The sequence below is a fragment of the Azobacteroides sp. (SeqCode) genome (genome assembly GCF_055395615.1).
This window is the reverse complement of the sequence record NZ_AP014701.1, coordinates 57672-519044: the sequence shown is the minus strand read 5'-3', so window position 1 is coordinate 519044 and position 461373 is coordinate 57672. Positions and strand designations below refer to the sequence as shown.

Sequence of the window (461373 nt, the reverse complement as noted above, 5' to 3'; positions counted from 1 at the left end):
TTCAAACTATTCTAAGAAGAGAAGGGTATCCGGAACCTTATGAAATATTGAAATCATTAGCTCGTACTAATGATCGAATTACAGAAGAGACAATCCAAGCCTTTATAGACAAATTAGATGTAAATGAAACCATTAAAAAAGAATTACGGGCAATTACGCCCCATAGTTATACAGGTGTATGAATAAAATAATAAGCTCATCAGAGTATGAACACGGAATGCTATAAAAAAGAGCGAAACGATAAAAAGTTGTATAGTCAACTAAAACAGTTTTATAGTAAAAATGAGGAACAAAAATATTTGAAAAAGAAAAAAAATAACAAAAATGAAATTTCCATCCAAAATGGAAATAGTTGTAATCTTAATTCAAAACATAATTTTCAAAAAAAAGTTAACTGTGATAAGCTAAAGTCTAATCCTAGCAATTTAATTCGGTTAAACAAATATTTATCCAATGCTGGTCTTTGTTCTCGCCGTAAAGCAGATAAATATATTCAAGCTGGTTTAGTAAAAATAAATGGACTACTTGTTACCGAATTAGGAACAAAAGTAAATAGCACAGACAGAATAAAATTCTCTAATTCTCTTGTTTGTTCCGAGCATAAAGTTTATCTATTACTAAATAAACCAAAAAATTACGTGACTACTACTCATGATCCACAAGGAAGACCTACAGTCATGGATTTAGTTAAAACAGTATGTAAAAAACAAATTTTCCCAGTAGGTAGGTTAGATAGGAATACAACAGGTGTTTTATTATTAACCAATGATGGTGAGTTATCCGATAAACTGACACATCCTAGATATTTTAAAAAGAAAGTTTATCATGTATGGTTAAATAGAGAATTAAATACACTCGATATGCAGAAATTATCTAAAGGTATTCAATTAGAAGATGGTGAATTTTGTGCTGACGATATTAATTATGTAAATGATAAAGATAAAACTCAAATAGGTATAGAAATTCATTCTGGGCATAATCGTATTATTCGTCGTATGTTTGAAAATTTAGGTTATCGTGTAGTACAATTAGATCGTGTTTGTTTTGCTGGAATTACAAAGGAAAAGTTAAAGAAAGGTCAATGCCGTTTTCTTAACAGTCAAGAAATTTCCATGCTTTGTATGAAAAAATTTGATTGATATTATAGGAGATGAAAAGAGCAAGAATAATAGACTTATTAAATACAATCGATTTTAATAAAAAGGTTTGTGTAAAGGGATGGGTGAGAACTCGTAGGGAAAATAAAAACATCACTTTTATAGAATTAAATGATGGTTCTTCTGTTAGAAGCATTCAAATTGTGGTAAGTATTCCAAAATTGAGAGAAGGTTCCCTGAAGTTTATTACTACAGGAGCTTGTATTTCAACGAATGGGTTATTAGTAAAATCGAGAGGAAAATTTCAAAGAGTTGAAATACAAGCCGATGAAATAGAAATTTACGGAATTGCTGACCCAACTATTTATCCTTTACAAAAAAAAGAGCATTCATTGGAGTTTTTAAGGGAAATTGCACATTTACGTCCCCGTACCAATACTTTTGGATGTATTTTTCGAATTCGTCACCATTTAGCATACGCCATTCATGAATATTTTAATAAAAGGGGTTTTTTCTATTTTCATACACCATTAATAACAAGTTCAGATGCCGAAGGAGCAGGCTCTATGTTCCAAGTAACCAGTTTAGATATTTCCAAGTGCCCGAAAGTAAAAGATGGAAAAATAGATTATACACAAGATTTTTTCGGATGTTTAACTAATTTGACCGTTTCTGGACAGTTAGAAGGTGAGTTAGGAACTATGGCTTTAGGAAGAATTTATACTTTCGGGCCTATCTTTCGTGCAGAAAACTCTAATACTCCTCGTCATTTAGCAGAATTTTGGATGATAGAACCAGAAGTGGCTTTTTATGATATTAATGACAATATGGATTTGGCAGAAGATTTTTTAAAATATATTATTTCTCATACAATAAAATACAGTAAAGATGACATAGAATTTCTAAACAAAATATATGATAACGAATTAATTGAACGTTTGAATTTTGTACTTAATAATAGATTTGTTAGACTATCTTATTCTGAAGGAATAAGAATCCTTGAGCAAAGCGATAAGAAATTTGAGTTCCCTATTTATTATGGTACTGATTTGCAATCCGAACACGAGCGTTATTTAGTGGAGGATTATTTTAAGTGTCCTGTTATCATGACCGATTATCCGAAGAATATTAAACCGTTTTATATGAAACAAAATGACGATGGGGAAACTGTACGTGGAATGGATATTTTATTCCCAAAAATTGGAGAGATTATTGGTGGTTCAGAGCGGGAGTCTGATTATCAAAAATTACTAAACCGTATGAAAAAATTAAATATATCTACAGATAATTTATGGTGGTATTTGGATACGCGCCGTTTCGGAACAGCTCCTCATTCCGGATTTGGTCTTGGTTTTGAAAGATTAATGCTATTTATTACTGGAATGCAAAATATTCGTGATGTAATACCTTTTCCTCGAACACCTAAAAATTCAAAATTTTAATTAAACAGACTTACAACAAGTATAAAATGACCTCCAAAGTTTGTTTCGAGAAATACGAAATATTTGCTTACGATCTCTAATTCTACAAAAATCTTTTCATTTCAATAAAAAGATTTTTTTGTTTTAGATAGTTTATGAAACTTTAAAACCGATTTATCATTCATAAAAGATGAGTAAAAGAAAGAAGAAAAGACTGATAAATGTATTTTTTCCAGAATTTACTTTTTAGTCCCATCTACTGATATATATAAAAAAGCTTCAAAAAAAATGAACATCCCTATTCCCAATTATCTGAATACTTACTAAGTATAACTGGATTCTTTAAGTTCCAAGAGATAATAATTTTGCTTTGAATTATAAAGTGTTTTGAAAAGCGTTTTAAAATTTTGTTATTTAAGTGACTTTAATAAACTAATATTAAAATATTAGGCATACAAAAAACTTTTCTCATATGCCTAAAGTACTACATACTTGCCTAAAGAATTAATAGAATTTGTGAAAATCTTTGAAAAGCTTATGAGTCTAAATGTATCACAAATAGTCTAAAAATACATAAATTTGCTTAATCTGAGTGCCATATGATATATAGATAATTCTCATCCTTTAATTATCTATTATCGTTTCCACTTTTTGGATACTATCCTCTCTCGCATTTCTGTACAAGTTCACTAAAGGAATCTACTCCTTGTAATTAAGAGTGTTTAAAATGCAAAACAGTATTTTTTTAAGTAAGGAAGTTGATGTACATTGGAATAATGTTTCTATTAAAATTAATCTACTTCTCAATCGTTTTTTTATTCGGAAGGGAATTTTAATACTTTAAAAAACAAATGTAAGTTTTTGAATCAATCTGTTTTTTCTAAAATATCCAGTACATTTTCTCTAAATTTATTCTGTTTCTATTGTACCAGATAATAGTATTCCTATAATCTTAATTACTAGTACGGTCGAATGTCATATTGAATATACAAAATACTACAGATGAACCCCATTATCCCTTAGGTTTATCTGTAAGAATACATATGTATCGGATTTTAATATTCGATATATCAAACAAATTACAACATCTAAAAAGAAAATATCCTATTAGTCTTAACTACATTAACGCAAAAAAACAATTATATTCAATTAATTTAATTTACATTTAAATGTTCGTGCTTTTACAAACACAATACTTAGTTTTAACTAATTTAATTAAAAAGAATCCCACTATGTTTTGCATAGACGATAAAAAAAGTTAACACTCTACTAACATACAACAATTTTAGTGATGTACCCTCTTATATACTTACTCTATTTTTATTTTTAAGCTTTTATATAGGAATATGAAATCAAAAAGCAGTATTTCTTAAAATCAAAAAAAAATAGGTAATAACACAGGAATTATTATTTACAATAATAATTCCTGATATAATTAATTGGAAAATATTTATATAAAAACCATGATTTCAAAATCAGTTAATGCATTTTTTTACTTTTACTGGTATAGATAGATAGATAGATAGATAGATAGATAGATAGATAGATAGATAAACTGGATAAATTCTGGATACGACACAAAAACATCATTGGTGTCAAACACATCCTCTGATTCAGAATAACTATCTATGAATTTTGCACTAGTTGCTATTATTTTTTCTTTATACTTTTCATAAAAATCATATATACGCTCCTAAATATTCACTAAGACTTATATAAATAAGCACTAGTGAATATTTAGGAGCGTATATGCCCATTCCCTTCTATAAGATACTTATAAGTGGTCAACTCATCTAATCCCATAGGGCCACGAGCATGTAATTTTTGTGTACTAATACCTATTTCTGATCCCATACCAAATTTAGAACCATCAGTAAAAGCAGTAGAAACATTAGCATAAACACAGGCCGCATCAACTGCTTGTAAAAACAACTTAATAGATTCAGACGATTCACTTATAATACATTCACTATGTTTTGAACCATAATTAGTAATATGATCTATCGCTTCATAAATATTACTAACAGTGCAAATACTCATTTTATAGTCTAAAAATTCTGTACCAAAGTTTTCTTCTATTGCTGATTGAAGCAAATTAGAAGGGTAATAGGTCATTAATGCTTTATACGAGAGTTTATCAGCATAAATAAGTACGTTATTTTTTTTTAGGTCACTACATATATAAGGTAAATCGTTTAGTCTTTTCTGATGGAAAACCAAACAATCCAAAGCATTGCAAACACTTACACGACGAGTTTTTGCATTATTGATGATCATCCTTCCTTTTTCTTTGTCTCCTTCTTTATCAAAATAAGTGTGACAAATACCAGCACCTGTTTCAATAATTGGAATACGAGTATTATTTCGTACAAAACTAATCAAAGAACTACTACCACGCGGAATAATCAAATCTATCAATCCAACAGCTTTTAACAAAGCGAGAGTAGAATCTCTATCAGGAGGTATTAATGTACATATATTTACATCAATACGATACTTTTTTAGTACTTGGTGTATTATATACACTAGAGCATGATTGGACAAATTGGCATCTGAACCACCTTTTAATACACAAGCATTCCCACTTTTAAAGCAAAGAGAAAAAACATCAAAAGTTACATTCGGACGAGATTCATAAATAATTCCAATAATGCCAAAGGGTACTCTCATCTTTTTAATTAACATGCCATTTGGACAAACTGTTTTGTACAATATTTTACCTATAGGAGAAGAGAGAATGGCAACATTTTTCATATCATTCGCAATCTCTTGCAAACGTTCTTTCGTCAATTTTAGTCGGTCATATTTGGGATCAGATGAATTCATACGTGATAAATCTTCAAAATTAGCTGCAAGTACAATATCCTGATTTTCTAGCAAGTGTTCTGCTGTATCTTTCAGAACATTTTTAATAGTTTCATTACTTATACTTATTAAAGTACGTGAAGCAATTCCTGCTTGTTGCAAAAGATTTCGTACTTGATTGTTCATAAATATTTTTTAAACAATTATTCTAAATAAAGATAATCACAATGTATTAATGGTTTCATATCGTGTTTGCCTATGTGTTGAGATGCTTCTTTACTATTATAGCTAGATCTTCCTACTCCTATTTGAATACCATTTTCATCAATTATACGAACAATATCATCCTTCTTAAAATTACCAACAATATGAGTAACTCCAACTAAAAGAACACTAACAGCTTTCTTTCCTTGAAGTACTTTTGCTGCTCCACTATTAATATATATTTCTCCCTTAGCAAAATCTTCAGAGTGAGCTATCCATGTTTTTACTCCACTTATTGTTTTTTTTGCTGGTTTGAATTTAGTATAAACTACATCATTCTTCTCTTTTAATAACTCAAGCAATATATTTTCACGCCGACCGTTGGCAATAATAACAGTTGTACCCTCTTCAGCTACTTTTCGAGCAATACGACATTTAGTTTGCATTCCACCACGTCCAAAAGAAGATTGAATGATTTGTACACAATTTGAAATATCTTTATCCTCTGTTATTTCTCTGATAACTGATGTACTAGGATCATTTGGATCACCATTATAAATTCCATCCACATTACTAAGAAGAATCAAAGTCTCCATTTTCATCATAGTGACTATCAAAGATGATAGTTCATCATTATCAGTAAACATAAGTTCACTTACGGAGACAGTGTCATTTTCATTTACAATAGGAATGACCTTGTTTTCCAACATTATTTCCATGCAATGTTTTTGGTTTAAATAATGTGAACGGCTACTAAAATTCTCTTTAGTAGTAAGTACCTGCCCACAAATGATCCCATGGTTATGAAATAATTTATAATAGTGATTAATTAACTTGGCTTGTCCTACTGCAGAATAAAGCTGTCTGGCTGAAACAGAATCTAATTTCTTTTCTAATCTGATTTCGTTCCGGCCAGAAGCAACCGCACCAGAAGAGATTATAATAATTTCTATTCCCTGTTTATGTAATTTTGCTATTTGATCTACCAAAGTCGATATTTGTGTAATATCCAATGTACCATCGTTACGTGTTAATACATTACTCCCTATTTTAATAGCAATACGCTTCATTCAAAAATTTATAAATAAATTATACTCTTGCTTCTTAATCAATTCAAAACGACTAAAATAACCGATTATTAAAAAATGGCCAAATCTAACAAAAGTATTTATGAAAATAACTATTTAAGATTTAATATATTTTTTCTTCATATACAATGGTATACAAGCAATTTTAATAAATGCTTTATACTTTTTTACCTTTTATAAAAATTTTATTACATATATTGTGTTCAATTCTAATTCAGAGGTATTTTTTATATTAAGAAGCTTCACTTATTTGAGGTAAAACAAGTGCCCAAAATAGTAAACTATAATAAAAATACTTATTCCTTCATTTTAAACCATAGATATCTTCTTAAGAAGAAGCCACACATCACGCCTGCTGTATATTACTTTAGTAAATCTTTAGAAAGATTTGACATGGGAACTCCACCCATACTGCAATGTAGTTTAACTTTACAAAATAATCAATGTTGTTACTCTTAAAAGTAACAAAAACATATAACATTTGACGTAATGTAGAATTTTTTTTGTTGAAAAATTCTGAATATTCGTAGAGAGTCGTAAAGCCAAAGCTAGAATATTTTTATGCATAATAATTCCTATTTTATTATTCAATGATTTCATTTTGACTTTACAATTATTACATAACAATCTCTGCAATGTAACGATGTTTTTAGACATTTTTTTGTATTTGAAAGGCTCTTTTTAGCTTTTATTTTCAGTAATTCTCCTTATTTCAAGTTGGTTGAATCTACAAATAAGCAACTCACTTTGGGTTAAGTTTGGAAATTAAAAAAGTCCATTGATAGCATATTTATATGTTATTGAAAAATTCAAACAATACTTTCTATACTTTATCTTTATTTATAAAAAATAAAATCTACAAATCTTAATCATAAATATTGTTAATTCCACTTTTTGTTAAATTTTTATTAATTGTTTTTAACAATTAATAAAACAGTATTCTTACCATATAGAACGATAAAATACATATAGTTTTGAAACAAATTTTCTAAAAGAATATACATCAAATTACTTATTCAATTATCACAGTTCATAACAATTTGTAGTTGCTTTTTATAATTAGCAAGAAATTTTAATAGAATTAAATACTTCCTAATTAATTTTATCTACTATAAACTAGCTAGGTATTATTTGTATTCATCCCAACTTTTGATGGGAATTTTACTTAGATCTATTAGACAAAAAGCATGTATGAATGCTGAGGCAAGACGAGAATTAGTAAATAAAGGGATATTGAAATCTATTGCCCCACGACGAATTTTATAACCATTTGATAATTCTCCTTGTGTTAGATTTTTAGGAATATTTATTACCAAGTCTACTTGTTTTTCACGAATCATATCAAGAGCAGAAGGATTTTTTTTTTCATTGGGCTGATATACACGAATAGAAGGAATATCATTATTGGAAAAAAAACGGTGTGTTCCTTCGGTAGCATATAATACATAACCTTTCTGTTGCAATAAGCGACATGAATTCAAAATATATACTTTAGAGCGTAAAGTTCCACCTGATACTAATATATTTTTTTTAGGAATACTCATCCCAACTGAAAGCATAGATTTCAATACAGCTTCATAATAGTCGTCACCAATACAACCAACTTCACCAGTAGAAGACATATCTACTCCCAGTATTGGGTCAGCTTCTTGAAGTCGTGAAAAAGAAAATTGAGAAGCTTTGATTCCTACATAATCTAAATCAAATTCATTTTTATTCGGTTTATTAATAGAATCTCCCAACATAACAAGAGTTGCTAATTCTATAAAGTTTAATTTTAATATTTTAGATACAAAAGGAAAACTTCGAGAAGCACGCAAATTACATTCTATCACTTTGATTTCATTGTCTTTTGCCAAAAATTGTATATTAAACGGCCCAGTAATTAGCAATGCTTTTGCTATTTCTTTTGCTATTCGTTTGATTTTTCGGACAGTTTCCACATACAGTCTTTGTGGAGGAAACTGAATAGTTGCATCTCCAGAATGAATCCCAGCAAATTCTATATGTTCCGAAATAGCATAAGTAAGAATTTCTCCTCTATTCGCTACTGCATCTATTTCTATTTCTTTAGCATTTTGTATAAATTCACTCACTACGACTGGATGTTTTTTTGAAACATCAACAGCTAATTTTAGAAAAAAAATTAATTCCGATTGATTAGCACAAACATTCATTGCTGCTCCTGATAATACGTATGAAGGACGAATCAATACAGGGAACCCTACTTCTTCTACAAATTTGTAAATATCTGATAGCGAAATTAATTCTTTCCATTTCGGTTGGTCAATTTTCAATCTATCGAGCATAGAAGAAAATTTATGTCTATCTTCAGCATTATCTATACTGGAAGCATTTGTTCCAAAAATCGGAATGCCAGATCTATCTAAAGATAGTGCAAGATTATTTGGAATCTGTCCACCAGTTGATAAAATTATACCTTTTGGATTTTCCAATTCAATGATATCCATAACTCTCTCTAGAGTTAACTCATCAAAGTATAAACGATCGCATACATCATAGTCTGTAGAAACTGTTTCCGGATTATAATTAATCATTACTCCTTGCAGCCCTCTTTCCCGAATAGTTTTTAAAGCATTTACTGAACACCAATCAAATTCAACGCTACTACCAATACGATAAGCCCCAGAACCCAAAACAATTACTGCACATTTAACATTTAGATAATGGATATCATTTTCTATTCCATTATAAGTGAGATACAAATAATTAGTTTGGGCAGGGTACTCAGCAGCTAAGGTATCAATCTGTTTTACAACAGGCAAAATATTTAACATCTTGCGATATTTACGTAAAGATAAGATTTCATTGGTTGCTATATCAGAATTCTTATATAACAGTTTAGTAATTTGATAATCCGAAAAGCCTTTTTGTTTTGAAATCAGCAATAAATCAGCAGGTAATTCATTTATAGAATTATATTTTTCTATTTCTTTGGAAATTTGGTAAATAGACTGCAATTTTTGAAGAAACCAAAGATCTATTTGAGTCAATTCGTGTATTCGATCTATCGAATATCCAATTTTTAAGGCTTGAGCAATAATAAATATTCGTTTATCAGTTGGCTCAGATAAAGATTTGTCCATATGTGATACTTCCATATCATTATTTGCTACAAAACCATGCATACCTTGAGCAATCATTCGTAATCCTTTTTGAATCACTTCTTCAAAATTTCGACCAATAGCCATTACCTCTCCTACACTTTTCATATTTGAGCCAATTTCTTTAGATACACCATGAAATTTTCCCAGATCCCAACGTGGAATTTTACAAACTATATAATCTAAAGCCGGTTCAAAAAATGCCGTAGTTATTTTGGTTACAGAATTTTTTAAATCCTGCAATCCATAACCTAGAGCTAGTTTTGTTGCAATAAATGCTAATGGATAGCCTGTAGCTTTGGATGCCAAAGCTGAAGAACGGCTAAGACGAGCATTTACTTCAATTACACGATAGTCTTCAGAAGTAGTATCGAAAGCATATTGCACATTACACTCACCTACAATTCCAATATGACGGATGATTCGAATAGATAATTCTCGTAATTTTTGGTATTCTTGATTAGTCAAAGTTTGTGAAGGAGCAACAACAATACTTTCCCCAGTATGTATTCCTAGAGGATCAAAATTTTCCATATTACAAACCGTAATACAGTTATCGTATTTATCTCGTACTACTTCATATTCTATTTCTTTCCAACCTTTCAATGATTTTTCAATTAATAATTGGTTGGAATAATTAAAAGCTTTTTCTACTAATATCTGCAACTGTTCGTGACTATTGCAAAATCCACTACCTAATCCACCTAACGAATATGCTGCTCGTACAATAATAGGATAACCTAATTCTTCAGCTGCCTTGTGCGCATCCTTAATTGTTTCTACTGCAATGCTATTAATTGATTTTACATTTATTTGGTTCAATTTTTTTATGAATAGTTCTCTATCTTCCGTTTCAATGATAGATTGAACAGGTGTTCCTAATACATTTACATTATATTTTTCTAAAATACCTGACTGATAAAGAGATACTCCACAATTAAGAGCAGTTTGCCCTCCAAAAGAAAGTAGAATACCTTCTGGTTTTTCTTTTTCTATTATCCTTTCTACAAAAAAAGGAGTAACAGGGAGAAAATAAATTTTATCAGCTACCCCTTCCGAAGTCTGTACAGTTGCAATATTAGGATTAATTAAAACAGTATAAATACCTTCTTCCTTTAAAGCCTTTAATGCTTGTGACCCGGAATAATCAAATTCTCCTGCTTCGCCAATTTTTAAAGCTCCTGACCCAAGTAATAAAATTTTTTTATACTTACGCGAAGAGGGAATGCAAGGAACAAAGGAAGAAAATATTTTTTTTATATTTTTTGTAATTTGCTCTGCTTTTGATATATTGTTCACAAATGTATCAAAAAGGAATTCCGTATCTGTAGGCCCTGATGCGGCTTCTGGATGAAATTGTGTTGAAAACCAAGGATAAATTTTATGGCGGATTCCTTCATTTGAGTTATCATTCATATTGGTGAATAAAATTTCCCAATCATCACTCAGTTGTTTTGTATTTACTGCATACCCATGATTTTGAGAAGTGATAAAGCATTTTTTAGAATTTATCATTTGGATAGGTTGATTATGACTTCGGTGTCCATATTTCAATTTATAGATAGTTGCTCCTGCCGCTTTTGCTAATAATTGATTCCCCATACAAATTCCCATTATTGGTTTTCCACAACTCATAGCCTCCTTAATATGATTCACAGTTATCTTTCCATATTCAGGATTCCCAGGCCCATTAGAAATAAATAATCCATCATATTTTAACTTATTAAAGTTATAATTCCAAGGAACACGAATAACATTAGCACCTTTTTTCAATAAGCAACGAATAATATTATGCTTCACTCCACAATCGACCAATACAATAGTTTTTAGGCCATTTCCATATCTCAAAACCTCCTTACAACTAACTTTTTCTATTAAATTTTCCAATGAAGTATCTATAAAATCAATTTCGCTAAGAGAATCAAATACAATTTTTCCTTTCATAGAACCATATTCACGAATTAATTTAGTAATAGCTCGTGTATCTATTCCAAAAATACCTGGGACTTTGTGTTCTTTCAACCACTCTCCCAAACTTTTTCGTGCATTCCAATGGCTATATTTGCGAGAATATTCCGAAATAATTAATCCGCTTACTTGGATTTTTTCCGATTCATAGAACTTAGAAAGACCATTTATAACGCTATCTTCTGGAACACCATAGTTACCAATTAAAGGGTAGGTAACTGTAAGAATTTGTCCTGCATAGGAAGGATCGGTTAAACTCTCTGGGTAACCAACCATTGCAGTATTAAAAACTACTTCGCCTGAAGTCGGAATTTCGTATCCAAAAGAGTAACCTTCAAATTTCGAACCGTTTTCTAACACTAGAGCAATTTTTTTATCCATGAAATTATATATACATATGTATTCTCTGGGATATCAAAGTTATAGGATAAAAATGAGTTTTTCATTATCATGTATACAAATTTTGACCTTATTTCATATATTTTATGTATATTTGGGAGATATGTTTTATTTAATTCCATCAAAAATATATGGGGAAAACAATTAAAGGAAAAGCATTACGTTATCACTCGGAGGGTAAGCCTGGGAAAATAGAAGTTATTCCAACAAAACCTCACAGCACCCAATATGATTTATCATTGGCTTACTCTCCTGGAGTAGCCGAACCTTGTCTTGTAATAGAAAAAAATCCTGAAAAAGCGTATGATTATACAGCAAAAGGGAATCTTGTTGCTGTAATTTCTAATGGAACGGCTGTGTTAGGGTTGGGAGATATTGGAGCAGTAGCAGGTAAGCCTGTGATGGAAGGTAAAGGTTTGTTATTTAAAGTTTTTGCTGGTATCGATGTATTTGATATTGAAGTTAACGAAAAAAATATTGATAAATTTGTAGAGGCTGTCAAAGCAATTGCTCCAACATTTGGGGGAATTAATTTAGAAGATATTAAAGCTCCTGAATGTTTCGAGATAGAAAGAAGACTAAAAGAAGAGTTGGACATTCCAGTGATGCATGATGACCAACATGGTACAGCAATTATTTCTTCAGCAGGGTTAATAAATGCTTTGGAAATAGCCGGTAAAAAGATTGAAGATGCAAAAATTGTTGTAAACGGAGCTGGAGCATCTGCTAATTCATGTACACACTTGTATATGGCTCTAGGAGCTAAAAAGAAAAATATTGTTATGTGTGATAGTAAAGGTGTTATTTCTGTATATCGTTCCGATTTAACACCTGAAAAAGCTTTTTTTGCTTCTAAAAGAAAAATAAATACTCTTGTAGAAGCTTTGGTAGGAGCAGATGTTTTTTTAGGTTTATCTGTTGCTAATGTTTTGACAGGAGAAATGATTTGTAGTATGTCTGAAAATCCAGTTGTTTTTGCATTAGCAAACCCAAATCCAGAAATATCTTACCAAAAAGCTAAAGCTTCTCGTCCAGATATTATTTTCGCTACTGGTCGTTCAGATTACCCAAATCAAGTAAATAATGTATTGGGATTTCCTTATATTTTTCGTGGTGCATTAGACATACGAGCAACAGTCATTAATGAAGAGATGAAGTTGGCTGCTGTCAAAGCAATTGCTAGTTTAGCAAAGGAATCAGTTCCAGATGTTGTAAATGCTGCTTATGGACTTTCTCATTTAAATTTTGGACGCGAATATATTATTCCTAAACCTATGGATCCACGATTGCTTACCCGTGTATCCATAGCTGTAGCAAAAGCTGCTATACAATCAGGAGTAGCCAAAAAAATTATTACCGATTGGAATCGGTATGAAGATAATTTGCAAGATTTAATGGGTTACGACAATAAACTTATCCGTCAGTTGAGTGATATAGCTTTTAAAAATCCAAAACGCGTCGTATTTGCTGAAGGTTCACATGAAAATATGCTGAAAGCAGCTGCACAAGTTAGAGACGAAAAAATTGCTTATCCTATTTTATTAGGAAATGATGAACGTATCATTAAGTTAGCATCTGAAAATAATATAGATTTAGAAGGCATAAAAATAATCAATCTACGTCATGATAGTGAAATGGATAGAAGGCATAGATATGCAGCTTTGTTATCTAAAAAAAGAGCTCGTGAAGGAGCTACTCTTGACGAAGCTATAGATAAAATGTTTGAGCGTAACTATTTTGGAATGATGATGGTAGAAACAGGAGATGCCGATGCTTTTGTTACAGGTGTTTATACCAAATATTCTAACACTATCAAAGTAGCCAAAGAAGTAATAGGAATACGCGAAGGACATTGCACTTTTGGAACTATGCATATTTTAACAGGGCAAAAGGGTACTTATTTTCTTGCTGATACTCTTGTTAATCGTCATCCATCAACTGAAGAGCTCGTAGATATTGCTAAATTAACCGCTGAAACTGTTCGTTTTTTTGCTCAAGAACCAGTAATTGCAGGGGTTTCTTATTCTAATTTTGGTTCATACACAGGAGGAAGTCCGGCTAGTATGCATAAAATGATAAAAATTATGCAAGAAGAATATCCTAACTTAGCAATAGACGGAGAAATGCAAGTTGGTTTTGCTCTTGACAAAATCTTACGGGATAATAAATACCCATTCAATCGATTGCTTGGTAAGGACGTAAACGCATTAGTTTTTCCTAATCTGAGTTCTGCTAACATTGCCCAAAAATTATTAAACGAAATGCAAGTTGGCGATATGACAGGTCCCATCCAGATGGGATTAAAAAAACCTATCCATTTTACTGATATTGCAAGTTCAGTACGAGACATTGTTAATATTGTCGTTATAGCTGTAGTCGATGCTATCGTTATGGAAAAGTTACAATCGAATAAAACAATCATAAACCAAAATTAGCACAAAAACGACAGACCTTCGACCCGTTGAAAGATTGTTGCGGAGGCAAGACTCGAACTTACGACCTTTGGGTTATGAGCCCAACGAGCTACCAACTGCTCCACTCCGCGATATTTTCCCTACAAAGATATTTTTTTTTTCATTAAAACCAAATTTTTACAAATCTTTTCAATCAATTTTTTCTTGCTTTTATAATACTTTACTATATTTGTATACAATTGATTGCGTACGAATATAGTAAAGTATTATAAAAGCGTTGTAATAATGAAATTATTAGAAGGAAAAACAGCAATTGTGACGGGAGCTTCGCGTGGAATTGGCAAGGCAATTGCCATTTGTTTCGCACAAGAAGGGTGTAATATTGCATTTACTGATATAACCATTGATGAAAATACTATAAATGAAATAAAACTGTTTGGAGTAGAAGTAAAGGGTTATACTTCTGATGCAGCTGATTTTGAAGATACTCACAAAATAATAGAAGAAATAATTAAAGATTTCAATAATATTGACATTTTAGTTAACAATGCGGGTATTACTCGTGATAATTTAATGATTCGTATGACCGAAAAGCAATGGGACTTAGTTCTTAAAATAAATTTAAAATCAGCTTTTAATTTTATTAATTCTTTGACTCCTATAATGATAAAACAGAAATTCGGGAGTATTATCAATATAAGTTCTGTCGTTGGTGTGCATGGGAACGCAGGACAATCGAATTATTCTGCTTCTAAAGCAGGTATGATTGGATTGATAAAATCTGTTGCAAGAGAATTAGGGGTTCGTGGAATACGTGCAAACGTTATAGCTCCTGGATTTATTTCCACTGAAATGACTCATAAGCTTTCGGAAGAAGTTCGTGCCGAATGGGTAAAAAAAATTCCATTACGTCGTGCTGGTACAACTAAAGATGTTGCCAACATCGCTTTGTTCCTTGCTTCTGATCTTTCGTCTTACGTTACAGGACAGGTTATTCAAGTGGATGGAGGAATGAATACCTAAATAAATCACTTTTTAGTGAATTGAAATATTTTTCTTATTGCCTTGTTTTGATTAAATAAATGGGGAAATACTCTTCTTCTTTATTGAAAAATGCTATCAATGAATTTGCTAAATTACCGGGTATTGGTCGTAAAACTGCCTTACGATTAGTGCTTCATCTCCTAAAGAAAACCCAAAAAGAAGTTGAAAATTTTGGAAAAGCTATTATTACTCTCCGAAACAAAATAAATTACTGTAAGGTTTGTCACAATATTTGCGATAATGAAATTTGTGATATTTGTAGTAATACATCACGAGACATTTCTTTAATTTGTGTAGTAGAAAACGTTAGAGACGTAATAGCAATTGAAAGTACAGGACAATTTCATGGATTATATCATGTACTAGGCGGAATTATATCTCCAATGGAAGGAATTGGCCCCAGAGATTTACAAATAAGGAGCTTAATGGAAAGAGTTAAAAGTGGCGAAGTAAAAGAAATTATCTTAGCCTTGAGCCCCACAATGGAAGGGGATACAACTAATTTTTATATTTATAGGAAACTTTACAATATTGATTTGAAAGTGATAATATCAATCCTTGCTCGTGGTGTTCCTATTGGTGATGAAATTAAATATACGGACGAAATTACATTAGGAAATTCTATATTAAATCGCGTTGATTTCAGTAAAACTATTGAATATAAATAAAAAGTAAGATATTCCTGCTGTAGCTTCTGTAGTTGTCTTTTTAGATTCTAATGCTCAAAATGTCATTTCTTCATTTGGTTTTGACAGAAGCGGAGAGAACAGGATTCGAACCTGTGGTACCTTTTTTTGGTACACACGCTTTCCAAGCGTGCCTCTTCAACCACTCAAGCACCTCTCCTAAGTATTTTTCAGAAAAATCGAAAATATAAAAATCAAATATTGAATAATCTGTCAGCATTGTTCGAAGTTTTGTTTGCAATAAATTCAAGAGGCAAATTATAAATCTCTGCAACTTTCTTTGCTGTATGAACAATATAAGCTGATTCATTTCTTTTCCCTCTAAATGGAACAGGAGTAAGATAAGGCGCATCCGTTTCCAAAAGAATTTTTTCAATAGGTGCAAGAGATAAATATTCCTGGAATTTAATATTCTTATAAGTTACTGTACCATTAATTCCCAACATGAAATTTTTACACTTTAATATTTCTACCAAATTTTCTAGGCTCCCAATAAAACTATGAAATACACCATATAATTTATCTACCCCAACTTTATACAAACTTTCAAAAACTTGAGGAAAAGCTCCTCGCACATGGATAACAACTGGTAAATTCCACTCGATACTCCAATTTAATTGTTCTTCAAAGGCCTCTATTTGTTCCTTAATATACGTTTTATCCCAAAAAAAGTCTATTCCAATTTCTCCTATTGCAATAAACGTTTGTTTTTCTAATTCTTTACGGACAATTGCCAAATCTTTTTTATAGTTTGTATTAATACTTATCGGATGTAACCCCATCATAGAAAAACAAACATTTGGGAAACTTTTACGTAAAGCATTCACACGAGGAATAGATGCTAAATCTATATTAGGGATACAAATTTTTTTTACTCCAACTATAAAGGCTCTTCTAATTATTTCCTGAATATCAGAATCAAATACCACAAAGGAAAGATGGGTGTGAGTATCAACTAGAAGCATTTAATTTTATTCTCTTTTAAGAAAAAAATTGTACACCGTATTCTTTAAATTTTCTTTTTCGTTCAACAGATGGTAAATCCCAATATTTAAATTCTACTTTTGTCCAAACATTCAAAATTATTCGATTTGCTTCATTTCGTAATTTATCTAAGTTTTTTTGTATACGAACAACATTTTGTCGATATGTTTTCAAATTTTGAAAAGAATCCTTAAACAATTCATAATACACTTTTACTTTAGAAATAGTTGGATTATAAATTGGAGATCCGCCTTGAAAAATTCTCTCCGATTCTCCTTTAATTAATTGTTCACCCCATTCCAATACAGCTTTTTCTGTAGAGAGATTTGGAAGTGTATTTTCTTCAATACCATAATAAGTTCTACTTTCCGGTTTTAATTCGTTTCGTATCACCGATAGATTTAAAACTTGAATAAAATGAGAAATATATAATTGTAAAGTTTTAAATAAATCCTCATATTGCTTTCTAGCATTAGATTCTTCTTCTAATGCTTTTTCAAAACAAACCCATTCTTTTTCATACAAAGGTAAAAAGAGACGAAAATCATACAATTCCTTCTCCGAAAGAATAGTATCTCCTCCTTTGAGCAATTTTTCACACTTAAGGATAACATTCAAAGTTCTAAGACATTCTGCATCTGAATTTGGTAATTTTTTCGCAGGCATAAATGAAACTTCATTAATTTTAAGATGTTCTTTCTATTAAACTTCTGGTCAAATTGACCAAAGATAGTTTTTTTTCTTCTTCAATGGTTACTCTTTTTAGAGAATGCAAAGCCAGTTGATAGTGACTTTTTATTACATCACAAATTTTTTCTTTTATTTTTTTTTTATTATATAAAGCAATAATAAACGCAATTTTTTCCTCTTTTTGTTGTTGCTCTTTTTTGTTTAACAAACAAAGTAATTTTTCTCGTTCAGTTTTGTTACAAGCATTTAAAGCATTTATAAGCAAAAAAGTCCTTTTATTTGAAAGAATATCTTTACCTATCTCTTTTCCGAAAGAATTATCTCCGTATACATCCAACATATCGTCTTGTATTTGAAAGGCAATCCCCAAATTAATACCAAAATTTTGTAAGAGTTTTGCATTTTGTTTACTAGAACCACCTATAATAGCCCCAGAATATAGACAAGCAGATAGTAGTTTTGCTGTTTTAAGACGAACTAATTTCAAGTATTCTTCTTCACGAACGTCCAAGCGATTTTCAAATAATGTATCATACATTTGTCCTTCACAAACTTGCATGGAAACAGAGGAAAATAAACGTAATAGAATATTCCTGTATTGTATTGGTGATTTAGACATATATTTATAAGCAAGTATTAACATAGAATCACCTGCAAGAAGTGCTATTGTTTTATTCCATTTTATATGGACGGGTGGCAGTCCTCTTCTTAAAGAGGCATTATCCATAATATCATCGTGCATTAAAGTGAAATTGTGAAAAATTTCCCAAGCTAAAGCTGTATTCATCGCATATTTTATATCCTCTTGAAAGAGGAGACAAGCCATAAGTGTGAGAATTGGACGAATTCTTTTCCCTTTCATAGACAAAAGATAAACTATTGGTTCGTAAAGTTCTTTTGGTTTTTTAGGATACGATATTTCAGCAATTTTTTTTGTGATAAGTGATAATACTTCCTGATAATTCATTTGATTTTTCTAATCAAAAATAGAGTAACTCAATTTTTCTCGAAATTTTATCTCTATAGTTACGAAGTTACGTGTACGTATTACGATAGTAAACTACAATAAAAATCACTTAAAAGAATAAAAAATAGAAAGCTACCGTTATAAACGTATGCAATATACTTAGGACGATCATCAAAAAAAAATCTCTACATTGATTCTTTTCAAAATTACAACTACATAATTAAACAGATTAAAAGAGCAGAATATATTTTTTTCTTCCTTACCCCTATCATATCTACTATTTTAAACTTTAAATTAACTATAAAATTTCCTATTGAAAATTTCTTTATAAATAATTGCATGACAAATTTCCTCTGTTGTAAAAACAAAAGAAATATCATTCTGTTCATCTGTCTCCATACATATGGTATCATTTGTATGAAATTTTTTGAGGCTAGTTGTTTTCGAAGCTTTTTCTTGTATCATATTTTTCCTTTTTTGTACATTCTTGATAATCAATTTTTTAGTAGAATATATTTCTTTTTCACTTTTATTTCCTGGCAAATTTTTCTTCATTTTTTATAGTTGTTTTTACTGAACTAAAAACAACTATAAAAAATTAGTAACGGAATACAATTACCCCCAATTTATAAACATTTTAACTTAAAATTAAAACTAATTTTCGGTCAATTTTCGAATAAAATTTTCAAAGTTTTTACTAATATAAAAAGCACATCCGAATATAATTATTTTTTATATCATAAAAAATAATACATAAAATTTATATTTTTAGTTAAAAATCATTTAAATCTCCGCTGATTATGTTTGAAAGAAAATTTTCAACTAACAACAATATTCGAAAAATTTTTATTGAAACCTATGGATGCCAAATGAATATTTCTGATAGCGAAATTGTAAGAGCTATTATGCAAATGGATAATTTCGAATCTACCAAAAACATTTTAGAAGCCGATATTATTTTAATAAATACTTGTTCCATTAGAGAAAATGCAGAAAAAAAAGTTTTCTATCGATTGCAATACTTCCAATCATTAAAGGAGAAAAAGAATCAGCTTATCATTGGTGTATTAGGTTGTATGGCAGAACGAATAAAGGAAACACTGATACAAAAATATCACGCAGATTTAGTGGTTGGCCCGGATTCTTACTTAGATTTACCCAATTTAATAAAAACCGTTGAAAACGGTTCAAAAGCTATTAACGTAGATTTATCATCTACTGAAACTTATAAAAGTATCATCCCATTAAAATTTTCAGAAATTAAAATTTCTAGCTTTATTCCTATTATGAGAGGATGCAATAACTTTTGTTCCTATTGCATTGTTCCTTATACTCGAGGGAGAGAAAGAAGTCGTGATTTAGAAAGTATTTTGAATGAGCTACAAGTTTTAAAGAAACAAGGATATAAAGAGGTAACACTCTTGGGACAAAATGTAAATTCCTACTTTTATAAAAATAAAAGTATTATCAATTTTTCTAATTTATTGAAAATAATAGCTTCTACCGCACCTGAAATGCGTATTCGTTTTATTACTTCTCATCCAAAAGATATGAGTGACGAAATTTTAAGTATAATAGCTAAATACGATAATATCTGCAAACATATTCATCTCCCAGTCCAATCTGGGAGTTCCAAAATCTTAAAGGCTATGAATCGAAAATACACTCGTGAATGGTATTTGCAAAGAATAGAATCCATTAGAAAGATTATTCCAGAGGCTAGTATTTCTACAGATTTATTTTGCGGGTTCCCTTCCGAAACGGAAGAAGATCATAAAAAAACCCTTTCTCTTATGAAAGAAGTCTGTTTTGATTCTGCATTTATGTTTAAATATTCAGAACGTCCGAAAACTTATGCCTATTATCACTTATCCGATGATATTTCAGAAGAAATAAAAACCAAACGTCTAAATGAAATTATTGCTTTGCAGTTGGAAATATCTCTTATTCAAAACAAAAAAGATATCGGAAAAACAATGGAAATACTAGTAGAAGGGGTTTCTAAGCGTTCTCATGAGCAATTATTTGGGAGAACTTCACAAAATAAAATTGTTATATTTGATAAAAAAAATCACTATACAGGTGAAAAGATACTAGTTGAAATAAAAAACGCTTCTGCTACTACTTTATTTGGGAATTCAATACAATAACTCACCCTTATTGTGTGACCGCGACAGGATTCAAACCTGTAGCCAGCTGATCCGTAGTCAGCTACTCTATTCAATTGAGCTACGCGGCCATTTGTTCAAAACAAGTAAACCTGCAAAGGTAATCTTATTCTTGATACTTCGATTATTTATTGTGACGATTATATTCACTTCAAAAAGTAATGATGAACATAATCTGTTTTTACAAAAAAACCACACACATTTTCTCAGACAAGAAAATATGTGTTTTACATCAAAAACAAAATTCAAGAAAGTAAAAAGTTTTTTTTTACTTATATAGTATATCAATTTTTCTTTTATACTAGAAGGCCTTATACCTGTCTCAGAAAAAATGAACAAGCATACAGCTTCAATTCGCCACAAGTATGAATTATGCTGTACATTTTTATGTGAAATTTAGTCCATTCCAGAGCACTGATACATATATCTTCTTTCCCCTTAAAAAAAATATCCAAATAATCAATTGCAAAAACAATCGTCTGAAAGCGATTGTTTTTCATTTTTTTTGCGTTACCGCCTGTGAATTATATCTAACATAATGATATTGAGTAAAATTAATATATTTTATTTTATTAGCATAATAAAATAAAATCGGAACAATTGCTAAATCATCTACTCCAGAAGTATTTTCAGGAAAACGTAAAGTGTATAAATCAAATATTTTTTTTATATAGGCGTGACCAAAGCTCAATTGAGACATTTAATTTTAATATTTCAATCAAATACCTTTGTTTATTTACTATTGCCTTATTTTTAAAAATGTAATGATGATATCTATATTGGTATAGATGGTTGGAATAAACGATATCGGCATTTTCTTTATTTGCTTCATCATAAAAGATTTCTAATGCATTATTATCTAAATAATAATCTTGGTCAATGAAGAAAATATACTTAGCTAAAGCATTATTTATACCTGTATTTCTCGCAGAAGCAACATCACTATTTTGTTTATGATGAATAGTCTTTAGAAAAGGTTTTCTTTCAGGACATAATTTTATTAGTTTTTCTAGTAAAAATACACTCTCATCTCGCGTATAATCATTAACAAAAATAAATTTAATATTGTTGATAGTTTGTTCAAAAAGAGAACGAACACATTTCTCTAAGAATTTTTCTCCATTATAAATAGGAATAATCAATGATTCCATTTTAATTTTGAAATTAATTTTAGATAATTGCTTAAATTAGTTTTGTGGAAGTCTCGTTTTCTTATTTTTAATTCTCTCACTACTTCTAATGGCCATTTCCAGTTTTGATAAATTCCTTGAGCAATGCCTCGTGCAATTATTGTAGCCCAAATACCTATAAGTGTGTATTGAAAAAACAAAAATAACAAGATAGATGTAACTATCCCAGAGAATAAAGAAGCTTTAAAAAAAGGAACTTCATTTTTTGTCAGAATAATTCCTACCGCATTGGTATGATTTGCTTCAAAAAAACAAATGAACAGAGCAACTATCAAAAAAAAATTAGGTAACAAAGACGTTTTACTCCCTATCCAAGTTAAAGCCCAATTCCCTAAAAACAATAATATTAGGCTTCCAACAATAAATATCAAAAGTGAAAGCAAAATTCCATTTAAATAAAGATGCTTAATAGATTTATTATCTCCTTGCAATCTATATTGAACAATTTGAGGTTGATAGGAGAAGTAATAAACATTTGTTAAAGCTGTAATAATTCCTATTATTTGCATAGTTACCCAGTATGAGGCAATTTCTTTTAACGGAAGATAGAAAGACCCAATAAGAATAACAAGTTGATTAACTAAAAATCCTCCAAGAGAAGTTAATCCAATTTTTATAGCGTTAGGGTAAATAAATTTTAGTATTTTTTTGTACGATTGAGGAGTTACTTTCATAAGTTGATATTTAAAATCAACTGTATAAACTGCTTTATAAGATAAAATTCTCATTGTAAAAACGGATAAAGCTTTTGCGCTAACAATTGCAACAATAAAGTTAAACTGCAATGTTATTAATGCGATAGCAACAATTAAATAAACGGTCTGGCTAATAATAACGATTTGTTTATTGCGTTTAACTAACCCTTTTCCTAGTAATAAAGCATCATAATAAAGTGTATAGAGAGAATATGAAGTAGTAATTATGAGAATAATCCACGCAAGACATATATTTTGTTGATTTCCAGAATATTTTTTTAAAACAGTATAAATGTAGTAGGTTCCTGCTGTTGTCAGTATAAAAAAAAGGACTAATGCTATACGAAAATAAAACAAATGCATAGCATTAATAAGTCCTTTAAATAGACTATAGTCTATTTCTGAAGTATTTTCTATAAGAGAGTATCCCGTTTTTTGTAATGTTTTTGATCCACTGAAAATATAAGAAACATTTCTAGTAAAAGAAGTGCTAAAGCCAAAATCTAATAATCCTGCTAATCCAATAATTGTTAAAAAAACAACCAAAATACCTACTGTTTCTTGAGAAAATGTTCTTAAAATAATAGGAAATAGAATGATGTTATTCCCTATTTGTAGAAATAATGCTAAATAAGTCCAAAATATATCTTTTCCACCAATGTTAATATTTCCCATAATTTTTGTAAACTTTTTCAATACTTATTCCAACAATTTTTAAGGTAAAAATATTTCAAAAAAAAATAGAAACTTTTTCAGAAAGAAGGAAGTAAAAAAACAAAAATGTATTTCCTAAAAAAAATCATCAAATGAAAAAATATATAAAATTGCGAATAGAAAATACAAATATTACTTATTTTTGTTTGAATATTTACGATTAAATCATCTTTAAATTTGTAAAAAATACAGATATTTGTATTTATTGAATTAAAATGAATAGTATGGAGAAAAGTGCTTTGCAGATTGTTCGTGCCTCTTATAACCCAAAAATTCCAAAAATACTGAGAGGAATAACAAAAATTCAAGAAGGGAACCCTACTGAGTCTGTTTCCAACCAGGAAGAAATTAAAAAATTATTTCCTAACACCTACGGATTGCCGATTATACAGTTTGTAGAAGGTTCTACAAAAGAACAGTATCATCCTGTTAATGTAGGCGTTATTCTTTCAGGAGGACAAGCTCCGGGTGGTCACAATGTAATTGCTGGACTCTTTGACGGAATTAAAAATATGAATTCCACTAATTGTTTGTATGGATTTTTGATGGGTTCCTCAGGACTAATTGAACATAAATATAAAGAACTTACATCAGACATTATAGATGAGTATCGTAATGTTGGAGGGTTTGATATTATTGGTTCAGGACGTGCAAAATTAGAAACTAAGGAACAATTCAATAAAGGATTAGAAATTCTAAAAAAATTAAATATTTCAGCATTAGTAATTATTGGAGGAGATGATTCCAACACGAATGCCTGTATTTTATCCGAATATTACAAACAAATCAATGCAAATATCCAAGTAATTGGATGCCCAAAAACTATTGATGGAGATCTAAAAAATGAAATGATTGAAACTTCTTTTGGTTTTGATACAGCTTGTAAGGTCTATTCAGAGATGATTGGAAATATTCAACGAGACTGCAATTCATCTCGTAAATATTGGCATTTTATCAAGCTAATGGGACGGTCGGCTTCTCATATTGCATTGGAATGTGCTTTGCAAGCACACCCCAATATATGCATCATTTCGGAAGAAGTTGAAGCCAAAAATCAATCTCTCGATGATATTGTCCAGTATATTGCTGATATTGTATCAATAAGAGCTGCTAATGGTAATAATTTCGGAACAGTATTAATTCCAGAAGGGTTAGTGGAATTTATTCCTACGATAAAGAATTTAATTAGTGAATTGAACGAATATTTGGTTCATTTTGAATCGAAATTTCAACATATTGATCGTTTAAGGAAACAAGAGCATATTATTAATAATTTAAGTCCTGAAAATGCAAAAATTTATAATAGCCTACCAGAAACTGTAGCTCATCAGCTAACACTTGAGAGGGATCCTCATGGTAATGTGATGGTTTCTTTAATTGAAACGGAAAAATTATTGGCAGAAATGGTAAAAAAACGTCTAGTAGAAATGACTTTAGCAGGAAAATATAATGGAAAGTTTGTAGCTATGACTCATTTTTTTGGATATGAGGGACGTTGTGCCGATCCATCCAATTATGATGCAAATTATTGTTATTCTTTGGGTTATACAGCGGCTAAGTTGATTGGTAACGGGAAAACTGGGTATATGTCATCTATTAGAAATACTATTGCTCCTACATCAGAATGGATTGCAGGTGGAATTCCAATTACCATGATGATGAATATGGAGCGTCGTCATGGGGAAATAAAACCTGTTATTCAAAAAGCACTAGTGAAATTTGATAAAGCTCCTTTTCGTATATTTGCATCTCAACGCGACAAATGGGCAATTGATACGAATTATATCTATCCGGGTCCCATTCAATATTTTGGACCTAGTTTAGTCTGTGATCAACCGTCAAAAACTCTACAAATTGAAAAAACTAATATAGTTGATAAAAGTCATAGTTGAGTTTTTTTTAGTAAAAACCCATTTTTTATATTTATACATTATAATTTCAAATTCAACATAATTTTTAGAAAAGTTAACATACTTATCCATTGCAATTTTAAATATTAAAAATTGCAATGGGTAGATACGTCTTTGTAACCATCTACAAAGATGTCCATAGTAATTAGTTTTTGATTCAAAATAAAGCTCTTATCTAATTTTTTAGATTGTTCCAACACATGTAACGATAACATTTTATGTGTAATTTTTATACAAAAATGAAAAAAATTTCATTTTAAAACGAAGGGATAAGAAATTTTTGAATACTATTCATAAGTTATAGGTTTATACTATAAATTCACAAATGCACTATAAAATGATTTATATATAAAAATATGTAATCTAGAGTAGTATATGAAAAGGGAAAAAGCTAAAAAGATTATTTTTGTCTTTTAGAATTAAGTAAAAGGCAAGAGCTTACATCGTAATGTAGCTATGTGAACAAAATTACAATGCTTTCACAGATTATATTACAGACAGTTTTACTCAGTTTAATCAAAAATTTTATATCTTCTAAATTATACTTATTAGTTCCAATCGCATATTTTTTGTGCATAAAAATTTCTAAACATAGAAAGTAAATTACTCTATAGTTTAATTAAATTCGGATAAAATATATGAATAATCTAGTTGACCGTTTCTTAAAATACACATCCTTTGATACCCAATCGAGTGAATTTTCTGTTGATACTCCAAGTACTCCTAAACAAATGGATTTGGCATTAGAATTGAAAAAAGAAATAGAAAAAATGAAGTTACAGGAAATTAGTTTAGACAAGCACGCTTATTTAATGGCTTCTCTACCAGCTAATATTAATAAACCAATCCCTACAATTGGTTTTATTGCTCACTTAGATACTAGTCCAGATATGCCTGGTAATAATATAAAACCTCGTATTGTACAGAATTACAATGGGAAAGATATTGTTCTTAACGAGAAGAACAATATTGTTCTTTCTCCAAAGATATTCCCTGAGTTACTGCAATATGTAGGAGAAGACCTTATCACTACAGACGGAACTTCTCTTTTAGGCGCTGATGATAAAGCCGGCATTGCGGAAATTATGACAACTATTCAATACCTAATAGACCATCCTGAAATCAAACATGGAAAGGTTCGAATTGCTTTTAGTCCAGACGAAGAGATTGGCAAAGGCACTTCTTTTTTCGACATCAAAAAATTCGATTGTGAATGGGCATACACGGTAGATGGAGGTGAAATCGGGGAATTTTCATACGAAACTTTCAATGCAGCTATTGTTAAAGTAAGCATTAAAGGATTGCATATCCATCCAGGATATGCAAAAAACAAAATGATTAATGCAAATTTAATTGCAGTTCAATTTATTGGAATGCTTCCTCAGCAAGAGCGACCAGAGTATACAGAAAATTATGAAGGATTTTTTCATTTAACAAAAATAAATGGAACAATAGAAGAAACTATTTTATCTTTTGATGTTCGAGACTATAATCAGAATAAACTTGAACAACGATTAAAACTCTTTCAGAATATAACTGATTTTTTAAATAAAATTTACAAAAAAGATACAGTCAAATTAGAATTTAAACAAATATATTATAATTTGCTCGAATTTATAGAGCCACAAAAACATATTACAGAATTGGCAAAAAATGCCATGAAAGAATCAGGTGTGATTCCTATAATTCGTGCAATTCGTGGTTGTACAGATGGTTCAGTACTTTCATTTAAGGGATTACCTTGTCCAAATATTTTTACTGGAGGTTTAAATTTTCACGGAAAGTATGAGTACATCCCTGTTCGATCTATGGAAAAAGCAGTAGAAGTTCTCGTAAATATAATCAAATTAAATACACAGAAACTATGTAGTGGTGAAAATGCTAACAACAAATAAATTATATATAGTTCCTACACCTATTGGGAATCTGGAGGACATTACTTTCAGAGCAGTAAGGATACTGAAAAAAGTAAATTTAATTTTTTCCGAAGACACTCGTATAACAAATTTTTTATTAAATCATTTTGAAATAAAAAATCAAATTAGATCTTTTCATAAGTTTAATGAATATAAAACAGTTAAAAAAATTGTATGGCAAATAAAAACAGGGAAAAATGTTGCTTTAACTTCAAATGCTGGTATGCCAGGAATTTCTGATCCAGGTTTTTTATTAATAAAAGAATGTATCCAACAAGGAATTAAAGTTGAATGTTTGCCAGGAGCAACTGCTTTTGTTCCTGCATTAATAAATTCCGGATTGCCAATTGATCATTTCCGTTTCGAAGGATTTTTACCCAGAAAAAAGGGTAGACAAGCAAAATTTAAAGAATTGGCAAGTGAAACTTGTACAATAGTAATCTACGAATCTCCTTTCCGCATAATGAAAACATTAAAACAGTTAGCAGAATATTTAGGAGAGGAGAGAGCAGCTTCTATATCTAGAGAGATATCTAAATTGTATGAAGAAACTATACGAGGAACATTGAAGGATTTAATTTCCCATTTTATTACAAACAAGCCTAAAGGTGAATTTGTTGTAGTAGTAGGTGGAAAAAATCATAAAGAAAAAACATACATAAAACTTTTTTAATTTTTTTCAAAATTTAGAACTTAAAAAATGAGTAAAATAAAATTCTTTCAGAAATTCAAATATCCTAATTAGAAGTTACAATTCTTCCAATCATCACTAATACAGATGTATGTTTCTTGTTTTTTTTTGTTTAACCATTCAGTGAAAATTTGATTTTGCTTCTCATATTCTAATTTTTTTTTAAAAACATAATAATCGTTTGTAAGATTGGCTTTATGCCCTTCAATCCTTGATTTTAGTTTAATAATCGAGACAACTTGTTTTTTTTTGGAATTAATCATAGTAAATGGTTTAGATATATCCCCAACTTTCATCTCACAAATAATTTTGCTGATTTCAGGAGGCAATTCTCCTATTCCAAAATGAGAAGTACCTATGCGTTCTGTTTCTATTTGACTATTATAATTTACCATCAACCCTTTATTATTACGAGTATCTTTATCTTGTGATACATTTATAACTTCTTCCTCAAACGTAGTTTCCCTACTTAATATATTTGTTCGAATTGAGTCGAGATAACAAAAAGTTTTTAAAATCTCATTTTTAGAAAGATGAGGTTTTAAAAGAATATGACGAACATTGATGCGATCTCCTTTTTTTTCTATTAACTGAATAATATGGTAACCGTATTCTGTTTTTACAATTTTAGAATTTTCTTTTGAGTTATTTAGTTCAAATGCTACTTCTGCAAATTCAGGATCCAAATCACCTCTACAAATAAATCCTAATTCTCCTCCATTTTTTGCTGACTCAATATCCTCAGAATAAAGACGTGCTAAAGTCGAAAATTCTCTTTGTCCAAAACTAACTAATTCGGTATACTTCATTAATCTCTTCTTAATGCTATCTATTTCTTCCGAAGCAGCAATTGGCTCCAATGTTATGATTTCTATCTCTACAGTAGTAGGAATAAAGGGCAAACTATCTTGCGAAATTTTTTTGTAAAAATTTCTAACATCAGAAGGTGTCACTTTTATATTATTAATCAATCTATGCTGCATTGCTTGAATCATTATAGCTTGTTTTCTTTCTTCAAGTAAAACACCGATGGACTTACCAAAATCTTCTTCCATTTTTTCCTTAGACCCTATTTGTTTAATTTCATGGTTAATCCATGATTCTGCCATTTGGGAGATTTGTGATCCATGAACGTCGATACTATCTAGTTTTGCTTGATGTAAATATAATTTTTGAATAATCAATTGTTTTAGAATAAAACAATAAGGATCAGCTTCCATATTTTGATTATTCATTTGCATTTGCAAACGTATATTTTCTACATCAGAAAGAAGAATTACCTCATCTCCTACTGTCAAAATAACTTCATCTATTATATTATTTTTTGTATTTATTAATTCTGAAGAGACTAATATCAAAAATATCGTCAAAAAATACAATCTCATAATAAATTAAAATAAAGAATCTTGTTTAAATTTGTTTAATCATCATTAGTCAATAAGATACTTATTATTAATAATAAAGACCTTACTTTTCTTGAAAGAAAAGTAAGGTCTAATTTCATTTTTATATTTTTTATAATATTTACACATTTTCGAATTTTACATATTTAATATGTACACTTCTAGAAACATAATTTCTGTTTCTATCTCTACTAAATAGTATTCAAAGACAACATCATTAACGTCAATAGTCATTAATGCTAATCCATTAAATGAATAGCTAGTTAAGCTACATCCGAAAATTAATAATTAATTTCAAAAACATTATAATAATGCTAATACAATTTTCACAGTAAATAGATATATTCATATCTATTTAGATAGGTCAGTGAACTTTATACGAACTGTTTGGAAAACTTTGTATAAAAATCATGTATCTCTGATTGTACAGTTTGTTATCAGTTCGATAGAGTATTCAAAATAACAATTCAATAGTCTTAGGCTAATCAACTATGCTAAATAAGACAAATAGATTGTCTATTCAAGTGTACTGCGAAGAAAAATAGTACTATTAATTTTAGTTACTCCAATCATTCCATCTATAATTCTCGCACTAACACAAGCTTCTCTTGTATAACCACTACCTTGGTAAATCATAAACAGAGACTTATCATTATAGATAATATCTATAATGACTTATAAAAAATATTATCCTGAATCTTTGTAAAGATTTATTTTTTTATTATTTCTTCTCTTTTCGTAATGTCCATTCAACATTTTCTTTTTCAATCCTTCTATTTATACTTATTTTATTATAAATGAATTATTCTACTAGTTTATTTTAAAATGATCTAAATAAATTCTATTAAATTCAACATTTTTAGTAAAAACTTATTCAGATAAACAGATAAACACTATTTAGTGTATAAAACTGTCTAATAGCATTAGTATCTTTTTCCTTAATATTTTTTAAATTTAAAACTGTAAATAAAATTATCAAAATAATGGACATAAATAATAAATTAAAATTTGAAACATTACAAATTCATGCAGGACAAAAAGTAGATAAAACGACACACGCTCGTGCATTACCTATTTACCAAACATCTTCCTATCTTTTTGAAGATGCAAAAGATGGTGCAGATCTTTTTGGGTTACGTAAATTTGGAAATATTTATACTCGTCTGCAAAATCCAACTACCGATGTTTTTGAAAAACGAATAGCGGCATTAGAGGGTGGAGTAAGTGGATTGGCAACTTCTTCAGGACAAGCTGCTCAATTTATTGCACTAAACAATATATTACAGGTAGGAGACAATTTAGTAAGTACTTCCCACTTATATGGTGGAACATATAACCAATTTAAGTCTCAATTTAAACGTTTAGGTATAGAAGTACGTTTTAGTCCCAATGATAACCCAACAGAATTTGAAAAGCGAATAGATGAAAACACTAAAGCTATTTATTTGGAAACAATTGGGAATCCAAAACTCAATATCCCGGACTTTGATGCAATTGCTTCTATAGCAATTGCATACGACATTCCTCTTATTGTAGATAATACGTTTGGAGCAGGAGGATACTTATTTAGACCAATTGAGCACGGAGCTTCCGTTGTAATTCATTCTGCCACAAAATGGATAGGAGGGCATGGAACATCTATTGGCGGTGTAATTGTCGACAGTGGAACATTCAATTGGGGAAATGGGAAATTTCCTAATTTCACAGAACCTTCAGATAGTTATCACGGGTTGATATTTTGGGATGCATTTGGATCAAACAGTCCTTTTGGTAATATTGCATTCAATGTACGTGCTCGAGTAGAAGGGCTTCGAGATTGGGGCAGTGTAATTAGTCCGTTTAATTCTTTTCTTCTTGTTCAAGGACTTGAAACGTTATCTCTTCGTGTAGAACGCCATATCCAAAATACACAAATATTAGCAGAATGGCTTAAGCAACATTCTAAAATAGAATATGTAAATTATCCAGGTCTAAAAAGTAGTAAATACTATAAATTAGCTAAAAAATATTTTCCGAAAGGAGCGGGAGCAGTACTTACCTTCAAAATTAAGGGAGATCCTTCCAACGCAAATAAACTGATTGATAATGTAAAACTACTTAGTCACCTGGCTAATGTTGGGGATGCTAAATCTTTAATAATTCATCCAGCTGCGACCACTCACGAACAACTTTCTCCAGAAGAACAAAAATCTACGGGAGTAGAACCTGGGTTATTACGTATTTCAGTAGGTATTGAAAATATTGAAGATATAAAAGATGATATTCATCAAGCATTAAATAAAATCAAATAGATTAATATATTTTTAATTATCTTTTATTTACAATAAAAACTTTTGTAAACCATGAAGCCTACATTACTTGTTTTAGCAGCTGGGATGGGAAGTCGTTACGGAGGATTAAAGCAATTAGATGGAGTAGGTCCAAATGGAGAAACCATTATGGATTATTCGATTTTCGATGCTGTAAGAAGTGGATTTGGAAAAGTTGTTTTTATTATCAGAGAATCTTTTTTAAAGAGATTTAGTGAAATTTTGAAAAAATATAGATATATAGTGCCAACTGAGATTGTTTTTCAATCCTTGTATAAACTTCCAAAAGGATTCTCACCACATACAAAAAGAATTAACCCATGGGGAACCAACCACGCTGTTATGATGGGAAAAGAAAAAATACATGAACCATTTGCTGTAATTAATTCAGACGATTTTTATGGAAAAGATAGTTTTAAACTATTGTCCAATTGCTTAAAACTTATCGATAAAAAACAAAACAATTATGTTATGATTAGTTATAAACTAGGAAACACATTACCGGAAATTGGTTCTGTAGCACGAGGTATTTGTGAAACAGACGAAAATAGTTTTTTAAGTTTCATTACAGAATGCACCTGCATCTTTCGTGATAACGATAGAAAGATAAAGTACAAAGATAATAAAAATAATTGGATCACTCTAGATGAAAAAACTCCTGTTTCTATGAATATGTGGGGGTTCACACCTGAATATTTCAATTATTCAGAAAACTTATTTGTTGATTTTCTGAATAAAAATCAGAATAGTCTTAAAACCGAATTTTTCATTCCATTTGTAGTCAATCAATTAATTATGAAAAAACAAGCTAAAGTGAAAACATTGGAGACACCATCCCAATGGTTTGGGATAACTCATTTGGAGGATAGAAAATTAGCGGTTTCTAAAATTCAAGATTTAATAAAAAAAGGAGAATATCCTGAAAAATTATTTCAATAATCTTTCTAGATTTAATATCTTGTTTAATACTCTACAGATACATAGATTCAAAAAAAAGATGAAAAATATTTTAGTTTTATAATATAACATCTTCCCTTTCGTCACTTCGTCACATAAACGATTCCGATTTTCAAAAATCGGCGATCTCAGTACTTTTATAAAAAATGTTGAAATTGATAGTAACATACTTTGGATCAATTCAGTAGTCTCTAAGTTACTATAAATATCCCCATTTATCTATATTTTTTGAAAAAATCCAATCCTAGCTAGCCAACATATAAGTTCTTTCACTTAACTAATTAACTAATTAACTAATTAACTAAAATAATCTACAAGAAGTTACAGTCCATTTATGTTATGTAATAAGGAATATTATGAACAATCACTTATAAAGTGATATTGTTCTTTTGTTTTTCTAAACAATCAAATAAATAGCACAAATAATAGAAAATATTTGTTCGAAACAATCTACAATTATTATCTTTTTCTATATATAACATATAAATATATTTGAATAACTTTGAGACGTACTTTGTAATATGCATCATAAAGCATGTAATAGTTTTGTAAATCAGTTTAATTATGGCAATTATAAAACCTTTCAAGGGTATTCGTCCTCCTAAAAAATACGTAATAGAAGTAGCATCTTTCCCTTATGACGTTTTGAATTCAGAAGAGGCTCGTGAAGAAGCAAAAGGCAATGAGAAATCACTTTACCATATTACTAAACCAGAAATAGATTACCCTATAGGAAAAAATGAACATGATGCTGATGTATATAATAAAGCCGTTGAAAATTTCAATAAGTTTCAGAACAAAGGATGGTTAATACAAGACAGTAAAGAATTATACTACATTTATGCTCAAACGATGAATGGACATACCCAGTATGGATTGGTAGTAGGTTCTCATGTAAATGATTATTTAAGTGGAGTAATCAAAAAGCACGAACTGACTCGTAAAGACAAAGAAGAAGACCGTATGAAACACGTTCGTATTAACAATGCTAATATAGAGCCGGTCTTTTTCGCATATCCAGATAATCCACAATTAGATATCATTGTTAAAGAAACAGTAAAAAAAACACCTGAATACGATTTTTTATCTTCTGATGGTATTGGACACCATTTTTGGATAATTGAAAATGATACAACTATTCAAAAGATTACTCATTTATTTAAAAAAATACCTTATTTATACATTGCTGATGGGCACCATCGTTCAGCAGCAGCAGCTTTAGTTGGAATAGAAAAAGCTAATCAAAACCAAAATCATACAGGAAAAGAAGAGTACAATTATTTTATGGCAGTTTGTTTCCCTGCTAGTCAATTGACAATTATGGATTATAATCGTCTCGTGAAAGATTTGAATGGACTAACTCCTATAGAATTTCTCAACACACTTTCTACAAATTTTCACATCACAGATAAAGGGAAAAATATTTATCATCCCCAAAGGTTACACAATTTTTCTATATATTTAAATAAACATTGGTATTCGTTAGATGCTAAACAAGGAACTTATGATAACAATAACCCAATAGATATTTTAGATGTTACCATCTCGTCTAGTTTAATATTAGATAGAATATTAGGAATGAAGGATCTTCGTACTGAACAACGTATTGATTTTGTTGGCGGATTACGTGGTTTAGAAGAATTAAAAAAAAGAGTAGATGTAGGAGAAATGGCAGCAGCTTTAGCTCTGTATCCTGTTTCTATGAAACAATTGATTGATATTGCCGATATTGGTAGCATTATGCCTCCAAAAACAACTTGGTTTGAACCTAAATTGCGATCGGGGTTAATTATTCATAAAATTGATTGATGTTTATAACTCGATTTAATCGAGTTATAAACATCAATCAATTGACTTTCACAGTCAAATTCAAGTTAGTCTCTGTAGCTCAGTTGGTAGAGCAAATGACTCTTAATCATTGGGTCCAGGGTTCGAATCCCTGCGGGGACACTAGTTTAAAGGGGAGAAAATCATTCAATTTTTCTTTCATCTTCTCTTTTTTACCTAAATTTTCCTATTTAAAACTCCGTAAATGTTTTTAGTATTAATTGTACATCAACTATAGAGAAGTATGTTATAGAACATACTTCTCTATAGTTGATGATTTTGATCCAATCTATTCTATCTATAGTTACTTTGTGATCTGAAAAAAAATAATTTAGAAAAAAGTTAAGGGAAACATCTGACAAATTAGATAATTAAATAAACTAATTATGGCTATTATAATATCACTTACTTTTGAAGTAAAATACAAGATAAATATGGAATACATACAATACATATGTACCTTATTAATGTACGTAAAAGTGAATATATAGTTATATACTGCAAGATTCAAAGAGGAATTACGAACACTTGCAAAGCTAGTTTATTGCAACAGATTATAAAAAAAAAGTGGCTTTAAACTATCTTAATAAAACAATATTGATGTCAGATTCATTTATTTTGAAGTTAGAAAATTTTTAACCCATTCACAAATATTGTAGATAAATATTATAAAAAAAGGTAAACATTTTTTTATCAATTATGTAAATAATGTTAAAAACATCTCAAATGAATCTATTTTGGCAAATATTTTATACGTTCGCAAAAATTGGACTTTTCACAATAGGAGGAGGTTATGCTATGTTGCCTCTAATACAAAAAGAAGTAGTTGAACAAAAAAAATGGTTCTCACAGTCCGATTTTGTAGATTTAATAGCTTTATCACAATCTATTCCAGGTATATGGACAGTCAATATTGCTATTTTTACAGGATACAGAATGAAAGGTAACATAGGAAGTATAATTGCTGTAATAGGAGCTGTATTACCTTCTTTTTTAATTATCTTATTAATCGCTAATTTTTTTCAATATTATCAAAATAATTTGCATATCATCAACATATTTAAAGGTGTTCGTCCTACTGTAGTGGCTTTAATTTCCGTTTCAATTTTTACTACTTCTAAAGCAATAAGCATTAATCTAAAAACTGTAATTATCCCCATTATTGTTATTATTTTAATTTACCAAGGTATCTCTCCTATTTATACTGTTTTACTATCTATTATTGGTGGTATATTGTATAGTACAATTGAATAAATTATAGTTTGCCATTCTTAGTCAATTTGATTATCTTCAACCAATTGTAAGAAAAATTTACAATGATTAAAACATTATTTCATGATTAATCCTATTGTTAAAACAATTGATTTGGGTGATGGAAGAACGATAACCTTTGAAACTGGGAAATTAGCTAAACAGACTGATGGTTCAGTAGTATTGCGAATGAATAATACAATGATATTAGCAACTGTCTGCGCAGCTAAAGAAGCAAGTCCTGGATTGGATTTTATACCTTTGCAAGTAGAATATAAAGAAAAATTTTCTGCATTTGGACGCTTCCCTGGTGGTTTTACAAAAAGAGAGGGGCGTGCTTCTGATTGTGAAATTCTTACTTGTCGACTGATTGACAGAGCTTTACGGCCTTTATTTCCTAATGATTATCATGCGGAAATTTTTGTCAATGTTATTCTTTTTTCTTCAGATGGAGAAGACATCCCAGACTCCTTGGCTGGTTTAGCAGCCTCTTCTGCATTATCTGTTTCAACTATTCCTTTCAATGGTCCTATGTCCGAAGTGCGTGTAACAAGAATAGATGGAAAGTTCAAGATAAATCCTACGTTTGAAGAATTAACAAAAGCTGATATGGATATTATGGTTGGGGCTACAATGGATCATATTATGATGGTAGAAGGTGAAATGAATGAAGTTTCCGAAGAAGAAATGTTAGAAGCCATTAAAGTTGCACATAAAGCTATTAAACTTCAATGCAAAGCTCAAATTGAATTAGCAAGAGCAGTAGGTACTACAATAAAACGTGCGTATTGTCACGAAGTAAATAACGAAGAATTACGATCTAACATTAGAACTGATCTGTACGATAAAGTATACGCCATTGCCAAATCTGGTCAAAATAAAAGTGAACGTACCAAAGCTTTTCAGGTTATTATAGAAAAGTATAAGTGCCAGTTTAAAGAAATAAATGAAGAAAAAAATTCTTTGATAGAGCGTTATTATTACGAAATAAAGAAAGAAGCAATGAGACGATGTATTCTAGACGAAGGCATCCGTATGGACGGTCGAAAAACTACTGAAATTCGTCCTATTTGGTCGGAAGTAAGTCCAATTTCTGGTCCCCATGGTTCGGCTGTTTTTACTCGTGGGGAAACACAAGCTCTAGCAACCGTTACTTTGGGTACAAAACTTAATGAAAAAATTATTGATGATGCATTAGTCAGTGACAAAGAACGTTTCTTATTGCATTATAATTTCCCTCCTTTTGCAACAGGTGAAGCTCGAGCTCAAAAAGGAGTAGGTCGCCGTGAAATCGGTCATGGTAATTTGGCTCATCGAGCATTAAAATCAATGATTCCAAGTAATTATCCGTACGTTATTCGCATTGTTTCTGACATTTTAGAGTCCAACGGTTCATCATCTATGGCAACTGTTTGTGCCGGAACACTTTCATTAATGGATGCAGGTGTACAAATTAAACGTCCAATTTCTGGTATTGCCATGGGACTTATTTCCGAAAATAACGGTACTAAATATGCTATATTGTCAGATATTTTAGGTGATGAAGATCATTTAGGAGATATGGATTTTAAGATAGCAGGAACAAAAAAAGGAATTACAGCTACTCAAATGGATATCAAAGTTGAAGGAATTTCATTTGAAATTCTTGAAAAAGCTTTAGCTCAAGCTAAGCAAGGTCGTGAGTATATTCTTGACAAAATGCTTGAAACAATTCCAGAACCTCGTACAAATTTAAAGTCACATACTCCAAGAATTGAAGTGATAATTATTCCTAAAGAATTTATCGGATCTGTAATTGGTTCAGGAGGGAAAGTCATACAAGGATTACAAGAAGAAACTGGAACTTCAATAAGTATTGAAGAAACTGATGGATCTGGTCGCATTGAAATTTTTGGAAACAATAAAAAATCTATTGATACTGTTGTAACTAGAATTAAAGGAATTATTACTACTCCAGAAGTAGGAGAAATTTATGAAGGAAAAATTTGTTCCATTATGCCTTACGGTGCCTTCGTTGAATTTCTTCCTGGAAAGGAAGGTTTATTGCATATTTCTGAAATTAGTTGGAAACGTTTAGATTCTATGGAAGAGGCAGGATTGAACGAAGGTGATACTATCAAAATAAGGTTGGTAAATATGGACTCAAAAACTGGAAAATTCAAACTCTCACATAAAACTTTATTACCTCGTCCATAAGTATATTTCATTACAAAAGGGAATAAAAGAATCTACTCTATTTTTTCTCCCCCTCTCTGCTTTTTCTAAAAAAACTTTCTAATAAAGAAAATATACCGATTTTAAGATTAAAAATAACTAACTATCTTTGATACAAAACGAAATAATTAATCTTAATGAAAAATATTCCTCCTTTCAATTTTAAATATCAAAACATATTTCCTTCGAAAGACAATACTGAATATTACTTATTAAGTAAAGACGGAATATCAGTATCGTCTTTCGAAGGAAAAGAAATTCTAAAAATTTCTAAAAAAACATTGATATTGTTAGCAAACCAATGTTTTCATGATTGTGCGTTTTTTTTGCGCTCTTCACATCAAAAACAAGTAGCAGCTATTTTAAAAGATCCAAAATCCAGTGAAAATGACAAGTATGTGGCTTTAACCATGTTACGTAATGCAGAAATTTCTGCTAAAGGAATTCTTCCTTTTTGCCAAGATACTGGTACAGCAATGATTGTTGCTAAAAAAGGAGATAAAATATGGACAGGTGGAGGAGACGAAGAATCCCTATCCGAGGGCGTATATAAAACCTATACAGAAGAAAATCTTCGTTATTCTCAAAATATACCTCTAGATATGTATAATGAAAGAAATACCGGATGCAACCTTCCTGTACAAATAGATATTCAATCTGTTGACGGTGATGAATATGAATTTCTATGTATAGCTAAAGGTGGAGGTTCTTCTAATAAAACTTCTTTATATCAAGAAACTAAAGCATTGTTAAATCCTGAAACTCTAGAAAATTTTTTAATAGACAAAATGAAATCATTAGGAACAGCAGCTTGCCCTCCCTATCACATTGCATTTGTAATTGGTGGAATATCTGCTGATTTTTGCTTAAAAACTGCCAAATTAGCATCTACCAAATATTACGACGAACTTCCAACTGAAGGAAACGAATATGGTCAAGCTTTCCGTGACCCTATTTTAGAGGATAAAATACTAAAATTATCTAGAAAAATTGGGTTGGGAGCACAATTTGGAGGTAAGTATTTTATTCATGATATACGAATCATTCGTTTATCTAGACATGGAGCTTCTTGCCCTGTAGGTATGGCAGTCTCTTGTTCGGCAGATCGAAATATCAAAGCAAAAATCAATAAAAAAGGTATTTGGATTGAAAAATTAGAAAAACATCCTGCTCAATATATCCCTAAAGAATATCGTAATGCGAGCGAAAAAAATGTAATAAAAATAAATCTCAATCGCCCAATGAAGGAGATTCTTGCAAATTTAACTAGCTATCCAATAGCTACCCGTCTGTCATTAAATGGAACAATTGTCGTAGGGAGAGACATTGCACATGCTAAATTAAAAGAACTATTAGATAAAGGAGAAAATCTTCCACAATATATTAAAGAACATCCAGTTTATTATGCTGGGCCTGCAAAAACTCCTAAAGGTATGATTTGCGGATCAATGGGGCCAACAACAGCTGGACGTATGGATTCATACGTAGATTTATTCCAATCACACGGAGGAAGTATGATAATGTTAGCAAAAGGGAATCGTAGCCAACAAGTAACTGATGCTTGTCTAAAATATGGTGGATTTTATTTGGGTTCAATTGGTGGACCAGCAGCAATCTTAGCCCAAAACAATATAAAAAGCATTAAATGTTTGGCTTATCCAGAACTCGGAATGGAAGCTATTTGGGAAATTGAAGTAAAAGATTTTCCTGCATTTATATTAATAGATGACAAAGGAAACGATTTTTTTCAAAAAATTAAAATAAAAAACAATTATTTATAATTATAAAATTTAACTATTTTTACACTGTCTCTGACAGATGTAGAATAGCTGTTGTACCATTGATGGATTCACACATGCAAATAAATACACAAAATGGAATGCATTTTAATAAAAGATAGAAGATTTAAATTATTTATTCCTGAAAATGAAATAGTTAGAGGAATAAATAGAGTATCAAAGCAAATCAACGAAGAGTTGAAAAATAAGTTACCCTTGTTTATAGGTGTTTTGAATGGAGCGTTTATGTTTGCCTCAGAATTAATAGGAAGATTTAGTTTTCCATGTGAAGTTACTTTTATCCGATTAAAATCTTATGAAGGAATAAAACGCGGGGAAAAAATGAAAGAAATACAAAATTTAGAAGAAAATATAGAAAATCGCCATATAGTGATTATTGAAGATACTGTTGATACGGGACATACAATAAATTACCTTCTTAGCCTTTTAAAAGAAAAAAATCCAGCATCCATCAGAATAGCAGCTTTACTTTTTAAACCTGATTCCGTTCAATTTGACATAAGGCCATCTTATATAGTAAAAAAAATACCTAATGAATTCGTTATTGGATTTGGAGCTGATTATGATGAATATGGAAGAAACTATAGGAACATATATCAGATAGTGAAATAAATAATCAAGATGAAATAATGTTAAATATTGGAATTTTCGGAGCACCTGGTTCTGGAAAAGGTACACAGGGAAAGTTGATAAGTGAAAAATATGATTTGTGTTTTATTTCTACAGGAGAAATTTTACGCCAAGAAATAAAGAATAAAACAAAATTAGGGAAAAAAGCAGAAAAATACATTAATCAAGGAAAGTTGCTCCCTGATCATTTAACTATTAAAATTTTCGCTGATATTTTTAATAGAAGAACTAATAATAAAGGATATATCTTTGATGGATTCCCAAGAACTATTTCTCAAGCTAAAGCATTGGATGATTTATTGGAAAAACGAGGTTCTTCTATTACTATTATTTTCAGTTTATCTGTAGATAGAAAAGAATTAATTTGTCGTTTATTAAAAAGAGGAAAACTTTTCGGTAGAGAGGATGATAATTTAGAAACAATTCAAAATCGCTTAAGTATTTATACAAAACAGACTGAACCTTTACAAGAATATTACAGAAAAAAGGAAAAACTTATTGAAATTTTAGGAAAAAATTCTATAGAAGAAGTATTCGAAAGTATAGTAAAAAAAATGGATCATTTTTTTTACTAGTAAAAAAAATGGATCATTCCAATTTTATAGATTATGTAAAAATCTATGTACGTTCTGGTAAAGGAGGGAGAGGTTCTATTCATTTTCGGCATGAAAAATATATTCCTTTTGGAGGACCAGATGGTGGTGATGGAGGAAAAGGAGGTGATGTTATCCTTCGGGGTAATAAAAATTATCGTACTTTAATCCATCTAAAGTATGAATGTTATATTTTAGCAGATCACGGGAAAGCAGGTTCTGGTAGAATGGTTCGTGGAAAAGATGGTAAAGATAAAATTATAGAACTTCCTATTGGTACTATGGTTTTTGATGGTGAAACAGGAGAATTTATCACTGATATTCAGCAAGACAAACAAGAAATTGTTTTATTAAGAGGAGGTAAAGGAGGAAGAGGAAATAATTATTTTAAATCATCAACCAATCAAATACCTAGATATTCTCAACCAGGGATATCTTACGAAGAAAAACAGATTGTTTTTCAATTAAAATTGTTAGCTGATGTGGGATTAGTAGGTTTTCCTAATGCAGGAAAATCGACTTTATTGTCAGTTGTTTCAGCAGCTAAACCTAAAATTGATTCTTATACTTTCACTACTTTGGAACCAAGCTTAGGCATTGTAACTGTACACAATTCACACACGTTTGTGATGGCCGATATCCCTGGAATCATAGAGGGAGCAAGTAAAGGTAAAGGTTTAGGATTACGTTTTTTACGCCACATAGAGAGAAATTCTTTATTGCTTTTTATGATTTCTTCTGATACAAAGGATATTACAAGCGAATACAACATCCTTTTAAAGGAACTTGCTTGTTATAATTCTGAATTATTAGATAAACAACGTATCTTAGTAATATCTAAATCTGACATATTGGACGAAGAATTAGAAAATGAAATTGAAAAAGAATTACCCACAAATGTTGTCCATATTTTTGTATCCTCTTTCACTCAAAAAGGTATTACCGTACTAAAAGAATTACTTTGGAAAAAATTAAATAATAAATCCTAAATGAATCAAAAAAAATGATTTTAGTTTTTTATCCAAAAGATAGAAGTACAATAAATAATCAGAATTATAAAATTTATGAACAAAATAAAACCATTTATAAAATGGGTTGGTGGGAAAAATCAACTGCTAAAACAGATTGAAAACTACTACCCAAATGAATTAAAAAATGGTACAATTACTAATTATATTGAACCTTTTTTAGGAGGCGGAGCCTTATTTTTTGCGCTTTCTAAACAATTTAATATTGAACAAGCCTATTTATCTGATATAAACAAAGATTTAGTTTTAACTTATAGGGTAGTTAAAGAATTTCCAGATGATCTACTTGATTTTCTGATAATATATCAGGAAAAATATGACAAAATTCCACAAGACGAACGTAACAGTTTTTTTTTATCTATTAGAGAATACTTTAATTCACAGCGTTTAGAAATCAACTATAAGAAACTTTCCGATAAGTGGATTTTACGAGCATCACAATTCATTTTTTTGAATAAAACCTGTTTTAATGGACTTTTTCGTCTAAATTCTGAAAGAAAGTTTAATGTACCATATGGAAAATATAAAAAAACAAAAATTTTTGATAAAGAAAATATCATAGCTGTATCTAAAGTTTTGCAAAAGGCTAAAATAGAGTGTTATGATTACACTAATTGCTGGAATAGCGTAAATGAAAAGAGTTTTGTTTATTTTGATCCACCATACAGACCTATTAGTAAAACGGCAAATTTTACATCTTATACAGGTATAAAATTTACAGATAAAGAACAATTAAAACTAGCATCCTTTTTTCAGAAATTAGATTCTGAGAAGAAAGCGAAATTAATGCTTTCTAATTCCTATCCTATTGGGAAAAATTCCAAAGATAATTTTTTTAAAAAAGCATATTGTAACTATAATTTTTTTAATATCTCTGCAAAAAGATCCATTAATTGTAATGGAAATAAGAGAGGAAAAATCAAAGAATTATTAATAACAAATTATCAATATAAACCAAATCATGTATAAATGAAATTTTACTAACAAAACTATTCATATTGATGAAAACTAAAATAATTATTGATAAAACAGGATTTAATGAAGCATGGAATAAAATTTTTGATAAATACGAAATTTACAAACATAATTTCAAAAGAGGTTTATTTCCATTGACTGCTTCTATGATAAAAGAAGCTACTAAAAATTACATAACTACAAGGCAAAGAGAACCTCGCCTTTTGTGTAAACAGGATACAAGAGAAAATCGTCCACACGTTTTCATAGATAACAATCTATTTATTTTACCTATTAAAAATGGTGAGTATGCAATCTTGGAAGGAGAAGGTTATGTAGATATTCCTAAAATAGAAGAGGTAGAAATAAAATCATACAAATCAAAACTTAATTTTGATTTAGAAACATCTAAAATAGGTAATTCTGAAATGCAGTATTTAGATTTTGCATATGCTTCAAGTTTGATAAGAACATTTTTGCAAGACAATAGTTTGATTTTAACTATTCGTGGTAGAAAATATACTCCAAAATTTGAATTCTATGCAGGAAAATATAAACAGTCAATAAAAGTAAAGAGTGTCCAAACAGAAGTGGATGCTGGATATGAAGGTAAAAATCAAATTGTATTGATAGAAGCTAAAATTTCTAAAGCAAAGAATATAATTATTAGACAGCTATATTATCCATTTCGTCAATGGAAAACTTATATAAAGAAAGAAGTAAATACAATTTTTTTTGAAAAAAAATCTGAAAAAGGACAAAATACTTATTCATTCTGGAAATTTTGGTTCAGAGAAGTAGATAATTATAATAGTATAGAATTTATACAAAAGTCAAAATTTATAATAAACGCTTAATAATATTCAATATCTATTTTAGATGTCATCATTTATTGTAGAAGGTGGGCATAAACTTGTAGGTACAATAATACCACAAGGATCAAAAAATGAAGCACTGCAAGTTATTTGTGCTACTTTGTTAACCTCTGAAAAAGTAACTATCCACAATATACCAGATATTTTAGATATTAATAATCTAATAGTTTTATTACACCAAATTGGTGTAAAAATTGAGCATCCACTTTCAAAAACTTATGTTTTTCAAGCGAATGATATAAATCTGGATTATTTACAAACAAATGATTTTCTTGAAAGAAGTACCTCTTTACGAGGTTCAGTAATGTTGGTAGGCCCTTTAGTTACTCGTTTTGGATATGCAATTATTCCTAAAATTGGAGGAGATAAAATAGGCCGTCGACGATTAGATACTCATTTTACAGGTATACAAAAGTTGGGAGCAACATTTACATATAATACAAAGCGTCATGTTTATGAAGTAAAGTCTAATAATAGTTTGCGAGGTACATATATGTTATTAGAAGAAGCATCTGTAACAGGTACAGCAAATATTTTAATGGCATCAGTATTAGCAGAAGGAAAAACTACTATCTATAATGCTGCTTGTGAACCATATCTTCAACAACTAACGAAGATGTTGATAGCAATGGGTGCAAAAATCAATGGATCAGCATCTAACTTACTTAATATAGAAGGTATTAGGCAATTGCATGGATGTGAGCACACTGTTTTGCCTGATATGATTGAAGTAGGAAGTTTTATTGGTATGTCAGCAATGACAGAATCAGAATTACGCATCAAAAATGTTTCTTATGACAATTTAGGTATTATTCCAGATGCTTTTCGAAAATTCGGCATTGTCATTAATAAAGAAGAAGATGATATAATCATTCCAGCGCAAAAATCTTATAAAATAGATACATTTGTCGACGGGTCTATTCTAACTATTGCTGATGCACCTTGGCCAGGACTAACTCCAGATCTATTGAGCGTCTTTTTAGTTATTGCTACACAAGCAAATGGCAGTGTTCTAATTCATCAGAAAATGTTTGAAAGTCGTCTATTTTTTGTTGATAAACTAATTGACATGGGAGCTCAAATTATTTTGTGTGACCCACATAGAGCTACTGTTATTGGTTCAGGTAAAAGAGGCAGTTTACGTTCTACTACAATGATTTCTCCAGATATTCGTGCCGGTATAGCTATGCTAATTGCAGCTATGAGTGCTCAAGGAATTAGCCAAATTTACAATATAGACCAAATTGATCGTGGATACCAATCAATAGATAAACGGTTAAATGCTCTTGGAGCAAAAATCACAAGAATATGATCAATCGTAGTGAATTAATCAAAGTAGGAAATTTTAATAAATCACATGGAATTAAAGGTGAAATTTTTTTCAGTTTTACAAACAATTGTTTCGATAAAAGCAAAGACTTTTTTTTTGTTTTCAAATTAGATGGTATCTTCGTCCCATTTAGAGTAGAATCATATCGTTTTATTTCTAATTCAACAACACTAGTAAAATTAAAAAACATAAATACTATAGAGCAAACCAATTTACTTACTTATCAAGAAGTTTTTTTCCCTCTAAAACAGCTTAAAAAAAACATAGAGCTAAACTTTTCATTTTTTTTTTCGTGGGATTATTTTATTGGGTTCCGAATAATAGACGAAAAGGTGGGAGAAATAGGATCTATCACTGATATAAATAAATTCACTATTAATACTTTATTTATTATCGAAAAAGTAGGGAAAGAAATTCTTATCCCTACTTCCAACGAAATGATCACTGCTATAGACAACAAGCAAAAAATAATTTATATGAAACTTCCAGCCGGTTTACTATAACGAAAATTTTAATTACTGTTATTAACAATAACAAACTGAAAATAAATAACTTTAATAACCAAGATTTTGAGCTTTTATCCTGTCTATCTGTTATTACAGTATTTTTTTTTTGATATTTTTATTTAATTCTTCTTCAAAACAACTATCACTCCACTTCTTAAAGAAATTCTCACCCACCTAAATCAATTAACATAAAACTTCTCAGTGAGATATTTTAACTCTTATCTGATTTTTTTTTTGAAAATATCATTCCATTTCCTTGACTTTTACGTCAAAAATTTTCGTATATGATAAAAGTCTATTGGTATATTTACCAATCAATTTTAAGATTAAGAAGAACAGTAATTTTACAATTAAAATGATACCTTTTAATAATACCTTAGTTTAACTTATTTAGTCTTTAAAGAAATAAATTTTCACCTGTAGACATCTTATTTGTAATAATTAATATCCTGATGTTACTTCTTTTACCCAATTCTGATTTTCCAAATACCAACAAATAGTTTTTAAAATACCTTCTTTAAATTTTATTTTTGGTTCCCAATTAAGTTCTATTGTAATTTTTGTTGAGTCAATGGCATAGCGTTTGTCATGTCCTAGTCGATCTTCTACAAAAGAGATTAAATTTTCATTTATCCATTCCAACGAAGATTTTAAAGTAGATAAATGCAATTTTTTTCGATATTGTATATGTGTATTCAACAAATTTCTCATAATAGAAATAATCAATCTAACAATGTCTATATTTTTTTTTTCATTATATCCTCCAATATTATATATTTCTCCTACCCTACCTTTATATAATACTAAATCAATAGCTCTACAGTGATCTTCTACATAGATCCAATCGCGTACATTTTGTCCATTTCCATAAATTGGCAACTGTTTACCTTCAAGAATATTTTTAATAACTAATGGTATTAATTTTTCAGGAAATTGATAAGGTCCGTAATTATTAGAACAGCGAGTAATATTTACTGGCATTTTATAGGTATTGCTATATGCTTTCACAATCAAATCTGATCCAGCTTTAGAGGCACTATAAGGATTATTTGGATCTAATGGTGTAGTTTCAGTAAAAAAACCATTTTCTTCTAAATTACCATATACTTCATCTGTTGAAATTTGTAAATATTTTACATATTCTTTATACACAGGATAACCTTTTTTATCTTTTCCAATTGTCCAGTATCCCTTAGCAATCTCTAATAAATTTTGTGTACCTAATATATTAGTCTCAAAAAATATCCTGGGATAAATAATACTTTTATCTACATGACTTTCCGCTGCAAAATTAACCACAAAATTAATAGGATATTTTTGAAAAATATCATTTACAATATCTGCATCTTTAATATCACCTTTTATAAATAACAAACGAAAATCTCCTGAATTTGCTTTGGACATACTAAAATCACCTGTATGAGTTAAACTATCCAGTATAATAATTTTAATATTTTTGTATTTTTTTAAAAGATATTTTATAAAGTTAGTACCTATAAATCCAGCACCACCGGTAACAAGATAAACATACATAAATAAAAATTATCAATAATTTACATACTTAGTATGTAAACAATAACTATTATCGAAGCAGATTGCATTATAAAATGCAATGACTATGCTATTATCTACTCTGGATATTTTATATCTAAAAAATTATAAACAAGATTTCCTTTATCAATAATCGTTACTCTTTTTAATAACAATTTGCCGCCTTCCCAATTAAAATTTAACTATTAAGAGAACATATTTTTTTAAAAAAAATAATATTACACACCTCTCATAAATTTACTGAACAAACTCAATTAATATTGAGATGAAATTTTACACATACTATTATTATGTAAGCAAAGATAAAATATATCGACCATATTCTGTTTCAGTCATCATCTTCCCTAATTTTTTCAATTTTTCATTATTTATCCAACCATTACGCCATGCAATTTCTTCAATACAAGCAATGTAAAATCTCTGTCTCTTTTGAATAGTTGCTACAAAACAAGCAGCATTTAATAAACTATCTAAATTCCCCATATCTAACCAAGCGAATCCTCTTCCGAGAAGAAAAGCATTTAGCTTCCCTTCATTTAAATAAATGAGATTTAGAGCAGTTATTTCATATTCTCCCTTTGTTGATAATTTTAAATTCTTTGCTTTCTCAATAACTGAATTGTTGTAAAAATACAATCCTGGTACAATATAATGAGATTTTGGACAAATAGGTTTTTCCTCAATAGAAAATACCTTTCCGTTTGAATCAAAGCTAATCACACCATAAGCCCTAGGGTCTTTTACGTGGTACCCAAATATGTAAGCACCCTCTGTTTTCAACTGAACTTTACTCAATATTTCAGAAAAACCTTGCCCATAAAAAATATTGTCTCCCAGTATAAGACAAACAGAATCATTACCAATAAATTCTTCACCTAAAACAAATGCTTGTGCTAAACCATTTGGAATCTCTTGAACGATATAATCAAACTTCATCCCTAAATTCTCTCCTTGTCCTAATAATTGTTGAAACATAGGCAAATCACGAGGAGTAGAAATAATCAATATTTCTCTTATTTTTGCCAGCATCAAAGTAGATAAGGGATAGTAAATCATAGGTTTGTCATATACTGGAATGATTTGTTTGGATATAGACTTAGATATAGGGAAAAGCCTTTTAGCACTTCCACCTGCTAGAATAATACCTTTCATAATTGTGTTTCAACCTCCTTTAACGATTTACCTAATCGGTCTTTTTCAGATTGTTTCCAGAATTTACATTCTTTATTCCATAAAATATTAACATCTCTGTCTCCAGCATACAGTATTCCTTCAGCAGACGGACAATAGAGATTATCCATTTTATAACTAATGGTAGCCCATCTACTTAATACCAAAAAACCATGAGCAAATCCTCTTGGGATAAAAAATTGTAATTTATTTTTAGCAGATAATTCTATTACTTCGTACTCCCCGAACGAATCAGAATCTCTCCGGAGATCTACAGCTACATCTTGTATTGTTCCTTCTAGTACACTTATCAATTTAGCTTGAGCAGCTTCACCATTTTGATAATGCATTCCTCTCAAAACATTATAAGTAGAACGAGATTGATTTTCTTGAATAAAATTAATTATTCCAATATGTCGTTCAAACTCTTTCTTATTATAAGTTTCCACAAAAAAACCTCTATCATCACAAATTAATTTCGGTTTTATCAACCAAAGTCCACAAATACGTTTTTGAACAAAATCCATAATTCAAAATATTAATTTCAGATTCACATATTCAAGAACGTTAATCTTAAAAACTTTTAATTGGAAGTACAATTTTTAAATAATTCAAACAATTTAGATTTTTTTACTTGTAATCAATTTTATTTTCAATAGTTATCTGAAAATTTTTTATTAACCAGTAATTGAATTTTACTAAATATAACAATTTTAATTACTATACGTAAAGGAAGTATTTATCAAATAATCTTCTTTACTCTATCAAAAAAAGTCTTTTATTATAAAAAAGTTTTTCTTATTCTTTCTCTAATTCTTTTTGTATACTCTCTTTATCAAATATCTCCATGTTAGTAACTACAAAATTAGAGCTGATAAATCCACCATATCTATTACACTCTTCAACAGCACTACCTATAGTATTTCGAATTGCCTCGAAATTGGACAAAAGTAATAACGTAAAATAATTACTTTCTATTTCCATTTTTTCTATCTCACCATTATGTTTATGAATAAAAAAAGCTATTTCTTTTTCAATCAAATTTCGTTGATAATCAGAAAAAGGCTTCAAACCTTTAGATTTAAAAAAAGCAAAGAATCGAAATTTATCTCCTTTTCCTCCTAACCCAGTAGAGACAAAAATTTGTTTTTCTTCAGAAAGTTCATTTTCAAGTATCATTCTTGCCTGTAATAAAGCCAACGCTGCCCAATCACTCAATTCTTTTTGCGGATTTTGATTATATTTTTCTAATGCCCTAAACGCTTTAACATCTGCCGAAACAGAAAGAAAAACTATAGCATACCTTTTGTCCTCTATAGAAATTGCCTCCGAGTTAATCATTTCTATATATTCCTCAACAATTCCTTTGTCTTTGTTATTTTTTACTACTTCAGCATAACTAAAGAACGCCTTTTGCTGTTCTATAGGAACAGTAGCTTCTAAAATGTGTATTTTCCCATGCAAATCATTTAAGGATTGCTGAATTTCTTCAAAAGCATTAATATTATTTTTTTCCATTTTTTAGGCAATTACTACTAAACTCTAATTTTTTTCACAAATATAAAAATATACTTTTACAAGTTAGAATTTAAGAATAATAAGTCCTTAAAAAGTAAATAAAACAAAAAATATTACTAATCTGAAAAATAGGATTTAGGCAATTTTCGACAATTATACTGGGAAGCCATAGTTTCTCCATAAGCTCCAACCGAGCGAATAACTACAATGTCTCCTCTGTGAGCCTTTTTTAAAGCTCTCTGTTTGGCAAAACAATCAGAGGATTCACATATTGGCCCCACTACATCATATATTTCAGTAGTCTTTTCTAAACCTAAATTTTCAATAGTATGATATGACTCATAAAAAGCAGGACGAATTAATTCTGTAAACCCAGCATCCAAAATAACAAACTTTCTTTTGCTTCCTTCTTTAACGTATAATACTTTGGAAACCAAGTTCCCGCATTGTCCAACAATAGAACGTCCTAATTCAAAATGAACCTGTTGATTATTCAAAGCACAAAAATGTGTATGAAATACATTAAAATATTCTTGAAAAATTGGTATTGGATGCTCATTAGGTTTTTCGTAATCAATTCCCAAACCTCCTCCAAAATTAACATGTTCTAAAAATATATTTTTTTTCAAAAATTTTTCTTGTAATTTGTTAGCTTGTTCACAAAGCAACCTAAAAGGGGTTAAATCCATAATTTGAGAACCAATATGAAAGTGAATTCCAGTTAATTGAATAGAAGATAATGTACCAATCATATCCAAAACTTTATCCAATTGATCTAAATTAATTCCGAATTTATTTTCTCTTATTCCAGTCGTAATATAGTGATGTGTATGAGCATCTATCTCGGGATTGATACGCAGAGCAACTTTTGCTATTTTATTTTTCGAACAGGCTAAATGATTTATCACTGTTAATTCAGAAATAGATTCTACATTAAAACAAAAAATATTTCTTTCCAACCCAAGATTGATTTCCCAATCTGCTTTCCCAACTCCAGCAAAAACAATTTTGCTAGAAGAAAAACCAGCATCTAGAACTGATTTTATTTCCCCTCCACTAACACAATCAGCACCTAATCCCATTTCATAGATAATAGAAAGTATTCGAGGATTTACATTAGCTTTAACTGCATAATAAATATTATAGTTATAATTTTTAGCTTCCGTAACAGCAGTCCGCAATGTTCTTTTTAAGAGTTCTGTATCATAAAAATAAAATGGAGTTTGTAGATTTTCAAATTTTTCTATCGAAAGTGCTTTCATTGTTCAATTATTTCAGATAATTGATAATCAAAAAATTTCCCATATTCACATTTTTTTATTTTAGATGGAAATTCCCGAATCAATTGATAATTATTGGTAGCCATTATTACAGCTGTTCCATTGTTACTAATATTTTGTAATAACCGAACAGTTTTCCTACAAGATTCTTTATCCAAATTACCAGTTGGTTCATCTGCAAGAATTATTTCTGGAAAATTTAATAAAGCCCGAGCAATCATAATTCGTTTCTGTTCACCTACTGATAATTCATGAGGCATTTTAAACCCTTTATTCCCCATTTCTACCAGATTCAAAATTTCTTGAATACGATTATTTATCATTCTTTTATTTTCCAATTCAGTAGCTTCTAGTACAAATTTCAAATTATCGTTCACAGAACGATCTATCAATAATTGGAAATCTTGAAAAATAATCCCAATTCTCTTTCTCAATACTGAAATTTGTTTTTTTTTGATTTTTCTCAAATCATAATTATAAATAAATGCTTTACCTTTATTGATAGGTAAATCACAATATAAAGTTTTCAGAAAGGAACTTTTACCCGAACCTACTTTACCTATTAGATAAATAAATTCTCCCTTTTGCTGCTTAAAATTTACATTTCGAAGAATAATATCTCCTCCATGATTAACTTCAACATTTTTATAGTGAATTAATACCCCACTCATATTAGGCTATTTTTTATTATATCGCTTTTTCAATTCTTTCGCCAAACTCTCAATCCGTAATTTTTTACTTGTTAATAAAACAATAAGATGATATATCAAATCAGAGGATTCATAAATGAGACCCTCATTTGTTCCATTAGTTGCTTCAATCACTGCTTCCACCGCTTCTTCTCCTACTTTTTGCGATATACGATTTATACCTTTATTAAAAAGTGAAGTAGTATAAGACTTTTTAGGCATTTCCAAATAACGATTTTCAATAAAATCTTGTAAGACTTTCAAAAATAAAATATCTTCCTCATTTTTTTCTCCAAAACAAGTATCACTACCTGTATGGCAGACAACACCTGCAGGGATAACTTTTATCAACAAGGTATCATTATCACAATCAGATTTTATATTAACAACTTGTAAAGTATTGCCACTGGTTTCTCCCTTCATCCAAAGACATTTTTTTGTACGGCTAAAAAATGTTACTCTGCCTATTTCTATTGTTCGTCGATAAGCATCTTCATTCATAAAACCAAGCATTAATACTTTATTTGTCTCGTTATCTTGTATAATAGCTGGAATTAATCCACCTAGTTTTTCAAAATTCAGTTTCATACTCTTCTATAATAATTTTTCTCAACTTAACTTTAAATTTTCAATAATTGAAAATAATATTCTATATAGACAAATATAAGAAATATTAAATAATCCTAAATAGTTCTATAGAATTTCTCTTTTTAATGTAAATCTTATCATGAATATTGTATTGTTACCTATTTTGCTTGGTATTTTTATAAAAAACTCTCACATTATACAATATTCCAAACTGACTGTAAGTAATGTCATTTAAATTTGTGTTAATAGTTCTCCAAGTAGTATTATTTTTTCCTATTTAGAAAAATTTCGAACATATTCTAATCATGGAAAAGCAAGAAATCAAAAAAAATAAATTAAAAAAATACAAAACATAATACTTATCTCATTTTTATTAAAAAAATATAAGAACAAAAACTTCTGAAAAGTATTCTGAATTGCAACTTAAAAGACTGATAAGTGGTATTTTTTATACCAAACGAATTCATAAAAACAAAAAAGGAATGCTTTTTTAAAATAAAAAGACTGACAAACATAAATGTAACTGCACCCAGGAGTCTTTCAACTTTTACAGTTTAATCCTTTTTATCTTTCTAAACAATAGATAATCAGTTTATTTTTTGTATTGAATCATCAAATAAACAATAAAAAAGCAACACGTTAATTATCACTAACTACATCATCATGTAATAATTGGAAAGTTGAAAAAGAGTGAAAAATTACGATTAAATTTCTTTTGTCCACAATAAATCTTCATGTAAACAAGTGTACACTATCCTACTACTATATTTAAATTGAATTTCAGAGAAATTTAATCAGCAATTTTTAATAACATCTGGCATCCATCGCATATCCCAACACATATTCAACTAACTAAAAGATTTTATACAAATATTTTATCAATCTCTCAAATATATCAAGATTATTATATCCTACTATATAGGCAAGACAAAACTACATCCTACTACATTTCAATCAGGGAATAAGATCCTCAACAAAGCCAGTTAGCTTAAAAATAACTGTACAAATCCATCCTAAAAAGTCTCCTGCCAAGTCAATAATTAATAGGAAAGCATCATTAATACCTTCCAAATAAACAATAACTCGCTTCTCATAGTCCAAATATGCCTTCAAACTGGATTAATATCGAAAGTTAACTTAAAAATTAACGATACATACTTAGAAATATTTTTTTAGTTTAAACTAAAAAAATATTAATCTCAAATCAGTATAATAATCTACAGATTTTTGCAACAAAAACTAATTCACAAATATTTAAACTAGTTTCATGAAAAATGATAGTATAAATTAATTGTTGTATTTTTCGTAAAAAATATAAGTTGCATTTAAAATACAAAAAGAACATAGAAATTAAATAATTGAGAGGTAAATTAACTGATTTTAAATCTTGAGATGTCTTTTTTTACTACAAAATCTCAAGATTTCCAGATGTATCACATAACTACACATACTAAAACATTCATATACCAAATAGTTTTAAAACTATTTGGTATATGAATAGTTACTTTATTAGTATCAAATTGCATCAACAGATTAGGAATACAACAGGAAACTTTTCCAATTCAAAACTTACAAATCCGTCAAATCCCTATTTTGAAGTTCTTAATGATAATGTTATTTATCAGCTTTAGATCAAAAAAACGAATATGTATGTCAGATATTCTAAATACTGACAAAACGAATTACATAACCAACAACAAGATATCATCACTGTTTTCTACTATATTTTTATAACTACTCAGGTTAGTATCCACCCAATAATTTACACTATACTTGATTATTCTAATTTTTTTTCCATACTTCGAGCTAATATTCCAAAAATCCATACTATATCAATTCTCCGAAGAAATTTACTCTCTTCCATGAAGAGTCAGCATAACTATCATTTGTTCTCCTATTTTTCAATAAAAGATATTGAGTGTCTTGACAATTAAATACCCTTAATAAAGGATTTATAAATTCATAAACACTGAAGCTCTTATCTCATCAATCAACTTTCTAAGGATATTTATCAAAATATAGCTTTATTTATCAAAATAATAGCTTTGTATAAGCTATGACAAGGTAAAAAACTAAGAAGTTTGTATGTAACCTAATAAATCAATTTAAATCTAAAACAATCAGCAATTACCAAATAGCAATTTTTTTATTATTTAGACTTACCGTTAATAACAAAAACAGTACTCGGAGCGGGACTTGAACCCGCACAACCACAATGGTCACAAGATTTTAAGTCTTGCGTGTCTACCTATTCCACCATCCGAGCCGAAGAGACAACGTTCCAATCTTAATTACTTAACTTAGCCTTTAAAAATTCTCTATTTAAACGAGCAATGTGAGTAATAGAAATACCTTTTGGACATTCCAATTCACAAGCCCTTGTATTGGTACAATTTCCAAAACCCAGCTCATCCATTTTAGCAATCATTGCTTTAGCACGTGCTTTAGCTTCCAATTTACCTTGAGGTAATAAAGCTAATTGGCTCACTTTAGCTGATATAAATAACATTGCTGAACCATTTTTACATGCAGCAACGCAAGCTCCACATCCAATACATGAGGCTGCATTCATTGCTTCGTCCGAATCAACTTTAGATATTGGTATAGTATTAGCATCCGGAACTCCTCCTGTATTCACTGATACATATCCTCCCGCTTGTATAATTTTATCAAAAGCATTTCTATCTACCATTAAGTCACGTATAATAGGAAAAGCTGCTGATCGCCACGGTTCAACCGTAATCGTTACCTCATCATTAAAATGACGCATATGCAATTGACAAGTAGTAATTAAATTATCTGGACCATGAGGATGGCCATCAATATACAACGAACACATACCACAAATACCTTCACGGCAATCATTATCAAAAGCTATAGGTTCTTTGTTATCTTCCACTAATTGTTCGTTCAAAATATCTAACATTTCCAAAAATGAGGTACTTCCAGAAATACCATTTAACCTATAAGTCTCAAAAAAACCTTTTGCTTTTGAGCCCTTCTGTCTCCAAACTTTCACGTTTATATTTATATTTTTATCCATAAAACAATTTATTAAACTATATATCATATATATATGATATACTATTTATCACCAAATTTAATTTTCAATTATATCTTATAATTTCTTTGTTTTCGAACTACAAATTCATAGTCAAGTGGTTCTTTAACAAGAGAAGGTTTTTTATATTCTCCTTTGTATTCCCAACAAGAAACATAAGCATAATTTTCATCATCACGCAAAGCTTCTCCCTCCAAAGTTTGATATTCTTTTCGAAAATGACCACCACATGATTCCTCCCGATTTAAAGCATCTAATGCCATCAATTCACCTATTTCAAAAAAATCGGCCACACGTAAGGCTTTTTCTAATTCTAAATTTAATGTGTTAGGTTCTCCCGGAACAAATACATTAGACCAAAATTCTTTTCTCAAATCTTTTAACTTATTTAAAGCTGTATTTAATGATTCTTTGGTACGATCCATCCCTACATATTCCCACATAATATGACCTAAATCTTTATGAAAGGAATCCACTGTCCGATCTCCTTTAATGCTCATTAATGTAGCAATTTTATCTTCTATTGCTTTTTCAGCTTCTATAAACTCAGGTAAATCCGTACTAAAATGAGGAACACAAATTTGATCAGCAAGATAATTTTGAATAGTATAAGGAAGTACAAAATAACCATCGGCAAGTCCTTGCATCAAGGCAGAAGCTCCTAACCTATTGGCTCCATGATCGGAAAAATTCACTTCGCCAATAGCAAAGCATCCCTGAATAGTTGTCATCAATTCATAATCAATCCACAAACCACCCATTGTATAATGAATAGCTGGATAAATCATCATAGGCGTTTTATATGGATTTTTATCAACAATTTTTTCATACATCTGAAACAAATTGCCATAGCGAGTTTCTACCGTTTTTAATCCAAAACGATTAATAGCATCCGAAAAATCCAAATAAACAGCTAATCCAGTATTACCTACTCCGTAACCTGCATCACATCTTTCTTTCGTTGCACGAGAAGCTACATCACGTGGAACAAGATTCCCAAAAGCTGGATATCTCCTTTCTAAATAATAATCTCTCTCTTCTTCTGCTATATGAATCGGATCTAATCTATCTTCACGAATAGATTTTACATCTTCTAAGTTTTTCGGAACCCAAATGCGGCCATCATTACGCAAAGATTCAGACATCAATGTTAGTTTAGACTGAAATTCCCCATGAACTGGAATACAAGTCGGATGAATTTGAACAAAAGCAGGATTAGCGAATAAAGCTCCCTTTCGATAACATTGCATTGCAGCTGAAACATTTGAATTCATAGCGTTAGTAGAAAGGAAAAAAGTATTTCCATAACCACCAGAACCAATCACTACAGCATGAGATGAAAAACGTTCTATTTTTCCTGTAATCAAATTACGAGCAATAATACCTCGAGCACGACCATCTACGACAACCAAATCCAACATCTCATACCGAGTATACATTTTTACACTTCCTTTACGTATCTGACGACTCAACGCAGAGTAAGCTCCCAATAATAGTTGCTGACCAGTTTGTCCTTTTGAATAAAATGTACGAGAAACTTGTGCTCCACCAAAAGAACGATTATCCAATAACCCTCCATATTCACGAGCAAATGGTACCCCTTGTGCTACGCATTGGTCAATAATATTATTAGAGACTTCTACTAAACGATAAACATTAGCTTCTCTAGCACGATAATCACCTCCCTTAATTGTATCATAAAATAAACGATAAATCGAATCTCCGTCATTTTGATAATTTTTAGCTGCATTAATACCTCCCTGTGCAGCAATAGAATGAGCCCGACGGGGAGAGTCTTGAATACAAAAAATTAACACATTGAACCCTAGTTCTCCAAGAGAAGAGGCAGCTGAAGCTCCAGCCAAACCAGTTCCTACAACAATAATATCTAAACGACGTTTATTAGAAGGACTTACTAATTTTTGATAATTCTTATAACTAGTCCATTTTTTATCCAAAGAACCTTCCGGAATTTTTGCTTCTAATCGTATCATTTAATTAATGCATAAAGGGTGAAATAAATTGGAACAATAGCAAAACCAATCATAATAATCGTTGCAATAATATTAGAAATAAGCTTTAAACGAGAAAACCATAATTCATTATTCAAACCTAAAGATTGAAAGGCACTCCAAATACCATGCGTCAAATGAAACCAAAGTGATACCAACCACAAGATATAAATAAAAGAAAATATTGGATTGGAAAAAAGACCAATAACCAATTGTGATCCCCCTTTAATAGCATTTTTTAGATGAAAAAAATCTGAAAATTGCATTTTATACCAAAAATTCCGTAAATGAAGAATCAATCCTAAAATGATAACAAGACCTAAAACAAACATATTTTGCGCTGTCCATTCAGTCTTTGTTCCAATCGGTATTTTATACTTATCTGTTCCTCTTGCTTTCATATTTTGAAAAGTAAGAAAAGCCCCATATATGATATGGATACCAAATCCTCCAGCTAAAATAAATGTTACTAACACTGCATACCAATTAGCTCCAAGTGTTTCACATATCTTATCATAAGTTTCAGTAGAAAAAACCAAAACTAAATTCACAGACATATGAAAAAGTAAAAATAAAATAAGAAAAATACCAGAAACGCTCATAACAAATTTTCTACCAACAGAAGAAGATAATAGCCAATACATACTTTTTTCTATATTTTTATACTAAGTTGTTTTAATTATAATTGAAATACTTACTTCGAAAGTAAGCATTTTTTAGCACTATCAAATATTTTATTTCTTTATTTGCCCTATCATAATACCTTTGCAATATCATCCGTAACATGAAAAAAAATTGTTTAAATATAAAATTATGAGCATGTGTTCGCATATTATTCGGGAAACAAGTATAAAAAAAGTTCTTGAAACACTTTTCGCAACTGATAAAAAAAATAAAATACTAATAGAACGGGGAGTTAGACAAGTAGCTAAACTTTGGAAAATATCCGATGGAAAAAATAAAGAGTTTATACAATTCTGTGAAAAACACTATTATAGCGATTCAAAGAAAAAAGAAGAGATTTTTACTAAAATAAGTGAATATTTAGAAGCTATCAATGGTCACTTTAACGAAATATCGTTCCATTTGCAACGCCATATTCATGAAGATACAGGATCGCTAGAAAATATTGATGAATTGTTTGCTTCTTATACTCCAGAAGCACATCTATCTGAAGATTTATACACAAATAAGGTCGCTTTTCTTATTATTTTAAACTTTCCAAGAATGAAATTAAATGAAAAAGAACAGTTAGGGAAAGATCGTTTGTTATGGGCATATATGCGTATGGGTGATATATTTACTTTTCGTATTCCTGCTACCATTCAACAAGCATGCGCAACGGTTTTTAGAAAAGCGGATATGTATATATCTGGCTACCGCATCTACGTAGGACAATTACTTAAAAATGGAAAAAAATTGTTTCCTAAAGACCAAATTTTGCTGTCACACTGGGGATTAAGGGATGAAATAAAAGCTAATTACAACCAAGGGGAAAAAGCTTTGGAAAAACAAAAAACAATTTATGAAGTAATGAAACGTATTGTCTCACAAGAAATTCCAATGGAAGCTATTCAGTCCAATGATTATCATTGGGATCCATTCGATAATATTATTTATAAAAATGGAAAAATTAAAAAAGGAAACGTTGAAAAAACTACTCGTTATGAAATATTTATGCATAATTTTAAAGCACTACGAGCAATTGATGAATACACAAGTAATACTTATATAGAACGTCATTTTTTAGATGAAATGGAAATTTCAGTAGAAGATACAGAAAAACTCTTTCACCATTATCTTTCTTCTCCTGATTTACACATAATTGGACAAATTATATCCAAACGATTAAACAGAAAATTAGAAGGATTTGACATCTGGTATGATGGATTTAAATATCGTAGCAATGTAGGTGAAAATACATTAAGCAAAAAGACAAGTCGTCTATATCCTAATGCAAAATCTTTTGAAAAAAAGATACATATTATCTTAAAGAAATTGGGGTTTAATCCAGAACGAGCAAATTATCTGAGTAAAAAAATTACTGTTAGTGCTGCTCGCGGTTCTGGACATGCTTGGGGAACTGCAATGAAAGGACAAAGATCATATTTGCGTACCCCCATTTGTGAGAAAGGAATGGATTATAAAGGATATAATACAGCTATTCATGAATTAGGCCACAATGTAGAACAAACACTTTCTCTTTACGATGTAGATTATTATTTGCTGGCTGGTGTTCCAAACACTGCTTTTACTGAGGCTTTGGCTTTTATTTTTCAAAAACGTGACTTAGAATTATTAAGTTTCAAAGAAATAGAAAATGATCCTTCAAGAAAAACTTTAGCTTTATTTGATAAAGCATGGACTTTATACGAGATAAGTGGTGTATCCATGCTTGACATATCAATTTGGAAATGGATATACGCTCATCCTAATGCAACAACAGAAGAATTAAAAAATGAAACAATACGATTATCGAAAGAAGTTTGGAATAAATATTTTGCACCAGTATTCAAATTACAAGACCAAACCATATTAGCAATATATTCACACATGATAAGTAATCCTCTATATTTATCAGCTTATGCTTATGGACAAATAATTGAATTTCAACTAGAGCAATATTTACAAGGAAAATTTTTTGCTGAAGAAATAGATCGTATTTTCCGTATTGGACATTTAACTCCAAATCAATGGATGATGGAAGCTACCGGTAATACCGTATCAGTAATACCTTTGTTAAAGGCATTAAAAAAAGCAGTAAATGAATATTAATTAATTAATTATATTTGTGGAATAAAAGAATTTGTTCATCAGTATAGAGTATGGTTTATCTAAATTCGAAATTTGCAATCCAAATTTTCTAAGAAATAATGCCTCTCGTTATGTTAAAACCTCCATCATAGAAGGCGAATTGTATCCAAATCACTCGAGTTTATTGATATAAGAAAAAAAGAAAATACTTTCATGTCTACTGCTTGTAGCATATACAAAAAGTAATTCCCTTGTTTTTTGTATATGCTACAAGCAAGTGCTTCCTTTGGTTTTCTCAAACCAAGTATTACTTCATCATTTGTTTTAAAAATGAAAGAAATAACTTTCTTAATCAGAAGAAGAAGTAACATTAATTTTCTCTTTCATACATGATGCTTGGGAGATAATTTCAATCTCCTTGATACATTTTAAAATAGGAAAAATCACAAACATGACAATAAAACTTCGATTTATTAGAGATATCAGTAGTTTGTATAACATTAGGAGATTCTTCAATTTTTTTCCAAACCCCTACATTATGTCTCTTAAGGGACATAAAAAGCTATCAATTTTTACTGTAAATACGAATAAATAAAACTGCTCCTGTTAATAGCAATTTTTTCATAATTGTTTGAACTAATTAAAGGAGATTAATCTATTTCCTCTGATCATTACATTAATTATATCAACCATACATCTGATTTTAATCAATAAAATTAGCATTTATTGTCTGTACTATTTTTTCTATCAATGAACAATTCTTTGCTAGATAATAATTCTTACACAGTACGTATCTGACACAATCACAAAGGACAAAATAATATTTTGCCCTTTGTGATTGTAAATCTCTAGATTTAGTCAAAATCCACATTACTTACTTTTCTTCACAACCAAAACTCATCAGAGTACATCTTCTATTACATACTGTAATAGGACTATTAAAAAATCTTATACCCTCATACAATTCCCTTTTTTTAACTAATCGATTTTTTCAAAGTATAGAAAATATGATAAAAAACCCTTATTAATTAATCCTAATTTTACATATATTAAGCTATTAACTTGTATTGTCCACACAGACAAATACTATTATTAGGTAATAAGACTAATAATACCTTTCAGTAATTGATTTTTTAAACATTTTATACCTACACGCATAAAAACCATTTCCTCTACATTAGTTTTACAATCACTCAATCACTAAAAACTGAAAATCACAATAGATATTCACAAAAAATCTGTCTTCTATGATTTTATCATCTAATTTAATTGCGATGTAATTCTTCATTAGAAGATAGCATTGCAAAAAACCCAAGAATTCGAAAATAAAAAATTAAGATGTGATAAATATTTTATTCCAAATAAGCCAATTTAATTTTTACATCTACCTACCTAATAACACCAACAATACATTAATATCATTAGGAGAAACACCAGGTATACGACTTGCTTGAGCAATAGTCTCCGGATCTATACTTATCAATTTCTGTCTTGCTTCTGTAGAAAGAGAGCGTATAACAGAATAATCCACTCTACCACGAATTTTTATATTTTCTAATCGATTAATTTTTTCCGCAACATTTTTTTCACGAGTAATATATCCTTCATATTTTATAAGAATTTCTACTGCCTCTATTATTTCTTCCTTACGATCAGGAATTTTATCTAATTGTTCTCTAAAAACAGGTATTAAAAAAGAAATGGTATTAATTGTTAATTGAGGCCGAAGTATTAAATCAGTTAATTTTATTTTATTTCGTAATGGGCTTGATCCTAATGATTCTAAAGTGGAATTGACTTGACATGGATCCACAGAGTGCTGATAAGCAAAAGCGAGAATATTATTTATTTGTTCTTTCTTTTCTATCAAAGCATTATATCTATCTGAGCTTACCAATCCTATTTTGTAGGATTTTTCTGTCAAACGCATATCTGCATTGTCTTGACGCAATAAAATTCTATACTCTGCTCGAGAAGTAAACATACGATAAGGTTCATCTACACCTTTAGTTACCAAATCATCTATTAAAACTCCTATATAAGCTTCATTACGAGCCAAAATAAATGGTTTTTCATTATGGACATTAGTATGAGCATTTATTCCGGCAATTAATCCTTGTCCTCCAGCTTCTTCATAACCAGTCGTACCATTGATTTGTCCAGCAAAAAATAAATTTTTTATCAGTTTTGTCTCTAAAGAATGATTCAACTGTGTTGGATGGAAAAAATCATATTCGATAGCGTAACCTGAACAATAAATTTGTACATTTCTAAATGCCGGTATCTTTTTCAAAGCTGATAATTGGATAGAAATAGGAAGAGAAGAAGAAAATCCATTTAAATAATATTCTTGAGTATTTTTACCTTCAGGTTCCAAAAATAATGGGTGCTGTTCTTTACAAGCAAAAGTAACAATCTTTGTTTCAATACTTGGACAATATCTAGGACCAATACTCTTAATCTGCCCATTATACAATGGACTTTCGCCCAATCCTTTCCTCAGGACTTCATGACAAGCTTCATTAGTGTGTAATGTCCAACAACTCAATTGGTTTATCGGACGAAAAACAGAATCTAAATAAGAAAACTTATGAAAATCTATTTCTCCTTTTTGTTCTTCCATTAGAGAAAAATCCACACTACGTCCATCTATTCGGACAGGTGTTCCAGTTTTCATACGATTTTTCTTAAAACCAAGTTTAACTAATTGTTCTGTTATTCCAAATGAAGCAGATTCAGATACTCTCCCTCCATTAATTTGAGTCTTACCAATATGCAAAAGTCCATTTAAAAAAGTACCAACAGTCAAAACAACAGCTCTAGCTTGAAATTCAATATCTAAAATAGTCTTAACGCCAATGACAATACCATTTTTAATAATTAATTTAATAACCGTATCTTGCCAAATAAATAAATTTGGAATACTATCCAATATTCCTCTCCATTTTTTAATAAACTCTACACGATCTATTTGAGTGCGAGGGCTCCAAACAGCAGGTCCCTTTGAACGATTCAACATACGAAACTGAATAGATGTCTTATCAGCAACAATTCCCATTTGTCCACCCAAAGCATCTATTTCACGAACAATCTGTCCCTTAGCTATACCGCCAACTGCTGGATTACAACTCATTTGAGCAATTTTATTCATATCCATCGTTATCAAAAGTGTTTTTGAACCTAAATTGGCAGCTGCTGATGCTGCTTCACAGCCAGCATGACCTGCACCAACAATAATTACATCATAATCAAATGTCATAATTTATTTTTTTCAAAGCTTTATTTTCATTTTCTCTCATTGTTTTTTCTTCATTGAAGAATTTGTCACTGAATCCGCATAGATGCAAAATACCATGAATAATTACACGATGTAATTCCTCATAATAATTTGAATTATATTTTACTGAATTATATTTTATCACATTTGGAGCCATAAATAAATCCCCTGAAATTGTATTACACTTAGAATAATCAAAAGTGATAATGTCAGTATAATAGTTATGATTTAAATAAAAATTGTTTATTTTGAGTATTTCATCATCAGAGCAAAAAATACAAGCAATATCTCCCACTCCTTTTTCATAATCAGCAAGTATTTGCTTTATCCAACGGGTTACACTCCTCCTTTTTATCGGAGGAAGCTGAATATCCAAAGTTTTATAGGATATTGACATGATTCTAATTATAACTAGCGGAAATATGATTTTATTATAGAGTTAATGGACTGAAACAGTTAACTTTTAACTTTCTATTCATTTTATTTACCATTTATAATTATTATCCTAGAAAATCAATTAAAAGGAATAAATAGCAATTTTTAAGGTATATCACAATAGCGTAATTTGTATGTGAGCTATACAAATTTTATTCAATTGTAGAATGCCACACAATTGTAAGAAACATCAACTAATTATGAAAAGAAATATCTATATCCTAAACACATAAAAAATATTAAGTAAGTAGTAAAATTTTGTAGTTTTAATTTGATTGGTAGTTTAACAAAAAACCAAACCATTTTAATGTGCTTCTAACCAATTTTTTCCTACACCATACTCTGCTATAAGTGGTACTCTTAAACAAATAGCATGCTCCATTTCATAAACAACAATCTGCTTTACTCTATCTAGTTCATCGATAAAAACATTAAAATTTAGCTCGTCATGAACTTGCATAATCATTTTCGATCGTAAATTTTCATCCATAAATCGTTTATAAATTCTATTCATTGCAACCTTAATAATATCAGCTGCAGAACCCTGGATAGGAGCATTAACAGCATTTCGTTCAGCATACCTTCTTACAATTTTATTTCGTGAATTAATATCTGGTAAAAAACGCTTACGACGAAAAATAGTTTCTACATAGCCATTTTCTCGAGCAATAGCAATGCTTTTATTTATATGTTTTTTTACATTTGGAAAAATTGTAAAATATTCGTCTATCAGTTCTTTGGCTTCAAAACGTGAAACTTGCAATTGTTCTGCTAACCCAAACACAGATATACCATAAATAATAGCAAAATTGGCTGTTTTAGCTTTTCTTCTCATATCATGAGTTACTTCAGTAAATGGAACACCGAAAATATTAGATGCTGTTGCCAAGTGAATATCTTTTCCATTTTGGAAAGCCATTAACATATTTCTATCCTCACTTAAATGTGCCATAATGCGTAGCTCAACTTGAGAATAATCAACTGATAGAAATAAGCAATCATTATCAGAAATAAAAGATCGTCTGATTTCCTTTCCCTCTTCATTTCTAATTGGAATATTTTGAAGATTAGGATTAGCAGAACTTAATCTTCCAGTTGCTGTAGTTGCCTGATTATAAGTCGTATGAATCTTTCCATCTATCGAGCTAACCAAAATTGGCAAAGTATTTATATACGTGGTAAGTAATTTCTTTACTTTTCGATATTTTAATATTTTTTCTACAATCGGATGTTTATTCTTTAAGCTTTCCAAAACATTTTCATTAGTAGTATAATTCCCTGATTTAGTTTTCTTGGAATTTTCAATAATCTTTAAATGGTCAAATAGAATTTCTCCTACCATTTTGGGAGAATTGACATTAAACATTTTTTTCGATAATTGAAATATTACATTTTCCAAATCATTTAAATATTTGTTTAAAACTCTCGAAGAATCCTTAAGAGCAGAAATATCCAATTTTACACCAAATTCTTCCATATCTGAAAGAATCAATACTAAAGGTAATTCAGTCTGATAAAACAAATTAAAAAGGCTATTTTTGTTTATCATTGGTTCAAAAATAGTCTTCAGTTTCAACACAACATCTACACCTTCACAGGCGTAATTTATTAAAAGAGTTAAAGGTACCTGTTTCATATTTAATTGATTTTTCTTATTACCAATCAATTCTTCTAAATAAATAGTTTTATAATTAAGATATGTTTTCGCCAAATAATCTAAATTATGTCGATGTTCTGGATTAATTAAATAATGAGCTATTAATGTATCAAATATGGGATTACTTACCCGTATCCCATATTTTTTCAAAACGTTAATATCATATTTTAAGTTTTGACCAATTTTCAAAATTGTTTTGTTTTCAAAAATTTCTTTAAAAAAATAAATAATTCGCTGTATTTTTTCATTTTCTCCAAAAATAGGTAAAAAATAAGCTTCTCCCTCCCGTAAGGCAAATGATATTCCAATCAACTCATCGGATAAAACATTTATTCCATTGGGTTTCGTATCAAAAGCAAAAAATTTTTGAATTTTAATTTTTGTTGCTAAACTTTCTATGTCAGAGTATTTATCAAGTAAGCAATATTTATGTGGAACAGTACTCAAATCAGAAAAATTGGATAATGCAGTTTCAAGTTTTTCACTTTTACCATTTGTAAATTCAGTAAAAAATAAAACAGGAGAAGATTGTTTTTCTAAAACAATCTTCTTTTTTTCTCCAAAAATTCGTAACATCAATTGACGAAATTCTAATTTTTCGAAAATTTTTCTTAAAACGGGCTCATCTATATCTTTTCTTACAAGTTCATTAGGATTAAAATCAATAGGAACATCAGTTTTTATCGTTGCCAGAAATTTAGAAAAAAGTATTGTTTCCTTATTGGTTTCAATTTTTGTTTTTAACGATCCATGTAAAAGATGAATATTCTCAATTAAATTTTCTATGTTTCCAAATTCGGAAATCAATTTTTTAGCAGTTACCTCTCCAACTCCAGGACAGCCTGGAATATTATCTGAAGAGTCACCGGCTAAACCCAAAAAATCTATCATTTGAAGTGGATAAGTCAAATGATATTTCTCTTTAATTTCTTTTACTCCTAATATTTCAAATTCATCTTTTCCATGTTTAGGTTTATAAATAAAAATGTGTTCATCTACTAATTGTCCATAGTCCTTATCTGGAGTCATCATAAAAATTCTATAGTCCCTAGAAGCTTTTTTAGCAATCGTTCCTATAACATCATCTGCTTCATAATTTGGAACTTCTAAAATCGGAATATGATACGCAGAAATAATTTCTTTAATAATTGGTATGGACAATCGTATCGTTTCAGGTGTTTTCTCCCGTTTGGCTTTATATTGTTCAAATGCTTGATGGCGAAATGTAGAGCCTATAGGATCAAATACAATTCCAATATGAGTAGGATTTTCTCTTTTCAGAATTCCTTCTAATGTATTAACAAAACCAAAAATGGCAGAAGTATTAAATCCTTTAGAATTTATATGAGGTGACCTAATAAGTGCATAATAGGCACGATATACCAAAGCATAAGCATCTAATAAAAACAATTTCATACAAAAAAAAGAATTCAGAAATATATTAAGAAATAAATGTAAGCATATTATTTTTACATTTGTGGCTCAATCAAATTGACTTATGTTACAATTTATTATTCAATCTGTACAAAAAGAATTAGATACTTTTGACAAACTTTATATGGATACTTTACTTATTCCTACAAGTAAATTCAAAAATATGTTGAATTTTATTCTAAGTAGAAACGGAAAAAGAATTCGACCAATTATTTTAATTCTCTCTGCAAAACTTTGCGGAGAGCCTACTCTTAAAACTATAGAATATGCAGTAATTTTAGAATTATTACATGTTGCAACTTTAATACATGATGATGTAGTAGATAATACAATTCTTCGTCGGGGGACTCATTCTATTATGGCAAAATTTGGGAATCAGGCGGCTGTCTTATTAGGTGACTACATTCTTTCAAAAGCAATTGAACAAGGAGTTGAAACAAAAAATCTTGTCATTTTAAAAATAATAACTCATTTGGCACAAGATTTATGTGAAGGTGAATTAACACAATTAATTTCTTTTTCAAAAAAGAAATTAGTCAACGAAAATAGTTATTTCAATATTGTACGAAAAAAAACAGCTATTTTATTCTCTGTTTGTTCTGAAATAGGTGCCTTATCTGTTAATGCAGATACTAAAAAAAACAAGACTTTACAATTAATTGGAGAAAATTTGGGTATTTGTTTCCAAATAAGAGACGATTTGTTCGACTATTTTGAATCAGAAGAATTAGGAAAACCTACAAATAATGATATTCAAGAAGGTAAAATTACCTTACCACTCATTTATGCATTACAAATGGCACCAAAAGTAAAATCAGAACCTATGATGCTAATTATAAAGAAACAAGACTTTACATCCGAAAACGTTCAACAACTTATTAATTTTGCAAAAGAACAGAAAGGTATAGAGTATGCAAAAAAGAAAATGCTAGAGATAAAAATGAATACAATCGCTTTATTAAATCATTTTCCTCATTCGGAAGCAAAAATATCTATGCTTAAATTGATAGACTATGTTATTGAAAGAAATATATAAAGTTAATATAATTAATGAAATTGCGATGTGGTATAGTTGGATTACCAAATGTAGGTAAGTCGACTCTTTTTAATTGTCTCTCTAGCGTAGAAGCACAAGTAGCAAATTTTCCTTTTTGTACAATAGAGCCGAATTTGAGTGTAATCAATGTTCCTGATGAACGCTTGAAAAAATTGGCATTTTTGGTAAAACCAGAAAAAATCATTCATGCCACAATAGAAATTGTGGATATAGCTGGACTAGTTAAGGGAGCTTCTAAAGGAGAAGGTCTTGGAAACAAATTCCTTTCCAATATTCGAGAAACAGATGCTATAATTCATGTTTTACGTTGCTTTTATGACAATAATATAACGCATGTAGAAGGCCTTATTGATCCAATAAAAGACAAAGAAATAATTGATTGTGAACTGCAATTAAAAGATTTAGAAACAATAGAATCAAATCTCTGTAAGTTAAAAAAAAAAATAAAAAATAAAGAAACCAAACAAACTAAATTGCAATGGGAAGTACTGATAAAATACAAAGAAACTTTAGAAAAAGGTAAATCTGCACGAACAATTCAATTTAAAACAAAAGATGAACAAAAAATAGCAAAAGATCTCTTCTTATTGACAAATAAACCTGTTTTTTACATTTGTAATGTAGATGATTCTTCTATTATTTCAGGAAATAAATATACAAAAATGGTAGGTGAAATTGTTCAAAAAGAAAGAGCAGAACTATTAATTGTAGATGCTAAAATGGAATCTGAAATTGCAAAAATTGAAATTTATGAAGAGCGTCTATTTTTTTTAAGGGAATTAGGATTAAGAGAATCTGGTGCAAGTCGTCTAATTAAATTTGCTTATAAATTGTTATGTCTGGAAACTTTTATAACAGCTGGAAAAAAAGAGGTACGCGCATGGACTTATCTTAAAGGAAGCAATGTTCATCAATGTTCAAAAATCATTCATAGCGATTTTGAAAGAGGATTTATTCGAGCTGAAGTAATTAAGTATAATGATTTTGTATTATTAGGATCAGAAAACGCATGTAAAGAAGCTGGAAAAATAAATATAGAAGGAAAAGAGTATATAGTACAAGACGGAGATATAATACATTTTCGATTTAATATTTAATTAAATGTTGATAACCTGTTAGGTTACTTAACAAAACTTACGTAAATACGTAATATTTTTATTATTCATGTTTTTTTTAAAAATTTATTCTATTGTTATAACATTGTTATTGCAATAACAATGTTATAACAATAGAATAAATTTTTATATTTAAATAACACATATTTTGTAGAATGAATAAGATATGTAAATCTTTTATCATAAGTTTTTTATGATAAAAGATTTATGATAGTTTTTTCATAAAAGTTTCATTTCGAAAAAAAAAACATTAAAAACAGAAACTTATCATATTTTTCACATGCTATATATTTTTTATTTTTAGTATTATATTTAAATAGTAAATAAAATCATCAATGATTAATAATTTTTCATTAGTTCGATCCATTCGTAGTTTGAAAAGAAAAAAAAATGCAATTATTTTGTCTCATTATTATCAGGATAGTTCCATTCAGGAAATTGCTGATCATGTAGGTGATAGTTTGTCATTAGCTCGTTTGGCATCACAAAATGATTCTGATATAATTGTTCTTTGTGGAGTGCATTTTATGGCTGAAACAGCTAAAATACTTAATCCTGAGAAGCAGGTACTTCTTCCAGATATAAATGCAGGGTGTTCACTAGCTGATTCTTGTCTTCCGAATGAATTTAAAAAGTTTATAAAGAAGTATCCACATCATATAGTCGTTTCTTATGTAAATACTTCTGCTTCAATTAAGGTTTTAACAGACGTGATAGTTACATCTTCTAATGCTCGTAAAATTGTGGAAAGTTTTCCTAAAAATGCAGAGTTAATTTTTGCTCCCGATCGCAATCTTGGTAATTATATAAATAGTATTACTGGACGAAATATGATTTTATGGGATGGAGCTTGTTATGTTCATGAACAGTTTTCTTTAGAAAAAATATTAAACTTAAAACAAAAATATCCTGATGCTTTAGTATTGGCACATCCAGAATGTAAATCAGTCGTTTTAAAAACAGCCGATTATATTGCTTCCACTGCTGGTTTGTTAGATTATGCTTCTCAATCAAAAATGAATAAGTTCATTGTAGCTACTGAATCTGGTATTTTACATAAAATGAGAGTAAATAATCCTACTAAATTTTTTATTCCTGCCCCCTCTAACGATAGTACATGTGCTTGCAATGAATGTAGTTACATGCGTTTAAATACATTGGAAAAACTATATAATTGCTTGAAGTATGAAACCCCGGAAATAACTATTAATAGAGAAATAATAGAAAAGGCTGTTAAACCTATTAATAAAATGCTAGAATTATCAGATAAATTAGGGTTATAAATAATAAGTTATTTGTAGTTTAGTTTGTAAATACTCTTAACATACAAGAGTATTTTTCTAAAAATATTATCTTTTATTTAAATAATATTTCTATCTTCACGGAATACACCCTTTTTTTTTTACTTTCTTTGACAAAAGTGAATTTGTAACTCATAAATTTATGAATGGTTTATCTTTTTTTTTAAAAAATGTTTTTAAAGTTCGTTCATTGAAAAATTCAATCGACCTTGAAAAGGAAAAGGTTATACGAACTGAAATGCCAAAACATTGTGGTATAAGTGTGCGGCATTTAAATTTGAGTATCAATGGTAATAGCATTTTAAAAGATATAAATGTAGATATTCCAAATAAAAAAATTACTTGTATTATTGGTCACTCAGGTTGTGGTAAATCAACTTTGTTAAAAACACTTAATCGTTTGAATGATGATGTGGAAGGTATAGAGATAAATGGGCATGTCTACATAGATGGTGAGGATCTTTTTGGAAAAAATGTGGAAGTTACTCATATGAGAAAAAAAATTGGATTAGTATCTCAACGTCCTACTCCTTTACCAATGTCTATATTTGATAATGTTGCATATGGTTGTAGAATTCATGGTATTCATAATAAAAAGAGTAAATTGAAAGAAATTGTTGAAGCCAATTTACGTTCAGTAGGTATATGGGAGGAAGTAAAAGATCGCTTACATGGATCAGCCGCTGCTCTTTCTATTGGACAACAGCAGCGGTTGTGTTTGGCAAGAGGCTTAGCAGTACAACCAGAATTTATTTTAGGGGATGAAGCTACTTCAGCATTAGATCCTATTTCTAGTCGTCTAATAGAGGATTTATTTGTTGAACTTAAGAAAAAATACGGTATTATTTTAGTGACTCATACTTTAAGACAAGCATTAAAGATGGCTGATTTTGTGATTTTTATTTATATGGGAAAAATTATTGAAACTGGTTCTTCTGAAGATTTGCTTAAACATCCGAAAGAAGAGCTAACGAAGCAATATTTATCTGGCGTGTTCAGTTAATAGCTGGTATCAATATTTGAATTAAATCAGTTGCCATATTAACAATATTTAAGATGTACAAATTACCCAACACATTAAATGAAGATATCCAACGTTTTGGTGTATTATCTATGGATTACAGAGAAAGGAAGATAGAAGCAGTGCAATTTAAAGCTTTTCGAGTACCAATGGGTATCTATGAACAACGGAAAAATGAGGTGTATATGTCACGCATTCGAACAACTGGAGGTGTTGTTTATCCAAAGCAGTTTTTAAGAGTTTTAGATATTGCTCTGACACATCATTCCGATTTGTTACATATTACAACACGTCAAGAAATTCAGATACAAAATTTACTCTTAGAAGAGGTACAACCAATACTTTATGAATTACAATCTATAGGGTTGACTACTAAAGGTGGTGGAGGTAATACAATACGAAATATATTAGTTTCTTATAATAGTGGAATTACTGATGATGAGGTTTTTGACACTACTCCTTACGCAATGGCGTTAACAACAAGATTGATATCTGAAGTAGATTCTTATTTGTTGCCTCGCAAAATGAAAATTGCTTTTTCTTCTGACGAAAAACATATAGATTATGCTGCAATTAATGATTTAGGATTTGTTGCGAAAGTACAAGATAGTAAAAAGGGGTTTAAAGTTTATGTGGGAGGTGGTGGAGGTTCTAAACCGTCAGTTGGATGGACACTTTTTGATTTTGTTCCAGATAATGAGCTCTTCATTGTTGTAGAAGCTGTGAAGAAGATGTTTTTTGAACATGGTAACAGAAAAAATAGGCATAGAGCGAGGATTCGTTATATTTTTTATGAGTTTGGAGAAATAGATACAATTTGTCTTATAAAAAAATATTACGAAGCAGCAAAGAAAACAGTTCCTTTATTTGTTTTGGAAAAACAACGAAAAGAGAAATTGGCTGTTAAATATATAAAACCTAATAATATAATAATTGACGAAAAATATGAAATTTGGAGGAAAAGATATGTAATTGAGCAAAAACAAAATGGATATGTAACAGTACTTGTCCCTTTTGCGTTAGGTGATATTTTACTGGATAACAGAAAATTGGTAGAATCATTAAAAAAACTTCTACGTTTTGTTTCTCAATTTGGACGAGATACAATTCGTTTTACAACTACACAAAATGTTCAGTTGAGAAATATTCCGTTTATTGCATTATCTGAATTATATTTAATAATTAAAGATGTAGTTCCAGATATACATGAACCTTTATTGATAAATAATATTATTTCTTGTACTGGTTCAAACACTTGTCGTTTAGGAATTTGTTTGTCGAAAGGATTAGCTATTGCTATTAGAAATAAAATAAAAAATACAATGACAGATTTGGATAGGTTAGCAACTGCACGTATCCATATATCAGGATGTCCTAATTCTTGTGGTCAGCAAATTTGGGCAGATATAGGGTTTTCAGGGAAAGTGCTAAAAAATAATAGGATATATCCTGGTTATCATGTATATATAGCAGCTAGTAGAGAAAATAATCTTTGTTTAGCAGAATCAATTGGTAATATTGCTGCACGTGATATACCAGAATATGTAATTCGTTTATTAGTTTCTTATTTGGAAGTTCGATCAAAATATTTGAATTTAGCTTCATATTTGAAAGGTGATGGAAAAAGAATGGCAATCCAGTTATTAGGTGATTATCAAAAAATACCGTCTTATGAAGATAACGAAAGTTATTATTTTGATTGGGGATCAAGTTCTCCATTTGGTGTTACTAATCGAAGGAAAGCAGAATGTTCTATAGGATTGTCTGATATGATTAATGTGGACTTAAATTGTATTAATGAAGCTAAAAAAGTTCTTAGAATGGAAAAAAATAAAAGAGAAATAAATAAATATTTATATAATATTATTTATTTCTCTTCACATATGCTATTGATAACAAAAGGTATTGCGCCAAAAACAACGAGAGATGTATTTAATTTATTCCTTAAATATTTTTTTGATAGTGGATTAGTTGAAGATAAATACCGCAATCTTTTAGAACAAGTAAGAGATAATAGACAGTTGGATTTTATTCCTCATAGGGAAAATATTTTTTCTCTTTCAGACTATATTGTACAGTTATATAGAAATATGAATAGTTCTCTACAATTTAAAAATATAAAATTTGATATCTCAGCTATAGAGGAAACAAAGGAGATCTCAGTTCAAAATAGATTTAAAGATTTGCGTGGTATTGCTTGTCCAATGAATTTTGTACAGATTAAAATGCAGTTATCATATATGCAGTCAGGAGAAAAATTAGAAATATGGGTAGATAATGGTCATTCTATTGATAATATTTCTATCTCAATAAAAGATGAAGGACATCAAATATTAGAAAAAACGCTTGTAGAGGATTATTGGAAAGTGGTGATTGAAAAGAAATGAGAAATTGAAAATTCAATATGTTTACAACAATAAACTTACTGTAGGGTTAGGATATGTTGTAGTAAATGTGAATAAGTTTGTCTTTGATGATAATGGATTTGTATGGGTTTTACGTATGAACAAATAGAGCGTTATAGCCGTCATATTCTTTTGCAAGATGTAGGTGTGGAAGGTCAAGAGAGAATAAGTAATAGTAAAATTCTTGTGATTGGTGCCGGAGGTTTAGGATCATCTGTTCTTTTTTATTTAGCTGCAGCAGGAGTTGGAACACTGGGAATTATTGACGGAGATGTTGTAGATTTAAGTAATTTACAAAGACAAATTATTCATTTTACTTCTGACATAGGCAGATCAAAGGTGCAATCGGCGAAAGAAAAAATCGAACAGGTTAATCCAGATGTAAAAGTTATTACTTATCATGATTTTTTCAGTGTAAAGAATGCTTTTGATATTATTAAGGATTATGATTTTATCGTAGATGGAACAGATAATTTCCAAACTAAATTTTTGATAAATGATGCTTGTGTACTAGCTGGGAAACCATTCTCCCACGGGGGTGTTCTGCGATTTGATGGGGAAATATTGACGTATCTTCCTGGAACAGTATGTTATCGTTGTATATTTCATAGTCCCCCTCCATCTAATATTGTTGTTCCTACTTGTTTGCAAGTAGGTGTATTGGGAGCTGTTGTAGGTATGTTAGGGGCAATACAAGCAACAGAAGTATTGAAATTTCTTGTCAATGTAGGTGATTTGCTGACTAATTGTCTACTCACTTTTGATGCTAAATCTATGAATTTCAGGACAATAAAAATAAATAAAAATAAAGAATGTCTTATTTGTGGTGATTATCCTACAATTACGGAATTAGTAGAAACAGAACAGGTCGTTTGTGAATTGAAAAAGGGATAAAAAAATATCATAAAAATACTTCACGATAATTTTGGAAATAATAAATAAATGCTAATAAAAAAAATAAATAAAAATTTAAAACTTGTCTGAATTTCTGGTATTGATTGTTACATTCTGTCTAATTAGAACCTACAAGTTAAGTTCTCTGAACTTAACATATTTCTTTTATGAAAAGTAAAAAAAAAATATGAAAAACAATTTTCTTTTAATAGTAAGTTTTCTGATGTTTACACTTATATCTTGTGAACAAAAAAAACGAATTGAAAAAACAGTAGATGATGATGTTTTATCAGGTAGAATTCATATATCAGGAGCTTTTGCTCTTTATCCAATGGTAGTAAAATGGGCAGAAGAATTCAAAATGTTACATCCTAATGTAAGTTTTGATATATCTGGTGGTGGTGCTGGTAAGGGAATAACTGATGTTCTTACTGGAGTAGTGGATGTGGGAATGGTTTCTCGTGAAATTTATCCACAAGAAATAATGAAGGGAGCTTTTGGTATTGCTTCCGTAAAAGATGCTGTTGTTCCTATTGTCAATGTGAATAATCCTGATTTAAAAGATATATTGTCAATTGGGTTAAAAAAAGAAATTGCTCGACAATTGTGGGATGGAAAAATCAAAACATGGGGAGCTGTATTGGGTACTTCAAGTAAGATTCCAGTGCATGTATTTACTCGTTCTGATGCTTGTGGGGCTGCTGAGACATGGGCTGCATGGCTTGATGTTAGACAGGAGAATTTGAAGGCAACTGCTATTTTTGGTGATCCTGGTATTGCAGATGCAGTGCAAAAAGATAAAGTAGGTATTGGTTATGCCAACATTGGCTATGCTTATAGTCAGAAGACTAAGAAGCTTTATGAAGGGTTAGCAATTATTCCATTGGATGTAAATGGAAATGGAATAATTGATATTGAGGAAGATTTTTATGAGACAACAGAATCATTAATTAAAGCTATTAATGAGGGGCGCTATCCATCTCCACCTGCTCGTTTCCTTTATTTGGTAACTAAGGGAAAGCCAGTTGATCCTGTTTTAATTTCTTTTCTTAAATATGTCCTTTCTGAAGGACAGAAATATGTAGCTAAAACAGGATACATTTGTCTTAGCCAAGAAAAATTAAACCAAGAGCTTGCAAAGATTAAATAATAATTAATTATTAATTATGTTGAGTAGAGTATTCAAAAATAAAGTTGCGGAAAAAGTAATGCAAAGTTTAACTGTTTTTTCTCTTTTACTTCTGGCTATAATTGGTATAGGATTGTATTATAAATCTACAGCTGTTATGAAAAAAAAATCAGTATGGCAGTTATTATCTAATTCTGAGTGGAGTCCTTTAACTGGTCAGTTTGGTTTTTATTCATTTATTATCAGTACAATATATGTAACTTTATTGGCAATAGGTATAGCTGTACCTATTAGTTTATTGATGGCTTTGTTTTTAACACAAAATGCTAAACCATGGGTAAAAAATGCTGTTTTCCCAGTATTAGATATTCTGGCTGCAATTCCGTCAGTAGTTTATGGAGTGTGGGGAACATTAATTATTGTTCCCTTTATTGCTACTGTGTTAGGTTCTCATTTTGTTAATTGTACAAGTGGGTATACACTTTTGGCAGGAGGTGTTGTACTTAGCGTAATGCTTATTCCTTTATTGGTTAGTTTATTTGTTGAGATTTTTTCTACTATACCAAAAGAATATAGGGATGCATCCGCTTCCTTAGGTGCTACACGTTGGCAAACTTCTCGTAAAGTAATTTTGCGTAAAGCTTCTCCAGGTATCATTGCTTCGATTGTACTTGCCATATCAAAAGCTTTCGGGGAAACAATAGCTGTGCTTATGGTTTGTGGTAGTGATGTCAAAAAACCAGAATCATTATTTGATGCGTGTTATCCTTTGTCTGCATTAATTGCCAATAATTTTGGAGAAATGATGTCAGTACCAGTGTATGAGTCAGCATTAATGTTTGCTGCATTAGTAATGTTTATTATTATATTTATTTTTAACGCTATATCTCGTGTACTTCTTCAACGTGTAGAAAAATCATTTAAATTATGAAACTGAAATTTGTAGAAGAAAAGATTTTTAATGGATTAATGATAATGTCTACTCTGACTGTATTTACTTTTGTTGGAAGTATCATTTGGATAATTTTAACTAAAGGATTATCAGCTCTTTCCTGGGAGATGATAACTAAATTACCTAATGGTGGATTTTATTTAGGTGGTGGAGGTGGTATTTTAAATGCTATTGTTGGTTCATTGTTAATTGTGTTAGGTTCTACTTTGTTGGGTCTATCCGTTAGTATACCTATTGTGTATTATATAAATGTTTATTTGCATAAGGGATCTAAATTATCTTATCTTGTTCGTCTTTCGTTTGATGTGCTTTATGGCATTCCTTCTATCGTTTATGGTGCTTTCACTTTTACAATTATGATATTTTTTGGATTAAAAACATCTTTATTAGGTGGTGTTTTGGTTATAACGCTTTTAGTTATTCCAATATTTATTCGTTCAATGGATGAAGTAGCTAAATCTGTTCCAAAAGATTTGTTAGATTCAATTTATTCTCTTGGAGCAACCAGATTGGAAGCAGGTAGAGTGGTGGTGCGTCAAATTGCTCCTGGAATTATTACTGCTACGCTTCTTTCTATAGGACGTGCTATAGGAGATGCTGCTGGAGTAATGTTTACAGCTGGTTTTACAGATAATATTCCAGTAATTCCTTGGAGAGACCAAGCTGCTACACTTCCTTTATCGGTTTTTTTTCAATTAAGTAGTCCTATTCCTGAGGTTCGAAAGCGTGCTTATGCTGCAGCTTTAATACTTACAGTTATTGTTTTATTACTAAGTCTTGGTGGACGGTTTGTAACTGCTAAATTTTCGAAAAATAAAATAGATTAGTAGCTAGTTGGATATATTTTTTCTAAAAGTGTTATATTTGTAGGTGTGGGTAAATGTATTGTGAAGGTAGAGAATATAAATAAAATTTTGTTTTGTGATTGTGTTAGAACTTCTAGGTTCTCAAAAAGAAGTTTGAGGGTTATTAGTCGAGATAGTTCTCTTTCTAAGATTCAAGTGAAGGAGGTTTTTTCGTTTTTTCCGAATATTGATTATCAACTAATAGCTATAGAGTCGTTTGGAGATAAAAACAAACATGTTTCTTTATTAAATTTAGATTTTAATTCTCTTAATGAGAGAGGCATTTCGGATTTCTTTACAAGAGAATTGGACAATTCGTTGATTTTGAATAAAGCAGATGTTGCCGTTCATTCAGCTAAAGATTTACCTTATCCTTTGCCTTGTGGGCTAGAATTATTTGCTCTGTTTCGGTCAATGGATAGAACTGACGCATTAGTTAGTAAAGGTAATTTGACGTTAGATCAATTACCAAAAGGGGCTAGAATTGGAACTAGCTCTCGAATGAGGAGAGCTGAATTATTAAAAGTTCGTTCTGATTTGGAAGTAGTGGGTGTTCGTGGAAATATTGAAGAACGAATAGCTAAGGTGGATAATGGCTTTATAGATGCTTTGATTGTAGCTACTTGTGCACTGAAACGATTAGGAATGGAGAATCGTATAGCTTGTGTTCTTCCGTTTGAAACCCATTCTTTACAAGGAAGTTTAGCTATTGTTGGAAGAAGAAATGAAAAGAGTATTAAAAATTTGTTTTGTTTACAAGATATACGAAAGAAATATGGAAAAGTAAGTTTAGTTGGTTTTGGTCCTGGTGATCCTGATTTGTTGACTATTGGAGGATATAAAGCTTTGTTATCTGCTGATGTTATTTTTCATGATGATTTATTAAATCAAGAGTTTCTCTCTCGATTTTTGGTAGAAAAGGTATATGTTGGCAAAAGAAAAGAGATTCATCGGCTTCATCAGAGTGATATTAATGAGATGCTTTATCAAGCAGCAGTTTTAGGGAAGAAAGTGGTGAGATTAAAGGGTGGTGATCCAATGGTTTTTGCACATGGACGGGAAGAAATTGACTTTTTACAAAGTCGTTTTATAGAAGTAAATATTATTCCAGGTATTTCATCAGGGATTGCTGTGTCTTCTTGTACGCATATTCCATTGACATATAGAGGGCTAGCTTCCTCTGTTGCTTTTGTAACTGGACATTCAGGAGAAAATGTCCAAGTTCCGGATACTGATACTTTGGTTTATTATATGAGTGGATCTAATTTGTCTGTGATTGCAAAGAAATTGATGACTATAGGACGCAAAGAAGATATGCCTGTCGCTTTGGTTTATAATGTTTCGTTAGCAAATCAGAGAATTTGGTATTCATCATTGAAGGAGTTGCAATATTCAGTTGTTAAATATCCCACTCCGATTTTGTTGATAATCGGAGATGTTGTTTCGTTTGAAAATAAAGAAATATGTAAAAGACAAGTATTGTTGACAGGAACTTCTGATAAAATGAGTAATCGTTATGAAAATGCGATTCATGTTCCTTTGATCAAAATAAATAAGATAAAAAATAACAGGTTTTTATATGCTTATATAAAAGAGATAGATACTTTTGATTGGATTATTTTTACTAGTCGTTATGGTGTTCGTTATTTTTTTGAATCATTAAATGAAATGAATTTGGATATTAAAGTTTTATCAAATATTTGTGTAGCTTCAGTCGGTGGAACAACTTCTTTTGAATTAAATAAATATGGCTTTTCTCCCGATATAGAATCAAAAAGCGAATCAGTAGAAGGATTAATCACTTATTTCAAAACTGTTCGATTGATTGGAAAACGAATATTACTTCCTCGTTCGGATAAAGGGTTAAAATGTTTTTCTGAAATACTAGAAAAATTTGGAAATGAGGTAATAGATATACCTTTGTATACTAATGAAGTAAATGACAAGGCAAAAAAAGTAGATTTATCTCTTTTTCAAAAAATTGTTTTTTCTTCTCCTTCTGGAGTAGATGCTTTTATACAACTTTATAAAAAGTTTCCTTTAGGAATTCAGATGATTGCAAAAGGAGAAACTACATTTAATTTTTTATTTAATTTATTTTAAGAAGGTTCTATTCGAAAATGATGAAACGATTTAGACAATATAGGTTAGATGAGAAAGTACGTGATTTTTATTCTGAAGTAAAAATTGCTATTTCTGATTTTATCTATCCTTATTTTGTAGTAGATGGGGAAAAAGTTAAAGATAGAATACCTTCTATGGAAGGTGTTTTTCGATTTTCGGTAGATGAATTACTTAAAGATATGGCAGAAATTATTTGTTTAGGAATTGATAAAGTTTTATTGTTTGGAGTAATTTCTGATGAAAAAAAAGATGAAAAAGGAAGTGAAGGGATATCTTCTGATAGTATTATTTGCCGATCTGTTCGTGCAATTAGAAAACAATTTCCGGAAATAATAATTTTTACTGATATTTGTCTCTGTGAATATACTTCTCATGGACATTGTGGATTAATATGTAATAGTGATATAGATAATGATATGACGTTGCCTTTGTTAGCAGAAATGGCATATCAACATGCTGTTGCAGGGGCTGACTTTGTAGCACCATCGGCCATGATGGATGGTCAGGTGGCATCTATTTCCAAACGATTAAAGAAAGAAGAACTTTCTACGAAAATATTAGCTTATTCAGCTAAGTATGCTTCTTCTTTTTATGGACCTTTTCGCAATGCAGCAGGTTCTTTCCCTTCCTTTGGTAATAGGAAAACTTACCAAATGGATTTTCGAACTATTGAACAAGGATTGGATGAAATAGCTTCTGATATTGAAGAAGGTGTTGATTGGATCATGATTAAGCCAGCAATGCCATATCTTGATATGGTTCAACGAGCATCTATTCGTTTCCCAAATTATCCTTTAGTTGCTTATCAAGTTTCTGGTGAATATGCTATGTTGAAACAAGGAGCTAAGAAAGATTTTTTTGACGAAAAACAGATTTTTTTTGAAAGTTTGATAGCTATTAAACGTGCTGGAGCAAAGTACATTATATCTTATTATGCCAAAGAATTTGCGAATGAACAAAAAATTAACTCATCTGAAAGAGTTGGAATCGGAATCGATTTATGTTATTAGAGAAGTAGCTGCACAATTTGAAAGACCAGTATTGTTGTTTTCTGGTGGAAAAGATTCAATTGTTATGGCACATCTTTCTTACAAAGCGTTTTATCCATCAGCTATTCCTTTTCCTTTTCTGCATATAGATACAGGACATAATTTTGAAGAAACGATAGTTTATCGTGATAATTTGATTAAACAATTAGGAGTAAAATTGTTTGTTGGTTCTGTTCAAGAATCTATTGATTCAGGTTGCGTTAAAGAGGAAACTGGATATGAGGCTAGCCGTAATAGGTTGCAGACAGTGACTCTGTTAAGTGTTATAGAAAAAAATAAATTTGATGCTGCTTTAGGAGGTGCCAGGAGAGATGAAGAGAAAGTTCGAGCAAAAGAACGTTTCTTTTCACATCGTGACGAATTTGGGCAATGGAATCCAAAAAATCAGCGTCCTGAATTATGGAATATTTTTAATGGAAAAAAACAGTTAGGTGAACATTTTCGTATATTCCCTTTAAGTAATTGGACAGAAATGGATATTTGGCAGTACATTTTGCAAGAAGATGTTGAATTACCAAGTCTGTATTACACACATGAACGTTTAGTATTTAAACGAGATGGTATGTGGCTTGCCCATTATCCTTTTATAAAATTAAAGCCTGGAGAAGAACTTGTTCGTAAGTATGTCCGTTGTAGAACAGTTGGTGATGTAACTTGCACCGGACTTACTCTTTCTAATGCATATACTATAGAGGAAATTGTTAATGAGATAGCTTCTTCTCGCATCACTGAACGAGGTGGGCGTTTTGATGATAAACGTTCTGAAGCTTCTATGGAAGATAGAAAAAAAGCTGGATATTTTTAAATATGAATAAAAAATAAAAAAGAAGTGTTGTATTTTGTAATAAATAACCAATGGCTATAGGTGAATATTCGGAGATGGAGTTGTTGAGGTTTACTACTGCTGGGAGTGTAGATGATGGAAAAAGTACACTGATTGGACGCTTACTTTATGATAGTAAGTCTATCTTTGAAGATCAATTGGAATCTGTCAGAATGGTCAGTGAGCGTTTAGGTAGTCATAAAGTTAATTTAGCACTATTAACTGATGGATTACGTTCAGAGCGTGAACAAGGGATAACAATTGATGTTGCTTATCGTTATTTTGCTACTCCTTCACGAAAATTTATTATTGCTGATACTCCAGGACATATAGAATATACGAGAAATATGGTAACTGGAGCTTCTACGGCTGATGCTGCCGTTATTCTTGTAGATGCCCGTAACGGAGTAGTGGAACAAACTAAGCGTCATTCTTATATTGCTTCGTTATTACAAATACCAGATATAATTTTGGCTGTTAATAAAATGGATTTAGTTGATTTTTCAGAAGAAATATTTAACAAAATAGTAGAAGAATATTCATTTGTTGCCCAAAGGTTGAATTTGAGAAAAATATATTATTTACCTATTTCAGCACTAGATGGAGATAATGTAGTAGAATACTCTACCAGAATGCCTTGGTATAAAGACTGTACACTTTTGCATTTGTTAGAAACAATTCCATTGAAAGAAAATATCAGTAATTTACCTGCTCGTTTTCCTATACAATATGTTATTCGTCCTCAAACCAAACAGTTTCATGATTATAGGGCATATGCTGGGCGAGTTGCTTCAGGTATTTATAAAGTAGGTGACTTAGTCACTATTCTACCCTCTTATACTCAATCCGCTATAAAAGCTATAGATGATGTAGAAAATTCTTTGAAAGAAGTTTTTGCTCTTCAATCAGTTGCAATTCGCTTAGTAGATGATATTGATGCAAGTAGAGGTGACATGATTGTAAAGAGTAATAATATGCCTATAGTTAGTGCAGATATTTTACTAATGGTTTGTTGGTTTAATTATCGTCCGTTAAGTATTGGAACTAAATATTTCATCCGACATACGACTGATGAAGTATTAGGGATAATCAAGGAAGTAGTTTATAAAGTAAATGTTAATACAATGAAAAATATAACTGATGAAAAAACAGTAAGAATGAATGATATAGCGCAGATTTCTATTAGAACTTCTAAACCATTGAAGTATGATCTTTATATTGATAATCGTGTTACTGGGAGTTTAGTATTTATTGATGAGAGTACGTTTGAAACTGTTGGAGCAGGAATGATAATAAAATGAAATTGTAATTGCAATGCATAAAAATATAGTTACGTTAAATAATTGTTTTTTAGATAAGTCAGCAGAAGATTTATTGGTTTTTTTTTTAAAAAAATATAAGACTCGTATAGGCTTGGCTTCTAGTTTGGGATTAGAAGATCAAGTTTTAACAGATATGGTTTTGAAGATAGATTCTGAAACTACTATTTTTTCTATTGATACTGGGCGATTATTTCCGGAAACTTATTCGTTGATTGACAACACTAATAGTGTATACAATATTAAATTAGATATATATTTTCCAAAAAATGAAATTGTTGAGGTATATACTAAACAAAATGGTGTTAATGGTTTCTATGAAAGTGTAGGTAAACGTAAAGAGTGTTGTAAAATTCGAAAAATAGAGCCACTTTCACGAGCTTTATCTACTTTAGATGTTTGGATTTGTGGACTTCGTAGGGAACAATCAGTGACGCGTAAAGATATTAGAATAGTGGAATGGGATGAAGTGAATAAATTAATTAAGATTAATCCATTGGTAAATTGGAAAACAAAAGAAGTATGGAATTATATAAAAATTAATAGAGTACCATATAATGTACTTCAAAATAAAGGGTTTCCAAGTATTGGTTGTCAACCATGCACTCGTGCTATTGAAATAGGTGAGGATATTCGCTCAGGTCGTTGGTGGTGGGAAAATTCTGAACATAAAGAATGTGGATTGCATAAAAGATGAATGTTTTTTTGCCTATTTCAATTAATATTACCGGAAAACAAATCCTGATTGTTGGAGGGGGGATGGTTGCCTTTCATAAAGCCACTGTTTTGAGTTATTTTACCAGCAGAATTGTGATCATTGCTCCTGATTTTTGTTCAGAGTTTAAATTATTATCTTTTGAGCAGAAAAAAAAAGAATATGAATCAAAAGATTTGAAAAATGTTTTTTTGGTTTATATATGTACAGGTAAAAAAGTGTTAAATGCGCTTATAAAGGCTGATTGTGAGTGTCGTAATATTTTAGCAAATGTCTGTGACAATCCTAGTTTATGCGATTTTATTTCTCCAGCCATTTACAATAGTAGCAATATTACTATTGCTGTTTCTTCTAATGCACAAAATGTTTGGAAATCTATTATTATTCGAAATCGGATTAAATTTTTAGTAGAAAAAAATATTTTAAAAATTAATTAGTGAAAACATCAAGGATATTCAATTTTTTTTTTAATTTTTTGAAGAAAAGTAATACCTTTGTACCCTGGTTTCTGTTTTAAGGTTATAGATATTTGATTTAATTTTTGTATGCGATGAAAAATCGTTGCATGTAGTAATTGTTTTTATAGTTTTTAATTTACAGATTACAAAAGACAGTGAATACTTTAAGTTATAGGACTGTTTCTGCAAACATTGCAACAGTTAATAAAGAATGGGTTATTATAAATGCAGATGGACAGCCTTTAGGACGTTTGGCTTCTAAAGTAGCAAAAATTCTTAGAGGTAAATATAAACCTAATTTTACTCCTCACGTGGATTGTGGTGATAATGTAATAATTATTAATAGCGATAAAGTTGTTTTAACTGGTAAGAAATGGACTGAACGTATATATTTTTCTTACACAGGTTACCCAGGTGGACAAAAAAAGACTACCCCGGCAGACTTATTTAAAAAAAGTAGTGTTTTTTTATTAAAAAAAGTAATAAAAGGAATGCTTCCAAAGAATCGTTTGGGTTCGAAGATTATTAAAAATCTTTATGTGTATGGTGGAACTGAACATAAGCATAAAGCTCAGCAACCTAAAACAGTTGATATTTATTTGCTTAAATAATAATTATAATGGAAATGATAAATGCATTGGGTAGAAGAAAGACTTCTGTAGCTCGTGTTTATGTAAAAAAAGGGGCAGGAAAAATCTTAATTAATCAGCATGATCTTGAATCTTATTTTCCTTCTCTAATACTTCAGTATATTGTAAAACAACCACTAAATAAATTGGGTATTACTGAACAATATGATATTATAATTAATTTGCAAGGAGGAGGGGTTAAAGGTCAGTCAGAGGCAGCACGTTTAGGTATTGCTCGGGCGTTGGTGAAAATCAATTCAATAAATAGGCCAATTTTAAGAAATGAGGGGTTTATGACGTGTGATTCGCGTGAAGTGGAACGCAAGAAACCTGGAAGGCCTAAAGCTAGAAAAAAATTTCAATTTTCAAAACGTTAGTGAGAGAATTAATGATTTGAAGTGTTTTCGTCTTTTTCTTTTTGATATTGGTTGAGATTAATATTCAAATAGGTTGGGACGTATCCAAAGATAATTTGGAATGGTTATCTGATAGTTGATAAAAGAAATGTAAACGAATAAGAATCAAATAATGTCAAGAGTTTCATTTGAACAGTTATTGGAAGTAGGAGCACATTTCGGGCACTTAAAAAGAAAATGGAATCCAGCAATGGCTCCTTATATTTTTATGGAGCGTAATGGCATCCATATTATTGATTTACATAAAACCATTTTAAAAATAGATGAAATAGCATCAGCTATTAAAAAAATTGTCAAATCTGGACGTAAAATACTGTTCGTAGCTACGAAAAAACAGGCGAAGCAAATAGTTGCTGATAAAGCAACTATTGTAGGTATGCCCTATGTTACGGAACGTTGGGCTGGTGGTATGTTAACTAATTTCCCAACAATTCGAAAAGCTATTAAAAAAATGACAGTTATTGATAAAATGGCTCATGATGGCACTTTTGATCTTCTCTCTAAAAGAGAAAGATTACAGGTTACTCGTCAGCGTGCTAAATTGGAAAAAAATTTAGGTTCAATTGTAACGTTGAGACGTTTGCCTTCTGCATTGTTTGTAGTAGATATAATGAAGGAGCGTATTGCTGTCTCAGAAGCTAAACGTTTGGATATTCCTGTGTTTGCAATAGTAGATACTAATTCTAATCCCAATGATATAGATTTTGTTATTCCTGCTAATGACGATGCAACTGATTCTATAAAGGTAGTTTTGAATGCTATTTGTGATGCAATTATTGAAGGAAAAGAAGAAAGAAATAGTGAAAATATATCTATTTCTATAGATAATGAGAGCAATGAGAAGAAAGTTTTTGTTACCGGTAAAGAAATAAATGACTCTAGAAAAGAAAAAAATCTTTGACTCGAGAAAAAAGTTTAGTTCTAGGGTTTGTAATGCTTATTAACTTATTAACTTATTAACTTATTAACAGGAGGAGTAAGTTTTATCGTTAATAATTGTAAAAAAATATGATAGTTACGATTGCGAATGTTCGGCATTTGAGGAATATGACGGGAGCGGGTGTTATAGATTGTAAAAATGCACTTAATGAGGCAGAAGGTAATTACGATAGAGCGATGGAAATTATTCGTAAAAAGGGTCGAGCTGTAGTTGTTAAGCGTGAAAATTGTAAAACTTCTGAAGGTTGCGTCCTTGCTGCTTCTAAGGGCAATTTCGCATCTATAATATCAGTAAAATGTGAGACAGATTTTGTAGCAAAAGGAGAAGATTTTATTGATATGGTAAAGAAAATTTTAAATGCAACTTTAGAATATCAACCAAAAACAGTAAGAGAATTAAACGATTTGTTTATAAATAAGTATAAAGTTTATGAATTGATAATAAATCGTATTGGAATAAGTGGTGAAAAAATGGAATTAGGAAGTTATGAATATTTAAAGGCTTCTACTACGGTAGCTTATACACATCCTGGTAGTAAATTAGCTGCTATTGTTGGATTTAATCAAGAAAAAGTAGATGCTCAAGTAGCAAAAGATATAGCTATGCAAGTAGCTGCTATGAATCCTATAGGTTTGGATAAAAATTCTATTCCTGTAAAGAATATTGAAATAGAAAAGGATATAGCTCGTGAAAAAGCAATAAAGCAAGGAAAACCTGAAGCAATTTTAAGTCGTATAGTAGAAGGAGCTTTGGACAAATATTATAAAGAATGTGCACTGTTGTTACAAAATTTTCTGAAAGACACTAGAATTACTATCAATGATTATTTGAAGAAACAAAATAAAGAATTGACTGTTTTGAATTTTCGACGTGTTAGTTTAATGTAGATAATTCATTTTGACAAATTGTCAGTTATTATTTATTTGGCATAATCTTTGTCACTTCCATAAAAGTGAAATGATTAACTTAAAATAATTTAAATTATGAGTATGAGTATTAGTATTAAGCCATTGGCAGACAGAGTTTTGGTGAAACCTGCTGCTTCTGAAGAAAAAACAGTTGGAGGGATTATTATTCCTGATTCTGCAAAAGAGAAACCGCTGAAAGGTAAGATAATTGCGGTAGGTAATGGTTCTAAAGACGAGCAAATGGTTCTAAAAGAAGGAGATAAGGTTCTTTATGGTAAGTATTCTGGAACGGAAATAGAACTAGACGGAACGCAGTATTTGATTATGCGTCAGTCTGACGTGTTAGCTATTATTTAATAAATTTTCAACAATTTTAAAAAAAAATAAATTAAATATTATGTCAAAAGATATTAAATTTAACCTTGATGCCCGTGACTTACTTAAAAAAGGGGTTGATGAATTGGCAAATGCAGTGAAAGTAACATTAGGCCCTAAGGGACGAAATGTTATTATTGACAAAAAATTTGGTACTCCTCAGATTACAAAAGATGGTGTAACTGTAGCAAAAGAAATAGAACTTTCAGATCATTTCCAAAATATGGGAGCTCAATTAGTAAAAGAGGTTGCCTCTAAAACCAATGATAATGCTGGTGATGGTACAACTACAGCTACTGTGTTGGCACAGTCCGTTATTAATGTAGGAATGAAAAATGTAGCTGCTGGTGCAAATCCAATGGATTTGAAGCGTGGTATTGACAAGGCTGTTGCTAAAGTGGTAGAGTCATTAAAGCACCAATCGCTAGCTATTGGTGATGATTTTGGTAAGATTGAGAATGTGGCTAAAATATCTGCTAATGGAGATGAAACTATTGGGGCTTTGATTGCTGAGGCTATGAGAAAAGTAAAAAAGGAAGGAGTTATTACTGTAGAAGAGTCCAAAGGTATAGAAACTTATGTAGACGTAGTGGAGGGTATGCAATTTGATCGAGGTTATATTTCATCTTATTTCGTAACCAATACGGAAAAGATGGAAGCTGATTTGGAAAATCCATATATTCTTATTCATGACAAAAAAATTTCTGTATTGAAAGATATTCTTCCCATTTTGGAAAAAACTGTTCAAACAGGGCGTCCATTGTTGATTATAGCGGAAGATATTGAGTCAGAGGCTTTGGCTACTTTAGTTGTCAATCGTTTGCGTGGTTCTTTGAAGATTTGTGCTGTAAAGGCTCCAGGTTTTGGTGATCGTCGCAAAGAAATGTTAGAGGATATTGCAGTATTAACAGGTGGAGTGGTGATCTCTGAAGAAAAGGGGTTGAAATTGGAAGGAGTGGCAATTGATATGTTAGGTACCGCTGAAAAAGTTTCTATAAGTAAAGATAATACGGTAATCGTAAATGGATCCGGGGAAAAAAGTGCTATTTCTGCTCGTGTAGCCCAGATCAAAACACAAATAGAAAAAACGACTTCTGATTATGATCGTGAAAAATTACAAGAACGTTTAGCTAAATTGGCTGGTGGGGTTGCTGTCCTATACGTAGGTGCTCCTTCAGAAGTAGAGATGAAAGAAAAGAAAGATCGTGTAGATGATGCGTTGAGTGCAACTCGTGCAGCTATAGAGGAAGGAACAGTGCCAGGAGGTGGAGTTGCCTATGTTCGTGCTATTTCTGTTTTAGATGGACTCAAAGGTATAAATGAAGATGAAACTACTGGCGTGGAAATTGTGAAACGTGCTATTGAAGAACCTCTTCGTCAAATTGTTGAGAATGCAGGGAAAGAAGGGGCTGTTGTTGCCCAGATGGTTAAAGAAGCAAAGGGTAATTTTGGGTACAATGCGCGTACTGACATATATGAAGATTTATATGCAGCAGGTGTAATAGATCCAACGAAAGTAGCTAGGGTAGCTTTAGAAAATGCTGCCTCTATTGCTGGAATGCTTTTGACTACAGAATGTGTAGTTACTGAGGCAAAAGAAGAAAATCCTGCTCCAGCAATGCCTCCAATGGGCGGAGGCATGGGCGGAGGAATGATGTAATTTATTACGCTTTGGTATTGAAAAAGAGAGGCGATTTTCTTTTTTTGAGAAATCGCTTCTCTTTTTTGTGATTAGTCAATTTATAAAAAATTGGAATTCTATGTTTGTTTTACTTTCATATATTTTGAATTTTTTTAGTAAGAGGTAAAAAAGTAAGCCATATTTTTTACACTTTAAAAAGTGTTTTTTTGTTAAAAAAGATAGATTCACAACTTTACTTTATTGCTCAATATAATTAAAACTACTTCTCTTTTTAAAATTTGATTGAATTTGGACGCTTTTATTTCTATTTCAATAAGTTCATAGTTTTATATTTTTTTAAAACTAAAAAGCTATTAAGACTATAAGACTATAAGAAGTATAAAGTGGAATAAAAACAACAGAATTGTTACAATAAATATTATCATTTATAATGTTTATTGAGGATTAAAAATGTAATTGTACTATTACCCAATCCCTAACACAAAAGGTATATGTTCTCTAATTTAAAACTTAAATTAGAGATGACTGATAATTTTCATATTGAGTCGATTATTTCTTTCTATTGATTTTTTTTATGAAAAAATTGGAATAGTTAATTTAAGAAGATATTTAGATGACAACTACAGCTGATTTTAAAAATGGTATGTGCATAAGTTTAGAGGGATTTTACTATAAAATAGTAGATTTTTTGCACGTAAAACCGGGTAAGGGTTCAGCTTTTGTACGTACAAAACTTAAAAATGTAACTACAGGACGAGTTATTGAAAGAAAATTTAATGCTGGATTGAAAATAGATGAAGTTCGTATAGAACGTCGTCCTTACCAATTTCTTTATCAGGATGATATTGTTTATAATTTTATGCATAAAGAGACATTTGAACAAGTATTTATTGCACGAGATAATATTGAGGGTGTAGATTTTTTGAAAGAAGGAAGCATAGCTGAAGTAGTTGTTCATGCAGATTCAGAGACAATTTTATTTGTAGAACTTCCTGTTCATGTAATTTTGAAAGTTACTTATACTGAATTAGGAATTAAAGGAGATACAGCTACTAATGCTACTAAGTTTGCTATAGTAGAAACTGGGGCTACGGTACGTGTTCCTCTTTTCATTAATAAAGGAGATAAAATAAAAATAGATACACGCGATGGTTCTTATGTAGAAAGGATGAAATAGATTTTCTTTGTATTTTTTGAATACAAATTGTTGGCATACTTATATTAAACAATTTACTGTTATTTTTTTTAAAAAGGTAGGTTTTTAAAAGTAAAAAATTTAATGCTAGTAAGATGCAGGTAAAGTGAATAAAATCCTTAATATTTGTCACAATTCGAATTTATTTTCCAATTCATATGAATTTAAAAATAGGAATTTTACCTTTTTTTGTAAATGATTTATTATTTATAATTTCTCTTGTAGGGTATAGATTAATTACTCAATAATTATTAATATCATAGAGAAAAATGAAAATCAGTAATAATTTTTCACTAAAAAGAAAAGGTACAAGTGAAAATATCTTAAAAATACTACTACATTTGAGATATTTTAAGCAAATTTTTATAATTACGATGATATTTGTTGTAGCTCTGGTGATTTCTGTTGTTTATTATCACAATCACCTTCTCTCTAGAGAGAAGGATGCAGAAATTGCTCTTTTCCATGGTCAGACTTATTTTAGTAACCAGCAGTGGAAGATTGCTTTGAATGGAGATAAATCCAATTATATTGGATTTATTAGTATAATAAAAGAGTTTGAAGGAACTAAATCTGCTAATTTAGCAAAAGCTTATGCAGGAATTTGTCAGTATAGACTAGGAATCTATAAAAAAGCTCTTAGAACTTTAAAAAGTTATCATGGGAAAGATGTGTTGTTTTCTGCACAAATAATGGGAGCTATTGGTGATTGTGAAGTTAATTTGGATAACATAAAAGAAGGAATTGTTTACTTTAAAAAGGCAGCTATTAGGGCTAATAGCTCATTATTGAGTCCTATTTTTTTAAAAAAAATGGCCGTTGCTTACGAAAGTTTAAAAGATTATAAGTCGGCTTTAGAAACTTATACAATCATTAAAAATAAATATCCCGAATCTTTAGAAGCTATTACTAGTGAAAAAAATATTGAAAGAGCAAAAGAGAAGATTTAGAGTACTTTGCTAAGATAGTAACTGGGTTGAATAGATAGTTTCATTTTTATTCAGATTTTGTCAATAAGCAATCTAATACACTTTTTTAAACTTTCTTCCCACTTGGGAATTATAATACCAAAAGTTTCTTTTATTTTTGTATTGTTTAAAACACTATAGATTGGTCGTTTTGCTAAAGTGTGGTATTGTTTTGTTGTGATTGAATGTATTTTGCAATTTTTTGTTTTGGATAGTTGTAAAATTTTTTTTGCGAAATCAAACCATGAGACAAAGCCTTCATTAGTATAGTGAAAAATGCCGGAATGAAGATTTTTTTTATCCAAAAAAGTAATAATTAATAAAATAGTGTTTGCTAAATCAAATGCATAAGTAGGTGTTCCTACTTGATTGCAAACAACGTTTAATTTTGTTTTTTCTTTTATTAAACGAAGTATTTTTTTTACAAAATTGTCCCCATGAACAGAATATAGCCAACTAGTTCTTATTACTATACTTTCTGGACAATTTTTCATCAAAATTCTTTCACCTTCAAGTTTACTTTTTCCATAAATTGATTGTGGGTTGGTGATATCTTTTTCTGTGTAAGGAGTATTTTTTTCCCCACTGAATACATAGTTAGTTGAAATATGGATGATTTTTATTTTTCCTTTAGTTGCCTCCGTTAAATTTTTTAGTACATCTCGATTAATTAAATAACATAAATCTTCTTCTTCTTCTGCTTTATCCACAATAGTATAAGCAGCACAATTGACAATATAGTTTATTTTATGTTCTCCTAAAAATTGAATAATTTCCTTTTTATTTGTTAAATCTAATGTGTCAATATCAGTTGAGATGAATTTGAATTCAGAATATCGATTAGAACCCTGCATTAGTTCACATCCTAATTGTCCTTTTGATCCTGTTATTAGAATAGTTTTTTTCATTGAAGTTTACATCAATATTTACTAATTTTTCTTCAATATGAATTTATCTTTGAATACACAAATTCGGATTTAACAGTGGAATTACATGTATTATTTCACTGTTAAAAAAATCAAACATTAGATGAAACAATTTAAATAACTGTACTTATAAAACATAAATTTTTTACTGATTTTATTAATCATTGTATTTTTTCGTAAAAAAATGTTTATGGTGATTACAGGAAGTAACAATTATTATTTTTCATTCTTCTGTTTTATATTTTACAAAGTGTAAAAATTTTAATGAATTGACTAAAGATTGTCCCCAATATTTTTTAAAATTTTCTGTACATAATATTAATGAATCGTTCATTGTTTCTTTATATCCATTTTTGAAAATATTTATGAAATTTCCCAAATCTTCGTAGATATCAGCTAAATCTTCTGATATTTTTTTTGTAGTATGAAAATCGTTTAATTGAATATCTGGATGAGAGATTTCTAAGTAAAAATTGTCATTTCCTAACAATTTACTAATATTACTTTCTGCTTGAAAGTAGAGATTTTCATCTATTTTGTTTTTTAAATTTGACTCATAATTCTCTTGAATTTTAGGAATGATTGAGATTTTAATATACAAAAGAGGTAAAACTTTTGTCATATTATTAATGAAATTTTTTTTATTAGATTCTCTTGTCTTTTCTATAAGCATACAGTATTCCAGAGCTATACGAGCAAAGTCTATCGTATATTTTGAAAAAACAACTTCTTTCATCTATTTAGAGTAGATAGCATTTTTATATAATTAGTGAACTTTTTAAATATATTCGTCTTTAATATTTTCATTTGAACTTTTAATACTGAGGAATTCAATGATAACAGTTATTAAGTAAATATTTTATTAAAACAAAATGAACCCAACAATACAGAAATAAAACCTAAAATAATACTGATTAGAATGTATAAAATAAGTGTTTGATAATTTCCAGCTTTATATAATTGAAAATTTTCTAGCGAAAAGGAGGAGAAAGTAGTAAAACCTCCACAAAATCCAGTTATAAAAAAGATTTTAATATTTGGACTCAACCAATTTATTTTTAGAAATAAATTAGTTAAAATTCCAATTAAAAAGCATCCTAATAAGTTTACAATAAAAGTAGCTAATGGGAAAAAAGTAGATAATTTTGTTTTGATAATAAGTGAAGATATAATAAAACGAAGGATACTACCTATTCCTCCTCCTGTTCCTACTAAGAATATTTGTTTGAGCATTTTAATTATAACTATCATTATAATTGCGAAGATAAAAAGTAATTTTTATTGATACAAATTTGGCAAGCTATTTGTTGTCTACCTTGCAGGGGTAGTTTTTTGTAGATTTATTTGTCTCTTGAATTAAGGATTATTTTGGCTTTATATAGTAAGTAATCATTAAAAGTGTAAAAAAATGTGAGTTTATGAGTGATAAAAATTCAGAAAAAAACATTCAAAATAAGGAGAAATTTGTTGATGAAGTTATAGAAGATGTGTCTGAACAAGAGCAGATTTTGACAGAAAATGAAGAATCTTCTGACAATTTGGCATCATATATAGAAGAAGTTGCACATCTTAAAGATGCTCATCTTCGTTTAATGGCAGAGTATGATAATTACCGAAAGCGTACTATTAGAGAGAAAACAGATTTGATTAAAAATGGAGGAGAGAAAATATTTATTGAGATTCTTCCAGTGGTAGATGATTTTGAAAGGGCTTTGGAAACAATAGAAAAAGCTGGAGAGATGGATACCATAAAAAAAGGGGTAGAATTGATTTACCGAAAATTTCTTTCTTTTCTTCAAAAAAATGGAGTAAAAGCTATTAATTCAATTGGTGAAAATTTTGAATCTGATTTGTTTGAAGCTGTTGCTACCGTTCCTGCTGAAAATGAAGAAAAAAAAGGTAAGGTTATAGATAATGTGCAAACGGGATATACTTTGAATGATAAAGTTATTCGCCACGCAAAAGTGGTTGTGGCTAATTAGAAAAATATAAATAAACATGGCACCAACAATAAAAAGAGATTATTATGAGATATTAGGTGTTTCCAAGACTGCATCGTCAGATGAAATTAAAAAAGCATATAGAAAAAAAGCTATTCAGTATCATCCAGATAAAAATTCTGGTAATAAAGATGCTGAAGAAAAATTTAAGGAAGCAGCTGAAGCATACGAGGTATTAAGTGATGTAAATAAAAGGGATAGATATGACCAGTTGGGTCATGCAGGGGTAAATAGTTCTGCTAGTGGTTTCGATGGAGGTGGATTTTCTATGGAAGATATTTTTTCTCGTTTTGGAGATATTTTTGGTGGTTTTTCTGAAGGGTTTAGTTTTGGGAATAATACAAGGGGAGGGAATAGAGGTTCAGATTTGAGAATAAAAGTGAAATTGACACTTAAAGAGATAGCTACTGGTGTAGAAAAAACACTTAAGGTGAAAAAATATATTCCCTGTTTTCATTGTAAAGGAACTGGGGCAGAAAATAATCATTCTTATCGTACCTGTTCTACTTGTCATGGTAAAGGGCAAGTAACAAAAATTGTAAATATTGGTTTTGGGCAAATGCAAACTTCTTCTGTTTGTCCTGAATGTCATGGAGAAGGGAGAGTAATTACTAAGAGGTGTCCATATTGTTATGGTGAGGGAATTGTACGAGGAGAGGATGTAATTACTATTAATATCCCTGCTGGAGTGATAGAAGGTATGCAACTTTCGGTACGAGAGAAAGGAAATGCTGCTCGTCGTGGGGGTATCAACGGAGATTTATTAGTAGTGATTGAAGAATTAACTCATCTTGAGTTATTACGAGACCAACAGGATATCATTTATAATTTAGTATTAACTTTTTATCAAGCATCGGTTGGTTGTATTGTGGAGGTTCCTACATTGGATGGTAAAGCAAAGATAAAAGTAGAACCAGGAACTCAGCCAGGTAAGATACTTAGATTGAAAAATAAAGGATTACCTTCAGTGAATAAATATGGAGTTGGTGATTTGTTAATTAATATTACCGTTTATGTTCCTGAAAATTTAACTGAAAGGCAGAAAGAGCTTCTTTCTGCAATGGAGAATGCTCCTAATTTTAAGCCGACGAATTCCGTTAAGGATAAAATTTTTAGTAGGATTAAGAATGTATTTGGCTGAAAATTTCACTTAAATGATCTGTTTCTTGAACATTTATCCAATGTATTTTAAAACCTCTACGTTCCATACCTCTAAACCATGTCATTTGTCTTTTGGCAAAACGATGAATGGATACCTCTAGTTTTTGGTACATTTCTGAATAAGAAAGTTGTCCGATAAGGTATAAGGTAATGTATTTATATTCTAACCCGTAATATATTAGTTGCTCAGAGGAAAGTTCGGTATTCAGTAAATTTTTGACTTCTTCGATCAATCCTTCCTTCAATCGTTTTTTTAAACGAAAGCTTATTTTATCCCTTCTCAATTCTCGGTCTATTTTGATTCCTATGATAAAACTCTTAATTGGAAGATAATTACCTTGATTGAGTTTTTGTGTAAGATAATATGTTTCTATTTCTATAGATCGTATGATTCTTTGTGAGCAATCTGCATCAGATTGGTTGTGAAGTCTTTTATACGATTTCAGTATTGTACTTAACTCACTGATACTTTTACCTTTTAGTTTTGACCTTAAAATATGATTTTTTGGAACGTTCAATAATCTATATCCTTTCAAAACAGATTCTATATATAAACCCGTTCCTCCACATAAAATTGGTAATTTTCCTTTATTTTTAATTTTAGAAAAAGTTTTATGAAAATCTTGTTGAAATCGGAAAACGTTATACTTTTCTCCAGCTTGGCAAATATCAATAAGATGATAAGGAATAGATTTTCCTTCAAGAATATAATTGTTTAAATCTTTTCCTGTGCCAATATTCATTCTACGATATACTTGACGAGAATCAGCACTGATTATTTCTCCATTTAGTTCATCAGCCAAACGAATGGAAAATGCTGTTTTACCGGAAGCCGTAGGGCCTAATACTGTGATTAGTTCATATTCTTGAAATTCCATTATCCAATAGTACTTTTGTAAGTACAAAATAAAATAAATTATATGTCAAATATAATAATATATAAAGCATCAGCTGGTTCTGGAAAGACTTATATTTTAGTACTAGAGTATATTAAATGTTTATTAGATTCCAATTTTAGTGATTATTTTAAATATATTTTAGTAGTTAGTTTTACAAAAGATGCTACAAATGAAATGAAGGAACGTATATTGTCAGAATTATATGGTCTGTCGATGAATACAAATGATTCAAAAGAGTTTCGATCTTCCTTACGAGTGTTATGGGAAGAAGGAGGATTACATTGGGATGAAAAATTAATTAGTAGGAAATCTAAAAAAATTTTTAAAAGTATTATTCAACATTATAGTTGGTTGAATATTACAACGATTGACAGTTTTTTTCAACGAATAGTTCGTAATTTGGCGCACGAATTAGGATGTAACAGTTATTTTAATTTAGAAGTGAATAATCAACAAGTAATACGAGAAGCTGTTCATAGCGTAATAGAGAAAGCAAATCAAGATAGTCAATTGCTTGAATGGTTGATAAAGTATGTAGAACATTTAATAAATGAGGGGAAAAATTGGAGAATAAAAAAATCTATAGAAAAATTTGTAGAATGTATTTATAATGAGTTCTTTCAAGAACATAAAAAATATTTTCCGAATAATTCTCTGATTTTCAATCAGTTGATAGAAAATCAAGATCAAATACAAAGAAATTATGAAATCTTTTTTAAAAAAACTCTACAAGAGATTAGAGTTTTATTATCAGAATATCAACTTAATGAAAATGATTTTATACTAAAAGGTTATCCTATCATTTTTTTTCAAAAATTAGTAAAAGGGAATTATCAGGAAGAAAGCAAGGTGATGGAAAAATGTCGTATAGATAAATATGCATGGACTACTAAAAATCATAAAAGAAGAGAAGAGATAGCTCTTTTAGCGGAGAGTAGATTAATGCCTTTGCTCAGTTGTGTTTTTGAAAAATTGAGAAAAGTACGTACGGTGAGGATGGTAAAGGATAATCTTTATAAATTTGGGTTAATAGAAAAAGTTAGAAAAGAAATTGAAGAACAGAATTTTATACAAAATAGATTTTTGTTTTCGGATACTAATTTATTTCTTTATCAGATGATTGATGATAATGATGCTCCATTCATTTATGAAAAAATAGGTAGTACAATTAAACATGTGATGATTGATGAATTTCAAGATACCAGTTTATTACAGTGGAAAAATTTTAACATTTTATTAAAAGAAATCCTTTCCAAAAATGCATTTAGTTTGATAGTAGGTGATGAAAAACAATCAATTTACCGTTGGCGTAATAGTGATTGGAATATATTAAAAAGAGTATCGAAAGAGCTGAACGCTGAAGAAAAACCTTTGTTGTATAACTGGAGAAGTGAAAAACGTATAATTGATTTTAATAATTCCTTTTTTCCTTTTGCAGCAAAAAGGATACTTAAAAATACAATGTTCTCTATATATGAAGAGAACAAGGTTAAGCAAAAAACTAAAAAAAATGACGAAGAGGGATGTGTCTTTATTAAATTTATTGAGGACAATAAAGAAGATAGAAGATATGTAGATCAAATGCTAGAAACAGTATTAGAACAACTAAAAAGACTACATAATAGCTGTATTCCAGCTAAAAATATTTGTATACTTGTTAGGAAAAACAAAACAATAAATATACTTGCTGATTATCTTTCACACAAAAGAAGTGATTATCCAATAATGGTGAAAAATCATTATTTAACAATTGTTTCTAATGAAGCTTTTAGTCTATGGAGTTCACTTGCTGTAAGAATTATTATTGCATCCCTTAAAATGATTGTTAATTATGGGAATAAATTATTTGAAGAGCAATTAATCTATTTATTAAAAATGGGAGGATTAGAAACACGAGAAATAAGAAGGGATAGATTATTATCTATGCCATTATTTGAGCTTGTTGGATACATTTGTAGAAAATTTGGATTAGAACGATTGCCAGGACAATCAGCCTATTTATTTGCTTTTTATGACTATCTCAATCAATATTTAAATGATTATTCAGCAACAATTCATCATTTTCTTGAACATTGGGAACAGGATGGAAAAGAGAAAACTATTCCTACTGGAATGTGGATAGAAGGTATAAGAGCTATGACAATTCACAAGTCTAAAGGATTGCAATTTCATACAGTGATTATTCCTTATTGTGATTGGGAGCTTTCTCCAGAAAAAAATCCTTTAATATGGTGTAAGCTTTCAGAAAATGTAAAAAATTTCTCTTTATTTCCTATTACTTACAAAAAAGAGATGAAGAATACTGATTTTGCTTTGGAATATGAAAAAGAAACAATGAAGTCATGTATAGATAATTTAAATCTTTTATATGTAGCTTTTACACGAGTAGAGTGTAATTTGATCATATTGACAAAGAAAAAAAAAGAAATAAAAGAAGTAAAAAAAGTATCGAATTTATTACAGTTATATGTAAAACAATTTGATGAATATTGGGATGAAAAGAATTGTTGTTTTAAAGTTGGAGAAATTTCTCTACCGAGAGAAAAAGAAGAAATAATTATGGATAATCTTTTAAAGCAAACTCCTCCTGTGAAAGAAGTAAAATTTTCATCAGTAGATTTCCCAAAAGGGAAATCTATATTCAAACAATCCAGTCAATTCCGAAAATTTATGTTTGACAAAAATACAGGTATTGAATACGGTAAAATTATGCATAATCTTTTTTCTCAGATTGATTCTTTAGAGGATATTGAAGAGAAAGTTAGTTTATGGATTATACAAGGATTAATTCAATCTGATGAAAAAAAAAAATATGTAGAAAAAATAAGACAATCTATTCAGTTATCTGGAGTGGAAGATTGGTTTAGTGGTAATTATAAGACTTATAGAGAATGTTCAATTATTACTGAAGAAAATGGAATTATAGTCAGTAAGCGTCCAGATAGAGTTTTAATTATGGATAATAAAACAATTATTATAGATTACAAATTTGGGAGACCTCATTTTTCTCATGAGAAACAATTACGAAAATATGCCAGTTTGTTAATAGAAATGAATTACTCTAATATAGAGATGTATCTATGGTATGTAGAACAGAATCGAGTCAAAAATATTCAACTTTCTAGAAAATAAAAAAATAGAAAAAAATTGTATTTATGCGGGTAAATAGAAGATTACAAAAAATAGAACGTTTGCTACAAAAAGAGATTAACGAATTATTTCGCTTAAAAACCCAACAATATATAAAGGAAGCACTTATAGTTTCAGTAACTACAGTAAGAATAAGTTTAGACTTGAGTGTGGCAAAAGTTTTTTTAAGTATTTATCACTCTAATTCTAATGAAACAGTGAAAATTATGCAAAACATAGAGCAAAATAAAAAGACTATTCGGTATGATTTAGGATTGCGCATTAGTAAGCAGATTAAGTATATACCAAAATTATTATTTTTTATAGATAATTCCCTTGATTATATGGAAAATATAGACTACCTACTTAATTCTACTGAGAAAGTATGATTTTACCGTTTTTTCTTGCTAAGAGGTATTTTTTTTCTAAAAAGTCTCATACTGCAATCAGTATTATTTCATTGATAGCTGTTTGCGGCATAGTGATTGCCACGTTGGTATCAGTTTGTACACTTTCCATTTTCAATGGATTTCAGAAATTAATTTCTGAAACATTTAGTTTGTTAGATCCTGAATTAAAAATTATTCCTGCAAAAGGGAAAGTCTTTGATCCAACTATTGATGTTTTTGTCAGAATTCGAAGAATACCAGAGATAGTCACGATATCCGAAACTTTGGAAGATAATGTCTTTGTAAAATATCGAGAGAGGCAAATTCCTATAATGATTAAAGGAGTTTCAAATAATTTTAATAAATTAATTTCTATTAATAATATTCTTCTTGATGGTAGGGTGCAATTGTTTAATGAAATTCCTTCTTCTGTTATTATAGGGATTGGAGTAGCGAATTTTTTGGGAATAAATACTGATTTTATTTTTCCTTTAAGTTTTTATGCCTTTAAACGAACTGATTGGGTGGATTATTTTTCAAATCCTACTACTTTATTCAACCGACAGTATGCATATGTCAGTGGAATTTTTAGAATTAATCAGTCTGAATATGATGACAATTATGCCATAGTCCCAATAAATTTCGCTCGTCAATTATTAGATTATCAAACTGAAATCAGTGCATTAGAAATAAAATTAAAAAATAATGCTAGACTTTCATCTGTTAAGAAAAAAATACAAAAAATTCTTCAAAGAGATTATTTGGTGAGAGATCGTTATGAACAACAATTGACAGCTTTTAATATGATTCACATTGAAAAAATAGTTACCTTCCTACTACTTTGTTTTATTATTTTAATTGCTTCTTTTAATTTGGTCAGTTTACTTGTTATGATTTTGCTTGATAAGAGAAAAGATATTAATACTTTTCGCTTTCTTGGTGCCGAAAATAAATTGATTTCTCGTATATTTTTTTTTGAAGGTTTGTTAGTTTCTGTTTTTGGATGCTTTATTGGAATCTTTCTAGGGATTTTCGTTTGCCTCGGACAACAATATTTTGGTTGGTTTCGATTAGGGAATAATAGTGGAGTTTTTTCCATTAATGCTTATCCTATACAAATTAAAATAATAGATTTAGTTTTAGTTTTCTTTACAGAATTAATTATAAGTTCTTTATCTATTATCTATTCTATCAAATATGGAATAAATAAAGAAAGAGTATTAAATATAAAAAATTACTAACCTGTCATTTATATAGTATTATTTGTTTTTTTAGAGTGATATTGACTAATGATAAAAATGCGAAAATATACTTTACTGATATTAGTGAAATTAAATGTTTATCATTAGGAATAATTTTTATACAATTTTACATTTTAATCGATTGCATTATTAAGTGTATACTATATAGTAACATTATAGATATTGGATTATCATTCGGGGGAGATATTCCAAAACGTTCAAAAAATGGTGTAGGAAGCGGATAAATGTGATTATGAGTATATAAAAATTGGATTTGTATGATGTAATTTTTCTTTTCATTTAGATAAAAATAAAAAAATAGAGATATGATAAAAAAATTGCAACATTTATTGCATTTTACAGAAGAACAATTTTAAAGGTAATAACTTTTTTTTTACACAATGAATATGAATTATAGTTTCTGTTACTTTAGATGTATAAAAAAATACAAAAAAATAAATAACATATATACTATTACTAATAGACACGATAAAAATGAAATAGGTGTGTCATGCGTGTTATAATGATTATAATGGATTTTTATTATACTGAATTCTGAAAAATACTATAATTAGTAATTTTTATTTTTTAATACTATTTGTTGTTTGAAACAACAATATAATAACATGGTATGTGGTATCTAAAATAGGATAAATTTGTATAAAGTTGAAAAAAAAGAAAGAAATATTCTATATTTCTTTCTTTTAAAAGGTTAATAATTTTTCTTTTTCAATAAAAGATATAAAAATGTTGCTTCTAGAGAAAAATAATAAAAACATATTTTATTATTCATAATAAAGGTATATAAGTAGAAAATTTCAAATTTTTTACTAAAATTTAGTACAAAAAAAAAGAGAAATACAATCCACCTCTTATTAAAGATGTTGTTTATATAACAACATCTTTGGATATTAGAAAGGTCATGTACTGCTATCGTAAAATTGATACAATAGTAAAATTTTGATAAACATAATCTCCATTTTAATTGAAGTACTAGATTTCTTTAAAACTAAAGAATATACCTTTTTTTTAAACTGGCCATTGATAGTGGACATTAAGGAATTAAAATTTAAAGAAATAGACGAAACACTGGACAAAATAAAACTAAAATAGTTTTAATCAACTAATTAAGAGAACTTAGAAAAAATAAATTTCAAGAGGGGAAAAAAACTGTGCAAAAAAATAAGTAAAAAAACTATCATCCTTTTAAAAAAAAATGCCTATAACAGAGAGTATAAACTCCTCAAGAAAATTAACTATATGCCTCATTATGTACAGTTGTTACTGCTCTTCCAGAGGGATCGACTATATTTTCAAAAGCTTTATCCCATTTAAGTGCAACTGGTGTACTACAAGCCACTGAAGGAACAGAAGGTACAGTCTTAGCGGCTGTTTCAGAAGGGAACATTTCTTCAAATATTGTACGATAATAATATTCTTCTTTTGTCATAGGTGGATTAATAGAGAAACGTTTTTTCGTTTGTTCAAATTGCTTATCCGTCACTTGAGAAGAAGCAATTTTTCTCAATGTATCTATCCAATTATACCCTACTCCATCTGAGAACTGTTCTTTCTGACGCCATATAATATCTTTTGGTAACAAATCCTCAAAAGCTTTACGAAGAATCCATTTTTCCACTCTACCTTTAAGGCCACTTAATTTATTTTCAGGGTTTAAACGCATAGCCACATCCATAAATTCTTTATCAAGAAAAGGAACACGTCCTTCTACACCCCAAGATGCTAAAGACTTATTAGCACGTAAACAATCATACAAATGTAAGTTATCCAACTTTCGAACAGTTTCTTCATGTAGAGCTCTTGCACTTGGTGCTTTATGGAAATAAAGATATCCTCCGAATATTTCATCAGCTCCCTCTCCAGAGAGTACCATCTTGATACCCATTGAACGAATAACTCGAGCTAATAAATACATAGGTGTAGAAGCACGAACAGTTGTAACGTCATAAGTTTCTATATAATAAATAACATCACGTACAGCATCTAACCCTTCTTGAATAGTAAAATGAACTTCGTGATGAATTGTTCCTATATAATCAGCTACTTTTTGAGCTGCAACTAAATCAGGAGAACCTTCTAATCCAATAGCAAAAGAATGCAATTGAGGCCACCATGCTTCTTCACTATTATTTTCACTTTCTACTCTCTTCGAAGCATATTTTTTCGCTATTGCTGAAATAATAGAAGAATCCAATCCACCTGAAAGCAAAACTCCATAAGGTACATCTGTCATCAATTGACGCTTCACAGCATTTTCTAAAGCCTCACGAAGTTCTTTAATAGGTAGTGCTATTTTATCTCCAATCAATGGCTCACATTTAATATTTTCATAATTCATCCATTCTCGCTTGTACCATTTCACAAACTTAAGCTGCTCATTGTTCCCATGTTTTGAATAAAGATAATGTCCTGGAGGAAATACTTCTATTTTAACACAATAGCCCTCTAAGGCTTTCAATTCAGAAGCCACATAGAATGTACCATCTGAACCCCATCCTAGATACAAAGGAATAATTCCAATATGGTCACGTGCAATCAGATAAGAATCATTTTTTTCATCATACAAGGCAAAAGCAAAAATACCATTTATATCTTCTAAAAAGTCTACACCCTTTTCTTTATACAAAGACAGTATTACTTCACAATCAGATTTTGTTTTAAATATATAATTACTATGATATTTTCTGATATCATAATGATTATATATTTCTCCATTTACAGCTAAAACAACTTTACTATCCGAAGAATACAAAGGTTGTCTTCCTGATTGAGGGTCTACGATTGCTAATCGTTCATGTGCTAAAATAGCTTTCTTTCCGCAATATATCCCAGACCAATCTGGACCTCTGTGTCGTATTTTTTTAGCCATCACCAATACCTGCGTACGTAAGTCATCTGTGAGATGCTTCAAATCAAAAACTCCAACTATTCCACACATATAAACAAAAATAATTACTACATAGCCTTCTTTCTTTTCGAAAATTCAGGGTAATAAAATTTATCTTAAAAATGTACATATTATTTCAGCTGCACGTTTGCCAGAGGCAATAGCATTTACCACTAAGCTTGCACCATTTGTTATATCTCCAGCTACGAATACTTTACGAACGGAAGACTCATTAGGTTTAATGGCTTCTACATTTCCTCTTATATCATACTTAACTCCTAAATCATCTAACAATCCTTCATGAACAGGTTGAACAAAACCCATAGATAATAATACTAATTCAGCATATATAGTTTCTATTTTGCCTGTTTCATTCATAAAAAAATATCCTTTTGCATCCTTTACCCATTCAACTTCAACAACCTCCACTCCTGTTACTTTATCTTTCTCACCTAAAAATCGTTTGGATGCTAGTGACCAACGACGTCCACATCCTTCTTCATGAGAAGAGGATGTTTTTAAAATATTTGGATAAATAGGCCAAGGAGTTTTTGGATTAATATCTTTAGGAGGCATTGGTAAAATTTCTATTTGTGTAACTTTTGCTGCTTTTTGACGAACCGATGTCCCAACACAATCTGACCCTGTATCACCTCCTCCAATAACCAATACATCTTTCCCTTTAGCTGAAATATGTTCAGAAGAAGAGACTATCTGACCACTCACGATACGATTTTGTTGTTTCAAAAAATCTAAAGCAAAATGAATACCTTTTAAGTTTCTTCCTTCAAGAGGTAAATCACGAGGTACTCCTGATCCTATAGCTAAACATATAGCATCATATTCAGATAATATTTTTTTTGTTGAAATATCAACTCCTACCTCTACTTTTACTTCAAACGAAACTCCCTCCATCTTTAAGATATTCAAACGTCGTTCAATTATCTCCTTATTTAGTTTGAAATCAGGAATACCTAAACGTAATAACCCTCCTATATACTCGTCTTTTTCATAAACAACAACTATATGTCCTCTTCTATTTAAAATATCAGCTACTGTTAAACCAGCAGGACCAGATCCAATTACGGCCACTTTTTTCATAGTTCGATGTAATGGAGGTTTTGGAATTACATATTCTTCCAAAAAGGCACGCTCAACGATGGAAACTTCATTTTCACGAATAGTTAGTGGTTGACTCTCTAAGTTCAATACACAACTTTTCTCACATAATGCAGGACAAATACGCCCAGTAAACTCTGGAAAGTTATTTGTGGCAAGAAGAGTATAGTATGCTTCTTGCCACTTGCCTTTGTACAATAAGTCCTGCCATTCTGGAATTAAATTTCCTAATGGACATGCCCAATGGCAAAATGGTACACCGCACCCCATGCAACGAGATGCTTGTAACATTCTATCTTCGTTATTAAGCGTTTGCTCAACTTCTCCAAAATCATTTATCCTTTCTACTATCGGTCGGTATCCCGCTTCTTTTCTATTTATTGTCAAAAATGCTCTTGAGTTACCCATAATCTCCAAAAAAATGGAGAATGGAAGGTATGCACCATCTCCACTCTCAATTAATAATCTGATTCTACCATCTCTATTTTTTTCTTTATAGCTTCCATCTTTTCTTCTTGTAATACTTTTTTATATTCAATTGGAGTTATTTTAATAAAACATCTTAAATATTCCTTCCAATTATCAAGAATACGTTTAGCAAGGGGACTTTGAGTAAAATGAAAATGTTGTTTGACTAACTTGTACAGTTCTAAACTATCTGGTTTATCTTCTACTAACGTTAATTCAACCATCTCCATGTTACAAAAGTAATCAAATTTTTTGTCTATATCTAATACATAAGCTAATCCTCCACTCATACCAGCGGCAAAATTTTTCCCTGTTTTCCCCAATATAACTGTTCTACCTCCTGTCATATATTCACAACAATGATCTCCTACACCTTCTGCTACAGCAACAGCTCCAGAATTTCTTACACAAAAACGCTCACCTACTTGCCCATTAATATATACTTCGCCAGATGTAGCACCATATATCAAAGTATTCCCTCCAATAATATTTTCTTCTGGATGGAAAGCGATATTTTTAGGTGGTATTAAAGAAATCCTACCACCCGACAATCCTTTACCCAAATAATCATTAGCTTCACCTTCCAAATAAAATGATACACCAGCAGCAAGAAAAGCACCAAAACTTTGTCCTGCTGAACCTTTAAAATTCACTACAATAGTATTGTCTTTTAATCCAATATTTCCATAGCGTTTAGCTATTTCTCCTGAGAGCATAGCTCCCACAGAACGATCAGTATTCCTAATAACCATGTTCATTCTCATTGGGAATGAACATTCAATTGATTGCTTAGCGCTATGAATAATTTCTCTGTCTAATACATGTTTTATCTTATGATCTTGTTGCTTAGTACAACGAATATCATTTCCATTATTAACAAACTTTATCAATTTAGAAAAGTTTAATTTCTTCGTCTTTGAATTTATATTTAACTGTTTGATCTTGATTAGATCTGATCGGCCAATAATTTCATTCAAACTATGATAACCAATCTGAGCTAGATGTTCCCTAACTTCTTTTGCCAAGAAAGTGAAAAAATGAACTAAATATTCATATTTACCTTTAAACCTTTTCCTTAATATTTCGTTTTGTGTAGCTATCCCTACTGGGCAAGTATTTAAATGACATTTGCGCATCATTACGCATCCCAAAACAATTAAAGCGCTGGTGGCAAAACCATATTCTTCAGCTCCTAAAAGAGCTGCAATAATAATGTCTTTACCAGTTTTTAACTGACCATCTGTTTGTAAACGAACAAAACTACGGAGATTATTAATAACTAATGTTTGCTGTGTTTCTGATAAACCCAATTCCCAAGAAACACCTGCATGTTTAATAGAACTCATTGGGCTTGCACCTGTTCCTCCGTCTGAACTGGAGATAACAATTGTATCTGCTTTGGCTTTTACAACTCCAGCAGCAATAGTCCCTACTCCAGTTTCTGCTACTAATTTAACAGAAATACAAGCATAAGGATTAATATTTTTTAGATCAAAAATCAATTGAGCTAAATCTTCAATAGAATAGATGTCATGATGAGGAGGAGGTGAAATCAATGTAATACCAGGTATGGAATGGCGTGTTTTCGCTATGATTTTATCTATTTTAAAACCAGGAAGTTGTCCTCCTTCACCTGGCTTAGCTCCCTGTGCAATCTTAATTTGCAATTCATCAGCATTAATTAAATACTCAGCCGTAACACCAAAACGACCAGATGCTATTTGTTTAATAGCTGAGCGACGATTCAAGCCATCCTCTCCGATTTTGAATCGGATAGAATCCTCTCCTCCTTCCCCAGTATTGCTCTTCCCATTTAATATATTCAAAGCAATAGACATAGATTCATGTGCTTCTTTACTAATAGAACCAAATGACATCGCTCCTGTAACAAATCGTCTTGTAATGGACTCTACTGGCTCTACTTCAGAAATATCTATTGGATTTCTAAAGTAGCTCATAAAATCGCGAATAAATACCGGCTGAGATTTACTATCTGCTGCATTCGTATATTCTTTGAATTTTTTGTAATCACCTGTACGAGTAGCTATTTGTAGTTTATAAATAGTTTCCGGATTCCAAGCATGATACTCTCCATCCCTCCGAAATGTATAAAATCCATTATTATCCAATTGATAAGTAGCAGATAATTTGGGATCGGTTATCTCTTGTTTTTTAAAAGCACTATTATGAAACAACAAAGCATCTTGAGCAATATCGGATAAATCTATTCCTTCTATTTGTGATCTCATACCTTCAAAATAAGAATCCAACACTTTTTGACTAATCCCGATAGCTTCAAAAATCTGTGCTCCTCTATACGAGCGTAAAGTAGAAATACCCATTTTAGAGAGCACTTTCAGTAAACCTTTGTCAATAGATTTAATATATTTTTTTTCTGCTGTATGGTAATCCAATTGAATTTCACAGGTTTTTACCTTTTCGTATAAAATAGCAAATGCCATATAAGGATTAATAGCGGTAGCTCCAAATCCACATAATAAAGCGAAATGATTTACTTCTCGAGCTTCTGCAGTTTCTACTATAATGGCGATTTGCATCCGTTTACGTTTGTTAATTAAATAATGATGAACTGCGGAGACTGCTAATAAAGAAGGAATAGCTACTTTATCTTTATTTATTCCTTTATCACTCAATATAATATAATGGTAACCATCGTCCACTGCTTTTTCGGATTGTAGGCAAAGATTACTTAACGCATCAGATAATGACCGCATAGCATCCTCGGTCACGTTAAATAATGTTGAAAGTAGTAAAGACTTAAACCCCTTATAATTTAAATTTATTAAAATATCTAAATCCCGGTTATTAATTACTGGACTTTGTAATTTCACCATTTTACTTAGTTCTGGAATCGGTAATAGAAGATTTGTATCTTGGCACCCTATATATAAGGATAAGGACATTACTAATTCTTCTCGAATAGGGTCGATGGGAGGATTTGTTACTTGAGCAAACAATTGACGAAAATAATTGAATAAAAGTTGTGGTTTATTGGAAAATACAGCCAATGGAATATCATTACCCATTGAACTAATAGGTTCTTTTCCTTCAGTTGCCATAGGAATAATAATTTTATCTATATCTTCTTTTGTATACCCAAAAGCTTTCAGATATACTACTAAGTTATCAACTTCATATTTAACTGTTCTACCCGAAGATATTTTATCTAATATAATACGATTTTTATCTATCCATTCTCTGTATGGATATTCATTTGCTAAGTATGCTTTTAATTCAGAATTATAGTAAACTTTACCTTCAAATGTATCTATCATTAACATTTTACCTGGGTGCAAACGTCCTTTTTCTTTAATTTCAGTAGATTCAAAAGGTAATGCTCCTACCTCGGAAGCCACAACCATAATATCATTTTTAGTTATCAAATAACGAGCTGGACGAAGTCCATTTCTATCCAACATTCCTCCTGCATAGCGTCCGTCAGTAAATAATATTGTTGCCGGACCATCCCAAGGTTCCATAATGATACTATGATATTCATAAAATGCTTTCAATTCATCAGAAATCGGATTTTTATTATTCCAACTTTCAGGAACTAACATGGACAAAGCATGTGGAAAAGATTTTCCAGACATCACTAAGAATTCAACTACATTATCCAATGATGCACTATCTGACATTTCCGGTTGAATAATCGGGGAAATATCTTCCACTTTTGGGAAAGTGGAAGATTGAAAAACACTTTCTCGAGCCTCCATCCAACAACGATTACCACGAATAGTATTAATCTCACCATTATGTCCTAGCAAACGGAAAGGCTGTGCTAAATTCCAACTAGGAAATGTGTTTGTGCTAAAACGGGAATGTACCAACGCTAATCCACTTGTAAAATATTGATTAGTTAAATCGAGGAAATAGTCTCTCAATTGAGTAGAAGAAAGCATTCCCTTATATATAATACGTTGATTAGAAAGGCTTACGATATAAAAATTTTCTTTATTTTTCAAAGAAGAATTAAAAATTTGTTTCTCTACTTTTTTACGAATAATATACAATTGCCTTTCTAATGTTTCTGAACAGTCTTCTCCAATAATAAAAACTTGCTTGATAGCTGGTTCATTAAAATGAGAAATCGTTCCTAAAATATCACTATTTACAGGAACGTTACGTACAGCAAGTAATTTTAGTCCCTCTTGCTCTACAACATTTTTCAATATATTCATGCAAAACGAAACTTGTTTATCATCTTTTGGGAAGAATATTAACCCTGTACCGTATCTTCCTTTTTCGGGAATTGGAATTCCTTGAAGTAAAATAAATTCATGTGGAATTTGTAGAGTTATTCCCGCCCCATCACCAGTGTTTCTGTCAGCTCCTTCTGCTCCTCTATGACGCATATGTTTTAATAATTGCAACCCCTTCTCAACTATATCGTGAGATTTGTTCCCATGTATATCGACTAATAGTCCGACGCCACACGCATCATGTTCATAATCCGAATGATACAAACCAATTTCTTTCATCTAATAAAAACTAAAAAATCTAAGATTATAAACCACATAAACCACATAAACCACATAAACCACATAAACCACATAAATCACAAAAAAAATGATACATACCTATTTCTAAAATTATATTTTCTTTTTTTAACTTCTTCCAATAAACGTGAATGTAATCGTTTTATTTTTATCTTACAAGTTTCTATTCTTCAGGGTATTATTAAATAGAGTTTTTTTGTAAAAAAATATTTTTTAGATATGAAACATTACATTGAGGACGATAACAAATATAAAGGATTGATTATTAATAAAGGGATTCTTTCACCACCAATAATTAATCCTTATTTTCGAATCAAGAAAAAATACAAACAGCATACTGCTAGCGAGTACGCTGAACAAATATTAAAAGGGAATATTACTATATTGAGTCAAGCTGTGACTTTAGTGGAAAGTAAAAAAAGTGAGCATCAAAAAATTGCTCAAGAGGTGATTGAAAAATGTTTACCTTATTCAGGTTCTTCCATTCGAATTGGAATTACAGGTGTTCCAGGTGCAGGGAAATCGACATCTATCGACGCTTTTGGTTCTCACTTGATTCGTGATAGGAATAAGAAATTAGCTGTTTTAGCAATAGATCCTAGTAGTGAACGTTCTAAGGGCAGTATATTGGGAGATAAAACAAGAATGGAAGAAATTTCCCGTGAAACAAATGTTTTCGTTCGTCCTTCACCAGCAGCAGGTTCTTTAGGTGGAGTGGCAAGAAAAACAAGAGAAACAATTGTTCTGTGTGAAGCTGCTGGATTCGATACAATTTTAGTGGAAACAGTTGGTGTAGGACAATCTGAAACAGCTGTACATTCTATGGTAGATTTTTTTCTTTTGATACAAGTAGCAGGTACAGGCGATGAATTACAAGGGATTAAACGAGGAATTATAGAAATGGCAGATAGTATTGTTGTTAATAAAGCCGATGGAGATAATATTGAAAAAGCTAATTTGGCAGCTGCTCAATACAAGAATGCTCTACATCTTTTCCCTCCTCTATCCTCAAAATGGATTCCAAAAGTAATGACTTATTCAGGTTATTATAAGATAGGTATTGCTGAAATTTGGGATACAATTTATCAATATGTAGATTTTACCAAATCAAACGGTTATTTTGATTTTAAAAGGAACTCACAGATTAAATATTGGATGTATGAAAGTATCAATGAACAACTAAAAAATCATTTCTACCAATCTACAAGTATTAAAAAAGAATTGGCAATTAAAGAGCAACAAGTACTAAACTCTAAACTTAGCACTTTTAAAGCTGTAAAACAAATATTAGCCTTGTATTTTAGTCAACGAAATTCCTAGATAAATTACAAATTTGTACTACCATTTATTCTTAACTATCTCACTCCAAGTATTATCAATGATTTACGATAGAATACGAATTAATTCATTATTTTAGTTATAATACTGGCTATTGTTAACATATGTATGTTAAATCTTTTTCGAAAATCGGGGATACTTGTTTTTTCTTTTTTTTACTAAATCGGGGGATTTTTGGACATAATATTCACAATCATTAAATTATACAAATAAGTAAAAAATTCTAGAAAGGATACTCTACTGCAAAATGCTATCTGAAATTATTTCCAAAATTTGGATGGAACAAAACCAGTCGTTCTTCCTGGTGTTTTGTAGGGTTATATATCTTTTCTGCACAACCGAATCTCAGAACGAGATAATCAAAATTAAAACGCAATCCCAATTCATAACCCATGGCGATATCCTTAAAAAAAGTATTGAATAAGAATACACCTTCTTCTTGTCTTGGATTTTTTTTATGAACCATATATTACAAGCCTTCGAAGAAGGCAGCAAGTTCTAATTTCCAGAAAAATTTGGTTCGGTATTTTATAACCAAAATCTAGTTTAATATCACCAGACTTACAATTAGGAAGTAGAGTCGTGTAAGATTATAGGCTCCGGGAGCCTAAGTCTCTACTTCCCAAAGCTCGTACATTATTTCCCCAATCAGAATAGTACCTCTCTTCTAAAGTCAACATTAGTGAATTTGAATTTCATAAGGGACAATTATTCCACTTTTTATGCGATATACTAAAGAATTGTAAAAGTTTATTTTTTATGAGAATAATTCATCTCGATTTTGGTAAATCGATCAAAGGAACTATGATTTATTAACTTTGATTTTGTATAAAAATTATTAATTATACTTAACAAGTAAAGAATATTTCCTGAAGACTCAGCAAAAAAGTGAAATTTATAAATGTTTTTTCCAAAAAAATCAGAAAAAGAATTGAAAAAAGAATAGCTTGTCCTTACGATTAATTGGTCAGCTTAATTGGACAATACCAAGGAGTCATTCTTAAAATAATTTACTCTTAGTAGATTCAAAAGAGTGAAGAGTTTTAGAATCTAATTTTTTCCCATTCTAACTGAATAGCAGAAGACCAAAATATATGTTTATATATAGGGTCTATACAAATAATTATAACTAGTAGAGATGTTTGTAGAAGTATAGTATTTGAAAGGAGAAATTTTAATAGGATTAAATGTATATTTTGGAATATGTAGGGACATTCCTACACCTAATTCTATGATATGGGTCGAAAAAAATCTTGACAGTTTCGTATGCCAAACGAAATTGAAAGTTAAATATTTCAGCTTTTTGAAATAGATTATGATGAGTATAATTAAAAGAAGAATCAACTCCGAAATTACCAGAATTATTTGTCCCCCAAATAGAAAAAAATGATTGGTTACAAGAAGGAACTGTAAAAATATGACAATCAAGTAAAGCCGAATCATTTCTCGTCTTTTCATCTAGTTTAATGTAAATTTTACTTAGAAAATGTAAAGTTTTTAAAGAAGTAGTGGTAAGTTCCTTTTTTAGTTGAGAATAAGGTTCTTTTGGGACGATGAAAGAATTATTTAGTAATGTTGTTGTATCTAAAGAAAATTTGTTATCAACGGAACGATTTACATGTATTTTTGGAAATACTATACAGAGGATACTGTTTTTTTTTATGATATTTGGAATCAGGTTTTAATTGATTGTAATTTGTATAAAAAAATACACTATCGTGGTAAAGTTTTTTATTTACACTATACGAAATATCATTATCGGAAAAATTTAATCTTAATTCCAAATCAATATTATTAGAAATACTGTCAGCAATATATACAACATTTTCTTTAGAAAATTTCAAATATCCTCTATTTTGTAGTAGTTCAGTGATTCTTTCCCTCTCGTCATTTAACAGGTTTTACTAAATAACATTCCTCTCTTTATAAGAGAAAAACGAAGATTTGGGTTCTCACCTTCCAATTCCTTTTCTAACTCATTTTTATTAATAAATCTTCTATACATATGTTATAACTACATATGTAAAAAGGTGTATTCCCATGAATTTGATAAATAACATGGGCTTTTTTATCAAGCAAAAAGATTTTAGAAGAAATATTTGCAGATAGATAGCCAGAATTAACAATTTTTTTTAAAACTCACTTTCTGTTTTGTAAACTAAGAAAGAGTCAAAAATAACAGGAGGCTCCCAAACTTTCTAAAAAAACCGATTATACCATCTATCACTATCTTTTCCAAGTAAGTTATATATATTGGATTTAAAAATTCCAAACATTTTACAATTTGGTAATTGTATGGAATAGGAATTCGATTTCAAATCTTTGTATTCAGAGACATCGGATTCTATTTTCACCGCATCTAATATAGACTTTTCTTCAGGAATAAATTTAGTAGTACTACATGAGCACAAAATCCATACAATAAAGAAGAAAACATGTGTAATTAACTAATTTGAATGACATTGGTTTAAATTGCAGTATATCTCATTATTTTTTGATACACTACTTATAGTGAATACACTTCTACTCGATATTACAACTAATATTATTTTCCTTAATAGTAAAAATTATATAAATATCTGATAGTTTTTTCTAAAACCAGAGTATTCCGTGTTTCTTACTCACCCCCCCCCCCTACGCAAAAAAAGAAAAATATTTCTTAGAAAATTATATATCACTTCCTTCACTGTACATTATAAAAATGACTATCTTTAGGTATTTATTCTATAATTGTTCTTATTTAGTCTACTCTGTAGTATCTCTCTTTTTAAATAAATCATTATATTAGAAAGCAACGATATAACCAATATATTGTATTGAAAACCTAAAATTCTTTTTCATTTTTGTTCTTTTATCTAATAAAATCAAATTTTAACACTTAATAAATCCATATAGTTGAGACTCTATAATATATCCGAATACTACTGTCATTTAATTAATAGTTATTTCGAATTTGCTAAGCTATCTTTTCAATTAAAAGTTGTTATTTTCCTCATTTGAAATAAAACATGTAAATCTAAACAAAACAAGCAGAAAAAATATTTGTAATTTTTTCTGCACTTTTAAGTACTAGATATAATGATTATTTAGTATCTAAAAACTATTTCCAATAATCCTTTTTCAAAAAAGGATTATATTTGTATGTGTATTTGCTCCATACATATACAAATATACAACATGTAATAGTGAGATAAAATATTACATCTATTGGTTTTAACATCTATGCTATGGATAGGAATATTTATTTGCCTTATTTGGCAACTATTAATAAAATCATCCAGGAAGCTCCTGGAGTAAAAACTTTCCGTTTGGAATTTAATGATGAAACAGAGAAGAATGAATTTTCTTTTAAGACTGGACAATTTGCTGAATATGGAGTATTTGGAGAAGGAGAATCAACTTTTTGTATTGCCTCTCCTCAAACAAGAAAAGATTATATAGAGTGTACTTTCCGGCAAACAGGTAGAGTAACAACAGCACTAGCAAACTTGGAAGAAGGAGCAATTATTGGGGTTAGAGGCCCTTATGGGAACATATTTCCTATAGATGAATGGAAAGGTAAAAATTTAGTATTCATTGCTGGAGGTATTGCTTTGCCACCTATGCGCAGCGTTATTTGGTCGTGTTTAGACAATCGATCAGATTATGAAAATATCAGTATCTTCTATGGAGCAAAAACAATAAATGACCTTGTTTATAAATATGAATTAGAGGAATGGAAAAGACGATTAGATGTTTGTTTATATTTAACTGTAGACCCTGGTGGCGAAACATCAACATGGAAAGAAAGTATAGGTTTTGTTCCATCTATTGTTGAACAAATATCTCCAAGTTCTCAAAATACTGTTGCTGTTGTTTGTGGCCCTTCAATTATGATTAAAAATACTTTTCCAATATTGCAAAAATTAGGTTTTTCTGATGAAAATATTTTTACAACACTTGAAAATCGTATGAAATGTGGTTTCGGAAAATGTGGAAGGTGTAGTATAGGTAAAATTTATGTTTGCAAAGATGGCCCAGTTTTTACACTATCACAATTAGTGGCGTTGCCCAATGAATATTAAATAACGATACCTTAGATATATGCATAGACAAGTGATAAAAGTTGGTATTAGCTGTGGAGATGCTAATAACATTGTTCTTAAACGAATACTTCAGACTTTTAGTGAAACACAAATATTTGAACTATGTATTCCCATTGTTTATGCTTATTCTACAGCATTATCATACAATTGTAAAGCAAAGGGATTATCCTCTATTCGTACCACTAATATTCGTAGTGCCAATGAATCAGTAAAGGATAGTCTCAATATTATAAATATAAGTAATAAAATTACATCTACGGAATTAGAAAAAGGAACTACAGAAAGTAGTATAGCTGTGGAAGACTCTTTACATAAAGGTATATCTGACTTAAAAACAGGAGAAATTGATGTATTTGTTGTTTCCCAAACATCAAATAATTTACTTCAACAAATTGTATCAGAATTATCTGATGAAAAAAAAAGTTTTCCAATATTAATAAATGACTATTTTCGTATCATGGAGATTTTTGGATCCGTTTCTGTGGATATTCTTACAGAAAAAATAAAAATTTTACATTCGGCTCTGCTTCATGATTTTATGCTTACTTTTCCTCGTATAGCTGTTCTTTCTGTAAATTCTCCAACAGAAATTATCACTGAGGCTATTCAAATTGTTTTCCAAAAAGGAATATTTTGTTTTGGTGTCTTTGATGCAAATTTTTTTTTCAATTCAGATATATATAAAAAATTTGACGCTGCCCTTGTAGTAAATCCTACTAATTTTATCTTCCAATTCATTCAACCTGTTAATAGAGAAACGAATGTTACTTTTATAAGTAATTCTCCTTATGTAGTAACTGTTTCTAATACAGATGCTTTATTATCTTCAGCTATTTATTTGGCTATAGATACATATCGTAATCGAGAAATAACTCAAGAAATACACAATAATTCTTTGAAAGAGAGAACTTATAATTGATTACAGATGGAGTACAAGTCACATCCTTCTAGATTTTTAAAAAGCTAATATTAATTATATAAAAGATATTGTCAAAGTAGAAAAAATCTAAGTATAGAGAGTCTTTTGTTTCGAATTGCAGTATAAAACAATATTTAAGATGAAATAAATTACAATTTCATCAAACTAATAAAAACCATGTTTGATGAAGATTTTCAAAAAAATGAACATTTGTTTATAAGAGTATTAAAGATTTTTGAATCAAAAAAAATAATTTTAGATAGAATTGTTTGGATTGGTTTGTGGGTCTGGATTTTTTACAAAAATTAGTAGGGTCATTAAATAATTCTATTTCATGAAAGAACATAAGAAAAAAAATTACTCTTTTTGGTGCTTATTTTTTATTTTGATAAGTTTAAACGTTTGATACCCTCTCCCTGTATTATTCAAAATAAAAAACTAAAATCTAGACTAATCGACAATATTCAGTACCCTCTTCAGTCAACTTTCCCCTAAATTGTACAATGTATATAAAGGTTTGTACCAACTATTGCTTTTGTATCTGTCTTTGTATGCAATATTCAATCTTAGTATTTTTGCTTTTAAAAGCTAGATACATGAAAGTGACTTATTGCTAGACATGGTTTATATATTCAGTATATAAAATTAAAAGGTTTTATGTAAAATTATCGGAGATCTTCATTGGCTAATTTTATATGAATTTTTCATTTTAATTACTAAATCAACCAGTGTCCTGAATATACAATGCTCTCTTAATTGTTTTCAAATCAATAACAAGGTAGAGCATTCTGCTCTACCTTGTTATTCTTTAAATTAATTAAATGGTGAATTGGTTGTTTTTTTTGAAGCATTTCTTATAAATTTCATATGTATGCATAATTATGCTTGCTTATGAAATAGTTTTCCCCCCCCCTTTATTTTTTTCAAAAAAATGCAATTATTGTTAGATAGCGATTGCGGATCTGTTAGAAATTTTTCATTTTAATTTTCTAGCTTCAGTCATTTTACGACTATATTTATAATTTCAGCCTTTTTACAGAAAAGACTGAAATTATAAATGATAATATGCTTATTAGTGTCTTTTTATATTATAATCTGTACTCTTTAAGAGTATAGATTTTGGATTATCTTATGTTAAATAATGTATAAAAAGTAATTTTCTCTTGATATTTTAGATATCAAGTCAACTACAAAAAACATACTAATTGTAGTTTTCAACTTACTAACCCAGGTCAGACAATAATAACACAATTTGTATTCATTCGCGCATCACATTGATTTTACATTCCATTTGTTGATCGTTTTAGATTACTCAGCTGCTTGTTTAGGTGTCATAAATATTTTGATATGGGTACTAACGTAAAGTAACATCATATGTTAAAGAGCAGTAAGAATAAAATCAGTTTATTTTTTCTTTGAAATATACTCATTCATATCTTTTATGAAAATATTGAATCATTTATAAAAAAAGTTAGTAGGGTCAATACGTATTGACTTTGATTTTCTAAAATGTAAATGCATATCTTGTATTCTCTTAAGAGAACTCCTAGAATTCAAAAATAAGTTAGTGAGTTTAAAATTCTTCGTCTGTTTTATGAAATAGTAAGTGAAATATGTAAAAACTTTTTTATAATATCAAAAACTCTTCTCAGAAAGAGGCAAACACTCTCTAGATTACAAAATTATTTGACGATTTTTTAAAAAAGAAGAATTTCGAACTATTCGGCAGTGTACGAAACGGATGCTATCATTCCTGACACTTCACTAAAAGCTTTCATTCTACCTAAAAGAGAATAGCCAGGGTTGTATTTTTTACCTATATCTGTCAACATCAACGAGCCATGATCTATGCGCATGGGAAGATTTGGGTAATTTTTAAATATTTGTATTACCTCTAAAAGACGTCCTCTTCCTTCTAAATGAGAAGCTTCTGCAAAATCACCATTAGGCAAAACGTTTGTACTTCGTAAATGTACAAAGTGTGTTCGATGAGCAAATTTTTTTGCTAAATCCACAACATTGTTGTAGGTACTAGCGCTCAGACTTCCTGTACAAAAAGTAAATCCATTATGAAAACTATTCACTGTTTTTAAAACCCAGGTAATATCCTCTTCGTTAGTAACGATACGAGGTAACCCCAAGACAGGGAAAGGAGGGTCATCTGGATGAATACAGAGATTGATCCCATATTCTTCTGCTATAGGAACTACTTTTTGAAGAAAATATTTCAAATTCTCTCTCAATTGATCTTTACCTATATCTTTATAATTTTCTAATAGTCGATTAAAAATAATTACTGGATTTTTATCGCCCTCACTTATATTCCCATTGATAAATCCCTGTGTTTTAACAATAATATTTTCTATTAATTCTTCTTTTTCTTTTTTGCTAATAATTGTAGCAAGGCTATGTACTTTCTCCAAAGTTTCAGATGAATAATCCTTCTCTGATCCTATTCTTTTTAAGATATAAATGTCAAAATAAGCAAAGCGAACAAGACTAAAATATAGAGAATATGTACCATTATCTTGTTTTTTTGCTAAATCAGTGCGAATCCAATCAATAACAGGCATAAAATTATAACAAACTGTATGAATGCCAGCTCTACCCAAATTTGCCAAACTGATTTTGTAATTTTCAATCAATTGATTCCTGTCTTTTCCGGCATATTTTATACTTTCAGATACAGGGAGACTTTCTACAACTGACCACTTTAACCCACTTTCCTCAACATATCGTTTCAAATCATCAATCTCTTCCAATGACCAAATTTCACCATTAGGGACATGATGTAAAGCTGTTACAACACCTTCTACGCCTATTTGCCTTAAATCAGAAAGTGCGATATTATCATTTTTTCCAAACCACCTCCATACTTTTTCAAAAATCATATCTCCTTATATTAATTTAATCTAAGAAACATTTCTCTGTGTAAAGAAAAAATACACTAAATTCTGTATACTAACTATAATTACTATTAATATTTTGTCTATATACTTTATAGGAAAATACAACTTCTTTTGGTAAGCACCAAAATTAAAGATTTTTTCTTAAATCATTATATTTTAATCCAAAATATACGCTATTTTTGATTCTTAAAGAATCGTGTGAATTTGCTACTTACATGATTACATTGAATTTCTTCCAATTTCAACATTATACCTGCAAAACAGTTGCTGTAATGTAAAAGATAAAATCTTCAAAACATTTTTCCATTTTTAAGAAAAAGTAAAATTTTTTTTGCTTAAAATTTACCTACCTCGTTATCTGTTGTCTAACAAGACAAGTAAATTCTAACGATGTACAAATTATATATTATTTTTATATTTTTGCATTCAGTGCTCATATTTAGAAATTGACAAAAAATATATATATCTTGGACAAGTGAGAATACATTAATTAAGTGAGTTGTAGATAGTTGTTAGGTGAATTAATTAAACATTTGCCTATGGTCAAAAATAACAACAAGTCGAGAAAGTGGAAATGAAAATGTAGTTAATATTTTTTTAATCATTGTTATTTGAATTGAATTGGAAATGAAGAATTTATGATATAGATGGTTTTTGTAAACCATATAAAATTGTATCAGGACTTACAAAAAAGTCGAGCTTATAGGTGTTAAATTAAAAATTCACAAACTAATGAAACGTATTATTTTATCTTTTTTTTTGGTTTTTCTTTTTTTTATACAAGTTGATTCGAAAATAATTGTAAAAGTTGCTGCTGCAGCTAATCTTCGTTACATATTGGAAGAAATTAAAAAACAATACGAATTAGAATACCCATCTTCAAAAATTGATATTACTTTTGGTTCATCAGGAATGTTTACTCAGCAGATTTTAAATGGAGCTGATTTCGATTTTTTTATGGCTGCAGATATGGATTATCCTAAAAAAATATTTAATGCTGGTTTTGCTTATGAAGATGCTGAAGTATATGCTTATGGTAAACTTGCTTTGTGGAGTTTAAAGCTAGATGTATCAGACGGATTGAAAAGTATATTACTACCGCAAGTAAAAAAAATAGCGATAGCTAATCCTAAAGGAGCTCCTTATGGAGAGAATACGATAAAATTGTTGAAAAATCAAGGACTATATAACAAAATAAGCAATAAAATAGTCTGGGGGAACGATATCAGTCAGACAGCACAATTCGCTTTTTCAGGAAATGCTGAATTAGGGTTCATTGCTCTATCACTTGTATTTATTCCTGAGATGCGGAACAGAGGAAATTTTTATGTTTTCTCAGAAAACATATGTCCATCACAAGAGCAAGGATGCGTACTCATAAAAAAGTCACAGTCAACTCAAAGAGAAAAGGAAGAAGCAACACAATTTAAAAATTATATTATAAGTCATAAATGTGATAATTTATGGATAAAATTCGGATATGGATTAGTAAAAGAAAAAAGTAAGCAAATGCTATAAAAAGCAATAAAATTCATTAAAAGTCACTTTAGTATTGACTTTTTAACGATGAGTATAAAACGACCTTTGAAGGTTCGTTTTGAGATTTATAAAAAAATCTGCTTACTATCTTTGATTCTACATTTGTTTTTAGATGGCTTGTGACTCATTGTAGGGGGTCGATTTGTAGAAGCGCTATACGGTTTAATAAAAAAAATAGCAATTTTTTATGGATATCTAGTATTTTAGTTTAATATTTCTTCTGTAGAATCAGCAATTGTTCTTCTTAGAAGAGTGTGATAGATGGATTAATAAGATACTGAGTTACTAGGAGAACGTTCTCAACGAGAAAAAATGAATACCCACTAGTTCTTATAATTTTAGCTTCCTAAGATAACAAGCGTGTACTTTATAGCCAATATTTAAGATAAATAAATTTATAATAGATGGAGATACATATATACTGAATAAATATTGGAAAAGAAATAAAAAATTAATCTTTAATGGCATATTGTTGATCAGAAAAAGACTAACTTTTTTGAGAGAGAAGCTACAGGGTCTTTTCTCAATATAATTGCTACTAACTAACTATAATAGAGGAATAGATATTGATGATAATGGAATGAAAAAATATGGTAGGGGGAAAATAAGAGTACTAGTCGTTTTTTCTCTAACTAATGTCAATGAAAAGAGCTATAAAAATGGGTTGGTTCGAGTTTATACGAATAATTATTATATAGAATAATTATCTCTAATTTGGAGAAGGAAGCTGAAACATATACACTATTTGGAATTGTAATTTTGTTGCTTCTGATGGAGAGATAAGATATAGAAAGTAAGTAAGTATAACTAATAAAAAGATGAAGAGATGGCAAATAGTATGAGTTTTAGTCTTAAAAAAAATGGAGCAAAGGAGTATGAATGTACTCTTCCTTTTGATGGTTATGTTGGTTTAACTCACGATCGTCCTAAACAAGAATATCATTTATGGATACAATGTCGTAATGACGAAGAGAAAGAACAAGCCCAGAATGTTTTAAAGAAATTAGTTAATGACTTGATAAATAATAAAGGATATATAAATTGTTTAATTAAAAACAGTGAAACTAATGAGTATATTAGTTCTTATAAGACAGAAAGTACTGATGGTTGGACTAATATTGTTTTTGTATGCATATACTTTAAAGAGCAACCAATTACAGAAATAAATATGTCTTATGGTACATAAAAAATGTAAAGATTAAACCTAAAATCATTAAAGAGTATGATAAAGAATTAAGAAGTATGAAAAGATGCCATTTTTACCATTTTTTCTATATCATTAGAAGTTTTTATTAATTCAAAAATTAAAATAGACTTTTAGTACAACGATAAATAATTTGAATTTGATCCAAAATCTAAACAAGGAGATTGTAGGGGGGGGTATGATAGGGAACTTGGATGGAGATTTGCTATCTCCATTCCATTTAGTATTTATTCATAGATTTAAGAGGATGTATATATAAAAAACTAGATTGGGAAGAAATTGTGTTTCTTTGGATGAAGGAGATATAAGAATATGCTAAAAATATATGTTCGATGTGAAAAAATACTTTTATTTGGCATTACGATTAAGTATTGTATGATTAATTGCATGTTATACGGTTGATAGCTTGTTTTGTGATATGTCTTAATATGGGAGGATTAATAAAAAGGCTGAGAAACGAAACTCTACCTAATACTGATTAAACAGTTTTTAACAGGGTAAAATGTCATTTTCGATGACATGATCTTTTTATTTTAAGGTGTATAATGTAGCTAGTGATTTACTCCTTATTAGAAATTGTAGAAGTAAATGGAAAATCATTGGACATAAGTATTGACAATATTAAAGACATTAAGGTTTTTGAATAAAAAAATAAATAAATAAATGAAAAAACTCTTATTATTCCTACTTAGCTTAACCATCTCCTGTGGGCTTATTTATGCAAATAAGATAGGTTTTAGTCTTCAAAAAAAAGGAGAGAACAGATTTGTACATCATCTTTCTCTTGATGGTCGTATTGGGTTAGCTCATTTTTGTACTTCCAACTATGAATTGTACGTAGGATGTCACAATAATGAAGAGAAAGAACAGGCTCTGATTGTTTTAAAGAGGTTAGTCAATGACCTTATAGAAGAAGGGTTTGTTGATTGTATGATTAAGGATCTTAAAACTAATGAATATATTCGTTTTGATAAGAGAAAAAAACCCGATGGTTACATTACATTTGTTAATTTATACATAACTTTTAGAGAAAAGCCAATTACAGAATTACAAGTGTGGGCTGATAAGAAATAAGGAACATGAGCTTTAATTTAAAATAATTTTGAACTAAAACGGAAAGATTAGTGAAGAGTAAGATAATACTATTGATAGCATTATTAATAAATTCTATGAATTCTTGGAAAGAATTGTTTCGTGATTTATTTTTATTTCTTGGTGAGTCGGTTTTTATATCTAAAAAAGAAAGTATCGATCAATTGCATTAGCGATTGTAACGAAATAATTTAAATAGCAAAAGATTTATAGATTCTAAAGCTATAAATCTTTTGCTATTTAGAATAAATTATAAACTTAAATACTTTCTGAAGAAAAGCAGTTTTTGTAGGACTTGTACTGGCTATTTATAAAAAATAGATTGAATAAGAATCTATACAAAGTGTAGAATATTTTGTTGTTTAGTGAATGAAAAGAAATGGTCTTGGGTGATCGTATGCTTTTTGAATACTTTATGATGGATAGTTTCAGTGTTTTCTTATACTTTTCTGTACCTTTTTTAGTAAATAATACTTCTTTATTTTATATGAATAGCATTTTATATGAATGTTGGTATTATCTCGTAATTCAAGTGATGATAAACTTAATCTTTGCCTCATTTTTCTTTGGACAACAAACTTTTTTGAAGTACTTTAGTCAAGTATTCTTTGTATGTAGAATACAGCTGTATCCAATATATATTAAGTATTATGACTATTTCCTTCTTTAGTATGATAAATGAAAAATTTCGTACTTTGTATTAATATTATGATCTAGATTTCATTTTTTACTACTCTTACTATTTCAAAATAGATAATACAGAATAAACATGATAGAAAAGTTAGCAATAATTTTTATAGGGAATATGTACACTAAAATTAATAAATAGTAAGTTTAAGAATAGTTAGATATTTATATTTTATATATATAAGTTGGATGACGTAGTTAAAAACTATTTTTCTTTATTACATCAGGATTTTTAGAGTTCTCTATACAAATTAATTTGCTTTAAATGCTTTTTAAAGAATTAGTTAAGATTGGTTTTTAACGTTATTTAGATTGGGAGAAGTTGAATATACTCCTTATTTAGTAAGGAGTATTTGGAATAAAATAAGAAAATCATGGAAGCTATTATTATTAAGAAAAGACTTTTATAAATAGTAATTATTAAAAATTGTTTTAACGGAACTGTGTATAAAAAATTATAAAACTACTAAATTGGAATTTTTGATAAAAAATGGAGAATATTAAATTATTTATTGTATCCTACTAAGGATTATTGTTGTAAGTCGATAATTATGTTCTGTGTAATTTCCAAAATTTAAGGAATGATTGGATAATAATTATCCTTAAAGGATTTTATTATTACTTAATGTATTTGTCTGTCTATTTGAAATAAATAATAACTATATTTTTCTATAATAATCTGTGTTGTATCATAGAGAATCATTTTTTTGTATAAAATAGTGTTTTTTAAAATTAGTTTCATAGATATGGGAATAATAACAAGAGATGTTGATTTATACTGATAGCTTCAAAAAAATGAAGTTGTTTTGCTATTAGCATTGGTATTATTCTACCTTTTTTGAAATTATTATAGGATTAACAGGATTTTGGAATTTCTATGTGCGGATTCTTGGATTAGTTTATTTCAAAAGGTGAATAATTTATTTAGTCAGTAGTTATTCTGAAAATAGTTTGACTAGGAATTTATAGTAGTTGAGAATGATTTCTTCCCTCAAAAAATAGACAATGGAAATTTTCATTAGACTATGAAGTACTGATAATGGTATCAGTGTCTCTGATAAATCTGATAAATCTGATAAATTGGAATATTAGTATTGATTTTGCTTGAAATCTGTTCAATATTTTAAAAAACGTCTATAATACGATGAAGGATACAGTAAATACTTTGTAAAAGAAAAATTTTCTTTAGGATAGATTGTACTTTGGAGTACAATAGTACAGATAATTAGGTATAAAGTACAACAAGTGTAATGCAAAAAGAATTTATTATATTGATAAACTGGATCTATTTTAATTTTTTCTAAAAAACATTATCATGAGGTTACATATTAGTGTTTTCTAAATTAGAAGTTTTTCGTATTACAAACTTATACCCTATATAGGTGTATGATCCTCAATTAATTTTACACAATATTTTTTGTGATGAAGAGACTTTCAAGTTATTCATTATTGTCTAAAATAAATTCTTCAAAAGATTTACGAAAATTAGAAATAAAACAAATAGAGCGAGTTTGTGATGAATTGAGAAGGTATATTATAGAAGTTTTAGCAGAAAATCCTGGACATTTGGGTTCTAATTTAGGAACAGTGGAATTAACAGTTGCTTTGCATTATGTATTTAATACTCCGTATGACAGGATCATTTGGGATGTGGGGCATCAATCGTACGGACATAAAATATTGACAGGTAGAAGAAAATTATTTCAGACAATTCGTAAGTTAGGAGGAATAAGTGGATTCCCTAATCCTCAAGAAAGTAAATGTGACGCTTTTATTGCAGGTCATGCTTCTAATTCTATTTCTGCTGCTTTGGGAATAGCTATTGCTTCTTGGTTGAAAGGAGAAGACAGAAAGGTAGTAGCTGTTATAGGAGATGGTTCTATGACTGGAGGGTTAGCATTTGAAGGTTTAAATAATGTCTCTTCTAACCCAAATGATTTATTGATAATTTTAAATGATAACAATATGTCTATAGACCATCCGGTAGGAGGATTAAGTCAATCGCTTGTTAGAATTACCACTTCACGTACCTATAATACTATTCGTTTTAAGTTATATACTTTTCTTAAAAAATACGGGATTATTAAAGAAAAAAGAAAGATGTTCATTCTCCGTTTTAATAACAGCTTGAAAGCATTTTTGACGAAGCAACATAATATTTTTGAGGGATTTAATATTCGTTATTTTGGTCCAGTAGATGGGCATAATGTTAGAGAACTCATTAAAATTTTTGAGGATATTAAGAACATGAAAGGTCCAAAATTATTACATGTTTGTACTACAAAGGGAAAAGGATTTGTACCAGCAGAAAACGAAGTAAATATATGGCATGCTCCAGGTAAATTTAATCCTAAAACTGGAGAGCGTATCGATGTTTTATCTAAAAATACGCCATCATTGTATCAAGATGTATTTGGACATACTTTAGTAGAATTAGCTAGAATGAATAATAATATTGTAGGAATTACACCTGCCATGTCTACTGGATGTTCTATGTCATTTTTAATGAATGAAATGCCTCATAGAACTTTTGATGTAGGTATTGCAGAGGGACATGCCATTACTTTTGCAGCAGGATTAGCAAAAGAAGGCATGATTCCTTTTTGCAACATTTATTCGTCTTTTATGCAGAGAGCCTATGATAATATTATTCATGATGCAGTTTTACAAAATTTAAATATAGTGCTTTGTTTAGATAGAGCTGGATTAGTGGGAGAAGATGGAGTTACACATCACGGAGTATTGGATTTAGCTTGTTTGCGTTGCATTCCAAATATTACGATTGCTGCTCCTCTAAATGAAAAAGATTTACGAAATTTAATGTTTACTTCTATACAACCTGATAATGGAGTATTTGTTATTCGTTATCCAAAAGGGAGAGGAGAATTGAATGATTGGAAGTATTCATTTGAAATATTACCTGTTGGTAAAGGACGTAAACTTAAAGAAGGAAAAGGAATTGCTGTTATAAGTATTGGTACTATTGGAAATTTGGCAAAAAAGGCTATTCATTTGGTGGAGAAACTGGGTATTAATGTGGCTCATTACGATATGATTTATCTAAAACCAATAGATGAAGAACTGTTGCATGAAGTAGGTAAGAATTATAAATGTATAGTTGTTGTTGAAGATGGAACTATTAAAGGGGGATTAGGGACAGCTGTTATTGAATTTATGGTTCAAAAAAGATATACTCCAAAAATTAAACAAATAGGGATTCCTGACGAATTTATTCCACACGGAACTGTTACTGAATTATATAAATTATGTAATATGGATGTTGAAAGTATTGCTAAATGCTTAATTGAGGAAAATTAAGCATTTAGCAATACTTTCAACATAGATTTTTCTATATTGTCAATATTTATGATTGCAATTAACTGAAAAGCGATTCTCTATTCATTTTTCTAAATGAAGTAAAGTGTAGTCAAATACACATGATAATCATGTGTTAATCATAGCAAATTTGTTACAAGATCTATTTGGAAGACAGATACTAATTGTATATTTTTTTAGAAAAAAAGATGCATAATTGAATGATTTGTTTTTACCAAAACGTAAAAACTATCTTGGTAAAACATATAAAAGTACTTACCAAAATCTTCTAATTCTTAAGATAATCCATCAATTCTGATTCTAAAATTTATAGTAAACAATCATGCAAATCTTAATTTTAAGCATAACAAAACAATTATACAAGTAAGGGATTTACTTTACAAATTTTGATGACCTATTTGTTAGCCATGGTAGATAGATTCCGGATTTTGACATGGGTTCATTTTAGAATCTTGTTTTATGTAATTTTCAATCTTTAAATTACATCTGATTGTTGGAGTGATATATTCATCTTGATGAATTATCTACATACTCTATAAAGTGTATTACTAAAAATAGTAAAATCATACATATTGTTTGAGTCGAGATAGGGAGATTCGAACGCCTGACTTCTGCGTCCCGAACGCGAAGCACTACCAATTGTTCTATATCCCGTTCTCACAAACATAAAAATAATTATTGAAAAAAATAATATTTTTATGTTTTTTCCAACTAAATATTACTTCTGAGAAAAAGTTTTGTAAAAATAAAAATATGTCAATCTTTCTTAAGAAAGCACTTTATATTAATTAGGAATTAATATCTTTGCCTTTGTTTGTAGAAAAACGGTTTTTATGGTGTTTCATAAGGTGTTAACTCCGGATTATATTTTTGAATCTTCTTGGGAAGTTTGCAATAAAGTTGGAGGTATCTATACTGTGTTATCAACGCGGGCGCATACTTTACAAATGCTTTTTAGAGATAGAGTTGTTTTTATTGGCCCTGCTTTGTTGTACAAACAAAACAACGATGAATTTATTGAAAGCGAAACAATATTGGATAAGTGGAGTAAATATGCTAATAAAAATGAAGGCTTAAAAGTGAATGTGGGTTATTGGAATATTCCTGGGAAACCAATAACTATTTTAGTTGATTTTTTTTCTTTTTACGAAAAAAAAGATATTATTTATTTTCAAATGTGGGAAAAATATAATATTGATTCTACTGTTGCTTGCGGAGATTATGATGATTCTTGTATGTTTGCTTACGCTGTTTATAAAGTAATAAAAAGTATTTATCATTTCTTTCAATTACAAAACAAGAAAGTGGTTGCTCATATGAATGAGTGGATGCTTGGAATGACCGTCCTCTATCTTCACAGTTATCTTCCAACTATCGCAACGTTTTTTACTACTCATGCCACTTCTATTGGCCGTTCTATTTGTGAGAATAACAAGCCTTTGTATAATCAATTATACAATTATAGTGGAGATCAAATGGCTTATGAGTTGAATATACAAGGTAAACATACTCTTGAAAAACGAGCAGCTTTTTATGCTGATTGTTTTTCAACTGTGAGTGGAATTACGGGAAAAGAATGTACTCAATTGTTAGAAAAAAAACCTGATATAATTACTCCAAACGGATTTAATTATGATTTTGTCCCAAAAGAACAAATGTTTAAAATAAAAAGAATGAAAGCACGTATGGTGCTTATTAATATTGCAAGACAATTAATAGGAGCATTTTTTCCTAAAAACACTTTTTTGTTAGCAACAGCCGGACGATATGAATATAGGAATAAAGGAATAGATGTTTTTATTGAAACCATTTACAGACTAAAAAAAACTCATTTTGATCGTTCAATTATTGCTTTCGTGTTAGTTCCTGCATATTGGAAAAGTGTAAGAGAAGATTTAAAGAAACGTTTGAGAAATACTGTTTCCCCACAGTTTTCTTTACCTAATTCTTTTATTACGCATGAGTTAGCGAATCCTCTATCTGATCCTATTTGTCTATATCTCCGTTGTTTGAATTTTACAAATGAAGATGATAGTCAGGTAAAGCTTATTTTTGTTCCTTCGTATTTGAATGGTGAAGACGGTATTTTTAATATGTCATATCATGATTTATTAATAGGAATGGATTTAACTGTATTTCCTTCATATTATGAACCATGGGGCTATACACCATTGGAAAGTGTAGCTTTTCGTGTTCCTACTATTACAACTAATCTTGCAGGTTTTGGTATATGGGCAAAATCAAATGGAGCAAAAAGTAATACTTTGGATTTGGGAGTCGCAGTTGTAGAACGAACGGATAGTAATTACTTTGAGGTGATCGAGTCTATTAAAAATATAATTGTTAAATATATTATGGAGTACAATCCCAATCAGATGAAATTAAAGGGAGCTATAAGTACTCTACCAGGAAAAGCACTATGGTCTCATTTCATCAAATATTATTTGCGAGCTTATGATATTGCTTTGGGAAAATTATAAATAATGCTTCTGAAAAAATTATGAAAATCAAATCAAATTGTGCAAATGAGCCTGTATGGAAGAAATTTAATGCTTATTTTAAGTTGCCAAATGAATTAAAAATGCTGGATGAAATTGCGCATAATATATGGTGGTCATGGAACTATGAAGCAGTAGAGTTGTTTACTTCTATAGATAGAGAACTTTGGAATAGAGTAGAAGAAAACCCTGTTCTATTTCTACAAAGTCTTCCATTCTCCTACTTAGAAGCTATTACAAAAGATTCCACTCTGATGAAAGCTATCAAAGTATTGTATGGCATGTTTGAAACTTATATGAATGAACCTTACAATAAAAATATACCGAGTATTGCTTATTTTAGCATGGAGTATGGGTTAAGCCATGTATTAAAAATTTATTCAGGAGGTTTGGGAATTTTAGCAGGAGATTATATTAAAGAAGCAAGTGATATTCATGCTGATTTAACTGCAGTAGGTTTTTTGTATCGGTATGGTTATTTTACGCAATCTTTGTCTATAGATGGGCAGCAAATTGCTAATTATGAGGCTCAACATTTTGACCAACTTCCCATTAGACAAGTGACAGATGAAAATGGGCAACCGTTAGTTATAGAAGTTTTCTATAACTCGTTTGTTGTGTATTCGTATGTATGGGTGGTGAATGTAGGTCGTATTAAATTGTATTTATTAGATACTGATTTAGAACAAAATAGTGAATGGGATCGTTGTATCACTTCTCGTTTATATGGTGGAAATAAAGAAGACCGACTTAAACAAGAGTATCTTTTGGGTATAGGTGGAATTATTTTGTTGAATAAATTAGGTATAAAAAAACAAATATATCATTGTAATGAAGGACATGCTGCGTTAATTAATGTTCAACGTCTAGTAGATTATGTTCAAAACAGTAAATTAACTTTTAGTCAGGCTCTGGAAATTTTAAAAGCTTCTGCTTTATATACTTGTCATACTCCAGTACCTGCAGGACATGATCATTTTGAAGAAAGCTTATTTTGTAAATATATGGATCATTTTCCTGCCAAATTAGGTATCAGTTGGCAAGATTTTATGGATATGGGTAGAACTAATTCTGGGAGTCAAGAGGATTTTTCTATGAGTGTCTTTGCATTGAATACTTGTCAAGAAGCCAATGGTGTTTCCAAGCTACATGGAACAGTCTCCAAATATATGTTTGCTCCGTTGTGGAAAGGTTATTATCCGCAAGAATTACACGTTGGATATGTAACTAATGGAGTCCACATGCCTACTTGGACTGCTTCCGAATGGCGTAAATGTTATGAAAAACATTTTGGGCAATCTTTCTATAAAGACCAGTCTAATGTAAAAATTTGGAGGAAAATTTATCAGGTAGAAGATGAAGAAATATGGAACATCCGTATGACACTAAAAAAACGATTAATAAATTATATTAAAGATTCGTTCAAAGATAATTGGTTAAAAAATCAAGGTGATCCTTTTAAAGTGGTTTCTATTTTAGATAAAATTGATTCAAATGCACTTTTAATTGGTTTTGGAAGGCGTTTTGCTACTTACAAACGAGCACATCTATTATTTACTAATTTAGATAGACTTGCTAAAATTTTGAATAATCCACATTATCCAGTACAATTCATATTTACAGGGAAAGCACATCCTGCTGATGGAGGAGGACAAGGTTTAATAAAACATATTGTAGATATTTCGCATCGTCCTGATTTTCAGGGAAAAATTATTTTTCTTGAAAATTATGATATGCGTTTGGCTAAATATTTAGTTTCTGGAGTGGATATTTGGTTAAATACTCCTACTCGTCCATTAGAAGCATCTGGTACATCTGGACAAAAGGCTGAAATGAATGGTGTATTAAATTTCTCAGTTTTGGATGGTTGGTGGTATGAGGGTTATCGAGAAGGTGCCGGTTGGGCGTTAACCGATAAATGCACCTATAAAAATAGTGAATTTCAAGATCAATTAGACGCAGCTACTATTTATTCTTTGTTGGAAAATGAAATTATTCCACTTTTTTATGCTAAAAACAGTAAAGGATATTCTGTTGGATGGATACAATATATAAAAAATTCAATAGCTCAAATAGCTCCTCATTATACAACTAAACGGATGTTTGATGATTATATTAACTATTTTTATAATATCTTAGCTAATCGTTCCGAGAGATTGAAACAAGATGATTTTGCTAAAGCTAAAGAATTAGTAGTTTGGAAGGAGGAAGTTGCAAATCATTGGAATGAAATAGAAATAATTTCTGTTGATTATGATGAAGGTGTTTTCACCGAAGGGATTGAGGTTGGGAGTGTTATTTCAATAGGTGTAGTAATAAATAAACATAATCTTCAAGCTGATTTGAGAATAGAAATTGTTCAGTTGAGAAAAAATCTAGTAGGTGCAGAATTGATTACGATAGAAATGGGTACACTAGAAAAAATTGAAGGAAGTAAATTGTACTTCACAGTCAAATTCCCGGTTTTACATTCTGGAACCATTAGGTATGGAGTGAGAGTTTATCCTTTCAATAAAGATTTGCCTCATCGGATGGACTTTGTTTATGTAAAATGGATTCATATATAGTCATAGAAGTTACAGAAAAGTTTACAAACGAAAAAATAAATTGATACTTGATGGTATTTCTTCTAATTGGTGAGTAACGAACACAAGTGATTTGTTTTGTTGTTTGTTATACGATTCTATGATTTGTAAACAACGATTTTTGTTTTCGTCGTCTAATCCATGAAAAGGTTCGTCTAGAATTAATAATTCTGGATTTTTGACCAATGAACGAATAAAAAGTATTAGCCGTTGTTCTCCAGAGGAAATTTTCAGAAAAGAAAAATTTTGTAAATGGTTGATATGAAGTAAATCAAATAAATAGTTAGTAATAATAATTTGTTGTTTTGTACATTTCTGAAACAAACCGACACTGTCAAAAAATCCAGACTCTACTACTTGTTTACAGGTTATGTTTTTCCTATAATAAAGATGCATCTCTGAAGAGGTAAAACCAATCCGTTTTTTTATATCCCAAATGCTTTCACCTGTACCGCGCTTTCGATCAAATAATATTAGATTCTTACTGTATGAAATTGGATTATCTGCAAATATATAACTAATTAAAGTTGATTTTCCAGAACCGTTAGCACCTAAAAGTGCCCATTTTTCACCTTGCTTTATTTCCCAATTGATACCGTATATAATAGTTTGGTTTTTATAAGTTACATCTATATTTTCCATCTTTACAACTATTTTAGAGTCATTGAAAATAGACTGAGGAAATAAATGCCAATCAACAGATAAATTTTCTTTGTTATTTATTTTTTTTTGATTCCATTCTGTTACTTTGAAAATAGAAGCTAAATTATTATTACCTATTTCTAAAATATGAGATGTAATTGAAGGTATTTCATTAAAAGATGATACTAAAAACATTAACTGAATACCTTTTTTATGTAGTCTATAAAAAATTTCATTAAACTGTTGCTGTCCATTAGTATCTAAGCCAACAAAGGGATTATCGAAAATAATCATACGGGGATGTTCAAGTAAAATTTTTGCAGTTAAGAACTTTTTAAGTTCACCACTTGATAAATTAATAAGGCTATGAGATATTAATGTTTCAACATTAAAAATTTGTTTTATCTGATCAGAATAAGATAAATAATTAGTTAGAGGTAAGTATTCTGTTTCTGTATGATTGAAACGTTTTTGATAATAAAATTTCCGAAAATCAGCAAGTGAATATACAGATTGAAAATTAACTATTTTAATCACCTCCTCTGGGTTTTCTGGGAAATAATAGGTGAGCTCTCCTTCAATAATATTGCATCTCCCAGCTATTATCTTTGCCAATAATGTTTTCCCACTTCCATTTCGTCCAATAACAGACCATATTTCGTTTTTATTAATTTCTAAGAAAAGAGATTGTAGAAAAGGCAATTTTCGAATACATGGTACTACTTTATTGAGAATGAAAAAATATTTTTGAGAAGTTTTTTTTACCAAAATTTTAATATTTATTTAATTTAATATTGATTTTTGGTTCAATATATTTTTCTTTTTTTTTACATATAAAACAAATATACTTAATTTTTAATCCTCTTTTAATCCATTTTTGTTCATAAAAGGTCTGAATAGTAAGTATTTTATCTGTTAGGCAATTTTGATATAAATCATCTGTCTGGAACAGTATTTGGAAATTGTTAGATTGAATTATTTTGCAGGTGTAATTGAATAAAAAACAACTATCTGTTTTTAAATGGATAATTCCATTATCTTCTAAAATATTACTGTAGTACTGCATAAAATTGGCAGATGTGAGTCTTTTATTTGTCTTTTTTATTTGTGGGTCAGGGAAAGTGATCCATATTTCTGATACCTCATTTCGATCAAAGAAACAATTGATAAATTCTATATGAGTACGTAAAAATGCTACATTTTTTAAACCCTCTTTTAATGTTTGTTTAGCTCCTGAATATATTCTTGCTCCTTTAATATCTATTCCGATAAAATTTTTTTCTGGAAACATTTTTGCTAAATTAACTGTATACTCACCTTTTCCACAACCGAGTTCAAGAATAATGGAATGGTTGTTTTGAAAAAAATTTTTACACCATTTACTTTTCATTTCATTTTTTTTTTTTTGTGAAAAGGTATAAGGATATTGAAAAACGTGTGAAAACTTTTCCATTTCTTTAAATTTTTGCAGTTTTTTTCCCCCCATATTGTTTGTTAAAATTGATTGTAAAATGTAGTAATATGATATAAAAATGAAAAATATTTAGTTAGTAATATAAAATAAGCAGGAAAAACAAATTGCTGATAACGACGGATAAGTTCAGAACTGTTAATCATTTTGCTTAGCACTGCTATGCACATTAACCAGGATTTTTTTGAAAGTGCTTAAATTTTTTGATAGAAAATGCTCTGATAACCACTTTTGGTAAACAAAGTCTTACAAATATAAGGTATACTACAGCTTTTCATATTTTTGACTGAGAACCCATTTTTTTACTGTGGTCCCACCAGGACTTGAACCTGGGACTCCCTGATTATGAGTCAGGTGCTCTGACCAACTGAGCTATAGGACCTGTCAAATTTGTTTAGACATTTGTAAAATTACTATTATTATTAAATAATTCAAATAAATCCTCATGAGGTCTTACAGTATAGAGGGTTTTTATTTATAAATTATTACCTTTAGCGAAAAAACAATAGATTTTATGAATATTGCTTTGATAGGTTATGGTAAAATGGGGCATGAGATAGAAAAAATAGTTTACAAACGAAAGCATAATATTGTGTCTATTATAGATATAGATAATCAGGATGATTTTAATTCTGACAATTTTCTTCATTGTGTTGATGTAGCTATTGAATTTACTCGTCCTGAAACAGCGTTTATTAATTATATGAAATGTTTTGAAAGAAATGTTCCTGTTGTAACAGGAACTACTGGTTGGTTGAAGCATTTAGAAAGAATTAAAAAGGAGTGTCAAGAGAATAGGCAAACGTTTTTTTATGCATCTAATTATAGTATTGGAGTTAATCTTTTTTTTGCTCTTAATAAGTTTTTGGCAAAAATGATGAATGATTTTCCTCAATATGATGTTTTTCTTGAAGAGATTCATCATATTCATAAGCTAGATACTCCCAGTGGAACAGCTATTACATTGGCAGAAGGAATAACTGCAAATATTGATCGTAAAGATTTTACTAATCTGTCTATTCACTCAAAAAGAGAAGGAGAAGTACCAGGTATTCATACAATCGTTTATGAATCTGAGACAGATATTATTACTATTCAACACAATGCTAAAAACAGGAAGGGATTTGCCTTAGGAGCTGTTTTAGCAGCTGAATATACGCAAGGGAAAACTGGCTTCTTAACTATGGATGATTTGTTAAAAATATAATATTGTAAAAGTAAGCAAGAAGTAAAAAATGAATAGAGTTAAAAAACAAATATTAAAGACAACTTCTTTGCAATGGATTAAACTATTCGTTGTTTCAATTTTATATATATTATTTGTAATTTGGGATGATAATTATTGGATTTTGGGAGGATTGTTATTAATCTTTGATATTTATATACTGAAAATAATTCCATGGAGTATATGGAAACAATCAAGAAATAGCATCTTAAGAAAGATAATGGAATGGGTGGATGCTATCTTTTTTGCTTTGATAGCTGTTTATTTTATACATATTTTTGTTTTCCAGCACTATAAAATTCCGACTTCTTCATTAGAAAAAACACTTTTGGTGGGAGATTATCTTTTTGTTGGTAAAGTAAACTATGGGCCAAGAGTTCCTAATACACCTTTAGCTTTTCCAATGGTTCACCATACTCTGCCTATTATTAATGCTAAATCTTATTTTGATTGCCCTTGTTGGAGCTATAAACGATTGAAAGGGTTGGGTAATATAAAAAGAGGAGATATTGTTGTATTTAATTTTCCTGCGGGAGATACGGTTGCATTTAATTATCAAAATTACGATTACTATGATTTAGTAAACCAATTTGGTTGGGAACGTGTAAATATAGAAAAAAATGTATTCGGAAAAATTATAAGTCGCCCTGTAGATAGGAGAGAAAATTATGTAAAACGTTGTGTTGGTATGCCTGGAGATTCATTACAGATAAAAAACAATATTGTTTATATTAATGGAATTAAGCTCCCAAATCCAAGATACGTACAGTTTAATTATTTTGTTGAAACTAAAGGATCTTTTTTGTCTGAAGAGCAATTCAGAAGATTGAAAGTTAATAAAGATGATCGATTGCTTTGCAATGATAAGATGAGATGGATGATTTGTGGTAAAAATATTAATGCTTCGTCTGTTTTTGATTTCTTGGGTATAAAATCAGATAAAAATGGTTATTTTAATCCAGTTTATCATCTTCCTTTAACTGAAGAAGCTTTTTTTCTTTTAAAAAGAAAAAATTGGGTAAAATCTATTCATATTGAGCCAGAATTTTTTGGAGGAAATATATATCCTTATGGATATAATATGGGTTGGACTAGGGATAATTTTGGTTCAATATGGATTCCTAAAAAAGGAACAACTATTGATTTGAATGAGAGAAATTTAGCGCTGTACAGACGTTGTATTGTTAATTATGAAAGGAATACGCTTCGTAAGGATTGTAAAAATCATAAAATTTTTATTAATGATATTGAAACAAGTAAATATACTTTCAATTATGATTATTATTTTATGATGGGTGATAATCGTCATAATTCATTGGATTCTAGAGCTTGGGGATTTGTTCCTGAAGATCATATTGTTGGGAAGCCACTATTAATATTGATGTCTATAGATAAAGATCGCGGTTGGTTGGATGGGAAAATTCGTTGGAATCGTTTTTTACGCTTCGTAAAGGATCAATGAGTGAGAAAACTGTTTTCTTATCTACTGCTTATTTAGCCCCTGTTGAATATTATGTACAACTAGCTAATACAGAATATATAGTTATTGAAAGACAAGATAATTATATTAAACAGACCTATAGAAATCGTTGTATAATTGCCTCTGCAAATGGGTTACAAACTCTGAGTATTCCTGTAAGATTTAGTTCCCACAAATGTTTGATGCGAGATATTTGTATTTCTGAATGTATTAATTGGCAACGTTTACATTGGAACGCTATTGTTTCTTCTTATAATTCCAGTCCTTTTTTTCAGTATTACAAAGATGATTTGTTCCCTTTTTATAAAAGGAAACAAAGATTTTTATATGATTTTAATGAGCAATTACGAGAATTAATTTGCTCGTTATTGGATATTTCTCCTAGTATTTCTTACACTTCTGTGTATATAAAAGATATAGAGATGGACGATTTGAATTTACGAGAGAAAATACATCCCAAAAAAACACCTTTTATTAAAAAATTTAAATTTTATTATCAAGTATTTAAAAATAAATATGGGTTTCAGTCCAATTTAAGTATTATAGATTTGCTCTTTAATGTTGGACCGGAAGCTCCACTTATACTTAAAAATTAAATATAGAAAAGAAGAGCCGTTAATGAGATTTGAACTCATGACCTACGCTTTACGAGTGCGTTGCTCTACCAATTAAGCTATAACGGCTTTAATTTCTCATGAGAAGATAAAGAAAAATAAACTTTATTTTATAAATATCTATAAGTTCGTAAAAAATAAATAAAAAGAAAAACTGTAATACAGGAACAAATAGTTGTTAATACAACTATTTGGCCTGCTAGATCGTGGTCGTTATTCATATTTTTTGCCATAATGTAACTTGCCATAGCTGTAGGTGTTGCAAAAAAACTCAATACTATAGCTAAATCCATACCACTAAATTTCCAGTAAATACATAAAATTATTATACTGATAGGTATAATAATTAGACGAAAAATAGTTGCCGTAATGACTTTTATAATATTGCTTTGAAAGCTTTTGATTTTGAAATCTCCTCCCATAATGAATAATGCCAAAGGTGTAGCAAGCCCTGCCAATTGTTCAAGAGGTATCTCAATAATCTGTGGAAATTTTAGTTGGCTAATTCCACTCAGTAATCCTGTCATACTACCAATTATTAAAGGATTTGTAGTAATATTTCGTACGATATTTTTAAATGTTATTTTACATTTTTTGTCTTCAGAGAAAAAAGATAATATAATTATTGCTGCTATATTGTATAGAGGTATTATTAAGCACATTAGCATAGAAATATCTCCTATTGCTATATTTCCATACATTTTTTTAACTATAGGGAATCCGTAAATCAAAGCATTACTACGATAGATACCTTGAATCATACTTCCTATTTGTCCTTTTCTTTTTATAAATAATGGTATTATTAATACGGATAGAAGAATTGTACAAATTGTTCCACCAATTATAATATAAAGTAATTGTACATTAGAAAAATTTCCTTCGTAAGAAAACCTTATGTCACGAAATAACATTATAGGTAAGCAAAAGTTAAATACAAATCGATTTAATTGATGCAAAAAATCTTCACTAACAAATTTGATATATTTTGAAAAATAGCCAACAGCCATTAAAATAAATAGTGGTGCAATTACATTGAGAGAAAAAATGAAATTCTCCATTTATAAAAAGATATTAAGGTATGATTTATTATATCGATATTTTTTGATATAAAAGACTTTAATACTTAAAGTCTTTTACTTGGTACAAATTTATTATAGATCCTATGTATCTTGATACAATTATCTTTTTGAGTATTTTGTGCTCTAAATTATAAATTAACTTATATATATATATTTATCAATTTTAATTGTTACATAAATGTTTTAAACAGTTGATATACAAAAAAAAATTGAATAAATATGCGATTTTACATATTTATCTATTATTTAATATTTACAGACGATGGTATCTTTTGTACATCTGCATGTTCATTCTTATTATTCGCAATTGGATGGCATGTCTTCTATTACAGGGTTAGTAAATAAAGCTTGTGATTGCAGAATGAAAGCTCTTGCTCTTACTGACCATGGGAATATGTTTGGAATTAAGGAATTTTACGATTGCATTAAGAAAAAAAATAAGAATTTAAATGATGATCGAAAAATTAAGCCTATTCTTGGGGTAGAGGCTTATGTTGCTCGTCAAACACGATTTGATAAATCTAAAAAAGTAGATTTGAGTGGATGGCATTTGATATTGCTTGCAAAAAACAAACAAGGTTATAAAAATCTTTGCAAATTAGTTTCCATTTCATGGATAGAAGGCTTTTATAGCCGTCCTCGTATTGATAAAAAATCTTTAGAGCAGTATAGTGAAGGATTAATTGTAGCCTCAGCTTGTCTTGGAGGAGAAATCCCTCAAAAAATATTAGAAAAAAATGGTATACTAGAAGCAGAGCAAACTATTTTTTGGTTTAAAGAAATTTTTTCTGATGATTTTTATTTGGAGTTACAAAGGCATCAAACTGATAAAGAAAATGGAGAACAAAATGTTTATTCCAAGCAAACTGTTGTAAATCAATCCTTGTTAGAATTAGCAATAAAAACTGATACTAAAATCATTTGCACTAATGATGTACATTTCGTAGAAGAAGTTCATGCAGAAGCTCATGAGAGATTGATTTGTCTTGGTACAGGAAGGAATTTGGATGATCCTAAACGAATGCGTTATACTAAGCAAGAATGGTTTAAGTCGATAGAAGAAATGAATGAAATTTTTTCTGATTTGCCAGAATCTTTAAGTAATACAGTAGAAATTGCCGATAAAGTAGAATTTTATAATATTGATTCAAAAGCTGTTATGCCTATTTTCCCAATTCCAGAGTCTTTTTCTACAGAGGAAATTTATCGTACAAAATATACTGAAGAAATATTGCGAAAAGAATTCAACAAAGAAGATAAATCCCGATTTGATAAATTAGGTGGATATGAAAAGGTAATTCGTATTAAATTGGAAGCAGATTACCTAAAAGAATTGACTTTTCAAAAAGCTAAAAAACGTTATGGGGATCCCATCTCAAATGAAATTTTTGAATCTTTAGAATTTGAATTGGAAACTGTGAAAACAATGGGATTCCCTGGATATTTTTTAATAGTTCAAGATTTTATCCAGGCAGCTCGTAGTCTTGGTATTTCAGTAGGGCCTGGAAGAGGTTCAGTGGCAGGTTCAGTAGTTGCTTATTGTTTGGAAATTACGGATATAAATCCTTTGAAATATGGTTTGTTATTTGAGCGTTTTTTAAATCCAGACCGTATTTCTATGCCTGATATTGATATAGATTTTGATGATGATGGGCGTGTAGACATTGTTCGTTGGGTAACGGAAAAATATGGAAAAGAGAAAGTGGCTCATATTGTTACTTATGGAACAATGGCAACTAAATCTTCCATAAGAGATGTAGGAAGAGTACAAGGATTATCCATAGCTGAAACAGATAAACTGACTAGACTGATACCGGATCGTCTACCAGAAAACGAATTTGGTCAAACACCCAAAGTTAATATAAAGAATTGTATAGAGTACGTCTCTAAATTGCGAGCAGCACGATATTCCAATGATAGAAAATTATCTGATACATTAAAGTATGCAGAAATGTTGGAAGGTACAGTTCGGCACACAGGAGTACATGCTTGTGGAATTATTATTGGCGCAGACGATTTGACTAATTTTTTACCTCTTGCTATTGCTAAAGAAAAAAGTATGAATGAAGATGTATTGATTACTCAATATGAAGGGTCGGTTATTGAATCTATTGGTTTAATTAAAATGGATTTTTTAGGACTAAAGACACTCTCTATTATTAAAGAAACTGTTTCTAATATAAATAGGTTTAAAAATACAGCAATTGATATTGATTATATTCCAAGCAACGACAAGCTGACTTATGGGTTATATAGTAAAGGTGAAACAATAGGTATATTCCAATTTGAATCTCTTGGAATGCAAAAGTATTTAAAAGAATTAAAACCAACTAAATTTGAAGACTTGATTGCTATGAATGCGCTCTACCGTCCAGGACCAATGTCTTATATTCCTGATTTTATTAATAGGAAACATGGGAAAAAGAATATTACTTACGATTTCCCAGAAATGGAATCTCGTTTGAAAGAGACATATGGTATTACTGTTTATCAAGAACAGGTTATGCTGTTGAGTCGTGATTTAGCTGGATTTTCACGTGGACAATCTGACGAATTACGAAAGGCAATTGGTAAAAAATTGAAGAATAAAATGGAACAATTTCATGATAAATTTATACGAGGTGCAATTAAAAGAGGATTTGGGCCAAAAGAAAAATTAGAAAAAATTTGGAGTGATTGGGCAAAATTTGCTGAATATGCTTTTAATAAGTCTCATGCTACCTGTTATTCGTGGATTTCTTATCAAACAGCTTATCTAAAAGCTCATTATCCGAAAGAATTCTTGGCCGCGAATTTGACACATAATCGAAATGATATTAATGGAATTACCAAATTTATGGACGAATGCTATGCAATGGGAATTAAAGTAGTAGGTCCTAATATAAATGAATCAAGATTGAATTTTACAGTAAATAAAGAAGGAAATATCTGTTTTGGATTAGGTGGAGTTAAAGGAGTAGGAAAAAGTGCTATTGAAGCTATTGTGAGAGAACGAGAAAAAAATGGAAAATTCAAAAATATTTTTAATTTTATAGAAAGAATAAATCTTATTGCTTGTAATAAAAAAAATATTGAATTATTAATCCTATCGGGAGCTTTTGATAATTTTATTGAGATGAAACGTAACCATTTTTTTTCAAAAAATTTAAAGGGAGAAGTGTTTATTGAAACACTTATTAACTATGGGAATAAATTTCAATCAGATAAAAATTTTACTATCAATTCTTTATTTGGAAATTCCAATTTAGTAGAAATTTCTAAACCGGAAATTCCGTTAGAAGAATCATTGAATAATATTGAATTTTTAAATAAAGAGAGAGAATTGTTGGGCATTTATCTTTCATCGCATCCATTGGATAAATATTATCTTATATTGAAATATGTATGTACACTGAAAATAAATAATTTTGAAAAAGCTAAAGTTAATCAGTTGGGAAAAGAATTGATACTAGGTGGAATAGTAACTTCTTATAGAGAAGGGTATACGAAAACAGGAAGTCCCTTTGGCATTCTTAAGTTGGAAGATTTTACAGGAAGAAGAGAAATTCCTTTGTTTGGAAAAGATTATACTAAATATAGTAAATATGGGTACTCTAATATGTATTTGCTAATAACAGGTGCATTTATATCTAATGTTTCATCTAAAAATGTAAGGTTTAAAATTAAGTCTATCCAACTTTTGGATAAAAATATTGTGAAAAAAATAACAATTTCATTACCTTTGCTTCGGATAAATGAGAAAATAGTAGATGACCTATCTTCTATGCTAATAGAAAAGCATGGGGATATTTCTTTAGATTTTAGCATAGAGGATAATACTAAAGAAAGACAAATATCTATACTATTGACATCATCTGAAAATGAAAAGTACTCTATAGATAGGCGATTTGTTCAGTATTTGGAGGAAAACAAAATAAAATTTGAGATTAATTAATATTTAAATATAAAAAAACTAGTAAGATCTTTGCTTAATTTAAAGTTATGGTAGTACAAATTACCGATGACAATTTCAGTAAATTGTTGGTTTCGTGCAAGTTTTTGGTAATAGATTTTTGGGCAGAGTGGTGTTCCCCGTGCCGAATGATTGCTTCTCTTATAGAAGAACTTGCACTGAAGTATGAAGGAAAAGTTATTATTGGAAAGGTAAATGTGGATCAAAATGAAGAATTGTCAGATAAATACGGTATACGAAGTATACCTACAATCCTTTTCTTTAAAGATGGAAAAATGCTAGATAAGCATATTGGTGGAGCTTCTAAAAGTGATATAGAAGACAAAATTAAAATTTTATTAGAAATTTAAATTTGTTTATATTTAGGGATGAGTATCCTGATTTTATCAAGGTATTTTTAATTTCAGTTAGTTGGTTAGTTTGTAACTGATTAAGAAGATGATTTTAGACTTCTCTATATGCTTCAGTTGTTTTTATATATTTTTTCCAAGACTCTTAAGTATTGTTTTTTCTGTAAGTCGTCTCTTTCTGTTTAAAAATTTTACTCTTTTCTAGAGTAAATGCGAGTATACGTATGTAAATGATTTGGATATTTTATAAATTCTTACTCGTTTTACTTTGTTCAGGTTGATATGATAATATATCCAAGTCTGTAAAAAAAAATCATTTTTGGAATTTCATATAATGCCATAGTAGCTATGCATTGCATAGCTAGAGAATTTATGTTGATTATTATTGGGTTCTCTTTCTGAATATCTTTAAAAAATCTTATAGCAAGATATAGAAATCATTATACTATATCTCTCTGATCTAGAGATATCTATTTTGGGGAGACAAAGTAAATAACTTGCAGTCTTTCATACTATATTCTAAAAAATATTTAGAATATAGAAGAACTTCTCTTTTTAGATACAAGCGATAAGTCTTGATAAAAAATCAGAAATTTATGAATAATTAAAAAGGAAAATGAAAATTTAGGAAGTTTGGTATTACTTTTATGCAATCATCTTTGATACTTTCAGCTGAAAGAGTAGTAGACAAACCAATTACTCGCATATTTGCAGCATTTCCAGCTTTAATACCACTACGGGAATCTTCAAATACAATACAATTCTGAGGATCTATGCCTAGATTTTTTGCTGCTAATAAGTAACACATTGGGTGAGGTTTCCCGGAAGTAATACAGTCACCAGAGACAATAGTATTAAAAAAATGTTTTATAGGCAGTTTTTGAAAAACAAAAGCGAGTTTTGCACTGTCTGAACTTGTTACTAACCCAGTAGGTATATTATCTTTTCTCAATTTGGCTAGGAAATCTAATGCACCATGAATAGGTATTATTTCCAACTTTGTCTCAAAAAACTGATTCTCTCGTACTATTCCTTTCTGTTCTTCTTCTGGTAAATGAGAAAAATATTGAGATACAACATCATAGGGCGTCCTTCCTTTGGTGAGTTGTTCAAAATTTTCTATTCCTAATTGATATTTTTCTCCTATTGCTTTCCAAAATATGCTATATTGCGACTCAGTATCGATAGTTACTCCATCTAAATCAATAAGTGCAGCAATTTGTTTTTTCGTTTCTGTTGCCATAACATAATTATTTTTTGTCTTTGATTTAATGTTAATTCCTTAATTTTGATAAATCAATATTTCGTTCAGACCTTTAAGAACTAAATATTTGTCCACGAAGATAGTGTTTTTTAGTTTATTTTTAAAATAAGTAATATTACTCCCTGTTAGAAAGGTTAAAGCATTTTTTTCTTTTTCATACTCTTCTATGTATGATCTCAACTCATGTACTATTCCTTCCATTACACCACTTCGTATAGCCGTTTCTGTATTATACCCTCGTAATGGAATATCTCCTTCTTCACTTACTTGTGGTAATAATTTTATGAAATAGTGTAAAGCATTTAGTCTCATAGCAGATCCCAGTGAAATATTTCCTCCTTCATATATTCCTCTTTTATCAACAAAATCAATTGTAATTGCTGTACCAATATCTATTACCAAAAGATTATTATTGATTTTTTGATGCCAAGCTCCTACTGCTGCAGCTAGTCTATCTGTTCCTAAAGTTTTTGGTGTTTGATAATTTATCGATAATGGAAGAGGTGAGTTACTTTTAAGTTCATAAAAATGAAGTACTTTTTTATTAAGTAGAGATAATAAAGATTTACTCACTTTTCTTGTACTACATAATATACCAGCTTTGGGTAGATAATTTTCTAGAATAGAAAGCAACCATTCTTGTTTTACTTTTTTTGTTTGGAAAATTTTCACTATTGTTCTTCCATCAAATAGTCCTATTTTGAACGTTGTATTCCCTTGATCAATAATTATATTCATAATTTTAATATACCTCTACGCATTGTATAAAAATAATAAATAAGGAAGTGTTATTGTTTCGCTTAAACAATAATTTAATTTTTTAAAAATTACATGTCTAATTTTGCTTTTAAAGAATGGGAAACAATTTAGTACTGAAAAGAGTGATGTGTTTTGTCCTCTTTTTTATATATACATCAACGTTTTTTAAGTCTGAAGCTATCAAAGTAGATAGCTTACAAATAAGCTTACTTACCGTTATGCCTTATAGTAACAAGGTATATACTGTTTATGGACATACTGCTTTACGAATCTATCATCCAAAATGTGATATAGATGTTGTTTTTAATTGGGGAACTTTTGATTTTAATACTCCTCATTTTTTATATCGTTTTCTTAAAGGAGAAACTAATTATTTTCTTAGTACGATTGAATATTATCAATTTGTCCAGTATTATAGCTTATTAAAAGCTAATGTAATAGAACAGATTTTATATTTTTCTCCAAAAAGTAAAAAATACCTTTTACAAATGCTATCTATTAATTTGCAACCTGAAAATCGAATATATCGTTACAATTTTATGAAAGATAATTGTACTACTAAAGTACGAAATCTTATTGAAAAAGCTACAGGTTGTCATTTAGATACTCCTGACAGTAATTATTCGAGAACTGTTCGCCAATTGATACATTCTTGTACTTATCCCTATCTTTGGATGACCTTTGGTATTGATTTATTAATTGGAAGTGAAGCAGATAAACTTATTTGTAATCGAGAAACGCTATTTCTTCCCATGCAATTAAAAAAAGCATTAGACAATTCTATATATAATTCAGGGGCTTCGCTTGTTGTTTCATCTCGTAGAATTTTACAATCTAATTATGAGAAAAACATTTGTTCATCATTTTTGAGTTCACCAATGCAAATTGGCTGGTCGATTTTTTTCCTGTATGTAACAATAATAATTGTTACATACATAGAGTTACTGAAATGTCAAAAATCAAAAATTGCTTTTAATATATTGATAGTTATAAAAGTGTACTCTGCACTTTTGTTTCTTTTAGCTACTGTTACTGGATGTTTAATTATGTTATTTATTTTGTTTTCTCATCATCCGTGTAAATCTTCTAATTGGAATGTATTTTGGCTACATCCATTCCATTTTATTGCTTTTTTAGGATATTTTCTTGAAAAACCTTTTCATTGGATAACTGTGTATCACTGGTGCAATTTAATACTATTAATTCTATTTTTATTGGAAAAACATTGGTTGCCACAAAATTTAAATCCAGTTATAATTCCCTATGTATTTTGTTTAATATTAGCATCTTCATTTTATTTAGTTTACAAAAATTGTTGAATAGAAAAAGTTTCAACTTATTAATAAATGAATTTTAAAAATTATCTATATTGATGAAAATTATATATGATTTCTCTTTAATAGAAGAAATAACTGCTGCTACAATTGGCTTTTTTGATGGAGTACACCTTGGGCATCGATATCTTATAAAACGATTGAAAGAATACGCGATGGAAGTGAATTTAAAAACAGCTATCATCACTTTTTCAATTCATCCTTTCAAAGTATTACAAAAAGATTATCAGCCTTCCCTTCTTAGTACTTTTGAAGAAAAAGTAAGGAAATTATCCTCTACTGGAATTGATTATTGTTATATTATTGATTTCACTCGAGAATTTTCAAAAGTCACTGCACAAGATTTTGTACAACAAGTATTACACAAACAATTGCAAGTAAAAGAACTTTTAGTAGGATATGATCATAGATTTGGAAGGGGAAGAATCTATGGATATAAACAATATGTAGAATATGGAAAAAGTTGTGGAATGAAAGTAAGTCAAATAGAAAAGTTTCCCAAAAAAAGTATACATAGCAGTTCTACTTTTATTCGTCAATTACTTATGGAAGGAAAGGTAGGAAAGGCTGCTGATATGCTTTCCTATTATTATTCTTTAGAAGGTAAAGTAATACAAGGGGATCGATTGGGTAGAATTATTAATTTTCCTACTGCTAATATTTTTCTCAATGATAAAGAGAAAATCATTCCTTGTGAAGGAGTATACGCCATTCATACTTTTATCAAAGGGGAAAAGTATATTGGAATGGCTTATATCGGTAAGAGACCAACTGTTTCTACTTCTAATGAAAAAAGAATTGAAGTGAATATTTTTGATTTTGATAATGATATTTACGGAGAAAAGATTCGAATAGAATTCTTAATGTTTGTCCGTCCGGATATTCATTTTCATAGTTTACAAGAACTACAAAAACAACTAGAAAAAGACAGGGTAAAAGTAAAAAATCTGATTATTTGATAATGAAATGATTTATAATTTTACTTACATATATTCATTTCCACAATTTCTTCTAACTAACAATTAGAACAATTTCTTTTATCATTAGGCATCAATATCAGCATAAATAGCATTTTGTTCAATAAATTCTCGTCGAGGAACCACATCTTCGCCCATAAGTACAGAGAATGTACGATCTGCTTCTACTGTGTTTTCAATGGTAATTTGTCTTAATGTACGAAATACAGGATTCATTGTTGTATCCCACAATTGTTGAGCATTCATTTCTCCTAAACCTTTATACCTTTGTGTATGAATCTGTTTCTCATCTTTTCCAGCATATTTGTCTATAAATGCTTGTCGTTGTTGGTTTGTCCAACAATATTTTTCTATTTTTCCCTTCTTCAGAAAATAGAGTGGAGGCGTAGCGATATAGACATATCCTTTTTCAATCATTGGACGCATGTATCTGAAAAAAAATGTAAGAATCAATGTTGAGATATGACTTCCATCTACATCAGCATCAGTCATAATAATTACTTTGTGATATCTTAATTTTTCCATATTTAATTCTTTACTATCCTCAAAAGTTCCAATGGTGACTCCTAAAGCTATAAAAATATTTCGAATTTCTGAATTATCTAATACCTTATAAGGTATAGCTTTTTCCACATTTAATATTTTACCTCTTAATGGTAGAATTGCCTGATATTTTCGTTCACGTCCTTGCTTAGCAGTGCCCCCAGCAGAGTCTCCTTCTACTAGAAATATTTCACATTTTTCTGGATTTTTATCTGAACAGTCAACTAATTTGCCAGGTAATCCGACACCTCCAAGAGGGGACTTGCGTTGAACCATTTCCCGTGCATTACGAGCTGCATGACGTGCTTTCGCCGCTAAGATAACTTTATCTACAATAATTTTTGTTTCCTTTGGATGTTCTTCTAAATAATTATTTAATGCTTCACCTACTGCTTGATCTACTGCTCCAATTGCTTCATTATTCCCTAATTTAGTTTTAGTTTGCCCTTCAAATTGAGGTTCTTGTATTTTGACAGATATTACCGCTGTTAAACCTTCTCGAAAATCATCAGAACTTATTTCAATTTTTACTTTTTCTAACAATTTGGAATCTAAAGCATACTTTTTCAAAGTGCGAGTTAAGGCACGGCGAAATCCGGCAACGTGTGTACCATGTTCTATGGTGTTAATATTATTAACATAAGAGGAAATACTCTCATTGTAGGAAGCATTATAGGTCATCGCTATTTCTACTGGAATGCCTTGTTTCTCAGTAACAATATGAATAATATTATTTCTCCCAATTAAAGGCTCTTTGGCAGCATCAATAAATCTAACAAATTCCTTTAATCCCTCAGAAGAATAGAAAACTTCATGTTTAAAAGTATTATTGGCAAGTAAGACACGCTTATCTGTTAGTTCTAAATTTACGCTTGTATTAAGAAATGACAACTCTCGCAAACGACTTGACAAAATATCATACTTATATTCTGTAACAACGAATATAGAATCATCCGGTTTAAAAGTGATTGCAGTTCCCCTATCCCTCGTCTTTCCAACAATTTTCAATTCATTAATGGCTTTCCCAAAAGAAAATTCTTGGATATATATTTTTCCATCGCGCCGTACTTCTGCTTTTAAGTAGGCTGATAATGCATTTACACACGAAACCCCTACTCCATGTAAACCACCAGAAACTTTATAAGAATTTTTATCAAACTTACCTCCTGCATGTAAAACTGTAAGTACAACTTCTAATGCTGATTTTTTTTCTTTTTCATGAAAATCAACTGGAATACCACGTCCATCATCTTTAACTGTAATTGAATTATCCTCATTGATAGTTACTTGTATATTTTTGCAATAACCAGCCAAAGCTTCGTCAATTGAATTATCTACTACCTCGTGTACCAAATGATGTAATCCTTTTTGACTAATATCACCAATATACATTGCTGGTCTTTTTCGTACAGCTTCCAATCCTTCCAATATTTGAATATTACCAGCTTTGTATTCTTCTAAGTTTTTTTTTTCTTTTTTAATCATTTTTTTATTCAAATTTTCCAATCTTTACACCTAAATCTTAACCTTTTTAAGATTTGTAAATATACAAATAATTTAACTTACATACTTAAATAGAAAATCTCACTTAAAAAATTTTGTAATTTCATTAGTTTTGTCTTACTTCACAAGAAGGTAACTTTTAATTTTAAAAAAAATGGCTTACACTATTTCAAAAGATTGTATTGCTTGTGGTACTTGCATTAGTGAGTGTCCGGTTGAGGCTATATCTGAAGGAGACATCTATTCAATAGATGAAAATTCTTGTACTGAATGTGGTTCATGTGCAAGTGTCTGTCCTTCCGAAGCAATTACTAAAGGATGAATGTTCTATAAAGACAATTGAAGCAAGGATATCTCTTAGACAAAAGAGATATCTTTGCTTTTGCAGATGTTTGAAAATTTAATTTCTGTGAGTAATTGTAGTTGTTCACATAGTGAATAGAAAGCATACAGTCTCAAATTGTTACTTTTTTTGTGGAGGTATGTTATATATGTGGAGTTTGAGTAATTTTTTTGTAAAAATCAATATAATTTGTATTCATGATACCTTTAACAGTAGTTCACTTTGTTGTGTGGCTCGCTAAAAACTGGATAGAGTTATTAGGAGTTATCGTTACATTGATAATGTTACCTTTGTTTATAGCTAATAAATGGATAGGTTGGGTTCTCAGTATCATTAGTTCTTTTTTCTACATTTATATCAATTTTATTTCTAATTTGTATGCTTGCACAGGATTCTGTTTTTGTAATATTGTCATGTCATTTTATGGGTTATATTGTTGGAAATTCACTAAAAGTAAAAAAAGTCTTTCATTTCGTTTTATAAAAAAAGAATTAATATTGAAATTAATTTTAATTGGGGTTTTTATTTGGGTAGTGATAGAATTCTTCCTTGTTGTATTTACTGATATGCATAATTCATTAGATGCGTTGATTGCTACACTAAATGTCATTGCTGCATGGATGACTGCAAAAAAAATTATAGAATCTTGGTTTTTATGGCTGATTTCCGATGTATTGTTATTTGTTTCATTTCTTTGTAAAGAAATGTACCCAAGTGCTTTTTTATATATTGTTTTTACCATTTCTGCTATTTTTGGATATACTTTTTGGAGAAAGCAAGCAATTAAAAATTATGATAGTTCCTCTTTTTCGAAAAAACAAATGGATAGTGCTTGCTAATGGAGCTTTCCCTACACACAAAATTCCATTATCTTCTTTGAAAGGGGCAGAAAAGATAGTTTGTTGTGATGGTGCAGCACAACGTCTTGTAAAATATGGATTAAATCCAAGTTTTATTATTGGAGATATGGATAGTGTATCTGATGAAGTAAAGGAGTATTTTTTTATTAATCTTGTTGAAGATTTTTCTCAAGAAACAAATGATTTAACAAAAGCATTAGATTTTTGTTATCAGAAACAAGCGTTAGATGAAATTACAATTATAGGTGCTACTGGAGAACGAGAAGATCATACTCTAGGGAATATTGCTTTGTTAGCGAGATTTGTAAGAGATATGAAAATACAACTATTGACTGATTATGGTGTTTTTGTTTCTGTAGAAAAAACGACAACTTTTGAAAGTTACCCAAAACAACAAGTATCCATTTTTAATCTTACTCCTAACGTTCCTATTTCTTCTATTAATTTAGCTTATCCTTTAAAGAATCGAATACTGAATTATTGGTGGGAAGGAACGCTTAATGAAGCAACAGAGAATCAATTTACTGTTGAAATAAATCATCTTCAAGAAGATATGACAAAAATACTAGTATTTCGTGAATATCCTAAAGAGTAAATTTTCTTTAGTTTTATTGATTTTTTTTCTTTTTCTTTATTTGTATTTCATATGCAATTGGTGCTGCAATAAACAATGAAGAAAACGTGCCGATAATTACGCCTAATATCATTGCAAAAGAAAAACTACGGATAGATTCACCACCGAAAAAGAAAATTATTATGAGTACTAATAAAGTACTCATAGATGTATTAAAAGTTCTGTCTAAAGTAGAATTCAGCGAATTATTAAAAATTTCAAATTTATTTTTTTGAGAATATAAACGAGTATACTCTCGAACACGATCAAAAATAACTACTTTATCATTGATGGAATATCCTACTACTGTGAGTACTGCTCCTATAAAAGTTTGATCTACTTCCAAAGAAAATGGAACAAAACCCCACAGGAGGGCATACATGCCTAAAATAAATAAAATATCGAATGTAAGAGCAGCAATAGAACTAATCGAATAGGAAATATCTCTAAATCGTAACAAAATATAAAAACTAATTGCCAGCAATGATATCCCAACAGCCCAAATTGCTTTTTGTTTTAGGTTGTCAGCGATGCTTGGCCCTACCCTTTGCTGACTTTGGATATAATTGTTTGTGAATTGGTTGTGGGTGGTTCCTGAAAGTAATAAGGGGGTCAAACCTTTATACAATTTAAATTGAATAATACTATCTACAGAAAAATTATTAGATTCGATCATATAATTAGTAGAAATTCGTACTTGATTACTTGTACCAAGTGTTATTACACTTGGTATATGCTTTTCAAAATATGGGCGTAATAACTTTTGTACTCGAACAGTATTAACAGGTTGTTCAAATTTAATGACGTAGTTACGCCCCCCTGTATAATCAATTCCTTGATTTAGACCTCTGAATAAAAATATAACAGTAGAAACAACAACGATAACTGATAGAAAAATATATAGTAACCTTAATTTTTTCAGAAAATTAAAATTTGGACTTACAAGGAAGTTCTTAGACAGTTTAGTTATAAATGTAAGATTTTGCAATTTACCCTTCAATAAAAGAGTTTCATAGGCTAAATGAGTTATAAAAATTGTTGTAAAAAATGAAATCCCAATACCTATAATTAATGTAAAAGCAAAACCACGAATAGGTCCCGTACCAAATGCTAAAAGAATGATACCAGTGATAAGAGAAGTAAGGTTAGCGTCAAAAATAGCAGAAAAAGCTTTTCCATATCCTTCTTCTATTGCTTTCTTTAATACTTTGCCTCCACGTATCTCTTCTTTGATACGTTCGTAGATTAAAACATTTGCATCTACCGCTATAGCAAGTGATAATACAATGCCAGCAATTCCAGAAAGAGTTAATACAACATGAAAAGAAGCCATAACTCCTAAAGAGAAAAAAAGATTGAGTATTAATGCACTACTAGCAATTAATCCTGGGAGCCAATTATACATAAATATCAAATAAAGTACCAAAATAACTAAAGCAATGATAAATGAAATAATTCCCTGATTAATAGCTTGTTTCCCTAATGAGGGTCCAATAATCTCTTCTTGAATTATATTAGCACGAGTAGACATTCTACCAGATTTCAATACATTTACCAAATCTTTGGCTTGTTCAGAAGTGAAATCCCCTGTGATTCGAGAAGAGCCATCGGTAATTTCATTACTAACTGTTGGAAATGAATAAACAGCATCATCCAAGGTTATTGCTATTGCTTTGCCAAGGTTATCTTTTGTTAGTCTTGCCCACACTTTGGCTGCTTCACTTTTCATAGTCATACTTACCTCGGCATAATGGGAATTTTGTCCAAAATGATCACTAGCATCTTGAATGATATCTCCACCTAATATAGGTTTGGGTTTGTTATCAATATAATTGACTTTTAATGCAATCAGATCATACAAATCATTTTTTTTTGATAAAGGTTTCACACTCCATTTTAAACTAATACAATTAGCATCTAGCAAAGTTTTTACTTTAGAATTTTCTAAATAAGCATCAATTTTTAGCTTTTCATTCTTTTTTACAGAAGCAACAACACACATTTGACTTGGTTTACTTGGACTTAACCTCAATAATTCAAATAAAGGATATTGCGAATCTTTAACAACATTTTCGTCTTTTACATACATCTCTTTTAATTGTGGTGAAATTTCTTTAGTAATTGAATTCTTTATTGTTCTATTAGTAGAATTAGAATGTTGATTTGCAAGTTGTATGGAATCTCTTATAATATTATTAGCAAGAATCAAAGTTTGATGAATTTCTGATTCTGAATAAGTTTCCCAAAATTCAAGATTAGCAGTTCCTTGCAATAATTCACGTACACGGCCTGGATCTTTTACTCCTGGGAGTTCTATGGAGATAAATCCCTCTTTGTCTAGTCTTTGAATATTTGGAGCTGCTATACCAAATTTATCGATACGGTTACGCAAAATATTAAATGAATTGTCATAAGCATTTTTTAATTCAGTTCGTAAGACAGCTATAATTTCCTCATTTGTACTTTGTGCACAAATTTTTTCTTTCAATTCATATGTGCTAAAAATTGCAGATAGTTTTGCCTTTGGATCCAATTCCTTATATGCAAGAGCAAAGGCAGATATAAAATTGTTTTGCCCTCTACTTTGTAACTTAGTAGCTTTATTGAGAGCTTGGTTAAAAACAGGATCTGGATTATTATTGGAAAGAGATTTTAAGATATCAGATGCTGCTATTTCCATAATCACATTCATACCTCCTTTTAAATCAAGTCCCAAATTTATTTCCATAGATCGGCATTTTTCTAAGGAATACCCTAACCAAATTTTCTCTTTAGATAAAGAATCAAGGTATTGATTTTCTAAATCTGGTCTTCCACCGGAATATTCTTTTGCTTGTTTATAATATTTGTTTGTTACAAATGTAAATGACAAATAAAATAAACTTATCAAAGTAAGTGAAACGGAAAGAAATTTAATAAATCCTTTGTTTTGCATTTATATTTAAATAGTCAAATAGTTTTATTTACAATGTCACCAACGAAGTCGTAAAAGTCAAGAGTATACGTTAGAATTTTTAGCTTATAATAAGCTTTAATTTCGTAGTTTCAACTTTGAAGGTGGAAAAACGACACACTATATCGTCAATTGATTGTAGAGCTCACCTGGACAGCCCACCAAGAACTCAATTATATTTTCCATTAATTTGGCATTGACCACTGATATAACAATGTTTCAGTTTTTTCTCGACTATATAGTCCAAAATGAAATCATGCATTACTTTGTTTTCTAGTATTCTGAATTTATAAACTTTCAATATTCATGGAAACATTGTTCTGTAGAAAGGAAACATCATAATATCTGCAAAATGACTTGAACGAGTTGTACTTTAAAGGGATTTTAACTAAATACTATAGACTAGTGTCACGCCCTATTACCTTATGTTAAAGGATTACAGTAACCGATAACGAAAGTATCCTCTATCTTGAACTTCTACCAGCTCATGTACAGTACCAAAATATTCTAAAAAACAGTAAAGCTTTTTCCATATTACTTCTTCTTTTTTGACATATTCTGCATTTGATCCATTTTAAGTGAATATTTAATTAGGTTAGTCTCTCATTAAATCTAGTATTGTAAGTATTCTGACACGACAACAACCTTTTGAAAAAGGATTTTCACATTTAAAAAATTAGAAAACTAAACAATATATATTTTCGAGTTAAGTAGAGGTTCCTGGCGGATTTGAACCGCCGTAGACGGTTTTGCAGACCGGCGCCTAACCACTCGGCCAAGGAACCACAGCTCTGCTCCATTAAATACGAAGTAAGTATTTTTATCCTATTTAACCAAATATTTATAGTCATCTATCTGAAATATTGACTTTTTTATTCCAGATAATATACATTATAATAGGTGCTCCAAGCAAAGGGGTAACTGCATTTAAAGGGAGTAAGTTGTTGATGAATGGAACAATAGTCATTAAATTGCATAAGAGAGCCGTAGCAGAACCTAAAAGAATTGTTGTAGGAAGTAATAATTGCAAATTGGATTCTCTTAAAATTATTCGAGCAATATGAGGAACAACTAGCCCTATAAAATTAATTGGACCGCAAAAGGAAGTTACTACGGCAATTAAAAAACCTGTAACAAGAAGAATTAAAACACGTATTTTTTTTATATTAACTCCCAAATTAATAGCGTAATATTCACCCAATAATAGCGAATTTAATGATTTTATTAAAAAAATAGTAGTAGATAAACCAATTAAAATACTTACACTAAAAAAGGGTAACTCGCTAATAGAAATATCTGAAAAACTTCCTAATTCCCAAAATACATACGAACGAATGCTCTCTGAATAGGAAAATGAATTTAATATAGAAATTCCAGAAGAAGTCAAGTAACTAACCATTATTCCAATGATTATAATCATACTATTGTTTTTGACTTTAACCGAGAAATATAAAATGAGTATCAACGTTCCCAAAGCACCTATAAGAGCAGCTAAAACCGTAGATAAGTCAAATTTTAAAGAAAAGTTTAGACTATTTTTGAAATACAGCAAGACTACGGCAACTCCTAGATTGGCTCCATTACTTATACCTAAAATATCAGGACTTACTAATGAATTTCGAAATAGGGTTTGAAGTATTAGTCCTACAACGGATAGTGCTGAACCGGCTAATAAGGCTGTTATTGCCTGAGGCAAACGTGATTGTAAAACTATATTTTCCCATATAGAATATTCTACTTTTTTTCTTAAAAAAACATCTATTACTCCTGAAACAGGAATGGAGACTGAACCGTAAAAAAGATTACAACAGAATAAAATTATTATTAAAATGATGATTATAGGTAGATAGACATGTCTATTTGTATGATAATACATTACCTTAATCGGTTCAAAGAACGAATTAATTTTTCATCTTTTTTGATTGCTCGAATAGCAAATATATCCATTAATATAGCGATCAAAAGAAGTATAGATATCCACCATAGACTATACAATAAGAGAGTAGCAAAGGAAATAAGTAAAAGAATGAAACTAGAACTACAGATACCTATCTGTAATAGCCTGTTTTTGTAAAGAAAAATAGTAACAATGGATGCTATTATTATTAATCCATTCTCAATAAGTAGTATTCTAAATACTTCAAGTCGAGTTCTCATAATAGATGTTACTATAATTAAAAGAATAACAATTAGAAGAAGCCAGACTGTTTGAATTCGTTGTATCATTTATTCTTCCATTGTGTTTTCTATTTCAACATCGTGATAATAGAATTTATCTTCTAAAAATTCTTGAGTAGCAAGTAATGTAGGTTTTGGGCGGCGTTCAAAAAAACGAGAAATTTCTATTCGTTCCTTATTCTCAAATACTTCTAATGAAGTATCAAAATAAGAAGAAAATTCTTGTAATTTTTCCTCTAAATCTTTCTTAAAATCAAGAGTAATTTGATTAGCTCGTTTACCAATAACTCGGATACTTTTATAAATATTTCCTGTCTTTTCTGAAAGTATCCTCATATCACGAGTAATTGTATTTTTTAGTGCCGATGCTTTTTTTTGAGTCATAAATCTAGTGTTTAAATATACTGTTTTATTTTTTCTACATACATATAACCATAATATAATTTTGACTTCTGAAGGATTCGGGGTTTTTTAATAAAAGTATTAATTGAATTAATTTGTGATTAAACTTTTTTAGTTATACTCGCATAGTTGTTGTATGATTTTTGAATTTCCTTCAGATGTTTACCTGAAGGAAATTCGTTAATGTAAGAATTATATTCATTAGTCACATCACGATATAGAGATTTTTTTCCTTCTTTTATATTTTGTAGTGCCATTTCATACTTAGCTATAAAAATATAGTACATAAAATCTTCTCTGTATTTTGAAAAAGGATAAGATTGTAAAGCATTTTGAGCAGTAATGAAGCAGGAGAGATAATTTCCACCAGGAAAGGGATACGGATTATAGTTTCCTAAACTATAATACAGACGTGTTGCTATTAGCTCTTTGAGAGCTAATTTCTCTTGTAATTCGGATAATAAAACGTGCCGTATTATTTCCTTTTTTTCGCTTTGTGGATAATATTTTAAAAAATCCTGAAATTGTTGTATAGCTTTATAAGTATCTGACTGATCAAGATGAACATCAGGAGATTTTAAATATAAACTATACGCTGAGTAAAAACGAGCGGATTCGGCTCGTTCCCCTTTTGGAAAGGAGGTGTAATAACTCTTAAAGTATTCTGAAGCAGATGCATAATTTTTTTGTATATAATAAGATAGAGCTAATAGGTATAAAGACTCCTTCATATACACTGTACCTCTCATTAGAGGGATTATTTTTTCGAATAAAACAATGGTTTGGGTATATTTTTTCTCATCGAAGTATCTTTTTCCATCTTCATACATTTTTTTGTTTTCGCTGTAAAGTAAAATATCAGTACTCTTTAAAATTTTGTTGTATTCCCCACAAGAAGAAAATAACATTATGAGAAAAAAAGGAAAACGTGTTAATTTTGAGTTCATATTCACTACACTACAACCTACAAAAGTAGTCAATATTTTTTAAATTTGAAAAAATCTTAATAATTATAAACATCTGCCATTTTAAGTAATATCTCTGGGATGGCATATTATTTGCGGAATCACTGTAGTAGGTCTTGAAAAATATTTAACTTTTATGAAAAGATTTTTTTTAAAAAAAGAAGAAGAAAAGAGAGAACATATGATAGTTATAAAAAGGCAATCATTGCCTCAAATGGGGGCTATGTTTGAAGAAGAAGATGATGAAGATGATGATGATGACTGTCCTTCAAATATAAGAAAGAAGACTTCTAAAGGAAACAGTACGACTAATGACACTAATGATACTCCAGTAATTGATAGTTTCGGTACAGATTTAACTAAAGCGTCTGAAGAAGGGTGTTTGGACATTATTATCGGAAGAGAAGTTGAGATTGAACGATTGTCTCAAATTTTAAGCCGTAAGAAGAAAAATAATCCAGTACTTATTGGTGAACCTGGTGTTGGAAAATCTGCAATTGTGGATGGATTGGCTTCTCGTATTATACAACGGAGAGTGTCGCGTGTATTATTTAATAAACGAATAATTAATCTAGATATGACTGCTGTGGTAGCAGGAACTAAATATCGTGGGCAGTTTGAAGAAAGGATAAAAGCCATACTAAATGAACTTTCAAAAAATCCGAATATTATTTTATTTATTGACGAAATTCATACAATTATTGGCACTGGTAGTGTAGCTGGAACAATGGATGCTGCTAATATTTTAAAACCTGCTTTGGCAAAAGGTGAGATTCAATGTATTGGAGCGACTACATTAAGCGAATATCGTAACATAGAGAAAGATGGAGCTTTGGAGAGACGTTTTCAAAAAATAATAGTGGAGCCAACAACAGCAGAAGAAACACGTCAAATATTAGAAAATATTAAGCAACAGTATGAAGATCATCATAATGTAATCTATACCAATGAGGCTTTAGATATGTGTGTGAGATTAACTGAACGTTATATTAATGATCGTAATTTTCCAGATAAAGCTATTGATGCTATGGATGAGGCAGGAGCGAAAATACATATTTCTAATATCGTGGTTCCGAAAAATATAGAAGAACTGGAAAAATGTATAGAAGTAATTAAAGGACGTAAATTACAGGCAGTAAAATCTCAAAATTTTGAAGTGGCTGCTGGGTTTCGTGATGAAGAAAGGCGTTTATCTCTTGAATTAGAAACTATTAAGTCGCGTTGGGAAGCAGAATTACAGGTAAATCGTCAAATAGTAAATGGAGAAACAGTGGAGAGAGTAGTTGCTATGATGACTGGAATTCCAGTACAACGCATTGAAAAAACAGAAAATCAAAAATTGGCAGAAATGGAGTCTATTCTTAAGTCCGTTGTCATTGGTCAAGACGAAGCTGTTCAAAAAATAGTAAAGGCCATTCAACGTAATCGTATAGGATTGAAAGACCCAAATAAACCTATTGGTAGTTTTATGTTTCTTGGTCCGACTGGTGTAGGGAAAACGTATTTGTCAAAAAAACTTGCGGAGTATTTATTTGGTTCAGCAGATTCTTTGATTCGTGTTGATATGTCGGAGTTTAAAGAAAAGTTTACAGTTTCTCGCTTAGTCGGAGCACCTCCAGGTTATGTTGGATATGAAGAAGGTGGGCAATTGACGGAAAAAGTACGACGTAGGCCTTATTCTGTTATTCTTTTGGATGAAATAGAAAAAGCACATACTGATGTTTTTAATTTGTTGCTGCAAGTAATGGACGAAGGTCGTTTAACTGATAGTTTGGGAAGGCATATTGATTTTAAAAACGCCGTTTTAATAATGACTTCCAATGTAGGAAGTCGACAGTTAAAAGATTTTGGACGTGGTATTGGGTTTGCAATTGAAACGAAAATTGGAGATAAAAAATATTCACAAAGTGTGATTCGTAAGGCTTTGAATAAAACATTTTCTCCTGAATTTCTGAATCGTGTGGATGATGTTATATTATTTGATTCTTTAGATGAAAGAGATATTTGTCAAATTGTTGAACTTGAATTGAAAGACTTTTATGAACGAGTGGAGATATTAAAATATAAATTAAGTATAACTGATAAGGTTAAGGAATTTATTGCTTTGCAGGCATATGATGTACAGTTTGGTGCGAGACCTTTGAAGCGAGTAATTCAGCAGTATTTGGAAGATGAATTGGCAGATATAATAATCAAATCTTCTATAAAAGAGGGAGATACTATTATTGTTGATTTTAATGAAGAGGATAAGAAAATAAAAATGGATATAACTAAAATTTAAAGATTTATGAGTGTACAAAAACAAACTGGTCATATTGGTGTGACTACCGAAAATATTTTTCCGATCATAAAAAAATTTCTTTATAGTGATCATGAAATATTTCTGCGTGAATTAGTTTCCAATGCTGTAGATGCGACTCAAAAATTAAAAACATTAGCCTCTGTTGAAGAATTTAAAGAAGATTTAGGGAACTTGAATATCTGTATTAGTATAGACGAAGCGCAAAAAACATTAACTATTTCTGATAGAGGGATTGGTTTAACTATAGAGGAAATAGAAAGATATATTAATCAAATTGCTTTTTCTGGTGCCAGTGATTTTGTAAATAAATATAAAGATAATGTTAATTCGATTATTGGGCATTTTGGGTTAGGATTTTATTCAGCATTTATGGTTTCAGAAAAAGTAGAAATTATTACTAAATCATGGAAAGAAGGTATTTCAGCAGTAAAATGGGAGTGTGATGGTTCACCAGAATATACTTTAACTGAAGTTCAAAGAGAAACACGTGGAACTGATATCATTCTTCATATAGGTGAAGAATGTAAAGAATTCCTTGAAAAACATAAAATTGAATCGTTATTGAAAAAATATTGCCATTTTTTGCCTATTCCCATTGTATTTGGGAAAAAAACGGAATGGAAAGATGGGAAATCAATAGAATTGGAGGAAGATAATATTATTAATGATACTAATCCTTTGTGGGTTTGTAAGCCATCGGAACTAAAAGATGAGGATTATATTAAATTTTACCAAGTACTTTATCCATTTGGTGAAGCTCCACTTTTTTGGATTCACTTAAATGTAGATTATCCATTTAACTTGACAGGGATATTGTATTTTCCTAAAATAAGGAATGGAATAGATTTGCAAAAAAATAAAATTCAATTATACTGCAATCAAGTATATGTGACAGATTCAGTGGAGGGTATTGTTCCTGAATTTTTAACTTTATTACATGGAATAATTGATTCTCCAGATATTCCTTTGAATGTATCTCGTTCTTATTTACAATTGGATAGCAATGTAAAAAAAATTTCTACTTACATTACAAAAAAAGTTGCTGACCGCTTGGATGATATTTTTAAAAATAATCGTTCTCAATTTGATGAGAAATGGAGTAGTTTAAAAATTTTTATCCATTATGGTATGATTACAGATGAAAAATTTTGTGAACGGGCGATGAAATTTGTTTTGCTGAGAAATACAGACGAAAAAAAGTTCACTTTGGATGAATATAAAACATTAATAGAAACTAATCAAACAGATAAAGACAAGACTACTATTTATCTTTATACAACTAATCAACAAGAACAATATACTTATGTTGATGCAGCTAAAGAAAAAGGTTATGATGTACTGATAATGGATGGACAATTAGATAACCATTTTATGAACACATTGGAGCAGAAGTTAGAAAAAACTCGCTTTGTTCGAGTTGATGCTGATGTGATTGACAATTTAATTAAAAAAAATGAAAATAAGGAAGTCAAGTTGACAGAGGAAGAACGTAATGTGTTGGTAGAAATATTTAAATCTGTAATACCTTCAATAGAAAAAGTTGATTTCGTTGTAGGATTTGAGCATTTAGGTGAAAAAACGAACCCTGTAATAATCACTCAAAATGAATTTACACGGCGTATGAAGGAAATGTCTGGGATGCAATCAGGAATGAATTTTTATGGTGATCTACCTATTTCTTATACTATGACTGTTAATTTGGATGATCCATTGGTAAAGAAGATAGAATCTAATAAAGAAAGCACTAAAAGTATTGTTGAACAATTGGTAGAATTGGCTTTGTTGTCTAACGGATTGTTGAAAGGAAAAGCATTGAATAAGTTTATCAAACGTAATATTGAACTTATTTCGAGATAAAGTATTGGATTAGTGAATAGAAGATTGGTTTATTATTTTTGATTGAAATGTTCAGAGCATAACAATAAAACAATTATTTCTTAGATTTATTTTTTCGAAAAAAGCGTTTTTTTATATAAGATTAAAATATCATGCCTCTAAATCTTCCCAGCCATTTTCCTGCAATAGAAATTCTTAAACGAGAAGGTATTTTTGTAATGGATGATTTAAGAGCATCTATGCAGGATATTCGTCCGTTAAAAATTGCCATCTTAAATTTAATGCCTATTAAAATTGCAACAGAAACTGATTTTGTCCGCCTACTTTCAGATAATCCATTGCAAGTAAATATTGCTTTTGTTAAGATGAAAGAACATCAAAGTAAAAATACTCCCTTGGAACATTTGACTGCTTTCTATAAAAATTTTGAAGATATCTGTGAAGAAAATTATGATGGGATGATTATTACTGGTGCTCCGCTCGAATTGATGAACTTTGAAAAGGTTACTTATTGGAATGAATTGCAGAAGATATTTGATTGGGCATATAAGCATGTCACCTCTACGTTGTATATTTGTTGGGCAGCACAGGCTGGACTCTATCATTTTTATGGAATTCCAAAATATCCACTGAATAAAAAAATGTTAGGTGTATTTAAACATACTATTAATAGTATGAATATTCCTCTTTTTCGTGGGTTTGATACTAATTTTTTTGTTCCACATAGCCGTTATACAGAGATACGCAGAGAAGATATACTTAAAGTTCCTAAGTTGAAATTGCTTGTGGAATCGAAAGAATCTGGAGTACATATTGTTTCAGCTCGTTGTGGTCGTGAAATATTTATGACAGGTCATGCAGAATATGCACCAAATACATTACATGATGAATATCAGCGGGATTTAAAAAAAGGAATTCAAATTGAAATACCGAAAAACTATTATGAGGACAATGATCCAACTAAAAATATTTTGGTTAGTTGGGTAGCACATGCTAATTTACTTTTTAAAAATTGGTTGAACTACTATGTATACCAATCAACTCCTTATAATCAAAAAGAGATAGAATTTTTAGAAAATTTAAATGTGAAAGAATAAGTTATCTAGTAATTAGTTGTGAACATTTATTAATTGCATAAGATATACATCTGTAAATCCTTTGGTTTTTTTTATCCACGATTTTAATAATCCTGCTTTTTTGTATCCACTTTTTCGAAATAATCCATAGCTTGGAATATTGGATTTAAGAATATAGGCATATAGTTGTTTCAATAGTAAAAGACGAAAAGCGTATTCTTGTATCAATTGTAAGGATTCGTATCCGAATCCTTTTCTTCTGTATTTGGTATCTAAAATGATACCTATTCCAGCACGAAGGTTCATTGGGTCAAGATCATATAAATCGATTGTACCGATAGGCTTATCGGATATATACTCTACAATCATTAATCGTAATTGTCGAGACTGGTAAATATCCTGTGAGTTAGTATTTGAAAGATATTTTCGTAGGGAAAATCGAGAAAAAGGCACTTGTAGACAACCATAATGCCAAATATCGGTATTATTTTCCCATTCGTAAAGTATATTTAAGTCTTCTATTTCTAATGCCCGAAGAAAAATATTGTCGTTTCTAAGTAAAGTCATAAGAATTGAAGTACAAAATATTATTGTTTTTATTTTTTTTGAGATAGACATATGTTACACTGTCCACAATTATCGGCTTCTTTTTCTCCAAAATAATTGAGTAAAAATTTGCTGTGACAACTCTTTGTGGAAGTTCCATAATCAATTACTTTTTTTATTTTTTCTTCTAACCGGTTTAAACGTTCTTCATATACATGTGCTGGAATCTTTAAATATTTTGATTCTTCTCTGTTTCGTAAATAATGAATTGTAGGTTCCTTTTTTATTGGAATATAATGAATGATATTCTGAGAAGAAAGCAATTTCAAACTTTTATATACTTCATCAAATGTTATATTTGCCCTCTGTGAAAGCAATTTTTCATTGATATAAGTATAACTGCTAAAGAGTCCAGTATAAGAACGAAGTAAGACCTGTAATAAATTATCCAATTTATTATTTGAACAATCACCTATTTGATATAATTCATTTCTATCAATTTTAAAGATTAATTTGGATTGTTTACCAGTTTCTTCTATTATGTATTCTATGTATCCAGACATCTCTAAAATTTTCAGTGTATTATACACGTGAACTATCCTGTAATGATAAACCTTACAAAATTGTTCTATGACAAAGTTATACCTTGTATTTATACCCATACCTATTCCTATTTCGAAAAAATAAGCTAATTTTTCATATACATCTTTTATAAATTTTTTATCTGGGAAATTATCTTTGATTCGTTTTTTCAAAAGAGATTCATCTCTCTTAGAAAATAGAGCTATTGCATAAGATTTTTCACCGTTTCTACCTGCTCTCCCAGTTTCTTGAAAATATTCTTCTAGTGAACAGGGTAGCTCAAAATGAACTACTACTTTTACATCTGGTTTATCTATACCCATCCCAAAAGCGTTTGTACAAACAATCACTCGGCATTTCCCAGATTTCCATCTGTCTTGCTTTCTTATTTTTTCTTGAATAGTTAATCCTGCATGAAAAAAATCAGCTGAGATACCTTGTCGTTGTAATTCTATTGCAATTTCTTTAGTTTTTTTACGACTTCGCGTATATATAATTCCACTTCCAGAAATGTTGTTGATAGTTTTAATAACTTTAAAAAGTTTATTTTCTGTTCTATGAACTTCATAAACGATATTTTTTCGTTCAAAACTTTTACGAAAAACATTGGATCCGTTTTTTTTCTTAAAATGTAGTTTTTCCTGGATATCATTAATTACATCAGTAGTAGCAGTAGCAGTTAAGGCTAAAATAGGTACATCTGGTAATAAATCTCGCAATTTTACAATTTGTAGATATGAAGGGCGAAAGTCATATCCCCATTGTGAAATACAATGAGATTCGTCCACTGCAATTATATATATATTCATATCAAGTAATTTAGTTAGAAATAATTCCGTTCCTAAACGTTCTGGAGCAACATAAAGAAATTTGTAATTGCCAAAAATACAGTTTTCGAGAGTAATCACTATTTCTTTTCGGTTCATTCCAGAATGAACCATTGCTGCTTTAATACCCTTTTTTCTCAAAATATCTACTTGGTCTTTCATTAAAGCAATAAGAGGAGTAACAACAATACAAATCCCATCTGAACCTAAGGTTGGTAATTGAAAAGTCAAAGATTTTCCTCCACCAGTCGGCATTAACCCAAGTGTATCATTTCTTTCATAAATAGAAGTAATAATTTCTTCTTGTAGTGGTCGAAAAAAATCATATCCCCAATATTGTTTTAGAATTTTGTAAAAATGATAATTACTCATAATAAACAGTTAAAACAAAAGTAAAGGATTTTTCTATATCTTTATCTTTAATGTACTAAAGAAGAATGTTTACTTTATTTTTGGAGAGATATATCGGAAGAAATGATTAATAAACAACAGCTTTCACATAGGTTACAACAAAGACTTTCTCCACGACAGATACAACAGATTAAATTATTGGAGCTTTCTTCTTTAGAAATAGAAAATAGAATTAATAGAGAATTGGAAGAAAATCCTCTTTTAGAGGAGGTTCAAGACCAAGAAATAGACGAACGTGCTCTACTAGAGAGATTAAATAAGTCAAACGAACCTTTAGAAGATTATTTAAGAGAAAATGGTACGCGAAGTTATGATTTTCATCAAAATCATCCTTCTCATAGATCTTCTTCCCAATGGGAAATGGTTTATTCAGAATCTGAATCGTTTCATGAATATCTTCTTAGACAGTTGAAATTAAAAGAGTTGTCTGAAGAAGAGATTAAAATAAGTGAATATATAATTGGAAATATAGATGATGATGGATACATTCGTCAAAGCCATCAAACTTTATCTGATGGTATATCTTGCCAATTCGGTCAAAACATATCTGTTCCTACGGTTAAGAAAATATTGCAATTTGTTCAAGGATTAGATCCACCTGGTGTAGGTGCAAGTGATTTACAGGAATGTTTGCTTTTACAACTATGTAGAAAAAAAATGACTTCAATACGTTGGTTAGTAATAGATATTTTAAAAAAACATTTTGGAATTTTTGCAAAAAAGCATTACGATAATATTTGCAAAATATACAATATATCTGAGAAAGATTTAAGAAATATAATTAGAGAAATTACTATCCTAAATCCTAAACCTGGTAATATGTGGGGAAGTAATATGGAAACTAAACTGGCTCAAATTACACCTGATTTTATTGTAGAAATAATAAATGGGAAATTATTTTTTACAATGACAGAGAGAAATATACCTAAATTGAAAGTAAATGAAAGATATAGTGAGATGTTATTTGGATATATCGATAATAAGAGTTTTGAAAAAAAAGAGGCATTTTCGTTTGTAAGAAGGAAAATAGATTCGGCTTTATGGTTTATAGATGCAATTAAGTACCGTAACGTTACTTTATATAATACAATGCTTGCTGTTATTGAAATACAGAGAGATTTTTTCTTGACTGGAGAAGAGCAAACTTTGAAACCAATGAAATTAAAAGATGTTTCTGAATTATGTGGTTATGATATTTCTACAGTTTCAAGAGCAACTATTAATAAGTATGTCCAAACTGATTTGGGTATTTATCCATTACGATTTTTTTTTTCTGAAGCTATAATGAATGAAAAAGGAGAAGAGATATCTACTCGTGAAATTAAAATTGCTTTAAAGTCTTGTGTAGAGAATGAAAATAAAAAGAATCCATTTACTGATGATATTTTAGCAATTTTATTGAAAGAGAAAGGTTATTATATTGCCCGTCGAACGGTTGCAAAATATCGTGAACAGTTAAATATTCCAGTTGCTCGATTACGTAAGGAAATTGGATAATAAAATTATGAAGAGTGAAAAAATTATTTTAGGAATTGATCCTGGGACTTATGTAATGGGATATGGTTTGATTCGAGTCTCAAATAATAGCCCTTATTTATTAAAAATGGGAGTTTTTGAATTAGATAAATATAAGAGTCATTATCAACGTCTTTATCATATTTTTAATAGAATTATTGAATTAATAGATGAATTTCTTCCTGCTGAATTGGCAATTGAATCTCCTTTTTTAGGAGAAAATGTACAAAGTATGCTTAAATTAGGAAGAGCCCAAGGGGTAATAATAGTAGCAGCTTTATCGCGTAATATTTCTGTTTATGAATACGCTCCTCTTAAAATAAAAGTGGCAATTACTGGAAATGGACAAGCTTCAAAAGAACAGGTAGCTGGTATGCTACAACACTATTTGAAGATTTCAAAAAAAAAACAACTAGATGCTACTGATGGGTTAGCTACAGCGTTATGTCATTTTTTTCAAAATAACTTTCCTATTTCAAAAAAGAGATATTCTAATTGGAACGATTTTCTTAATAAGAATTACAAAAGAATAAAAAAATAATTATATTCGCAAATATTTTTAGCATTTTTACACTCCAAAAGGTACTATCTTTCTGTTTAGCACATGTTTTTTATGTGAGTTTATTCAAGTAGAACACGCTCCTTTATAATTAGGGAGCATAGGGAGTTTCGAAGAATTTAAAATGACAAAGGAAATTCTCAGGGTAGTGGTTCAAATTTTCTTATGTTTGTGGTAGTTCGATATCTTAAGCAAGAGAGAAAAATTTCTGTCATTATTGAGTGCCTTTCAGCTGTCACTCTCAATTTACTATGTATCTCTAAACATAGAGCTTGCAAATCCATAGTAAATTTTTATTGTAATGAAATTTGGTGATTTTATTTTTTTTATGATAAAACTGATATAATCACTGTTATAGATTATAATGAGTAATAAATATTTTGAATATTAGGAATCTATTTATATTTATTGATATGAAACTATCAGACTTACTTCCTGGGCAAAAAGGGATTATTGTTAAAATTTGTGGAAGAGGGCATTTTCGTAGGCGAATTATGGAAATGGGTTTTGTGTACGGTCAAGAAACAGAAGTGCTTGTCAAAGCACCTTTGCAAGACCCAACAAAATATAAAATTATGGGTTATGAGGTTTCTCTTCGAGAAAGTGAAGCTGAATTGATAGAAGTAGTTACTAAAGAAGAAATTCAAACTCATTCTCAAGAAGAACATTGCTCTTTGGTTATAGATTCTGATAGACTATTAAAAGCCGCAAGTGAACAAAACCATATAATTAATACAGTTCTGGTTGGCAATCCTAATTCTGGTAAAACTTCGTTATTTAACATAACGACAGGGAGACATGAGCGGGTTGGCAATTATAGTGGTGTTACAGTTAATTCCAAGGAGGGAAAGATTAAATATAAAGATTATATATTTAATCTTGTGGATTTACCTGGAACATATTCCTTATCAGCTTATTCTCCTGAGGAAATATGTGTTCGTAATCAGATTTTTGAATCTCCTCCAGATATTATTATCAATGTGGTTGTAGCGTCTAATTTGGAACGAAATCTCTATTTAACTACTCAATTAATAGATATGGATGCTACTATGGTTATTGCTTTGAATATGTACGATGAATTGGAAAAATCTGGAGATGTATTTGACTACAAGTATTTAGCTAAAATGATAGGCTGTCCGATTGTTCCAACTGTTGCTAGATTAGGGAAGGGTACTAAAGAACTTTTTGATAAAGTTATAGAAGTGTACGAAAGAAAAGCTCCTATTGTTCGACACATTCATATTAATTATGGGACAGAAATAGAGATAGGAATTCAGCACGTTAAAGATATAATTCGTAAAGAAGACATCTTAGGGAAGGATACTTCACGCCGATATTTAAGCATTCAGTTGTTAGAGTATGACAAATTTACAGAAAAAATCATTCAACATTTCCCTAATGTAAAAGAAATATTAACTGAACGTGATATTTATGCCAACTATATTGAAAATGATTTTAGAGAAACTACTGAAACAGTTTTCACAAATGCTCGTTATGGATTTATACGAGGAGCCCTAAAAGAAACGTATCAAAAAGGAAAAATCGATCGAATGAAGTTAACACATCTTATAGATAAGATAGTTATGCATAAGTTTTGGAGTTATCCAATATTTTTTACACTGATGTTCATCATGTTTGAATGTACTTTTTTCTTTGGTAAATTTCCTATGAAATTGATTGAATGGATAGTACAAAGAGTAAATGAATATGTTGAAGTTTGTATGATTGATAGCTCTTTAAAAGATTTACTTACCAATGGAATTATTGGAGGTGTTGGTAATGTTATTGTATTTCTCCCAAATATTATTGTTCTATATCTTTTTATATCATTTATGGAGGATACAGGTTATATGGCACGAGCATCCTTTATTATGGATAAATTAATGCATAAAATAGGATTACATGGGAAATCGTTTATTCCACTTATTATGGGATTTGGATGTAATGTTCCAGCTATTATGAGTACAAGAATAATAGAAGGATACAATACCAGATTGATTACTATGTTAATTAATCCATTAGTATCTTGTTCAGCACGTTTACCAGTTTATATTCTTTTAATAGGGGCTTTTTTCCCAAATTATGGTGGATTTATGCTTTTTATATTATATACTACCGGAATATCTTTGGTCATATTAATGTCTCTTTTGTTTAAATCTTTTTTGATAAAAGATGATGATATTCCATTTGTAATGGAACTTCCCCCTTATCGTTTTCCAACATGGAAAGCAATACAACGTCATGTATGGAGTAAAATTTCTCAATATTTGAGAAAGATGAGTGGAATTATTTTGGTAGCTGCAATTATTGTTTGGTTTTTAGAATATTTTCCACAAAATGAAAAAAGGAATCAATATTATGAAAAACAGATAGCCAAACTTATTATTCAAAATAAGAATAAAGAGCAAATCTTGTTTATGAAAAAACAGCAAAATGAAGAACAAAAACGAAATTCTTTTATTGGTCGTGTTGGTCGTTTTACTGAACCTTTAGTCAGACCTTTAGGATTTGATTGGAAAATCAGTACTTGTCTTATTTCTGGAATGCCAGCTAAAGAAGTTATAGTGAGTACTTTGGGAATTCTTTATGCCGATGGGAGGAACGGTAATTCCTTATTAAAAAAACGTTTACAAATGGAGATGGACGCAAATGGTAATTCAGTCTTTTCTCCATTGAAGGTATTAAGTTTATTGTTTTTTATTTTGTTATACTTTCCATGTATTGCTACTATCGCATCTATTAAAAATGAATCTGGAGGATGGAAATGGGCTTTATTTACTATTGTTTATACAACTTTATTGTCATGGATTATTAGTTTCTCGATTTATCAAATTGGATCATTGATTTGTACTAAATAGTAATATTAATTATGAAAAATCGTATTTCTATTATTTTGATAGATAATCAAGATATGAAAGCAATAGATATTTATTTTTTTGAAAAAATAATAGCTCGCCTTTCCATTTTTTAGAGGAAGAAAATAGGCAGGATTTGATTTGTAAGCTATCTTCTTTTCCGTATGTTCTGTAACCTTAGATTATTTTCTTTTTGAGTTTTTAAGCTTGAATGATTTTGTTTTCTTTCTGTAAAGAGTTTCCATCATCATATTTTTTCCTTTTTATTGAAGAAGTTGAGGGTAATTTTCTCAAACATCTTATTTACAGTAAATGTGATTTTAATTTTTTATTAAAAAGATATTTAAAAGAAAAGATTATTTTTGCGATTGATATTATTATGGAAGGAGGATTTTTTATTTGCGATAGTATTGTTTTTCGTATTGAGAGGGTACAGAGATATATTATATCAACGAATAAAAACAATAAAAATCAAATCAATCTGAATAAGAGGATTCAGTCAACTTGCTCTTGGAGTGAATATGAAAAAACTTGACAATCAACGTTCCTTGAGTGTCTATTCAATCATTACTCACCGTAAAAATATTTTTCTTAAATTGAAAGTTAATAGTTTATAGGAGGCTATTGGACGCGCTTTATATTTAGGAATTATTGCTATCGATAATTTCTATGCTTAGAGAAATATAATATACAAAAATATTATTTAATAATGGTTTTATAGAGGTTAATTGTATATTGTTGATTGAAAAATTCATCAATTTTTTGAAAATTGATGAATTTTTTCGTAAACGACTGGTTGCGATATATTTGATTGTACTTGTTGAGAAATCAGGGGTTGCATTGAAAATTACAAATATTATGAATTTCTCAAATCTTATTTTTTGGATTTTTTTCAAATCTACAATGCAACTTATATTATAGAGGATATTTTAATTCTCCATAATTGTATATTTAAAATTTTAGATTATTCTTTAATTTGTTGTAAGCTATTTACAATAGCTTACAATTTTATCGAGAAAAGTTTTTTTTGTAAACGGATTTTTATTTTATTTAGCAAATCGATTTGAAAATGAAAAAGTTAGTAAATGTTTCTTTACTTTTGTTACTAGTTCCTTTAGTACTCATATCATTTTCTTGTAATGAATAAATGCCAAAAGTTGAGAGCAAATATTGATTCAGTTACAGAATTAGATAAAAAATAAAACGCTTTTATGGTTGTAAAATGCTAGGATATCAAATAAAAGTTCAGATTACACCGTATGTTAATGAATAATTGTTTGATGATGAATCTACGAAAACTATGAGTAGGGAAAATTTGTCAGCAAGTTATATAGCTACTGTTAAAATGACGGTAATATTTTTTATTCAAAAAGCTTGAATATACGCTGAGATAACTATGAATAATATAAAAAAAATTAATATTAAAGAATGATGTACTGGTGTAAAGAAAGTCTGGATTTTCTTGAGAAGAATAAAATATAACAAAGAGGGAGTGTTGCATTCTGGTAGTTTGAAATATTAAGGTAATAAATGAAAGAAGAGGGTTAAAGCTAGAGATTGATGATGTGGTAAGGATAGATTATCTTAGAGCGAATATTTAGAGGTGAGGTTTTTATAATTCTATGGAAAATGGTAAGTTGGAAGATTTTTTTAAAAAAAATGAAGTAGTCAAAGATTGAGAAATATATATGTTGATATCTGTAGATTCTAAATGTATTTTCTATACTCCTTACTATCTTGCATACGTTGATCGGTTCAAAGCAAGTATTATTTGTTTCGTACTCTTCCTTTATTTTTGAGATAGAGCTACTTGGAGTTGTGAAAAAAAGTAGAGATAATGGAAAAAATTGATAGATTAGATAGAAAAATTCTGAAAGTCATTTCTCGGAATGCGCGTATTCCGTTTAAAGATGTAGCAGAAATCTGCAATGTGTCACGAGCGGCTGTTCATCAGCGTATTCAAAAAATGATAGATTTGAAATTGATAATTGGTTCAGGTTATCGGATAGATACGAAACTTTTAAATTATAATACTTGTGCTTACATCGGAGTAAAATTAGAACGTAGCTCTATGTATAGAGATGTGGTTCCGGAATTAGAAAAAATTCCGGAGGTAGTAGAATGTCATTTTATAACAGGACCTTATACTATATTAATAAAATTGTATGCAAAGGATAATGAGCAATTTATGGAGTTACTAAACAATCGTATACAGGCAATTCCTGGAGTTATTTCTACAGAAACATTAATTTCTCTGCGTCAAAGTTTCAAACGAGGAATCCCAATTATTTAAATATTTTGATTTTATTATTGATATACTGATATGAGTTTCTTTTTTTGCATATTTATTTTAAAGGGAAGATTATGGGGAGAGTAGTCGCTATTGATTATGGGGAAAAAAGAACAGGCATTGCTGTTTCAGATCCTTTAAAAATGATTGTAGGTTCTAGTGTGATTGTATTGAGTTGCAAAGTAATTATGTACCTTAAAAATTATATTAAAAATCATAATGTGGAGTTATTTGTACTAGGAGAACCTAGGAAAATGGATTATACTTATTCAGAGAATATGTTAAGAGTTGAGAAATTTAAAAAAAAATTACAAATAATAGTTCCACTTATTGGAATACGAATGATAGATGAACGATTTACTTCTATTTTAGCTCACAGGATAATGATTGAAGGTGGTGTAAAAAAAATAAAAAGACAGGATAAAGGGTTAGTTGATAAGTTGAGTGCGTGTATTTTATTACAAACTTATTTGGAATTACTGAGGAAATGATACTCCCTGTCTATTTATATGGTCATCCTATATTAAGTAAAGAGGCAAAAGATGTTCCTTTAGAATATCCTTATTTAGAAGATTTATTGAATAATATGTTTGAAACCATGTATAACGCAAAAGGGGTAGGTATTGCTGCACCTCAAATTGGGGTTGAGTACCGAATTTTTGTAATAGATTTAAGTTTTTTTTTAGAAAAAAAACTTGATAGTGAAAATTTCAAAAAAATTTTTATCAATCCACAAGTAGTGGAAAAAATTGGTAGTGAAATTTCGATGCAAGAAGGATGTCTTTCAATTCCAGATGTTCATGAAAAAATAATACGGAATAATAAAATAAGAATAAAATATCTTGACGAAAATTTTAAATTACAAGATGAAATTTTTACAAATTATCCTGCGCGTATTATTCAGCATGAGTATGATCATTTAAATGGTATTCTTTTTACTAATTACATTGTAGGTATTCGTAAGCAAATGATTCGTTCTAAATTAGATAAAATTATGAATAGAAAGACTAAATGTTCTTATCGGACAGTAAGGTTTTTCAAATAATCCAAAAATTGAATCACCTGATCCTGACATACTTGCATAAATGGCTCCTTTATTATACAATTCTTTTTTTATTTCTTTTATCTTTGGATAAATGGAAAATACATTTTCTTCAAAATCGTTAATTAAATAATTTTTCCATGTATCTGGGTATCGAATAGTATTCATAAGAGATTTTCTAGGTTTGCGAGGGGTTATATTAGCATATGCTTCTTTTGTGGAAATATGAATATTTGGAGTTACTAGAACTAAACAATATTTTTTTAAATTTAGTTTTATTGGTGTAAAAGTAGTTCCTATTCCTTTTGCAAATAGTGGCTTATTATGAATAAAAAATGGACAATCTGATCCTAATTGTTTTGCATAAGTTCCCAATTGTTCAATAGATAAATGTAATTTGGCAAGCTTATTTAATAAGTGAAGCATAAAAGCCGCATCACTACTTCCTCCGCCAAGTCCAGATTTAATTGGAATATTTTTACGTAAATAGATAGTTATTTCTGGTAAAGTGAAGTATTTCTTCAATAATTGATACGCCTTTATTACTGAATTATCCGACAATTCACAATCTATTAATTTTCCACTTTGAATAAATGTTGTTTGAGTTGCTGGAATAATTTCTAAAATATCATACAAATCAATAGGACAGAAAATTGTTTCTATCTCGTGGTAACTATCTGGTCTTTTTTTGATTACATGAAGACCTAAATTGATTTTAGCATTTGGAAAAGCAATCATAGTTAAAAGATACAAAACAAATTTCTAATAAGTGAAAATTGCTATTTTTATTTTCTTCAATTTTTATAGGAGTTTGTTTTATTGTACTTGGTTCATTTTATTTGTTTTTTCATTAAAAGCTATGCTTGAAAATTTTGGATACATTTCGTAAGTAATAGGTTCTTTTATTGATGTTTTTGTATTGAAATACAGGGAGCAATCTGCCTAAAATTAATGATGTACTACAATTAATATACCTTACTCTAATGTAAGGTATATTAATTGGTGAGGTACAATGTAGCAGTATATTGGAGAGGATACAGCTCATACAATAGCTATGGATTCTAAAAACAAATTGTATGTGAAATGAAGGTTATCAATTTAGGGAGTCCCATATTAGTTCCTATAGAAAATCAGATGAAAGGGATACTTTTAAATGTAATTCGCTTAAATATTAAAAGATATTTCTACTTCTATTGAAATTCTTTTATAGCTATTAAAGCTATTGAATTTACTTGTACCTTATTTGAAAGAAGGAAAAATTGGGTTATTTGGTGGTGCTGGAGTAGAGAAACTGTATTAATAATGGAGATAAGTAACATGCAAAAATATCATAGATTTCTGTATTTGCTGGAGTAGGAGAGTGTACACGAGAAGGAAATGATTTATTTCGTGAAATGATAGAATCAGGAACTATTCGTTATAGATAAAGAATCTATAGAAAGAATGAAACGAGGAAAATGGGATTTGTCTGGAATAGATTATGAAAAATTAGAAAAATCTAGGTTACTTTGATTTTCGTTTAGATGAATGAACTACCTGGAGATAGTCTTCGATATCTGTTCTTTTAGATTATATACTTTTGGAAGTAGGTTATTAGCTAATATTAGAAACAGAAATTGAAGGAAAGCAAGAACGCATTACTTCGACTAAAAATTGCTCTATTACATCTATTTAATTAGTGTATATTCCTGCAGATGATTTAACAAATCCTGTTTCAGCTAACTATTTTTACTTTTCTTGATGGTTCTCCACTGTATTTAGATAGGAAAATATCCGAATTAGAAATTTATCTAGCAGTAGATTCTTTAAATTCTACATCACGTGTTTTAAATCCGAATATATTAGGTCAATAACATTATGATACTACCCAAAAAGTACAACAATTACTCTAATTCCATAAAAAATTGAAAAACAAGATATTATTACAATTTTGAATATGGAAGAATTATCAGAAGAAGATAAGTTGCTTGTAAGCTGTACTCCCTCGTATACAGCGTTTATCTCAACCTTTTTGTGGAAGAGAATTTTTCTAGTGTTGCATGTGTAATGGTTTCAATAGAAGATAACTATTAGGGAATTTTTAATATGCTTGTAAATAAAAACGTAGACTATTTCTCTGAACAACCATTTTAAACATTGAATTATAGAAAATGTTATCAAAAAAGGAAAAAATAATTGTACTACTATAGTAGCCTGCACTATTAAATATTTTTTCCCAGAAAAAAATATTTATAAAGGTAAAGCTTCACTTGTTGCTCTTTCTGAAAAAAATGTAATAACAATTTGTATTGAGTAAATTATTTATACTTTAACAAATTTTTATTCACAAATAATCATTATTTTTGCTTTACATTTAAAAAGTTTTGTTTGATGGGAAGTTAAGGGGGGGAATGTCTTAACTTTTAGTAACATATAGAAATTATGCAATGAAAACATTTCAATTGAAAGGATTTAAGAGATTTTTTTTTGGAAAAAAAGCAGTAAGGGCGTTTCGTAAGGAATTATTGGTTCCTTGTATTTTATATGGTGGGAATGAAGGTGTAATGCACTTTAATGTACCAAAAGAAAGTCTTCGTAACTTAATATACACTTCTGATGTGTTCATAGTATATTTAAATATCGAAGAACAATGTTATCTTTCTATTTTAAAAGAGGTGCAATTTCATCCAGTAAGTGATGAAGTATTGCATATAGATTTTTTAAGAATATTTGAAAACAAACCAACAATTATTGAGTTGCCGATTGTATTAGAAGGGTTGGCTGAAGGGGTAAGAGCAGGGGGAAAACTTTCTCTAGAGATTCGAAAATTAAAAGTCAAAGGTTTTTATAAAGATTTTCCTGAAAAATTGGTAATTAATGTAGAAAAATTAGGATTAGGAAAAACGATTCAGGTAGGTGCGCTGTCGTTTAACAATTTAGAATTATTAAATGCAAAAAATAATGTAGTGGCATCTGTTAGGTTAACTCGTGCTGCTCGTGGTACTACTGTTTCTCAATAAGTGTGAAATATTTGATTGTAGGTTTAGGTAACTCCGGACAAGAATATGAAGGTAGCCGACATAACGCTGGCTTTATGATATTAGATGCTTTAGCTAAAGCATCTAATATCATTTTTGTAAAAAAAAGATATGGGGTTATGACGTCATTAAAATTAAAAAATGAGTATCTTCTGTTGCTTAAACCTTCTACTTGTATGAATTTAAGTGGAAATGCTATTCATTACTGGTTACAGAAAGAAAATATTCGGATAGAAAATTTGCTAATATTGGTAGACGATTTAAATTTACCGTTCGGTTCTTTGCGTCTCAAAGCTAAGGGAAGTGACGGAGGTCATAATGGGCTAAAACACATTCAATATACTTTAGGAACAGATTGTTATTTTCGTTTACGTTTTGGTATTGGTAACAATTTTTTATCAGGTCATCAAATTAATTATGTATTAGATACTTTTACAAAAGAAGAAAAAAAATATCTCTTCAACAAGATTGAAAAAGCAATAGAAATAATCTATAGCTTTTGTCTTGTTGGATCAGAGATAACAATGAATCTATTTAATAATAAGTAGAATACAAATGAATTTTGAGGACAAATGCAGTTGAACAGGTAATAGTGATTGAATGGGTTGGCTACCACCTAAATTGTCCATAAATAAAAACAAGTTTCACCCAATAAAGATAAAAATAAGTAAAAACAATTTTGAAACAAAAATAAAAAACTAATTAATAAAATTTGCAATTTTATTAATTAGTTTTGAACTGTAATAATAAATTGGTATTTAATTTATTAGAATCAGGTATTTTACATAGAATAAAAATGAAAAAAAACATTACTTGTTATATTATTTTGTTCATAAAAGCTTGGATATAATCGTAATTGTAAAATTATTTGTAATGTTGTAATTAATCTAATGCTCAGAATTTTCTAAAAGGGCAATGAAGGAGTAGTAAAATAAAAAAATAAAATAAGGTAGAACAAGTCATTATACATATACAATAAACATTGTCTTTGTAAAGACAAATTTAAAGGAATAACTAAATACCTATTAGTATTACGATAAAAAAAGATAATGCGATTATGTAAAAAATGAAGAAAGAGTTATTATTAGTTTGCATTGGCATGATTGCATCCTTTGGTTTTATTCGTGTTAATTGTATTGGTTTTGGTATAAGGATAGACTGTTCAAACAGGTTTGAACGGTATCTTTCTTTAGAGATGAGAATGTTGGATTAGCTCACTTTTGTCAGAATAGCTATCGATTGTTTGTAGGATTGCCACAGAGAAAAAACAGGCTCAAACCATGTTGAAGGGATTGGTTGAGGAAGTAATAAAAGAAGGATATTCAGATTTTTGATTAAAGGGAGCAAAACGAATGAGTATATTAGTTTTTATAGAGAATCTATTGATGATTTTTCTAATATTGTTCAAGTATATATAGTATTTAAAGAGAAGTTAATTACAGAAATACAAATGTTTAATGCTGCAGTTGTAACTACGAAGTAAAATCTAAAAAAAAGTTTCTTCATATTTTTTAGATTTTTTCTAAGCTGTATGTTTTACCAAATATGTAAAGAAAGAAATCAACATTGATTATTGTATTTTTTACTGGATGAGAAATTGAAATACAGTATTTCAATAAAGATAAAAAGATAAAGAACGTTGGAAACATACAAATTTAATGTTAATAAATTGAGATGTTTATTTTCAATTTTGAGTCAATTCTGACAATATATTTACTATATTAATTGAAATTATATCCCATTGTTTTAAGTAAAATGTTTTGTTTTGTAATGATTGTGTATATAAATATCATCCAAGACAGTTGTTGGATTTCCTGAAAAATCTATAGTATATAGAGTATGATTATCTCTTTTGTATCATCTCTGTTATTTCATTGAAAATAAGTAAGACTTGTGAGGGTATGATCAAAATTGTATGTAAATGTTTTTTATGATGATAAATTTAATGAGTTTTCTTTACACTATTAACTAGTTGTGGTACTTTTACTCTTCACTTTTTGCAAAGTGGAGTGGAGAATTTAGGGAAAGAGGGGGCTTGCGTTTTGATCTAATTGTAACAGTTTTTTATCTATTCTTAGAAAAATTTAAATATTAATAGCCTAAACTATTTTTGTTAGAATTCTAATCTATGTTAGAGTCATAGAGAAAAAAATATTAGATGAGATATAAACTTTTTTTTTAAAAAAAAATCCATATTACTTTTCTATTTCATTATTCTTATTTGAGTGAATATATTTGGTTATGTTTTGTTTGGAATAAATTAAATTATATTATATAAATAGTATAGTATTGTTATTTTAAGTTTTTGACTTGTATTTTATGCTTGTCATATGATTAAAATAATTTTAGTAAGTAACTATGTATTTTATTCGTTGATTTAAAAATAGTACATTGAAAAAAACATATAAAAACGATTTATCTTTTGTTCTTTCTACTTTACCTGAATGTCCAGGAGTTTATATGTATTTGGATGAAAATGGTATAATTATCTATATCGGAAAAGCTAAAAATTTGAAGAAACGGGTATCTTCTTATTTTAAGAAAACACATGATAATCTTAAAACTGAAATATTAGTACAAAAAATAAGAAGTATTGAATATTTAGTAGTTGAGTCAGGAGAAGATGCTCTTTTTTTAGAAAACAATTTGATAAAAAAATATCAACCACGATACAATATTCTACTTAAAGATGATAGAACTTATCCTTGGATAGTAGTGAAAGATGAACCTTTCCCACGCATTCAACTTACTCGTAGAAAAAATAACAACAATTCTTGTTATTATGGACCTTATACTTCTGTAGCAAATGTAAAATGTTTGTTGCAACTTATTTGTTCTCTTTATCCTATACGAACATGTAAGTATGTTTTGTCTCAAGACAATATAAAAAAAAAGAAATTTCGTGTTTGTTTGCAATACCATATAAAAAAATGTTTAGCTCCTTGTATTGGGTTGCAAACGGAAGAGGAGTATACTGAAAATATTTATTTGTCTAAGGAAATATTGAAGGGAGAATATAGAAAAGTGAGTAAATTACTATATCGAAAAATGGTAAATCTGTCGACAGAGATGAGGTTTGAAGAAGCAGAAATTGTAAGAAAGCAGTATGAGATATTAGGAAATTATTCTTCTAAATCTATTGTTGTGAGTCAAAATCTGAATAACATAGATGTTTACTCTTTTGATGAAGATGAACAGTCAGCATATATTAATTATTTGCATATTATTGAAGGTGCAATAGTTAATGTTTGTACGATAGAATATGAAAAGCAATTGGATGAATCTAAAGAAACTATTTTGACAATGGGAATTATGGAATTGCGATTGCGATTTGAAAGTAAAGCAAAAGAAATTATTGTTCCTTTTTATCCAGAAATGGAAGTAGACGATTTGATTTTTACAATACCACAGCGTGGAGAAAAGAAAAAATTACTTTGTTTATCTGAAAAGAATGTTCAGCAATATAAAATAGATCAATTAAATAAAGTTGAGAAGTTGAATTCTGAGCAAAATTCAATACGTATTCTTAAAACACTTCAAAGTGAATTACACTTAAAAAATTTACCTGTGCATATAGAATGCTTTGATAATTCTAACATACAAGGATTTCACCCTGTGTCTTCTTGTGTTGTATTTAAAAAAGCGAAACCATCTAAGAGAGATTATCGACATTTTAATATAAAGACAGTGAATGGATTGAATGATTTTCAGTTTATGTATGAGGTTGTTTTACGTCGTTACAATAGATTAATTGAAGAGCATCAGTCTTTACCTGACTTGATTGTTATTGATGGAGGAAAAGGACAATTACGTGCAGCAACAAATGCTTTGCAGGTAGTAGGTCTTTATAGAAAGATTCCAATTATCGGTATTGCTAAACGTTTAGAAGAAATCTATTTTCCAAATGATCCACTTCCTCTTTATTTGGATAAAAATTCTGAAGGATTAAAACTCATTCAATGTTTGAGAAATGAAGCTCACCGTTTTGGAATTACTTTTCATCGAAACCAAAGAAGTCGTAGTCAATTGACTTCTGAATTAGATAATATAGATGGAATAGGCGTTATTGCTAAAGGAAAACTATTGAGTAAGTACAAAAGTATAAGGCAAATAAAATATGTACCACAAGAAAAAGTAATTTCTTTGATAGGAAAGAAGAAAGCGAAAAAATTGCTAGATTACTTGTCTATCTAACTTTCTTTGTAGGTTTTATTTTAGATGAGCAATAATAGTACGGTTGCCTTGTACTATTTGCTCAAGACTTACTAGTATTTTTGAAGTTAAAGGCAAAAATAAATCTACACGAGAACCAAATTTAATAAATCCCAACTGTTCATTAATTTTACATTCTTGATTAGGTTTGATATAGGTAATAATTCGCCTTGCTATTAAACCAGCAACTTGGCGCACAATAATATACTCTTCATTGTAATTTTTTATTATTATTGTTGAGCGTTCATTTTTTATACTAGATTTGGGAAGATAAGCAGCTTGATATTGTCCGTTTTGGTGTGCATAGTATGTAACTTTTCCATCAACTGGTATCCAATTGACATGTGCATTACTAAGTCCCATAAATATAGAAACCTGTATTTTTTTTTCTTGAAAAAAATCATGTTCAAAAACTTCTTTAATAGCTACTATTTTTCCATCCGCAGGAGATATGATAATATTTTTGGTATTTCCTATGAACACACGATTCGGATTTTTAAAGAAATTAGTTATGAAAAAAAAGAGATAAACAGAGACTATTAGAATGAATAAATGGGGAAGAACATGAAATGTAAAAAAACAAAATCCAATATTAAATAGTACTAAAAGAAAAAAAACAGTAAGAATGATATTATGCCCTTCTTTGTGTATTTTCATGATTAAAAGTAGTTATTTATTTATAAGAGTGCTAATATATAAAGTTTTTGAACTCTTTGAATAAGGGAGAATTGCATTATTTTTCATTGACTAATTTATATTGTATTTAGGCTTCAATAATTTCCTAAAATTTTGTAAACTTTTGTTGTTCTCTATAAAATTCGGAATAAGTGTAATTTACTTTCTGTCCTTTAAATACTTATTTAATTACATTTTTAGTAATTGTTTTCTTTTGGAGGTACATTTAAAATTCTGCTATTTTTCATATTGGAAATTATGATTAGTTGAGATTATATTGAGTCTGTTTTTTAAGTAAGTATTTTTTTATTTTAAAATTAAAAAAAAATGCAAAGGTACATCTTCTTTTGGATAAGGTTTTCTCTATCTTTTCGTATTAAGTTGTGAATTTGTAATTAATAAGATACAAATTGGAATGAGTAATGAATTGAATTTGGCTTTTTCCTCTTTTAAATAATTGCAAACTATTAATAGGTACTATAAACGTAAATTATTGTACAATACTACTGCGAAGGAAATCAACTGATTAATTTTTGGAGAGTAGATCTTAATTTGTTTAAATTTACTGAAATGGAAAATTAAAATTTTACAAGTGATTTATCTAATATTTTTTGAAAAAATTACTATATAGGGAGAGAATCATTAGGTATTATAGTGTAACGTTTGAGTTTTTTATCATTTATTTTATTACTATTACTAAGTTTAGAAGATTATGATTTGGATTGTCATCTGTTAATATTTAAGAAGAAGTTCACTTTCATCGACTAATATATTTGATTTTAGTTTTATTGTTTTTTCTGCCCTCTCTAGAAGACTATTTCGATGATCGCAAAATCAAATTATTAATGAAGGATTAGTTGTTTTGCATGAAAATTCGAATGCATTGGTTTTTTAATAAATTAGATCAAACTGTGTATAGGGAATTAGTATTTTTGGAATTCGAATACCCTCCGATGTTTGGTTATTTTCTATCAAAGCAGCAACTATTCTTGGCAATGCTAAAGCACTCCCATTTAACGTGTGACATAAATGTATTTTTTTATCTTTTCCACGATAACGGCATTTTAGTCTGTTGGCTTGATAACTTTCAAAATTAGAAATTGAACTAACTTCCAGCCATTGTTTTTGTGCTGCTGAATATACTTCAAAATCAAAGGTTAAAGCAGAAGTAAAGCTCATATCTCCTCCACAAAGGCGTAAAATACGCCATGGTAATTCTAATTTTTCTATTAAATTCTGTACATAGTCTACCATTTCTTGTAAAGACTCATAGGAATGCTCTGACGTATCAATACGAACAATTTCCACTTTGTCAAACTGATGTAAACGATTTAAACCACGTACATTTTTTCCATAAGAACCAGATTCTCGACGAAAACAAGCAGAATAGGCTGTATTTTTAATCGGTAAGTCCTTTTCATTCAAAATTATATCTCGATAAATATTTGTCACTGGAATTTCAGCTGTTGGAATTAGATATAGCTCATCCATTTCATAATAATACATTTGTCCCTCTTTATCAGGTAGTTGTCCTGTTCCGTATGCAGAACTTGTATTTACTAGATAAGGAGGTTGGATTTCTATATAATCGGCTTCACGAGCATTATCCAGGAAGAAATTGATTAGAGCTCTTTGTAGTCTAGCTCCTTTTTGTTTATAAACTGGGAATCCACTACCAGTAATTTTAACACCTAATTCAAAATCAATTAAATTGTATTTCTTTGCCAATTCCCAATGAGATAAAGCATTTATAGGCAAAAAAGGGATTTGTCCACCACTTTTTTCAATTACATTGTCTTTTGAATATTTGCCTATTGGAACTCGGTCTGAGGGAAGATTTGGAATTTGATAAAGTAATTCAACTATTTGATTATTTGCTCCTTTAATTTCAAATTTTAATTGTTTAATTGCTTCTTTTATAGAAGCAATTTGCTTACAAAGCAAGTTTGTTTTTTCTTTTCCCCCTTTTTTTATTAGTTTCCCAATGAATTTTGATTTTTTTTTTAGTTTTTGGGAGTTGGTTTCTAATAGTTGTTGAGTAAATTTTCGTCTTTTGTCAGCTTCAATTATTTTTGTAATGATATCTTTAGCATCAAAATGTTTTTTTTTTAATTTACTTATTACTGTTTGTGTATTTTCTGTGATAATTTTAAGTGTAAGCATAATATTAATTCAAATTAAAATGCCTTAATGGTTTTTATTGATTTTGTACTGAATTTTATTAAGTGATGATATGTCTTTACAAGTCTTTAGGCAATCAATACAGGAAAATTTCACGTAAATTCTATATACTTAGCTGGAAGGAAACATAAAAGTCGACGAACTTAACTAGACGATTCAGATTTTCATTATCCTAATAATTAACTTCATAAATAAAATTGTCAGTTAGCTTACGCGTAAGCTAACTGACTTTTAGAAGAATGTTGGTTGTATTAACTTTTTTTCATTTTTCAATTGAAACCGCAGATTACTAACTTTGGTTTTATATCCCATTTTTCTTCTTTTTTTTAATCAAAATCTTACACAAAGGTTTAAGACTTTTGATTCCATGGGAATCTGAGATTCCGAACGAATAATAAAAATAGCCAGGAATGTCACCATTTATTTGCTCTCCAGAAATGAAAGTGCAATAAACAGTACAAACAAAAAGAAGTGGTAATTTTTTGTACACTTCCAGACTATAATTATGTGATATATTGCCCGTATTTTCTTTCACAAAAATAGAACACATTCCCTATTCCACTGTTTCCACTGAAACAGTGGAACGATTATTTTGTCTTTTCCTAAAAGCTACTTTACCATCAATAAGAGCATATAAAGTATGGTCTTTACCAATTCCTACATTACTTCCAGGATAATGCTGAGTTCCTCTTTGTCGAACCAATATATTTCCTGCCTTGCAAATTTCACCACCAAAGATTTTAACACCTAATCGTTTACTATGCGATTCTCTTCCATTTTTGGAACTACCAACTCCTTTTTTATGTGCCATTTCCTAAAAATTGCCAATTAAATCAAAATGTTTTTAATTAAGATTTGGGAGAATTTTTGACGATGTCCATTCAATTTACGGTACCCTTTTCTTCGTTTTTTATGGAAAACCAATATTTTATCTCCCTTTACCAAAGGTTGTAAGATACTAGCTTTTACTTTGGCTTCTTCTATCGTAGGAGCACCTATTATAATAGAACCATTGTTGTTTATTAACAATATATTACTGAACGTCACAGACACACCCTCCACTCCTTTAAGGAGTGGAACATATAACTTTTGATCTTCTTTCACTTTAAATTGTTGCCCCTGAATTTCTACAATCGCATACATTTCTTTTCTATTTATTATAAATTTTTCTTGGAAAAGAAAACAACCTATACAAAGTTAATATATTATACTGGGAATAGCAAACTAGAGAAATTTTAAAAAATAAACAATAAAAACATTTATTAAGGTGTTGTATACTATGATGAAAATTTATCTTATGAAAAGTAATTCACGATACTTCGGTAATGTCCACAATTCATCATCGACCAACAACTCCAGTTTATCTACATGATAACGAATTTCATTAAAAAATGGGATCACTTTATCATGGTATTCAATTGCTTTTATTCGTTCGTTTTCTATTGTGTTTGCTTTTTTACGTACACTGATCAGTTCTATAGTTTTTGATTTGATAATTGCAATTCTTTCGGAAATTTCTTCTATAATACTTGTGTTATGAGCTGACAATTTAATTGCTTTTTCTCTTTCGTAAATCTGAAAAATTTTGTGGACATTATCAAGCAAAACAGATTGATACTTTGTTGCAACTGGAATGATATGGTTTAAAACTAAATCACCCAATACACGTGCCTCAATTTGATTTTTTTTGGTATAAATTTCCCATTTTACTTCATTACGAGCATGCAACTCTCTTTTAGAGAAAACACCTATGTTTTCAAATAATAGAATGGATTCTGGTCTTGTATAGGCATCGTAGATAAGTGGGATACTTGTTTCGTCGTCCAATCCACGTTTTTTAGCTTCTATTTTCCATGCATCGCTATAGCCATTTCCATCAAAACAAATTGGTTTTGCCTCTTTAATATATGCCTTTAATACATCAAAAATGGCTTTATGTTTAGTTGAACCCTCCGAAATTTTAGCGTCTACTGTCATTTTAAATTCAGTAAGTTGAGATGCAACTATAGAATTTAAAACAATCATAGCAGAAGAACAATTAGCTGAAGAACCTACTGCACGAAATTCAAATCGATTTCCAGTAAAAGCAAATGGGGAAGTGCGATTCCGATCTGTATTATCTAAGAGTACTTCAGGTATTTTTGCAATACCTAGTTTCATTCCTTGTTTTGGATCTAATACGATAACATCTTCGCTATTACTATTTTCTAGTTTACCTAATACGGCTGATATTTGACTTCCTAAAAATGCAGAGATAATAGCAGGAGGAGCTTCGTTAGCTCCCAATCGATGAGCATTCTGAGCTGTCATAATAGATGCTTTTAACAACGAATTGTGTCTGTATACTGCTAATAAGATGTTTATTATAAAGGTAATGAATTGCAAATTTTCTTCTGGAGTTTTACCTGGCATCAAAAGACTTACACCTGTATCTGTTCCTAATGACCAGTTGTTATGCTTACCTGAACCGTTGATTCCTGCAAACGGTTTTTCGTGTAATAATAAACGAAACCCATGACGGCGGGCAATCTTTTTCATAATAGACATAATTAATAGGTTTTGATCTACAGCTAAGTTAGTTTCTCCAAAAATGGGTGCCAGTTCAAATTGATTAGGAGCAACCTCGTTATGCCTAGTTTTTAAAGGAATACCATATTTGTACCCTTCAAATTCCAAATCTTTCATATAAGCTTGCACGCGTGTTGGAATGGATCCGAAATAATGGTCTTCCAATTGTTGATTTTTCGCTGATTCATGCCCCATTAAAGTACGCCCTGTTAATACTAAATCTGGACGAGTTGCATACAAATCTTCATCTACTAAAAAATACTCTTGTTCCCAACCTAGATAAGAAAACACTTTCTTAACAGAAGAATCAAAATATTGACAAACTTCAGAAGCAGCTTTATCTATTGCATTTAAAGACTTCAATAGTGGAGTTTTATAGTCTAAAGCTTCACCTGTGTAAGAAATAAAGACAGTAGGAATACAAAGAGTATCGTCTATAGTAAATGCGGGGGAAGAAGGATCCCATGCTGTGTAACCACGTGCCTCAAATGTGTTACGAATACCGCCACTTGGGAAAGAGGATGCGTCTGGTTCTTGTTGTGCTAATAATTTCCCGGAAAATTCTTCTATTATATGACTTCCAGGTCCTTCTGAATATTCAATAAACGAATCATGTTTTTGAGCTGTACCTTCTGTTAAAGGTTGGAACCAATGTGTATAATGAGTGGCACCCATCTCTATTGCCCATCTTTTCATGCCGGCAGCTACGTGATTTGCTAGATCACGATCCAACGTTGCCCCCCTTTCAATAACATTAGTAAGCATTTTTAGGGTTTCCCTAGAAAGATATTGAGCCATTTGTTCTTTGGAAAATACATATTTCCCATAATAATCGGAGATTACCGATGAAGGAGCTGAGACTTCCACTGCTTTTTTTTTGAAAGCCTCTTTTATTGCTTTAAATCTTAAATTTGACATAAATATATTATTAAGGAAATTAATGATTTCTAAAATCGTCGAAAAAGGTAGCAATTTTTTAAGTAAAAATCAAAACAATTTTCTGGTTTTTGAAACTAAGCGTTAGTATTTAACTAAGTTTTTAACTTCTCAAATTTCATAAAAAAAATGATTATGAGTTTTGTGAAATTAATACTATTAGTTTTTTTAAGGAAATTTTATTAACCTCAATCGTTAGGGTTAAAATTATCATGGCTAGTGACGTAGTAGTTTCAATATTACATAAAACTACATATATATCAGCCTCCATAACTACGTACTAAAACTACGTACTAAGCCATTCGTAATTATAATTTTATAGGGAAAAACAAAAAAAAATATTTCCGACTATTTTTTTGGTTTTCAATTCTATATTTTTTTAATTGTTTTTATATCCAATTTTGGTGTTTAAGTTGTTCAATTTCGCTTTTCTATACTAAATACGGTAGTTTATAATGGACTTTTTTCGATAAATTTTCGAAAGTAATCATTTCAGCCATTTACACTATAACTAAAATATAAAGACTGTTTTCTCATTGACTTATTCTTTGACTATAAATTAAGAATAGGTGGTTAGCAGGTGTTGTTTTCTACTATTGTAAACTCTTTGAACGATGACTATAGGAGTTAGCCTCTACTCTGAATACTGTAGTGGCATTGACATTTGTAATTTTTCCGTTTATTTTGTTATTTCCAGATTGGAATTGCATGTGGTATTTATGATAATTCGTATTTTTTTGTATTTTCCAATGCGAAGTTTGCACTAAAAATATCTTTTACCGCAAGTATATGCGTGGAAAGATGATATACTAGCTTAAAATTTTAAATATTCTTTTTGGTAAACAATAAATTTTCAAATTTATTGTTTAGTTTTGTTTTTCAAGTTTATAAATAAGAAAAACATGTTTGCACTTAAAAAGATTAGAAACGCTCTTATTTCTGTGTATCATAAGGATGGATTGGGTGAGATTTTAGTAAAATTACATAAAGAGGATGTTAAATTACTTGCTACTGGTGGAACGCAGATTTTTATAGAATCGTTGGGATTACCTTGTTGGTCAGTTGAAAGTTTAACGGGTTATCCTTCTATACTTGGCGGTCGAGTAAAGACTTTGCATCCTAAGGTATTTGGTGGAATACTTGGTCGTCATAATACGACCGATGAAGAGCAAATGCGTCAATATGATATTCAGGGAATTGATTTGGTTGTAGTAGACATGTATCCTTTTCAGGAAACGGTGGCGTCTGAGGCAGAAGAACAGGAAATTATTGAAAAAATAGATATAGGGGGAGTTTCTCTTATTCGAGCAGCAGCTAAAAATTTCCAAGATGTGCTTGTAGTTGCGTCAAAATTCCAGTATAATGCTTTGAGTCTAATACTTACTAAACAGGGAGCGTACTCCAGTGTAGAGGAAAGAAAGTGCTTTGCTAGGGAGGCGTTTGCTGTTTCATCAGAATATGATATAGCTATTTTTAATTTTTTTGATAAAAATACTGGAACATATTTTAGGAGGAGTTACAATGATGCAAGGATACTTCGCTATGGAGAAAATCCTCATCAAAAGGGTGTTTTTTATGGTAATTTTAGTTGCCTTTTTGAACAATTACATGGAAGAGAAATTTCTTATAATAATTTGTTAGATATTAGTTTTGCAACTGATTTAATAGCTGAATTTGATGAATTAACTTTTGCCATATTGAAACATAATAATGCTTGTGGGTTAGCTTCTCGTTTTACTGTACGGGAAGCCTGGTTGGATGCATTGGCGAGTGATCCTATTTCTGCTTTTGGAGGAGTGTTAATTTGTAACACAGAAATTGATAAACTTGCAGCGGAAGAAATTAATAAAATTTTCTTTGAGATAATTATTGCCCCATCCTATGAAAGTGAGGCACTGGAAGTGTTGAAACAAAAGAAGAATAGAATTATTTTGCTTCAAAAGCAAAATAATCAAATAGCTGTTCAATTTCGTTCTTTGTTAAATGGAGTATTGGTACAAGATAAAGATGTAAGTATTCAGACAGAAGGTGATTTGAAATCTGTTACTATTCGGGTACCTTCTGTACGAGAAATTGAAGATTTATTATTTGCTAATAAATTGGTTAAACATACGAAGTCGAATGCAATTGTGCTGGTGAAAAATAGACAGCTTTGTGCGAGTGGAATAGGGCAAACTTCTCGTATTGATGCTTTAAAACAAGCTATTGAAAAAGCCAATATTTTTCATTTCAATTTAGAAGGAGCAGTAATGGCTTCCGATGCTTTTTTCCCTTTTTCTGATTGTGTGGAAATTGCTCGTGAAGCAGGAATTAGGGCAGTAGTACAGCCTGGTGGTTCTTTGAAGGATAATTTATCTATAGAATATTGTAATAAACAAGGTGTAGCAATGGTAGTTACTGGTATTCGCCATTTTAAACATTAATTTGTATTGTATGGGATTGTTTTCATTTACGAAAGAGATAGCGATAGATTTAGGTACGGCGAATACTATTATTATATATAATGGTAAAATCGTAGTTGATGAACCTTCAGTAGTTGCTTTGGACGAACGAACTGGGAAACTCTTGGCAATTGGTTCTGAAGCACAAAAAATGCAGGGAAAAACACACGATAATATAAAAACCATACGTCCACTTCGTGATGGTGTAATTGCTGATTTCTATGCTACAGAGCTAATGATGAGAGGAATGATTAAAATGGCGAATTGCGGAGGCAATTTTATGTCATCTATGCGTGTTGTGATATGTATTCCCTCTGGAAGTACAGAAGTAGAAATTAGAGCAGTTCGCGATTCTGCAGAACATGCAGGAGGTCGTGATGTATATATGATTTATGAACCAATGGCTGCAGCTATTGGGATTGGGTTGAATGTGGAAATTGCAGAGGGAAATATGATTGTGGATATAGGAGGTGGTACTACTGAAATAGCTGTTATTTCTTTAGGAGGTATTGTATCTAATAAATCTATTCGCCTTGCAGGAGATGATTTAACTGTTGATATTTTGGAGTATATGGGAAGGCAACATAATATAAAAATTGGCGAGCGTACTGCTGAATTGATAAAGATAAATGTAGGTTCTGCTTTAGTAAATTTGGAAGATCCTCCTGAGGATTATGTTGTGTTTGGTCCGAATCGTATGACCGCTCTTCCTATGGAAGTTCCTATTTCTTACCAAGAAATAGCTCACTGCTTAGATAAATCAATTTCTAAAATTGAATTGGCAGTTTTGAATGCGTTAGAAAATACACCTCCTGAATTATATGCTGATATTGTTCGTAATGGAATTTATCTTACTGGTGGAGGTGCTCTTTTAAAGGGGTTAAATAGACGTCTTTATGATAAAATTAGCATTCCTTGTCATATTGCTGAGGATCCTTTACACGCAGTTGCTAGAGGAACAAATATAGCCTTAAAGAATATTCATAAATTTAAATTCTTGATACGGTAATTGAGAAATTTATTCCGATCTATTCTAAAAAATATTCATTGTGTTCTTTTCTTAGTGCTGTTGATTTTCTCTTTGGATTTGATTGTTGTGAATAATCAAATCCAACGGAGAAAGTGTTTCGTCTTAGTTAGAGAGGTGTTAGGAAAATTTTATTCTGTTATCAATATTTTTCAATCTTATATTGGTTTAAATGCTACAAATACCGAATTGATAAGAAAAATTTCCGAGCTAGAAACTGAACTTTATAAATATAGAAATATTTTAGAATTAACAAAAAATTCTATTCAAACAGCAAATATTGCTATAGATTCTCTACATGCTGTTGTTTATCAATTTATTCCGGCTAGAGTTATTTGTAATAGTATCCTAAGGAAGGAGAATTATATAACTCTTAATAAAGGTTATGAAAATGGTATAAGGTTGGATATGGGAGTTATTTCCTGCAATGGAATTGTAGGAATTGTAGTAAATACATCACCTCATTTTTCAGAAATTATTTCGCTTTTAAATCCTCAATTAAAATTAAGTTGTAAAATAAAAAATAGTAATCATTTTGGCTCGTTGGTATGGGATGGAAAAGATCCAAAATATACTTTTTTGATGGAACTTTCTCCTCACGTGTTTTTTAAAGTAGGAGATACCGTTGTTACAAGTGGATACTCTGCGGTGTTTCCTGAAGGATTCCCTGTAGGTGTTATCGCAAATTCAAAAAAGAAACAAAATGACGTTTACAGTGTTCTTAAAATAAGACTTTTTTCCAATTTTGATAATCTGAACGAAGTGTTAATTGTGAAGAACATATACCAAAAAGAACAAAATGATCTACAAAAATTATTATTTGATAAATGTATTCGATAATAAAGCAATCGTTATTATTTTTTCTACTTGTTTTTTTACAAGTGTCTTTGTTAAGAACAATACATCTTTTTGGATATGCTATGCCATTACCCTATATTTATTTTATTATTCAATTAGCAGGAAATATGAACCGAAATTTTGTTTTGATTCTTTCTGCTTTAATAGGATTATCTATTGATATATTTAGTCACACATTAGGGTTAAATATGTTTTCTTGTGTAATTGTTGGATTTTTAAGATTTTATCTTTTGCAATTATTTATGCCAAATAATTTACTTGAAAATTATTGTCCCTCATTAATTACTTTTGGTAAATTTAGATTTTTTTATTATTCCTTTTTAATAACCTTATTACACCAAATTATTTTATTTACGATGGAATTGTTTTCTTTATTTGATCCATTGTTGCTTATTTTTCGTGTTGTAGGAAGTGTTATTCTCACAATGATCCTTATTTTTACCTTTGACGGATTATTTACTAAAAAGTAATGAGTGTAAACAAAAGTCACTTGAATACTCGTAGAGTATTTATGATTATAATTGTTTGTTTGGTTGTGCTAATTTACATTATACAACTTTTCAGATTGCAAATACTTACTCCAAATTATAAAGATTTGGCAGATAATAATGCTTTTTTGAAACGGATAATATATCCCCCTAGAGGTTTAATTTATGATCGTAAAAGGAATTTACTTGTTCATAATCAACTTGTATACGAGCTCAGAGTTGTTATGCAAGAAGTGAATAATTTAGACACCATAGCTTTTTGTAAAGCAATAAATATTAGTCTGGAAGATTTTCGAAAAAAATTAGGAGATATAAAAGATAAATATAAAAATCCGAGTTATTCTCCTTACACTTCGCAAGTTTTTTTAACTCATTTGGGGAATAAGGAATATAGTACTCTTCAAGAGTTTACATATAAATTTTCAGGATTTTATATTCAAAAAAAGATTATTAGAAAATATATTTATCCTTATGCATCTCATATATTGGGTTATATTGCTGAAGTTGATAGGCAAAATATTATTAAAAATTCCTATTATCAAGTAGGGGATTATATTGGAAAAACAGGAGTTGAATATTCTTATGAAGAATATTTGAGAGGAAAGAAAGGATTTGAAATTTTGTTACGTAATGTTCGGGGTTATATTGAAGGAAAATATGAAAATGGCTTATATGATGTTATTCCAATACGAGGGAGAGATCTGACTCTTTCCATTGATATTAATTTACAGGCATATGGTGAGGAATTAATGCATAATAAATTAGGAACAATTATTATGATAGAGCCTCAAACGGGAGAGATTCTTTGTATGGTTTCTTCTCCAACTTATGACCCTTCTATTTTAGTAGGGGAACAGTTTAGTAAATCTTTTGTTGATTTAATACAAAATCCATATAAACCATTATTTAACAGAGCTTTAAATGGAACCTATCCTCCTGGTTCTACTTTTAAGATGGCACAAGGTTTAGTCCTTTTGCAGGAAAAAATCGTTACTCCTAATACAATGTATTCTTGTCATGCTGGATGGACTCCTGGTAGAGGGCATCCAGCATGTCATAGTCATAAGTCGCCTTTGTCTTTAGCTTCAGCTATAGGGATAAGTTGTAATTCTTATTTCTGTTGGGGATTAAAAGCTATGATGGAGAATAAAAAATACGGTTCTATTCAGAATGCTATAGATAAATGGCGAGATTTTATGGTAGCACAGGGTTTTGGTTACCCTTTAGGAGTAGATCTTCCTGGAGAAAGAAAGGGGATGATACCCAATAGTCAATATTATGATATAGCATATAGAAATCACTGGAATGTATTTTCGATTATTTCCATTGCTATTGGACAGGGAGAGGTTGCACTTTCTCCTATTCAGATATGTAATTTAGCAGCTACTATTGCTAATAGAGGTTATTATTATACACCTCATATTGTTAAGAAATTATTGAAAAATTTTCAGTTGAATAGTTTGTATTTATATCCTCATTATACAGGAATAGAATCGAATTATTATATACCAATTGTGGAGGGGATGCGTTTAGCAGTGACAGATGGAACTTGTAATTTAGCCAATATTCCAGACGTAGCTGTTTGTGGAAAAACAGGGACTGCTCAAAATAGTGGAAGAGATCATTCTATTTTTATGGGTTTTGCTCCCATGGATAATCCAAAAATAGCTATTCTTGTATTTATTGAAAATGGAGGGTTTGGGACTTCTTGTGCAGTTCCTCTTGGTAGATTGATGATCCAAAAGTATCTTAAAGATACAATTCCGAATAATGATAAGTGGATAGAGAATGATATTAAAAATATAGCGATTTTACGACATGTTGTACAAAAAAAATAGTATATGGAATACTTTAGATTGGTGGATAGTTGGAATCTACTTAGTATTAGTATTAATAGGGTGGTTTTGTATCTACGCTACTACTTATGAATACAATAGCAATGAGTTTGATTTTTCAAGTAGAGCAGGTATACAAATAATTTGGATATTATCCTCCTTGTGTATTGCTTTTATATTATTGATGATAGATGAGGATTGGTATGAAGTGTTTGCCTTTGGTATATATAGTATTATTATATTTTTATTGGTAATTACTATCATTGTGGCAACTCCTGTTAAAGGTTCTCGTTCTTGGTTTAATTTGGGATTAGTAAAGATACAGCCAGCTGAATTTGCAAAATTTGCTACTTCTTTAGTAGTAGCAAAAGTAATAGGTAGGCACCAGTTTGATATATCAAAAAAACAAAATATAATAAGTTTATTTGGTCTAATATTTTTACCTATTCTGTTAGTTTTACTGCAACGAGAAGCAGGTTCTGCTTTAGTTTTTTTTTCTTTCTTTTTAGTTTCTTATCGAGAAGGAATGTCAGCTAAAATATTATTTTCTATTTTTTTTGTTGTTTTACTTTTTATTTTAGCTATACGCTATTCATTTGTTGTAGTTCCTGGTGTTTCTTTAGGTGAATTAGTAGGAATTGGACTTATTTTTATTTGTATGATAGGCTTTTTATTAAAGCATGATTATGTAAGGGAACTAAAATACGTGAAATATTTATTTTGTACTGCTTTAGGAGCTGTATTTATTTCTTTTTTAACAGTTTTATTTACAAGTTTTAATATATACTGGATCATTTTATCTTTTTTTGTTTCTATTTGTTTTTATTTTTTGTTTTTATTTATAAAAAATAGAATTTTTATCTATTTATGGATTACTTTATTTGCTAGTGGTTCTTTTTCTTTTTTATATTCTACTAATTACATTCTTAATAATATATTAGAGATTCATCAAAGACTTCGTATACAAGTAGCACTGGGAGTATTAGATGAACCAAAGGGAGCCGGATATAATGTAACTCAATCTAAAATAGCTATTGGCTCTGGTGGATTCAAAGGTAAAGGATATTTAAAAGGAACTCAAACCAAGTTGAAGTATGTACCGGAGCAAGATACAGACTTTATTTTTTGTACACTTGGGGAAGAATTGGGATTTATTGGTTCTGTTACAGTTTTAATTTTGTTTTCAATTTTGATTATACGTTTAATATGGTTAGCAGAAAAGCAACAACGAGATTTTGCTCGCATATATGGGTATTCAGTTGCTTGTATTATTTTTTTTCATTTTGCCATAAATGTAGGAATGGTACTTGGTATTATTCCAGTTATTGGTATTCCTTTGCCTTTTTTTAGTTATGGAGGATCTTCTTTATGGTCTTTTACAATTCTTTTATTTATTTTTCTTTGTTTGGATACCTCTAATAAAAGAAGGTAATTTGATTGAAAATTTGGTATTTAAAAATTTATAAAAATAACTGAACTAGATTCTATTTAATATGAATATAAAATAAAAATTTTGTATTTTATGAAACATGTTAATTAATAATTAAATTGTCTTGATTATGAATATTTCCCACATTGAGCATATTGGAATTGCTGTAAAGAGTATTAAGGAAAGTCTTTCTTATTATGAGGGAGTCTTGGGATTGAAATGTTATAGTATAGAAGAAATAGTAGATCAGAAAGTGAAAACTGCATTTCTTAAGGTAGGAGAAATAAAAATTGAGTTGTTGGAATCAACTTCTAATGAATCTCCTATTGCAAAATTTATTAAAAAAAGAGGAGAAGGGGTGCACCATATTGCTTTTGTTGTTCCAAATGTAGCTAATGCGCTAACTGAAATAGAATTAAAGGGTGTTCAATTGATAGATAAATTGCCTCGTAAGGGTGCTGAAGGGTTGCAAATAGCTTTTTTACATCCAAAATCAACAAAGAATATATTAACGGAATTATGTCAATAAAAATTATAAATTATGGATTTATTTGTGATTCATGCTAATTAAATAAATTTTATGAGTAATCAATTGAATAAGGTAAGAGAACTTATTGATCTGAGGATGAAAGCAAGATTGGGTGGTGGAGAGAAAGCTATTGACAAGCAACATTCAAAGGGAAAACATACTGCTCGAGAACGTATTATAATGTTGGTTGATGAAGGAAGTTTTGAAGAGTTGGATATGTTTGTACAGCATAGATGTGTTAATTTTGGAATGGAAAAGAAAACTTTTCTTGGTGATGGTGTAGTAACTGGATATGGCACTGTTGGAGGTCGTTTGGTATATATTTTTGCTCAAGATTTTACAGTTGTTGGAGGTTCATTATCTGAAGCAATGGCAAAAAAAATTTGTAAGATGATGGATTTGGCAATGCAAATGGGTGCTCCTATTGTTGGTTTGAATGATTCGGGAGGAGCTCGTATACAAGAAGGTATTAATGCTTTAGCGGGTTATGCTGAAATATTCCAACGTAATATTCTTGCTTCTGGGGTGATACCTCAGATTTCTGCTATACTTGGTCCTTGTGCTGGAGGTGCTGTTTATTCTCCTGCTTTGACTGACTTTACAATTATGGCTAGAGGAACAAGTTATATGTTTCTCACAGGGCCAAAGGTTGTAAAGACTGTTACTGGCGAGGATGTAACTCAAGAACAGTTGGGAGGAGCGGATGTGCATGCAACTCGTTCGGGTGTTACGCATTTTGCTGTGGGAAGTTGTGAGGAAGGGATTACCCTTATTCGTAAGTTATTAAGTTTTCTTCCTCAAAATAATTTGGAAGAGCCTCCTATTGTTTCAAATGATGATCCTATTGACCGTTTAGAAGATGTTTTGAATGAAATAATTCCAGATAGTCCGAATAAACCTTATGATATGTACGAAGTTATTGGATCAGTTGTGGATAAAGGTGATTTTTTGGAGGTACTTGCAGATTACGCACGAAATATTATCATTGGTTTTGCTCGTTTAAATGGGAGGTCGGTTGGAATTGTTGCAAATCAACCAAAAACATTGGCAGGAGTATTAGATATCAGTGCATCTAGAAAAGCTGCTCGTTTTGTTCGTTTTTGTGATGCTTTTAATATTCCTATTGTTACATTGGTGGATGTTCCTGGATTCCTTCCTGGAACAGGGCAGGAATATGGAGGTGTAATTATTCATGGGGCTAAGTTACTTTATGCATATGGAGAAGCAACTGTTCCAAAAGTAACCGTGACTTTGCGTAAATCTTATGGAGGAGCTCATATCGTGATGAGTTGTAAACAATTAAGAGGAGATATGAATTATGCATGGCCGAGTGCTGAAATTGCTGTAATGGGTAGTGCAGGAGCTGTGGAAGTTCTTTATGCAAAAGAAGCTAAAAATCTAGATGATCCTAAAAAAATGTTAATGGAAAAAGGGAATGAGTATACAAAAATTTTTGCCAATCCGTATAATGCTGCTAAATATGGTTATATAGATGATGTTATTGAACCAAGAAATACTCGTTTTCGTATAATACGTGCTTTGCAACAATTGTCTACAAAAAAACAGACAAACCCAGCAAAAAAACATGATAATTTACCATTATAATTTTAAGAATTAATAATAATTCTTAATTCTATGTTTAAATGAAATACAAAATAGCGTTAATTTATTTGTTAGTGTTTTATATGAATCCAAAGACTCAAGCAAAGCGTACAACTTCTTTCGATATTAATGAAATATTGCTTATTAACAAAGAGAATTTTGTTGATAATTATGAAAAAAGATTTCCTCGAATAGGGATTTATAATTTCTATCCGAGGAAAGTTAATATTGAGGGATGTTTATTTATCAATAATATTAATGAACTTAAAAAACATATAGTTCTAAAAACTAATATGTTGACCAAAATCAAATCTAGTAAACATATTCTTTTTTTAGCAGAAAATGTGTTTATGCATGGCATATTTCATTTGGATTTTATATTAAATCCAGATGAGTTGAATTTTATAGCTCTCTTTGATTCTGATTGGAAAACTTTGATTGATTCAATCTTTTCCCATGCTGAAAAGAGATTAGATGCTAATTATAATTTGGTTAGAAATGGTTTGGATAAAAAACATTTGAAAGAAGAAATCAAATTAAATTCATCACCTGATAAGGGTAAAAATAAATTATGGATTTATCATAAGAAATTAGTTTCTAGTTTTAATAATAAAGTATTAAATACTAATAGTAAGATAGAAAACTTTAAAAAAAATGATAGTAGTGGGATTGGAATGACATTAACTGCGATGTTTGTAGTATTTTGCGGACTTGTTGTATTGTATTTGATATTTAAATTTGTAGGAAAAATAGCGATATTCTTGAGTGCTCGTCGTACTATACAAGCATCAGGAATCACTAAGGAGGAATTGATGAAAATTATTCAACCATCTGGAGAAATTTTTGCTGCTATTGCGACGGCTATTTACGAGGCTACTGAAATGCACGATGAAGAAAATGCAATTATTACTATCAAAAATACGGCACGAAATTATTCTCCTTGGAGTTCTAAAATATATATGTTAAGAGAAACGCCTAATAAAAAATGAAAAGTTTTAAATATACAATCAACGGAAATGTTTATAAAGTGGTTATAAATAGAATAGAAGATACTACTGCAGATGTTGAAGTGAATGGAACACCTTACAAAGTTGAGATGAATAAGCCAGCGAAAAAACATGTGATAACAATTAATCGTCCTGTACAAGCTGTTGCACCAATTATTAATCGTCCACAACCTTTGATAAGTGTAAGTGCTTTGCATTCTCCATTGCCTGGAATAGTAGTTGACTTGTTTTGTAAGGTGGGAGATACTGTTAAAAAAGGTCAAAAAATATTAGCTTTAGAAGCTATGAAAATGGAGAATATTATCATAGCTGATAGAGATGGAGTAATAAAAGAAGTGAAAGTTAATAAAGGAGATTCTGTATTGGAAGGAGTAGCTCTTGTAATAATTGGATAATATTATGAAATTTTTATCATTTTTGGAAGAGAATCTTGAAACTTTTTGGACGTATACAGGTGTTGCTAACATAACTGTTGGAAATGTTGTTATGATTCTTACGGGTTTGATTTTTGTTTATTTAGCTATTATTAAAGAATTTGAACCTATGCTTTTGATTCCAATTGGATTTGGTATTTTGATTGGAAATATTCCTTTCAAAGATGCAGGGCTAAAATTAGGGATATATGAGGAAGGTTCTGTTTTGAATATTCTTTACCAAGGGGTGATACAAGGTTGGTACCCTCCTATTATTTTTTTGGGGATTGGGGCAATGACTGATTTCTCATCTCTTATATCTAATCCTAAGCTAATGTTGATTGGTGCTGCTGCTCAATTTGGTATTTTTGGTGCTTATATTTTAGCTTTGATAATTGGATTTGAACCTAACCAGGCAGGATCCATTGGTATTATTGGTGGGGCGGATGGGCCCACTGCAATATTCCTTTCTTCTAAACTTGCTCCTAATTTGATGGGTTCTATTGCTGTTTCAGCTTATTCTTACATGGCTTTAGTTCCAATAATACAACCTCCTATTATGCGTTTACTTACTACGAAAAAGGAAAGGATTATTCGTATGAATCCACCTCGTGTAGTTTCTCATACAGAGAAAATATTATTTCCTATTTTTGGACTACTGTTGACTTGTTTTCTTGTTCCTTCCGGACTCCCATTATTAGGAATGTTATTTTTTGGTAATTTGCTGAAAGAATCAGGGGTTACTCACCGTTTAGCCGAAACCGTTCGTGGTCCGTTAATTGATACAATTACCATTTTATTAGGAATAACTGTGGGGGCATCTACTCAGGCAACACAATTTTTGACATTGGATTCTATAAAAATTTTTGTCTTAGGAGCTTTATCATTTGTTATTGCCACGATTGCAGGTATTCTTTTTGTTAAATTTTTTAATTTATTTTTGAAGGAAGGAAATAAAATCAATCCTTTAATTGGAAATGCTGGCGTTTCAGCTGTTCCGGATTCAGCTCGTATTTCTCAGACAGTGGGGTTGGAATGTGATTCTACAAATTATTTATTAATGCATGCTATGGGGCCGAATGTAGCAGGGGTAATTGGTTCGGCAGTGGCTGCTGGTGTTTTGCTTGGTTTTCTTGGGTAGATATTACTAAGAAAATTAAAAAAAATGTAAGTTTTTAACTAGAATAAAATATTTTTTACACTTAGAATCTTTGTATGTTTTCTTTTGCTTAAATTAATTTTTTATATTTGTTATTACACTTGAGTGTTTTTATAACAGTTTTTATTCCTTCTGAGTGTTTTTCCCAGTTAAATGATTAAAATCTGCAATAATTTACTCATTTGGTAATTTAGTTCTATTTTTTTTATTTACATTTTATTTTTTATAGTGATGAACATTTTTATTGCAGGTTTGAATTTTAGATTAAAAGATGCTGATTTAATAGGTCTTTTTGAGGATTATGGGACTGTTAATTCAGCTAGAGTGATTGTTGATCGCCAAACAGGTGAATCCAAAGGTTATGGATTTGTGGAAATGGAAGACGATGAAGCAGCAAAAAAAGCTATTACTGAGTTAAATGGTACTGAATTTAGTGGGAGAACGATTTCTGTATCTGAAGCTCGTCCAAGAGAAAGAAGAGGTGGTTTTAATGGAAATGAAGATGGGTATCGTAATAGGTAGTGTTTTTATAAAATTATTGAGAAGAGACGGGTCTTTTGATTCGTCTCTTCTTAATAATATCAGAGTGATTTTTGATTTGCAAACTTTTCAGCTACTATTTAGATTTTTGTGAAAATTTTATAAACTGATGAACAAAGTTGAGACTGAAGTAAAGCGTAGGAGGACGTTTGCAATTATTAGTCATCCTGATGCAGGAAAAACAACATTGACTGAAAAACTTTTGCTTTTTGGTGGAGCCATTCATATAGCAGGAGCAGTCAGATCAAATAAAATTAAAAGGGCAGCTATTTCCGATTGGATGGAAATAGAAAAGCAGCGAGGAATTTCTGTTGCAACTTCTATTATGAGCTTTGAGTATAATGGTTATAAAATCAATATTTTAGATACGCCAGGTCATCAGGATTTTTCAGAAGACACTTATCGTACTTTGACTGCGGTTGATAGTGTCATTATCGTAGTAGACATTGCAAAAGGTGTTGAGGTACAGACTCGTAAATTAATGGAAATATGTCAAATGCGTCATATACCTGCTATGATTTTTGTTAATAAATTGGATAGGGAAGGTAAGAATACTTTTGATTTGTTGGACGAATTAGAAAAAGGATTAAAAATCCATGTTTGTCCTTTAAGTTGGCCGATAGAAATGGGATTCCGATTTAGAGGTATTTATAATATTTACGAAAAAAAGTTGGATTTGTATACTCCTACAAAACAAGCTATAATTAGATATGTTAATTTTAAGAATGTAAATAGTTCAGAGTTAGAACAATATGTAGGTGCTGATTTAGCAGATAAATTGCGAGATGACCTTGAGCTAATAGAGGCTGTTTATCCAAAATTTGATATAGATAGTTATTTACAGGGTGACCTTGCTCCAGTTTTTTTTGGTTCAGCCTCAAATAATTTTGGAGTAAGAGATTTATTGAATTGTTTTGTTTGTATTGCACCTTCTCCATGTTCTGTTTGGACGAAGGAAAGGATAGTCGATCCTGAAGTTGATTTGTTTTCTGGTTTTATTTTTAAAATTCATGCCAATATGGATCCTAATCATAGGAGTTGTATTGCTTTTTTGAAAATATGTTCTGGTAAATTTGAACGGAATATGAGTTATAAACATATTCGTTTGAATAGAACGATGAAATTTTCGCAGGTAACAACATTTATGGCACAAAAAAAAAAAATAGTAGATGAGGCTTATGCTGGAGATATTATTGGTATTTCAGATACAGTGAATTTTAAAATAGGCGATACATTAACATCTGGAGAAAATTTGCATTTTAAGGGTCTTCCAAGTTTTTCTCCCGAAATATTTAAATATATTGAAAATGCTGATCCAATGAAAACTAAACAACTTAACAAGGGTATTGATCAATTGATGGACGAAGGTGTTGCTCAGCTTTTTATAAGCAAATTTAATAAAAAGAAAATTATTGGAACTGTAGGACAGTTGCAGTTTGAAGTAATTCAGTATAGACTTTTGCATGAATATGGAGCTCAGTGTAGATGGGAAGCTGTTCATTTCTATAAAGCGTGTTGGATTGAAAGTAATTCACAGGAAGTATTAGATGATTTTAAGAAGAGAAAATATCATTATTTGGCATTGGATAAACAGGGAAGGGATGTTTTTCTTGCTGATTCTGATTATATACTAAAAAGAGCTCAGCAGGATTTTCCAGAAATACAGTTTCATTTTAGTTCTGAATTTTAATAATTAAAAATTAGCCAATATATTATGAACTTTATTCGTTTTTGGACAAAAAATGCTCGTTCTAAGTCATTGTATCAAAGTATTTTTCCAGCTATTTTAGCTATTTGTTTGGCCTTTAGAGTAGATGGTTTTTCTATTTTTCTTGGATTGTTATCTGTAGTTGGAGTTGTTAGTGGCCACTTAGGAATTAATCTTTTTGATGATTATTTTGATTATAGAGTTAAAAGAGGTAATTTACGAGATACTATGGTAAGCAAAGGATTTCGTATAAGAAATTCTAAATGCGATTACATTTCTTCTAAACAAACTACTTTAGGAAAATTATTGATTGCAAGTATTGTTTTTTGTTTTTTTTCGTTGGGAATTGGAGTAATAATATGGGTTTTTCGTGATGATTTTATTTTGTATTTGGCATTAATTACTGCCATTTTAGGTATTTCTTATTCTGGTCCACCTTTTCGATTATCTTACCATGGATTAGGAGAAATTACTATTGGAATAATATTTGGGCCTTTGTTGATGATTGGGGTTTACTATGCAACTTGTGGAAAAATTGATCCTTCAGTTATTTTTATTTCAGTTCCTATTGGATTATTGGTTACAAATATTGTTTACATACATTCTATTATGGATTATGAACTTGATAAAGAAGTTGGAAAAATGACACTTGCCGTTCTCTTAAAGAAGAAAAAATTAATGTTATTTTTTGTATTTTTTTTATTGATGATTTCTTTTGGGTGTATTATTTGGGGAGTTGCTGTAGAGTATTTGTCTATTTATTATTTATTTGTTTTGCTTACATTTCCGATGGTTATTTCCTTACTTTACTTAATGATACAGTTTGTTAATTATCCTGAAAAAAAATTTTCTCCTCGTTTTTGGATGGGACCTATGGGTGATTGGAAACAAATAAAAAAAAAAATATCGATTGGTTTCTCATCCGTTGGTTTTTAGCTCGTAATATACTTTCTTTCTTTTGTCTTATTATTATTATTGTTTGTTTAATTTCTTAAAATTTCCTTTTTTAAAAGGCTATGAGTGTGAATATTAGATATTATCACAATGATACTCAAAGAATGAATATTACTATCTTTAAAGAAGTCATTGAGCTTGTTTATCCAAACTAAGTATAGTTAATATGAGTTCTTTTGGTTTCTAATAAATTAGAAGTGTTACTTTGTTAGGTGGTTTAGATCTGATAAGTTTTTTTAAAAACTGAGTACTATGTGAAATAGAACTTATTGAGTTTCTGGTTTAGTAAATAAAAAATAGTATGTGATTGTTTTTCTTTAGAGAAAAAGTAGGATTACCCTGTATTTTTATTATTTTAAATTTATCATGAAATAATAAAAAATTAGACTTTATTGATGATTCAAATTTCGATCGTTTTGTTTTGTGATAAAATTAAATACAGCAAATGTAATTTAATACAGTGTTCAGTTTATTTCGATAGAACCTATCCAAATATAGTTAGTTTACTATGATAGTATTAGAATATTAAAAATAAGGATTGTTACCTATATAATAATGTTGTAAACATGGTGATTTTTTGTTAAAAATTTGACCTTTTGAATATAAAAATGTACCAGTAAAATGGAGAGAAAGTGTATTGCATTCTTCCAAAAAATAGACTTATAATTAATTAGTTTTTGGGAACTAGTTATAATCAAAAAATCTTTATTGGTTCAATTGAAAATTTTAGTATTTTGCAATACTTTATTATAATCTTGCTATGTATGAGAGGAGGGTACTGTATTGCAGTTGAATGGATGTAATGTAATGTTCTTTCAAAAAAGCTCATGAGGAATAAAAATTATACATTGAAGACTATCTTGTTGCTTAATAACCGTACAAATAACACAATTTTTGATTGTGAAATATAGTAATTCAGTGCATTTTTTCAGAAAAATAAAAAGAGATAAGGATTATAGAAATAGGGGGACTTTAAAGGGTAATAAGTCTTTTTGATTTCTTAATCTAAAAAAATGAAAAAAATCAGAATTTTCAAAATAAAAGCTAAAAATAGATTTTCTAAAGTTATCACTGATAGTAAAAAAACAAGAATACTTATCGTACAAGGTTTATTAAATTGTGAAAAAATGAAAAAATGAAAAAAATTTTATTGACATTACTTTTGTGCTGTATTGTTTCTCATGGAGAAGCGATTAGTAAAGGGAAGCACTATGAATTTACTAGAGAATGCTTAAGAGAAGTAACACTTATTGATAGCAAAGAAAGAGCTGATTATACTTTCAGTATTGGAGAAGAAATAACTGTTTATGATATTAGTAATACAGAGGTAAACCTACTTATTATTAGAGAAAAATGTAAAAAAGTAGCATTAGCGAGAAAAGATATGGAGGAGTTAGAGCTATGCAGAATAATTACACTCCAAAAATAATAAATAGTATCGTAAAGTAAACAGAAAGGTTAGATTTTTATCTATTATCATGAAGATTATACTTTGATATTTAATTTATAGATATATTCTATATAGTTAAAAACTAAATTCTATTAAGATAATTAATAATAAGAAATCTGTTTCATATCTTTTTTTGCATAAAAAAAAGATATGAAACAGATTTTTCAAAAAAATGTCTTGAACAATATAAATAAAAAACTTAACTAATCGTTAAACTTACTTTTTTTATCATTCATTGGTAAAATTATAATAGTATAAGATAAATAGGTGTATATAAAAATAAAAAGTTCAATTAAGATTGACGATTACAGTTTATTATAAATTATTGATGACTATAAAGTATATCTTGTTGTTAAAAACAATGATTGTAATGCTATGCAAAAATTATAGGTGATTTTATATAGTAGAATTTGCTGTATTATTTTTTGAACCAATTGAAAATTATGGACTTGGGTAATGACGCTTAATGGCATGTTAGTAACATGGTAGCTAGGATAATCGGTGCAATATTTTTCAGAAAACTTTTTTTTTAAAAAAAAAGTTTGGGTTAAGGATTATCTAAACGAGATAGTATAATTATTACAGTTTTTGAGGAATTTATGACTTCTAAAATATTGGACAATATCTTTTTGAGAAAAGATGGTTAAAATATCTACTACATGGTAGTGATGGACATTTTATATAATGAAATTTGTGAATTCTTTCTAATAGTTTTTTGATAGTTTTCATTAGAATTAGTTGGAATGGATTTTTGCTTTTTAAAAAATTGATTACCCCTAATATTTAAATTGTGATATTTTTTATAAAAAAAATCACAATTATAAGAGTATTTAAAGTAATAATTTAATTGTTTCTTTAAATACTCAATTTTCTACGTATTTTATTTAAAAATGTTTTCATCACGTGAGCATCTTTATTATTAATAATTTGAGACAAATAAGAGAGTTTTTTTTGAATTTGTTCCAACTGCTTAAGAGTGTGCGGATTAAAAAGAATTTCAGTCAGCAAATAGTTATCTTCTGATAACAATCCATGTGCGATACTCATGTGATTTTTAAACGTTGTCCCTGGTGCTTCTTGACATTTCATTACTGCTGCAAAAATAAGTGTAGAAACAAACGGTATGGACAAAGAATAAGCCACAGTTTCATCATGTTCTTCAAAACTGTATTCACTGATATTTAATTTCAAAGATTTATATAAATCACGAAAAAATACTTTTCCAAGATGCCCAGAATCTGATATGATAATAGCATTTTCGGAAGAAAGATTACTCATATTGGCAAAAGTAGGACCAAACATTGGATGAGTAGAAACAAAGGGAAGTCCTGCCATTTCGTAAAACTCTTTTAAGCCTGTTTTTACAGATGCAATATCTGAAATAATACAAGTATCTGGTAAAAAAGGCAAAACTTGTTCAAAAGCTTTAATAGTATGCTGTACGGCTGTTGCATTAATTAAAATTTCCGGTTTAAAATTAGCTATTTCTTCTACATTACCCATTCGAATACAGTTGTATGTAAATCTCAAACGTTTCGGATTCAAATCAAAAATAGCAACTTTATGTTCAAAACTTAGTACATCAGCAAAAAAAACTCCCATCTTGCCTGCTCCCAAAATCTGAATTTTCATATAACAATCTCAAGAAATTTTCTATTGATTTACTATTTCAATTTGTTGGCGAATAGATTCTTCATGAATGGCTTCAAGAATTTTTTTCAAAAAATCAGTCTTTATCCCCATTTCTTCAGCTTGATTGCTACGTTTTACTAAAATTTCATCGTAGCGACCTGTTTGAAAAACAGGCATGTTATGTTCCTTTTTGTATTGTCCTATTTCCCTAGAAATACGCATTCTTTTTGCTAAAACAGATAATAATTCAGTATCGATTTCATCAATTTGTTGCCGAAGTTCGGTCAAACTCTCAGTTGTTTGTTTAGTGTCTCTAATAACTAATAAATTTAAAATATAAGACAAAACATCAGGTGTGATTTGTTGTTCTTTATCACTCCAAGCCTTATCTGGATTGTAATGTGCCTCTATGATTAATCCATCGCAATTTAAATCCATTGCTTGCTGAGAAAGTGAAGCAATAAGTTCTCGTTTTCCTCCTATATGACTTGGATCTACAATTAATGGAAGATTAGGAATACGTCTTTTTAATTCGATAGGAATATGCCACTGAGGAAGATTCCTATATAATTTTTTATCATATGAACTGAACCCTCTGTGAATAACTCCAATTTTCCGAACACCAGCATTATAGATTCGTTCAATAGCTCCTATCCATAGCTCTAAATCAGGATTTATTGGATTTTTTATTAAAACAGGACCTTTGAATTCTACAACTTTTAGGGCGTCTGCAATCTCTTGTACAGCAAATGGATTAGCAGAAGTTCTTGCTCCTATCCATAAAATATCTATACCATGTTTTACCGATTCAATTACATGATTGTGATTAGCCACTTCAGTAGTAACATACATTCCTGTTTTTTTCTGTATTCTTTGTAACCAAATGAGACCAGCTACACCAATTCCTTCAAATCCTCCTGGTTTAGTACGTGGTTTCCAAATCCCTGCTCTAAATATTTTAATACCCTTGTTTGCTAATTTTTGAGCTGTTATTATTACCTGTTCTTCTGTTTCTGCACTACAAGGACCAGCAATAATCAATGGTCTTTGTTTACTAATTCCAGATAGTAAAATTGATTGTAATTCCATAAGTCTATTTCTTTATCAAGTGTCTTTTTACTCTATTTAATGCTTCCCTTAATCTTTCTTCTTTTCCACAAATCGACATACGTATATATCGATTTCCATTACTCCCAAAAATAAAACCTGGGGTAATAAAAACATTCGTTTGATATAAGATTTCATTCGATAATTCCCTACTATCTTTGTATTTATTTGGAATTTTTCCCCAAAGAAACATCCCGCACTGTTGTGAATTGAAAGTACAATCAAGTGTATTCATAATTCTTTCTGCAGTTTTCCTTCTTTGTTTATATACTGTATTTATATTAGAATACCATTTATCAGTAGATCGAAGCGACTGTGCAGCTGCCAACATCATTGGCTTAAATTGTCCACTATCTATATTACTCTTTACTTTTAAAATCCATTGTACGAACAATGGATTAGAAGCCAACATAGCGATACGCCACCCTGGCATGTTATGAGACTTACTTAAAGAATTCAATTCTATACAAATATCTTTTGATCCTTCAATTTCTAAAATACTCAAAGGGTATTTATTCAAAACAAAACTATAAGGATTATCATTACAAATAACAATGCCGTATTTTTTACCAAAATTGACCAATTTTTGAAATAACTGTCTTGTGGCTGAAGCACCTGTAGGCATATTTGGATAATTCACCCACATTAATTTCACTTTGGATAAATCTGATTTTTCTAAAGTATTAAAATCAGGTTGCCAATTATTTGTTTCTACCAAATCGTAATTAATCACTTTAGCTTCTACTAAATTACTTACCGACCCATAAGTTAAATAGCCTGGATTAGGAACTAATACAACATCTCCTGGATTAAGGAATGCTAATGAAATATGTAAAATTCCCTCTTTTGAACCAATTAAAGGTTGTATTTCAGTATTCGGATTCAGATCTACTCGATAATATTGTTTGTACCAATCAGAAAAAGCCTGACGTAATTCAAATATTCCAACATATGGTTGGTAGCCGTGTGTATCCTTTTTTCTGGCAAAATGACATAAGACATCAATCGTTTCCTCTGATGGGGGTAAATCTGGATTGCCTACTCCAAGATTAATTACATCTGCTCCTTGAGCATTCATACTAGCTAGTTCTTTCATTTTTTTTGAAAAATAATATTCACTAATAGTAATCAATCGATGAGCAGGCATTATTTCTTTTCCCATTTTGTAATTTTTATTCAACCATTTTATTTTCCTTATATTCACCTAATATTTTAAAATCAATAGTCAATGGACGAACAGCATCTAAACCTTGTTTATACTTTAAAAGATTATCGAAAATAATATCGATATAAAAAAGATATTCCCACTCTCGTCCAATAATTGGTAAAGACTGTATTCGTGTCAGATTTACGTCATAAAAAGAAAAAATGGTTAATATTTTGGATAAACTTCCCTGTTTGTGAGGCAAGGTGAAAACGATAGAAGCTTTATTCTTAACCTCTGAATTTACTAAATCTTCAGCAAACCATTTATTGACTAACAACAAAAAACGTGTAAAATTATGTTTATTAGTTTCTATTCCTTCCTTTAATATTTTTAATCCGTACAATTTTGCTGCATATTTACTGCAGATAGCAGCATGTCCCTTCCAATTATTTTCTGCTATTAACTTGGCACTTAATGCGGTATCTTCATTTTCTACTATTTTTGTTTGAGGCATTGTTTTTAAAAAATTACCACATTGTATTAAAGCAATTGGATGAGACTCTACTTCCTTGATACTTTCTAACGATTCACTTGAAAGTGCAGCAAGAACATGAGATATACGTATTTTCTGCTCACCTATTACGATAAGATCGCTCTCTCGTATTAATTCGTGATTTTGCAACAAACTACCAGCAATAGTATTTTCAATAGCCATGATTCCAATTGTATTTGGTTTTTTTTTTACAGCTATAATGACATCCTCAAATAAGACACAGGGAAGTATTTTTATTTCTTCCTTTTTCTGTTCTTCAAAATATTTTCGAGCAGCAATTTCGTGGTAAGCACCAGCTATTCCCTGAATAGCAACTGTTTTCATTAGCTAATTTTTTAATTACAAAAAGTATTTCTATAAAAAAAGTAAATAAAAATAGAAATATTGGAAAAACCGAATTATATATAACATTTGATTTTTTCCTTCACTAAAAACTGTAATTATTTCTAATAGTTTTTCAGTTTACTTATATGTTCATCTTTTGGAATGAGAAAAAAATAATCTAAATAAATAAATTTCTTTTCAATATTCTTTACCCACCCATAATTTTTTATTCTATTCTTAACAGAAGGTTTTTAGTAGAATATTTGCAAAATTTACAAATATTCCTGTTATAGTATGAATTATCAATCCTATACCAATAATAATTAATATAACAGAAAATATCAAATCAGTAGTAAATATATTTTAAAAAAAACTAGGAACAAAAATAAAAACTTATTAATATTAAAATTAATTTGGATGTTGGTTTTCTGCCTGCTATTAAAATAGTAATTAAAAAAAATTGTCAAAAAAAGACTATAGCAAGAATACAATGATGTAGAAAAATTATATTCTTATCAAAATAATAAAAAAACAACATCATAATAATAATTTTAAACGTCATTAATTTTTTATATAATATAAAAAATTAAGTACTTATAACTGAAGGAGTGAACACTTTTTTCTAAATGAAAATTTAGGAAAAAAATAACTATCGAGACAAAGAAATTACAGATATTTTTAAAATTGTGTATTATATCTTGAGATAATTAATATTTATAAATTAATTGTATTTAAAGTATAGCCAGATTTTTTGTGACAAAAATAAGTAAAAGAAAAACGATAGGCACCTTCATATTTTCGTTCATAGAGCATTACAGAGACTTTCGACATCTCAAATGAATAATTAGTAGAATCTTCATAAAGATAGTAGCTGTTTCAAACAAAATATTGAAGGAATTATTTTGATTCAAAAAATCACCAGATTTGATTATTTCTTCAAACACATAACATTATGTCTTGAGTTTAAGTTTTTCACTTTTTTTTTTTAGAAAAAATGCTATTCTATCCATTTCTATCAGTTTGTTTTTTATTTACTTTCTATATAAAGATAGTTTATCTTTAAATCTCATATCGATTATATTCAGCGTATCAGCATTTTTTTTAGAAATTAAAAATTGTCAATTCCTAAAAAAAAATATTAAAACGACATGTATCATACAGTCAGCTTTCCAATTATATGAATACCTTTTGTTTTTCTACTTCTTTTTAGAACTTTTATACAAAATCCGATAGTATACACTTGAATATTAAAATAAAGGCGGAGTTATACTAATTTTTTCTATACATTTCCAATTAATTATGATATTGAGAATAAACATGAATTAAATATATCATCGCTGAGCTATTTTCCAATTTATATATTAATTTGATACAGGGAATTTCCATTTTGGCAGATACTTAGCTTTCTTAGAAATGAAAATTCCAATGTTTAAATTCTTCAGAAACGAGAATGAATATCACATCTTAAGACATTGTTTTTAAGCTTTTCCTGCTGATCCTAAAACATGTACTACTTTATGCTTATACAAATTTTTTAATACTTCACGTGCTGGCCCTAAATATTGACGAGGGTCAAACCACTCAGGATGAGCATTGAGTGTGCTACGAATAGCAGCAGTCATTGCTAAACGACCATCAGAATCTATATTTATCTTGCATACGGCTGATTGAGAAGCGCGACGCAATTGTTCTTCAGGAATACCAACAGCGTCTTTTAATCTACCTCCATTATTGTTGATTGTTTCTACTTGTTGCTGAGGAACAGAAGATGCACCATGTAATACGATTGGAAATCCTGGAATACGTTTTTCTATAGCTTCTAAAATATCAAAACGTAATGGGGGAGGCACTAAAACGCCGTCAGCATTACGAACACATTGTTCAGGCTTAAATTTGTTAGCACCGTGAGATGTGCCAATAGAAATAGCCAATGAATCTACACCGGTTTTTGAAACAAAATCTTCCACTTCTTCTGGCTGAGTATAAGTATGATGGTCGGCTACCACATCATCTTCTATTCCTGCTAAAATACCTAATTCACCTTCTACAGAAACATCATATTGATGAGCATATTTCACTACTTTGCGAGTTAATTCCACATTTTCGTTATAAGGATGATGAGAACCGTCAATCATTACCGATGAAAAACCAAAACTAATACAACTTTTACACAATTCAAATGTATCTCCATGATCTAAATGAAGAACAATTGGAATATTTTTTCCAAGTTCTTTAGCATATTCCACCGCTCCTTGTGCCAAATAACGCAAAATGGTTTGATTAGCATATTTACGAGCACCACTTGATACTTGAAGTATCACTGGAGAATTTTCTTCTACACAAGCTTGAATAATTGCTTGCATTTGTTCCATGTTGTTGAAGTTAAATGCTGGTATTGCATATTTACAATTAATTGCCTTTTTAAAAATTTCACGACTATTTACTAATCCCAATTCTTTAAAATTTATCATAATCCTGTATAATTTTATTTGTTTGAGAACAAAGTTAAGCTACATTGATATGAAAAACAAAAGGTAAAATACCAATAAAATGAATTCATTCGCTCATTCGTATCAACTCCCTTTTTATTTTAAAAAGGGAGTTGATACTGGAATATTTTCCTTATGCTATCTATGTGATCTACGAATTAAAAATAATAGGATAAATTCGATTTTTATAACTAATAATGGTTTTACTATCACTTGTCAATCTTTTATATTCACATGCTAAAGATTATTTTTACAACTTTTTGGAATATTTCAAAGAAATTTATGGTAACCCTACTAAATTTTATGAAATAATTTTACAAAAATTAAAATTATTTTTAATTTTTGTTTCCTCTGAAAATGAATCAAAACTGGATTTATGCATAATCTATCCTTTAACAATTAATTTTAATTTTAGATTAAAAACTTCTATTTTTTTCTCAATAAGAATTAACGATGATTTAAGATTATCAATTTTATCTTGTATTTCTTGAATTAGAAAGTTACCTTTTTTTGATGATGTAGACAAGAATCCGATGTTGTTCTCATAAGTTTGGATATCGGTTTCTACTTTTTTGTATTCTTTCACTAATTCATCTCGTTTATTTAAAAATTTGTTTTTACTACTTCTAGTATTTGAAGCTAATAATATTGCATTCAAATTAGATTCATATAATCGAAATTCTTTCTCAGATATATTTATTTTCAAGCATTCAAGAAAATTGTCTATCACTTTGTGATACTCTTCATGAATTTTCTCTTTTTCATTAAAAGCTACAAATCCTGTGTTTTCAAATTGTACTACATATTCATGAAGTTTAGTTAATATCTCATCCATTGGGAGAGATATATCAATGATTTGAATATTAGAAATAATTTCCTTTTTAATTTTTAAATTTTCTACTTCTTTATTTTTCTGAAAAAGAAAATGAGTTTTTTTACGTTCAAAAAAATAGTCACAAGCGTTAACAAAACGTTTCCATACTATTTCCGAATGCTTATGATCAACGCTTCCTATAAATTTCCATTCCTTTTGAAGAGATACCAATCTATTTGTTGTTTCCCGCCATTCTGTACTATTTTTTAGTGCTTCTGCTTTCACACAAAGTGCTTCTTTCTTTTTTAAATTGTCAATTAAAATTGTCTTGCTATTTTCTAAGAAATTATTTTTTGCATGAAAAAAAGTATTGCAAGCTAAATTAAAACGGGTTTGTAATTGTCGTATATGTTTTTTAGGAATAAAACCAATCGTTTTCCATTTATTTTGAATTTCTGTAACATGTTTGGTTTGTTCAATCCATTCTTTAAATGAAAATAATACAGAGTAGTCTATATTTTCTATTTCTTCACAAAGAACATTTTTTTCTTCTAATTTTTTTTCTTCAGACTCATTTAATTTTTTAAGATGTTGTTGATATTTTTTATTAATAACAGACACTGCCTTTTTGAAACGCTCCCAAATATCTTTACGATATTTGAAATTAACAGAACCTATTTCTTTCCATTTATGGCAAAATCTTTGAGCTTGGTAAAAAGCAGAAACTATATTAGATTCTTCATCTAATCGTTCAATTATTTCACAAAGTTCTTGTTTTAATTTTAAATTTTTTTTAAAATCATAATCTCGCATTATATCATTGAGCTTCACTAAATCATAAAATTGATCACAACAATTGTGATATTCCTTCCATACGTCATTTTCAGTATTTTTTGGTATTCGTACTATCTTTTTCCACCTACTTTGTAGCTCTTTAAATTCATCAAATATTTTACGAAAATTGCCTTGTTTATTTTGATTAACAATAAGTTCTTTGATTTTTTTTATAATGTTTTTCCTATCAATAAGATTTTGTTTTTTAAGTTCCTCAACTTCACTAGTTAATAGTGATTTTTTTTTAAGGAATTTGATTAATAATTCTTTTAATTTTTCTTCAGTTGTGTCTTTTTCTTTTTGTAAATTTCCAGTTTTTTCTCTTTTTTCTGTAAATGTTTTTGTAGATGTTTCCATCTCAATCTTTTTTAACCTATAAAATGCTTGCTTTAAAATTTCTACTTTTCTTTCAATAAAATCATCTATTGGGTTATCTACAACAATAGATAGCCATTCTACTATTTTTTCTTTTTTATTTAATTTATTTATAGTTGTGGAAAACTCTTCTATACTATCTGTTTTTATAGTAATATTGTCAATTATTTTTGTTGGAATACTTTCTTTTACTTTCTTCATTATCCTTTTGATTTAAGATATTTAGACTAAAAATAGTACTCTAGTCTAAACAAATACAGAAAGTTATATACTTTACATTTGTAAAGTTACATTTTTTTCGAATTAGTAGATTTTCAGATTCGATGATAATATTGAAAAATTGTAACAAATAATTTGGTTTAAAACTAATAAAATAATATCTTCACACTGTAAAATAAAAGAGAGAGGAGGCCCTCTCTCTTTTATTTTACAGTGTGAAGATATGTTAAATGAATATAGAATGTTTGTACTTTAAGAAAAATCTGATAGAAATTAAAGCATTCTTCGAAATTTGAAGGAAGCAAAACATATATTTATGGTAAAAAAAGAAACAAAACCAAATCTGATTGAAACATTTGCGGACTTTAAAGCAAATAAAAATGTAGATAGAACAAGCTTAATTAGTGTATTGGAAGAAACATTTCGTAATGCCATCAATAAGAGATTTGGTTCAGAAAAAAACTATAATATCATTATCAATCCAGATAAAGGAGATTTTGAAATTTGGAGAAATAGGGAGGTTGTTCCAGATGACGAAGTAAAAAAAACTAATTTACAAATAGGATTGACGGAAGCTAAAAAAATAGATAAAGACTACGAAATAGGTGAAGAAATAAGCGATGCAGTAGATTTTTCTACTTTTGGAAGACGTGCAGTCTTAAATCTTCGTCAAACATTAACTTCTAAAATATTAGAATTGCAAAATGAGTCACTTTACAACAGATATAAAGATAAAGTAGGTCATATTGTTAGCGGAGAAATTTATCAAATTTGGAAAAAAGAAATACTTTTATTAGATGATGAAGGAAATGAATTAATACTTCCGAAGTCGGAACAAATCCGTAGTGATTTTTTTCGTAAAAATGAAGTTTGTCGTGCGGTAGTAATAAAAGTTGATAATTATAATAGTCCAAGAATAATTCTTTCCCGTACGTCTAATTCATTTATGCAAAGGTTATTTGAACTAGAAGTTCCTGAGATCCAAGATGGGCTAATTACTATTAAACGAATCGCTCGTATACCCGGAGAAAGAGCTAAAATTGCTGTTGAATCGTATGATGAACGCATTGACCCTATAGGCACATGTGTAGGAGTGAAGGGCATGCGTATTCGTGGTATTGTTCGTGAACTACGCAATGAAAATATAGATATAGTAAATTATACATCAAACACTTCTTTATTTATTCAAAGAGCATTAAGTCCTGCTAAAATTTCTTCTATTAAGATTTATGAAAAAGAAAAAAAAGCAGAAGTTTTTTTTCGTCCGGAAGAAGTTTCATTAGCAATAGGGAAAAGTGGATTGAATATCAAATTAGCTTGTATCTTAACAGGATATACTATTGATGCGTTTCGTGAGGAAACGAATGATGATGAAGATATTTATCTAAATGAATTTATAGATGAAATAGAGGAATGGATAATTGAAGCACTGAAAAATATTGGTTGTTTTACAGCTAAAAATGTTTTAGCAAAAAGTAAAGATGAAATTGTACGTCAAGCGGATTTGGAAGAAGACACAGTAGATGAAATTTTTAGAATACTTAAAGCTGAATTTGAAGAATAATTATGGATATTAGACTTAATAAAGTGACAAAATACCTAAATGTAGGGCTCTCAACAATAGTTAAATTCCTAAAAAGTAAAGGTTATTCAAGGGAAGAAAATCCAAATACGAAGATTAGTAGTGAAGAGTATGAAATTCTTAATCAAGAATTTCATAAAGATAAATATGTAAAACTTGAGTCTGAAAAACTGAGTAAGGAACGTTTTCATAAAGAAAAAAAGGTTTATACAAATTATGAAAAACCGAAAAAAATGGAAGAAATAAAAACTGAGATTCAAGAAGAAAGCAAATATCAATTAGTTATAACGAATAAGTTGGCTCTTGATGCTTTATCTAAAAAAAAATCACAATCTAGTATTGAAGATAAAAAAAATACCACAAAATCTGAAATCAAAAAAGTTGAATTTATAACTAATCCCAATATTATCAAGGAAGAAGAACAAAATGAAAAATCTATAAATTCTCAGATAAATAATGAAGACAAAATCTCCCGTTTTTCTAGTTATACAGAACCAACAATCAATTTCACTATTACTGGAAAAATAGATTTAATGGCTATTAATAATAATACTCGTTTTAAGAGAAAAACAAAAGAAGTAAAACAAAAAGGACAAGAAGAGCAAAATAAAAAAATAGAAAAAGTCAAAACAGAGGAAACAACTCAAGTAAATACAGAAAAAAAAAGAGTTATTCATTCTCAAACAAATATAGATACACTGAAAAAGAGAAAACGAAATCGTATCAAGCACAAAAAAATCGAACAAAATATTTCTACAATTTTTAATCCTAAAAATAAACAATTTAAACTTCACAAATCAACATATAAAAACGAAGTAAGTGAAGAAGATATTCAAAAACAAGTTAAAGAGACTTTAACAAAACTAGCTAACAGTGGCTTGAAGAAAGGTATAAAATATCGTAAAGAAAAACGAGATACATTATTGCAATGGCAAAATGAACAACATAAGATAAAAGTACAAGAAGGTAAAATAATTAAAATTACTGAGTTTGTTACTGCCAATGATTTAGCAAATATGATGAATGTACCTGTAGTTGAAATTATATCCACCTGTATGTCTATTGGCATTATAGTTTCTATCAATCAACGCTTAGATGCTGAAACAATCAATATTGTTGCTGAAGAGTTTGGCTATAAAACTGAATATGTAAGTGCAGAAATTATAGGAACTATTATTGATAATGATAATGAGGATCAAGAAGAATTAGTATTACGTCCACCTATTGTAACTGTAATGGGTCACGTAGATCATGGGAAAACATCTTTACTTGACAATATTCGTGATACCAACATTATTGCTGGTGAAGCTGGAGGTATTACTCAACATATTGGAGCTTACCATGTGAAATTAGGTGATGGTCGTAGAATCACATTCCTGGATACTCCTGGACATGAAGCATTTACAGCCATGCGAGCCCGTGGAGCTAAAATAACTGACATTGTCATTATCATCATTGCTGCTGACGACGATGTAATGCCTCAAACAATTGAAGCAATTAATCATGCATCAGCTGCAGGAGTTCCAATTGTATTTGCTATCAATAAAATAGATAAATCTGGAGCAAATACTGAAAAAATCAAAGAAACACTTTCTTCTATGAATTATTTAGTAGAAGATTGGGGAGGGAAATACCAATCTCAAGATATTTCTGCGAAAAAGGGTATTGGAGTACAAGAATTATTAGAAAAAGTACTTTTAGAGGCAGAATTATTGGAATTAAAAGCTAATCCTAAAAGGTATGCCGTAGGTTCGGTTATAGAATCCTCTTTAGATAAAGGACGAGGCTATATGGCAACTGTATTGATACAAAACGGAACACTTAAATTAGGAGATATTATTTTGGCAGGAAAGCATTTTGGTCGTGTAAAAGCGATGTTTAATGAAAGAAATCTAAAAATAAAAGAAGCGAGTCCTGCTGAAGCAGTGTTGATTTTGGGATTAAATGGAGCGCCTCAAGCAGGTGATACTATTCGAGTAATGGGGACCGAACAAGAAGCAAGAGAAATTGCTTTAAAAAGAGAACAGCTGCAACGAGAACAGGGATTGCGTACTCAAAAAATACTAACATTAGACGATATTGGCCGGCGTATTGCTATTGGCAATTTTCAGCAATTGAATATAATTGTCAAAGGAGATGTGGATGGTTCTATTGAGGCTCTTTCTGATTCTTTAATCAGACTTTCTACTGAACAAATTCAAATAAATATTATCCACAAAGGAGTAGGGCAAATATCTGAATCAGATGTTGTTTTAGCTACTGCTTCAAATGCTTTTATTATTGGATTTCAAGTGCGTCCCTCCCTATCGGCACGTAAATTAATAGAAAAAGAAGGGGTAGACATGCGTTTGCATTCTATCATTTATAATGCTATAGAAGAAGTTAAATCTGCTATGAAGGGTATGCTTACTCCTGAAATTAAAGAAGAAATCAAGGCAAATGTAGAAATACGCGCAGTATATAAGATTCCTAAAGTAGGTTCTGTTGCAGGATGTATGGTTAAGGAAGGAAAAATTAAACAAGGAGATAAACTTCGTTTAATACGTGACGGAATTGTAGTTTATACTGGAGAATTGGGTTCATTAAAACGTTACAAAGATCATGTAAAAGAAGTTACTCAAGGTCATGAATGTGGTTTAAATATTTACAATTTTAATGATATCAAAACAGGTGATATTATTGAAACATTTGAAAAAATAGAAATAAAACAAACATAATAAACTAACAATACCACAAATTTTAACAATGATAAAAAAAGATGCTTTTATTTGTTCACATTGTGGTAATGATTCCCCAAAATGGATAGGAAAATGTCCTGTTTGTAGTAATTGGAATACCTATAAAAAAGAAATCATCAGTAACTTACTTCCTTCTTCTCAAATTTCATCCAAATTGTCCAATTGTAATATATCTCAGTCTAATCCACTGTTGCTAAACAATATTCGAATCGATGATGAAATTCGAATAAATATGGGGGACAAAGAATTTAATCGTGTTTTAGGGGAAGGGTTAGTTTTTGGTTCATTAGTTTTAATTGGAGGAGAACCTGGTATCGGTAAATCAACTTTGGTTTTACAAACTATACTAAAATTGAAATACAAAACTCTCTATATATCTGGGGAAGAAAGTGTCAAACAATTAAAATTAAGAGCGGAAAGATTGAATATAGAAAATGAAAGTTGCTTTATTGTATGTGAAACTAATTTAGAGAGGATTTTTAACTATATTAATCATATACAACCTAATTTGGTAGTAATAGATTCCATTCAAACACTTTTTACAGAACAGATTGAATCTAGTCCTGGGACTATATCTCAAATTAGAGAGAATGCTTCAATTTTATTGAAATTTGCTAAAGAAACTAATATTCCTTTTTTAATTATTGGACATATAAATAAAGAAGGGAACATTGCAGGACCTAAGATTTTAGAACATATTGTAGATGTAGTACTTCAATTTGAAGGAGCTCAAAACTATATGTATCGTATTTTACGGAATATAAAAAATCGTTTTGGAAGTACTTCAGAATTAGGAATTTACGAAATGAAACAAAATGGGTTACGAGAGGTTAACAATCCATCAGAATTATTATTAACTCAAGATTATGAAGGATTAAGTGGAATAGCTATTGCTGTTGTTATAGAAGGTATCAGACCATTTTTAATTGAAACACAAGCATTAGTGAGTAGTGCTGCGTATGGAACACCTCAAAGAAGCTCAACTGGTTTTGATAGTCGTCGAATGAATATGCTTTTAGCCGTTTTAGAGAAAAAAGTTGGATTTAAATTAGGTCAAAAAGATGTATTTCTAAATATTGCTGGAGGGTTACGAATCAATGACCCTGCAATGGATTTATCAGTAATATCTGCTATTCTTTCATCAAATTTAAATGTATCTATTGAAAGAAAAATATGTATGTGTGGGGAAGTTGGATTATCCGGTGAAATTCGTTCTGTGAATAGGATTGAATCAAGAATATTTGAGGCAGAAAAACTTGGATTTAAAAAAATAATCATACCAGCAAATAATCTTAAAGAATTAGATTTCAAACAATTAAATATCACTATCGAATTAGTAAAAAAAGTAGAAGAAGCATTCAAAAAATTATTCAAGTAAAAAACTATTATTTTTTTCCAAAAAGATTTTCCATATTTTCTTTCATTTTCAATTCTTGTGAATTTTTTTGAGCAAACCAAAATTTTTTATCTTTTATCTTTTGAGGCAAATAATTTTGTTTAACAAAATTATTTGTATAATCATGGGGATATTTGTAATCTTTTCCATAATTTAAATTTTTCATTAATTGAGTTGATGCATTTCGTAAATGTAAAGGAACAGGAAGATTCCCTGAATGAGTAATTTCTTCTAATGCATTTTCTATTGCTTTATAAGCCGAATTACTCTTTGAACAGGTTGCCAGATAAATAGTAGTTTCAGCTAAAATAATTCTACTTTCAGGTATTCCAATTTTATTAACAGCATCAAAACAAGCATTAGCTATTAATAAAGCATTAGGATTAGCAAGGCCAATATCTTCTGAAGCAGCAATAACCAAACGACGAGCAATAAAGTTGCAGTTTTCTCCTCCAGAAATAATTCTTGCCAACCAATAAATGGCAGCGTCTGGATCACTACCTCTAATAGACTTAATGAACGCAGAAACAATATCATAGTGTATTTCTCCTTTTTTATCGTAAGTTGAAAAATTTTCCTGCAAATATTTTCTAACTATAGAATTATTAATAATAAGTTCTCCTACTAGCCTATTTTTTTCTGTTTCAACAATTAATTCTAAAATATTCAACAATTTACGGGCGTCACCATCTGCAAAATGTAACAATTCTGTAGTTTCCGTTACTTCTATTTTATATTTCTTTAATTTGGTATCTTCTCTTAATGCTTTATTCATTAATGCAAGTAAATCTTCATCCTGAAGATTCTTTAATACATATACTTGACAACGAGAAAGTAAAGGACGAATAATTTCAAAAGAAGGATTTTCAGTTGTTGCACCAATCAAAGTGATAGTTCCATCTTCTACAATTCCCAAAAAGGAATCTTGCTGAGATTTACTAAAATGATGTATTTCATCAATAAAAAGGATAGGATGAATTTTATTAAAAAACTGCGAATTCTTTATTTTATCAATAGTTTCTCTCACATCTTTCACTCCAGAACTAGCAGCACTCAACGTAAAAAATGGAATATTCATTTGTTTGGAAATAATCCGTACCAAAGTTGTTTTACCTGTTCCGGGAGGTCCCCACAAAATAAATGATGGAATATATTTTCCTTCTATCATTCTTTGCAGAATATTCCCCTTCCCAACCAAATGTGTTTGTCCAAAATAACCGTCAAGAGATTGAGGACGCATTCGTTCCGCTAAAGGTTTATTCACATCTAAGTTTATACAAAAAAACATAGCAAAAGTATTTAATTCTTACTATTTATCCAAAAAGTACTAGCTACTTGTCATTTATTCAAAGGGGAACAAATCTTTAAATAAAATAAGATCGAATAGCTTTAAGAAAATGTTTTTCTTGAAATTTTAAATTTTTCTTGTATAGAATTATTAAAGTAAATTACTTCAATAAGTAAAGTAATTTTCATTATAAATAAATAAAAAATTATGATGTATTTTTGTTTCAAATGGAAAATATATTATGCAGTATTTAGAATTAAAAGAGATGCTATTCCATGCTTATCATGGAGTAATGGAACAAGAAAGAAAAGTGGGGAATACATATATCCTTGACTTGAAAGTTCATTTTGATTTCCACGAAACTATCGGTACTGATAATATAAACGATAGTATCAATTATATTTCTATCTATGAATTAATAAAACAAGAAATGACTATTTCTTCTAATTTAATTGAACACATAGCTGGTAGAATTATTAAGCGTATTCAAGTAGTCTTTCCGAAGGTTACAAAAATAGAACTTCGTTTAGCAAAAAAAAATCCTCCATTTGGTGGAGATATTAAAGAAGTTGCTGTATTTATTACTAATTAGTTTTTGATAATTAAGGATAACTACTATCTGTTACAGTTTATCCACTTCTCAACTTATCTGTATTATCCTATTAGTTGAGACAAACACTAATGCAACACACTACTAAATCAGTACTTATTGCATTTTCCGTGTTCTAGTTATTTTCAAATATAAATTTATTAGACAATTCAGAAATGAAAAATATCTCAATAACAACAAAAATTAATAACATAACGTATATATCTCAGAGTTTTTATTGTCAATTATTGCTTACAATAATTGACAATAAATATAAAAATTCAATAGTAAAATATCAATTAAAATATTGATAGTCAATTCAATTCATTCAAAATTAATTAAAAAAATCTTATACTTTTATCGAATGCTTCTTAATGAATTGTTATTATTCTTGTAATATTTAGAAATTCTCATATTATCACGAGGAAAAGAACTTGATTTCTATTAATGAAATGAATGACTTTCATTTCATTAGTAAAAACTAACAAAATAGTTATTTTTTAAAATTGTAAGTCTTAATAAGATTTTAGTATCCATCAATAATTTAATTCTAATCGATTTTATTAAATCGGTATAAACAATTGTCAGACTGTTAGTTCTAATCCAAGAAATTAATTCAAGAATAAAATAGAAAAAATAAGAGTAATTAAGATTGTTAAAAATTTTGAATTTTTATAAGGTACTTTTAATCTTCTTCTGATTTTTGAATCATACATTTCAACATTTTATTATGTACAAATATATTCTCTATAAGAATATAAATTTTTTCTATATTTCCATATTTTGTAATATTCCAAAACTTAGCGTTTGAATGTACTCATAAATGATACTCAGAAATCCAATAATAAAAATGCCAACTGTACAGATTATTAAACTAATCCGATTATAATTATCTATTCTGCATTGTTTTAGTATAACTTTCTCTTTTTTTTCTATAAACATTGCTTTAACAATAAGTAAATAGTAATAAAGAGATATTACAGTGTTTAACAAAGCGATAAAAACTAGAATATATTGTTTTTGCTCAGCTGCTGCCATAAAAATAAAAAATTTACTAAAAAATCCAGCAAAAGGAGGAATACCTCCCAGTGAAAATACAGCTAACATCATTACAAAAGCTAATACAGGATTGGATAGATATAATCCATTGAAAGCAACTATTCGTGTATCTCCCTTTGTTTGAGACTCTACAGCAGATATTACACCAAAAGCTGCCAGATTAGAGAACAAATAAACAAGTATATAAAAAATAGTAGCTGTCATTCCTTGCATTGTTCCAGTAATAATACCTAAAAGAATATATCCTGCTTGAGAAATTGAGGAAAAAGCAAATAATCGCTTAATATCTTTCTGACGAATTGCAAACAAATTACCCAAAACAATTGTAGCAACCGACAACCACCACAAAATATTATTCCAAATAATCTTAATTTCTCCAAATACTTTGTACAATACAAAAATCAGAGCAAATATTGCTGCTCCTTTCGAAACTACAGATAAATAAGCAGTAACACTAGTAGGAGCTCCTTCATACACATCTGCTGTCCATAAATGAAAAGGTACTAAGGATAATTTAAAGCCTAAACCTCCAAAGAAAAAGACAAATCCTAATTTCACTAAAGGTGAATTAATAACATTTAAAACTACATCTGAATAGTAAAAGCTTCCCAATCCTCCATATAAGAAAGATAATCCAAATAACATTACTCCTGAAGATAAAGATGACATCAAAATATACTTTACACCTGCTTTTGCCGATTTTTCTTGATATTTATTAAATGTAACTAAACAAGACAAAGGCAAAGAAGCAGTTTCCATTCCAATATATAACATCATGAAATTTCTTGAAGAAATCGTAATATACATTCCTAATAATGTAACTATCATAATAAGATAAAATTCTCCTTGTTTAAAAAACATTTTTTCTGATAATAACCATTTATTGGATTGTAAAAACACAAGAAGTGTAGCTATATTAAGAATATTTTTCATAAAAGTAGTGAGTCGAGAATTAACATACATTCCTCCAAAAATTTCATTATACATTGTAGAACAAGAGGAAAAATTGTAAAAAACCACAATAATAAATCCTACAATTGCTATATGTAAAAAACATTTTCTACCTTCTAGAGAACAAAAGGTATCATATAAAAACAAAATCACAAATAAAGCTACCAATCTTATCTCTTGCTTTAAATATAGAAAATCACTAAAATTCATAATAAACTACTACAACTTATAAATTTAATTTCTGTCAAAAAGATAATTTTGTGACAATAGAAGTCAAACTGTTATTAATCATTTCAGATACAGTCAATGGAAAAATACCAATAAAAGTAATAACAATAATCAAGCAAATTACAGGTACTTTTTCATGCCATATTGCATCTGATAACCCAATGTACTGTTTGTTTTGAACAGTACCATAGAGAACTTTGCCTATTGTTCGAAGAATATAAACAGCAGTAATTACAATAGAACAACAGGTAATAATCGTTAATGCTCTATGAAATAAATCTGAATGTTGAAATGATCCGACGAAAATAGTCATTTCTGCCACAAACCCACTCAATCCAGGAAGTCCTAATGAAGCCAAACCGGCAATTACGTAACAAACTGATGCAAACGGCATAATTTTCATTAAACCTCCTATTTCTCTAATATTGCGAGTATGTATCCGATTGTAAATTAATCCAATTAAAGAGAAAAACAATGCAGTTATTAAACCGTGAGATAACATTTGCATAACTGCACCAGTTATAGCTGTCTGATTCATCATCAAAATAGCAAATAGTACTAGTCCACAATGGCTTACGGAAGAATATGCATTAATATATTTTAAGTCTGTTTGAATAATTGCATTAAGTGCTCCATAAATAACGCTAATACCAGTCAGTATTAAAAATATCCAGCTTAATTCATGAGCGGCTTCTGGCATCAAAAATATTGCTACACGAAGACATCCATACCCTCCAAGTTTCATTAGTACGCCTGCATGAAGCATAGAAACTGCTGTAGGTGCAGAAGCATGACCATCTGGTGACCATGTATGAAAAGGGAACAAAGCTCCTAATACCCCAAATCCTAGAAAAGTAGCAGAAAAAAAACAACGTTGATATTTTATTGGAATATGCAATTTTGCTATTTCCAATATATTCATTGTTGTTGCTCCAGACATATAATAGATACCGATAATTCCTATCATTAAGAATGCAGATCCTCCCATTAAAGTTAAAGTTAATTTCATAGCTGAATATTCTTTTCTTCCAGTTCCCCATAAACCTATCAATAAATACATAGGTATTAGAGCTACTTCATAAAATAAAAACATAGTAAACAAATCAATGGAAATAAAAAATCCAAATACTCCAACTAATAACAAACAATACCATAGGAAATATTCTTTTGCCATATTAATATTCCATGAAGAAAAAATTCCTGCAAACATAATAATAGAAGAAAGAAGTAACATTACCATCGATATCCCATCTATGCCTACTGTATAAGAAATATTCAAAGGATTATACCACTTAATACTTGATATAAATAACATTTCAGCATTGGAAATAGCTCTTTCTTGAAAAAATAAAATTGCTAATATAGTAGCTAATATAATTAAAGCGGATGCCCCGATTAACATTATAGCTAGAAGAAATTTCATACTTTTGCATAAAAACAAGGCAATAATCATTAATACTGGGATAATTACAAATAAAGACAAAACATTCATAACAATTTATTTTTATATGAAAATTATAAAAAATTCTTTTTAAAATTTTCATCCAAATTATACATTTTTTATAATTTAATTTTTTACTAAAAACTATCTATATTTAATAACTTTAGTTCATTATAAGTCAAATACTTAATTTTACTATAAATATGTATTTTAATGTATCTTACATGACTACATTGAAAATGTGTAATTTAGAATTTGTTATCAATTTTTTTTCATTTTTTGAAATTTTGTAGATAGACCATCTTCTTGCATAAGATTCTAATTTAAAAGTACATTTCTGATGGAAAAAATTGGGTATACTTGACAGATTATAGAAGTCATTGAATATAGACTTCTATAATCTGTTTTCTATCTCTCCAACTTGGAGTTACCTCAAATAGGTGATAAAATCTACTTACAATCACCTTTACTTAAATGTAACGCAAACATACAAATCAATAATCTTTAGAAGATATTTTTTGAACTTTCAATCCAATTGTTCATTACTTCTGACAATTCATTTGTCATCTCAACATCAGTAACTTCAAAATCATTTTTTTTGAACATATTTTTTGATAATGTTGACTTTAAAAGTAAAAAATGAATTTTACTTATCTTAATGAGTAAAGTATACCCTTTTTCATTGAATTTGGTAGTATCGATTCTACCTTATTCCAACTAGTGTCGAAAAAATATTTTATTCTTTTTCTTACTAAACTAAAATATTTTTACTAATAACATAATTTCCATTTATAAAGTAGATTCTTTCATTATCAGTCTTTTTCAATAAAAAATTTTGAACTAACCCTTATAATATTGTAATAGACGACACTGAACTTTGTTACTAAATTACTGTTTTATTGAATATAGTAACGTGAGCATGAAATTTAGTATTAATATACTGCCTAAAATGACGAACAAACAGCTTTCAAATGTAAATTTAATCAATCTTTTGTTAAATTCAAACATATGGATTACGTTGTTTAACATGACTCTTCTAACAACTAATGGTTCGAAAATTTTAATTACTACAATGTATAATTTTCTATTTTACTTGTTGAACAATTAACTAATGATAATTGTTCAACAAGTAAAAGTTGAATTTAAAACTCAAAAAAATATTTCTAATCTAATTTTTAGTAGTTTCTCTGGAGTAACGAGAATGATACTTAATGTTATTTAAATAATTCAATTCCATTTTTATGACTTTTCTCGATAGATTCAGTTTTTTATTCTGTTATACTCAAAATTACAGTCTCTTGGTTTGATAAGTTAATATACTCATACACTGAAAATGTCTATCAAAAAAGGAAGAAAAAAACCGGATTCAGCCGTATTAATAAATTTTTATTTGTCAAAGACGCCTTCAGCTCTTGTAGAGCTATTGTGACAGTTCAGGTATATATAAAAAATATGTAAATTATTTTCTTCTTAGTATGTTTGCTGTAATAGGAGGCAATCTTTCTTGCAAAACTAATCCTTGTTATAAAGAATTTTGTTTCAAGTATGCATCTCAATTTAATAAGACTAGCTATCGAGTTACAGTGTCATTGTTTAAAACAGTTAAAGAAAAAATAGATCAGTAAATTATTTAGACAATTTAAAAGATTTCTTTTTTATCTACACTATCAATTTTTACAAGAACCATAGGAATGATTTTTTTAAAATTTAGAAAAAAAATCATAAGCAAAATGCGATGCTTGGAAGTTATTTTCTAAAATATTTAGTTTATATAGTACTGTTACAACAATTATTAGATATAAAATCTAAAGTGACCTAATTATTTAAAATTATATAAACAGTTTTTAATATTATTTATAGTTATTAGTTTTAGTTTTAGCTTATTTTGAATTACAATTTGGTAATATAAATCCTGAACTATTTTTATGTACCATATATACTTCATTAATAATTTTTATACATATTATTTGAAGCATTTTTATAATTTGGAATATGTTTTACAATAATGAACTTTACCAAATTCGAATAGATATTAACTAAACTAGCCTAGTCATGAAGTTTAGCTCGATTTATATTAATTGTGACGTAACGAACTGGAATATTCCGTTTTAAGATAGATTAAATAATAAGGGAAACTAGTTTTTATAACTATAAAAAATGTAAAAAAATTGAAATTCATCTAAGTATATTTAATAAATATATTTTTGAGAGTTTTTCCTATATTGTTAATTTTGTTAGTAGATTTTTCTAATTCCTGAATAATTTCTTTTAGTTTCATTATTTCAAATGTTTGTGTTTCACCATGAAATAATTCTACAATTCCTTTTTCATATATTATATCTGCTTCTTTTTCCATTGCTCTAATTGCTTTGTAACTTTTTCGAATTAGTTGTCCTTCTATTTTTAGATTGGATAATTTGTTTATTGAATCTCTAACTTCGAATGTCCCTTTTTTTATGATTTTTGCTAAAAGGAGAGTAGAGTTTGGCAATTTTTCTGGAGCATACATTAGTACTTTATGAGCTGAACGGTTTATTGTATCAATTGCGTTATCTATTTTATCAGTAAGAGTACTAATGTCTTCTCTATCAAAAGGTGTGATAAAAGTTTCATTTAAAGTTTTGAAAATCTGATGAGTTATTCTATCCCCCTTTGATTCTTCTTTTTTAATTAGTTTGCAGATTTTATTCCTTTCCTCTTTGTTTTCGTCTGTGGTAGAAAATAATTTGATTACAAGATCCCCTGCCTGGTCTAAAATTAAAGCCATTTCACTTAAAAGTGAGAAAAATTTAGTACTCTGAGGAGTAAAAAAATTAAAGATAGTGTTAATTTTCATTGCTATAAAACTTAGGGTTTTTTATAAAAAACTTTTTTTAAAAATCAAAATCCAAAATATTTTTTTGCGTTATAATAACATATGTTTTCTATCAAGTGACCGAGAAAAGGCAATTCAGAAATAGGTAATAATCCTTGTTCTAGGTCATTACCTATCAAATTACAAAGTATTCTTCGGAAATATTCGTGACGAGAATAAGAGAGAAAGCTACGAGAATCAGTTACCATGCCTACAAAGTGACTTAAAAGTCCAAGTATAGATAAAGAATTCATTTGTGCTTCCATTCCCATTTTTTGGTCTAAAAACCACCATCCAGCTCCAAATTGTATTTTACCAGTTATTGAACCGTCTTGAAAATTGCCAATCATTGTTGCAATCATTTCATTGTTACTAGGATTGAGATTGTATAAAATTGTCCTTGTCAACTTATTTTGTTTATCCAAACAGTTTAAAAATTTAGACATGGATTCCGATGTATTCCAATCTCCTATAGAATCAAAACCACTATTAGCTCCTATTCGCATAAACATTCGAGTATTGTTGTTACGAAGTGCTCCATAATGAAATTGTTGCGCCCAACTTTTTCCCCAGTCCATTGTTGCCAATTCTATGAGCATACAAGATTTGAATTTTGCTATTTCATCATTATCTAATACACTACCTTTGTTGTATAATTTGTTAAAAATAAAGTTAATATCGTGTAAAGTATAATCTTCAGCATAAAACATTTCTAGTCCATGATCAGACAATTTACATCCTACAGAATCGAAAAAATCATGCCTTACTTTTAATGCTTCTAATAGATGGTTGAAACATCTAATTGTAATCCCAGAAACAGCCGATAATTTTTCTATATATTTTCGAAATTTTAATGGATTTTCGACCTCCATAATTCTGTCTGGTCTCCATGTAGGTAAGACTTTAATTCCAAAATCTTCTTTTTTTAATTTGATGTGATATTTTAACGAATCTATTGGGTCATCAGTTGTACAAATTATTTTCACATTAGAGAGTTTCATAAGATTGCGAACACTAAATTCTGGAGTTCTAAGCAGAGTTGTGCAATGTTCATAAATTTCTAGAGAACTTTCAGGGTTCAATAATTTACTAATTCCGAATATTGTTTTTAATTCTAAGTGTGTCCAATGGTAAAGTGGATTTCGCATAGTGTAGGGGATGGTTTCTGCCCACTTTTCAAATTTTTCAAAGTCAGAAGTACTTTTTCCTGTAATGAAACGTTCATCTATTCCGTTTGTGCGCATAGCTCGCCATTTGTAATGATCTTCTTCAAGCCAAATTTGTCCTAGATTGTCAAATTGTCTATCATTAGCTATCATTTCAGGAGAAAGATGACAATGATAATCTATTATAGGAAGATTTTTGGCATATCTATGGTAGAGTTGGCAGGCTGTTTCTGTTTGTAAAATGAAATCGTCATTTATAAATGTTTTCATAATTTATCATGTTAAAGGAACCTATTTAAAAAAAACAGGTTCAATGACTAAAAAGACTTGAACCCCATCAGTTGTTTTACTTCATTTAATGTTTTTCTGGTAACTTCTCTAGCTTTTTCTGCTCCTTCTTGAGTCACTTTACGTAAGTAAACATTATCACCACAAATATCATTAATACGCTGACGAATAGGAGTGGTTACTTTTATAATATCTTCTGCTAATTGTTTTTTTAAGTTATTATACCATTTAGTGGCTCCTGTTATCCAGAGATTGTCGTAATGACTGACGATGTCAGGTGTTGAAACCGATCGCAGAATGGTGAAAAGATTTTCTATATAATTTGGTTTAGGCATATTCTCTTTTGTTGGACCATTGTCAGTTAAAGCACTTTTTATCTTTTTTTCAATTATTTTTGGTTCATCAATTAAATAAATACAATTCTCTTCAGATTTTCCCATTTTTCCACTACCATTTAATCCAGGAATTTTGATTAATTCATTACTAAAAATATATGATGTAGGTTTTTTAAAAAAATTTACATTGTATCTATTATTGAAACGACTAGCATAGTTTCTGGTAAGTTCCAAATGTTGTTCTTGGTCTTTCCCTACTGGAACGTAATTTGCATTGAAAATCAAAATATCAGCTGCCATTAAAACAGGATAAGTAAATAATCCGGCATTAATGTTATAAGGATTTTTTTTCACTTTATCTTTAAACGATACGGTTTTCTTCAGTTCTGCAATAGGAGCAAGCATATTGAGCAGAAGGTATAATTGTCCAATTTCTGGAATATGGCTTTGTATATAAATAGTTACTTTTTCAGGATCTAATCCACAGGCAAGATATCCAGAAAGGATATTTCGTACGTTTGTGTGTAGCATTATTGGATCAGGGTGGGTAGTTAATGAATGTAAATCAGCAATAAAAAAATAACAGTCATTTTCTTCTTGCATTTTAAGAAAATTGACTATTGCACCATAATAATTTCCTAAATGCAAATTACCTGTTGGACGAATACCACTTACTACTATTGACATAATTCACTTAGAAAATTGTATTAAAAAAAGAGTTATAACAAAATTAAAGAGAGAAAGATATTTTGCATACTTTTTTAAGTCTATCTTGCAAGACAGACTTTGATTTGTATATAAATATTCAATGATTTTATTAATTTTATTTACACTTGTAATGTTATTGAACAGTGGTACTTTTAGCATGTTTTTTTGTTCCAAAAATCCCAGGCTGCAATAGCTTGCAAAAGTAACATTTCTAAGCCGTTTTTGACGATTGCATTTCGTTCTTTTCCTAATTTCATGAATAATGTTTCATCAGGATTGTAAAGCAGATCATATAATAAATGTTTATCATTTAGAAATTTATAAGGAATTTTTGGACATTCGTCTATATATGGATAGATCCCGATGGGAGTACAATTTACTATAATTGTATGGGAATTTGTAATTTTAGCAGTTAGCTCTTCGTAAGTTAATATGGTATTTGATTTTTTACTGCGAGATACGTATGTAGGTATGATGCCTAATCGTTTTAGGCAATAAAAAATTGCCTTAGCTGCTCCTCCTGTTCCTAAAACTAATGCCAATTTATGATGAGGTTGCAACAATGTGCGAATAGACTCTCTAAAACCGATAATATCGGAATTAAATCCAGTTAAATAAATTTTCTTTTTTTCTCTTTCTATTTTTATTACATTAACTGCCCCAATTTGCTTAGCATCTTCGTGCAATTGGTTCAAATATGGAATAACTTTTTCCTTATATGGAATAGTTACATTTAATCCTTTTAAATCTAAATTTCCTTTAATGATATTTTTAAACTCTTTAATAGTAGGAATTTCGAAGTTTATGTATTTAGCATCGATATTTTCGGATTTGAATTTGTCATTAAAAAAATTCATAGAAAAAGAATGCTGTAGAGGATAACCTATTAAACCGTACTGTTCCATCTTAATTTATTCAAATAAATTTTTATATTCTCTTCTATGCGAGTAGAAACATTACTAATATCTGCTTTTATAAATTTCTCTCCCATGATTGTTTCATATAATTCTATATATCTTTCTGATACGTTTTGGCAATACTCATGGGTCATTCCTGGAATGACCTTCCCTTCTTTTCCTTGAAATCCTTGTTCTATTAGCCATTGTCGAACAAATTCTTTGGAGAGTTGTTTTTGTTTTTCTCCTTTTTCAAACAGTTTTTGATAGTCTTTTGCGTAAAAATAGCGAGAAGAATCAGGCGTATGAATCTCGTCTATCAAATAGATTTTCCCATCTTTTTTACCAAATTCATATTTGGTATCTACTAAAATTAATCCCTTGGAAAGGGCGATTTCTGTTCCTCTCTTAAAGAGGACTTGTGTATAATATTCTATTCGTTCATAGTTTTCTTCACTAATTAGACCTCGCTTAATAATTTCTTCTTTAGAAATGTTTTCATCGTGGCCTTTATCTGATTTAGTTGTCGGAGTAATGATTGGATCTGGGAATTTTTCATTTTCCTTCATACCTTCTGGTAGAATAACCGAACATAAAGTTCTCGACCCAGCTTTGTATTCTCTCCATGCACTACCAGTCAAATAACCTCGAATTACCATTTCTATTTTAATAGGTTCACATAGAACCCCTATAGTAACCATTGGATCTGGCATCGCTAATTTCCAATTAGGAAGAATATCAGTTGTTTCATCCAAAAATTTTGATGCAATTTGATTTAAAACTTGTCCTTTATAAGGAATTCCTCTAGGGAGAATAACATCAAAAGCTGAGATACGGTCAGTAGCTATCATTACCAGTATATCATTTCCAATGGTATACACATCTCGTACTTTTCCATGATAAAGATGGGTTTGACCTTGAAAATAATAATTGGTTGTTATCATATTATTAAGTAATTAGTCTTTTTGTGATGTAATCTACAATCCATTGTCCTACTTCTGATGTTTTGTATGACTTTTTCATATTTGTTGCTATATCTTCAGTTATTATTCCTGCAATTATTGAAGCATTTACAGCTTCACGAATTATTTTTCCTTCTACATATAAGGAAAAAGCGTATTCAAACATTAAAGCAACAGAAAGAATTGTTGCCAAAGGATTAGCTATATCTTTTTTTGCTGCTTGTGGATAAGAGCCATGAACGGGTTCAAAAACAGACGTATGTACTCCTATAGATGCAGAGGGCAACATCCCCAATGACCCCGTAATAACAGAAGCTTCGTCGGTAAGGATATCTCCAAACATATTTTCTGTGACTATCACATCAAAACGTTTCGGTGCTTGGATAATTTGCATAGCAGCATTATCCACAAACATGTATTCAGTTTCCACTTCTGGATATTCCTTTTCTATTTGTCTTGAAACTTGTCTCCATAAACGAGAAGTTGCTAATACATTAGCTTTATCTATAACAGTTATTTTTTTTTTCCGTTGCATAGCATATTTATAAGCTAGACGAATAATGCGTTCTATTTCGTTAGTTGTGTAAATACAAGTGTCATAAGCTGTTGTCCCATCTTCACTTCTTCCCTGTGGATAACCGAAATAAATGCCTCCTGTTAGTTCTCGAATACATATAAAATCTGTATCCTCTATCAAATCTGAACGAAGTGGAGATTTATGTATCAAAGAAGGAAAAGTTGTTACTGGACGAATGTTCGCATACAATCCTAATTGTTTACGCATAGCTAAAAGTCCTTGTTCCGGACGCACTTTAGCAGTAGGATTATTGTCATATTTAGGATGTCCAATAGCACCAAAGAGAATTGCATCTGATTCCATACAAAGAGTATGGGTTTCCTTTGGATAAGGATTACCAACAGTTTCAATAGCTGAAGCACCTACCAATGCTTCTTTATAGTTTAGATCATGTCTAAATTTTTTACAAACTGTCTTAATTACTTCAAGAGCCTGTTTTGTAATTTCATATCCAATACCGTCACCTGGTAAAACAGCAATTTTTAGTTTCATATTTTTAAATTGTAAAAGAGCTTAAATATTACTTTATCAGCTGTTAAAATATATTTTTAGAATATAGTAGAAATATAAATTCTTGTTTATTCAGCAATAAATCATTTTTTTTAAAAAAAACTGAAGAGTCCCACTTCGTATACAAATATAAGTATTTTGTATGTATTCTAATTTGTATATATTCTAAATAGTTAATTGATATTATATTTTTTGTAAAAATACATTATAGACGTTTGATTGAAGATTGAAGAATTATTATTGCAAAGAAGTTTATTAAAAAAATCTGATAGAAAGTAATATTATCAAATATATTGACTGTTGGAATTCAACGAAAAAAAGTTGATGTTATTAATATAGTATTGTGTTGGTAGTGTTATTGCGATAATTTTAATCACTAAAAGATAAAACTATTGATTTGAGTGAAAATTTCTAAAAAAAATAGTTAAACTAATGGTTAAATAAAGAAATACTTTTAATAATCTTATACATACTAAAATAACTAAGAACTTAGAATAAATTTTGTATTGAATAATGAAAATATTAAACTGCTTGAAAAGACTATATTTTTAAAAAAAAGAACTAATAATTAGATAAAATCTAAAGAATTTTTGACTTTAACTGAATTAATGTATTAACAAAAAAATCATATTTATATTTTTTGTAAAATTTTTTAATTAAGATTTACGAAAAATGAGTTACTAAATAAAAGAAAAATTATTTTCTAAAAGGATCGGAAGGAAGAAATATTGTTTTTACCAATATTATTCAAAAAATTGTGGAAGATTTGAAAATATACATCCTGCTTGAAAGCTAGCTAATTGAAAATTCTTTGAAGGAAAATTCAGTAAAAACAATTGAAGACAGTTTTTTTCTTCATTCTTCATTAAAGTTATCGAACTTATTGTATAAGTTTAAAAAATGAAATATAATAAGGATGTAAGATAGGAGATGTAGTAGTATAATGAAGAATTTTTTATTAGAAATGAACAAACGATACAATAAAAAAAACAATTAAAATTATATTGATTTTTTGGAATATGACATTGAATTTTATAGAAATCAATAAGATTATAGTATTTACAAAAATTAATATATTGGATTTAATTAGTTTTATTCTTTTATTCAAATGTTTGATTTTTATTATCAGCCAGAATGATGAAAGAATCGTTGCTACATAATTAATGTATTACTACTGATTATATCATATCTTCGTTTGATAAAAATTCTAGATAAAAATCTATATACTTTGTTTGAATGAGTTATAACAAAAATGTGGAGATATCAATCATTTTTGATGTAGAGTAGGGGGTATTAGAAAATTGGAAACTAGTTTAATTGGTTTAAACATGTAAAAACGACATTCATTGGTAATGATAAATGCCATAAAATTTAGTCAAATGGAAATACTTAAGCTAGAGAATATTGCTTATTGAATGGTTAGTGTCTAAAAGAAAGAGCTAATTAAAGACATTTCTGAAATATTGTAATTTCTTTAGACTAATTATTAATAAGTATCAAATTTTAGAAATTAAAGTCTAGGATTAATTAGGAATAATTTGGTAGCTAGAGTAACTACATATTGCACATTCCTTAATAATTTATAGTATATCCCCATTTCTAGTTTTTATCAACTAATCTATGCCTTCTTCCCTTCTTTACTTTCCCTTCTTTTTTTTTAATAAATCCTGTTAATTCTCAACTAATAATTAGTTCTGTTCATTTTCATTTTTATTTTTGGTTTTATTTTAATATTCTGAATCATATTGAATTTTATTCAATATTAAATGTTTTTTTATTATTGTTTTTTATGGAGACATACACTAATAAATTGGAGTATAGATTATTATCTAAATATAGAATTACCGTTAATGGACTCTCCCAAATAAATCTAAATGAATATTTCTAGTTCATCATAAGCTATAAAAATATCTTGAGGTAGTTTTTTTTGGACATTTTCGTGTAGTCCGAAATCATGACATACATGTGTGAGATATGCCCGATTAGGTTTGATAATATCAATGTACTTTAATGCTTCTTTTATGTTAGCGTGCGTAGCATGCAATTCCCATCTTAACGAATTAATAACTAACACAGATAGTCCTTTTAATTTTCTGAATTCCGAATCTGGAATAGATTTTAAATCTGTCAAGTAGGCAAATTTATCAATACGATATCCTAAAATTAACTTCCTTCCATGAAGCAACTTAATAGGAATAATTTTTATTCCAGATATATCAAACGGTTCATCCTTTTTTATAAAATGTATTTTCAAATTAGGGATACCTGGATACCGTTCGTTATCCGAAAAAATATATGGAAAACGTTCTTTTAATTTGGTAGATGTATAATATTCCGCATAAATATTTACTATTCGCTTTTTTTTGGTAAAGCAACGCAAATCATCAAGTCCTCCTACATGGTCATAATGTTCGTGAGTAATTAAAACACCTTCCAAATTTTCAAATGGTTTTTTTTTGAAAGTTTTTAGCATTTGCATACGAAAATCTGGACCACAGTCAATTAGAATATATTTATTTTTTATTTCTACTAATACTGACGATCGAAATCTTTTGTTCTTCTTATCTGAAGATAAACATACCATACAATTACAACCAACTTCAGGATTTCCTGTGGATGTTCCTGTCCCTAAAAAACGTACTTTCATTGTAGTAGGTTTTTTCAACGAAATTAAATAAAAAAAGCATAAAGAATTTTCTTTATACTTTTTTATTTTACCCATCTTCTTTCTTTAATTTTATTCGCTTTTTTTTGCACATATCATACGATTTTTTCCTGAAATATCTTTGAACAATTCGATATTTTGGTATCCTTTTTTTTGAAGCATGGAAGCGACTATTTGTCCTGACAATGAATGAGTCTCAAAAAAAAGGAATCCATTAGGATTTAAATATTGTCTTCCTATATCTGCAATATGATCGTAAAAGGTTAGTGGTTGTTCATCTGCCACAAAAATAGCTTGATGTGGTTCATAATTTAGTATATTAGGTAATATTTTTCTTTTTTCTGAAAAAGTAATATAGGGAGGATTACTAACAATAACAGAAAAAGATATTGGTAAAAGCTGATTGAGAGGAGAAAAAATATCTTGTTGAAAATAAATTACTTTTAACTCATTCAATTGGGCATTTTTACGTGCAACTTCTAAAGCCTTTTCTGAAATATCTAAAGCATAAACTTTTGTATTAGGTAAGTATTTTGCTAACGCAATAGCGATACATCCAGAACCAGTACCAATATCAAGAATAGTACAATGAGAATTGTATAATAATAGTTTTTTAATTAATAAATCTACTAACTCTTCAGTTTCTGGTCTTGGAATTAGGACATTCTCATTTACTATTAATTGCATACCATAAAATTCTGTTTCTCCCAATATATATTGTATCGGACGGAAGCGCTTTAAGTTATCTATTATTATTTTAATGTGTATAATCTTACTTGTAGGTAATTGTTTATTTTCATTTTGTAAAAGAGTTTGTTTATCTTTCTGACAAACAAATTTGAGAATCAACCAACTTAACGATATAACCTCTTCAACAGGATATAAACCTTGCAATTGTTCTTTTATGTATTGTAAAGTTTGCTTCATATTAATTTTCTAAATATAGAATTGGTTTATTATATTAAAAAATATTTCTACCTTCATCTGTTCAGTGTTACAGTAAAATACCTTTACCAGATTGATATATACTTTGATAGAGAGAGAATGATATTTTTTAGAAAAAAGTTTTCTTTGGAGTAGGAAATTATAGTTAGCTTGTGTTTAGATATATATAAATTGTCATTTATTGTGATGATAGTTTTACACTGTATTAAAATAATCATTTTTTTGTGTAAAAAAATGGAAAACAGGTAGTTTAAATTTAGTAAATTATATGTTGTATTTTTCAGCTTGACTAAAGTGTAGCATTAAAATTTAAACTTCTTTGAACTCCTAAGAGGAGTAAATGTATGGTATTTATTGTTTGTTTGTTCTTACACAGGAACTTATATTAATAAGAAAATACGTAAAAGCTTATGGAAGAACTAATCGGTACAATTAGAATCCCGGAGCATATTGCTATTATCATGGATGGAAATAGACGATGGGCTCAAAAAAATGGGAAGAATTACTACCAAGGATATAAGAAAGGAATTCTTTCTGTTCGTGAAATTGTAGAGGCTTCCTGTAAAATTGGCATTAAGTATTTGACTGTTTATACTTTTTCTACTGAAAATTGGAACCGTCCTATTGAAGAAATCAGTACTCTGATAACTTTGATTATGACAACTGTTCAACACGAAATAAACAATTTGATGAAAAATAATATTTGTCTTCGAATAATTGGTAATGTTAAACGTTTACCGAAAATAGCTCGTGATAATTTGAACAGTTGTATTGAAAAAACTGCAAAAAATAATGGATTAATACTAATATTGGCAATTAGCTATTCATCTCGCTGGGAAATAACTGAAGCTGTCAGAAACATTGCTTATAAGGTAAAAATGAAACAATTAGCTCCAGAAGATATTAACGAAAAAATTTTTTCAACTTACTTGTTTACGAAAGATATACCTTTCCCCGATTTATTAATTCGTACTGGAGGGGAATATCGTCTTAGTAATTATTTACTGTGGCAGTTGGCTTATACAGAACTTTATTTTACTTCTATTTATTGGCCTGAATTTAGAGCAGAAGACTTTTACAAAGCCATCTACAATTTTCAAGGGAGGAGAAGACGTTTCGGTAAGAATGGGGACGCAAGTGAATAAATATAAATAAATAATTAGTTTACAATAGATGTACGGCGAGCTTCTGCTTTTTGAGCAATTTCTAACATTAAAGTGGAGCTCCGATTGTAAGTTGGATATTTGATCAATGCTTCTATAATTTCATCATCTGCTATTTGTTCTATAGACTTGAATATGAATGGCTTATATATTGTTTTTTTGCCTAAACTGCGAGCAATCCCTTTTCCGTAATATTCGTCTATTAATTGTATTTCTTTAATATTTTTCGCTTCCATTTCTTCAGAAAGTATATCTATCATTGGAATACTTTCTTTTCCAAAACCAGTAGCCAAAATAGTTACTTTTACTTGGTTATCTAATGTATCTTCTATAGAATATCCCCAAATTACTTCAATTCTTTTGTTAAACCTACTCATAAAATCAGTAACTTCGCTCATTTCATTCATTTGTAATTCTTGTTTAGAACTACAATAAAAATTGAACAGAATCTTTCTTGCATGAAATATATCAGTATTATTGAGTAAGGGAGAATTCAAGGCATTTTCACAAGCTTTACTTATGCGATTTTCGCCTGTCCCAAATCCGTTACTCATAACAGCTACTCCTCCATCCTTCAGTGTTGCTTTTACATCGGCAAAATCAAGATTGATGTGTCCTGGAACAGTTATAACCTCAGCAATACCTCGTGCTGCTGTAGTTAAAGTACTGTCAGCTTTTTTAAATGCATCTCGGACACTCATTTTCCCATGAATATCCAACAATTTTTCATTGTTAAGTACTAACAAAGCATCTACATTATTACGCAATTCTTCTACACCTTTTAATGCTTGAAGGATTTTAGGTACTCTTTCAAATAAAAAAGGGATCGTTACAATACCAACAGTGAGAATATCCATTTCTTTTGCAGTCTTGGCAATAATAGGAGCAGCTCCGGTACCTGTTCCTCCACCCATCCCAGCGGTAACAAATACCATTTGAGTTCCATCATTCAATAGTTTATGTATATCTGAAATACTTTCATCAGCAGCTTGCTTTGCAATGTATGGATTATTCCCTGCTCCTAATCCTTTAGTGATATTTTTTCCCAATTGAATCTTAACAGGAATTTCACTTTTTATTAATGCTTGATTGTCTGTGTTACATAAGGCAAAAGTTACATCTTGAATACCTTCTTTATACATATGAGTAACAGCATTACCTCCGCCTCCCCCAACGCCTATTACCTTAATTATTGCCGGCTGTTCTCTGGGAAAATCAAAACCCATTAAAATATCTTCCATAATTTTTTAAGTTATAGTGTATTTAATCATTAAAAATTGTTCTTGACAACTTACCAAACAAACTTTCTTTACGTTTATGTAATGGATTGATTTTTTGTTGTTCTTTCCTAGTATGTGCTTTTTGTAATAGTAATGTTTTTTGGGGAATTTCTTCAGCACAATTATCTTTACTTAAAGATAATAATCCTAAAATACAGGCGTGTGTATGATTTTTAATATCTGCTTGGATAACTTGCTTTCTTATTCGTTGAGAAAGCAAACTATCCAAATTCTTTAATAAAGAAGCTCCACCTGTAATAATTATACCTTCGTCTAATACAGGTAAATATCCAGACTGTCTAATTTGTTCAATGACATTAACAGCTATTTCATTGATTCTTGCTTCAATTATTATGTCTAGTAATTGTTCTTCTTTAGAATCTATCAAGGCATTTCCATCACTGACTTTTAATGCTTCTGCCTCCGATTCTACAATATTCAAGCAACAAAGATCTTTAGTTATAACATTACCTCCTAAAGGAATAGTAACTAAATATTTTAATTGTCTATTTTTATAAATGGACAGATAGGTCACTCCGGAGCCAAATTCTACTAAAGCACATCCTTTTTCTTTATTTTTACTAGTAAGCGCCACTTCAGCAGTAGCCAATGGAGAGATAAAATAGCCAGCAATTTTTATCCCTGCTTTTTCTTCTACACTTTTTTTTAGAAGATTTTTTAGCGAAGGACGACCTACTACCAATTGATATCTTGCCTCTATTTTTTTACAATACATATTTTTAGGATTTACTTCCAATTTTTCATCTATGTAATATTCCGAAAAAACAATTTCTAATACTTCTACTAATTCTGACATATACTTGAGGCATTTATTTTCAAGGTACAAAAGAATATCATTTGTAACCAATCCATTTATTATTTTTTTTACTGAATAATATTCTGTTCTCAATGATTGCCCACCAATACCTACATATATCTTCTTGATATCTAAGTTTAAACTATGACTTAAATTATTTACTACCATCTGAACTTTATTAGCAACATCATCAATTTTATAGACACAACCACGTCGGATACACGTTCCTGAAGAAACTTGCTCTGAACCAAGAACTGAGATGCCTTCATGGGTTTTTTGTGCTGCCATAGCAAGTAATTTAGAAGTTCCAATATCTAACGCCACAACACAGGGATATTTTTTTATGCTATTTAGTTTGCTATCGTACATACTATTTGATTTTTATATTTTAAATTGATAATAGAATAACGATTCCACCCAACTGTATTTAATACTTTTTTATAAAAAAGCATTAAAATACCTAATTTATTCTCAAAATTTTGTATTTCTCCCAATACAATACGATGGGTTCCAACACGAGGTATTAATTCTATTTCCGAATCGTCATTTACATATATTTGTTCTATTTGAGTATTCCAAAATATATTCTTTTGTAAAAAAAATGCTAGGGGATATAACTGTTCTATGGCGAATTTTTTATTAATAGTTCCACTTGCTAAAGGAACATAAGCAGCAGTACCTATTGGGATAGGTATTATTTCTCGATCTCTATCTATATAATAATCGGAATTATCTGAAATAATCCTTAAAACGAGTACTCGTTGATATAATTTTATTCGTATTGTGGAATCGACTGTTTTATATACCTCTGCCTTTTTTATCAACTTGTATTTTTCTAAAGTTTTTTCAATAATTCTAGTATTTATATTTCGAATGTTTTTCTTGATAGGATTTAATTTTAACCTATCAAGAAAAGAACACACTTGCATTTCATTCAAATATGAGGCAGTGTCATTTTTTACTATATCTATTACTACTTTAGTGCACTTTTTTTTATTTAGATTTGGATTTATAAAAATAATCGTAAAGATAAAATAAACTATCAAAAGAAAAGTAATTCCAATACATACAATTTTTTTTAACATTTATATGCGAAGATATATAAAAGAGAAATTGAAGTAAAAATATTTGATTGTAATTTATTATATATCTTTTGTTTTAAAATATAAGGCTCTATTATAGAGAGTTTTTTTATCTTTATTAAAATAACAATGCTGATTTTGGTTGGAATAAAAACATTATTTATGAAAATTCTCATTTATCAAGTTTTAACTCGTCTCTATGGAAATATGAATTCTCATCCTGTACAAAATGGAAATATTGAAGAAAATGGATGTGGTAAATTTAACTATTTTACCAGTTGTTGTTTGCAAGAAATACGGGAAAGAGGATTCAATTACATCTGGTATACCGGTATTATAGAACATGCAACACAAACGGATTATAGTAAATATAATATTAAAGGTAGCCATTCTGCTATAGTAAAAGGGAAAGCAGGTTCTCCATATGCTATTAGAGATTATTATGATGTCTCTCCTGATTTGGCAGAAGATGTGTATAGAAGAATGGAAGAATTTGAAGCGCTTGTACAACGTACTCATTTGGCAGATTTACGAATTATTATAGATTTTGTGCCAAACCATGTGGCAAGACAATACTTTTCTGATGTAAAAATTAAGGGATATCCTGATTTTGGTAAACATGATGCATTGGCATATGCTTTTTATCCTCATAACAATTTTTATTATCTTCCAGATAAACCGTTTGACCCTCAATTTTCTCTTTATGATGTTCAAGGTGACTTTTACGGTGAATTTCCTGCTAAGGCAACAGGTAATGATTGTTTTTCTTCCACTCCAAATTGTAATGATTGGTACGATACTATTAAATTAAATTATGGGGTAGATTATATGAACAATAGGATGAAGCATTTTGATACAATTCCTTCTACATGGCATAAAATGTTGAGTATTATGCTATTTTGGTCAGGTAAGGGTATTGATGGATTCCGTTGTGATATGGTAGAAATGGTACCAATTGATTTTTGGAATTGGGCAATTCCAAAAATAAAAAAAGATTTTCCACATATAATTTTCATTGCCGAAATATACAATCCAAATAATTACAATAATTATTTATTCCAGGGACATTTTGATTATCTTTACGATAAGGTTGGAATGTATGATATTTTACGTGGAATTATTACTAGAGAGGAATCAACAAAAAACATTACTAATGTTTGGAAAACATTAGGTGGAATACAGGGGAATATGTTAAACTTTTTAGAGAACCATGATGAACAGCGTATTGCTTCTGATTTTTTTGCTGGAAATGCTCGTAAGGGTATCCCGGCTTTGTTTGTAGCTGCAACTCTTAATACTAATCCTTTTATGGTATACTTTGGACAAGAATTGGGTGAAAAAGGGATGGACAGTGAGGGATTTAGTAAATTAGATGGACGAACTACAATTTTTGATTATTGGAGCTTGTCTGTATTTCGACAAAAACCATCAGAAGAACAAGAACGATTACGAAGATATTACACGAAAATATTGCAACTATGTAATAAAAATAAGGCTATTAGCAAAGGTAAATTTTTTGATTTAATGTATGTCAATAATCACCTTACTAGACAATATGCTTATTTGCGTTGCAATCAAGATGAATTACTACTGATAGTCGTTAATTTTGAAGGAGAAAAAATAGAAACCGATATTTTTATTCCTTCTCATGCTATGGATTACTTTGAAATAAGAGGGACTCTTTGTAAGAGTAGAGAATTATTGACTGGGGAGGTGCGCTCATTGGATTTACAAAGAGACAAAAATTATCATGTTTGTGTAAAGGGATACGATGCAGAGATTATATCCTTTGATTTTGATGTAGAATAAAAGTTTATCTATCAATGTTGTTTTTATTGAATTGATTCCAGTTTTTCGAAATAATTAACAAATGAACGGATAACAAATTTATTCCCACCTGGTGTAGGATAATTACCAGAGAAATACCAATCACCGCTATGATTCGGGCAAGCTCGGTGCAAATTCTCTAATGATTGGTAAACGATGACAACTTCAGCATTTACATTTTCCGGCTTGAGAATTTCGGCAATTTTATTGGTTATCTCCTTAGAGTTAAACGGACGGTAAATATCTTTTACATAATTGATTGTTTGTTTTTCAGACGTAAGAAGTTGTTTTTTACATTTTAGATAAGTTTCATCTATAATATGATGCATGTCTCGCTCTTTTAAGAGCATAATAGCTGCTCTAAAAGCAACAAACTCATCCATGTGACTCATATCTATACCATAACAATCTGGATAACGTACTTGTGGAGAGGAAGAAACTATTATAATTTTTTTTGGTTCTAATCTATCAAGTATTTTGATAATACTTTGTTTTAGTGTGGTACCACGAACAATACTATCATCTATAACAACCAAATTATCTTGCCTTGGACGGATGGAACCATAAGTAATATCATAAACATGGGCAGCTAAATTATTTCTATTAGCACATTCAGTAATAAAAGTTCGTAACTTGATGTCCTTAATTGTCACTTTTTCTTGTCGAATTTTTGCAGATAAAATTCTATTTAATTCTTCGTCGGTTATAATTGGGACATTTTTTATTTGTTGTTTTTTTTTCTCATTAAGATATGTATCAAAACTTTCCATCATACCATAAAAGGCAATTTCTGCTGTATTTGGAATAAATGAAAAAACTGTATTTATTAAATCGTCATCTATTGCTTTAAGAATAGGATTCAAAAGCAATTTTCCCAACATCTTTCGTTCTTGATAAATATCTTTATCTGACCCACGGGAAAAATAGATACGTTCGAAAGAACATGGTCGTACGTTCGAAACTTGTTGAAGTTGTTCAAAAAAAAATTGACCGTTTTGTTTTACAATAAAGGCCTGTCCTGGAAGAATTTCTTTCACTTCATCTGCCTTTAAATCCATAACTGTCTGAATTACAGGTCTTTCTGATGCAACTATTACTATTTCATTATCTTTATAATAGAAGGCGGAACGAATACCTTGAGGATCTCGAAAAGTAAACATATCAATATTGCCTGTTGCTCCACAAACAACATATCCACCATCCCATTTTTTTACTGAATTTCTCAATATATACCCCAAATTTATACTATCGGCAATCTTTTTATTGATTTCTTTTTCGAGTTTAAATTGTTCATATAGACTTTGTACTTTATAATCAAGATAACTCCCCATTATTTCTAATATCATAAAAGTGTCGGAATAAAGACGAGGATGTTGTCCTTTGGCAATTAAGTCTTGAAACACTTCGTCCACGTTGGTAAGATTGAAATTACCACATAGCATTAAGCTTCCTGAACGCCAATTGCTATGTCTTAAAAAAGGATGAATATATGAGATACCTGAACGTCCTGTAGTGCTATATCGTAAATGTCCCATATAAAGTTCTCCACAGAAAGGAATTTCTTCATAAGTGAGATTGGGAGAATTTTTGCTAATAATTTCATGGACATTGTGGAAAATTTCTTTTATTGCATTGCTACCAATGGCTCTTTCACGAAAGATATATTCTGTTCCAGGTTTAGCAGAAATATTTATACAACCGATTCCAGCACCCTCTTGTCCTCGATTATGTTGTTTTTCTAATAAAAGATAAAGTTTGTTTAAACCGTATTTCCAAGTACCGTACTTTTTGACATAATATTCTATTGGTTTTAATAAACGAACCAAAGCAATTCCGCATTCATGTTTGAGATGTCCCATAGCGATAACTATAATTTAAGGAATGGAAAAGAAACTACGAAAGTAACAAAATAATTTGTACGTTTGGGTTGATAGTGAATTGAAGACCCAAATTGGTAGACGAGTTAGTTCGAGGATTAGCTTGAGTTATTATATACAGGTTCGAACCTTCTCCTTGAGATAATAAATTTTCTTAGAAAATTATTCCCATTCAATAGTTGATGGTGGCTTAGAGCTAATATCATAAACTACTCTGTTTATTCCTTTTACTTTATTAATTATTTCGTTGGATATTTCTGCCAAGAAATTATAAGGTAAACGTGCCCAATCAGCAGTCATTGCGTCTATTGAAGTAACTGCTCGTAAAACAACAGTATTTTCATAGGTTCTCTCATCTCCCATTACTCCAACTGATTGTATTGGAAGCAAAATAACTCCTGCTTGCCAAATATCATTATATAGATTCCATTCAAGGAGTCTAGAAATAAAAATACTATCTGCCTCTTGAAGGATATGTACTTTTTTAGGTGTGATTTCTCCCAAAATACGAACTCCCAACCCAGGACCAGGAAAAGGATGCCTCATTATCAGTCGTTCTTTTATTCCTAATTCATGACCTATACGACGCACCTCATCTTTAAACAAAAGTCGGATTGGTTCAATTAATTTAAGATTCATTTTATCAGGGAGTCCGCCTACATTATGATGTGATTTAATAATTGTTCCGGTAATAGAAAGTGATTCTATAATATCAGGATAAATTGTACCTTGAGCCAACCATTGAATATCTTTCATTTTTTTTGCTTCTTGTTCGAAGATATCAATAAATCCTTTTCCTATAATTTTTCGTTTTTTTTCTGGTTCTTTTATCCCAGCAAGTTTTTTATAAAAAAAATATTTTGCATCAACTCCCACTACATTTATTCCTAAATGTTCATAATCTTTTAGAACATTTTCAAATTCATTTTTTCTTAAAAGTCCATTATCTATAAAAATGCAAACGAGATTTTTTCCAATAGCTTTGTTTAGTAGCATCGCACTTACTGATGAATCTACTCCTCCAGAAATAGCTAAAATCACTTTATCATTGCCCAATTTTTTTTGCAACTGATGTGTTGTAAAGCTAATAAAATTTGTGGGTGTCCAATTTTTTTTTGCATTACAAATAGTCAGAAAATTATCTAAAATTCTCAGACCTATTTCGGTATGAGAAACTTCTGGATGGAACTGAACTCCCCATGTTTTTTCTCCTTCAATACGGTAAGCAGCGCATTGAATATTTTCTGTACTTGCAATAACTGAAAAATATTTTGGGATATATGTTATTGTATCTCCGTGCGACATCCATACTTGAGAGCAATCTGGAATATTTTTCATTAAAAGATCCGTCTTTTCTATTTGTGTTAACGTGGCACGACCATATTCACGAACATCACTTTTTTTTACCTTTCCACCATAGGTATATGCCAAATATTGTGCTCCATAACAAATACCTAGTATCGGATACTTCCCTCTGATAGAAGATAAATCCATTCTAAGTGCTTTTACATCATTTACAGAAAAAGGGCTTCCTGATAAAATTACTCCTGTTACGAGACTATCTCCTGACGGAAATTTATTGTAAGGAAATATTTCACAATAGACATTTAATTCTCGCAATCGGCGACCTATTAATTGAGTAGTTTGTGATCCAAAATCAAGAACAATGATTTTTTTCATTTTAATTTTTCATCTTCTTGTACAATCTAATAAATCGAAATAAATACTTACTTTATTTTTTTTAGAACCAACTATTAGTAAATATATTTTTAACTCCTGTTCTGTAAATTATTAATTCAGGGTAAGAAGCCAGAGAAACTTGTTTTCTTTATCTACTAAAAGTATTTAATTTTTGAAAAAGGAAAGTAACTAAATATTTTCAAGTTCCTCCTTTTTATATAAAACTACTAAAGGTATAAAAGTAGTATAATTCTTACAAATATTTGTGTTTATTTACTTAGTAGTGTGAAATAAATTTATGTTTATAGTGAATTAAAAACGAAATAATAAGTGGATATTATGTTTGTGGTATTGTTCAACATTAAAAGTAATAAAATTGAAAAAATAGAAGTTTAGTAACTAAAATAATTGCATAAATTAGAAACTCAATTGAGTGAGAATGAAATTAGGCAAAGCGTAATGGATTACAAAAATCTAATGAATATTGCAAGCACAATTTATTTGTTTCGGTCAAACTTTAAGTATTTGGATATACGTGGATTCACTTTTTATGTCTAATTAACATCTTCAAAGATGATAAAGGTTATTATTTTCTTTGCTAGAAGCAAAATAATTGATACTCAAAATAATTGATACTCAAAATAATTGATACTCAAAATAATTGATACTCAAAATAATTGATACTTGTTAAGTCCTACATATACTGATAAAATTACTAAAAAAAATGATTTCTATTTCTAGAGTTATCAAAACTCATATAAAGTGTCGGAATTTAATTGATATTGTATATCACAATAATGAGAATATTTTTCTATGTAATGCATAGTTTAGTGATAGTTACTCGAAACATAATTCTTTACCACGAAATAAGTTATCAAACCTCCCATTATCATAAACTAAATGCCCATTAACAAAAGTTTTAACTACTTTATGAGAAAAAATTTCCCCTTCTAGAGGAGACCATTTACATTTATACAACAAGTTTTCTTTAGTAACTTTCCATCGACATTTTGGGTCTACCAGTACTAAATCAGCATAATATCCACTTCGGATATAACCTCTATCTTTCAGCTTGAATAATTGTGCTGGAGCATGAGACATCTTTTCAACTATAAGTGGTAAAGTGAAAACATTTTGCTTACATAATTCAAGCATCACAGGAAGAGCATGTTGAACCATTGGAGCACCAGAAGCTGCTTGAAAATATCTTCCCTTTTTTTCTTCCCAAGTGTGTGGAGAATGATCTGTAGCTATTATATCTATTTTTCCATCTATAATACCCTGTCTCAATGCTTCCCTGTCAGCAAAAGTTTTTATTGAAGGATTCCATTTTATACGATTACCTAAACGAGAATAATCTTTGTCAAAAAACCAAAGGTGATGAATACAAACTTCTGCCGTGATACGTTTTTCATGTAAAGGCTTTGATATCAATAATTCTATTTCTCGAGCACTGGATAAATGAAGCAAATGCAGTCGAGAGCAATATTTTTTTGCTAATAGAACAGCTTTGCTTGCAGAAGTATAACATACTTCTGCACTATATATTTTTGGATGGAAAGCAATATCTAAATACTCTCCAAACATTTCTATGTATTTTGCTTTATTGATTCGTATAACAGTTTCATTTTCGCAATGGGCAGCAATAATACGATCTGATAAAGTAAAAAGTTTTTCCAAAGCTACTGGATTATCTACTAACATATTTCCAGTAGATGATCCCATAAACACTTTTATAGCTATTGCCCGGTTAGCTTCTGGTTTAGTAAGTTCTTTGAAATTATCATTTGTGGCACCTATAAAAAAAGAATAATTGGAAAAACTATCTTTTGCAGCTCTTTTAAATTTATTGTCTAAAGCTTCTATTGTAGTTGTTTGAGGTAAAGTATTAGGCATATCTATAAAGGACGTGATCCCTCCAGCTACTGCTGCGTGCGACTCACTGTAAATATTTCCTTTGTATGTTAAACCAGGTTCACGAAAGTGAACCTGATCATCAATAATACCTGGCATTAATAAAAGTTCTGAAGCATCAATAATAGTTGTTATATTTTGTATATCTGTATTCTCTACAGATATACAATGAGGAATGACATCTTTTATCCTTTCTCCATCTATCAATACTGATCCTTTATAAACAGAACCTTCGTTGACAATATTTGCATTTTGTATAAGAATCACTATTTAATATTTTTTTGAGGATATTTGCGAAAGATACTATATAACCTGAGCCAAATAACACCAAAGAAAGCCTCATTGAATATACTCCCATCCATTTTAGATACCCCTTCTGTACGGTTAATAAAAATAATAGGAATTTCTTTTAGTACAAATCCACTCTTCCAAGCAGCATATTTCATTTCTATTTGAAAAGCATAACCTTTAAAGTGAATATCATCTAGAGAAATCGTTTCTAACACTTCTCGGCGGTAACATTTAAACCCTGCAGTAGTATCATTTATTTTTAATCCAGAAATAAACTGTACATACTTGGATGCCATGTAAGAAAGTAAAACTCTTGACATAGGCCAATTTAGGACATTTACACCCTCTATATAACGAGATCCAATAGCAACATCTACTCCATCTTCTGAACATGCATTATACAACTTAATTAAATCATCAGGATTATGAGAAAAATCCGCATCCATCTCAAAGATATAATTATAATTATGTTCTAATGCCCATTTAAATCCACTAATGTAAGCCGTTCCCAATCCATGTTTTCCAAATCTTTCAATTAAATGTAAGCAAAACGAAAATTCTATCTGCAATGTTTTTACAATAGCAGCAGTAGCATCTGGAGAACAATCATCTATTACCAAAATGTCAAAAGATTTAGATAAAGAAAATATGTGTCGAATGATTTTTTCAATATTTTCTTTTTCATTATAAGTAGGAATAATAACAATACTATCATTCATAGTACTTTTAGGTAATATTTATGTACATAATTTGGGAGCAATTCTGGATGAAATAAGCTTATCATTTCTTTTAATAACCAATCAGGATGAAGTAATAACTCCTGATAATAAGATTTTTTAAAAGTATTACAAGCATAAATATTTTGATTCTTATAAGCATTAAATAAAGTATAATTTACACACTTTTGAGACAATTGCTTGTAAGTAAGTTCTTTAGAACTATAATATTTAATTAACCAATAATTTGCCTTTTCAGCTTTACTTAAAACTGTTTCAAAAGATAATGGAATTGAGCCTGTATTACAATTATCTTTTAAAATATAGGTTGCACCAGCATCATATAGCATATTAGCCAAGTAACTCTTGCCCCCAGGAAGGTACCAAATATTACCATATTTCATCTCTGTAAAGACAGTAGGACGGAAAGTAATATTTTTTGTCAACTTTTTGAGTTTATTGTATGTATGAACGATTTTTTGAAATAAAGAGTCAGCAAGTTGCTTTTTATCAAATAATAATCCAATAAAACAAATCCATTCAGTTTGAGCTAAAGGATTGGTTTCCATATAATCTGTACAATAAATAATAGGAATATTTAGCTTGTTTAACACACTAGTATTTGCATCAATTGGATTAACAAAAATTATTTCTGGTTTAATAATTATCAATTTTTCTACATTAGGATTAACTGAAAGTCCAATATTTTGTATTGTTCCTAATGCAATTCCTTTATTTACAGATTGAAGATTAACATATTGTGGTTCTGTTATACCTATTAAAGTGTTCAAAACACCTAAAGCATCAAATATTCCACAAATAACAGGTGAAAAACAAACTGTTCGTTTTACAGGTGTACGAATTAAAATCCCTTTAGGAAAAGATTTTGGAAGTTTTTCAGTTCTAGGAATTAAAATATATTTTTTGAATAAACGTGTTTTATCCAAAGGATTTTGAATCCTCACAACTGTATAATTACTATATTTCTTTACTTGAAACCCTTGTGCATAGTAAGTACCATTATTCTGGATATTTTTACCTGTTTCTAACCAATTGTTTTTATTTTCTCTGTAAGTAAAAAGAAATAAAAAAAAAATAATAGAGAAAAATTGTTCATATACACTTTACCACTTTTTGCGTGGCAATGTTTAAAAGTAATTATTTTGGGTACTAAAGTTCATGTGGACCTGGAGGGATTCGAACCCTCGTCCAAACGAGGAATCAACTTGCTTTCTACATGTTTATCCATATTTTATTTTAGACTTAATACAAGGTTAAGGATACCCGAATACTAAGCTTATCCTCTTTTATTTCATTTTGAAGTGCAAGGATTACTTCAAACTATCTTCGATATTATAGCACCGCCTTTTCGGATTGCTTCGAAGCCAGAGCTTCCGAGCGATGTCTCGTTCCGTCTATCTATAGTCGGAATAAGCTTGTATCTACTTATACTTCAATCAAGCAGCGAGAGCGTAAGAATTTTCGCCAATTAAATTGTTATTATTCGAGATTAAAGTGCTGAATAACGGCGCACTACATGCTTACAAATCATTTCTACTCGCTGTCAAAACCAGTCAAGCCCATAATTCACGCTTACAAAAGTACAAAATATTATAAATATAAAAATATTGTTTTTATCAAAAAAAAACTTAAATTTATGCAATTGATATACAGAGAAATTAATTTGTACTTAAAATTAGGAGTAAGGGGGAGGGTTAAGGTAAGCTTCTGTCTTTTCCCCTTAATTAATTAGCGGTTTTATGAAAAATTACGAAACTGTTTTCATTTTGACTCCAGTTTTATCTGTTGAACAGATAGAGGAGGAGGTAAGTAAATTCAAGGCCATTTTAGCTACTGAGAAAGCAGAAATTGTGAATGAAGAAAATTGGGGACTACGTAAATTAAGTTATCCAATCAAAAAAAAAACAACTGGATTCTATTTCTTATTAGAATTTAAATCAGATTCTGTTATTATTTCCAAATTGGAAATGCAGTTTCGACGTGATGAAAGAATACTCCGATTCTTAACTTTTCGTCAAGACAAAGATTTTGTAAAATACGCAGCTAAACGAAGAAATAAGCTTAAAGAAACTAGATAAAGGATTTTAATTATGGCGATATATAATAGTAATTCAGAAATTCGTTACTTAACTCCTCAAACTCCTGATACTAAAAATAGAAAAAAATATTGTCGTTTTAAAAAAAACGGTATTAGATTTATCGATTACAAGAATCCTGATTTTTTAAGAAAATTCTTAAATGAACAGGGTAAGATTCTACCTAGGTATATTACAGGGACTTCAGCAAAGTTTCAACACCGTGTCTCTAAAGCGGTAAAACGTGCTCGGCATTTGGCTTTACTGCCTTACGTAGCTGATTTGATGAAATAAAAAATACCATGCAAGTAATTCTATTAAAAGATATTAGTAATCTTGGTTATAAAGATGACATTGTCACTGTAAAAAATGGTTATGGAAGAAACTTCCTGATTCCTCAAAAAAAAGCTCTTTTTGCTTCTGCAATAGCAAAAAAAGTATTAGCAGAGAATCTTCTTCAACGAGGGTACAAATTGGAAAAAATAAAAAAAGATGCTCAAACATTAGCAGATAAATTGGAGGGTCTTTCTCTTATTGTTGGAACAAAAACTAGTTCTACTGGAACAATTTTTGGCTCAGTTACCAACATTCAGATTGCAGACGAATTAGAAAAAAAAGGGATTAAAATAGAACGAAAGTTAATTGTTATTAAAGAGCATATAAAAGAGATCGGTTCCTACAAAGCTATTTTAAAACTTCATAAAGATATTATAGTAGAAATGCCCTTTGAAGTGGTATCAGAATGAAATTTCATTAATTAATGAAAAAGAAAAACAGTTTGTGTTTCATATAATTTATTAGTAGTTATTTTGATGTCTTCCTACTGCGTTTTTTATTTTTTTGTTAAGATCTGCATGTAGTTAAGATGTTTAGAATAAGGGTAGCTTTTTCTTGTAGATTTGTAGTAGGAAATATTTTTCTATATTAGTCTTTAAGACAATTAACTAATTCAAGTAAATTATTTTAAATGGAAAAATTTATTAAAAATAGGCTAATAGTTAGTCAAGAATCATAACGCGTATTAGTTTTGCTGTCATTTACATAACAACTTTTTCTCTTCAAAATTCTACGATGTGTTCAACTTCTTATTTAGAAAATAGAATAATCAAAATTTTATGTCAGTTCCCTATATCTGAAGAATAGTCTTTTTTTAAGTATTAGATAGATTAATTTTCGTTTATCAGACAAATGGTACAATAGAGATTTCTTTACTTTTTGTCCTTGCTCATTAAGAGTTTTTCTTTCAATTTTATATAATTGTTTTTTAGCTTAATTAATTTTAATTTATTCTCTAATAAATGTGTGTAAAAGCAATATTTTAATTATTAATAATATTGCTTTTACTTAGGTTTTTATCTATCAATCATCATTGTAGAATTCAAAGCTAAATTCATTATCTTGAATTCCCTGATAGAAATGATCATTTTCGTCATTATCAGAGAGAAAAAAATCAGAAAATTTTACGTTTTTTATTTTGATTATTTGTTTAGGTGGAATACCTGAAAATTTAACAATTTTTGGGGCATCTTGTTTTTTTTCTGGAAAAATTTCATACAGTTCTATGAAAAAACAACGATCGTTTAACTGGTCAAAAACATAAATTAACTTTTGCTTTTTCTCATTAAGAAGTTCGCTTAGTTTGCAGGTACTCATTACGTAAACGTCTCCATAAGAAGGTGATTCCATATTAATTACAGTGATTTCTGTTTTTCTAGACCAGTTGTTAGTACAAATGAAAAAAGAAGTAAGTTGGTCTTTGGTATAATTTACAGAATTTAGTATCGCTTTATGCAATTGAAAAAATGTTGCATCAGAATTAATAATAATATCCCTACGAAAGTTATTTACTTCATCGGAAATTAAAACAAAATAATAAATCATAGAAAACTTAACTAAAAATGATTCATTTTAAATAGCATCTTTTATAATTTAGAAAAGAAAAAATTGTGTACACTAGTAACTTTTATTCAATTATTTATTCTTGACTATTTGTGCCATAAATTCGGCCTCACAAACTAAACGTTCACCTACAAAACAATGTCCTTTCATAGTAGCTGTTCCTCTACGAATATCACTAATAAATTTTAAATGAAATATTAGTGTATCACCAGGGATAACTTTTTGACGAAATTTGACAGCATCTATTTTCATAAAATAAGTAGAATAGCTATTAGGTTCTTCCAATTTATTCAAAATTAATAGTCCACCTATTTGAGCCATAGCTTCTACAAGTAAAACACCAGGCATTAAAGGTTCTTGAGGGAAGTGTCCCTGGAAAAATGATTCGTTAACGGATACATTTTTAACACCTATAATGTGTTTTTCTCCAATTTCAATAATTTTATCTACTAATAGAAAAGGATATCTATGAGGTAAAAGTTTCTTAATACGATTAATATCCATCAAAGATTCCTTATTAGGATTGTATTCAGGAACCTGTATTTTGTTAACTCTTAGATTTTTACGAATAAGTTTAGCTATACTATTATTAATCTCATGTCTAGGACAAGTAGCAATAATTCTTCCACGTATAGGGTTACCAACCAAAGAAATAGATCCTAAAACGTCTAATAATTTATGTCGAGCAGGTTCATTAGAATAAACTAATGGTCTATCCATAATATATCCCAACTTCATGGCATCTTTACGAGTAATATTTATTTTGTCAGTCAATTGGTCTAGTTTTTCTTGAGTTGTTTGTCTATCATAAATAATAATATTATTATCAAGAGTTCCCTTTTTAATCAAATTTTTTTCTATCAAAAGTTCTATTTCTTTTACAAATACAAAAGCACGACTAGCTGCTATCTCATTTTTAAAATCTTCTAAACGATTGAGTGTAGCAAATTGACTATTAAGAATAGTTGAATCAAAAGAAATAAGAGTATTAATTATTAAATGGTCGTCAGGGAGTAATACAATACTTGAGCCGTTAGTCTCTTTATCGCAAATTTCTACTTTATTTTTTACAATGTAATACTCTCGTTCTTCCATTTGTTCTTCCAATCCAATTCTCTCAATTTCATTTACATAAGGCATAGCGCTACTGTCAAGAACAGGAAATTCTGATGCATCTATCTCTATTAAACAATTATCAACTTGTAAAGCGTATAATGCTGCAAAGGCATGTTTAATAGTATTTACCTGTATACTACTATTATAAAAAATAGTAGTACCCTGTAAATTATCAATTACATTTTCAGCAGTAGCATTAATTATTGGTTGTCCATCTAGATCAACTCTCTTAATTTTGTAACCATGATTTTCAGGAGCAGGGGAAAAAGTGATATGCACTACCTGTCCACTGTAAAAACCTCTTCCTGAGAGAGAAAAACTTTGTTTAAGTGTGTGTTGTTTATCCATTTTGTATTAACCTTTAATGTATTTATGGAATATTTTTTATAATACAATATTTAAATACCAATTCTATCAAAAAAGAATACAACTTTTTCTTGAAAAAGTTGTATTCTTTCCTATTTTTTGTTTTATCCTCGAGTATTCAATTTTAGTTTTTTACTGAACCATTTTTTTACAGTTTTTTTAAAGCTATTCTATTAATGATTCGGGAGTACGATTTTATCCTTTAATTCAAGAACATTAATTATTTTATTTATGATTGTATTGTAATTTTTTTATCATAAAAGTAAAAATTCAATTTTCATTAAAAGGATTTTAAAAAAATTAAGTCACAATAAATGCTTAACATTTAATTTTTACTAAAAAAAAATTTATTTGTAATATTCTTCAATTTTTGTAATTCAGAGATATTGAAACGAAAAAAATGTTTTTTTTTGAAAAAAATATAATGTATCACATTTATCTTGATTGATGATAAGTGTAAGTACATTATATTTTGTGAATTGTTCTGAATTTTTCAGTTTTTATATATTAATTATAATTAAAAAAAATTATCAATCATCTATATACCAGTTTTGTTTTTTCAGATTGTATATGTGTAATACAGTCAGTTATACTGACTGTAACAAAAGATATTCTATCAAAAATGTCTCTTGTTTTAATAAAAAAAATCACTCATTAATTTATCCCAATTTTTCTTCGTTTTCTTTATTTATTTCTTTTTCTTTACGCTGTTCATCCTCAAAAATACGGCTGTGGGAAAGAATTATTCGTTTGGCTTCTCTATTGAATTCGATAACTTTAAAATTCAATTTTTCGTCCAACAACGGACGAGAACCATTTTCTTTTACTAAATGTTTTGGAGTAACGAATCCTTCTACACCGTAAGGTAAGGAAATAACAGCTCCTTTATCAAGTAATTCAATGACAATTCCTTCATGTACTGATCCAACTGTAAAAATTGTTTCAAATATATCCCATGGATTTTCTTCTATCTGTTTATGTCCTAAACTCAAACGACGGTTTTCTTTGTCAATTTCCAATACTTGTATTTCAATTTCACTACCTATAGAAGTTATTTCACTTGGATGTTTAACTTTTTTAGTCCATGAGAGGTCGGAAATATGAATTAATCCTTCAATACCTTCTTCAATTTCTACAAATACGCCAAAGCTAGTAAAATTTCGTACTTTGGCAACATGTTTGCTACCAATTATATACTTATTATCAATATCTTCCCATGGATCATTTTTTAATTGCTTAATACCCAATGAAATTTTCCGTTCTTCACGCTCCAAATTCAAAATAACAGCTTCTAATTTATCTCCAACTTTTACAAATTCTTGAGCACTTTTCAAATGTTGAGTCCAAGTCATTTCTGAAACATGAACAAGACCTTCAATACCAGGAGCTATTTCAACAAATGCGCCATAATCGGCTACAACAACTACTTTACCTTTTACAATATCACCTATTTTTAAATTCTCGTCTATATTATTCCAAGGATGAGGAGTTAATTGTTTAAAACCAAGAGCAATTCTTTTTTTTTCATTGTCAAAATCAAGAATGACTACACTAATTTTTTCGTCTAATTGAACTATTTCTTCTGGATGTGATACACGTCCCCAGCTTAAATCAGTAATATGTATCAAACCATCGACACCTCCTAAATCGACAAATACTCCATAATTAGTAATATTTTTAACTGTACCCTCTAAAATTTGACCTTTTTCAAGTTTTGAAATAATATCTTTTTTCTGTTGTTCTAATTCTGCCTCAATGAGAGCTTTATGAGAAACAACTACGTTTTTAGATTCTTGACTAATTTTAACAATCTTAAATTCCATTGTTTTATCTACAAATGCATCATAATCACGTATAGGTTTAACATCAATTTGGGAACCTGGTAAAAACACTTCCATTCCAAATATATCTACGATCATACCTCCTTTTGTACGACATTTAATATAACCTTTGATAATTTCATTTTTTTGAAATGCCTCATTTATTTTATTCCATGAATGGATATGAAGAGCTTTTTTATGAGAAATAAGTAATTGACCGTTTTTATCCTCCTGATTTTCAATATACACTTCAACTTTATCATCTATTTTTAAATCAGGGCAATAGCGAAACTCTGTTGTTGCAACCACACCGTCAGATTTATACCCAATATCAATAAATACTTCCTTTTTAGTGATAGAAGTCACTTTGCCTACAACGACTTCGTTTTTGTTAATTTTACCGACTGATTTACTATAAATTTCTATCAATTGATTTTTACTTATTCCTTCATAAATTTCTTCTCTTTCGTAGGTATCTAAGTCAAAATTCTTATTAAGAGCATTTGTTTTTATTTCTAGATTTTTTTCTACTAGTTGTTCTTTATTCAATTCTTCATTCATTTTACTTAAAAATAATCTTTTAAATTAGATTTTTACACTTTTTAGATTTAATAAAAGATGATAAGGAACCATTTATCTTTCTTTTAGGAAGAAAGATAATGATTATTGAAAATAAAACCTAATTCATTTCAATTTACATCGTTTTTTTAAAATTTTAATACTTATTTTCTGATTCTTAATAAAAGGTATTAAAGAATTATCATAACTTTTATGCAAACAAGTAAAAAAAAACGGTTTTATTATAATTTCATTTTAACATATATGTCTGTAAATCAGACATTTTGTTAAATATCATTTTTTCTTTTACTCTGATATTAGTTGAATGTAGATAAGCAAACAATATCCGTTTCTCTATATTTTTCATTCGTAAATACAGTACCATTTTCAGTACCTATCTTAAAAGATATTTCTAAAATTTTTCTAGATAATTGTCATTTACGAATAATAATTGTCCATTTGACTAGAATAGATGTGTTATGTCCAAAATTTCCTTTTTCAAATCTAAAAAGTAATACAGTTTGAGTTAATTCTTGAAAAAATGCTCTTTTTCCAAAAATTTTGGACAATTATTGTATTGTACTTAAAATGAATCTGTTCAATTTTATATTTGAGTTCTTTTTTTTAAGAAGCTAAGTCTAATAAATATTAACTCTCAATTATTTATTTTGGATGATTTATATACTTTTAATAGAAAAACAAATATAGGTTACTGCTTTGATTAAGCAAACCGAGAGATATATCTGCTTTTTTAAAAAAATATATTGTGATAATAAACGTAAAGAAGATTTCCACTTATCGTGTTTTCTTCTAGACTAAAAATCAATACTTAATGTATCAATCTACGATTAGAATCTAGATTCTATTGCGATACAAATACTTTTTTATAAAAAAATGACAGCCTAGCTGAGGGATCTACTCTTTTCTCTCTTTTACAAAGGAGAAAAGAGTAGATTATGTAATCAGATATAAATACCTGTCTAAAAATGTTTGTTGGAATCATAATATAATTCTACATATCTCTCAAAACTTGAAAGTGTATTTTTTAGTACTTCACTAAAAGAACGATTAGAAATCTCTTTTTTTATCCAATTTGTATTTATAAAGAAAAATTATTTTCGTTCGTTTGAAGCTTTTAAATCATCTTAACCTTGCACAAAAGATATCTTGATTTTATTTTAGCTCTTCAAAAGAGCTTTAACCAAGGTATTTTCTTAAAATTCGGGTATCCCGAGGGTATAGTGTATACTTAAATTTAAGTTTATTCACTGTTGTAGCAATAATTTACTATTCATACAATGAAAATATGATATCGAAATTCAACTTTCATCCACTATCGACTGGATATATTGACGTTTTTACGGTAACAGTGTTCTTTTATTTTTTTTGAGTAGTTTTTTATCTCTTTTAAAAGAGTGTACTCTCCCATTAGATAGAATGAATCATAATTTAATATGACATTCTTTTATTAATTAAATAATTACAAATTTTAAGTAATATTTGAGAAATATTATTTTCTGATTTTATAACTAAATTATTTTTTAGTAGCCATCATTTTTCATAAAATATGCTCTCTTCTCAGAAGAGAAATGTTCTATAGCATATCTCAACATTGTACGAGGCATTCGTTTGTAATTTTTCTTAAGGAAATCAACTAATACTGTATAGTTTTTTTTACCGACTTCTCGTAACATCCATCCAACTGCTTTGTGTATTAAATCATGTTGATGATTCAGCAACTTTTCAGATATAGTTAAAATATCAGAAAATTGTTGATTTTTAATAAATATCCATGTAGAAACAATAGATATTCTTTGCTCCCATAAATTATCGCTTTTAGCAAGTTCATAAAGCACACTCCTATTTTTTTTATTTAATAAATATGAACCAATTATATAATGGCAGGTGGCATCCACTAAATCCCAATTATTAATTCTATGAGTATTTTTTAGGTAAAAATTGAATATTTCTTCTCTTTCTTTCTCCTTTTTTGTTTTTTTGAATTGTCTAACTAAAAATAATAACCCTGCGAACCTGACATCGTGATATTTAGAATCCAATAGTATTTGAACCTCTAAAAAAGGCAAATCAGGACTTTTTTTAACGATGTTTCTTACAATTGAGACAGATAATCCTAACATGATGTCCCCTTCTGCATATTGCCCTTGTCCTGTTTTGAAATATTTTTGAAAAATTTTCGCTTTTTCAAGATTGGAAAAGGTAAAAATTTTATGGATAATAAATTCAGCATTCATTTTTTTTGAATCAAAATAGACTACGCTGAAAAATATATACAAAGCATCCACTTAAATAACCTATTAATGCTAGCCATGACACTTTTTTAAAATACCAAATGAAATCAATTTTTTCCATACCCATTACAGCAACCCCTGAAGTAGAGCCAATGATTAGAATACTTCCTCCTGTTCCTGCAGTATAAGCAAGAAATGTCCAAAAATAATGATTAATTGGGAAATGGTACATCCCCATTGCTCCGGCTACTAAAGGGACATTATCTACAATAGAAGAAAATATTCCAATGATTATAGAAATTAAATAATATTTATTTGGTTCTCTCATTGAGATTTTTTCCAATGAAAAAGAAAGTAAATCTAATTGTCCACAACTCTGTAAAGCACCTACTGCCATTAATATACCCAAAAAGAAAAGAATACTAGGAGTATCAATTCGTTTTAAAATATTATGAACAGATAGGTCATTAGCTAATATCTCCTTATGGATAAAACCAGTTACTATCCAAAGAACGCCTAATCCACCCAACATTCCCAAAAAAGGAGGAAGATGAGTAAGCACTTTAAAAATAGGAATAAATAATAAAACGCTAATACCCAAGAAAAATACAAAACTTCTTATTTTATTAGAAAAAAAAAATTTCTTTTTTGTATTACTCGTTTTAAAACGAGTAATAGACCCTTTCATTGTAAAGGAAATTATCCCGAAAGGAATAATCATAGATGTTAGAGCAGGTAAAAATGTATTAATAATAATATAATTTGAACTGTATTTACCCGCAATCCATAACATAATAGTCGTAACATCTCCAATAGGAGACCATGTGCCACCAGCATTAGCTGCTAAAATAACCATACTTCCAAAAAACCAACGTTCTTTTTTATTAGCAATTAACTTTCTTAATAAAGAAACAATCACAATAGATGTGGTAAGATTATCTAATATAGCTGACATAATAAAAGTCAAAAAACCAATAATCCATAACAGAAATACTTTTTTTGTTGTATTAATTTTATCTGTAATTAATATAAATCCCCCATATGCATCTATTATATCAACAATTGTCATAGCTCCAAGTAAAAAAAATAAAATTTCTGATATTTTTCCTAAATGCTCAATTAAGGGAAACTGAGCAAGCCAAGTTGCAAAAATCGTACCGGGATGGTGTTTACAATAATTCAAAAAATCACTATAGATTGAATTATCTATATAAACATGGAAAGATGACCAATTTCCTAAAGCGAAAAATGTCCACAAAAGTACTGCTAATAATAACGCTGTGGCTGTTTTATGAATATGTAATAAATTTTCCAGAGTGATACATGCATAACCTATTATAAAAGTTATAATCATTAAAATAAACATCTAGCATAAAACTTAATTGAAAATTAAAGATAATAATTAAAGCTATTTAATCTTAACCAAATGGGAATCAAAAAGCTTCTTTTTTAAATGAATATATATAGATACGTTCTATATTTAACCATTATTTCTTATTTTTATTGAAAAATCATTGATTTCTTGAAACTCATTTTTAGTATACATTTTCATACAACTTTCGGACAAAAGTTGTTTATTGTCGGATCTATTCCTGAATTAGGGGAATGGGATATAGCGCGAGCTAAAGAAATGCTTCATTCAGGTAATGGGACATGGTTCGCTGAATTAAATATACCTAATAAAGTTCTTCTTCTTTACTATCGTTATTTTTTAAAATCCGAAGACAATAAATTGACTTTTGAAGAGTGGAAGTGCCCTCATTATGTCCGACTTAATAATCATTATAAAGACTACAATATATGGGATTTTTGGCAATTGTTACCTCAACATAGATTTTTTTATTCATCTGCGTTTGTTAAAAATTGGTTTGCACGTCAAAATGAGTACAATATTGTTCCAATATACGAAAGAACGATTCGTATTAAAGTATCAGCCCCTTTAGTTGCCCCTAATGAGCGTATTATGCTTTTGGGAAATAATGAAATATTAGGTAATTGGAATCTGGAAAGAGCACTACCTCTTTTATGTGAAAAATTCCCAGATTGGTTAATTGATTTGGATGCTGACAAATTACCAAAAACATTCGAATATAAATTTTGTATCATTGATGAAAAAAAAAATGTCTTTCTTCGTTGGGAACAGGGAGAAAACCGATATTTGGATGTTCCTATGCTTGGAAAAGATGAAACTCTTGTTGTTTCATCTTTGTATTTTAGAGACAAAGAACCTGAATGGAAATGTGCAGGAGTCGTTATCCCAATTTTTTCATTGAAAACAAACAATAGTTTTGGAATTGGTGATTTTGAGGATTTGATTCAATTGATTGATTGGATAAAAGTGACCAATCAAAAAATCATTCAAATCTTGCCTGTTAATGATACGACAATTGGACATACATGGGAAGATTCTTACCCATACAATGTAATTTCTGTTTTTGCCCTACATCCTCTTTATTTAAATTTAAAAGCTATGGGCACATTAAAAAATGTAGAAAGAGATATTTTTTACAAATCCAAACAGGAAGAATTAAATAAATCTTTGGTAATAAACTACGAAGAAGTAGATAAATGGAAATGGATTTTTTTTCATGAAATATTCCAACAAGAAGGAGAAGAAATATTGTCTTCGCTCGAATTTCTTGATTTTTTTAAAAAAAATCAAGAATGGCTAACCCCTTATGCCAATTACTGTTATTTGAGGGATAAATATGGTACTGCTTTTCTTCAAAAGAAAAATTGGAATCCAAATTATAAGTTTCAATTTAAATATGGATTTTATTATTATTTGCAATTTCATGCACATAAACAATTAATAAAAGCAAGTAAATATGCTCGTAAAAATAAAATTGTATTAAAAGGAGATATTCCCATTGGAGTTCACAGAATGGGAGTTGATACATGGATAAACCCAAATTATTTTAATGCATCTCTCCAAGTTGGAGCACCACCAGATACTTTTTCTGCTAATGGGCAAGCATGGGGGTTCCCAACTTATAATTGGCAGAAAATAGAACGTGATAATTATTGTTGGTGGAAACAACGTTTAAAAAAAATGACAGAATATTTTGATGCCTATCGTATTGACCATATCCTTGGATTTTTTCGTATTTGGCAAATTCCGAAAGATTCTGATAATGGACTATTTGGGTACTTTAATCCTTCTTTACCTCTTTGTAAAGAAGAAATAATACGATGGGGATTGCCTTTTGATGAGAAAATCAAAGAGTTATTCATTGAAGATTTGGATAAAAAAGAATATTATCATCCTCGTATTTTCGCTTATTCTACCTCGACATATAAACAACTCAATCAAATTCATCAAGCATCTTTTAATTGTCTTTACGATAATTACTTTTACCAAAGACATAATGAGTTTTGGAAATTAATTGCTTTAAAGAATTTAACAAAACTTGTTGATTCTACTGATATGTTAGTTTGTGGAGAAGATTTAGGAATGATTCCTCATTCGGAACCAGAGGTAATGAATATGTTACAAATACTCAGTTTGGAAATGGAACGAATTTCAAAATCATTGGGACAAAAATTTACTGATTTAAATTGTGTCCCTTATCTTTCAGTTTGCACAACATCTACCCACGACATGAATCCTATTCGGGCATGGTGGAAGGAAGACAGAGAACAAACACAATGTTATTATAATCAAATTTTGAAAAGGGAAGGGACTGCTCCTAAAGATTGTACTTCCGAAGTAAGTGAAGCTATTCTCTGTAATCATTTAAACTCAAAATCTATGTTAGTTATCATTCCTTTACAAGACTGGTTTTCTATAGATACTCAATTATGCCGTCCAAATCCGGAAATGGAACGAATTAATAATCCAATTAATTCTCATTATTATTGGCAATACCGTATGCATATTACTATTGAAGATTTACTAAAAGCAGAAAAATTAAATACTAAAATACGTAATTTGATACTTCGATCCCATCGAATATAATTTTAAAATATTTAATTAAAAATAAAAAAGGAAGGCAATACAATAAAGTTCCCTGATTTATTCAAGGAACTTTGAGCGGAAGACGGGACTCAAACCCGCGACCCTCAGCTTGGAAGGCTAATGCTCTATCAACTGAGCTACTTCCGCTTACTTGTTTTACGGGTGGGTAGTGATGGATTCGAACCACCGAAGGTATAAACCAGCTGATTTACAGTCAGCTCCATTTGACCACTCTGGTAACTACCCCTTGAGCCTCTTGTCGGATTCGAACCAACGACCCCGAGATTACAAATCACGTGCTCTGGCCAACTGAGCTAAAGAGGCGGCACTTTAATATCATAAGTTTAATAATTATAAAATTTCATTTAATCTTAATATTTCCTGAGCGAAAAACGGGGCTCGAACCCGCGACCCTAACCTTGGCAAGGTTATGCTCTACCGACTGAGCTATTTTCGCGATCCTAATAGCGACAAATTTAAATCCAATTTTTCTTTCCTACAAATATTATCAATAATAAATTGATAGAGAAATATAGGTATTATCTATTTCTTAGTTTTTATAGTAAAAAAGCAAAATTTCAATAGTTTTATTTAATTATCTTTGCATTTTTCAGTATTTAACTTATCTAAAACTAGATATTTTGAATCAAATATATATTCTCTCATATGTATCTTTTAATTTTGTCAATCTATGGAATTTAATAGATATTGATTCTTAAAATTATAAACACTTAATATTCTTTGAGAAGAATATTAAGTGTTTATAATTGAAGTTTCCTCATTACTCTCACCCTTATTATTTTTTAATTAAAAATATTTATTTGTCAATTTTTCATATGATCTATATAAGACTTTTCATTCGAAACTTTGGCAAAATGGTACTACATTATTTAAAACGATTAAGAAGTGATGCTGGTATTTGTTTATTATTCGAAGAAACTGATCGCTTGATAGGAGTGTAAGAATATTAGAATCTCCTATAATTACTGTATTTTAGAAAAAAATTTATAGAAGTAAGTCACGAATGTGTACAGAAAGTGTCGAGTATAACATAACATAAATGGTTCTTGTTATAAAATATGTAATTAAACAGTTATGACAGAAATAGCATCATTTGGAGAGTTTGAATTCATTTCTCATCTCACAAAAAAACTCCAAACAAACAATACATCTACTATTAAAAGTATTGGAGACGATGCTGCCGTATTGAAATATGACAATAAATTAACTCTCATAGCTACAAATTTATTATTGGAAGGTATTCATTTTGATTTAACTTATACAGCCTTGAAATTTATAGGTTATAAAGCAGCTGTTGTAGTCTTCTCTGATATCTATGCTATGAATGGGTACCCTAGACAATTGACTTTGTCTGTGGGGATATCCAAACGTTTTACTGCAGAAAGCATAGAAGAATTATATTTTGGTATTGAATACGCTTGTGAAATATATGAAGTAGATATTATTGGATTGAAAATTACTTCATCGTTAACTGGAATTTGTATTAGTACAACTTGTATTGGTGAAGGAGAGAAAAATAATATAGTTTATCGTCACACAGCTAAAAATACAGATATTATCTGTGTATCAGGAGATTTGGGGGCAGCATACATGGGGGTACAATTGTTGAAACGGGAAAAAACTATTTATAGTCGAGAAAATACATTTATTCCGGATTTTTCCGGAAGAGAATATTTGTTAGAAAGACAACTTCGACCTGAAGCCAGAAAAGATATTATCGAAATTTTTGTAAAAAAAAATATTATTCCTACTTCTATGATTGTTATTTCAAATGGATTGGCATCTGAATTAATACATATTTGTAAACAAAGTAATGTTGGTTGTACCGTTTATGAGGAGCGTATTCCAATAGATTACCAAACAGCAATGATGGCTGAAGAATTTAATCTTAACCTAACTACCGTTGCTATGAATGGTGGTGATGATTACGAATTATTATTTACTGTACCATTTTATTTACACAAAAAAATAGAAGAAATAAAAGGAGTTAAATTTATAGGGTATATTTGTGAAAAAGAAGAAGGAGTAAATCTTATTATTAGGGATGGTAGCCGTATTCCTATAAAAGCACAGGGATGGGTTATGAATTAGTATTAAAGAAATCATGATTGTATTCAATCTAAAATTCTAAATTTATTGTGATAAATCGTTCCAAACGGTGAACTTTAAATGGACAAAAGTAGTAGATTTTTTACTAAAAAATCTGCTTAGGAGGAAATTATTATTAAAAGAAAGTATTACGCATGAATTATGCTGATATAATACTATAAGAAGTCTCTCCAATTTAAATAATCCGTAGTTATTAGAATAAACTATAAAAATAGTTTACTGAAGTAAAAGTAAATCCTTGTAGAACTAGTACTAGTAATGGCTGTTTATAAAAGAACAGATTGGTTCACCAAAAGATGTAAGCTTGCTATTTTTTTATTTGTGATTATATGATACATATTTCAACTAAAAAATATTATATCCCCTGAGTTTGTAAGCGTTTTAACAAATGTTGTATTTATTCTATTAATAAAATAAATATGTTTAATAATAATTAATTTGTAGATTGTTCTCATAGATAGAGGGAGAATTAGAGGGGAATGCGTTATTGACAATACATAAATTTATTGATAAGAAAGTTTATGATATTTCAAAAATCTGTATATTTAAGATTCATTATAATAATAAAAACGAGTTTGAATATGTTACGAATAAATGAGCATTATACTAAAGTAAGTAGTCGTTATTTATTTTCCGAAGTAGCAAAAAAAGTAGATGAGTATAAAAAACATAATAAAAATAAAAAGGTCATTAGTTTAGGGATAGGAGATGTAACGCAAGCAATAGCTCCAGTTGTAATTGATGCTATACATAAAGCAACTGATGAAATGGCATGTGTAGAAACTTTACGAGGATATGCTCCCTACGAAGGATATGATTTTCTTATTCGAGCTATTTTGAAAAATGACTTTACAAATAAAGGTATTTTTATTGAAGCTGATGAAATATTTGTTAGCGATGGCTCAAAGAGTGATACAGGGAATATTGGTGATATCTTGGGACAAGACAATAATATTGCAATTACAGATCCAGCCTACCCGGTGTATGTGGATACTAATAAAATGGCAGATAGATCGATAGAACTGCTTCCTTGTGTACCTGAAAATCATTTTATTCCTTCTTTTCCTAGGAAAACAGCCGATGTAATTTATCTGTGTTATCCAAATAACCCTACGGGAACAGTCTTAAACACAATTCAATTAAAAAGATGGGTGGATTATGCTTTAGAAAATAAATCTTTGATTCTTTTTGATGCTGCGTACGAGGCTTATATTTCACAGCCAGATATTCCACATAGTATTTATGAGATACCTGAAGCAAAAAAAGTGGCTATAGAATTTCGAAGTTTTTCTAAAACAGCTGGGTTTACAGGTCTACGTGCAGGTTATACTATCGTTCCAAAAGAATTAATTACTCAAACAGCTAGCGGGGAGATTCTTTCGTTAAATACTATGTGGAGACGTAGACAATCTACTAAGTTTAATGGTACAGCTTATATTGTTCAGCGAGGAGCGGAGGCTGTTTATTCTTTGGATGGTAAAAAACAGATTAGCAAGGTAATAGATTATTATATGGGAAATGCTAAAATTATTAAAGCTGGATTGGAATCATTTGGATTAACCACTTATGGTGGAGTTAATGCTCCATATATTTGGACAAAAACACCGAATAAGTTAACTTCGTGGGAGTTTTTTGATTTACTACTTAATAAGGTTCAAATAGTAGGAACTCCAGGTGATGGATTTGGAGAAGCAGGCGAAGGATTTTTCCGTTTTACTGCTTTTGGAAACAGAAAAGATATTTTGGAAGCTGTATCACGCATAAAAAAGTTGTTATAATTTTTTAGACATCTTGGTATATTGGGATAGTGAGTGAGTACCTTTGAGAAGATGTATTATTATTAAAGTTTAGGGGGATTTATGAGTAGAAAGACTTCGTAAGAGTATTTGGATGTTATTTAGAAAATAATGCTAAACTGATATGTGGTGGCTAATTCTTGAGTTTTATGGAGAGAATGCTTTAGGAAGACTATTCAAAGGGTAGGGTTTTCTTGTCTATTGAAATTCATTAGTTTTCAACATATCATTTGATGGATAATAGTCCATGTACTGCTCAATGAAATTGAACTGTAATATTTACTAGGAAAAGGTTACAGTCCTTGATGAGTTACGTAAGGATCGTGTTAAAGAGATTTTTAAACGTTTCAAGATGGACTTAGAAATGTGTTTTTATACAGAAAAATAAAATATTGACCAACAGATTTTAAATTTAAAAAGAAAAAAAATAATGAGATAGTTTATGAAGAAAAATAATTAGCAATATTTAATTACAAAATTTTGACAGAAAAAATTAAATGATTAAAATGTTGTGCCAATGATAGAATCGAAACTTGAGAGGGAATTCTTTTACAAGATTAGATGATATTTGGTAAAATCAAAAAGACTTTGATACTTTTGTTTTTTTTCTTTAAACTGAGAATTAAGTGCATAAATTAAAGTAAGAATATTCGATTTACTCTAGATATTTATAAAATAAATAGTTGTTTATTTTTTGGATGAAGAAAAAAATAAATAGGGATAAGTGATTTTTGTAAAAAAAATTTTGAATTATAAGAAAGTTAGCTGATTTTTGTTGTACATAGAGTAACACTGAGTTTTGTATATATTTGTTTTATGATTTCTAACTTCTATCATAAAAATTAAATAAATTATTATTTTAGCACATAAAACTAGGATTTGGCAGATGAATATTGTTTTGAAAAAAATTGATGATATAAATGCTCAGATTTTAATTAGTACAACTAAAGATGATTATCAACCTTTAGTAAAAAAATCATTAGATAATCTTTGTAAAAATGTGGTTATTGATGGTTTTAGGAAAGGAAATGTGCCAAAGTCAATTATTCAATCAATGTATGGAAAGAATGTTTTAGTAGAGGAATTAAATAAACTAATTTTTAGTAAATTATCAGAATATATAAAAGAAAACAAATTATGTATTTTTGGGGAACCAATTTTGGTTAAAAAAAAAAATAGTTTAAGTAATCAAGAAGATTTTGAATTTTTATTTGACATAGGACTACAACCTGAATTCGATATTAGTTTAACAAAAGATGATGAGCTCCCATATTATGCCATAACTATAACAGATGAAATGATTGAGAGGCAAATTAATACTCTCAAAATGCAATTTGGTAGGTATGATATTAATATGGATGTAATAGAAGATGCTGATATTGACATAATAAAAGGAAAATTTATAGAATTAAATGAAGACGATGTACTGTTAAAAAATAGAATTAATCTTAATGATGTAGTATTGAGACTTTCCTCTATAGAAAATGAAAAAGAAAAAATAAAATTTATAGGTAAAAAGGTAGGAGATATTGTTATTTTTAATCCGTATAAAGCTTTTGAAGGAAATAAAATTAAATTGTCTTCTCTTTTGAGAATAAAAAAAACAGAATCAATTAATTATCGAGGAAATTTCTCTTTTACAATTATTGAAATAGGTCGTTATAAAAAAGTAGAAGTTAACCAAGAATTGTTTGACAAATTATATGAAATAGGCACAGTTACTTCTGAAGAAATGTTTAAAGAAAAAATCAAAGAAAATTTAACTTCACAATTTCAGTCTGAGAGTGATTATCGATTTTTTTTAGATGTGAAGCAGTTGTTATTAGAAAAAATAAAAGGAGTTCAGTTCCCTGAGGCTTTTCTAAAACGATGGCTGATGGAAGTTGGTACCAAAGTTACGAAAGAGGCATTTGAAAAAGATTTTCCAAATGTTTTGCAGGTAATGAAAATACAGTTTATTTGGAATAGAATAGCAGCAAGTAATAAAATAAAGGTAACGTCAGAAGATATACAACAAACTGCTAAAATTTTGGCACGGGCACGATTTGCTTTGTATGATTTTCATGCGATTGCAGATAATTTGTTAGAAAGTCATGCAAATGAAATGTTAAAAACAGAAAAGGGAATTCAACAATTGCAAAATAAAGCATTAGAAATTAAAATTGTTAGTTTTTTGAAAGAAAAAATTAGTTTAAAACTTGTAAGGATAACAGAAGAAGAATTTCGGAAAATTGCCTAAAAAACATTCTAGGGAGATCAAATGAGCAACGATTTTAAAAAATATGCTGTTAAGCATTTCGGAATAAGTGCAAATGTACTTGATAAATATGCAACAATTTCTAGTAGTTATATTTCACCGACCATTATAGAGGAACGTCAATTGAATGTAGCTCAAATGGATGTTTTTTCTCGTTTGATGATGGATCGTATTATTTTTTTGGGAACTCAAATAGATGATTATTCTGCTAGTGTAGTTCAAGCTCAATTGTTATATCTTGATTCGGCGGAACCAGGTAAAGATATTTCTATTTATATTAATTCGCCTGGAGGAGCTGTCTATGCTGGATATGGAATTTATGATACTATGCAATTTATTTCTAGCGATGTAATAACGATTTGTACAGGGATGGCGGCATCCATGGCTGCTGTTTTGTTAGTTGCCGGAGCAAAGGGAAAACGATCAGCTTTGTGTCATTCAAGAGTTATGATTCATCAACCGTTAGGTGGAGCTCAAGGACAAGCTTCTGATATTGAAATTACAGCTCGAGAAATATTAAAGATTAAAAAGGAAATTTATACTATTATTGCTGATCATTCAGGTCAACCTTATGAACAAGTATTAAAGGATGGGGATCGTGATTTTTGGATGAATACTGAAGAAGCATTAGCTTACGGAATGATAGATAGGATATTGACAAAAAAGTGAGATATGGAGGAGAAATCTGAGAAATATTGCAGTTTTTGTGGTAATCCATTAAATGTATTTGTTCAAGGAAAAGGCGTTTATATTTGCGATGGTTGCATAATGCAAGCTTATGAGATACTTAAACCTTTGAGAAAAGTTCAACAAGTGTCTCAAAATAATTTTTCATTTCGATTGAAAGAGCTTCCTCGTCCAAAAGATATTAAAGCTTTATTGGATCAATATGTGGTTGGTCAGAATGCAGCCAAGCGTTATCTTTCAGTTGCTGTTTACAATCATTATAAGCGATTATTGCAAGCAAGAAATATGGAAAATAATAATGATGTGGAAATAGAAAAATCTAATATCATTTTAGTAGGTGCTACTGGAACAGGTAAAACACTTTTAGCAAAGACAATTGCTCGTTTATTAAGTGTTCCGTTTACTATTGTAGATGCAACTGTTTTAACTGAGGCTGGCTATGTTGGAGAAGATATTGAAAGTCTTTTAGTCCGTTTGTTACAAGTAGCTGATTATAATTTGGAAAATGCTGAAAGGGGTATTGTATTTATAGATGAAATAGATAAAATAGCTCGTAAAGGGGACAATCCTTCTATTACGCGAGATGTAAGTGGAGAAGGTGTTCAGCAAGGGCTCTTGAAACTTTTGGAAGGTTCTTTGGTAAATGTACCTCCAAAAGGAGGAAGAAAGCATCCTGAACAAGATATGGTACAAGTTAATACAAAAGATATTCTTTTTATTTGTGGAGGCGCTTTCGATGGGATTGAAAAAAAAATAGCTCAACGTTTGAATATGCAAGTTGTTGGTTATACAGTAAATGAAAAGAATAAAAAAATAGATAGAAATAATTTACTAAAATATCTTGCTCCGCAGGATTTAAAAGCTTTTGGTCTTATTCCTGAAATTATTGGAAGGCTTCCTGTGTTGACTTATCTTGACCCTTTAGATAGTATAGCTTTGCGAAATATTCTTACAGAACCAAAGAATGCAATTATTAAGCAGTACATTAAACTGTTCGAAATGGATGGAGTTAAACTAAGTTTTGCTAAAGAAGCATTGGATTTTATTGTAGATAAATCTATAGAATTTAAATTAGGAGCAAGAGGATTACGTTCAATTACGGAAAGTATTATGATTGATGCGATGTTTGAAATACCTTCTACTTCTGAGAAAGAATTATTTATAACTGCAGATTATGCTAAAAAACGGATGGAAAAGGCTGAATGTCAAAGCAAATAATGAGAATTCTATATTGACTATTTATGGAGAAGGAGAGGTAAATTATTATTGTGATTTCTCTTTATTTTGATTAAGAATTAGGTAAGCTAGATATCAATTTTTTTTAAAAAAATTGAATAATTCGTTCTTTTACTTGAAAAAGTAAAAGTGTTACGCTTACGAGGTAAGTGAAAAGATACTAAGTAAAATAAAAATTGAGTTTTTTATCTTACTCTAGTAGTATAATTATAAAAATAAACAGATGTTTCATCCAAGCATCTGTTTATTTTTTCATTGTAAATGTGGCATGTAGTGTTTTGAGTAAGAGCATATAGTCTTTTTTAATACAAAATAGGTTTATTAATTATATGACTTCTCATGGATTTAATTAAACTTAAAGATACTGTTATCTTTAAGTTTAATGTGATTATTCAGAATAATCAATAATATTGAAATAATAAATGCAATTGTATTTATTATTTTATTTAATAAACAAAATTCGTATTTTCTTGATAAAGAGGGTATAATTTTCTATTTGTCGAGAAGAGAAATAAACAGAAGTTTTACAGACTGGTTGTGTTAATACTTATTTAGCATGTGAAGATGGATTTACAAGTAAATCTAAAACTGAAATAAATTTTGATAAAAAAGCAACTGCTACTGTCTCTTTTGAATAAGAATTGATGGGAGTTAACATATTTATTGAAAATGAAAATAATTACATAGTTTGTATAAACATTTAAACAAATGTTGGTTGTATAAACATTTGTTTAAATCCTAAATCTTTTTCATTTATTCCGATTGCTAATCCAATTGCTTGTGTAATATATATTACTGGAATATTTGTTTTTGTGTGTAAATAAGTGTTAATGTGAGAACGACGCATATCTAAATTAGATTGGCACATTGGGCAAGCAACGATAATTGCCTTAGCTCCTCTATCTAATGAATCCTTTATAATTTTTCCACATAATTTAGCAACAATATCAGTACGTGGAATAGAAAGCCCTCCTCCACAGCACTCCGTCTTATATGCCCAATTAAGAGAATATGCTCCTATTTTTTGCATTAAATTATCCATTGATTGTGGATTCTCTAAACGATCAAATTTTAAAATACTATGTGGACGTACTAATAAGCACCCGTAGTAACAAACTACGGGATATTTAAAAGGTTTGATAATTTTTCTTTCTATTTTTTTAGCAAAATATTTTTCAATAAATTGTACTACATTGAATATTTTAATGTTACCGCTAATGGACATCTGAAGTGTTTGAGATAGCTGATTCTTTAATATTTCGTTCGTAACGAGTTCGTGTTGCGTAACGTTTAAGCGATTATAGCAAGCAGCACAAGGAACTAAAATTTCTGTCAATCCTTGTCTCTCTGCTAAAGCTAATACCCTTGCAGGCAGAGCAAAAGCAAGTACATAATTGATATTATGAGCGGCAGTTGCTCCACAACAATTCCAATCTTCAATTTCAATCAATTGAATATTAAACGATTTTGCTAAAGCAAGCGTAGATTGAGCATATTCAGAAGAGGTTCCCTTTAGAGAACAACCCGGATAAAATCCTATTTGCATTATTTTTTAGTTTCTTTAAAAATGGTTAATAATTGTCTTTTTTTCTTTATTATTTTTGGAAATAGGGGTAGTTTACCTCGTATAAGCATACGAGGAGCAATCTCTAAATCTTGTAAAAAATTAAGTGTCCTTATTTTATATAAGGCAATTAAACCTATTTCATAAAGCCTTCCCGTGTATTTAACAGAATCTAAAAAAGAATTGTGGAAAGAAATAATATTTCGTTTAGCTTCATTATTCTGTAACCCTTCTTTTAGAGAATATTGCCGCAAATAATCTAATATTTTTGGAATATTGATTTCCATTGGACAACGAGAAACACATATTTCACATGAGACACATAACCATATTGCTTGAGATTTAAGGATTTGCTTATCTATGTTTTCTTCTTCTATTTGAAGCATTCGTATTACTACATTGGAAGTAAAATCCATATTCTCGGACATTGGACAACCTGCCGAGCATTTACCGCATTGATAACATCGAGCAGTGTTTATTCCTGTGCAGCGGAGGACGTCATTATTTAATGTATTTTTGTAGTTCATTTTAGATTTGATTTTTGAAAACTAATTAGTATAACTATGAGTAAATAATTATAGCTAATTAAAGTATTGAATTAATTAATAAATAGACTATACCAGCAAGTAAGGCGCTTACTGGTATAGTAAATATCCATGCACAAAATAAGTTTATGGTAATACTCCACCGTACAGCCGATAATCTTTTTACAGTTCCTACGCCCATAATTGATCCAGTTATTGTATGAGTAGTACTTACAGGAATTTTCATTATTTCGGTAATAAATAAAGTTAATGCTCCAGCAGTCTCCGCACATACTCCTTCTAGTGCTGTTACTTTAGTAATTTTTGTTCCCATTGTTTTTACAATACGCCATCCTCCCATCATAGTTCCAAATCCAATAGAAGTAAAGCAAACTAAAGGTACCCAATCTGGTATAGATTGAACAGAATTTATTTGTCTAATAGCAATCATGGCAGTGGCAATAACTCCCATCACTTTTTGAGAATCGTTTAATCCATGTCCTAGACTAAATAATCCAGAAGAAAGCAATTGTAATTTTTTGAATATTTTCTCTGTTTTTTTGACATTTGTTTTTCGAAAAATCCATAATACTCCAATAGTAATAATAGATGAAATCACCATACCAATTAAAGGAGCTAGTATAATGAAAGATATTATCTTGGTAATTACGTTAACGTGTATGGATTGAAATCCAGCGCCACAAATAGCTGCTCCTGTAAAACCTCCGATTAACGTGTGAGACGATGATGAAGGAATTCCTAATTTCCATGTAAGTAAATTCCAAATAAGTGCAGCGATTAATCCGGATAAAATGATGGGTAATGTAATAAACTCTTCTAACACTGATTTGGCCACAGTCTGTGCTATACCAAATTCTCCTATTATGTATTTAGCAACAAAAAATGCAATAAAATTGAACGAGGCAGCCCACAACACGGCTTGAAATGGAGATAAAACATGCGTGGACACTATTGTTGCAATCGAATTTGCAGCATCATGAAACCCATTGACGAAATCAAAAACAAGAGATAAGATTATAATAACAGTAAATAAAATCATAAAAAAGAAAGGAGATAACTATTTAATATTTCTTTCTGTTAGTTATTTGCTTTTTGTCTTTGGCAATAGCTACTAGTAAGTATGTTTTTTAAATTTTCTGTTCTATAAACTATTAATTCAGATTTAAGAAGTCAAAGAAACAAGTTTCTTTAAAAATACCTATTTTGAATAGGAAAAAACTGAATGATTAAAACTTTTTATTTATAAAATTTTGAAGTATAAAAGTAGTATGATTTTTATGAGTGCAGTTCTAAATTATTTTAGAACTTTTTTCATTTTTATCCCATGTAAATAAAAATTGAATAAAAATCACTATCTCAACAATTTTTTTGTATAAATACATTTACATCAATTAATCTTACCAATTAAAAACTAAACCTTAATCTAATTATTTTCTGGACGCAATTTCCTAACAACAGTACCGGTTTGCCACATTTCACTTTCGCGCAAAGCCTTTAGTTCCTTAGCTAAACTTTCACGATAATCTAATTTAGAATTAGCATTTATAGTACGTTGTGCTTCGTTTCCAGAAGCGACTTCTTTATATAATTTTTCAAATACTGGTTTTGTAGCATCATGGAAAGATCCCATCCAATCTAATGCTCCTCGTTGAGCGGTTGTAGAACAGTTAGCGTACATCCAATCCATTCCATTTTCAGCAAATAAGGGCATTAAAGATTGTGTAAGCTCTTCTACTGTTTCATTGAAAGCTTCACTAGGAGTATGTCCATTTTCACGTAAAACTTCGTATTGAGCTAAAAGAATTCCTTGAATTGCTCCCATCAAAGTACCACGCTCCCCAGTCAGATCAGAATACACTTCACATTTAAAATTAGTCTCAAACAGATATCCTGAACCTATTCCAATTCCTAATGAAATGACTCTATCCAAAGCTTTGCTTGTAGCATCTTGAAAAATAGCATAACTAGAATTTAATCCTCTTCCTTCAAGAAACATTCGACGAAGAGATGTACCTGAACCTTTTGGAGCTACTAATATTACATCAATATTAGTAGGTGGAATAATGCCTGTTCTTTCTTTGTAAGTAATTCCAAAACCATGTGAAAAATAAAGTGCCTTTCCGGCAGTAAGATGTGGTTTGATACGAGGCCAAACTTCAATTTGTGCAGCATCTGAAAGAAGATATTGCACAATTGTTCCTAGTCTGGAAGCTTCTTCTATTTCGAAGAGAGTTTTTCCTGGAACCCAACCATCAGCAATAGCTTTTTCCCATGTTTTTCCATTTTTTCTTTGTCCAACAATCACTTTAAATCCATTATCTCGTAAATTTAATGACTGACCAGGACCTTGTACCCCATAACCAATCACAGCAATTGTTTCGTTCTTTAAAATTTCTTGTGCTTTCTTTAAAGAAAATTCTTCACGAGTAATAACTTTTTCTTCTACCCCCCCAAAATTCATTATTGCCATATAAAAAATATTTTAAGCATTTGAAACTTTCAAAATGCACTTGATTTACAGAATTATACTATAATAATAACTTATCTCGTCAAAACTCCTAATTTCGTTTTAACTGAAAACTACTACCTCCATCTTTTGTAAAGGTACAATTTTTTATAGTATCTTCGTTATATTTTTTTAGATTTTTGACAGATACTATGATCATTAATAAAATTTTATTTAAACTTTTTGGAAATAAGTCTCAACGTGACTTAAAGGAAATTAATCCATATATAAAGAAAATATTAACTATTTATCCATCAGTTAAAAGTTTATCAAATGATGAATTGAGAGGAAGAACTCAAAAATTGATGGTATTTCTTCAAGAAGAAGTAAAAATAGAAAAAGAAAAAATAAATGAGTTGAAAGCATTAATAGAATCTACAGAGTTGGAGGATAGAGAAAAAATATGGAATGAAATTGATAAAATAGAAAAAGATATCGTTGAAAAACAAGAAAAAATATTGGATGAAATATTGCCTGAAGTTTTTGCCATAATGAAAGACACTGCTCGTCGATTTTCAGAAAATGAAACTATTAAAGTTACTGCAACGGATTTCGACCGACAATTATCTGTTTCTTATGATTTTGTGTCTATTCAAAATGATAAAGCAATCTACAAAAATCATTGGATTTCAGGAGGAAATAAAATTGTTTGGGACATGGTTCATTATGATGTACAATTATTTGGTGGTGTCGTATTGCATAATTACAGCCATAAAAAGTACATGAAGGATACAGAAAATCCTAAACTCAACAAAAAAATAAAAGGGTATATTGCGGAAATGGCTACGGGGGAAGGGAAAACACTTTCAGCCACTCTTCCAGCATTTTTAAATGCTATGACTCACAATGGTGTACACATAGTAACTGTGAATGATTATTTGTCTAAGCGAGATTCTGAATGGATGGGGCCACTGTATATGTTTCACGGACTTTCAGTCGATTGTATTGATAAACATCGTCCTAACTCCAATGAGCGACGTAAAGCTTACAAAGCTGATATTACTTTTGGGACAAATAATGAATTCGGCTTTGATTATTTGAGAGATAATATGGCAATTAATTCTCAAGATTTAGTACAACGCAAACATAATTATGCTATCGTAGATGAAGTGGATTCTGTATTGATTGACGATGCTCGTACTCCATTGATTATTTCAGGACCTGTTGCTAAGAAAGGAGAACAACTATATGCTTTGTATTGTCCCCGAGTTGAAAATTTGGTAAATATCCAAAAAAAACTAACTAATAGTTTGCTAATAGAAGCTAAAAAACTTATAGTTTCAAAAGATTTTAAACAACATGAAGAAGGATTGAAACTTCTTTTCCGTTCTTATAAGGGAATGCCTAAAAACAAAGCTTTGATAAAATATTTAAGTGAACCTGGTGTAAAAACATCTATGTTAAAAACTGAAGAATTTTACATGCAGCAACAAAATCGAGAAATGTACATTATTACAGACGAATTATACTTTGTAATTGATGAAAAAAATAAATCTATAGAACTAACTGATAGAGGAATTGACATATTGACAGGAAACTCTGATGACTCTGAATTTTTTATCTTGCCAGATTTAGGAACAAAATTTTCAGAAATTGAAAATGAACCGCTTACAAGGGAGGAAAAAAAAATTAAAAAAGATGATTTGATGCAAAATTATGCTATCAAATCAGAACGTGTTCATACTATCAATCAGTTATTAAAAGCCTATTGTTTATTTGAAAAAGATGATGAATACGTCGTGCTCGATAATCGAGTAATGATTGTAGATGAACAAACTGGACGTATTATGGAGGGAAGACGCTACTCTGATGGGTTACATCAAGCTATAGAGGCTAAAGAACGTGTAAAAATAGAAATGGCTACTCAAACTTTTGCTACTATTACTTTACAGAATTATTTTCGCATGTATCGTAAATTGGCTGGTATGACTGGAACAGCGGAAACTGAAGCTGGTGAATTTTGGGATATTTACAAATTAGATGTAGTAGTTATTCCAACAAATCAGCCAATTATACGAAATGATAAGAATGATAGACTTTATAAAACTGCTCGTGAAAAATATGCTGCTATTATCGATGAAATAATTACTTTACGGGAACAAGGTCGTCCAATTTTGGTAGGCACTACATCAGTAGAAATATCAGAATTGTTAAGTCGAATGTTGAATATGCGTAAGATCCCTCATAACGTATTAAATGCTAAACTTCACCAAAAAGAAGCAGAAGTTGTAGCTCAAGCTGGGCGTGTAGGAGCAGTAACTATCGCTACTAATATGGCTGGGCGTGGTACAGACATAAAACTTTCTATTAAAGTAAAAGATTTTGGAGGATTGGCAATTATTGGAACGGAAAGACATGACTCTCGTCGGATAGATAGACAATTAAGAGGTCGTTCTGGTCGCCAAGGAGATCCTGGTTCTTCTGTATTTTTTATATCTCTTGAGGACGATTTGATGAGATTGTTTGCATCTGAACGCATTTCAAGAATGATGGATAAGATGAGATTTAAAGAGGGAGAAGTTTTAGAAGCTAAAGTTCTAAATAATGCTGTTGAACGAGCACAAAAAAAAGTAGAAGAAAATAATTTCGGTATTAGGAAAAGGTTGTTGGAATATGATGATGTAATGAATTCTCAACGAGAAATAATTTACACAAGACGCTACCATGCTTTGATTGGCGAACGAATTAGTTTGGATATTGTAAATATGATTTATGATACAGTTAATTCCATGGTAGAATACTATTCTAATTTAAATAATTATGAAGGATTAAAATCTGAATTGTATAAAACATTAGCAATAGAGCTTCCTATTACTGAGGAAGAATTCATAAAAGTGAAAGCTGACTTGACTGAAGTAATCTTTGGTATATCTATTGAAAATTTTAAATGGAAGAATGAACGAATGATTCAAGTTGCTAACCCAAACATCGAACGTGCTTATAAAGAAGTTGGAGACAAGTATCAAAATATCATAGTTCCAATTACAGATGGGAAAAATATATACAATATAAGCTGTCATTTAAAAACAGCTTATGATACAAAATCTAAAGAAATTATAAAATCATTTGAAAAAGCTGTTTTACTTTCCTCTATAGATGAAGCGTGGAAGGAACACTTAAGAGTAATGGATGAATTACGCTGTTCTGTTCAAAATGCAAGCTATGAAAACAAAGATCCATTGTTGATATACAAATTAGAATCATTTAATTTGTTTAAGAATATGATTGAATCGATGAATAAGAAAACTGTTTCTGTATTGATGAGAGGACGAATATATATTCAAAATCAAGAAATTCGTGAAGCTACTTCAGAAAAAAGGACTGATTACAATCGTTACAAAATAAGGAAAGATGAGTTAATGAAAAATCGACAGATTCAAGGAGAAATCGGAGATCGTGATACTCATACATTAAAAAGAAAAGAACCTATTCGCGTAGAAAAAACTGCAAGAAGAAATGAACTATGCCCTTGTGGCAGTGGTAAAAAATATAAAAATTGTTGTTGGAAATCGTAATTTTTAATTATTATTTAATAATCATTTTAAGAAATAGTAATGATTTTTTTTATTTCAATTAATTGTTATTTAAATATTTTTCTCGTTTTAATAATTAATTAACTGTTGGTGGAATAGATAAATATTTTTAAGAATTTTTTCCTAAAAATCATATATTTACGTATACATGTTTAGCACAAATAAATATTAAGTACTTCGAGCAATATTTTAGCAAAAATATTAATGTTTTACCAAACTATTTTCTTCTACATTTTTTCTAAAATACTCCTAGTTTCTTTACTTTTCATTCACTTAATTATTCTCATTTTATCTAGATTATAAACTATTGAATTTGCTTTATTATGTTCTTTTGTGATACATTGAGAGCAAAATAAAAATGGAATTGTAATATCAAGTTCTCTTTATGGAGTTTCATTTAAGTAATATTCAAATATTGGAAATACTCTCTTTATAATACTTCTAAACTCTATTCTATAGAGATAAATAAAAAAGAACGATTAATTTTAAATATTACTAAATTGGCTTATATCTACGAAAAAGAATAAACTTGAGTTTTACTATATAGTAAAACTCATTTTCATATATGGATGAAGAACAACTATACAGTTGTTCTATTGAGGAGGTTTGCCATAATCCAGAATTCTGTGTTGGAATATACCCTAATTAGAGGATTATCAATTGGGAAAAAACTGAATTTCAAGTTGTTGAATATGATCATTTATTTATAACCTTTTTGATACATATTATTAACAACACATATTTCCAATAAGCAATTATTGGCGCTGCATTCTTATACCTTAATTTTCATACTTTTTAAAGTAAACTAATTGGTTGTAATAATTGTCTGATAAAGTTATATACAATTTTTCTACAAAGGTTCTAAGAATAACTATTATATCCATACTTGTATGATCTTTTTATTATCTAAATTCAATTTCTGCATTATATTTTATCAATTATTAAGATGACATGATTTATTTGATTTCAATTTAGATGTTTATTGGTATATGATATACCAATATTTGAGTAAGTATGTCAATTATTTGTGATGAATCAATAAATGTAAATTTACTATTTATAGTTAAAAACTAAATCCTTATATGTTTGTCTAATGACTTTCTAACAAAAATATACAGTTCGAGTATTAATAACTTATTCATCCACCATAAGAAAAATATTAATTTTTTTTGAAAAAATTACAGTAAGACGAAATTTAAGTGTATTCATACAAAATTTAATGAAATTGTATGAATGCTTTTCTTAGGATGATAAAAGTAGTATTATATCATCTTAAAAAAAACTTTTCAACGGATTAATAATAGTACTTGATTTATCAAAAGTTATTATAAAATATAATTTTAGTTATAAAAATTTATTGTGTGGGAATTGACTTTACATATTTGCTTACATAGCTAAATAGTGTGTTGATAGTGGTATAGCAATTATAGTACTATGGTGTATTAGATACAAATCTAGAGAAATTAATAGGGAGTAAAAACAGAAAAAGAAATAAAAATGAAAAAAGTAATATTCTTTGGTATTGTATAGTTTTTTCACAAATTATTGCACGATTGCCAAATCATTCAATAATTTTGTTTTTTTTAGAAATCCTGAATAGTATCTAGATACCGAATAAAAAATAATTAATTATAGTATAATTTTCTTTAATGAAATTGGTGATGAAATTGTCGGAAAAATTGCTTAAAATTGTTTCCCGTAATGTACTTAAATACATTACGGGAAACATAAAAGAGATACTTTTTATGATAGGTTCGTATCTAATAGATAACTAGATAACGCTTCCTACAATATACGATCTAAAAAAATGAACGATGACGAAAAAAATAGTTACATACAGATATAATAAATTTTAGAAATATTACGCTAAGATCCTGGTTAAAAAGAAATACTATTAGCTTATCTATTATGAAACCAAAAACTCATCTTTTATTTATAGTAACACTTATGTCTTTTTATCATATTATCTCAAAAAGTATAATACATATGCATGTGTTGTGTTAATGGCGTAGAGGGGAATTGTGATCTGTAAATGCTCATATAATAAGCCTAGGTCATAAGGATTAGCATAGATATTCATATAATAAAAATTGATAAAATAAGTTATTCATACTTGAGCCAATCTTTTTTTATTAAAAGTCTGTTATCAACAGTAACAGTATTAACTTTCTTGTAAGAGAGTATCATTAAAGAATTATATCTATTGTGGTGAAGGTAGGGTATAGAGTTGTTGTAATTTCATTAAGAGGTAATTGTACAGAGTTTAAATTTTTGTTCTAATATATTTTGAAATGTAATTTTTTGTGACTATTTCTTGACAGAAAATTTGTTTTTTAGCTTATGAAAAATAAGCTCTATTTTATTTCTAGACTAAAATAATTTTGTAAATGTTTAAAGCTTGACAAACAATTTTAAACATTCATATTTGCAGTATATTATTTTGGGAATTAAGATTGTGTAGGATATTTTATCTCTACAGAAAAGTGTAATTATAATATAATTACACTACAGATGATTTCATTAGGATGAATATTCATTCTTTAAATGATTTATTAATTGATTCAAAAATAAAAAAAATAAAAAAATAAAATCAGGTAATCGTTTTACGATTATCTGATTTTTAATGTAGCAATAGTTAATGCAGCTAATAAAATACCTATTAACCAAAAACGAATTACAATCTTAGCTTCTGGGATAGCATTTAATGGTTTCTGAAAAATGGCATTTATTCCCGTATTTCCATCTTTCTGAAAATGATGATGAATAGGTGTCATTTTGAATATTCTTTTGCCTATTCCAGTTTTCTTTCTTGAATATCTAAAATAAGCCACTTGAATAATTACAGAAAGATTTTCTACAAAGAAAATTCCACAAAGAAGAGGCAATAATAATTCCTTACGAATAACAATGGCAAATACTGCAATAATTCCACCTAATGTAAGTGCCCCTGTATCACCCATAAAAACTTGAGCTGGGAAAGCATTATGCCACAAGAACCCGATACATGCACCAATAAAAGCTCCTGCAAAAACTGTTAATTCCTCACAGCCTGGTATGTACATGATATTTAAGTAAGAAGCAAACTCTAAATGAGCAGATACATAGGCAAAAACACCTAATACAATACCAATGATAGCAGAACTACCAGCGGTCAAACCATCTAACCCATCTGTTAAATTTGCTCCATTAGATACGGCTGCCACAATAAAAATAGCAACTAAAACAAAAAGTACTAAAGTAGCGGTTGTACGGTGATTAGGCATAAATGTAGTTAAATCTCTATAATCGAGATTATTATTTTTAAGAAACGGAATAGTAGTTTTGGTAGATTTCAATGGAGTAGTATAAAAAATCTCTTTTTTCTCTCCTTGTCGGTGTATTTTTACATTTTCATATATTGCAATGTTGGGAGAAAAATAAACAGTTAAACCAACTATCAATCCTAATCCTACTTGTGCTAGTATTTTTATTTTTCCAGATAATCCTTCTTTATATTTCTGAATGGCTTTAATATAATCGTCTATCAATCCAAGAACTCCTAACCAAACAGTAGAAATTAACATCAATAATATATATATATTTGAAAGACGAGCTAGTAATAAAACAGGCACCAAAATCGCTACAACAATAATAATACCACCCATAGTGGGTGTTCCTTTTTTTTGTATTTGTCCTTCAAGTCCAAGATTACGAACAAATTCTCTTATTTGATGTCTCCTTAAAGATTGAATTATTTTTCCACCAATAAGTATAGAAATAATTAAAGATAAAGACAAAGACAAAGTAAATCGAAAAGAGATATATTGAAATATTCTTGTTCCAGGTACATTTAATCGGTTAAGGAAGTGAAATAAACTATATAACATGGGTTAAATTTTAATTTATGATATTCATTACGATCTCTCTATCGTTAAAATAATTCTTTACTCCTTTTATTTCTTGGTAATCTTCATGTCCTTTTCCTGCAATTAATATTATATCATTTGGTTGAGCAAAAAAACAAGCTGTATGAATGGCTTCTTTTCTATCAATAATACAAATAATTTTCTTTCGTTGATTATTGTTTAATCCGGTAAGCATATCTTTAATAATATCATTAGGATCCTCAAAGCGAGGATTATCGGAAGTTAAAATAATGTTTTGACTTAGTCGGACAGCTTCTTTTGTCATAATTGAGCGTTTCCCTTTGTCTCTATTTCCACCACAACCAATTACTGTTACTATTTTCCCCTTCCCATTCGAAACTGCTTTGATGGTATTTAAAACGTTGGTTAAAGCATCAGGAGTATGTGCATAATCTATAATAACAGTAAATCCTGCTGGAGCATGTAAAGTTTCAAATCTACCAACAACAGGATGAATTATACTTAATAAAACCATTACTTCATCAGATTCTTCTCCTAATAAAATAGCTGTTCCGTAAACTGCCAAAAGATTATAAACATTGAATTTTCCCACAAACAAAGTGGAAAGTTCTTTATCATTAATAGTCATTAATGTTCCATTAAAATATAATTCTAAAATCTTACTTTTAAAATCGGCCAATGATTGAAGAGAGTAAAATTTTTTATATGCTTTTGTATTTTGTAGCATAAATTTTCCGTTCTTATCATCTTTGTTGGCTAAAGCAAAAGCATCAATAGGAAGTAAGTCAAAAAAAGATTTTTTTACATTTCTATAAATATTGAATGTTTTATGGTAGTCTAAATGATCCCTAGTAAGATTAGTAAAAACACCTCCTTTAAATCGTAATCCGGCAATTCTTTTTTGATATATAGCATGTGAACTTATTTCCATAAAAGCATAATCACAACCTTCAATAACCATTTGAACTAATAAAGCATTTAATTCTATTACGCCAGGAGTAGTATGAGTAACTGGAATAATTCGGTTATTGATATAATTACAAATAGTAGAAATCAATCCTACCTTATACCCCAATTTTTTAAAAATTTTATATAATAGAGTAGCAACAGTTGTTTTTCCATTGGTTCCGGTGATTCCAATCAGTTGTAGTTTTTTTGATGGTTCTCGATTCCATAAAGAAGCTATTTTTCCTAAAGCTTCAGGACTATCTTTTACTTGAATATACGTTATACCTGGCCGAAGAATTATAGGTAAAGTTTGACAAATAATTGTTTTTGCTCCATTTTCAATGGATTCTTCTATATAATTATGTCCATCTACTCGATTACCTACAATAGCAACAAATAAATAGTTTTCTTTAACCTGTCGAGAATCTGAATGGATTCCAGCCAAGTCAAGTTCTTTTCCTTCAAATACTAATTTCATACATATTATTTTAATTGTAATGAAACAATTTGTTTTTTTATAATATTTGTTCCTGCCGGAACAGATTGTGAAGTAATTGTTCCCCTTCCAGAAATACTTACTTTTAACCCAACACTTTCTAAAGCAAAAATTGCATTTTTAGCACCCATTCCTCTTACATCTGGGACAAGCGTAACACTTTTTTTTCTGTTTAAAAGTATTATTCTGTTATTTTCTTCAATGCAGGAAACAATTCCTTGTTGTAATTTACCTCTTTCTTCGTAAGGGATTCTTAATTCTTTTAATATTTTTATAAAATTCTCTCTCCTACCATTTTTTAAAACAGGTATTAATGAATGAAGGGTATCTATGGGAAATGATGATTCTATGTTAGGAATGATATTTCTTGCAGATATTTCTTCTGCAATATTTTTAAAAACTGATCCACACATACTTCCTCCTGATGGTACCCCATTACTTGGTTTTCGAATAACAACGATACAAGAATATTGTGGATTTTTTGCTGGAAAATATCCACAAAATGTTACTTGATGTAACAATATTTTTGACTTATATCCTATTTTACCTTGTGAAATTTGAACTGTTCCTGTTTTTCCAGCAATACGTACTTTGTCAGAATGAGCTGGTTTCCCTGTTCCATCAGACATATTTACTACATCATCTAACATTTGACGAATTGTTTTTAATGTAGAAAAAGAACAAATTTGATTATTAATCACCTGTGTTTCTTTCCTTTCTATAACTTTACTCCCCTCTTTAATTTCTTGTACAAATATGGGTTTGAGTAATTTTCCATTATTAGCAATAGCATTGAAAAATGCCAATATATAAATAGGAGGAATTTGTATTCCGTAACCAAATGACATCCATGGCAATGTAGTACGTGCCCAATATCTTCCTTTATCATGCGGATGATGAATTTGAGGAACTCCATAACCTGGTATTTCTAATTTCATATCTTTATGAAATCCTATCTTATAAATACCATCTACGTATTTTTCAGGATTATTCCTATAAGCTTTTTCAATTAAACGAGCTATCCCAATATTGGATGAATAACGAATGCTCTGAGATGCCGTAATTTTCCCATACCCACCATGCTCTGCATTATGATCTTTCAAGAGTCGTCCAGCAATCATTACCATCCCATTTTCTGTATCTACTGAATCTTCCGAATGAATTAAACAATCTTCTATTGCTACCATCATAGAAACCACTTTGAAAGTAGAACCTGGTTCAACCAAATCAGAAACAGCGAAATTTTGAATTTCTCTCCAAATGCCTTTTTTTATACGCCTCATATTGGTAATAGCTTTAATTTTTCCTGTAGATACTTCCATTACTACAACTGTACCTGATTCAGCATCAAACTCTTTTAATTTATTTAGTAATTCTTTTTCTGCAATATCTTGTATTGTAATATCAATAGTTGTCACAATGTCTTTTCCTATAATAGGTTTTATATCGACAATATTAATGTATTTTCCACATATTTTTTTTCGTGTACCTATACCAGAGGTTCCACTCAAAAAATTATTATAATATTTTTCAAGACCACTTTCCCCGCCTTTTTCTATTTCTCCATAGACATTCCCGATAGTTCGTGAAGCCAATGTTCCATATGGTTTTATTCTTTTTACTAATTCCTTATAATATAATCCAGATTTATTACGGCCTTGATTGAAATATGGCATTTTGCATATTTTTTTCCATTGAAAATAATTTACATTTTGATCTAATAAACGATATTTTCTATTTTTTTTAAAACGGGTTTCCCATCCTTTCATAATATGACTTTTGTATTGTTCTGCAGATTTTTGAGGAAACATTTTCTGTAATTCACCAGAAATATCTCTCACATATTTTTTTAAAGTATCTTCTTTGATACCTTCTGCTAAGAAATCTATAAATAAACGATATTGAGATTCAGAGGTAGCCATTAGTTCATAATTAGAAGAATAGATATTTCCACGTATAGTTGGTATTTGTATATTGGTATGAATTTGTTTAAGACCAATTTTTCTCCAAAAACTTCCGTAAACAAATGAAGTAATACATGCCTTTCCAAAAATAGAGGCGGCAAGTATAACAATAACAATTGCTATAAAAGCGTAACGAATCATTGCCTGCTTAATTATTAACTGTTTTTCAGACATATGTCATTTACGCAACTTAAATATCTGTGTATTAGAAATGAATAATCCTATATCTCTTGATTCTAACAATTTCTCAATTTGTGATAAGCGACTATTAAAAGCCAATTTTGTCGAAATAATTAGATTTTGATATTTTATGTTCTTTAATTGCTCTTCTAAAGCTTCTATTTCAACTATTTTTTTCATGCAAGAATATTTATTACTAATAAAAAATATAAACAGTATCACTATTAATATGAGTAATTTTGGGTGTTTAAGAAGCAAATGTTCCACTAATATATCACCTCTGATGATATATCGAAATTTTTTCTTTTTTTGTTTTGTTATTTTATCCATGTTTATATTTTTTCAGCAATTCTTAACTTAGCACTTCTAGAGCGTGGATTTTGCGTTGTTTCCTTATTGTTCGGAACAATTACTTTATGATTAATAATTTTGAAAGGAGATAAAATGTTACCATAAAAATCTTTCTCAATTTCTCCATAAAAATTACCCGTCTTAAAAAAGAATTTTACCAAACGATCTTCCAAAGAATGATAAGTTATTACTGCTATTCTTCCACCTGACTTTAATAACAGTTTTGATTGAATAAGCATTTCTTTTAAAGCATCCAATTCTTTATTTACTTCAATTCGTACAGCTTGAAAAGCTTGAGCTAATTGTTTTTTCTCCTTTCCTTTTCTTACAAAAGGGGTAAGTACGTACAAAAAATCTTGTATAGTTTGTACATTTTTTTTTTTTCTTGCTTGAAAAATAGCATGTGAAATACTGGCTGAATTTTTTAGTTCGCCGTACATATCAAATATATCGGTTAATTCCTCTTCGGAATAAGTATTTAAAATATCTGAAGCAGTCTTTCCATCTCTCTTGTTCATTCGCATATCTAAATTACTAGCAAAGCGAAACGAAAATCCCCTACTATTATCATCAAAATGAATTGAGGAAACTCCCAAATCTGCTAATAATCCATCTATTTTCTTCACATTATACCAATCCATAAAGTGAGTAAGGTAACGGAAATTACTTCTTACAAAAGTAAATCTAGAATCAGAAAGAATATTTTTTTCACTATCTTCGTCTTGATCGAATCCATACAAATGTCCTTTATTTCCTAATCTACTCAATATTTCTTTAGAATGACCACCTCCTCCAAAAGTTATATCTACGTAAATACCTTCTCTGGAAATATTTAATCCCTCTACACTTTCCTTTAAAAGAACTGGTATATGATAAGCAGGTATTTTGCTCATAATCAATTCAAATCAAACCCAATTTAAACATAAAAATACAATATTTTCATGCAATTTTTATAGTAATTACAATGAGTATTTATACATTTGTATCGTAGAAACTCATTGTGTATACAATACAGTAAAAAACAAAATATTATGAAAGTGTTAGTTCTTACAGAAAAACCTTTTGCAGTAGAAGCAGTTGAAAGTATTAAGCAAATTATTAGCAGTGCTTTGATGGAAATAGTTATCTTAGAAAGATATACAAATAAATTTCAAGTTTTAGAGGCTATAAAAGATATAGACGCCATTATTATTCGAAGTGATTTAATAACGAATGAATTTTTGGAAGCTGCGAAAAAAATAAAAATTATAGTTCGAGCTGGTTCTGGTGTAGATAATATAGACTTAACAGCAGCTACAATTCGCAATATAGTTGTAATGAATACTCCAGGACAAAATGCTAATGCAGTAGCTGAATTAGCTTTGGGAATGATGATTAAAGCTTCACGAAATTTTTATGATGGAAGTAGTGGAACAGAACTTAAAGGGAAAAAATTAGGTATTCACGCATATGGTAATGTAGGACGCAATGTAGCACAAATTGCCAAAGGATTTGGAATGGACATTTATGCATATGATGCTTTCTGTCTTGCTGAAATTATTAAGAAAGACGGGGTGAAAGTACTTAATTCGGTGGAAGAATTGTATGAAATTTGTCAATATGTATCTTTACATATTCCTTCTACACCGGAGACTAAGTTTTCTATCAATTATGATTTATTAAAAAAAATGACTTCAAAAGCTTTTTTAATAAACACGGCTCGTAAGGAAATTATTAACGAAGAAGATTTAATAAAATGGATGAAAGATTATCCAGAGGTTAAATATATAACAGATATAATGCCTAACAATGATAAAGAATTAAAAGTAAAATTTCCTAAACGTTATTTTTCTACTCCAAGGAAAATTGGAGCTCAAACATTGGAAGCTAACAATAATGCAGGGATTGCTGCTGCTAACCAAATTGTAAACTTTTTTTTGAATGGAGATACTCGATTTAAAGTAAACTAAGAACTAAAAGATAATGTTTTTCTAAAAAAATGTCTCTTAATTTGTGCAATATGCGAATATTTTTGATTCTTGTGTAGTAGGAAGTGTTTTGTTTTCTTAGAGCAGGTAGGATCACGGTATTTTTTTTGATCATGGTTGATATATAACTCTCAAAAAGAGAAGTTTTAAGTGCTGAAAAAGAGGCAAACAAGGAGGCTTTATAGAAAAGCTAGTTTGTATAATTATGAAAAGGAGGAGGGGATTATTTCTTCTCGTTAAAATTAAAAAATGCTAATAGCTTTTATATGTCAAAATTTGACTACCATCTAAGTTTTCAACGAGAGCACTGTCCATGCGTTTGGATTATTGAAATAATAAAATAAGAAGAACAGATAGTTTTCATTTGGAAACATTTTCCTACTAAACATGTTCCTAAATCTATAAAAAACTTAGAACAGAAGAGAGTTCATTACTAACCAAAATATAAGATTTCTTTTTTACACAAAATGTAATTTTTTGACAAGTTAGTTTAGAATTTTTTCTGCTACATCGATAGCTTTTTTTAAAGCTCTTAATTTATTATTAACCTCTTGGAACTCAGATTCTTCATTAGATTTTGAAACGATACCAGCTCCAGCTTGGTAGTATAACACATTATTTTTACTAATAAAAGAGCGAATGGTAATTGCTTGATTCAAATCACCATTTAATCCGATATATCCTATACATCCCCCATAGGCTCCTCTTTTATGGGGTTCTATATTGTGTATTAACTCCATTGCTCTAATTTTAGGTGCTCCTGAAAGTGTTCCTGCCGGAAAAGTATCAGCATATATCTTAATAGTATTACTATTCTCTTCCACATCTCCCACTACTCGAGATCCTAAATGAATTACATGAGAATAATATTGCACTTTTTTGTAGAAATCTAAATGTACATTGTGAGTATTTCTACTCAAATCATTTCGAGCTAAATCTACTAACATTACATGTTCAGAATTTTCTTTTGGATCCTCCAACAAATTTTGTGACAGTTGTTTATCTCTCTCGTCATCGCCAGTACGACAAAAAGTTCCTGCAATAGGATCTATATAAGCTTGCCCTTTTGTTATTCGGCAATGGGTTTCTGGACTAGAACCAAAAATACGGAATGAACCAAAATCGAAATAAAATAAATAAGGAGAAGGGTTGATAGAACGCAAAGCGCGATATACTTTAAAATCATCACCAGCAAAAGTTTGAGAAAAACAACGAGAAAGTACTATTTGGAATACATCACCTCTCTTACAATGTTTAATACCTTGACATACCATTTCTTTATAATCACTATCGGTAATTGTAGAAGTTTCATCACCTCTAGCAGTGAAATTATAAGAGGCATAGTTACGATTACTTAAAATAGCTAATACTTCATTCATCTGACTTTTCTCTCCTTCTATAATATTCTCTACGATAGTCATCTCATTTTTAAAATGATTAATGACGAGAACATATCGATAGAAAATATAAATCATATCAGGAATATCCACTACAGTATTTTTCTTTTCTTCAGCGTTAATATCTTCAAAATATTTTACAGCATCATAAGCAGTGTATCCAAAAAAACCATTATACTTCGTAGTATTTCTCTTTATTTTGAAAGAATGAATAAATTGATTTAATTGATCAACAACAGGTAACGTTGTATCTTTTACAATTACAGATGCCAATTGGTTTGGATAAACTAATTTAACTCTGTCGTTTTTTATTTCGAAACGTGCTATTGGATTAAATCCAATAAAAGAAACAGAGTTTTCATTTCCATGAAAATCAGAAGATTCTAATAATACTGATTCAGGGAAAATATCTCTTATTTTCAAATAGATACTGACTGGTGTTTGCAAATCTGCCAAAACTGTTTTGCATTGTGTATTGACAATAGTATACATAACCTTATGTGTTATTGGTTAATAATAAAATAAATCGCTACTATACCACTATTATTTGTGATAAATGAAATATCATAAATAATGGTTGAGGTCATCACATAACAATTGTTCGTAAATGTAATAAAAGTTTTCCAATAGAAAACTCCAGCATATGATATTTACTTTTTCTTTTAATATAATACCAAATATCAACGATGTTTTTACAAATAAAAAAAACAACACAAATTTCCCTAAAATTGAAGTAAATCTTAATTAGAAAACTTATAGGTGAAAAAATTATTTACTTTACATCGGATTACAAATTGATCTATATTGTAGTTAGTATCTTTTAATTGTAAAAGAACAAACAGTTAAACGTATTTTGATAAAATTGCTACGTCATCATTTTGATATCAACTACCGTTTAATATCTATGTTGTTTCAATATTAAAAATCTTTGGATTTTAAGTACTTACTTTTATAAGTGAGTACTTATAGATCATTTTCTTCGATTTCCATAACGATTCATAAACTTGTCTACGCATCCAGCTGTATCCACTAATTTTTGCTTACCAGTATAAAATGGATGAGAAGTGTTAGAAATTTCTAGTTTAACTAGAGGGTAAATAATACCTTCTAGCTCAATGGTTTCTTTTGTATTGATAGTGCTACGTGTAATGAATATGTCATTGTTTGACATATCTTTAAATACAACTGGGCGATAATTGATTGGATGAATTCCTATTTTCATTCAGTATGCTTTTTCAATGGTTAACTATTCTAAACATTTCTTTGCAAAAGTATAGAATTATTCATGAATTCTTATCATTATTCGCGAATAATAATAAGAATATTTCTTTTTTATTTTTTTATTAAAGTATCTTTACAGTAGCTATATGGTTCCCATAGATATTATCAAAAAATATTATAAAGAAAAAAGTAAACTTTATAATATTTTACTTACGCATAGTTTATTAGTGGCTGATAAGGCAATAGAAATAGCACGAGTACACTCAGAATGGGAACTGGATAATACATTTATTTTAGAAGCATCCCTATTACACGACATAGGAATTTATCTAACAAATGCTCCAAACATACAGTGTTTTGGCAATTTCCCTTACATTTTTCATGGTTATTTAGGATTTAAAATTCTTTGGAAAGAAAATCTTCATAAGCATGCTTTAGTCTGCAAAAGACATACGGGATCAGGGTTGACTAAAGAAGATATGTTGCGAAATAACATTCCGATTTTTCATAAAAATTTACTACCAGAGACCTTAGAAGAAAAACTTATTTGTTTTTCCGATAAATTTTTTTCAAAAACTCAACTACAAAAAGTAAAAACAATAGATCAAATAAAAAAATCGCTTTCAAGATATGGATCGGATTCTGTTTTACGATTTGAATATATGGTGAAACTATTCTTAGGATAAGAATGGCAATAAGAGTTAGTATTACAATTATTATTTTAGCATAATTAATTACATTTAACTATTACATTTAACTATTACATTTAACTACTAATTATACAATTACATTTTTTAATGTATGAATATATTTAACTCTTTAATTAAGGGGGAACCTTGGTAATTTATTGATGTATCTAAAATTGAAAAATAAATTCATCAGAATTACTATTTTGACTGAAAGAAGTTCGTCATTATAATGTATTTATTGAAAGATAAATATACTTTCAGATAATGTTAGCAAGTATTATTAGTTGACTGCTATAATCCTATTTTGCCTAGTTTTCAACTATAAAATGTCATTATGAATGTAAAAATTGAACAATCTTGGAGAGAGCATTTAGCTTCTGAGTTTGATAAACCCTATTTTAAAAAGCTAGTTAAATTCATAAAGAATGAATATACCTTAAAAACGATTTATCCTAGAGGTAATAAAATTTTTAGTGCTTTTGACAAGACACCATTTGATAAAGTAAAGGTAGTCATCTTAGGACAAGATCCTTATCATGAACCAGAGCAAGCCAATGGTTTATGTTTTTCAGTTAATGAAAATATTCCACTTCCTCCTTCTTTGAAAAACATCTACAAAGAAGTTCAAGACGATTTAGGAATTGTTTCTTCTACTTCAGGAAATTTAGAAAGATGGTCAAAACAAGGAGTGTTATTGCTTAATTCTATTTTAACTGTTCAGGAACATATGGCAGGTTCGCATCAACAAAAAGGTTGGGAAGAATTTACTGATGCTATTATTCGCATAATAGTGAGAGAAAAACAACATGTTGTATTTCTCTTATGGGGAGCTTATGCGCAAAAAAAAGGAGTTTTTATTCCTTCTGAAGGAAATTTGATGTTAAAATCGGCTCATCCTTCTCCTTTTTCTGCTAATAGAGGATTTTTTGGAAGCAAACCTTTCAGCAAGACTAATAATTTTTTGATAAAAACAGGTCAAATTCCAATTGTCTGGTAACTACAGATATTTGCAGATTTATCAATCTATAAACTTTTATTGATATAAATTCAGGCTCCGTAGTTCAGTGAATAGAACATCAGATTCCGGTTCTGAAAGTCGCAGGTTTGAATCCTGCCGGAGTCACAAAGAAAAAATTTACTTTTATTTATTTCTTGATATCTTTAAATTCCGGTTATTTTTTATCTATCAGGTGTATATAAATTCATTCCCTTTTGCTATCGAGGAAATATATTCATGTATCATCCCCTGAATGAGTCAAATATTTAGCTAGTTTAATTGTAAAATTAGTTAATCTACTTTGTGTATTTTATATCATATTCTGAAATTTCCAGTTGAGGAATTATTGGTGCTCTATTGTAATGTGTTGTTGGATAATGTTTAGGTAATGTTTTGTATGAATTGTGTGGTATAAGGTATATGATATAAAATTTCATTACAGAAATACAAATGTACATACTATTATAAAAAGTTTTAATTTTCTACATTTTTGTATGTTCAGGTATTGTTTATTTTACATTTATGTAAGATTATTTTTCTGGTATATTTTTTATCGATATTTTCTTTTTAATTTTAAGTTAATGGTAATCAATTATATATTGTATTAATACTTTTTGAATCAATACAATTTAAAAGGTATGGTATAATATTTGCGAATACATTAATCTAAACTAAAGAAATTGATTTTATGAGAAAAATTGCTATTTATGGAAAAGGGGGTATTGGTAAATCTACTACTACTCAAAATACAGTTGCTGGTTTAGCAGAAATAGGGCGTAATGTGATGGTTGTGGGTTGTGATCCTAAAGCTGATTCAACACGATTGTTATTGCATGGATTAGCACAAAAAACCGTATTAGATACCCTTCGAGAAGAAGGAGAAGATGTAGAATTAGAAGATGTGATGAAAAAGGGTTTTAAAAATACGAGTTGTGTTGAGTCTGGCGGGCCAGAACCAGGTGTTGGTTGTGCAGGACGTGGGATTATTACTTCTATTAATTTGTTAGAACAACTGGGAGCTTATGATGATGATAAGCAGCTTGATTATGTATTTTATGACGTATTGGGAGACGTTGTATGTGGGGGATTTGCAATGCCTATTCGTGATGGTAAAGCACAGGAAGTATATATTGTTTGTTCAGGAGAGATGATGGCTATGTATGCAGCAAATAATATTTGTAAGTCCATTCATAAATTTGGGAAGGTAGGAGATGTTCGATTAGGAGGATTAATATGTAACTCTCGTAAAGTAGATAATGAGGCAAACATGATAGAGGAATTTGCTAAAAAATTAGGTACTCAAATGATACATTTTATACCTCGAGACAATATGGTACAGCATGCTGAAATTAACCGTAAAACAGTTATTGATTATGCACCGGATCATTCGCAGGCAGATGAATATCGTACTCTTGCCCGAAAAATAGATAATAATACTATTTTTGTTATTCCGAATCCACTCTCTATACAAGAATTAGAGGATCTGCTTATTGGTTTTGGTATTATGAATTGATATTCACTATAAATTAAATTAAAATTAATATGTTATTGATAAGAGCTATTGTTCGGCCAGAAAAATCGCCAATTGTAATGAAAGATTTGTTTAATGCTGGGTTCCCTGCAGTAACAAAATTATCTGTTTTTGGACGAGGGAAACAACGTGGTCTTAAGGTGGGTAATGTCACTTACGATGAATTACCGAAAGATTTATTGATTATTGTAATCAATGAAAAAGATAAAGATTTTGTAGTGGAAACTATTATCAATGCTGCTCGTTCTGGGGTAAAAGGACAAGCAGGTGATGGAAAAATTTTTGTAACCCCAGTGGAAGAAACGTACACCATATCAAGAGCTAAAAAAGATTGACTATGAAACTAATACTAGCAATCATAAGAATAACTAGAATGAGTGAGACTAAAAAAGCCTTGGCAGATGTGGGATTACCGTCATTTACGGCAATGCCCGTTTTAGGGCGTGGGCAAGGGCATGGTGATTTAGAAAAAATCAAAAATGAAACGATAACTAATGAGGATATTGAGTTTTTACCTGAGATTCCTCGTTTAAAATCGAAACGAATTATAACATTGGTTGTGACTGATGAAAAGAGAAAATTAGCAATTGAGACAATTCTCAGAATTAATCATACGGGGAAAAGTGGTGATGGAAAAATTTTTGTAATTAGTACGCTGGATTCTTTCACAATTCGAAGTGGAATTTCCGGAAATACTTCTTTAGATTAATTGAATTTTATTAAAATTTAGCATAAACAATGGTTGACGAAAAAGATAAACTAGAATCGATGGATTCTCTTGTTACTGAACTACAAGGGTTCCGAGAAGAAATAATAACAAAGTATCCTAAAAAAGTTGGAAAAAAAAGGTCAAAATCTATTCTGATTAGTGATCCAAACAATCCACCTGAAATACAAGCAAATGTGCGAACAGTTCCAGGTATCATTACGCAAAGAGGATGTACTTATGCAGGATGCAAAGGGGTAGTATTGGGGCCTACACGTGACATTGTGAATATTACACATGGACCTATTGGATGTGGTTTTTATTCATGGCTTACAAGACGTAATCAAACACTTCCTGTTAATGAAAAAGATTCGAATTTTATTACATATTGTTTTTCTACCGACATGCAAGATTCAAATATTGTATTTGGTGGAGAAGAAAAATTAAAACAAGCCATACGTGAGGCATATGAGTTATTTCATCCTCATACGATTGCTATATTTTCTACTTGTCCAGTTGGATTAATTGGGGACGATGTACACCGTGTAGCAAAACATATGATGGAAGAAATAGGAGGAGGTATTAATATTTTTGGTTTTTCGTGTGAAGGGTACCGTGGTGTATCTCAATCGGCAGGACATCATATTGCTAATAATGGATTATTTAAGAATTTGATCGGTAGAGATGATGAAGTAAGAGGTTCATTGGAGTATCGTGTCAATCTTTTGGGTGAGTATAATATAGGAGGAGATGCTTTTGAATTAGAACGTATTTTTGAAAAGTGTGGTATCAATCTAATTGCTACTTTTAGTGGAAATTCAACTATTCAAAAATTTGAAAATGCACATACTGCTGATCTTAACATGGTGATGTGTCATCGTTCTATCAACTATGTGGCTGAAATGATGGAAACAGCATTTGGTATTCCTTGGATTAAAGTGCAACCTATTGGAGCGAATTCTACGGCAAAAATGCTACGTAAAATAGCACAATATTTTGATAATAAGAAACTTATTAGTAGAGTAGAAGAAGTCATTGCTGAAGAGATAGTTGAAGTGGAAAAAATTTGCAAAGAAGCACGTAAAAGTACTGTTGGAAAATTAGCAATGCTTTTTGTGGGTGGTTCGAGAGCACATCATTATCAGGATTTATTTGAAGAGTTAGGTATGACTACAATTGCTGCAGGTTACGAATTTGGACACAGAGATGACTATGAGGGTCGTCATGTAATCCCAAGTATTCAGATTGATGCAGATAGCCGTAATATTGAGGAAATAACTGTCACAAAAGATCCTACTCGATATAATCCTCGTAAAACAGAGGAGGAATTAAAACTATTGAAGGCAAAAGGGATGGAATTCAATGAATATCATGGATTAATTAGACAAATGGAGAAGGGAGCATTGGTAATAGACGACCTTAGTCATTATGAAATGGATAAATTGATTGGAAAATATCATCCGGATGTTTTTTGTGCAGGTATCAAAGAAAAATTTTGTGTTCAAAAAATGGGAATTCCTTTTAAGCAACTTCATAATTATGATTCTGGTGGACCTTATGCTGGATTTAAGGGGGCAATCAATTTTTACCGTGATATTGAAATGATAGTGAGCGCTTCTATTTGGAATGAAGTGAAGGCACCTTGGGAAAGTGAAGAGTATATAGAAGCAACTTTTGCATATTAAATTGAATTAAATAGTCTTAAAACAAGAGAAAATATGTTATTACGTCATACAACAGAGAAAGAAATAGAAAGAAAGGCATTAACTATTAATCCTGCTAAAACTTGTCAGCCAGTTGGAGCTATGTATGCAGCACTTGGGTTGCATAGATGTTTACCTCACAGTCATGGGTCTCAAGGGTGTTGTTCTTATCATCGTAGTGCACTTACACGTCATTTTAAAGAGCCGATTATGGCTTCTACTAGTTCCTTTTCAGAAGGATCGTCTGTTTTTGGAGGATCTTCTAATCTTGTAAGCGCTATTGATACTATATTTACCGTATACGAACCGGATGTCATTGCTATTCATACTACTTGCTTGTCTGAAACGATAGGTGATGATATGACACAAATTATTTCTAAAGCAAAAGAAGAAGGAAAAATTCCAGAAGGGAGAACGGTTATTTATTGTAATACTCCTAGTTATGTTGGAACGCATATAACAGGTTATTCTAACCAGTTATCTGCTTTTGTTAAATTTTTTTCTACAGCTACACCTAAAAAGAAGAACATAGTTAACTTTATTGCAGGATGGATGGAACCGTCTGATATGCGAGAAATTAGGCGTATAGCTCGTGTGATGGAGGCTCGTATTATTTTGTTTCCAGACACATCAAATGTTTTAGATACTCCTTTAACAGGAAAATTTGAGATGTATCCATCAGGAGGAACTACAATGAAGGATATTATAGAAACTGGTGATAGCAAATTTACCATTGGGCTAGGAGCTTATTCTACAGAGGATGCTTGTGTAAAGTTAGAAAACAAATGTAGAGTTCAGTTTGAGGTTGTAGAGATTCCTATTGGACTAAAAGCGACAGATCGTTTTGTCATTTCTCTTAGTCGTCATGCTAATGTTCCTGTTCCTGATTCTTTGACAGAAGAACGAGGACGTTTAGTTGATTTAATAGCTGATAACTCTAAGTATTTTTATAAAAAAAGAGTAGCTCTTTTCGGGGATCCTGATACGTTAATTCCATTGATTGAATTTTTACTCACTTTAGATATGAAACCGGTGTATATTGTCACAGGAACTCCAGGTAAGCATTTTGATGAGTCTTTAAAAAAAATGCTACTAGAAAGAGTACCAGAAGCTAAATACAAAAGTGGGGAACGTGCTGATATGTTTCAACTCCATCAGTGGATTAAACAAAAGTCAGTAGATTTACTGATTGGTAATACTTATGGTAAGTATATTGCTCGAGACGAAAATATTCCATTTGTTCGTTTAGGATTTCCGGTTACAGATCGTCCGGGTAATAATTATTTTCCATATGTGGGATATATTGGAGCTAGTAACCTGGTTATTAAATTTTTAGAAAAAATATTAGATCATCAAGATGGAACATGTCCTGAATCTAAAGTTGAATTCCAAATCTAAGTTAAAGATGCCTATTTTTTTACAAGGACGCAGAGGGCAAGTTCTTACTAAAGGATCAGATTCTTTCGATTTGGTAGGAGAAAAACCAAGCTTAGCAGGCTCTGTAAGTCAACGAGCTTGTGTTTTTTGTGGTTCTCGAGTGGTTTTATATCCGATAGTAGATGCTTTGCATGTGGTGCATGGACCTATTGGATGTGCCTCTTATACATGGGATATACGTGGTTCTATGTCTTCTGGAGGAGAATTGTATCGTAGGAGCTTTTCTACTGATTTGAGAGAAAAGCATGTAGTATTTGGTGGTGAAAAGCGGCTTTATAAAACTCTTATAGAGTTGATTGAAAAATATTCTCCCGGGGCGGCTTTTGTTTATTCCACTTGTATTGCAGGAGTAATTGGAGATGATATTCGTTCGGTATGTTGTCAAGTGAGAAAAATAAAAAATATTCCAATTATTCCTGTTATGGCAGAAGGATTCCAAGGAACGAAAAAAGATGGCTATAAAATAGCTTGTGAAGCTGTAGCAACTTTACTTGGAACTGATAATAGTAAGGAAATATCTCCATTTAGTATTAATATATTAGGAGATTTCAATCTAGCAGGAGAACTATGGATGTTGACTGATTATTATAAAAAAATAGGTATTCAAATATTAGCATCTTTAACAGGTGATGGACGAGTAAAAGATATCCAAAATGCTCATAGAGCCTCGCTAAATGTAGTGCAATGCTCTGGTTCTATGATTCACTTGGCAAAAATAATGAAGAAAAAATATGGTATTCCTTTTATTAAGGTTTCTTACTTTGGAATTGAAGACGTGTCGGATGCGCTGTATGAAGTATCTAAATTTTTTTGTTATAAAAAATTTATGAAAAATGCTCGTAATTTAGTAAAGGACGAGTTAAGAAAATTACTTCCATTTCTTGATTTTTATCAAAAATCTTTGTTTGGTACAAAAGCTGCTGTTTATGTAGGAGGGGCATTTAAAGCTATTTCATTGGTAAAAGCTTTACGATTAATAGGAGTAAAAACAGTTATTGCAGGAACACAAACAGGCAATGTGGAAGACTATAAATTATTGAAAACTATTTGTGACGATGGGTGTATACTTGTAGATGATTCCAATCCTGTTGAGCTATCTGAATTTGTAAAACAGACTGGAGCTAATCTTTTTATAGGTGGAGTAAAAGAAAGACCCATTGCTTATAAATTGAGAATTGGTTTTTGTGATCATAATCACGAACGTAAACTGGCTCTTGCTGGATACGAAGGTATGCTCAATTTTGCTAAAGAAATATATGAAACAATGAATAGTCCTGTTTGGCAATTCAGCCCTCTTCTTAAATGCAATAAAGAAAAAAATAATAGTTAAAATGAGTATAGTGAAAAAACTACATTGATGAAACAATGCAAAAGAGCTTTTCTTACGAAAAAAATAGTGGAACTTGCAATGCTTGTAAGCAATGTGCTCCATTGGGGGCATGTGTAGTTTTTAGGGGAATAGAAGGTTCATTACCCATGTTGCATGGTTCACAAGGTTGTGCTACTTATATTCGTCGTTATTTGATTAGTCATTTTCGTGAACCGGTGGATATTGCTTCTTCTAATTTTAGTGAAGAAACAACCATTTTTGGAGGAAACAAAAATTTTAATACAGGGATAGATAATATTATTAGCCAATACCATCCAAAAATAATTGCTATAGCAAGTACTTGCTTAAGTGAAACTATCGGAGAAGATGTACGTCGTCTTATTTATGAATATAAAAGTATGCATAGATCAGATAAAAACCTACCTGAAATGATTTTTGCTTCTACTCCAAGTTATCAAGGAACGCATTATGAGGGGTTTCATGAAGCGGTTTATGCAGTTGTAAAAGCATTGGCAAATGAAGATGGAAAATTTGGAAATCACATTAATTTATTTAGCAATTTTATTTCACCAGAAGATATTCGACATCTAAAGGAAATAGTTAATGATTTTGATATTGATGCTATGATTTTTCCTGATTATTCGGAAACACTAGATGGAACATCATGGGATACTTATCAACGTGTTCCTGAAGGAGGAACTCTAGTTAATGCTTTAAGAGGAAGTTCATTGGCTTCTAGTTCTATTGAACTAGGGTATATACTGAATACAGGAGGTAGAAATGGAAGGATAAAAACTAATTTTCTTTTTCAATCGGCAGGTGAATACCTTCAAACAAAATTTGATGTGAATCTTTTTCGTACAGGATTGCCGATAGGTATTCGAGAAACAGATAAGTTTTTTCAATTATTATCATCCATTTCAAATAAATCTATTCCTGTAAAGTATGAAAAACAACGAGGGCGTTTGGTTGATCTATATATAGATGGGCATAAGTATGTGTCTGGGAAGAGAGCTATTATTTATGGAGAAGAAGATTTGGTTGTTGCTTTGACTGCTTTTACTTCCGAAATTGGTATTAAACCTTTATTGTGTGCCACGGGTGGGGAAAGTGGAAAACTTGAAGATATCCTTAAGAATGTACTTGGCGATATGTATTCTAAAGAAACAATTGTTGGGCAAGGTATAACTTTTGAGCAAATTGAGGACACCATTATCAATTCAAATATTCAACCTGATTTAATGATTGGGAATAGTAAAGGTTACTATATTGCTCACAAATTGGGTATTCCGTTGATTCGTATTGGGTTCCCTATACATGATCGTATTGGTGCCGCTCATAATAAATTATTAGCATATGAAGGGACTACTTTACTGTTTGAACAAATTGTAAATACTTTACTAGAGGATAAGCAACGTCGTTCCTCTGTAGGATATAAGTATATGTAAAAGATTCTAAAGTATGAATATAGAAAAAATGAACAGTCACCCCTGTTTCAATATTGGTTCCAAAGATAAGTATGCACGGGTGCATTTACCTGTTGCTCCCAAATGCAATATTCACTGTAATTATTGTAATCATCGTTATGATTGTTGTAATGAAAGTAGGCCAGGTGTAAGTAGTACATTATTATCTCCAGAGCAAGCAGTATGTTTTCTTAAAACTTTGTTTGAAAAGTTACATAGTATTAATGTCATTGGTATTGCTGGACCGGGCGATCCTTTTGCAAGCCCTGAAATCACAATGCAAACAGTACGTTTAGTAAAAAAAGAATTTCCTGAGAAAATTATATGTCTTTCAACTAATGGATTGGATTTGTTACCATATTTAGAAGAATTAGTAGAAAGAGGATTATCTCATCTTACAATAACTATTAATTCTGTTAAGTCTGAGACTTTAGCTAAACTATACCGTTGGGTGAGGTACAACAAACGAGTTTATAGAGGAGAGATAGGAGGAAATATCTTATTGGAACAGCAATTAAAATGTCTTCAAAAAGCACAGGAAAAAGGTATTATTGTTAAAATCAATACGGTGATTTGTCCTGGTATTAATAATGATGATAAAGAAATAGAGGAAATTGCTAAAAAAGTTGCTACTCTAGGTGCCGATACAATGAATTGTATCCCAATATATCCTATTGAGAATACAGAATTTGCTTCTTTACCTGTTCCTTCAAAGGAAGAAATGAAGAGAATAAAATCAATTGTTGCACAATATATTCGTCCAATGACACACTGTGCTCGTTGTCGAGCTGATGCTGCTGGATTATTAGGACATGATAATGCAGAAATGATGGATCTTATCGGACAATTTTCTACGTTCAATCAAAATATTGAGCGAATTGAAAAACGTCATCGTGTAGCTGTTGCTAGTAATGAAGGACTTTTGGTTAATTTACATTTAGGAGAAGCAAGGAAAGTTTATATTTTTGAAAAATCTCGAAATGGTTATCATTTTATAGAAATGCGTTCTATGCCTTCAAAGGGTAAAGGTATAAATAGATGGATAGAACTAGTGGATAAAACTCTTATTGATTGCCAAGCTATTTTAGTTGCAGGGATAGGAAAAAATCCTATGAAGGTAATTCAGGGAAGAGGTATTCGGATTGTTCGGATGAGTGGACTTATTGATGCAGGTCTAGATGCGATATATTCTAATCTTCCTATAAAAACAATTTGCCGTAGTCAGTATGCAAGATGTGGAGAAGATTGCAGAGGTAGTGGAAATGGTTGTGGATAAATTATACAGATAAAAAATCTGTATAATTAATATCAAACATTAGGATTTAGTTGTTTTTGAAGACTGATTTTATCTGTTATCTCAATTGTAAAGACTCTGTTTTGAAAAAAATGTGTTGTAAATATTATATCAATTAACTTTTTTATGAAAAAACCAGATTACACTATTTTAGTTTGTAACTCTTATAGAGTTACAGGAGATTCGCAGGGTTTTTGTAATAAACAGGGTGCTATTTCTTTATTGCAATATATTACTGAAGAATGTGCCGATCGTAGTATAAATGCAGTTGTTACTACAACTGCTTGTTTGAATGTTTGCAGTCAAGGTCCTATTTTAATAATTCAACCAAATAATTATTGGTATGGTGGAGTAACTAAGGATAAGGTGGATGAAATTCTTGATGCTTTAGAAGAAGAGAAGCCAGTTGAGGAGTATTTTATCACATAAATAAAGGATAAGGGTATAGTTTTCACTAAAATGTTATTATCTGTTTAAAAACATAAATTAGCACTGTTGTGCGAGGACAGTCTACTTTTAAATATACTGATGAAGTTATTTGTTTTTTTATTTTTGATGATTTTATAGACATTCAATTACTAAAAGGTAGAGAATTATATACTAAAAAGCTTCCCCCTTTTATTTTATGAATATTCTCAATGGGAGAATTATTCCTTTTTACTCTCACCATGATATTATACGGAAGATTTGATGGTGAATATTATCTTACTTTGAACAATTAAGTTACAAGTAATAACATTTTGATAACCTTACTTGTTAAATCGTTTGCTATAGGATGATTGGAATCGCAGAATACTGTAATTTTTTTGTTAAAAATATAATTTTATTGTAATAAATTTTCTGAAAATTATTTTATAGAACCGATAGCATTCAAGCTTATAAATTTTATTAAATCAATTTCGATTTTGCTTTTCCAACTAGTATCTAATTAGTTTATAATATTTATGTTACAGGGTATTTAGTACTAATGCTAACTTTGTTGTTTATAAAGTTTAAAAAGTAATTGATACTATATCTTCGAGAAGGTATACAAAATGCTAAGGTAAATTCAGAAATTTATACTATCAATAATATTTTATTTATTTTCTGTTGTTTTTTGATAACGTTCTGTTATCTTAAAAAGATCTGAAAGATATCGTTTTTTCATTTTTAGATTGTTTTCTGAAAAAAAATATACAATATGGTGTAGGAAAATAATATTTTTTCCTATGTCCTCTAAGAGAGATGTATATTGATAATCGTTTAAACGATTATACCATTTCAAATCCTTTAATAATGTTTCTGCTAATTGTATATATAATTCATTTGCTTTTTTTATATTTCCGATTTGATGATAAGCATTTGCAAGAGGAGCAGTGGAAAGGTAATCATAAGGAACATTGTAGAATGGTATCACTTTCAGGCATTTATCCAATACTTTTTTTGCTCTTTCAAAATCATTTTTTTCTACTAATTTCATGGCTAATTGTCCAAATATCATGCGAAAAGTTTTTATCATTCGTATGGCATTTTCGTCTAGATAAAGGCCTGGTTGTTCTAAATTTCCCCAATGATATTTGTTCATTACGTTATCATACATTACGTCAGTATCAATGGGTTGATATTGAGCAGCCTCAAACGGGACAATTCGATAAGCTATGCCATCACAACGGAAATATGGGAAAAGTCGTAAATATTTATCATAATCTACAGTTATAGCATAATAAACAGGACGTGACCAATTTTTGTTGTTTTTCAATATTTCTAATATCATCATTTCATCTTTTGTTAAGTATTTTTTTTCATTGAAAGCTAGTTCTTCATTCTTATTTCTTTTAGAGCCTAGATCTAAAAGAAGATAAGGAGGTATCCATGTTGCATTTTCAGGTTTTACTAATCCTGATTTAATTGCTGCTATTGAATCAATAGGAATGGTTATTTTGTAAGTTGGAATGTTATCTATTTCAAAGTTATATCCTAAAAGGTACTTATCCTTTATATTTTCTGATTTAATACGATTTAATACTTCTGTTACCTGCATTGGTTCTTTGCATTCATCGAAGATATAAGCAAAATCGTGTTTTCCTTGTATATATTCATATTTTTTCCATTCAATTGGAAGTGCTCTAGATTCGTATACTTGTCGTTTCATTTGATCAATGTACCAGTCAGTTTGTAGATAACTCAAATTACATACGCGAACATCATTACGAAATCCTTCTACTTCTTGTATGTACCATAGGGGGAAAGTATCATTGTCTCCATTAGTAAAAATAATAGCATTTGGTTCACAAGTGGATAGATAATTCATTGCGAAATCCCTAACAATAAATCTTCCTGATCTATCATGATCATCCCATGTTTGAAAAACCATTTGTATAGGAATTAACAGGCAAAGAATAGTTCCTAATATTATTGTTATAGTATTAGGAAGTTTAAGGTATTTTAATCTTCTAATTATTCCAGCTGAACCAAGACCCGTCCAGATACAAAAGGCATAGAATGATCCGGAATAAATATAGTCTCTTTCGCGTGGTTGGAATGGAGGTTGATTGAGATAAATAGCTATAGCCAAACCAGTCATAAAGAAGAGAGAAAAAGTAATCCAAAACTGTTCTATTCCTTTTTTACCGGAATGAATTTGGAAGAGAATACCTATTATCCCAAGCATGAGAGGTAACATGTAAAATTTATTATGCCCTTTATTCTTAGAAATACTATCGGGCATATCATCTTGTGACCCTACTCGAAATTTGTCAAGAAAATTAATGCCTGTTATCCAGTTTCCATTAGAAATTTCACCGTTTCCTTGAATATCGTTTTGTCTTCCGGAAAAATTCCATAAAAAATAACGCCAATACATAAAATTTATTTGATAACGTAGAAAGAATTTTAGATTTTCTCCAAATGTAGGGGTAATAACGCATTTGATTCCTTGGGGAGAAATCACTCTAACACGAGTTCCTTTAAAATTTGACCATTTTTTATATCCTTGTATATGTTGTGGCAATGAACTATACATTCGAGGGAATAATGTGTTTATGTTGTAGACATAATGTTTTTTTCTCCCTAATTCATAATATCTATCTTTTTCAGAAGAATCTTTTTTAGGGATTTGTGACCAAATAGTTCCTTCATCTTTTGTAATAGCTTCGAGCATATTTTCTCTATTTTCATATTTTATTTCGGATGCAAATGTTTGTCCATAGAATAAAGGAGTTTCTCCATATTGCTCACGAGATAAATAGGCTTTCAATGTAAATATATCCTTTGGTGAATTTTGATTCATAGGAGTATTGGATATAGATCGAATAACAATGAGTGCATAAGAAGAATAACCTATAATAATAACTCCAAAGCTAATCAATATAGTATTTAGCGTGACTAGATCTATATTTTTGGATAAAAACAAGTAAGAGCTTAAGACGATTATGATAAAGATACTCAATCCTATTCCGTTACCAATGAATGGTATACCTACTAGAGTAGTAGCTATAATGAAAGCAATTTTTGTTTTTTGAAAATTTGGAGAATTACATGTAGTTCTCCAAATAGCCCATGACAAAACCCCAAGTATAAAGAGCGAATAAAAGAGAATACCAGAGTTGTAAGGAAATTGAAATATGTTAACAAATAAGAGTTCAAACCATCCACATATTTTCATAGAGCCTTGAATTAATCCATAAAGAATAGAAGCTATGATACTGAAAGAAATTATTAAAGAAATAACTGTTCCTTTCCATGTAGGATTAGATTTTTTACGGAAATAATAGACTAATACAATAGCTGGGATACAAAGTAAATTCAATAGATGAATGGCAATGGATATTCCTATTAAATAGGCAATTAATATTAATAATCGATTGGAATGAGGTTCTTCGGAAATGTATTCCCACTTCAAAATTAACCAAAAAACAATTGCGGTCATAAAGGAAGAAAAAGCATATACTTCTCCTTCTACAGCTGAGAACCAAAATGTATCAGAAAAAGCATAAATTAAAGCCCCTGTTACACCTGATCCTAAAATAGTAATTAATTGAGAAAAATTAATTTTGTTAGAAAAATTATTTAAAATAATTTTTCTAACAAAATGTGTAATAGTCCAAAATAGAAATAAAATAGTTAAAGCACTAAGGATAGCAGAAAGAGCATTTAGGACTAGTGCTACTTGTGAGGGATTTGGAGCAAGATGAGAAACAAGATTACCCAATAACATAAAAATAGGCGCTCCAGGAGGGTGTCCTACTTCTAATTTATATGCCGATGAGATAAATTCACTACAATCCCAAAAGCTAGCTGTTGGTTCAATAGTCATTAAATAGACTGTTGCTGCAATGGTAAATATTATCCATCCTAAAATATTGTTTGCAAGTTTATATTCTTTTATTTCCATTTTATTAAATGTCTATCGGATTTATTATAGATACAAAAACAGTTCATAGGACAAAAATATAAAAAATTAGACTTCTGTATTTTATTTTTATTTACCTTTATTAGGAAAGAAAACTGTTATGAAGAGAATAGGATTGCTTTCTGATACTCATGCATATTGGGATGATAAATTTGCTTTCTATTTTTCCGATTGTGATGAAGTATGGCATGCTGGAGATATTGGTAGTGAAGAAGTATTAAATCGATTACAACAATTATTCTCAATAGTAAGAGTAGTCTATGGAAATGTAGATGGGTACCCTTTGCGATCTATTTGTCAAAAAATACTTCGTTTTAGGTTAGAGGAAGTTAATGTTTTATTGACTCATATTGGTGGTTATCCTGGAAAATATAATTATAAATTTCATAATGAATTTTATAACAATTCACCTAAACTTTTTGTTTGTGGACATTCTCATATTTTAAAAATTATGTATGATAAATATTTACAAATGTTATGTGTAAATCCAGGAGCTTCTGGAAGGTTCGGATTTCATCAAGTGCGTACGTTACTACGGTTTGTTATTGATGGATCGGATATCAAAAATATGGAAATTGTAGAATTACAATAATAAAATAATTTATTTCTAGAAATTTTTATGAGTTTAAAAAATAATGTATCTGCATATTTGTATTTATCAAAATTTTCATAGAAAAATTATCTATGAATAGTGCTTGAAGTTTTTTATATAATTGTACGAGGATACTAGAAAGTGCTATGAGCAATATTATAAAAATGCAAGTAGAAGAGTCAGTGTATATTCGAACGATTTAATGTGTATTATATAAATACTGAGAAAAAATATTTAAGAGTGGAGTACATGAATGCTTCTAAATATTACCAAAAAATTATATTAATTATTGCTTTGTTGTATCAAATAGAGAGCTAAAAGCTAAGTAGCTATCGACTCTTTTATTGTTGAGGATAAGAGATCCCATTGTCAGACCACTCAATGATGTTAAGAGTATAACTTTTTATGATTGTTAAAATCAACTAATTAAATCTCATCAGATGATAGAACCATTTATACATTAGTATAAAAACTGTTGGATGAATTATTCAGTTGATTTTGGAAATCATGATGCATATCAGGTTTTTCTAAAGTGGAGGAGATTCTAACATTTTTTCTAAATACCATATTAATTATTTTTATGAATTAGTTTTATAATTGATATTTGTACTGTTTGTAAGCATAGATTAAGATTATTCAGTTATCACTATTGCCTTTTACACAAAAATAGATAACATCAATTGAGGCCAATTTTTTTGTAATACTTAATTATCTGTATTAATATGTTTTTTCAAATTCTTGCATAGAAGCAATAAGTGCCTTTATTGCTTCTATGGGTAGTGCATTATAAATAGAGGCACGGAACCCACCCACTGAACGGTGACCCTTAATGCCAATCAGACCTCTAGAAGTGGTAAACTCTTGAAAAGTATTTTCTAAATCTTTGTATTCATCGTTCATAACGAAACACACATTCATCAACGAACGATCTTCTATTGAAGCTGTACCTCTAAACAAACGATTACGATCCACTTCCAAGTATAAGAGAGCCGCTTTTTCCTTATTTTTCTTGTATATTTCTTCTACTCCTCCTAGAGATTTTAACCAATTTAGGGTTTGTAAGATAGCATAAATAGAAATAACAGGCGGAGTATTAAACATGGATCCATTTTTAATATGTATACGGTAATCTAACATAGATGGGATTGGACGATCTACCTTCCCTAAAAGACTATCTTTTATAATTACAAAGGTAACGCCTGCAGGAGCCAAGTTTTTTTGAGCACCTCCATAAATAAGACCGTATTGTTGTACATTTATTGGACGAGAAAAAATATCGGATGACATATCAGCCACCAATGGTATAGGAGATTTAATGTCATAATGTATTTCTGTTCCAAAAATAGTATTATTAGTCGTGATATGAAAGTAATCAGCGTCAGCAGGGATAACATATTTTTTAGGAATATAGGAAAAATTAGCATCCTTAGAGGATGCAACTTCAATAATCTCTCCAAACAATTGAGCTTCTTTAATAGCTTTACTTGCCCATGCTCCAGAATTGAGATAAGCTGCTTTAGTTTTCAATAAATTATATGGAACCATACAAAATTGTAAACTTGCTCCTCCTCCTAAAAACAAAACAGAATAACTCCTTGGAATGTTTAATAGTTCCTTGAATAGAGATATTGTTTTATCCATAACAGATTGAAAATCTCTACTACGATGGCTAATTTCCATTAATGATAAGCCTGTATTAGAAAAATTCATAATTGCTTTTACTGTATTATCTACAGTCTCCTGTGGGAGGACAGAAGGTCCCGGATTAAAATTATACTTTTTCATAATTTTTTTAGGATATTACTTGTAATTATAGAAATTACCAAAGATATAATTTTTTATTGAACCATATTTGTTTTTTTAGATAAAGTACTCTTCTGTATTTAAGTTGTCCAGGAAATAAAAATATTACTTGATAAAGTGACATTTTTACTTAATTTATTTACTTTTAAATAAATCCTAGTTCTAAATTTTGCTTCTTTACTTTTTGATCCCATTTAGATTTATAGATGATTTTTTAAAAAAATTACATCTATGATGGACTCTATTTTTATTTTCACATTTATCAAAATAAATCAGCTAGTCAGATAAGATGTTGCAAATCATACTGATAGTTACATTTTTGTTAAAATCAACATCTTCATCATAAATTAATTCTAAAATTATTGATAGTTACTGAAATTTTAGACTCATAAACTTCTATAAGTATTTTACTATGTTGTTTTTCTAAACACTGTTAATGGAAGTAAAAGTAAAAAATTATATTTTTATTGAATTGAAAGAAAATTCAAATTACGAAAATAAAATCATACAATTTTCAAGAAGATAGTGATTTGCGGAAAATGCTAAAATTGACTGAACCATAAATTCTTTGTTGTTTAAAATGAAGAGATTTGGAAAAATCATATTTTCTTGAATGTTCTAAAACTAAGATGCTATTTTTTTTCATTAAAGATGAGGAAAGCACTAAGGTAGGAATTGAAGACAATTGTTTTAAAGTGTATGGAGGATCGGCAAATATAAAATCAAAAGTATTAGAACAAAATTTTATGAATTGGAAAACGTCTCTTTGGATTATTTGTAATCGGGTTTCTTTCAGTTTTAATTGTATTCCTTTTATGAAGGAACAATGAGTTATTTCTTTTTCCACACACGTTACTATTTTACAGCCGCGAGATAGTAATTCGAAACTAATACTTCCTGTTCCAGCAAACAAATCAAGAGCTAGAGTGTTTTCGAAATTAATATGATTGAAAAGAAAATTGAAGATATTCTCTTTTGCAAAATCAGTTGTAGGTCGTAATTTGAATGACTTTGGAATTTCAAAACGACGACCTCTGTATATCCCTGATATAATGCGCATTAATGTATGAGTTATCTAATAATTACTTTGAAAGAATGAATCAAATTGAACGTTTCATTATCTTTATTTATTAAAATGAAGATAATGAAATATTTAATTTTGCGGTTGTTTTGTTTTTGTAAGATCAGTGATAATTTAAAGTTTTTGTATGAATATACCAGTTATGTATAAATTTAATAGATTCTAATCTAGATAGTTTTAGTTTTCTTTAACGAGATTTAAGAGTTATTTTTGTAGAAAAACTTATATAAAATGCTTCAATCAATGACCGGCTTTGGGAGGGCAATAGTGGATCTTCCTTATAAGAAGATCAGTATAGAAATCAAATCGCTTAATAGTAAGCAGCTAGATTTAAATGTTCGTATACCTATTTTTTTGCGTGAAAAAGAAATAGAAATTCGCAATTTACTATTTCAAACTGTTGGAAGAGGAAAAGTTGATTTTTCTATTTATATAGAATATACTGACATGAAAATTTCTTCTCAAATAAATAAAAATGCTGTTGAGAGTTATTTATATCAATTTAAAGAAATGGCAGAAAATTTGAATATTCCTCTTCCTATAGATTGTCTTTCTGTAATTCTTTCTCTTCCAGGGACGATTGAAGCAAAATTCATAAAATCAGATGAGACTGAATGGGAAACTATAAAACAGGCTGTACATGAAGCGTTAAAAGCATTCATTGAATTTCGTAGACAAGAAGGGATGATGTTGACAGGCATTTTCAGAAGTAAAATCAAATCAATTAGTAATTTTTTGAAGGAAATTGATAAATATGATTCGGATCGTGTAAGAAAAATTAGAACAAAACTTTCTGAATCGATTAAACAAATTGGATTTTTATCTTACGATAAAAATCGTTTCGAACAAGAAATAATATATTATATTGAACGATTAGACATAATGGAAGAGAAAGAAAGATTGAAAAATCATATAAAATATTTTTTGGAAACAATAGAAAAAGAAAAAAGTCAAGGGCGTAAATTAGGATTTATTGTGCAAGAAATTGGACGAGAAATTAATACATTAGGTGCTAAATCTAATCATACTGAAATGCAAAAAATTGTTGTTCAAATGAAAGATGAACTAGAACAAATAAAGGAACAAATACCGAATGTTTTATAAATGATTAATTTATTATTCTGTTGGTATGTGTCAATTAATATGTAGTTCAAAAAAAATAAATAGTAAATTGATTGTCATTTCCGCCCCATCTGGTTCAGGAAAAACTACTATTGTTAATTTTTTATTAAGAGAACAATTATCGCTAGAACTTTCTATATCAGTTACGAGTCGTCCTGCACGTAAAGGAGAAAAAAATGGAGAAGAATATTATTTTCTTACAATGGAAGAATTTGAAAAAAATATAAAAAAAAAATTATTTCTTGAGTATGAAGAAGTATATCCTGGTCGTTTTTATGGTACATTAAAATCAGAAATGGAAGCTAAATTACAAGAAGGAAAAAATATTCTTTTGAATTTAGATATTACTGGAGGCATAAATATCAAGAAGATATATGGAAATAATGCATTATTAATTTTTCTTATGCCTCCTTCTATTAAAGAGTTACAGAGACGATTAGAAAAACGAGGGACAGATTCACCTGAAGTTATAAAGCATAGACTATCTAGAGCAATTTACGAAATTAGTCTGGCTCCAAAGTATGATATAATTATTTTAAATGATGATTTAGAAAAGACTAAAAGGAAGTTTATGCAAATTATAAGTAAATTCATGACTAATAAATGAGAATAGGACTTTTTGCAGGTTCTTTTAATCCAATACATATTGGACATTTAGCAATTGCTAATTATCTTGCTGAATATGAAGGGTACGATAGAATTTGGTTTTTAATTACTCCTCAGAGTCCTTTGAAAAATAAGAACAGATTAATGAATCAAAATTTACGTTTGAGATTGTTACAAAAATCTATTCAAGATTACAACAAATTTGAAATTTGTACTGTTGAGTGGAGTATGCTTCGACCATTTTATACTATTGATACTTTATATAAATTGAGAATGAATTATCCCCAAAACACTTTTGAACTGATTATTGGCTCGGACAATTGGGTTACCTTTCATTATTGGAAAGATTATCTTATAATTTTGGAAGAATTTAAAATTTTCATCTATCCTCGTAACGACTGTCAGCCTATTTATTCTAATCATCCAAATGTGTATCTTTGTAAAGATGCTCCTAGAATAGAAATTTCATCTACTTTTATTCGGGAATCTATTATTGAGGGGAAAGATATTCGCTTTTATATGCCAGAAGGTGTATACAAGGAGATAGTCAAATTTGGATTTATTTCATCCAAATTTGTTTAAAAGCATGAGATAGAATAGAAAAACTTATTTGAATAGAGATTTTACTTATTTACAGTTTCTATATAGCTTAAAATACAATGAAAATAAGTGTTTTATTGGGATTGCAATGGGGAGATGAAGGAAAGGGTAAAGTGGTAGATGTACTTACTCCAAATTATGACATTGTAGCTCGTTTTCAAGGAGGACCAAATGCAGGACATACTCTACTATTTGCAGGAAAAAGATATGTTCTTTGTTCTATTCCATCTGGTGTTTTTCAAAAAAAAGTGAATATAATTGGTAATGGTATGGTGTTAGATCCTATCCTTTTTAAGGAAGAAGTAGAAGTATTAGCATCTTCTTGTAGATATTTAACTGATAAGGTATATATATCTCGAAAAGCACATTTAATTCTTCCTACTCACCGTTTATTAGATATGGCTTATGAAGTACAAAAAGGAATCGGTAAAATTGGAACCACAGGGAAAGGGATTGGTCCGGCTTATACTGATAAAATTAGTCGAAATGGATTGAGAATTGGTGATATAGATTATAATTTTGAAGAAAAATATAAATATGCAATTTCTCGGCATGAAGAATTATTGCATCAAATGAATTTTCAGTATGATTTATCATCTTTAGAAAATGAATGGAAAAAAGGTATTGAGATTATCAAACAATTCAAGAGAATAGATAGTGATAATTTTATTAATAAGGCTTTGAAAGGAGGAAAAACCATACTAGCTGAAGGAGCTCAGGGAACCATGCTGGATATTGATTTTGGATCATACCCTTTTGTCACGTCTTCTAATACAGTGTGTGCAGGTGCATGTACTGGATTAGGGGTAGCTCCAACTAAAATAGGCGATGTATTTGGCCTTTTTAAGGCTTATTGTACTCGTGTAGGAAGCGGACCTTTTCCTACGGAATTGTCGAATAAAATTGGACAAAAACTCCGTGATATTGGTGGTGAATATGGTTCAGTAACTGGGAGACCAAGAAGATGTGGATGGATAGATTTGGTTGCACTTCGTTATGCTATTATGATAAATGGAGTTACTCAGTTAATCATGACGAAAAGCGATGTTTTAGATACTTTTGATACTATTAAAGTATGTGTTGCTTATGCAATAAATGGTCAAAAAACAGAAGATTTTCCATTTGAAATTAATGACTCAGTAAAGCCAGTATATGCGGAATTAGCTGGTTGGAAAATTGATACGACAAAAATGAAATTAGAAAGCGAATTCCCAAAAGCATTTAGAGATTATCTATTATTTTTAGAAAAATATCTGGAAGTAAATATTAAGATTATTTCCATAGGTCCGGATAGAGAACAGACGATAGTTAGAACAATAGAACAATAGAACAATAGAACAATAGAACAATAGAACAATAGAACAATAGAACAATAGAACAATAGAACAATAGAACAATAGAACAATAAAACAATAAAACAATAAAACAATAAAACAATAAAACAATAAAACAATAAAACAATGTATTTTATTCTAATTATAATTGCAATAGTAGGCTGGTTTGTATCAAACAATTTAAAAAAGAAAGCAAAAAAACTTTCTAAAGTCATTTTGAAAAATGGAATAACAGGCAAAAATGTAGCAGAAAAAATGTTGTATGACAATGGGATTTATGATGTACGAGTGATTGTTTCAGATGGAATTCTCACAGACAATTATAATCCGAATAATAAGACTATAAAATTGAGTAAATCTATTTACACAGAGAATAATATATTTTCAGCAGCTGTAGCAGCTCATGAAACAGGACATGCTATACAACATGCGACTGCCTATGTTCCTCTTAATATACGTTCAGCGTTAGTACCTGCAGTAAACTTTTCCTCCAAATGGGTACAATGGATTATACTCGCAGGTTTTTTGTTAATTGGAATTGATTCAAAAATAGGGACATTTGTTTTATTGATTGGTATTGGTTTATTTGCAATAATTACCCTTTTTAGCTTTATCACCTTACCAGTAGAAATAAATGCAAGTATGCGAGCTCTTACTTGGCTTAATCGGTCAGGGATTATTACTTCACAAAATAGTAATGATGCAGAAGAAGCATTAAAAGCGGCTGCATACACTTATGTGGTTGCAGCTTTAGGTTCGTTAGTAACACTACTTTATTATGTGACGATTTACATGAATAGAAGGGATTAGACCAAATTATATATGGTTGGTGGTTGTTTACATTACAGATTACTAATGTTTCCTTCGATAAGTTTCAGGTAGAGGTATATAGAATATTTATTATTGGTAGAAGAGAGTTACAATAGAAAGGTTCATATAATTATTAGAAATACAAAAAATCCTCTGTAAAGGTGGAACAAGGGGGTGTCTTAATTATTCATTGCTTTTGATGAGAAAATTATTAAAAATAGAAGAAGCTCTCTCTTTATGTAAATTTTCTACATTTTAATAGAAATAGCTTCAATTCGTTTTTGATGCCTCCCACCTTCAAAAGGTGTACATAGGAAAATATCTATTATTTTTTTTACGTTTTCTTTCGAAAGATAACGAGCAGGTAACACTAATACATTCGCATTATTATGTTTTCGTGCCAAATGAGCTATTTCTTCATTCCAACATAAAGCAGAGCGTATTTTCTGGTGTTTATTTAGTGTCATATTTATGCCGTTACCAGAACCACAAATTCCTATTCCAATTGATACTTCTTCCTCTTCTATTGCTTCTGCCAATTTATGACCATAGACCGGGTAATCTACACTATCGATAGTATACGTTCCGTAATTGATACAGTACACATTTTGATCGTTTAAAAAGATTTGTATAAATTCTTTTAAGTTAAACCCAGCATGGTCAGATGCAAGCCCAACGATTAGAGTTCCCATTCTTATAGCATTTGTTTTACTTGCTTGTAAACGTTTTTTCCTGTAAACCCGAGCTTTTCGTCGAGAACTTTGTAAGGAGCAGAAAACCCAAATGATTCTAATCCCCATACTTTCCCTTGATTACCAACTAATCCTAAAAGATTAATTGGTAACCCAGCAGTTAATCCGAAAATTTTCTTTCCAGGAAGAATTATTGAATCCTGGTATTCTTTTGTTTGGTTTCTAAATAATCCTTCTGAAGGGATAGAAACAATTCTTACTTTAATACCATCTTTTCTCAATAGTTCTGCACCTTCTACTAAGGTAGATACTTCTGAACCTGAAGCTAATAAAATAATATCAACATTTCCATCGCATTCTATTATATATCCCCCTTTTTCTAATTGTAATGCCTCTTTATTACGACTTGTTTTGGAAGGTAAATCGGTTATATTTTGGCGAGAAAGAATCAACCCTGTAGGAGTAACAGCATTTTCTATAGCCAATTTCCATGCTATAGTTGTTTCGTAAACATCTGCAGGACGAAGCACTAACATAGAATTAAATCCTTTATGATTTTTTAATTTTTCCATTAACCGAATTTGAGCCTCTTGTTCTACAGGTTCATGGGTAGGGCCATCTTCTCCTACACGAAAAGCATCATGTGTCCAAATAAATTTGACAGGAAGTTCCATCAATGCTGCCATGCGCACAGCAGGTTTCATATAGTCAGAAAAAACAAAAAATGTTCCACAAGCTGAAATGACTCCTCCGTAAAGTGCCATACCAATACTCAAGCAAGCCATTGTTAATTCAGCCACACCAACTTGTAGGAAAGCACCAGAAAAATCATCACGAGTAATAGCTCTGGTTTGTTTCAAAAAGCCATCTGTCTTGTCAGAATTAGACAAGTCAGCTGAAGAAACAATCATGTTTTCAACTTGTTCTGCTAAGAATTTCAAAACTGTAGAAGAAGCTGTACGAGTAGCTTGACCCGATTTCTGTTTAATAACTTCCCAATTTATTTTAGGTGATTTTTCCTGTAGCCACGTATGTAGTTTGGTTGCTTTTTCTGGATTTATTTTTGCCCATTCATTTTCTTCTGTAATTCGTTGATTTACAATATTTAGAAGTTCTTCTTTTCTCCTAAAATACAATTCTTTTACTTCTGGAAAAATTTGAAAAGGTTCTTCAGGATTTCCGCCTAAATTTTGAATAGTCGCCTTAAAATTTGCGCCACATTCACTCAAAGGCATTCCATGCGTTGCACAAGTTCCCTCAAAAGAGCTGTTATCATCTTTTACCGCACCTTTTCCAATAATTGTCTTTCCAATAATAAGAGTAGGATGTTTATATTCTTTTTGTGCATCTTGTAAGGCTTTTCGAATTTCTTCTGCATTGTTCCCATTAATTTCAACTACATTCCAACCCCATGAACGATATTTGTCTGCAGTATTTTCGCTTGTTACATTATTTACACAAGTAGATAATTGAATACCATTGGAATCATAAAACATGATCAAATTGTTTAATCCCAAATGACCCGCTATACGACCAGCTCCTTGTGATATTTCTTCTTGAATTCCTCCATCTGATATATAAGTATATATTTTTTGTGGGAGAATATGATTAGTTTTGGATTGAAGAAATTTAGAGGCGATAGCAGCACCCACGGCATAGGTGTGTCCTTGTCCTAAAGGGCCAGAAGTGTTTTCTATGCCACGAAATACATTTAATTCAGGATGTCCAGGAGTAGGACTATTCCATTGACGGAATAGTTTTAGTTCATTTAATGAAAAATAACCTGATAGAGTGAGAACAGAATACAACATGGGAGACATATGCCCTGGGTCTAAGAAAAAACGATCTCTACCATACCAACTTGGGTTATTAGGATCAAAAACTAAAAATTCACTGTAGAGTATATTGATAAAGTCAGCTCCTCCCATAGATCCACCTGGATGTCCAGAATGAGCTTTTTCTACCATAGCAGCTGCTAGTATACGAATATTGTCAGCTGCACGATTTATAAATTGTAAATTTTTCATTGCCTTTTTTATATTTATTATTTCGGTGGTTAATCTTTAAAATACAAATATATGAAAATGAAATTATATGGGCATAAATTATCAAAACAATATTTGATTTTGATAATCGCAATTTGTTTCATTACAATTACAAGAGTTTTATAAATCAATAAAAAATTAATTTTCGACTTTTATATTATATGAAAACTAAAATAAAATTCAATTTTTTAGTTTATATAAAATTTTGTTGATGAAGTTTAGTATATGTTTTGCTACTATGATACATGTTGTATGTAAGAGTAGTACACTCCGATTTTTCTGATTTTTATGAAATTCCGTTTATATAACTCTACTTTCAAATAAGCGTGATAGTGGGTTTCCCTAGTTATAGGACATATCGATAGATATCCAGATAAAATTCTCCCATTTTCTATGATTAAGGGATAATGTCTTTTCCATTCGTGGTGTATTTGCCATGCACTATTTGATGATCGATGATAGTTTATATTAAAAAAATCCTTTTGTTTTCGGAGAAAAAATGTGTTGTAAATGGATAAAAAGATATCCCATACTTTTACGCATGTTTATCTCTACGCAAGGATGGAGATAATAATTATTTTTATATTGATATATTAACATATCTACACTAATATTTCCTTCATAATGAGGAATATATGTTTTTTGCAACACTTGCATTAGTTTGCTTTTTACTCTATAGAGTAATTCATTTGTAATGAAAAATATAATTTTTTGTTCTAAATCTTTTTTTTTTGCTAAAAAGCTACTTTTATAAACTCCCTTACTATTTAGTATAAAAAAATTGAATACCCAATGAAGTGTATTGAATGCAAAGAATTTATTATGAAATGCATAGAAAAGTCTAGTTTTTTATTCAAAACTTTTTCTAATGATATGTATCCTTGTTTTTTTAATATTCCATCAATAATTTGTTTTTCAGAAAAAGGTATTTTATCAGTTTGGAACCAAACTCTCAAAGATGAATAAGAAGATTTGAGTAATAATTTTTCTTGATTTTTTTATAAATCTTTTTATTTCTTCCGTGTTGATAAAAAAATTAGGAAGGAGGTTGGAAGAAATATTGGGTATTGTTTTAATAAGATAAATAAGAACATTGTATGCTGTTAAACGACTTCCTAGAATCCGTAATTTATCTGTCCAACAAGGAATTCTAATTTAAGTTTATAAATACTATTTAGTAGTTCAAAGTGATAAATTGCTGAAGGAGATATACCCCAAAAATCGACGCTTTGGTTAAATAAATCAAATTGCTTTCCTGAGAAATAGCTTACGAGAATAGGTTGAACGGTAGGGTGGAAAAAATCGTAAAGTGTCAATAAAATGGTTTGTCTAATGTCTCTACAAGTGCAAAATCATTAGAATTGGCGTACCAAAAGGGTAAATAAGATAATTGCTGTTGCATCTTGATCATATTGATTTTTGGTTTGTAATATTTAGATGCAAAAAAAATGGATGTTTCATACCATGGATTAAAATAATGAATCATTATCTGATTTTCGTTTTGTTAAGTATAAGTTCTTTATTGAAAACTACAGTTGTTGCAATAGAGGAAACTCTCCATACTTCCGTTTTTTGATAGTTCTTTTGGGGAACCAACTATAACCCCTTTTTCTTTTTTCATCAACCAAATTCTATCAGAAAATTGTAACGCTAGATCTATGTCATGAGTGGAAAGAAAGACTATTTTATATTGTGTTTTACTAATTGTACGAAGTAATTGCATAATTTCCATTTTACTTGAAAAATCAAGAAAAGCTGTTGGTTCATCTAAAAAAATGATAGATGTTTGCTGTGCTAATGTTTTAGCAATCATAGTTTTTTGTCTTTCTCCATCGCTTAAAGTTTGTATTGATTTGTTTCTAAGATTAGAAATGTGTACTAACTGTAAAGCTTTTTCTATAACTACCTTATCTTTTTTATTTAATCTTCCTAAAAATCTAGTGTATGGACTTCTTCCAAGACTTACTAATTCATATACGGACATGTTACATATATTTATCTTTTCCGTCAATACTATACCGATTATTTTAGATAACTCTTTCCTGGGATAGGAAGATAAATTTTTTCTTCCAATAATTATTTTACCATATAAAGGAGACTGAAGACCAGAAAGAGTTCGTAGTAAAGTGGATTTACCAATGCCATTTTTACCAATAAGACAAATAAGTTGTCCAGGACAAATAATTGCATTAAGAGAATGAGTTAGTATTTCATTACATTTTTTCCCTTTATAACCTATAGATAAATTTTGGATATTGATTGTGAAGTCTTCCATAAATTGTTTGAAAATCGATTAAAACAAGTTTATTGAAAAATTTTGTTGACTATCTTTAAATAAGTTCAGTAGTTTTACTATAGTCAGATATTTGGGGATTTTTAACAAAGTACTATATTTATTAAAATGTAGGAGATTTTTCCTAATTTCGAGGTAAGATTTTTTTGTTTTCGCTGTTAAACGAACTTTTTTTTGATTGTTAAATAATCATAGTAATATGAAGTAGTTGATATTTATCACACAATTCTTACATAACTAAGGAAATATTCATCAATTGATGGATTCCGTAAGTATAACATTCCGTATTTCTATACGATGGATGTAGATATATATATACTATTGTGTATACTGGTTTCTTTTTTGCGATATGGAGTTAACTATTATTCTCAACCCTTCTTAAAATAAACAATTCAGTTTGTTTTATTATATCGGTATAGTTAGAATGATCTGAAGAGTTGTTCTACTATTTTGTGAACAGAATCCTTTTCTTTGAATACTTTTTTAAAAAAATTACTTATTTTATTGAATTATCTTTCGTTCTTTTTGAGAAAAATTTAGTTTTCTGATTGGTGAAATTTTTGTGCATAAATCGCATGAATCTTTTGTTTCCTTTTTACAATAGAAGGTTTAACAAAAGCTTGTCTTCTTCTAAGTTCTTTTGTGACACCGGTTTTTTCAAATTTTCTTTTAAACTTTTTCAATGCTTTTTCAATATTTTCGCCTTCTTTTAATGAAATAATAATCATAATCCCTGAAATATTAATTTGAGTTTATTGAAAATAACTTTCTCACTTAATAAATATAGTGTAAAGTTTTTAATGTGTAAAAGTTTTACAACGAATATTTATGGATTATATCTATTTTCATTATTCGTAATAAGTTATATGAGCATGTGAATAATTTTATGATTCATAAATAGTGAAAATCAAATAAACATTACCTTTGCACCGAAAAATTATTGGTAGAAAATTTTTAATTGTTAGATGGAAAGTAGAAACTTATATAAAGATAAAAATTGTTATTTCTGGAAAATCCGATTGGAAATTATTATTAACTCCGTATAATAAAATTAATGTTGTTTTAGATGTTATTAGTAAAGAACATGCTGATCCCTATTTGTATGAGAAATAGTACTGAAAGTATAAATAAACTTGCTCCTTATTCTATTTATATTTCTAACAAAGAATTAAAACAGTTTAAGAAGATATGGAAGGATGTTTTAGTGGAATTGGAATAGATTAGCTTCTTTATAAGGACACTGTTGTAATTGTAAACACTATACCAAATAGTCCATCTTTGCAAGATGGATTATTTTCTGGTGATAGAAGTGTCAATGTAAATGATTCTGTTTTTGTTGTTCATAGTATTACAGAAGAAAAAATTGAAAAGATTTTACGAGGTGGGAATTGGTACCTTCTTAAAATTGAATATTCTTCGAAATTTTTCTAAACGAATTATAAAATTTTGGATTAAAAGGAAAAATAATTTGTCAAATAAGGTTAACTCTGCTTATGAAATTGAAAAAGAAATTGGGTTTATTAAAATATTTGACAAATTCACCCATTCTACCTATAATGAATTTATGAATACTTTAACTGATTTATTATCATTTGGTTGCAAATCGTTATTATAGATTTGAGAATAGATAAAGGAGCTACTTATGATTCAGCAATTAATATTGTTAATGAATTTTTACCAGTAAATAAAGTGATTGTTTATATTGAAGGGAAATCGTTCCATCGTAGGATTTCTGTTTTTAATGGAAATGGAATTTTACAAAAAAGACAAATTATAATTTTGATTGACAAAATGTCAGCTTCAGCAAGTGAAATTATTGCTGGTTCGCTTCAAAGTAATGATAGAGTACTTGGTATGTAGTAATATGTTCAATAGTTATCACTAATTAGAATAATTATTAATTATCTTTTTTTTAACTGAACTACTGCTATATATAAAATTTTGCTTCGTTTATTGACCAGACTTTTATTAAAAAATATATTGTCCCTATAGATTTAAAATTAAGAATAATAAAATCTCTATGCAAATTTATATTCTTGTAAAGAATAAGAAATTGTAACTACTTATTGTTAGAGGATATATTGTTTTTGATAATGTAATTTTTATAAGAGATAGCAAAAGTTTGTGAGAAAAATTGAATAATTTAGTACAGTAATGATTTGATAAGTTGTTGTTTTATAATTTCAAGATTATCATAATTTTCATGTAAACGTAATTATAAATATGTAGTGATGATACTGAGGAAAATATAATTGAATATTAGCAAATTATTTAGGTTTTGAAAAATTGAATTATGAATAAAATAGAAGATGAAAGAATAAAAAAAGCATACGAAACTTTATTACATAATTACGCACATTCAGTACATCGTAAAAAGTTTAATATTATACATAGAGCTTTTAAATTTGCCAGTGAAGCTCATGAAGGTGTTAAGAGATATTCAGGAGAACCTTATATTTTGCATCCATTAGCTGTTGCTTTAATTGTAAGTAAAGAGTTAGAATTAGGTTCTACTTCTATTTCTGCTGCTTTATTACATGATGTCGTGGAAGATACAGATTATACTGTGGAAGATGTGAATTTTTTTTTTGGGGAAAAAATTGCTCAAATAGTAGAAGGATTAACTAAAATTTCTGGAGGGGATTTTTCTAATAAAATTTCTGTACAAGCAGAAAATATGCGAAGGTTATTATTGACCATGTCGAGTGATATTCGAGTGGTTCTCGTGAAAATTGCTGATAGACTTCACAATATGAGAACCTTAAGTTCACTTCCACTTGCTAAACAATATAAAATTGCAGGAGAAACTTTGTATTTGTATGCCCCTATGTCACATCGCCTTGGTTTGTTTTCGATTAAAACTGAATTAGAAGATTTGAGTTTTCAACATGAGTATCCAGAAGAATACAAACAAATAAAACAACAATTGATATCTACTTCTAAAAGTCGAGAGAGGATATATGAACAATTTGCAGCTCCGTTGAAAAAAGCACTTACACAATTAGGATATTATTATAAGATACAAGAGAGAACAAAGTCGGTTTATTCCATTTGGAATAAAATGCAAGTCAAAAAATTAGATTTCAGTGATATATACGATATTTTTGCTGTTAGAATTATTTTTGAACCAAAACCTGATCAAAGGGTAAAAAAACAATGTTGGGATATTTATTCTATAATAACTGATTTTTATCAATTACGCCCTGATAGACTTCGTGATTGGCTTAGTCATCCAAAAGCTAATGGTTATCAGTCGCTTCACTTAACAGTAATGGGGCCTGGAGGACAGTGGATGGAGGTACAAATTCGTAGTTTTCAAATGGATGAAATAGCAGAAAGGGGGGTTGCAGCTCATTGGAAATATAAAGAACAAAGAAGTGATACTGATGTTTCTAAACAAAATGAATTAGACCTTTGGTTGGAAAAAATACAGATAATTTTACAGTCTCCGACTCCAAATGCTATGGATTTTTTAGATACGATAAAATTAAATCTTTATAATGATGAAATATTTGTTTTTACACCAAAAGGAGAAATAAAAACCCTTCCACAGGGAGCTACAACTTTAGATTTTGCCTATGAAATACATTCAGATATAGGTCATCATTGTATTGGAGCTAAAGTTAATCATAAATTAGTACCTATCAGCTATAAATTACTTAGTGGTGACCAAGTTGAAATATTAACATCCGATTCACAACAGCCTAAAAAAGAATGGTTCAATTTTATTATAACAGCTACTGCCAAAACAAAAATAGAATCTTCTATAAAAAAGCAAAGAAAATTGCAGATTCAGGCAGGAGAAAAATTATTAATTAATTATTTTGAAACTCTTAATATTAAGATTACTATTCAAGTTTTGGATAAATTTTGCTCTTTTTATGGATATTCAAAAAAGGAACTTCTGTATTGTTCTTTAGCAGAAAAACAAATAAAATTACCAGAAAATCCACATTCAATATTGAAAAATAAGACTAATAATTTTTTTTTTCATTATGTAAAACAAGCTTTTAATATGATGTTACCTTTACAAGAAGCAAACAAGCCATTTGTAAATGTTTTACAGAATATAGACACAAAAAAAACTTATATATTAAATGAAGAGGAGTTTCAGCAAAACTTTATTATGAAGTCTTGTTGTAATCCTATACCTGGAGATGAAGTTATCGGTTTTATTAATGATGAAGGACGATTGGAGATACATAAAAGGTTATGTCAAGACATATTAGTATTCAAAGCACGTTTTGGCAACCGTATTATTTCTTGTAATTGGGCAGGGCACAAAATTTCTTCCTTTCCTGCTACAGTTGAGTTAAAAGGTATTGATAGAGTAGGAGTATTGAGCGACGTTATACAAGTTATTACCCATAATTTAGCTATAAATATAAATAAAATATCTTTTACTGCTAAAAATGGTATTTTTTTGGGAAAAATTGAAGTTTTTATTCATAATGTAGATGATATTCATATACTCTCTACCAAATTACAAAAAATAAAAGGAATGGAAAATGTTGATCGTATTGATAATTAAGTAAAAACGATACGATCAATAATGTTTGTTTCTGCTATTTTATTAAGCTCTATAACTTTTTTTTCTTGTTGCATTATTAGTTCATTTTTTAATACTGATGAATTTATTTTGACATAAAGAACACGATTTTTGATAAATACATTACATGTGTAGTAACTAATAATGGGATTCATACTATTCCAATAGTTTACTAAACGGGCTTCGGCTAATTTAGTTGTAAATTGGAGATTAGTTTTCAAAAAAAAATTTAGTACTTTTTTTATTAATTGGGGATTTGTTTGTTGCATAGAGTACATTTTTTACATAAAAATATATAAATATTCAAATTATCAAAGAGAACAATAACTTATTTTTTATTTCTGTTTTCAGAAACATATTTATTGATTTAAATTATGGATAATCAATTGATACAATTTTTACAATATTTGAAATATGAAAAAAGATATTCTATTTGCACATTAGAAGCATATGAGAATGATTTATTGCAGTTTAGACGATTTTTTTTAGATGAAAAAGTATTTAATCTACAAACTATTGATACATGTATTGTTCGCCGATGGATTGTTTTTTTAATGAAAGAAAAATATTCTCCTTGCTCTATTAATAGAAAATTGAGTTCGTTAAAATCATTTTTTAAGTATCTGTATCAAAAAAAACAGATAGAAATTAATCCTATCAAGACTATTATAAGAGTAAAAACTAACAAAATGCTTCCTCATTTTGTTAGAGACAAAGAAATGAATAATTTGTTGTCAAATTTATCGAAAGAAAGGAGTTTTGAAGGTAGAAGAGATAAGACAATTTTGGAAGTTTTTTATACAACAGGTATTCGTTGTACGGAGTTAGCAGGATTAAAAGATGAAGATATTGATTTTGGATCAAATTTGATAAAAGTAACTGGGAAGCAAAATAAGCAGCGATTAATTCCATTTTCAAAAATATTAAAAGAGGTTTTAAAATCTTATCAAACTGTTAGAGATAGGATAATTAAAAATCTAGAGAACCCAGCATTTTTTGTGCAAAAAAATGGTCGTCCATTGAATCGTACTATCATATATTATATCGTTAAAAAAAGGTTACTTAATGTTCCAAATTTATCTAAAAGAAGTCCTCATATATTGAGACATACGTTTGCGACAAGTATGTTAAACAATGGAGCTGACTTGAATACAATTAAGGAATTATTAGGACACTCCAGTCTTGCTTCTACTGAGATTTACACTCATATAGCTTTTGATGAACTAAAAAAGATATATTGTCAAGCTCATCCAAGAGCTTAGAAATATAAGAAAGTTTTTATAAAATTTACTCTTGATTATGCTTTATACAAAAAATACGATATTTTGAGAAAATCATGATGACAATTGTGTAGTATAAAATACTAAATAGTACATTCTTAAGTATCATTTCTATAATGAGATTTTTTTTTACAAAAAAGAGTTTCTTTGACGTATAGCTTCGAATGTAATGATTGCAGTGGCAACTGAAGTATTCAATGAATCTGTACCCCCTTGCATCGGTATTTTAATTCGTTGATGAGCATTATTTAACCAAAAATCAGTAAGACCAGTAGCTTCTGACCCTATTACAATTGCTGAAGAAGAAGTAAAATTTGTGTTGTAGTGCCATTTGAAAGCAGTAAGTTCGGCAGCAAGTATTTGAATAGATTTATTCTTCAGATAAGTAAATGCTTCTTCATTTGTAGTAACAGCAATTGGAGTAGTAAATAAGCATCCTATGCTTGAACGAATAACATTCGGATTATAAATATCAATAGAAGGATTACAAATTATCGTTGCATCAATTTTTGCAGCTTTAGCTGTTCGGAGAATAGCTCCAAGGTTACCTGGTTTTTCTATTGACTCTAATACTATAATAAAAGGATTGTTTGATAAATTCAAGTCTGTTAGTAAATGAAGTTTAGGTTTAGCTAATGCTAATATTCCTTGAAAATTTTCTCGACAAGCAATTTTGTTAAAAACAGCTCTATTGACTTTATAAACTATACTTGAAGGAATGATATTAATTATTTTGGAATAATTAGATTTTTCAAATAATTCGAAGCAAATATATACTGTATCTAGTACATATTTGCCGGATAAAGCCAGACTAAGTTCACGAGCACCTTCAACAATGAAAAGTTTCTGTAGCCTCCGTTCGTATGCTTTTATTCTCAATTTTCGAATATTCTTAATGATAGGATTTTGCGTACTTATGATAATTTTTGATGTTTTGTTGTTTGTAAATTTCATAATAAATTATATGATGTTATAAAAGCATTGACATAGCCGCCGTAACATTGTAATTTGTATTACAATATTGTGATTATATCAATGAGAAAAATATTTAAAATGAAGACAGTTTCTTCTCGATCGATATTTCGTGTACTTTGTATATATTCCATGTCAAATTTATATACCTTACACCATATACTTTGTAATAAACATGATTTTTTGTTGCCTTATAAAACTGTAAAAACAGACATAAGTATTTTCGGATAAACCAAAAGAAAATAACTCTTCAAGTTGATTTTTCAGTATTCACATTTGTTGTGTTTTCTAGTAAGTATTTTTAGTCAAAAAAACAAAATTACTCGTTTTCTTTTTGTTTTTCCTATTTTAGGATATATTCTTTGAGAATATACTATATTAGAGATACTGTATTAGTACACAAACATGAACTGAGAAATTGTACTCATTTACTAAAATGAGTTAATTTGTCTCTCTTTACTTTTTGAAGACCTAATAGAGTATAAAGAACTCTCATTCTCTGATAAACACAATAATCAATTAAAGTTAATTGTTAATTGATTATGTTAAAACTTTACAATAATTGCTTTTTTCAGCTCATCAACACTAAAAAAGTATGAAGTTTTCTTCCTAAATTAGAACTGAATTAGGAAATGCCTTTATGTATTAATTCAGCTAAAGCAATAAAATAAAAATTTTCCAGATTAATTAATTGTATACTTGTAAATAATGCTTATGTTTATATGACCCTATACACCATATATTCTATAATATCATATATTTCATTATATTGGGTTAATGAATCTTAAAATGTAAGTACTATCGCAAGTAGTAGCATTCATCATGGTATAAAAAAGTTTTACTTTATTACTAATGATTTAGTTTTTTATTTATTCCTATTTTATTCGTTTAAGTACTACGGCTGTTCTTGCCGGTAAGTATAGTCTTAACCATTCTTTCTTTTCTTTTTTATAGAATTCATCATAAGTAGTAAAATATTCAATTGTATCATCTATCAAACCGAATCCTCCAAATATGAGAGAATCAGTATTAAGGATTATTTTGTATTTATATGGTACTACCAAAAAACCATAATCTGTAAACGATTGAACAGGATTGAAATTAAATACAAAAACCATGTCATTACGAGAGAAGGCTAATATTTGATCATACTCATTATCCCATATTTTTTGAAGTGGAATTGCTTGAAAGTTTTCTATATTGCTAATCAGAAGAATCATAGCTCTATCAAAATTTCCTAGATATTTATATTTCAAATTGTTATCGTCAGCTAAATGCCATTGTCTGCGTGCATATTTGTATGACCAACCATTTCCTTGACGAGGAAAATCTATCCACTCAGGATGTCCAAATTCATTTCCCATGAAATTCAAATAACCACCGCATATGGTAGATGCCGTAATTAATCGGATCATTTTATGAAGGGACATCCCTCTATTTATCACTAAAGAATCCACTTTATATATTTTACTCATTCCAGTATACATTTCTGCATCTATCAATCGAAAAATTATTGTTTTGTCTCCTACTAATGCTTGATCATGGCTTTCTGCATAACTGATAGTTTTTTCATCTATTCGACGATTAGTTAATTCCAACCATATGTCCAAAGGATGCCAATCTTGGTCTTTCTTCTCTTTGATTAACTTAATCCAATAATCTGAAATATTCATTGCCAAGCGATAGTCAAATCCGTATCCTCCATGATTTACTTTAACGGATAACCCGGGCATTCCGCTCATTTCTTCAGCAATAGTAATGGCATGTTTATTGACTTCATGTATTAAACGATTGGCAAGTGTGAGGTAACAAATAGCATCTTCATCTTGATTATGATTATAATAATCATCATAGCTAGTAATTGTTTCTCCTAACCCATGATTTTTATATAGCATAGAAGTTACTCCATCAAAACGAAATCCATCAAAATGATATTCTTCTAACCAAAACTTGCAATTGGATAATAGAAAGTGCAAAACTTCATTTCTTCTATAATTAAAACAAAGAGAATCCCAAATAGGATGTTTTCTTCTTTCTCCCTGATGAAAATATTGATTGTAAGAGCCATCAAATCTCCCTAATCCTTCCATCTCGTTTTTTGTCGAATGAGAATGAACAATGTCCATGATTACAGCTATATTCATAGAATGAGCTGTATCAATTAGTCTTTTTAAATCATCTGGAGTACCAAAACGCGAAGAAGTAGCAAAAAAATTTGACACATGGTATCCAAATGAAGCATAAAAAGGGTGTTCTTGTATTGCCATAATTTGGATAGTATTGTATCCATTTGTTTTGACTCGAGGAAGGACATTTTTTATAAATTCTTTATAAGTTCCGACTTTTTCATTCTCAGTTGCCATACCGATATGACACTCATAAATTAACAAAGGAGTGGTTTTTAGTTGGAAAAATTTATTTTTGAACTGATAGGGATTATTAGGTTCCCATATTTGGGCATTAAAAATATTGTTTTTTTTGTCTTGAATGACAAGTTTTGTCCAAGCTGGAATACGTTCACCTACTTCATTTTTCCAATATAATTTTAGTTTATAAAGGTCTTTATGTTGGAGCTTATTTTTTGGCAAGTGAAGTTCCCATATTCCGTTTTCTAATCTTTTAAGTTGATATTTTTCTTTTTCTTTCCAATCATTGAAATTACCTATTAAGTAAATTTTTGTAGCATTTGGAGCCCATTCTCTAAATACCCAACCTGAGGATGTATGATGTAATCCAAAATATAGATACCCTGATGCAAAGTCACTAAGAGTCATTCTATAGTTATTTGTCAGTTCCTTTTCTCTTCGAAGGAAATACTCATAACGACCTTCTATCACTTTTTTATAGGGTCTAAGCCAAGCATCGTTTTTAATAACTTTAAGAAGTTCCATAAACTTAATATTACAAGTAGATTCAATCTATATACATAAATATAATATTTTCGTATGGCTTTTTAAATAAAGAGAAATATTCGCTTTGTTTTTATAAAAAATGAGTTGTAAATTTGAAAATCAGGGTTTTATATATTAATTGGCTATGTATCAATATAATAATATTGCTAAGTTATGACTAATTCTGCTTTATTTGTAGTTGTTTTGTTGACAGCTATTTTTATGGTAGTAACAGCTTTGTTCCTTGCATGGTTGCTATCTCCAAAATCTATCAATTCAGCAAAGGGAGAATCATATGAATGTGGGGTTCCTACAAGAGGAAGTTCATGGTCTCAATTTAATGTAGGTTATTACCTTTTTGCAATTTTATATTTAGTGTTTGATGTGGAAACCGTATTATTGTTCCCTTGGGCAAGTGTCTTAAGAGATTTAGGAATAAGAGGTTTATTTTGTATGGCATTCTTTTTTATCGTTTTAGTATTTGGCTTGGTTTATTCCTGGAAGAAAGGAGCTTTGCAATGGAAGTAAAAGATATTTATATCCGAAATATGAAAACTGGAGATTTTGAGGATAATGAATACCTTGAAAAGTACCTAAAAGAATTACAGGAGAATGGTGTTAATGTTGTTATAACTAAATTAATAAACTTAATAAACTGGGGGCGTTCCAATTCGGTATGGCCGCTGACTTTTGCAACAAGTTGTTGTGGTATAGAGTTTATGTGTTTAGGCTCTGCTCGTTATGATTTTGCTCGTTTTGGTTGGGAGATTACACGTAATAGTCCGCGTCAAGCAGATGTGATTTTTTGTTGTGGTACTATTGTTTATAAAATGGCTCCTGTATTGAGGCGTTTATACGATCAAATGGCTGAACCTAAATATGTTATGGCTTTTGGTAGTTGTGCAATTGGTGGTGGTCCATTTAAAAATTCTTATCATACGGTTATGGGAATAGATAAAATTATTCCTGTAGATGTATATATTCCTGGTTGTCCTCCTTGTCCCAATGCTATGATTTATGGTATGATGCAATTGGCACGTAAAATTAAAGTACAGATTTTTTTTAAACTGCCAAAACAACCTCATCCAGAACTAAACAGTGTCTTGAAGGGAGGTAAACAGTGAAAATTATTGATGAATTATTGCTGAGGCTTCCTGTTACTATAGAAAAAATGGTTGGTAAAACTTATACTGTCTCAACGTTAAAAGAAAAACTTAGACAAACAGCTCTTTCATTAAAGTATAATGATAAATTATCATTTAATTTTTTAATGGATATTATTGGAATAGATTATTTGGATAGTTTGGGAGTTATTTATTATTTATCTTCTACTCAATTTCCTACTTATATAGTTGTATTAAAAACTTATACGAGTAATAGAGAAAATCCACAAATTGATTCTATTTGCGACTTGTGGCAATCAGCGGGATTGTATGAGAGAGAAATTTATGATTTTTTAGGTATCCGATTTGTAAATAATATGGATATGCGTCGTTTATTTTTGCGTCAGGACTGGAAAGGTTATCCTTTGCGGAAAGATTATGATGCTAGTTTAGAGATAAATTCCATTCCTCTTTTTAATGAGAAGCTGGATATTATGGAAAAGGTAGGAGAAAATAGTAGTGTTTTTGAAAAGGGAGACTATGTGGTAAATTTTGGACCTCAACATCCGGCTACACATGGGGTACTTCATCTTCGTATTGCGTTGGATGGTGAAATTATTAAAAAAGTAGATCCAAACTTTGGTTATATCCATCGTGGCATTGAAAAAATTTGTGAATCTTATACTTATTCTCAAATGTTGCATTTGACAGAACGTTTGGATTACCTTTCCGGGACTATCAATCGTCATGGGATGTGTTTGGTTGTGGAAAGAGGGTTAGAATTGGAAATCCCTGAACGAGCGCATTACATTCGAACTATTATTGATGAATTGACTCGTATTGCTTCTCATTTATTAGGATGGGGGTGTATGGCAATGGATATGGGGTCAATTACAGCTTTTGTCTACGGGATGCGAGACAGAGAAAAGATTATGGATATTTTTGAAGAAACCTGCGGTGGTCGTTTAATGGCTAATTATAGTATAATTGGTGGTGTAGTGAATGATATTCACCCAAATTTTCAACGTAAGGTTAAGGAATTTATTCTTTATATGCGCAAAATGTTGAAGGAACATCACCTTTTATTTACAGATAATCCAATAGTAAGGGGACGTATGCAGGATGTAGGTTATTTGAGTAAAGAACAGGCTATTTCATTGGGAGCAACCGGTCCCACAGGACGAGCTTCTGGTTGGAGTAATGATATTCGTAATATAGAACCGTATGCAGCTTATAAATGTATTGAATTTAAAGAAATACTTCGTACGGATGGATTAACTTTTGATCGTTATATTATTCGTTTGGACGAAATAGAAGAATCATTAAAAATTATAGAGCAATTGATAGATAGTATGCCAGGCGGTGCTTATGCTGTAAAAACAAAATCTATTGTTAAGCTTCCTGAAGGAGAATTTCATCAGAGAGTAGAAGGATCAAGAGGTGAATTTGACATATTTATTCATAGTAAAGGGGGGAAGTATCCTTATCGTGTTAAGTTCCGTTCTCCTTGTATGACTTTAGTAAATACTTTAAAAATCATTGCTGTAGGTACAAAAGTGGCAGATTTAGTTATGCTTGGTGGTTCTTTAGATTATGTTGTTCCCTGTATTGATCGGTAAGAGGATGATTATTTGGTGGTAAAAAAAATAGTAAGACAGTGTTTCAATCATAGAATTCATTATGATGAATAGAAACTGAATCAGAAACTAAATACATGTATTTAGTTTCTGATTTTAAGAATTGATATTATGCTATTATTCTTATACTTACATATCACAAATAGTATGAATAAAGTATTAATTTAATTGATATTTTTGCTGAATGATGTGTATCCTGATAGATTTCAGTTCTTATATTAGTGATTGATTGAGAGAAAAGAAATTGTGAAAAAATGCCGTTAGTTAATGCCAATCTTCGTTGTGTTTAAGATGAAAAATGAGGACATGTTAATAGAATTAAACAAATGAAGTAGATGTACAAAAATGATTACAGTGAGATATTGGAGGAGCGTAGTATTTACTATTGATAATAATAACACTTTATAGATGAAACTACTTAGTAAAATTTATGAAAAAGTTTTTATCAATTTTATTGCTGTTATTTGTTATGAATATGTCTTAATGCAAAGAGTTATAGCATATCTATCTTAATTATAACAAAATAAATGGATATTCTTGATAATTCGATAGATAATTTGTATTTATAAAAATCTGTATTTGAATTGTTGAACTTATTTGATAAGTTTAGTTCTGTTATAGAATTCATTCACAAAAAAGAAAGTATAAATGAGTAATATAAAAGTTTGTTTTGGAAAATTTTCGGATTTTTTTGAGATAATACAAATTGTTTTTGTAGATATAGTTAAGGTAGTAGAATTAGTATTTAAAACAAATACGACAATAATAATGGAATATAAGTGTATAAGATAATAAGAGATTGTATTATAATAGTGCCGAAAACGGAGGTAATTGTTACACTAAATAGTAAAAATAAATCTCAACTGCATATTGAAAAGTTAAAAAATGGGGAAGATATAATTAAATAATTTGTTTTTTATTTATTAATATATGTAGTTATAAATGGTTGTTTTTTGTTTTAATTGATAAGAAATATCAGGAAGTGTTGTAATATTTTTTTTAAAAGCTATGTATAAAGTGTACTTAATCTAAACAAATTACAGATAGTTGATATAATATTATGTCTAGAACAAAATCCCTAGTAAAGGATAGTTTTATCTATGGAGGGAGTACTATAGCATCAAAAATGATGAGTTGGTTACTTACTGTTCTTTTTACTTATACCCTTACCAAGAACGACTTTGGTATGATGACTAATCTTTATGCATATGCTGCGTTAATTATTGTTATTCTTACGTTTGGAATGGAGACTGGTTTTTTTCGTTTTGCTAACCAAACTGATAAGTATTTACTTGTTACGGTTTATTCTACTACTCTTATTGTTGTTAGTTCTACTGTATTAATATTTTTAATTTGCTTTTTAAGTTTTCTTTCTTTTTTGAAAATTTATTTATGGAATAGTGAAATACCGGATATATATATCCGTATGGTTATTATTATATTAAGTATGGATGCTTTTAGTGCAATTCCGTTCGCTTATTTACGATATAAAAAAAAAGCCTTAAAATTCGGAATATTAAAGGTATTAAACGTTGTACTTTATACGGCTTTTTGTATTTTATTTCTTTTAATTTGTCCAAGGATAAATAAATACAATCCTTCCTTAATTACATGGTTTTGGAAAGATGAGTTTAGATTAGGGTATGTTTTTGTTGCTAACTTATTGGCAACATCTATTGAGTTACTTTGTCTTTTATCAGAATTAATTGGATTTAAATATAAATTTGATTCAAACTTAGCAAAAGAGATGTTTCGTTATTGTTTCCCTTTGATGATTATGGGAATCACTGGAGTAAGTAGTAATGTAGTGGATAAATTGATATTTCCAGTATTTTATACTGGTGATTGGCCAATGTTTGATGAATTAGGTGTTTATAGTGCTTGTTTTAAGATAGCACTTATAATGATGATGTTTACTCAAGCGTTTCGATATGCATATGAACCCTTTTTTTTTGAAAAAAGTAGGGGAAAAGATGCTAAAGAGTTGTATGCTGGTGTAATGAAATATTTTATCATTTTAGGGTTACTAGTTTTTTTAGGAGTTGTGTTTTATCTTGATATAATTAAATATCTGATTGCCCCTGAATATTTTAGAGCTTTAAAAATTGTTCCTATTGTTTTATTGAGTGAATTATTTTTTGCTATTTATTTTAATCTTTCTGTGTGGTATAAATTAGTGGATAAGACATATTGGGGGGCTATTTTTTCTACTACTGCTTTTGTATTACTTGTTGTTATTAATATTCTTTTTATTCCTAGATATAGCTATCGAGCCTGTGCATGGGCAGGATTTATAGGAGATGGATTTATTATGTTTGTTTCGTATTTTATTGGACAAAAATACTATCCTATTCGATATGATTTTAAATCTATAGGACTTTACACTTGTCTTGCAGTAATTTTGTATACTGTTTCATGTTTTACTCCGATATGTAATGGGTGCTTTCATCTTGTATTTAATACAGTTTTGATAATTATTTATTTGATTGTTGTGATAAAAAGAGATTTATCTTTAAAAGATATACGTTTTGTCAAACATTTTATTTAACACTTGATATAAATTTCTCTCTAACTTTCGTTTGCACAATCTAAAAAATAATATACCTTTATGAGGTACTCTATGTAAGATTCATTAGCTCAGTAGGTAGAGCACATCCCTTTTAAGGATGGGGTCCTGGGTTCGAGCCCCAGATGGATCACAAGAAATTGAATTTTCTATTATTAATTAATGAGATTTTTTTTCACTAATTAATTAATAAATGGAGATTGTTTTTTTGCTCTTTTAAAAGGTGGATAACTAATTTCTTTTCTATGTATTTTGTGATTGTTTATTTTCTAGCTTCTATCAATCCAATTTAGAGTCTGTTTCTTGAAATTGTTAATAGAACTCCTTTATAAATTTAATGCATTAATTTATAAAGGAGTTCTATTAACAATTTATTTTGATTTATAGAAGATTTTTTTACAGCTTTTACTTTAGCATCATATTCTCGTATTAACGATATATTATTCATTATTTTAGTTGATGTGTAATGTTTCATTGCTTGCATATAATCAGTTATTTGAAAGTCCCATTTAAATCCTAAAATTTGCATAATGTGTTCTTTTGATTGGTCTTTTTCGTATTGACAAATCATCAAATTAGCAAAAAACCCGAATAATACAGTTAAAGTGAGTATTAGGGGATTTCTTTTTGGATTTTGCTCGAAGTAAAAAGCGATACGATTAGCTTTTAATATATTTTTTGTAGCAATAGCTTTTTGTAATTCAAAAATATTAAAATCTTTGCTGATTCCAATGTTTTTTTCTATTATTTCGGCTGTAATTTTTTTTTGATTAAGGGGGAGAATAATGGACAGTTTATCTAATTCTTTTACTATTTTACTTAAATAATTGCCTAAGCAATCCGCAAGAAATTTTGCCATTTGAAAATCAATTTCAATTTTTTCCTTTTTCAAATAATTAATAATGAAATCAGGAATTTTATCTTCGTATATTTTTTTTGATTCAAAAACAATACCTACTTTGTCTATTTCATCTACAAGTTTCTTTTTCCCATTTAGTTTCCCATACTTGTAGTTGATGACAAGTATTGTAGAATAGAGTGGATTTTTAACATAATAGAGCAAGTCGTTTATGTTTTTCAACATTTGTGCTTCTTTTATAATTACTAATTGGTGTTTTGCCATTATAGGATACCTTTGACAAATATTAATAATACTTGCAACGTCTGTTTCCATTCCATAAACAATGGTTTGATTAAAATCTTTTTCTGTTTTTTCTAAAACTGATTGTATCAATAAATTAGTTAATAAATCTATATAATAACTTTCTTCTCCTTGAAAAAGATATATAGGCACAAACTGTTTCGTTCGTATAGTATTTTCTATCGTTTTGAAATTCATATTTTTTGACATTATTGTAATTATTTTTGGATTTCCGTAATTATTACAGTATAATGATCAAAATTAAATAAAAACTGAATTATGTACGAACTAAATCTTCCACCTGCCAATTTAAATATAAGAGAACAAGGAAATAAAGAATATGTTTTTGATCGTTTGCGAAAACAATATGTCCGTTTAACTCCAGAAGAATGGGTACGACAACATTTTGTTAACTATTTTATTAGTTATAAGCACTATCCAGAGGGGTTATTAGCGAATGAGATTTGTATTAAGTTAGGGAAATTGAATTGTCGATGCGATACAATTCTTTATGATTGTTTATTTCACGCTCAAATGATTGTTGAATATAAATCACCTTTTGTAATTCTTACAAAGAAATGTTTTGAACAAATTATTCGCTATAATATGAGTTTGAAAGTACCTTGGCTAATTGTTAGCAATGGGTTACAGCACTATTGCTATAACGTAAGCGAACAGGGGAAATACGTTTTTATAAAGGAAATACCAGAATACTATGATTTGCACAAAAAAACAAGTCAAAATTTGTAAATTTTATTTACAAATTCATTTTTATACTTTTTCCATTTTTTGTAAAATAGAAAAAGTATAAAAAGCTGAAAGTAAGCAGCAAATTGCCAGTATTCCCCAAACTTTCCATAAGTGTATACTGCCCCATAAATAACCAATAAGAGAAACTAAATATCCTCCAATAGCTGTGGATACGAACCAACCTCCCATCATTATTCCTTTGTATTGAGGGGGGGCTACTTTTGATACAAAAGAAATAGCTACTGGACTTAATAACAATTCGGCAGAAGTAAGAATAAAATATGTTAGTATCAACCAATTTGGTGATACTAAATTATCGCTTACTCCTCCTAAACTTTCTAATTCGATAGGAGTTTTTAAGCTAATAGAACCTATAGTTAGGATTATATATCCTAATGAAGCAGCAAGCATGCCAATTCCTATTTTACATGGAGCAGAAGGTTCCTTTCCTTTTTTTGTTAAGAAATTAAATATATACACAAAAACCGGAGTTAATATTATTACAAAGAATGGATTGAATTGTTGGAAAAGTTCTGGACTAATTGGAATAACTGGTTTTATATAATTATATTCAATAAAAATAAAAATAATAGCTATTATTAATATGATTCCATAAATCCATTTCCCCTTTCTATTTTTAGATTGAAAAATACCAAATAAACTATATATCGTAAATACGATTAATGAGAGACTAATTACATCAAATTCGATACGATCTAGTCCTACTACGCTGCTTGCTGTATAATCTCGTGCAAAAAAGGTCAGTGTAAGCCAATTTTGGTCAAATGACATCCAAAAAAATATAACTATAAGATAAACCTGAATAAGTGTGACAATTTTTTCTTTAATTTTTTTTGGAGTAAACATTTTTTTTGTTTTTTCTAAATTAAGAGTGGATTTTTTTTTATAAAAATTTACAGGTTCGTAGGTTTTTCTAAAAAAAAGATAAATGAGCATTAAGATAATATGAATAAAACAAGCCATCCAAAATACAGAGTTGTATGATTCTGATAATCTATTTATGTAAAAATGACTAAAAGCAGTTAAATCTGTTATTTTAACTTGCTGCAATGATGCTAAGTTGGTAAGCTCAGATATACCTTGAGCATTAATTGTTTTATTAAGAAATTGATGAGTCAAAGTTGGAATTTTTGCATCGTAGGATAATCTATTTTTGATGAGAACAAAGTTTGTTATTTTTTCAGCAACAGTAGGAGCAAAAAGAGTACCAATATTAAGAGCCATGTAATAGATACTAAACGCATTATTTCTTTGAGATTGTCGTTCTGGAGAATCGTAGAGATTACCTACCAAAACTTGAAGATTACCTTTAAAAAGTCCTATTCCAATAGAAATTGTTAAAAGTGCTAGGAATACTGACATTAAAACAATACACTCTTGAACGAATATTTTAACACAAAAAGCAAGTAGAAAATATCCACTGAACATAATAAAAATCCCAAATTTTATTGTCTTTCTATAACCCCATCGTTTATCAGCCAAAATTCCTCCAAGTAGAGGTGTAAAATAAACAACACCCAGAAAAATACCTAGTATAGTCGCAGTATAAGCGGCTGTAAGTCCAAATTTTACTTGTAAAAATAACGTAAGAACAGCAAGCATGGTATAATGACCAAAACGTTCACAGGTATTTGTTAGGGCCAAAGTATATAAACCTATTGGGTGGGTTTTAAACATAAAAAAGAGTTAATATTTTTTTTGTAAAGATAAAAATTATTATACGATTTTAGAATCGTATACTGAATAGTATTTAACAGGTGTGTAGATAATCGCCGGTCATTATTTATTGAGAAGTCAAATTAAATGAAAATTAATTTTTATTATGAATTTTTTTAAAACTTATAGAAAATGTGTTTCGATAAAATAGTAATAGAACAGCAACTCCTATGCTAATAAAAGTATCTGCCAAATTAAAGACATAAGGAAAAAATACAAATTTATTTCCTCCAACAAAAGGTATCCATGCTGGCAGGATAAATTTGAACAGAGGAAAATAAAACATGTCTACTACTTTTCCGTATAACCAAGTTGAGTATCCCTTAGATGGAAAAAGAGTAGACATAATCTGAGGAGTACTATCGCTAAAGATAACCCCATAAAAAACACTATCTACAATATTTCCAATTGATCCAGTAAAGAGCATAGATATACAAAGAACATATCCCAAATTAAAATCTCTCTTTATGAGTAGACGCAGATAGAAAAAAAATCCAATGGAAGCAATGATACGAAAAATAGATAAAAACATTTTATCTAGTATATCTATTCCCATAGCCATACCATTATTTTCTACAAATTGAACATGAAACCAATTGGCAACACATCTATCTTCATACAAAAAAAAATGAGTTTTTATCCAAATTTTGACAACTTGATCTGATAAAAGAATGAATACCACAAAAATAATTACCCAAAATCTTTTAATAATCATTTCTTTTTTGCTTCAATACTCAGTGTTGCGTGAGGTACAGCACGCAACCGTTCTTTAGGAATTAACTGTCCCGTAATACGACATATACCATAAGTTTTATTATCTATACGTTTTAAAGCAGATTTTAAGCTTTGAATAAATTGTAGTTGTCTTTGTGCCAAGCGACTAGTTTCCTCTCTGGATAGAGCAGCTCCACCTTCTTCTAAGGTTTTGTACACGGGAGATGAATCTATATCCTCGTTTTCATCTCTATCTATTGCAGTAGATTTTAGTAAATTATAGTCTCGTTCTGCCATCTTTAATTTCTCTAATATTAGAGTACGAAATTCTTCCAATTCTTCATCTGAATATTTTTTTTCCCTATTCATAATACTTGGATTTAAATTCTCCCAAAAATAGGATTTTTATTTAAAATTACCAATTCTAATTCAGAATTCATTATAGCGTATTATTGGGAGTTTTTGTTATACTAACTAACAAATTGAATTCCCCTAATTTTAATTCAATCCCTTCTATATTATCTGATATTGTAATGTTATTAGCAAGCGTTTGACTTTCGATATATCTCTTATTTTCTTTTATTACTTCATTGATATAACTATCTGATTTAATAATTAAATTAATTCTATCTGTAATTTTAAAGTCGTTAGCCTTACGAATATTTTGGATACGATTAACTAATTCTCGAGCAACGCCTGCTTTTTTCAATTTATCAGAAATAGTAATATTCAATGCTACTGTCCATTTCAAGTTATTAGTAACTAACCATCCTGGTATATCTTTAGATACAATTTCTACGTCTTCAATAGTAATTTCTACTGATTTTCCAGATATCGGAATGGAAATTTTACCAATTCGTTCAAATTGAGAAATAGTTTCTTGCGATATACTTGAAATAAATTTTGCTAAATTCTTCGTTATTTTACCATAGCGAGGCCCTAATTTTTTAAAATTAAGTTTTATCTTTTTTATTAGAATATCTTCGGTGTTATCTACATATTTAATTTCTTCTACATTTGTTTCATTTAATATCAGTCTCTGTATGGATGTTATTGCTTCCTTTTGCCGATCATCTAAAACTACAACTGTAATGGAAGAAAGAGGTTGTCGTACTTTGATGTTGGCTTTTTTACGTAATGCTAATACCATGGAAGAAATATCTTGAGCTATTTGCATTTTTTCTTCTAATGATTTGTTTATTAAATTTTTGTTAGTAATAGGAAAGTCAGATAAATGAACAGAAATTTGAGTTTCTTGTACCAAATCGATGTACAATTTATCTGCATAAAATGGAGTAATTGGTGATACTAGTTGAGATATAGTTTTTAAACAAATGTAAAGTGTTTGATAGGCAGAGAGCTTATCGGTATCCATTCCACCTTTCCAAAAACGTTTTCGATTGAGGCGGACATACCAATTACTCAGATTGTCATTGACAAAATTATTTATAGCACGAGCGGCTCGAGTAGGTTCATATGTAGAGAATTGTTCATCTACTTCTTTTATGAGTGAATTTAAAATTGAAAGAATCCAACGGTCTATTTCCGGACGTTTTTCTAAAGGGACTTCAGATTCTGTATAATTAAAATTATCTACATTAGCATATAGAGCAAAGAAAGAGTAAGTATTATGTAGTGTATCGAAAAATTTACGGTAAGCTTCTTCTATTCCTTTTATATTAAATTTCAAATTATCCCAGGGTGATGAATTAATGACCATATACCAACGTAAAGTATCTGGACCGTAAGTTTCAATAATTTCAAATGGGTTTACGGTATTGTTTAAACGTTTTGACATTTTGTTACCATTTTTGTCCAAAACTAACCCATTAGATATTACATTACGAAATGCTATTGAATCTTTGACCATTATACTGATTGCATGTAGAGTAAAAAACCAGCCGCGAGTTTGATCTACTCCTTCAGAAATAAAATCGGCTGGAAAGCTCTCTCCCTTATCTATAAGTTCTTTGTTGTTAAATGGATAATGTAATTGGGCATATGGCATTGCTCCCGAATCAAACCAAACATCAATTAAATCCTTTTCTCGTCTCATAGGTTTGCCTGACTCAGAAATCAGTATAATTTTATCTACATATGGTCGGTGTAAATCAATATGTTCTAAGTTTTGGTAAGGATTCTCTGACATAACTCCGGCTCTTATTGCTTTTTGAATTTCTTCCATTAGTTCTTTAATTGAGCCAATACATTTTTCTTCTGTCCCATCCTGGGTACGCCAAATTGGAAGAGGTGTTCCCCAGTAACGAGAACGAGATATATTCCAATCTTGAAGATTTTTTAACCACTTAGTAAAGCGTCCTTTCCCAATGGATTGAGGCTTCCAATTAATAGTATTATTTAGTTCGATCATTCTGTCTTTAACAGCTGTTGTCCGAATAAACCAACTATCTAGTGGATAATAAAGTATTGGTTTGTCTGTACGCCAGCAATGAGGATAACTGTGAATGTGTTTTTCTATTTTAAATGCACGATTTTGTTGTTTCAACATGATACAAATATCGATATCAAGAGTTGTTTTTGTATTTGTTAGATTATTGTTGTAAGCATTTTTTACGAATCTACCAGCAAATTCATTATAGAGAGAAACATTAATTTGTTTTTTTAGAAATTTTTTTTCTAAATCTTCCAAACGAAAGAATCTACCTATACTATCTACCATTGGTCGACAAATCCCGTTTTTATCTTTTATCATTAAAAGAGGAATATTATTAGCTACTGCTACTTTATAGTCATCTGTACCAAAAGTAGGTGCTATGTGAACGATTCCTGTACCGTTATTTGTAGTTACAAAATCACCGGTAATAATAAAAAAAGCATCTTTATAAGGGTATATCCAAGGTATTAATTGTTCATATTTCATACCTACCAGTGATATTCCCTTCCATGAACCAGTTATTTTGAAGGGGATTAATTTATCTCCGTGATGATAAGATTCTAAAGGTATATTCGATGCTTTTTCATTGAAATGAGTAAAAAGTAAATCTTTTGCTATAACAGCTGTGATGGGTTTCCCTGTATAAGGATTGTAGGATTGAACAGCTACATACTCAATATTTATACCTATGCAAAGAGCGGTATTTGATGGCAAGGTCCAAGGAGTAGTTGTCCAAGCTAAAAAGAAAGCATCACCAAAATCAGACATTTCTATTAATGGATTTATGATTTTGAATTGAGCTGTGCATGTTGTATCCTTTATATCTCGGTAACATCCCAGTTGATTTAGTTCATGTGTACTTAATCCAGTTCCTGCTGCAGGTGAATAAGGTTGAATAGAATACCCCTTATATAGTAATCCTTTTTTATGAAGTTCCTTTAATAGCCACCAAAGTGTTTCGATATATTGATTGTCACAAGTAGTGTATGGATTGTTCATGTCTATCCAATAACCCATTTTGTGGGTCAAATCTTCCCATTCTTTAGTGTATTTCATTACAGTTTTTCTACAAGTAATATTGTACTCTTCTATAGAAATTTTTTTTTCAATATCTTCTTTAGTAATATTTAAAGCTTTTTCTACTTCTAATTCTACGGGTAACCCATGTGTATCCCAACCGGCTTTTCGTTTTACCTGGTATCCTTTCATAGTTTTGTAACGGCAGAATATGTCTTTGACACTTCGTGTTATAATATGATGAATGCCTGGCATTCCATTTGCGGAAGGAGGCCCTTCATAAAATATAAATGAAGGTCTCCCTTCTCTGATTTTTATACTTCGGAAAAAGACATTATTTATTTCCCAGTGTTGTAGTATTTTTTTACTTATCTTTGGTAAATTTAATTTTTTATATTCAGCAAATTTTTTACATTTATCATTCATCAGATTATAGAAGTTTGATATGAATTTTAATATGTGAAAATACACATTTTTTCTTCATAGTGTAATTTTTGTATGTTTTAAAGTATTAGTGAAAATTGTTTTTTGTAATTCTTGATTAAGATTTGTATTTTTCAGGGTGATCGTGATTTTTTGTAAAAATGCTTGGATTTTTAATTATTATGTTTTTTTTATTTCTCTTTTTTGTGTTAGGTCTTTTCGTTTGTATATCTTTTAGTGGATTATTTTTAGGAAAATGGTATTTGCATTCAAAATCTAAAATTGTACAACCTTTTTCTCAAAAGAAAAAGAAAATAAGTTCAGATAAGGGAGAGTACGTTGAATATGAAGAAATTAAAGAGACTGGAAGATAGCCACTTGTTTATCTAAAAATGGAATAGATATGTTTTTTCTTATGTGAATTTTGAGTGGATTTAAAGTAGCTGTACCTCCACCGGGAATCGAACCCAGATTTAAAGTTTAGGAAACTTTTGTTCTATCCGTTGAACTACAGAGGTAGCACTAACTGTTTCTGAAAAAGTACGAAGGTAATGTTTTTGAACATTAATTAATCAAAAATCGTGTGCAGAATTTTTAAAGATTTTATCTTTAAATGGGTACTAAAATGTAAGTGGTAGTATTCTAAAATTTGGTAAATAATTTTTTTTCGTTCATTTTTTGTAAACTGAAAATTTAGCATATTTTCATAAGTCATTTGTAATAGCCCAGCAAATATCCAGCTTTCATTTGAAGAGAGGAAATTAATATGAAAAGGTTTTTGTTGTACAAAAATGCCATTCTGCATATCAAAATACATTCCTTTACGGTAGTTTGTGTTATCAGGATAAAATCCAAGAAACCGACTTAAATTAATTATAAATACCAAATGAAAATTTGTATAGTTTCTTTTTGTAAATTCTAAAATTTGGATAGACTGGAGAATGTAATCAAATAAGAGCTTGTCTGATTGTTTTTCTTTAATGATTCTACTGATAAATTCAGCTAAAAAAATACAAATACTACTTTTTATAGGATTATTTAAGAGAGAGACCAATGGTATATAAATTTTTGCTTCTTTGATACGTTGAAGCTCTCGTAAATTTTGATGTTCTACATCTAGTTCTACTATGGATAAAGGATGAAAAAATGATTTTGATAAACGTATTTTTTGTTTTTTAACTTTGCATATTAAATAAGATATTGGCCCAAATTTTTCGGTAAGAACATGGATAATGGAATGAGTATCATTATAGTTGATACTGTATAGAATAATAGCTTTTGTTTTGTTTTGCATCTCAAACGAAAAAATATAAAACTTTGAAAAAACAAGAGGTATCTTGCTTATTTGAAAATAAGCATTATTTTCGTATTTTAGATATAAGTACGGTCTATTCGTCTATCGGTTAGGACGCAAGATTTTCATTCTTGAAAGAGGGGTTCGATTCCCCTATGGACTACAGAATAGAAATTAAAAAAAGTGCAGTGGAATATGAGGTTGTTTTCATGTATCTTAAATACATATTAAGTTGATTTTGCAAGATTTTCAGGAAACTACATTTAAGCTTCTAAAAAATTATTAGCTTCCCTGCTGTTTTGTCTTTTAAAGTTCTTAGTTTGTTAGTGTAGTTTTGTGATGGTAAAAATATATCTGTATTAATGGATCGTTATAGTATTCAGAATTTTTCATACATTTTTTTAAAAGCACTACGTTAATTTGTTCGTTTTTGTTCAATTATTTGGTTTGAGCTGTTTTTCTGTTCTTACAACAGTTGTCTTTAGATTACAGTTTTCCACCATAAAACTGTAATCTATTAATATAATAGATTGGTATACTTTTTCTTACTTTTCCTCATTTCTTTTGTTTTTGATAATAATATCCATTGATTTCTAATTGAAAACTAATTGCTATTTTATAGTAATTTTCGTAGCAATTTTTATTCTCAAAATATTAACTGATATTTTTTTAGATTTTTTTTTATAAAATTCTATTAAAAGGTTATTATTTAAAATAAATTTTGTAATGGGATACGTAAATGTAATAATAATGAGTTTTCAAAGAAGTATAACGGACTGTACTTAAGTAAATTTTTCTGCTAATAAATTATAGATAATAGCTTTCTAAATGTCAATCCTTGACTTTTGTTACTTTTTTATTGATACATGCTAAATGTAAAATGTTTGAGAAAATTGATAATCATATAATTTTTAATACTTTACTATTAAAAAATGAAATTAAGAATAAGTGAAAAATTAAATTTTGATGAAACTCATAAAGAGTATATATTGTTTTTTGCATCAGCAAATATCATTTTTCGGAGAAAATAATAATTAATAAATCTTATTGATAAGCGTTATAATCTTTTGGATAAAATTTAAGAGTATATAACTTTCTGATTTTAGTTCATTTCAATAAGAAATGGAAAAGATTTCTTATTGAAATTATTGTAGATAATTTTGCATAGCATCATTTAATGTTTTTTAATTTTATAGCTATGACTTTAAGTTTTAACAATGTTATTGAATATTTGTTCAAAATAAATAGTTAGTACATTTGACTTAAAGTTATGGGTATGTATTTTGGTTTCATAATACTTTTCTAAAGTAGATGTTATAAGGGGGGATTAATTGATTTATATATCAATCAAAAGTAACAGAGATATATACTTCATTTTTTTGAATAAAAAAATAAAATAACTAATATCCCTTCCGGAATTTAAAATTCCGGATTCAGGTTCGATAATCAAAAAAATATTAAAATGGATTCTTGATTGATGTAAAGAAAGAAAGTTAAGATAATAATCTTACCCAGTTCATGATAAAAATCAATACTATTGTTTTACTGATTACAAAAAAGAAACTATGAATTTTGATTGAATGTGCTTATACTGATTTTGAACATAGAAACAACGAAGGCTAAAAAAAATAGATACTCATATAAAATGGGATATTGGACATATCTAACTATTTTCTTTAAGAGAAAATTTAAGGGATTTATATAAAGCTTCTTTTTAATTAAAATTATCAAAAAGTGTATAAAACTATGTAAATGATTTTCTTTGATTTATGTTCCTCCTGTCCATCTGTATCATTTATGAACCCATTTCTCCGATTTAAGGCAAGTAATGATTTAATAAAGTGCGTGGTGTGGAAAATGAAACAAATAGCTAGCTAATATAATAATTGAAAACAGACCCTTTTATTCCTTATAGAAACTCAAGTAAAGTAGACACTTTTTGAGCTATAGGACTTCATAGAATAGTCTATGAGTTTTTTATTTGTCCTATTGGTCGATATTTATTTTTTTCGTAAAAAATAGTTTCATAATTGCGTAGTACAAAGATGAACTTCTGTAGTGTTTTACTCGCTTATAATATGCTCCAGAAAGGAGGTGTTCCAGCCACACCTTCCGGTACGGCTACCTTGTTACGACTTAGCCCCAGTCACTGACATTACCCTAGGACGCTCTTTTCAGTTACATACTTCAGGTACTTCCAGCTTCCATGGCTTGACGGGCGGTGTGTACAAGGCCCGGGAACGTATTCACCGCACCGTGGCTGATGTGCGATTACTAGCGAATCCAGCTTCATAGAGTCGAGTTGCAGACTCTAATCCGAACTGAGAGAGGTTTTTGAGATTAGCATCCTGTTGCCAGGTAGCGACCCTTTGTACCTCCCATTGTAACACGTGTGTCGCCCCGGACATAAGGGCCGTGCTGATTTGACGTCATCCTCACCTTCCTCACACCTTACAGTGGCAGTTCCAATAAAGTCCCCAGCTTTACCTGATGGTAACTATTGGTAAGGGTTGCGCTCGTTATGACACTTAAGTCTACACCTCACGGCACGAGCTGACGACAACCATGCAGCACCTCGATATTTGCTATCACTAGCTACATCTTTTCAGATATATTCAAACACCGTTCGAGCCCGGGTAAGGTTCCTCGCGTATCATCGAATTAAACCACATGTTCCTCCGCTTGTGCGGGCCCCCGTCAATTCCTTTGAGTTTCACCGTTGCCGGCGTACTCCCCAGGTGGAATACTTAACGCTTTCGCTTGACCACTTACTGTATATCGCAAACGGTTAGTATTCATCGTTTACAGTGTGGACTACCAGGGTATCTAATCCTGTTTGCTACCCACACTTTCGTGCCTCAGTGTCAGACATGGTCTGGCAAGCAGTCTACACTATTGGAGTTCTTTGTAATATCTATGCATTTCACCGCTACACTACAAATTCCGCCTACCTCGTCCATTCTCAAGTCCGATAGTTTCAATGGCAATTTCCTCGTTGAGCAAGGAGATTTCACCACTGACTTATCGAACCACCTACGCACCCTTTAAACCCAATAAATCCGGATAACGCTTGCATCTTCCGTATTACCGCGGCTGCTGGCACGGAATTAGCCGATGCTTATTCGTAGGATACTTACAATACACTACACGTAGTGCATTTTACTCTCCTAAAAAAGAAGTTTACAATACATAATACCTTCTTCCTTCACGCGATTTGGCTGGTTCAGACTTCCGTCCATTGACCAATATTCCTCACTGCTGCCTCCCGTAGGAGTCTGGTCCGTGTCTCAGTACCAGTGTGGGGGATCAACCTCTCAGTTCCCCTATCCATCGTTGGCTTGGTGAGCCGTTACCTCACCAACTACCTAATAGAACGCATGCCCATCCATAACCGATAAATCTTTAACAAGAATACCATGCAGCACCCTTGTATTATTGAGTATTACTCCGAATTTCTTCGATCTATTCCCAAGTTATGGGTAAGTTGCATACGCGTTACTCACCCGTTCGCCGGTCGTCAGCATCCGAAGACCTGTTACCCCTCGACTTGCATGTGTTAAGCCTATCGCTAGCGTTCATCCTGAGCCAGGATCAAACTCTTCTTTGTTAATCTTTATCTTTAATTCTTAAACTTATTATTAACGAATAATTTCTAAACGAAATCCTTTCTATAATATTTCCTAACTTCTTTAAAGAAGGAATATCTCGAAACTTGTACTACATACAATTATGAAAAAATTTCAAAGATCAAAACAAGACTCTAATGTCCTAAAAATATGAATTTATCACTTTTTCCAGAACATTCCAAATTTACAACTTTTTATCCCTTTTTCAAAATTATAAAATAATTATCTGAATGAGTTAAATAAATATAGTTTAACTCATTCTATTTTTATAATCATCGTAATTGAATTGTCGATAAATTTCTAACGTGTTATTTGTTTTCCATAGACATAAATTTGGGTGAGGAATGCCATTAAACATAGTACTTTTTACTGTTGTGTAATGAATCATATCTTCAAAGATAATTTTATTTCCAATTTGTAATTCTTTATTAAAAGACCAATCACCTATAAAATCTCCACTTAAACAAGAATTACCACCTAATCTGTAAGTAGGTTTTCCTTTTGTTGATTCTTGATAAGCTCCTCTAACTTTTGGGTGGTATGGTGTTTCGAGGCAATCAGGCATGTGACAAGTGAATGAAACATCCAAAATAGCTGTTTTTATTCCATTATTATTTACGATATCCACTATAGAAGAAACTAATACCCCTGTTTTCCAAACGAAAGCAGCTCCTGGTTCTAAAATAATTTGCAAATGAGGATGTTTTTCCTTAAAATTTTGTAATAATTCTATCAAATGTGTTGTGTTATACTCTTTTTGTGTTATTAGATGGCCACCTCCCATATTTAGCCATTTTATTTTGGAGAATAAATCTCCAAACTTATTCTCCACATGTTTTAGCATGTTTTCTAAAGCATAAGAATTGGATTCGAATAAAGCATGAAAATGTAATCCTTCTATCCCATCAGGGAGGTTATTCCCTAATTCTTCTCTTGTAATGCCCAAACGTGATCCTGGAATAGTAGGATTGTATAAACTAGTTTTTATTTCTGAATACTTAGGATTGATGCGTAACCCACAAGATATCTTTGTTGAGTTTACCAAAGTTTCTTTGTAAAAACGATAAAACTGTGCCAATGAATTGAATGTAATATGTGAACTGCAAGATTTAATAACCGAAAAATCTTTTTCAGTATAAGCAGGTGAATAGGTGTGAGCTTTGCTTTTCATTTCCTCTAAAGCTAATCTTGCTTCCCAAGCAGAGCTTGCCGTGGAATAGTGAATGTATTCTTTGATAATTGGAAATGCTTTCCATATGGAAAATGCTTTAAAAGCAAGTATAATTTCTATTTTTGCTTTTTCTTGGATTGATTTTATCAATGATAGGTTTTTACGAAGTAATTTCTCTTCTATTACATAAGCAGGCGAAGATATTTTGGAAAAATCAATCATTATTTAGTATGATTCTTGTTCATTAGGGAAATTGGAATTTTTTACATCTTGAACATAATGTTCTACGGATTTTTTAATAATGTTATATAAATCTGTATAGCGACGAAGAAAACGTGGAGTAAAACTCTTATTAATTCCTAACATGTCTTGCAAAACTAATACTTGTCCATCTATATAAGGACCAGCTCCAATTCCGATGATAGGAATAGATAGTTTTTGAGCTACTTGTTTTCCTAACTTGGTAGGTATTTTTTCTAAAACAATACTAAAACAACCTATGTTTTCCAACAAACAAGCATCTTCCATTAGTCTTTTTGCTTCATCTTCTTTTGTTGCCTGGAGGGAATAATTACCAAATTTATTGATAGACTGTGGAGTCAATCCTAGGTGTCCCATAATAGGTATACCAGATGAAAGTATCAATTCTACAGATTCTTGAATTTCTTTTCCTCCTTCTATTTTAATAGCATCAGCCCCTGTTTCTTTCATTATACGAATAGCAGAATGAACAGCTCTTTTAGAATTCCCCTGATAAGAACCAAAGGGCATATCAACACAGAGTAAAGCTCTTCGAACAGCTTTTCGTACAGATTGAGCATACCAAATCATTTGGTCTAAAGTGATTGGGAGAGTGGTAATATTACCTGCCATCACATTGGAAGCTGAATCTCCAACTAAGATAACATCTATTCCTGTCTTATCTATAATAGAAGCCATAGAATAATCGTAAGCAGTAAGCATAGAAATTTTTTCACCTTGTAATTTCATCTTAATAAGATGTCGAATAGTGACTTTATGAATATTATGGGTTGGCATAATTATCAATTATTAGTTTGTAAATTGTAAATATACTAATCAAAATATTTTTGGATGATTTGGATAAGTATAATTTTTTATTATACGTAGGAGTATAATAAAAAATACTAAGGAAATAACGGATAACCACCAGGTATTTCCGATTCCAATGTTATCTATTTTTTCTGCTATTTCAGAATTACATTGAAAAATGTAAGAATTTATAACACCAAAAAAATTATTTGTAAAATGTGCGAAAACTGAAATCCAAATACTGTTTGTATAATGCAAAAGATAGCCTAAATAAGCTCCTAGTAATATACGTGGGAAAAATCCATAAAATTGGAGATGATTTGCACTAAACAAAATAGCTACTATCCAAATAACTATATATGGATTTTTAATAAATCTACTTAAAAGATTTTGTAAGATACCCCTAAAAATAAATTCTTCGCCTATGGCTGTAAATACACATACTATCATAATATTAGAAACTAGGTCTTGCCAGTGATAAATGTATAACATTTGATCAATAGCTTTCTTTGCTATTTTTTCTTGGTTTTTTATCCATTCTTCTAATCCATTTAAACGTTCAGGGAAAACTATTTGTTGGTTAAGTACATAGATGCTATTTAAAAAAGGGATAATTACTAGCATACTCAAAATCACTAAACCAACAATATGCAATTGAAAAGAGGTATCGATGTGTAAGTAATTTTTATAATTGTCACTGAATAGCCAAGCACAAATTATTGCTGGAAAAATAAATATCCCTATGGTTTGAAGGAACTGAATATTTTTCATCCATTCAGGGTATTCTACTATATTTTGCATAATTTCCTGAATTATTGTTGGAGTTTCTGATCCAAATTTTATCATTAGAATGATACTGCCAATTATAGAGGTTATTGTCAATCCTATTATAGTTACAGAAAATAATACTAAAAATTGCGTAACTATAGACGATTGTTTAAATATTCCTTTTAGTTTCATTTTTTTTGTTATTTTTGTTTTTTTTTCTAAAAATACTACTTCCTATCCTCACAATTGTACTCCCTTGTTTGATAGCTAATAGATAATCATCACTCATTCCCATTGATAGCTCTTTAAAACTACTTTTATCAATAAAATGTTGAGTTTTTAATTTCAAAAAGAAATTGGAAAGTGTAGTAAATTCTCTTGTTATTTGAGCTCGATTTTTCGTAAAAGTAGCTATACCCATCAAACCTACAATATTTATGTTTTTAAGAGTCCTCCATAATTTGTCACTGAGTAATTTTTCGATTTCTTCGAAGGAAAAGCCAAATTTATGTACTTCCTGTGCAATATGTATTTGTAATAAAACTTTTATTCTACGGTTATATTTTAGAGCATAACAATTTAACTTGTTCAGAAGTTGAAAACTGTCTATCGAATGAATTACACTTACAAAAGGAGCAATGTAGTTAATTTTGTTTGTTTGTAAATGTCCAACGAAGTGCCACTCTATATCCTTTGGTAATTGTTGATACTTATGGTATAATTCTTGTGCTCGATTTTCTCCAAATAAACGTTGCCCAGCATTATAAGCTTCAAGGATGGAATTATTACTTTGGAATTTTGAAATTACTAATAAACGAACTCCTTTTTTTAAAGTTTTTCTTATGTAGTTTAGCCTATCGCTTATTTTCATAAATTATTGATTTTAATATTCTTTTTAAGTATCAAGAATATAATTTATGGTTATAATTTTTTATTTATTTTTTCTATAAAATTCAAGATTTTATCTTTTCCTGTTTTATCTTTTGAAGATATAGTAAAAATGGGAGGAAGTTTTTCCCAGTTTTTTAATAGAGTGTTTTGATAGATTGAAATATTTTCTTTCAAAGATTTGTTCGATAATTTATCAATTTTTGTAAAGACAATGGAGAAAGGAATATTATTTTCTCCTAATTGTTGTATAAATTCCATATCGTTTTTTTGTGGATTAAGGCGACAATCTACTAGTACAAATAGACAAGTTAATTCTTTACGTTTGTATAAATAATTGTTAATAATTATTTGAAGAATTTTATTTTTTTGTTCTCCTCCTTGTGTATAACCATATCCTGGTAAATCGACCAAGTACCATTTGTTATTAATTAAAAAATGATTGATTAATTGTGTTTTCCCAGGAATAGATGATGTTAAAGCAAGTTTCTTTCGACTGGTAAGCATATTAATGAGAGAAGATTTACCAACATTACTGCGTCCGATAAAAGCATATTCTGGAAGACCGTTTTTTGGACATTTGTTAACATCTGTATTGCTAATAATAAATACTGCTTCTTTTATATTCATGTTATTAAAATATGTACTGTAACCTGTAATGAATAAATACACGATTCTCTTTATTTTTTATAGTGCAAAATTAAATATTTTAATTTAATTTATAAGAGTGTAAAAGTTATCACTATATAAGTAAACAGCAATAATAAACTGAAGTTCTTTTAAAATAAATGGTAAGAAAGTAAGTTTTGTTGTTTGTATAAAATATTATATTTTTGTTTGTGATGTTTTGTTAAATTGCGGATTGGGTCAATTCGTATAAAATGTTGAATTAGAGAAGCAACAAAATGTTTAGACGAACCAAGTATTTGTTTTGTAGTTTTTTTTAAAAAAAATAATATTCGAAAAAGTAATTTTAGAGTTATCTTTCAATTAATTGCCACTAGCTATATGTTTAACCTTGTATTTTGATTATGGAGTAGTATTTATTCGTTCAGTAGATGCTTACATGATGTGTTTTTTGTAATTAATTGTTTTTCATTGATTATAAAGTTTGAGTAAAGAATATTCGGAAGAAAATAAGAAATAGCATGCTAACTAAAAAGAGTGACGTAGTAGTGTAGTATATTTATGAAATGATTGTATTAATATTCTTGATGTGTGGTGTATTTGTCTTTTTTGAAAGTGGTTTGAATGTTAGTAATTTTGATAAATTGAAGCATATACATGAGGTGCAAATATAGACAGAAAGAAACAGGCTTCCGCTTGTATTGAAAGGACTAGGACTAAAGTTAATGAAAGTAAGAATTTAAGAATGGCACATCCTAAACGAAGAACTGGTAAAAGTAGAAGAGATAAAAGAAGAACACATTACAAAGCTGTACTTCCTCAAATAGCTCTCGATCCTACGACTGGAGAATATCATTTGTATCACAGAGCGCACTGGTATGAAGGAAAGCTATATTACAAAGGTAAGGTAATTATAGATAAAACACTTGCATAAACAGTTGTAAATTTATGTGTTATGGTCTAAAGTTGAAGGTTTGAAAAATTGTGTCTATTAGGGTTTTTATGCTGAGATAATGTATTTATGATATGAATAGTATCCGTGCAGTAATAACAGGAATGGGAGGATATATCCCTAAGTATAGATTGACTAATGAAGAAATATCTACGATGGTAGACACTAGTGATGAATGGATTATTAAAAGAATCGGTATCAAAGAAAGAAGAATACTTAAACCTGAAGAAGGGAAAGGTATCACCTATTTAGCTTTGAAAGCGATAGAAGATTTGAAAAGCCGGCATAATTTTGATCCTTTGAAGATAGATGCTATTTTCTGTGCTACCGCTACTCCTGACTATCCGTTTCCTAATTCTGCCAGCTTAATTGCTCATAAAGCGGGAATGAACAATGCTTTTGGATTTGATATGGAAGCTGCTTGTAGTGGATTTATATATGCCTTGGAAATTGCACAAGGTTTGATTGTTTCTGGAAAACATAAAAAAATAATGATAGTTGCGGGTGATGTTCTTTCTACATTTGTAGACTATAGTGACCGGAATACTTCTCCAATCTTTGGAGATGGTTGTGGGTGCGCTTTAATAGAAGCAACTACGGAAAATATGGGTCTTATAGATTCTATCATGTGCTGTGACGGGAGTATTCCTGAAAGTCTGCATGTGTACGGAGGAGGGGCAGTTAATCCTACCACTCATGAAACAGTAAATAAAAAACTACATTATCTTTGGCAAGATGGGAAAATTGTCTTTAGACATGCAGTTTCGAATATGACAAATACTTGTCAAAAATTGATTGAGAGAAATAATTTATCTAAAGATGAAATTGATTGGATAGTCCCACATCAAGCAAATTTACGAATTATAGATGCTGTAGTAAATTATTTGGGAGTTTCTAATGAAAGAGTAATAGTTAATATAGAAAAATGTGGAAATACAGGTGCAGCAAGTATTCCCCTTTGTTTGTGTGAATGGGAATCAAAATTGCATAAAGGAGATAAACTGATTCTTACTGCTTTTGGAGCCGGGTTTACTTGGGGAGCTACTTATTTGAAATGGGGATACAATTTGAATTAATAACTACCAATCCATATGAAATTTTTAGCTATTTAAGGAATTTTTTTGTATAAATTTGATTTAATCAAAAAGTGTCGATGCAGGTTTCTTATCAATGTTGTAAGAGATAACCATACAAATTTTAAATCCATGAAAAAGCATAAATTTAGAGGTAAAATTTGAGTGGAGTGGAGATGGCTAGCTATATTGAACATTGGTGTATTATTTGTCAAACAATAGTTGGTAATTAAATGATATGGTTGAGTATTATGTGTTGATGTTACCTTTCGATATTAATATAATAGTGATTTATAAGAGAATTTGTTGGTTAGATTGTTTTAGTCGGAATTGAGGATAAGTCTTGAGAGAGGATTAATGAGCATTGACTTGTTTAATTTCTACTTTTGGTGTGAATTTTGATTCAACAGAGAAAATTCCTAAGAGTGCTCCCTGCTTTAGTGCGCTTTCTTGAGAAAGAAAAGGATTGAACTTTAATTTTAGTGAGGTAAATTCAATGTGTAGTATTTTACAGTAGCTATAATTGTAAGAGTTGTTAATGTTAAGGTGCTTATTTGCCAATTGGATAGTATTTTTTTAGAATTTTCTAAAACTATTTTGAATCTTTATCTTAAATATAAAGATTCAAAAATCTCAATTTACAAAAGACAATAGTTGTTGCTGAGATATAGTGAAGAATAATTTTAGAATTATAGAGGTATGTGTAACGTTGTTTAAATAGTGAATTAGGTTCTGTAAAAGAAAAAAAAGTTCTTTTGTAATTTTTTTGTAAGGAGAGGTGGCAGAGTGGTCGATTGCGACGGTCTTGAAAATCGTTGAACTGAAAGGTTCCCGGGGTTCGAATCCCTGTCTCTCCGCTTTCTAAGTCGTATTGTTTTGTAAATAAAAGGTAGGCTTAGTTTACTTTCAATAAACATATTTCATTGATGATTTACTAAACTAAATAGGGGAAACATTTCTACTTTGTATTTTTAAACATGAAAGTATTTATAAATGTAAAAGATTTAGGAAATTTGAATTTTGCCGTAAAAGAGGCTTTTGAAATTAAGAAAAACCGTTTTATTTATAAAAAACTTGGGGAAAATAGAACTCTTTTGATGGTTTTTTTCAATTCTAGTTTACGGACACGATTAAGTACGCAAAAAGCAGCTATGAATTTAGGAATGAGTACGATGGTATTAGATATTAATCGTGGATCATGGCAATTGGAGACTGAACTGGGAGTCGTTATGGATGGAGATAAACCTGAACATATTTTAGAAGCTATACCAGTAATGGGATGTTATTGTGATGTAATAGGTGTTCGTTCATTTGCCAAATTTGAAAATAAATTAGATGATTATGGTGAAAATATTCTTCAACAATTTATACGATATTCTAATAAACCTGTTTTTAGTATGGAAGGAGCTACCACTCATCCTCTTCAAGCTTTTGCTGACTTAATTACTATTGAAGAGTTTAAGACAAGAGCTCGTCCTAAGGTAGTTCTTTCCTGGGCTCCTCATCCTAAAGCTTTACCTCAAGCTGTTCCTAATTCGTTTGCTGATTTTATGAATGAAGCTGATATGGATTTTGTGATTACCCACCCTGAAGGTTATGAATTAGATTCTCAATTTACTCGAGGGGCAACAATAGAGTATGATCAGAAAAGGGCATTTGAAGGAGCAGACTTTATTTATGCTAAAAATTGGGCAGTTTTTGAAGATACCCATTATGGACAAGTTTTAAATAAGGATAGAAGTTGGACAATAGATTCTACTAAAATGAATTTAACGAATCACGCAAAATTTATGCACTGTTTGCCTGTACGACGGAATATGGTTGTTACTGACGAAGTAATTGAAAGTCCTCAATCTATTGTGATTCAAGAAGCCGCTAATCGAGAAATATCATGTCAGGCAGTACTTAAACGTATGTTAGAATATTTATAAACAATCCACTCATAGTCCTCTTTATTTAAATTACTACTTTAGTAAGTAATAATTCTTATTCGTTGAATATAAAAATTATATGTTAAGATTTTCCATTATTACTGTCACATTTAATGCTTCTCAATGGCTGGAAAGAACGATTAAGAGTGTTATTTCTCAGTTTGCTATTCCTTCCTCTCTTTTTTTAATTGAATACATCATTGTTGACGGAGATTCTACAGATGCGACATTGAGTATAATTAAAAAATATGAGTCACAAATTAGTCAATGGATAAGTGAATCAGACAATGGACTTTACGATGCAATGAACAAAGGATTAAAATTGGCTACTGGTAATTATGTTTGGTTTCTCAATGCTGGAGATTTGATTTATTCAGAAGATACTGTTCAAGAAATAGTTAATAAACTAGATGAAAATTATTTACCTGATATAATTTATGGAGAAACGGGAATTGTAGATTTTAAAGGTAACCCTTTAGGTATACGTCATTTGAAGTCTCCTGAAAAATTAAATTGGCAAAATTTTCGCATAGGAATGTTGGTTTGTCACCAATCTTTTTTGGTTAAACGGGAGATAGCAGAAATCTATAATTTGAAATACAAATTTGCAGCTGATTATGATTGGTGTATTCAATGTATGAAAAAAGCTAATTTTATTTATAATACGCATCTAACTTTATCTAATTTTTTAGAATTTGGAATAAGTACGACTAACCGAATAGAATCTTTAAAAGAACGTTACCAAATTATGTGCAAAAGTTACGGAACACTATATACTTTAATTGTTCATATTTGGTTTGCTGTTCGATTTTTTACCAATAAATTGTTGAAGAAAAAATGCTTGAAATATATCTTTAATAGTTGTTAAAATGCATTTTGTTATAAAAAAGCTTTTTTCTCACATTGCTGCTATAACTATATTTTTAATATTGGTATCTATTTATTTTGCCCAAAGTGTTTTTCAAGGGAAAGTCATACAACAAGCTGATATGCAAAAAGTTGTTGGCATGGCTACTGATGTAGATGAATATTATAAAAAAGAGAATGTTATATCAGCATGGTCTGGTATGATGTTTTCTGGAATGCCATCTTATCAGACTCGTTTTTGTAGCGATTCGCCTAATTATTTAATTTATCTAGAAAAACCTATCAAATCTATTGATTATGCTGGAGCAAGTATGATACTTACAGCTCTTATTTGTTTTTATATCCTAATGTGTGTTTTTTGTGTAAAACAGTGGTTAGCTGTTACAGGTGCAATAGCTTTTGCTTTTTCGTCTTACAATTTTATTATTATAGATGTAGGACATATTACAAAAATGTATGTTATTGCTTATATGCCTCTGACAATAGCTGGAATAAAATTATTTTTTAAAAAAAGTTGGCTTTGGGGAATTGTTCTTTCTACATTAGGAGTTAGTTTTTCTATTTTAAATGGTCACATACAGATTACTTATTATTTGTTTCTTTTTTGTGTTTTTCTTTTTGTAGGATTGATAATTAATGAATTAAAACGGAAAAAATATTTTTTTTCTGCTAAAGTGATCGGTGTAATGGTTCTTTCTATTGTTTTTGCTACTCTTACTTCTATTGGTAATTTATGTATTGATTATGAAGCATCTCAAGAAAGTACGCGTGGATCATCCGATTTGACTATTTTTAAAGAAGGAAAGAAAGATAAAAAACAATCTTCAGGCCTAAATATAGATTATGCTTTTGCATGGAGTTATGGAGGAGGTGAATTATTCACTTTACTAATCCCTAATGCTTATGGAGGAGCTTCAGTTGAAACTTTAGATAGAAATTCTCATCTTTATAAGATTTACAAATCTTTAGGAAAAAAATTAGGACCAACTATTAAAGCACCAACTTATTGGGGGAATCAACCTTTTACATCTGGTCCTGTGTATTTTGGATCAGTTGTTTGCTTCCTTTTTGTTTTAGGGATATGTGTAATTAAAAATCCTGTTAAATGGTGGATAGTATTTGCTACTCTGTTTTTTATATTTTTGTCTTTTGGGAAAAATTTTATGTTGTTGAATGAATTTTTGTTTTATCATTTCCCAATGTATAACAAATTTCGTACTCCTTCTATGGCATTAGTTATCCCCAGTATGATTTTTCCTTTCATTGGTTTTTTAGGATTAGAACAAATATTAAATGAAAAAGTAGATTTAAAGCAAATAAAAAAATCATTAATTTGGTCTTTTTCTATTACGGGAGGTATTTGTTTATTGGTTTGGTTAGTGCCTACTTTTTTTCTAAAATTTAGTTCTCAAATAGATGAACAGTATCTATTTAATTGCCATCCTTTGATGGAGGCCTTAATAGCTGATAGGCGATTATTAGCATCGAATGATGCTTTACGTTCTTTTCTTTTTATATTATTGACAAGTGTTTTAATATTCTTTTTTCTTCAATCCAAAAATAAAAAATTAGGATTAATTGTTGTTGGTTCTGGAGTATTTTTTTTGGTTACTATTGATATGTGGGGAATAGATAAACGTTATCTCAATAGCAAATCTTTTTCTAGCCAAAAGCTTGTTGAATCATATAAAAAGACAGTAGCAGATGAATTTATACTGCGAGATACTTCATTGTCTTATCGTGTTTTAAACATCAGCACGAATACTTTTAATGAAACAAATACATCTTATTTTCATAAATCTATTGGAGGATACCATGCTGCAAAGTTGAAGAAGTATCAGGAGTTAATAGATCATCGAATTATAAATGAAATAAATATTATACATTCGGCTTTTCAAACATCTATTTCTTTTGATAAATTGCAGAATGTATTCAAGCATACCCCCACACTAAATATGTTGAATTCTAGATATGTTATCTATCATCCTAATAAAAAACCTCTTGTTAATTTATATGCTGGTGGAAATGCGTGGTTTGTAAGTAGGTATGTTTTTGTCGATAATTCCGATCAAGAAATAAAAGCATTAAATAATATTAATCCAAGACAAACAGCAGTTATAAGTAGGGATTTTGTTAAATCGGTAAAAATTAGGAATATTGTTCCTGATCCTACGGCTTATATTCAATTGGTAGAATATAAACCTAATTACTTAAAGTATTATTCATCAACGTCTTTTGATCAGTTTGCTGTGTTTTCTGAAATTTATTATAAAAATGGTTGGAAGTCATTTATAGACAATGTTCCTGTTGAACATTTTTGTGTAAATTGGATACTACGGGCAATATGTATTCCTGCTGGTCAACATACAGTTGAATTTTGTTTTGAAACTGATAAATATAATTTCTTGAATCGAATTAGTTCTATATCTTCTTTAATTATTTTATTAGGATTTATAGGAATATTGATTTACAAATCAAAAGAAAACTTTCAATTTACAAAAATAGAAAAGCTAGATTAACTAAAAAAACTATATCTATGTAATTTTTCGATTGCAGAAATATTCAATACTATTAATCATATAACTTCACTCATTTGAGTATAAAAACGGGTGGAATACATTGGAGCTTGTGATTGATGGAATACTGGGTTTCTAAAAACTTGGGGAGACATTTAGTTGCAACCCAAATGTGTAGTTAATACGAGGTGAAATAATTAATAAATTCGAAAAAAGTACTTAAGATTAAGTACTTTCCGTAATACTTCAACCTTAAGTGTTAGCTCTTGCTGTATTTACATTGAGGAATTGTTATCACACATACTTATGACTAAGTTATATGGATGACTAATACTACCAGACATTTTTTTGATTAGAAAGAGTCTGTAAGAAGACGGAAATAGATTTATATTTAAAATATTATACTGAAAAGCCTCTTGTTATTTATTCATTCGAAATATTAAATTTGATTATTAGTTAGCAAGGAAGAGTTAGACTTAATTTTATTTGGAGTATATCAAAATAGTTTAAGATTTCTGAATTACAATCAACAAATTTATTCATTGATTGTAATTCAGAAGATAAGTTTTTTAACTAAAAAGTTACGTTGTAACTTAGATATTTTTCTTATACTGTTATAGATAGGTTAATTTTTGATTTGGAATATTTTGTTTATAAAGGATCTACATCATAGTGGACAATGACATGTTTAAAATCCGATATTCTGAGTATCTGTATATGGATTTCTTCTAATATTTTACGCAAAGCAATTGAAGAAGCATTAATTTCGATCTTTAAAAGTATGTTCCGAATGTAAAGGCTCTTTATCCTTCCTATTACAGGTTTATAGTGACCTATGACTCTGTCTCCCAGTTTATATTTCAGTAAATCAACGTATTTGTCAGATATTTTGCAAAGTATCTCTTCTACAGTATGATAGAGAAGAATGTATATTAACCGAAATAATGGTGGATATTTAAATAATATTCGTTCTTTTATTTGTATATCATACATCTTTTTATAGTTTTGTTGTAGGACTGTTTCAATTAATGGATGATTTGGATTGGATGTCTGAAGTATAATTTCACTCTGAATCTGTTGTCCTCTCATTTTTTCCACTATTTGAACTAGTAGTTGATAGGCTCGTTCATATGCTCTAAAATCTGGAAAATTCATTAATGTGTCGGCATTAAGTATACCGACTAATCCGACTTTATTTATACTCAGCCTCCTATAAATCATTTGTGTTCCAATTAAAATTTGTGTTTTCCCGGTTTCAAAATTGAAAATAATTTTCTTCAAAGATTTCTTTAATTTAGTTGTATCAAAATCCATACGATCAACTGATATATTAGGGAAAAGTGTTTTGATTTCTTCTTCTACTTTTTCTGTACCATAACCAATTGGGTTTAAATTAAGATTACCACATTCAAAACATTTTTTAGGGAGTAAATAATTTCTTCCGCAATAATGACAAGTTAGTTGATTACTTTTTTTATAAAAAACAAGACTAATATCACAAAAATGACACTTAGGAGTCCAATTACAAATTTCACAAGAAATATGCGATGCAAAGCCCCTTCGATTTTGAAATAAGAGTATTTGTTCTCCATTTTTTAATTTTTGTTTCATACGTTCTATAAGTAAAGGAGAAAATATAGTTTTCATTTTCTTTTTTCGTTTCAATTCCTTTACATCTATTGGAATAATATATGGCTTTTTTATTTTCTCTGTATATTCATTTAATTCAATGTAAGCATATTTCCCTATTTGAGTATTGTAGAATGATTCTATTGAAGGTGTAGCACTTCCTAAAATTACTTTAGAATTGTGTATAGTTGATAAAAAAATAGCTGCATTTCGAGCATGATAGCGAGGAGTAGTTTTTTGTTGTTTATAACTTGGGTCATGTTCTTCATCTATAATTATTAATCCCAAACTCTTAAAAGGCAAAAATAAAGAAGAATGGACTCCCACTATAATTTGATATCTCTTATCATTTAAGAGACTATTCCAAATTTCTATTCGTTTATTTGGATTTATTTTTGAATGGTATACACATACTTTGTCACCAAAAAACTGTTTTAAATGGTTAGTAATCTGTTTTGTTAAAGTAATCTCTGGCAAAAGGTATAATACTTGCCTGTCTTGTTTTAATTTTTTTTTAATAAGATGAATATAAATTTCTATTTCTCCAAAAAAAATATTTTTATGTAAAAGACAGATATTTTTTTTTTGAAATTTTTCTATAATCTGGTCAAATATTTTTTGTTGTAATTCGTTCAATTTACTGAAAGGTTTCAGTATTATTCTATGTCTCTCCAATTGTTTTTTTTCTATACGAAAAGATGAAGGGAATGTTGTTCTTAAAATTTTGCCTAATGTACATAGATAATAATTAGAAATCCATTTCCAAAAATGCAGTTGTGATTGCCAGAAAATGGGTTGAGAACTTTCTACCAATATTATTGGTTTTATTTTTTTTGCATTAATAGTTAGAGTTGAGATGTGTTTAACAATACGTAAAATTATTCCTCGATAATGTTTGTTACTTTCTCCGAAACTAACTAATACTAAATTCCCAATTAGAATTTGTGCCTCCATTTCAGGAGGCACAAAATAAGTAAATGTCTTATTTAAGGGTAACGGTAAAATAACTTCTATGTACAAATTAATTTTATCTAAATTACTAAAATAAAATTTATGCCTTTTAAAAAATTGTTTTTTTTTGCCTACTGTTGTTTTATTGAATGCGAAAAAATATATTTTGCATTTGGTTAATGAACATTTTTTTAAAAAATGTTCATTATTTTTTTCTGTTAAAATCTGCCAAAATCTCACCCCATTTTTTAGTATTCCATTTTAGAATTTTGTTTGTGTAACTATTGTTTTCCAGCCATTTTTCTGCTTTTTCAATCATACAAAAAATAGATTTATTACTTTTACAAATTTTTAGCTTTGTTTTGCATTTTTTATTATAAACCCATAGAATAGCTGTTTCACTATCAGAATAAATGGGTATAGAAATTTTTTTTTGCTTGAGCCATACTAAACCATGTACAATTGCTAAAAATTCTCCTACATTGTTGGTTCCGTTTTGAAACGGTCCCGCATGAAATACTTCTTTTTTTGTTTTTGTAAAAACACCTCTATATTCTATATCTCCTGGATTACCGATACAAGATGCATCTACAGATAAACTATCGTAAGTAATTTTTCTTAATATTTCTTTTTTATTTCTTCTTATATAAAACTGAGGGTTAGATTTATACGCTTTTTCAGCTTCTTGACAAGAAGAAAAAGATTTGTATAGTGGTCTATTAAATCCATTTGTTTGTTTTTTACATTCATTCCATGTTTCGTAAATACCAGGTTTAATTCCTTGCCAAACTACATACCATTTTTGCTTCAAATTGTTTTTCACAAATTATAAAAGGGTAAAATAGATTTATCTCTACCAAATGAATCTATTTTATCTGGTAATAGACTAGTTGTATAATAACTTTATGAGTATCATTATTTGAATAATATTTATTAGAGATTAAGTCAAAAATACTTTACTGTCTATTTTAAATAAAAAAATGCTATAAAACAATATCTATGAAAATAGATAGTTTCTTAATTTGATAATTTGGTAAAAAGAAAATAGCACTTTTTTGAGAAAAAGTTGTAATATTCTTCAATAATATCAGCATTTATTTTACTAATGATAAAACCGACAAAGTTACGATTATTATAATGTAATACTTTGAGTAATTATTTTTTTCTAAAACTTTTTAATAATATTTATCAAAAACATAGTTCATTTTTCTTTCATGAAAATATTAATAGGAGTTCCAGTTAATTTCCATTTTTTTCGTATCTGATTTTCGAGGAATCGTTTATAAGGATCTTTTACCCACTTTGGAAGATTACAAAAGAAAATAAAACTTGGGATAATTGTATTTGCAAGTTGCATAATATATTTTATTCGTACTATTTTACCTTTATTAGTGGGAGGAGGTGTTTTTTCTATTATTGGGAGTAAAATCTCATTTAATTGAGGTGTAGGAATTTTCGTTTTACGAATGTTATAAATTTCTTTGGCAATCTGTAATATTTTGTATATCCGATGCTTGGTTTGTGCTGAAGAAAAGAGAATAGGTACATCAGTAAAAGGAGCTATTCGTTTAAAAATAGCGTCCTTAAACTCACGTATAACATTTTGGTTCTTTTTTTGAACTAAATCCCATTTATTGACTACTATTATTAGCCCTTTTTTATTTCTTTGTATTAAAGAAAAAATTCTGACATCCTGGTTTTCAATACCTTGTGTAGCGTCTATCATTAGGATGCAAACATCTGAATTTTCAATAGCACGAATAGCTCGTATTATGGAATAGTACTCGAGATTCTCTTCAACTTTTTTCTTCTTACGGATTCCAGCAGTGTCTACCAAATAAAATGTTAATCCAAATTTATTGTAAAGTGTATAAATAGAATCTCGAGTAGTTCCTGCAATGCTTGTAACGATATTTTGTTCCTTTTTTGTAAAAGCGTTAATAAGAGATGATTTCCCAACATTAGGCTTTCCTACAATTGCGATAGCTGGAATTGTATTTTCTTTTTTATTATCGGTTTTTTTAGTAAAGTTAGAAATAAGGCAATCCAATAATTCTCCTGTTCCTGAACCATTAATTGCCGATACATTGTATGGGGTTCCTAGTCCGAATGCATAAAATTCTGCTGATTGAGAATGAAGCTCATAATTATCTGCCTTATTAGAGATAAGAATAACTGGTTTTTCTCCCTTTCGAAGAATAGCAGCTATTTGCTGATCTAAATCGATGGTTCCATGCATAACATCCACTAAAAACAAAATGACATCCGCTTCTTCAATAGCAATTTGAACTTGTTTATTAATTTCTTTTTCAAAAATGTCACCGGCATTTAATACCCAACCACCTGTATCAATAATGGAGAATTCCTGTCCGCACCATTCTACTTTTCCATATTGCCGGTCGCGAGTTGTTCCTGTTTCTTTACTTACAATAGCTTGATGACTTTGGGTCAAGCGATTAAATAAAGTCGATTTCCCAACATTAGGCCTTCCTACAATTGCCACTATACTACTCATAAATTATTTAGAAATGTACGAATAAATAAAAATTCACCGTTTTGAACAAAGATAACTGTTTCTATTTATTCTACTTATTTTTGTCAATACAATTGTTGGTAAAGTGAAAATAATTGAGATAGATAGTAATTCTGGTTTTTGTTTTGGAGTAGTGAACGCTATTCAAAAAGCTGAAAAAGAATTGATAGCTAATAATGAATTATATTGTTTAGGTGATATTGTTCACAACAGTCAAGAAGTAGCTCGATTGCAAAATCGAGGATTAAAAACTATTAACTACGAAAGATTGAATAGAATATATAATAAAAAAGTATTATTTCGTGCGCATGGAGAACCGCCTTCTACTTACGAAGTAGCTATTCAAAATAATATTCATATCATAGATGCTACTTGTCCAGTTGTATTACAACTGCAAAAAAAGATTCAGGAACTATATCAATCGTTCGATAAAAAAAAATCGCAAATTGTGATATTTGGAAAAACTGGACATGCAGAAATAAATGCTCTTGTAGGACAAACTAAAGGGACTGCAATTGTAATTGAATGTAAAAATGACATTCAGCAAATAAATTTTAGAAGAAATATTTATCTATTCTCTCAGACCACTATGTCTGTAGATAATTTTAAAGAGATTGTTAAAGAAATAGAGAGTAAAATAACCTCTTCTGTAATATTTTCTCCGTTTAATACAATTTGTTGTCAAGTGGCAAATCGGATACACTATATCCGTAAATTTGCTGCACAACATAATCTTGTATTATTTGTAGCAGAAGGAAAAAGTTCTAACGGCAAGACATTATTCAATGAATGTAAAGGAGTTAATTTGAATACTTTTTTCATTTCCGATGAAAAAGATATTCAATCTGTATGGTTTAATAGAATAAAATCAATAGGCATTTGCGGAGCCACCTCTACCCCTAGATGGTTAATGGAAAAAATTGCTTTATCATTAATGATGCTTCGTTAAATGTTAAAATATATTTTATGTACGATAATAGCTAAAAAACTGTTATGCCTATTATTTTTACATTTATTTTTCCCTCAGACAGAGTATAAAAATATCTATTGATGTAGAATTTTACTTGTTTTAAACAATACGGGGTAGAAAAGAAAGAAGAGTTGACAATTTGAAAAAATCATTCGTTTTTATGTAAATATCCTCACCTTCAAGTAAAGTCTTATAGTTTTATTTATACAGAAAAATAGTAATACTACTTGAGTAGTATTACTCATCTAGCTAAGTAATCAGAAATTTGTTTTAATTATCGAAGTTCAGCCTATGCTGAATGTTGAATAAATTATTTAGTGAGTTGGAAAGATGAAAAATTTTTTGTAACTAATTTCTATTGATGAATAAAAATTGGAGATAGAAATCTATAAACATTTTATTAAAAAATAACATTAAGATGAATTACTTATTAATAAGTAATTCAATCATTTCAATAAAAATTTTTAAGTTCTTTAAATTGGATATTGAAGAATTATAAATTTATAGATAGATTTGAATAAGTGTTTAATAAAGTATGATAAATCTTTTGGATAAAAAAAATAATTACGTATATTTGATACGTCTAGTTATGCAAATGGAATTAGTTGATTTTTTTTAAAATAGGGCTATATAAAGAGTATGTCGAAAATTTGTCAAATCACAGGAAAGAGAGTAATTGTAGGGAATAGTGTGGCGCACTCTAACCACAAAACAAAAAGAAAATTTAATATTAATTTTCTTTCTAAAAAGTTCTACTGGGTAGAAAGAGGTTGTTGGATAAATCTTGGTGTTTCTGCTAATGGGTTACGTATAATAAATAAAATTGGATTAGATGCAGCTATTAAACGAGCTTCTAAAAGAGGGCATTTAATTCTACGATAAGGATGTCAAAGAAAGTAAAAGGAAACAGAGTGCAAGTGATTTTGGAATGTGTTGAACATAAAGAGAGTGGGGTACCCGGAACATCCCGTTATATTACTACGAAGAATAAAAAAAACACAACAAATAGATTGGAGCTTAAGAAATATAATCCTGTTTTGAAAAGAGTGACTCTTCATAAAGAAATCAAATAATCATGGCGAAAAAGACTGTTGCAGGGTATCGAAAAAAAACGGGAGGACGCTCTTATTCTAAGGTGATAAAAATGCTCAAATCTCCTAAAACGGGAGCTTATTTCTTTAAGGAAGAAATGGTTTTAAATGAATCTGTAAAAGATTTTTTTAAAAAAGTATGAATATATAGTATAGGTTAAATATTTTGAGTTTTAAAAAAAATACATACAAAGATTTCCTTCCAATTTAGTAGGTAGTTGGTTTTTTGTTGTTTTTTACGAAGTGTTTTTTAATTAATTACAATTAAGTGAGTTTTTTAAATTCTTTTTCGAAAGATAGAAAAAAAAGTTTAGCCAAGGGTTTATCAAAAACTAGAGAAAATATTTTAAAAAAAATAATAAGAACTATTGTTGGTAAATCTAAAATAGATGAGGATATACTTGATAGTTTGGAAGAAGTATTGATAACTTCAGATATAGGTGTCGATACAACGTTGAAGATCATTAAACGGATAGAAAACAGAATTGTGCAAAATAAGTATGTAAATACCAATGGATTAGTATCTATTCTTAAAGAGGAAATCAGTTTTATATTACAGTATAACAATAAAGAACCAGAGGATTTTGCTTTTTTTGATGGTAAAAAGCCTTATGTGATTATGGTAGTTGGAAGCAATGGTGTAGGAAAAACGACTACTGTTGGGAAGTTAGCTTATTATTTTAAAAAAAAAGATAAAAAAGTTTTTTTAGGAGCCGCAGATACATTTCGAGCTGCTGCTGTGGAACAGTTAAATTTCTGGAGTGAGCGTGTAGGTGTATCTATTATAAAACAAGAAATGGGTGCAGATCCTGCTTCTGTAGCGTATGATACGCTAACATCGGCGATTGCTAATGATGCTGACATAGTTATTATAGATACGGCTGGAAGGCTTCATAACAAAGTTAGTTTGATGAATGAACTAACTAAAATCAAAAATGTTATAAAAAATATGGGGGTCGGTGCTCCTCATGAGATATTATTAGTATTGGATGGTTCAACAGGACAAAATGCATATAATCAGGCAGAATATTTTTTTAAAGCAACTGAAATAACAGCTTTAGCAATTACTAAATTAGATGGATCAGCCAAAGGAGGAGTAGTTATAGGTATTTCTGATAGACTGCAAATTCCAATAAAATATATTGGAATTGGAGAAGGATTAGAAGACTTACAAATCTTCAAAAATGAAGAATTCGTTGATTCTTTATTTTTGAATCAATGAAATGCATTCTAAGTATAAGAATATTAATTTCAGTGATTCTTTAAAATTTGCAAATAATATATTCTTCTGTATCGTTCGACTTGCCAAAACAAATACTTGGATTGTAGTAAATTATAGTCTAAGTGTGATTTTGATACTATCAAGATTTTCCTTTTGAAGGAATGGATACAATTTTTTGTGTTTCTATCTGATTAGATAGAATATTTAGATGTGTTCTATCTAAATTTAGAAAATGTTATCCCCATAAAGGGGGGATATTTTGTTAGATTAATGATGGATAAATAAATTATACCGAGTAAAAGAAGATAAATTCTGCTATATTCGATAATTCCTTTCTATCTCTGTAGAAAGATAGAGAATATAAAAATTGTTTGTATGGTTAGGACTGATACTTATGGATATATTGGTAATTACAAAAATTTTAAAATGAAGGCTAATTCATCAGTCATTTTAGGAGATGTGATCGGGGTTATCTTGATAAAGGATATTTACTAATAGATACTGAATAGTAAAAAAATCTGATATAGTTTTTATTTTTAGATATGATTATAGAGCTAAATGTATTTTGTATGATTTTTTTCTTCATATGCTGAAAAGGTAAATTTGTGTGTTGTAAACAAATTACAGCATTAAGGTACGAATACGAGAATAAAAAAAAGAAAAAAGAGAGTGGTATGTTAAATATAGTTCGTCTACTTTTACTTTGTTATTGGATATAGCTGATGAAGTTAACATCTTTACTTAGGAAGTAATTGTGTTCAAATTTATTTAAGGGGGACGTTTTATTATGCGTAATTATATGGGGGGGGTAGTTGTGTATGTTACTAATATTGTAATCCGTAAGACTGTGAAATGAACGGAGTTTAAATTTTTAATGAATGCAATAGTTGTTAATTTTTTTAATTGAAAAATTTCGAACTTTCTATAATTTTTACAAAATATTAATTTCCATTTCTCAACGAGAAAAAAAGAGTATATGCAAAAAAATAATTATTCTTTACCTTTTGTTTTTCATTCTTTTTTTTCCAATCGACCCATAATTCTTGCTCCAATGGAAAATGTTACAAACATTTATTTTCGTTCACTTTGTAAGTCATTTGGGGCAGATATGGTCTATACTGAGTTTATTTCTGCAAATTCTTTAATTTGTCATATAGGAAAAACTCAGAAAAAATTGGAAGTTAATGATACTGAACACCCTATTGCAATACAAATTTATGGGCAAGATAATGATACAATGGTTGAGGCTGCTCGTATTTGTGAAGAAGTATATCCTGATTTTTTAGATTTGAATTTTGGGTGTCCGGTAAAAAAAATAGCTTGGAATGGTTCTGGTGCAGGAATGCTTCGTGATCCAGAAAAAATGATTAAAATAACCCAACAAGTAGTTCGTGCTGTAAACATTCCTATAACGGTAAAAACTCGCTTAGGATGGGATGAAAATAATAAACTCATTGTTGATTTAGCAGAACGATTACAGGATACGGGAATTGCCTTACTAACTATTCATGGACGAACTCGTTCCCAGATGTATACAGGTAAAGCAGATTGGAGTCTGATTGGAGCAGTAAAAAATAATCCCCGTATGCATATACCAATCTGTGGTAATGGAGATATTACGTCTCCTCAACAGTGTAAACAAGCATTTGACCGATATGGAGTGGATGCTGTTATGATAGGAAGAGCAGCAATCGGAGCTCCTTGGATTTTTCAAGAGATAAAGCATTATTTGTTGTATGATAATCTAGCACCGAAGAAATCATTTGAATACTATTTATCCATTTTGAAACAGCAAATTTTGCAAAATGTATCTCAATTAGGCGAAAGGCAAGGTATTTTGAATAGTCGGAGGCATATTGCTGTAAGCCCAATTTTTAAGGAAATACCTAATTTTAAATCGACAAAAATAGCTATGCTTCAAGCAATAACAGTATCTTCTCTTTTTAGAATAATGGATAATATTTCAATTTTTTCCTAATCAAAATACAAATGTTTAATACAAATTTTCAAAGTTGTAAAATTTAATTTGAATTTGTTTTGTGAAATGCTTCTAAAAGGAATATTAGTCATAACTTTTTGATTTGTCTGTATGGGACAGAAATTTTAGTAAATAAAGAAAGAAATAGAAAAATTAACTTAGGATATAGAGTCTTAATTTATCTGTACAGGTCTGTATAAAATACAGGTCTATAGTTTTAAAGTGTTTATTAGAATTTTATCTACAATAAGTTGAGCTTTGTAGATTTTCCCAGAAAAAAATAGAGAATATAGTTTTTACTACGATGAAAGGGAGATGGTAAAAATATTAATTATATTATTGATCAAATTAGTATTGAGTATTTGTTTTATTGAGAAAAAGTTTTTTGTTCACTATTTTAATAAGAATTTTAGTGAAAAAATATGGAGAGGACATTTGTTATTCTTAAACCGAGTATTGTACAGAGAAAATTAATAGGTGAAATAATTAATCGTTTTGAAAAAAAAGGATTAATGCTTGTAGGTATGAAGATGGTCTGGTTAACTGATGAAGTACTAAATGAACATTACATACATTTACAGGGAAAACCATTTTTTCAACAGTTTAAAAAATCGATGAAAGTTTGTCCTGTAGTTGTTTGTTGTTTGGAAGGAGTTGATGTGGTGAAAGTTGTAAGGAAAATTATTGGTATTACAAACTCTCGTGATGCTTCACCTGGAACAATACGAGGAGATTATAGTATGAGTATGCAAGAAAATGTTGTTCATGCTTCAGATTCCATCGAGATGGCTAATACTGAATTGAAAAGATTTTTTAACGAAAAAGAACTATATACATATAATTCAGTACTGTCATCAAGTTTATATGCCAATGGTGAAGTGTAGGATATTGAATAAAATGTAATAAAAAAATGGTTAAACTGTTTATAATAAATTTATTATGGGTAATTTTATTTTTGTTTTTTTTTGAAAAAGTGCAAGCGAGTAATCGTTCAAAAAATAAGAGACGAGTAGAATTCGAAAATTCTAAAATGTTAAGTGAAGGAGTATGTACTCCTACCTTGAGAAATTTTCTGCTTTTTCAATCAGAAAATAATATAGAAGAGTATCCTGCATATGAATTATACGAAGAAAGTTGGAATACTAATTTTTTGCAGGCGTATGTAGGTATTACTGTTCCAGATTCGTTTATTTTGGATGTTTCAGATTTTGTAATGCCGGTTAAAGGAAAAGTGACTTCTCCTTATGGATTTCGTGGAAGTAGGTTCCATTATGGAACCGATATTAAACTTCAAGTGGGAGATACGATTTGCGCTGCATTTGATGGTAAAGTTAGAATAAGAAAATATAGTTGTAAAGGTTATGGGTATTATCTCGTTCTGAGACATTCAAATGGATTAGAAACAGTCTATGGACATCTCTCTCAATTTCTAGTAGAACAGGAGCAAAATGTAAAGGCTGGGCAACCAATAGGGTTAGGTGGGAATACAGGACGTTCTCACGGTTCTCACCTTCATTTTGAGTTTCGTTTTTTGGGTAATACTATAAATCCAGCTGAAATAATTAATTTTGATGAATTGTCTCTCAAGGATGATATATATGTTTATATAAAAGACAAATCAGGAAAGAGAATTATTAATTCACAGAATCAATTTAATAGGTGGAAAAACAGCAATTCCTCCTATCATCACCGTATTTTGCAGGGTGATACACTAGATGCAATTGCTAAAAAATACAATACGACTGTTAATAAGATTTGTAAAATTAATAAGATAAAATCTAATGCTAAATTACGTGATGGGGATTCTATTCGGGTTTTGTAAAAGGTTTTTGATCTAAAGTATCTATTTCTTTTATCCATAAGTCTACAATTGCATCGCTTGGCATTCTCCAGTCTCCTCTTGGAGATAGACTCACTGACCCAACCTTAGGGCCGTCAGGCAAGCAATTTCGTTTAAATTGATTTTTAAAAAAACGTCTATAAAAAATTCTCATCCATTTTAAAATAATATCATTTGAGTATGTATTAAAAAAGGCATGTTTTGCAAGAAAATATATTTTACTTGGTGTAAATCCATAGCGTAATGTATAGTATAGAAAAAAATCGTGCAATTTGTATGGCCCAATTATATTTTCGGTAAATTGAGTTGTTTGTTCTTTTCCGTCGATAGGTAGTAACTCTGGAGTAATGGGGGTACTAATTATATCTGATAACACAATCTTATCAGATTCCTTCAATTGAGTATCTGCTATCCATTCAACTAAATGATGAATTAAAGTCTTAGGGATTCCTATGTTTACTCCATACATTGACATATGGTCACCATTATAAGTAGTCCATCCTAATGCTAATTCTGACATATCACTTGTTCCTACTACAATACCTTTTTGTTGATTTGCCAGACTCATCAAAATTTGAGTTCGTTCACGTGCTTGTGCATTCTCGTAAGTTACATCGTGAATACTGCAACTATGTCCTATGTCTTTAAAATGTTTGCTACAAGCTGAAATAATATCAATTTCTTGAGTATTAATTCCTAAAATTTTTATTAAAGATAAAGCGTTTCTATGTGTTCTCGGAGAGGTTCCAAAACATGGCATGGTCACTCCACAAATTATTTTTCGAGATAACCCTAATTTATCTATTGTTTTGACACAAATTAATAGAGCTAGAGTAGAATCCAATCCTCCAGATACTCCTATAATCAAAGATTGAGCCTTTGTATGTATTATTCTCTTAGCTAATCCAGAAATCTGAATTGAAAAAATTTCTTCATAACTTTCATTATAATTTTTTGATAAAGGTATAAATGGCGTTGGATTTATAGTTCTTTTTAATTTGAGAGAACTTGTAACTGAATGCTGATGAATAATTATATGTTTGTAATTATTGACAATAGGTAATTGTCCAATAAAGCTTGTATTTTTTCTCCTTTCTGAGTTTAATAACTCACCATCGATTTCACAAATAACTAGTTGTTCATGGAACTGAAAATGATTAGCTTCTATTAATAATTTACCGTTTTCATAGATATAAGCATTACCAGAATACACTAAATCAGTAGTAGATTCTCCAAATCCAGCTGAAGCATATACATAAGCTGTATGGCAACGAGCTGATTGTTGACTAATTAAAGATTTTACGTATCGTTGTTTTCCTATTAATTCATCACTTGCTGACAGATTAAAAATTAATTGTGCTCCAGCCATAGCATGATAGGAAGAAGGAGGTATGACTGACCAAAGATCTTCACAAATTTCTATGGAAAATTTTATAGGTTCTGAATTCAAACTAAATAATAAATTTGTACCGAAAGGGACAGTATTATCAGCATAAGTAATAATTGTAAATTCATTACTCATATAAGGATAGAACCAGCGTTTTTCGTAAAATTCAGAGTAATTTGGTAGATACGATTTAGGAACAATTCCTTTTATTTTTCCGTATTGACAAACAATAGCACAATTATACAGTTTAGAATTATATTCTATAGGAGCTCCAACAATAAAGCAGATAGGTAAATTTTTAACCTCTTTCAATAATTTTTTTAAAAATTTTTCTGTTCCTTCAATCAAAGTTCTTTGTAAAAATAAGTCTCCACATGTATAAGATGAAACAGATAGCTCAGGGAAACAGACTACTTGAACTCTTTTATCGTTAGCATCAATTATAAGTTTTTCTATTTGTTGGATATTAAAACTGCAATCGGCTACTTTTAATTTTGGAATAGCTGCTGCAATTCTAAAAAAACCATAATTTCTCATTTCCTCTCCTTTTTTGCTATTATATGATTTTTAAGTGGATAAGCATATATCTCCAATATTCTTTCTCTTAAAAAAGAAATATCTTTATTTTTCAAACTTATTTTTTCTAATTGTTGACTTAAGTACGCTTCAAAAATTTTTATATCTTTACTCGTATATTTTTCTATGAAATGACTTTTATCTCCCCAGAGTTTATCATAAGCAATGTAATTAATGGGGAAAAACTTATAGTTTAGGAATATTTCTGTATCAATTAAAGAAGCTAATTTCGATATTAATTCTCCTTTAGATTGTTGTATATCTTTTTTTTCTAGTAACGAATTAATTGATTTTCCTAATTGGAAATGAATATTTCCTTTATATCCGAATAATCCTGTTTCCATGTTTATAAAATCATCCTCTTGTTTTTTTTTAAATTTTGGATTATCTCGTTTCTGTTGAGCTTCTTTAGCTTTCAAAAAATCACAAGGATCATATTCGTATGACAAAGCAAGTGGAATTATATTTAATTCTTTAATACTTCTCTCTAAAGATGTATTATTACTTTTTGTAAGCATTTTTAATATAGCTTCCTGAGTCCTATCATTAGCATTTTTAGCTCTGCCTTCTCGTTGTGCAATCCAAATAGACTCTTTTTTTTCTTTAATAACAAAGTGAATGTATTGAGAAAGATGTATAGCCACTTCCAATATTTTGTGGAAATCTGGAGTACGTTTAACAATAAAACTTTTGTTTAATCTTACTATATCTTCAATCCATGCGTGTGCTAATAAATTATCACCGATAGCTATTTCTACTGTTTCGTAATTTCCTTGAATAAGGAATATGCAAAGGATGCTCGCATCCAAAATGATATCTCTATGATTGGAGATAAAAGTACAAGGCTCATTTTTTGATAAATTTTCTATACCGTAACTACTTACGTTTTTTGCTGTTCTATCAATTATATCGTAAGCAGTTTTTATAATAACATTATGCTGAAATTCTCTTATTGTTTTACAACTTTCCATTAAAGTTTTTATTTCTTCCCAACTCTTTTGAGGGAAAAAAAAATTTGTTGTTTGCTTAAAATATGGATCATTTATTAAACGATGAATTGTAGGAATCACTTCTGCATCACAATAAGAACGTATATCATCAAATTTATTCATTGAATATTTATTTATGCAGATTCTATTATTTCGGTTAACAGTTCTTTAATATCTAATCCAGCAGCACGTACTTGCTTTGGGATGAAACTTGTATTGGTCATACCTGGAGTGGTATTTACTTCTAACATTTTTATTTCTTTTTCTGAGGAGATAATGTAATCTACACGAATAATTCCCTTCGCTCCTATCCAGTCATAGATAAGTGCTGTTAGTGTTTGTACTTCATTAGTTAACTTTTTTGATATGTGTGCTGGAGTAATTTCTTCTGCTCTACCAAGGTTGTATTTAGCATCAAAATCGAAAAATTCATTTTTACTTATTATTTCTGTAATTGGGAAAATTATTTGTTTATCCTTTGTTTTATAGCAACCACAAGTCACTTCTGTCCCGGGTATAAAACTTTCAATAAGTACTCCCTCTCCTTCAATAAAGGCATTATAAATAGCTGATTGTATTTGCATAATATTTGTCACTTTTGTTATTCCAAAACTTGATCCATTATTGTTTGGTTTAATAAATAAAGGCAGTCCTAATTTGTCGATTATTTTTTCAGGAAGTATTTTTTCTCCTTTTTTTAGAAAAATAGACTTTGCTATTTTTACTCCAAATCCTTTTAAATAATTATTACAATAATATTTATTGAATGTGAGAGAAGATGCTAAAACCCCACAACATGAATAAGGAATATTTAACATATCTAAATATCCTTGTAGTAATCCATCTTCTCCAGGTGTGCCGTGGATAGTAATATATGCGAAATTAAATTGTATTTTTTCTCCTTCAAAAATGAAGCTAAAATCATTTTTATTTATAAAGATTTTTTTTTTATCGTCCCATTGAACAATCCACACATCTCTTGTTATCAAAACAATGTATGGATTGTATCTTGTTTTATCTATGAAAGAATAAATTTCTTTTGCACTTTTCAGAGAAATCATATGCTCGGAAGAATATCCCCCAGCAACTATTGCAATATTTTTCATAACATATTCAATTTTTAGAGAAATTTCTCCATTTTTCAATTAATAGAGTCATATCTTTTGGAAGAGGACTTTCTAAAAAGATTTCTTCGTTTGTTTTAGGATGAAGAAATTTTAACGTTCGTGCGTGTAGAGCTTGACGTTGGCATATTTCGAAACAATTTCGAATAAATTGCCTATATTTTGTATAATTATTACCTTTTAGTATTCCACTCCCTCCGTAATGTTCATCATTAAATAATGTATGCCCAATGTGTTTCATATGAACGCGAATTTGGTGAGTACGTCCAGTTTTTAAATTACATTCAATTAAGGTTACATATCCAAATCGTTCTAATACTTTATATTTTGTAATCGCTGGTTTTCCATAGTTGGCATTTGGGAATACATCCATTAGCATTCTGTTGTGTAAATTACGTCCAATGTTACATTTAATAGTCCCTTCTTCTGTTTTTATATTACCCCAAACTAGTGCCCAATAATTTCTTTGAGTAGTTTTTTGAAGAAACTGCATACCTAAATTTGTCTTGGCATTATGATTTTTAGCAATGACTAATAAACCGGAAGTGTTTTTATCAATTCTATGTACTAGTCCTAATCGGAATTCTTCATCATAAAAAATAGGATGTACGTTATCAGTAGCTGACAAATAATATCCTGCAATAGCGTTCATCAATGTTCCGGTATAATTACCATTTCCTGGGTGTACAACTAACCCTGCCGGTTTGTCTACCACTATTATATCATCGTCTTCATAAGCAATATTTAGAGGAATATGGTCTGGGACAATTTCAAATTGTCTACGAGGTCTATGTATTATAATAGTTATTACATCTCCAGGTTTTACTTTGTAATTGGATTTTATGGAATAGTTATTTGCATAAATAAAACCTACCTCAGCAGCTTTTTGAATGCAATTACGAGAAGCACCAGCAATTTTATTAGCTAAAAATTTGTCTACCCTTAAAAAATCTTGTTTTTGTTTAGCAACAAAACGAAAATATTCATGCATAGAATGAGTAGATTACTGATTTTTAATTAGGGTACATATTTTTTATTTAATACCAAGATTCTTCCGATTGTTTATCTATAACTATTGTACTATCTTCTATGGAAGAAGATATTTCTTCTGTACCAGAACTTACTAAAACAAATAGAGGAACATTAGCTGATATATGGATACCCGGGGCTAATTTGTCTCCTTTTTTATTTTCTATTCCTACAACTAAATCTTTATATATTCCAGATACTTTTTTTGTTTGTATATATTTAAATCCTACGGATTGTAGCAGTAATCGAGCCTGTTTTTGAGACATATCTTTTATTTCCGGAATAGTTAATAGCAAATCATTAAAAGAACTAATTGTAAGATAAATTACTCGATTCGGTTTAACGCAAGTCCCTATGGGTGGAATAGTATTCAAAATACTTCCTGGAGTACTGTTATTCACAAAAAATGAATCGGCTATGACATATCTCAATTTTTTTTGTTTAAAAATATCTTCTATTTCTTTTACTTGCAAACCTCTCACATCAGGGATTTCAACTTGTTGGTCATGCCTTGTATAAACATCTAACCATTTTATTAAAAAAATGATAATAATTAGAGAAATCGCTATTGCTAATACTCCATTTTTTGCGTAAATATTAGAAAAGAATTTCACAATCAATGATACAATTATTAATTAAATTTATAAAAAGCTAATAAAAAGGCAAATTAAATTTAATTTGCCTTTTTATTCAAATTCATTTTTTGTTCAATTGTTTTATTCATCAGATACAGTCAACTTCTTCCGTCCTTTTGCTCTACGTGAAGCTAATACCTTATTTCCATTGACCGTTTTTATGCGAATGCGAAATCCATGTTTATTTTTTCTCCTCCTGTTGGAAGGTTGAAATGTTCGCTTCATGACCTTACTACATTGTTGAATTAACACTCTATGCGACGGCAAAGGTAGGATTAATTTCTAAAATATCAAAAAAAATATTTAATTTTTTGTATTGTTTACAATTAACTAATTCTAAACAATTTTGTTTGATCTTTTACATTTCTTTCATGTAACTGTTGTTTTAGTAAAACGTTTTGTGGTTTTTCAAGAGTAAGATCAGATTCTAATACCTTACTGACTAAATTACGTGTAGAATTTAATATTTGTCCATCTTGAGAGAGATTAGCTATTTTTAAGTCGAATAAAAATCCACTTTGCTGTGTTCCATTTATGTTCCCTGGACCACGAAGTTTCAAATCTTTTTCTGCAATAATAAATCCATTGTTGGTTTCAGTTATTATAATAAGACGTTTACGAGCATTTTCTGATAATTTATAACGAGTTATTAAAATACATAAAGACTGTTCTGAACAGCGTCCTACTCTTCCGCGCAATTGATGCAATTGAGACAATCCAAAGTACTCGGCATTTTCTATGATAATCATCGAAGCGTTTGGTACATTTATTCCTACTTCTATAGTGGTAGTAGCGATCATTATTTGTGTTATCCCAGAAACAAATTTTTGCATTTCTTTGTCCTTCTCTTCTGGTTTCATTTTTCCATGAATCATACAAATATTGTATTCGGTGAATGCCTCCTTTATAGTATTAAACCCTTCTTTTAGATTTTTTAAATCTATTTTTTCATTTTTTTCTATTAAAGGGTAAACAATATAAACCTGTTTTCCCATCTTTAGATGCTTATGTATGAGTTTATACACTTTATATCTTTTTTCGTCATAAATATGGTAGGTTTTTACTGGTTTTCTCCCAGGAGGGAGTTCATCTATAATAGACACATTTAAATCTCCGTAAATAGTCATTGCTAGTGTACGGGGAATAGGGGTTGCAGTCATAACTAGCACATGTGGAGGAATAATATTTTTATTCCAAAGATTAGCTCTCTGTGTTACTCCAAATCGGTGCTGTTCGTCTACTACTATTAATCCAAGATTGAAAAATTCAACTGTATCTTCAATCAAAGTATGCGTACCAATTAAGAGTTGTATTTCTCCATTTTTAATCTTTGATAGAATTTTTTCTCGTATTTTTTTTTTTGTAGAACCTGTTAGTAAAGCTAATTCTATACCTAATCCTTCTACAAAATGACTGATAGTCTTATAGTGTTGTTCTGCTAAAATTTCTGTAGGTGCCATGATCGCTCCTTGGAATCCATTATCCATTGCTAAGAGAATAGACAATAATGCTACCAACGTTTTTCCGCTTCCTACATCCCCTTGTAACAAACGATTCATTTGTTTTCCAGTGTTTGTATTTTTTCTGATTTCTCTAATTACTTTCTTTTGTGCATTAGTTAATTCAAAAGGAAGATTTTTTTTATAAAAATTATTAAAATAATCTCCTACTTTTTTGAAACAAAACCCACTTGATTTTTTTTCTCTGTATTTGGAAGCAGACAAAATATTAAGTTGTAAGTAAAAAAGTTCTTCAAATTTTAGACGATATTTGGCTTGTTGTAACAGATCGTTAGACTTTGGGAAATGGATATTTCGAATAGCTTTGTCTAAAGATATTAAGTGATGTTCATCTATGATTTCTTTGTTTAATGTTTCTGAAAGGGGAGTCTTGATATTCCTCAATATTTGTATAATAATCTGTCTTATAGTATGAGAATGTAAAAAAAAATTTTTCATTTTTTTTGTTGTATGGTATTCCCCTTGTATACCGACTTTTCCCTCATAAAATTTGCTTTCTAGCTCTAATTCAGGGTGTGGAATTGAGATGTACTTTCCAAAAAAGACAGGTTTACCGAATAAAATATATTCTGTTTCTATTTTGTATAAAATAGGTATCCAGTTGAGTGATTTAAACCAAACTAATTCTATGGTTCCAGTTCCATCATAAAAATTAGCAGTTAGCCGGCGAGAACTTTCTTTCCCTAAATATTTATAGCTGTGTATTTTCCCTTTTATTTGGATAAAATTCATTTTTCTATCAATTTTGCAAATTTTGATGATTTGACTTCGGTTTATATATTGATATGGAAAATAATAAATCATATCTTGACAAGAAACGACATTAATTTCTTCTTTAAGAATTTTTGCTTTTTGGTGTCCTATACCAGGTAAAGTTATTATATGCTGGTTTATATTCATGTATGGTAAATTAGTGCTTCTGCAATTAGCAAATCAATTGGTGTGGTAATTTTTATATTACTATTGCTACCTTTAATCATTGCTGGTGTACAGACTTTTTCTGATTCTATTACAGAGATATCATCTGTAAAATGATCAGAAGATGTTCTTTCGTAAGCATTGATTAATATGTCTGATAAGAAAACTTGAGGTGTTTGAACTAAATAAAATTCAGAACGATTCATTCCTATGTTATTTTCACTTGTAATTTTTCTTAGTGTATCTGTTACCGGAATTGCGGGATAAACGGCTGGTATTTTTTTTGCTATTTCAAAAGCTTTGGAAATCAGATTTTCTCTAACTAATGGGCGTACTCCGTCATGAACAGCTACTAAACATTTTTTTTTAACTAAAAATAATCCATTTTTTACAGAATAAAAGCGATTTATACCTCCTTTAATTATATGATGGAAAATTTCAAATTTATACTTTTTACAAAGGGAATTCCAATATTTTTTTTGTTTTTCTGATAATACTAATATAATATGAATATTAGGATCGTAATGATAAAATACTTCTATAGTATGCATTAGTATAGGTTTGCCTTTTAATAAAAGAAATTGCTTGGGAATAGCTGTTTTCATTCGTATTCCACTTCCTCCAGCGACTATAATAACATATTTTTGTTTCATATTGAGTAATTCATAATTATTAAAATTTTCTTTTTGAAATATACATATTAAAATCAAAACTATGTAAAAAATATAAAAGCTGTTGCTTTTCTTATTGAATTATTATTATTTTTATGAAACTTTAGGCTTCGAAAAATTTAATTTAACAATGAGGAAGTGGCGAATAGAAGATTCAATAGAGCTATACAATATACATGGATGGGGATTAGATTATTTTTCTATTAATGAAAAAGGACATATCACAGTTTCTCCAAAGAGGGATTGTGTGGTGATTGATTTAAAAGAATTGATGGACGAGTTAACTCTTCGAGATATAGAGGCTCCTTTGTTAGTACGTTTTCCAGATATATTAGATAATAGAATTGAAAAAATTTCTGATTGCTTTAAAATTTCCTCCAAAGAATACAACTATACGGCGCAAAATTTTATTATTTATCCCATCAAAGTCAATCAAATGAGACAAGTAGTAGAAGAAATTGTGAATCATGGAAAAAAATTTAACATTGGATTAGAAGCTGGTTCAAAGCCAGAATTGCATGCTGTATTAGCAATTAATACTAATTCGGATTCTGTAATTATTTGTAATGGCTATAAAGATGAAAACTATATTCGACTGGCTTTGTTGGCTCAAAAAATGGGTAAAAATATCTTTATAGTTATTGAGAAGTTAAATGAGTTAAGATTAGTTGCAGAATTGTCAAAGAAGATAGAAATTTGTCCTAATATTGGGATACGAATTAAACTTGTAAGTAATGGAAGCGGTAAGTGGGAAGAATCAGGAGGTGATGGGAGTAAATTTGGACTTTCATCTAGTGAATTGATGGAAGCTATTGATTTTATAAGTAAGAATAAGCTAAAAAACTGTCTAAAGTTAATACATTTTCATATTGGTAGTCAAATAACCAAAATTCGTAAAATTAAGAATGCTTTACGTGAAGCTTCTCAATTTTATGTTCAACTAAGGAGTATGGGGTATGAAATTGACTTTGTGGATATTGGAGGAGGATTAGGAGTAGATTATGATGGAACTCATAATGATCAAAATGAAAATTCAATGAATTATTCTATTCAAGAATATGTTAATGATTCAATTTCCACGTTAGTGGATGCTTGTATTAAAAATAATATTCCACAGCCTAATATTATCACTGAATGTGGGAGATCGCTTACAGCGCATCATTCTGTTCTAATATTTCAAGTATTGGAAACTACTACACTTCCTGAATGGAAAGATGAAGAAGAATCGATTAATGAAAATACACATGAATTAGTGCAAGAATTATATAAATTATGGGATAAAATGAATCATCCTCGTCTAGTAGAAACTTGGCATGATGCTCAACAAATACGAGAAGAGTCACTTGATTTGTTCAATTTAGGAATGTTGGATCTTGTTACTCGTGCACAAATAGAAAAGCTCTATTGGTCAATTGCACGTGAAGTGCAACAAATGACGTTAGATATGAAACATGTCCCGGAAGAGCTTCGAAAAGTATCAAAAATATTACCTGATAAGTATTTTTGTAATTTTTCATTGTTCCGTTCTTTACCTGATTCATGGGCAATAGATCAAGTATTTCCAATTGTTCCAATTGCTCAGTTAGATGAAAAACCTAATCGAACAGCTACTTTACAAGATGTGACTTGTGATTCAGATGGGAAAATAGATAATTTTATTAGTATGAAGCACTCTACATACCATTTACCGGTACATTCTATAAATAAAAAAAAATCCTATTATATTGGTGTATTTTTAGTTGGAGCTTATCAGGAAATATTAGGTGATTTACATAATTTGTTTGGAGAGACGAATGCTGTACATATATCAGTTAATAAAGAAAATTATCAAATAGAGCAAATCATTGATGGAGAAAGAGTTGCTGATGTATTAGGGTATGTACAATATAATGTAAAACGATTGGTACGTACTGTTGAGTTATGGGCAACAGCTTCAATGAAAGAGGGGAAAATAACAGTGGAAGAAGGAAGAGAGTTTTTATCTAATTATCGTTCTGGGTTGTACGGTTATACCTACTTGGAAGAATAATTATGAAAATTATTTCTTTTAATGTAAATGGTATACGATCGGCTATAAAAAAAGGGTTATTTGAATGGCTTGGAAAAGAGGCTCCTGATGTATTTTGCGTACAAGAAATTAAGGCACAACGTGAACAAATAAATATTTTAGCATTTCGACTTTTAGGTTATGATTATCAATTAATCTGTTCTGCTCAAAGGAAAGGTTACAGTGGAGTTGCAATATTTAGTAAAATTCCTCCAAGTATTTGTACATTTGGAATAAATGATTCATTGTTTGATAGTGAGGGAAGAGTCATTCGTGCAGATTTTAACGATTTAACAATTATTTGCGTATATGTTCCTTCAGGTACAACAGGTGAAGTAAGGCAAAGAATTAAGATGAAATTTCTAGATTCATTTACAACATATGTGCTAAACTTACGACAAGAACGTCCTTATATTCTTGTTTGTGGAGACTATAATATTTGTAGGCAAGACAAAGATATCAGTCATCCTGAACGGCATATTGGTGTTTCTGGGTTCCTTCCAGAAGAAAAGAGTTGGTTTGATTATTTTATTCATTGCGGATTTGTTGACTCGTTTCGTGAATTTAATCAAGAACCAAACCAATATAGTTGGTGGAGCTATCGATTTAATGCGAGATCCAGGAATTTAGGATGGCGTATAGATTATCATATTATTACTGAAAATTTACAAAGTCAATTAAAATCATCATCGCTTTTGCAGGATGTAAAAATTTCTGATCATTGTCCAATTTTTATAGAATTATAAATAAAATTTATAAAATTGAGATTCAGATTAATTTGTTTAATTGAATATTGATTACTGATTGCTGATTAATAAGGAAGTATGAGTAGTAGATAAAATAATCGAAGTGTTTTTTTTGCGCTAAAATTGAGTAAGACTACTGTTGTAGAGAATTAGATATCATAGTCTGTTCTTTTAATTTTTATTTTTAGTTTAAGATTCAAATATTATAGTGACGATAAAAGAATTTATGATTGTCAAAAGTATAGATTTTTATCTACGTAGAAAATTTCTACTTTGAATTCCGACTCTTGAAATTAATAGTCTTAAATAATTTTAGTAGATTCCTTCAGATACTTTATATTTTATTTTACTTTTTTTTAAAGTATGTGATGCCATTTGTTTTACTCTTCAAGAATGCGTGTAAATTCATTTCCACGCACATATATTACTTTCATTTGTTTGGTGTATTTATTTTCCGGTGAATGATAGTGTGCTTAGTGGAACTTACTTACAGTTGCATCTTTTAGTTATCCAACTATTAAAATAAATTACTTACAAAGTAAAATAAGGATTGGAACGGTTATAATTAAATTAATTATTTTTTGTTATACTTATTTATACTTATGTCTAAATAATATAGGATTCTCTTCTAAAGAGTAAAAAAACAAAAAAATACATGATAAATTGTTATTGAATATTATTAAATTTTAATAATATTCAATAACAATTTATACCTTGTTATTACAAATAATAAAAAATGATTTGATTATGAATTTAATGCATCAAATTATAGCTAAAGCTAAAGAAAAGAGAAGAAGGATCGTTCTTTCGGAGGGGACAGAAGAGCGTACATTGCATGCTGCAGATAGAGCAATTGCTGACAAAATAGCTGACATTATTTTACTTGGAGATATAGCAAAAATTAAAGCTATTGCCATTGAGTGCAATTTACAGAATGTACTTCAGGCAGAAATTATAGATCCTGTTAGGAACAAAAAAAAAGATGTTTATTCTGTTTTATTACTAGAGTTAAGAAAAAATATGACTATCTCAGAAGCTAGAGAATTAGTTGAAAATCCATTGTATTTAGGTTGTTTGATGATTAAAAACGGGGATGCAGATGGAGCAATTGCTGGGGCAAAGAATACTACCAGTGATGTTTTACGCCCAGCTTTACAAATTATTAAGACTACGCCAGGTATTAATGTTGTTTCCGGATCTTTTTTGATGCTCACCAAAAGCAAAGAGTGTGGAACTGATGGGGCATTAGTTTTTGCCGACTGTGCTGTTATCCCTAATCCTAGTTCAGAAGAACTAGCAGAGATAGCAATTTCTACGGCAAAAACTGCACAAATTCTTCTAGGTATAGAACCAATTGTTGCTTTATTGAGTTTTTCTACTAAAGGGAGTGCTTCGCATGAATTGATAGACAAAATAACTAAAGCTGTTTGTATTGCTAAATTAATTTCTCCTGAATTAACAATAGATGGAGAACTGCAAGCAGATGCGGCTTTAATACCTCTTATTGGGAAAAGTAAAGCATTTGGAAGTCCAGTTGCTGGAAAAGCTAATGTATTAGTATTCCCCAATTTGGAATGTGGAAATATTGCCTACAAATTAGTGCAAAGGTTGGGAAACGCTCAAGCTATAGGTCCAATTCTACAAGGGATGGCTGCGCCTGTTAATGATCTTTCGCGTGGTTGCTCTATAGAAGATATATACAATATGATAGCTATTTGCGTTAACCAGGTTCTAAAGAAATAAAATATCTTTTAAGCAAATTTTCAAATTCCTCTAAAAATTAAATTTATATTTATGTCAAAAACGATAGTTGAACCAATTGAGTCTTTTGGTCTTTCGTCAAAAGATAGGCGTAAGTCGCTTTTTTCTAAAATAGGGGTAGTAGGAGCTGGTAGAGATGGACGAAATATTATTCGTTTGACTTCATCAGCTGGTTTAGAGGTAATTTTTATAGAAGTTTGTCAGGAAAGAATTAATTTTGCCTTTGAAAGGATTAGCGAAGGATTAGATAATAAAATCGAAAATTGGGGTCTAACATTAGCTGAAAAACGAGCTATTTTAGGACGAATAAGAGGTTCAACAAATTATAGTGATTTAGAAGATTGTGATTTCGTTATAGAATGTATTCGATATGATACCGAAACTGGAGAAAGAAGTACAGAGTTACGAAAAGAAGCTTTCAAAGAAATAGAACGAGTTGTTTCTCCTGAAACTATTATTGCTACTAATGCTACGACTGTTGTTATTAGTGAACTTGCTTCAGCATTATTGTATAAAGAACGTTGTTTAAGTTTGCATTTTCCTATTGCTCATGCTGATGCTCGAATATTAGAAGTTGTGAAAGGGCTTTATACTTCTGATAAAGTGTATAGTAAAATACTTTTATTTGCCAAGCTAATAAAATACGAAACTATTGAAGTAAGAGAAAGTAATGGATTAGTTAGTCTACGTCTAATGGCAGTTATGTTGAATGAAGCGTGTCAAATGGTTTTGGAAAACGTTTCTTCTATGGAAAATATTGATTTTTTGACGGAAATTGTCTACGGTATGAGAATTGGTATTTTTAAGATAGCGGATATGATAGGCATAGAAAAGATTGTTCCACTTATGGAAAGTATGTTTAACGAATATGGAGATAAAAAATACAAACCTTCACCGCTTTTATGGAGACTTTACCGTACACAACAACTTGGAACACGCAATGGAAAAGGTTTTTATATTTATGAGAATGAAAAAATAATAAAACCTAATGTTGAATAAGTTTTCAATATGAAAAAAATTGCTATTTTCCCTGGTACTTTTGATCCCTTTACTATTGGGCATTTGTCTTTAGTGGAACGAGGCTTACAATTGGTAGACGAGATTATTATAGCTATTGGAATAAATCCATATAAAAAAACTTTTTTTTCTTTGAGCCAACGTATGGAAACTATCAACGAACTTTTTAGACAAAATCATAGAATAAAAATAAAATATTATGATTGTTTAACTGTAGATTTCGCTGAATCAGTAGGAGCAAAATTTATCTTGAGAGGTATTCGATCTGTTTATGATTTTGAATATGAAAAAAATATAGCGGATGTTAATAGAAAAATATCTGGTATTGAAACGTTTGTTTTATTTACAGAACCAGAACATACACATATTAGCTCTACTATTGTAAGAGAATTGTTAACTTATGGAAAAGATGTGTCTGAATTTATTCCATGTTGATGTTTTTTCTCCTAAGTGTATTAGGAGAAAAAATAAATTATTTTTGTATTTTTTTTCTTTTTGTTTCATTTTGTGTTCTTGTGGACAAAAACATGAAGATTTGATATTACAAAAAATAAATATAACTATTAAAGCTATTAAAAGGTTGTATGTAGATACAGTTAATACAGATAAATTAATTGAAGATGCTATTATTTCTTTATTAGAAAAACTTGATCCACATTCTAGTTATATGACATCAGAAGAGGTTAAAGAAATGAACGAATCTTTGCAAGGCAATTTTGATGGAATAGGAATTCAGTTCAATATGTTGACTGATACTTTGTATGTTATGCAAGTTATTCCTGGAGGTCCATCTGAAAAGGCAGGTATTATGGTAGGAGATCGTATTATTGCTGTAAATGATACCTTAATTGCAGGGATAGGTATGAAAAACGTAAGTGTTATGAAACTTTTACGAGGATCTAAAGGAACAACTGTTAAATTAAAGGTTATGCGTAGAAATAACCCTAATCCATTTATATTTGAAATTGTCCGTTGGGAAATTCCCACCTATAGTTTAGACGCTGCTTATATGATAGATAAAGAAACTGGTTATATCAAATTAAATTGTTTTGGAACAACTACTTACAAGGAATTCAAAACTGCTTTAAAAGGATTATATTCAAAAGGATTAAAAAATTTAGTTTTGGATTTGCAAGATAATGGAGGAGGGTATCTTCAGTCGGCAATAGATATTACTAATGAATTTTTGAAAAAAAATTCATTAATTGTGTACACTAGAGGCTTTCATCAAAGAAGAGAGGAATCTTATGCTACCATGAAGGGCTCTTTTATGAATGGAAAAATTGTTATTCTTATTAATGAATTTACAGCCTCAGCTAGTGAAATTGTTTCTGGTGCTTTGCAAGATTGGGATCGTGCAGTTATTGTTGGGAGAAGGTCTTTTGGTAAAGGATTAGTACAATGTCCAATTCCTTTACCTGATGGGTCAATGTTAAGATTGACTATAGCACATTATTATACACCGACAGGACGTTTTATTCAAAAGCCTTATGAAAATAGAAATAAAGAATCTTACGGAAAAGATTTGATTGAGCGTTATAATCATGGAGAAATGGTAGTTGCTGATAGTATTTATTTTCTTAATTCTCTAAAATATAACACATTAATAAACAAAAGAACAGTCTATGGGGGAGGAGGGATTATGCCTGATTGTTTTGTCCCTATTGATACAAACTATTATACGAGTATGTATTGTTCGTTAATTTCCTCGGGAGTTGTCAATAAATTTACTATGAATTATATAGACAAAAATCGAATTTTTCTTTATAAAAAATATAAAAATATTAGTACATATAAGTCTCAATTTCATGTATCTGATACTATGTTATATGATTTGTTGAATATGTTTAGAAAGGAAAATTGTGTAATGGTAAATACAGAATCTTTTGTTATAGAACCTTCTGGAGATAACAATAAAAAAGGGGAATCAAATGATAAAAAAGAAAAAACTTCAGCTTTTTTAACTAAAGAAGATATGAGACAATTTAAAAAATCAAAATTATTGATTAAACTTCAAATTAAGGCATTAATAGCAAGGGATATTTGGAATATGAATGGATATTATCAAGTTATTAACGATAAAAATGATGCTTTAAAAAAAGCTATTGAAATAATAGAAAATAATATAGTATATAGTAGATTACTTGGGAACAAATAAAAATGGTTAGAAAAGAAATTTTTAACAGTTATAGAATCACGTATTATTATACGTGATTCGTTGTATTTCTATTTTCCTTAATAGATGTTGTTATTGTGACAAATAACGACTCGTCAATAGCTTTAGTTATAGTCATTACTTGGTGCTTAATGTATCTAGCAAGCGTCGAATATATTAGTTTTTTTAATTTTTTTTTGTAAAATAGGTTAAATTTATTCTACTAATATGTCCTGATTATATCAGATTTGGTTAATCCTTTTAGTATTATCTGATCAATCTAATATTTATACGTTTATTTCCTTATTTCTTTATATATTTGTATAATTAGGTTATTGTATTTTCTTTAACAATGATAAAAATAACATTTCCTGATACCTCTGTCCGTGTTTATGATAGAGGGGTAACACCCATGCAAATAGCTAAAAATGTTGGTGGGCATTTTGCACAGAAAGTCTTTTCTGCAAATGTTAATGGTGAAATGTGGGATTTATCCAGACCTATAAATGAAGATGCTAGAGTAAAATTATATAGATGGGAAGATATTGAAGGGAAACGTGTGTTTTGGCATTCATCGGCGCATTTGTTAGCAGGAGCTTTGCAGGAACTTTATCCAAATATTCATTTTGGGATTGGACCAACCACTGAAAATGGATTTTTTTATGATGTGGATTTAGAGAAAAAATTTGATATTAAAGATGCTGATTTAGTAGTTATAGAGAAAAAAATGAGAGAATTGGTAAATAAAAAATTACCCATTTTTCGTCAAAGTATTACTAAACAAGATGCACTAAAGTTATTTGATGAAAAAGGAGAAGTTTACAAAACTGAATTAATCAATGAGTTAGAAGATGGTAAAATTACTATTTATAAACAAGGTAATTTTACTGATTTGTGCAAGGGACCACACTTACCGAATACAGCCTATATTAAGGCTTTTAAGTTAACGGCTATTGCAGGAGCTTATTGGAGAGGGGATGAAAGGAGAAAACAACTGACACGTATTTATGGCGTTTCTTTTCCTAAAAAGAAAGAATTGGACGAATATTTCTTCTTAATGGAAGAAGCAAAGAAGCGAGATCATCGTCGAATAGGAAAAGAAATGGAATTGTTTACATTTTCTCCTAAAATAGGACAGGGACTCCCTCTATGGTTACCTAAAGGAACAAAGTTACGTTTGATATTGGAAGAATTTTTAAAACGAATACAACAAAAATATAATTATCAACAGGTTATGACACCACATATTGGTAATAAAATGTTGTATATAACTTCTGGACATTATGTTAAATATGGAAAATATTCTTTTCAATCAATTCACACACCTGAAGAGGGAGAGGAATTTTTGTTGAAACCAATGAACTGTCCTCATCATTGCGAAATTTACAAAGCTTTTCCGCGTTCTTATAAAGAATTACCACTTCGATTAGCAGAATTTGGTACAGTTTATCGTTATGAACAAAGTGGTGAATTGCACGGATTGACTCGTGTAAGAGGATTTACACAAGATGATGCGCATATTTTTTGTTCACCTGAACAGGTGAAAGGAGAATTTATTAATGTGATAGACATTATTCATACTATTTTTTGTGCTTTGAATTTTGACAATTATGAAGTGCAAATTTCTTTACGAGATGTAAATAACAAGGTAAAATATATTGGTTCGGAAGAGAATTGGAAAAATTCAGAGAGATCGATTATTGAAGTTTGTCAAGAAAAAGAGATAAAGGCGAAAATAGAATTTGGAGAAGCTGCTTTTTATGGTCCAAAACTTGATTTTATAGTAAAAGATGCCTTAGGTAGAAAATGGCAATTGGGAACTATTCAAATAGATTATAATCTACCAGAACGTTTTGAATTGGAGTATATGGGGGCTGACAATCAAAAGCATTGTCCGGTAATGATTCATCGAGCACCATTTGGTTCTATAGAACGATTTGTTGCAGTATTGATTGAACATACTGGTGGTAAATTCCCATTATGGTTAGCTCCCGATCAGGTAGTTATTTTGCCTGTTAGTGAAAAATATAATCAATATGCGAAAGAAATTGCGAAAGAGCTTTGCAGACAAAACATTCGTGTTGTTGTTGATGAAAGAAATGAAAAAGTTGCGAAAAAGATACGAGATAATGAATTAAAAAAAATTCCGTATTTACTAATAGTAGGAGGAAAAGAGAAAGGAAATAGTGAAATTTCTGTAAGGAAGCAAGGAAAAGGGGATATAGGTCTTATGAAAATTACTAATTTCACTGAGTTTTTTAGTGGTGAAATAGAGAAACAAATGAATTAATGGAAATAAATAATGTATGATTTATCTTGATGAGAAAGGATAACTTAAAATATCGTTATAGAATTAACGAGAAAATTCGTGCAAAAGAAGTTCGTGTTGTAGGGGATAATGTCGAGCAAGGGGTTTATTCTGTTTTGGAAGCATTAAGAATGGCAAGTGAGTTAGGGTTAGATTTAATTGAAATATCACCAAATGCTATCCCTTCTGTTTGTAGAATATTCGATTATCAAAAGTTTATTTACCAACAAAAAAAACGTCAGAAAGAGCAAAAAGCGAAACTGATAAAAGTTGTTGTAAAAGAAATTCGTTTTGGACCACAAACTAATGAACATGATTATAATTTTAAGTTAAAACATGCTAAGAATTTTCTTGAAGGAGGGGATAAGGTTAAAGCTTACGTGTTTTTTAAAGGGCGATCGATTCTTTTCAAAGAGCAAGGAGAAATATTATTACTTCGGTTTGCTAACGATTTGGAGAATTATGGTAAGGTTGAACAATTGCCTATCTTAGAAGGAAAAAAAATGATTATTACGTTTTCTCCTAAAAAAAAGAAAATTTTTCTAAAAAAAAATGAGTGAGTCAAATAAAATAGAATAGAGGATAATAAAAAATTCGATATACAATATCGACCTTCATTTTATTGAAGATTGTATATTGTATATCGAAACGCATTAGATGGTTCTAATACTTAGAAGATTGAAAAAAAATTAGATAGATAAACTACTTTTGAAAATTGAGAGTGATTTTCAGTAGTCAAGAAACGGAAAATTTGATAAACGTACGTATTTAATTATTAATAAGTTTTTTTTTAACTAAACGAGTACAACTTAGTAAAATGGATAGTCGGATTTATGACTGTTCAGTTGATTGATTAGCTCTTCTGCATAAGGAAGAGAATCTAATTGTGAAAGATTGTTAAATTAATTTATGCAAATCAAGATAATCATCATTTCTCTTGATTATTTGTTGTTTTATTATGTATATGAGTGGTACAGACTATATATAAATACTAAAGTAAGAATACAAATGCCAAAAATGAGAACTAATTCTGGTTCAAAAAAAAGATTCACCATTACTGGAACAGGAAAAATCAAGAGAAAACACGCTTATAAAAGTCATATTCTTACAAAGAAGACTAAAAAACAGAAGAAAAGACTGACTCATTTTGCTATTCTTAATCATTCTAATATGATTAGTGTAAGAGAATTATTAAGAATTAAATGATTTCTAAAGAAATTTATTAACAGAAATTTTTCAGAAAAAATCTGTAATTGAGCAATGCTAACTTTTAAATATTTTAATTTATTATGTCCAGATCAGTTAATCATGTCGCTTCAAGAGCTAAAAGGAAAAGAATTTTAAAATCAACAAAAGGTTATTATGGTGCAAGAAAAAATGTTTGGACAGTTGCAAAAAACACTTGGGAAAAAGGTCTAACTTATGCTTTTCGTGATAGAAAAACTAAAAAACGAAATTTCCGTTCTTTATGGATTCAGCGTATCAATGCAGCAGCGCGTTTAGAAGGTTTTTCTTATTCTAGATTTATGGATGCTGTACGTAAAAATAGTATTAAAATTAGCCGTAAAGTGCTTGCCGATCTTGCTATGAATCATACAGAAGCATTCAAAGCAATTATAGACAAAATAAAATAAAATAAAATAAAAATTGAAATGTTATAGTTACTATGTATTAATAATTTTAGTTTATTTTTATGACAATAAAGGATCTGAAATATGTCTGAATTGATTTTATGATATTATAAAGTCAAAATTCTTTTTCAAAAAAGTTAAGAGAGAATTTTTAAAAATATTAAGAATCAGTTAGACTTTCTGCTCGTTTCCTGACACCTCCTATCCTCTCAATATGTTTTATATTTTTCATTTGTAGATTTTGGTTGTGCATATCTTTTATTTTGAAAATAAATGTGTTTAGAATTTTTTGTATATATCGTTTTCAAGTCTTCCAATTTCTTCAAAAAAAAAATATTTTTTTGAAGTTCGTATTTTGATAAATAATGAATTGAATTCTTACTACAATAGTAGCTGTTTTAGATTGTAGTAGATAATTATATATTCATTATATTTTAGGAGGGAGAATAAAGAAGAAATGCTTCTTCGGTATGGACTAATAACTGCTATTTTTTTTACTATAATTAAGAATTAATGAATTTGTAAAGATACATGTCTCTTTTTTGATATAAATTTACATCAAAAATAATCTTATTTTGAACTTATTTTATTAATTTTTCAATAAATTTTTAATCATTTTCCTGAATAAAAGTTATGTGAATTTGCTATTTAAAATAATTAATGTTATGTCTATCAATTATATGACAAAGGAGGGTTACGACAAACTACTTGAGGAAATAGCTTATTTAGAGTCTGAAAAACGACTATCAATTATAAATCAATTGATAGAAGCTCGAGATAAAGGAGATTTATCTGAAAATGCTGAGTACGATGCAGCTAGAGAAGCACAAAGTATACTGGAAGCTAGAATTGTACAGTTGAAATCTTTGGTTGCCAATACTCGTTTAATAGATAAAAGTCGCATTCGAACTGATTCCGTACAAATATTAAACAAGGTTACTTTACGTAATATTAAAAATAATCAAACGATAATTTACACCTTAGTATCAGATGTAGAAACTAACCTGAAGGCAGGTAAAATATCTATTGGTACTCCAATAGGTAAGGGGCTTATTGGGAAAAAAGTGGGAGAAATTGCAGAAATAAAAGTTCCTTCTGGAATTATATTTTTTGAAATATTAAATATTTCAAAATGAGTACAATATTCACTAAAATTATAAAAGGAGATATTGCTTCTTACAAGGTAGCAGAGAATGAATATTTTTATGCGTTTTTAGATATTAATCCTTTAGTTAAAGGACACGTTCTAGTTGTTTCAAAAAAAGAAGAAGACTATATTTTTGATTTGGACGATTTGACCCTTGCATCCATGATAATCTTTGCAAAAAGGGTAGCTAAAGCTATAAAAAAAGTAATAGATTGTAAAAAAATAGGATTGACAGTTATTGGGTTAGAAATTCCACATGTTCATATTCATTTAATACCTATCTCTATAGAATCAGATGTTTATTTTAATACTTCTAAAAAACAATTTTTACCAGAACAATTCAAAGCTATTGCAACAGCTATAGCATCAGCCTTTGAAAGTTAAAATAAATAACGAACAATAGCCATTCCTTGATTTTGCGATTTTTTATAATTACGTATAATATTTTAAGTTTTTGAAAAAAGGAAAATTTTCGTACGAAATATAGAGAGGTACTTCTTATTTAGAAAAATCATGATATGTTATGCATCTCTAAGTATTCACAAAAATATAGAACAAAAATCTAGAGAAGGGGATGATAGATTATCTGCTTTTTAAGAGATTTTTTATATCATTGAATAGGCTATGGACTTATAATTTTCTATTATCTAATGAATATAAAATGATACTAGAAAAATAGTCAATTTAAGTTTATTTCTTATTAAGAAAGGGATAAAAGTTATATGAAAAAACAAATTATCCGTTGTACAGACGTAAAAAAAGAATTAATTAAATTGTTAAAAACACTGAATTATGATAATTTATTTGTTTTGACTGATAGGAATACTCAAAAATTATGTTTTCCATTGATTGAGTCAATCCAAGAAATACAATTAGCAAAAAAAATTACTATTCCTAACGGGGATAACAACAAAAACATCACGTTTTTAGTTAAAGTTTGGAAATTTCTCAGTGAAAATAATGCTACACGAAAATCTTTATTGATTAATTTAGGAGGAGGAATGCTTACTGATATAGGTGGATTTTCTGCTTCTACTTTTAAACGGGGAATCTCGTTTATCAATATACCAACGACATTGTTAGGAGCTGTAGATGCTTCTATAGGTGGAAAAACAGGAATAAATGCTAATGGGTTAAAAAATGAAATAGGAATTTTTTCTCCTGCTGTTGCAGTACTAATTAGTACTGACTTTTTCAAAACACTAAATAGTATTAATCTTTTTTCTGGATATGCAGAAATGTTGAAGCATGCTTTACTAAGTACTTCGGAAATGACAAATGAAATTCTTTTTTTTAATATGAATAAACCAGATTATAGAGAGCTGAATGACTTACTATTCAAATCAGTATTAATAAAAGAGCGAATTGTAGAAAAAGATCCTAAGGAACAAGGTATTCGTAAAGCTTTAAATTTTGGACATACTTTTGGACATGCTTTTGAAAGCTTGTCATATAAAATTCGAAGACCTATTCCACATGGATATGCTATTGCTTGGGGAATTATTTGCGAATTATACTTATCTTCTATTCTTTTAGGATTTAATAAAGAGTATTTGATGAAAATTACTTTCTTTGTAAGAGAAAATTACGGAAAATTTTCTTTTAATTGTTCTCACTATCAGTGTTTGTACAAATTTATGCAACACGATAAAAAGAACGAATCAGGGCATATCAACTTTACTTTACTGAAATCGATTGGAGAATTTGTTATTAATCAAACTTCTTCTTTAGAAGAAATAAGCAAAGCATTAGATTTCTATAGAGAATATTTTTAAATGTATTTTCCTTAATAGAAAATATTACAGTAATTTCAAAGCATCTTTAATAATTTGTTCTATTGTAAGATTTGGATTATTATTGACAACTTTATCGACTACTTTCTGTGAAGTTGATTGATTGAATCCTAACATAACTAATGCTAAAATGGCTTCTTTTTTGTTGATTGCATTAGAAGAAATATTTTTAACAAAGGTATTCTCGGAAAGAATATTGATAGGTTTCATTTTATCTTTTAAATCAATGATAATTCTTTCAGCGGTTTTTTTCCCAATACCTTTTATTGCTTTCAAAGCTAACACATCACTAGAAGAAATAACTCTTTTTAGTTCACAAACAGTTAAAGCCGATAAAATCATACGTGCGGTATTTGCCCCAACCCCAGATACGGACATAAGATGAAGAAATAGTTTCCTCTCTTTTTTATCTATAAAACCAAAAAGTTGGTGGATATCTTCTCTAAAAATTTCGCAAAGATATAGTTTACATTTTTTTACTTTGGTAAGTGAAGAATATGTATTTAATGAAATGGCAATCATATATCCTAGATTCCATGCTTCAATTATTACTGAAGTAGGAGTTAACTCGACAATTTCGCCTTTGATGAAATCTAACATATTCTATACGTTCAATTAGAACGTCCTTAACCATTTTTTAGCTTCATTTATGGAAATACCTTTTCTTATAGCATAATCAGATAGCTGAAAATCATCTATTTGCCCAATATAAAAATATTGTGCTTTTGGATGAGCAATATACATGCCAGCAATAGATGCAGTTGGGCAAATTGCTCCATTAGATGTTAATTTTACACCTATTTTTTCCATTTTTAACAAATTATCTATAATAAAATTAAGTGAAATATCAGGATGAACAGGATAACCTGAAGCTGGACGAATCCCCTGATAAGGTACTTTTAGTAATTCTTTTGGAGTAAAAGATTCATTTGGTGCATATCCCCAATATTTTTTGCGGACTTTTTCATGCAAATATTCAGCTGCTGCTTCTGCTAAACAATCACACAAAATTTGTATTATCATATTTTGATAATCATCTTTTGATAAATGAACATTTGTATTTCCTGCTGTAACAGTAAAAAAACCTATATAATCTCCTTCAGGATTAATAAAATCAATTAAAGATTTATAAATATTATCTTTTCTTTTTTCTTGTTGTCGAAGTAAAGGTATATTTTCTCCTTCCACTATCAATGATTCGTTTCTCACTTTCACAGGATAGAATCCAATAATTGCACGAACTATTTTAGGATCATTTTCGCTCCATATAGACAACCATTTTTTAGCTTCATTTACCAAATGAATAGCCTCATTAAACTTGTCTTGTTCATTTTTTGATACTTGTTTTTTTTCTTCAAAAAAGGATACATATTGGACAGGAAATTTCCATGTTGCCAAAAAAGCTCCCCAATTGATGTAAGGTAAAATGTCTTTTATACAAATAAAATTCAAAATTTTTGTACCATCTATCATTGGTTTAGGAATATTATATTCTGTATGCTTTATTTTTAATGAGTGTTTCCTTGCGTAGTATAAAGGAACAAGTTCTTTTCGATTGTTTGTATATTCTCGTAAAGCATAATATTCATTTTTTATTTTTTTTATGTAATCTTCTCTGGAAGAAGTATTTAGTAATTGATTGGCAATTGATACAACTTTTGAGGCATCTGATACATGAACTACTGCTCCTCGATAAAATGGATCAATTTTTAAAGCAGTATGTAATTTAGAAGTAGTGGCTCCGCCAATTAACAAAGGGAGGGATAACCCTGCTTTTTCCATTTCTGATGCGACTATAGACATTTCTAGCAAACTAGGTGTAATTAATCCGCTTAATGCAACTATATCTACTTGATGTTCTTTTGCTTTTTTAACAATCTCTTCCGAAGGAACCATTACACCTATATCTATGACTTCATAATTATTACAAGATAAAATAGTACTTGTAATGTTTTTCCCAATATCATGTACATCTCCTTTAACTGTAGCAAATAATATTTTGCCAGCTTTTGTTATTTGTTCATTTTTATCTGTTTTTAGATGTGGTTGTAAAATAGTTACCGCTTTTTTCATTATGCGTGCAGTTTTTACTACTTGTGGCAAAAACATTTTTCCATCACTAAAGAAGCCACTAACTATATTCATACCATCCATCAAAGGATAGTTTATAATGTCCATCACTTGTGGATATATTTTTATGGCTTCTTGTAAATCTGTTTCTAAAAAGTCATCTACACCTTTGATAATAGCATATTTCAATCGTTCTATTACTGAAAAAGTTCGCCATTCATTATTCTTTTTACTATTTTTTTTATCGTCATTAGATGAAATTGTTTGTTTTTTGATATATCCTGTTAAATCTTCCAATGCATAATTAGAATGATTAAATAAGACATTTTCAATTAATTTTCTTAAATCTGATGGGATATTTACTTGTGTAAGATTTTCTTTTGGATTAATAATTCCCATGTCCATATTTGCATTAATAGCATGGAAAAGAAATACAGAATGTATCATTTGTCTCAAATAATTATTTCCACGAAAAGAAAAAGACAAATTACTTATTCCTCCAGAAACTTTAACAAAAGGTAAATTTTTTTTTATCCATTTAATTGCTTGAATAAAATCTACAGCATAATTATTATGTTCTTCTATTCCTGTAGCAATTGCTAATATATTTGGGTCAAAAATAATATCTGAAGGTTGAAACCCGATTTTATCAGTTAGTAGCTCATACATACGATGACAAATAGTTATTTTTCTTTCGTAGCTATCAGCTTGCCCCTTTTCATCAAAAGCCATAGCAACAATTGCTGCCCCATAAGATTTTATTTTTTGAGCTTTATTTAAGAAATCATTTTCTCCATTTTTCAAACTGATAGAGTTGACAATAGACTTGCCTTGTAGGCACTTTAATCCTGCTTCTATAATATTCCAATCTGAGCTATCTATCATAATTGGGACAGAGGCAATATCTGGATCAGAGATTATCAAATTCAAAAAATTAGTTATTTCTCGAATACCGTCTAACAAACCATTGTCTACATTGATATCTAATATTTGAGCACCGTCTTCTATTTGTTTTCGTGCAACTTTTAAGGCTTTTTCATAATTTTTTGCTTGAATTAATCGAAAAAATTCACGACTTCCAGAAACATTGCAACGTTCCCCGATAATAACAAAATCTGAACTTCTCTTTATTTTTTTACAATTCGAATTTTTGGAAGGAATATGTAAAACATCCAATCCTGAAAGTACTAATTCAGTACTTTTTGCAATAGGTATACGAATGTATTTTTTACGTTCATTTATTAAATGAGCAATTGCAGCAATATGGGTGGGTGTTGTTCCACAACACCCACCCACGATATTGACCAAACGTTCATCTATATATTCACGTATTTGCTCTACCATCATTTCTGGTGTTTCTCTATATTCACCAAGAGCATTGGGCAATCCTGCATTGGGGTAAGCACTTATATAACAGTTTGCTATCCGTCCTAATTCTTTAAGAAAAGGCTTCATAGTTTTTGTTCCAAACGAACAATTCAAACCGATACTCAATAAATCCATGTGTGAAACTGATGTAAGAGCAGCTTCCAAAGTCTGACCTGAAAGAATACGTCCACTGTTACCCGATAAAGTATAAGAAACCATGAGTGGAAGTTTTCTCTTTGCAATTTTCATTTCGTTTTCGGCAGCCATTAAAGCTGCTTTAACGTTGAGAGTGTCGAAAGCTGTCTCAATAAGTAATATATCCACTCCTCCAGCCATTAAAGCATTAACTTGTTCACAATAAGCTTCGTAAAGTTCGTCAAAAGTAATGTTTCTATAAGCGGGATTATTTACATCAGGAGAAAAAGAAGATGTTTTATTTGTTGGTCCAATTGATCCTGCCACAAAACGAGGCTTGTCTGGAGTAAGTCGTGTATATTTTTCTGCTAATTCTTTGGCTATTGTAGCAGCAGCTTTGTTTAAATCTTTAACATGATTTTCTATACCGTAATCAGCCATTACTATGGCTGTCATATTCATGGAATTAGTTTCTATGATATCAGCTCCTGCATCTAAATAAGATTCATGAATAGATTGTACGATATCAGGGCGAGTAATGCATAATATATCACTATTTCCATACATCTCTCCAGGTATATCAGCAAAATGTTTTCCACGATAGTCTACCTCCTTAAGTTTGTAACGTTGTATCATGCTTCCCATTCCTCCGTCAAGAAGGAGAATACGTTCTTCCAAAAGATGAGATATAGAACTCATAGGATAATATAATTTTTAAATATAACCAAAAATTTTATATTTTGTGATAAAAAACTCAAATTTCAATATTTATTTAAAATATTCTGTAAAATACAGTATTATTTTTTATAGTTCATAGCAGTAATCTTTTTATCATAAAATCTTTCTTAAATTATTGATGGAAGTAAAATAAGATTTTCGGGCATTTTTTATGAAAATGCTATGTTACGAATTATAATATACAGGTATTGATTGTAGATATGACAATATCTACAATCAATTTAAAGGAATTAAAAGCAGTACATAATATACTTTTAGTCTCCTTTCTTTAATCTATTTATATAGTTTAATTTGTCTTGCAGACAAAAAGTATAAATTGTTACAAACAATAAAATTTCATATATTTTCTAATGTAAAATGTAGATAATACCACTCATTGTGTTAAATAAACAGGTATTATTTGGATTTAAATATATGAAAATTATTTAACTACTGAATTGTAACAGTTTATAGTCAGTTTGATTGAGAAAAAAATCACTTTTGCAAGTATATAATAGTATCCATCAGATTGATAATTTTATTTGTTTACTAGAATTCTTATTACTTTTGTTGATTATGATTTAATCATATTTAATGCATTGTATTGAAAATTGCTTTTAAATAGAGATTAGATAGCTTTTGGATAAAGTTTATATTATTTTTTGATACAGAATTTCTGAGATTAAATGAAAAATATTGCTCTGTTAGTTAATTTTTAAATTCCAAATATTAGATAGAAAATTCACGTATTACTAATTATTGAGTAAAATGTAGTATATGTATGTTAGATATGAGTTAGTTTATTTCTTTTTGATAAAGAATGAAGAATCTATTCATAGATGATGATTTTGAAGTGGTTAATAATTGTATTAAGTATCTTTTATAAAAATTATTCAGTATAGTCATGTTTATGGAAGGATTTGGTAATTATTGGAATACGATCAGACTGTAATGTGAGCATCATAATGAAAAAACGGTTAAAATGTAGAGAAAGCACCAAAATATAGTATTAATAATTCTTGAGATGTATATATCACTTAATTTCTAATACTTTAAATTAAAATGACTTTTTGTTATTTTTTCGATTTTTAAATTCTTTATTCTACTGAATGTAGTGGAATCCGTGATTTACTAGTAGTTTTTTTGCATTAATAAAGATGAAACCTAAATTTTCTGATATGTTTAACATTTGTTATTGAATGTATTATTTACGATTTTCTGAGTGTATCAGACGATTTATATATGATGAGATATTGTTATAGAAACGCATATGGATATTGATGTTTAAGATTGATTTTTTATAAATCTGTCCCTTAAAAGATCGATTTTCGTTCTGTTTTAAACAATTTTACTAATTTAATTTAAATAGTAAAATATATTTTCCTCTATGATTTCTTAAGGAAATAGAGAGAAAAAGAAGTGTCAGCTGCTATTGTTAGAATGTTATAGTTAAAATTATATAAGTTTCTCTTTTAAGATAGCTAGTCCTTTGCTTGCCTTTTCTTGTATTACTTCTGCATTAGCAGAAGTAATAGACACTTTAGCTGGATCTATTAGATAAATAGAAGCATTTACTTGTACGTAATGAATTAGGCTGGCAGCAGGATAAACTTGCATAGATGTTCCAATGATAACGATAATATTAGCATGAGAAATTGCAACGGAAGCACGCTCTATCTCTGGAACATCTTCTCCGAACCAAACAATAAATGGACGGAGCTGTGAACCATCAACAGAAAGATCCCCTGGAAGTATATCATTGTAACCAATGTCTATTATATATTTTTTATCTTTATTTTTTGAACTACATGCCTTTGTTAGTTCACCATGTAAGTGAATAACATGATTACTTCCTGCTCTTTCATGTAGATCGTCTATATTTTGAGTAACAATAGTAACATCAAATTTTTTTTCCCATTCGGCAATAATTTGATGCCCTTTGTTTGGAAAAACAGAAGCGAGTTTTTTACGACGTTCATTGTAAAATTGTAGTATCAGATTTTGATTAATATACCAACTATCAATATGAGCTACTTGCATTATATCATATTTGTCCCATAACCCATTTTTATCACGAAAAGTAGAAATACCACTCTCTACGCTCATTCCAGCTCCACTTAAAACAACCATTTTTTTTTTCATAATCTCTTGCTAAAATTCTATACAGAAAAGAATACGGGGATTTTTTTTTTTATTACTTCTAATATTTTTTCTATAGTAAGAAGTAAATTTTAAAGAGGCAAATTTTTAGTATCTAATTTTCTTTGATATTTTTGAAGGTAGGTTTCTTCTTGCAAAAGAAAATCTGCTTGACTATTCAAACGAGATTGATATTCTAATATAATTTGATCTTCATTTAAATTTTGAAAACGAATGTATTCTTGTTTAAAAGATAGCATAATATCACCAGTAGAACCATTGCGATGTTTAGCAATAATGATTTCAGCTTTACCTCGTAAGTCGTTACCTTGGTTATCTTCTAGAATTTTATATTGTTCTGGACGATGTATAAAACAAACTACATCAGCATCTTGTTCTATTGCTCCTGATTCTCTTAGGTCAGATAGTTGCGGACGTTTTGCATCTGATCCGCTATCTCTTAAAGAACGATTCTCTACATTTCGATTCAGTTGGGAGAGAGCTATTATAGGTATATCAAGTTCTTTTGCTAAGCCTTTCAGGGAGCGAGAAATGATACTAACTTCTTGTTCTCGACTATTGAAGTTTAGCCCACTAGCGTTCATCAGTTGCAAGTAGTCTATTATAATACATTTTACTTTTTGTTCTTTAACTAAACGGCGAGCCTTGGTACGGAGCTCAAAAATTGAAAGACTTGGTGTATCATCTACAAAAATGGGAGCATCATAGAGCAGTTTTATTTTTTTGTCTAACTGAAGCCATTCATAATTTTCTAATCGACCACTTTTAATTTTTTCTCCTTCAATTTCGCTAATATTTATAATTAGACGATTAACTAATTGAATATTAGACATTTCTAACGAAAAAATAGCTACGGGAATACTGAAATCTATTGCCATGTTTTTAGCCATAGATAAAATAAAAGCTGTTTTACCCATAGATGGACGACTTGCTATTATAATTAAATCGGAATGCTGCCATCCAAAAGTAATTTTGTCTAAATCTGTAAAACCTGACTGTAATCCACTTAATCCATCCGGATGTTTAGTGGTCTCTTGTATTAGATTAATAGCACTATGGACAATAGGAGCAATTTGTGTAAAATCTTTTTTAACATTTTGTTGAGATATTTTAAACAGTTGGCCTTCAGCTTCTTGCATTAAATCTTCCACATCAATAGTTTCGTCAAAGGCTTTGTTTGTTACATTAGATGAAAAGGAAATTAATTGCCTTGCTAACGATTTTTGAGCAACAATACGAGCATGATATTCTAAATGTGCACTAGAAACCACTTTTTGTGATAGTTGGATAATATGAGAAATACCTCCAGAATCTTCTAATGTTCCATTTCGTCGCAGTTGCTCTATTACAGTGAGGATATCGATGGGTTCCTGCTTCATAGAAAGATCTTGAATAGCAGTAAATATCAATCTATGATTTTTGTCGTAAAAGCTTTGAGGAGTTAATATTTCACTAATCATGGAATAAGTATCTTTCTCCAGCATTAAGGCTCCAAGTATTGCTTCTTCCAATTCACGTGCTTGAGGCTGGATACGTCCGATTTCTTCAGTAGGGGACGTTGTTTTTTTGTATAGATTAATTTTATTAGTTTTTTTTTGTATTACCATTATGTATTAGATAGTTTTTTAGGTGGACTAAATTATCTTAATTCAGTAACAAGTCTTTGTATTGCTCCCTTTGGATTATTTTCTTCTGCCAATAGACTTATAAATTTACTTCCAATTATTGCTCCTGAAGCATTTTTAAAAGCAGTAGCTAATGTTTTTTTATTTGAAATTCCGAAACCAATTAATCGAGGATTTCGTAATTTCATACTGTTAATTTTATAAAAATATTCTTGTTTTTGCTTATCAAAACTTTTTTGTATCCCAGTTGTTGCGGCAGCAGAAACCATATAAATAAATCCCTCTACATTATTGTCAATAAGATGAATTCGTTCTTCGGAAGTTTTGGGAGTTATTAACATAATCATTTTTAAATTATAAATATCTGTAATGAATTTATATTCATCGAGGTATTCTTCAAAGGGCAAATCGGGAATAATTAAACCTGATATATTTATTTTCTGACAATCCTTACAAAATTTTTTAAAATCATATTGTATGATTGGATTTAAGTAACTCATCATTATCAATGGAATGTGAATTTCATTTTTAATGGTTTCTAATTGTTTAAAAAGGATTTTCAGATTCATTCCATTTTGAATTGCTCTGTAACTACTTGCTTGAATTACTTTTCCATCTGCTACAGGGTCAGAAAACGGAACACCTATTTCTATCATATCAATACCGTTTATTTGCAATTCTTTAATTATTTCCACAGTATCATTTAGTTGAGGAAATCCAGCAGTAAAATAAATAGAAAAAATATTTCGTTGTTTTTGTTGAAATAGAGTCGTTATTTTGTTCATAAACATTATACATTAGTAAAGTTAGAAATAAATGATCGGATTTTGTTAATATCTTTTAGTCCAGGTTTTATTTCAAATTGACTGTTTAAGTCAATACCACACAATTGAGGATTTTTTAGTTTTTTAATAGCTTCTATATCGTTACTATTAATACCTCCACTTAAAAAAAATGGGACTTTCCTACGGTAGGTAGAAAGTATTTGCCAATCAAATTTTTTACCTGAACCACCATAATGAGAAGTTTTTTTGTCAAAAAGAAAATAGTCACAGATATTTTCATAAGAAATACAAAGAGCCAAATCTTCTTCTTCTTCTATTGAAAGAGCTTTTATTACTAATACTCCATGTTTTTTTAATTCTTTACATAATCGAGGAGATTCTTTACCATGCAATTGTACAATATTTATATTATATCGATCGATTGTATTTAAAATATTTTTTAGAATTTCATTTACAAAGACACCTACCAACTGAATATATTGTGGAAGTTTAAAAGTATTTATATCTAATTTCTCAACATAACGAGGAGATTTTTTATGAAAGATTAATCCTATCATTTGGATATGGAGCTTGCTTAATGCTACTATATTTGCGGGATATTTCATCCCGCAAACTTTTATATTCATAATTGTTCAATAAATTTTTTTAGTGCTTGTGCAGGATTTTTTTTTTTCATAAAATGCTCTCCTATAAGAAATCCACTAAATCCTTCTTTTTTTAATCGAGAAATAATTTGTGGGTGTGAAAGCCCGCTTTCTGAAATTTTTACATATTCCTGTGGTATTCTGCTTGATAATTCAATAGTATGTTGAATATTTGTAACAAATGTTTTTAGATTACGATTATTGATACCTACTACATCAATATTAGGTTGGATATAGTTTAATTCTTCTTTACTGTGTACTTCTAATAAAACTTCCATACCTAATTGATGAGCTATCTCTGTGAATCGAAATAGCTCATCAGGAGAGAGAAGAGCAGCTATCAGAAGAATTATATCTGCTCCCATTACTTTAGATTGGTAGATTTGGTATTCATCTATGATAAAATCTTTTCGTAAAATAGGTATATTTGTAACGGATCGACGAGCTATAAAAAAATCATTTGGTAAAGCTCCGAAATACATTTCGTCGGTGAGTACTGAAATAGCAGCTGCACCCATCATTTCGTATCCTTGTATAATAGTTTCTATATTAGCATCCTTATATATCCATCCTTTAGATGGTGAACATCGCTTGAATTCAGCAATAATTCCTGTACTGGATTGTATCAATGATTGCTTAAATGAGATTTTTTTGTAATGATGAGTTTTTTCTAACTTTTTTTTTAAATAATTAAAAGGAAGTATTATTTTTTGTCTAATAACTTCAAAATACTTATTTGAAGAAATAGTTTCAAGAATGTTTAGATTCATAATATCAAAAAAACATTTTAATGATTTATTTCTAAAAATTTCACTAATGTCTTTTGAGCTTTTCCTGATTCTATAGAATCCTTTGCTTTGTTTATGCAAGTTTGCATATTTAGTTTCGGTTCAATAGTTTGAATAGCTACTGCTGCATTTATTAATACTACATTTTTTTGTGCTTCGGTCGCTGTGTTATTTAACACATTACCGAATATTTTGGCAGCTTCGTAAGGAGTGTCTCCCCCATAAAGTTCTATAGGAGAAACTTTTTGAAACCCTAAACTTTCGGGTGTATAGATATTTTCTTCAAATGTATTAATAATTTTGAAAGCATCTGTTAATGAAATTTCATCATAACCATCCAAACTATGTACAATTGAGAAATCATTACCGCTCTCTTGATAAATATAATTATATAAACGAGCCATCTTTAAATCATATACACCTAATACTTGGCGTTTAGGCATGAGTGGGTTTACAATAGGTCCCAATATATTGAAAAAAGTACGAACTGCTAATGCTTTTCGAATAGGTACAACGGTTTTCAACGCTGGATTGAACAGAGGTGCATGTAGATAAGTAATGTTAGTCTCTTCCAAAGAACGTATGTGTAAATCTAAGTCTTTAGAAAATCGTACGCCGTGTTCTTCTATTACATTGGAAGCTCCACTTACGGAAGTAGATCCATAGTTTCCATGTTTTACAACTTTGTATCCTGCCCCAGCTGTTGCAAAACAAGCGGCCGTTGAAATATTGAAGGTATTTTTTCCATCTCCTCCAGTACCTACAATATCTATCGGATTATAGTCTCTTAATCTATCCATATTTATACACATTTCCAAAAGAGCCTCACGAAACCCGAGTATTTCTTCTATACTAATACTTCTCATAAAATAGACAGTGATAAAAGCAGCTATTTGACTTTCATTGTATTCTCCAGTTGCTATATGGGTTAATGCTTCTTTAGCTTCGCTTCGAGTTAGATATTGATGTTCAAATAAACGAGTTAAAATTCTTCTAAATCCCTTGGAAGAAATTTTTTTATTCATAAACTATATGAGTTTATTATTGATAATTTACTCCTAAAAGAAACTGGGAAACAATTTCCTTTCCTTCCGGAGTCAGTATAGATTCAGGATGAAATTGTACGCCATAAACATTCCATATCTTGTGCTTTAATGCCATAACATAGCCTTCGGAATCTTTTGCTGTAATTTGCAATTCTTCAGGGAAGTTATTTGTGTCTACTATCCATGAATGATATCTTCCTACTTTTATTTGTTTTGGTAAGGTTGCAAATATTCCTTCTTGAACAATGATTTGGATAGGTGTTGCAACTCCGTGATATACATTTTCTAAGTTAATTAACTTTCCACCAAAGGATTCTGCTATAGCTTGATGCCCTAAGCAAACACCTAAAATAGGTTTAATAGGAGCAAAATACTTAATTAAAGGCAATAAAAGACCTGATTCAGATGGGAGCCCTGGGCCTGGGGAAAGGATAATTCGCTCAAATTTTTTTATTTCATTTAAGCTAATTTTGTCGTTTCGATGAACTTTTATATCGTTGTACCCCAGTTCCCTAACTAAATGAACTAAATTATAAGTAAAAGAATCGTAATTATCGAATATTAGTATTTTCACTTTATTATAGACTTCTATCTGAGCAAAGATAATATTTTTAGTTGAAAGTGAAGAAGTAATGTATTGGGATTTTTATGTTCTAATTGAAAAATGAAGGAATTAGTTTCTTTTAAAAAATTCAAGTATATAATACAGGGAGTTACTATTTTGTTCTCAAATGTAAAAATTTCAGTTGTGTTATTTTTTTTATAGAAATTAAGGGAGAATTGATAAAGTAAGTAGTTTGATAACTAAAAAATTTATTACTGACAATAATTGGAACGCTGTACTCATTACTTCTTTGGATATATAAAATCATTTTACAATTAGAAATTAATTTTTGAAAAACAATATGTGATTTTTTATCTATGATAATTATTCATAATACTTCGAAAAAATATTCAAATGAGACAAAAATATATTTTTTAGTATAAATTTAAGATTACATTTTTTGTAAGCAAGATTCAAATTATAAGTTTCTAACTCGATCTATTAAATATTATGTATTATATAGGTAGATTAACTAACTAATTTAAAGTAGGGTTAATATTGTATAGGGATAGAGACAGTGATCTGAAATATTAATAATTCAGTTACATTAAATATGATGCTCTAGTTATAGAGTACTAAACAAGTCGTTATACTATTTGTATTATTGATCTATGATTTTTTACTTCTTCAGAAATTTGTATAGATAGACAAGATAACAAAAAATATAAAATTTTTGCTTTGGATAATGTCTTTGGAATACCTGGAACAGATTTATAAGAATTTAACTTATTTATTGTTTCTATTTTGTCAGGATTATAGTTTTTCGTAGAGTTAGATTTTTATTACTTTGTGTCCTACAAAGGACACAAAGTAATAAAATAATATTTAGAATACTCACAAATGCTAAAGTCTTCTGATTTTTTTGAATTTATTTTACAATATCTCCTTAAAAATTTACCTTTTAATAGCTCAAATGAGCATAAAAAAGCAACTTTTAGGTTGTAAATCTCTCATTAATTATATTAATTTTTTTAGCTCTTTGTTTCTATTATTATAAGTAATAAGAATTCAGACATAGTCTCAAACCATATTAAAATATAGACAAGTCACTCTGACATTATTTAATATTTTCTGAATTTTTAATATTTCTTTAAAATTTTTAAGAAAAAAATACTTTATACCGAAATAATATCAGCATTGTAATATCAACATTAATACTAATATTAGGATTTTACTAACAATTTACAAAAAAATACCTTTTTAATTGTTCAGAACAATTAAAAGATTATACCTGTTTTATTTTGTTGTTTTTTTCGGTTTTGCAATAGTTTCCCGCATACTAGTATCTGCTTGGATATTTTTCATTTTATAATAATCCATAACACCTAAATTACCGTTACAAAACGCTTCTGCCATTGCTTTTGGAACTTCTGCTTCTGCCTCTATTACCTTAGCGCGTGCTTCTTGTGCTTTTGCTTTCATTTCCTGTTCGGATGCAACAGCCATTGCTCGGCGTTCTTCTGCTTTTGCTTGTGCAATATTTTTATCAGCTTGAGCCTGATCCATTTGCAATTCTGCACCAATATTTTTACCTATATCAATATCTGCTACATCAATAGACAATATTTCAAATGCCGTTCCTGCATCTAAACCTTTTTTTAAAACCACTTTAGATATAGCATCTGGTGTTTCTAGTACTTCTTTATGAGTTTCTGATGCACCAATAGAAGCAATTATTCCTTCTCCTACTCGTGCAATTACGGTTTCTTCGCCCGCACCTCCAACCAATTGTCTTATATTGGCACGAACTGTTATTCTTGCTTTTACCAAAAGTTGAATTCCATTTTTTGCTACTGCAGCAATAGCAGGGGTATCAATTACTTTTGGATTAACAGACATTTGTACTGCTTGAAATACATCACGTCCTGCCAAATCTATTGCTGTTGCCATTTGAAAAGTTAGAGCAATATTAGCCTTTTCTGCCGATACTAAAGCATGAACAACCCGTTCTACATGTCCTCCTGCTAAGTAATGTGCTTCTAATTGATCTCTAGCAATATTTCTTAATCCAGCTTTATGAGCTTCGATCATTGCATTTACAACTATAGGAGGTGGAACTTTTCTTAATCGCATTAAAAAAAGTTGTACAAGAGAAATGTTTACACCTGACGCTTTTGCAGTGACCCAAAGAACAAAAGGTACATAATAGAAAAAAATAGACAATAAAGTAACAGCTGTTACAATAAATATTGTCCAAAGAAATAATGTTATTTCCATTTTGAATTTGATTTATTTAGTTTTTACGATTAATTGAGTAGGAGTTACTTTTAAAACAATTATTTTAGTATTTTCGTCAATGAGATTATTCAATGATTTGCCTTCTATAATTATATTGTTTACCTCTACTTTTCCAACTGGATTAAGTCTAGAAATAGTTATTCCTTCGTCTCCTTCAGAAATATTTAAAATGTTTTCGCTAGCTACTGTAGATTTGATATTAGCTTCCAAAGCAATTTTATTTAGTAAGTTAGATTTAACTATATAAATAATAGAAGCAATAACAGTGGATACTACTAAACTTAAAGTGATTATTCCGAATTTAAATCCTAAATAAGTAAATGCACAGCGAACCCCTCCTACTGTGGAAAATAATCCAGCAATAGCTAGAAATGTAACACCTGGAATAAGAAAAAATTCCAGTAGTATCAAAAGAATTCCTAGTGAACAAAGAATAACGACAATGAAAGCATCCATATATACTTTGGATTAATTAAATAAAAATGTCTGAATTACGAGCATTGATCAATACTTTTTTTTGTTTTGTTGTTTTTAACAACGTATTTAGACTTGCACGAAGTGTAAGTGCATTATCATAATTACACTAAAAATTCCTGCTTTGACTATGCAAACGACCTACTTTTCCTAAATTTTTTACTAAAATTGTCTTTTTAAAAGGCTTTTATTTTCATAATCATAGTAGTTGACTACACAGATCAATATCTGTGCATTGGTACTTTTTCACTTTTCATCGTTGTAAAGATAGCACAAATATTATATTTGAACCTAATATATTGTTTTACTTAATAATAGTCATTAATTATTATTTTTTATTTACTTGTTAAGTATTACGTTGTACAGTTAATAAGCACATAATTATAGAGTGTTTTAATTTTCTAAATTTGTATTTTAATATGCATATTTTTCGTAATTTTGGGATCACAACTATTTTTAATCTAGGCAAGTGGTAAAAGACATTTTTCTGAGAACAAATTCATGGATAAAATTATTTGACTATTTACTAAGAGAAGTTTTTTCTTTTGGGTTAAAGACAATTGGGTGTATCATTATTTATATTATAGGGCGCAGAATAATCCATTATTTAGATCAATTTATTGGTAAAATAATGAACAACAAAAAATTCGATTCTTCTGTTATTTCTTTTTTCAAAAGTCTGATAAATATTCTTTTTATTGTAATATTGTTATTATTAATTGTCAATATTTTAGGAATCAATAAAAGTTCTTTTGTTGCTTTACTAGCATCTATTGGTGTAGCCTTTGGTATGGCATTAAGTGGAATACTTCAAAATTTTTCTGGTGGGGTAATAATATTATTTTTTCGTCCATATAAGGTAGGTGATTATATTTTGGTTCAAGGACAAGAAGGTATAGTAAAAGACATTCAAATTTTCAATACAGTGATAATTACATTGGATAACCGTACTATTTTCATTCCAAATAGTGGGTTAAGTTCTAATATAATTATTAATTATAGTGATCAAAGTAAAAGGAGAATAGATTGGACATTTTGTATTGCTTATGGCAATAATTATGATAAAGTAAAGCAAATTGTATTAGAAATTCTTGCTGCTGATGACAGAATTTTTACTCAACCTGCTCCTTCTGTTGTCTTGAAAGAATTCAATAATAGTTCTGTGGATATTTGGGTATTTGCTTGGCTGTTATTGGAAAATTATTTTCCTGTTTATTTTAGCATTAACGAAGCTATTTATAAAAATTTTGCAATGAATAATATTAGTAGTTCTTTTTCGAAACTTACTGTTTATCAAGAACAAAAAAGAGAAAAATAAAAAATTCCTCCCTATTTTCTTACTCCATGAGTAATATTTTTTATGATTTAAAAAAAATAAAAGCTTTTGTTTTTGATGTAGATGGAGTACTATCTCCAGATAGTATTCCTTTACACCCAAGTGGAGAACCTATGCGTATCATCAATACGAAAGATGGGTATGCTATGCAGTTGGCAGCTAAACAAGGGTTTAGAATGGGAATTATTACTGGTGGGGATAGTTCAGCAATATTTAAACGATTTAATTCATTGGGGTTTCAACATATATATTTAAAATCAGTTCGTAAACTAACTGATTTTGACAATTTTCTTCAAAAAAATAAACTTTACCCTGAAGAAGTTTGCTATGTGGGAGATGATATTCCGGATTATGAAATTATGCAAGTAGTAGGACTTCCAGCTTGTCCTGCTAATGCAGTTTTTGAAATTAAATCTATTGCAAAATATATTTCTCATTGTAGTGGTGGACAAGGAGTTGGGAGAGATATTATTGAACAAGTATTGAAAGCACAAGATAAATGGATGAGAGGTAATGCTTTTGGTTGGTAAATAATTTTGATATTAGTTAGTGAAAATGAAAAAAAATAATACATGTTGATATTATCAATTTTGTTGGTAAGTTAGTAATTATAGATTAGTTATATAGGTTAATAATTATCACGCAGACATTGCTGTTTGCAACAGCAATGTCACGGGCATTCTAATTCTATGCTTTATAAAAAATAAAATTTAAATTTACTGTACTGCTCTGAATTCTATCGTATATAGAATGAACTATATTTTATTATTGAGTATATCTAAAATTTCACTGAATTAGATAAATTGATAAGATTTTATACTAAATACTCAAAATATATGAGGAAAATAATTAACTTAGTGGGTAAGGATTTATCTAGATTTAGATAAGAGGTGAAAATAGAAACTTAATAAATGACGTAGTCAGAGAATTGAGTTTGTTTTGTTTAAAATTAGTATACTAAAAATTTGATATAAGATAATTTTGAGTTCTTTGCTTCTTCAGGACTGGATGGAAAATCTTATCAAGATTTTGTTTAGTGATATCTGGAGTGTTTTTTCTTGTAGGAGGAAATTTTGGGTTGTTCTGCTCAAACTAAGGTAAAAATTTATAAGGAATATATGAGTGATACATTGTTAGTTTTAACTGATACGATTATTTGCTTATGATTGATAACTAACAAAAGAGACTGTATAAATATTCTCTGTTTCGTAAAAAACAGAGAATATTTATACAGTCTCTTTTGTTAGTTTCAATACCTTATCAATATAAAAGGAGAAGCTCTAGGATGTTTATATACATAATAGAACTAATCAGATTTATAGACAGGACTGGTACTTGCAGTACTGACTATGGGTATTTTGGATGAGGTATTGAATGATGCTTTTTATAGTGTTAAGAAATTTTTTGGTAGAGATACTTTATGAAAATTTTAAAAAGTGTAGTTCGTATGTATATGTTCAAGCTATGTTATGTCTAAAATGATTATAGAAACTCCGTTGATGAGGCAATATTTTGAAATAAAATCAAAATATCCGGAGACAATTTTATTGTTTCGTGTAGGAGATTTTTATGAAACTTTTGCAAATGATGCTATTGTTACATCGGAAATATTGGGCATTACCTTAACTCATAAAGCTAATGGATCGTGTCAAATGGTAAAATTAGCTGGGTTCCCGTACCATGCATTAGATACTTATTTACCTAAATTAATACGAGCTGGAAAGAGAGTGGCCATTTGTGACCAACTTGAAGATGCTAAAGCAACTAAGCAAATAGTCAAAAGAGGTGTTACTGAATTAGTTACCCCAGGTGTTTCTGTTAATGATAGTATACTAAATCTTAAAGAAAATAATTTTCTATCTGCTGTACATTTTGGTAAAAATATTTGTGGAACGGCATTTCTTGACATTTCTACTGGTGAATTCCTTACTACAGAAGGTAGTAGTAGCTATATAGATAAATTATTCGATTTTTTTTCTCCTAAAGAAGTACTCTTAGAACGAAATAAATTAAAAATATTTAAAGATTTTTTTGGAGACAAACTGTTAACCTTTGAGATGGAGGACTGGGTCTTTACAGAAGATACTGCGAAAGATCGTTTGTATAAACAATTTGAAACAAAAAATCTGAAGGGCTTTGGAATACAGCACTTACCAAATGGGATTATTGCTGCAGGAGCTATTTTACATTATTTGGACTTAACACAGCATACACAAACAAATCATATTCTTTCCCTTACTAGAATTGAAGAAGAACAATATGTACGTTTGGATAAATTCACTGTTCGTAGTTTGGAACTATTGGGTGTAATGAATGAGGGTGGACTATCACTATTGGATATTTTAGATAAAACTATTACGCCTCCAGGAGCTAGGATGTTAAGAAAATGGATAGTATTTCCACTTAAAAAGATTGAACGAATTGAAGAACGTCTCTCCATAGTAGAGTATTTTTTCAGATATCCTTCTATAAGGGTACTTTTGGAACAAGAACTAAATCGAATAGGTGATTTGGAACGTCTTATTTCTAAAGTATCTGTTGGAAAAGTAAATCCCTATGAAGTTACTCAAATTAAGATTGCTTTAGATGCTATTATTCCAATTAAAGAAATATGTTTGGACTGTTCTATAATAAGTTTAAAACAAATTGGAGAGCAATTGAACCTTTGTTCTAAAATCAAAGAGAAGATACAGATAGAATTATCTATAGATCCACCAATTTTATTAAATAAGGGGAATGTAATAGCTGAAGGAGTAAATAAAGAGCTAGATGACTTAAGACAAATTATTAATTCTGGAAAAAATTATCTATTAAAAATACAACAAAGAGAAATTTCTGAAACGGGAATATCTTCTCTAAAAATAGGATATAATAATATATTTGGTTACTATATAGAAGTTCGACATTCTCACAAAAATAAGATTCCCTCTAGTTGGATTCGTAAACAAACATTAGTTCATGCAGAACGTTATATTACAGAGGAACTCAAAATATATGAGGAAAAAATATTGAGAGCAGAAGACAAAATTGTTGAAATGGAAACTTATATTTTTAACAGTCTTGTATTGGAGTTGTCAAAATATATTATTCCTATTCAAACTAATTCTTACCTTGTTGCACAAATAGATTGTTTGTTGTCTTTTTCTAAAATTGCCGAGAAAAATCGATATGTTCGCCCTCAAATAGACGAGAGTAAAATTATTAATATTAAAAACGGACGGCATCCGGTTGTAGAAACTCAACTTCCACCTGGTGAATCATATGTTCCTAACGATATTTACTTAGATAATGATAAGCAACAAATTATTATTATTACTGGACCCAATATGGCAGGAAAATCAGCTCTGTTGCGTCAGACTGCTTTGATTACTTTAATGGCTCAAATTGGCTCTTTTGTTCCTGCAGATTTAGCTAAAATAGGATTGGTAGATAAGATTTTTGCACGTGTGGGAGCTAGCGATAATATTTCCATAGGGGAATCTACTTTTATGGTAGAAATGAATGAAGCAGCTGACATACTTAACAATCTTTCTGATAGGAGTTTAATAATTTTTGATGAATTAGGACGTGGAACTTCTACATATGATGGAATTTCTATTGCTTGGTCTATTGTAGAATATATTCACGAACATTCTCTAATGTATCCTAAGGTTCTTTTCGCTACTCATTATCACGAATTAAACGAAATGGAGAAATATTTCAAGAGGATAAAAAATTACAATATTTCAGTGAAAGAAATAAACAATAAAGTCATTTTTTTACGAAAATTAGTAAAAGGAGGCAGCGAACATAGTTTTGGCATTCATGTTGCAAAAATGGCAGGAATGCCTAAACGTGTTATTCAAAGAGGAAATGAGATTCTTTTTCAGTTGGAAGTGAATAATCAAAAAAAACGAATTGTTCCTTCCAAAGAGCAACTTGTCGAAGATAATGGAAGCTATCAGTTGAATTTTCCTCAGCTGGATTATTCCATACTTTTACAAATTCGAGACGATTTAATACATTTAGATATTGACAATTTAACACCTATGGAAGCTCTGAATAAATTGAACGATATAAAGCAGATTACAAAGAAAGATAGAACCAAAAATAACCTTTTACGTTAATTTATATTCTTTTCTCTTTAATCCTTGCTTTTTTTCCGGTCAATTTACGCAAATAATAAAGTTTAGATCGTCTTACCTTTCCGACTTTATTTAGTATGATACTATCTATGAATGGCGAATTCATAGGAAAAACACGTTCTACACCGATATTTTCAGAAATTTTTCGAACAGTAAAACTTCTAAAATTCCCATAGCCAACTATTTTGATTACTACCCCTCGATATTGTTGGATACGCTCCTTATTTCCTTCCTTAATGCGATACGCTACCGTGACAGTATCACCACTCTTGAAGAGTGGATATGTTTTTTTAGTCAGGTTTGTAAATTTTTGCTCTACTACTTTAATTGGATCCATGAGCTACTTGACACGTTTTAAAAACTCCAATATTTTTAAACTAAATTTTTTAGTTTGAACTAAGGAGTGGAGCAAATTTAAGAACATTTTATTATTAATACAAATATTAAAATAAAATCATAATTTTAAATTCTCAATTTTATTCCAGCAAGTATCGTGTCAGGTTTTAGATTAAAAATGGCATTCATTTCTCCTGCCATAGAAAAACCGCACTGATTGCACATACCTGCTCTTTTCCCTTGGCATTCGGCAAGTCGTGTTCCATCTGGCATAATAAAATTGGAAGTCCAACATTGTTTTTTGAAATTGTTTTGTTTCATAAGTTTCAATCCTGAAACAGAATTCATAATTGGATACCCTTCTTTTTTTTTTCTGAGAATTAATTCTATAATCTCTGAACGTTTGCTCCAGTTTAAAAATAAATGTTCCGTACCTATATATGGAGTGTGAAAATTTAGTGAAATAGATCGTATACTCGGATGATTTTTGACAAAATTTATAGTTTCCTCTACCGAATTATAATTTCGAGAGTTAATTACCATATTAACACTTAATTTATGATGATTAGATGTTGAAATATTTTTAAGCAAACGTTCAAATGAACCTTTTCCTCGTATATCATCGTGAAACCCACCTATACCATCTAAACTTACCCAAATGAAATCGGCTTCTAATTTGAGAAAAGGTATTTGAGCATTAGTAGTAACTGTGGTAGAATAAAATCCTATAGTTTTTGCTAAACGAATTAGACTATTTAAATCTTTTTTTTTGTCATTCCATAAAGTCGGTTCTCCTCCTTCAAAATCTACAAATCTAGATCCTAGATAATAAGAATATTCTAATTCTTCTTTGATTTGTTTATATGATTTGATATTTGGATTGTTTGATCGATAAATTGAGCAATGTTTACAAGCTAAATTACATTTATTAGAAATAAATAAAACTGTCTGTAATGGTTGTTTTTTTCCTAAAAAACGGATATTTACAAACCACTTCAAAAGGTAAAATAATGAATACATCAATAGTAAAAAGAATATTATATTAGTATTAGATGCATTGTTGTTGTCTATCAATATTTTTCAATTCTTCTTTAAAAGAAATTGAATCTTTTAATACTGAAAAGTTTGATAGTTTTTATGCTAATCTCTAGAAAGTCCTCTTTATTCACTCGCAATGTAAGTAAATAATTCTGAATTAAAGTTACAAGTCTATCTTAAATAATTATTATGAGTGTAATTTAAGTGCTATTTCTACGAATTATATTGCTACAGTTATGACTATGCTAGTATCTTTTCTATAAATTATCTATTACGAATGTTTTATAATGATTGTATAATTATGAGAAGGATGCTAGAAGATCGATTAAGTAAATAATTATATAATGATAACCCTCTCTTAAGAATTTCATAGAGTCAGGAGGAAAAAATCGTAGTTTTTATTAATTAATTAATCAATATAGTCTATTTATTTAGGCACTGTGTTGTGTAATATATACTATTGATATTAATCAATTGGGTAAGAGTTTTAAAAAATATAAATTATACAAATAATAGGATTTAGATTAGCATTTCTACTGATTCTATACAGTATATTTTCTTATTCTGCTTTGAATAAATAGTTATTCGACTATATTATTCTAATAGTGTAAATTTTCATATTAATTTAATTAATCTAGAAATTAGAAAATATTATATTTCAGCAATAAAAAAATTATGCAAATACACTAAGAAGGATACTTATGAAAGGTATAACATCAGTATATAATTGTAAAATTACATTCAAGAAATTTTCATACGAAATATGCTATGATTAACAAATTGAAAAACAATGCTGAATACTTGTTCTGTGACAATACTGTTAATCTTAATTGTCATTTGCTTTGATAATTTTTAAAAAAATATAGAGATAGCAAAATTATTTAAGCTATTTATAAGGAAAGAATATTTTAAATATAATAGAAAAAGCCTACCAGTAGTTAACTATTAATTGCAGTTAATGATTAGATTAGTATCTAATCATTTTATTAGGTATTGTATGAAGCTTGTTAAAGTATATTAGTGCAGTTTACCTAGAAGAAAAAGAAGTATGTGTAAATAGTAGTTGAAATTACTATTCTTGAATTTTTAAAACTAAAATTGGGTCGAGAATGTAATAGTCAATTGTATGAAAATAACTACTACAAAAATCAATTGGATAGTGTGCAACATTTGAAGAGACTTTTCTTTGAAAGAAATTTTAGTTTTTATTCTATAAGTAATTAATTGCATATGAATAAAAAGAAAAAAATTATTTTTTTGTATATAAATGAGCTATTATTTTTTCTTGTTCTATACCTTGAGCCGTTTCATAACGACTTACACTCAATATTATTCCAAAATAAATACAACTAATAAGGGTGGAAGTTCCACCACGACTAATTAATGGTAATGTTTGCCCTGTAACAGGTATTAAATTTACAGTTACGGCCATATTGGCTAATGCTTGCGTAACTAATTCTAAAGCAATTCCCATAATCATAAAAGCAGAGAATGGTTTTTGAGAACATTTAGCTATTACACCAACTCTTACAAAAAAAATAATGTAAAGTAAAAGAATCCATAATCCTCCTATTAATCCAACTTCCTCAATAATAATTGCATAAATGAAATCAGAATAAGCTTGAGGAAGGAAATCTCTTTCATTACTATTACCTAATCCTTTTCCAACAATTCCTCCATTAGAAATAGCAATATTAGCATGAGCTACTTGATAATTTTTGTCGGTTATTGAAAAATTAGACTTCCTTATATCAACATCAGTTTTAAAATTTGTAAAACGGGCTTCCCATGTTCTTATACGAGGAAAAATTTCATCTAAAAAATTGTTAGGGGTGTATTTTATTATACAAAGAAAAGCAACTCCTAAAAGAATGATCTCACTACTCAGTATTAACATCCGCCTAATAGAAATTTGTCCTATAAACATCATCAAATAGATTATTCCTGCCAATATAATTGATGTAGAACCGTTATCTATAAAAATAACAGAACAAACTAGTATCATAGATGTAAGTATCCAATGGAAAACTTTACTTTCATTGTTGGAATTTTTTTTACTTAGTAAAAAAGCAGTGAATACTATTAGATTTAATTTAATTATTTCGGAAGGTTGAAAAGAAATACCAACTATGTTTATCCAACGATGTGAATTATTAATAGGAGCACCTAAAAGTCGAGTAACAAGTAGTAATACAAAAATAATTGGCAAAAAACTCCCTAACAAACTAAAATATCGAGGTGGAATAGAATGTATTATCAAAACTATCCCCCAACCTATTAATAAAAATGTAATATGTCGAGAAATAGGTTGCCAATAATCAGTATGAAAAGTTAAGGTACTTGAGGCACTATATACTTCTACAATAGAAATAATACATAAAAATAGAAATATTATCCATATTACTCGATCCCCTCTACATATTTTGTTTATAAAATTCACAATTACAAATTATAAAGATTACAGACACACTGTTTAAACTGTTTCCCTCTATCTTCATAGCTCTGAAACAAATCAAAACTTGCACAACAAGGAGAAAGTAATACGGTATCTCCTTGTTGTGCTATTTCATATGCATGTGATACAACTTTTTGCATAAAATTTGTATCAAATATAATATCTACTTTTCCATCGAAAAAATTGTGGAGCTTGAAATTATCAACACCTAAAAATATCAAGGCTCTGCACTTTTTTATAACTAATTTTTCTATTTCCGAATAATCATTTCCTTTATCTATCCCACCAAGGATTAAAATAATTCTTGTTTTTACACTTTGTAAAGCATAAAAACAAGAATTGACATTAGTAGCTTTGGAATCATTAATGTAATCAACACCTTTTATACGAGCAACTTTTTCCATACGATGCTCTACTGTTTTAAAACTAGAAAGTGAACATTTGATTACTTTATTTTTTATATCTAACAATTTTGCTACGGTTACGGCAGCAAGAAAATTATATAAATTATGTTTTCCCTGCAAGACTAAATATCGGCATGGTATAGAAAATTCTCCATCAATGGTTTTTATTCTTAAATTTTTATTTACTGTATATGCTTTTACTCCTGTTTTTTTTTTCTCAGAAAAAGGATAAGAAGTAACATTAGGTTTTATTTTCTGAATTTCGCAAACAATTATTGGGTCATCAATCCAATAAATAAAAATATCATTCTTTTTTTGATTTTGAATGATACGCATTTTGGAATTTATATAATTTTGCATTTTATATTCGTAGCAATCCAAATGATCAGGAGTGATATTTAATAGGACAGCTATATCTGCTTTGAAATTATACATATCATCTAGTTGAAAACTACTCAATTCAATTACATAATAATCACAATCTTTTTCTGCTATTTGTAAAGCTAAGCTTTTTCCCACATTTCCCACGAGAGCAACATTAAATTTAGCAGCATTTAGAATATGGTAAATAAGCTTGGCAGTTGTAGTCTTACCATTACTTCCAGTAATACAAATAGTTTTAGCTTTTGTATAACGTCCAGCGAATTCTATTTCAGAAATAACTGGAATATTTCTTTCTTTTATTTTTCTTATAATAGAAACCTTATTAGAAATACCTGGACTTTTGATAACTTCATTAGCACTTAGAATTTTTTTTTCATTGTGTTGCCCCTCTTCATAGATAATATTATATCTCTCTAGAATATCTTTGTATGGTTTTTTGATTTTAGATATATCAGAAACAAATGTATTAAAACCTTGTTTCTTTGCTAACACAGCTGCTCCTGTTCCACTTTCACTGGCTCCAAGTACAACTATACGCGAAATAAATTTTTTATTAAAATTATTCATCTATTCTCAATAATTATTTAAAACTGATATTTTTATTTTATTGGTATTTGGTTTAAACTAGTCGTAAAATTTTTATTAAATTTTATCCAATAAAAGTTAGTATTAATAAACCCACCACAATCATTTAATCTTTCAAAGTAAAAATTTGTTTGAATACCTGAATAATTCGAGTTATTAATATTTTCGGCTAAAGAAGTACTATACTTATCAAGTAATTGTATGAAAAACATTCCGGTATCGTACCCAAGCATCCCATATTTCGGATAATTATTAATTAAATCTTTGGAATACCAATATCGATAATTACTATAAAAAGATTTGACATTTTGAGAAACAGGGTCAGCATAGAAAATACTATAGAAGGTAATATTTAGATAGAAAAAACTTCTAGCGTGTTTTACACTATAAATTTGCCAGGTCGGATATCCAAAAAAAGAAATAGAAAAATAAGTGTTTATATTTCTTACTGTTTTTAAGAGAGAAATTAATTTTAATAAAGTGTCTTCTCTATCATCGGAAAGAACTAGTACATTATCTTTATTATTATCTAATTTCGATATCAATTCAGATCGAGTTAGATTTACATCTTCAATAACTTTGTAGGTTATTTTTTTTATTTCCAAATCTTTTTGAATAATATTCACGAAATCCATCTTATTACCTAAAAAATTTGGAGAATAAAAGATAATATTAGCATCTCTATATTTAGAACAAAAAGCAGTAGACACTTTAGTATAAAGATACGATTGAGGTGTATTAATTTGATAGATATTATGATGAAACAATGGTTCATCACTTTTGGAAGTAAAAGGAATGACATAAGGTATATTGTATTTGTCACTAAAATTAGAAATAAGTTTAATTTGTTTTTTTGTCAACCCTCCAATAATTAAATTTACATTTTGTACACAAGGATTATTAAATATGTTCTGTAATAAATTTAGTTCTGAACTAATATCAAAAATTTGTAACTCAACTGAAATCCCTTTTGCCTTAATATCTCTTAATGCAATTAATAAACCTTCGTAATACTCTAACATGCGTTTGCATGTAGTACTTTTATGTGTTTTATCTTTTAATCCGAAAGGCAATAATAAAGCAACCTTAATCGTATCTTTTTTTTTAGATACGTTAGTATAATTGTCTATAGCAATATTTTCCTTATTATATGGAATACAGATAACTTTTCCGATGGTGAATGTTTTAATAGATAATTCTGGGTTGACTCTTAAAATATCTTCTTTTTTTATTTGATATTTTTTTAAAATTGAATACAGAGTTTCATTTTGATGAATAGTATGATAAAAAAATGAATTCATTTTTTTTAGAATTTTTAATTGACTCCCTACTTTAATACTTATTTCACTCCCAGGATTTAAATAATAAATATCCTTTATAGAAACACCATACATTTTAGAAATGGAATGAATCGTCTCTCCTTGTTTAACAGTATGTTGAAAATAGTCTGTTTTTTTTGTAAAAAACACAGAGTTTGCACAAAACGATTGGTCAGATTTTACATTGTAAAAAAGAAATACAAACAATAAAAGAGTAAAAATTCTTTTCAATATAGACATAAGCACTATTCTCTTTTTTTAAGTATTTGTACGAAGTATAACCATACCTTACCGTAATCTAAGATAATTTTCTAAAATTATTATATTAAAAATATATCATCTATTTCATGATTGAAAATTCATCGATACTTATTTTTTTGTTTGACAAAACAAATTGATAGGTATTAAAACTATTTGCAATAAAATTGGTAACATTAGTGTCTAATACTTAAAAAGTCTAATAATTTATCATTTTGGATGATAGAAATAAACTCCACAAAAAAATTAGGAACTAATAAATGAACTTCGATAGCTGTATTTTAATACAGACTAAAATTTCACTTTCTGATTAAATCCTTTAGAACACAACATTATCTATCAGTTATTTTAATAGATAATTTAGATACAATCTGTTACAAACAATTATTGTATTTGCTTTTTAAATTTGAAACAAAAATTCAGGCTAATGGAGGGAATAATAAACTATGTCATTGTAATATATACTTCGATTTTGAAAAAAACATAATATTGACTGTTTGTAACCGATTAATTTTAGAAATTTTACTTTAGTCCAAATTGAAATAAATAGATAATTCTTCTTATTGAAAAAAATTAGAAGTAATAATTATTTTCCTTTTCATGTTTTCATTTTTACTCAAGGATAGAATCGCTATCTGACTTTCTACTAAATATAGAAAGTACTCATTTTTTATATTTAGTAGAAAAATATACTCTGCCAAATATTTTCCAAGTTCAAATCTATTAAAAAATGAATAACCTTGATGTATTATTAGTCTTTCATAATCTTAGGATTTTTCTCGGAAAAAATATTTTCGAAGAAAATATTTTAAACTTTAGACAATGACAAAGACCCTTAATTATAAAATTGTTTCATTTAAATGGAAAGACTCCAATTATAATACTAAGTTTAATGTATTTAAGAACATTAGAGTGAACATTAGATAAAGCCATTTCAATTTTACTAGATTCCTCCCACAACTTCATCCCAAAAAATATAAGTATTAATCAGTAATGTTATAGTTTACAAATGGTTAATATTGATACAATTGTATCCGATTATCTTTAACTGTTATCATTAGATAAATGTTTGTAATTATGAACATTTATGTTATACTTTTTGATCCGTAACCCCATAACTCTTTCACTAATTCCTAATTGGAAAGCAGATTTGGTTATACTACCTTTGCTAGCTATTAATGTATCTATAATCATTTGCTTTTCTACTTTACCTAATACAAAATCTAAACGTCCCACTCTCATCGTATCGGATGAAACACTTGTTTGTAAAGAAGGAGGTAAATTATAAGAATGAATTACATCATCAGTAGTTAAAATCATTGCTCGTTCTATAACATTTTCTAACTCACGAACATTACCTGGCCAAGAATATATCATCAACATATCTAACGCACCACTTGTAATACGTTTGATATTTGTTTGATTTCGTTTATTAATTTTTCGGATAAAATAGTCTGTAAGAATAGTTATATCAGATCTTCGTTCACGAAGTGCAGGAACATAAATTGGAAAAACATGAATACGATAATACAAATCTTCTCGGAATACATTATTCTGTAGCATTTTTTCCAAATTACGATTGGTTGCAGTAATAATACGAACATCTGTTTGAATAGTTTGAGTTCCACCAATACGTTCAAATTGTTTTTGTTGCAATACACGTAATAGTTTTACTTGAATAGAAGAAGGAATATCTGCTATTTCGTCAAGAAAAATAGTACCTCCATTTGCCAATTCAAATCGTCCAATACGTTGCTTATCAGCCCCAGTAAAAGCTCCTTTTTCGTGTCCGAATAATTCATTTTCAATTAAATTTTCGGGTAAAGCTGAACAATTCACTCTTAAAAAAGGTTTTTTAATACGAGTTGATGCACTATGAATAGCTTCGGCTATTAATTCTTTTCCAACTCCACTTTCACCACGAATTATTACAGTACTATTAGTCGGTGCTACTCGATCAACAAGTTCATATAGTTCTCTCATCAAAGCAGAGTTACCAGCCATATTATCAGGACGAAAAGGTTTTTCAAACGATTGTAATCGTTGTTTTTTTTGACTCAATTCGTCTAATTTTCCAATATGTTGATGACGTACAGAGATATGTTTGCCAATAAGAGATCCAACAATTGTTAGGAACTTTATTTCGTAAGAAAAATCTATTTTCCCATCGTTTGTTTTATGTATAGAAAGTGTTCCTATCATTTCACTTTTATTAATAACAGGAATACATAAAAAAGCTATTGGTTTGTCTTTAGTAACAACACCTGCTTTATTGAGAAAAATACTATCTTTTGCAATATCAAAAACAATCGCTGGCTCTCTTGTCACTGCTACTCGGCCAATAATACCCTCGCCTGTTTGATAAGTTGCCTTCATCTTTTCTTTGATGGTCAAACCATAAGAAACACTCGTCATCAGCATACCAGAAAGATTGTCATGCAAAGTAATCATACCTACCGAAGCCTTTAAAAAACTACAAAGATTTTTTAAAAGCTTTTCTAGAACATCCTTAGGATATCCATTTTCGTTTAATAACCCACTTGTATCAGATAGAAACGTCAAATCAGCTTCAGTACAGTATTTTTTTTCTCTCCTATCACAAATCATACGCAAACTACTATAAAAATCTACTAAGTTACAAACTTAATTAAAATACATTTTTTAAGTATAAATCTACAACTTCTTCAGGTGATAAACTTCTCTTAAGAACATTAGCTATACTCTTTATTTTTTTTATAAGTAACGGTATCTTACTTTCTTCTATTTCTATACTTTGTTTTTTTAATAAATTAATGATTGCTCCCTTACCAGAATGTTTTCCAAATAAAATAGAATAACTCTCTCGTCCGATAATATTTCCGTCGAAAGGCTGAAATGTTAATATATTTGATAGAACAGCTCGAGTATGTACTCCAGATTCATGACTTACTGCAAATCGTCCAGAGATAGCTTTTCCATCCAATAAAGGACGTCCAGAGATAGTTGATACGTATCGACATAAATTAAATAAAGCAGAGAGATTATATTTTGTTTCTCCATTTATTTGCCTTAAAGCCATTAAAATTTCTTCTAAAGCAGCATTTCCTGCTCGTTCACCTAATCCATTAACAGTTACAGATAAAGAATCTGCACCAATTTGATATGCAGTAAGAGCATTTGCAGTAGCCATACCAAAATCATTATGTGCATGAAAGTCTATATTTATATTAGGTTTTTCTTTTTTAATAGTTTGAACAATTTTAATTGTTTGAATAGGAGTTAAAATTCCGATAGTATCGGCAAACCGTATTCGAAAAATACCATAATTCTCTGACATATCAATAAATTGGAACATACGTTTTGTTGGACACCTTGAAGCGTCCTGTATCCCTACGCTCACTTGTTTAAATAATCTTTTGGCATATTCTATTATTTCACTAAATGTATCTTCTACCCAATTGTAAGTTTTATTCATAGCTTGTAGCTGAATATTGGACAAAGGGAAAGCAATATGTATCCCTGTTGCTCCAAGAGTACTTGCTTGTTCTATATCTTTTTTTATTGCTCTACTCCAAACAGAGATAATCGGTCTTAAATTTAAATGTACAATGTCTTGTATGATATCACACTCATCCTCCCCCATTGCGGATGTACCAACTTCTATTTCATCTATCCCTATTTCACTGAGCATTTGTGCTAAACGAATTTTTTCCTTTGGTAGAAAAACAACATTAGGAGCTTGTTCTCCATCCCTAAGAGTAGAGTCTATTAAATAAATAGAATGGTTCATAAGGTTCATAAATTACTATTGATTAACAATCAACTGTTGTGAATAAAAATAGTCTAGGTTTGCTTGTGATACTAAGTTAGATAGCAGTATGAATAAACAGTACACAATACATTACTAATATACTAAAGATCATTTCACTTATAATTTTTCTTAGAAAGATATAAGTGAAAATCATTAAATAAAATTATATTTGATTCTTTTTTTCTTTGTTAGTTAAAAGCTTTGTTTCAAAACATATCATTATTAATTTTACTTTCCAATAAATAACAGAATAAAAAAATAACAGATAATCAAAATTTCTTTTAAAATAAAAGGTAAAGGCACAATTTATATTCATTTTAAGATATACTTAGTTTGGTTAAATATTCATGATTAAACTTAAATGACTCTTTAGTGAATAAAGAGTGTAGAATTAGATATTCTACTCAAGAGCATAAATTTTTCCAATTTAGAAAGATTAGAATAATTTATCTGAATTATTTTTTTTCTGTTTTATACTATCAAATAAGTAGTACTGCTAGTATAGAAATTAATAGTGAGTTTCTTGCACTATAAAATTATTTATAGTATTGAATAGAGTATTCGTTTTCTTGTGCTTTTATAGTCTATGTAAAAAATTAGAAATAACACTATAAAAAAATAATCAATGCTGTTAATGAGGAATAAAATAAAAACATAATGATAAACGTAGAAGATTACTGTTAGTTACACAAATGAAATGATAAATATAATCATTATAAAGTCAGTATTAAAATGAATTGTTGCTCTAATTTTATTAGAACCAAATATAAAAATCTCTAATATTAATAGTGATACTTGTAAAGAAAGTAATCTTTCATTATCTCAATCTTCTAAGAAATATTACAGTACAAAGCTATCATCAAAATGGAATTCACTTTGATGTAATATTTCTTAGAATAAGTACAAGAGTGATTACAATTAATACTCAATTTATTTATTGACATGAAATATTCATATTACAATCCAAGTTGCATTTTTTCCCTATGTTTAGAAGTAAAAATATTTGGTTAAAACTACTATTTATTTCCAATATTATTATTTATACTTACAGTATTCACTCGGGGAATCTTTAGATAGGAAGTTCGAAATTGAAAAAAAGGAATATATTCCAAAGAAATCTTTAAAAGATAATAAAAGAGAGATTATCAGCGATGTTTTTATCTAGAATCATCTATATATTAAGGCTATTCTACTTCCTAGTAAAGAGATTTTAGGATGTAATCGTCGTGTCATTTTAAATCTGTGTCTAAATAATTTTACAAGAATAGTTTTTTATAAAGTCAAATTATTTAATAAATAGAAATAAAGTTTTATAGCTTTTTCTATTTCTGATAGATAAATAAACTCGTCTGCTGTGTGCGAACGAGAGGATTTTCCTGGGCCAATTTTCAAAGATGGAAAATTCATCAAAGCCTGGTCAGAAAGTGTGAGACTTCCAAATGGGGTTAACCCAAAACTTTTAGCTCTTTTTATTAATGGGTGATCGAGCGATATTTGTGATGAGTTTAATCTAAAAGAACGAGCTTTGATTTCGCATAGACAAGTACGATCTATTTTTTCAAAAAGTTGTTTATTAGTGTAGTATTCATTACTTCTTATGTCCACAGTAAATCGACAAATATCTGGAATAATATTGTGTTGTACTCCAGCTTGAATCATTGTTACAGTAGTTTTTACATTTCCAAGCCAATCGCTTTTTAAAGGGAATTGCAAATTTTGAAGCCAATTTATTATAGGAATTGTTTTATAAATAGCATTTATACCTTCGTTTCTTGCAGCATGTCCAGATTCGCCATAAACTGCTCCATCTAAAACCATTAAACCTCGTTCTGCAACTGCAGGTTGCATTTCTGTAGGTTCTCCTACAACTGCCAATGTAATTGGTGGAAGCTCTGACAAAACAGATTCGATACCTTCTGTTCCAGAAATTTCTTCTTCACAAGAAGCTAAAAAAATAAAATTGTTTGGTTGCCAACGAGACGTAAGTATGAAGAAAGACTGGAGTAAAGTCACTAATGAAGCTCCTGCATCATTACTTCCCAACCCATATAATTTTTTGTTTTCTTCCGAAGGAGAGAAAGGATTTCTAGTCCAACTGTGTACTGGCTTTACTGTGTCAATATGAGAATTAAGTAGAATTGTAGGCTTCATATCATCCCATTTATCGGACAGTAACCAAATATTATTTTTCTTTCTTTTAGGATAAAAATTTTCTTTTATCAAAAAAGATTCTAACCAGTTTGATACTTCTGTTTCTTCTCGACTAAAGGAAGGGATGGATATTAATTTTTTCAGTAAATTCAACGCTTTTTTAGTAAGAAGAAACATGTAACCCGAAATAAATTTACTACTAACTGACTTGATATCAGTTTACAATTTTTTCTAAGTATCAATACAGAGAAATCATACTAAAAAGAAAAAACAACCAATTTTTGAGAATTGTCTTGTCTTTTTAAGTTTTGAGTAGTATTTTGTAGAGAGAATTTTTAGCTTTTTTGTTGTGCTTCATTTGCATGAGCCTCTATATATGCAACGGCATCCCCCACTGTTTTTATAACAGTAGACTCGTCGTTCGGAATAGGATTCATATTAAATTCTTTTTCTAAATCCATAATCAGTTCTACAGTATCCAGCGAATCAGCTCCTAAGCTATTTGCGAAGTCAGCTTCAGGTGTAACTTCCGATTTTTCCACATTCAACTTTTCTGAAATGAGTTCTACAACTCGTTCTGAGATTTGAGACATACATTTTTTTGATTTAAATTTAACTTCAATTTTGAATTTTTAATAGCTTTTTTAGAAAAAACAAAGAACACTGTAAAGGTATGATATTTTTTTTTTTTACCAAAATTTTCTCTTTTTATTTAATCAAACTTCAGTGGAATTTATCTAGTTGTGACAGGGTTCTTCCGATAATAGAGTTAAAAATTGCTTTCAGAATAACAAAAATTGAAACTTATTTCAATTTAAAATCTGTGGTTCAAATTTAATTAGAGATTAAATGAAAAAATTACTAAAATTTTGTACGTTTGTAATCCTATGTCAATGAAATATTTTATGTTGAATAATGGATTTAAACTTCCTCAAGTTACCCGAAATATTTTAACTATTAATGTATTTGTTTGGATAACTTGTAGTTTATCCAAACTCTTTGGAATAAGACTGGTTGATATTTTTGGGTTACATTATGTTCAATCAAGAGGATTTTTTCTTTATCAATTGATTACTTATATGTTTGTCCATGAAACATTTTCGCATTTATTTTTTAACATGTTCGCCTTGTTTATGTTTGGTGGAACTATAGAAATAGTTTGGGGACGGAGACGTTTTTTTACCTATTATGTTGTTACTGGTATTGGAGCAGGATTAGTTCAGCTAGTAGTATTTTATATAAAAATTCATTTGGGCTTAGAATTGGGTTCTCAGGAATTATTATACATATATGATTTTATTCCTGTAACTATTGGAGCTTCTGGTGCTATTTTTGGTTTATTGTTAGCTTTTGGTATGCTTTTCCCAGAAACTTCTCTCTATATGATGTTTATTCCTATTCCGATTAAAGCAAAGTATTTTGTTTTAGGATATGGAATACTCGAATTCTTTTGTGGAGTATCTAATTGTTCAGATGATAATGTAGCTCATTTTGCTCATTTAGGAGGGATGTTGTTTGGAATTTTTATGATTCTTTATTGGAAAAGGAAAAGTTAATATTTTTAGAGATTAAGTAAAAAATAGTAGCTGGTGGATACTATTAATAAAATTTTTATAATGAAATGTTCAAATTTGTTACTTATGTGAGTTTGTTTTTTTTGATTATTTCCTCTTTTTCAGATAGAATATCTCCTCTCACTTTTTCTTATATCGCTTATTTTGGATTGTTTTTTCCATTCATTTTTATTCTTAATATTTTGTTTCTTTTTTTTTGGTTGATATTTAAAAAATGGAAACAAACATTTGTTATTTTAGTCGTATTTATAATCTGTAGAGAAGCCATCTATACTTATTTTCCTATTCACAATACAACTAAAAGTATCCCTGAAGGATGTATTCATATACTAACTTATAATGTAATGCATTTTTGGAATTGTGAAGAGAATACGAAAGAAAATTCTAATTCAATACTACGATATGTAGTTAACCAAAATCCAGACATTATTTGTTTTCAAGAGTTTAACCCAGGGAATAAACTTAAATTATTTGCTATACGGAATGCTTTAAGAGCAACACCTTATTATTTTTTTCTTCCATGTGGAGTAGCTTTGTTTTCTAAATATCCGATTTTATCTGCAAAAAAAGTCCCTTTTAAAAGTTTATACAATGGGGCATTGATTACAGAATTAGATATAAATGGGAGGAAGGTTACTATTTTAAATTGCCATTTAGAGTCGAATAAAATTTCGGAAAGTGAGAGAATGGATTTTTATAATTTGATTAAATTACCTCGTGTTCAGAAATTAAAAACATTTGTGCATGTAATATTTCACAGGTTAACTCCAGCGTTTAAGATACGAGCTGAACAAAGCTCTATTATTGCAAAAATGATTAGAAAAAATAAAAATCCTTATGTTATAGTCTGTGGAGACTTTAATGACACACCTATTTCTTCCACTTATCGTAAAATAAGAGGAAACTTAGAAGATGCTTTTGTAGAAAGTGGTTATGGAATGGGGGTTAGTTTTAATTCAAGTTATTTTCTTTTTAGAATAGATTATATTTTTCATAGTAAAAATATGAGAGCTTACCATGCAATGGTTGGAAAATTGAAAAAATCAGACCATTATCCTGTGCAGACTTATTTACAATTTATGGATTATTGACTGTTCATATCCTTTTGAAATAATTGAGAATTTTTGATTATAAATTCAATATCTTCTATGGGAAACCCTCTTTGATAGGCGAAACGTGTGAGTTTTTGGTTTATTTCATAGTCAGTGTTACCTTTTATTGTTTTTCGTTTATTCTCCAGCAGTTTTTTTAATTGTTCACGAATTTCTTGAAGATTTATTCGGGAAAGTGCTTGTTGGATTAAATTTTGAGAGATTTTTTTTTGCTCTAATTCATATTTAATTTTATGAATTCCTTGAAAATTGTTACGTCGAATTTTTCTGTTGATGAAAATTTGACAATAACGCTCTTCATTTAAAAAATTTTCTTTTTTCAATCTTTGAATAATTTTTTCTTGTTTATTGAGAGGAATTTTCCATCGATACATTTGTTTACGAATATCAGAAATACATCGCTCAGTATAGCCACAATATTTCTCTAATTGTTCTAGTATATGTTCGTTATTGATTATTTTCATTATAAAATGCAAAGATGAAATTTTCTATGAAAATTTATAAGTCATAATAGAATATTTTATTGATTTTTTATAAAACTGATAAAAATTACAAATTTTATAATTAAAAAAATGACAAGATAACGAGAGAAGAAAATAAATTTAACTTCTGTATTATAATACTTCATAAAAAAGCGAAATTGTTTTAATAAACAATTGAGAAGATTGTTTTATTAATAAGAAATCTCCAGTTCAATTCTTTTTTTTGAAAAGCCAGTTAGCTCATAAAAAAATAATGTATTTTTGTCCAAAAATGAACGCTTATTTCAGTTTGGGATAATTAAGAGGTTAGTTTTTTTGAAAAAAGCTAGCTTAAAAAATGTTTAATCTGTATATTTGATTTACTGAGATTATACGACTATATTACTTAATTTCTCGAATTAAGTTCATGCCCATTAAAATAGCATGTTGATTCATAGGTAGGAATTTGTGATTGCGTTCAGGAAGAGATTTCTTAAGACTATCTATAATACTTTCTATTTTTACTATTTGAGTTATTTTAAGTACTCCTCCTAGTACAATCATATTGAATATTTTTGTGCTCTCTTCTTTAAGAGCTGCATTTGTAGCGTCTATTTCGAATAGATGAATATCCCTGCGTGTGGGTAATTTCGTAATTCTATATCTATCATAGATAAGTATTCCACCAATTTTTACAGTCTGTTCAAATTTTTCCAAAGAAAGCTGATTTAATATAATAGCAATATTGTACTCATTTACAACTGGTGAGGATATTCGTTCTTCGCTCAATATGACTGTTACATTGGCAGTACCCCCTCGTTGTTCTGGTCCATAAGATGGGAACCATGTTACTTCTTTTCCCTCCAAAATTCCGGCATAAGCTAATATTTTCCCCATAGAGAGTACACCTTGTCCTCCAAATCCAGCTATAATTATTTCGTGCTGCATATAATTTATTTATCTTTTAAAATACCTAATGGATATATGGGTAGCATATTTTTTATCATCCACTTATTAGCTTGAATAGGAGACATTCTCCAACCTGATACACAAATGGAGATAAATTCTATGACCGATGTTCCTTTTCCATCCATTGCATTTTTAAATGCCTTGTAAAGTGTTTTTTGAGATTTTTTAATAGTTTTTGCTGAAAAAACAGCTTCACGACTTACTAAACAAGTTCCTTTCATTTGAGCTAACAATTCCGTTATTTGTAATGGATAACCGTTTAAAGCTGCATCTCTCCCATACGGGCAAGTAGTTGTTGACATTTTAAGTAAAGTGGTAGGAGCCATTTGTCCTCCTGTCATGCCATAAATAGCATTATTGATAAAAATGATAACAATATTTTCTCCCCGATTGCAAGCATGAATAGTTTCTGCAGTTCCGATAGCTGCCAAGTCACCATCTCCTTGATAAGTAAAAACCATCTTATCAGGGTTTAACCTCTTAACTGCAGTCGCTGTAGCAGGAGCGCGTCCATGTGCAGCACTTATCCAGTCAATGTCTATATAATTATAAATAAAGACACCACAGCCCACTGGAGCTATGCCAATAGTTTGCTCTTCCAATCCCGTTTTATCAATTACTTCCGCTGTCAATTTATGTATTATACCATGACAACATCCCGGACAGTAATGCATTGTGTTATTATTCATTAAACGAGGTTTAGTATAGACCAAATTTTCTAGTTTTACTATATCATCCATTAATTTTGTCTTTTCAATTCTTGTAATATTTCTTGTGGCGTAGGAACAATACCCCCCAAACGTCCATAATATTTAACTAGTACTTGACATTCTACAGCTAATTTGATATCCTCAATCATTTGCCCAGCGTTTAGTTCTATAACTAGAATATTTTTTACTTTTTTTTTATAAAAATTTAATTCTTTTATTGGAAAAGGGTATAAGGTAATCGGACGAAAAAGTCCTACTTTAATTCCCTCTTTCCGAGCCATCTCTACTGCTTTTTGACTAATTCGAGCAGCAGAACCGAAAGCTACAATCAAGTAATTAGCATCTTCGCAGAATAACTGTTCGTACAAAACTTCATTTTTTTCAATAGTCTTGTACTTTTTCTGAAGGTTGAGGTTTCGCTGCTCCATAAGAAATGAATTTAATTCTACAGAAGTAATAATATTGGGTTTTCGTGATTTAGGTTTACCTGAAACTGCCCAAGGGTATTCTTTTTTAATTTCTTCTTTAGTTTTTCTAGGATGTTGTGAAGGTAAAATCACCTTTTCCATCATTTGTCCAATTACGCCATCAGTGAGAATCATTGCAGGATTTTTATATTTAAATGCCAAATCGAACCCTAATATTACATGATCTGCCATTTCTTGGACAGAGGCTGGTGCTAAAACAATTATTCGATAATCACCATGTCCTCCTCCTTTTACTGTTTGGAAATAATCAGCCTGACTTGGTTGAATAGTGCCTAGTCCTGGTCCTCCACGCATCACATTTATGATTAACCCAGGCAATTCAGCACCTGCCATATAAGATATTCCTTCTTGTTTTAAACTAATTCCTGGGCTAGAAGATGAAGTCATTACTTTCTTCCCACAGGCTGCACCCCCATAAACCATATTAATGGATGCAATTTCACTTTCAGCCTGAAGAACAACCATTCCCGTAGTTTCCCATGGTTTTTCTTTCATCAACGTTTCCATTATTTCCGATTGAGGGGTGATGGGATAACCGAAATAGCCATCTACACCATAGCGAATGGCTGCGTAAGCGATCGCCTCATTACCTTTTAATAGTCTTATTTCTTCCATAACTTAAAAAGAATTACTCCGATTTCTCTCTTATAAGGTTTTTAGAAAAAAGTATCAACTGTGGATAAAAAATCCAAAATTTTTACCGAATTTTTTTATTCTATCAAAATCATTTTCTTGAGGTTTGAATTTTATGAAAAATATTTCTTCGAAAAGTTTCATTTTCATATTAGTAATGTTGTCACTTAGAATATGGGATGCTTCTCCACTCCATCCGTAAGAACCAAAGCAACTTGCTGGTTTATTCTTTTCACGAACTGGACTCATACATGCAAATATCTGGTATAATTGAGGCAACATATTTTGGTTTATAGTTGGAGAGCCCAATAGATACGCAGATGCTTTAGCTACTTTATCTGCTATTATGGAAGCATCCATTTTTTCAATATCGCAAAAATCTATTTCAATACCTTCTATTTCTTCTAATCCTTCTTTAATCTTTTCTGCAATAATTTTAGTAAATCCATATGCTGAAACAAAAGCAATTAACACGCGATTTTTAATCGGATAGTTATTGAGATATTTCAAGCATAATTGCTCTGTTTTTTCTAAAATTTGTTTCCAATAAGTTCTCAAAATAGGACCATGACCGGTACATATAGTTTTTATTGGAAGATTTTTTATTTTTTTAAGAGCTTTTAAAAAATAAGAACTGAATGGTTGCAGTATCGAATCAAAATAACATTGAAAAGCATCGTTATAATTTCCAACAAGGTCATCATACATTTCTTTATGGCAAAGATGAGCACCAAAAGAATCACATGTAAAAAGAATTTGTTCTTCTTGTAAATAAATGTAAGTACTGTCTGGCCAATGTAAATTGGGAGCATTGATTATGGTCAAATGTTGATTTCCTAAATCAATAATATCATTGTCTTTTACAATTCTTTGAGAAAAATTGTATCCTATCTGATATTTCAGAAATTGAAGCGTTACCGCAGATCCTATTACTTTGGCATTTGGACAAATTTGTAATAGTTTTTGTAAACTACCAGCATGATCTGGTTCTGTATGATTGATAATGATATATTCTATATCGAGAGGATTACATGCTTGCTGAATTTTAGCCTTATAAGCTTCCCAAAAAGTAACTTTAACTGTTTCTACAATAGCTTTTCTTTGTGCATTTATAAAATAAGAATTATAGGTTGTACCGTATTTCGTTTCCATAATAATATCAAAAGTTCTGATGTCATTATCTAATACTCCAATCCATTTAACAGAATCGCTTATTTTTAAAATTTTAGTATCCATAAATAATACTTTTTATCATTATATAGAGGAGAAGTACAGATAGTTGTTTTGACTTGCTAACTACATTTAACTCTATAAACAGTTATGCAATTGTCAGGACACACATATCCACAGCTTGCACAACCAATACACTCCTGTTTTATTATTTGAACGTAGTTATAACCTTTGTTATTGATTTTTTCCCCTAAAGCAAGTACTTTTAGTGGACACTCTACCACACAAAGACTACAACCCTTACATCGATCAGTATCTATCAAAACTTTTCCTCTCGTTTTTGCCATGAATTTATTATTGGATAAAATTTATCCATAGTTAAGATATTTGTTTTGCACTTTTTTTTAATTTTTTTTCTTTCTTTATAATTTTAATTGAGTGATTTTTAATTCTTTCGAAGAAATCGTTTACATCTAGGAATAAGGATTTTTTTTGCTAAAAAAATCTTCACATTTGTAAAAAAACATACCCCCTCTTTTATTTTGTCTAATCTATTGTAAAAATTGAACATAGGTATAAATCCTGTATAAGAAATATAATGACAAATATATGAAAATTGAGAATAAGAATTGATTTTTGGAATATGTAAATATTATTTTACTTTTGTGTGGATTGAAAGGCGAGGTAGCTCAGTAGGTCAGAGCGCATGATTCATAATCATGAGGTCGGGGGATCGTGTCCCCCTCTCGCTACGTGTGTTTCTGTATATAGATACTTTCTTAGTTTTGACTAATAGTATAGGAGGTTTCATTGTAGATTTTTAGAAATTGTGTTAAGTCATGAAATATGAAAATACAATTTGTGCAATAGCGACTCCTCCTGGTCGAGGAGGAGTCGCTATGATAAGGATTTCAGGTAAGAAAGCTGTTGATATTGTAAGCAAAATTTTTATACCTAGAGTTAAGAATACTACCATTAAGAAGCAAATTACTAACACTTCAAATTATGGTACTTTATATAAAAAAGAAGGTGAGGTATTAGATAGAGTTATTATATTTGTATTTCGCTCTCCTTGCTCTTTTACAGGAGAAGATACAGTAGAAATAACATGTCATGGTTCGGTTTATATTCAACAGGAAATAATCAAGTTATTACTAAATAACGGTTGTCGTTTGGCTCATCCAGGTGAGTTTACTCAACGAGCTTTCTTAAATGGAAAAATTGATTTATCTCAAGCAGAAGCTATTGCTGATTTAATTTCTGCCTCTTCAGAGGCAGCTCATCGTTTAGCATTTAATCAAATGCGAGGTGGATTTAGTAAAGAATTAAAGGATCTTCGTTTTCAACTACTCAAATTTGCTTCTTTAATTGAATTAGAGCTAGATTTTGGAGAAGAAAATGTAAAATTTACGGATCATGTAAAATTACTAGATTTAGCTCTCTCTGTTAAGAATACTTTATTTCGTTTAGTTCAATCTTTTGACTTAGGGAATGCTATTAAAAATGGAATTCCAGTAGTAATTGTGGGTGGAACTAATGTTGGGAAATCTACTTTGCTTAATCATTTCTTAAAAGAAGAAAGAGCTATTGTATCTGCAATTCACGGTACAACGAGGGATATTATAGAGGATGTGGTGAATATTGGTGGTATCACTTTTCGATTTATAGATACAGCAGGTATTCGTAATACAAAAGATGAAATAGAAATGCTTGGGGTTGAAAGAACTTATCAGAAAATAAACAAAGCATTTGTTGTTATTTGGATTATTGACATCACAAATTTTAATAAAGAAACGAAATATATTACAGAACGTATTATTCCTTTAATAAAGGACAAAAAATTAATCATTGTATTCAATAAAATTGATAAACTAGATACTGATGAACAGTATATTTCGAAAGGAAAATTTTTACTACATGTTCCTGTAGAGCGCATTTATTTGTCTGCTAAATATAAAAAAAATGTAGATATTTTGGAAAAGACTTTGTTAAATGCTGTAAATCCTGATTTAAATTATGATAATGTGGTTGTAACTAATATAAGACATTATGAAGCGTTAAAATTGGCATTAAAAGCCATTCAAAGAGTTGAAGAAGGACTAAGAACGGATGTATCTTGTGACTTTATTTCACAAGATATCCATGAGTGTACACATTATCTCGGGGAAATTACTGGAGTAATTACAACAGATGAGATATTAGAAAATATATTTAGAAATTTCTGTATTGGAAAATAAACAACGTAATTCTTTATTTGAAATAACAAATTATAAGTGTAAGTTTTTAGTTTTTTTTAAAAAAATATTTTCATCTTTTTGCTGATTCTCTGAAAGATTTCATGAGATTAAAATATTAAACTTAGATGAGGGATCAATCTGAGAATATTTTATACATTTGTACAGTGATTTTTTTAAAAAAAAAATAGTATTTATAGACTGTATCTTACAGTTGCAACAATTAATTGGAAAATTAATTGATTAATCCGGTATTATAAAATTATTTTTAATAAATCTAATATTTGGATGCTTCGAAATTTAATCATTTTTTATTTTAATTAAATATCAACACTACTTGGAAAATAAATTTTCTTACAGCGATTATATCTTGCTTTATATTAGATATAAAGCAAGATTATTTATAAATTCTTTCTGTATATATGTACAACACAATACTTTAAAAAATTTGTCAAGAAATGCTGATTGCAATGATTTTCGACAAAAAAATACTTTGAAATATTTAAAACTCCAATTATAGTATTTCGATTTGTCGAGGTAGCAGGATTCGAACCTGCGACCCCCTGCTCCCAAAGCAGGTGCGCTAACCGGACTGCGCTACACCTCGTCCCAATTGATAATTGGAGCACAAAGGTAATTAATTTTTGTAAATCAGATTAAAATTTACGAAATTTTCAGTCTTTTGCTGCGATTTCGTATATTGCCCTGGCATCGTTCATATTTAATGAGAGAAAATTACCCAATTTTCCTTTTGTATTGATTTTTAAGGTATTTATTAATTTATCGACATCTGATTTTTTAGCTCCCAATTGTTTGAAGTTGACAGGCAATTTAATGGACGAAAAGAATTCTTTTAAAGTGTATATTCCTTTTAAGGCTATTTCCTTTTTACTACCAATTTCTTCAATATTCCATATTCGAATAGAAAATTGTACAAAACGATCTATCCCTGCAGTATAGACATACTGCATCCATGCAGGGAACATAACAGCAAGTCCTGCTCCGTGTGCTATGTTGTATAAGGCACTTAATTCATGTTCTAAAGCGTGAGTAGCCCAGTCTTCTTCTCGACCTACTCCACAAATTCCATTATGAGCAATTGTACTTGCCCACATAATATTAGCTCTAGCATCGTAATTTTCTGGGTTTTTGGTAAGAATTTTTGCTGAATGAATAATAGAAAGTAAAACAGCTTCACATATGCGATCCGTAATGTTAACGCCTTGTGTTTGGGTAAAATAACGTTCCATAACATGCGCCATCATATCAGCAATACCATAAGCTGTTTGACATGCAGGGAGTGTAAAGGTTAAAACTGGATCCATGATAGAGAACACCGGACGAAGCAAAGAGCTACCTATTCCTCGTTTCAACATTCCGTTTATTTTGGTAATAACCGTATTTGGTGACCCCTCACTTCCTGCAGCAGGAAGTGTTAGAACAGTGGCAACAGGCAATGCATGATTAATTGTTACCGTTTCTTCAAAAAAATCCCAAAAATCACCTACGTAACAGATACCAGCAGCAATTGCTTTAGCCGAGTCAATAACACTTCCTCCACCTATTGCCAAAATAAAGTCCACTTTTTCTTTACGGCTCAACTCTATCCCTTCATAAACTAATGTGTCTACTGGATTTGGTTGTACTCCTCCTAATTTGACATATTTAATAAATTCGTTTTGAAGGCTTTTTTCTATTTGAGTTAGTAACCCGCTTTCCTCAGCTGATTTACTTCCGTAATGAATTAAAATTTTGGAACCACCATATTGCTTAACTAATCGTGCTACTTCACAAACAGTATTTTTCCCAAATATAAATTCTGTCGGGCTACAAAATCTAAAATCGTTCATAATTTTTTATTATTATGTTGATGGAATGTTTTTTGTTTTTTTTAAAAAATAGATGCTGATTTTTTTTAAAAATAGATTCTCATTGTCAAGGTACTAAATAATTTAATTGATAGAAAAAGTATTGTATACAAATGTATACTGTATTTACCATATATATCAAATACGATTGTGTTTTGTTTATCTATTCTTATTAGGAATTTTATAATTTATAAACAACCATAGATTATGAAATGAATAAAAATTTGTGTATTACAATTCAAGGAACATGTTATAGATATCAGAAACTTTTACAGACACTTCGGGTTATATATCCGTGTCTGTTCCATTACAAATAAAGTGACGAATTCCACTTTTTATTTCGTTGAGTGAATTAACAATTAAAAGAGAAGAAAATGCTATACTTAATATTTTTTCTCTAAATGTTTTGGTATAGATTACTAGATTATTTGTTTTGTTTTTTTTCTAAAGTTAAAGGTTTATATCCTTTTTTGTTCATGTGAATTATTTCAAAAGCTCTTTCTGTAGAAATAGTAATTATATCAGTTGCACTGTTAGCATTGGTTGAATAATGCATTTGATTTTTAAACAGATCTGATTTAGTGCAGTAGTATATGTTAGATTGAGTTTCTAATGGAATTTCACGAGAAGGAAAACGTTTTTGAGCTTCTATGTAGGAAGTTACTTCGTAATTCAGACAACACCTTAGTTTAGTACATTGTCCAGATAATTTTTGTGTATTAACGGGGATATCTTGTAATTGTGCAACACCTGTGGAAACTGATGCAAAATTGCTCATCCATTTCGCACAACAGAGTTCTCTTCCACAAGAACCTATTCCGCCAATTTGACCAGCTTCTTGACGAACTCCAATTTGTCTCATTTCTATACGGACATGAAAAGCCGAAGCTAAATCTTTGATTAGTTGACGAAAATCTATCCGTTCTTCAGCTATATAATAAAAAGTAGCTTTACTTCCATCACCTTGATATTCTACATAACTAATTTTCATCTGTAATTCCAAACGTTTTGCAAGCTCTCTGGAACGAATTGTTGTTAAATATTCTTTGGTCTTTACTTCTTTAAATTTTTCGATGTCAATAAGTTTGGCTTTCCTGGAAATTTTTTTTATTTCAGCATTCGGTCGAAAACGTTTTTTTATTTGCAATAAGACTAATTGCCCAATTAAGGTAACAATTCCAATATCATTTCCTGGAATAGATTCTACAACAACTAAATCTCCTTTTTTTAATTTTAACTTTTTGTTATTAAGGTAATATCCTTTTCTCGCATTTTTAAATTGAACTTCTATATAATTAGTATTTTGTTGATGTTCTGGAATGTCGCACAAGTAGTCATATGTATTAAGTTTGTTACATTGCTTTTCACAACAACCTTTTGCTGTAATGCAACATTGCCCACTATATAAACAATATTCCATAATTGTTAATTTGTTGGTTATTTTTTTAATAATTTTATTATTTTCATTAATAAATCGAAGAAAACCATGCGAGGATTAACATTGGATTCTATATGTTGTTCTGCCAAAGCGAATTCTCTCATAAAGTCAATGATATTTGTTTCCCTTATATAGGGGTGAAATTTGATTGCAAATTCACCTTCTTCATGGTTCATGTAGTTTATTTTAAATTCATGTAAGCGATAGAGAAAATTTTCTCTTATCATTTGTTGAGCATATATTAAGATTTTTTTCTGCTGATATTGACTCATTCTAGCAAAATTATCCGCTTCTGTTTTTATATTCAAAACATTTTTTTTCCATGCATTGCGCATAATTCTAGTAAACAGATTCAAATAAAATTTATCTTCTTTTACGGAAGATATAATCTGTATTGCATCTCTATAATTTCCTTTTGCCAAACGTATAATTTTTTGAATATCTTGATTCGGAAAATTATATTTTTTTTGTAATGCTTGAAATAAGTCATGGTCAGCAATAGGCGGTATAGTCAAAGTTTGTGTCCTTGAACGAATAGTTGTAATTATTTTGTCTGGATTTTCAGATACTAGAAGAAAAATTGTCTTTTCAGGAGGTTCTTCTAGCAATTTTAGTAACCTATTGGCTGTTACCTCATGCATTTTTTCCGGTAACCAAATAATCACAGCTTTATAATTTGCTTCATAACTTTTAAAGTTTAATTTGTGTATGATTTTATCACTTTCTCTTGCATAAATTAGACCTTGAGTATTATTATGTTCTCCAATACTTTCAATCCAAGAAGTAAAATCTGCATAAGGCATCGTTAGTAGAAATTTTTTCCATTCAGGGAGAAAATCATCACAAAAAACTTCTTTTTTACCTTCTTTTCTTTTTCTATTGACAATAGGAAAAAGAAAATGTAAATCTGGATGGATAAGTTTATCAATTTTTTGGCAGCTTAGGCAATTCCCGCATGCATCTTCTTCTTGAGGATTAGTGCAATACAGATAACGAACATATGCTAACGCTAAAATTAGCGTTCCTACTCCTTGATTTCCAGTAATTAACTGTGCATGGGGAATAAAACCATCTTTTATTGATTGAATTAACCGATGTTTAATTATTGTTTGTCCAACAACATTTTTAAAAAACATTAATACATTTATTAATTAATACACTTCTTTTATTATTTTTTGCACACTATCGGTAGCCATAAAAGTATAAAAATGCAAATTTGGAACATTCGCATTAATTAGCTCTTTGCATTGATGAATACTCCATTCAATACCTACTTGTTGGATTTCTTCATTGGTTTTACACTTCCTCAATTCGTTTACTAGTATCTCAGGGAGATCTATGTGAAATATTTTTGGCAAAACGGTTAGTTGTTCAAGGAAAACAATAGGTTTAATTCCTGGAATTATGGGAATAGTAATTCCTTCTTTCCGGCAAAGAGATGTAAATTCGAAATATTTTTGATTATCAAAAAACATTTGAGTAACAGTATACTTGGCTCCTAAATCAATTTTCTGTTTTAAAAAAGCTATATCTGATTCCATATTGGGAGCTTCTTCGTGTTTTTCTGGGTAACAAGCTACACCAAAAGAGAAAGGTGTTTTTGGTTTTTCAAAAGGATTACCTAATAAATCAGTTCCTTGATTAAAATTATTTACCTGTTTAATTAATTCAGTTGTATGCTCATGACTTTTACTCGAAAAAAAATTATCTTTTTCCAATTTGTTGGTATCTCCTCGTAATAGTAATAAATCAGTTACACCAAGATACTGTAAATCAATCAAAGTGTATTCTGTTTCTTCTTTTGTAAAACCTTTACAGATGATATGAGGAATAGCAGGAATATGATATTTATTTTGTATAGAGGCAGCTATAGCCACTGTTCCAGGACGTTTACGAACACTGATTTTTGTAAGTGTTCCATCATTATTTTCTTTGAAAACATTTTCACTATGATGCGTAGTAATATTGATATATTTCGGAACAAATTCGCGTAACTTATTTATAATGGCGCACACTTTAGAAAAATTATTACCTTTTGGTGGAGGTAAAATTTCAAAGGAAAATGTTATTTTGGAATTATTATTTAGTAAATCAATGATGCTCATAAATGAGTTTTTACATTTCTCACAAAGATAATAATAAAATCACACTTGAAACATTACCTTTGTTATACAAAACATTTTTATTCATATATTGGAGAAGTGGAACGAAAAAGAATACACTTTAAGATATGAAGATATAGTAATTATGAGAAATATCAATTGGACAGAGTTGTCTTTTGGTTATGTGAAAGCTGATTACAATGTAAGGTCATATTATTGTGAAGGGAAATGGAGTTCTTTGGAAATCACAGATTCAGAACAAATACCTATCCATATAGCAGCTACTTGTTTGCATTATGGACAAGAAATTTTTGAAGGATTAAAAGCATTTAGAGGTAAGGATAGAAAAATTAGAATTTTCCGTATGCGTGAAAATGCTTTGCGCATGCAGTCTTCCGCACAAGGTATTTTAATGCCAGAAATTCCAATTGATATGTTTGAGGAGGCAATAATAACCGTGATAAATAAGAATAAGCGCTTTGTTCCACCTTATAGAAGTGGAGCTTCTCTATATATTCGTCCATTATTGATTGGAATGTCGGCACAAGTAGGTGTAAAAGCAGCAAGTGAATACCTTTTTGTGGTATTTGTAACACCTGTAGGTCCTTATTTCAAGGAAGGATTTAAGACTACTTCAGTTGGTATTTTTAGAGAATACGATCGTGCCGCTCCTCTTGGAACAGGTGCTTATAAAGTGGGAGGAAATTATGCTGCTAGTTTAGTAGCAGGAGAAATTGCTTATGAAAAAGGTTATTCCGCTGTATTGTATTTGGACGCTAAAGAAAAAAAATACATTGATGAATGTGGACCTGCTAATTTTTTTGGAATAAAAAATAGTACATATATTACTCCTAAATCAAATTCTATTTTGCCTTCTATTACAAATAAAAGCTTGATGCAACTTGCTGATTCTATTAATGTGAAGGTTGAAAGAAGGCAAATATCAATTGAAGAATTAATAACATTAGAAGAAGCTGGAATGTGTGGTACAGCTGCTGTCATTAGTCCTATTTCAAGAATAGATGATATTGATAAAAATCAATCATATATCTTTTCCAAAGATGGAAAACCTGGACCTATTAGTATAGAATTATATAACAAATTGAAAGCTATTCAATATGGAGATGAAAAAGACGAATTTGGTTGGATAACAGTAGTCGAAGAATGAATTATATGAATTAATAAAATATTGATTTGATTAAGAATCAATATTTTATGTTTACAGACTGTGATTATCTTGTTTTTAACAAAATTCAAAGAGGGATGGAAATACTTACAAAAGTCTATATAAACGATAAGAATTGTATAATTGTTTTGTTGCTTATTTGTTTAAAAATCAATAGAGATTGATGAAAAAAATCTCAAATAGTCTGAATGCAATCAATTGATTGTAAAAGTAAGCATTGCAAAAATAACTGAAGTTGCTTTGGCAACTTGTTCCGCTGGTTAATTTAATATGACAAAGTAATTAATTATCCTGGTGTTGGGGGAACTAAAGACTAAAATATTAATTAGTATCAAAAAACTACAGTAATGAAAGCAACTCAAGAAATGGGGACAAAAGTTCCCTATAAAATATTTTCTGGAACAAATTCTCGTTATCTAGCGGAAAAAATTTGTAAAAAATTAAATTGTCCTCTTGGACAAATGAATATTGAGTGTTTTGCTGATGGTGAATTTGCTATTTCCTATGAAGAATCCATTCGTGGATTTCATGTATTTCTTATCCAATCTACTTTTCCAGATGCAGATAATTTAATGGAATTGCTTTTGATGATTGATGCAGCTAAAAGAGCATCGGCAAAATCCATTGTAGCTGTCGTTCCTTATTTTGGTTGGGCACGACAAGACAGGAAAGACAAGCCACGTGTTGCTATTGGAGCTAAATTAGTTGCAGATTTGTTAGGTGTAGCTGGAATTAATCGATTGATTACAATGGATTTGCATGCTGACCAAATACAGGGTTTTTTCAACGTACCGGTAGATCATTTATATGCTTCTACTATATTGACAGATGAAATTAAAGCGTGGAATTTGTTAAATCCGACTATTGCTACTCCTGATGTTGGTGGAACAAAAAGGGCTAATTCTTATGCTAAGCATCTCGATATACCAATGGTTATTTGTTATAAATTGCGTAAAAAAGCTAATGAAGTATCAGATATGAAGATTATTGGGGATGTAGAAGGAATGGATGTTATCTTAATAGATGATATGGTGGATACTGCTGGGACTATCACCAAAGCTGCTGACTTAATGATGGAAGAAGGTGCGAGTTCTGTTAGAGCCATTGCTTCACATCCGGTAATGTCGGAACCTGCTTCTGTTCGTATTGATAATTCTGCTTTAACAAGTATCACTTTTACTGATACTATCCCCTATTCCCAAAAAAGTGAAAAAATAAAAATCATTTCTATATCTGAACTATTTGCTACTGCTATTATTCGTGTTTGTAACAATGCTTCTATTAGTTCTCTTTACTTGTTACTGTGAATAATATAAATAAAACAATGAATATATTTTTGGATTGAGATTACCAATATTTTAGAATTTTTGTTTGTATTTGCAAAGTATTGAAATATTTTCGATATTTTATTTCTCATTCAATGAATATAGGATTATCTATTTAGATTTGGATAAGGATGTATAGAGAATACGTAATTTGTTATAGTAAATTCATAAAAGCGGTAATTTCCTAGATTTTATTGATATAAATAAATAAAAAATCACCCTTATTTGATTCTAATTAAGGATATAAGAGTATGTAGAGACTAAACCAATAAATAGACTGCAGTTTTCGTTTTAGAATGGATAAGAGAGTACAGTAAAAATCCAATAATTATGAATTAAATATTATATTTTACATAAAAAAATTAAGAATTAATTAAAAAGCATAGGAACATTTTTTGTATAACTTTTTTTTAGAGTTTTATATTTCGAATATATGAAACTTTTCTTCATCTCTAATTTACAATGAAATTATGATGGAACATTTCAATGTTGACAAAGGTGATTTGAAAAAAATAATAGCAATAGCGTTGGGAAAAGGAGGAAATTATGCTGATTTGTATTTTGAACATACAATTACTAATTCTTTGTATTTACAAGATGGAATAATAAATAGAGCAGATACACATATTGATTATGGAGTGGGGATACGGGTAGTTTCAGGTGCTAAACAAGGCTATGCATTTGTAGAAAATGTTGTTTTTGAAGAAATGATAAAAGCTGCTCGAACAGCAGCCCAAATTGCAGACGGACAGAAAGTAATTCCATCAGTAAAGGTGGAAAAAAAACACTTTAGAAATTATTATCCTATTCCAATTTTTTTTAAAAAAATATCCGCAAAGGCAATGATTCCATATCTTCAAAAATTGAATAATCGAATATTTGAATTAGATAAGAGAGTAATTAAAGTTAATGCATCTTTAAAAGATAGTATTTCTTATATTTTATATTATAACTCGGATGGTATACTTTGTCATGACATACGTCCAATGATTCAATTAATTAATGGTTGCACTATGCAACAAGGGAGTAAAATAGAAAATGCTTGTGCTTCACGAGCTGCAAGGCGTGACATGTCTTTTATTACAGACACATTAATAGAAGAAATTGCTAAAGAGGTTGTTTGGCTTACTGCTAGAATGTTTGAAGCTATCAGGCCGCAAGGTGGAGAGATGCCCATAGTAATGAGTTCTGGTAGTAGCGGGATTTTGCTACACGAAGCCATTGGGCATGCTTTTGAAGCTGATTTTAATCGCAAAAACGTTTCTATTTTTTCTGATAAACTAGGTAAAATGATTTGTGATAAACATATTACTGTTGTAGATAGTGGATGCATAAATTATAATAGGGGATGTATTAATTTTGATGATGAAGGTATAGCTAGTCAAAAGACATATGTTATAAATGAAGGGTGTTTAACGTCTTATCTTCACGATCGTATCAGTGCTAAATATTATGATGTAGAGCCGACAGGAAATGGAAGGAGACAATCATTTCGCTACATACCTATTCCGCGTATGCGCTGTACTTATATGGAAAATGGTGATTGTAGTGAGGAGGAAATTTTAGCAAGCGTAAAAAAAGGAATATACGTAGATAATTTTACTAACGGACAAGTGCAAATTGGTGTAGGAGATTTTACATTTTTTGTAAAGTTAGGTTATTTAGTTGAAAATGGAAAATTAACAAATTCTATTAAGGATGTTAATATTATAGGTAATGGTCCAAAAGCTTTAATGGATATTGTTATGGTAGGTAATAATTTAAAAATAGATCAAGGAGGGTGGACTTGTGGTAAAGATGGGCAGTTGTGTCCAGTATCGCATGGACTCCCCTCTATATTGGTTAAAAAGTTAACGGTAGGAGGAGAATAAGAGTATATATGAAAAATGAAAATATAATATCTGAAGAACATAAAAATTTGGCTCGTTGGGTCTTGAAATATGCATTGAATAAAGGATGTTCTGATGTTAGCGTAAACGTTTACACAGAAATTAGTAATTTACTTGAATACCGTGACAATCAATTAGATGTTTTTCTTCAATCTTTTCAAAAAGGTATGTCCATTCAACTATATGTAGATGGGCGGTTTTCTGCTTGTTACACAAATAAATTGAACAAAAAAGATCTGGAGCATTTTATTGTCCATGCTATAAAGACTACCTATTATTTAGGAAAAGATAATTTTCGAAAATTACCTGATGTGAGTCGTTTATATCAAGGTGATGGAAAAGGACTAAATATTTATGATGAGGATATAGATACGTTCTCTGTGAGTGATAAGTTAAATCTAATTAAAAACGATGTAAATGAAGTTTATAATACAGATGAACGTTTGATTTCGGTTATTTCGGAATATTTTGATAGTTTGAGTGGAAAATATATGCTTGCTAGTAATGGGTTCGAAGGAGAGGCTGTGACTACTTATTTTTCCCTTTCAGCTATTACTTCCATGAAAGGGAAAGGAGATGCTCGTCCCTCGGATAGTTGGTATAGTTCAGCCGTTTTTTTTGAAGATATTCAGAAAAAAGGAATTGCTAGAACAGCTTATGAAAGAACTTTTCGTAAACTGCAACAAGAGAAAATAGAATCTGGGATTTACAAGATGTTAGTGGATAATTTAGTAGGGGGTGAATTATTATCTCCGCTTATTTCTGCTTTATGTGGGAGAGATATTCAGCAACAATCTTCTTTTTTGAAAGGGAAGATAGGGGAAAAAATTATTTCTGATAAAATTACTATTATTGACAATCCACATATTCTCCGAACGCAAGGAGCCAGATGGTTTGATACTGAAGGTGTTGCTACTAAAAAAAATAATGTCATAGAAAGTGGAGTACTGAATATGTATTATTTAGATACTTATTATGCTGCTAAATTAGCAATGAAACCTACTATTAAGTCTCCGTCTATTCTTACTTTCAAACATGGGAATGAAAATTTTGAACAAATGCTTTCTTCTGTTAGAAAAGGTATTTGGGTTACAGACTTTAATGGAGGAAATAGTAACGGTGTTACAGGTGATTTTTCATTTGGAATAGAAGGATTTTTAATAGAGAATGGGAAAGCAATGCAACCTTTACATGAAATGAATATTACTGGAAATATGTTAACTCTTTGGAAAAATGTAGAGAAAGTTGGAAATGATCCACGTCGGAATGAATCATGGCAAATTCCGAGTATTCTGTTTGATGATGTTTGTTTTAGTGGAAAATGATATTTTACTGATTTAGTTTTAGTAAAATAAAAGTTTTTTGAAGCAAATTGTTGTTATGAATCGTTATTTTATTTACCTCGCTTATAATGGAAAAAACTATTGTGGTTGGCAAATACAACCTAATAGTAGGACTGTACAGCAAAGAGTTCAGCAATGCTTGAGTATTTTATTACGAAAACCAATTACTGTTACTGGGGCAGGACGGACAGATACAGGAGTTCATGCTAGTTTAATGATAGCTCACTTTGATTGGGAAAATATATTACTTGGCACTGTGTTAACAGAACAATTGAATGAAATTCTTCCTTATGATATATCTATATACAAAATTGTTCCAGTTGAAGCTAATGCTCACGCTCGTTTTGATGCCATTTCTAGAACATATAAATATTATATTACTTATCAAAAAGATCCATTTCAACATGAACAACTTTACAGATTAAAACAACCTTTAAATAAAGATTTAATGAATGAAGCGGCAAATGTTTTATTAAAATACTCTGATTTTACAAGTTTCTGCAAACTACATTCTAACACTAAAACAAATATTTGTCGAATAAATAAAGCTGAATGGAATTCTATACAAAGTATAGATATTTTTACAATACAAGCAGACCGTTTTCTTCGTAATATGGTACGTTTTATTGTACGGGCAATGATAGATATAGGAAAAAATAAGTTATCTGTAGTAAATTTTAAAAAGATTATTGAAAGTAAAAAACATGCTATAGTAACAGCCTCTGCTCCTGCTCATGCATTATTTTTAGCTGGTATTGAATATCCTGATTGGATTTTTAAAAATTAAAGTTTCAGATGAGAAATAAATATATCCAGAAAATGGTATTATAAATGATTGGTTTATTAACAATGTTACCGTTGAAAGCTGAAACAGCTAAAGATGCTTTTTTATCTATGCCTAGATTTATGCTTTTTTCTTTGAATTTTTCTAATCGAATTAATTTAATAGATTCATACAATGCTCATTTGCAATCTATTGTATTAAATATATTTTGGGGATACAATTTTTTGAAAATTTAACAACAGATTATCTTTTGTTAAAAATGAAAAAAAATAGCTCTTTGCAATTAATTGTTCTTCTGATAATTAATAGATTCAAAGCTCTATTGTATTATTTATACCATTTATGATTCAGTATGTAGTAGTTATATTGAATTTTATTCTATTATGGGAATCAATTACAGACAAACTTATTTATTCCAGTTAATAGGGTTTATCTCGTTAATGAACAACCAAGTAATATTATTTGAGATGCTTCTTTTGTATAATTTATATACGACCCCCAAAACTTTATTGTTGTAGCAATTTTATAATATTTCAGAATATATGGGGATAGAGGACGGATGAAAAATGTAAATTTTTTAAAAAAAGAATTAAGATACATAATTGGAATAGTATCCAATTTAGATACTATATGTAGTATTAACTTTTAAACAAAAAAAGAATATACTCTTCTTTGGATAGAAATTATAATAATTATTCATTAAAACGAATTGATTTATGAAGTAAATAGTGGGTGCAATTACTATTTGCACCCACTTGATTGTTTATTAGATAATTAGTGTAATTATGAGTGTAGTAGTAAATTACATTGAGTATTTGTATAGCCTTCAAATTGAAATTGCAAAATTAACGGAGAGATGGAGAGGGTAAAAATTTTATCATGTTTACTTAAATTATAATAAGAATAATTATTAATTTTTTATAGCAAAAAATTAATTTCATAAAGAGTCTGATATATATTGTCACAATATATCATTCGTAGTGATTTGTATTTTTTTTTAATAAAAATATTGAAGAATAAGTAAGAAACTAAATTATAAATTTTCCTTAATTTTTTATTTTATTTTTTCAGATAAAGAAATTATACATTGTTTTATTTTTTTGAAAAAAGTTAGATTTAGAATCACTTTATTATACTTCAATATTTTCTCTATTTTTATGCTTTTAAGACTATAGTAGCATTAAACTATGTAAAATTTGCTATTTCAGCATATTTTATCGAGTGGAGATAAAATTCGTTAATTTTTTTCCAAAAGACAAAGTAAATCTATTGAAAATTTCGATTTAATAATTATTTAATCAATCAATAATTATTAAAGTTTTTTATGAAGAATTTGAAAGGCAATTGAAAATTACTTTTATTGGCATAATTTTTATACTGATGGTTTGTTATTTTAATTTTATTAAAAGTTGAATTTGTAATCCTCCTGTTTATAAAGTTAATGAAACTAATGCAGAAAATTAATTTGAATAGATTTTTTTAAAAAAATGAGTTACTATTTTGAGAGTGTTTTTAAGATGATCAAATTGCTAATTTTGTTAAAGTTTGAAATTTTGATTTTCTATAGAGTAAGTTAAACGAAAAGCGCGATTCATCATTGATATTAGAGTTTGAAAAATTCTTTAGTTTGATAGTAATTTATATACGATAACTAGCTTATTACTATAATGACCTATTATAGGTAGGTTGGCATATGTTAGTCACCGTACGTACGAAAATATATTTTCTATCTTTTAATATTAAGTATGTAAAAAAGGATAAGACTAATTAGTTGATGGTTGCCGTGAATAATAAACTAATTCATTAGGACGCATTAGATGTTTCTAAGTGATGTTTTATTTATAAAATGTTAGATTTTAAATATTTAAGACAATTAGGGAAGTATCGATAAACAGACAGATAAAATTGCAATCTGGAAGTAAGTAGCCAGGAAACTAGTGGCAATATTTATTCGGAGTTTTATTGAATTTGAACAAATACAACTTCTCTAATTCCTTAATACGTTTTTGCAAAAACGACTCGTTGTTTAGATGGCATTCCAGTTAACATGTCTATGCCTGGTACGATATCTTCATTTAAAGGAATACAACGAATAGTCGCTTTAGTTTCCCCCTTGATTTGTTTCTCAGTTTTAGAAGTTCCATCCCAATGAGCCATAATAAATCCACCTTTTTTTATTTTTTCTTTGAATTCGTCGTAAGTATCTACGTAGATAGTATTTGTTGAACGGTAATTCAATGCCTTTTTATAAATATTTTGTTGAATGTCTTTCAAGAGACTTTTTACATAGTTAACAATATTATTAATTGAAATAGTTTCTTTGGTTAATGTATCTCTACGAGAAACTTCAATTGTTCCATTTTCTAAATCACGAATACCTAAAGTCAAACGGATAGGAACACCTTTTAATTCATATTCAGCAAATTTCCATCCTGGTTTTTTATTGTTGGTATTGTCATATTTTACATTAGCACCTATGCTCTTTAAATCATTAATAATATTTGTTGCTTTTTTGTTGATATATTTCAAGCTAAATTCATCTTTAAAAATAGGGATAATGACTACCTGGTAAGGAGCTAATTTTGGAGGTAATACCAATCCGTTGTCATCAGAGTGCATCATAATTAATGCCCCCATTAAACGGGTAGAAACACCCCAAGAAGTAGCCCATACATATTCTCTTTTTCCTTTCTTGTTAAGAAATTGTACATCAAAGGCTTTTGCAAAATTTTGCCCTAGAAAATGGGAAGTTCCTGCTTGTAATGCCTTTCCATCTTGCATTAGAACCTCAATGCAGTAGGTATCAATAGCTCCTGAGAACCGTTCTCCAGATGTTTTAATTCCTTTAATTACTGGAATGGCCATGTATTGCTCTACAAAACTAGCATATATGTTTAATATTTTTACAGTTTCTTCAATGGCTTCTTTTTTTGTGGCATGAGCTGTGTGACCTTCTTGCCAAAGAAATTCAGATGTCCTCAAAAACAGACGAGTACGCATTTCCCAACGAACTACATTTGCCCATTGATTTATTAAAATGGGCAAATCACGATAGGATCGAATCCAATTTTTATAAGTATTCCAAACAATAGTTTCAGAAGTAGGACGTACAATTAGTTCTTCTTCAAGTTTGGATTCTGAATCCACAATTACTCCATTTCCTGTTGGGTTATTTTTTAGTCGGTAATGAGTTACTATAGCACATTCTTTGGCAAAACCTTCTATGTGGCTAGCTTCTTTACTTAAAAAAGATTTAGGTATAAACAAAGGGAAATAGGCATTTACATGTCCTGTTTCTTTAAACATATCATCTAATTGTTTTTGAATTTTTTCCCATATTGCGTAACCGTAGGGTTTAATTATCATACAGCCACGTACAGCAGAATTTTCTGCTAAATCAGCTTTAATTACTAAATCATTGTACCACTGAGAAGAATTTACACTTTTCGGTGTAAGTTCCTTTATCCCTTTTATCATCTTAGATTACTATTGACTTCATTCTAAACCGAATTGCACGAAATTAATATATAAATTTCATTTATTCAGTAGATGAAGACAAAATTCATACTCAAAATTTGGTGTAAATAGATTTTTCCCAATATTTTGATTGATTTCTTTCAAATCCCAAAAACGAATTTCATCTATTTCTTTAGGATTAAAAGAAATAGGAAAATTATAAATTGTTTTATAAGAAAAAATTTTTTCTTTTTCAATATCTGATTCAAACAGATAAGATTGAATAAAATAAGGTATAAAGTTTTTAATATTCAATTCTTCATAAGCTTCTCGCTTTAGAGTTTCTTCCGTTTTTTCTCCGTATTCGATGTGTCCCCCTACGGAAGTGTCCCATTGACCAGGTTGAATATCTTTGTCCATAGAGCGCTTTTGTAGAAGTAGCTTTCCTTTCTCATTAAAAATGTGGAGATGGATAACTGGGTGTAACAACTTATTTCCGTTATGGCATTCACTGCGAGAAGCGCACCCAATTATTTCTCCTAATTTATCTACTAGTGGAAATAACTCATCTATCATAAAACATAAAATTCAGGTTAGTCATTTTGCTTTTAAGTAGAAATATATTGAATATTTTTCTTTCTTAACTGTAGATTTTTTTTTGTTATATTTGGTACTTGTAGTTGGTGAAAAATCATAGTCAGTAAAAGTCATGGACGTAGAAAAATATTCACGGTTAAGTTAAGATAGATAATTTTATAGTACGAAATAGTATGAAACGAAATTACAAAAGAACTTTGATTACTTCCGCTTTGCCGTATGCTAATGGACCAATACATATTGGACATTTGGCAGGTGTTTATATCCCAGCGGATATTTATGCTCGTTATCTTCGATTACGAGGAGAAGAAGTTTTATTTGTAGGAGGTTCGGATGAGCACGGTGTCCCAATTGCTTTAAAAGCTAGAGAAGAAGGTATAACTCCACAGGAAGTTGTAGATCATTATCATCATATCATAAAAAAATCTTTTAAAGAATTCGGGATTTCTTTTGATATTTATTCTCGAACGTCTTTGTCAATTCATCATCAGACAGCATCGGATTTTTTTCGACACTTATATGATAGTGGAAAATTAGTAGAAAAAATTACAGAACAATACTATGATACGCATGCGAAGTTGTTTCTTGCTGATCGTTACATTGTAGGAACATGTTATTTGTGTGGATATAATCGAGCGTATGGTGATCAGTGCGAATCGTGTGGAGCTTCTATTAATACCATGGATTTACTTAATCCAAAATCTGTTGTTACTGATACTTTACCTGAAAAAAGAAAAACTAAACATTGGTATTTACCCTTAAATGAATATACAGAGTGGTTAAAAAAATGGATTTTAAAAGAACATAAGGAATGGAAAGTTAATGTTGTTGGGCAATGCAAATCTTGGTTAGAAGCAGGCTTGTTTCATCGTTCCGTAAGTCGAGACCTTGATTGGGGGGTTTCTGTTCCAATAAAAGGCGCTAAAGGAAAAGTTTTGTATGTTTGGTTTGATGCTCCTATAGGTTATATTTCTAATACCATAGAGTATTCTCCGAACGATTGGAGAAAGTGGTGGAAGGATCCTTACACTAAACTTGTACATTTTATCGGAAAAGATAATATTGTATTTCATTGTATAATTTTTCCAATTATGTTAAAAGCTCATGGAGGATACATTTTTCCGGATAATGTACCTGCTAATGAATTTCTAAATTTAGAAGGAGAAAAAATATCTACTTCTCGTAACTGGGCAATTTGGTTACATGAATATCTGGAAGAATTTCCAAAACAGCAAGATGTTTTACGTTATGTTTTGACAGCTAATGCTCCTGAAACCAAAGATAGTGATTTCACATGGAAAGATTTTCAGACTCGGAATAACAATGAATTAGTTGCTATACTTGGGAATTTTGTTAACAGAGTTCTAGTACTCACTTACAAGTATTTTGAAGGGAGAGTTCCTGAACTTGGAGAATTGAGAGATTCTGATAGATATGTTTTAAATGATTTTTTTCAAAAAAAAGTGATTTTAGAAAATTATTTAGAACAATATCATTTTCGTGATGCTTTGAAAGAAGCCATGAGTTTAGTACGCATTGGAAATAAATATTTGACTGATACTGAAATTTGGAAAATTGTAAAAACAGATATGTCTCGTGCAGCTACTGTATTAAATGTAATTTTGCAAATATTAGTAAGTCTTGCTATTGTGTTCGATCCTTTTTTGCCTTTTACAGCATGTAAAATTCGTCAGTTTGTTCGTAAGGAAAATTTAAAATGGTCTCAATTTGGAAAAATGGATTTATTGGAAACTGGGCATCAACTTAATCCTGCAGACTTATTGTTTGTAAAAATTGGGGATGAAGTTATTGAAAAGCAAATTCAAAAATTATATGAAGTAAAAAAAACTAATGAAGTATCTTCGAGAAGATGAGTGAACTGTTTACTTGTTCTGTATTTTATATTTTTTATTCAAAAGTATGAAATACAAAACGTATGGATGTTGCTGTGGTAATTACAATCTATATCAGTTTTATTTTTTTTGATTAAAGACTATTAGCTCAACGTGAAAAAATTATATCTATATCTAATTTTTTAAATAAAACTTAAATAAAACTATTACATATCATCTTAATATGTCCAAAATATTGATAGATTTATCTCGTGAATATTCAAGTTAATTATTCATGAATTTTTATGTCAGTGAAGATAGGTGAAATATATGTATATTTAATGTGAGTGAAATAAGAAAATTTAAAGAAGGAGAATCTAAATTCTGTAATTCCAAGTTCTGTGGATGATTTAAACAGAATGTATCGCAAAAATATCCTTGCAATTAAATTGTGTGACTGTTGGAATATCTCATTTTATAATTAACAGAGGAGATAATTAAAAAGTAAAAATTTTATGTAACCTATAGTTAGTTAGTAGAAAAATAGTTAGTAGAAAAAATCGGATAATGAATTATTGGTTTTATTTGGATTACGCGATTTGTAAATAGCTATATCATATTCTATTAAGATATAGCTATTTATAAAAATATTAAACGTACAAGTAACACTAAGGTAGTATTTAGTATAGTAGTTAGGGGAAAACGGATATTCTAAAAGTAAAACTTTGCTTATTGAACTTGCTAAGATTTTTAACACTATTTTTGTATGAGATGTGTTGCTGTTACAAATAGCGCAATGTAAATCACGTTGCGCAGTACAAATTGATTTTTATTCGCAATGATTTATAAGTTTATAAACTCATAAATCGGTAGGTATAAAGTAATTATGGAACGGTTTGAATTGAACATATTGGGTTGTGGCTCAGCCCTTCCTACTATTAGACATTCTCTAAGTTCTCAAATAGTTAATTTTTTAGAGAAGTTATATATGATTGATTGCGGTGAAGGGAGTCAGTTGCAATTTCGTTTAATGAAATTAAAATTTCAACGACTTGATCATATTTTTATTTCTCATTTGCATGCTGACCATTGTTTTGGATTATTGGGGTTGATTTCTATGTTTGGATTATTAGGGCGTACAGCTGATTTACACATTTATTCTCATCCTGATACTGAATATTTATTTCAACCTTTAATAAAATATTTCTGCAAAGAAATATTTTATCGGATAATATTTCATTCTTTTGATCCTACTTGTAATGAATTGATATTTGAAGATTATACATTAAAGGTATCTACAATTCCTTTGAAGCATAGAGTACCTACTGTTGGTTTTCTATTCGAAGAAAAACCTCAAACCTCTCATATTTTTCAAAAAAAAATAGATTTTTGTCATATTCCGATTGATTTAGGGAATAACATCAAGAAGAGAGGTAATTTTATTACTTCTGATAGCCAAATAATTTCTCGTAAATATGCTTATTGTTCAGATACAGCCTATAATGAAAAGATTATTCCATTGATAGCTGACGTGGATTTACTTTATCATGAAGCAACTTTTAGTAGTAAAGATTTAATTCGTGCTAAAGAAACTTATCATTCTTCTGCTAGACAAGCTTCTTTAATTGCCAAAGCTGCCAATGTAAAAAAACTCGTGTTAGGTCATTTTTCTGCTAGATATCTTGATGAGACTCTTTTACTGAAAGAAGCTCAAGAAATATTTCCAAATACGATTTTGGCACAAGACCGAATGGTATTACCTATTGGTTCAGAACGAAAATAAGAAAAGTATTTTTTTACAAAAATTGAGCTACTAATAACATTTGTAAATGTTTAATGTTTTTAATCTTGTAAACTTGTAACTGTATGTTTAGTATCTAATTATTTTAAATATAGATGCTGCAACTATATACCTAAAATAATTAGGTACTAAAATAATAATAAAAAATTTAAACAGAGTTAATGTTTTGTTGTAATAAACTTTGGTTTTATTTGAAAATTGTTTTACCTTTGCGTAGTTTAGTTATTAAAATAAAACAAGAGATTGAGTTGGTTATGCCTACAATTCAGCAGTTAGTACGGAAAGGAAGAACAGCTTTGTTTAAGAAAGGGAAGGCGCCTGCGCTGAATTCATGTCCACAGAGGAGAGGGGTTTGTATAAGAGTTTACACTACGACCCCTAAGAAACCTAATTCTGCTATGCGGAAGGTTGCACGTGTACGTTTAACTAATTCTAAAGAGGTCAATGCATATATTCCTGGTGAAGGACATAATTTGCAGGAGCACTCTATTGTATTGGTAAGGGGAGGAAGGGTGAAAGATCTTCCGGGTGTACGTTATCATGTTGTGCGTGGAGCCTTGGATACGGCTGGTGTAGATGGGCGTATGCAGAGGCGTTCTAAATATGGAGGAAAACGTTTAAAAGCAGAAAATACCGCAGTAGCGTCGATGAAAAATAAAAGATAAGACTGTTAATTTAAGGTTTGGTATAAGTTGTAGTTAGTGAATTTAGAAGATAGGAATTTGTGACGACATTAGATTGACTACAAAATTTTTATAAAAATGAGAAAGACAAAGCCAAAAAAGAGGCAAATACTTCTAGATGCTATATTCGAAAATCGAAGAGTTACAAAATTTGTTAATTACTTGATGTGTGATGGCAAAAAAAGTGTGGCTTTTGGTATTTTTTATTCTGCTTTGGAAAAAATAAAAATTAAATTGTCTAATGAACAGAAATCTTCTCTTGAAATTTGGGAACAAGCATTAAATAATATAACTCCGCTTGTTGAAGTGAAGTCTCGACGGGTTGGTGGTGCTACTTTTCAAGTGCCAACTGAAATTTATCCGGAAAGAAAAGAGGCTATTTCAATGAAAAATATGATTTTTTTTGCTCGAAAAAGAGGAGGTAAATCAATGGCTGAAAAACTATCTGCTGAAATTATAGATGCTTTTAATAATCAAGGTGGTGCATATAAAAGAAGGGAAGATATGCATAAGATGGCAGAAGCCAATAGAGCATTTGCGTATTTTAAATTTTAAATTTTGATAGTTAATTTTGAGTAATGAAAGATAGGAATATTAGAAATGTTTAAGAAAAGAAATGGCTATAGGTGTAGATGACCAATTGAAATATACTCGTAATATTGGTATTATGGCACACATTGATGCTGGTAAGACTACTACATCAGAGCGGATACTTTTTTATACAGGGCTTACTCATAAAATTGGGGAGGTTCATGATGGAGCTTCTATAATGGATTGGATGGAACAGGAACAGGAGCGTGGTATTACAATTACTTCTGCTGCGACAACAGCCAATTGGAAGTATAATGACGATGTATATAAAATCAACTTGATTGATACTCCAGGTCATGTCGATTTTACTGTAGAAGTAGAGCGTTCTTTGCGCATTTTAGATGGTTCTATTGTCACTTTTTGTTCGGTAGGGGGTGTAGAACCTCAATCAGAAGCTGTTTGGTATCAAGCGGATAAATATCAAGTACCAAGAATTTGCTATGTAAATAAAATGGATCGTTCTGGAGCGGATTTTTTTGAAGTGATGCGACAAATGAAAGAAGTTTTAAGTGCTAACCCTTGTCCTATCCAAATACCTATTGGGGCTGAAGAGAAATTTTCTGGAATTATAGATTTAGTAAGGATGAAGGCTTTGTGTTGGTACGATGACTCTATGGGTACAGTTTATCTTGTTAAGCAAATCCCTGTAGAAATTATGTCAGAAGCTGAAAGTTGGAGAGGTAAAATGCTTGAAATTTTAGCTGAAGTGGACGATGTCTTTATGGAGAAATATTTGGATGATCCAAATAAAATTATTGAAGATGAAATTCACAGGGTTATTCGTAAAGGGACATTAGCTATGCAGATTAGTCCAATAGTTTGTGGATCTTCCTTCAAAAATAAAGGAGTACAGCCTTTACTGGATGCAGTATGTGCTTATCTTCCAAGTCCGATAGATACTGTTGTGATTAAGGGTACTCATCCTGACGATTTAAAAAAAATAGTCACTCGTAAGCCGAGTGTTTCTGAACCACTGTGTGCTTTAGCATTTAAAATTGCAACAGATCCTTACGTAGGAAGACTTTGTTTTTTTCGTGTTTATTCAGGAGAATTGAAGGCTGGTTCTTATGTTTATAATGCTCGTTCTGGAAAAAAGGAGCGTATCTCTCGATTGTTTCAAATGCATTCTAACAAACAAAATTCAAGGGATTACATTGGGTGTGGTGATATTGGAGCAGGAATAGGATTTAAAGATATTCGAACGGGGGATACTTTGTGTGATGAAAATTATCCAGTTATATTAGAATCTAT

Annotated in this window: 342 protein-coding genes, 19 tRNA genes, 1 rRNA gene, 1 other RNA gene and 4 pseudogenes (2 of these 367 running past the window's edge); 192 read left to right on the top strand and 175 right to left on the bottom strand. The window is 29.6% G+C overall.

Annotation, left to right across the window (positions count from 1 at the left end):
* The 3 genes in view from purB to asnS are tightly spaced (at most 24 nt apart) and all read left to right on the top strand, a layout consistent with a single transcriptional unit that may run on beyond the window.
* Window positions 1-182, top strand: the 3' portion of a protein-coding gene (purB, locus tag ACZ5QM_RS02160) for an adenylosuccinate lyase (RefSeq protein ID WP_464182345.1). 1165 nt of this gene lie to the left of the window's left edge; 182 of the gene's 1347 nt are visible here — the last part of the coding sequence; its start codon lies off the left edge, out of view; the stop codon is at window positions 180-182.
* A 24-nt stretch (window positions 183-206) separates the two neighbouring features.
* Entirely contained in the window at window positions 207-1139 is a 933-nt protein-coding gene (locus ACZ5QM_RS02155; protein WP_464202990.1) for a pseudouridine synthase, read from the top strand.
* Between the two features lie 11 nt (window positions 1140-1150).
* Window positions 1151-2539 (top strand): asparagine--tRNA ligase, encoded by a 1389-nt coding sequence (gene asnS / locus ACZ5QM_RS02150; RefSeq protein ID WP_464182343.1) that lies wholly within the window; start codon window positions 1151-1153, stop codon window positions 2537-2539.
* 1716 nt (window positions 2540-4255) lie between these two features.
* Here asnS and ACZ5QM_RS02145 read toward each other — a convergent pair.
* The 4 genes and pseudogenes from ACZ5QM_RS02145 to carA form a co-directional block, all read right to left on the bottom strand.
* Window positions 4256-5509: a glutamate-5-semialdehyde dehydrogenase gene (locus ACZ5QM_RS02145; protein ID WP_464182342.1), complete on the bottom strand. Its 1254-nt coding sequence runs from the start codon at window positions 5507-5509 to the stop codon at window positions 4256-4258.
* A 17-nt stretch (window positions 5510-5526) separates the two neighbouring features.
* Window positions 5527-6597 (bottom strand): glutamate 5-kinase, encoded by a 1071-nt coding sequence (gene proB, locus ACZ5QM_RS02140; protein WP_464182340.1) that lies wholly within the window; start codon window positions 6595-6597, stop codon window positions 5527-5529.
* Between the two features lie 1145 nt (window positions 6598-7742).
* Complete coding sequence (gene carB, locus ACZ5QM_RS02135) at window positions 7743-10967, bottom strand: carbamoyl-phosphate synthase (glutamine-hydrolyzing) large subunit (protein WP_464203038.1); 3225 nt, start codon at window positions 10965-10967, stop codon at window positions 7743-7745.
* A gap of 60 nt (window positions 10968-11027) precedes the next feature.
* A pseudogene (gene carA / locus ACZ5QM_RS02130) lies at window positions 11028-12089 on the bottom strand (glutamine-hydrolyzing carbamoyl-phosphate synthase small subunit); the annotation flags it as partial.
* 149 nt (window positions 12090-12238) lie between these two features.
* Between carA and ACZ5QM_RS02125 the strand changes: the two are divergent.
* On the top strand, window positions 12239-14542 hold the full coding sequence (locus tag ACZ5QM_RS02125) for an NADP-dependent malic enzyme (RefSeq protein WP_464182339.1): 2304 nt from the start codon (window positions 12239-12241) through the stop codon (window positions 14540-14542).
* A gap of 37 nt (window positions 14543-14579) precedes the next feature.
* Here ACZ5QM_RS02125 and ACZ5QM_RS02120 read toward each other — a convergent pair.
* Window positions 14580-14652 (bottom strand) — tRNA-Met (locus ACZ5QM_RS02120).
* A 154-nt stretch (window positions 14653-14806) separates the two neighbouring features.
* Here ACZ5QM_RS02120 and fabG point away from each other — a divergent pair.
* Entirely contained in the window at window positions 14807-15544 is a 738-nt protein-coding gene (gene fabG / locus ACZ5QM_RS02115) for a 3-oxoacyl-[acyl-carrier-protein] reductase (protein ID WP_464182338.1), read from the top strand.
* A 59-nt stretch (window positions 15545-15603) separates the two neighbouring features.
* Window positions 15604-16233: a recombination mediator RecR gene (gene recR, locus ACZ5QM_RS02110; protein WP_464182337.1), complete on the top strand. Its 630-nt coding sequence runs from the start codon at window positions 15604-15606 to the stop codon at window positions 16231-16233.
* 90 nt (window positions 16234-16323) lie between these two features.
* Here the strand turns inward: recR and ACZ5QM_RS02105 are convergent.
* The 5 genes from ACZ5QM_RS02105 to ACZ5QM_RS02085 all read right to left on the bottom strand — a co-directional run bounded on the left by ACZ5QM_RS02105 (window position 16324) and on the right by ACZ5QM_RS02085 (window position 19447).
* Window positions 16324-16411 (bottom strand) — tRNA-Ser (locus ACZ5QM_RS02105).
* A 34-nt stretch (window positions 16412-16445) separates the two neighbouring features.
* A complete protein-coding gene (locus tag ACZ5QM_RS02100) occupies window positions 16446-17216 on the bottom strand; it encodes a TatD family hydrolase (RefSeq protein ID WP_464182336.1) in 771 nt (256 codons plus the stop codon).
* Window positions 17217-17232: 16 nt separating this feature from the next.
* Window positions 17233-17901, bottom strand: coding sequence for a hypothetical protein (locus tag ACZ5QM_RS02095; RefSeq protein WP_464182335.1), 669 nt, complete (start codon window positions 17899-17901; stop codon window positions 17233-17235).
* Between the two features lie 19 nt (window positions 17902-17920).
* Complete coding sequence (locus ACZ5QM_RS02090) at window positions 17921-18892, bottom strand: polyprenyl synthetase family protein (protein WP_464182333.1); 972 nt, start codon at window positions 18890-18892, stop codon at window positions 17921-17923.
* 294 nt (window positions 18893-19186) lie between these two features.
* Window positions 19187-19447 carry a hypothetical protein gene (locus ACZ5QM_RS02085; protein WP_464182332.1) on the bottom strand — a complete coding sequence of 87 codons (261 nt, stop codon included), beginning with the start codon at window positions 19445-19447 and terminating at the stop codon, window positions 19187-19189.
* A 245-nt stretch (window positions 19448-19692) separates the two neighbouring features.
* Here ACZ5QM_RS02085 and miaB point away from each other — a divergent pair, with 245 nt between their 5' ends.
* Complete coding sequence (gene miaB, locus ACZ5QM_RS02080) at window positions 19693-21042, top strand: tRNA (N6-isopentenyl adenosine(37)-C2)-methylthiotransferase MiaB (RefSeq protein ID WP_464182331.1); 1350 nt, start codon at window positions 19693-19695, stop codon at window positions 21040-21042.
* A 15-nt stretch (window positions 21043-21057) separates the two neighbouring features.
* Here miaB and ACZ5QM_RS02075 read toward each other — a convergent pair.
* The 3 genes from ACZ5QM_RS02075 to wzx all read right to left on the bottom strand — a co-directional run bounded on the left by ACZ5QM_RS02075 (window position 21058) and on the right by wzx (window position 23620).
* Window positions 21058-21131, bottom strand: a tRNA-Arg gene (locus ACZ5QM_RS02075).
* A 582-nt stretch (window positions 21132-21713) separates the two neighbouring features.
* On the bottom strand, window positions 21714-22211 hold the full coding sequence (locus ACZ5QM_RS02070; protein ID WP_464202989.1) for a glycosyltransferase family 2 protein: 498 nt from the start codon (window positions 22209-22211) through the stop codon (window positions 21714-21716).
* The gene (gene wzx / locus ACZ5QM_RS02065) at window positions 22199-23620 is read right to left on the bottom strand and encodes an O-unit flippase-like protein (protein WP_464182329.1); all 1422 of its coding nucleotides are present in this window, start codon (window positions 23618-23620) and stop codon (window positions 22199-22201) included. The genes ACZ5QM_RS02070 and wzx overlap by 13 nt, the downstream gene beginning before the upstream one ends.
* Window positions 23621-23883: 263 nt before the next feature.
* On the opposite strand from wzx, the gene ACZ5QM_RS02060 reads away from it, so the two are divergent.
* From ACZ5QM_RS02060 to rsmI, 3 genes are all read left to right on the top strand, one after another.
* Entirely contained in the window at window positions 23884-25551 is a 1668-nt protein-coding gene (locus tag ACZ5QM_RS02060) for a diphosphate--fructose-6-phosphate 1-phosphotransferase (protein WP_464182328.1), read from the top strand.
* 656 nt (window positions 25552-26207) lie between these two features.
* A complete protein-coding gene (pepT, locus tag ACZ5QM_RS02055; RefSeq protein ID WP_464182326.1) occupies window positions 26208-27464 on the top strand; it encodes a peptidase T in 1257 nt (418 codons plus the stop codon).
* Window positions 27448-28158: a 16S rRNA (cytidine(1402)-2'-O)-methyltransferase gene (rsmI, locus tag ACZ5QM_RS02050; protein WP_464182325.1), complete on the top strand. Its 711-nt coding sequence runs from the start codon at window positions 27448-27450 to the stop codon at window positions 28156-28158. The genes pepT and rsmI overlap by 17 nt, the downstream gene beginning before the upstream one ends.
* Window positions 28159-28226: 68 nt before the next feature.
* Here the strand turns inward: rsmI and ACZ5QM_RS02045 are convergent, their stop codons facing one another.
* Window positions 28227-29561, bottom strand: coding sequence for a peptidylprolyl isomerase (locus ACZ5QM_RS02045; protein WP_464183307.1), 1335 nt, complete (start codon window positions 29559-29561; stop codon window positions 28227-28229).
* A 1001-nt stretch (window positions 29562-30562) separates the two neighbouring features.
* Here ACZ5QM_RS02045 and ACZ5QM_RS02040 point away from each other — a divergent pair.
* The 14 genes from ACZ5QM_RS02040 to rimM all read left to right on the top strand — a co-directional run bounded on the left by ACZ5QM_RS02040 (window position 30563) and on the right by rimM (window position 45849).
* On the top strand, window positions 30563-31870 hold the full coding sequence (locus ACZ5QM_RS02040; protein WP_464183306.1) for an O-acetylhomoserine aminocarboxypropyltransferase/cysteine synthase family protein: 1308 nt from the start codon (window positions 30563-30565) through the stop codon (window positions 31868-31870).
* A 51-nt stretch (window positions 31871-31921) separates the two neighbouring features.
* Complete coding sequence (locus ACZ5QM_RS02035; RefSeq protein WP_464183303.1) at window positions 31922-32827, top strand: nucleotidyltransferase; 906 nt, start codon at window positions 31922-31924, stop codon at window positions 32825-32827.
* Between the two features lie 582 nt (window positions 32828-33409).
* A complete protein-coding gene (locus ACZ5QM_RS02030) occupies window positions 33410-34654 on the top strand; it encodes a DUF1015 domain-containing protein (protein ID WP_464183301.1) in 1245 nt (414 codons plus the stop codon).
* A 68-nt stretch (window positions 34655-34722) separates the two neighbouring features.
* Window positions 34723-34795, top strand: a tRNA-Lys gene (locus ACZ5QM_RS02025).
* A 603-nt stretch (window positions 34796-35398) separates the two neighbouring features.
* Window positions 35399-35926 carry a chromate transporter gene (locus tag ACZ5QM_RS02020; protein WP_464183316.1) on the top strand — a complete coding sequence of 176 codons (528 nt, stop codon included), beginning with the start codon at window positions 35399-35401 and terminating at the stop codon, window positions 35924-35926.
* 81 nt (window positions 35927-36007) lie between these two features.
* A complete protein-coding gene (locus ACZ5QM_RS02015; protein WP_464183298.1) occupies window positions 36008-38119 on the top strand; it encodes a polyribonucleotide nucleotidyltransferase in 2112 nt (703 codons plus the stop codon).
* A gap of 155 nt (window positions 38120-38274) precedes the next feature.
* Complete coding sequence (locus tag ACZ5QM_RS02010) at window positions 38275-39918, top strand: fumarate hydratase (protein ID WP_464183296.1); 1644 nt, start codon at window positions 38275-38277, stop codon at window positions 39916-39918.
* Window positions 39919-40011: 93 nt separating this feature from the next.
* Entirely contained in the window at window positions 40012-40548 is a 537-nt protein-coding gene (hpt, locus tag ACZ5QM_RS02005; RefSeq protein ID WP_464183294.1) for a hypoxanthine phosphoribosyltransferase, read from the top strand.
* Between the two features lie 17 nt (window positions 40549-40565).
* Window positions 40566-41141, top strand: coding sequence for an adenylate kinase (locus ACZ5QM_RS02000; RefSeq protein WP_464183292.1), 576 nt, complete (start codon window positions 40566-40568; stop codon window positions 41139-41141).
* An 8-nt stretch (window positions 41142-41149) separates the two neighbouring features.
* Window positions 41150-42148, top strand: a complete 999-nt coding sequence (gene obgE, locus ACZ5QM_RS01995; protein ID WP_464183291.1) for a GTPase ObgE — start codon at window positions 41150-41152, stop codon at window positions 42146-42148.
* A gap of 75 nt (window positions 42149-42223) precedes the next feature.
* On the top strand, window positions 42224-43156 hold the full coding sequence (locus tag ACZ5QM_RS01990) for a DNA adenine methylase (protein WP_464183290.1): 933 nt from the start codon (window positions 42224-42226) through the stop codon (window positions 43154-43156).
* Between the two features lie 32 nt (window positions 43157-43188).
* The gene (locus ACZ5QM_RS01985; protein WP_464183288.1) at window positions 43189-43998 is read left to right on the top strand and encodes a type II restriction enzyme; all 810 of its coding nucleotides are present in this window, start codon (window positions 43189-43191) and stop codon (window positions 43996-43998) included.
* 22 nt (window positions 43999-44020) lie between these two features.
* The gene (gene murA, locus ACZ5QM_RS01980; protein ID WP_464183286.1) at window positions 44021-45328 is read left to right on the top strand and encodes a UDP-N-acetylglucosamine 1-carboxyvinyltransferase; all 1308 of its coding nucleotides are present in this window, start codon (window positions 44021-44023) and stop codon (window positions 45326-45328) included.
* Window positions 45325-45849 (top strand): ribosome maturation factor RimM, encoded by a 525-nt coding sequence (gene rimM / locus ACZ5QM_RS01975; protein WP_464183285.1) that lies wholly within the window; start codon window positions 45325-45327, stop codon window positions 45847-45849. The genes murA and rimM overlap by 4 nt, the downstream gene beginning before the upstream one ends.
* 444 nt (window positions 45850-46293) lie before the next feature.
* Here rimM and rfbB read toward each other — a convergent pair whose 3' ends face one another.
* The 12 genes from rfbB to ACZ5QM_RS01915 all read right to left on the bottom strand — a co-directional run bounded on the left by rfbB (window position 46294) and on the right by ACZ5QM_RS01915 (window position 58365).
* Complete coding sequence (gene rfbB / locus ACZ5QM_RS01970; RefSeq protein ID WP_464183284.1) at window positions 46294-47385, bottom strand: dTDP-glucose 4,6-dehydratase; 1092 nt, start codon at window positions 47383-47385, stop codon at window positions 46294-46296.
* A 306-nt stretch (window positions 47386-47691) separates the two neighbouring features.
* On the bottom strand, window positions 47692-48555 hold the full coding sequence (rfbA, locus tag ACZ5QM_RS01965) for a glucose-1-phosphate thymidylyltransferase RfbA (RefSeq protein ID WP_464183282.1): 864 nt from the start codon (window positions 48553-48555) through the stop codon (window positions 47692-47694).
* The gene (rfbC, locus tag ACZ5QM_RS01960) at window positions 48552-49100 is read right to left on the bottom strand and encodes a dTDP-4-dehydrorhamnose 3,5-epimerase (protein ID WP_464183281.1); all 549 of its coding nucleotides are present in this window, start codon (window positions 49098-49100) and stop codon (window positions 48552-48554) included. Before rfbC ends, rfbA begins: the two co-directional genes overlap by 4 nt.
* Window positions 49101-49371: 271 nt before the next feature.
* On the bottom strand, window positions 49372-50091 hold the full coding sequence (locus ACZ5QM_RS01955) for a hypothetical protein (protein ID WP_464183279.1): 720 nt from the start codon (window positions 50089-50091) through the stop codon (window positions 49372-49374).
* Between the two features lie 116 nt (window positions 50092-50207).
* Window positions 50208-51353 (bottom strand): diaminopimelate decarboxylase, encoded by a 1146-nt coding sequence (gene lysA / locus ACZ5QM_RS01950; protein WP_464183278.1) that lies wholly within the window; start codon window positions 51351-51353, stop codon window positions 50208-50210.
* Window positions 51350-52042, bottom strand: a complete 693-nt coding sequence (locus tag ACZ5QM_RS01945; protein WP_464183276.1) for a cell division ATP-binding protein FtsE — start codon at window positions 52040-52042, stop codon at window positions 51350-51352. The genes lysA and ACZ5QM_RS01945 overlap by 4 nt, the downstream gene beginning before the upstream one ends.
* Window positions 52043-52048: 6 nt before the next feature.
* A complete protein-coding gene (hisIE, locus tag ACZ5QM_RS01940) occupies window positions 52049-52648 on the bottom strand; it encodes a bifunctional phosphoribosyl-AMP cyclohydrolase/phosphoribosyl-ATP diphosphatase HisIE (RefSeq protein WP_464183275.1) in 600 nt (199 codons plus the stop codon).
* A gap of 954 nt (window positions 52649-53602) precedes the next feature.
* Window positions 53603-53761: a hypothetical protein gene (locus ACZ5QM_RS01935; RefSeq protein ID WP_464183274.1), complete on the bottom strand. Its 159-nt coding sequence runs from the start codon at window positions 53759-53761 to the stop codon at window positions 53603-53605.
* A 1068-nt stretch (window positions 53762-54829) separates the two neighbouring features.
* Window positions 54830-54914 (bottom strand) — tRNA-Leu (locus ACZ5QM_RS01930).
* Between the two features lie 21 nt (window positions 54915-54935).
* Entirely contained in the window at window positions 54936-55691 is a 756-nt protein-coding gene (locus ACZ5QM_RS01925) for a succinate dehydrogenase/fumarate reductase iron-sulfur subunit (protein ID WP_464183272.1), read from the bottom strand.
* Between the two features lie 68 nt (window positions 55692-55759).
* Window positions 55760-57703 (bottom strand): fumarate reductase/succinate dehydrogenase flavoprotein subunit, encoded by a 1944-nt coding sequence (locus ACZ5QM_RS01920; RefSeq protein ID WP_464183271.1) that lies wholly within the window; start codon window positions 57701-57703, stop codon window positions 55760-55762.
* Window positions 57700-58365 (bottom strand): succinate dehydrogenase/fumarate reductase cytochrome b subunit, encoded by a 666-nt coding sequence (locus ACZ5QM_RS01915; protein ID WP_464183270.1) that lies wholly within the window; start codon window positions 58363-58365, stop codon window positions 57700-57702. Before ACZ5QM_RS01915 ends, ACZ5QM_RS01920 begins: the two co-directional genes overlap by 4 nt.
* Window positions 58366-58534: 169 nt before the next feature.
* On the opposite strand from ACZ5QM_RS01915, the gene ACZ5QM_RS01910 reads away from it, so the two are divergent.
* Window positions 58535-60496, top strand: a complete 1962-nt coding sequence (locus tag ACZ5QM_RS01910) for a hypothetical protein (RefSeq protein ID WP_464183269.1) — start codon at window positions 58535-58537, stop codon at window positions 60494-60496.
* Between the two features lie 1363 nt (window positions 60497-61859).
* On the opposite strand, the gene mnmG is transcribed toward ACZ5QM_RS01910, so the two are convergent.
* The 3 genes from mnmG to polA all read right to left on the bottom strand — a co-directional run bounded on the left by mnmG (window position 61860) and on the right by polA (window position 67260).
* Window positions 61860-63734 carry a tRNA uridine-5-carboxymethylaminomethyl(34) synthesis enzyme MnmG gene (gene mnmG, locus ACZ5QM_RS01905; protein WP_464183268.1) on the bottom strand — a complete coding sequence of 625 codons (1875 nt, stop codon included), beginning with the start codon at window positions 63732-63734 and terminating at the stop codon, window positions 61860-61862.
* Window positions 63724-64149: an rRNA maturation RNase YbeY gene (gene ybeY / locus ACZ5QM_RS01900; protein ID WP_464183267.1), complete on the bottom strand. Its 426-nt coding sequence runs from the start codon at window positions 64147-64149 to the stop codon at window positions 63724-63726. Before ybeY ends, mnmG begins: the two co-directional genes overlap by 11 nt.
* A 342-nt stretch (window positions 64150-64491) precedes the next feature.
* Complete coding sequence (polA, locus tag ACZ5QM_RS01895; protein ID WP_464183265.1) at window positions 64492-67260, bottom strand: DNA polymerase I; 2769 nt, start codon at window positions 67258-67260, stop codon at window positions 64492-64494.
* Between the two features lie 82 nt (window positions 67261-67342).
* Between polA and ACZ5QM_RS01890 the strand changes: the two genes are divergently transcribed.
* The 23 genes from ACZ5QM_RS01890 to ACZ5QM_RS01780 all read left to right on the top strand — a co-directional run bounded on the left by ACZ5QM_RS01890 (window position 67343) and on the right by ACZ5QM_RS01780 (window position 91540).
* On the top strand, window positions 67343-68314 hold the full coding sequence (locus ACZ5QM_RS01890) for a polyprenyl synthetase family protein (protein WP_464183262.1): 972 nt from the start codon (window positions 67343-67345) through the stop codon (window positions 68312-68314).
* Window positions 68315-68328: 14 nt separating this feature from the next.
* Window positions 68329-69432, top strand: coding sequence for a redox-regulated ATPase YchF (ychF, locus tag ACZ5QM_RS01885; protein ID WP_464183261.1), 1104 nt, complete (start codon window positions 68329-68331; stop codon window positions 69430-69432).
* 353 nt (window positions 69433-69785) lie between these two features.
* Window positions 69786-70733 carry a quinolinate synthase NadA gene (nadA, locus tag ACZ5QM_RS01880; protein WP_464183259.1) on the top strand — a complete coding sequence of 316 codons (948 nt, stop codon included), beginning with the start codon at window positions 69786-69788 and terminating at the stop codon, window positions 70731-70733.
* Window positions 70734-70893: 160 nt separating this feature from the next.
* Window positions 70894-71754 (top strand): phosphate ABC transporter ATP-binding protein, encoded by an 861-nt coding sequence (locus tag ACZ5QM_RS01875; RefSeq protein ID WP_464203037.1) that lies wholly within the window; start codon window positions 70894-70896, stop codon window positions 71752-71754.
* 53 nt (window positions 71755-71807) lie between these two features.
* Window positions 71808-74159 (top strand): sulfurtransferase TusA family protein, encoded by a 2352-nt coding sequence (locus ACZ5QM_RS01870; protein ID WP_464183257.1) that lies wholly within the window; start codon window positions 71808-71810, stop codon window positions 74157-74159.
* 102 nt (window positions 74160-74261) lie between these two features.
* Complete coding sequence (locus tag ACZ5QM_RS01865) at window positions 74262-75071, top strand: HesA/MoeB/ThiF family protein (protein ID WP_464183254.1); 810 nt, start codon at window positions 74262-74264, stop codon at window positions 75069-75071.
* Between the two features lie 187 nt (window positions 75072-75258).
* The gene (locus ACZ5QM_RS01860) at window positions 75259-76221 is read left to right on the top strand and encodes a PstS family phosphate ABC transporter substrate-binding protein (protein WP_464183253.1); all 963 of its coding nucleotides are present in this window, start codon (window positions 75259-75261) and stop codon (window positions 76219-76221) included.
* Between the two features lie 16 nt (window positions 76222-76237).
* Entirely contained in the window at window positions 76238-77131 is an 894-nt protein-coding gene (gene pstC, locus ACZ5QM_RS01855; RefSeq protein WP_464183252.1) for a phosphate ABC transporter permease subunit PstC, read from the top strand.
* Window positions 77128-77979, top strand: a complete 852-nt coding sequence (locus ACZ5QM_RS01850) for a PstA family ABC transporter permease (protein ID WP_464183250.1) — start codon at window positions 77128-77130, stop codon at window positions 77977-77979. The genes pstC and ACZ5QM_RS01850 overlap by 4 nt, the downstream gene beginning before the upstream one ends.
* Window positions 77980-78111: 132 nt before the next feature.
* Window positions 78112-80100, top strand: coding sequence for a uroporphyrinogen-III C-methyltransferase (cobA, locus tag ACZ5QM_RS01845; RefSeq protein ID WP_464183249.1), 1989 nt, complete (start codon window positions 78112-78114; stop codon window positions 80098-80100).
* A 20-nt stretch (window positions 80101-80120) separates the two neighbouring features.
* Complete coding sequence (gene hemB, locus ACZ5QM_RS01840; protein WP_464183247.1) at window positions 80121-81131, top strand: porphobilinogen synthase; 1011 nt, start codon at window positions 80121-80123, stop codon at window positions 81129-81131.
* Window positions 81067-81975, top strand: a complete 909-nt coding sequence (cysD, locus tag ACZ5QM_RS01835; RefSeq protein ID WP_464183315.1) for a sulfate adenylyltransferase subunit CysD — start codon at window positions 81067-81069, stop codon at window positions 81973-81975. The genes hemB and cysD overlap by 65 nt, the downstream gene beginning before the upstream one ends.
* 50 nt (window positions 81976-82025) lie before the next feature.
* Window positions 82026-83294 (top strand): sulfate adenylyltransferase subunit 1, encoded by a 1269-nt coding sequence (locus ACZ5QM_RS01830; protein ID WP_464183245.1) that lies wholly within the window; start codon window positions 82026-82028, stop codon window positions 83292-83294.
* A 13-nt stretch (window positions 83295-83307) separates the two neighbouring features.
* Window positions 83308-84009, top strand: a complete 702-nt coding sequence (locus ACZ5QM_RS01825; protein ID WP_464183243.1) for a phosphoadenylyl-sulfate reductase — start codon at window positions 83308-83310, stop codon at window positions 84007-84009.
* Entirely contained in the window at window positions 84006-84464 is a 459-nt protein-coding gene (locus ACZ5QM_RS01820; protein ID WP_464183242.1) for a precorrin-2 dehydrogenase/sirohydrochlorin ferrochelatase family protein, read from the top strand. Before ACZ5QM_RS01825 ends, ACZ5QM_RS01820 begins: the two co-directional genes overlap by 4 nt.
* Before the next feature lie 176 nt (window positions 84465-84640).
* Window positions 84641-85096 carry a 50S ribosomal protein L13 gene (gene rplM / locus ACZ5QM_RS01815; RefSeq protein ID WP_464183239.1) on the top strand — a complete coding sequence of 152 codons (456 nt, stop codon included), beginning with the start codon at window positions 84641-84643 and terminating at the stop codon, window positions 85094-85096.
* Between the two features lie 8 nt (window positions 85097-85104).
* Window positions 85105-85491, top strand: coding sequence for a 30S ribosomal protein S9 (gene rpsI, locus ACZ5QM_RS01810; protein ID WP_464183238.1), 387 nt, complete (start codon window positions 85105-85107; stop codon window positions 85489-85491).
* A 151-nt stretch (window positions 85492-85642) separates the two neighbouring features.
* Complete coding sequence (rpsB, locus tag ACZ5QM_RS01805) at window positions 85643-86431, top strand: 30S ribosomal protein S2 (RefSeq protein WP_464183237.1); 789 nt, start codon at window positions 85643-85645, stop codon at window positions 86429-86431.
* 107 nt (window positions 86432-86538) lie between these two features.
* Window positions 86539-87357, top strand: coding sequence for a translation elongation factor Ts (gene tsf / locus ACZ5QM_RS01800; RefSeq protein WP_464183235.1), 819 nt, complete (start codon window positions 86539-86541; stop codon window positions 87355-87357).
* 108 nt (window positions 87358-87465) lie between these two features.
* Window positions 87466-87735 carry a co-chaperone GroES gene (locus tag ACZ5QM_RS01795; RefSeq protein ID WP_464183313.1) on the top strand — a complete coding sequence of 90 codons (270 nt, stop codon included), beginning with the start codon at window positions 87466-87468 and terminating at the stop codon, window positions 87733-87735.
* Window positions 87736-87775: 40 nt separating this feature from the next.
* On the top strand, window positions 87776-89413 hold the full coding sequence (gene groL, locus ACZ5QM_RS01790; protein ID WP_464183233.1) for a chaperonin GroEL: 1638 nt from the start codon (window positions 87776-87778) through the stop codon (window positions 89411-89413).
* 595 nt (window positions 89414-90008) lie between these two features.
* Window positions 90009-90572: an elongation factor P gene (efp, locus tag ACZ5QM_RS01785; protein ID WP_464183232.1), complete on the top strand. Its 564-nt coding sequence runs from the start codon at window positions 90009-90011 to the stop codon at window positions 90570-90572.
* A gap of 287 nt (window positions 90573-90859) precedes the next feature.
* A complete protein-coding gene (locus ACZ5QM_RS01780; RefSeq protein WP_464183231.1) occupies window positions 90860-91540 on the top strand; it encodes a tetratricopeptide repeat protein in 681 nt (226 codons plus the stop codon).
* Between the two features lie 50 nt (window positions 91541-91590).
* Here the strand turns inward: ACZ5QM_RS01780 and rfbD are convergent, their stop codons facing one another.
* The 3 genes from rfbD to crcB form a co-directional block, all read right to left on the bottom strand.
* Window positions 91591-92466, bottom strand: coding sequence for a dTDP-4-dehydrorhamnose reductase (rfbD, locus tag ACZ5QM_RS01775; protein ID WP_464183229.1), 876 nt, complete (start codon window positions 92464-92466; stop codon window positions 91591-91593).
* Between the two features lie 241 nt (window positions 92467-92707).
* Entirely contained in the window at window positions 92708-93220 is a 513-nt protein-coding gene (locus tag ACZ5QM_RS01770; protein WP_464183227.1) for a DUF5063 domain-containing protein, read from the bottom strand.
* Between the two features lie 110 nt (window positions 93221-93330).
* Entirely contained in the window at window positions 93331-93717 is a 387-nt protein-coding gene (crcB, locus tag ACZ5QM_RS01765; RefSeq protein ID WP_464183226.1) for a fluoride efflux transporter CrcB, read from the bottom strand.
* A 185-nt stretch (window positions 93718-93902) separates the two neighbouring features.
* On the opposite strand from crcB, the gene ACZ5QM_RS01760 reads away from it, so the two are divergent.
* Both ACZ5QM_RS01760 and dnaJ read left to right on the top strand, forming a co-directional pair.
* On the top strand, window positions 93903-94466 hold the full coding sequence (locus ACZ5QM_RS01760) for a nucleotide exchange factor GrpE (RefSeq protein ID WP_464183225.1): 564 nt from the start codon (window positions 93903-93905) through the stop codon (window positions 94464-94466).
* 16 nt (window positions 94467-94482) lie between these two features.
* Complete coding sequence (gene dnaJ / locus ACZ5QM_RS01755) at window positions 94483-95625, top strand: molecular chaperone DnaJ (protein WP_464183224.1); 1143 nt, start codon at window positions 94483-94485, stop codon at window positions 95623-95625.
* Here dnaJ and miaA read toward each other — a convergent pair.
* The gene (gene miaA / locus ACZ5QM_RS01750; protein ID WP_464183223.1) at window positions 95606-96523 is read right to left on the bottom strand and encodes a tRNA (adenosine(37)-N6)-dimethylallyltransferase MiaA; all 918 of its coding nucleotides are present in this window, start codon (window positions 96521-96523) and stop codon (window positions 95606-95608) included. The two genes, dnaJ and miaA, sit on opposite strands and share 20 nt — an antisense overlap.
* Window positions 96524-96565: 42 nt before the next feature.
* Between miaA and ACZ5QM_RS01745 the strand changes: the two genes are divergently transcribed.
* From ACZ5QM_RS01745 to ACZ5QM_RS01735, 3 genes are read left to right on the top strand one after another with little or no spacing between them, the layout of a single operon-like run.
* A complete protein-coding gene (locus ACZ5QM_RS01745) occupies window positions 96566-99676 on the top strand; it encodes a UvrD-helicase domain-containing protein (protein ID WP_464183221.1) in 3111 nt (1036 codons plus the stop codon).
* Between the two features lie 23 nt (window positions 99677-99699).
* The gene (rbfA, locus tag ACZ5QM_RS01740; RefSeq protein ID WP_464183220.1) at window positions 99700-100062 is read left to right on the top strand and encodes a 30S ribosome-binding factor RbfA; all 363 of its coding nucleotides are present in this window, start codon (window positions 99700-99702) and stop codon (window positions 100060-100062) included.
* A complete protein-coding gene (locus ACZ5QM_RS01735; RefSeq protein WP_464183219.1) occupies window positions 100059-101303 on the top strand; it encodes an FtsX-like permease family protein in 1245 nt (414 codons plus the stop codon). Before rbfA ends, ACZ5QM_RS01735 begins: the two co-directional genes overlap by 4 nt.
* Before the next feature lie 1252 nt (window positions 101304-102555).
* On the opposite strand, the gene asnB is transcribed toward ACZ5QM_RS01735, so the two are convergent.
* From asnB to gltB, 3 genes are read right to left on the bottom strand one after another with little or no spacing between them, the layout of a single operon-like run.
* On the bottom strand, window positions 102556-104262 hold the full coding sequence (gene asnB, locus ACZ5QM_RS01730; RefSeq protein ID WP_464183218.1) for an asparagine synthase B: 1707 nt from the start codon (window positions 104260-104262) through the stop codon (window positions 102556-102558).
* Window positions 104263-104322: 60 nt separating this feature from the next.
* Entirely contained in the window at window positions 104323-105738 is a 1416-nt protein-coding gene (locus ACZ5QM_RS01725; protein ID WP_464183217.1) for a glutamate synthase subunit beta, read from the bottom strand.
* 50 nt (window positions 105739-105788) lie between these two features.
* A complete protein-coding gene (gltB, locus tag ACZ5QM_RS01720) occupies window positions 105789-110300 on the bottom strand; it encodes a glutamate synthase large subunit (RefSeq protein ID WP_464183216.1) in 4512 nt (1503 codons plus the stop codon).
* A 237-nt stretch (window positions 110301-110537) separates the two neighbouring features.
* Between gltB and meaB the strand changes: the two genes are divergently transcribed.
* Window positions 110538-111638 carry a methylmalonyl Co-A mutase-associated GTPase MeaB gene (gene meaB / locus ACZ5QM_RS01715; RefSeq protein WP_464183215.1) on the top strand — a complete coding sequence of 367 codons (1101 nt, stop codon included), beginning with the start codon at window positions 110538-110540 and terminating at the stop codon, window positions 111636-111638.
* Window positions 111639-111906: 268 nt separating this feature from the next.
* Here the strand turns inward: meaB and ACZ5QM_RS01710 are convergent, their stop codons facing one another.
* Window positions 111907-112122 (bottom strand): hypothetical protein, encoded by a 216-nt coding sequence (locus ACZ5QM_RS01710; protein ID WP_464183214.1) that lies wholly within the window; start codon window positions 112120-112122, stop codon window positions 111907-111909.
* A gap of 2761 nt (window positions 112123-114883) precedes the next feature.
* Here ACZ5QM_RS01710 and ACZ5QM_RS01705 point away from each other — a divergent pair.
* Window positions 114884-115720 carry an FAD/NAD(P)-binding protein gene (locus ACZ5QM_RS01705; RefSeq protein WP_464203036.1) on the top strand — a complete coding sequence of 279 codons (837 nt, stop codon included), beginning with the start codon at window positions 114884-114886 and terminating at the stop codon, window positions 115718-115720.
* A 19-nt stretch (window positions 115721-115739) separates the two neighbouring features.
* The gene (locus ACZ5QM_RS01700; RefSeq protein WP_464183212.1) at window positions 115740-116660 is read left to right on the top strand and encodes a hypothetical protein; all 921 of its coding nucleotides are present in this window, start codon (window positions 115740-115742) and stop codon (window positions 116658-116660) included.
* A 1718-nt stretch (window positions 116661-118378) separates the two neighbouring features.
* On the opposite strand, the gene uxuA is transcribed toward ACZ5QM_RS01700, so the two are convergent.
* The gene (uxuA, locus tag ACZ5QM_RS01695; RefSeq protein WP_464183210.1) at window positions 118379-119551 is read right to left on the bottom strand and encodes a mannonate dehydratase; all 1173 of its coding nucleotides are present in this window, start codon (window positions 119549-119551) and stop codon (window positions 118379-118381) included.
* A gap of 750 nt (window positions 119552-120301) precedes the next feature.
* Here uxuA and modA point away from each other — a divergent pair.
* The 6 genes from modA to glgP all read left to right on the top strand — a co-directional run bounded on the left by modA (window position 120302) and on the right by glgP (window position 132492).
* Window positions 120302-121087, top strand: a complete 786-nt coding sequence (gene modA / locus ACZ5QM_RS01690; protein ID WP_464183208.1) for a molybdate ABC transporter substrate-binding protein — start codon at window positions 120302-120304, stop codon at window positions 121085-121087.
* An 847-nt stretch (window positions 121088-121934) separates the two neighbouring features.
* Window positions 121935-122294: a hypothetical protein gene (locus tag ACZ5QM_RS01685; RefSeq protein WP_464183206.1), complete on the top strand. Its 360-nt coding sequence runs from the start codon at window positions 121935-121937 to the stop codon at window positions 122292-122294.
* A 681-nt stretch (window positions 122295-122975) separates the two neighbouring features.
* Window positions 122976-123386: a hypothetical protein gene (locus ACZ5QM_RS01680; protein WP_464183204.1), complete on the top strand. Its 411-nt coding sequence runs from the start codon at window positions 122976-122978 to the stop codon at window positions 123384-123386.
* Between the two features lie 2127 nt (window positions 123387-125513).
* Window positions 125514-127409, top strand: coding sequence for a 1-deoxy-D-xylulose-5-phosphate synthase (gene dxs / locus ACZ5QM_RS01675; protein WP_464183203.1), 1896 nt, complete (start codon window positions 125514-125516; stop codon window positions 127407-127409).
* A gap of 851 nt (window positions 127410-128260) precedes the next feature.
* Window positions 128261-129907, top strand: a complete 1647-nt coding sequence (locus ACZ5QM_RS01670; protein ID WP_464183201.1) for a glycosyltransferase — start codon at window positions 128261-128263, stop codon at window positions 129905-129907.
* Between the two features lie 20 nt (window positions 129908-129927).
* Entirely contained in the window at window positions 129928-132492 is a 2565-nt protein-coding gene (gene glgP / locus ACZ5QM_RS01665; RefSeq protein WP_464203035.1) for an alpha-glucan family phosphorylase, read from the top strand.
* Window positions 132493-132513: 21 nt separating this feature from the next.
* Here glgP and ACZ5QM_RS01660 read toward each other — a convergent pair whose 3' ends face one another.
* The 3 genes from ACZ5QM_RS01660 to ACZ5QM_RS01650 all read right to left on the bottom strand — a co-directional run bounded on the left by ACZ5QM_RS01660 (window position 132514) and on the right by ACZ5QM_RS01650 (window position 135005).
* Window positions 132514-133854: an ATP-binding cassette domain-containing protein gene (locus ACZ5QM_RS01660; protein WP_464183199.1), complete on the bottom strand. Its 1341-nt coding sequence runs from the start codon at window positions 133852-133854 to the stop codon at window positions 132514-132516.
* 70 nt (window positions 133855-133924) lie between these two features.
* A complete protein-coding gene (trmB, locus tag ACZ5QM_RS01655; RefSeq protein WP_464183198.1) occupies window positions 133925-134638 on the bottom strand; it encodes a tRNA (guanosine(46)-N7)-methyltransferase TrmB in 714 nt (237 codons plus the stop codon).
* A gap of 293 nt (window positions 134639-134931) precedes the next feature.
* Window positions 134932-135005 (bottom strand) — tRNA-Ile (locus ACZ5QM_RS01650).
* A gap of 132 nt (window positions 135006-135137) precedes the next feature.
* On the opposite strand from ACZ5QM_RS01650, the gene ACZ5QM_RS01645 reads away from it, so the two are divergent.
* From ACZ5QM_RS01645 to ACZ5QM_RS01635, 3 genes are read left to right on the top strand one after another with little or no spacing between them, the layout of a single operon-like run.
* Window positions 135138-135830 carry a 4-hydroxy-tetrahydrodipicolinate reductase gene (locus ACZ5QM_RS01645; protein WP_464183197.1) on the top strand — a complete coding sequence of 231 codons (693 nt, stop codon included), beginning with the start codon at window positions 135138-135140 and terminating at the stop codon, window positions 135828-135830.
* A 49-nt stretch (window positions 135831-135879) separates the two neighbouring features.
* Complete coding sequence (gene lepB / locus ACZ5QM_RS01640) at window positions 135880-137310, top strand: signal peptidase I (RefSeq protein WP_464183311.1); 1431 nt, start codon at window positions 135880-135882, stop codon at window positions 137308-137310.
* Window positions 137307-137924, top strand: coding sequence for a WbqC family protein (locus ACZ5QM_RS01635; protein WP_464183196.1), 618 nt, complete (start codon window positions 137307-137309; stop codon window positions 137922-137924). Before lepB ends, ACZ5QM_RS01635 begins: the two co-directional genes overlap by 4 nt.
* A 14-nt stretch (window positions 137925-137938) precedes the next feature.
* On the opposite strand, the gene ACZ5QM_RS01630 is transcribed toward ACZ5QM_RS01635, so the two are convergent.
* Both ACZ5QM_RS01630 and ACZ5QM_RS01625 read right to left on the bottom strand, forming a co-directional pair.
* A tRNA-Thr gene (locus ACZ5QM_RS01630) sits at window positions 137939-138011 on the bottom strand.
* Window positions 138012-138052: 41 nt separating this feature from the next.
* The gene (locus ACZ5QM_RS01625) at window positions 138053-139000 is read right to left on the bottom strand and encodes an AEC family transporter (RefSeq protein ID WP_464183195.1); all 948 of its coding nucleotides are present in this window, start codon (window positions 138998-139000) and stop codon (window positions 138053-138055) included.
* A gap of 283 nt (window positions 139001-139283) precedes the next feature.
* Here ACZ5QM_RS01625 and dnaE point away from each other — a divergent pair, with 283 nt between their 5' ends.
* Both dnaE and trxA read left to right on the top strand, forming a co-directional pair.
* On the top strand, window positions 139284-142955 hold the full coding sequence (dnaE, locus tag ACZ5QM_RS01620; RefSeq protein WP_464203034.1) for a DNA polymerase III subunit alpha: 3672 nt from the start codon (window positions 139284-139286) through the stop codon (window positions 142953-142955).
* 47 nt (window positions 142956-143002) lie between these two features.
* Window positions 143003-143323: a thioredoxin gene (gene trxA, locus ACZ5QM_RS01615; RefSeq protein WP_464183191.1), complete on the top strand. Its 321-nt coding sequence runs from the start codon at window positions 143003-143005 to the stop codon at window positions 143321-143323.
* A gap of 604 nt (window positions 143324-143927) precedes the next feature.
* On the opposite strand, the gene ACZ5QM_RS01610 is transcribed toward trxA, so the two are convergent.
* Both ACZ5QM_RS01610 and ACZ5QM_RS01605 read right to left on the bottom strand, forming a co-directional pair.
* Window positions 143928-144566, bottom strand: coding sequence for an HAD family hydrolase (locus tag ACZ5QM_RS01610; protein ID WP_464183189.1), 639 nt, complete (start codon window positions 144564-144566; stop codon window positions 143928-143930).
* A 39-nt stretch (window positions 144567-144605) separates the two neighbouring features.
* Window positions 144606-145325, bottom strand: coding sequence for a type III pantothenate kinase (locus ACZ5QM_RS01605; RefSeq protein ID WP_464183188.1), 720 nt, complete (start codon window positions 145323-145325; stop codon window positions 144606-144608).
* 116 nt (window positions 145326-145441) lie between these two features.
* Between ACZ5QM_RS01605 and ACZ5QM_RS01600 the strand changes: the two genes are divergently transcribed.
* Both ACZ5QM_RS01600 and ribF read left to right on the top strand, forming a co-directional pair.
* Window positions 145442-146665, top strand: a complete 1224-nt coding sequence (locus ACZ5QM_RS01600) for a lipoprotein N-acyltransferase Lnb domain-containing protein (protein ID WP_464183187.1) — start codon at window positions 145442-145444, stop codon at window positions 146663-146665.
* Window positions 146666-146718: 53 nt separating this feature from the next.
* A complete protein-coding gene (ribF, locus tag ACZ5QM_RS01595) occupies window positions 146719-147639 on the top strand; it encodes a riboflavin biosynthesis protein RibF (protein ID WP_464183186.1) in 921 nt (306 codons plus the stop codon).
* 84 nt (window positions 147640-147723) lie between these two features.
* Here the strand turns inward: ribF and gyrB are convergent, their stop codons facing one another.
* Window positions 147724-149685, bottom strand: a complete 1962-nt coding sequence (gene gyrB, locus ACZ5QM_RS01590) for a DNA topoisomerase (ATP-hydrolyzing) subunit B (protein ID WP_464183185.1) — start codon at window positions 149683-149685, stop codon at window positions 147724-147726.
* 172 nt (window positions 149686-149857) lie between these two features.
* Between gyrB and ACZ5QM_RS01585 the strand changes: the two genes are divergently transcribed.
* From ACZ5QM_RS01585 to ACZ5QM_RS01575, 3 genes are all read left to right on the top strand, one after another.
* Window positions 149858-150025, top strand: coding sequence for a DUF362 domain-containing protein (locus tag ACZ5QM_RS01585; RefSeq protein ID WP_464183184.1), 168 nt, complete (start codon window positions 149858-149860; stop codon window positions 150023-150025).
* Between the two features lie 218 nt (window positions 150026-150243).
* Complete coding sequence (pnuC, locus tag ACZ5QM_RS01580) at window positions 150244-150885, top strand: nicotinamide riboside transporter PnuC (RefSeq protein WP_464183183.1); 642 nt, start codon at window positions 150244-150246, stop codon at window positions 150883-150885.
* Window positions 150839-151501, top strand: coding sequence for a thiamine diphosphokinase (locus tag ACZ5QM_RS01575; RefSeq protein WP_464183181.1), 663 nt, complete (start codon window positions 150839-150841; stop codon window positions 151499-151501). The genes pnuC and ACZ5QM_RS01575 overlap by 47 nt, the downstream gene beginning before the upstream one ends.
* A gap of 13 nt (window positions 151502-151514) precedes the next feature.
* Here ACZ5QM_RS01575 and secDF read toward each other — a convergent pair whose 3' ends face one another.
* The 6 genes from secDF to ACZ5QM_RS01545 form a co-directional block, all read right to left on the bottom strand.
* Window positions 151515-154454 carry a protein translocase subunit SecDF gene (secDF, locus tag ACZ5QM_RS01570; protein ID WP_464183179.1) on the bottom strand — a complete coding sequence of 980 codons (2940 nt, stop codon included), beginning with the start codon at window positions 154452-154454 and terminating at the stop codon, window positions 151515-151517.
* A 732-nt stretch (window positions 154455-155186) separates the two neighbouring features.
* Window positions 155187-155257: transfer RNA gene (locus tag ACZ5QM_RS01565), tRNA-Cys, on the bottom strand.
* 62 nt (window positions 155258-155319) lie between these two features.
* The gene (locus ACZ5QM_RS01560; protein WP_464183177.1) at window positions 155320-156348 is read right to left on the bottom strand and encodes a FecCD family ABC transporter permease; all 1029 of its coding nucleotides are present in this window, start codon (window positions 156346-156348) and stop codon (window positions 155320-155322) included.
* Entirely contained in the window at window positions 156348-156698 is a 351-nt protein-coding gene (locus ACZ5QM_RS01555; protein WP_464183175.1) for a DUF4293 family protein, read from the bottom strand. Before ACZ5QM_RS01555 ends, ACZ5QM_RS01560 begins: the two co-directional genes overlap by 1 nt.
* Window positions 156699-157034 (bottom strand): DNA-directed RNA polymerase subunit omega, encoded by a 336-nt coding sequence (locus tag ACZ5QM_RS01550; protein ID WP_464183173.1) that lies wholly within the window; start codon window positions 157032-157034, stop codon window positions 156699-156701. It abuts the gene before it with no gap.
* 119 nt (window positions 157035-157153) lie between these two features.
* Complete coding sequence (locus tag ACZ5QM_RS01545; RefSeq protein ID WP_464183310.1) at window positions 157154-157999, bottom strand: outer membrane protein assembly factor BamD; 846 nt, start codon at window positions 157997-157999, stop codon at window positions 157154-157156.
* Window positions 158000-158153: 154 nt separating this feature from the next.
* On the opposite strand from ACZ5QM_RS01545, the gene ACZ5QM_RS01540 reads away from it, so the two are divergent.
* The 3 genes from ACZ5QM_RS01540 (at window position 158154) to metA (ending at window position 163252) form a co-directional block, all read left to right on the top strand.
* Window positions 158154-160298 (top strand): ATP-dependent Clp protease ATP-binding subunit, encoded by a 2145-nt coding sequence (locus ACZ5QM_RS01540; protein ID WP_464183171.1) that lies wholly within the window; start codon window positions 158154-158156, stop codon window positions 160296-160298.
* A 6-nt stretch (window positions 160299-160304) separates the two neighbouring features.
* Window positions 160305-162176 (top strand): molecular chaperone HtpG, encoded by a 1872-nt coding sequence (htpG, locus tag ACZ5QM_RS01535; RefSeq protein ID WP_464183169.1) that lies wholly within the window; start codon window positions 160305-160307, stop codon window positions 162174-162176.
* Between the two features lie 131 nt (window positions 162177-162307).
* Entirely contained in the window at window positions 162308-163252 is a 945-nt protein-coding gene (metA, locus tag ACZ5QM_RS01530; RefSeq protein ID WP_464183167.1) for a homoserine O-acetyltransferase MetA, read from the top strand.
* Window positions 163253-163264: 12 nt separating this feature from the next.
* Here metA and ACZ5QM_RS01525 read toward each other — a convergent pair whose 3' ends face one another.
* A complete protein-coding gene (locus ACZ5QM_RS01525; protein ID WP_464183166.1) occupies window positions 163265-163798 on the bottom strand; it encodes a GNAT family N-acetyltransferase in 534 nt (177 codons plus the stop codon).
* A 29-nt stretch (window positions 163799-163827) separates the two neighbouring features.
* A complete protein-coding gene (locus ACZ5QM_RS01520; protein ID WP_464183164.1) occupies window positions 163828-165558 on the bottom strand; it encodes a RecQ family ATP-dependent DNA helicase in 1731 nt (576 codons plus the stop codon).
* A gap of 105 nt (window positions 165559-165663) precedes the next feature.
* Here ACZ5QM_RS01520 and rpoN point away from each other — a divergent pair, with 105 nt between their 5' ends.
* The 6 genes from rpoN (at window position 165664) to def (ending at window position 173861) form a co-directional block, all read left to right on the top strand.
* Window positions 165664-167094 carry an RNA polymerase factor sigma-54 gene (gene rpoN, locus ACZ5QM_RS01515; RefSeq protein WP_464183309.1) on the top strand — a complete coding sequence of 477 codons (1431 nt, stop codon included), beginning with the start codon at window positions 165664-165666 and terminating at the stop codon, window positions 167092-167094.
* Window positions 167095-167101: 7 nt separating this feature from the next.
* Window positions 167102-167653 carry a crossover junction endodeoxyribonuclease RuvC gene (ruvC, locus tag ACZ5QM_RS01510; protein WP_464183162.1) on the top strand — a complete coding sequence of 184 codons (552 nt, stop codon included), beginning with the start codon at window positions 167102-167104 and terminating at the stop codon, window positions 167651-167653.
* A gap of 431 nt (window positions 167654-168084) precedes the next feature.
* On the top strand, window positions 168085-170529 hold the full coding sequence (gene feoB / locus ACZ5QM_RS01505; RefSeq protein WP_464183161.1) for a ferrous iron transport protein B: 2445 nt from the start codon (window positions 168085-168087) through the stop codon (window positions 170527-170529).
* A gap of 1834 nt (window positions 170530-172363) precedes the next feature.
* Window positions 172364-172819 (top strand): Lrp/AsnC family transcriptional regulator, encoded by a 456-nt coding sequence (locus tag ACZ5QM_RS01500; RefSeq protein ID WP_464183159.1) that lies wholly within the window; start codon window positions 172364-172366, stop codon window positions 172817-172819.
* A gap of 71 nt (window positions 172820-172890) precedes the next feature.
* The gene (gene ruvX, locus ACZ5QM_RS01495; RefSeq protein ID WP_464183157.1) at window positions 172891-173307 is read left to right on the top strand and encodes a Holliday junction resolvase RuvX; all 417 of its coding nucleotides are present in this window, start codon (window positions 172891-172893) and stop codon (window positions 173305-173307) included.
* A complete protein-coding gene (def, locus tag ACZ5QM_RS01490) occupies window positions 173304-173861 on the top strand; it encodes a peptide deformylase (protein WP_464183156.1) in 558 nt (185 codons plus the stop codon). The genes ruvX and def overlap by 4 nt, the downstream gene beginning before the upstream one ends.
* Here the strand turns inward: def and ispE are convergent.
* Window positions 173799-174596: a 4-(cytidine 5'-diphospho)-2-C-methyl-D-erythritol kinase gene (gene ispE / locus ACZ5QM_RS01485; RefSeq protein ID WP_464183154.1), complete on the bottom strand. Its 798-nt coding sequence runs from the start codon at window positions 174594-174596 to the stop codon at window positions 173799-173801. The two genes, def and ispE, sit on opposite strands and share 63 nt — an antisense overlap.
* 1688 nt (window positions 174597-176284) lie before the next feature.
* On the opposite strand from ispE, the gene ACZ5QM_RS01480 reads away from it, so the two are divergent.
* From ACZ5QM_RS01480 to uvrC, 4 genes are all read left to right on the top strand, one after another.
* Window positions 176285-176857 (top strand): 50S ribosomal protein L25/general stress protein Ctc, encoded by a 573-nt coding sequence (locus ACZ5QM_RS01480; protein ID WP_464183153.1) that lies wholly within the window; start codon window positions 176285-176287, stop codon window positions 176855-176857.
* Window positions 176858-176859: 2 nt separating this feature from the next.
* Window positions 176860-177423, top strand: a complete 564-nt coding sequence (pth, locus tag ACZ5QM_RS01475; protein ID WP_464183152.1) for an aminoacyl-tRNA hydrolase — start codon at window positions 176860-176862, stop codon at window positions 177421-177423.
* A gap of 518 nt (window positions 177424-177941) precedes the next feature.
* Complete coding sequence (locus ACZ5QM_RS01470; RefSeq protein ID WP_464183151.1) at window positions 177942-178088, top strand: hypothetical protein; 147 nt, start codon at window positions 177942-177944, stop codon at window positions 178086-178088.
* A 1178-nt stretch (window positions 178089-179266) separates the two neighbouring features.
* Window positions 179267-181069 (top strand): excinuclease ABC subunit UvrC, encoded by a 1803-nt coding sequence (gene uvrC, locus ACZ5QM_RS01465; RefSeq protein ID WP_464183150.1) that lies wholly within the window; start codon window positions 179267-179269, stop codon window positions 181067-181069.
* A 15-nt stretch (window positions 181070-181084) separates the two neighbouring features.
* On the opposite strand, the gene ACZ5QM_RS01460 is transcribed toward uvrC, so the two are convergent.
* The 5 genes from ACZ5QM_RS01460 to ACZ5QM_RS01440 all read right to left on the bottom strand — a co-directional run bounded on the left by ACZ5QM_RS01460 (window position 181085) and on the right by ACZ5QM_RS01440 (window position 187429).
* Window positions 181085-181744, bottom strand: a complete 660-nt coding sequence (locus tag ACZ5QM_RS01460) for a phosphatidylserine decarboxylase family protein (protein WP_464183149.1) — start codon at window positions 181742-181744, stop codon at window positions 181085-181087.
* Between the two features lie 909 nt (window positions 181745-182653).
* The gene (gene serS / locus ACZ5QM_RS01455) at window positions 182654-183925 is read right to left on the bottom strand and encodes a serine--tRNA ligase (RefSeq protein ID WP_464183148.1); all 1272 of its coding nucleotides are present in this window, start codon (window positions 183923-183925) and stop codon (window positions 182654-182656) included.
* Window positions 183926-184496: 571 nt separating this feature from the next.
* Window positions 184497-184754, bottom strand: a complete 258-nt coding sequence (gene rpmA, locus ACZ5QM_RS01450) for a 50S ribosomal protein L27 (protein WP_464183147.1) — start codon at window positions 184752-184754, stop codon at window positions 184497-184499.
* Between the two features lie 17 nt (window positions 184755-184771).
* Entirely contained in the window at window positions 184772-185086 is a 315-nt protein-coding gene (rplU, locus tag ACZ5QM_RS01445) for a 50S ribosomal protein L21 (RefSeq protein ID WP_464183146.1), read from the bottom strand.
* A gap of 147 nt (window positions 185087-185233) precedes the next feature.
* Window positions 185234-187429, bottom strand: a complete 2196-nt coding sequence (locus tag ACZ5QM_RS01440) for a glutamine synthetase III family protein (RefSeq protein WP_464183145.1) — start codon at window positions 187427-187429, stop codon at window positions 185234-185236.
* 920 nt (window positions 187430-188349) lie between these two features.
* On the opposite strand from ACZ5QM_RS01440, the gene purH reads away from it, so the two are divergent.
* From purH to ACZ5QM_RS01365, 15 genes are all read left to right on the top strand, one after another.
* Window positions 188350-189870 carry a bifunctional phosphoribosylaminoimidazolecarboxamide formyltransferase/IMP cyclohydrolase gene (gene purH / locus ACZ5QM_RS01435; protein WP_464203033.1) on the top strand — a complete coding sequence of 507 codons (1521 nt, stop codon included), beginning with the start codon at window positions 188350-188352 and terminating at the stop codon, window positions 189868-189870.
* Window positions 189871-189880: 10 nt separating this feature from the next.
* Window positions 189881-190897, top strand: a complete 1017-nt coding sequence (locus ACZ5QM_RS01430) for a rod shape-determining protein (protein ID WP_464183143.1) — start codon at window positions 189881-189883, stop codon at window positions 190895-190897.
* Window positions 190898-191755: a rod shape-determining protein MreC gene (gene mreC / locus ACZ5QM_RS01425; RefSeq protein WP_464183142.1), complete on the top strand. Its 858-nt coding sequence runs from the start codon at window positions 190898-190900 to the stop codon at window positions 191753-191755. It begins immediately after the preceding gene.
* Window positions 191743-192243 carry a rod shape-determining protein MreD gene (mreD, locus tag ACZ5QM_RS01420; RefSeq protein ID WP_464183141.1) on the top strand — a complete coding sequence of 167 codons (501 nt, stop codon included), beginning with the start codon at window positions 191743-191745 and terminating at the stop codon, window positions 192241-192243. Before mreC ends, mreD begins: the two co-directional genes overlap by 13 nt.
* Window positions 192243-194099, top strand: coding sequence for a peptidoglycan D,D-transpeptidase FtsI family protein (locus ACZ5QM_RS01415; RefSeq protein WP_464183140.1), 1857 nt, complete (start codon window positions 192243-192245; stop codon window positions 194097-194099). The genes mreD and ACZ5QM_RS01415 overlap by 1 nt, the downstream gene beginning before the upstream one ends.
* Window positions 194080-195528 carry a rod shape-determining protein RodA gene (gene rodA / locus ACZ5QM_RS01410; RefSeq protein WP_464183139.1) on the top strand — a complete coding sequence of 483 codons (1449 nt, stop codon included), beginning with the start codon at window positions 194080-194082 and terminating at the stop codon, window positions 195526-195528. Before ACZ5QM_RS01415 ends, rodA begins: the two co-directional genes overlap by 20 nt.
* Before the next feature lie 127 nt (window positions 195529-195655).
* Window positions 195656-196054, top strand: coding sequence for a methylmalonyl-CoA epimerase (gene mce / locus ACZ5QM_RS01405; RefSeq protein ID WP_464183138.1), 399 nt, complete (start codon window positions 195656-195658; stop codon window positions 196052-196054).
* Window positions 196055-196105: 51 nt separating this feature from the next.
* Window positions 196106-197659 carry an acyl-CoA carboxylase subunit beta gene (locus ACZ5QM_RS01400; protein WP_464183137.1) on the top strand — a complete coding sequence of 518 codons (1554 nt, stop codon included), beginning with the start codon at window positions 196106-196108 and terminating at the stop codon, window positions 197657-197659.
* 38 nt (window positions 197660-197697) lie between these two features.
* On the top strand, window positions 197698-198645 hold the full coding sequence (locus ACZ5QM_RS01395) for an OadG family protein (RefSeq protein ID WP_464183136.1): 948 nt from the start codon (window positions 197698-197700) through the stop codon (window positions 198643-198645).
* The gene (locus tag ACZ5QM_RS01390; RefSeq protein ID WP_464183135.1) at window positions 198642-199058 is read left to right on the top strand and encodes a biotin/lipoyl-containing protein; all 417 of its coding nucleotides are present in this window, start codon (window positions 198642-198644) and stop codon (window positions 199056-199058) included. Before ACZ5QM_RS01395 ends, ACZ5QM_RS01390 begins: the two co-directional genes overlap by 4 nt.
* 4 nt (window positions 199059-199062) lie before the next feature.
* Complete coding sequence (locus tag ACZ5QM_RS01385; protein WP_464183133.1) at window positions 199063-200217, top strand: sodium ion-translocating decarboxylase subunit beta; 1155 nt, start codon at window positions 199063-199065, stop codon at window positions 200215-200217.
* Window positions 200218-200466: 249 nt separating this feature from the next.
* Entirely contained in the window at window positions 200467-200757 is a 291-nt protein-coding gene (locus ACZ5QM_RS01380) for an RNA recognition motif domain-containing protein (protein ID WP_464183131.1), read from the top strand.
* 127 nt (window positions 200758-200884) lie between these two features.
* Complete coding sequence (locus ACZ5QM_RS01375) at window positions 200885-202465, top strand: peptide chain release factor 3 (protein ID WP_464183130.1); 1581 nt, start codon at window positions 200885-200887, stop codon at window positions 202463-202465.
* Between the two features lie 24 nt (window positions 202466-202489).
* Window positions 202490-203419 (top strand): prenyltransferase, encoded by a 930-nt coding sequence (locus tag ACZ5QM_RS01370; protein ID WP_464183129.1) that lies wholly within the window; start codon window positions 202490-202492, stop codon window positions 203417-203419.
* A gap of 1153 nt (window positions 203420-204572) precedes the next feature.
* Window positions 204573-204866, top strand: a complete 294-nt coding sequence (locus ACZ5QM_RS01365; protein WP_464183128.1) for a hypothetical protein — start codon at window positions 204573-204575, stop codon at window positions 204864-204866.
* 876 nt (window positions 204867-205742) lie between these two features.
* On the opposite strand, the gene ACZ5QM_RS01360 is transcribed toward ACZ5QM_RS01365, so the two are convergent.
* The 6 genes from ACZ5QM_RS01360 to ACZ5QM_RS01335 all read right to left on the bottom strand — a co-directional run bounded on the left by ACZ5QM_RS01360 (window position 205743) and on the right by ACZ5QM_RS01335 (window position 214363).
* The gene (locus ACZ5QM_RS01360) at window positions 205743-206519 is read right to left on the bottom strand and encodes a prephenate dehydrogenase/arogenate dehydrogenase family protein (protein WP_464183127.1); all 777 of its coding nucleotides are present in this window, start codon (window positions 206517-206519) and stop codon (window positions 205743-205745) included.
* A 21-nt stretch (window positions 206520-206540) separates the two neighbouring features.
* A complete protein-coding gene (locus ACZ5QM_RS01355; RefSeq protein WP_464183126.1) occupies window positions 206541-207608 on the bottom strand; it encodes a chorismate mutase in 1068 nt (355 codons plus the stop codon).
* A 4-nt stretch (window positions 207609-207612) separates the two neighbouring features.
* Window positions 207613-208788 carry an aminotransferase class I/II-fold pyridoxal phosphate-dependent enzyme gene (locus ACZ5QM_RS01350; protein ID WP_464203032.1) on the bottom strand — a complete coding sequence of 392 codons (1176 nt, stop codon included), beginning with the start codon at window positions 208786-208788 and terminating at the stop codon, window positions 207613-207615.
* Between the two features lie 10 nt (window positions 208789-208798).
* Window positions 208799-209650 (bottom strand): prephenate dehydratase, encoded by an 852-nt coding sequence (locus ACZ5QM_RS01345; RefSeq protein ID WP_464203031.1) that lies wholly within the window; start codon window positions 209648-209650, stop codon window positions 208799-208801.
* A 1478-nt stretch (window positions 209651-211128) separates the two neighbouring features.
* The gene (locus tag ACZ5QM_RS01340; RefSeq protein ID WP_464183121.1) at window positions 211129-212121 is read right to left on the bottom strand and encodes a class II fructose-bisphosphate aldolase; all 993 of its coding nucleotides are present in this window, start codon (window positions 212119-212121) and stop codon (window positions 211129-211131) included.
* Between the two features lie 403 nt (window positions 212122-212524).
* A complete protein-coding gene (locus tag ACZ5QM_RS01335) occupies window positions 212525-214363 on the bottom strand; it encodes a DUF349 domain-containing protein (RefSeq protein WP_464203030.1) in 1839 nt (612 codons plus the stop codon).
* A gap of 334 nt (window positions 214364-214697) precedes the next feature.
* Between ACZ5QM_RS01335 and nusA the strand changes: the two genes are divergently transcribed.
* From nusA to radA, 3 genes are read left to right on the top strand one after another with little or no spacing between them, the layout of a single operon-like run.
* Window positions 214698-215945: a transcription termination factor NusA gene (nusA, locus tag ACZ5QM_RS01330; protein ID WP_464183118.1), complete on the top strand. Its 1248-nt coding sequence runs from the start codon at window positions 214698-214700 to the stop codon at window positions 215943-215945.
* A gap of 2 nt (window positions 215946-215947) precedes the next feature.
* A complete protein-coding gene (infB, locus tag ACZ5QM_RS01325) occupies window positions 215948-218680 on the top strand; it encodes a translation initiation factor IF-2 (protein WP_464203029.1) in 2733 nt (910 codons plus the stop codon).
* A gap of 28 nt (window positions 218681-218708) precedes the next feature.
* On the top strand, window positions 218709-220079 hold the full coding sequence (gene radA / locus ACZ5QM_RS01320) for a DNA repair protein RadA (protein ID WP_464183116.1): 1371 nt from the start codon (window positions 218709-218711) through the stop codon (window positions 220077-220079).
* A 7-nt stretch (window positions 220080-220086) separates the two neighbouring features.
* Here the strand turns inward: radA and ACZ5QM_RS01315 are convergent, their stop codons facing one another.
* Window positions 220087-221385, bottom strand: a complete 1299-nt coding sequence (locus ACZ5QM_RS01315; protein ID WP_464183114.1) for a replication-associated recombination protein A — start codon at window positions 221383-221385, stop codon at window positions 220087-220089.
* 241 nt (window positions 221386-221626) lie between these two features.
* On the opposite strand from ACZ5QM_RS01315, the gene folB reads away from it, so the two are divergent.
* Window positions 221627-221977 (top strand): dihydroneopterin aldolase, encoded by a 351-nt coding sequence (gene folB, locus ACZ5QM_RS01310; RefSeq protein ID WP_464183112.1) that lies wholly within the window; start codon window positions 221627-221629, stop codon window positions 221975-221977.
* Window positions 221978-222742: 765 nt separating this feature from the next.
* On the opposite strand, the gene ACZ5QM_RS01305 is transcribed toward folB, so the two are convergent.
* The 10 genes from ACZ5QM_RS01305 to prmC all read right to left on the bottom strand — a co-directional run bounded on the left by ACZ5QM_RS01305 (window position 222743) and on the right by prmC (window position 237541).
* Window positions 222743-224194: an NADH-quinone oxidoreductase subunit N gene (locus tag ACZ5QM_RS01305; protein WP_464183111.1), complete on the bottom strand. Its 1452-nt coding sequence runs from the start codon at window positions 224192-224194 to the stop codon at window positions 222743-222745.
* A gap of 34 nt (window positions 224195-224228) precedes the next feature.
* Window positions 224229-225704 carry a complex I subunit 4 family protein gene (locus ACZ5QM_RS01300; protein WP_464183110.1) on the bottom strand — a complete coding sequence of 492 codons (1476 nt, stop codon included), beginning with the start codon at window positions 225702-225704 and terminating at the stop codon, window positions 224229-224231.
* Between the two features lie 2128 nt (window positions 225705-227832).
* Entirely contained in the window at window positions 227833-228420 is a 588-nt protein-coding gene (locus ACZ5QM_RS01295) for a DUF47 domain-containing protein (RefSeq protein WP_464183108.1), read from the bottom strand.
* Window positions 228421-228533: 113 nt separating this feature from the next.
* Window positions 228534-229943: a glucuronate isomerase gene (gene uxaC, locus ACZ5QM_RS01290; RefSeq protein WP_464183107.1), complete on the bottom strand. Its 1410-nt coding sequence runs from the start codon at window positions 229941-229943 to the stop codon at window positions 228534-228536.
* Between the two features lie 47 nt (window positions 229944-229990).
* A complete protein-coding gene (gene trpS, locus ACZ5QM_RS01285; RefSeq protein ID WP_464183106.1) occupies window positions 229991-230983 on the bottom strand; it encodes a tryptophan--tRNA ligase in 993 nt (330 codons plus the stop codon).
* Window positions 230984-231156: 173 nt separating this feature from the next.
* The gene (locus ACZ5QM_RS01280) at window positions 231157-231909 is read right to left on the bottom strand and encodes a shikimate dehydrogenase family protein (RefSeq protein WP_464183104.1); all 753 of its coding nucleotides are present in this window, start codon (window positions 231907-231909) and stop codon (window positions 231157-231159) included.
* The gene (locus ACZ5QM_RS01275; RefSeq protein ID WP_464183102.1) at window positions 231891-232844 is read right to left on the bottom strand and encodes a phosphoribosylaminoimidazolesuccinocarboxamide synthase; all 954 of its coding nucleotides are present in this window, start codon (window positions 232842-232844) and stop codon (window positions 231891-231893) included. The genes ACZ5QM_RS01280 and ACZ5QM_RS01275 overlap by 19 nt, the downstream gene beginning before the upstream one ends.
* A gap of 4 nt (window positions 232845-232848) precedes the next feature.
* A complete protein-coding gene (gene leuB / locus ACZ5QM_RS01270; protein WP_464183101.1) occupies window positions 232849-233931 on the bottom strand; it encodes a 3-isopropylmalate dehydrogenase in 1083 nt (360 codons plus the stop codon).
* 1888 nt (window positions 233932-235819) lie between these two features.
* Entirely contained in the window at window positions 235820-236596 is a 777-nt protein-coding gene (locus ACZ5QM_RS01265; protein ID WP_464183100.1) for an MBL fold metallo-hydrolase, read from the bottom strand.
* A gap of 90 nt (window positions 236597-236686) precedes the next feature.
* The gene (gene prmC / locus ACZ5QM_RS01260) at window positions 236687-237541 is read right to left on the bottom strand and encodes a peptide chain release factor N(5)-glutamine methyltransferase (protein WP_464183099.1); all 855 of its coding nucleotides are present in this window, start codon (window positions 237539-237541) and stop codon (window positions 236687-236689) included.
* Window positions 237542-237969: 428 nt separating this feature from the next.
* Here prmC and uppS point away from each other — a divergent pair, with 428 nt between their 5' ends.
* Window positions 237970-238704 (top strand): polyprenyl diphosphate synthase, encoded by a 735-nt coding sequence (uppS, locus tag ACZ5QM_RS01255; protein WP_464183096.1) that lies wholly within the window; start codon window positions 237970-237972, stop codon window positions 238702-238704.
* Between the two features lie 14 nt (window positions 238705-238718).
* Here uppS and ftsZ read toward each other — a convergent pair whose 3' ends face one another.
* From ftsZ to ACZ5QM_RS01240, 3 genes are read right to left on the bottom strand one after another with little or no spacing between them, the layout of a single operon-like run.
* The gene (gene ftsZ, locus ACZ5QM_RS01250) at window positions 238719-239963 is read right to left on the bottom strand and encodes a cell division protein FtsZ (RefSeq protein ID WP_464183095.1); all 1245 of its coding nucleotides are present in this window, start codon (window positions 239961-239963) and stop codon (window positions 238719-238721) included.
* 22 nt (window positions 239964-239985) lie between these two features.
* Window positions 239986-241188 carry a cell division protein FtsA gene (locus ACZ5QM_RS01245; RefSeq protein WP_464183094.1) on the bottom strand — a complete coding sequence of 401 codons (1203 nt, stop codon included), beginning with the start codon at window positions 241186-241188 and terminating at the stop codon, window positions 239986-239988.
* On the bottom strand, window positions 241170-241904 hold the full coding sequence (locus tag ACZ5QM_RS01240) for a cell division protein FtsQ/DivIB (protein ID WP_464183093.1): 735 nt from the start codon (window positions 241902-241904) through the stop codon (window positions 241170-241172). Before ACZ5QM_RS01240 ends, ACZ5QM_RS01245 begins: the two co-directional genes overlap by 19 nt.
* Window positions 241905-242063: 159 nt before the next feature.
* Here ACZ5QM_RS01240 and ACZ5QM_RS01235 point away from each other — a divergent pair, with 159 nt between their 5' ends.
* Window positions 242064-243710: an alpha-amylase family protein gene (locus ACZ5QM_RS01235; protein WP_464183091.1), complete on the top strand. Its 1647-nt coding sequence runs from the start codon at window positions 242064-242066 to the stop codon at window positions 243708-243710.
* Between the two features lie 23 nt (window positions 243711-243733).
* Here ACZ5QM_RS01235 and ACZ5QM_RS01230 read toward each other — a convergent pair whose 3' ends face one another.
* The 6 genes from ACZ5QM_RS01230 to ssrA all read right to left on the bottom strand — a co-directional run bounded on the left by ACZ5QM_RS01230 (window position 243734) and on the right by ssrA (window position 251788).
* A complete protein-coding gene (locus ACZ5QM_RS01230) occupies window positions 243734-245587 on the bottom strand; it encodes an amidophosphoribosyltransferase (RefSeq protein WP_464183088.1) in 1854 nt (617 codons plus the stop codon).
* Window positions 245588-245767: 180 nt separating this feature from the next.
* Window positions 245768-247285, bottom strand: a complete 1518-nt coding sequence (guaA, locus tag ACZ5QM_RS01225; protein ID WP_464183087.1) for a glutamine-hydrolyzing GMP synthase — start codon at window positions 247283-247285, stop codon at window positions 245768-245770.
* A gap of 837 nt (window positions 247286-248122) precedes the next feature.
* The gene (locus tag ACZ5QM_RS01220; protein WP_464183086.1) at window positions 248123-249466 is read right to left on the bottom strand and encodes a dihydroorotase; all 1344 of its coding nucleotides are present in this window, start codon (window positions 249464-249466) and stop codon (window positions 248123-248125) included.
* Window positions 249466-250209: a polyprenol monophosphomannose synthase gene (locus ACZ5QM_RS01215; protein WP_464183083.1), complete on the bottom strand. Its 744-nt coding sequence runs from the start codon at window positions 250207-250209 to the stop codon at window positions 249466-249468. The genes ACZ5QM_RS01220 and ACZ5QM_RS01215 overlap by 1 nt, the downstream gene beginning before the upstream one ends.
* Window positions 250206-251171 (bottom strand): ABC transporter substrate-binding protein, encoded by a 966-nt coding sequence (locus ACZ5QM_RS01210; protein WP_464183081.1) that lies wholly within the window; start codon window positions 251169-251171, stop codon window positions 250206-250208. Before ACZ5QM_RS01210 ends, ACZ5QM_RS01215 begins: the two co-directional genes overlap by 4 nt.
* 214 nt (window positions 251172-251385) lie before the next feature.
* Window positions 251386-251788: a transfer-messenger RNA gene (ssrA, locus tag ACZ5QM_RS01205) on the bottom strand.
* 178 nt (window positions 251789-251966) lie between these two features.
* Here ssrA and rpsF point away from each other — a divergent pair.
* Genes rpsF through rplI form a run of 3 tightly spaced genes read left to right on the top strand, consistent with a single transcriptional unit; the run spans window position 251967 to window position 253048 of the window.
* A complete protein-coding gene (rpsF, locus tag ACZ5QM_RS01200) occupies window positions 251967-252305 on the top strand; it encodes a 30S ribosomal protein S6 (RefSeq protein WP_464183080.1) in 339 nt (112 codons plus the stop codon).
* A gap of 12 nt (window positions 252306-252317) precedes the next feature.
* Window positions 252318-252596, top strand: a complete 279-nt coding sequence (gene rpsR / locus ACZ5QM_RS01195) for a 30S ribosomal protein S18 (RefSeq protein WP_464183078.1) — start codon at window positions 252318-252320, stop codon at window positions 252594-252596.
* A gap of 8 nt (window positions 252597-252604) precedes the next feature.
* On the top strand, window positions 252605-253048 hold the full coding sequence (rplI, locus tag ACZ5QM_RS01190; protein WP_464183076.1) for a 50S ribosomal protein L9: 444 nt from the start codon (window positions 252605-252607) through the stop codon (window positions 253046-253048).
* Between the two features lie 613 nt (window positions 253049-253661).
* Here rplI and ACZ5QM_RS01185 read toward each other — a convergent pair.
* The 5 genes and pseudogenes from ACZ5QM_RS01185 to nhaD form a co-directional block, all read right to left on the bottom strand.
* Window positions 253662-254183: an IS1096 element passenger TnpR family protein gene (locus ACZ5QM_RS01185; protein WP_464183074.1), complete on the bottom strand. Its 522-nt coding sequence runs from the start codon at window positions 254181-254183 to the stop codon at window positions 253662-253664.
* A gap of 90 nt (window positions 254184-254273) precedes the next feature.
* Complete coding sequence (locus ACZ5QM_RS01180) at window positions 254274-255665, bottom strand: bifunctional UDP-3-O-[3-hydroxymyristoyl] N-acetylglucosamine deacetylase/3-hydroxyacyl-ACP dehydratase (RefSeq protein ID WP_464183073.1); 1392 nt, start codon at window positions 255663-255665, stop codon at window positions 254274-254276.
* A 686-nt stretch (window positions 255666-256351) separates the two neighbouring features.
* Window positions 256352-258064: pseudogene (gene rpsA, locus ACZ5QM_RS01175) on the bottom strand (30S ribosomal protein S1); the annotation flags it as partial.
* Window positions 258065-259602: 1538 nt separating this feature from the next.
* On the bottom strand, window positions 259603-260316 hold the full coding sequence (locus ACZ5QM_RS01170) for a DNA alkylation repair protein (RefSeq protein WP_464183071.1): 714 nt from the start codon (window positions 260314-260316) through the stop codon (window positions 259603-259605).
* Between the two features lie 10 nt (window positions 260317-260326).
* Window positions 260327-261667, bottom strand: coding sequence for a sodium:proton antiporter NhaD (gene nhaD, locus ACZ5QM_RS01165; RefSeq protein WP_464183070.1), 1341 nt, complete (start codon window positions 261665-261667; stop codon window positions 260327-260329).
* Between the two features lie 168 nt (window positions 261668-261835).
* Here nhaD and ACZ5QM_RS01160 point away from each other — a divergent pair, with 168 nt between their 5' ends.
* On the top strand, window positions 261836-264271 hold the full coding sequence (locus tag ACZ5QM_RS01160) for a 4-alpha-glucanotransferase (RefSeq protein ID WP_464183069.1): 2436 nt from the start codon (window positions 261836-261838) through the stop codon (window positions 264269-264271).
* Between the two features lie 74 nt (window positions 264272-264345).
* Here ACZ5QM_RS01160 and ACZ5QM_RS01155 read toward each other — a convergent pair.
* From ACZ5QM_RS01155 to ACZ5QM_RS01140, 4 genes are all read right to left on the bottom strand, one after another.
* Window positions 264346-264418, bottom strand: a tRNA-Gly gene (locus ACZ5QM_RS01155).
* Between the two features lie 16 nt (window positions 264419-264434).
* Window positions 264435-264517 (bottom strand) — tRNA-Tyr (locus ACZ5QM_RS01150).
* A 4-nt stretch (window positions 264518-264521) separates the two neighbouring features.
* Window positions 264522-264595, bottom strand: a tRNA-Thr gene (locus tag ACZ5QM_RS01145).
* A gap of 60 nt (window positions 264596-264655) precedes the next feature.
* Window positions 264656-264728: transfer RNA gene (locus ACZ5QM_RS01140), tRNA-Gly, on the bottom strand.
* A 638-nt stretch (window positions 264729-265366) separates the two neighbouring features.
* On the opposite strand from ACZ5QM_RS01140, the gene thiL reads away from it, so the two are divergent.
* From thiL to clpX, 5 genes are all read left to right on the top strand, one after another.
* Complete coding sequence (thiL, locus tag ACZ5QM_RS01135; protein WP_464183067.1) at window positions 265367-266383, top strand: thiamine-phosphate kinase; 1017 nt, start codon at window positions 265367-265369, stop codon at window positions 266381-266383.
* A gap of 599 nt (window positions 266384-266982) precedes the next feature.
* Complete coding sequence (locus tag ACZ5QM_RS01130; RefSeq protein ID WP_464183066.1) at window positions 266983-268179, top strand: LL-diaminopimelate aminotransferase; 1197 nt, start codon at window positions 266983-266985, stop codon at window positions 268177-268179.
* Window positions 268180-269083: 904 nt separating this feature from the next.
* Window positions 269084-270436, top strand: a complete 1353-nt coding sequence (locus tag ACZ5QM_RS01125) for a trigger factor (RefSeq protein WP_464183065.1) — start codon at window positions 269084-269086, stop codon at window positions 270434-270436.
* Between the two features lie 21 nt (window positions 270437-270457).
* Window positions 270458-271123 (top strand): ATP-dependent Clp endopeptidase proteolytic subunit ClpP, encoded by a 666-nt coding sequence (clpP, locus tag ACZ5QM_RS01120; RefSeq protein WP_464183063.1) that lies wholly within the window; start codon window positions 270458-270460, stop codon window positions 271121-271123.
* 3 nt (window positions 271124-271126) lie between these two features.
* On the top strand, window positions 271127-272359 hold the full coding sequence (gene clpX / locus ACZ5QM_RS01115) for an ATP-dependent Clp protease ATP-binding subunit ClpX (protein ID WP_464183061.1): 1233 nt from the start codon (window positions 271127-271129) through the stop codon (window positions 272357-272359).
* 718 nt (window positions 272360-273077) lie between these two features.
* Here clpX and ACZ5QM_RS01110 read toward each other — a convergent pair.
* From ACZ5QM_RS01110 to ilvC, 4 genes are all read right to left on the bottom strand, one after another.
* Window positions 273078-273923, bottom strand: a complete 846-nt coding sequence (locus tag ACZ5QM_RS01110; protein ID WP_464183060.1) for a CoB--CoM heterodisulfide reductase iron-sulfur subunit B family protein — start codon at window positions 273921-273923, stop codon at window positions 273078-273080.
* Window positions 273923-274468: a 4Fe-4S dicluster domain-containing protein gene (locus ACZ5QM_RS01105; RefSeq protein ID WP_464183059.1), complete on the bottom strand. Its 546-nt coding sequence runs from the start codon at window positions 274466-274468 to the stop codon at window positions 273923-273925. Before ACZ5QM_RS01105 ends, ACZ5QM_RS01110 begins: the two co-directional genes overlap by 1 nt.
* Before the next feature lie 58 nt (window positions 274469-274526).
* Window positions 274527-275525 (bottom strand): anion permease, encoded by a 999-nt coding sequence (locus ACZ5QM_RS01100; protein WP_464183058.1) that lies wholly within the window; start codon window positions 275523-275525, stop codon window positions 274527-274529.
* A 384-nt stretch (window positions 275526-275909) separates the two neighbouring features.
* Entirely contained in the window at window positions 275910-276956 is a 1047-nt protein-coding gene (ilvC, locus tag ACZ5QM_RS01095; RefSeq protein WP_464203028.1) for a ketol-acid reductoisomerase, read from the bottom strand.
* Window positions 276957-277144: 188 nt separating this feature from the next.
* Between ilvC and secA the strand changes: the two genes are divergently transcribed.
* On the top strand, window positions 277145-280507 hold the full coding sequence (gene secA / locus ACZ5QM_RS01090; protein ID WP_464183056.1) for a preprotein translocase subunit SecA: 3363 nt from the start codon (window positions 277145-277147) through the stop codon (window positions 280505-280507).
* A 2627-nt stretch (window positions 280508-283134) separates the two neighbouring features.
* Here secA and mraY read toward each other — a convergent pair.
* The 5 genes from mraY to rsmH are packed head-to-tail and all read right to left on the bottom strand — an operon-like array spanning window position 283135 to window position 289223.
* Complete coding sequence (mraY, locus tag ACZ5QM_RS01085) at window positions 283135-284391, bottom strand: phospho-N-acetylmuramoyl-pentapeptide-transferase (protein WP_464183055.1); 1257 nt, start codon at window positions 284389-284391, stop codon at window positions 283135-283137.
* Window positions 284392-284401: 10 nt separating this feature from the next.
* Entirely contained in the window at window positions 284402-285817 is a 1416-nt protein-coding gene (locus ACZ5QM_RS01080) for a UDP-N-acetylmuramoyl-L-alanyl-D-glutamate--2,6-diaminopimelate ligase (RefSeq protein WP_464183054.1), read from the bottom strand.
* 5 nt (window positions 285818-285822) lie between these two features.
* Entirely contained in the window at window positions 285823-287973 is a 2151-nt protein-coding gene (locus ACZ5QM_RS01075) for a penicillin-binding transpeptidase domain-containing protein (RefSeq protein WP_464183052.1), read from the bottom strand.
* A 3-nt stretch (window positions 287974-287976) separates the two neighbouring features.
* Window positions 287977-288309 (bottom strand): FtsL-like putative cell division protein, encoded by a 333-nt coding sequence (locus ACZ5QM_RS01070; RefSeq protein ID WP_464183049.1) that lies wholly within the window; start codon window positions 288307-288309, stop codon window positions 287977-287979.
* Window positions 288310-288311: 2 nt separating this feature from the next.
* The gene (rsmH, locus tag ACZ5QM_RS01065) at window positions 288312-289223 is read right to left on the bottom strand and encodes a 16S rRNA (cytosine(1402)-N(4))-methyltransferase RsmH (protein WP_464183048.1); all 912 of its coding nucleotides are present in this window, start codon (window positions 289221-289223) and stop codon (window positions 288312-288314) included.
* 138 nt (window positions 289224-289361) lie between these two features.
* On the opposite strand from rsmH, the gene ACZ5QM_RS01060 reads away from it, so the two are divergent.
* Window positions 289362-290279 (top strand): NAD(P)-dependent oxidoreductase, encoded by a 918-nt coding sequence (locus tag ACZ5QM_RS01060; protein ID WP_464183047.1) that lies wholly within the window; start codon window positions 289362-289364, stop codon window positions 290277-290279.
* Between the two features lie 503 nt (window positions 290280-290782).
* On the opposite strand, the gene ACZ5QM_RS01055 is transcribed toward ACZ5QM_RS01060, so the two are convergent.
* Together ACZ5QM_RS01055 and ACZ5QM_RS01050 are read right to left on the bottom strand one after the other, a co-directional pair.
* Window positions 290783-292186: an anthranilate synthase component I family protein gene (locus ACZ5QM_RS01055; protein WP_464203027.1), complete on the bottom strand. Its 1404-nt coding sequence runs from the start codon at window positions 292184-292186 to the stop codon at window positions 290783-290785.
* A 478-nt stretch (window positions 292187-292664) separates the two neighbouring features.
* Complete coding sequence (locus ACZ5QM_RS01050) at window positions 292665-292916, bottom strand: type B 50S ribosomal protein L31 (protein ID WP_464183045.1); 252 nt, start codon at window positions 292914-292916, stop codon at window positions 292665-292667.
* A gap of 145 nt (window positions 292917-293061) precedes the next feature.
* Between ACZ5QM_RS01050 and ACZ5QM_RS01045 the strand changes: the two genes are divergently transcribed.
* The 12 genes from ACZ5QM_RS01045 to ACZ5QM_RS00990 all read left to right on the top strand — a co-directional run bounded on the left by ACZ5QM_RS01045 (window position 293062) and on the right by ACZ5QM_RS00990 (window position 304497).
* Window positions 293062-293601, top strand: a complete 540-nt coding sequence (locus ACZ5QM_RS01045; RefSeq protein WP_464183043.1) for an HD domain-containing protein — start codon at window positions 293062-293064, stop codon at window positions 293599-293601.
* Between the two features lie 337 nt (window positions 293602-293938).
* On the top strand, window positions 293939-294601 hold the full coding sequence (locus tag ACZ5QM_RS01040; protein WP_464183042.1) for a uracil-DNA glycosylase: 663 nt from the start codon (window positions 293939-293941) through the stop codon (window positions 294599-294601).
* Between the two features lie 53 nt (window positions 294602-294654).
* Window positions 294655-294727, top strand: a tRNA-Arg gene (locus ACZ5QM_RS01035).
* A gap of 562 nt (window positions 294728-295289) precedes the next feature.
* Window positions 295290-296114 carry a nitrogenase iron protein gene (gene nifH, locus ACZ5QM_RS01030; protein WP_464183041.1) on the top strand — a complete coding sequence of 275 codons (825 nt, stop codon included), beginning with the start codon at window positions 295290-295292 and terminating at the stop codon, window positions 296112-296114.
* A gap of 29 nt (window positions 296115-296143) precedes the next feature.
* Window positions 296144-296467, top strand: coding sequence for a P-II family nitrogen regulator (locus ACZ5QM_RS01025; protein WP_464183039.1), 324 nt, complete (start codon window positions 296144-296146; stop codon window positions 296465-296467).
* Between the two features lie 2 nt (window positions 296468-296469).
* Complete coding sequence (locus tag ACZ5QM_RS01020) at window positions 296470-296841, top strand: P-II family nitrogen regulator (RefSeq protein WP_464203026.1); 372 nt, start codon at window positions 296470-296472, stop codon at window positions 296839-296841.
* Window positions 296842-296870: 29 nt separating this feature from the next.
* Window positions 296871-298523: a nitrogenase molybdenum-iron protein alpha chain gene (nifD, locus tag ACZ5QM_RS01015; protein WP_464183036.1), complete on the top strand. Its 1653-nt coding sequence runs from the start codon at window positions 296871-296873 to the stop codon at window positions 298521-298523.
* Window positions 298524-298556: 33 nt separating this feature from the next.
* A complete protein-coding gene (locus ACZ5QM_RS01010; protein ID WP_464203025.1) occupies window positions 298557-299939 on the top strand; it encodes a nitrogenase component 1 in 1383 nt (460 codons plus the stop codon).
* A 7-nt stretch (window positions 299940-299946) separates the two neighbouring features.
* Window positions 299947-301308 (top strand): nitrogenase iron-molybdenum cofactor biosynthesis protein NifE, encoded by a 1362-nt coding sequence (gene nifE / locus ACZ5QM_RS01005; RefSeq protein ID WP_464183032.1) that lies wholly within the window; start codon window positions 299947-299949, stop codon window positions 301306-301308.
* A 35-nt stretch (window positions 301309-301343) separates the two neighbouring features.
* Window positions 301344-302756 carry a nitrogenase component 1 gene (locus ACZ5QM_RS01000; protein WP_464183031.1) on the top strand — a complete coding sequence of 471 codons (1413 nt, stop codon included), beginning with the start codon at window positions 301344-301346 and terminating at the stop codon, window positions 302754-302756.
* A 13-nt stretch (window positions 302757-302769) separates the two neighbouring features.
* On the top strand, window positions 302770-304050 hold the full coding sequence (locus ACZ5QM_RS00995) for a radical SAM protein (RefSeq protein WP_464183029.1): 1281 nt from the start codon (window positions 302770-302772) through the stop codon (window positions 304048-304050).
* A 144-nt stretch (window positions 304051-304194) separates the two neighbouring features.
* On the top strand, window positions 304195-304497 hold the full coding sequence (locus tag ACZ5QM_RS00990; RefSeq protein WP_464183027.1) for a (2Fe-2S) ferredoxin domain-containing protein: 303 nt from the start codon (window positions 304195-304197) through the stop codon (window positions 304495-304497).
* Window positions 304498-305143: 646 nt separating this feature from the next.
* Here ACZ5QM_RS00990 and ACZ5QM_RS00985 read toward each other — a convergent pair.
* Window positions 305144-308434: a protein O-mannosyl-transferase family gene (locus tag ACZ5QM_RS00985; RefSeq protein ID WP_464183308.1), complete on the bottom strand. Its 3291-nt coding sequence runs from the start codon at window positions 308432-308434 to the stop codon at window positions 305144-305146.
* Window positions 308435-308558: 124 nt separating this feature from the next.
* On the opposite strand from ACZ5QM_RS00985, the gene ACZ5QM_RS00980 reads away from it, so the two are divergent.
* Window positions 308559-309050: a metallophosphoesterase family protein gene (locus ACZ5QM_RS00980; protein ID WP_464183026.1), complete on the top strand. Its 492-nt coding sequence runs from the start codon at window positions 308559-308561 to the stop codon at window positions 309048-309050.
* 717 nt (window positions 309051-309767) lie between these two features.
* On the opposite strand, the gene serC is transcribed toward ACZ5QM_RS00980, so the two are convergent.
* Both serC and ACZ5QM_RS00970 read right to left on the bottom strand, forming a co-directional pair.
* Window positions 309768-310835: a 3-phosphoserine/phosphohydroxythreonine transaminase gene (serC, locus tag ACZ5QM_RS00975; RefSeq protein WP_464183025.1), complete on the bottom strand. Its 1068-nt coding sequence runs from the start codon at window positions 310833-310835 to the stop codon at window positions 309768-309770.
* A gap of 532 nt (window positions 310836-311367) precedes the next feature.
* Window positions 311368-311913 carry an RsmD family RNA methyltransferase gene (locus tag ACZ5QM_RS00970; protein WP_464183024.1) on the bottom strand — a complete coding sequence of 182 codons (546 nt, stop codon included), beginning with the start codon at window positions 311911-311913 and terminating at the stop codon, window positions 311368-311370.
* Window positions 311914-312165: 252 nt separating this feature from the next.
* Here ACZ5QM_RS00970 and ACZ5QM_RS00965 point away from each other — a divergent pair, with 252 nt between their 5' ends.
* The 5 genes from ACZ5QM_RS00965 (at window position 312166) to ACZ5QM_RS00945 (ending at window position 316406) form a co-directional block, all read left to right on the top strand.
* Entirely contained in the window at window positions 312166-313038 is an 873-nt protein-coding gene (locus tag ACZ5QM_RS00965) for a YicC/YloC family endoribonuclease (RefSeq protein ID WP_464183023.1), read from the top strand.
* A gap of 25 nt (window positions 313039-313063) precedes the next feature.
* Window positions 313064-313663 (top strand): guanylate kinase, encoded by a 600-nt coding sequence (gene gmk, locus ACZ5QM_RS00960; protein WP_464183021.1) that lies wholly within the window; start codon window positions 313064-313066, stop codon window positions 313661-313663.
* The gene (nadD, locus tag ACZ5QM_RS00955; RefSeq protein ID WP_464183020.1) at window positions 313660-314244 is read left to right on the top strand and encodes a nicotinate (nicotinamide) nucleotide adenylyltransferase; all 585 of its coding nucleotides are present in this window, start codon (window positions 313660-313662) and stop codon (window positions 314242-314244) included. The genes gmk and nadD overlap by 4 nt, the downstream gene beginning before the upstream one ends.
* A 77-nt stretch (window positions 314245-314321) precedes the next feature.
* A complete protein-coding gene (locus tag ACZ5QM_RS00950; protein WP_464203024.1) occupies window positions 314322-315590 on the top strand; it encodes an adenylosuccinate synthase in 1269 nt (422 codons plus the stop codon).
* A gap of 132 nt (window positions 315591-315722) precedes the next feature.
* Window positions 315723-316406: a zinc metallopeptidase gene (locus ACZ5QM_RS00945; protein ID WP_464183017.1), complete on the top strand. Its 684-nt coding sequence runs from the start codon at window positions 315723-315725 to the stop codon at window positions 316404-316406.
* Window positions 316407-316654: 248 nt separating this feature from the next.
* On the opposite strand, the gene rpiB is transcribed toward ACZ5QM_RS00945, so the two are convergent.
* The 6 genes from rpiB to rpsU all read right to left on the bottom strand — a co-directional run bounded on the left by rpiB (window position 316655) and on the right by rpsU (window position 322164).
* Entirely contained in the window at window positions 316655-317098 is a 444-nt protein-coding gene (gene rpiB, locus ACZ5QM_RS00940) for a ribose 5-phosphate isomerase B (RefSeq protein ID WP_464183016.1), read from the bottom strand.
* 2 nt (window positions 317099-317100) lie between these two features.
* The gene (locus ACZ5QM_RS00935) at window positions 317101-319125 is read right to left on the bottom strand and encodes a transketolase family protein (RefSeq protein WP_464183015.1); all 2025 of its coding nucleotides are present in this window, start codon (window positions 319123-319125) and stop codon (window positions 317101-317103) included.
* Window positions 319126-319611: 486 nt separating this feature from the next.
* Window positions 319612-319800, bottom strand: a complete 189-nt coding sequence (locus ACZ5QM_RS00930; RefSeq protein ID WP_464183013.1) for a hypothetical protein — start codon at window positions 319798-319800, stop codon at window positions 319612-319614.
* Between the two features lie 655 nt (window positions 319801-320455).
* Entirely contained in the window at window positions 320456-320629 is a 174-nt protein-coding gene (locus tag ACZ5QM_RS00925; protein WP_464183011.1) for a hypothetical protein, read from the bottom strand.
* Between the two features lie 33 nt (window positions 320630-320662).
* Entirely contained in the window at window positions 320663-321418 is a 756-nt protein-coding gene (locus tag ACZ5QM_RS00920; RefSeq protein WP_464183009.1) for an ABC transporter ATP-binding protein, read from the bottom strand.
* 554 nt (window positions 321419-321972) lie between these two features.
* Window positions 321973-322164 (bottom strand): 30S ribosomal protein S21, encoded by a 192-nt coding sequence (gene rpsU, locus ACZ5QM_RS00915; protein ID WP_464183008.1) that lies wholly within the window; start codon window positions 322162-322164, stop codon window positions 321973-321975.
* A gap of 196 nt (window positions 322165-322360) precedes the next feature.
* Here rpsU and ACZ5QM_RS00910 point away from each other — a divergent pair, with 196 nt between their 5' ends.
* From ACZ5QM_RS00910 to ACZ5QM_RS00895, 4 genes are all read left to right on the top strand, one after another.
* The gene (locus tag ACZ5QM_RS00910) at window positions 322361-322549 is read left to right on the top strand and encodes a hypothetical protein (protein ID WP_464183006.1); all 189 of its coding nucleotides are present in this window, start codon (window positions 322361-322363) and stop codon (window positions 322547-322549) included.
* Window positions 322550-322799: 250 nt separating this feature from the next.
* Complete coding sequence (locus ACZ5QM_RS00905) at window positions 322800-323051, top strand: hypothetical protein (RefSeq protein ID WP_464183005.1); 252 nt, start codon at window positions 322800-322802, stop codon at window positions 323049-323051.
* A 2-nt stretch (window positions 323052-323053) separates the two neighbouring features.
* A complete protein-coding gene (locus ACZ5QM_RS00900; RefSeq protein ID WP_464183003.1) occupies window positions 323054-323296 on the top strand; it encodes a S41 family peptidase in 243 nt (80 codons plus the stop codon).
* Window positions 323297-323729: 433 nt separating this feature from the next.
* On the top strand, window positions 323730-325967 hold the full coding sequence (locus ACZ5QM_RS00895) for a RelA/SpoT family protein (protein WP_464183002.1): 2238 nt from the start codon (window positions 323730-323732) through the stop codon (window positions 325965-325967).
* Here ACZ5QM_RS00895 and ACZ5QM_RS00890 read toward each other — a convergent pair.
* A complete protein-coding gene (locus ACZ5QM_RS00890; RefSeq protein WP_464183000.1) occupies window positions 325964-326254 on the bottom strand; it encodes a DciA family protein in 291 nt (96 codons plus the stop codon). The two genes, ACZ5QM_RS00895 and ACZ5QM_RS00890, sit on opposite strands and share 4 nt — an antisense overlap.
* A gap of 105 nt (window positions 326255-326359) precedes the next feature.
* Between ACZ5QM_RS00890 and ACZ5QM_RS00885 the strand changes: the two genes are divergently transcribed.
* Window positions 326360-327247, top strand: coding sequence for a tyrosine-type recombinase/integrase (locus ACZ5QM_RS00885; protein WP_464182997.1), 888 nt, complete (start codon window positions 326360-326362; stop codon window positions 327245-327247).
* 147 nt (window positions 327248-327394) lie between these two features.
* Here the strand turns inward: ACZ5QM_RS00885 and ACZ5QM_RS00880 are convergent, their stop codons facing one another.
* Together ACZ5QM_RS00880 and ACZ5QM_RS00875 are read right to left on the bottom strand one after the other, a co-directional pair.
* Entirely contained in the window at window positions 327395-328219 is an 825-nt protein-coding gene (locus tag ACZ5QM_RS00880; protein WP_464182996.1) for a TrmH family RNA methyltransferase, read from the bottom strand.
* Between the two features lie 893 nt (window positions 328220-329112).
* Window positions 329113-331128, bottom strand: a complete 2016-nt coding sequence (locus tag ACZ5QM_RS00875; protein ID WP_464182994.1) for an alpha amylase C-terminal domain-containing protein — start codon at window positions 331126-331128, stop codon at window positions 329113-329115.
* A gap of 174 nt (window positions 331129-331302) precedes the next feature.
* On the opposite strand from ACZ5QM_RS00875, the gene ACZ5QM_RS00870 reads away from it, so the two are divergent.
* The 5 genes from ACZ5QM_RS00870 to ACZ5QM_RS00850 all read left to right on the top strand — a co-directional run bounded on the left by ACZ5QM_RS00870 (window position 331303) and on the right by ACZ5QM_RS00850 (window position 336567).
* Entirely contained in the window at window positions 331303-331656 is a 354-nt protein-coding gene (locus ACZ5QM_RS00870; protein ID WP_464182992.1) for an NADH-quinone oxidoreductase subunit A, read from the top strand.
* Window positions 331647-332252: an NADH-quinone oxidoreductase subunit B gene (locus ACZ5QM_RS00865; RefSeq protein ID WP_464182991.1), complete on the top strand. Its 606-nt coding sequence runs from the start codon at window positions 331647-331649 to the stop codon at window positions 332250-332252. The genes ACZ5QM_RS00870 and ACZ5QM_RS00865 overlap by 10 nt, the downstream gene beginning before the upstream one ends.
* Window positions 332249-333850: an NADH-quinone oxidoreductase subunit D gene (locus ACZ5QM_RS00860; RefSeq protein ID WP_464182989.1), complete on the top strand. Its 1602-nt coding sequence runs from the start codon at window positions 332249-332251 to the stop codon at window positions 333848-333850. Before ACZ5QM_RS00865 ends, ACZ5QM_RS00860 begins: the two co-directional genes overlap by 4 nt.
* A gap of 1078 nt (window positions 333851-334928) precedes the next feature.
* On the top strand, window positions 334929-336416 hold the full coding sequence (locus tag ACZ5QM_RS00855) for a lipopolysaccharide biosynthesis protein (RefSeq protein WP_464182988.1): 1488 nt from the start codon (window positions 334929-334931) through the stop codon (window positions 336414-336416).
* A 78-nt stretch (window positions 336417-336494) separates the two neighbouring features.
* Window positions 336495-336567: transfer RNA gene (locus tag ACZ5QM_RS00850), tRNA-Lys, on the top strand.
* 201 nt (window positions 336568-336768) lie between these two features.
* Here the strand turns inward: ACZ5QM_RS00850 and holA are convergent.
* Window positions 336769-337785, bottom strand: a complete 1017-nt coding sequence (gene holA / locus ACZ5QM_RS00845; RefSeq protein ID WP_464203023.1) for a DNA polymerase III subunit delta — start codon at window positions 337783-337785, stop codon at window positions 336769-336771.
* Window positions 337786-337854: 69 nt separating this feature from the next.
* Here holA and ACZ5QM_RS00840 point away from each other — a divergent pair, with 69 nt between their 5' ends.
* Window positions 337855-338325 (top strand): type I restriction enzyme HsdR N-terminal domain-containing protein, encoded by a 471-nt coding sequence (locus ACZ5QM_RS00840; RefSeq protein WP_464182986.1) that lies wholly within the window; start codon window positions 337855-337857, stop codon window positions 338323-338325.
* Window positions 338326-338346: 21 nt separating this feature from the next.
* Here the strand turns inward: ACZ5QM_RS00840 and ACZ5QM_RS00835 are convergent, their stop codons facing one another.
* The 6 genes from ACZ5QM_RS00835 to recO all read right to left on the bottom strand — a co-directional run bounded on the left by ACZ5QM_RS00835 (window position 338347) and on the right by recO (window position 345905).
* Window positions 338347-340023: a peptide MFS transporter gene (locus tag ACZ5QM_RS00835; RefSeq protein ID WP_464182985.1), complete on the bottom strand. Its 1677-nt coding sequence runs from the start codon at window positions 340021-340023 to the stop codon at window positions 338347-338349.
* Between the two features lie 133 nt (window positions 340024-340156).
* Window positions 340157-340777 carry a lipoprotein signal peptidase gene (locus ACZ5QM_RS00830; protein WP_464182984.1) on the bottom strand — a complete coding sequence of 207 codons (621 nt, stop codon included), beginning with the start codon at window positions 340775-340777 and terminating at the stop codon, window positions 340157-340159.
* A complete protein-coding gene (locus tag ACZ5QM_RS00825; RefSeq protein ID WP_464182983.1) occupies window positions 340774-341145 on the bottom strand; it encodes a TraR/DksA family transcriptional regulator in 372 nt (123 codons plus the stop codon). Before ACZ5QM_RS00825 ends, ACZ5QM_RS00830 begins: the two co-directional genes overlap by 4 nt.
* Window positions 341146-341215: 70 nt before the next feature.
* Window positions 341216-344614, bottom strand: a complete 3399-nt coding sequence (gene ileS / locus ACZ5QM_RS00820) for an isoleucine--tRNA ligase (protein ID WP_464203022.1) — start codon at window positions 344612-344614, stop codon at window positions 341216-341218.
* Window positions 344615-345057: 443 nt separating this feature from the next.
* Window positions 345058-345129, bottom strand: a tRNA-Arg gene (locus tag ACZ5QM_RS00815).
* Between the two features lie 50 nt (window positions 345130-345179).
* Window positions 345180-345905 carry a DNA repair protein RecO gene (recO, locus tag ACZ5QM_RS00810; protein WP_464182980.1) on the bottom strand — a complete coding sequence of 242 codons (726 nt, stop codon included), beginning with the start codon at window positions 345903-345905 and terminating at the stop codon, window positions 345180-345182.
* Between the two features lie 91 nt (window positions 345906-345996).
* On the opposite strand from recO, the gene ACZ5QM_RS00805 reads away from it, so the two are divergent.
* Window positions 345997-346068: transfer RNA gene (locus ACZ5QM_RS00805), tRNA-Glu, on the top strand.
* A gap of 1924 nt (window positions 346069-347992) precedes the next feature.
* On the opposite strand, the gene ACZ5QM_RS00800 is transcribed toward ACZ5QM_RS00805, so the two are convergent.
* The 6 genes from ACZ5QM_RS00800 to yihA form a co-directional block, all read right to left on the bottom strand.
* Window positions 347993-349512, bottom strand: a 16S ribosomal RNA gene (locus ACZ5QM_RS00800).
* 269 nt (window positions 349513-349781) lie between these two features.
* Window positions 349782-350924 (bottom strand): carboxynorspermidine decarboxylase, encoded by a 1143-nt coding sequence (gene nspC, locus ACZ5QM_RS00795; protein ID WP_464203021.1) that lies wholly within the window; start codon window positions 350922-350924, stop codon window positions 349782-349784.
* 3 nt (window positions 350925-350927) lie between these two features.
* Window positions 350928-351740, bottom strand: coding sequence for a 3-methyl-2-oxobutanoate hydroxymethyltransferase (gene panB / locus ACZ5QM_RS00790; protein ID WP_464182978.1), 813 nt, complete (start codon window positions 351738-351740; stop codon window positions 350928-350930).
* Window positions 351741-351779: 39 nt separating this feature from the next.
* A complete protein-coding gene (locus ACZ5QM_RS00785; protein WP_464203020.1) occupies window positions 351780-352712 on the bottom strand; it encodes a lysostaphin resistance A-like protein in 933 nt (310 codons plus the stop codon).
* A complete protein-coding gene (locus ACZ5QM_RS00780; protein ID WP_464182976.1) occupies window positions 352690-353391 on the bottom strand; it encodes a YggS family pyridoxal phosphate-dependent enzyme in 702 nt (233 codons plus the stop codon). Before ACZ5QM_RS00780 ends, ACZ5QM_RS00785 begins: the two co-directional genes overlap by 23 nt.
* Before the next feature lie 50 nt (window positions 353392-353441).
* Entirely contained in the window at window positions 353442-354038 is a 597-nt protein-coding gene (yihA, locus tag ACZ5QM_RS00775) for a ribosome biogenesis GTP-binding protein YihA/YsxC (RefSeq protein ID WP_464182974.1), read from the bottom strand.
* Between the two features lie 742 nt (window positions 354039-354780).
* On the opposite strand from yihA, the gene rpmF reads away from it, so the two are divergent.
* The 6 genes from rpmF to ACZ5QM_RS00745 all read left to right on the top strand — a co-directional run bounded on the left by rpmF (window position 354781) and on the right by ACZ5QM_RS00745 (window position 361377).
* On the top strand, window positions 354781-354969 hold the full coding sequence (gene rpmF, locus ACZ5QM_RS00770) for a 50S ribosomal protein L32 (protein WP_464182972.1): 189 nt from the start codon (window positions 354781-354783) through the stop codon (window positions 354967-354969).
* A gap of 92 nt (window positions 354970-355061) precedes the next feature.
* The gene (locus tag ACZ5QM_RS00765) at window positions 355062-356063 is read left to right on the top strand and encodes a beta-ketoacyl-ACP synthase III (RefSeq protein WP_464182971.1); all 1002 of its coding nucleotides are present in this window, start codon (window positions 355062-355064) and stop codon (window positions 356061-356063) included.
* A gap of 769 nt (window positions 356064-356832) precedes the next feature.
* Window positions 356833-356917 (top strand) — tRNA-Ser (locus tag ACZ5QM_RS00760).
* Between the two features lie 120 nt (window positions 356918-357037).
* On the top strand, window positions 357038-357991 hold the full coding sequence (locus ACZ5QM_RS00755) for a Rossmann-fold NAD(P)-binding domain-containing protein (RefSeq protein WP_464182970.1): 954 nt from the start codon (window positions 357038-357040) through the stop codon (window positions 357989-357991).
* A 79-nt stretch (window positions 357992-358070) separates the two neighbouring features.
* A complete protein-coding gene (locus ACZ5QM_RS00750) occupies window positions 358071-358859 on the top strand; it encodes a glycosyltransferase family 2 protein (RefSeq protein WP_464182969.1) in 789 nt (262 codons plus the stop codon).
* Between the two features lies 1 nt (window position 358860).
* A complete protein-coding gene (locus ACZ5QM_RS00745) occupies window positions 358861-361377 on the top strand; it encodes a YfhO family protein (RefSeq protein ID WP_464182967.1) in 2517 nt (838 codons plus the stop codon).
* Between the two features lie 648 nt (window positions 361378-362025).
* Here the strand turns inward: ACZ5QM_RS00745 and priA are convergent.
* The 3 genes from priA to der all read right to left on the bottom strand — a co-directional run bounded on the left by priA (window position 362026) and on the right by der (window position 366469).
* Entirely contained in the window at window positions 362026-364194 is a 2169-nt protein-coding gene (gene priA, locus ACZ5QM_RS00740) for a replication restart helicase PriA (protein WP_464182966.1), read from the bottom strand.
* Window positions 364160-364777, bottom strand: coding sequence for a ribonuclease H1 domain-containing protein (locus ACZ5QM_RS00735; RefSeq protein WP_464182965.1), 618 nt, complete (start codon window positions 364775-364777; stop codon window positions 364160-364162). The genes priA and ACZ5QM_RS00735 overlap by 35 nt, the downstream gene beginning before the upstream one ends.
* Window positions 364778-365155: 378 nt before the next feature.
* A complete protein-coding gene (der, locus tag ACZ5QM_RS00730) occupies window positions 365156-366469 on the bottom strand; it encodes a ribosome biogenesis GTPase Der (protein ID WP_464182963.1) in 1314 nt (437 codons plus the stop codon).
* A 103-nt stretch (window positions 366470-366572) separates the two neighbouring features.
* On the opposite strand from der, the gene ACZ5QM_RS00725 reads away from it, so the two are divergent.
* From ACZ5QM_RS00725 to ACZ5QM_RS00690, 8 genes are all read left to right on the top strand, one after another.
* Window positions 366573-367436 carry a 4-hydroxy-3-methylbut-2-enyl diphosphate reductase gene (locus tag ACZ5QM_RS00725; RefSeq protein WP_464182961.1) on the top strand — a complete coding sequence of 288 codons (864 nt, stop codon included), beginning with the start codon at window positions 366573-366575 and terminating at the stop codon, window positions 367434-367436.
* A 660-nt stretch (window positions 367437-368096) separates the two neighbouring features.
* The gene (rpmB, locus tag ACZ5QM_RS00720; RefSeq protein WP_464182959.1) at window positions 368097-368339 is read left to right on the top strand and encodes a 50S ribosomal protein L28; all 243 of its coding nucleotides are present in this window, start codon (window positions 368097-368099) and stop codon (window positions 368337-368339) included.
* A 2-nt stretch (window positions 368340-368341) separates the two neighbouring features.
* Window positions 368342-368530 (top strand): 50S ribosomal protein L33, encoded by a 189-nt coding sequence (gene rpmG / locus ACZ5QM_RS00715; protein WP_464182958.1) that lies wholly within the window; start codon window positions 368342-368344, stop codon window positions 368528-368530.
* A 2-nt stretch (window positions 368531-368532) separates the two neighbouring features.
* Entirely contained in the window at window positions 368533-368691 is a 159-nt protein-coding gene (locus tag ACZ5QM_RS00710) for a DUF4295 domain-containing protein (RefSeq protein ID WP_464182956.1), read from the top strand.
* A 125-nt stretch (window positions 368692-368816) separates the two neighbouring features.
* On the top strand, window positions 368817-369770 hold the full coding sequence (ftsY, locus tag ACZ5QM_RS00705) for a signal recognition particle-docking protein FtsY (RefSeq protein WP_464182954.1): 954 nt from the start codon (window positions 368817-368819) through the stop codon (window positions 369768-369770).
* Window positions 369771-370746: 976 nt separating this feature from the next.
* Window positions 370747-371748 (top strand): tRNA dihydrouridine synthase DusB, encoded by a 1002-nt coding sequence (gene dusB / locus ACZ5QM_RS00700; RefSeq protein WP_464182953.1) that lies wholly within the window; start codon window positions 370747-370749, stop codon window positions 371746-371748.
* A gap of 422 nt (window positions 371749-372170) precedes the next feature.
* Entirely contained in the window at window positions 372171-372632 is a 462-nt protein-coding gene (gene ndk, locus ACZ5QM_RS00695; RefSeq protein ID WP_464182952.1) for a nucleoside-diphosphate kinase, read from the top strand.
* Window positions 372633-372721: 89 nt separating this feature from the next.
* A complete protein-coding gene (locus tag ACZ5QM_RS00690) occupies window positions 372722-373570 on the top strand; it encodes a peptidoglycan DD-metalloendopeptidase family protein (protein ID WP_464203019.1) in 849 nt (282 codons plus the stop codon).
* Here ACZ5QM_RS00690 and ACZ5QM_RS00685 read toward each other — a convergent pair.
* From ACZ5QM_RS00685 to ACZ5QM_RS00650, 8 genes are all read right to left on the bottom strand, one after another.
* The gene (locus ACZ5QM_RS00685; RefSeq protein WP_464203018.1) at window positions 373554-375512 is read right to left on the bottom strand and encodes an NAD(+) synthase; all 1959 of its coding nucleotides are present in this window, start codon (window positions 375510-375512) and stop codon (window positions 373554-373556) included. The genes ACZ5QM_RS00690 and ACZ5QM_RS00685 overlap by 17 nt on opposite strands.
* The gene (locus ACZ5QM_RS00680; RefSeq protein ID WP_464182947.1) at window positions 375509-376663 is read right to left on the bottom strand and encodes a 1-acyl-sn-glycerol-3-phosphate acyltransferase; all 1155 of its coding nucleotides are present in this window, start codon (window positions 376661-376663) and stop codon (window positions 375509-375511) included. Before ACZ5QM_RS00680 ends, ACZ5QM_RS00685 begins: the two co-directional genes overlap by 4 nt.
* A gap of 11 nt (window positions 376664-376674) precedes the next feature.
* Window positions 376675-377646 carry a D-alanine--D-alanine ligase gene (locus ACZ5QM_RS00675; protein ID WP_464182945.1) on the bottom strand — a complete coding sequence of 324 codons (972 nt, stop codon included), beginning with the start codon at window positions 377644-377646 and terminating at the stop codon, window positions 376675-376677.
* A gap of 7 nt (window positions 377647-377653) precedes the next feature.
* Window positions 377654-378655 (bottom strand): RluA family pseudouridine synthase, encoded by a 1002-nt coding sequence (locus tag ACZ5QM_RS00670; protein ID WP_464182943.1) that lies wholly within the window; start codon window positions 378653-378655, stop codon window positions 377654-377656.
* A 46-nt stretch (window positions 378656-378701) separates the two neighbouring features.
* Window positions 378702-379307: a PASTA domain-containing protein gene (locus ACZ5QM_RS00665; RefSeq protein WP_464182942.1), complete on the bottom strand. Its 606-nt coding sequence runs from the start codon at window positions 379305-379307 to the stop codon at window positions 378702-378704.
* A gap of 102 nt (window positions 379308-379409) precedes the next feature.
* Window positions 379410-379553 (bottom strand): 50S ribosomal protein L34, encoded by a 144-nt coding sequence (gene rpmH / locus ACZ5QM_RS00660; protein ID WP_464182940.1) that lies wholly within the window; start codon window positions 379551-379553, stop codon window positions 379410-379412.
* 101 nt (window positions 379554-379654) lie between these two features.
* Window positions 379655-381748, bottom strand: coding sequence for an ATP-dependent DNA helicase RecG (gene recG, locus ACZ5QM_RS00655; RefSeq protein WP_464182938.1), 2094 nt, complete (start codon window positions 381746-381748; stop codon window positions 379655-379657).
* Window positions 381745-382419 (bottom strand): 2-C-methyl-D-erythritol 4-phosphate cytidylyltransferase, encoded by a 675-nt coding sequence (locus ACZ5QM_RS00650; protein ID WP_464182937.1) that lies wholly within the window; start codon window positions 382417-382419, stop codon window positions 381745-381747. Before ACZ5QM_RS00650 ends, recG begins: the two co-directional genes overlap by 4 nt.
* A 148-nt stretch (window positions 382420-382567) precedes the next feature.
* On the opposite strand from ACZ5QM_RS00650, the gene speA reads away from it, so the two are divergent.
* The 13 genes from speA to aroB all read left to right on the top strand — a co-directional run bounded on the left by speA (window position 382568) and on the right by aroB (window position 397024).
* Entirely contained in the window at window positions 382568-384466 is a 1899-nt protein-coding gene (gene speA / locus ACZ5QM_RS00645) for a biosynthetic arginine decarboxylase (protein WP_464182934.1), read from the top strand.
* A gap of 2 nt (window positions 384467-384468) precedes the next feature.
* Window positions 384469-385230, top strand: coding sequence for an exodeoxyribonuclease III (locus tag ACZ5QM_RS00640; protein ID WP_464182932.1), 762 nt, complete (start codon window positions 384469-384471; stop codon window positions 385228-385230).
* 747 nt (window positions 385231-385977) lie between these two features.
* Complete coding sequence (pta, locus tag ACZ5QM_RS00635) at window positions 385978-386973, top strand: phosphate acetyltransferase (RefSeq protein ID WP_464182930.1); 996 nt, start codon at window positions 385978-385980, stop codon at window positions 386971-386973.
* Between the two features lie 51 nt (window positions 386974-387024).
* Complete coding sequence (locus ACZ5QM_RS00630) at window positions 387025-387990, top strand: 3-hydroxyacyl-CoA dehydrogenase family protein (protein WP_464182927.1); 966 nt, start codon at window positions 387025-387027, stop codon at window positions 387988-387990.
* Between the two features lie 9 nt (window positions 387991-387999).
* Complete coding sequence (coaD, locus tag ACZ5QM_RS00625; RefSeq protein WP_464182926.1) at window positions 388000-388443, top strand: pantetheine-phosphate adenylyltransferase; 444 nt, start codon at window positions 388000-388002, stop codon at window positions 388441-388443.
* Complete coding sequence (locus ACZ5QM_RS00620) at window positions 388418-390166, top strand: S41 family peptidase (RefSeq protein ID WP_464183343.1); 1749 nt, start codon at window positions 388418-388420, stop codon at window positions 390164-390166. The genes coaD and ACZ5QM_RS00620 overlap by 26 nt, the downstream gene beginning before the upstream one ends.
* Before the next feature lie 349 nt (window positions 390167-390515).
* A complete protein-coding gene (thrS, locus tag ACZ5QM_RS00615) occupies window positions 390516-392453 on the top strand; it encodes a threonine--tRNA ligase (protein WP_464182924.1) in 1938 nt (645 codons plus the stop codon).
* 29 nt (window positions 392454-392482) lie between these two features.
* Window positions 392483-393031 (top strand): translation initiation factor IF-3, encoded by a 549-nt coding sequence (gene infC, locus ACZ5QM_RS00610; protein WP_464182923.1) that lies wholly within the window; start codon window positions 392483-392485, stop codon window positions 393029-393031.
* A gap of 448 nt (window positions 393032-393479) precedes the next feature.
* A complete protein-coding gene (rpmI, locus tag ACZ5QM_RS00605) occupies window positions 393480-393677 on the top strand; it encodes a 50S ribosomal protein L35 (protein WP_464182922.1) in 198 nt (65 codons plus the stop codon).
* 83 nt (window positions 393678-393760) lie between these two features.
* Window positions 393761-394105, top strand: coding sequence for a 50S ribosomal protein L20 (gene rplT / locus ACZ5QM_RS00600; protein ID WP_464182921.1), 345 nt, complete (start codon window positions 393761-393763; stop codon window positions 394103-394105).
* A 662-nt stretch (window positions 394106-394767) separates the two neighbouring features.
* Window positions 394768-395238, top strand: coding sequence for a transcription elongation factor GreA (greA, locus tag ACZ5QM_RS00595; RefSeq protein ID WP_464182920.1), 471 nt, complete (start codon window positions 394768-394770; stop codon window positions 395236-395238).
* On the top strand, window positions 395235-395633 hold the full coding sequence (locus ACZ5QM_RS00590; protein WP_464182919.1) for an HIT family protein: 399 nt from the start codon (window positions 395235-395237) through the stop codon (window positions 395631-395633). Before greA ends, ACZ5QM_RS00590 begins: the two co-directional genes overlap by 4 nt.
* Window positions 395634-395971: 338 nt before the next feature.
* Window positions 395972-397024, top strand: coding sequence for a 3-dehydroquinate synthase (aroB, locus tag ACZ5QM_RS00585; RefSeq protein ID WP_464182918.1), 1053 nt, complete (start codon window positions 395972-395974; stop codon window positions 397022-397024).
* A gap of 24 nt (window positions 397025-397048) precedes the next feature.
* On the opposite strand, the gene ruvA is transcribed toward aroB, so the two are convergent.
* The 11 genes from ruvA to ACZ5QM_RS00530 form a co-directional block, all read right to left on the bottom strand.
* Window positions 397049-397642, bottom strand: a complete 594-nt coding sequence (gene ruvA / locus ACZ5QM_RS00580; RefSeq protein ID WP_464182917.1) for a Holliday junction branch migration protein RuvA — start codon at window positions 397640-397642, stop codon at window positions 397049-397051.
* Window positions 397643-397657: 15 nt separating this feature from the next.
* Entirely contained in the window at window positions 397658-401314 is a 3657-nt protein-coding gene (gene metH / locus ACZ5QM_RS00575) for a methionine synthase (protein ID WP_464182916.1), read from the bottom strand.
* 1473 nt (window positions 401315-402787) lie between these two features.
* Entirely contained in the window at window positions 402788-403474 is a 687-nt protein-coding gene (locus ACZ5QM_RS00570) for an SIR2 family NAD-dependent protein deacylase (protein ID WP_464182915.1), read from the bottom strand.
* Window positions 403475-403563: 89 nt separating this feature from the next.
* A complete protein-coding gene (gene dnaB, locus ACZ5QM_RS00565; RefSeq protein ID WP_464182914.1) occupies window positions 403564-405099 on the bottom strand; it encodes a replicative DNA helicase in 1536 nt (511 codons plus the stop codon).
* A 32-nt stretch (window positions 405100-405131) separates the two neighbouring features.
* The gene (gene trpA, locus ACZ5QM_RS00560; protein WP_464182913.1) at window positions 405132-405902 is read right to left on the bottom strand and encodes a tryptophan synthase subunit alpha; all 771 of its coding nucleotides are present in this window, start codon (window positions 405900-405902) and stop codon (window positions 405132-405134) included.
* A 5-nt stretch (window positions 405903-405907) separates the two neighbouring features.
* Entirely contained in the window at window positions 405908-406528 is a 621-nt protein-coding gene (locus ACZ5QM_RS00555; RefSeq protein ID WP_464182912.1) for a phosphoribosylanthranilate isomerase, read from the bottom strand.
* A complete protein-coding gene (trpC, locus tag ACZ5QM_RS00550) occupies window positions 406525-407316 on the bottom strand; it encodes an indole-3-glycerol phosphate synthase TrpC (protein WP_464182910.1) in 792 nt (263 codons plus the stop codon). The genes ACZ5QM_RS00555 and trpC overlap by 4 nt, the downstream gene beginning before the upstream one ends.
* 17 nt (window positions 407317-407333) lie before the next feature.
* The gene (trpD, locus tag ACZ5QM_RS00545; protein ID WP_464182908.1) at window positions 407334-408359 is read right to left on the bottom strand and encodes an anthranilate phosphoribosyltransferase; all 1026 of its coding nucleotides are present in this window, start codon (window positions 408357-408359) and stop codon (window positions 407334-407336) included.
* Between the two features lie 16 nt (window positions 408360-408375).
* Complete coding sequence (locus ACZ5QM_RS00540) at window positions 408376-408954, bottom strand: anthranilate synthase component II (RefSeq protein ID WP_464182907.1); 579 nt, start codon at window positions 408952-408954, stop codon at window positions 408376-408378.
* A 1266-nt stretch (window positions 408955-410220) separates the two neighbouring features.
* Window positions 410221-411201 (bottom strand): flotillin-like protein FloA, encoded by a 981-nt coding sequence (gene floA / locus ACZ5QM_RS00535; protein WP_464182906.1) that lies wholly within the window; start codon window positions 411199-411201, stop codon window positions 410221-410223.
* A gap of 12 nt (window positions 411202-411213) precedes the next feature.
* Window positions 411214-411678: an NfeD family protein gene (locus tag ACZ5QM_RS00530; RefSeq protein ID WP_464182905.1), complete on the bottom strand. Its 465-nt coding sequence runs from the start codon at window positions 411676-411678 to the stop codon at window positions 411214-411216.
* Between the two features lie 487 nt (window positions 411679-412165).
* Between ACZ5QM_RS00530 and ACZ5QM_RS00525 the strand changes: the two genes are divergently transcribed.
* The 3 genes from ACZ5QM_RS00525 to mutS all read left to right on the top strand — a co-directional run bounded on the left by ACZ5QM_RS00525 (window position 412166) and on the right by mutS (window position 417138).
* On the top strand, window positions 412166-413014 hold the full coding sequence (locus ACZ5QM_RS00525; protein WP_464182904.1) for a mechanosensitive ion channel family protein: 849 nt from the start codon (window positions 412166-412168) through the stop codon (window positions 413012-413014).
* Window positions 413015-413040: 26 nt separating this feature from the next.
* Window positions 413041-413562 (top strand): KdsC family phosphatase, encoded by a 522-nt coding sequence (locus tag ACZ5QM_RS00520; RefSeq protein WP_464182903.1) that lies wholly within the window; start codon window positions 413041-413043, stop codon window positions 413560-413562.
* A 939-nt stretch (window positions 413563-414501) separates the two neighbouring features.
* Window positions 414502-417138 (top strand): DNA mismatch repair protein MutS, encoded by a 2637-nt coding sequence (gene mutS / locus ACZ5QM_RS00515; protein ID WP_464182901.1) that lies wholly within the window; start codon window positions 414502-414504, stop codon window positions 417136-417138.
* Window position 417139: 1 nt separating this feature from the next.
* Here the strand turns inward: mutS and rplS are convergent, their stop codons facing one another.
* From rplS to ACZ5QM_RS00470, 9 genes are all read right to left on the bottom strand, one after another.
* Window positions 417140-417493, bottom strand: coding sequence for a 50S ribosomal protein L19 (gene rplS / locus ACZ5QM_RS00510; RefSeq protein ID WP_464182900.1), 354 nt, complete (start codon window positions 417491-417493; stop codon window positions 417140-417142).
* Window positions 417494-417618: 125 nt separating this feature from the next.
* The gene (locus ACZ5QM_RS00505; RefSeq protein ID WP_464182898.1) at window positions 417619-418512 is read right to left on the bottom strand and encodes a radical SAM protein; all 894 of its coding nucleotides are present in this window, start codon (window positions 418510-418512) and stop codon (window positions 417619-417621) included.
* 1267 nt (window positions 418513-419779) lie between these two features.
* A complete protein-coding gene (locus ACZ5QM_RS00500) occupies window positions 419780-420970 on the bottom strand; it encodes an FtsW/RodA/SpoVE family cell cycle protein (RefSeq protein WP_464182897.1) in 1191 nt (396 codons plus the stop codon).
* Between the two features lie 2 nt (window positions 420971-420972).
* Entirely contained in the window at window positions 420973-422340 is a 1368-nt protein-coding gene (gene murD, locus ACZ5QM_RS00495) for a UDP-N-acetylmuramoyl-L-alanine--D-glutamate ligase (protein ID WP_464182896.1), read from the bottom strand.
* A gap of 32 nt (window positions 422341-422372) precedes the next feature.
* A complete protein-coding gene (locus ACZ5QM_RS00490) occupies window positions 422373-423917 on the bottom strand; it encodes a PBP1 and LysM peptidoglycan-binding domain-containing protein (protein ID WP_464182895.1) in 1545 nt (514 codons plus the stop codon).
* A 1062-nt stretch (window positions 423918-424979) separates the two neighbouring features.
* A complete protein-coding gene (locus ACZ5QM_RS00485; protein WP_464182894.1) occupies window positions 424980-426542 on the bottom strand; it encodes a sigma-54-dependent Fis family transcriptional regulator in 1563 nt (520 codons plus the stop codon).
* A 40-nt stretch (window positions 426543-426582) separates the two neighbouring features.
* Window positions 426583-427704 (bottom strand): homocitrate synthase/isopropylmalate synthase family protein, encoded by a 1122-nt coding sequence (locus ACZ5QM_RS00480; protein ID WP_464182893.1) that lies wholly within the window; start codon window positions 427702-427704, stop codon window positions 426583-426585.
* A gap of 1293 nt (window positions 427705-428997) precedes the next feature.
* Window positions 428998-430053, bottom strand: a complete 1056-nt coding sequence (locus tag ACZ5QM_RS00475; protein ID WP_464182891.1) for a M20 family metallo-hydrolase — start codon at window positions 430051-430053, stop codon at window positions 428998-429000.
* Window positions 430054-430211: 158 nt separating this feature from the next.
* Window positions 430212-430469 carry an acyl carrier protein gene (locus ACZ5QM_RS00470; RefSeq protein WP_464182889.1) on the bottom strand — a complete coding sequence of 86 codons (258 nt, stop codon included), beginning with the start codon at window positions 430467-430469 and terminating at the stop codon, window positions 430212-430214.
* Window positions 430470-430769: 300 nt separating this feature from the next.
* Here ACZ5QM_RS00470 and ACZ5QM_RS00465 point away from each other — a divergent pair, with 300 nt between their 5' ends.
* A complete protein-coding gene (locus ACZ5QM_RS00465) occupies window positions 430770-431432 on the top strand; it encodes a rhomboid family intramembrane serine protease (protein ID WP_464182888.1) in 663 nt (220 codons plus the stop codon).
* Between the two features lie 65 nt (window positions 431433-431497).
* Window positions 431498-432541, top strand: a complete 1044-nt coding sequence (locus ACZ5QM_RS00460; protein WP_464182886.1) for an endonuclease/exonuclease/phosphatase family protein — start codon at window positions 431498-431500, stop codon at window positions 432539-432541.
* On the opposite strand, the gene ACZ5QM_RS00455 is transcribed toward ACZ5QM_RS00460, so the two are convergent.
* From ACZ5QM_RS00455 to ACZ5QM_RS00430, 6 genes are all read right to left on the bottom strand, one after another.
* Complete coding sequence (locus ACZ5QM_RS00455) at window positions 432535-433026, bottom strand: regulatory protein RecX (protein ID WP_464182885.1); 492 nt, start codon at window positions 433024-433026, stop codon at window positions 432535-432537. The two genes, ACZ5QM_RS00460 and ACZ5QM_RS00455, sit on opposite strands and share 7 nt — an antisense overlap.
* A 399-nt stretch (window positions 433027-433425) precedes the next feature.
* Window positions 433426-433971, bottom strand: a complete 546-nt coding sequence (locus tag ACZ5QM_RS00450) for a 2-oxoacid:acceptor oxidoreductase family protein (protein WP_464182884.1) — start codon at window positions 433969-433971, stop codon at window positions 433426-433428.
* 5 nt (window positions 433972-433976) lie between these two features.
* Window positions 433977-434732 (bottom strand): thiamine pyrophosphate-dependent enzyme, encoded by a 756-nt coding sequence (locus ACZ5QM_RS00445; protein ID WP_464182883.1) that lies wholly within the window; start codon window positions 434730-434732, stop codon window positions 433977-433979.
* Complete coding sequence (locus tag ACZ5QM_RS00440; RefSeq protein WP_464182882.1) at window positions 434732-435805, bottom strand: 3-methyl-2-oxobutanoate dehydrogenase subunit VorB; 1074 nt, start codon at window positions 435803-435805, stop codon at window positions 434732-434734. Before ACZ5QM_RS00440 ends, ACZ5QM_RS00445 begins: the two co-directional genes overlap by 1 nt.
* 54 nt (window positions 435806-435859) lie before the next feature.
* Window positions 435860-437059 carry an FprA family A-type flavoprotein gene (locus ACZ5QM_RS00435; RefSeq protein ID WP_464182881.1) on the bottom strand — a complete coding sequence of 400 codons (1200 nt, stop codon included), beginning with the start codon at window positions 437057-437059 and terminating at the stop codon, window positions 435860-435862.
* A gap of 56 nt (window positions 437060-437115) precedes the next feature.
* Window positions 437116-437340 carry a 4Fe-4S dicluster domain-containing protein gene (locus tag ACZ5QM_RS00430; protein WP_464182880.1) on the bottom strand — a complete coding sequence of 75 codons (225 nt, stop codon included), beginning with the start codon at window positions 437338-437340 and terminating at the stop codon, window positions 437116-437118.
* 331 nt (window positions 437341-437671) lie between these two features.
* On the opposite strand from ACZ5QM_RS00430, the gene ACZ5QM_RS00425 reads away from it, so the two are divergent.
* A tRNA-Met gene (locus ACZ5QM_RS00425) sits at window positions 437672-437745 on the top strand.
* A gap of 87 nt (window positions 437746-437832) precedes the next feature.
* A complete protein-coding gene (gene mnmE, locus ACZ5QM_RS00420) occupies window positions 437833-439230 on the top strand; it encodes a tRNA uridine-5-carboxymethylaminomethyl(34) synthesis GTPase MnmE (protein ID WP_464203017.1) in 1398 nt (465 codons plus the stop codon).
* A gap of 529 nt (window positions 439231-439759) precedes the next feature.
* Here the strand turns inward: mnmE and ACZ5QM_RS00415 are convergent.
* The 5 genes and pseudogenes from ACZ5QM_RS00415 to ACZ5QM_RS00395 form a co-directional block, all read right to left on the bottom strand.
* A tRNA-Pro gene (locus ACZ5QM_RS00415) sits at window positions 439760-439834 on the bottom strand.
* Window positions 439835-439901: 67 nt separating this feature from the next.
* Window positions 439902-441077, bottom strand: a complete 1176-nt coding sequence (locus ACZ5QM_RS00410; RefSeq protein WP_464182876.1) for an iron-containing alcohol dehydrogenase — start codon at window positions 441075-441077, stop codon at window positions 439902-439904.
* A gap of 460 nt (window positions 441078-441537) precedes the next feature.
* A pseudogene (locus ACZ5QM_RS00405) lies at window positions 441538-442515 on the bottom strand (PSP1 domain-containing protein); the annotation flags it as partial.
* A 17-nt stretch (window positions 442516-442532) separates the two neighbouring features.
* On the bottom strand, window positions 442533-443669 hold the full coding sequence (locus tag ACZ5QM_RS00400; protein WP_464182875.1) for a DNA polymerase III subunit: 1137 nt from the start codon (window positions 443667-443669) through the stop codon (window positions 442533-442535).
* A gap of 15 nt (window positions 443670-443684) precedes the next feature.
* Entirely contained in the window at window positions 443685-444638 is a 954-nt protein-coding gene (locus tag ACZ5QM_RS00395; RefSeq protein WP_464182874.1) for a methylenetetrahydrofolate reductase, read from the bottom strand.
* 142 nt (window positions 444639-444780) lie between these two features.
* On the opposite strand from ACZ5QM_RS00395, the gene ACZ5QM_RS00390 reads away from it, so the two are divergent.
* The 6 genes from ACZ5QM_RS00390 (at window position 444781) to ACZ5QM_RS00365 (ending at window position 451398) form a co-directional block, all read left to right on the top strand.
* A complete protein-coding gene (locus ACZ5QM_RS00390) occupies window positions 444781-445803 on the top strand; it encodes a branched-chain amino acid aminotransferase (protein ID WP_464183342.1) in 1023 nt (340 codons plus the stop codon).
* Window positions 445804-446186: 383 nt separating this feature from the next.
* Window positions 446187-447128, top strand: coding sequence for a ribose-phosphate pyrophosphokinase (locus ACZ5QM_RS00385; protein ID WP_464183341.1), 942 nt, complete (start codon window positions 446187-446189; stop codon window positions 447126-447128).
* Between the two features lie 488 nt (window positions 447129-447616).
* Window positions 447617-449017 carry a TldD/PmbA family protein gene (locus ACZ5QM_RS00380; protein ID WP_464182872.1) on the top strand — a complete coding sequence of 467 codons (1401 nt, stop codon included), beginning with the start codon at window positions 447617-447619 and terminating at the stop codon, window positions 449015-449017.
* Window positions 449018-449025: 8 nt separating this feature from the next.
* Complete coding sequence (locus tag ACZ5QM_RS00375; protein WP_464182870.1) at window positions 449026-450360, top strand: TldD/PmbA family protein; 1335 nt, start codon at window positions 449026-449028, stop codon at window positions 450358-450360.
* 55 nt (window positions 450361-450415) lie between these two features.
* Window positions 450416-451165, top strand: coding sequence for a tRNA pseudouridine(38-40) synthase TruA (gene truA, locus ACZ5QM_RS00370; protein ID WP_464183340.1), 750 nt, complete (start codon window positions 450416-450418; stop codon window positions 451163-451165).
* Between the two features lie 44 nt (window positions 451166-451209).
* Complete coding sequence (locus ACZ5QM_RS00365; protein WP_464182868.1) at window positions 451210-451398, top strand: DUF3256 family protein; 189 nt, start codon at window positions 451210-451212, stop codon at window positions 451396-451398.
* A gap of 1759 nt (window positions 451399-453157) precedes the next feature.
* Here ACZ5QM_RS00365 and proS read toward each other — a convergent pair.
* Both proS and ACZ5QM_RS00355 read right to left on the bottom strand, forming a co-directional pair.
* On the bottom strand, window positions 453158-454639 hold the full coding sequence (proS, locus tag ACZ5QM_RS00360) for a proline--tRNA ligase (protein ID WP_464182867.1): 1482 nt from the start codon (window positions 454637-454639) through the stop codon (window positions 453158-453160).
* Window positions 454640-454696: 57 nt separating this feature from the next.
* Entirely contained in the window at window positions 454697-455194 is a 498-nt protein-coding gene (locus ACZ5QM_RS00355) for an NUDIX hydrolase (RefSeq protein ID WP_464182865.1), read from the bottom strand.
* A gap of 194 nt (window positions 455195-455388) precedes the next feature.
* Between ACZ5QM_RS00355 and metG the strand changes: the two are divergent.
* The 5 genes and pseudogenes from metG to fusA all read left to right on the top strand — a co-directional run.
* Window positions 455389-457086 (top strand): annotated as a pseudogene (gene metG, locus ACZ5QM_RS00350) (methionine--tRNA ligase); the annotation flags it as partial.
* 847 nt (window positions 457087-457933) lie between these two features.
* Window positions 457934-458830: a ribonuclease Z gene (locus tag ACZ5QM_RS00345; protein ID WP_464182864.1), complete on the top strand. Its 897-nt coding sequence runs from the start codon at window positions 457934-457936 to the stop codon at window positions 458828-458830.
* Between the two features lie 272 nt (window positions 458831-459102).
* Complete coding sequence (gene rpsL, locus ACZ5QM_RS00340) at window positions 459103-459513, top strand: 30S ribosomal protein S12 (RefSeq protein ID WP_464183339.1); 411 nt, start codon at window positions 459103-459105, stop codon at window positions 459511-459513.
* Window positions 459514-459609: 96 nt separating this feature from the next.
* A complete protein-coding gene (gene rpsG / locus ACZ5QM_RS00335) occupies window positions 459610-460086 on the top strand; it encodes a 30S ribosomal protein S7 (protein ID WP_464182863.1) in 477 nt (158 codons plus the stop codon).
* 61 nt (window positions 460087-460147) lie between these two features.
* A protein-coding gene (fusA, locus tag ACZ5QM_RS00330; RefSeq protein WP_464182860.1) for an elongation factor G crosses the window boundary here: on the top strand, window positions 460148-461373 show its 5' portion. 904 nt of this gene lie beyond the right edge of the window; only the first 1226 of its 2130 coding nucleotides appear in the window; it begins with the start codon at window positions 460148-460150; its stop codon lies off the right edge, out of view.

Excerpts from the sequence above, each read along its gene's own strand:
- ACZ5QM_RS02155 (WP_464202990.1), top strand. The coding sequence starts at position 207 with ATGAACACGGAATGCTATAAAAAAGAGCGAAACGATAAAAAGTTGTAT.
- asnS (WP_464182343.1), top strand. The coding sequence starts at position 1,151 with ATGAAAAGAGCAAGAATAATAGACTTATTAAATACAATCGATTTTAAT.
- ACZ5QM_RS02145 (WP_464182342.1), bottom strand. The coding sequence starts at position 5,509 with ATGAACAATCAAGTACGAAATCTTTTGCAACAAGCAGGAATTGCTTCA.
- proB (WP_464182340.1), bottom strand. The coding sequence starts at position 6,597 with ATGAAGCGTATTGCTATTAAAATAGGGAGTAATGTATTAACACGTAAC.
- ACZ5QM_RS02125 (WP_464182339.1), top strand. The coding sequence starts at position 12,239 with ATGGGGAAAACAATTAAAGGAAAAGCATTACGTTATCACTCGGAGGGT.
- fabG (WP_464182338.1), top strand. The coding sequence starts at position 14,807 with ATGAAATTATTAGAAGGAAAAACAGCAATTGTGACGGGAGCTTCGCGT.
- recR (WP_464182337.1), top strand. The coding sequence starts at position 15,604 with ATGGGGAAATACTCTTCTTCTTTATTGAAAAATGCTATCAATGAATTT.
- ACZ5QM_RS02100 (WP_464182336.1), bottom strand. The coding sequence starts at position 17,216 with ATGCTTCTAGTTGATACTCACACCCATCTTTCCTTTGTGGTATTTGAT.
- ACZ5QM_RS02095 (WP_464182335.1), bottom strand. The coding sequence starts at position 17,901 with ATGCCTGCGAAAAAATTACCAAATTCAGATGCAGAATGTCTTAGAACT.
- ACZ5QM_RS02090 (WP_464182333.1), bottom strand. The coding sequence starts at position 18,892 with ATGAATTATCAGGAAGTATTATCACTTATCACAAAAAAAATTGCTGAA.
- ACZ5QM_RS02085 (WP_464182332.1), bottom strand. The coding sequence starts at position 19,447 with ATGAAGAAAAATTTGCCAGGAAATAAAAGTGAAAAAGAAATATATTCT.
- miaB (WP_464182331.1), top strand. The coding sequence starts at position 19,693 with ATGTTTGAAAGAAAATTTTCAACTAACAACAATATTCGAAAAATTTTT.
- ACZ5QM_RS02070 (WP_464202989.1), bottom strand. The coding sequence starts at position 22,211 with ATGGAATCATTGATTATTCCTATTTATAATGGAGAAAAATTCTTAGAG.
- wzx (WP_464182329.1), bottom strand. The coding sequence starts at position 23,620 with ATGGGAAATATTAACATTGGTGGAAAAGATATATTTTGGACTTATTTA.
- ACZ5QM_RS02060 (WP_464182328.1), top strand. The coding sequence starts at position 23,884 with ATGGAGAAAAGTGCTTTGCAGATTGTTCGTGCCTCTTATAACCCAAAA.
- pepT (WP_464182326.1), top strand. The coding sequence starts at position 26,208 with ATGAATAATCTAGTTGACCGTTTCTTAAAATACACATCCTTTGATACC.
- rsmI (WP_464182325.1), top strand. The coding sequence starts at position 27,448 with ATGCTAACAACAAATAAATTATATATAGTTCCTACACCTATTGGGAAT.
- ACZ5QM_RS02045 (WP_464183307.1), bottom strand. The coding sequence starts at position 29,561 with ATGAGATTGTATTTTTTGACGATATTTTTGATATTAGTCTCTTCAGAA.
- ACZ5QM_RS02040 (WP_464183306.1), top strand. The coding sequence starts at position 30,563 with ATGGACATAAATAATAAATTAAAATTTGAAACATTACAAATTCATGCA.
- ACZ5QM_RS02035 (WP_464183303.1), top strand. The coding sequence starts at position 31,922 with ATGAAGCCTACATTACTTGTTTTAGCAGCTGGGATGGGAAGTCGTTAC.
- ACZ5QM_RS02030 (WP_464183301.1), top strand. The coding sequence starts at position 33,410 with ATGGCAATTATAAAACCTTTCAAGGGTATTCGTCCTCCTAAAAAATAC.
- ACZ5QM_RS02020 (WP_464183316.1), top strand. The coding sequence starts at position 35,399 with ATGAATCTATTTTGGCAAATATTTTATACGTTCGCAAAAATTGGACTT.
- ACZ5QM_RS02015 (WP_464183298.1), top strand. The coding sequence starts at position 36,008 with ATGATTAATCCTATTGTTAAAACAATTGATTTGGGTGATGGAAGAACG.
- ACZ5QM_RS02010 (WP_464183296.1), top strand. The coding sequence starts at position 38,275 with ATGAAAAATATTCCTCCTTTCAATTTTAAATATCAAAACATATTTCCT.
- hpt (WP_464183294.1), top strand. The coding sequence starts at position 40,012 with ATGGAATGCATTTTAATAAAAGATAGAAGATTTAAATTATTTATTCCT.
- ACZ5QM_RS02000 (WP_464183292.1), top strand. The coding sequence starts at position 40,566 with ATGTTAAATATTGGAATTTTCGGAGCACCTGGTTCTGGAAAAGGTACA.
- obgE (WP_464183291.1), top strand. The coding sequence starts at position 41,150 with ATGGATCATTCCAATTTTATAGATTATGTAAAAATCTATGTACGTTCT.
- ACZ5QM_RS01990 (WP_464183290.1), top strand. The coding sequence starts at position 42,224 with ATGAACAAAATAAAACCATTTATAAAATGGGTTGGTGGGAAAAATCAA.
- ACZ5QM_RS01985 (WP_464183288.1), top strand. The coding sequence starts at position 43,189 with ATGAAAACTAAAATAATTATTGATAAAACAGGATTTAATGAAGCATGG.
- murA (WP_464183286.1), top strand. The coding sequence starts at position 44,021 with ATGTCATCATTTATTGTAGAAGGTGGGCATAAACTTGTAGGTACAATA.
- rimM (WP_464183285.1), top strand. The coding sequence starts at position 45,325 with ATGATCAATCGTAGTGAATTAATCAAAGTAGGAAATTTTAATAAATCA.
- rfbB (WP_464183284.1), bottom strand. The coding sequence starts at position 47,385 with ATGTATGTTTATCTTGTTACCGGTGGTGCTGGATTTATAGGTACTAAC.
- rfbA (WP_464183282.1), bottom strand. The coding sequence starts at position 48,555 with ATGAAAGGTATTATTCTAGCAGGTGGAAGTGCTAAAAGGCTTTTCCCT.
- rfbC (WP_464183281.1), bottom strand. The coding sequence starts at position 49,100 with ATGGATTTTGTTCAAAAACGTATTTGTGGACTTTGGTTGATAAAACCG.
- ACZ5QM_RS01955 (WP_464183279.1), bottom strand. The coding sequence starts at position 50,091 with ATGGAAAAAAATAATATTAATGCTTTTGAAGAAATTCAGCAATCCTTA.
- lysA (WP_464183278.1), bottom strand. The coding sequence starts at position 51,353 with ATGAAAGCACTTTCGATAGAAAAATTTGAAAATCTACAAACTCCATTT.
- ACZ5QM_RS01945 (WP_464183276.1), bottom strand. The coding sequence starts at position 52,042 with ATGAGTGGGGTATTAATTCACTATAAAAATGTTGAAGTTAATCATGGA.
- hisIE (WP_464183275.1), bottom strand. The coding sequence starts at position 52,648 with ATGAAACTGAATTTTGAAAAACTAGGTGGATTAATTCCAGCTATTATA.
- ACZ5QM_RS01925 (WP_464183272.1), bottom strand. The coding sequence starts at position 55,691 with ATGGATAAAAATATAAATATAAACGTGAAAGTTTGGAGACAGAAGGGC.
- ACZ5QM_RS01920 (WP_464183271.1), bottom strand. The coding sequence starts at position 57,703 with ATGATACGATTAGAAGCAAAAATTCCGGAAGGTTCTTTGGATAAAAAA.
- ACZ5QM_RS01915 (WP_464183270.1), bottom strand. The coding sequence starts at position 58,365 with ATGTATTGGCTATTATCTTCTTCTGTTGGTAGAAAATTTGTTATGAGC.
- ACZ5QM_RS01910 (WP_464183269.1), top strand. The coding sequence starts at position 58,535 with ATGAGCATGTGTTCGCATATTATTCGGGAAACAAGTATAAAAAAAGTT.
- mnmG (WP_464183268.1), bottom strand. The coding sequence starts at position 63,734 with ATGACATTTGATTATGATGTAATTATTGTTGGTGCAGGTCATGCTGGC.
- ybeY (WP_464183267.1), bottom strand. The coding sequence starts at position 64,149 with ATGTCAATATCCTATAAAACTTTGGATATTCAGCTTCCTCCGATAAAA.
- polA (WP_464183265.1), bottom strand. The coding sequence starts at position 67,260 with ATGAAATTGTTTTTATTAGATGCTTATGCTTTGGTATATCGTGCCTAT.
- ACZ5QM_RS01890 (WP_464183262.1), top strand. The coding sequence starts at position 67,343 with ATGTTACAATTTATTATTCAATCTGTACAAAAAGAATTAGATACTTTT.
- ychF (WP_464183261.1), top strand. The coding sequence starts at position 68,329 with ATGAAATTGCGATGTGGTATAGTTGGATTACCAAATGTAGGTAAGTCG.
- nadA (WP_464183259.1), top strand. The coding sequence starts at position 69,786 with ATGATTAATAATTTTTCATTAGTTCGATCCATTCGTAGTTTGAAAAGA.
- ACZ5QM_RS01875 (WP_464203037.1), top strand. The coding sequence starts at position 70,894 with ATGAATGGTTTATCTTTTTTTTTAAAAAATGTTTTTAAAGTTCGTTCA.
- ACZ5QM_RS01870 (WP_464183257.1), top strand. The coding sequence starts at position 71,808 with ATGTACAAATTACCCAACACATTAAATGAAGATATCCAACGTTTTGGT.
- ACZ5QM_RS01865 (WP_464183254.1), top strand. The coding sequence starts at position 74,262 with ATGGGTTTTACGTATGAACAAATAGAGCGTTATAGCCGTCATATTCTT.
- ACZ5QM_RS01860 (WP_464183253.1), top strand. The coding sequence starts at position 75,259 with ATGAAAAACAATTTTCTTTTAATAGTAAGTTTTCTGATGTTTACACTT.
- pstC (WP_464183252.1), top strand. The coding sequence starts at position 76,238 with ATGTTGAGTAGAGTATTCAAAAATAAAGTTGCGGAAAAAGTAATGCAA.
- ACZ5QM_RS01850 (WP_464183250.1), top strand. The coding sequence starts at position 77,128 with ATGAAACTGAAATTTGTAGAAGAAAAGATTTTTAATGGATTAATGATA.
- hemB (WP_464183247.1), top strand. The coding sequence starts at position 80,121 with ATGAAACGATTTAGACAATATAGGTTAGATGAGAAAGTACGTGATTTT.
- ACZ5QM_RS01830 (WP_464183245.1), top strand. The coding sequence starts at position 82,026 with ATGGCTATAGGTGAATATTCGGAGATGGAGTTGTTGAGGTTTACTACT.
- ACZ5QM_RS01825 (WP_464183243.1), top strand. The coding sequence starts at position 83,308 with ATGCATAAAAATATAGTTACGTTAAATAATTGTTTTTTAGATAAGTCA.
- ACZ5QM_RS01820 (WP_464183242.1), top strand. The coding sequence starts at position 84,006 with ATGAATGTTTTTTTGCCTATTTCAATTAATATTACCGGAAAACAAATC.
- rpsI (WP_464183238.1), top strand. The coding sequence starts at position 85,105 with ATGGAAATGATAAATGCATTGGGTAGAAGAAAGACTTCTGTAGCTCGT.
- rpsB (WP_464183237.1), top strand. The coding sequence starts at position 85,643 with ATGTCAAGAGTTTCATTTGAACAGTTATTGGAAGTAGGAGCACATTTC.
- tsf (WP_464183235.1), top strand. The coding sequence starts at position 86,539 with ATGATAGTTACGATTGCGAATGTTCGGCATTTGAGGAATATGACGGGA.
- groL (WP_464183233.1), top strand. The coding sequence starts at position 87,776 with ATGTCAAAAGATATTAAATTTAACCTTGATGCCCGTGACTTACTTAAA.
- efp (WP_464183232.1), top strand. The coding sequence starts at position 90,009 with ATGACAACTACAGCTGATTTTAAAAATGGTATGTGCATAAGTTTAGAG.
- ACZ5QM_RS01780 (WP_464183231.1), top strand. The coding sequence starts at position 90,860 with ATGAAAATCAGTAATAATTTTTCACTAAAAAGAAAAGGTACAAGTGAA.
- rfbD (WP_464183229.1), bottom strand. The coding sequence starts at position 92,466 with ATGAAAAAAACTATTCTAATAACAGGATCAAAAGGACAATTAGGATGT.
- ACZ5QM_RS01770 (WP_464183227.1), bottom strand. The coding sequence starts at position 93,220 with ATGAAAGAAGTTGTTTTTTCAAAATATACGATAGACTTTGCTCGTATA.
- crcB (WP_464183226.1), bottom strand. The coding sequence starts at position 93,717 with ATGCTCAAACAAATATTCTTAGTAGGAACAGGAGGAGGAATAGGTAGT.
- ACZ5QM_RS01760 (WP_464183225.1), top strand. The coding sequence starts at position 93,903 with ATGAGTGATAAAAATTCAGAAAAAAACATTCAAAATAAGGAGAAATTT.
- dnaJ (WP_464183224.1), top strand. The coding sequence starts at position 94,483 with ATGGCACCAACAATAAAAAGAGATTATTATGAGATATTAGGTGTTTCC.
- miaA (WP_464183223.1), bottom strand. The coding sequence starts at position 96,523 with ATGGAATTTCAAGAATATGAACTAATCACAGTATTAGGCCCTACGGCT.
- ACZ5QM_RS01745 (WP_464183221.1), top strand. The coding sequence starts at position 96,566 with ATGTCAAATATAATAATATATAAAGCATCAGCTGGTTCTGGAAAGACT.
- rbfA (WP_464183220.1), top strand. The coding sequence starts at position 99,700 with ATGCGGGTAAATAGAAGATTACAAAAAATAGAACGTTTGCTACAAAAA.
- ACZ5QM_RS01735 (WP_464183219.1), top strand. The coding sequence starts at position 100,059 with ATGATTTTACCGTTTTTTCTTGCTAAGAGGTATTTTTTTTCTAAAAAG.
- asnB (WP_464183218.1), bottom strand. The coding sequence starts at position 104,262 with ATGTGTGGAATAGTTGGAGTTTTTGATTTGAAGCATCTCACAGATGAC.
- ACZ5QM_RS01725 (WP_464183217.1), bottom strand. The coding sequence starts at position 105,738 with ATGGGTAACTCAAGAGCATTTTTGACAATAAATAGAAAAGAAGCGGGA.
- gltB (WP_464183216.1), bottom strand. The coding sequence starts at position 110,300 with ATGAAAGAAATTGGTTTGTATCATTCGGATTATGAACATGATGCGTGT.
- meaB (WP_464183215.1), top strand. The coding sequence starts at position 110,538 with ATGAAACATTACATTGAGGACGATAACAAATATAAAGGATTGATTATT.
- ACZ5QM_RS01710 (WP_464183214.1), bottom strand. The coding sequence starts at position 112,122 with ATGGTTCATAAAAAAAATCCAAGACAAGAAGAAGGTGTATTCTTATTC.
- ACZ5QM_RS01705 (WP_464203036.1), top strand. The coding sequence starts at position 114,884 with ATGGATAGGAATATTTATTTGCCTTATTTGGCAACTATTAATAAAATC.
- ACZ5QM_RS01700 (WP_464183212.1), top strand. The coding sequence starts at position 115,740 with ATGCATAGACAAGTGATAAAAGTTGGTATTAGCTGTGGAGATGCTAAT.
- uxuA (WP_464183210.1), bottom strand. The coding sequence starts at position 119,551 with ATGATTTTTGAAAAAGTATGGAGGTGGTTTGGAAAAAATGATAATATC.
- modA (WP_464183208.1), top strand. The coding sequence starts at position 120,302 with ATGAAACGTATTATTTTATCTTTTTTTTTGGTTTTTCTTTTTTTTATA.
- ACZ5QM_RS01685 (WP_464183206.1), top strand. The coding sequence starts at position 121,935 with ATGGCAAATAGTATGAGTTTTAGTCTTAAAAAAAATGGAGCAAAGGAG.
- ACZ5QM_RS01680 (WP_464183204.1), top strand. The coding sequence starts at position 122,976 with ATGAAAAAACTCTTATTATTCCTACTTAGCTTAACCATCTCCTGTGGG.
- dxs (WP_464183203.1), top strand. The coding sequence starts at position 125,514 with ATGAAGAGACTTTCAAGTTATTCATTATTGTCTAAAATAAATTCTTCA.
- ACZ5QM_RS01670 (WP_464183201.1), top strand. The coding sequence starts at position 128,261 with ATGGTGTTTCATAAGGTGTTAACTCCGGATTATATTTTTGAATCTTCT.
- glgP (WP_464203035.1), top strand. The coding sequence starts at position 129,928 with ATGAAAATCAAATCAAATTGTGCAAATGAGCCTGTATGGAAGAAATTT.
- trmB (WP_464183198.1), bottom strand. The coding sequence starts at position 134,638 with ATGGGGGGAAAAAAACTGCAAAAATTTAAAGAAATGGAAAAGTTTTCA.
- ACZ5QM_RS01645 (WP_464183197.1), top strand. The coding sequence starts at position 135,138 with ATGAATATTGCTTTGATAGGTTATGGTAAAATGGGGCATGAGATAGAA.
- ACZ5QM_RS01635 (WP_464183196.1), top strand. The coding sequence starts at position 137,307 with ATGAGTGAGAAAACTGTTTTCTTATCTACTGCTTATTTAGCCCCTGTT.
- ACZ5QM_RS01625 (WP_464183195.1), bottom strand. The coding sequence starts at position 139,000 with ATGGAGAATTTCATTTTTTCTCTCAATGTAATTGCACCACTATTTATT.
- dnaE (WP_464203034.1), top strand. The coding sequence starts at position 139,284 with ATGGTATCTTTTGTACATCTGCATGTTCATTCTTATTATTCGCAATTG.
- trxA (WP_464183191.1), top strand. The coding sequence starts at position 143,003 with ATGGTAGTACAAATTACCGATGACAATTTCAGTAAATTGTTGGTTTCG.
- ACZ5QM_RS01610 (WP_464183189.1), bottom strand. The coding sequence starts at position 144,566 with ATGGCAACAGAAACGAAAAAACAAATTGCTGCACTTATTGATTTAGAT.
- ACZ5QM_RS01605 (WP_464183188.1), bottom strand. The coding sequence starts at position 145,325 with ATGAATATAATTATTGATCAAGGGAATACAACGTTCAAAATAGGACTA.
- ACZ5QM_RS01600 (WP_464183187.1), top strand. The coding sequence starts at position 145,442 with ATGGGAAACAATTTAGTACTGAAAAGAGTGATGTGTTTTGTCCTCTTT.
- ribF (WP_464183186.1), top strand. The coding sequence starts at position 146,719 with ATGAAAATTATATATGATTTCTCTTTAATAGAAGAAATAACTGCTGCT.
- gyrB (WP_464183185.1), bottom strand. The coding sequence starts at position 149,685 with ATGATTAAAAAAGAAAAAAAAAACTTAGAAGAATACAAAGCTGGTAAT.
- ACZ5QM_RS01585 (WP_464183184.1), top strand. The coding sequence starts at position 149,858 with ATGGCTTACACTATTTCAAAAGATTGTATTGCTTGTGGTACTTGCATT.
- pnuC (WP_464183183.1), top strand. The coding sequence starts at position 150,244 with ATGATACCTTTAACAGTAGTTCACTTTGTTGTGTGGCTCGCTAAAAAC.
- ACZ5QM_RS01575 (WP_464183181.1), top strand. The coding sequence starts at position 150,839 with ATGATAGTTCCTCTTTTTCGAAAAAACAAATGGATAGTGCTTGCTAAT.
- secDF (WP_464183179.1), bottom strand. The coding sequence starts at position 154,454 with ATGCAAAACAAAGGATTTATTAAATTTCTTTCCGTTTCACTTACTTTG.
- ACZ5QM_RS01560 (WP_464183177.1), bottom strand. The coding sequence starts at position 156,348 with ATGTATTATCATACAAATAGACATGTCTATCTACCTATAATCATCATT.
- ACZ5QM_RS01555 (WP_464183175.1), bottom strand. The coding sequence starts at position 156,698 with ATGATACAACGAATTCAAACAGTCTGGCTTCTTCTAATTGTTATTCTT.
- ACZ5QM_RS01550 (WP_464183173.1), bottom strand. The coding sequence starts at position 157,034 with ATGACTCAAAAAAAAGCATCGGCACTAAAAAATACAATTACTCGTGAT.
- ACZ5QM_RS01545 (WP_464183310.1), bottom strand. The coding sequence starts at position 157,999 with ATGAACTCAAAATTAACACGTTTTCCTTTTTTTCTCATAATGTTATTT.
- ACZ5QM_RS01540 (WP_464183171.1), top strand. The coding sequence starts at position 158,154 with ATGAAAAGATTTTTTTTAAAAAAAGAAGAAGAAAAGAGAGAACATATG.
- htpG (WP_464183169.1), top strand. The coding sequence starts at position 160,305 with ATGAGTGTACAAAAACAAACTGGTCATATTGGTGTGACTACCGAAAAT.
- metA (WP_464183167.1), top strand. The coding sequence starts at position 162,308 with ATGCCTCTAAATCTTCCCAGCCATTTTCCTGCAATAGAAATTCTTAAA.
- ACZ5QM_RS01525 (WP_464183166.1), bottom strand. The coding sequence starts at position 163,798 with ATGACTTTACTTAGAAACGACAATATTTTTCTTCGGGCATTAGAAATA.
- ACZ5QM_RS01520 (WP_464183164.1), bottom strand. The coding sequence starts at position 165,558 with ATGAGTAATTATCATTTTTACAAAATTCTAAAACAATATTGGGGATAT.
- ruvC (WP_464183162.1), top strand. The coding sequence starts at position 167,102 with ATGAAGAGTGAAAAAATTATTTTAGGAATTGATCCTGGGACTTATGTA.
- feoB (WP_464183161.1), top strand. The coding sequence starts at position 168,085 with ATGAAACTATCAGACTTACTTCCTGGGCAAAAAGGGATTATTGTTAAA.
- ACZ5QM_RS01500 (WP_464183159.1), top strand. The coding sequence starts at position 172,364 with ATGGAAAAAATTGATAGATTAGATAGAAAAATTCTGAAAGTCATTTCT.
- ruvX (WP_464183157.1), top strand. The coding sequence starts at position 172,891 with ATGGGGAGAGTAGTCGCTATTGATTATGGGGAAAAAAGAACAGGCATT.
- def (WP_464183156.1), top strand. The coding sequence starts at position 173,304 with ATGATACTCCCTGTCTATTTATATGGTCATCCTATATTAAGTAAAGAG.
- ispE (WP_464183154.1), bottom strand. The coding sequence starts at position 174,596 with ATGATTGCTTTTCCAAATGCTAAAATCAATTTAGGTCTTCATGTAATC.
- ACZ5QM_RS01480 (WP_464183153.1), top strand. The coding sequence starts at position 176,285 with ATGAAAACATTTCAATTGAAAGGATTTAAGAGATTTTTTTTTGGAAAA.
- ACZ5QM_RS01470 (WP_464183151.1), top strand. The coding sequence starts at position 177,942 with ATGAAGAAAGAGTTATTATTAGTTTGCATTGGCATGATTGCATCCTTT.
- ACZ5QM_RS01460 (WP_464183149.1), bottom strand. The coding sequence starts at position 181,744 with ATGAAAATACACAAAGAAGGGCATAATATCATTCTTACTGTTTTTTTT.
- serS (WP_464183148.1), bottom strand. The coding sequence starts at position 183,925 with ATGCTTACACTTAAAATTATCACAGAAAATACACAAACAGTAATAAGT.
- rpmA (WP_464183147.1), bottom strand. The coding sequence starts at position 184,754 with ATGGCACATAAAAAAGGAGTTGGTAGTTCCAAAAATGGAAGAGAATCG.
- rplU (WP_464183146.1), bottom strand. The coding sequence starts at position 185,086 with ATGTATGCGATTGTAGAAATTCAGGGGCAACAATTTAAAGTGAAAGAA.
- ACZ5QM_RS01440 (WP_464183145.1), bottom strand. The coding sequence starts at position 187,429 with ATGTCAAATTTAAGATTTAAAGCAATAAAAGAGGCTTTCAAAAAAAAA.
- purH (WP_464203033.1), top strand. The coding sequence starts at position 188,350 with ATGTTTGCACTTAAAAAGATTAGAAACGCTCTTATTTCTGTGTATCAT.
- ACZ5QM_RS01430 (WP_464183143.1), top strand. The coding sequence starts at position 189,881 with ATGGGATTGTTTTCATTTACGAAAGAGATAGCGATAGATTTAGGTACG.
- mreD (WP_464183141.1), top strand. The coding sequence starts at position 191,743 with ATGTATTCGATAATAAAGCAATCGTTATTATTTTTTCTACTTGTTTTT.
- ACZ5QM_RS01415 (WP_464183140.1), top strand. The coding sequence starts at position 192,243 with ATGAGTGTAAACAAAAGTCACTTGAATACTCGTAGAGTATTTATGATT.
- rodA (WP_464183139.1), top strand. The coding sequence starts at position 194,080 with ATGTTGTACAAAAAAAATAGTATATGGAATACTTTAGATTGGTGGATA.
- mce (WP_464183138.1), top strand. The coding sequence starts at position 195,656 with ATGAATATTTCCCACATTGAGCATATTGGAATTGCTGTAAAGAGTATT.
- ACZ5QM_RS01400 (WP_464183137.1), top strand. The coding sequence starts at position 196,106 with ATGAGTAATCAATTGAATAAGGTAAGAGAACTTATTGATCTGAGGATG.
- ACZ5QM_RS01395 (WP_464183136.1), top strand. The coding sequence starts at position 197,698 with ATGAAATACAAAATAGCGTTAATTTATTTGTTAGTGTTTTATATGAAT.
- ACZ5QM_RS01390 (WP_464183135.1), top strand. The coding sequence starts at position 198,642 with ATGAAAAGTTTTAAATATACAATCAACGGAAATGTTTATAAAGTGGTT.
- ACZ5QM_RS01385 (WP_464183133.1), top strand. The coding sequence starts at position 199,063 with ATGAAATTTTTATCATTTTTGGAAGAGAATCTTGAAACTTTTTGGACG.
- ACZ5QM_RS01380 (WP_464183131.1), top strand. The coding sequence starts at position 200,467 with ATGAACATTTTTATTGCAGGTTTGAATTTTAGATTAAAAGATGCTGAT.
- ACZ5QM_RS01375 (WP_464183130.1), top strand. The coding sequence starts at position 200,885 with ATGAACAAAGTTGAGACTGAAGTAAAGCGTAGGAGGACGTTTGCAATT.
- ACZ5QM_RS01370 (WP_464183129.1), top strand. The coding sequence starts at position 202,490 with ATGAACTTTATTCGTTTTTGGACAAAAAATGCTCGTTCTAAGTCATTG.
- ACZ5QM_RS01365 (WP_464183128.1), top strand. The coding sequence starts at position 204,573 with ATGAAAAAAATTTTATTGACATTACTTTTGTGCTGTATTGTTTCTCAT.
- ACZ5QM_RS01360 (WP_464183127.1), bottom strand. The coding sequence starts at position 206,519 with ATGAAAATTCAGATTTTGGGAGCAGGCAAGATGGGAGTTTTTTTTGCT.
- ACZ5QM_RS01355 (WP_464183126.1), bottom strand. The coding sequence starts at position 207,608 with ATGGAATTACAATCAATTTTACTATCTGGAATTAGTAAACAAAGACCA.
- ACZ5QM_RS01350 (WP_464203032.1), bottom strand. The coding sequence starts at position 208,788 with ATGGGAAAAGAAATAATGCCTGCTCATCGATTGATTACTATTAGTGAA.
- ACZ5QM_RS01345 (WP_464203031.1), bottom strand. The coding sequence starts at position 209,650 with ATGAAAACAGTTGCTATTCAGGGAATAGCTGGTGCTTACCACGAAATT.
- ACZ5QM_RS01340 (WP_464183121.1), bottom strand. The coding sequence starts at position 212,121 with ATGATAAATTTTAAAGAATTGGGATTAGTAAATAGTCGTGAAATTTTT.
- ACZ5QM_RS01335 (WP_464203030.1), bottom strand. The coding sequence starts at position 214,363 with ATGAAGAAAGTAAAAGAAAGTATTCCAACAAAAATAATTGACAATATT.
- nusA (WP_464183118.1), top strand. The coding sequence starts at position 214,698 with ATGGTAAAAAAAGAAACAAAACCAAATCTGATTGAAACATTTGCGGAC.
- infB (WP_464203029.1), top strand. The coding sequence starts at position 215,948 with ATGGATATTAGACTTAATAAAGTGACAAAATACCTAAATGTAGGGCTC.
- radA (WP_464183116.1), top strand. The coding sequence starts at position 218,709 with ATGATAAAAAAAGATGCTTTTATTTGTTCACATTGTGGTAATGATTCC.
- ACZ5QM_RS01315 (WP_464183114.1), bottom strand. The coding sequence starts at position 221,385 with ATGTTTTTTTGTATAAACTTAGATGTGAATAAACCTTTAGCGGAACGA.
- folB (WP_464183112.1), top strand. The coding sequence starts at position 221,627 with ATGCAGTATTTAGAATTAAAAGAGATGCTATTCCATGCTTATCATGGA.
- ACZ5QM_RS01305 (WP_464183111.1), bottom strand. The coding sequence starts at position 224,194 with ATGAATTTTAGTGATTTTCTATATTTAAAGCAAGAGATAAGATTGGTA.
- ACZ5QM_RS01300 (WP_464183110.1), bottom strand. The coding sequence starts at position 225,704 with ATGAATGTTTTGTCTTTATTTGTAATTATCCCAGTATTAATGATTATT.
- ACZ5QM_RS01295 (WP_464183108.1), bottom strand. The coding sequence starts at position 228,420 with ATGGCTTTAATTTTAGACCAGGCAGGGGATCTTGTAATCAAATTATTT.
- uxaC (WP_464183107.1), bottom strand. The coding sequence starts at position 229,943 with ATGAAAACATTTATAAATGACGATTTCATTTTACAAACAGAAACAGCC.
- trpS (WP_464183106.1), bottom strand. The coding sequence starts at position 230,983 with ATGTCAATAGTAGTAAGTGGTATTCGTCCAACAGGTAATTTGCATTTA.
- ACZ5QM_RS01280 (WP_464183104.1), bottom strand. The coding sequence starts at position 231,909 with ATGGAACAGTACGGTTTAATAGGTTATCCTCTACAGCATTCTTTTTCT.
- ACZ5QM_RS01275 (WP_464183102.1), bottom strand. The coding sequence starts at position 232,844 with ATGATAACAACCAATTATTATTTTCAAGGTCAAACCCATCTTTATCAT.
- leuB (WP_464183101.1), bottom strand. The coding sequence starts at position 233,931 with ATGAAACTAAAAATTGCTGTTTTACCAGGTGACGGTATTGGATATGAA.
- ACZ5QM_RS01265 (WP_464183100.1), bottom strand. The coding sequence starts at position 236,596 with ATGAAAGTACGTTTTTTAGGGACAGGAACATCCACAGGAAATCCTGAA.
- prmC (WP_464183099.1), bottom strand. The coding sequence starts at position 237,541 with ATGAAGCAAACTTTACAATACATAAAAGAACAATTGCAAGGTTTATAT.
- uppS (WP_464183096.1), top strand. The coding sequence starts at position 237,970 with ATGGAAGAACTAATCGGTACAATTAGAATCCCGGAGCATATTGCTATT.
- ftsZ (WP_464183095.1), bottom strand. The coding sequence starts at position 239,963 with ATGGAAGATATTTTAATGGGTTTTGATTTTCCCAGAGAACAGCCGGCA.
- ACZ5QM_RS01245 (WP_464183094.1), bottom strand. The coding sequence starts at position 241,188 with ATGTACGATAGCAAACTAAATAGCATAAAAAAATATCCCTGTGTTGTG.
- ACZ5QM_RS01240 (WP_464183093.1), bottom strand. The coding sequence starts at position 241,904 with ATGTTAAAAAAAATTGTATGTATTGGAATTACTTTTCTTTTGATAGTT.
- ACZ5QM_RS01235 (WP_464183091.1), top strand. The coding sequence starts at position 242,064 with ATGAAAATTCTCATTTATCAAGTTTTAACTCGTCTCTATGGAAATATG.
- ACZ5QM_RS01230 (WP_464183088.1), bottom strand. The coding sequence starts at position 245,587 with ATGGGACATCTCAAACATGAATGCGGAATTGCTTTGGTTCGTTTATTA.
- guaA (WP_464183087.1), bottom strand. The coding sequence starts at position 247,285 with ATGAAAAAAATCATTGTTCTTGATTTTGGATCACAAACTACTCAATTA.
- ACZ5QM_RS01215 (WP_464183083.1), bottom strand. The coding sequence starts at position 250,209 with ATGAATGATAGTATTGTTATTATTCCTACTTATAATGAAAAAGAAAAT.
- rpsF (WP_464183080.1), top strand. The coding sequence starts at position 251,967 with ATGAAAAATTACGAAACTGTTTTCATTTTGACTCCAGTTTTATCTGTT.
- rpsR (WP_464183078.1), top strand. The coding sequence starts at position 252,318 with ATGGCGATATATAATAGTAATTCAGAAATTCGTTACTTAACTCCTCAA.
- rplI (WP_464183076.1), top strand. The coding sequence starts at position 252,605 with ATGCAAGTAATTCTATTAAAAGATATTAGTAATCTTGGTTATAAAGAT.
- ACZ5QM_RS01185 (WP_464183074.1), bottom strand. The coding sequence starts at position 254,183 with ATGATTTATTATTTTGTTTTAATTTCCGATGAAGTAAATAACTTTCGT.
- ACZ5QM_RS01180 (WP_464183073.1), bottom strand. The coding sequence starts at position 255,665 with ATGGATAAACAACACACACTTAAACAAAGTTTTTCTCTCTCAGGAAGA.
- ACZ5QM_RS01170 (WP_464183071.1), bottom strand. The coding sequence starts at position 260,316 with ATGAATGCTGAATTTATTATCCATAAAATTTTTACCTTTTCCAATCTT.
- nhaD (WP_464183070.1), bottom strand. The coding sequence starts at position 261,667 with ATGATTATAACTTTTATAATAGGTTATGCATGTATCACTCTGGAAAAT.
- thiL (WP_464183067.1), top strand. The coding sequence starts at position 265,367 with ATGACAGAAATAGCATCATTTGGAGAGTTTGAATTCATTTCTCATCTC.
- ACZ5QM_RS01130 (WP_464183066.1), top strand. The coding sequence starts at position 266,983 with ATGTTACGAATAAATGAGCATTATACTAAAGTAAGTAGTCGTTATTTA.
- ACZ5QM_RS01125 (WP_464183065.1), top strand. The coding sequence starts at position 269,084 with ATGAATATTGTTTTGAAAAAAATTGATGATATAAATGCTCAGATTTTA.
- clpP (WP_464183063.1), top strand. The coding sequence starts at position 270,458 with ATGAGCAACGATTTTAAAAAATATGCTGTTAAGCATTTCGGAATAAGT.
- clpX (WP_464183061.1), top strand. The coding sequence starts at position 271,127 with ATGGAGGAGAAATCTGAGAAATATTGCAGTTTTTGTGGTAATCCATTA.
- ACZ5QM_RS01110 (WP_464183060.1), bottom strand. The coding sequence starts at position 273,923 with ATGCAAATAGGATTTTATCCGGGTTGTTCTCTAAAGGGAACCTCTTCT.
- ACZ5QM_RS01105 (WP_464183059.1), bottom strand. The coding sequence starts at position 274,468 with ATGAACTACAAAAATACATTAAATAATGACGTCCTCCGCTGCACAGGA.
- ACZ5QM_RS01100 (WP_464183058.1), bottom strand. The coding sequence starts at position 275,525 with ATGATTTTATTTACTGTTATTATAATCTTATCTCTTGTTTTTGATTTC.
- ilvC (WP_464203028.1), bottom strand. The coding sequence starts at position 276,956 with ATGGCAATAATGAATTTTGGGGGGGTAGAAGAAAAAGTTATTACTCGT.
- secA (WP_464183056.1), top strand. The coding sequence starts at position 277,145 with ATGATCATTAATAAAATTTTATTTAAACTTTTTGGAAATAAGTCTCAA.
- mraY (WP_464183055.1), bottom strand. The coding sequence starts at position 284,391 with ATGTTATATAGTTTATTTCACTTCCTTAACCGATTAAATGTACCTGGA.
- ACZ5QM_RS01080 (WP_464183054.1), bottom strand. The coding sequence starts at position 285,817 with ATGAAATTAGTATTTGAAGGAAAAGAACTTGACTTGGCTGGAATCCAT.
- ACZ5QM_RS01075 (WP_464183052.1), bottom strand. The coding sequence starts at position 287,973 with ATGTCTGAAAAACAGTTAATAATTAAGCAGGCAATGATTCGTTACGCT.
- ACZ5QM_RS01070 (WP_464183049.1), bottom strand. The coding sequence starts at position 288,309 with ATGGATAAAATAACAAAACAAAAAAAGAAAAAATTTCGATATATCATC.
- rsmH (WP_464183048.1), bottom strand. The coding sequence starts at position 289,223 with ATGAGCAAAATACCTGCTTATCATATACCAGTTCTTTTAAAGGAAAGT.
- ACZ5QM_RS01060 (WP_464183047.1), top strand. The coding sequence starts at position 289,362 with ATGAAAGTGTTAGTTCTTACAGAAAAACCTTTTGCAGTAGAAGCAGTT.
- ACZ5QM_RS01055 (WP_464203027.1), bottom strand. The coding sequence starts at position 292,186 with ATGTATACTATTGTCAATACACAATGCAAAACAGTTTTGGCAGATTTG.
- ACZ5QM_RS01050 (WP_464183045.1), bottom strand. The coding sequence starts at position 292,916 with ATGAAAATAGGAATTCATCCAATCAATTATCGCCCAGTTGTATTTAAA.
- ACZ5QM_RS01045 (WP_464183043.1), top strand. The coding sequence starts at position 293,062 with ATGGTTCCCATAGATATTATCAAAAAATATTATAAAGAAAAAAGTAAA.
- ACZ5QM_RS01040 (WP_464183042.1), top strand. The coding sequence starts at position 293,939 with ATGAATGTAAAAATTGAACAATCTTGGAGAGAGCATTTAGCTTCTGAG.
- nifH (WP_464183041.1), top strand. The coding sequence starts at position 295,290 with ATGAGAAAAATTGCTATTTATGGAAAAGGGGGTATTGGTAAATCTACT.
- ACZ5QM_RS01025 (WP_464183039.1), top strand. The coding sequence starts at position 296,144 with ATGTTATTGATAAGAGCTATTGTTCGGCCAGAAAAATCGCCAATTGTA.
- ACZ5QM_RS01020 (WP_464203026.1), top strand. The coding sequence starts at position 296,470 with ATGAAACTAATACTAGCAATCATAAGAATAACTAGAATGAGTGAGACT.
- nifD (WP_464183036.1), top strand. The coding sequence starts at position 296,871 with ATGGTTGACGAAAAAGATAAACTAGAATCGATGGATTCTCTTGTTACT.
- ACZ5QM_RS01010 (WP_464203025.1), top strand. The coding sequence starts at position 298,557 with ATGTTATTACGTCATACAACAGAGAAAGAAATAGAAAGAAAGGCATTA.
- nifE (WP_464183032.1), top strand. The coding sequence starts at position 299,947 with ATGCCTATTTTTTTACAAGGACGCAGAGGGCAAGTTCTTACTAAAGGA.
- ACZ5QM_RS01000 (WP_464183031.1), top strand. The coding sequence starts at position 301,344 with ATGCAAAAGAGCTTTTCTTACGAAAAAAATAGTGGAACTTGCAATGCT.
- ACZ5QM_RS00995 (WP_464183029.1), top strand. The coding sequence starts at position 302,770 with ATGAATATAGAAAAAATGAACAGTCACCCCTGTTTCAATATTGGTTCC.
- ACZ5QM_RS00990 (WP_464183027.1), top strand. The coding sequence starts at position 304,195 with ATGAAAAAACCAGATTACACTATTTTAGTTTGTAACTCTTATAGAGTT.
- ACZ5QM_RS00980 (WP_464183026.1), top strand. The coding sequence starts at position 308,559 with ATGAAGAGAATAGGATTGCTTTCTGATACTCATGCATATTGGGATGAT.
- serC (WP_464183025.1), bottom strand. The coding sequence starts at position 310,835 with ATGAAAAAGTATAATTTTAATCCGGGACCTTCTGTCCTCCCACAGGAG.
- ACZ5QM_RS00970 (WP_464183024.1), bottom strand. The coding sequence starts at position 311,913 with ATGCGCATTATATCAGGGATATACAGAGGTCGTCGTTTTGAAATTCCA.
- ACZ5QM_RS00965 (WP_464183023.1), top strand. The coding sequence starts at position 312,166 with ATGCTTCAATCAATGACCGGCTTTGGGAGGGCAATAGTGGATCTTCCT.
- gmk (WP_464183021.1), top strand. The coding sequence starts at position 313,064 with ATGTGTCAATTAATATGTAGTTCAAAAAAAATAAATAGTAAATTGATT.
- nadD (WP_464183020.1), top strand. The coding sequence starts at position 313,660 with ATGAGAATAGGACTTTTTGCAGGTTCTTTTAATCCAATACATATTGGA.
- ACZ5QM_RS00950 (WP_464203024.1), top strand. The coding sequence starts at position 314,322 with ATGAAAATAAGTGTTTTATTGGGATTGCAATGGGGAGATGAAGGAAAG.
- ACZ5QM_RS00945 (WP_464183017.1), top strand. The coding sequence starts at position 315,723 with ATGTATTTTATTCTAATTATAATTGCAATAGTAGGCTGGTTTGTATCA.
- rpiB (WP_464183016.1), bottom strand. The coding sequence starts at position 317,098 with ATGGGAACTCTAATCGTTGGGCTTGCATCTGACCATGCTGGGTTTAAC.
- ACZ5QM_RS00935 (WP_464183015.1), bottom strand. The coding sequence starts at position 319,125 with ATGAAAAATTTACAATTTATAAATCGTGCAGCTGACAATATTCGTATA.
- ACZ5QM_RS00930 (WP_464183013.1), bottom strand. The coding sequence starts at position 319,800 with ATGCAAGTGTTGCAAAAAACATATATTCCTCATTATGAAGGAAATATT.
- ACZ5QM_RS00925 (WP_464183011.1), bottom strand. The coding sequence starts at position 320,629 with ATGATTCATTATTTTAATCCATGGTATGAAACATCCATTTTTTTTGCA.
- ACZ5QM_RS00920 (WP_464183009.1), bottom strand. The coding sequence starts at position 321,418 with ATGGAAGACTTCACAATCAATATCCAAAATTTATCTATAGGTTATAAA.
- rpsU (WP_464183008.1), bottom strand. The coding sequence starts at position 322,164 with ATGATTATTATTTCATTAAAAGAAGGCGAAAATATTGAAAAAGCATTG.
- ACZ5QM_RS00895 (WP_464183002.1), top strand. The coding sequence starts at position 323,730 with ATGAATAAAATAGAAGATGAAAGAATAAAAAAAGCATACGAAACTTTA.
- ACZ5QM_RS00890 (WP_464183000.1), bottom strand. The coding sequence starts at position 326,254 with ATGCAACAAACAAATCCCCAATTAATAAAAAAAGTACTAAATTTTTTT.
- ACZ5QM_RS00885 (WP_464182997.1), top strand. The coding sequence starts at position 326,360 with ATGGATAATCAATTGATACAATTTTTACAATATTTGAAATATGAAAAA.
- ACZ5QM_RS00880 (WP_464182996.1), bottom strand. The coding sequence starts at position 328,219 with ATGAAATTTACAAACAACAAAACATCAAAAATTATCATAAGTACGCAA.
- ACZ5QM_RS00875 (WP_464182994.1), bottom strand. The coding sequence starts at position 331,128 with ATGGAACTTCTTAAAGTTATTAAAAACGATGCTTGGCTTAGACCCTAT.
- ACZ5QM_RS00870 (WP_464182992.1), top strand. The coding sequence starts at position 331,303 with ATGACTAATTCTGCTTTATTTGTAGTTGTTTTGTTGACAGCTATTTTT.
- ACZ5QM_RS00865 (WP_464182991.1), top strand. The coding sequence starts at position 331,647 with ATGGAAGTAAAAGATATTTATATCCGAAATATGAAAACTGGAGATTTT.
- ACZ5QM_RS00855 (WP_464182988.1), top strand. The coding sequence starts at position 334,929 with ATGTCTAGAACAAAATCCCTAGTAAAGGATAGTTTTATCTATGGAGGG.
- holA (WP_464203023.1), bottom strand. The coding sequence starts at position 337,785 with ATGTCAAAAAATATGAATTTCAAAACGATAGAAAATACTATACGAACG.
- ACZ5QM_RS00840 (WP_464182986.1), top strand. The coding sequence starts at position 337,855 with ATGTACGAACTAAATCTTCCACCTGCCAATTTAAATATAAGAGAACAA.
- ACZ5QM_RS00835 (WP_464182985.1), bottom strand. The coding sequence starts at position 340,023 with ATGTTTAAAACCCACCCAATAGGTTTATATACTTTGGCCCTAACAAAT.
- ACZ5QM_RS00830 (WP_464182984.1), bottom strand. The coding sequence starts at position 340,777 with ATGATTATTAAAAGATTTTGGGTAATTATTTTTGTGGTATTCATTCTT.
- ACZ5QM_RS00825 (WP_464182983.1), bottom strand. The coding sequence starts at position 341,145 with ATGAATAGGGAAAAAAAATATTCAGATGAAGAATTGGAAGAATTTCGT.
- ileS (WP_464203022.1), bottom strand. The coding sequence starts at position 344,614 with ATGAATGATAAATGTAAAAAATTTGCTGAATATAAAAAATTAAATTTA.
- recO (WP_464182980.1), bottom strand. The coding sequence starts at position 345,905 with ATGCAAAACAAAACAAAAGCTATTATTCTATACAGTATCAACTATAAT.
- nspC (WP_464203021.1), bottom strand. The coding sequence starts at position 350,924 with ATGATTGATTTTTCCAAAATATCTTCGCCTGCTTATGTAATAGAAGAG.
- panB (WP_464182978.1), bottom strand. The coding sequence starts at position 351,740 with ATGCCAACCCATAATATTCATAAAGTCACTATTCGACATCTTATTAAG.
- ACZ5QM_RS00785 (WP_464203020.1), bottom strand. The coding sequence starts at position 352,712 with ATGAAACTAAAAGGAATATTTAAACAATCGTCTATAGTTACGCAATTT.
- ACZ5QM_RS00780 (WP_464182976.1), bottom strand. The coding sequence starts at position 353,391 with ATGAAAATAAGCGATAGGCTAAACTACATAAGAAAAACTTTAAAAAAA.
- yihA (WP_464182974.1), bottom strand. The coding sequence starts at position 354,038 with ATGAATATAAAAGAAGCAGTATTTATTATTAGCAATACAGATGTTAAC.
- rpmF (WP_464182972.1), top strand. The coding sequence starts at position 354,781 with ATGGCACATCCTAAACGAAGAACTGGTAAAAGTAGAAGAGATAAAAGA.
- ACZ5QM_RS00765 (WP_464182971.1), top strand. The coding sequence starts at position 355,062 with ATGAATAGTATCCGTGCAGTAATAACAGGAATGGGAGGATATATCCCT.
- ACZ5QM_RS00755 (WP_464182970.1), top strand. The coding sequence starts at position 357,038 with ATGAAAGTATTTATAAATGTAAAAGATTTAGGAAATTTGAATTTTGCC.
- ACZ5QM_RS00750 (WP_464182969.1), top strand. The coding sequence starts at position 358,071 with ATGTTAAGATTTTCCATTATTACTGTCACATTTAATGCTTCTCAATGG.
- ACZ5QM_RS00745 (WP_464182967.1), top strand. The coding sequence starts at position 358,861 with ATGCATTTTGTTATAAAAAAGCTTTTTTCTCACATTGCTGCTATAACT.
- der (WP_464182963.1), bottom strand. The coding sequence starts at position 366,469 with ATGAGTAGTATAGTGGCAATTGTAGGAAGGCCTAATGTTGGGAAATCG.
- rpmB (WP_464182959.1), top strand. The coding sequence starts at position 368,097 with ATGTCGAAAATTTGTCAAATCACAGGAAAGAGAGTAATTGTAGGGAAT.
- rpmG (WP_464182958.1), top strand. The coding sequence starts at position 368,342 with ATGTCAAAGAAAGTAAAAGGAAACAGAGTGCAAGTGATTTTGGAATGT.
- ACZ5QM_RS00710 (WP_464182956.1), top strand. The coding sequence starts at position 368,533 with ATGGCGAAAAAGACTGTTGCAGGGTATCGAAAAAAAACGGGAGGACGC.
- dusB (WP_464182953.1), top strand. The coding sequence starts at position 370,747 with ATGCAAAAAAATAATTATTCTTTACCTTTTGTTTTTCATTCTTTTTTT.
- ndk (WP_464182952.1), top strand. The coding sequence starts at position 372,171 with ATGGAGAGGACATTTGTTATTCTTAAACCGAGTATTGTACAGAGAAAA.
- ACZ5QM_RS00685 (WP_464203018.1), bottom strand. The coding sequence starts at position 375,512 with ATGAGAAATTATGGTTTTTTTAGAATTGCAGCAGCTATTCCAAAATTA.
- ACZ5QM_RS00680 (WP_464182947.1), bottom strand. The coding sequence starts at position 376,663 with ATGAATAAATTTGATGATATACGTTCTTATTGTGATGCAGAAGTGATT.
- ACZ5QM_RS00675 (WP_464182945.1), bottom strand. The coding sequence starts at position 377,646 with ATGAAAAATATTGCAATAGTTGCTGGGGGATATTCTTCCGAGCATATG.
- ACZ5QM_RS00670 (WP_464182943.1), bottom strand. The coding sequence starts at position 378,655 with ATGCATGAATATTTTCGTTTTGTTGCTAAACAAAAACAAGATTTTTTA.
- rpmH (WP_464182940.1), bottom strand. The coding sequence starts at position 379,553 with ATGAAGCGAACATTTCAACCTTCCAACAGGAGGAGAAAAAATAAACAT.
- recG (WP_464182938.1), bottom strand. The coding sequence starts at position 381,748 with ATGAATATAAACCAGCATATAATAACTTTACCTGGTATAGGACACCAA.
- ACZ5QM_RS00650 (WP_464182937.1), bottom strand. The coding sequence starts at position 382,419 with ATGAAACAAAAATATGTTATTATAGTCGCTGGAGGAAGTGGAATACGA.
- speA (WP_464182934.1), top strand. The coding sequence starts at position 382,568 with ATGAGGAAGTGGCGAATAGAAGATTCAATAGAGCTATACAATATACAT.
- ACZ5QM_RS00640 (WP_464182932.1), top strand. The coding sequence starts at position 384,469 with ATGAAAATTATTTCTTTTAATGTAAATGGTATACGATCGGCTATAAAA.
- pta (WP_464182930.1), top strand. The coding sequence starts at position 385,978 with ATGAATTTAATGCATCAAATTATAGCTAAAGCTAAAGAAAAGAGAAGA.
- ACZ5QM_RS00630 (WP_464182927.1), top strand. The coding sequence starts at position 387,025 with ATGTCAAAAACGATAGTTGAACCAATTGAGTCTTTTGGTCTTTCGTCA.
- coaD (WP_464182926.1), top strand. The coding sequence starts at position 388,000 with ATGAAAAAAATTGCTATTTTCCCTGGTACTTTTGATCCCTTTACTATT.
- ACZ5QM_RS00620 (WP_464183343.1), top strand. The coding sequence starts at position 388,418 with ATGTGTCTGAATTTATTCCATGTTGATGTTTTTTCTCCTAAGTGTATT.
- thrS (WP_464182924.1), top strand. The coding sequence starts at position 390,516 with ATGATAAAAATAACATTTCCTGATACCTCTGTCCGTGTTTATGATAGA.
- infC (WP_464182923.1), top strand. The coding sequence starts at position 392,483 with ATGAGAAAGGATAACTTAAAATATCGTTATAGAATTAACGAGAAAATT.
- rpmI (WP_464182922.1), top strand. The coding sequence starts at position 393,480 with ATGCCAAAAATGAGAACTAATTCTGGTTCAAAAAAAAGATTCACCATT.
- rplT (WP_464182921.1), top strand. The coding sequence starts at position 393,761 with ATGTCCAGATCAGTTAATCATGTCGCTTCAAGAGCTAAAAGGAAAAGA.
- greA (WP_464182920.1), top strand. The coding sequence starts at position 394,768 with ATGTCTATCAATTATATGACAAAGGAGGGTTACGACAAACTACTTGAG.
- ACZ5QM_RS00590 (WP_464182919.1), top strand. The coding sequence starts at position 395,235 with ATGAGTACAATATTCACTAAAATTATAAAAGGAGATATTGCTTCTTAC.
- aroB (WP_464182918.1), top strand. The coding sequence starts at position 395,972 with ATGAAAAAACAAATTATCCGTTGTACAGACGTAAAAAAAGAATTAATT.
- ruvA (WP_464182917.1), bottom strand. The coding sequence starts at position 397,642 with ATGTTAGATTTCATCAAAGGCGAAATTGTCGAGTTAACTCCTACTTCA.
- metH (WP_464182916.1), bottom strand. The coding sequence starts at position 401,314 with ATGAGTTCTATATCTCATCTTTTGGAAGAACGTATTCTCCTTCTTGAC.
- ACZ5QM_RS00570 (WP_464182915.1), bottom strand. The coding sequence starts at position 403,474 with ATGAAAAAAAAAATGGTTGTTTTAAGTGGAGCTGGAATGAGCGTAGAG.
- dnaB (WP_464182914.1), bottom strand. The coding sequence starts at position 405,099 with ATGGTAATACAAAAAAAAACTAATAAAATTAATCTATACAAAAAAACA.
- trpA (WP_464182913.1), bottom strand. The coding sequence starts at position 405,902 with ATGAACAAAATAACGACTCTATTTCAACAAAAACAACGAAATATTTTT.
- ACZ5QM_RS00555 (WP_464182912.1), bottom strand. The coding sequence starts at position 406,528 with ATGAATATAAAAGTTTGCGGGATGAAATATCCCGCAAATATAGTAGCA.
- trpC (WP_464182910.1), bottom strand. The coding sequence starts at position 407,316 with ATGAATCTAAACATTCTTGAAACTATTTCTTCAAATAAGTATTTTGAA.
- trpD (WP_464182908.1), bottom strand. The coding sequence starts at position 408,359 with ATGAATAAAAAAATTTCTTCCAAGGGATTTAGAAGAATTTTAACTCGT.
- floA (WP_464182906.1), bottom strand. The coding sequence starts at position 411,201 with ATGGAAATAACATTATTTCTTTGGACAATATTTATTGTAACAGCTGTT.
- ACZ5QM_RS00530 (WP_464182905.1), bottom strand. The coding sequence starts at position 411,678 with ATGGATGCTTTCATTGTCGTTATTCTTTGTTCACTAGGAATTCTTTTG.
- ACZ5QM_RS00520 (WP_464182903.1), top strand. The coding sequence starts at position 413,041 with ATGAGTAATATTTTTTATGATTTAAAAAAAATAAAAGCTTTTGTTTTT.
- mutS (WP_464182901.1), top strand. The coding sequence starts at position 414,502 with ATGTCTAAAATGATTATAGAAACTCCGTTGATGAGGCAATATTTTGAA.
- rplS (WP_464182900.1), bottom strand. The coding sequence starts at position 417,493 with ATGGATCCAATTAAAGTAGTAGAGCAAAAATTTACAAACCTGACTAAA.
- ACZ5QM_RS00505 (WP_464182898.1), bottom strand. The coding sequence starts at position 418,512 with ATGTATTCATTATTTTACCTTTTGAAGTGGTTTGTAAATATCCGTTTT.
- murD (WP_464182896.1), bottom strand. The coding sequence starts at position 422,340 with ATGAATAATTTTAATAAAAAATTTATTTCGCGTATAGTTGTACTTGGA.
- ACZ5QM_RS00490 (WP_464182895.1), bottom strand. The coding sequence starts at position 423,917 with ATGTCTATATTGAAAAGAATTTTTACTCTTTTATTGTTTGTATTTCTT.
- ACZ5QM_RS00485 (WP_464182894.1), bottom strand. The coding sequence starts at position 426,542 with ATGATTTGTGATAGGAGAGAAAAAAAATACTGTACTGAAGCTGATTTG.
- ACZ5QM_RS00480 (WP_464182893.1), bottom strand. The coding sequence starts at position 427,704 with ATGAACCATTCTATTTATTTAATAGACTCTACTCTTAGGGATGGAGAA.
- ACZ5QM_RS00475 (WP_464182891.1), bottom strand. The coding sequence starts at position 430,053 with ATGTTTCTTCTTACTAAAAAAGCGTTGAATTTACTGAAAAAATTAATA.
- ACZ5QM_RS00470 (WP_464182889.1), bottom strand. The coding sequence starts at position 430,469 with ATGTCTCAAATCTCAGAACGAGTTGTAGAACTCATTTCAGAAAAGTTG.
- ACZ5QM_RS00465 (WP_464182888.1), top strand. The coding sequence starts at position 430,770 with ATGAAATATTTTATGTTGAATAATGGATTTAAACTTCCTCAAGTTACC.
- ACZ5QM_RS00460 (WP_464182886.1), top strand. The coding sequence starts at position 431,498 with ATGTTCAAATTTGTTACTTATGTGAGTTTGTTTTTTTTGATTATTTCC.
- ACZ5QM_RS00455 (WP_464182885.1), bottom strand. The coding sequence starts at position 433,026 with ATGAAAATAATCAATAACGAACATATACTAGAACAATTAGAGAAATAT.
- ACZ5QM_RS00450 (WP_464182884.1), bottom strand. The coding sequence starts at position 433,971 with ATGCAGCACGAAATAATTATAGCTGGATTTGGAGGACAAGGTGTACTC.
- ACZ5QM_RS00445 (WP_464182883.1), bottom strand. The coding sequence starts at position 434,732 with ATGGATGATATAGTAAAACTAGAAAATTTGGTCTATACTAAACCTCGT.
- ACZ5QM_RS00440 (WP_464182882.1), bottom strand. The coding sequence starts at position 435,805 with ATGGAAGAAATAAGACTATTAAAAGGTAATGAGGCGATCGCTTACGCA.
- ACZ5QM_RS00435 (WP_464182881.1), bottom strand. The coding sequence starts at position 437,059 with ATGGATACTAAAATTTTAAAAATAAGCGATTCTGTTAAATGGATTGGA.
- ACZ5QM_RS00430 (WP_464182880.1), bottom strand. The coding sequence starts at position 437,340 with ATGGCAAAAACGAGAGGAAAAGTTTTGATAGATACTGATCGATGTAAG.
- mnmE (WP_464203017.1), top strand. The coding sequence starts at position 437,833 with ATGAAATATGAAAATACAATTTGTGCAATAGCGACTCCTCCTGGTCGA.
- ACZ5QM_RS00410 (WP_464182876.1), bottom strand. The coding sequence starts at position 441,077 with ATGAACGATTTTAGATTTTGTAGCCCGACAGAATTTATATTTGGGAAA.
- ACZ5QM_RS00400 (WP_464182875.1), bottom strand. The coding sequence starts at position 443,669 with ATGTTTTTTAAAAATGTTGTTGGACAAACAATAATTAAACATCGGTTA.
- ACZ5QM_RS00395 (WP_464182874.1), bottom strand. The coding sequence starts at position 444,638 with ATGAGCATCATTGATTTACTAAATAATAATTCCAAAATAACATTTTCC.
- ACZ5QM_RS00390 (WP_464183342.1), top strand. The coding sequence starts at position 444,781 with ATGAGAAATATCAATTGGACAGAGTTGTCTTTTGGTTATGTGAAAGCT.
- ACZ5QM_RS00385 (WP_464183341.1), top strand. The coding sequence starts at position 446,187 with ATGGGGACAAAAGTTCCCTATAAAATATTTTCTGGAACAAATTCTCGT.
- ACZ5QM_RS00380 (WP_464182872.1), top strand. The coding sequence starts at position 447,617 with ATGATGGAACATTTCAATGTTGACAAAGGTGATTTGAAAAAAATAATA.
- ACZ5QM_RS00375 (WP_464182870.1), top strand. The coding sequence starts at position 449,026 with ATGAAAAATGAAAATATAATATCTGAAGAACATAAAAATTTGGCTCGT.
- truA (WP_464183340.1), top strand. The coding sequence starts at position 450,416 with ATGAATCGTTATTTTATTTACCTCGCTTATAATGGAAAAAACTATTGT.
- ACZ5QM_RS00365 (WP_464182868.1), top strand. The coding sequence starts at position 451,210 with ATGATTGGTTTATTAACAATGTTACCGTTGAAAGCTGAAACAGCTAAA.
- proS (WP_464182867.1), bottom strand. The coding sequence starts at position 454,639 with ATGATAAAAGGGATAAAGGAACTTACACCGAAAAGTGTAAATTCTTCT.
- ACZ5QM_RS00355 (WP_464182865.1), bottom strand. The coding sequence starts at position 455,194 with ATGATAGATGAGTTATTTCCACTAGTAGATAAATTAGGAGAAATAATT.
- ACZ5QM_RS00345 (WP_464182864.1), top strand. The coding sequence starts at position 457,934 with ATGGAACGGTTTGAATTGAACATATTGGGTTGTGGCTCAGCCCTTCCT.
- rpsL (WP_464183339.1), top strand. The coding sequence starts at position 459,103 with ATGCCTACAATTCAGCAGTTAGTACGGAAAGGAAGAACAGCTTTGTTT.
- rpsG (WP_464182863.1), top strand. The coding sequence starts at position 459,610 with ATGAGAAAGACAAAGCCAAAAAAGAGGCAAATACTTCTAGATGCTATA.